The organism is Novosphingobium resinovorum, from assembly GCF_027922145.1.
Lineage (GTDB): Bacteria > Pseudomonadota > Alphaproteobacteria > Sphingomonadales > Sphingomonadaceae > Novosphingobium > Novosphingobium resinovorum.
The window spans coordinates 1-452,329 of sequence record NZ_BSFC01000044.1 but is presented as its reverse complement, the minus strand read 5'-3'; the positions used below and the strand labels follow the sequence as shown (position 1 = coordinate 452,329).

Sequence of the window (452,329 nt, the reverse complement as noted above, 5' to 3'; positions counted from 1 at the left end):
GCGACTAGGCGATAAATCGCCAAGTCTCGCGGCCCTCCCGCAAGCGGGAGGGCGCTACGTTCTGCTTCCCTCCCGCAAGCGGGAGGGGCTGGGGGTGGGCTCTTCCTACTTCCCCGCCACGCCGCCTTCCTTGCCCTCGGGCATCACTTCAAGCCGCCACGAATGGTCACGGCCGAGATACCGCGCCGCCAACGCCTGCATCGCCTGCGGGGTGGTGACCGTGTAGTCGCTCAGCACCGAGCGGACGGTGCCGATGCGGGTGGGATCGGTCGTCGCGCCTTCGAGCTGGCTCATGAAGAACGAGGTGCTCGACGCCGCACGGGTCACCTGCTGGCGCAGCGGCTCAGTGACGAGCGCCAGTTCGTCCGCCGTGGGAGGGTTGGCGATGAGGTCCTGCGCGATCTCGTCGGCGGTCTGGAAGAACACCGGCACGGACTTGGGATCGACCTGCGCCACCGCCGTGATCGAGCCGCCTGCGGCAAGGTCCACCGGCCACTGCGAGTAGACGTAAGGCGCGTAGGACACGCCCAGCTTCTCACGCACCGCGTTCATCAGGCGGTTGGTGAACAGCTGCGTGAGGATTTCCAGCTGGCGCGATTCGCGGATGCCCATGACGCCGCCGCCGGTCGGCCAGGAAACCACCGCCGCCGCCTGATCCGGGTCGCCGTGGTGGATCAACTCGATCGGCTTGTCCGACGGCTGCGGCACGTCGATCTTCGCCTGCACCGCGCTGACCGGCGCGGGCTGGCGCGACTTGAGCGCGCCGAAGGTCTTCTCCAGCGCGGCGATGGCGGCGGCCTTGTCGAAGTCGCCGAAGATCTGGACTTCGACGGGGCCTTCCTTGAGCGCCTTGCTCCAGACGCGCTTGAAGCCGTCCGCCGTCGTCGCCTCGATCTGGTCGGGCGTGGGGGTGGCGAAGCGCTTGTCCTGACCGCGCTGGTAGAACTGCAGGTCGCGGTTCAGCACGCCCTGCGGCGAGGTGTTGAACGTGGCGTACTGGATCGCCGCCGCGGCCTTGGCGCGGGTGAAGGGCGCGACGTCCCACTTGGGCAGGTCCAGCTTGGCCGCGAACAGGTAGAGCTGATCGGCAAGGTCGGACGGGCGCGTCTCTGCGGAGAGCTGGAACGAGGCGTCCTGCACCTCGAAGTCGAAGCCCATCTTGCGGCCGGTGGAGATGCGATCGAGATCGTCCTGCCCCAAAGTGGCAAGGCCCGAGCCGACCAGCGCATAGTTACCCAGCGTGATGTAAGCTGCGTCCTTCGGGTCGATCGAGCGGTAGCCGCCGCCAAAGCGCGCCTTGACCATGACGCGGCCCGGCTCCTCGACCACCGGCCACAGCATCGCCTTCACGCCGTTGGCAAAAGTCAGTTCCTCGATTTCGAGGAGGCCGGTCGGCACGTCGCTGACGGCCTTCTTGGCCGCACCGATCGCGGGCAGCTTTTCGAACGAGATCGGCTTGAGTGCCGCGCGCACGCTGGCGTCGGCCTTGACCGGCTCGGAGAGCGCGAGTTGCAGCGCCTTGTCGGTGGCGGCGCCGTCCTTCTGCACGGTGAACAGGGCGCGGGTGACGTTGCCGGTGAACAGCTTGCGAGTGTGCTCCAGTACTGCCTGCGGGGTGAACAACGGCTTCGACTTGCGGAAGATGTCCAGCACGTCCTGCGGCGCGGCCACCGTCTCGCGGATGTCGAGCGCGTTGACGAGGTCGTCGGCGATCTTGCTGCCGGGCAGGATGCGCTGCTGCTCGACCGGGACCTGGAAAGCGACTTCCATCTCGGCCGCCTCGCGGTCGATCTCCGCCTGCGTCGGCGCACGGGTGAGTGCATCGGCGATCACCGCGCGCACGTCGCGAAGGCTGGCCTGCCAGTCATCACCCAGCGGCGTTACCGACACGAAGGTTGCGTCCGCCGAGCGCGCGACATCGTCCTGATTGACCGAGGCCGACAGGAAGCTGCCCCCTGCCCGCGCCTTGGATTCAAGGCGGCGATTGATGATCGCCTGAGCCAGCGCATCGGTCATCAGGCCCTGGTTGTAGGGAATGTTGTCGATCACCTGCCGCCACGGGCGCAGCACCGCGTACATCAGCGAGGGCGGCAGGTCGGGTTCGACCAGCACGCGAGTCTCGCCCACCGGGTTCTTCGGATCGGCGCCCGCAGGTGCCTCGGGATCGCCGAAGCTGGGGGCCACAGCCTTGGGACCGGGCACCTTCCAGTCGGTGAACCACTTCTTGACGTAGCTTTCCAGCATCGCAGGATCGACGTCACCGGCGACGATCACCGCCACGTTGTCAGGGCGATACCAGCGCGAATAGAACGCCCGCACACTTTGCGGCGTCGCCGAAGTCAGCGATTCGAGCGTGCCGATCGGCTCCCGGTTGGCCAGCGGCTGCCCGGCATAGAGCACCTTCTGCATCGCGTCGGACACACGCTTGGAGGCACCGCCCCGCTCACGCATTTCCGACAGCACGATCGGCAGGTCCTGCTTGAGGTTCGAGGCCGAGAGCGTCGGCGCGGTGACCATGCCGCTCATCAGCTTGAACGTCTCGTCCAGCGAAGTCGGCGTGGCATTGGGCAGGTCGAGCTTGAACACGGTCTGCGTGGTGGAAGTCACCGCATTGGTATCGCTGCCGAAAGTCGCCCCGAGGCGCTGGAACGCCGCGATCGCAGTGCCCTCGGGGATGTACTTGGACTGGCGGAACAGCATGTGTTCGAGCAAATGCGCATAACCGCGCTCGCCATCGGTCTCGTAGAGCGAACCGGCATCGACGCGGATGCGGATCGAGACCTGGCCCGGCGGCACCCCGTTCTTGCGCACCGCATACTTGATGCCATTGGGCAGTTCGCCGAAGTGCCATTCCGGATCATGCGGAATGTCGCTGCCGCGATAGAGCCACGGATCGGCCTGGCCGACCGAGGGGGCCACGATCGGCGCAGTATCGGGCACCGACTGAGGCTGCGCGGTTTGCGCCTGCGCCTCCGCCTCCGGCACCAGCAGGAGCGGAATCGGAGCCTGGGCAAGGAGAAGCAGGCAGGCGAGCGAGCGAGCGGCGCGCGGGGAGGTCGTCATTACGCAAGGTATAGGGAGGCCTCTCCTTAAGGGCCAGTGAATAGCGCCGTCATTTCGGCGCTCGTTTCGCCGCTTTCATGGCCCTTGTACCCTTGACCCTCCCGACACTTCACCTAAATCGCAATCACCATGTTCATAGAAACCGAAACAACGCCCAATCCCTCGACGCTCAAGTTCCTGCCCGGCCGGCAGGTCATGACTTCGGGCACGCGCGAATTCCTTTCGCCCGAGGATGCGGAAACCTCGCCGCTGGCACAGGCGCTGTTCGACCTCGGTGACGTGGTCAGCGTGTTCTTCGGCGGCAGCTTCATCGCGGTTACGGCGGCGCCCGGCGTCGAGTGGCCCTCGCTGCGCCCGCAGGTGGTCGCGATTCTGCTCGACCATTTCGTTTCGGAAGCCCCTCTGTTCACCGGCGGCGACGCCAGCGGTTTCTCGGTGCCGGCCGAGGACGAGGATTATGGCGACGACCCGGCCGACGCCGACATCGTCGCCCAGATCAAGGACCTGATCGAAAGCCGCGTGCGCCCGGCCGTCGCCAACGATGGCGGCGACATCATTTACCGCGGTTTCCGCGAAGGCATCGTCTACCTCTCGATGCAGGGCGCCTGCTCGGGCTGTCCGTCCTCATCGGCGACGCTCAAGCATGGCATCGAAAGTCTGCTCAAGCATTACGTCCCCGAAGTCAGCGAAGTCCGCGCGGCCTGAACGGCGCGATGACAACGCGGCGCGGGATATTCGCGTGACGGCCGCCTCCACCCTAGTGATCGACAGCGCGACCGACGCCTGTTCGGTCGCGCTCTTCTCGGGCGATACCCTCGTCGCGGGTGAGTATCGCCTGCTCGGGCGCGGCCATGCCGAAGCGTTGGTACCGATGATCGCTGCCTTGCCCGGCAAGGGCCGCGCGAACCGCATCGCCGTCGCGCTAGGCCCCGGCAGCTTCACCGGCGTACGCGTCGGCCTCGCCGCCGCTCGCGCACTGGCGTTGGCATGGGGAGCGCACACGGTCGGCTATCCCACACTGGCCCTCATCGCAGCCATGGCCCGCGGCAGCGAAGGGAACCGGCCGCTCGCCGTCGCCACCTCGGGCGGGCACGGCGAATGGTTCGTCGAGAGCTTCGCCGCCGACGGCACCGGCATACACGCCCTCGCCTCGCTGCGCCCCGATGCCGCCGCCGCTTCGGTGACCGAAGAACTCGTCGTCGGCAGCCAGGCGCAGGCACTGATCGCGGCGCGAGGCTCCGGGCGGGCATTGCCCCTACTTCCCGACGCGCGCGCTTTTCTGCTCCTGCCCGAGACGGCGCTGCTGACGGAGACTCATCCGCTCTACGGACGCGGGCCCGATGCCAAGTTGCCTGCGGGGGCGGCATGATCGACGATATCGACCGGATCATGGCGGTCATGACCGCATCGTTCGACCCGGTCTACGGCGAAGCGTGGAATCGCCGCCAAGTCGAGGACGCGCTGAAGTTCGGGAACTGCCATTACGAAGTCTTGTGTGCGCAAGGTCACACACCGGACGAAAGCGAATCGGCTGCGGGTTTTTTCTTGTCGCGCACCGGATTTGAAGAAGAAGAACTTCTGCTCCTTGCCGTTACCCCCGAAAGTCGTGGGCAAGGACTTGGGCGTGCACTTCTCCAAAACCTTCGCATCGGTGCTATCAGTCGCGGCGCGCATCGGCTGCTTCTGGAAATGAGAAGAGGTAATCCCGCCGAAACACTTTACAGAAATTTCGGCTTTTACCCAATTGGCGAAAGACGCGAATACTATCGCACCCCAAGCGGTCAGCGGCTCGACGCTGTTACATTTGCCTGCGACATCGGTTGAAATAGGGCCGAAGCGACCCTTTTCATTCAGAAATCGATTAATGCAAGTCACGTGCAACTTTGAATCGAACTTGCACTCGTCGTGAAAATCGTTCATTGCGTCGCACAGGAGACCTGCAAAGGTTTGCCGTATGAATAACTTGGTCGCACCAAAGGACGTAGAAGAAATGGAAACCATCCAGACCGACCTGAACGAGACGCTGATCACGCTCGCGTCGGACATCGTCGCCGCGCACGTCAGCAACAACAGCGTCTCGGTCGAAGATCTTCCCACTCTTATCACCAACGTCTACGGTGCCCTCGCCGGCCTCGGCGGCGCCCCGGTGGTCGAGGAAGAGAAGCCCGAGCCCGCCGTTTCGATCCGCGCCTCGGTCAAGCCCGACTATATTGTGTGCCTTGAAGACGGCAAGAAGCTCAAGATGCTCAAGCGCCACCTCATGACGCACTACAACATGACCCCGGAAGACTACCGCGCGCGCTGGAACCTGCCCGCCGATTATCCGATGGTCGCCCCCAACTACGCCGAAAAGCGCCGCGAACTGGCGAAGAAGATCGGCCTGGGCCGCAAGTCGAACGTGCGTCGCGGCCGCAAGCCCAAGACCGCCGCAGCCTGACGTTTTCCAGGCGGTCACCCGAGGCCTGACCTCCGACGCACCCGCACTCGCGTTACGGAAATTCGATTTTCCGGGGACAAAGGGTGCGATCGATTGCCAGGGCCCGGTAACCGACCGTCCAACTCGGTTGTGATTGCAGGCGCATCGCCTTATCTAGGCGGTGCGCCTTCTTCTTTACTTACAGGTCCACCGTGAACCAACCCATCGACATCGAAGCCCTCTGCGCCGAGCGTGGCCTGCGCATCACCGAACAGCGTCGCGTGATCGCCAAGGTCCTTTCGGAAAGCACCGACCACCCCGACGTCGAAAAGCTGCACGAACGTGCGACCGCGATCGACCCCGGCATCTCGATCGCCACGGTCTACCGCACCGTGCGCCTGTTCGAAGAGGCAGGCATCCTCGATCGCCACGACTTCGGCGACGGCCGCGCCCGCTATGAAGCCGCGCCCGAGGCCCACCACGATCACATGATCGACGTCGAGAGCGGCCAGGTCATCGAATTCGTCGATCCCGAGTTGGAAGCCCTGCAGCGCCAGATCGCCGAGCGCCTGGGCTACCGCCTCGTCGACCATCGCATGGAACTCTACGGCGTCCGCCTCGACCGCGAGGATGGCGAGACCACTCCGCGCCGCTGATCCCATGACTACCGCCATGCCCCTCGCCGACCGCCGTATCGCGGCCTGGGGCTGGCCGCTGATCGCGCTGCGCCTCGCCGCCATGCTGGCATTGCTGGTGGCGAGCGTGGCGCTTTACTATGCCTTCGCGCCGTTCACTGCGCGCAACCCTGTCCCGCGCCAGTTCCTTCGCGGGGTGGGCGCCATCGCCGGCCTGCGCGTGCAGGTTCGCGGCGCCCGGCCGGCCCGGCGCACCTTCTTCCTCGCCAATCACGTCAGCTGGCTGGACATCCTCGCCATCGCCGGGCGCACCGGCAGCGCCTTCGTCGCCCATGACGGCCTCGCGCAGATCGGCCCGCTGCGCTGGCTGTGCGAAATGAACGACACCGTCTTCGTCGCCCGACACGAACGCCGCAGTGTCTCCGCTCAAATCGAGCAGGTTCGCGCCGCGCTGAGCGATACCGGCGCACTGACGATCTTCCCCGAAGGCACGACTTCGGACGGAACCGGCACGCTGGCATTCAAGTCCTCGCTGCTGTCCGCGATCGAGGGCGATTCGGATATTCCCGTCCAGCCGGTGTGGCTCGACTACGGCGTGGAAACCCGCGCGGTGGCCTGGGTGGGCGAAGAGCCGGGGCTCGATAATGCTCTCGCCATTCTGGCGCGCTGGCGGCCGGTGGACCTGACGCTTCACTTCCTGCCACCGCTCTCATCCGAGGATCGCACCGACCGCAAGCGCATGGCTGCGGCCGCACGGACAGCGATAGAAACGGCGCGGTCGGGGTCGTAAACGATCCATCGCCATAAGTGCATCATTTGCGAGCGAAGCGAAGCAACCCAGGACGGCGTGGCGCTGCCCTGGGTTGCTTCGCTTCGCTCGCAATGACGAAACAGGCGGGGCACACGCCCCAGCCACACCCTCAACGCGTGGCGTTGTAAGCCAGCTGGCCTTCGTCGAGTTGGAAGCCGACCAGCACCTCGAACGAAGCGCGGGCGACCGCAGCCTTGACCTCGGGCTCGGACAGCGGATCGACGGCAGCGTCGGTGTCGCCGGCCTTGCGCTTGCGGGTGATGCGGTCGCGAATCTCGTCGGGCAGCGTCGCGGCGGCGCGATCGATGAAGGCGTTGGTACTCACGTTCGCCTGCGCACGGGCCTGCCCGTCCGCGAAGCTGAGCGTCACGTTGCCCACGCGCTTGGAGATCACGGAAGTGCCGCCCTGCAGCACGCTCACGAAGAACGGCAGCGTCACCTGACGCGCCCCGGCCGTGTCGCTGCGGCGGCCGAGCACCTGGAACGTCACCGTCGAAGTCACCTTCTCGCCCACGGCTTCGTCGCACTGCGCACGCACCTGGGTCATCGAGGCAGTGACGTCGATCGCGTCGGCAGTCTTTGCCGGTCCACGGAAGGTGGTGATGTCGCCGGTGTAGTCGGGAATGCCGACCGCCGGGCACTTCGAGCGCACGGCGGTGATGCCGACGCCCTGATCGACCACGATCTCGCCCTTGGTCTTGCACCCGCTCAGCGCGGTCATCGCGGCGGCGGAGCACAGGACAGTAGCGGTCAGGCGGCGTGCATTCATCGTGAACTTCCTCGAATGGCGTGCGCTTGCCCTAGCGAGGCGCGCGGCAAAGCGCTAGGGGGACGAACATGAACGCGCCCTTTCAGTCCACGACGGCGAGTGCCGCCGATAGCCCGATCCGCCTCCTGATCGCCGCCCCGCGCGGCTTCTGCGCCGGGGTGGACCGCGCCATCGAGATCGTAGAACGTGCGATCGAGCTTTACGGCGCGCCCGTCTACGTGCGCCACGAGATCGTCCATAACAAGTTCGTGGTCGACAGCCTGAAGGCCAAGGGCGCCGTTTTCGTCGAGGAACTGGACGAAGTCCCGGACGGCGTGCCGGTGATCTTCAGCGCTCACGGCGTGCCCAAGTCGGTCCCGGCAGCCGCCAGTGCGCGCGGGCTGGAATGGCTCGACGCCACCTGCCCGCTGGTCAGCAAGGTCCACCGCCAGGCCGAGCGCCAGATCGAGGCCGGGCGCCACATCCTGTTCATCGGCCACGCCGGGCACCCTGAGGTCATCGGCACCTTCGGCCAAGTCCCCGAAGGCAACATGACGCTGGTGGAGACTGTCGAGGACGTCGCCGCGCTGGAATTCGCGCCCGGCACCGAGCTTTCCTACCTCTCGCAGACGACGCTGTCGGTGGATGACACCCACGCCATCATCAAGGCGATCGAGGCCCGCTTCCCGCAGGTCGTCGCGCCCAAGGCCGAGGACATCTGCTACGCCACCTCCAACCGGCAGGCGGCGGTCAAGCAGATCGCGCCGCAGTGCGAACTGGTGATCGTGATCGGCTCGCCCAAGAGCAGCAACTCGCTGCGCCTCGTCGAAGTCGCCGAGCGTTGCGGCACGCCTGCGCACATGATCCAGCGCGCGACCGAGATCGATCCGGCATGGCTGGAAGGCATCGCCACCGTCGGCCTCACCGCCGGCGCCTCCGCGCCCGAGGAACTGGTCAACGAAGTGATCGCCCGCATCAAGGAGCTGCGCACCGTAGCGGCCGAGGAAATCGTGACCGAACGCGAGCACATGACCTTCAAGCTTCCCCGCCAGCTGGCTCGCTGATCCATGGCAGTCTACACAAGGCTCGGCGCCGAAGAGATGGCCGGGATCATCGCGGCATTCGAAGTTGGCACGCTGACGTCCGCCAAGGGCATCGCTGAGGGCGTCTCCAACAGCAACTGGCTGATCGAGACCGAGCAGGCCGGAACCGCGCGCCGCTTCATCCTGACGATGTTCGAGAGCCGCACCGAGATCGCGGACCTGCCGTTCTTCCTCGATCTGCTCGATCACCTCGCCGCGCACGGCGCGCCCGTCGCCCGCACCATGCACGACTGCGAGGGCGCCAGCCACCGCCTGCACCGCACGCCCGAGGGCGACAAGGCGCTCGCGCTGATCGAGTTCCTGCCCGGCGTCCCAGTCTCCGAGCCAACGCCCGAGCAAGCCCGTGCGGTCGGCGGAGCGCTCGCGCAGATCCATCTGGCGGCGGCTGACTTCCCCGCATCGCGCGAGAACTCGCTGGCGCTCCCGGCCTGGCAGCAACTGCTCAAGGATTGCGGGCGCGAGGCGCTCGAATCGATCCACCCTGAACTTGGCCGAATCGTCGAGCGCGAACTGGCGCTGCTGGCCGCCGAATGGCCCGCCGATCTGCCGCGTGGCGTGATCCATGCCGACCTGTTTCCCGACAACGTCCTGATGCTCGGCGACAAGGTTACAGGACTCATCGACTTCTACTTCGCCTGCACCGATTTGTTCGCTTACGACGTTGCCGTGACACACGCGGCATGGTGCTTCAGTTCCGACGGCGCCCGGTTCGACCCGGCGCTCTCCGGCGCTCTCCTCGAGGGCTATGCCGCGGTGCGCCCGCTCAGCGAGGCCGAGTGCGCGGCGCTGCCCTTGCTCGCGCGCGGCGCGGCGATGCGTTTCCTGGCGACGCGAGCCTACGACTGGCTCAATACGCCTGCCGATGCGCTCGTGACGCCCAAGGACCCGATGGCCTTCGCCCGGCGTCTGGATTTCTACGCGAACCCGGAAAATGCGGGAGTATTCGCATGAAGCAGGTCGAGATCTTCACCGACGGCGCCTGCAAGGGCAATCCCGGCCCCGGCGGCTGGGGCGTGCTGCTGCGCATGGGTCCGCACGAGAAGGAGATGTCGGGCGGCGAGCCGGACACCACCAACAACCGCATGGAGATGACGGCCGCGATCAAGGGCTTGAGCGCCCTGATCGAGCCTTGCGACGTCACCCTCTTCACCGACAGCAAGTACGTCATCGACGGAATTACCAAGTGGGTCCACGGCTGGAAGAAGAAGGGCTGGGTCAACGCCAGCAAGCAGCCGGTCCGCAATGCCGACTTGTGGCACGATCTGATCGAGGCCGCCGGTCGCCACAAGGTCGACTGGCAATGGGTGCGCGGCCACAGCGGCCATGCCGAGAACGAGCGCGTGGACAAGCTGGCGAGCGACGCGGCGAAGGCGGCGGCTTAACGCAAAGCGAAGGCCCATCCCCGGCCCCTCCCGCTTGCGGGAGGGGAGACATGAACTTGCCCTCCCGCTTGCGGGAGGGTCGCGAGATTTGGCGATTTATCGCCTAGTCGCAGCGGGGTGGGTTTTCTAAGGTCACCGCGATGCTCTCTCTTCCCCCGATCCTGAAGACCGAAATCCGCGCGCTCGTCACCCCCGGCCCGCGCATGGCGGACGAGTGGGCCTGCGTCGCCTCCGTATTGCTGGCGATCGTCATCGCCCGTGCCATCGGCGCGGAGATGGTGTCATGGGCGGCTTTCAGCGCCTTCGTCCTGCTCAAGAGCGACGTGGCGGAGACGCTCGTGCGCGGGGTGATGCGGATCGTCGGCACGGCGATAGGCTCGGGACTGGCACTGCTGGTGGTGCCTTATGCCGCGCGCTCGCTGCCTTTGGCGATGATCGCAGCCGAACTGGTCGGCGCGATCGGTCTCTACGGGATGTTGACGGCGCGGCGCGCTTACGCCTGGCTGCTGTTCGGCCTGACCTTCGAGATGATCCTGTTCGACAAGATCGAGCGGCCGGACCTCGACACTATCCACTTCGCCCAGACGCGCCTGCTGGAAGTCGTCGCGGGCACCGTCGCCTGCACGCTGGTAAGCCTCGCTGCGGGCGCATTGACGGGCAAGCCCTGGTGGATGGATCGCAAGGCCCCGCCGGAACGGATGCGCTGGCACCCTCACGCGGCGCGCCATGCCTCGCAGGCGGGGCTTGCGATCGCGATGCTGCCCCTGCTCCACGCGCTGTTCGACCTGCCCGAGCTACCGCAGGCAGCAGTGACGATCATGGCAGTGATGATCGTGCCGGTCGCCGGGATCGGCGCCAGCGGCTTCGTCCCCGTATCCCGGCGGCTGTTCCAGCGCGCGCTCGGGTGTATCGCAGGTGGCGGGCTGGCGCTGGTCGTGCTGCTTCTGGCGCAAGGAAGCGCACCGGTGCTCATCGCCGGCACCTGCCTCGGCATCATCATCGGCCGTCATATCGAGAACGGTCTGCCCAAGGTCACTTACCTTGGCCTGCAGTTCACGCTGGCGGTGCTGGTCGTGCTGGTGCCCGACAGCTACGAGCATGCCGCTGCCGGCCCCGCTGCGCAGCGCCTGCTGAGCGTGTTCGTCGGCATGGCGGTACTGGAACCGGTGCTGCTCGCATGGCACTTCGTCGCGCCGGGGCGCAAGGTGCCGCAAGGCTCCCCGGACGCCCCGAACGCGGAGTGACGGTTATTCGGTGGTCGTATCGACCACGTCGGCACCAGGACCGTTCTTCTTGAGCGATTCGATCGCGCTCTTCGCACTGGCCTTGCTGGAATAGCCTTCGGTCCAGAACATGGTCTCGGAATTGTAGCAGAAGTAGGCGACGAACTCTCCGGCCTTGTTCTTCCGGATTTCGAAACGATGGGCCATTTGCGACTCTCCATGCGGGTGTCATTTCCCAGCCGCAGATGAGCAATTTGCGCGCATGGACGCAAGCGCCGCGAAGGTCGAACTCAGCCGAAGCGACCCGGCGCGAACGGAGCCGGATCGACCTCGCCCGGCGCCTCGCCCATCAGCAGCCGCGCGCCCAGATCGGCGGCGGCGGGCGCAGTCTGGATGCCAAACCCGCCCTGCCCGGCGAACCAGAAGAACGCACCGTCACCGGGCGCGAAGCCGTAGACCGGCAGGCGATCCGGCGCGAACGAGCGCAGGCCCGCCCAGCGATGCTCCACCCGCTCGACTGCCCAGTCGACGACATGCTCGAAGCGGTCGACCGCGAGAGCCACGTCGATCTCCTCGGGCGCGGCGTCGCACGGCGCACTCGGCGTCTCATCATGCGGGCTGAGCCAGAGGCGGCCGCTCTCGGGCTTGAAGTAGAACGTCTCCGCCACGTCGAGGACCAGCGGCAGGTCGTCAGGCACATCGGCGGCGACGGCGACTTGCGCGATCGTGCGGCGATAGGGCGCGATGCCGAGCGGGGAGATGCCCGCCAGCCTTGCCACGCCGTCCGCCCAGGCTCCGGCCGCGTTCACCAGCACGCCCGCCTGAACCTGCCGCCCGTCCGCGAGCGTCAGCGCCCAGCCATCGGCATTGCGCTGCGCCGCCGTCAGTCCGGCGCGGCACCATAACTCGACACCTGCGCGGCGTGCCGCAGCAAGGTAGTGCTGATGAAGAGAGGCCACGTCGATGTCGCACGTGCTCGGCTCCAGTGCACCGCAAGTCCATTCGGGGCACAGGCCGGGCACGCGGGCGACGATCTCCGCACAGCTCAGCAGGTGTATTTCCACCCCTGCGGCACGGTAGCGCTCGGCGAAAAGTTCGACTTCCCGTTCCTGCCCGGCCCGGCCGAGCGTCAGCGCGCCGCGCGGGGTCAGGACGCCGAGTTCGCGCAGGGCCGGCCCGGAGGTGGTAGTCAGCGGCTGGACCCCGGGACCGCCGTAACTCTCGGTCCAGAAGGCAGCGGAACGGCCAGTGGCGTGATAGCCCGGCCGCTCCTCGGCTTCCAGCATGAGCACCCTTGCGCGCGTGCCGGTGGCCGCGGCCAGAGATGCCCCGGCCATGCCGGCCCCGACGACGACGATATCGAACGCTGCTTCCATCGCGGTCAGCCCCTAGCGGGGGCACGGCGATCGAGAAAGTCCCTGATGGCATCGAGCGCACGAGTGCGCACCGGATCGACTTCGCGCAGGATTTCGTGGCGGCACTCGGACCCGAAGGCCACGAGTTCACCATGCGGCAAGCGCGCGGCCGCGCGGCGGATCGCGCGCCAGGAGACGAGGCCGTCGATACTGGTGCCCAGCAGCAGCACCGGCACCTCGACCGCCTCCAGCACGCCGGGCCGCTCCAGCGAACGGATCGAGGCGAGCGCACGCTCGATCCAGCCCCAACTGGCCGCGCCCATGCCGATGACGGGGCGCTGGCGGCGCCACCAGTCCTCGTCGTCGTAGCGGCTCTCGTCGTGGGTGAGCAGCAGGCTGCGGGCCTTCGGCTGGGCGCCGGGCTTCTCGCCGCCTTTCCATGCCGGGCGGCGCGGATCGCCGAGCCGCACGATGCCCCGCGCGACCCGGTGCAGCACGCCTGCCGGAATCCACGTCGGATGAATGCCCAGCATCGGTGCGGAGAGCACCAGCGCATCGGGCCGCACGACGCCTTCGGCTACCGCGCGCAGCACAATCTGCCCGCCCATCGAATGCGCAATGGCAATGTGCGGTCCCGGCGTCGAGGCGGCCCAGTCGGCATAGAGCGCGGCGTAATCCTTCACCCAAAGCGCGAAATCGGGCACGTGGCCCGTCGCCGCATCGCGGCCGAGGCGGCCCGAACCCGCCTGCCCGCGCCAGTCGGCCGAAGTGACGTTCCAGCCTTCGCGGTGCCAGCCGTCGAGGGTTTCCAGCCATTTCTCGTAAGCATCGCCGCGCCCGGGCATGAACAGGATCGAGCCGCGCCTGCCGCCCTGCCAGTCGATCCGGCGCAGCAGGTGGCCATCGGGCAAGGCCCAGCGCGATTCGCGGGCTTCGGCGGGAATCGCCCGGCGCGCGGGGGACTTGACGAGACTTTCGACGGCGGAGGTCACTATGATGGGAAGCCCCGGTTCGTGATCGATATGTCGTGGTTACTATTTGGTAGCGGTTGCCGAGGTAGAGCGCTCTCGATCCGATAGGATGAAAAGCATGACGGGCGCTGTATTTTCCTACGCACTGCTGGCCGCATTGGCAACGGCGCTGCTCGTCGCGGCGTTCACCGACTTGCGCGCGCGGCACATCGACAACTGGCTGAACCTGGGCATCGCGGTCGCCGCGCCGCTGTGGTGGCTGGCGATGGGGCTCGGCCCCTTCGACATCGGCGTGCAGATCGGGCTGGCGGCGGCGACGTTCGCGGTGGCCTGCGTGCTTTTCGCCATCGGCCAGATGGGCGGCGGCGACGTCAAGCTGCTGACCGCGCTGGCGCTGTGGTTCTCGCCTGCCGCGTTCCTGCAACTGGTCGTGCTGATGGCGGTGCTGGGCGGCGGCGCCTCGCTGGCAATGGCCGCATTCAACATGCAACCGGGGCGCAAGGAGATGGTGCGCGACGCCCTCGCCGGGCTCGTCGCCTTCGCCTGGGTGTGGTGCGCGGGCGCCATCGTCTTCGCCATCGCGACGCATCGCCCGGTGGTGGAGCCCGCAACCATGGAGGCCGTCGCCGGGGTCTTGCCGGGCCTCTGGGCGATCCCCCTCGCCGCGATCGTGGTGCTGGGCCTGTTCCTCTTCGGGATGCGCCACATCATGCGCCGCCAGAAGTCGCGAATCGAGGTGCCCTACGGCATCGCCATCGCCGCCGCATCGCTGTGGGTGATGGGTTCGCAGACGCTCAGCGCCGCGCATTCCGCCGGAATCGCAGGCTGAAGCTAACGCGGTTTACGCAAGCAACGGGGTGAACCCGTTCTTAACCAATTTACCTCATAAGTCCGAACAGTTCGGGGATTTTGCTAAGGGGCTTTCCAAGCCATGGACAGGAAGAAAGTGGTGCTGCTCGCGGTTGCGCTGCTCGTCGCAGCCTTCACCGCATTTGCTGCGAGGACGATGTTCGCAGGCGGGGGCGCGCCGCAGGCCGGAGCCGTTCCGGCCGCCGACCAGAATGGCCCCAAAGTGCTGGTCGCCCAGCGCGCGCTGCCGGTGGGCACGATCATCACCGCCGATTCGGTCTCTTTCCAGAGCTGGCCGGACAACCTCGTCCAGGACGCCTATTACGTCGACGGCAAGGCCGACATGACCAAGCTGCTCGGCACCGTCGTGCGCTTTCCGATCACCGCCGGCCAGCCGCTGACCCAGGGAGCGCTCGTCGCGCCGGGCGATCGCGGGTTCCTTGCCGCCGCGCTCGGACCGGGCATGCGCGCCGTCACCATCTCGGTCTCGGCCGACACCGGCGTCGGCGGCTTCGTCTTCCCGGGCGACCGCATCGACCTCGTCCTCACGCAGGACGTGAAGGGCGAAGGCGACTCGCTGCGCACCGCCGAGACGATCCTGCGCAACCTGCGGGTCCTCGCGACGGACCAGGCGACCGCCAGCACGGTGGAGGACGGCAAGACGGTCGTGCAGGGCTTCCGCACCGTCACCCTCGAAGTCACCCCGCGCATCGCCGAGAAGGTCGCCGTCGCACAAACCATCGGCACGCTCAGCCTGTCGCTGCGCGCGATCTCCGACAACCAGGGCGAATTCGACCGCATCCTCGCCAGCGGCGACGTGAAGTTGCCCGAGGGTGCGACCCGCGAGCAGGAAGAGAAGTTCATGAGCCAGGCCATGAACCGCCCGATGGACGGCGCCACCACGTACGTTACCGGCGCCGACGTCTCGCGCTTCCAGCGTTCGAGCCGCCCGGCACAGGGCGGCAGCGCCCCTGCCCCGGCCGCTCCCGCCGTCGGTGCCGCGCCGCAGGTGGCCGCAGCGCCGGTCCATGTTGGCCCCGTGGTCCGCGTAACTCGCGGCAAGGAAACCACCGTAGAACCGGTGGGCAAGTAACGATGACCGCCTCCACGCACCGTCCGTCACCCTTTGAGGGCATCTCGATGAAGCAGCGTCTTCTCAAGTCCGCACTGATCGCCGCCACTGCCGTCCCGTCGCTGGCCGCCGTGAGCGTCGCGTCCGCCGAGGCCCAGACCGCCTCGGTCGTTCACCCGGCGCAGGACGTCAGCCTGTCGATCGGCAGCGGCCAGCTCGTCAACGTACCGGGTTCGATGGCCGACGTATTCGTCGCCAACGACGCGGTCGCGGATGTCCAGGTGAAGTCGGCAAAGCAGTTCTACGTGTTCGGCAAGGCCGGCGGCACCACCACGGTCTATGCCAGCAATGCGGCGGGCGCGGTCGTCTGGTCGGGTACGGTACGCGTGGGCTCCAACCTCGACAGCGTCGATTCGATGCTGCGTCTCGCCATACCGGACGCCCGGATCGGCGTCTCGACGATGGGCTCGAACACCTTTCTGCTGACAGGCACGATCAAGAACCCCGAAGACGCCGCAGAGGCCGAACGCCTCGTCACGGCTTACGCGGGCAAGGAAGCCAACGTCATCAGCCGCCTGCGCATCGCGACGCCGCTGCAGGTCAACCTGCAGGTCCGCATCGCCGAAGTCAGCCGCTCGCTGGTGAAATCGATGAGCGTCAACATCACTAGCTCAGACGCCTCTACCGGCGCCAAGTTCGTGATCGGCCAGGGCTCGGGCAAGTTCCCGCAGTATACGCACGGCGGCCCGATCATCGTTGGCGACGAAGCAAGCACCGGCGCCTCGTCCATAACGCCCAACGCCACCGGCACCACGCTGGGCCTCGGCGGCAAGCTGCTCGGCATCGACCTGCTCGGCGCGCTCGACGCGGGCGAGACGATCGGCCTCGTCAGCACGCTGGCCCAGCCCAACCTCACCGCGCTCTCGGGCGAGACGGCAGACTTCCTCGCGGGCGGCGAATTCCCGATTCCCCTTAGCCAGGGCCTGGGATCAACCTCGATCGAGTACAAGAAGTACGGCGTCAGCCTGAGCTACACCCCGACGGTGCTCGCCAACGGCCGGATCTCGATGCGCGTGCGCCCCGAGGTTTCCGAGCTTTCTAGCGAAGGCGCCGTTACGCTCAACGGCTACGAAATCCCGGCCCTCACCGTGCGCCGCACCGAGACGACCGTGGAACTGGGCTCGGGCCAGAGCTTCATGATCGCGGGCCTGCTCAGCAACAGCGCGACCAACACCATCCAGAAGATGCCGGGCGCGGGCGACCTGCCGATCCTCGGCTCGCTGTTCCGCTCGACCAGCTACAAGCGCGGCGAGACCGAACTGGTCATCATCGTGACGCCCTATCTGGTCAATCCGATGAATTCGTCCTCGCAGATCGCGCTGCCGACCGATGGTTTCAACTCGCCCAACGAACTGCAGCGTCTGCTTGGCAACATGGACAGCGACGGCGCCAGCGGTGCGAAGCGTCCCGAGGCGACCAACGCGCCCTCGGGCTCGTCCAGCCAGGGCGGTAGCACCCGCCGCAGCTCCGACAACTCCGCCAAGCCCGGCTTCAGCTTCTAAGCGAGAAAGGTGACCATCATGCGCAAGTCTACTCTCGCCCGTACCGCAATCTGCCTCAGCCTCGGCCTCGCACTGGCGGCCTGCGGCGGCGTACCGACCAATCGTTCGGTCTATTCGGTCCACCAGCCGGTGGTCGAGAAATCGGACTACAGCATCGACGTGACCAGCAGCGGCTCCGGCCTCGCCTATGGTGAACAGGCCCGCCTTGCCGGTTGGTTCGACGCCATGGGCCTCAAGTATGGCGATCGCATCGCAGTCGACGATCCGAATATGAGCGCCGCCACCCGCGGCGCGATCGCGGCGGTCGCGGATCGCTACGGCGTCGTGCTCGATGAAGTCACGGCGGCATCCGGCACCGTGCCGGCAGGCACAGCCCGCATCACCATCAGCCGTTCCAAGGCTTATGTCCCGGGTTGCCCGGACTGGTCGGCCAAGAGCGACTTCAACCCCGGCAACGCCACCTCGACCAACTACGGCTGCGCAGTCAATTCCAACCTCGCCGCCATGGTCGCCAATCCGGAAGACCTGATCCACGGCCAGACCGACACCGGATCGACCGCAGTGATGACGTCGAACAAGGCGATCGGTGCCTATCGCGCCGCCGGGACGACCGGCAAGGGCAACTCGGTCTCGCAGACCGGCAGCAAGGAAAACTGATGGCCATGAACGCTCCCTGGAAGACAGGCGGTCCAAGTGGCCGCGACCAGTTCGCCGCGTTCCTCTGCGACGAGGCTTCGCTCGACGTGCTGCGCCCCATCGCCATCGAGATGGGCTGGCAGCCGGAGAAGTGCTACAAGGGCGGCCTGCGCAATGCCGTCCAGTCGCTGTCGATTGCGGCCAGCCCGAACATCCTGTTCGTCGATCTGTCGGAGAGCGGCGACCCGCTGAGCGACATCAACGCTCTGGCCGAAGTCTGCGAGCCGGGCACGGTCGTCGTCGCCGTTGGCCAGGTCAACGACGTGCGCCTCTACCGCGATCTCATCGCCAGCGGCATCCACGACTACCTGCTCAAGCCGCTGCAGCCCGCCGCCCTGCGCGATGCGCTGGCGCAGGCGCAGTCGGTGTTCTCGACCCCGCGCACGCATGACGTGGCGGCGGGCAAGCATCATGTCTCGACCGCCGTAATCGGCACGCGCGGCGGCGTCGGCGCCTCGACCATCGCCACGTCGCTGGCATGGCTGTTCAGCACTGACCACAAGCTGCCCACCGCTCTGCTCGACCTCGACATCCATTTCGGCACCGGGGCGCTGTGCCTCGACCTAGAGCCGGGCCGCGGCCTGACCGACGCGATCGAGAACCCCAGCCGCATCGACGGCCTGTTCATCGAACGTGCGATGATCCGTGCGAACGACAACCTTGCGATCCTTTCCGCCGAGGCACCGATCAACGCGCCGCTGCTGACCGACGGCTCCGCCTTCCAGCAGCTGGCCGAAGAGTTCCGCGCCGCGTTCGAGATGACCGTGATTGACATGCCGCGCAACATGCTGATCAACTTCCCGCAGCTCATAGCAGACCTCGGCGTCGCGGTGCTGGTGACCGAGATGACGCTGGCTTCGGCGCGCGACACCATCCGCCTGCTGTCTTGGTTCAAGGCCAATGCCCCGCAGACCCGCGTGATCATCGTCGCCAACAAGGTTCAGGCGACGCTTGCCGAGATCAGCAAGGCCGACTTCGAAGCCTCGATCGAGACAAAGATCGACGTGTCGATTCCCTATGACCTCAAGGCCGCGTCGATGGCCGCGAAGCTGGGCCAGACGTTCGCAGATGCCAACCGCGCGGCCAAGTCCGGCGCGGTGCTGCGCGATCTCGCCCGCGACATCGCCGACATCGGCGATGAAGCCGGTGCCACCGCCAAGCCTTCCCTGCTCGGTAAGTTCGACCTCAAGGCGATAATGCCCAAGGCGAAGAAGAAGGCCCCGGCGTCCTCGTAAGGCGATGCTTCTCAAGGTTCGGTAACGGCTATGAACTTCCTTCAGGTCATCATGGTAACGACGGGGCTCACGGGCTTCGCGCTGCTCATCTGGGCGCTGCTTTCCGGGCCGTCGCCCAAGAAGGAATCGACCCGGCGCCTGAAGTCGGTGCGTTTCCGTCACTCGAGCAATGCCAGCGATCGGCTGGAGGCGCAGATGCGCCGCGCCGTCGCCGCCCGCAAGCCGCGAATCCACCAGATCGCCGGCTCTGCCTCGCGCGCGGAAGCGCTGGCGCTGCGCCTGCACCGTTCGGGCCTGCCCTGGACGATGCAGCAGTACCTCTATGGCTCGATCGGCCTCGGTGCGGTGATAACGCTGCTCATCTTCATGAAGTCCGGCGCGATGTTTCTCGCGCTCGCATTCGGCGTGTTCGTCGGCGCGGGGCTGCCGCACATGGTCGTCAGCCACTTCATCAAGCGCCGCTCCAACGCCTTCACCGTGAAGTTCGCCGACGCCATCGATCTGCTCGTGCGCGGTCTGCGTTCGGGTCTGCCGGTGTCGGAGACGCTCACCATCGTCTCGCAGGAAATCCCCGGCCCCGTCGCCGAGGAATTCAAGCTCATCACCGACCGCATGAAAGTCGGCAAGACCATGGAGGACGCCCTCCAGGAAACCGCCGACCGCCTGAACATGCCCGAATTCAACTTCTTCTGCATCACCCTGGCCATCCAGCGCGAGACCGGCGGTAATTTGGCGGAGACGCTGGCGAACCTGTCGGACGTGCTGCGCAAGCGCGCGCAGATGAAGCTCAAGATCCGCGCGATGAGCTCGGAATCCAAGGCCTCGGCCTATATCGTCGGCTCGCTGCCCTTCATCGTCTTCTTCATGATCTGGTGGATCAGCCCCCAGTACATCGGCCAGTTCTTCATCGACGAGCGCCTGATGGTCGCCGGCATCGGCGGCGCTATCTGGATGGGCATCGGTGCCTTCATCATGGCCAAGATGGTCAGCTTCGAGATCTGAGGACCAGCACATGCTCGAACAACCCGCCGGTCCCACCCTCCTCGGTTTCGACGTCACTTACGTCGGCACCCTGCTCACAATCGTCGCGGCCGCCGCGGTGCTCTTCGCGATCTACACCGCGATCACCATCCGCGATCCGATGCAGAAGCGCGTCAAGGCGCTCAACGCCCGGCGCGAGCAGCTCAAGGCGGGCATCATAACCACCGCCCGCAAGCGCCAGAGCCTGATCCGCCGCAACGACACCACCGACAAGATGGGTGCGTTCCTCGGCAAGGCGCGGATGCTGCAGGACAGCCAGATCAAGACCATCCAGCAGAAGCTGGCGCAGGCCGGCATCCGCAACAAGGAATGGGCCGTCGCGGTCGTCCTCGCGCGCCTCGTCGCGCCGATCGTACTGGGCGGTTTCGCCGCACTGGTGATCTACGGGATCGACTACTTCCCCGACTGGTCGAGCTTCAAGAAGTTCATGGGCTTCGCCGCGATGGTGCTAGCCGGATACAAAGGTCCGGACATCTATATCCAGAACCTCGTCTCCAAGCGCACCGACGCGATCCGCAAGGGCTTGCCCGACGCGCTCGACCTGCTCGTCATCTGCGCCGAAGCGGGCCTGACCGTGGACGCCGCCTTCGAGCGCGTCTCACGCGAACTGGGCCGCGCCTACCCGGAACTGGGCGACGAGTTCTCGATGACCTCGATCGAACTCTCGTTCCTCACCGAACGCCGCGCCGCGTTCGAGAACCTCGCCTATCGCGTCAACCTCGACGCGGTGAAGGGCGTGGTGACGACGATGGTGCAGACCGAACGCTACGGCACCCCGCTGGCCTCTGCGCTACGCGTGCTCTCGGCCGAATTCCGCAACGAACGTATGATGCGCGCCGAGGAAAAGGCCGCGCGCCTGCCCGCGATCATGACCGTGCCGCTGATCCTGTTCATCCTGCCGACGCTGTTCGTCGTCATCCTCGGCCCTGCGGCGTGCTCGATCGGCGATGCCTTCTCGGGCACCGGGCCGGGCAAGGCGGGGTGACGCCAAAGCCTAGGCTGGCCGCGACGGCGACAACCCGCGCTGCACGATACCGGCAATCCGATTGAGTTTCGGCACCCACCAATCCTCGAGCGCGACGAAGGGCCACGCTGCCAGGAAGGTCAGTACCAGCGTCACTACCCCCGTGCCCAGCAACACGAGGGCCCCGTCCCATCCCCGGTCATTGAGTTTCACGAACACGAAGCTGGATGCCGACAGGATGACGGTCAGGTGGACCAGATAGACGGGAAAGGAATAGCGCCCCAGAAAGTTGCCGAAACGCCCGGACAGCCCTCGCGCCAGCGATGGGCATGCGAGAACCGCGAGCAGGATTATGACAGCGCCGATGTTCTCGGGGACGAAACCGTCCATGCCGCACAGTGCCAGCCCCGCCAGCATGAGCCCGATACCGCCGATCTTCGACAACGACAGTCCCCCATGTCGATAGAACCTGGCGAGACATGCTCCCAGCAGGAACGGCAGCGCCGCCGCTCCCAGCACCGCGATCAGGGCCAGAACCGTCATTCCGGCCGGCACGACCGGCCACCAGCGGCGCGCTTCCATTGCAAGCAACAGCCAGACGATGGCGAAGCACAGCATGCTGCCGAACAGCTCGAAATACATCGTCCAGAGGTTCGTGTTGACGAGCCCCGGATTGGCAGGGTGGAAGAAGAGCGTGACGCTCTGCCCCATGACGGTTGCAAAGTCCGGCCGGTAAACGGCTGGAAATCCGGCGTTGGCATAGAGCCTCAGCCAGTCGCTGCCAGTCGATCGCGCCGCCTCGACGTTCCATGTCAGATCCAGGCTGATCACCAGCCACGCGAGGATTGCTGAAGCGGTCGCCGGAACCCATAGCCTCGGCATGCGCTTGGCCGCCGCTATTGCCAGTTCACCTCCTGCCCGGCCTCGATCGAAATAGCGGCGCGTCAGCACGAAGCCGGACAGCACGAAAAACAACGTCACCGCCGCTGAACCGTTGATCAGGCAGAACAACGGCGTCCCGGCGATCCCATCCGGAAAACGCAGGCGTATCGCCGGTACGAAACCCAGCGCGAAATGATGAAACACCACGACCAGCGAAGCGATTCCACGCACCGCCTCCAATTGCGTGAGTCGGTAACTGCCGGCACGCAAGTCGCCTGCCTCGCTTCCCGAAGCCGCCATGATTTCCCCGGTACAGGCCCCCAACCGAGCCCCATCGCCCTGTGAAATCAATCCGATGGCATCGGCTGTCAAGCGTCTCGTCAGTCCTCGTGACCTGACTCGCTATCCGTCTCGACAAGCTCGGCGATCTCGAAGGCGAACCCCTTCCAGCCGCGCATTCTGGCTGCCTCGTCCAGCGGCAGGCGCTTCTTCTTCGCCTCCGCCAGCGAACGCGCATGCCCCCAGAACACCTCGGTCTTGCCGTTCTGCAGTTCCGCCACCACGCGCCAGTAATGCGTGAACGTATCCGCCGTCGGCCCGATGGTCTTGACGTAGCCGTCCGCCATCGTCGCGGTGAGGTAACGCTTCTTCTTGCGGGCCATCAGTGCGCGAGAATGCCTGCCATGATGATGTCGATGGTATGCTCGCGGTAACGGTCGCGCAGTTCCTCGGTCAGGCTGTCCTGATCGAAGCAATGCTTGAGCACCAGCCGCGCCGAGAAGAAGCGGTCCACCGCCCCCGTCACCGTGAAGTAGAACAACTGCGGGTCGATCTCGCGGAACACCCCTGCCCGCACCCCGTCGCCGATCAACTGCTCGTAAGCGCGGTAGATCGGCGAGAGGTAGCAGTCGGCGATGCGCCGCGCCTCGGTATCGTCGCTCTCGCGCACCATGCGCATGGTCAGGCGGTTGAGGTAAGGCACTTCGTAGAAAGTATCGACCACCTTCCACAAGTGCCGCCGCAGCTTGGCCTCCGGCTCCCACCCGTCCTTGGCGACGAGCGCATCGACGCTGACGACGATTGCCTCCCAGTCACGGTCGAGCAGCGCCTTGAGCAGCCCCGCCTTGTTGCCGAAGTAGTACTTCACCAGCGCCGAGTTCAGCCCGGAGCGAAGGCTCAGTTCGGAAAGCGAGATGTCGATCACATCGCCGTCGCGCATGATAGCGCTCGCCGTATCGAGCAGCATCGCACGCGCACCGGGAGGCGCTACGTCTAGAGCGGAGACCGGACGGTCCTTCATCGGCGTTTACTTAGGTCCCATGCGGATGGCGCCGTCGAGACGGATCGATTCGCCGTTGAGATAGTCGTGCTCCAACATAAACAGCGCCAGCTTCGCATACTCCTCCGCTTTGCCGAGGCGCTTGGGGAACGGCACCATCGCCGCCAGCGCATCCTGCACGCCTTGCGGCATTCCCGCCATCATCGGCGTCTCGAAGATGCCGGGCAGGATCGTGTTGACGCGAATCCCCTCGCTCATGAGATCACGTGCCACCGGCAGCGTCATCGCCAGCACGCCGCCCTTGGATGCAGCATAGGCGGCCTGCCCGATCTGCCCGTCCTGCGCCGCGACGCTGGCGGTGTTGACGATCGCCCCGCGCGAGCCGGCCGCATCGATCGGCTCCAACGTCGCCATGCCCGCTGCCGACTTGCTGATGCAGCGGAAAGTGCCGACGAGGTTGATCGCGATCGCCTTCTCGAACAGCGCCATGTCGTGCGCCCTCGGCTCGCCCGTCTCGCGATTCTTGCCGACCGTCTTTGCGGCCGGCGCGATGCCCGCACAGTTGACCAGTACCCGTTCCTGCCCATGCGCCGCGCGCGCCTTCGCGAATCCGGCGATTACGCTTTCCTCATCCGTAACGTTCACGGCGCAGAACACCCCGCCGATTTCCGCGGCCAGCGCCTCACCGGCATCGGCATTGAGATCGAAGATCGCGACTTTCACGCCTCTTCCTGCGAGCGCCCGCGCCGTAGCCGCACCAAGCCCAGAAGCCGCTCCCGTGACTACTGCTGCGACAGAACTGCCGAGTTCCATGCCGATTTCCTTTCTCTGTCGCGTTCGCGATCGATCAGACGAAGCGAACAACACGTTTTGTGCGAGCTTATTTAATCAATCGGTTAAATGCGTCGCGGCGGCCGGTCAATCCACTGCGCGGAAGGGATTTACAACAACGCAACAGGATTTCACCACGGCGATGCCCCGCGCAAGAAATCATGTGGACAATGCGCATATGCAACAGGTCTATTGTTCCGCTTAATCGGCTGGAATCCTTGTGCGGTTGCACACTGGCAACGGTTCGTCGCGAATGCCTGTTGCGTCATTGCCACAATCGCCAACCCATTTTCCCCATGGCGGCAAATTCCGTTGAAAGGAGAACCCTACGGCGCAACAACATTTCACATGGCATCACGATGCGTGCGCGCATCCGAAAGCCGGCAACGGGTCATCAGGCGAACTTGGTCACGCATTCGCCTGCTGAACGAAGCAACAAGGGACACAAAAGTGAAAACCACAATTCAGAAGGCCGCACTGCGCGGCGCGACGAGCCTCACGGCTTTCGCACTGCTGTGCGGCACCGCGCACGCGCAGGACGCAGCACCCCAGGCGGCCGACAACGGCGACGATAACGTTATCATCGTCACCGGCTCGATCACCCGCAACCCGGCAGCGGCCACCGCTTCGCCGGTCGTTTCGGTGACCTCGGACGACCTGACCAAGCGCGGCATCACCACCGTTGCCGACGCACTGCAGACCCTGACCGCAAACAACGCCGGCACCATTCCCGCGAGCTGGTCGGCCTTCGGCTTCACCACCGGTGCGACCGCACCGTCGCTGCGCGGCTTCAACAACGCCTACACCCTGACGCTGTTCGACGGCATGCGCACCGCGTATTACCCGCTGGCGGACGACACCCAGCGCAACATCGTCGACGTCAACAGCATCTCGGGCACCGTCGTCGATCGCATCGACACCCTGCTTGACGGCGCTTCGGCCACTTACGGCTCGGACGCCATCGCCGGCGTGGTCAACGTGATCACCAAGCGCCAGATCACCGGCCTGCACCTCGACGGTTCGATGGGCATCTCGCAGCGCGGTGACGGCGGCGAGCAGCGCATCAACGCGACCTACGGCTACGGCGACCTGGAAGACCAGGGCTTCAACATCTACGCCACCGCCGAGTACCAGCACAACGACTCGCTGTACCTGCGCGACCGCAGCGGCCCGTGGAGCACTGCCGACCAGAGCGGCATCTGCGGCACCGCTGAACAGGGCTGCCTCACCAACGGCATCCGCAACGGCATCCAGGCCGACGGCAGCTACAACGGCTTCCAGTCGACCGAAGCCTTCGCGATGTTCAACTATTACAACGTGAAGACGGCCAACTCGACCAGCAATGCGGGCTGGGTCGGCCAGACCGCGGCCGGTGGTGAGCAGGTTACCGTCAGCCAGATCTACCTGCCGACCTACGTTTGCTCGAACGGCACTTCGTCGATCACCGGCGGTGTGCTGACGGCATCGGGCTGCGATGCCTCGAACGGCACGCTCAACCCGAACAACCCCTATGCGGCCAACGGCCAGCTTGCCCGTCTCATCGGCCTGCCCGACAAGCCGCGTGAAACCTTCACCGACGCCAAGACCTACCGTCTGTCAGGCGGCGTCAACGGCACCGTTGGCGACGGCTGGAACTTCTCGCTCGGTGCGACCGCCTCGAAGGTCACGCTGGACGTCAAGAACACCGGCTACATCTATCTCCAGGGCCTGATGGACGCCATCGCCCAGGGCACCTACAACTTCGTCGATCCCTCGGCCAACTCGGCTGAAGCTGATCAGCTCGTCTTCCCCGACCAGAACAAGCGGGCGACCTCGAAGCTGGCCCAAGTCATCGCGACGCTCAACAAGGACGTGTTCGAGCTGCCGGGCGGCTTCGTGAACATCGCCGTTGCCGGCCAGTATCGCTACGAGTCGATCAACAACCCGAGCTCGAACGCGCCGAACAACGACAATCCGACCGAGCGCTACTACGGCATCAACGCCGTGGGCGTGAAGGGCAACCGCGACATCTGGTCGGCATCCTACGAAATCTCGATCCCAGTCCTCGACCAGCTGCGCTTCAAGGCGGACGGGTCGTACGACCACTACTCGACCGGCCAGAAGAACTTCTCGCCTAAGTTCGAGGCCGAGTTCAAGCCGATCGAGGAAATCAAGGTTCGTGGTACCTTCTCGAAGGGCTTCCGCGCACCCAACCTGAACGAATCGTTCCAGCTGCCGGCAACCGGCTACACAAGCGCCCAGATCAACTGCGACAGCCCGATCTACACGGCGTTCTGCGCAGCGCATGCCAGCAACCCGAACTATTACGCGGGCACGTACTCGCCGGGCATCACGTCGTCGGGCAACTCCGAACTGAAGCCTGAAAAGTCGACCTCGTACACCTTCGGCGTCGTGCTGCAGCCCAAGCGCAACATCACGCTGACGCTTGACTACTGGCACACGAAGATCAGGAACGTCATCACGTCGGCAAGCGCCTCGGAAGACCTCTACACGCAGTACTACACCAACAACGGTGTCGTGAACATTCCGGGCGTGACCGTCACCCCGGGCGTGGCCGATCCGGAGAACCCGAACGCGCTGCCGCTGCTTGGCCAGATCATCAGCTCGTTCAAGAACGCCAACTCGATGAAGGGTAGCGGCATCGACTTCTCGGCCGATGCCCAGTTCGGCCTGACCAACACCGTGTCGCTGCACACCAAGGCGACCGCTTCGTACCTGATCCGTCTGGAGCAGGAAAACGAGGACGGCTCGGTGTGGCGCTACGACGGTTCGCTCGGCGGCTGTAACCTGACCTCGTGCTCGGGTGCCCCGCGCTTCCGTCTGACCTGGCAGAACACGCTGGACTTCAACGACAAGGCCAGCTTCACCCTGACCACCAGCTACACCAGCGGCTACTCCAGCACCTCGGCCGATGCCGGCGGCGTGTACAAGGATTGCGCCGCCAGTGCCGAGAACGGCCAGCTGGTCACCTACGACAACGGCGATCCGGTCCAGTGCCACTCGAAGGGTATCCTGAACTTCGACGGTCACGGCGAAGTCAAGGTTGCCGACAAGTTCAAGCTGTACTTCGACGTCCTGAACATCCTGGACACCAAGCCGAAGTACGACCCGAACGCGGCTTATGGTCTGTACCAGTTCAACCCGGCATGGTCGGACCGCCTGTTCATGGGCCGTTACCTCCGCGTCGGCGCGAAGGTCGACTTCTAAGCCAAGTCGTTACAACCAAAGGATGGGGGGCGGTCTCGCAAGAGACCGCCCCTTTTCTTTTGCACCACGCATCGTCACACCAAACAAGATATGTACACTTGCACACACATGATGCGTCCATCGACAACTAAAGGTCGCTAACTGTTGTAATGTTACAACCCATTACGCATTTATTTCACTAACATTTCAGTTCCTTGTTGCAGTCGCGAACGGCCCGGGCAGGATGGGGCCATGACCCGGATTTCCGGCCGGGTCGCGGGCAGGCAGAGCCCGCAGACGCATACAGGGGACACACCATGATCAGGACCAAGGGCGGACTGCTTCGCAGTGCCGCGTTCCTTCCAGCCATTGCACTTCTCACCCCGTTCACGGCCTTCGCACAGGACAGCGACCCCGCGCCCGAGCAGACCGCGCCGGTCTCGCCGGATCTCAGGGCGCCCAACACCCCGCCGCCAGCCGACGAAGGGACCATCATGGTCACCGGTTCGCGCATCAAGGGCGGCGATGTGTTCCGTAGCCCTTCACCGATCTCCATCGTCGATCCCGAACTGTCGAAGAAGATGGGCCTCATCGATACGGCCGCGATGATCCAGGGCTCGCCGATCGCCAGCGGTTCCTCTCAGATCACCTCGGCGATCTCGTCGAACTTCGTGACCAACGGCGGTTCCGGCGCCCAGACGATCTCGCTGCGCGGCCTGGGTGCCGAGCGCACGCTGGTCCTGCTCAACGGTCGCCGTGCCGGTCCCGCCGGTACGCGCGGCGGCGTGTCATCGTTCGACCTCAACGTGCTGCCCTCCTCGATCATGGAGCGCGTCGACATCCTGAAGGACGGCGCCTCGTCGATCTACGGGTCGGACGCCGTCGCGGGCGTGGTCAACCTGATCACCAAGACCGACACCAACGGCATCGAGGCCAACGGCTTCACCTCGGTCCCCACCCGCAGCGGCGGCGAGGAATACAACGGCTCGCTCACCTGGGGCAAATCGTGGGATCGCGGCCACATCCTGCTCGCGGGTGACTACTACAAGCGCAAGGAACTTGCGCGCGGACAGCGCAAGTACCTGCAATGCGAGGAAGACTACGTCTTCACCGACGAGAGCCATAAGACCCGCGCCGACCTCGTCGATCCGCGCACCGGCGAGTATCGCTGCGGCGGCCTGCCCTGGGGCCAGGTCTGGACTTACGACTACAGCTACTACTACTCGCCCAACGGCTCCAACATCCCCGGAAGCCAGGGCGTCGGCGACGTGACGCTGTTCCAGTACAATTACCCGGGCAGCAACCTGGGCCGCTACATCCCCGGCATCGGACCGCGCACCACCGCCGGCCAGATCGCCGTCCCCGAGGGCTGGTATCCCGTCGGCTACGATCCCGCATCGATCGCGGTCCAGAACAGCTACCACCCCTACGTCAACCAGGACACCGTCATCCCGCAGACAGAGCGCTACACGCTCTATGCCGACGGTGCCTTCAAGGTCAGCGACGCGGTCGAAGTCTACGGCGAGTTCCTGTTCAACCGCCGCAAGACCTACCAGAACGGCTCGCGCCAGATCTGGCAGTTCGGTTACGGCGAATACTTCGACTATGTCGATGCCGATGGCAACGAAGGCGGCTTCGCGGGCAACCCGCTGGCGCAAGGCTGGGGCGGCGCCGCACTGTTCAGCCCGACCGGCTACACCAACCTTTCCGACAACTCGCAGCGGGTGGACTACTACCGCGGCCTGTTCGGCGTGCGCGGAGACATCGGCAAGGGCTTCAGCTACGACGTCTACGGCCAGTACTCGAAGTCGAAGGGCATCTACCGTTCGCAGCAGATTCTCGCCGACTCGATGGCCTATCCCTACGGCGACAGCCGCGATGCGACTTGCGCCGACATGGGCAACCCGGTCACCCCGATCGGCGGCAAGCAATGCGTGGACGTGCGCTGGTACGATCCTTACTTCCTCGCCGGCGAATTGACGCCCGAGGAAGTCAACTTCCTGTCCGACTGGGAGGAAGGCAAGACCACCTATACGCAGAAGTACGTCGAGGCGATCGTCACCAACCCCGAACTGCTTACCCTGCCCGCCGGGCCGGTCGGCATCGCGATCGGCGCGACGTACCGCGAGGACCGCATCAACGACACGCCCGGCGCGATCACGCTGGCCGACAATGCCTGGGGCAGCACCGGCGCGGGTATCACCGCCGGCAAGACCCAGACGACCGAAGCCTTCGGCGAAGTTCGCATCCCGATCCTCGCCGACATTCCGTTCTTCAAGAACCTGGAATTCTCGGGCGCGGCGCGCGTCACCAACGTCAAGGCGATCCGGTCTTCGGATGGCTTCTCCGACAGCGACAACGGCAACTGGACCTACAAACTGGGCCTCAACTGGCAGGTCAACGACTGGCTGCGCCTGCGCAGCACCTACGGCACTTCGTTCCGCGCGCCGGCGCTGTTCGAGCAGTTCCTGGCCGACCAGACCTCGTTCCTCAGCCAGCGCCAGATTGACCCCTGCATCCAGTGGGGCACGAAACTGGCTGACGGCGCGATTTCGCAGCAGTTCGCGGACAACTGTGCGGCCGATGGCGTCGCGGCGAACTACACCGGTGCGGGCACGGGCGCGACCATCGTGACCGGCGGCGGCATCGGCCTGCTCAAGCCGGAAACCTCGAAGGCCTTCACCGGCAGCGTCATACTGACCCCGCGCTTCAGCTTCCTGCCCGATACCCGTTTCAGCCTTGCAGTCGATTACTTCGACATCGAGGTCAACGGCGAGATCGCGCAGCTCGGCGCCGGAAACATCCTGTCGCAGTGCTACAACTCGGACTTCTATCCGACCGATCCGCTGTGCTCGTACTTCACCCGTAACGACGACGTTCCGGGTTCGCAGGGCAACGGTTCGAACGTGAACACGGTGCGCGACAGCTTCATCAACGTGAACAGCCAGCGCAACCGGGGCATCGACGCCACGCTGCGCATCACGCACGAGTTCACGCCCGACGTGAAGCTGACGCTGCAGAGCGAGATCACCTGGCAGCTCAAGGATACCACCGCGCTGTTCAGCGGCCTCTACGAAAGCTCGAACGGCGAAGCGGGCGATCCCAAGTGGACCGGCGACTTCAAGGCGATCCTCGACTGGAGCAACGTCAGCTTCTTCTATGGCCTGACGATGATCGGCGGCACCGATAACCGTCCGGACTTTCTGGATGACGGCGGCTCGATCTGCGACACCAGCACCGCCTATCCGGACGGCCGCTGCGTCAGGCTGACGACCCCGGCGTGGTTCCAGCACAACGCATCGGTGACCTGGAACCTCGACGAGGACAAATATGCCTTCACCCTGGGCGTCACCAACTTCACCAACGCCAAGCCGCCGCGCATTTCCGTGGTCGGCGGCAACGGTGCCGACATCCTGGGCAACGGCGTGTTCTACTCGCAGTACGACATGGTCGGCCGCCGCTTCTTCGCGAGCGTGAAGGCCAAGTACTGAGGGTTTCCCCAGTCGGGGCGCGCATGCGCGCCCCGACCAACCTTTCGACGGGGGCGGTGGAGTGACGGCTCCCCGCCCCTGTGCTTTATCTGTCCTTCCGATCCCACAGCACAGGCATCCGATGACCCGCATCCGCCTCAAGCCCGATACCCTCGACGAAGAGAACGCTCGCTTCGAGCAGGTCGCGCTCCCTCGCCCGCTGTTCCTCAATTCCGTGCCGAAGTCCGGCACGCATCTGCTGCGCAATGTCATGCGCATGTTCGTGCCCGTTGCCGACCACTACAAGGCGACGTTCATCCAGTGGGGCAACCTGTTCGACCACCTCGGCGCCTTCGACGCCTCGCGTAATATGTTGAGTTGGGGGCACCTGCTGTTCTCCGACGCCTCGGCGGTGGAAGCCGCGCCCGCGCGCAAGATCATCCTGGTGCGCGATCCCTACACCTGGGTGCTGGCCCGCGCGCGCTTCTTCGTTTCCGAACAGTTCGGCGACAATGCCGTGCTGGTGAAGGACGAGGGGCTGAGCGTCGATGCCCTGATCAACCTGATGATCACCGGCATCCACCAGAAATCGATGGGCCTCAAGGACATGTACATGTTCAACGCACTCGGCTGGATGGGGCGCGATACCACCGTGATCCGTTACGAGGACATGGTCGAGGCGGTGAAGGATCTCGACAGCCGCCGTGCCGAGGCCTTCTTCATGGGCTTGTTCGACGCGGCTGGCCTCGCGAAAGTGCCCGAGGACTGGCGCGAGCGGGTCCGCATCGGCGCCGACCGCAAGCAAAGCGGCACCGCGCGCGAGAACCTCAATGCCGCCGCCGAGATTCCCGACGAATTGAACGCGCAGCAGAAGGCGCTTGTCGACTTCAACGCCCCCGGGCTTCGCGCGCTTCTCGGGTATTACTGATACTGGGAACGCGATGACTTCGGATCGTAATATCCCTCGTCATTGCGAGCGAAGCGAAGCAACCCAGGGCAGTTCAAGACCGCCCTGGGTTGCTTCGCTTCGCTCGCAATGACGATCCAATTTAAGGTCATTGCCCGCTCATAATCCTCCCCGCCGCACCGCGACGGGGAGGATGGGCATCACTCTACGGTGATCGCCAGCGCGCCGTCGCCGTCCTCGATATGGACGTGCGAGCCGTCGGGCACCTCGCCCGCCAGCAGTTTCTCCGCCAGCGGGTCCTGCAGGTAGCGCTGCACCGCGCGCTTCAATGGCCGCGCGCCGTAGACCGGGTCGTAGCCGACACGCCCCAGCCACCGCTTCGCCGCGTCCGACAGGTCGAGCACGATCTTGCGGTCCTTGAGCAGCTTCTGCACGCGGGCCACCTGGATATCGACGATCGGCGCCATGTGCTCCTGGCCCAGCCGGTGGAACAGCACGATCTCGTCGAGACGGTTGAGGAACTCGGGCCGGAAATGCCCGCGCACCACTTCCATCACCTGCGGCTCCACGGTGGAGACGTCCACGCCCTCGTCAAGCCCGGCAAGGTACTGGCTGCCGAGGTTGCTGGTCAGGATGATGAGCGTGTTGGTGAAGTCCACCACACGGCCCTGCCCGTCGGTCAGGCGCCCGTCGTCGAGCACCTGCAGCAGCACGTTGAAGACGTCGGAATGCGCCTTCTCCACCTCGTCGAACAGCACGACCTGATAGGGCCGTCGCCGTACCGCCTCGGTCAGCACGCCGCCTTCCTCGTAGCCGACATAGCCCGGAGGCGCGCCGATCAGGCGGGCGACCGCGTGCTTCTCCATGAACTCCGACATGTCGATGCGCACCATCGCTGTGTCGTCATCGAACAGGAAGCCCGCCAGCGCCTTGGTCAACTCGGTCTTGCCGACGCCCGTGGGGCCGAGGAACAGGAACGAGCCGAGCGGCCGGTTCGGGTCCTGCAGGCCAGCGCGCGCGCGCCGCACCGCCTTGGAGACGGCGGCGACGGCATCGGTCTGGCCGATCACGCGGCCGCCGATGATCTGCTCCATCTTGAGCAGCTTCTCGCGCTCGCCTTCCAGCATGCGGTCGACCGGAACCCCGGTCCAGCGGCTGACGACGCCGGCGATGTCGTCCTCGGTCACTTCCTCGCGCAGCAGGGCGTTCCCGGCGGAGACTTGCGCCTCGACCAGCTTCGCCTCCAGCGCGGGGATCGTCGAGTAGGACAACTCGCCCGCCTTGGCGTAGTCGCCGCCACGCTGGGCCTGCTCCAGTTCGATGCGCGCGGCGTCGAGCTGTTCCTTGAGCTTGCCTTCCGCCGCGATCTTGTCGCGCTCGTTCTGCCAGCGGGTGGTCAGTTCGCTCGACTGCTGTTCGAGGTTGCTGAGTTCCACGCGCAGCGCGGCAAGCCGGTCCTTCGACGCGGAATCGCTCTCCTTGCCGAGCGCCATTTCCTCGATCTTGAGCTGGACGATGCGGCGGTCGAGCTTCTCGATCTCCTCGGGCTTGCTTTCCACTTCCATGCGGATGCGGCTGGCGGCCTCGTCCATGAGGTCGATCGCCTTGTCGGGCAGGAAGCGGTTGGTGATGTAGCGGTTGGACAGCGTCGCCGCCGCCACGATCGCGCCGTCGGTGATCCGCACGCCGTGGTGCAGCTCGTACTTTTCCTTGAGCCCGCGCAGGATCGAGATCGTGTCCTCGACCGTCGGCTCGCCCACGAACACGGGCTGGAAGCGGCGCTGCAGGGCGGCGTCCTTCTCGACGTACTTCTGGTACTCGTCGAGCGTGGTCGCGCCGATGCAGTGCAGTTCGCCCCGCGCCAGCGCGGGCTTGAGCAGATTGCCCGCATCCATCGAGCCTTCGGAAGCGCCCGCGCCGATCAGCGTGTGCATCTCGTCGATGAACAGGATGATCTGGCCGTCAGCGCCCTTCACCTCGTCGAGTACGGCCTTCAGGCGCTCCTCGAACTCGCCGCGGTACTTGGCGCCCGCGATCAGCGAGCCCATGTCGAGCGACATCAGGCTGCGGTCCTTGAGGCTGTCGGGCACGTCGCCATTGGCGATGCGCAGCGCGAGCCCCTCGGCGATGGCGGTCTTGCCGACGCCGGGGTCGCCGATCAGCACGGGGTTGTTCTTGGTGCGCCGCGCGAGGATCTGGATGGTGCGGCGGATCTCCTCGTCGCGGCCGATGACCGGGTCGAGCTTGCCGTCCTTCGCCGCCTGCGTGAGATCGCGGGCGTACTTCTTCATCGCATCGTAGGCGTTCTCCGCGCCCGCGCTGTCGGCGGTGCGGCCGCCGCGCAGTTCGGTGATCGCGGCTTCGAGTGCCTGCGCCGTGACATTGCCCGCCTTGAGCGCCTGGCCCGCCGCCGTGGTCGTCGCCAGCACGAGGCCCAGCAGCAGCCGCTCGACGGTAACGAAGCTGTCGCCCGCCTTGGTCGCAGCCTGCTCGGCGGCGTCCAGCACACGCACGGCGTCGTTGTCCAGACCCGGCGAACCGGCCGCGCCGCTGCCCGAAACGGCGGGGATTTTCGCCAGCGCCTTGTCGAGTTCCTGCGTCGCGAACACCGGGTTGCCACCGGCGCGCTTGATGAGCCCGGCGGCCATGCCTTCGGGATCGTCGAGCAGGGCCTTGAGGATATGCTCGGGCGCGATGCGCTGGTGGTTCAGGCGGATCGCGACGGTCTGCGCGGCCTGCAGGAAACCCTTGGCGCGGTCAGTGAACTTTTCGAGATTCATTGTGGAATGTGCCTCCTGATCCCGCTCATATGGTGTTGCTTATATGCAACACAAGGGCTGGGCGCCCGAATTTTTCCTTAGTCGGTGAAATGCCCGAAGTCGTTGATCGGGCGCAACAGGAGCAGGCCGGAGCCGGCTGCCGAGGCAAAGATGGGTGCCCGTTGCCGTTTTGCCAGAGGGCGTTTCGCCGGGGCGGTAAAGCACCCGCCGGCCTAGCCCCGCCCGAAGCCCTGCCCTAGCCTTCGCGCGATAACCCCACGGGAAGAGGCTCAATGGCGAAATTCACACCCCAGCAGGCGGCAGACGTCCTCGCGATCAAGCAGGTGATCTACGAGTGGGGCGACGAACTCGACATCCACAACGGCCTGAAGATGCGCAAGACCGACTGCCTCGCCGAGGATGTCCGCTACAACGTCGGCGGCCAGTGGCGCGAGGGGCTGGCGGCGGTCGAGGCGTTCTACAAGGGCCGCGCCGAGACCATGAAGGCGGGCGCGGGCCTCATGACCATGCGGCATATCATCACCTCGCTGCGGGTCGGTTTCGAGGGCGAGGACCATGCGAAAGTCGGCTACCTGCTGGTGTTCTTCGCGGCGCTGGGCGACGGGCCTTTCGACAAGTACTGCGACCCGCTCGCGGTGGCCGACGTGAAGATGGAATGCCGCCGCGATGCCGATGGCGAATGGCGAATCTCGCTGTTCGATTCGGGGCAGATCTTCAAGCGGGGGTAAATTTCCCGCCTCGTCATTGCGAGCGAAGCGAAGCAATCCAGGGCGGCGTAGACCTGCCCCGGATTGCTTCGCTTCGCTCGCAATGACGAAATTATGGGCGAACATATCGTTTAACGTTTGCCGCTGGCCACGCCGAAACAAGCTGCTAACCTCCCGCTCATGCGATCCGTATCCACGTCGAGCCTGAGCGCTCTCGCCGCCGCCCTCCTCCTCTCCGCCTGCGCTGCCGCCCCCTCCGGCACGCCTGTCGCCAGCACGCCGACGGCGCCGCCTGCACCGGAGGCCGCACCGCCTAGGCCCGCCGCCGCATCGCCGCAGGAACTGGTCGCGAAGGTCGACATCCCCTACGACAAGTTCGTCCTCGCCAACGGCCTCACCACCATCGTCCACACCGACCGCAAGGCGCCGATCGTGGGCGTCACGCTCTACTACAAGGTCGGCTCCAAGAACGAGCCGCGCGGCAAGACCGGCTTCGCGCACTTGTACGAGCACCTGTTCTTCGGCGGCTCATCCAACGTGCCCAACTTCGACATTCCGCTGGAAGCGGCCGGGTCCACCTCGACCAACGGCTCCACCTGGTACGATCGCACCAACTACATCGAGACGGTGCCGACCGGCGCGCTCGACCTTGCGCTGTTCATGGAGAGCGACCGCATGGGGGCGCTGCTCCCGGCCGTCACGCAGGACAAGCTCAACAAGCAGCGCGGCGTCGTCCAGAACGAGAAGCGGCAGGGCGACAACCAGCCCTACGGCCTCGCCGAATATGCGGTGGCCGAGGGCCTGTTCCCGGTCGGCCACCCCTATCACCACTCGACGATCGGCTCGATGGCCGACCTAGACGCCGCCAGCCTGACCGACGTGCGCAAGTGGTTCACCGACCATTACGGCCCCAACAACGTCGTCCTCGTCCTCTCGGGCGACATCGACGCGGCGACCGCGAAACCCAAGGTCGAGAAGTGGTTCGGCGCGATCCCGAAGGGGCCTGAAGTCGCCCCCGTCGCGGCCGGGCCGGTCACCCTGCCCGCGCCGATCTCGCGCGATCTGACCGACCAGGTGCCGACCCTGCGCCTCAGCCGCGACTGGAGCGGCCCCGGGCTCAACGATGCGGACGCCCCCGCGCTGCGCATCGGCATGCACATCCTCGGCGGCCTTGCCAGTTCGCGGCTGGACAACGAACTGGTGCGCGGGCAGCAGCTTGCCGTCTCCGTCACCGCCTCTGCCCAGACGTTCGAGCAGGCCAGCTTCCTCGACGCCTCGATGGACGTGAAGCCCGGCGTCCAGCGCGCCAAGGCCGAAGCCGCGCTCGACAAGGTCATCGCCGATTTCGTCGCCAAGGGGCCGAGCGAGGACGAAGTGCGCCGCGCCGTCACCTCCATCCTGTCGAGCGAGATCGGCGGACTTGAACAGGTCGGCGGCTTCTCCGGCAAGGGCGCGACCCTGGCCGAAGGGCAGGTCTATTCGAACGATCCGGCCAAGTACAAGGCGGACCTCCAGGCCATCGCCGCGCTGACGCCCGACGCCGTGCGCACCGCGATGGCCAGGTGGCTCGGCCGCCCGGTCTACAAGATCGCCGTGGTGCCGGGCGCGCGCACCGAGGACGGCGCGAAGATGGGCGGCTGGGGTGACGAAGCCGCCAATCCGCCCGCAGCGGCAGGCAAGACCGCCAAGGCCGCGAAGCTCGCCCCCGCGCCCAGGCGCACCGCGCCGCCGGTCGCGCCGGTCAGCGCCCTCGCCTTCCCGGCGATCGAGCGCACCACGCTCTCGAACGGCATCCCCGTCACGCTGGCGCGGCGGACCACGGTGCCCAAGCTGGTCCTGTCGATCGACTTCGACGCCGGGTACGCGGCCGATGCGCTCGACACGCCGGGCACGCAGGGGCTGATGCTCGGCATGCTCGAGGAAGGCACCAAGACCCGCAACGCCACCCAGATCGCCGAGGAACAGGAGCGCCTCGGCGCCTCGATCGGCACCGGTGCCAGCCTCGACACCAGCAGCCTGACGCTGAGCGCACTGAGCGACAATCTCGCGCCCTCGCTGGCTCTGGCCTCCGACGTGCTGCTGCATCCGGCTTTCGCGCAGGCCGACTTCGACCGCGCGCGCGGACAGGCGCAGGCCGAACTGGCGCAGGCCCAATCGACGCCGAGCGCGCTGGCCTCGCGTACGATGAGCGGCGAACTCTTCGGCACCCATCCTTATGCCCAGCCCGGCGACGGCCTCGGCAGCGATACCGCGCTCGCCGCCCTCACGCCCGAGGCGCTGCGCGCCGCCCACGCCAAGTGGCTGCGCCCCGACCTCGCGCGGATCACCGTGGTCGGCGACGTGACCATGGAGCAGCTCAAGCCGCTGCTGGAAAAGGCGTTCGGCGGCTGGAAGGCCCCGGCCGCACCCAAGCCGGTGAAATCGCTCGACACCGCGACGCCCGCACCCGCATCGCGCGTAGTGCTGATCGACCGGCCGAACTCGCCGCAGTCGGTGATCCTCGCCGGGCGGGTGCTGCCGCTGACCGGCCGCACGCCGAACGAGGAATCGCTGATGCTGGCGAACGACGTCGTCGGCAACGGCTTCCTCTCGCGCCTGAACCTCGACATTCGCGAGGAAAAGGGCTGGAGCTACGGCGTACGCTCGGGCATCAGCCAGGCGACGGGGCCGGTGACGATGCAGGTCATGGCACCCGTGCAGGCCGACCGCACGGGCGATTCGATCCGCGCCATCATCGCCGACATGAGCGCCCTGCCGACGAAGCAGCCGATCTCGGCCGAGGAGTACCAGCGCGTCACCGACGGCGCGATCCGCAGCTTGCCCAACGACTTCGAGACGAATGCGCAAGTGCTCGCCGCCATCGTCAAGAACGACCGGCTGGGACGGCCCGAGGATTACTATGTGAAGCTCGCGCAGACCTATCGCGGCATCGACGCGAAGCGGATCGGCGGCGCGGCGGCGCAGTATCTTCAGCCCGCCGACCTGACTTGGGTGATCGTCGGCGACCGCAAGATCGTGGAACCGCAGCTCAAGGCCCTGGGTTTGCCCGTAGAGGTCCGCCCCGCACCCAGCGTCGCGGGCGAGAACGAGAGCGAAGGAGCTTCCGAATGACCGTTGCCGGCACGTACGACTGCGTCACCAATACCCCGCTGGGCCGCCAGAAGGGCGTCCTCACCATCGAGCCCGGAGCAGGCGACAGCTTCTCCGGGAACATCACCGGCGACCTTGGCAGCATGGTCGTGACCAACGGCCGCATTGCCGGGCAGACCCTGACGTGGTCGATGAAGATGACCGTGCCGATGCCGATGGACCTCGACTGTTCCGCGACGGTCGAGGGCGATGCGCTGACCGGCACGGTGAAAGCCGGGATGTTCGGCGCGATGGAACTGACGGGAACGCGGCGCGCGGGCTGAGCTATCAGACCACACTCGTCCCCTACTTTCCCCTCGTCATTGCGAGCACAGCGAAGCAATCCAGGGCAGTTTACGCGGCCTTGGATTGCTTCGCTGTGCTCGCAATGACGAAGATGGGTGCGAATACTTCCGGAAAACTGCAAAGGCCCGACACCGCGCGCTCCACTGTGGCGCAATGCCGGGCCCCCTCACCCCCCCAGGTGAGCTCGTGCAGCGCGCGGAGCCAGATGCCCCGCTTCGCCGAATGCGCGGACGATGCCCCTTAGGCACGCCAGCGCGAAATTGTTGGAAAGACCCCCCCGGTCTTCGCGCAATCGATAGCACCGCGAATTGCGAATACAAGCGGATTATTGCGAACAGTCCCTTCCCGGGACAACAAGAGTTGCACAGCGGACACAAAAAAGCCGCCGGACCGAAGAAACGGCACGGCGGCTTTTTCGTGAGGCTTGTTAAGCGTCAGCCGAGCTTCGCCTTCAAGATCTCGTTGACGACCTGCGGGTTGGCCTTGCCCTGCATCGCCTTCATCGTCTGGCCGACGAAGAAGCCGAACAGCGCGACCTTGCCCTCGCGGTACTGCGCAACCTTGTCGGCATTGGCGGCGAGGATCTCGTCGACCTTGGCCTCGATGGCGCCGGTGTCCGATTCCTGCTTGAGCCCCTCGCGCTCGACGATGACGCCCGCGCCGTCGCCGGTCTCCAGCATGATCTCCAGCACCTGCTTGGCGATCGAGCCGGAGATCGTGCCCTTGCCGACCAGCGCCAGCAGTTCGGCGGCCTGCGCATGGCTGACCGGCGAATCCTCGAGGCTCTTGCCCAGCTTGTTGAGCGCACCGAAGAATTCCGAGATCAGCCAGTTCGCCGCCTGCTTGGCGACTTCGGCGGGCGCCTTGCCCTGCGCCGAAGCGGTCTCGGCCAGCAGCGCCTCGAACCACTGGAACGTGTCGACGTCGGTGGTCAGCACCGCGGCGTTGTAGGCCGAAAGCCCCAGTTCGCCTTCATAGCGCGCGCGCTTGGCGTCCGGCAGTTCGGGCAGCGAGGCGCGGCACGCCTCCAGGAACGCATCGTCCAGTTCCAGCGGCAGCAGGTCGGGATCGGGGAAGTAGCGATAGTCGTGCGCGTCTTCCTTCGAGCGCATCGAGCGGGTGGTGCCGCTGTTCGGATCGAACAGGCGGGTTTCCTGCACGATCTTGCCGCCGCCCTCGATCACATCGACCTGGCGGTTCGCCTCGTGCTCGATCGTCTGCATGACGAAGCGCACCGAGTTGACGTTCTTGGTCTCGGTACGGGTGCCGAACTCGTCACCGGGCTTGCGCACCGAGACGTTGACGTCGCAGCGCATCGAGCCCTGGTCCATGTTGCCGTCGCACGAGCCGACATAGCGCAGGATCGTGCGCAGCTTGGCGACATAGGCCCCGGCCTCCGCAGGCGAGCGCATGTCCGGTCGGCTGACGATCTCCATCAGCGCCACGCCTGACCGGTTGAGGTCGACATAGGACATCGTCGGGTGCTGATCGTGCATCAGCTTGCCCGCATCCTGCTCGACGTGGATGCGCTCGATGCCGATGACCTTGTCCTCGGGGATACCCGCCTTCTCGTCCGCCTCGATCGTCAGCGAGCCTTCGCCGACGAGCGGGTGGTAGAGCTGGCTGATCTGGTAGCCCTGCGGAAGATCGGCGTAGAAGTAGTTCTTGCGATCGAAGCGCGACCACTTGTTGATCTGCGCGTCGATCGCCATGCCGGTGCGCACAGCCTGACGGATGCACTCGCGGTTCGGCACGGGCAGCATGCCCGGCATCGCGGCATCGATCAACGAAACCTGCGTGTTCGGCTCCGCGCCGAACGCCGTCGCCGAGCCGGAGAACAGCTTGGAATTGGACGTGACCTGCGCATGGACTTCAAGGCCGATCACGACCTCCCAGTCCCCGGTGGCGCCCTGGATGCGATAGGTTGATTCAGTCATCGGTCTGTTCCGGCAGAATGAGGTTCAATTCGGGAAAATAAGTGCGAAATCGACGCGGATCGCGCGTCAGAATGCTGGCCTGCTCGACGATGGCATGCGCCCCGATCAGGAGATCGGGCAGAAGCGAGCCACGGCGTCCACCATTGCGGATCCAAGCCAGATGCGCGCGTCCGGCCGCCCACGACACCTGCAGGCTGATGTCCTTCACCGGCAGAGCAAAACCATCGAGCACTTCGACCAGATCGGGGAAAGCGGAAAAGCGAGGTGCGATCTCCCCCACCACGATCGGATTGATGAATGCGCCTTCTTCCACCGCGTCCATCAACTGGCCGGACGACCAATCGTGAAACGGCGAATGCGGCTCGATCGCATCGATCAGAATATTGCTGTCTACGAGGATCACGAATCCGGGTTCAACTTGAAGTTCGGGTCCATTTCGAACGGCTGGATCGGTTCACGGATCATCGCCATGTATTCGTCCACGGAAACACCGGGCATGGTATCGTTCGCCTTGAAGATGGCCTGTGCCTTCTTCAATCGCTCCCTGAAATCTGCCCGGCGCCGCTCGATTTCAGCAGCATCATTCGCTTTAAGGATGCGAGCATTGCCGTCCGCATCCATCTCGAAGCGCACCGGGCGACCCGGCAGCAACCCAAGGGCATCGCGGATGTCCTTGGGCACCGTGACCTGCCCCTTGATGGTGAGGTTGCTCTCATGCTTCATGACGCAAGTATTACCTTTTGACGGTAATACCGTCAATCACCACCACTTCTCCGGCTTCGCCGCAAAGCCTGCGCGGCCTTCGATGGCTAGCCCTGCGTTCAGCACGCCCTGCTCGTCCAGCGGGCGGCCGATGATCTGGAGGCCCAGCGGCAGCCCCTGCGCGTCGAGGCCGGCCGGCACCGACATGGCAGGCAGGCCCGCCAGCGAGGCCGGGACCGTGAACACGTCGTTGAGGTACATCGCGATCGGGTCTTCGTTGCTTTCGCCAAGGGCAAAGGCAGCGCTCGGCGCGGTCGGGGTCAGGAGGACGTCGACCTGCTCGAAGGCCTTGGCAAAATCCTGCGAGATCAGCGCGCGGACCTTCTGCGCCTTCGTATAATAGGCGTCGTAGAAGCCCGCCGACAGCACATACGTACCGATCAGGATGCGGCGCTTGACCTCGGCCCCGAAGCCGTCGGCGCGGGTGGCTGCGTACATGTCCTGCAGGCCCGCGCCGTCGGGCAGGTCGCGCAGGCCGTAGCGCACGCCGTCATAGCGGGCGAGGTTCGACGAGGCTTCGGCAGGCGCGATGATGTAATAGGTCGCCAGCGCGTACTGCGTGTGCGGCAGCGAGACTTCGATCACTTCGGCGCCCGCGTCCTTGAGCCATGCGATGCCCTGCTCCCAGATCGCCTCGATCTCGGCGGGCATGCCCTCGACGCGGTATTCCTTCGGGATGCCGACCTTCTTGCCCTTGAGGTCGCCCGAGAGCGCGGCGGTCCAGTCCGGCACCGGCAGGTTCAGGCTGGTCGCGTCCTTGGGGTCGAACCCGGCCATGCTTTCCAGCATGATCGCGCAGTCGGTGACGTCGCGCGCCATCGCGCCCGCCTGATCGAGCGAGCTGGCATAAGCCACCACGCCCCAGCGCGAGCAGCGCCCGTAAGTCGGCTTGATGCCGGTGGTGCCGGTGTAGGCGGCGGGCTGGCGGATCGAGCCGCCGGTGTCTGTGCCGGTGGCGGCAGGCACGAGCCGCGCCGCGATCGCCGCCGAGGAGCCGCCCGAGGAACCGCCCGCCGTCAGCGGCGCATTGCTGCCGGGGCGACGCCAGGGCGAGACGACCGAGCCGAAGTGGCTGCTCTCGTTCGAGGAGCCCATCGCGAACTGGTCGAGGTTGAGCTTGCCCAACAGGCCCGCGCCCGCATCCCACAACTTCTGCGAGACGGTCGATTCGTACTGCGGCACGAAACCTTCGAGGATGTGGCTGGCGGCGGTGGTCTGCACGCCGTTGGTGGCGAACAGGTCCTTCATGCCGATCGGCACGCCGCCCATGGGGCCGAGTGCCTCGCCTGCGGCGCGCCTGGCGTCGATGGCCTTGGCGGCGGCGACCGCGTGATCGGGGGTGGCGACGATGAAGGCGTTCAGCGCGTCCTGCGCCGCCGCGACGTTGGCGTTAAACGCCTCGGCCACTTCGACGGCGGAGAAAGTTCCGGCGACGACGCCGTCGCGGATGGCGGCTACGCCAAGGTCGGTAATGTCAGTCATGCTGCATTCCAGATTTTGTGTGCTGCCCGTGCTTGCTTCGACAAGCTCAGCATGAGCGGGGATAGATTCAAAGTCTCTCTCCCCCAACTCCGCTCATCTGCGAGCTTGTCGAAGGATCGGGATAATCCAAAGGCTTATTCAATCACCTTGGGCACGCCGAAGAAGCCGTGCTGCGCGGCGGGCGCATTAGCCAGCACCGCGTCGCGCTTGTCGCCGCCGGTCAGCGGGTCGGCGTCGATCACGTCGTCGCGCAGGCGCAGGGTGTTGGGGATCACGGCGGTCATCGGCTCGACACCGTCGGTGTCGACCTGCCCGAGTTGCTCCACCCAGGCGAGAATGCCGTTCAACTCGGGCACCATGGCCTCAAGTTCCTGCTCGCTCACCTTGATGCGCGCGAGGCTGGCGATCTTCGCCACGGTTGCGGTATCGACCGACATGGCTTTCCCTTTACAGTTGAGCCCGCCGCGCATGGAAGCACGGCGGGCGGAAATTCTATAGCGGTGCGCTAGCAGCGGGGCGCTGCGGCTTCAAGTTCCCTGCCCCACCTTCGTCATCGCGAGGCCCGAAGGGCCGTGGCGATCCAGGGCGGTGAGCGCTGCCCTGGATTGCTTCGCTACGCTCGCAATGACGAGCGGTGTGTCACTGCGCAGGCTTGGCTGCCTCGCCCTGCTGCTGGGCCGCCTGAGCCTGCATCTGCGCCATCATCGCCTGGATTTCCTCAGGCGTCTTGAAATCCAGCAGGTCGATCTCGAAGACCAGCGTGGAATTCGCCGGGATCGGGCCGGACGCCTGCGCACCGTAACCGAGTTCAGGCGGAATGGTCAGGCGGTAGCGCCCGCCGCGCTCCATCTGGAGCAACCCTTGCGCAAAGCCGGGGACGACTTCGTCCAGCGCCATCGGCATCTGCTCGTTCTGGTCAAACACGGTGCCGTCCTGCAGCATGCCCTTGTAGTTGATCAGCACATAGCCATGCTCGGGCGGCTTGCCGCCGGTCCCGGCCTTGATCGCCTCGACCTTGACCTGCGGAGCCGCAGGCGTCGCCGCCGGGGCAGCGGGCTTTGGGGCAGCTTGCGCGAACACGGCCGAGGGCGCTGCCACGAGGAGCAGCGCCGCGATCGCTGCCTTCACTGCGCCGGAGCCGGAGCAGCCGGTGCTTCGACGCCCGGAGGCATCGCGCCCGGTGCACCCGGAACGCCGCCCGGAGCACCAGCGCCGCCCTGCATCTGCTGGAGCTGCTGCAGGATCTGCTGCTGCTGGCGGATTTCGGCGAGGCTTTTGTAGTCGATCAGTTCGACTTCGAACTTGAGGTCGGCGTTTGCGGGGATCGGCGAACCGGCGGGCGGGTTGGCGCCGTAAGCCAGCTCGGCGGGAATCGTGACGTCGTACTTGCCGCCGCGCTGCATCTTCATCAGCGCCTTGGAGAAGCCGGGCACGAACTGCGCGACAGGGTTGGGGTAGTTCTTGTTCTCGTCGAACACCTTGCCGTCGGTCAGCATGCCCTTGTAGTTGATGAGCACGACGTCTTCCATCGTCGGCGAGGCGCCGGTGCCGGCGGTCAGCGTCTTGACGGTGGGCGCGGGCGGCAGCGCGGCATAGGCCACACCGGCCGAGGCCAGAGCGATCGCGACGACACCGATCCAGATCTTGGAAACAGCGCCCTTTTCGATCGGCTGCAGCGCAACGCGGGTGATCTCTGTCATCGTCTGTGGCCCTCGTATTCTTTTGAAGCGCCCGGGCTGGCATCCCTTGCAGATGCACCAAGGGCGCGGAATGGTGATTCCGCGCCCTCATGGCTCAACCCGGCGCGGCATTCAAGCCGCTGATCCAGATTTAAAGATGCCCTGCGCAAAAGCGCAGGAAAGCTCTTACTTCGAGCCGTCGCGCTCGGCGCGCTTGCGCTCAAGCTTGCGAGCGCGGCGAACGGCGGCAGCCTTTTCGCGAGCGCGCTTTTCCGACGGCTTCTCGAAGTGACGGCGCAGCTTCATCTCACGATACACGCCTTCACGCTGCAGCTTCTTCTTGAGCGCACGAAGAGCCTGATCGACGTTGTTGTCGCGGACGAGAATCTGCATAAACCGAAACACCTCACAAAACAGACGAAGCCGCCACGCATCCGGTTCGGCGCGGCGTGCTGCGAATCTAGAGCCAATAAAAGGCCGCCGCCGGACTCGGAGGCAGCTGATTGAGCGGCCCGTTAGCAAAGTGACGGCTCGAAGACAAGACCAATCACCCGCAAAGCCTGCAGCTTGCCGCAATGCATCTCCTTAGCTATATATCTGGCTAAGGAGCATCACGATGACTCAGGTTTCCGTCCACGAGGCCAAGACCAACCTATCCCGCCTGATCGTCAGCGTGCTGGCGGGCGAAGAAGTGGTGATCGCACGCGGCAACGTTCCTGCCGTGCGTCTGGTCCCGATAAATCCGATCGGCGAACGCAAGTTCGGCGCGCTCAAGGGCGCGATCAGCGTGGACGATGCCTTCTTCGAGCCACTTCCCGCTGATGAACTCGGCGCCTGGAACCTCGATTGAGGCTGCTGCTCGACACGCACACACTGATCTGGTGGCTGGCGGGCGACGATCATCTGTCGGTTCGCGCCCGCGAGGCGATCGCCGATACCACCAACACTGTAGCCATCAGCGCGGCTTCCGCGATGGAGATCGCCACCAAGCACCGGATCGGCAAGCTGGACGGCGCGGCCGTGCTCGCGCGGGATTTCGAAAGCATCATCGCGGCGCAAGGGTTCGACGAACTGGCGATCAGCATCACGCATGCCCGCCTCGCCGGGCAGATGAACATCGCTCACAAGGACCCGTTCGACCGCCTGCTGATTGCACAGGCGCAGGCCGAAGACATGGTGCTCATTTCCTACGAAGCGCTGTTCGACGGATTTGCAGTGCAGCGGCTCTGGTAGGGCGGATTGGAATTCCGGCGATTCGCGGCTAAGGCGGCGCCATGCCCCAATCTTCCTTTATACTGGCCTCTCTTTATGTGGCCCTCGGCGGCGCGTTCGGCTCGTGGCTGCGCTTCCTCGTCGGGCGCGGCTGGACCGCTGCGCTCGGCCCGGTGCGCGCGGGCGTCTTTCCTTATGGCACGCTGACCGTCAATGTCGTGGGAAGCCTGCTGATGGGACTGGTGACCGGCTGGTTCGCCCGTCATGGCAATACCGGCGAAGGCACCCGCCTGTTCGTCACCGTGGGCGTGCTCGGCGGCTTCACGACGTTCTCGTCGATGAGCCTCGATTTCGCCACCTTGATCCAGCGGGGCGAGATCGCCACCGCTGCCTTTTATACCGCCCTGTCACTGCTCGCCGGATTCGGCGGCCTGTTCCTCGGCCTTTTTGTTATGCGGAGCGTGGCATGAGCAATATCGATATCGTCCGTCAATTCACCGTCGGTCAGGATGACGACGGCGTCCGCCTCGACCGCTGGTTCAAGCGGCACTTGCCCAAGGTGGGCTTCGCGATGGTCTCGCGCTGGGCGCGCACCGGCCAGATTCGCGTCGACGGCAAGCGCGCCGACGTCGACACCCGGCTGGAAGCGGGCCAGACCCTGCGCGTGCCGCCCGGCGGCGAGCAGAAGGCTTCGGCGAGCGGCGAACGCCCGCGCCGCGAACTGACCGAGGCCGAGATCGAACTCGCCGATTCGATGGTGCTGACGCAGGACCGGGCCGCGATCGTGCTCAACAAGCCGCCGGGCCTCGCCACGCAGGGCGGCTCGGGCATGAAGGAGCACGTCGACGGCCTGCTCGACGCCTATGTCGAGAAAGGCCCGCGCCCGCGCCTCGTCCACCGACTCGACAAGGACACCTCGGGCGTGCTGCTGATCGCGCGCACCCCGGGCAGCGCGGCGTTCTTCTCCAAGCGGTTCTCCGGCCGCACCGCCAAGAAGATCTACTGGGCGCTGGTGGTCGGGGTGCCGAGCATCAACGACGGCATGATCGAACTGCCGCTCGCCAAGCAGCCGGGCACCGGCGGCGAGAAGATGCACGTGGACGAGAAGGAAGGCCAGACCGCCCGCACCCGCTACCGCGTGATCGACCGCGCCGGCAACCGCGCCGCCTGGGTCGAGCTTCACCCGCTGACCGGCCGCACCCACCAGCTGCGCGTCCACATGGCGGCGATCGGCCACCCGATCGTCGGCGACGGCAAGTACGGCGGCCAGGAGGCATTCCTGACCGGATCGATCAGCCGCAAGATGCACCTCCACGCACGCCGCCTCTTGATCGAGCACCCGGACGGCGCCCCGCTGGACGTCACCGCCCCTCTCCCTGAGCACTTCGCCAATTCGCTGGAGCAGCTGGGCTTCGTCGAATCGGAAGGCGACACCGAGATCGAGGCTCCGGCCGAGTTCACCAAGGAAGACCAGAAGAAGGCCGCCAAGCAGCACGCCAAGGAATACCGCAAGGAACGCCGGGGCGAGCGCCGCAAGCGCAGCGATGGCCCCGGCTCGGGCCAGACGCGGCTGAGCAAGCCCGGCAGCAAGCCCGGCGGAAAGGCGCCCGGAAAGCCTGCGGGCAAGTCGTTCGGGAAGCCGGGCGGCAAGCCCGCACGTCCCGGTGGCAAGCCTTCCGGTCCGCGCACGGGCGCAGCGCGCTCCGGCCCCAAGCCCGGCGGCGCGCCGCGAGGCAGGTCCCGGTGAAACTGGCGGTCTTCGACTGCGACGGCACCCTCGTCGATGGGCAGGCGCCGATCTGCGAGGCGATGGAGGCGGCCTTCGCCGCCTTCTCGCTGCCTTCACCGACGCGCGGGAGCATCCGGCGTGCGGTCGGGCTTTCGCTGCCTCAGGCGATCCGCCAGTTGCTGCCCGATTCGGACGCCGAGCAGCAACACGCCATGGCCGAGGCCTACAAGCTCTCGTTCCGCACCGCGCGCGAACAGGGCCGTGTCGCCCAGCCGCTGTTCCCGGGGATCGAGGACACCTTGCGCGCCCTTCATGCGAATGGCTGGACGCTGGGCGTCGCCACCGGCATGTCGGATCGCGGCCTCGGCTTCTGCCTTGAGGCGAACGGCATCGCCGACCTCTTCGTGACGCTCCAGACCGCCGACCGTCATCCCTCCAAGCCCCACCCCGCGATGCTGGAAGAGGCTTTGTTCGAAGCGGGCGCGCAGGCGTCGGAAGCCGTGATGATCGGCGACACGGCCTACGACATGCAGATGGCGACGTCCGCGCAAGTCCGCGCGGTCGGCGTGGATTGGGGCTATCACCACCCGCGCGAACTGTCCGAAGCGGGCGCCGAAATGGTCGCCGAGACCCCGGCGCAGTTGCTGGAGCACTTGCTCAGGTGAGCCAGCCGAAACCCGATCGCGATCCCGCAGCGCTGCGCTTCGCGATCATCAATATCGTGCGCATCGCCGGTGTCGCTTTCGTCGTGCTCGGCCTGCTGATGACGCAAGGCCGTATCTTTCCCGGCGCACCGGCATGGGTCGCCTATCTCCTCCTCGCCAACGGGCTGATCGACGCCTTCGTCCTGCCCGCGATTCTCATCAGAAAGTGGCGCACACCCAAATGAAGCGTTTCTACAAGGAAGCGACCGCCGAGCAGACCGAAAACGGCCCGGAAGACTCGGGCTGGCGCGCGGTCCTCGACGGCCGCCCAATCCGCACCGCAGGCGGCCGCCCGCAAGTCGTGCCGACGCAGGCGCTGGCGCGGGCGCTGGCCGCCGAATGGGCCAGACAGGGCGAGGAGATCGACACCGCGACCTTCCACTACCGCGACCTTGCCGACTTCGCGATCGACGCCGTCGCGCCCGCGCGCGGCACCGTCATCGCCGAACTGCTGCCTTACGCCGAAACCGATACCCTGTGCTACCGCGCCGACCCGGACGAGGCGCTCTACAAGCGGCAGATGGAAATGTGGGAGCCCGTGCTCTCATCCGCAGAGGCGCGGCTTGGCGTCACTTTCACACGCATCTCCGGCATCATCCACAAGCCGCAGCCGGAACCGACGCTGGCGTGTCTGCGCAGCGAACTGGACGCCTGCAGCGATTTCGAACTGGCCGCGCTCAAGATGCTGTCGAGCCTCTCCGCCTCGCTGGTCATCGCGCTGGAGGCGATCCGTCCCGGCGCCGATGCCGAAGCCTTGTGGAAGGCCGCCGAACTGGAGGCCGACTGGCAGGTCGAACTCTGGGGCGAGGACTGGGAAGCCACCGAACGCCGCGCCGCCCGGTTCGAGGCGTTCAGGCTGGCGATCGCACTGGCCGCACTCTCCCGCTGAAACGGAAAAAACCCGCCGCGGCGAGAGCCGGGCGGGTCTTTTGGCAAGAGCGGACGCCTACGGCGCCCGCCCCATGTCCTGAGATCAGAACTTGGCGCCCAGCGCGACGAGCGCGTTGTGGCGGCTGAAATCGCTTTCGTAGTTCGAGTAACGGTACTCGGCCTTCACGAAAAGGCGGTCCGACAGGTCGTACTGAGCGCCTGCGCCGAGACGGAAGCCGTCGCCATTGGCGCCTTCGCCGTAGCTGTCGACACCATCGGTGTAAGTCACGCGCAGACGGGCGTTGGTGTAACCCCCGAGCACGTAAATCTTGCTGCGCTCACCGACCTGGGTGCCGAGGCGCACGACAGCGGCGAGATCGCGGCCGGTCTTGATGCAGAGACGCTCGGCACCGGCCGACGCGCATTCCTTGGTGGTGCTGTCGGCGGCAGTGCCCTGGATGCCGACGAACAGGCCGTTCGACAGGGGAATGTCGTAGCCGGCGCTGATGCCGTAGGCGACGCCCTCGTCCGATTCGCCACCGACCGAGATCGAGTCGAGACCGGTTTCCACCTGCACGAAAGCCTGTGCCTGGGCGGCGGCCGGAACGGCGAACAGCGCGGCGGCAACGGCCACCGGGACGAACTTCTTCATGGTATGCTCCTGCAATATTCTTGTCGCACCCGCACCGTTACCGGCAGCAGGGAGGCGCCCCTTAGCGGGAGCGAAATTGCCGTCAAACCAAAGAGTTGTTTCTGGATTGTCATCAAAGCGTCACTGTTGCCGACAAGCAACAGAAACAAATGTCGATAAACGGTATTTTCAACCGTTTCCCGTCAATTCATTCGTTTGCCGTGATTTAAGCGCAATATGCGAATGAAAACTTTTTACCTTCGTCTCTTTTATATCGCGAAGGCGCTTCCCATGGACTTTTTAAATTAATCCTGGCCCTTCGCGAAACTCCGGCCGCGCTCCACGCAGCGAAGCGGTCAGCCCTTGACCCAGTCCGCCACCTGCCGCGCGACGTCGTTCGCCGCCTGGTTGAGTGCTGCACCCACCGGCTTGGCCTTGGCCTCGACGCCGTTCACCACGGCTTCGAAGCGCTTCGTCTGGAGCGGGCCGGTGCCGCGTTCCGAGCGCACCGCATCGAAGCGCACCACTACGGCGCTGCGCTGCGCGTCATAGCCCATCTGCAGCAGCCGACCGCCGATCAGCGTCTTGCCGGTGACCTCGAAGTCGCCGCCCTCGACCACCAGTTGTCCGGTGCGCGCGCGCAGGGTCTCCGCCAGCAGCGAGCGGAACTGGCGCGTGGGCTTCTCCACCCACAACGCGTCCTTGAGATAGGCGACGCTGGAGCTGTCCACCGTCACCGGCACCCGCAGCACGTCAAGGCCGCGATCGGATTCGGGATCGAGCACGACGATCGCATCCGACAACTGGCCGCTCGCAGTCGCCCCGACCGGCGCGCCGTCCTGCGCGGTGAGCTTGAGTAGTTCGTCGGGCGGCTTGGTGCCGAGGCTCACGCAAGCCGACAGGGTGAGCGCGGCAGCGGCCGCCATCAGTCCATGGCCAAAACGGTTCATCGCGATACCCCTCACGGCTTATAGTCGGGCAGCTTCTGCCCCTTGAGCAGCGCTCCGGCGCCCTGCTCGTCGATCTTCTCGGTCAGGCTGCGCAGCGCCTTGCTGGTCGCGCGCAAGTCGCGGATCGCGCTTTCGGCGGCAGGCAGCGTCTGCTCGGACACCTGATCCAGCGCGGGCTGAGCATGGGCCATCGTCTTGTCGAGCTGGTCCATCGACTTCTGCGCCGAGGCCAGAGTCTTGCGCAATTGTTCGGCCAGCGAACTGCCTTCGTCGCCCAGCAGGTCGTCGGCCTTGTGCGCCACGCCCTCGAACGCGGCGAGGGTCTGAGTGCCCTGCTTGAGCGTCGCCTGCAGCTCGCTCATCGTCGCGCGCAGTTGCGGCGTCGCCTGCGACAAGTCCTTCGTCATCTTGTCGGTATTGGCGAGGATGCCGGTGATCGACTTGCGGTTTTCCGCGCTCATCAGCTGGTTGAGGTTCTCGGTCAGCGTGGCGAGGCGTTCCATCAGCAGCGGCGCGTTGGTCAGCAGTTCGCCGAAGCCGCCGCGCTTGGTCGGGATGACCGGCACGCCTTCCGGCCCGGGCTCGGTCAGCAGCGGCGCGCCCTTGACGGCGCCTTCCAGCTGGATGTCGGAAACGCCGGTGAAACTGCCCTGGATGGTCGCGGTGGTGCCCACCGTGATCGGCACCTTCTCATCGACCTTGACGCGCACGCGCACGAAGCTGGGGTCCTGCGGCCATAGCTCGATCTGTGTGACCTGCCCCGAAGGCACGCCCGCATAGCCGACTTCCGACCCCTTGGCCAAGCCGTCGACCGACTGCTTGAAGAAGATGTCGTATTCGTTCTGGGCGCCTTCGTTGAGCCGCGCGATCCAGATGACGAACGCCGCGAGCGCCGCCAGCAGGACGAGCGTGACGACTCCGACCCAGACGTGATTGGCTTTGGTTTCCATCGCCTGCGCCCCTATGCCTCCGACTTCTTGCTGTCCGTGTCGGACGGCGAACTAGCTTGAACCGCCTCGGCGGCCCCATGTTCCGATTTCATGTGTTCCGGCAATGCCTGTTCGGACATTGGCGGATCGTCCTTCGCGGCAAGCGCCGCACGACCACGCGGGCCGTTGAAGTATTCCTGAATCCACGGATGGTCGAGCGCCAGCAGTTCCGGGATCGTCCCCACCGCGATGACCTTCTTGTCGGCCAGCACCGCCACGCGGTCGCAGATCGCATAGAGCGTGTCGAGATCGTGGGTGATGAGGAAGACGGTGAGCCCCAGCGTTTCCTTCAGCTCGCGCGTCAGGCTGTCGAACGCGGCAGCGCCGATCGGGTCGAGGCCCGCGGTCGGCTCGTCGAGGAACAGCAGTTCGGGGTCCAGCGCCAGTGCGCGGGCAAGCCCTGCGCGCTTCTTCATGCCGCCCGAAAGCTCGCTCGGGAACTTGAACGCGGCGTTTTCCGGGAGCCCCGAAAGGCGCACCTTGAAGCGGGCGATCTCGGCCCGCAAGCTGTCGGTGATCTCGGGAAAGAACTGCTTGAGCGGGACCTCCACGTTCTCGCCCACGGTCAGGGTCGAGAACAGCGCGCCGCCCTGGAACAGCACACCCCAGCGCGAGCGCAAGTCGATATCCTCGTCCTCGGTCGCCTCGCCCATCTTGTGGCCGAGCACGGTGATGCTGCCCTCGGCCGGCTGCTGCAGCCCGATGATCGAGCGCATCAGCACCGACTTGCCGGTGCCCGAACCGCCGACGACGCCCAGGATCTCGCCCTTTCTGACCTTGAGGTCGAGGTCGTCGTGGATCACGTGGTCGCCGAAGGCGCTGCGCAGCCCTTCGACGAGGATCGGGTATTCGCCCTGATAATCGTCCGAGAGGTCCGTCATGCCCAACCGATTTTCGTGAAGAAGATGGCGAAGAAGGCGTCGAGCACGATCACCGTGAAGATCGCGGTGACCACCGCCTGCGTCGTGCGCGCGCCGACTTCCTCGGCGTTGGCGGTCACCTGCATGCCTTGATAGCACCCCGCGAGCGCCACGATCAGCGCGAAGACTGGTGCCTTGATCAGGCCGATGTAGACGTCGGTGATCGGCACCACTTCCTGCGTGCGCTGCAGGAAGGTCCAGAACGGAATGTCGAGCGCAAGGCCGCCGATCGTCGCGCCGCCGATGATCGCAAGGACCGAGCTATAAAAGCCCAGCAGCGGCATCATCAGCATCGAGGCGAGCACGCGCGGCACCACCAGCGCCTGCACCGGCGAAACGCCGATGGTGCGCATCGCGTCCACTTCTTCGGTCAGCTTCATCGTGCCGATCTGCGCGGCGAAGGCCGATCCCGAACGACCCGCGACCATGATCGAGGTCATCAGGATGCCCAGTTCGCGCATCGACAGGCGGCCGGTCAGGTTGATCGTATAGAACTCCGCGCCGAACTGCGCGAGCTGCACCGCGCCCTGCTGCGCGATGACGATGCCGATGAGGAAGCTCATCAGCCCGATGATCCACAGCGAGTTGATGCCCACGTACTGCATGTGGAACACCAGCGCCGTGCCGCGCAGCTTCGACGGCCGGCGGATCACCGCGCCGAGGGCGAGGATCAGTTCGCCCAGGAAGTCGAGCACTTTGACGATGCCATGCCCCCAGTTCGCCATCAGGTCGCCGAGTTCGTCCAACTGGCGGGTGATGAAGGGCAGCTTCGGCTCCGGCTCGGCCTCATGCTCGTGCATGTTGCCGATGGCGGCAAAGAGACGGCGCGCCTGCTCGTTTTCTCCGGTGATCTCCAGCCCGCGCTGGTTGGCGTAGTGCGTGACCAGCCAGGCGCCGGTGGTGTCGATGTCGGTGACGCCGGACATGTCCACGCGGGTGAAATTCCCGCTCAGGCCATGCAGCTTGGCGTCAAGATTGCCCAGCGAATGAACGCAAAGCGGTCCCTTCAGCGCCAGGACATGGTCGGCGCCTTGGTCGTTTTCCGACAGGGTGAATTCAGCCCATTCCCGCATGTTCGCTCGCTTTGGGGGAAAAACCATGGACCGGCAAGATGTTCCATGCTGGCGACGAGATGTGTCACTTTGATTGCACCCCGTCACCCAACACACTTCGTCATCCCAGCGAAGGCTGGGACCGCTGGCCTGTTAATGCCACCTATCGTCAGTACGCCCTGCCGAGGGGTGGGCTTTACGCGGCCAGCGGTCCCAGCCTTCGCTGGGATGACGGGGAATCGTCCTTGCGCCGAAACCCGCCCTTTGGCATGGCCCCGGCCATGACCGACGCCATGACCGACCAAATCGCAGAACCCGCTCTCGACAAGACTTTCGACCCCGCCGGGATCGAGGCCAAGTGGTACGCCCACTGGGAACAGAACAACCTGTTCCGCCCCGAGCGCCCCGACGCCGCGCCCTTCACCATCGTCAACCCGCCGCCGAACGTGACGGGCTCGCTGCACATCGGCCACGCGCTCGACAACACGCTGCAGGACGTGGTGATCCGCTACGAGCGCCTGCGCGGTAAGGACGCGCTGTGGGTGGTCGGCACCGATCATGCCGGCATCGCCACCCAGATGGTGGTCGAACGCCAGATGGAGCAGCGCCAGGACAAGCGCACCAACTACACGCGCGAGGCCTTCATCGAGAAGGTCTGGGAATGGAAGGCCGAGAGCGGCGGCACCATCACCGGCCAACTGCGCCGCCTCGGCTGCTCGATGGACTGGAGCCGCGAGCAGTTCACCATGGACCCGCACTTCACCAAGGCCGTGGTCAAGGTCTTCGTGGACCTGCACCGCCAGGGCCTGATCTACCGCGACAAGCGGCTGGTGAACTGGGACCCCAAGCTCAAGACCGCGATCAGCGACCTCGAGGTCGAGACGCGCGAGATCCAGGGACACTTCTGGCACTTCAACTATCCGCTCTCGGACGGTTCGGGCCATATCGAGGTCGCCACCACGCGCCCCGAGACGATGCTGGCCGACATGGCGGTCGCGGTGAACCCCGCCGACGAGCGCTACAAGCCGCTGCTGGAGCGCGGGGCCACCGTCACCCTGCCGATCACGGGCCGCGAGATCCCCATCGTCGCCGACGAGCATGCCGATCCGGAACTGGGCTCGGGCGCGGTGAAGATCACCCCGGGGCATGACTTCAACGACTTCGAGGTCGGCAAGCGCGCCGGGATCGAGGCGCGCGACATGCTCAACATGCTCGATGCCGAAGCGAAGGTCTGCCAGACGGCGGACGGCCTGATCCCGCACCACTTCCTCGGCATGGACCGCTTCGACGCCCGCGCCGCCGTGGTCGAGGCGATGAAGGAACTGGGCCTCCTGATCCCGCACGTGACCAAGGACAAGGAAGGCAACGAAGTCGAGCACGACGCCGAGCCGCGCACCATCGCTACGCCCTACGGCGACCGCGGCGGCGTGGTGATCGAGCCGTGGCTGACCGACCAGTGGTACGTCGATGCCGCCACGCTCGCCATCCCGCCGATGGAAGCCGTGCGCAACGGCTCGATCGAGATCGTGCCCAAGAGCTGGGAGAAGACCTTCTTCAACTGGATGGAGAACATCCAGCCGTGGTGCGTCAGCCGCCAGCTGTGGTGGGGCCACCGCATCCCCGCGTGGTACACCGAAGACGGCGAGATCTTCGTCGCCGAGACCGAGGAAGAGGCGCAGGCCCTTGCCGGCAACAAGGCGCTGACCCGTGACAACGACGTGCTCGATACGTGGTTCTCCTCGGCGCTGTGGCCATTCGCGACGCTGGGCTGGCCCGATCAGGATTCGGCGCTGCTCAAGAAGCACTACCCCAACGACCTGCTCGTTTCCGGCTTCGACATACTGTTCTTCTGGGATGCGCGCATGGCGATGCAGGGCATCCACTTCATGAAGGAAGTGCCGTGGAAGCGGCTCTACCTCCATGGCCTCGTGCGCGCAGCCGACGGGCAGAAGATGTCCAAGTCCAAGGGCAACGTCGTCGATCCGCTGGGCCTCATCGACCAATACGGCGCCGACGCGCTGCGTTTCTTCATGACCGCCATGGAAAGCCAGGGCCGTGACGTGAAGATGGATGAAAAGCGCGTCGAGGGTTACCGCAACTTCGCCACCAAGCTGTGGAACGCCGCGCGCTTCTGCCAGTCCAACGGCATCGTCGGCAGCACTTCGGTCGCCGCGCCCAAGGCGACTTCGGCGGTCAACCGCTGGATCATCGGCGAAGTGGTCGAGACCGTCGCCGCGCTCGACAAGGCGATGGCCGACTTGCGCTTCGACGCGGCCGCAAACGCAATCTACCACTTCGTCTGGAACCAGTTCTGCGACTGGTACATCGAACTCATCAAGGGTTCGTTCGATGACGAGACCAAGGCCGTCGCCGGCTGGGTGCTCGACCAGATCCTCGTCATGCTGCACCCCTTCATGCCCTTCGTCACCGAAGAGCTGTGGAGCAAGACCGGCACCCGCGAGGCCGAACTGATCGTCGCCGCATGGCCCGCGCCCGAGGCCGCGGTGGACGCCGAGGCCAAGGCCGAAGTCGAGTGGCTGATCGCGCTGGTCGGCAACTTGCGCGGTGCCAAGGCGGAACTGGGGATCTCGCCCGGCGCGCGCCTGACCGCCTACCTCGCCGACCCTTCCGCCGAGACGCGCGCCGTGATCGAGCGCAACCCGGCGGTGGTCGACCGCCTCGCCCGTCTCGACGGCATCCGCTTCGAGGCGGCCCCTGCGGGCGCGGCGATGCAGGTCGGCGCGGGCGACGCAATGCTGGCGATCCCGCTCGAAGGCGTGATCGACATCGCCGCCGAGAAGGCCCGTCTGGAAAAGGCGCATGCCGCCTCGATCAAGGAGCGGGATTCGCTGGGCAAGCGCCTCGATAACCCGGCCTTCGCGCAGAAGGCCAAGCCCGAGGCGGTCGAGAAGGCCCGCGCCGACCACGCCGCGCACTCGGCCGAGGCGGAGCGTCTGGCGGCGGCACTGGCGCGGCTGGGCTGAATCCTCCCCCATCGGGGGAGGGGGACCATGCGAAGCATGGTGGAGGGGCACGCGCGGGATCGCGTGCCCTCGAAGGCTAGCGCCTTTGGCAGTGCGCGCAGCGAAGTCCGGCGATGCCGCCTGTGCCCCTCCACCACCCTGCGGGTGGTCCCCCTCCCCGTACCGGGGAGGATGCGCTGTCCTACAACGACGGCCTCTGCCATGATCGCGCCATGCCCAGCTTCGCTCACAAGGTTACACCTTCCCCGCACAAGGTGACAATTTTTCGCCGCAAGGTGACAGGTTTCGCCTGCAAGGTGACACTTTCAGCCACAAGGTGACACCTTTTCCCTCTGGACCGTGTAAACCGTGTAAACCTGCGTCACCTTACGACACTGAAACCATGACCCTCACCTTAGCCACCACCACCCCCGGCCAGCCGGAAATCTTCGCCTCGCTGCAGGGCGAAGGCCCCTCGATGGGCCGACCGAGCACCTTCGTGCGCCTCTCGCGCTGCAACCTCGCGTGCCAGTGGTGCGACACCGCCTACACCTGGCGCTTCACCGGCGACAACCGCTTCCACCGCGACGACCTCGCCTTCGAACGGCGCGAGAACCAGGTGACGATGGAGGAAGCGGACCTCGCGCAAGCGGTCGCCGATCTGGTGCCCGACCGCCTCGTCATCACCGGCGGCGAGCCGCTGCTGCAGGGCGCGGCGCTGGCCCGCATGGTCCAGGCGCTCGACGAAATCCGCCCCGGCATGCACGTCGAGGTCGAGACGAACTCCACCGTCGCGCCGCACCCCGCGCTCGACGCCCGGATCGACCAGTACAACGTCAGCCCCAAGCTGGCGCACAGCGGCAACCCCGCCGAACTCGCGCTCCTGCCCGACCGCCTCGCCGCCTGGGCCGCTGAACCGCGCGCCTTCTTCAAGTTCGTGGTCGCTACCCGCGACGACCTCGACGAAGTCATGGCCCTGCAACAGACTTACGCCATCCCCGGCGCCCGCCTGTTCCTGATGCCCGAAGGCCGCTCCAGCGATGTCATCCGGGAACGGTCGGGCTGGCTGGCGGATTTCTGCTCGCAGCATGGCTTGCGGTTCACGGACCGCTTGCACATCCATCTTTGGGGCGACACGAGAGGCACATGAACGAAGCATCGCCCATCCCGCTGTGCGAGGACAGCTCGACCGCCGACACTCCGCAGGTCGAAGCGCCCGCGCGCCCGGCGATGCGCGGCGATCTCACCAAAGGCCCGATCCTGAAGACGCTGCTGTTCTTCTCGATCCCGATGCTGCTGTCCAACGTGCTGCAGACGCTGAACGGTTCGGTCAACGCGATCTGGGTCGGGCGCCTGCTGGGCGAGAGCGCGCTGGCGGCGACAGCCAACGCCAACATCGTGATGTTCCTCGTCTTCGCCGCCGTCTTCGGCTTCGGCATGGCGACGACGGTGCGCGTGGGCCAGCATTTCGGCGCGCGTGACATCGTCGCGGCGCGGCGCACGTTCGGCACCGGCGTCGGCTTCTGCATCCTGATCTCGATCGCGACCGGCGTGATCGGCTGGTTCGGTGCGGGAGCACTGCTCGACAAGCTCGGCACACCTGCCGCCAGCCGCGCCGATGCGCTCGCTTACCTGCAGGTGATCTTCGTGACGATCCCGCTGGCGAGCGTGAACATGATCGTCTCGATGGGCATGCGCGGCGTCGGCGATTCCAAGACGCCGCTCTACGCCATGATCCTGGCGGTGGTGCTCGACATCGTGTTCAACCCGCTGCTGATCATCGGCGTCGGCCCGCTGCCGACCTTGGGCGTCGCAGGGTCGGCCATCGCCACCGCCATAGCCAACACGGCGGGCATGGTGCTGCAGATCTGGGTGATCTACCGCAAGGATCTGCCGCTGCGCCTGCGCGGCCCCGAACTTGGCTACCTGACCCCGCGCGGGGAGGACCTTCGCTATGTGCTGGCCAAGGGTCTGCCGATGGGCGCGCAGATGCTGATCGTGTCCTCGGCGGGCCTCATCATGGTGAGCCTCGTCAACCGCGAGGGGCTGGACGCGGCGGCCGCCTACGGCGCTTCGCTGCAACTGTGGAACTACCTGCAGATGCCCGCCTTCGCGATCGGCTCGGCCGTCAGCGCGATGGTCGCGCAGTCGCTGGGCGCCGGGGACCATGGCCGCGTCAGCAAGGTGACGCTGACTGGCATGGGCACCAATCTCGTCATGTCGACCGCCGTGGCCGCGCTGATCGTCGGATTCGACAGGCCGCTGCTGGCACTGTTCCTCGGCGGCCAGAGCCCCGCCCTGCCCATCGCCGAGCATATCCAGGTGGTCTGCACCGCCTCGTTCGTGATCGTGTCAATCACCATGATCCTGACCGGCACGATGCGAGCCTATGGTGCGGTGGTAGCGCCGCTGGTGTTGCTGTTCCTCGGTCTCTACCCGGGGCGCCTTGGCTTCTATGCACTCGCCCGCCCCTTCATCGGCAGCGAGGCGGTGTGGTGGGCCTATCCGGTCGGCTCGTCGCTGACGGTGATCCTGACACTGGCCTATTACAGTTCCGGCCGGTGGCGCAGGGCCTTCAAGGGTTAGTTCAACGCCCCTGCGCGCGCCAGCGCTGCACGGTGCGCAGGACCATCTCTTCCTCGCCGCCGCTGCGGTTCCACAGCTGCGTGAACGAGGGGTCCGCCGAAGCCGGCCGTTTGTTCTCCTCGAGGTCGTCGAACGAGACACGCATCGGGATCGCCACGCCCTCGCCGCAGACGATGCACTCGCGGTTGCGCAGCGCCGGGATCGAATCGAGGAACCCGCGCGCCCCCTCGGGCATGGCGGCGCGCACGAAAGCCTGGTCGCGCTCGTTGTTCAGGCGCATCGAGATGATCGTGCCGCACTGCGACAACACGCCCTCGGCCAGATCGGACGGCCGCTGCGTGATGAGGCCCAGCGAGATCCCGTACTTGCGCCCCTCCTTGGCGATGCGTGAGAGGATGCGACCCACCGACGAGCCATCGGCATTCCGCTCGTTCGGAACGTAGCGATGCGCTTCCTCGCAGACGAGCAGGATCGGCCGCGTCTCCTCCTCGCGTGCCCATACGGCGAAGTCGAAGACCATGCGGCTGAGCACCGCGACGACGGTGGAGGTGATCTCCGTCGGCACGCCGGAGACGTCGATGATCGAGATCGGCCGCCCGCGCGACGGCAGGCGGAACAGCTTGGAAATGAAGTCCGCCATCACGTCGCCCACCAGCATGCCGGAGAACATGAACTGATAGCGCGGGTCGGACTTCATCTCGTCCAGCTTGTTGCGGATGCGCAGGTACGGCGCGCTGGTATGGCCCTTGTCGAGCTTGCCCATCGCGTTGTTCAGGATATTGCCGAGGTCCGACAGCAGGTAGGGAATCGGCGAATCCACCGTGATCTTGCCCATCTGCTCGGCCAGCCGATTCTTCGAGCGCGCCTCCAGCAGCGCCTTGCCGAGGATCTCGGCGTCAAGCTGCCGCTCGTCCCCGCGAGAGGTCAGCAGGATTTCGCAGTGCTCCTCGAAGTTCATCAGCCAATACGGCATCTGCAGGTTCGAAACGTCGAGGATCACGCCGGTATCGCGAAACGCCGCCGCGTACTCGCCGTGCGGATCGACCATGATGATGTGGCCTTCGGGCGCATGCTCGCAGATGCGGTGGAGGATCAGCGCGGCGCTGGTCGACTTGCCGGTGCCGGTCGAACCGAGCAGCGCGAAGTGCTTGCCCAGCAGCGCATCGACGTAAAGCCCCGCGCGAATGTCGCGGGTGGGATAGACGTTGCCAACCTGGATCGCCGAGCGTCCGTCGCTGGCATAGATCTGCCGAAGGTCGTCGCTGGTCGCCGGGTAGACCAGCGCGCCCGGGATCGGGAAGCGCGTGACGCCCCGCCGGAACCCGTGGATGCGGCCGGTCTGGCGCTCCTCTAAACCCTCACCGAGAAAATCGACTTCGGACAGCACGCCCGCCACGCGGCCGTCCTGCTTCTGGTTACGGACGCTGGCCAGCAGCCAGCCGGTGCCGACGCGAATCTTGACCTGGCTGCTCACCTGCCCGGACATCGCCACCGAAGGATCATCCGCCGCGGTAATCTCGTTCAGACGCTCAAGATCGAAGGCGATGCGACTACCCGCGCCGCTCACGTCGAGGACGACGCCGATCGGCTCGAGCCCAAGCGCGACGGCCGGCTCCGCATCGGTCCGGGGGTCTTGAAATCTGTCGAGACCGTCGAGATGCATCCGCTTCGTCAACCCATCGCATTTGTATGGCAACCGATTGCGGTGGCTACCAGCGACGAGGTTAATTTCCGCCTAAAGACGGCATCGTATATCAGATCAGCGCGAAAAGGCGGCCGGCCAGCCAGCCCATTGCCACCGAGACGAATACCGCCAGCAGGCCATAGGCGAAGCCGTAATCCTCCGCGAAATTGGCGATGGCGCGCTCGATACCGAGCTTACGCACTTCAACCTGGCTGCTCGCCGACGCGACTACCCTACCCTTGGAAATGGCGAAAGTTTCTGCGGTATAGATGCCCGTCGGCACGCGCGAGGGCAGTTCGATCCGCGCCTGGTAAAGCACCTGCTCCTTGACCGTGACGCCGCCCTCCTCCTCGCGGTAGAGCCCGATCCGGCGGTTGAGATCGACCAGCCCCGAGGAGAAACGCGCCTGTTCGTCCGGATCGATCGCGCCGATCGGCGACAACTGCAGCCACTTGAGCCCAAGCTCATAGATCGCCGCCGTCTTATCATCGACGATGTCGGCGATCGGCCGGCTCGAGGCGATGGCGTAGTAGCTCGGCGCGCTTCGCAGTTCGGTGCTGGCGGCGTTGATCCAGACGCCCGCGACCTTCTGCTTTTCGCGCAGGACGATTGACTGGGTCGGCCCCTTGAGCACGACGACGATGTCGTAGTCCTGCGCCGCGCGGGAGCCTTCCGGTGTCAGCACCGCCCCGAAAAGCAGCAGTTCGGTGCCGGTGAAGCCCTGCTGCAGATCGACTTCATGCTGCGAGACTTCGGGCACGAGGATCGGGTCGCGCGCACCGGTCAGCGCGACGAGCGCCAGCAGTGCGAGCCACACCCTCACAGCGGCGCGACCGTATAGATCTCGTCAGGCCGATAGCCGAGGCCCAGCGCCATGCGCCCGGCGACCAGCAGCACGATGACGGCGAGGATCAGGCGCAGTTTCACCGGGCTGGCCTTCTGCGCGAACTGCGCGCCGACCTGAGCGCCGGACACCGAGCCCAGCAGCAGCAGCGAGGCCAGCACGATATCGACGGCGTGAGTCGTCAGCGCGTGCATCATCGTCGTCGCCATCGTCACGAAGAGGATCTGGAACAGCGAGGTGCCGACGACGACATTGGCGCTCATGCCGAGAATATAGAGCATCGCCGGGACCAGCACGAAGCCGCCGCCGATGCCCATCAGCATCGTCAAGATGCCGGTCCCGATCCCCAGCAGCAGCGGCGCCAGCGGCGAGATGTAGAGGCCCGAGCGGTAGAACCGCCAGCGCATCGGCAGGCTGGCGACCATCGGGTGATGGCGGCGCTTCCTGGCGGCGATGGGAATCCCGGTCCGCTCGGCGCGGATCGACTGGATACTCTCCTTGGCCATCAAGCCGCCGATCGAGCCGAGCAGCACGACGTAGAGGATGTTGATGACCGTATCGATCTGGCCCAACTGCTCGAGCAGGTTGAACAACAGCGAGCCGAGCCCGGTGCCCATGATGCCGCCGGCTACCATGACCGCGCCCATCTGGTAGTCCACGCCGCCCCGCCGGGTATGCGCGAAGACGCCCGAGACGCTGGCGCCGGTCACCTGGCTGGCTGCCGATGCTGCAGCGACCGTAGGCGGGATACCGTAGAAGATCATCAACGGCGTCGTCAGGAACCCGCCGCCCACGCCGAACATGCCCGAAAGCACGCCGGTCAGCGCCCCCAGCGCGACGATGATGAGGCCGTTGACCGAAAGGTTGGCGATGGGGAGGTAGACGTCCATTGCCCCCACTCGCTACCGCAGCATGGCGTCGCGGAAAAGGCGCGTTTCAGAATCCTGCGGATAGCGTGAGGGCGGGGCCGGAGCCGGGCACGGCGTCACCCGCAAGTCGGAAGCGCCAGTCCACCGCGACCCGGCCGTTGATGCCGCGCCCAATCGGCATGGTAATCGCGGTCGTTGGCCCCGCATCGAGTCGTGCCGCACCCTTCTGCGCCCCACCCCAGAGCCCTCCGCCGATCCGCATGTCCGCCGCGCCCAAGGTCAGTAGGCCACGGTCGGCGCGGAATTGTCCGTCCGCGAACGGCGTCGCGTAGCGACCGGCGACATAGCCAGCTTGCCCGTAAGCCTCTGCCCGAAAGCCTGCCGGCAGGGGGAATGGCGGCAGTTCGGTGATGGCCATGGCGGCGCCCTGCACCCTGCGCTGCCCCATCTGGTCGGTCATGCGCCCCTCCAGCGCCGCGATGACCGGAAAGGCCGCGAAAGGCCGGGCCGAAAGCCCCACCGCCGCCATGGTCTCGCGAATCCGCCCGGTCGTCGAAGTGCTGCGCAAGTAGGCCGTCGGACGATGAGGGCTTGCCAATGCGAGGCGGTACCGCAGGATTCCGCCTGCCTGACTTGCGCCGTAAGTTCCCGGCAGTGCCCCGACGGACGCCGGAGCAATGCCGCTGTCACGCCGCATCAGTGTCCACGCATCCATCGACCAACGGCGTGGCCGCTGGGGTGCCATGGGTAAATCCGCCGCTGGGGATGTAGCGACGCCCCCCGACCCCTCGGGTGCATAAAAGCGCGGAAGAGGCTGCAAGGCAGCGAAATCCTTGCGCAAATGCGGAAAATCCGATGCCTCGTCGGCACCGGATGAAGGGGCGAGCCCGACCGCCGCCGGATAGGTCACGGCGTAGCGAACGAGCGGCACGTTCGGTGCAGCATAAGGCGCCGCCTGAGGGGCCTGGGGCTCGAAATCCGCGTAACCGGGCAAAGACTGGAACACGGCGCCCCCCTGCGTCGCTGCCAAGGCCGCGGGTGCTGCGTTCGATACCGCCGGCTCCCAAGTGGCTGCCCGTCCTCCGACCCAACCGCCGAGCAGGGCCAGCAACGCCAGCAACGGATGCCCGCGAGAAATGGTGCCTCCGCTCACAGTGCGACTGCTCGCGCATGAGAATCCAGCAGCGTCGGGTGCCCCACATGTTCGGTCTTGTCCCAGCGCACCGCACCTCCCCTCAAGGTCAGCACGTAACTGATGAGAGCACGCCGTCCGGCCAGAATCGCGATTGCGTTGGCTACGACGATGCGGGGAATTGCGCCAAGCCCCTCGACCAACCCGTACTCACGAGTGGTGAAATAGCAGCGAAAACCGATCCGCCACATGAAGCTTGCCATGCAGATCGCCAGTAACCATTGCAGCAACGGCGGCACCTGCTCGCCTTCGACGAACCCTTGCCATTCGAGCAGGTGCAATGCGGCGTCGATCAACAACAGTATGTAACTGCAGGCAAGCACCAACGCGGTAAGCGGACCCCGCCGGTCCCGTGCGGTCATCCACTGGTCGACAAGTCCCCGCCCCCAGCCCAGCCGATCCCACCCTTGAAACGAAATCCCGTGAATCCAGCGCGATTTCTGCCGGACCGAATCGGAAAGCTGAGCTGGAAAGTAAGCGCGCGTGGCAACGAGTTTGCCGGTTTCGTCCCGGACCCGTAAAAAGCGCGAAGTTCCACCCTCCCGGCGCACCAGAAGCCCAAGCTCGTAGTCTTCAGTGAGACATTCGGCTGCGAAAGGACCGCCATCTCGTCCCCGGCGCCGGGCGATGCGGCCGATCATCTCCCGCGAAAAGCCACATCCTACGCCCGCAGCTGGCATCGCCGCACCCAGCGCATCGCGCACGATCATGACTTTGCCATGCGACTCGGCGAACTCATCCGCATAGTGTGCCGCCACCCATGGGGAGGCTGGCTGCAGTTCGGGTCGAACAGGCAGTTGCACGAAATCCGCATAGCACAACGTCCGGTCGATGACAGCGAGTTCCGCCGGATGTACCATGTCCTCGGCGTCATGCAGGACGACGGACCGATAACGCCATCCGTAGCGATGCTCATCGGCGCAAAGGGCAGCGTAAATCCGGTTAAGGCAGTCTGCTTTGGTCGTCGGACCCGGTCGGTCACCTACCACCACCCGGACGCGAGGATCACCGCAGGCAGCGTCGATTACCGCGGCAATCGTGTCAGGGTCGTTGCAGTAGCAACCTATGTAAAGCGTAAATTCCTGCTGTCGCCAACTGGCCAGCGCATGACGGATCGTGTGGCCGATCACTTCCGCCTCTCGCCATGCGGCGATCATGATGGCGGCACGACCGGAGAGTGGCACAACCATCTCTGCCTTGGCGATGTGCGAATCTCGTAAGCGGCCGGTCAGCCGCAAGCCGATCCAGAGCAGGTCGATCGCAAATTCATCCAGCGCACCGACGACAAGCCAAAACGCCACGAATAGCAGCAGTTCCTGCTCGAACGCCTGCACATAGCCGACGACATCAATGAATGCCTGCGATCCCCGCACACTTTCCCCCGGCTGAAAAGCCAGAAGTCGACCTGTCCCCTGCGGTCGACCTCTGGATGCAGCTTATGAGTAGGGATGCCTTCTTCGCAAATGCGAAGGCGCGACGTTTCACAAAGTTAACAGAACCTTGAAGCCGTTTACCACGCCCCCACGTTAGGCATGCTCGCCCAGGGCTCGGCGGGTTCGAGATGACCATCCTGCAACAGTTCGATCGAAATGCCGTCCGGGGTGCGCACGAAAGCCATGTGCCCGTCGCGCGGCGGGCGGTTGATGGTCACGCCGCCGTCCTGCAACCGCTGGCAGGTCTCGTAGATATCGGACACCTGAAACGCGAGGTGACCGAAATTGCGACCGCCGGGGTAAGCCTCAGCCGATCCATCCTCTGCAGGCCAGTTGTAGGTCAGTTCGACCTCTGCCTCTTCCTGCCCCGGCGCGGCAAGATAGATCAGCGTGAAACGGCCTTGTTCGCTGGAGAACCGGCGCGTTTCCTTGAGCCCGACGAGTTCGAAGAAACGGATGGTCTCTTCCGGATCGGTCACGCGGATCATGGTGTGGAGATAACGGGTCATGGAAGGGCCTTCTTCATTTCATCGACGTTATGGAGCAATTCATCGCACATACAGTCGCCGACCTGCATGACGCGGCGGCGATCAGGGAGAGTGCGATGAGCGAAGATAGTTCCGTCGAAAATCAGCACAAGGGCATTGCCCGCCTCGGAGGTATAACCGGTCGATGGCTGGCGAGCGCGACGATCCTGGCGGTGGGCATCATCATCGGCGGCTTCGCATTGGGTGACGGCATCAAACGGGCGCAGCGCGCGGACCGTGCGGTCACGGTCAAGGGCCTCGCCGAACGTGACGTCACCGCCGATCTCGCCACCTGGACCATCAGCTATTCCGCGACCGCACCCGATCTTGCCACCGCGCAGGCGAGCGTGGACCGCGACACCGTGCAGATCGGCGCATTCTTCCGGGAACTCGGCTTCCCGGCCGACGCGCTCCAGCCCACCGGCGTCAACGTCAACCAGACCAAGGACAATGGCGTCGTCAGTTTCACCGTGCGCCAGCGTGTGAGCTTGCGCACCACCGACATAAAGCGCGCGCAGAATGCCGTGCGCCGCCAGTTCGACCTCGTACGGCGCGGCGTGATGCTCGAGGAAGGTTCGGGCATGGCGTATACCTTCACCCGGCTCAACGGCATCAAGCCGGAGATGGTCGCCGCCGCGACCCGGGATGCGCGCTCGGCCGCCGAACAGTTCGCCAAGGACAGCGGCGCCGAAGTGGGCGCGATCAAGAACGCGGCTCAAGGCTACTTCTCGATCGAGGCGCGGGACGGCGATTCGGGTGGTGGCTGGGGGCAGTCCGACACGCCTTACAAAAAGGTGCGCGTCGTCACGACGATCGACTTCTACCTGAAATGAGAAAGCCCGCCCGAATCGTTCCGGACGGGCCCCCTCCTGCTATGCGTTGACGATCAGAACGCTGCGGTCAGCGTCGCGACGACGGTGTCGTCGGTGTAGCTGTCGATGCTCGGACCGCTGACGCCAACGTAGGACAGGCTCACCGAAAGCGGGCCGTAGACTGTGGCCGAAGCGCCGATCGACCAGTCGATGCCGGTCTTGTCGGCGTTGCAGTAGTAGCACGGAGCCAGCGCGCCGTCGGTGTAACCGACATGGCCCGAAACCGTCAGCGGCGTGTTCGGAATGCCGATATCGACGTTGGAGTAGACGTAGAGGTTGTCATGCTTGGCCGTGCCCGCGAAGTTCGGCAGTGCCGTCTGCTTCCAGGCGTAGTTGGCGCCGACCTTCACCTTGGCCGGGCCGACTTGGCCGGATACCGATGCGTAAGGCTCGAAAAACTCCGCGCTACCGACGTGGCCGTTCGGGTAGGCATAGTAGAGCAGACCCGCATCGAGCGTAAGACCGGGCGTTACTTCGCCGGTCCAGCCGCCGAAGATGTCGAGTTCAGTGCTGCCGTAGGTGGAGCCGAGGTCGATCGAAGAGCCCCAGGTTGCGATGTAGAAGCCGCTGGCGTGCGACACGGTAATGCCGCCCTGGATCGCAATGTCGCCGCCCGACTGCGAGACGCCGCGGAAGCGGTAGTCGCTGGTCAGGGCCGCGCTGCCGGTGATCGTGATTTCCTTGGGCGCCTCGGCGTCCTGCGCAAATGCCGAAGTTGCGGAAAGCGCAGTGCCCGCAAGGAGAGAGGCGGCGACGACGCCGCGGACGGACAAGAGCATGGTGTTTCCCTCACAAATTTATTGTCTTTGATGCTTCGTCCCACCTGCGTCCGCTGCATGGAGCCTCGTTCCGGACTTCGATTGCAGCGGCACAATATTGCTGCACTGCAGCTAGACGAGGTACAAGAAAAATTTCAATTCAGAAACATTCAGGAAATGATGTGTGGATTTTTTGTCACTGCAACCTCTGGTGGTTCCTACGGGTTGTGCAGTTGAAGGGTGCGGTTTATACCGCAGTGCAATAAATGCTGAACACGATACGAAAGCTCATGGGCCGGGCCGACCAACGGCGAGCCCCTTCGATCCCCTCAGGTGAACGGGTCTATGCCGTGGGCGACATCCACGGCCGTGCGGATCTCTTCGAAGATCTCATCCACACCATCGAGCGGGACGATGCAGCACGGGGACGTGCCCACACGACCGTCGTGTTGCTGGGCGATCTCATCGACCGGGGCGACGACAGTGCTGGGGTCGTGGCGCGCGCACGCCAGTGGGGCCAGGAGCGCGAGGTCGAGTTCATCCAAGGCAATCACGAGGAAATGCTGCTGGTTGCCAGCAAGGATGCCGATGCCATGCGCGGTTTCCTCAAGTTCGGCGGGCTGGAGACGATCCTGTCCTACGGTATCGACAAGGACACACTGCTCGCAGCCGATGCCGAAGAGATGCAGCGCCTGATGAACAAGGCGATTCCGCAGGACGACTTCGACTTCCTCGACAGCTTCAAGAAGATGCACCGCGTAGGCGACTACGTGTTCGTCCATGCAGGTGTCCGCCCCGACACACCGCTCGAACACCAGCTCGGCCGCGACTGCCGCTGGATTCGCGAGCCTTTCCTGAGCCATCGCGGCGATTTCGGGGGCTTCGTGGTGCATGGGCATACGATCACGCCGGAACCGGACGAGCGCGGCAATCGCATCGGCATCGACACCGGCGCATTCCTTCACGGCACGCTGACTGCCCTCGGCCTGCAAGGAACCGACCGCTGGTTCCTGACCGCGAGCGACAATGCCGCCGGCTGCAGCGAAGCTGCCTGAATAGCCGGAATTTCAAGGCCCTGAACGCGCCGGGGAGCTTGTAAGCCGGGTTCTGTTCCTGGCGTGGTCTCCCAAAGAGAGGGACCTTACGCCGCGGCGGCAGCCATTCCTCTAGGCGAGACATCGCTGCCTCGCTCAAGCGACCAACCCGGGCTGCCTGGGTTCGAAACGAACCCGCCGATCTCCCCCGCTTTCGCGAGACGCCGGCGCGCAGCCCCTATTCGGTCTTGCTCCGGGTGGGGTTTACCAAGCCGCTTACCGTTACCGGCAGCGCGGTGCGCTCTTACCGCACCCTTTCACCCTTACCTGCTTTCCGAGGAAAACATCGGCGGTTTGCTCTCTGTGGCACTTTCCCTAGGCTTCGGACGGTCTGAAAACCGCCCTCGCCCGGCAGGCGTTACCTGCCACCCTTGTTTCGTGGAGCCCGGACTTTCCTCGCGGTCATCCAAGTTTCCTTGGCGACCCCGCGGCTGCCCGGCTCCCCGGCGCGGGCGGTCACCTAGCACGGCCGGTATCGCGTTCCAACAGCAGTTCGAACAGGATGCCGCCGATTTCTCCATCGATCTCGCCATCCATGAAGATCGGCCGCCAGCGGCGCTGAAATGCGGTGACGGCGGCGCGCCCGTCGGTGATGTCGTAGCCGAACCGCTCCAGCGCCAGATAAAAGGCGCCGGGGTTGTCGTAGAAAAGGTTCATCTTCGCCTGGGGAATCTCCAGCGCAAGGCCGAGTTCGCCAAGGCGGTTCCAGTCGAAGTATTCGCCCGGGTCCTGCTTGCGGGCAGGCGCGATATCGGAGTGCGCGACCACGTTGGCCCGGGGAATGTCGTGCCGGTCCATGATATCCGCCAGCAGCGGTAGCAACGCGTCCATCTGCGGTTCGGGAAACGGACGATAGCCCCATTCATGTCCGGGATTGACCAGTTCGATGCCGATACTGGCCGAATTCACGTCTGTCTCGCCGCGCCAGTAGGAACGGCCCGCGTGCCAGGCCCGCTTGTCCTCAGGAACGAGTGAGGTGATCATCCCCTCCTCGTCGATCATATAGTGGGCAGAGACTTCGGCGGCCGGATCGCACATCCGCTCCAGTGCCTCCTCGGCCGACTTCATACCGGTATAGTGCAGCACGACCATAGTGATCGGCAGCTTGCGCTCGTTCCAGTTGGGGGAGGCGACGGTGCGATTGACGAGCCAACGGTTCATCTTCGTCGCGCCTCCTTCCCGTCAGGCCCTTGGCAGCATCGCGCCAAGCACCAGCGCATCGTCCGCCAGCGCAAACTGAAGCTTGCCCTTCAATTCCACGGCCAACTGGCGCAGCATCGCCGCAGGCGCGGTACGGCTCGAAAGTTCGCCTTCAGGCAGAGCGCCTTCGAGCGCTGCGCCGACCGAACGGTCGAAGGCGATGCGCGGACCAGCAGCACGCACCACCAGTTCGCTGTGATTGTCGCGATACTCGGCCGCAATTTCCAGCGTACCGCCGCGCGGCAGTGCCTCTAGACCAATCAGTGCGAAGTTCAGCAGCGTCTTGATCGCCGCCTTTGGCAGCGAATCGCTCGGCAATGCCCAGGCCAGCGTGACGCGCGGATTGTTCGCCACCAGCGCATCGACGAGAACCTTGGCCTCGCTCACCGCCACCATCTCGCCGAAGCCGCCCGCCGCACCGAAGGCGAGGCGGAAAAACTTGAGCTTGTCGGTGGAAATCCGCGCGCTCTGGTCGAGAAGTTCGAAGCAGCGCTGGCGCATCTCCGGGTCTTTCTCGTCCGCGAGCAGTTCAAGGCCATTGGTCAGCGCACCGACCGGGCTGAGCATATCATGGCAAAGGCGCGAACACAGGAGGCTGGCAAGTTCGATCGAACTCGTGGTCATGGGCTTGGACTGCTCTTTCGTACTTCTGACGCGGCCCACTATTCGACGACGCGGAACGGCAGGGCCTCGAATCCATTGGCGTTATCGCGCCAGAAAGCAACCTCGCTCTCCGAGATGATCGCCCAGATGCGCGAATCCCCGGTGGAATGTTGCCGATCGGTCGCCGAAGGCACGCAAATCCCCGTAGGATGAGAGTGATAGTAGCCGATCACTTCCGGCCCACCCGCCCGCGCGTCCTTGTGCGCCGCCAGCAGCACGACGGGGTCGATCTCGAAGTGAACATGGCGATTTTCCGCCAGATTCGCCGCAGCCCGCGCTTCGTCTATCCGTTGACCGCGCCCAAGCAACAGTCCGCAGCATTCTTCGGGAGCAGCCCTGCGCGCATCTTCATGCAATGTTGCAAGAACACCACTTGTCAGTTCGACGATCATCCCCAAATCCTACGCGCAATGGGGGCGCTTACAAACATCATCGAAGGCGAAGTCGCCAGTGGCGGCCGGATCGACAAGGCCCTGGCCGAAGTCAGCGGCCTGTCGCGCGAACGCATCAAGGCGCTGATGGGTGAAGGCCGCGTCTCGCTCGCCGGAAAGCCCGTAGCGCAGGCATCTCTGAAAGTGGATGCCGGAACACCGTTTGCCATCGACGTGCCCGAGGCCGCGCCCGCCGAAGCGGTGGCGCAGGACATCCCCCTCGCCGTCGTCTACGAGGACGAGCACCTGATCATCGTGGACAAGCCCGCCGGACTCGTCGTCCACCCGGCCGCGGGCAATCTCGACGGAACGCTGGTGAACGCCCTGCTCCACCACTGCCGGGGCCAGTTGTCCGGCATCGGCGGCGTGGCGCGCCCCGGAATCGTCCATCGCATCGACAAAGACACCTCGGGGCTGCTCGTCGTCGCCAAGACCGACAAGGCGCACGAAGGGCTGGCCGCCCAGTTCGCCGACCACTCGATCGAACGCGCCTATCATGCCGTCGTCGGCGGCAGGCCGGTGCCGGTGGCCGGAACCGTGCGCGGCGCGATCGCCCGCTCGTCGCACGATCGCAAGAAGATGGCGCTGGTGGAGGACGGGCGCGGCAAGCACGCGGTCACCCATTTCCGCACGCTGGAGGCGCTGCGCGGCGCCACTCTCGTCGAATGCAGGCTGGAAACGGGACGAACCCATCAGGTCCGTGTTCACATGGCGTCAATCGGTCATGCGCTATTGGGAGACCCTGTCTATGGGCGAACTCCTTCTCCGCTTCGACCGATTCTCTCCCGACTCGGTTTTTCCCGCCAGGCGCTCCACGCTGCGGAACTCGGGTTCGTTCACCCCGTTTCACAAGAAAGGGTCCATTTCGCCAGCTCACTGCCCGACGACATGCGGACACTGATCGACGAACTGCGACACTGAAATCGCAAATCCATGCTAACGTATAGAGGTGGACACAAGCTAAGACGCCTATGAAGGGTCCTAGACCGTGTACCGACCTAGAAAGGACGGATGATCGTGAGCAATAATCGAAACCTGCCGAGTGTCCCGGCTCTGGGCGGTGAGCAAAGCCTCAACCGCTACCTGTCGGAGATCCGCAAGTTCCCGATCCTGGCTCCTGAGCAGGAATACATGCTGGCGAAGCGCTATTCGGAACATCAGGATCCGGAAGCTGCAGCGCAGCTAGTCACTAGCCACCTGCGACTCGTTTCGAAGATCGCCATGGGCTATCGCGGCTACGGCCTCCCTGTGTCCGAGCTGATTTCCGAAGGGAACATCGGCCTGATGCAGGGCGTCAAGAAGTTCGAGCCCGAACGCGGCTTCCGCCTTGCCACTTATGCCATGTGGTGGATCAAGGCTTCGATCCAGGAATATATCCTGCGTTCGTGGAGCCTCGTGAAGATGGGCACCACCGCCGCGCAGAAGAAGCTGTTCTTCAACCTGCGCCGCATGAAGAAGAACCTCGACGCCTACGAGGACACCGACCTGCACCCCGACGACGTCGCCAAGATCGCGACGACGCTGGGCGTCTCGCAGACCGAGGTGGTCAACATGAACCGCCGCATGATGATGGGCGGCGATGCCTCGCTCAACGTCTCGCTGCGTGAGGAAGGCGAAGGCCAGTGGATGGACATCCTGCAGGATGACCGCCCGCTGCAGGACGAGACCGTCGCGGACGCCGAGGAAGCCTCGGTGCGTCACGACATGCTGGTCGAGGCCATGGGTTCGCTCAACGAGCGCGAGCGCGACATCCTGACGGAGCGCCGCCTGACCGACGATCCCAAGACTCTGGAGGAACTGAGCCAGGTCTACTCGGTCAGCCGCGAGCGCGTGCGCCAGATCGAGGTGCGCGCCTTCGAGAAGCTGCAGAAGGCGATGAACCGCATCGCCGGCGAGAAGCGCCTGCTTCCGGCCTGATCCGCAGCATCAAGTCATAACGAGAGGCCGGGCCGTCCGCGAGGATGGCCCGGTTTTTTATGCCGCCTCTCTAGCCATTTGCCGAGGATGCAATCTCAGCATGGGCACCCAGAGCAGCGCCAAGAGCGCGATCCCGGCGAACGCCCAGAACATGCCCGTGTAGCTGCCGGTGAGGTCGTAGATCAGGCCGTACAGCGGCGGCGTCGCCAGCATCGCCAGCAGGATCGCGCCCGACAGCAACCCCATCGCCCTGCCCACGCCGCGCTGGCCGAAGATGCGGGGGGCGAGGTAGCTTTCGGCCGGGACCATCATCCCGCCGAACAGCCCGGTCACCGCCACCCCCAGGGCGATGACCTCGTAGCCGGCGTGCGCCTGGGTCATGCAAGCCATCCCGGCCGCGAAGCCGCCGAGCGCGCAGAGCATCAGCGCCCTTGGACCGACTTTGTCGGCCAGAGCCGCGAAGCCCAGTTTCGCCACGAAGGCGCAGGCCGCGTAGATCGAGATCAGCGGCGCTGCCTGCGCGGCCGTCGCACCCGTGTCGATGGCAAGCGGCGCGAGGTTGGTGACCATTCCCTTCATCCCGGCCGTCACGATCGAGACGGTCAAAGCGATCATCCAAAATGCCGGATCGGTCAGGATCGCGCGGGCCGAGATCGGTGCGCGCGCCAGTTCCTCGCGGGCCTGCGGCGGCGGCTCCTGCGCACCGTCGGGATTGAGCCCACGGTCCGACGGCCGATCGACCACCAGCAGCGCCATCGGGATCATCCAAAGCAGCAGCACCACCGCCAGCGCCCGCAGCGCCACGCGCCATTCGAAAGCGGCCATCAACCCCGAGAGCACCAACGGGAACACGAATCCCCCCGCCGAAATCCCGGCGATTGCAATGCCCACCGCCCTCCCCCGCTTCTGCGCGAACCAACGCGAGAGCAACACCGTGATCGCCACCGGGCCGGTCAGCACGTTGGCGGGCGCGATCAGCACTGCAAAGACCACCAGAACGTGCATGAACGACGTCGCCAGCGAGATCGCCAAATAGCCTGACGCGAGCAGCACTCCGCCTGCCACCATCAGGCGGCGGAGCGGAAACCGGTCCATCACCATACCCAGCAGCGGCGCGAGTACCGCGCTGGTGCCCGACATCACCGTCATAGCCAGCATGAGCACAGTGCGACTCGGCCGGAACTCACGCGCCAGCGGCACTGCGACGATCGAATAGGTCGCGGCCACCATGCCCGTCGCCGCCAGCAGCATGAAACCGACCGCGACCTGCCTCCATCCCAACCCGAAGGATGCCGCCATGCGCCTGTTCTCCCGTTCCTCTTATGCGACGATGTATCCGGGAGAACTGTCAATACTGCAAATGAAACGTCGATATTACGAATACATGCATCGGCGGGGCGTTGCGCGCGCCGATGCTGGCGCAATGCCGGGCATTTCGACTAGAGAGAAGCTTCCCGACCGTTTCAGAGGCTCCCTGCGTCCATGCGTCTCCTTGCCAAGATCATCGTGTGGTTCATTGCGATCAGCGTGGGCTTGACGATGCTCTATCGCTTCGTGCCGCCGCCGGTGACGGTGACGATGCTGGTCGATGGCAACGGGATCACCAAGGACTGGGTGCCGCTCAGCCGGATCGACCGCAACATGGTCGCCGCCGTCGTGGCCGCCGAGGATGGCAAGTTCTGTACGCACAACGGCTTCGACACCGACGCGATCGAAAAGGCCATGGAGCGCAACGCCCGCGGCGGACGCATCCGTGGCGGTTCCACGATCAGCCAGCAGACCGCCAAGAACGTGTTCCTGTGGCAGGGCGAAGGCTGGACCCGCTACTTGCGCAAGGGCTTCGAGGTCTGGTTCACGTTCCTGATCGAGAACCTTTGGGACAAGCGCCGGATCATGGAAGTCTACCTCAACGTCGCCGAGACCGGCATCGGCACATACGGCGTCGAGGCCGGGGCGCAGCGGTACTTCGGCAAGTCGGCCGCGAACCTCTCCCCTGCCGAGGCGGGCCGCATGGCTGCCGCCCTGCCCAGCCCCAAGACGCGCTCGGTCAAGAACCCGGCGGGCTTCACGCGCCGCTACGGCAACACGATCGCCGCCCGCATCGGCACCGTTAAGCGCGGCGGCTACGACTCCTGCGTCTACGAATAGGGCCACCCCTACTGCATCGGCGCGCGCGTGTCCGGCGGCGCCTTGCAAGGTGACAGGTTTACACGGTTTACACAGTCCAGGGAGAAAAGGCGTCACCTTACCCCGGAAAGTGTCACCTTGTGCCGAGAAGGTGTCACCTTGAGGCGCGAATCTGTCACCTTGCGAGGGTGAAGCGTCACCTTGCCCACGGCTCGGCGCTCCGCCAGAGCACTCGAACTTGCTACAGGCGCGTTCCATCGCGCACATGTGGCAGATCGACAGGCGATTTTTCATGCGAGCGTTCTACGCCCGCTCGCCAATGTAGGAAAACGGATCGCGCCTGAACCTCTCTCCAGGCGAGGCAGCACACCATTGCCGGAAAACCCACAAATCCACGACAGGCAAAGGAAAAGGGGGAGGAACCCAACGGTTCCTCCCCCTTCCTGTTTCCTTCGCCGAATCAGGTTTATCAGAAGCCCATGATCAGCGTGGCACTGACCGCACGCGGCGAACCGAAGTTCACGAACGCATTGGTCGAGCTCGACAGGGTGTCGAGACCGCCGCTAAACGAACCGACGTAATACTTGTCGAACAGGTTCGTTACGTTGAGCTGGATCTCGCTCTTGGCCAGGCCCAGGCTCTCCAGCTTGTAGCGCAGGTTGAGATCAACCACCGTATAGCTTTTGAACTTGGCACCCGGATAGATCGTGGTCGTGACCGGCGCGGCGTCGGTCCCGGTGTTCACAGTCTGAATCTCGCCGTTGATGTCGTTCAGGAAGCGCGAGCCGGTGTACTTGGCTTGGGCACCGAACTGGAAGTCACCCAGGTCAAGCTGCGCGCGGCCGCCGAACAGCCATTCGGGAGCGGCACGCTCACGCTTGCCGGCGGTACGCAGGTAGTTCACGCCATCCTGTGTGTAGCAAAGGCCGGCGCGACCGATATCGCTGGTCGGCGAGCAGGCGCTCGTAACAACATCGTCCTGGATTTCCGACTTGATCCACGAACCGAAGGCATAGAGCGACAACGGCTCGACCGGACGGACCGAGACGCTGGCGTCGACGCCGTACTTCTTGACCTTGCCCAGGTTGGTGTCGGTCGCGTTGCCGTCGATGTCATACGCGGTGACGAGGCGGTTGTTGTACGACGAGTACCAGCCGGTCAGCGCGGCCTGGACCACCGGCGTCGAGTAACGCAGGCTCAGGTCGAAGCTGTCTGAGGTTTCCGGGGTGCGGTACGACGAGGGATCGTTCGCCGGAAAGTAGAACGAGTTGTACAGCGTGTCGGTGCTCGGAACCGAAAGGTTCTTCGAGTAGCTGCCCGCGATGCTGACTTCCGGGGTGATGCGGAAGGTGGCGCCGACGTTGGGCAGGATCTTGTCATAGTTCAGCTTGCGCGACTGCGGCAGAGCGGCGCCAGTGGCCTTGCCCGTGGTCGCATTGTAGACGTACGGATTGGCAGCGGCGTAGGCTGCGGCCTGGTCGGCGGGAACGCAGTTCACGAACGCGCCCGAGCTGCCGCCGGTGCTGGTGGTGAAGCAGTTCTGGTTAAGGTCGCGCTTGAAGAACGGGGCAGCAACGCCAAGCTGAACCGTCAGGGCTTCGTCGAAGAAGCGGCCGAGGTATTCCGCGGCGACCTTGTGAAGCGTCGCGTAGGAATTACGATCGCGCTTCTGCAGGACGTTACCCGCATCATCGGTCAGCGGATCGTTGATCGGGAACACGTCGAAAGGCTCGCCGTTGGCCTTCAGGAAGCCGGCTGCGCCGGTCTGGCGGTGATGTGCGCGATCGAACGAGTACGACAGACGAATGCGGTTCGTGTCGTTGATCTCGTAAGCCAGGTTGGTGATCGCGACGTAGCGATTGGTCTTGGTCTGGCTCGGCTGCAGCAGGGTCACGCGATCGAGCAGATCGCCGTCACCGTTGAGATCACGGCCGAAGTAGAAGCTGCCACCGTAGTTACCGGTGCCGGTGAAACCGTTCGCGGTGTATTCACGCTCGTAAGCACCGGTCGTGCCGCCGCCGTTGGCCTTGGTATACTGGTAGGCAGCGTCGACCGACAGGGTCAGCTTTTCGGTCAGGTGGAACAGCGAAGCAAGGCGCACGTTGCCGGTGTTCGACGGGTTGTAGCGACGCTCGAACGAGGTGCCGCAGCTGTTGGTCGCGTCGGCGACGCCGGGCGTTGCTGCAGCGACGGTGCAGGGGTAGCCGCCGGTGATATCATAGAAGCGCGTCGACTTGTCGCCAGAGAAAGCCCCGGCGGTGAACGGCGAACCACCGAAGTTGTTGCGGTTCTCATTGTAGTGGCCGGCAATCGAGATGAAGTCGCCGTTGTCGCCGAGCGGCTGATAGATCTTGGTGTTGAACTGCTTCTTCTGGACCTTGCCGTAATTGGCGAAGGTGGCTCCGTTGCGGGCGAACGAGCCGGTGAAATAGGCGCGCGTGCCGCTCGAATTCAGTTCACCGGTTTCGACCTTGGCGAAGAAGCGCTGGTACGAACGGTCTTCGCCGCCCGAATCCTTCGCCACGATATCGCCGTAGGACGTGCTGGTCATGACGCCGAACTCTTGGTCCGGAACCTTGGTGTTGATGTTGACGGTGCCGCCGACGGCAGCAGCGGTCGGGCTGTCGACGTCAGTGGAGCCGAGGTTGACGTTAACGCGCTCGATGATCTCACCGTCGACCTGCTGGTTCGAATAGACCGCGTAGTTGCCCGAGTCGTTCAGCGGGATACCGTCGAAGGTCTGCGAGATGCGGCTGGAATCGAAGCCGCGAATGGTGAACGAACCGCCCGACGAACCCCAGGGATCGTTGTTGGTGAAGCTGACGCCCGGGACCAGGTTGATGATCTCGTTGACCGACTGGCCCGCGCGCTGCGAACCGATGATTTCCTGGCCGATCTCGACCTTCGCCTTGGGGGAATCGGGCGTACGGACGCCGGCGATACCTTCGCCGATGTGCGTGCCGGTGACGATGATGGTGTTGTCGAAGTCGGCCGAACCGGTCGACTGCGCGAAAGCGGGAACCGCAAGGAAGGCGGCGCCGACGGCGATCGTGCTGGTCGCCGAGGAGAGGAGGGAGGTGAGTTTCATTTTATGCCCCTGAGCTTGTCAGACTGGAGTGGTCACAATGTGCGACGAACGCTTGAGCCACGCCGCATTTGCTGCGGCTGCTAAGAGCAGCGGGATATGACAACTTTCTGACGGTGAGGACTCAATTGCGTGCGCAAACGTGAAATTTTGTGACACTAGCGTAACACAACACGCTTTACGGCAAAAAATTGCATATATTTCAACATATTGCGATACGCGCTCAATATCGCGCTGCGGCATAAATGTCACGGGGAAGCGAAAGTGTTGCTGCACCTGCAACACTGCAAAAACGTAATGCGGGCGTGATGTTACGTCATAGCTTGATGACTGTCGGGCACTCGTGCCACTCGTCGGTCATGAGCGCAGGTCACAATCATCACGGGCATCAGCATGCACATGGACATCACCATGGGCATGGCCATCATCACGCGCATGCGGCACCGGCCAACCCGGGACGCGCCTTCGCCATCGCGGTCTCGCTCAACCTCGTTTTCGTCGTGGCCGAGACGATTGCGGGCTTCCTCAGCGGGTCCATGGCGTTGCTGGCGGATGCCGGACATAACCTGTCGGACGTGCTCTCGCTGGCACTTGCCTGGGCGGCAGCGGTGCTCTCCGCCCGCCCGCCTTCAGAGCGCTTCACTTATGGGCTGAAGAGTTCGTCGATCCTCGCCGCGATCGCCAACGCAGCGCTGCTATGGGTGGCGATCGGCGCGATCCTGGTCGAGACGGTGCGGCGCCTCGCTGATCCCGCGCCGGTTGGCGGCACGACCATGATGATCGTCGCCGGGATCGGCATCGCGGTTAATGGCCTTTCCGCGCTGCTCTTCGCAAAGGGCTCGAAGTCCGACCTCAATTTGCGCGGGGCGTTCGTGCACCTGATGGCGGACGCTCTGGTCTCGGTCGGCGTTGTGGCAGCGGGCCTGCTGATCACGTATACCGGATGGGGGCTGGTCGATCCGGTGACTTCGCTGGTCATCACCGTCGTGATCGCATGGTCGAGCTGGGGCCTGCTGCGCGATTCGCTGCACATGGGCATGCTGGGTGTACCGGAGGGCATCGACGGCCCGCGCGTGCGCGCCTTCCTCGAGGCGCGGCCGGGCGTCGCGCGCGTCCACGACCTGCACATCTGGCCGATGAGCACGACCGAGACCGCTCTCACCGCGCACCTCGTCATGCCCGGCGGACAGCCGGGCGACGGATTCCTGCATGCCCTGGCCCATGACCTCGAGCATGAGTTCGGCATCGGCCACCCAACCATCCAGGTCGAGACCGATGACCACAACCCCTGCGCGCTGGAGAGCGAGGCCGTCGTCTAGGCTATACGAATTCGTGCCGCGCACCGAGGAAGTCCTCGGGGACAATGGCGAAGCCGGATGATATGCAGCCCTCGCCCGTCACGCGCAGCTTCAGCTTGTCCGCGAAATGCGCCCGCGCCCTGCCCGCATCGGCGATCTTCCAGACGAGCGCATAGATGCCGTTCTGCGTACTTTGCAGGAACGCACCGAGCGGGCCACCGGCAGGATCGTTCGGCTGCACGAAGGCGACCCGCGTGTCGCCCACCTGCAGCAGGACCCGGCGCGCGGGTTGGGGTAGTTCGGTCCGGGCGTCCTCCAGCACTTCGCCGTCGACGACCTCGGTGAAGAAGCGCAGCGCCGTCTCGATATCGGCGGTGGCGCAGGCGATGTGGTCGAGGCCGGTAACGGTGCAGTGGTGCCCTGCACCGACTTGCGGGTTCCAGTTGCCGCGTTCCCAAGGGTCATTTGGCATCGGCAGTTCGCAGACTTCCAGCAGGACGCCGCCGGTCGATTCGGGCTTCACGAAGAAGAACACGCCGTAGTCGGCGGCGACGGTGCAGCCCGCTTCCCGGAAGGCGGCGCTGGCTGCCTTGCCGTCCGCCACCTTGATCTCGAACGAGTGGAACGCCTGCCCGATCCGGGCGAACTGGCGGGCGAAGGGCTTGGTGAGGTCGTCCAAGCGGCGCGGCGCCATCGGTTCGACCATGTGGTCGGTGACGTAGAGCAGCGCGGCGTCGCGGTCCTCGGCGGGGAAGTAGTTCTCCGCAAAGACCAGTCCGCCCAGCGCATCCTGATAGAGTGCGCGGGCGGCATGAATGTCGGCGACGGCGTGAATGGTGTGGATCACCCGCGAAACCGGAACGCGCGCGGCCATGGCTCTCTCCCCAATGTGTTTGCCGCAGAGTGGGGCGGCCATCGCGGGTTGCCAAGCAAGCGGGCACCCGTCCGGGCGATATCCGTGCGAGGATCTAGGTCCGATCGGCAGTCGTCGGCAGGTAGCGCGCCATCTTGCGTTCAAGCAGCCGTATCAGGTCGGTATCCATGAAGGCAAAGTCGTCCGGAATGTCGAGACAGATGACGCGCTGCCCGTTTAGGAAGCGCCGGAAACGCTGTTGCAGCTTGGTGCGATGGACCTTCTCCATAACCACGATGACGTCGGCCCAGGTCACCAGCTCTCCGGTCAGCGGTTCCTCGGCGTCGGCGTTGGTGCCTGCTCTGCGGTCGGGCTGCGCAGTCGGTTCTGGCTGCAGATGAAGAGATAGCGCTTCACCTGGCTCCGCCCGCTCGACAAAGACCCCCAACGACACAAGGCCCGGTCAGCGAACCGACCGGGCCTTGTGGTATTTGCGATGCGGGGACCGGAGCCGTCAGGCCGCAGCTTCCGCCTTGTCACCCTTGAGCACGCGGACGGGTTCCTTGCGGCCCTCGACCACGTCCTTGTCGACGACGACTTCGGCGATGTCGCGCTCGGTCGGCAGGTCGAACATGGTGTCGAGCAGCAGCCCTTCCACGATCGAACGCAGGCCGCGCGCGCCGGTCTTGCGCTCGATCGCCTTCTTGGCGATCGCTTCCAGCGCGTCGTCGGTGAAGGTCAGCTCCACGTCTTCCAGCTCGAACAGGCGCGCATACTGCTTGATCAGCGCGTTCTTCGGTTCCTTGAGGATCTTGACCAGCGCCTCGATGTCGAGGTCGTTGAGGGTCGCGATCACCGGCAGGCGGCCGACGAATTCGGGGATCAGGCCGAACTTGAGGAGATCTTCCGGCTCCGCCTTCTGGAGCAGTTCGCCCACGCGGCGCTTGTCCGGATCGGCGACATGCGCGCCGAAGCCGATCGAACGCTTCTGCAGGCGGTCGGCAATGATCTTGTCGAGGCCCGCGAAAGCGCCGCCGCAGATGAACAGGATGTTGGTCGTGTCCACCTGCAGGAATTCCTGCTGCGGATGCTTGCGGCCACCCTGCGGCGGAACCGAGGCGGTGGTGCCTTCCATCAGCTTGAGCAGCGCCTGCTGCACACCCTCGCCGGAAACGTCGCGCGTGATCGACGGGTTCTCGGCCTTGCGGCTGATCTTGTCGATCTCGTCGATGTAGACGATGCCCTGCTGCGCCTTCTCGACGTTGTAGTCGGACGCCTGCAGCAGCTTGAGGATGATGTTCTCCACGTCCTCGCCCACGTAGCCAGCTTCGGTCAGCGTGGTGGCGTCGGCCATCGTGAACGGCACGTCGAAGGTGCGCGCGAGCGTCTGCGCGAGCAGCGTCTTACCCGAACCGGTCGGCCCGACCAGCAGGATGTTCGACTTCGACAGCTCGACGTCGCCCTGCTTGCCGCTGTGCTTGAGGCGCTTGTAGTGGTTGTGGACAGCCACCGACAGGACGCGCTTGGCGCGTTCCTGGCCGATCACGTAGTCGTTCAGCATCTCGCAGATGTCGCGCGGGGAGACGATCTCGCCTTCCTTGCGACCGGCAATGCCCGCCTTGGTTTCTTCGCGGATGATGTCGTTGCAAAGCTCGACACATTCATCACAGATGAACACCGTTGGGCCCGCGATCAGCTTGCGCACTTCATGCTGCGACTTACCGCAGAAGCTGCAGTATAGGGTGCTTTTCGCGTCAGATCCGCTCAATTTCGTCATTTTCCGTCTTTAGCCTCCAACCGAGGCGACTCGCTCACTCTAGCCTGCCCGGGACCGGCTTTGCAATCCTACCGCCAAATGCTTGACGGAGACTGAAGGCGCCGGTCCCGCTTCAGGACGTTACGCTTCCGCCGGCTTGTCGCCGTCGGGGCGGGTCTCGAAGACCTTGTCGACGAGGCCGAATGCCAGCGCTTCGTCAGCTTCGAGGAACGTGTCGCGGTCCATCGCCTTCTCGATCTCGTCGAGCGACTTGCCGGTGTACTTCACGTAGAGATCGTTCAGGCGGCGGCGCATGCGCAGGATTTCGCGCGCCTGGATCTCGATGTCGCTGGCCATGCCCTGCGCGCCGCCCGAGGGCTGATGGACCATGATGCGCGCGTTCGGCAGCGCGATGCGCATGCCCGGTTCCCCTGCGGCGAGCAGGAAGCTGCCCATCGAGGCGGCCTGGCCGATGCACACGGTCGAGACGCGCGGCTTGATGTACTGCATGGTGTCGTGGATCGCCATGCCGGCCGTCACCACGCCGCCCGGCGAGTTGATGTACATCGAGATGTCCTTGGTCGGGTTTTCCGATTCCAGGAACAGCAGCTGCGCGACGATGAGCGAGGCCATGTGGTCTTCCACCTGGCCGGTGATGAACACGATGCGCTCACGCAGCAGGCGCGAGTAGATGTCGAACGAACGTTCGCCGCGGCTGGTCTGCTCGACGACCATCGGCACGAGTGCGCCCGTCACGGGATCGGTGGTGAACTTTCCTTGGGCGTTCGAAGCGCCGAACAGGTCGAGCATGGGAGTCCTCTTTGCGATTTTGCCTCGCCTATGTCGCGTGGCAATGCGCGATGTTCAAGGGGGTTAACCTATCAGGCGTGAATGGACGGGGGAGAAGCCGCCGGGCGCGCTGCCCGAGGTGCACAAGGTGACGCAGGTTTACACGGTTTACACTGTCCAGGGAGAAACGGTGTCACCTTGGGCCGGGAAGGTGTCACCTTATGAGGCGGAAGTGTCACCTTGCGGTGTAACCTTGTGCGGTGTGAGGTGATCAGACTGGGCATCGGCGCAAAGTATCGGAGTAGGCCGCGTGTAGGAAAGCTGGCTTTCGGGAAGCGCCCCCGTTTCGGCATTCGCGGACATGCGGCTCATGCCCAGGAGCCCGCTTGCCACGGTTGAAACTGGTGAGTGGCCTGCTAATCCTCAAATGATGAAGGTATGGCGGCTTACGCGTCCAGAACACGTCGCGCTCAATGGCGCAGGAGCAGCGAAGCTGGGCGGCCGCTACTCTTCTCCGGGCACGCCTCTGGTGAACTTCGCCAGCGACGCCGGGCTGGCGGTGCTTGTGGCCTTGCGGTACGCACAGGCGACCCCTGAGACGTTTGACGCTGACTTTGTTCTGGGGTGGACCACGATAAGCCAGGAAGCAGAGCGTGTCCCCCATGAGCTTACGGATGAGGGTAAGGTTGCCTTCGTTGATGCCTGGGCAGCAGAAAGGCGGTCCCTGATCGTGGCGGTACAATCGGCGGTTCTTCCAGAGGCGGACATCATCTTGATGAACCCACTCCATCCCGACGCGTCGGACGTAGCTCCGCTATGCACTCGACCCTTCAGGTTCGCCGATTGCCTTCACCGGCCCCCGATGCTCGAACGCTATGCTGCCCGTTGACGATCACGTCCGCCATCCATCTATCGTCATTCCCGCGAAGGCGGTGTTTAAGTTCAAGCCGTTTCAACGGCAGCTATCCAACCAAAGCTGCCCCACCCTCCCCGCTCAGTATGAACGGTGGATGGGGCCAAAGCGCACGCGGTCTTCCGCGGAATGACGATCGGCCCTCGCGCAAATCCAACAACACGCTCGCAGTAACGCTCTGGCGCCTCGCTGCAGGTTCCGCCATCGTGCCGGGCTCTATCCTGCCGGAGCCTTGAAGTGTACCGCCCCTCGACTCTCGTTCTCGGCATTCTCGCCGCCGCCTGCCCTCTCTCCTGCCCCGCCGCCGCACAGCAAACGCCGGAGGCGTATCTCCAGCGCATCGAGGCGATCGACGACAGCGGCCCGGCGATCCATGCGGTCGTCGCGGTAGCCCCGCCGGAATCGCTGGCCATCAAGGGCAAAGGCCCGCTCGCCGGGCGCGCGATCCTGGTGAAGGACAACATCGAGACGCGCGACATGCCCACGACCGCAGGCAGCCTCGCGCTGAAGGACAACGCCACCGGCCGCGACGCGCCTCTGGTCTCCAGACTGCGCGGCGCAGGCGGAGTGATCCTGGGCAAGACCAACCTCTCCGAATGGGCGAACTTTCGCGGCGAGCACTCCTCCAGCGGCTGGAGCGCGGTCGGCGGGCAGACGAAGAACCCTTACGCGCTCGACCGCAGTCCCTGCGGCTCGTCCTCGGGGAGCGGCGCGGCGGTGGCGGCGGGCATGGCCTGGGCGGCGATCGGCACCGAGACCGACGGCTCGATCACCTGCCCCGCCTCGGTCATGGGCCTCGTCGGGTTCAAACCTACGGTGGGGCTCGTCAGCCGCACGCATATCGTGCCGATCAGTTCGAGCCAGGACACCGCCGGACCGATGGCATGGACCGTGGCCGACGCCGCGCTGCTGCTCAACGCGATCGCCGGCAGCGACCCCGCCGATCCGGCCACCGCCGATGCCGACCGGCACAAGCCCGATTTCACGGTAGGCCTCGGCAAGGTCAGCCTGAAGGCGGTGCGCATCGGCGTGCTGCGCCGTCAGGTGGGCAACATGCCGGCTCTCACCGCGCTGTTCGAAACCGCGCTCGCCGACATGAAGCGCAACGGCGCGCAAGTCGTCGAGATCGACTTTCAGCCCGAAGCGCGGCTGGGCAAGGCCGAGTTAGCGATCATGCTCCATGAATTCCGTGAGGGCGTGAACGCTTATCTGGCCGGGACACCGGCCACTATCCCGGCGCGCGACCTTGCCGGGCTCATCGCCTTCAACCAGGCCCATGCCGCCGGGGAACTACGCTGGTACGGGCAGGAACTGTTCGAAAAGGCGCTCGCCGCCACTGACGACGCCGCTTACGCCGTCGCCCGCGCGGACGCGCAGCGTCTCGCGGGAGCCGAGGGGATCGACGCTCTGCTCAGGAAGTATGACGTCGACATCCTCGTCGCGCCGACAACCAGCCCGGCCTGGCCGATCGACCCGGTGCTGGGAGACAACTTCGTCGATGTCGGCGCCGGCTCACTGGCGGCCGTGGCAGGCTATCCGCACCTCTCGGTGCCGATGGGCACGGTCGAGGGCTTGCCGGTGGGCATTTCGTTCATGGCCGGGAAATGGGACGATGCCAAAGTGCTGCGTATCGGCGCCGCCTACGAACGGTCGCGCAGCGCGAAACTGACCGCTCCGGCCTTGCGCAACTGGGCGCAGTAGCCCGAAAACGGGACGATCGGGGCGCGCGCCGCGACGATAGTGACTGGCGGGCGCGCTCGTCTTCGGCCATCGTGGCCCTTTCCCGCATCGCAGGAGACCCTGTGTACCGATCGACTTTGCTAGCCGTGAGTGCAATCGTTTCCATGGCGCCGGCGGCCGCCCGGGCCGATACCCCTCGAGAACTGCTGACGACGGCCGCCTTCCAGACCGCCACCAAGGCCCAAGCCCTCAAGCTGGTAGCGCTGGCGATCACGGCTTCGGACAAGATACTCGCCGCGCGTCCCGGCGATCACGAAGCGACGCTGCAGCGGGCCATCGCCATCGGCTATCGCGGCAAGCTGACCCGTAGCCGCTCGGACGTGCGGGCCTCGCTCGACGTGTTCCAGAAGCTGGCGGCGGCCAATCCGCGCGATCCGGAGGCGCAGATCGTGATCGCCGGATGGCACCTCGGCGCGGTGGATGAACTCGGCGGGTTCCTGGCGCGCACGGCGCTCGGCGCGCGGACTGCGGCGGGGGAGACGGCGCTGGCCAAGGCGGTTGCACTCGGCGGTGATCGGGCGTTCTATCCCGGCCTCGCCGCGCTGCTGCAGATCCGCAACGACCCGAGCGACATCGCGCAGGCGAGGCGCTGGGCCGAAGCCGCCGCGACCGGGCAGGCGGCCACCCCGCTCGACGCCCTGATGAAGCGCGCGGCGCTCTCGGTGCTACCCTCGCTGCGCGCCAACGACGGCAAGGGTGCGGCGGCATTGGCGCGCAAGCTGGTGCCGTTCGGGAAGATCGGGGACTAAACCTATCGTCGTCCCGAACTTGATCCGGGACGACGGAAACGAAAAAGCCCCGGTGCAGCGATGCACCGGGGCTTTTTCGTTATCGGTCAAACCGCAAGGGAGGGATCAATCCTCCTTGGCTGCGGCCTTCTTCTTGGCCGGGGCCTTCTTGGCAGGCTTGGCTTCATCAGCCGGAGCCTCTTCAGCGTCGTCCTTCTTGGCGGCAGCCTTCTTGGCCGGAGCCTTCTTCGGCTTTTCCTCGGCGGCAGCTTCATCAGCCGGAGCGGCTTCCGCTTCGTCCTTCTTCGCAGCCTTCTTGGCGGGAGCCTTCTTCGGCTTCGCGGCCGCAGCGGGCTTCTCGCCGTCGGCGTCGGCCTCGATCGCGGCCTGCAGTTCGTCGCGGGTCACTTCGCGCTCGGTGACTTCGGCCTTCTCGATGAGGAAGTCGACGACCTTGTCCTCATAGAGCGGGGCGCGCAGCTGAGCGGCCATCATCGGGTCCTGCTGGACGTATTCGAAGAAGCGCTGGCGGTCTTCCGGGCGGTACTGCTGCGCAGCCTGCTGCATCAGCATGCCCATTTCTTGGCTGGTCACTTCGACGCCGTTGGCCTGGCCGATTTCCGACAGGAGCAGGCCCAGACGCACGCGGCGCTCGGCGATCTTGCGGTAGTCGTCCTTCTCGGCCTCGATCTCTTCGAGCGCGGCGGCCGGGTCTTCCTCGTTCTGCGCTTCCTGGATCAGCTGCTGCCAGATCTGCGAGAATTCGGCTTCCACCATGGTCGGCGGCACGTCGAAGTCATGGCCGGCGGCCAGCTGATCGAGCAGCGAGCGCTTCATGGCGGTGCGGGTCAGGCCGGCAGTTTCCTGCTCCAGCTGGCCGCGCAGCAGGCCGGTGAGCTGCTCCAGGCTCTCAAGACCCAGTTCCTTGGCGAAGTCGTCGTCGAGCTTCGATTCGGCGGGCGCCTTCACTTCGTGCGCGACGATGTCGAAGGTGGTTTCCTTGCCGGCGAGGTTCTCGGCCGGGTAGTCCTCGGGGAAGGTCACGGTGATCGTACGCTCGTCACCGGCCTTGATGCCCTTGAGCTGCTCTTCGAAGCCCGGGATGAAGCGATCAGCGCCGATCACCAGCGGGGCCTTCTCGGCCTTGCCGCCGTCGAACTCGACGCCGTCGAGCTTGCCGGTGAAGTCGATGATGACCTGATCGCCCTCGGCGGCCTCGCCGTCCTTGGTCTCGAAGCGCTGCTGCTGCTTGGCGATGTTCGCGACCGCTTCGGTCACGGCTTCATCCGAGACGGGCACGGTCAGCTTGTCGAGCTTCAGGCCGTCGAGCGAGGGCGCGGCGATGGTGGGGAGGATTTCGAGGCTGACGGTCAGCTCGGCGTCCTTGCCCTCTTCATAGCCGTCGGTCAGCTTGACGTCGGGGTTCATGGCGGGGCGCAGGGCGTTGTCGGCCACCAGCTTGTCCATGGCTTCACGGATCGAGGTGTTCAGCGCTTCCTGGTGGATCGCCGGGCCGTGCAGCTTCTTGACGAGGTTCGCGGGAACCTTGCCGGCGCGGAAGCCGGGCATGCGCACCTGCGGAGCGATCTTCTTGACCTCACCCTCGACCTTGGAGGTGATGGTGGCGGCGGGGATGGTGACCGTGTAGGCGCGCTTCAGGCCCTCGTTGGTCGTCTCGACAATCTGCATTTCGATGCCTTCCTGTGCAATCCAAAGGGCCTCTCGGCCAGCATTACCGTGGCCTACCCTCGCACAGGTGACGGATTGGTGCGGGCGAAGGGACTCGAACCCCCACATCTTTCGATACTGGTACCTAAAACCAGCGCGTCTACCAATTCCGCCACGCCCGCATGAGTGTAGCCTGAAACTCAAGGGACGGGCCATTAATGGCAGCCGGAGAAAAGGGCAAGTGCGACGAGTCGCTATGGTGTCACGGAACGGATCGCCTCCACGCCGGGTTATGTGTGCGAGGGGGCGAGAGGAGCGAGATCACCATGGCCACCCAGCCACCCGTCTACAGCCCCGGCGACACGCCTGCGGAAATCCCGACCCCCGGAAACGACCCCGGCGTTCCCGGCGGTCCGGATGAGACGCCGCCGCAGGGTCCGGACTTCGACCAGCCCGATGAGGCGCCGGTGGAACTGCCGCCGCCGGATTGAGGCTCATTTCGTCACCGGATCGAGCTACACATCGTCATTGCGAGCGCAGCGAAGCAATCCAGGGCAGTTGAACGCCGCCCTGGATTGCTTCGCTGCGCTCGCAATGAATGATGTGTGGGTGCCTCCGCTCGTGCTCGGACATGAGCGGGGAGAGGAAAGCGTAAGCGGGAAAAGGCATTACCCAACCCCGCTCGCCCTGAGCTTGTCGAAGGGCCGCGCGCCGCCCTGTCAGCCTACTTCCATCCCGCCAGCCGCGCGAGCATCGCCACGGTCGAACCCTCGCCCACCGGCTTCACCACAGCGCGATAGTCCGGCCCCGCCGCACAGGCGAGGCAATATGCCTGCACGCCCTGCGCGCCCAGCACACCGTCGAGCCGCGCCACCGCCTGCGCCATCTGCAGCCGCTGGCGCTGCGCCACCAGCCCGGCGAAGTCGTAAGCTGCCGCCTGCTCCTGCGAACCGGACGTCATGCTCTGCACGAAGGCGCTGAACGAATCCTCCGGTTCCTCCAGATAGACCGCCTGCCACTTGCCGTTGCCCACGCCGCCCAGCTTCGCCGCATAGGCCAGCGCATCATCCAGCCCGCCCATCTGGTCGACGAGGCCGAGCCGCTGCCCGTCCGCACCCGGCCACACCCGGCCCTGAGCGATCGCGTCGACCTGCTGCGGCGTCTTGCCGCGCGCCTTGCCGACGATGCCGAGGAACTTGCCGTAGATGCTCTCCACCGAGCCCTGCAGCATCGCCTCCACCTCGGGCGTGAAGCCGCCGAGAATGTCCGGCTGCCCCGCCAGCGGCGTCGAACGCACCCCGTCGCTGGTCACGCCGAAGTCCGCCAGCGTCTTCTCGAAGCTGGGCACGAAGGCGAAGACGCCAATCGAGCCGGTGATCGTCGCGGGCTCCGCGAACACGCGCTGGCCGGGCGTCGAGACCCAGTAGCCGCCGCTCGCCGCCATCGTGCCCATCGACACCACGACCGGGATCTTGGCATCGCGCCAGCGCTGGATCGCGCGGCGGATGCGCTCCGACGCCATGACCGAGCCTCCCGGCGAATCGATCCGCACGACCAGCGCCTTCATGCCCTCTTCGCGGTTCTCGTCGAGCAGCGCGGCGATGCGGTCGCCGCCCGCCGTGCCGGGACCAGCCTCACCATCGACGATCTCTCCGGCGATGGTGACGACGCCGATCTTGGCGCCCTCCCCCTTCACCGGGTTCGCCGCCAGCCAGGTTGCCAGCCCGGTATGCGCGTAGTCCGGCGCATCCTTGTCCGAATGGCCGATCGTGGTTTCGCCCACCAGCTTCTCGACGCGGGCCTCGAACTCGGTCTGGTCGCCGATGCGGTCGATCAGGCCTGCCGCCTTCGCGGCCTCGGCCATGTCGTTGCCGTGGGCCTTGTTCCAGCCGACCGGGTCCGCGACCATGCGATCGAGCTGCGCTTTGGGCCGCGCCTTCGCGATCTCGGCGCGCAGGGCGTTCCACTGCGAATCGAGGATCAGCTTGAAGTCCTCGCGCGCCTCGGGCGAGAGGTCGGTGCGCATGTAGGGCTCGACCGCCGACTTGTAGGTGCCGACGCGGTAGACATGCGCGTTGACCCCGTACTTGTCGAAAAGCCCCTTGTAGAACTGCAGGTTGCCGCCCGGTCCCGCCACGAAGGCGCCGCCCATGGGATCGACCCAGGCCTCGCTGGCGTGGGCCGCCAGCTGCACGCCGTCATCGGCATAGAGGTTGGCGAAAGTCAGCACCGGCTTGCCCGCCTTGCGGACTTCGTCGATGGCCGCGCCGATATCATGCAGGTGGACGTAGCGCCCGCCCATGAAGCGCGAGAGGTCGAGGACGACCGCCTTGATCCGCTTGTCGCTCGCCGCCAGCCGCAGCGCCCGCTCGACGTCGCGGGCCTGGAATTCATGGACCTGCTCGCCCCCGGAGGTGAGCAGCTGAAGCGGATCGACCTTGCTCTTCTCCTCGACCACGGTGCCGTCGAGTTCGAGCAGCAACGCCCCGTTCTCCACCTTGCCGCCGACCGGCCGCGCCGAGAGCGCGGCGTAGATCACCCCGAAGAAAGCCAGCAGGAACAGCAGCGCCAGCGCATCCTTCACGGCGACCAGCAACTTCCAGACCTTGCGCGCGAATCTCATGTATCGACCTGCCTTTCGCATGCAGCCTTACCTGCTGCGGTGCGGAATGGGAAAGGGGCGGGCACCAAAGCGGTTCCATTCCTTTTCGCATCGGGGGAGGAATGGCTGGATCGCCCTTGCTCACCCCCGGCTCCCCGCCTATGGCGTGGTCTTTAATGACACCTCCAGAATACACCTATCCGGCAGGCGCTCTCGCCTTTCCGCATCGCGGCCTCACGGGCATCGCAGGGCTAGCCCCGCACCAGATCTGGTTCCTGCTCGACGAGGCGGAACAGTGGGTCGAAATGAACCGGGGCGCGCAGAAGCGGGTCGAGCTGCTTTCCGGTCTCACCATCATCAACGCCTTCTTCGAGAACTCGACGCGCACGCTGCTGAGCTTCGAAATCGCGGGCAAGCGCCTCGGCGCCGACGTCGTGAACATGGCGGTCGCCACCTCCAGCGTGAAGAAGGGCGAGACGCTGATCGACACGGCGATGACGCTCAACGCCATGCGCGCCGATGCCATCGTCATCCGCCACGCCTCCTCGGGCGCGGTGCAGCTGATCGCGGACAAGGTGGACTGCCCGGTGCTCAACGCCGGGGACGGCCAGCACGAGCACCCGACGCAGGCGCTGCTCGATGCGCTGACGATCCGGCAGGCCAAGCGCGCCTTCAACGGGCTGCGCGTGACGATCTGCGGCGACATCCTGCACAGCCGCGTGGCGCGTTCCAACATCCTGTGCCTCGCCTCGCTGGGCGCCGACGTGCGGGTCTGCGCGCCGCCCGCGCTGATGCCCGCAGATATCGAGCAGATGGGCGTGACGGTGTTCCATGACTTCGACGCGGCGCTGAAGGGCGCGGACGTCGTCATGATGCTGCGCCTGCAGATGGAGCGCATGGAAGGCCAGTTCATCCCCTCCCCGCGCGAATATCGCCACCTCTACGGGCTGACGCTCGACCGGCTGGAACTGGCCGAATCGAACGCGCTGGTCATGCACCCCGGCCCGATGAATCGCGGCGTCGAGATCGACAGCAACGTGGCCGACCATGTGGAGCGCTCGATGATCACCACGCAGGTCGAGATGGGCGTGGCGATCCGCATGGCCTGCCTCGATGTCCTCACCCGAAAAGGTCGCAAGATGGAGGGCTGGGCATGAGCCTTCACGCACCCCTGACCGTCACGGGCGGCCGCCTGCTGCTGGCCGACGGATCGATCCAGAGCGGCGCGGTGCGCTGCGAGGGCGGATTCATCACCGCGATCGGCGCCGAAGTCGCCGCGCAGGACGGCGACACCGTGCATGACGCGCGCGGCCAGATCGTTGCGCCGGGCCTCGTCGACATCGGCGTCTTCGCGATCGACAAGCCCGCGTTCCACTTCGGCGGGATCACCCGCGCGGCGCTGATGCCTGACCAGAACCCGCCGCTCGACGTCTCGGCGCGGGTGCGGTTCGCAGCGCAGTCGGGCAAGCCGGACTTCTGGGTCCATCCGCTCGCCGCCGCGACGCAGGGGCTGGAGGGCAAGGCGCTCGCCGAGATCGCGATGATGCGCGATGCGGGCGCGCGGGCAGTCTGCACCGGGCGGCGCTGGATCGGCGATTCGGGCACTATGCTGCGGCTGCTGCAGTACACCGGGATGCTGGGCATGGTCGTCATCGCCCATGCCGAGGACGCCGGGATCGTCGGCAATGCCGTCGCCACGGCGGGCGAGATGGCGACCCGTCTGGGCCTCCCCAGCGCACCTGCGCAGGCAGAGGCTCTCGCGATCGCCCGCGACATCGCGCTGGCCGAGATGGCGAATGCTGCGATCCACTTCCGCAACGTGACGACTGCCGCCGGTCTGGAACTGGTGCGCGCGGCCAAGGCACGCGGGCTGAAGGTGACGGCGGGGGTGAGCCCGGCCTACTTCATGCTTTCCGACCTTTCGATCGGGGCGTTCCGCACTTTCACCCACCTCTCGCCCGCGCTACGCTGCGAGGCGGACCGCCGCGCCGTGGTCGCCGCCATCGCCGACGGCACCATCGATGTGATCGCCTCGGGCCACGATCCACGAGGACCGGAGGACAAGCGCCTGCCGTTCAGCGATTCGGCCCCCGGCATGGCGGGCGCCGAGACGCTGCTGCCGCTGACGATGAGCCTCGTGCGCGACGGCGTGATCGACATGGCCCGCGCCTTCGAGCTGATCGCCGCCAACCCGGCGAAGCTGCTGGGCGTGAACGCAGGCAGCTTGGCGGTCGGCGCCGAAGCCGACATCGCCGTGCTCGATCCCGAGCGGCCGTGGATCGTCAATTCGGACAAGATGGCAGCGGCGGCGGGCAATACCCCGTTCGACCGCCAGCCCGTTCAGGGCCGCGTCCTCGCGCTGTTCAAGGGCGGCGTCGCGGTGCGAATGAAGAAGATCGGCGGGTAAACCGCCCTTTCCTTTCGTCATTGCGAGCGCAGCGAAGCAATCCAGGGCGGTTTACGCGGCCCTGGATTGCTTCGCTGCGCTCGCAATGACGAAGCATGGGGTCAAAGAAAAAGGCCCTTCCGTCCCGCAGGACGAAAGGGCCGTGCAAAGGTTCACATGGAACTTTTGAAGCTTCAGCGGCTCGCCAGCATCGGCCTGCCACGCGCAGCGACCGCGCCCGGCAGCGAGCGGCCGTCCTCATAGGCGAGGCATTCGCCGCCGCGTCCCTTGACGGTCGAGCACATCGACTGCGCCACGCCGCGCGCGAAACCTTCGGCGGCAACGCGGTAATAGCGACGCCCGTTGACGTCGGCCTCGGTGATCCGCAGCGCATGGCCACGCAGAGAGGGGTCGCGCTTCTGGAAGATCGCCCAGGCCCGCTTGGCGCCGTCCATCGTGCTGAACGAGCCGAGCTGCACCAGATGGCTGCCCGACTGGCCAGTCACGGCCTGTTTAACCGGAGCGACCTTCACCGCCGCCTTCTTCACCTGCGGCTTCTGCATGCGCGCGAGGCTGCCGTCGAAAGCACGTTCGATCAAGCGACGCGGCGCCTCGTCCGCGAACGCCATCGCCGGAGCGACCGGCGCAGGTGCTTCGGCAAAGACCGGAGCAGGCGCTGCCTCTTCGCTTGCAGGAAGTTCCGCGACAGGCTCAACCGGCTCGGCCGCAGCCATCATCACGCGCGGGGTATGATCGATACCGTTCAGTGCCAGCGCCGTCGGCTGGCCCGGATCGAGGCGCAGCGGCGTGCCCAGCAGGCCTGCGACGCGTGCGCGGCCCTGTTCGGGGCTCGCCTTCGCGCCCCAATCCTGCAGGCGCGCTTCGAGTTCATCGCCCGAGACATCCTGCGACGCGATCACCCGCGCCTCGGCCCAGCGGCCGTCGAGGGCATAAGCATAGGCAAGGTTCTGACGCGTCTTGGCGTTGTTTTCGCCGCCGCGCACGGCCTGCGAAAGCACCTCGACGCCCTGCGCAGGCTGGCCCGCCAGCGCCACGGCGAGGCCGTAGTCGCTCGCCGGGAGCTTGTTGGCAAAGCGCTGCAGCACGTCGAGCGCCTCGGCCTTGCGGCCCGAACCGATGTAGGCGAGCGCAAGGCTGAGCCCCGTGCGCGGGCTGCGGTCGCCCAGCGCCAGCGCGTCCTCGAAGGTCGTGGCGGCCGAATTGAAGCGACCCGCGGCAAGATAGCCCTGCGCCAGTGCCGAGCGGGCGCCCATGTCGCGCGGCGACTTGGCGACGCGCGCCTCGACCTTGGAAAGGGCGCCCTCGTCCACTCCGGCGACCTGCCCCTCGGCGACGCGCGTGTCACCCGCGCTGGCGACACCGTGCGGCCCACCCGCGCAGCCCGCGAGCAGCGCCGCGACCATGGCCGAGCACAAGGTGAAGCCTGCGTTACGGGCGCTGTTGTTGTGGCGGTTCTTCATTGCATCTACCCCAAATCAGGCCGGAACACGGCGGCCGAAACCGCCCACCGGACGCAGCACGCCTCCCTGCACCGGCTGTCCGACAGCAGGCGTGGCGAAGATCGTGCGGCGAAAATTCTTTTCGAGACGGTCGGCGACATAGGCCCACAAGGCGGCCATCTCGGCGGCGGAGCGACCGTTCGGGTCGATCTCCATGACGGTGCGGCCATCGATCATCGAGGCCGCGAAATCGGTGCGCTGGTGCACGGTGACCGGCGCCACGGTGCCATGCTGCGAGAGCGCGACGGCGGCCTCGGCGGTGATGCGCGCCTTGGGCGTGGCGCCGTTGACGACGAAGACCAGCGGTTTGCCCGACCGCTCGCACAAGTCGACGGTGGCGCCCACCGCGCGCAAGTCGTGCGGGCTGGGGCGGGTCGGGATGACGATGAGTTCGGCGACGGCGATGACGCTCTGGATCGCGAGGGTAATTGCGGGCGGGGTGTCGATCACCGCCAGCTTGAAACCCTGCTGGCGCAGCACCTGAAGATCTGCGGCAAGGCGCGCCACGGTAGTCTGCGCGAAGGCCGGCATCTCCGCCTCGCGCTCGTTCCACCAGTCGGAAAGCGAGCCTTGCGGGTCGATGTCGATCAGCACGACCGGCCCGGCTCCGGCGCGCTGCGCCTGCACGGCAAGATGGCCGGACAGCGTCGTCTTGCCCGATCCGCCCTTCTGCGATGCCAAAGCCAAAACGCGCAAAACCGATTCCCCTATACGGCGGGCGCCGTGCCCTGCCGATGGGAGTGCCAGATCGTTCCTAATTTACGGTTAATTGCTTAGAGGGGCGAAACCGGGCGTTCACCGGCGCAAGTGTGACGATTCAGAGTGCACCCCACGTTAACGCTTTTAGCTTACCACAATCCGTGGTTCATGGGGATCCTGGACCTTCTACGGGGCAGCACCGGAACACCGACGACGTGAGCAAGATTCTCCCGATACTCACCGCCGCCATGGTGGCGCTCGCCGTGCCCGCATGGAGCGCGGGCCTCGCCGCCGACATGGCCGGAACCAGTGTAAAGGACGGCGTCGATGCGTGGTCCAGCGGCAATTACGACGACGCCGTGCGCATCTGGCAGCCGCTCGCCAACCAGGGCGACCCCGACGCGCAGTTCAACCTGGCGCAGGCCTACAAGCTGGGACGCGGCGAGCCGCTCGACCTGGCCCGCGCCGAGGATCTTTACGGCAAGGCCGCTGCCAAGGGCCATGTGCAGGCCGCCGACGCCTACGGCCTGCTGCTGTTCCAGCGCGGCGAGCGCCAGCGCGCCCTGCCCTATATCCAGAACTCGGCCGCTCGCGGCGATCCGCGCGCGCAATACATTCTCGGCGTCGCGCACTTCAACGGCGACCTCGTGCCCAAGGACTGGGTGCGCGCCTATGCGCTGGCCAGTCTCGCGCAGGCCGCCGGGCTCCCGCAGGCCAAGAGCGCGCTGGAGCAGATGGACCGCAACATCCCGCTGGCGGACCGTCAGAAGAGCGTCGTCCTCGCCCAGAAGATCGCGGCCGAAACGCAGGCGAACCTCCAGCGCCAGAGCGCCTCGGCCGAACTCGGCACCCGCCTCGCCATGGCCGAGCCGGTCCGCGCGCCAGAGGTGACCGAGGCGAAGCGCGCCGTCACCGAAGCCGCCCGCGCCGCCGGAACGAGCGATACCCTGCCCCGCAGCGCCGCTCCTGCGCCGGTCAAGGCCGCGCCGGTCAAGCCACTTGGGCCGCAACCGGCACCTGCACCCAAGCCCCCAGCACCAAAACCCGCAGCCTCCGGCCCGTGGCGCGTCCAGCTCGGCGCCTTCGGCGTTCCCGGCAATGCCGAGGCGCTGTGGGGCAAGATCAAGGGCCGCCCCGAACTCGCCGGTCATCCGCGCGCGCTGGTGCCCGCAGGACGGCTGACGAAGCTGCAGGCCACCGGCTTCGCCTCGAAGGCCGAGGCCGACGCTGCCTGTGCCCGCCTGACCGCCGGTGGCTTCGGGTGTCTGGCGAGCAGGGACTGACCTTCTCCGACCTCGCCGAAGAGGATGCGCCCGCCGCTGCCCCGGCGCGGCTGGAAACGCTTGACCTGATCCGCGGCGTCGCCGTGCTCGGCATCCTGGCGATCAATATCGCCGGGTTCGCCGGACCGATGATCGGCACGACGACGCCGACGCTCCTCCATCCCGTCAGCCCGCTGGACGAGGCCGCATGGGCGTTCAGCTTCCTGTTCTTCGAGGGCAAGATGCGGGCGCTGTTCACCCTGCTGTTCGGCGCCGGGCTGGTGCTGTTCCACGAACGCGCGGAGGCGGCAGGGCGCGACGGCGACCAGATCCAGCTGCGACGGCTCGGCTGGCTGCTGCTGCTGGGGATCGCGCATTACCTGCTGCTGTGGTGGGGCGACATCCTGTTCCTCTACGCCGCCTGCGGCATCGCGGCGCTGCTGATGCGCCCGCTCAGCGACCGCATGCTGCTGTGGATCGCCCTTGCCCTCTACTACGCCTGGCACATCTGGGGGATGTTCGACGCCGCGACCGCCATCGACGCCGAACACGCCGTGCGCGACCACGTCGCCACGACGGAGCAACTGCGCCTGCTCGCGGCCCGACTGCAGCCGATGTACGACTGGGCAGCGCAGGAAATGCACGAGGCCCGGCTTGGCTGGCTCGACCTCCTGCGGGTCAAGCTGGTCGAACGCCCCTTCTGGCAGATTCAGATGATATCGGGCTCGTTCTCCGAAACGCTGCCGCTGATGCTGATCGGCATGGCGCTCTATCGGGCCGGCTTGTTCGATGGAACATTGCGCCGCAAGCGCCTGATCGAAGTCTCGCTCGCCTGCACGTTCGCGGGGATGGCCCTGACCGTTATGTTCCTCGGCTGGGCCTGGCCGCGCCATTTCCCGGCCGTCGCCATGCAGGCCGCGCTCGTATGGGGGCTCGCCATGCCACACGTACTGGGCGGCGTCGGCTATGCCGGGCTGCTGGTGCTCGCCGCGCCCCGAATCGCGCCGACGTGGCTCGGCCGCCGCCTGATCGCCGCCGGACGAATGGCGTTCAGCAACTACATCGCCACCAGCCTCGTCATGACTTTCGTGTTCTACGGCTGGGGCCTCGGGCTCTACGGTCAGGTCCCGCCTGCACGGCAATGGCTGTTCGTGCTGGGCGGCTGGGCGCTGATGCTGGCGTGGAGCCCGGTCTGGCTGCGGCATTTCCGGCGCGGGCCGCTGGAATGGCTCTGGCGCTCGCTCGTGGAGCACCGCTTGCTTGACAATCGCCCGCTGAACAATCGCATAGCCTGATGCATTTTCGCTATTGCGATCTATTCGCACTCGCATATATTGAGCGAAGAACACAAGGATTCGCTCATGTACGTGTGCATCTGCAATGCCATCCGAGAGACCGAACTTCGCTGCGCAGCCCGCCGTGTGCGCGGCAATGCCGAAGCGATCTACGGCTCGATCGGTCGCACCCCGCAGTGCCGCCAGTGCCTGGACGAAGCCGAAGACATCATCGCCGACGAAGTTTCGTCCGCCGGAATGGGAATAGCTGCCGCCGCGTAATTCATGACCTGACTTGCCCGACTCGACATTGCCGGATATAGGCCGCGGCTCCAGAATAGGAGTTTCCGCGCGATGAAGGGCGACCTCAAGGTTATCGAGTTTCTGAACAAGGCGCTGTTCAACGAGCTCACCGCAATCAACCAGTACTGGCTGCATTATCGCATGCTAGACAACTGGGGCATCAAGAAGCTCGCCGAGTACGAGCGCCACGAATCGATCGACGAAATGAAGCACGCCGACGTGCTGGCCGATCGCATCCTCTATCTCGACGGCCTCCCCAACTTCCAGAACCTGGGCAAGCTGCGCGTCGGCGAAACGGTCGAGGAAATCCTCAAGGCCGACCTCGCGCTCGAATACGACGCGATCCCGATGCTCAAGGAAGCCATCGCCCACTGCGAGACCGTGCGCGACTTCGTCAGCCGCGAGATCTTCGCCCGCATCCTCGAGAGCGAGGAAGAGCACGTCGACTTCCTCGAAAAGCAGTTCGACATGATCGCCCGCATGGGCATCCAGAACTACTGCCAGCTCCAGAGCAAGCCGGCCGGCGAATCGGAATCCTGATTTGCTTGTGAGAATGCCCTGCGGGGCATTCTCATGCGGCACCGGCCCACGCCCCCACCCGACCTCCCATCTATGGTACGCTCGTGGGAGGTCGGGTGGGCCGGATGCTCGCATTTGGGGCCGGTGCCGCAAAATACGCCTGCGGCGGATTTACCGACAGACCCCAACGGGAACCGCCGCCGCTGCCGTCGTTTATCGGATGGCAGCGGCGGTTTTGCGTTGTAAGGGGTGGTAATGGGATCTGACGAAAAGCGTGGGTTACAGACCGAGGATGTCGGCTTCGCCGTCCTCGTGGTGCTTATTTCCTTGGCCGGGGCCTATCTGCTCGCCCCGTATTTCGGCGCTGTCCTGTGGGGCGTGGTCGCCGCGATCATGTTCCAGCCGATGACCGCGAAGCTCGCCGAACGGCTGGACGGACGCAAGAACCTTGCCGCCTCGATCGTTCTGTTCGGCCTGATCGCACTGTTCGTGGTGCCGACGATCCTGCTTGGCATCAGCATCGTCAACGAGGCGACGGTCCTCTACCAGAAGATCACCACCGGCCAGATCGACTTCGGCCGCATCGTCCAGCAGGTCCAGGGCGCTCTGCCGCACCGCGTGCGCAGCATGGTCGCCGAATTCGGCCTCAACGATTTCGAGACGATCCGCCGCCAGTTCGGCTCCAGCATCACCAGCGGCTTGCAGACGGTCGCAGGCCGGGTGCTGTCGGTCGGTCAGGGCGCGCTGAGCTTCGTGGCGGCACTGGGCGTGATGCTCTACCTCAGCTACTTCCTGCTGCGTGACGGCGACCGCTACGGCGAAATGGTGCGCACCAGCATGCCGCTCCACGCCGACACGCGCGATTCGCTGATCCAGAACTTCCTGCTCGTGGTGCGCGCGACGATGCGCGGCACCGTGGTCGTCGCGGTGGTGCAAGGGCTGCTCGGCGGGCTGCTGTTCTCGGTGCTGGGCATCGAGGGCGCGGTGATCTGGGGCGTGCTGATGGGGTTCTTTTCGCTGCTGCCTGCCGTCGGGACCGGCATCATCTGGGTGCCTGCCGCGATCTACCTCTTCGCTTCCGGCAACACTGTGCACGGCGGCATCGTGGTGTTCTGCGGCGTGTTCATCATCGGCATGGTCGATAACGTGCTGCGCCCGATCCTCGTCGGCCGCGACACCCGCCTGCCCGACTTTGTGGTGCTGATCGCGACGCTTTCGGGGCTGGAACTGTTCGGCCTCAACGGCTTCATCATCGGCCCGGTCATCGCCGCCCTGTTCATCGCGGTGTGGAACCAGCATCGCGACCGGCGCGAAGCCAAAGCCTCTGTGGCGGAAGGCTCGCCGATCCCGGTGCAGACCGAAGCGGGTGCGGCAAAGGCCATCGAGGAAGCAGTGGCGCATCCTTCATGACGCCCCGTCGTTCCGGACTTGATCCGGGACCGCTGGCACATCTTGAGGCGATAGGCCGCAGGCGCACGCAGCGACGTGGGCCGCTCATGGCCAGCGGTCCCGGATCAAGTCCGGGACAACGGAAACGACAAGGCCGGAGTTTATACCCCGGCCTTGCCCTCAGTCCTTCTTGAACGGGTTCTTTGCGCTGCGCAGGTTCAGGCGGATCGGCACCGATTCGAAGCCCAGTTCACGCCGCATCCCGTTGATGAGATAGCGCTTGTAGCTCTCCGGCAGCAGGTCGAGGCGGGTGCCGAAGACCACGAAGCCCGGCGGGCGGGTCTTCGCCTGGGTGATGTAGCGCAACTTGATGCGCTTGCCGCCCGGCGCCGGCGGCGGGTTGGCGCCCAGCGCATCGTCGAACCAGCGGTTGAGCGCCGAAGTCGGCACGCGCTTGCTCCACGCCTCGCGGATGGAGAAGGCCGCGGCGATCATCTCGTCCAGCCCCTTGCCGGTGCGCGCGGAGACCGCCAGCAGCGGCAGACCGCGAACCTGCGCCAGTCCATCATCCAGCGCGGCGCGAATGCCGTTGAACAGGCCCGAGGCATCCTCGGCCACGTCCCACTTGTTGATCGCGATCATCAGCGCGCGGCCCTCCTCCAGCACCTTCGACGCGATCGTCAGGTCCTGGTGCTCCAGCCCGCGCGTGGCATCGAGGAGCAACACGACGACTTCGGCGAAATCGATCGCATGGCGCGCGTCGGCCACGGCCATGCGCTCCAGCTTCTCGACCACGTTGGCGCGCTTGCGCATGCCGGCCGTGTCGATCAGGTGAACCTCACGCGTGTCCTGCGTCTTGGGGTCCGTCCAGTTCCAGTGGATGGTGATCGAATCGCGGGTGATCCCCGCCTCCGGCCCGGTGAGCAGGCGGTCCTCGCCCAGCAGCTTGTTGATGAGCGTGGACTTGCCCGCGTTCGGACGGCCGACGATCGCCAGCTTGAGCGGCGCGAGCAGGCGCGCTTCCTCGTCCTCTTCCTCGGGAAATTCGTCTTCGGGCGGCTGCAGCGGATCGAGGTGCGGCAACAGCGCCTCGAACAGGTCCGCCATGCCTTCGCCGTGTTCGGCGGAGACACCGATCGGATCGCCGAGGCCCAGCGAATAGGCTTCCAGCAGCCCGCCTTCGCCCGCACGGCCCTCGGCCTTGTTGGCAAGCAGGATCACCGGCACCGGCGAGGCGCGCAGCCAGTTGCCGATCTCCTCGTCGAGCGGGGTGAGCCCCGCGCGCGCATCGACCACGAACAGCGCGACATCCGCGGTCGCCAGCGCGGCCTCGGTCTGCTTGCGCATCCGGCCGGGCAGCGTCTCGGCCTCGTCGTCCTCCCAGCCGGCGGTGTCGACGATCTGGAATTTCAGGCCGATAAGCTCGGCATCGCCGAAACGACGGTCGCGCGTGACGCCGGGCTGGTCGTCGACCAGCGCCAGCTTCTTGCCGACGAGTCGGTTGAACAGCGTGGACTTGCCGACGTTGGGTCGGCCTATGATGATAACTTGGGGAAGCATGATTCCCACCGCTTGGGGATTTCCGGCGAATTTAGCAAGCTTTGCGGTGATTCGCGCTGCCCTGCCAAGAGCAGGACGCGTCGGCGTCAGCCCCGGCCACTTCGCGAAAAGCACGCCGATTACCTGCATTTACAAAGACATCAGGAAAAGGACGAAAATCCGCGTTAACGTCGATGCAATCGATTGATGCTCAATATTCGAGCCGATTTGAGCAACTCGACCGGAACCTTTCGGCCGCTCGTCGTTAACCAACCCCGGAAGACGCATGGCAATGTTCCGAGGGCAAAACGGCGTTCATGAGGGCTTTTCGATACATCACCGTTGCAGCGCTGGCTCTGGCGAGCGTGCTTCCCGCAACCGCCATGGCCGCAACCGCCATGGCCGCGACCGTCATCGACGCGGACGGCGCGCGCGACGGCGGCGCGGGCTCGGCCGTGAGCGTGCCCAATACCCCCGGCCACCTCGAATGCGTGCCTTATGCGCGCACCACTTCGGGCATCCAACTCTATGGCGATGCGTGGACCTGGTGGGGTCAGGCCAAGGGCCGCTACGCCACCGGCGGATCGCCGCGCGTGGGCGCGGTAATGGCGATCAAGCCGTTCAACAATTCGAAGCTCGGCCACGTCGCCACCGTCAGCCGCATCGTCGATGCGCGCACAGTGCTGCTCAGCCACGCCAACTGGTCGGTGCCGGGCGAGATCGAGCGCAACGTCACCGCGCTCGACGTCTCGCCGAACAACGACTGGAGCGAAGTGCGCATCTGGTACGGGCCGTCACGCAATCTGGGCAACACGCACTGGCCGGTCTCGGGCTTCATCTACAACGCCAAGCCCGGCACGAAGTTCAGGGATGCAGAGCCCGATCGCGGCGAAGTTCGCCTTGCCTTTGCCCGCGATGGCAGTCCGGCAAAGAAAAAGGGCCGCCGCAGCGACCCTATCGGCGACATTATCGCCGGGAAATTCTAACCCTCTCATCCCCCGGGAAGAGCGCGCCCTCGCCTATGCGACGGCGCGCTTTTCGTTCCGGGAGTTCAGTCTTTCTTCGCGACCGGCGGGTTCTCTCCGAGGTCTTCGTACCATGCCTCGACCGGCCCCATCAGCTTGACGGTAAGCGGATTGCCCTTGCGGTCGAGCGTCTTGCCCGCCTGAACGCGCACCCAGCCTTCGGAAATGGAATATTCCTCGACATTGGTGCGCACGGTGCCCTTGAAGCGGATGCCGACGCCGCGCTGCAGCTTGTCCTGATCGAAGAACGGGCTGCGCGGATTGATCGCGAGGTGATCGGGCGGCACGTCGGAACCGGCATTGGGCGTACCGGAGGCGACGGGGGCGGATTCGGGCGTGGTGTTATCTTCAGTCATGTCGCAGCGATTTATCTTGCATTCCCCGCTTGTCAATTCGATCCGGCCTGTCTAAAGGCGCGCTTCCGCTAACGGAGCGGGCGCGTAGCTCAGCGGTAGAGCACACCCTTCACACGGGTGGGGTCACAGGTTCAATCCCTGTCGCGCCCACCATCCTTCTCCAAGGATGGTGACTTCGCCTCCGGCGATCTTCCTGAAACTGATCTTGCGTCCTAGTCGGCCGGTGCCTTCTGCACGGCGCCCGGATCGGCACCGGGACGCTGCAGGACACCGATCGAGGTGGCGGCGATTCCCGCCGCGATCACGAACATCACGGCAAGCCCCGCCGCCATCCAGACGATCTTTCGCACGCCCTTGCGCGTGCCGGGCGAGGCGTGGCGTTCGTTCATCGGATCGTTCGGGTCTTCTTCGAGCAATTCACGCACTCCGGGTCCGACAGCCCTGCGGCGGCTGTCACCGGTGCAACGATCCCCTTGCCGCGTTGTTGCCGATTGCAATGTCGGGCCATAAGCACGTTTCAACGGCCGATCGGCGTCATAAACCGGCGCGGCGTCTTGCGGGCGCAACGCCCGCGCGGCATAGGCAGCGGCACTATGCACGACATCCGCCAGATCCGCGAAAATCCCGAAGCCTTCGACGCCGGCCTCGCCCGCCGGGGCGTAGCGCCCGTTGCCGCCAGCCTCGTCGCCCTCGACGAGCAGCGCCGCGCCGTCGCGACGCGCATGCAGGAAGGGCAGAACCGCCGCAACGAAGCCTCCAAGGCGATCGGCAAGGCCATGGGTTCGGGCGACACCGCCACGGCCGAGGCACTCAAGGCCGAAGTCGCGACGCTCAAGGATACCCTCCCCGCGCTCGAAGCCGAGGAGAAGGCACTTTCCGCGCAGCTTCAGGACGCGCTGGCGGGCCTGCCCAACATTCCCGTCGCCGAAGTGCCGGACGGCGAGGACGAATCGCAGAACGTCGAAGTCTCGCGCTGGGGCACGCCGCGCGAATTCGCCTTCACGTCCAGGGAACATGCCGACCTCGGCCCCGCACTCGGCCTCGATTTCGAAACGGGCGCGAAGCTGTCGGGTGCGCGCTTCACCTTCCTCAAGGGCCAGATGGCGCGCCTGCACCGCGCGCTCGCGCAGTTCATGCTCGACACGCAGACGGCGACCAACGGCTACATGGAATGCGCCGTGCCGCTGCTGGTCAAGGACGAGGCCGTCTACGGCACCGGCCAGTTGCCCAAGTTCTCCGAGGATCTGTTCAGGACCACCGACGGCCGCTGGCTGATCCCGACGGCCGAAGTCTCGCTGACCAACGCGGTCTCGGGCGACATCCTGAACCCCGAGACACTGCCCCTGCGCATGACTGCCCTCACCCCCTGCTTCCGCTCGGAAGCGGGGGCAGCCGGGCGTGACACGCGCGGGTTCATCCGCCAGCACCAGTTCGAGAAGGTCGAACTCGTCACCATCGCCAAGCCGGAAGAGAGCGAGGCCGAACACGAGCGCATGGTCAAGGCCGCCGAGGGCATTCTCGAAGCACTCGGCCTGCCCTACCGCAAGGTGCTGCTCTGCGCGGGCGACATGGGCGCGACGGCGCGCAAGACCTTCGACCTCGAAGTCTGGCTGCCGGGTCAGGCCGCTTACCGCGAGATCAGCTCGATCTCGAACTGCGGCGACTATCAGGCCCGCCGCATGAACGCGCGCTACAAGCCGGAAGGCTCGAAGAAGACCGAGTTCGTGCACACGCTCAACGGCTCGGGCCTCGCGGTCGGCCGCACGCTGGTCGCGGTTCTGGAGAACTATCAGCAGGAGGACGGCTCGGTTCTGGTGCCCGAGGTGCTCAAGCCGTGGATGGGCGGGATCGAGAAGCTGGAAGCGCTGGTCTGAGCGAGCACCCTTCCTCGTCCCACCCTTCCTCGTCATTGCGAGCATAGCGAAGCAATCCAGGGCAGCTCGATTCCGCCCTGGATCGCCACGGACCTGCGGCCCTCGCGATGACGAAAGAAAATACGGTGCCGCAACGGGTTCGCGTAGCCTCCCTTGCGCAACTATGGTTAAAGGCATGAATATGCGCATTCTCCTCACCAATGACGACGGCATCAACGCCCCCGGCCTCTATGTGCTGGAGAAGATCGCCGCGCAGCTTTCCGACGACATCTGGATCTGCGCGCCGAGCGAGGAACAGTCCGGCGCGGGGCACTCGCTGACGCTCACCCGCCCGGTGCGGATGCGCCAGCACGCGGAAAAGCGCTTCTCGGTGACCGGCACGCCGACCGATTCGGTGACGATGGGCCTGCGCAAGGCGCTGCCCGGACCGCCCGACCTGATCCTCTCGGGCGTCAATCGCGGCGCCAACCTCGGCGATGACGTGACCTATTCGGGCACCGTCTCGGCCGCGCTGGAGGGCGCGCTGGCGGGTATCCGTTCGATCGCGCTCAGCCAGGTCCCCTCGCGCGAGGACATGGGCGACGGCGTGGACTTCGCCGCCGCCGAGGCATGGGGCGCCAAAGTGCTGCGCCCGCTGCTCGATCAGCCGTTCGCGCCGCGCACGCTGGTCAACGTCAACTTCCCGGCGCTGCCCGCCGATGCGATCAAGGGCATTCGCGTCGTGCGTCAGGGCTTCCACGACTACGCGCGCGGATCGGTCGTCGAGGGCCGCGATCCGCGTGGTTTCCCGTATTACTGGTTCGGCCTCCACGGCATCGAGCACACGCTGGGCCACAACACCGACCTCGAGGCGATCTCGGAGGGCTACATTGCGGTGACGCCGCTGCACCTCGACCTTACCCACGACGCCTCGATGCAGGCGCTGGCGGAGCGTTTCGCCTGATGAAGCGCGCCCTCTTCCTCGCTGCCGCCCTTGCGAGCACGCCCGCTTATGCCGCCGCTCCTAAAGAGGAAGAGACGGTCCACGTCGTCGCGTCCGGCGAAACCCTGAACGGCATCGCCAACCGCGCGGGCGTTTCGACCAGCGCCATCGTCAAGGCCAACGCGCTCAAGGAACCTTACGTGGTCCGCGTCGGCCAGAAGCTGGCAATCCCGCGTGACGGCAAAGCCGCGCAAGTAGCCCGCGCTGCCGACACCGCAGCGCCTGCCGCGAAGAAGGTCGCCACCGCCGCCCGCGTGATCGAGGCTCGCACCCCGGCTGCCGCAGGTGCGCCCGAGTATGAGACCGAACACCTCGTCGCCACCGGCGAAACGCTCGGCGGTATCGCCGCGCGCGCCAAGGTGCCCCGCATCCTCATCGCCGAAGCCAACGGCCTGCAGCCGCCCTATGACGTGCGCGTCGGCCAGAAGCTGCGGATTCCGCGCACCGGCCGCCATCTGGTGAAGACCGGGGAAACCGGCTTCTCGATCTCGATGGACACGGCCGTGCCATGGGATCAGATCGCGCTCGCCAACAGCCTCGATCCGGCCTCGCCGGTGAAGCCGGGCCAGAACCTGCTGATCCCGACCCTGATCGAACCACCCAAGGGTGTCGCGAAGACCATCGTGCCCGCACCCAAGCCGGTGGTTGCGGCCCCGGCACCTCGCTCCGCGCGGTTCGCGTGGCCGCTGACCGGCACCGTGCGGCGCGGGTACATGACGGGTTCCGACTACCACGACGGCATCGACATTCCTGCCGCCAAGGGCACGATGGTCCGTGCGGCTGCTGCCGGAACCGTCAAGTTCGCGGGGGCAGAGAAGAACCAGTTCGGCAACCTCGTCGTGCTCGACCACGGCGACGGCTGGTTCACCGCCTACGGCTTCCTCAGCCGCGTCACGGTGAAGGAAGGCGCGAAAGTCGCCGCCGGGGAACGCGTGGGCCTGGTCGGTGACACCGGGCGCGCCAAGGGCAGCGAACTGCACTTCGAAGTGCGCCAGGACGGCCAGCCCGTCGATCCGCTGGGCCAGTTGCCCAAGGCTCCGTGAAGAAGCCGAAACTGCCTCCCAAGCTGGCGAAGCCGCTCAAGCGCGCGGTCGACCTGCCGGTATGGGCGGACCTTGGCCTCAGGCTGGGCGGCGCCTTCGCGCTGGTGATGCTTGTGGTGCTGCTCCACTGGATCGACCGCGACGGCCTCAAGGACACGCACGACGGGACCGTCAGCTTCCTCGACGTGTTCTATTTCACCATGATCTCGATCACCACGACCGGTTTCGGCGACATTGCGCCGGTCAGCGACAAGTCGCGGCTGATCGAGGCGGTCATCGTCACGCCGATCCGCTTCGCGGTGATCTTCATCTTCGTGGGCACCGCCTACAATTACTTCATCAAGCATAGCTGGGAGAGCTGGCGCATGAAGCGCATTCAGGAACGCCTGTCCGACCATGTCGTCGTGCTGGGCTTCGGCGTCAGCGGCTCGCAGGCGGTACAGGAACTGATCGCGCGCGGCACCGACCCGGCCTGCATCGTCGTCGTCGATCCTTCGGCGGGACGGCTGCGCCATGCCGAGCAGCAGGGCTGCAACGTGCTCGAAGGCGACGCCACCCGCGACGAGACGCTGGCCGCCGTGAGGATCGACGCTGCGCGCACGATCCTCGTCTCGGCGGGGCGCGATGACACCTCGATCCTGATCGTGCTGACCGCGCGCCACCTCGCGCCCGGCGTGCCGATCACGGTGGTGGTGCGCGCCGACGACAACGAACTGCTGGCGCGGCAGGCGGGCGCGGACAACGTCATCAATCCCGTGCGCTTCACCGGCCTGCTGCTGGCAGGCTCGGCGGAGGGGCAGCATATCGCCGAGTACATGTCCGACCTCGCCTCGGTGGATGGGCGGGTGCAGCTGGTCGAACGGCCCGTGCGCCCGGAGGAAGTCGGCAAGTCTCTGGATCAACTGGCCACCGGCAAAGGCGTGCGCATCTATCGCGGCGAGCAGTGCATCGGCTTCTGGGAGCCCGGCGCGAAAGTGCTGGAGGCCGGCGATCTGATCGTGGAGATCGCGGTCACGCCTTGAAGTCTATTCTAAAGTTATCGCAGCAAATCTCGTCATCCCAGCGCAGGCTGGGACCGCTAACCGCAAAAAACCTGCGTAGCGTGAGGGCGCTTTGACGAGGGTTGGGCGCACAGCCGCCAGCGGTCCCAGCCTGCGCTGGGATGACGACAGTGTTTGCAGCAACCTTACCCGAATACCCAGAACACCAACCCCATCGCCAGGTAGGCGACCAGCCAGAACGCGCAGTCGATCACCCGCCGCGCCGGTTCGGTGCGGCTGCGTGAGTGCGTCAGCCACACCGCAGGCATCACGAAGGCGATCGCCAGTCCGCCGCTCTGCATGAAGTAGAGCCAAGGCTTCGCCGCCAGCGTCTCGGCGCCGATCCGGGCAAGCGCATGCCCCAGCATCGCCGCGCTGATGAGGAACACCACGGCCATGGTGATGTAACCGCCCGCACGTTCGGAACTGCCGGGGACGATCTGGCGTCCGTCACGGAACAGCACGGTGTTCCACACGACGCCCGCCGCTACCGCGAGCGCTGCAGCCAGCACGACCGCCAGCCAGTTCACCGGACCCATTTCCAATCCTTCCCTAAGTGCGGCGCCCTGTCTTGCAGGCTCCGTGCACTTGTGCAAGTTTTGCGAATCACCCGCAAAATTCGTTTTTCGTGACTCGGACGCCATTTGCGGGTATCGGGCGCGCCAATCCCATGGCTATCGAACTCCCCTCCCCGCCGAAAGTCGGCATGGTCAGCCTCGGCTGCCCGAAAGCGCTCGTCGATTCAGAGCGCATCCTCACCCGCCTGCGCGCGGACGGCTACGACATGAGCCCGGACTATTCCGGCGCCGATGTCGTGCTCGTCAACACCTGCGGCTTCCTCGACTCTGCCAAGGAAGAAAGCCTTGCCGCCATCGGCGAGGCGATCGCCGAGAACGGCCGCGTGATCGTGACCGGCTGCATGGGCAACGAGGCGGAAGCGATCCGCGCCAAGTTCCCGCAAGTCCTCGCGGTGACCGGCGCGCATCAGTACGAGGCGGTCGTCGAGGCGGTGCACGAGGCGGCCCCGCCCGAACTCTCGCCCTACCTCGACCTGATCCCGCAGGCCTACGACGACGCCGGCGTGAAGCTGACGCCGCGCCACTACGGCTACCTCAAGATCTCCGAGGGCTGCAACCACGCCTGCTCGTTCTGCATCATCCCCAGCTTGCGCGGAAAGCTGGCAAGCCGCCGCATCGACGCGGTGCTGCGCGAAGCGGAAAAGCTGGTGCAGGCCGGAACGCGCGAACTGCTCGTCATCAGCCAGGACACTTCGGCCTACGGCGTCGACGTGCGCCACGAGGAACGCATGTGGAAGGACCACGCGGTCCGCACCCACATGACCGACCTCGCCCGCGAACTCGGCGGCCTGAAGGATGCGCAGGGCCGCAAGCCGTGGGTGCGCCTGCACTACGTCTACCCCTACCCGCACGTCGACAACGTCATCCCGCTGATGGCCGAGGGGCTCATCACGCCCTACCTCGACATCCCGTTCCAGCACGCGGCGCCGTCGGTGCTCAAGGCGATGAAGCGCCCGGCGAACGAGGCCAAGGTGCTCGACCGCATCCACAAGTGGCGCGAGATCTGCCCGGATATCGCGATCCGCTCCAGCTTCGTCGTCGGCTTCCCCGGCGAGACGGAGAGCGACTTCCAGTACCTGCTCGACTGGCTCGACGAAGCGCAGCTCGACCGCGTCGGCGCCTTCCGCTTCGAACCGGTCGAGGGGGCCTCGGCGAACCACCTGCCCGATCCGGTGCCGGAAGAGGTCAAGGAAGAGCGCTACCAGCGAATCATGGAAAAGACCGCCGCGATCAGCGCCGCGAAGCTCGCCGCCAAGGTCGGCCGGGTGCTGCCCGTCATCATCGACGAAGTGGGCGAAGCGGACGAAGACGGTGACGTCGGTGCAACCGGCCGCTCGCAGGCTGATGCGCCGGAGATCGACGGCAACGTCTTCCTGCGCGATGCTGCCGGCTTGCAAGTCGGTGATATCGTTGAGGTTCTTGTGGAGGACGCGGACGAGCACGACCTCTATGGGGCCGTTTTGCAAAGTTGACGCTCAGCGCACAGAGGGCGATCGTTGCAAGACATGCAACTGATGTAATGGTTTTCGCGTTTGCGGGAATCACCCTCCGAAAGCATATGAGGGGTGCCTTTCAGGCATCCTCTCCCAAAACTTCTACAGGGCTGGTCTTCGGACCGGCCCTTTCTTTTTGCCTGCGTTCCGCGCCCGCGAGGCATGGTCCCCCGGCACTTTCGTCATTGCGATCGCAGCGACGAAGATGGTCATTCGCAATTGATCCTGCTTTAAGCGCGCCCGACTTTCGCATCCGAGGGAACTTCGCGCATGAGCTTTTGCCAAACGGTCTGGGAAGACGTCGCACCGCTGCGCCGGGCGATCCTCGATCACCCCTTCCTGAACGAACTGGCCGCCGGAACGCTCGCGCCCGAAAGTTTCCGGCATTACATCGTGCAGGACAGCCTCTACCTCGCCGAGTATTCCCGCGCCCTCGCTCTCGCCGCGGCGCGCGCACCGACCGCGAGCGGCCGCCTCGAATTCTCCGACGGAGCCAAAGTCGCCGTGCAAGTCGAGGAAGCGTTGCACCAGGCGTTCTTCGCCCAGTTTGGCGTCACCGCCGAGATCGCGGCGGCCAGCGAGCCGACGCCCGCATGCCTCGGCTACACCAGCTACCTTTCCGCACTGGCCGCGACGCGCAGCTACGAGGAACTGATCGCGGGCATCCTCCCGTGCTTCTGGGTCTACTGGGAGGTCGGCTGCGACGTGAAGCCGCGCGCCGCCTCGCCCAATCCCTATGCCGCCTGGATCGACACGTACGCCGCGCCCGCGTTCGGCGAAGCGACCGACCGCGTCCGCGCCCTTGTCGATGAAGCCGCGCAAAACGCCACGGCGTCAACGCGCGCGGCCATGGTCACCGCCTTCCGCAATGCAACGCGCTTCGAATGGATGTTCTGGGATTCCGCCTATCATCGCGCAACCTGGCCGATCTGACGCTCAGCCGCAGAAAGCCCTGGTTTCCCACGATACACGCTTCAAGTTGCATTCCTTGCAACTTTGCTCAATCTTTTCGCATTTGCAGCAAAGCGCGATTCCGAACATAAGGAACTCGCCTTTCAGGCATCCTCTCCCAAAACTTCTACAGGGCTGGTCTTCGGACCGGCCCTTTCTTTTTGCGCCCGCGAGCAGATTTGCGAGCCCCCTAGCCCCGCGCGCCCATTTGCCCTAGCGATACCGCCATGGCTTCCCAGCAGCGAATCTTCACCGCCGCCCTCGTCGTCATCGGCGACGAAATCCTCTCGGGCCGCACGCACGACAAGAACATCGCCCAGGTCGCCACCTGGTTGCAGATCCAGGGTATCCGCCTGAAGGAAGTGCGCGTCGTCGCCGACGAGACGCCATCCATCGTCGAGGCGGTGAACACCCTGCGCGCGCGCAACGACTACTGCTTCACCACCGGCGGCATCGGCCCCACGCATGACGACATCACCGTGGACGCCATCGCCGAGGCGCTGGGCGTGCCGGTCATCGTCCATCCCGAAGCCCGCGCGATCCTGGAAGAATACTACACAACGCGCGGCGGCCTGACCGAGGCACGCCTACGGATGGCGCGCACGCCGGACGGTGCCAGCCTGATCCCCAATCGCTACACCGGCGCGCCGGGCATCCGCTGCGGCAACGTGTTCATCATGGCCGGCGTGCCCAGCATCACCGCAGGCATGCTCGACGCACTTTCCGGCCAGCTTGAGGGCGGCGCGCCGTTGCTGTCCGAGACGGTCGGGTGCTGGGTGGGTGAAAGCGAAGTGGCCGAACTGCTGCGCGAAACCGAAAAGACGTTCGAGACCTGCCAGATCGGCTCCTACCCGTTCTGGGGCGAAGGGCGCACCGGCGCGAATTTCGTGATCCGTTCGGTCAGCGCCGAGGATCTCGCCGCCTGCACCCGCGCGCTCGTCGAAGGACTGGCGGCGATGGGCCGCCCGGCGATCCCCGGTGGCATTTGAGCTTGCCGCGTCTGCTGCGATCATGGCCGTGATGGCATCCGCGACTTCGCCGGCAATGCCCGCCGCCACGCTGGAACAGTTCGAGACGGTCCTGCGCCGCCACGACAGCGCAACCCTAGCGCTGGAGGAATGGTGCGGCATGCGCGGCGTCACCGATCCGCGGATCACCGCGCAGACGCTGGCCACCAGCGGCGAGGCTCCTCCCGCAGCGATGCGCGAGCATCTCCGACTTGCGGACGGCGAGACTTTCGCCTTGCGCAATGTGCGCCTGAGCTGCGGCGGCACGGTGCTTTCGGTCGCGTGGAACTGGTACGTCCCGGCACGGCTGACGCCCGCGATGAACGAGGCTCTGCGCGTGACGAATACGCCGTTCGGCAAAGTCGTCGCCCCGCTCGGGTTCAAGCGGCGTCCGCTCGCGACGGTGGCGGGACCGGCGGAGAATTGCCCGGCGAACACGATCTCGACGCATCAGGCGATGCTGGTCCTGCCCGACGGACGCCCGCTGGCTTACCTTGTCGAGTGCTACACGGCGGCCAATCTCACGACTCGTTAAACTCTTCCACGTCATTGCGAGCGAAGCGAAGCAATCCAGGGCTGCACTACGCCGCCCTGGATTGCTTCGCTTCGCTCGCAATGACGAACCGCTTCAAAGCACGGTTACGCCGCGACCGCCTCGGTCCCGGCGATCGAGGTGCGGTGCATCATGCGCCCGGTCGATTTGTCGTAGGGGATCGCCCGGTGCATCGCGCCGGTGTTGTCCCAGATCACGAAGTCGCCCTTGGTCCACTTGTGCCGCAGCGAGAACGCGGGCTGCGCCGCCCATTCCTGCAGGCGGATCAGCATGGCGCGGCCCGCCGGGACTTCCATGCCGACGATGTGGTCCGCCGTGGTGCCGATGACCATCGACTTGCGCCCCGACTCGTGCGTCCACACCAGCGGATGCTCCTTGATCAGGCCGATGCCGAGCACCTTCTCGCGGTGCTTTTCCGGGATGGCATCGGCGATCGGCGAGAGGCTCGCGCGCACCGAATGCACCGCTTTCAGCCCCTCGAGCGCCTGCTTCTCCTCTTCGGGAAGGCCCTCGTAAGCGGCATAAGTGCTGGCGAACTCGGTCTCGCCGCCCTTGTCGGGCGCGATGCGGCAGGACAGCAGCGTCGCGAAGGGCGGCGGCATGTCCACCGTGATGCCGTCCATGTGCCAGAAGAAGGTGCCCAGCACGTATTCGGGCTGCGGGTTGATCTTCTCGTCCAGCGTGACCTGGTAGACGTCCTGGTCGTTGTTCTGCACGTTGTTGCGCGCCGTCAGGCGAATCTTCTCGCCCATCGCCTCGGTGATGGCGAGCTGCTCCTGGTCGGTGAGGTTCGCCTGCGGGAACACCACAACGGTGCGCGCCTCCACCTTGGCGCGAATCGCTGCGGCCGCCTCGGGCGTGAACAAGTCGGCGCGGTCGTCCCAGAGCACGCGCGAACCGATGAATTCCTTGATGTCTTCGAAACGGATAGCCATCTGGCCGTCTCTCCCGGCGTTATGCTGAACATATGTACAGCACGCCAATACACCCGATCGCGGCGAGCGTAAACGGGGCGGAGAACACACCGCCGGGGCGGGCTTCGACAAGCTCAGCCTGAGCGGACGTGGGGAACGGGGGCATGGAGCTAACGCGACATATCACGAACCCCGCTCACCCTGAGCTTGTCGAAGGGTCGCGACCGAGCCCGCCAATGGGACACAAACGAAAAGGGCCGGGAGGTTTCCCTCCCGGCCCTTCAAGTCCGTTTACGTCAGCGCTGAAATCAGGCGCCGGCGATCTCGGTGGTGTCGATCTTGAGGCCCGGGCCCATCGAGGACGAGAGCGAGATCTTGCGGACATACTTGCCCTTGGCGCCCGAGGGCTTCGCCTTGACGATGGCGTCCACGAAGGCCGAGAAGTTGGTCTTCAGGTCGGCATCCGAGAACGACATCTTGCCGATGCCGGCGTGGATGATGCCCTGCTTCTCGACGCGGAACTCGATCTGGCCGCCCTTGGCGTCCTTCACGGCCTGCGTCACGTTCGGGGTGACGGTGCCCAGCTTCGGGTTCGGCATCAGGCCCTTGGGGCCCAGCAGCTTGCCGAGACGGCCGACGACGCCCATCATGTCCGGGGTGGCGATGACGCGGTCGTAGTCGAGGTTGCCGGCCTGCATGTCTTCCATGAGGTCTTCGGCGCCAACCTTGTCGGCACCGGCGGCGAGAGCCTCGGCAGCCTTGTCACCCTTGGCGAACACGGCGACGCGAACGGTCTTGCCGGTGCCTGCGGGCAGCGAAACCATGCCGCGGACCATCTGGTCGGCGTGGCGGGGATCGACGCCCAGGTTCATCGCGACTTCGATGGTCTCGTCGAACTTGGTGGCCTTGACGTCACGCAGGGTCTGCAGCGCTTCGTCAACGCCGTAGAGCTTCATGTTGTCGCCGAGCTTGGCTGCGAGAGCCTTCTGGTTCTTGGTCTGCTTCATGGGCTCAGCCCTCCACCACTTCGAGGCCCATCGCGCGAGCGGAACCTTCGATGATCTTCGTTGCGGCCTCGATGTCGTTGGCATTGAGGTCGGCCATCTTGACCTGGGCGATCTCGGACAGCTTCGAACGCGCGATCTTACCGGCGGAAATCTTGCCCGGCTCCTTCGAGCCCGACTTCAGACCGGCGGCCTTCTTGATGAGGAAGGTGGCAGGCGGCGTCTTCGTGACGAAGGTGAAGCTGCGGTCGGCGTAGACGGTGATGATGGTCGGGATCGGCATGCCGTTCTCGAGTTCCTGCGTGGCGGCATTGAACGCCTTGCAGAATTCCATGATGTTCACGCCGCGCTGACCCAGAGCCGGACCGATCGGCGGCGACGGGTTGGCCTTGCCTGCAGGAACCTGCAGCTTGATGTAACCGGTAATCTTCTTGGCCATGGGGCCGCTCCTTTTCACACTGTCGCCCCGGTTTCCCGAGGCTCATGTCTAGCGGTTTTGGCGGGGCGCCGTGTGATCAGCACCCCTCCCGCAGGGAATCGGGCACGGCAAGGCCATGTCCGAAGGGGGCGCCCCTATAGGAAAAGCGCAGGAAAGGGAAGAGCCCGTTTCAGGCCGTGGCCACCGCGTTCGCCGCCAAATGCCGACGCCCCCACGCAGCGCGGATCATGCGACCGGCGGGCATCTCGAAGAAACGATAGATAGCCGCGCTGGCCGCCAGAACGATCGCCACGTAACCCAGCGTTCCGGCAGACGCCAGCCAGACGTTCTGCTGCTCGTTCAAGTCCGGCCGGAAGCAAAGCAGGATCGGGTAATGGACGAGATAGATCGTATAACTGCGGTCCCCCAGCCAGACCATCGCCCGGCTCCCCAGCGCAGGGATACGGAGCGCGAGAGCCAGGACGCAAGGCCATGCCAGCAGGCACAACGGCGGCAGCGGGCTCCATGCCGCGCCCATGTCGATCGCAAGACCGAGGGCAAGGACGACGACGAGAAACGGTGTCCATATCGACTGCAACTGCTCCCTGCAGCGCCACAACAGCTGCCCCAGGAAAAACCCCAGCAGTCCGCGTGGGAGACAGTCGGCGGCCCAGGGACCACCTTCGCGCCCGCCGAGCACGACGATGTAGCCCAGCGCCAGCACCACTGTCGCCACCGTGATGCGCCTTAGCACCCGATCGCCACGCGCCGCCGCGACGGCGAAGATGGCGTAGCAGAAAACCTCTACCGACAGCGACCAACTCGGACCATCGAACGTATGGCCGACAGGCGCGACGAAGGCCTGCATCATGAACAGGTGCGCCATGAAGGCTATTGCGGTGTTGGCCGGCTCCGACGCGAACAGCGCCGCCGTCACGAGCAGCAAGAGCAAATGCAACGGATATAGGCGCGCGAACCGGGCCATGGCGAAGTCGGGAAGCGCCGACTGCTCCAGCCCTGCACGGCCACCAGTGCGCCCGAGATAGACCTGGGCAAAGACATAGCCCGAGATCAGGAAGAACAGGTCCACCAGGGTCCAGCCCCAGGTGCGCAGCCAAAGAAGGACGGCGGGCGCATGTCCAATCGCATGCGCGTTGAACTCGAGCAGCGGGTGGTAGAAGAACGCGACGCCGCACGCAGCGATGCCGCGCAGCCCGTCCAGCGATCTAAGGCGCCCCCTGTCCATCCGAACCGATTAGCCCAGAACCGGTTAATTCGCGGTTTCCTGAAACGCAAAACGCCCCGCACTGAGGCGGGGCGTTTCTTGTCGTGCGCCTTGTCGCTCGGGGCGACGGCAGATTACTTGCTGAGTTCGACGTGCTCGAATTCCAGCTCCACCGGGGTGGCGCGGCCGAAGATCGAGACGGCCACCTTGACGCGGCTCTTCTCGAAGTCGAGTTCCTCGACGATGCCGTTGAAGCTCGCGAACGGGCCATCGAGCACCTTGACCGAATCGCCGATCTCGTAATCGATCGAGACCGTCTTGCGCGGCGCGGCGGCAGCGGCTTCGGCGGCGCCGAAGTAGCGCGAGGCCTCGCTCTCGCTGATCGCCTGCGGCTTGTTGTTGGCACCCAGGAAGCCGGTGACCTTCGGGGTGTTCTTGATGAGGTGGTAGACGTCGTCGTTCAGCGTCAGCTTGGCGAGGACGTAGCCGGGCATCGTCTTGCGCTCGGTCTGGACCTTCTTGCCGCGCTTCACCTCGGTGACGGTTTCCGAAGGAACCTGCACGTCCTCGACGAGCTGCGACAGACCGATGCGCTCGGCCTCGGTGATGATGGCTTCCTTAACCTTGCTCTCGAAGCCGGAGTAGGCGTGGATGATGTACCAGCGGGCCATGTGTTCTCTCAGTCCTGTATTCTGGCGATCAAAGGGCGTTCAGCAGAGCGCTGACGACCCAGCCGAACAGCGCGTCGATGCCCAGGAAGAACACCGCCAGCAGCACCGTCATCAGGCCGACGAAGATCGCGGTCGTGACCGTCTCCTGGCGCGAGGGCCAGTGGATCTTGCGCGTTTCCGCCTGAACCTGGCGCATGAATTCGCCGGGGGTGATCTTGGCCATCTTAACGTCGCTCTCTTAGCTATGCCGCTTTGGTCACGGAAAATTCTGCGATTCTTCCGCCTAGGGGCCATCGCCACCCCGGCCGAGGCCGGGAGGGGCTGATGAAGTCCGCCTGTCGGGAGGAAACGGGGATTTAGCTTCCACTGTCCGGATTTGCAAGGTCCACCGAGTCCGGCAGGCGTGCAAGGAACGAGTTGGGCGTCGCGAAGACGATCCGCGCCCCGTCCGGGATCGCCACCGGCGCCTTCGTGCCGATGTACCAGAGGTAGTCGGCATGGCGCGCGGGCTTGAACTTGCGCAAGTCGATCCGCTGGCTGTCGCTGTAGAGAATGCGCTGCGTCGGATCGTTGAAACGGTAGCGAGTTTCGCGCATCGACAGCATGTGGACGTCGGGCAACGCGAAGTTGGAATTCTCCATCGAACTGCGGCGAACCACGGCGTAACTGCCGAAGTGCTCGAACGGGCCGAAGAACCACTGGCGGCGCGGAATCGCGATCGCCGTCGCCACGCGCGAGCCTTCGGGAACGTAATCGAGCGCGGTGACGAGCTGGCGCGCGGTCTGCGCATCCTCGTACCAGACCACCGTGGTGACGGCGATGCGCGCGGTGAACAGCAGCCCCGCCAGCGCAAGGCCCCAGCGCGGCACCGGCCAGTCGATCGCGAGGCACGCGACCAGCAGCGCGGCGGTGCTCAGGCGATAGTCGGCATAGTCGCCGCCGAAGATCTGGCGCGGCACCACCAGCGTCAGGATCAGCAGGATCAGCGCCGCCCAGCCGACGCGCCCGTCGAAACGGCGGATCGCCAGCGCCGCCACGATCACCGCCACCACCACGCACAGGCTGGCGATGTCGAAGGTCATGTCGTAGCTGCGCATCGCGCGGTAGAGGATCTGCCACTTGTATTCGAGCACGCCGAAGCGCCCGTAGGACACCTTGGAGTTGGACCCCACGCCCAGCAGCATCGGCAGCAGCGGGAAGATCAGCGGCCAGGGCTTAAGGAACGGCCGCCAGTCCCGCCAGCTTGTACGCTTCGACCATTCATAGCCGAAGATCAGCACGCCCATCACGCCCCAGCCCGAGACGTGGCACAGCCACACCACGAAGCTCGCCGGGATCATCACCGCCCAGCGCCAGCGCCAGTTCTCCAGCCGCACCCAGCCCGCCAGCACGAACAGCGCGAAGGCAATCGACAGCGAATAGTTGAGGAAGCCCATCAGGAACGAGGGCGACCAGATCATCGCGAAGGCCAGGATCGCGCCAACACCGATGCGCTTCCTGAGGCTCCATTCCACCGCCATGATCGCCATGCCGGTAAGGAACGGAATGGCCGCGACGATGAAGCGGCCCGCAGCTTCCAGCCCCATGATCTTCGTGAGCGGCACCATCAGCAGCTCGGCGCCGAGATTGCCGGTCCACTCCCACTTGAACAGGAAATAGCGCGTCAGGAACGGGTCGTGCCCGTGATCGAGCATGACCTTGAACCCGGCCAGGTGCGAAGGATAGTCGGTCATCTGCGGCGCCCAGGCGACGATCGCGGGGAGCATCGCCAGCAGCGACAGGACGATGCCCATCCACAAGGCTTCGTGGCGCGTGCGCTTGTAAGTGTCGGTGCCGGAGTTGGAGGTGGCCGCTTCGGCCTCCACGGCGTCAGGATGCGCGCTGGCGTGCATGTACGACTGTGTCTTCCCGCTAGTAGCCCGAATCGGCGAACGGGCTCTCGTAAAGCAACTTGGCCCGCAATTGAACGTCGTGACCCGACGATGGTGCTTCGACAAGCTCAGCATGAGCGGAATGAGGAAGCCGTCTTCCCGTTTCCGCTCATGCTGAGCTTGTCGAAGCACCCGCGTGCAAGGCACACTTCGGCGCCCCGCATCCGGATCTCCCCGAAGGGAAGATTATCGCGATCTTGGGAAGATGCTGGCAGGAGTGGAGGGACTCGAACCCACGGCCCTCGGTTTTGGAGACCGATGCTCTACCAACTGAGCTACACTCCTGCGGGCTCGGGGGCCTCTAATGAAGGACTTGCGCGATGGCAAGCGGCGATTGTGGACCGGCGGAGCGAATATGTCGATTCGCGCTCGTTATCCCCATCTGCTAGGACGTTTTCGTGCACGCGCCCCGCTCAAATCCGATCATCGAGCCTGAACTCCTGATGCTCGCCTATCGCAGCGGGATATTTCCCATGTCCGACGCGCGCGACGATCCGGAGATCTTCTGGATCGAACCGCGCCTGCGCGCGACGCTGCCGCTCGATGGGCTTCGCGTATCCTCCTCCCTCGCCCGCACGCTCAAGCGCGGGCGGTTCGAGGTGACCTGCAACCGCGCCTTCTCGCAAGTCATGGACGAATGCGCAGCGCCGAGACAGGCGCGCGACGGGGATGCCAATGATGACGGGGGAGACAGCTGGATCAGCCACCGCATTCAGGCCAGCTACGAGAACCTGCACTTCCTCGGCCACGCGCATTCGATCGAGGTCTGGCGCGATGGCGAACTGGTCGGCGGCCTCTACGGCGTCGGCTTCGACCGGGTGTTCTGCGGCGAATCGATGTTCTCGCGCGTCAGCGATTCGTCGAAGGTCGCGCTGTGCTGGCTGGTGGCGGCGCTGCGACGGGGCGGCATCACCCTGCTCGACTGCCAGTTCATGACCTCCCACCTCGCCTCGCTGGGCGCGGTGGAGATGCCGCAGAAAAAATATTTGTCGCTGCTGCAGGCAGCCCAGTCGGGCTATTGCTCGACAGCGGGTTCCTCGACCGGCTCGGGATCGGCCGCCGTCGGAGAAGCGCTCGGCGACGCGGCAGGGGCCGGAGTGCTCTCACTGCCCGAGGCGTTCGAAGCCCTGCTCGGCGACGCGTCGTCCTGCGGACTGGCTTCTTCGCCCGGGAAGCTCATCGCGCAGCTCTTGACCCAGACGTCGTAGACCGGGTGCTCGACCACGTTGGCACCGGGGTTGTTCTTGAACAGCCAGCCGGAGAACACCTTGTTCCAGGCCAGCTTTTCCTCGGTGGTGCGGCGCTGTTCGACGAAGACCTGGACGAAGGCGCCCTCTTCCTGCGGCTTTTCCCAGGGAAGCGTCTTCTCGCAGGTGGCGACCTTCACGACGAGATTGCCGAGGCGGCGCGATTCGCCCGGCTTCATCACCAGGTCCTGCGTCAGGTTGTTGCGCTTGTTGAGGACGCCCAGCGTGACCACGCGGTCCTTGTTGGGCGTGCCGATCTGCTGGCCTTTCGCGGCCTGTGCAGGGCCGGCCTGCATTCCGGCGATGGCATCCGGGACGCTGGTGTCCTGCGCCTCGGGCGCAGGCTCACCACCGCAGGCCGCCAGGACCGACAGCAACGAGAGTGCCGTCAAAGCCCTCCAGCGAATCATGCTTGAGCCCTCAGGCTTCCGGCGACCAGGCTTCGTAGTCGCCGGTGGCGGCAGCACGGCGGCCGCCACGCTCCAGCGCGCCCTGCGGGCGATACGCGGTCGCGGTGCCGGTGGCGTTGGGGGTGTAGTCCACTTCCCAGATGCGCGGCGCGGGCAGATGGCTTTCGGGCACACCATCGTACGAGTGGTGCAGCCAGCCGTGCCATTCGGCGGGGACGTTGCTGGCGTCGTTGGCGCCGGCATAGATCACCCAGCGGCGATCCCAGCCCTCGGTCGTCTTCACTTTCGCGTTCTTGGAACGATAGTACTTGTTCCCCTGCGCGTCGGTGCCGACATGCTCGCCATTGCGCGAGCTCCAGAGCGAGGTGCCGATGGTGGCGCCGTCCCACCAGGTGAAGATCTTGGACAGGATTCCCATGTGCCGCGCACTAGCCCCGAAGCGCCCCCCAACGCAAGCGCGAAGAGGGACCTTCGGGTGCTACAAATGCATCCCGCCGCTCGCCTCGATCACCTGACCTGTCACCCATGCGCCATCGGGCCCGCACAGGAAGCCAATCACCCGCGCGACGTCGCCCGGCTGCCCCACCCGCCCGAGCGCCGCGACCGAGGCGAGATAGTCCACCGTCGCCGGATCGTTGAACAGCGCGGGCGCGAAATCCGTGATCGTCGCGCCCGGCGCCACCGCGTTGACGGTGATACCGCGCGCGCCCAGCTCCTGCGCCAGCGAGCGGGTGAAATGCTCCACCGCCGCCTTGCTCATGGCATAGGCCAGGCACGATGCATAAGCGGCGCGCGCGACCATGGACGAAAGGTTCACAATGCGCCCGCCGCCCCGCAGCCGGGACAGCGCCGCCTGCGTGACGAAGAACGGCCCCTTGGCGTTCACCCGCATCATCGCGTCGTAGAGCGCCTCGTCCGTCTCGGCGATCGTCGCCATCTCGCCGATTCCCGCGTTGTTGACGAGGATGTCGAGGCCGTCCGCCTGCGCATCGAAGGCCGCGAACATCGCCGCGATAGCCCCGGCCGAACCGACGTCGGCCTGCAGGGCGAAGGCGTCGCCCCCGGCATCGCGGATCGCCGAGACGACCTCTTCGGCAGCGGCCGCATTGTTGTTGTAGTTGATGCAGACCCGGGCGCCGTCCGCCGCGAGCCTCAGCGCCACCTCCCGGCCGATCCCGCGCGAACCGCCGGTCACCAGCGCCGTCTTTCCCGTCAGCGAACCCATCCGTCTCTCCCCATGTCGTTCGGGAGGCAAGCTAAGGCAGACGGGACGCGGGAGGCACCTCGCCTATTGGGCAGCATTTCCATCCTCGTCATTGCGAGCGCAGCGAAGCAATCCAGGGCGGCTCAAGACTGTCCTGGATTGCTTCGCTGCGCTCGCAATGACGAAGGGGGGTGGGCTTACCAGCTGACCTTGTCGCCCGCCTTGATGCCGAGCTGCGCCGCGCGGCCGCCGTTCAGTTCCAGCACGCCCGCAGCGATGCCGTCCGAAGGCAGCGGCGTCTCATCATAAGGCACCGCGTTCGCCGCGATGTTGAGGATGCGGTGGTCAGTGCCGATGAAGATGATGTCGAGCGGGATCACCGTGTTGCGCATCCAGAAGGCGGAACGGCGCGGCGGCTTGTTGGGGAAGATCATGCCCTCGTCCGCGCCCATTTCGGAGCGGAACATCAGGCCGTGCTCCTGCTCCTTGAACGTCGAGGCGACCTCCACCCGGAACGCGTGGGTGCCGTTCGCAGACTTCACCTCGAGGTCCTTGACCGGCAGGCCCGAAATCGGATGCACCGCAGCTTGTGCCTGTGACGCCTTGGCCGTGGCCTCCTGCCCCCCTTGCGAGCACGCGGCGAAGGCCAGCAGCAGCGAAACGGCAAGCGTGGAGCGGGTAAGGCGCATTCAATAGTCTCCGAATTCCGACTCGCACCATTCCTCGAGCGCGTCGGCGTCCTCGCTCTCGACGATCCGGCGCGCGATGTCGAGCGGGTGCCCGGCGCGCAGCATCGCGGCGAGTTGCCGATCTTGCACCTTGGGGTCTTCCGCAACCTGAACGGCGAAAGGACCGAACCGGCGCCGCCGCGCCAGCACCAGCGCCGCGCGGCGCTGCTCGGCAATGCCGGGCCGGGCCTCGGCGCGCAGGGTTTCGTCCACCCCTGCCTGCCCCAGCGCCTCGCCGACCCGGCGCGCGCCATAGCCACGCCGCAGCAGGCTGCCCGCCTTCATCCGCGCCCACGAGGCATCGTCGACGTAGCCCTTCTGTGCATAGCGCTCGACCAGCGCCTCAACATCGGGGCCCCGTCCTTCCGACTGGGCCTCTTCCGACCAGCCGCGCTCCCTCAGTTTGCGCTGCAGATAACCGCGCAACTTGGCTTGCGTCGTGGCGAAACGCGCGACATAGGCCAGCGCCAGTTCCTCCAGACGGTTCGGGTCGAGTGGGTGTGGTCCACGCTGTGGATTGCGACGCTTGTCCGACATGCTGCCCTATTCGTGCCACACTCGGCTGGAAATGGGGAGAGTGCGTGAGACCGTACTGGGACGCAACACAGCTACCTCCGGTTCAGATTGGACCGGATAGAAGCGCCGGTCTCGCGAGAGTAACGGTATAACTACAACGGGTTAGATCATATGGCCGACACCATCGAACTGGTGCCGAATACGGGGCAGGCACTTATCCCCACCCCCAACGAGGATGCGCTGCCGCGCATTTTCGCCGATTTCGCCACTTTCGGCGACGCCCTGGACTATGCCGCCACAGGCAAACGCGGGTTCAATTTCCACGATCCGCGCGGCACGCTCACGCGCGTCTATCCCTTCTCGGAACTGCGCGAAGACGCGCTCAAGGTCGCTTATGCGCTGATCGCGCGCGGCGTGAAGAAGGACGATCGCATCGCCCTCATCGCCGAAACCGGGCAGGACTTCGCGGCACTGTTCTGCGGCGCGGTCTACGCGGGTGCCTGGCCGGTGCCGCTGCCGCTGCCCACCAGCTTCGGCGGCAAGGACAACTACATCGACCAGCTGGCCGTGCAGCTCTCCAGCTCCGACCCGATCCTGCTGATCGGTCCGGACGAGATCGCCACGATGACCGCCGCTGCGGCCGAGCGTCAGGGCTGTGCCCATGCCACCTGGGCCGATTTCGCTGCGAAAGATGCGCCCGAAGTCGCGCTGCCCAAGGCCGATCCGGACGATATCTGCTACCTGCAGTATTCCTCGGGCTCCACCCGCTTCCCGCACGGCGTCGCGGTGACTCACCGCTCGCTGTTGTCGAACCTTGCCAGCCACGCGCACGGCATGCAGTTCCAGGACAGCGACCGCTGCATCTCGTGGCTGCCGTGGTATCACGACATGGGCCTCGTCGGCTGCTTCCTGTCGCTGATCGCCAACCAGGTCTCCGCCGATTACCTCAAGACCGAGGATTTCGCGCGTCGCCCGCTGGCATGGCTGGACCTCATCACCCGCAACAAGGGCACTTCGGCGTCCTATTCGCCGACGTTCGGCTACGACATCTGCGCCCGTCGCATCTCCAGCCAGAGCCCGGTCAGCGATCGCTTCGACCTGTCGCGCTGGCGCATCGCCGGTAACGGCGCGGACATGATCCGCCCGGACGTGATGCAGAGCTTCGTCAACGCCTTCGCCGATGCTGGCTTCAAGGCATCCGCGTTCCTGCCCAGCTACGGCCTGGCCGAAGCGACGCTGGCGGTCACCGTCATGCCGCCGGGCGAAGGCATCCGCGTCGAACTGGTCGAGGAGGAGCGCCTCTCGGGCGCGCCGCGCGATCTCAACCGCCCGGCCCGCTACCGCGCCATCGTCAACTGCGGCAAGGCCGTGCGCGACATGGAAGTGGTGATCCGCGGCGAAAACGGCGACACGCTGGGCGACCACAAGATCGGCAAGGTCTGGTGCCGCGGCACGTCGGTGATGCATTCCTACTTCCGCGACCCCGAGGCGACCGCCGCGTGCCTCGTCGACGGATGGCTGGACACCGGCGACATGGGCTACATGACGGACGGCTACCTGTTCATCGTCGGCCGCGCCAAGGACATGATCATCATCAACGGCAAGAACCACTGGCCGCAGGACATCGAGTGGGCCGTGGAGCAGCTTCCCGGCTTCAACCACGGCGACATCGCGGCGTTCTCGGTGGAGACGGACAACGGCGAGGAAGCCCCCGCCGTGCTCGTCCACTGCCGCGTCTCCGATCCGGTCAAGCGCGTCGAACTGCGCGACCTGATCCGTGACAAGGTGCGCTCGATCACCGGCATGAACTGCGTGGTCGAACTGGTGCCGCCCAAGAGCCTGCCGCGCACCAGCTCGGGCAAGCTCAGCCGCGCCAAGGCCAAGAAGCTGTACCTCTCGGGCGAGATCGAGCCGTTCAAGCTGGCGGCCTGATCGTTCCGGTACAATGAAACAGAAAGCGGGGCGTCGGAAGGCGCCCCGCTTTTTTATTGTCTGCGTTCCAGGGAGGACTCAGCCTCTGCCTGATCCCATTTCGGCATCGGCGGCAACGCCAGCAGCAGCCCGCCGCCCAGTACGCAGCCGACCGCACCCGCCCAGAGGAACGGCTCGTACCCGCCCGAGGTATCGTAGACCTTCCCCGCGATCCACGGGCCAAGCCCGGAAGCCAGCGCCACCAGCGCCGACATGACGCCGTAGATCATCCCGAAATTGCGCATCCCCGCATATCCGGCGGTCAGGAACGCGGTGATCTGCGTCTTGGAGCCCGCCGCATAGCCGTTGATGACGAGCGCCGCGATCAGCGCGGGCATCGAATCGAGGAAGCGGATCAGCACCACGAACGTCACCGCCGTCACACCCATCGTCAGGCTGCCGGTCCAGTTCGGCCGGAACCGGTCGAGCAGCGCCCCGGTCACCAGCTTGCCGACGATGCCCGCTATGCCGCCCAGCGACAGCAGCCAAGCCGCCTCGCTGCGCGCTACGCCCGCTTCGGTAAGGATCGGGAAAAGGTGGATGCCCAGCCCGATGGTCATCGCCATCACCACGAAGGACGACACCGCTACCTGAAGCAAGGCCCGGCTTCGCAGTGCCTCACGCTTGTGCAGGCCCGGCAGCACGGCGCGCACGGCTCCGTCCGCTTTCGGCCGCCGATCGTGGGCATCGCGCAGGAACAGCCAGCATACCAGCAGCGTCACCCCGCCCCAGCCGAGCCCGAACCACACATAGGCGGCGCGCCAGCCGAAACTCTCGATCAGGAAGTTGCCGAGCGGCGGCACCAGCGTCTGCGCGATGGCCGGGCCGGTCACGGCAAGGCCGAGCGCAAGGCCCCTGCCCTTGTCGAACGTGCCTGCTACCGCCGTCGTCCAGATCGTCGACTTGATGGACGTCAGGATCAGCCCGAAGGCGATCCACATCACCACCCACTGCAGCTTCGATCCGCTGGCAAAGGCGAACATGCAAGTGCCCGCCATCGTCACGACCACCCCCGGCAGTCCCAGCCGCCGCGAGCCGAAGCGGTCGATCAGCGCACCGTAGAAAGGCGACAGGAGCGCCGTCACAGCGGTCGCGATCGCCGGTCCCATCGACAGCGTCGCCCGGTCCCATCCGAAAGCCCGTTCCAGCGGCTCGATGAACAGCCCGGTCGCCGAGATCAGCACCGAGAAGAACGAGAACCCCGCCATCGCCGCGACGACCACCGGCCAGCCGCGCTTCCATTCCTGTAGTGCCCTGCCGTCGCCCATGATTGTCTCTCCCGCCGGAGAGACTAGGGCAAAGCGCGTGAACTCCAATCGCGGCGGCGATAGCGTTTCAGAGTCTGTTTGGAAAATGCCCAAGAGGGCATTTTCTTAGCGGATTCTCAGATGTGGCGATGAAGTTCCAGATAGTCGCTGGGAATGCGCAGCGCGTCGGCCGCCACTTGCGTCTCGCGCAGGAACAGCACGAGCGCGACGAGCAGCAGCACGATCGCCGCAAGGAAGGTCACCGCCGCCGCCGCATGCCAGTCCATCCCGCCAAGGCCGGACAGGAACAGCACCGCCACCGTCACGCCGATCGCCAGCGCCGAGAGCACCATGAAGCGCACCGCCTGGGTGATCAGCGTCATGCGCCGGTTCACCAGCCGCAGTTCGCTGACGACGATGTCGTGCTCCATGCCCTGCGTGGTGCCGTGCCGCTCCTGCAGGATGCGCGCGCGATCGACCACGCGCCCGAGCCGCGTCGAGAGGATGTTGAGGATATTGCCGATGGCCACGAGCACGAAAACCGGCGTCAGTGCCAACTGGATGGTCTGGACGATCATGTCCCCCTTCATGCACCGTCAGGACGCGATTTTACAGGGCCTCGTCAGCAGGCAAACGCCGTTTTCCGCAAATCGCACGTCGGCGAGGCTCATCGCCAGCGCACAGCTGCCGGGCGCGATGGACTCGCCCGCGACTTCGACCGCGCCCTCGCGCGGGATCACCAGCAGTGCATCGGGATAGCGCATTGCGATCTCCTGCGACGGCACGCCCGCGATCTGGTCCAGCACGAAGAGCGGGCCATCGACCAACACCTGCGAACCGTCCAGCGGCACGTGCTTGAACCATTGCTCACGCGAGTACGGCTCGCCGTGCGATACCGCCATCCCGTCCTCCAGATGCAGCTCGCGCGGGCGGCCGTAATCGTAGAGGCGATAGGTAATGTCGCTGTTCTGCTGCACCTCGATCAAGCTGACGCCCGCGCCGATGGCATGGACGGTATTGGCCGGGATGTAGAAGAAGTCGCCCGGCACGACCTCGTGCCAGGTCATCAGGTGTTCGATCGACCCGTCAAGCGCGGCGGCGCGCATCGCATCCTCGCCGATCTCCCGGTCGAAGCCGATGCCCAGCTTGCCGCCCGGCTCGGCAGCGACGATCAGCCAGCATTCCTCCTTGCCCTGCCGCCCGATGCCCTTGGCCAGCGTCTGCGCGTCGGAAGGGTGGACCTGCACCGACAGCGCCTCGCCGGCGAAGATGTACTTGACCAGAAGCTCGGGCAGAGCGGCGGGCGGCTCGAACCAGATTTCGCCGATGCGCTGGCCCTCGGGCGCCTCGAACGGCGCAGGCAGGACGTCCAGGCCCCAGGGCTTCTCGACCTGTCGGATCGGCAGCGAGGAGGAAGCGCGGGCGTCGGTCATCGGCGAATACTCACTGATTCCTGGCGCCGGAAAGATTGCCCACCTTCTGCACGCCGGCAACCGTAGTGATCATGATGTCATCGCCATCGACGACGACGATCACGTCCTCCAGCCCGATCACAGAGACGCGCGGACCGTCGCTGTCGACCAGCACACCCCGGCAATCGACCATCTCGACCGTGCCCGAACCGCGTACCGAATTGCCGTGCTCATCGCTTTCCAGCGCCTCGTGCAGCGCCTGCCAGTTGCCGATGTCGGACCAGTCCATGTCGGCAGGCACCATCGCCGCGCGGGTGGTGTTCTCCATCACCGCGTAATCGACCGAGACGCTGGGCACTTCGGCAAAGGTCGCCGCATCGGGATGGAAGCGCTGGCCGTCCTCGGCGCCCTTCGCCACCGCATCAGCGACGCTGGTGGCAACGTCCGGGCGGTGCGCGGTCAGTTCGGCGAGGAAGTCCTTCACCCGGAACGCGAAGATGCCGCCGTTCCAGGCGTAGATCCCTTCGGCAAGGAACGCCTTGGCGCGCTCCAGATCCGGCTTCTCGACGAACTGCGCGGTGCGGAAACCGCCGTGCTCGGGAATTGCCTCGCCGCGCTTGAGGTAGCCGAAGCCGGTTTCGGGCGCCGTCGCCTCGATGCCGAAGGACACCAGCCAGCCCTGCTGCGCCAACCCCGCCGCAGCGGCTGCGGCGACCGCGAAAGCCTCGGTATTGCCGATGTGGTGATCGCTCGGGCAGACCAGCATCACCGCGTCCTCGGGCAGGCGACAGGCGGCGAGCGCAATGGCGGCGGCGGTGTTGCGCGCCGAGGGTTCGACGATGACCTGCGCGCCCTCGACCGCGCCGAGCTGCGCTTCGACATGGGCCAGGTGCTTGTGACCGGTCACCACGACCGGGGCCGCAAAACCCTCGGAACCGGGGCACCGCGCCAGCGCCGCTTCGAACAGGGTACTGTCGCCGACCAGCGGCAGGAACGGCTTGGGCATCACGGCCCGGCTGCGCGGCCACAACCGCGTGCCGCTACCGCCGCAGAGAATTACAGGAACAAGGATCGACATAGAGGAAGCTTCGCTCGTCAACTGACGGATACCGGTGTGATGGTCATAGCCACCGATTGCTGCAATGCAACGTTACAGGCTGTGTAATGCGTCAATAAAACCAGCGCTGTCGCCAACGATAGGTCGCTTCTACTGTTTTTCCAGTAGTATCCCTGGCCGGACGGAAGCGGAAACGGCGCGTCGCCAGATCGCAAGTCACGCGGTCGGCTTCCGGGTCCGGGCTCGACTGCACGACCCGGCAAGCGACCACCCGGCCATCGGTGCCGACCCGAAGGTCGATGGTGACCGAAGCTCCCACGCGCAAGTCACGGCCCCTGCGCGCATAGTCCTTTGCCGAATTGATATCACCGGCGATCTTCACCGTGGGAAAGCCGCCACCGCCTCCACCGGCGCCCTCCCCGCCCAAGCCGGCTCCAGTACCCGAACCGATACCCGCAGCCCCCGTACCTTCGCCTGCCACGGCGGCTCCAGCCGCATCCTCAGCACCTTTTCCTGCGACGGGAGGCGCCTGCGTCGGGCGGATCACGACCGACGCGCGGGGGGCTGCGACCGGCCTCGGGTCGGCCTTGCGACCGGCCGGAGCAGCCGCACCCTCTATCTGCTGCGTGCGGCCGGGTGCGGGGGACGGACTGGCCTCGGGCCTCGGTGGCTCCGCCGAGATCGTGAAAGCCCGAGTCACCGACCGCGCGACCGTCGTTGCAAGGTCCGGAGTGAATGCCCGCACCAGCCCGGTGATGACCACGACATGGATCAGCAGGACCACCGCCGCTACCTTCCAGCGCGGCTTGCGCTCCTGCCTGTATCCGGTCCGCATCATGCCCCGCTGATCGCACGGGCGTGCAAGACGGTGCAACCTTTGACAACGCTGAGAGCCCGGATCATTCCATCTGGAGACTTAACGTTCGCAGTTTAGACTACAGAGAGGGCACAAAGGCATGGACGACAGATTTGAGCCGATCGCCTGCGACCATGATGGTGTCGCTCTTGATGGCTTCGTCGCCCGGCCATGCGGTGAAGGGCCTCATCCCGCAGTGCTGATGATCCCCGGCGCCACCGGCTCCGGCCCTGCGTTCGAAATGGCGTTCGCCGCGCTGGCCGATCATGGCTACCTCGCCGTCGCCGCCAGCATGTACGGGCGCGGTGCGGACATCTCCACGCCGCAGTCTGCGGGTCGATATTTTGCCGAACTCATGGCCTGCCCCGAAGTGCTTCGCGACCGCGTGGTCACCTGGTTCGAAACGACTCGCACCCTGCCCGGTGTCGATCCGGAGCGCGTCGCGGCGATAGGCTACTGCTTCGGCGGCAAGTGCGTCCTCGAACTCGCCCGCAGCGGCGCACCCGTACGGGCAGTATCGAGTTTCCACGGACTGCTGCTCACCCATGCCCCGGCCGAACCCGGGATCGTTACCGCACGCATCGCCGTCTGGACAGGAGGACTCGACCCCTATGTCCCGCGCGCCGACTTCGAGGCCCTGCGCGCCGAACTCGATCACGCTGGCGCGAACTACTCCGCAACCGAGTTCGCGCAGGCCCGGCACGCCTTCACGGACCCGGATCACGACGGTATCGCCGAGGGGATAGCCTATGATGCGGCGGCACATCGAATTGCCTGGAGCGGCACTCTTGCTCTCCTGAATGTGACCCTCACGGCATGATTGGCTGAACAGGTGTTACAATCTCGCAACGATGTCGGATAAATTCGCATTTTCGATATCACGTTCCCAATTGTGAACTGAATGCCTCGCAGTTATCCTTGCAAACAGGCGAGGGATTCGTAGTGTTTCCCTCAGGCAAAAAGGTCTGCCGGGCATCGGCACCAGGGAGAGAACACAGGCGCTTGGGGGGCGTCAACCGCAGGTCGGCAATGCCGGGTCTGCGCGCTTCCCCGACTTCGATTAACCGAAAATCTCCCGCGCGGACCGGCAAGAGCCGGCCGTCCCGCAGAACCGTCTGCCGATAACGAGAACAATGTTTCCGGAGGAGAGGAGAGACCATGAGTGCAAGGAATTTCAGGAGCCGGCTCACCAGCAGCGTCGCGATCCCGGCGGTCGCTTTCGCAGGGCTGACGGCGACGCCGGTAATGGCGCAGGGCATCAACCCGGACGAGATCATCGTCACCGCCCGCCGCACCGAAGAACGCCTGCAGGACGTGCCGATCTCGATCACCGTGTTCAGCGGCGACCAGATCCAGAAGCGCAACATCGCGGTCGCCTCCGACCTTGCGGTCTTCACGCCTTCGCTCTCGGTCAACACCCGCTACGGGCCTGAGAAATCGACCTTCTCCATTCGCGGCTTCAACCAGGACGCCTCGACCGCGCCGACCGTCGGCGTGTATTTCGCCGACGTCGTGGGCGTGCGCGCGCAGGGCGGCACGGCGGGCGGCAACACGGTGGGCGCGGGCGCCTTCACCGACTTGCAGAACGTGCAGGTGCTCAAAGGCCCACAAGGCACCCTTCAGGGCCGCAACACCACCGGCGGCGCCGTGCTGCTCGTGCCCTCCAAGCCGACCGACCTGCTCGAGGCTTCGGTCGAGGGGACCTACGGCAACTACGATCAGAAGCGCGTCCAGGCGATGTTCAACGCACCGCTGGCCGACACCTTCAAGGTCCGCGTCGCGATCGACCGCAACGAGCGCGACGGTTACATGAAGAACCAGTCGGGGGTAGGCCCGAAGGACTTCAACGACGTCAACTACTTCTACGGCCGCGTCAGCGTCGTCGCCGACCTGACGCCCAACCTCGAAAACTACACGGTGGCCCATTACAGCCGGTCGGACACCAACGGCTATGCATCGCGGCACGAGTTCTGCAACCGCAATCCCCCGCTGCCGACCGACATAAATCCGGCGACCGGCCGCCCCTACGGCGCCCCATTCTACTACACGTCGCTGGCTTCCTGCGACCAGATCGACCGTCAGGCCGCACGCGGCGACGGACCGCTCGACGTCGAGGTGGGCAATCCCAACCCGCGCATGTTCCTGCGCACCTGGCAGGTCATCAACACGACGACCTGGCAGGCCAGCGATACGATCACGATCAAGAACATCGCCAGCTACGGCGAGTATCGGGAGCAGAGCCAGTTCCAGCTCTACAGCGACAACTTCTTCGTGCCCGACACGGCTTATACGCGCGCCGCAGCGGCAGCGGGTGGGCCCGCAGTCGGTTCGCGCTTCGACAATATCCAACTGGGCACCCAGCCCGGATATGACGCGGCTTCGGAATCCACGACGACCGAGGAACTGCAGGTCCAGGGCCGCTCGACCGACGGCAAGTTCAACTTCGTGGTCGGCGGCTACCTCGAATTCAGTCGCCCGATCGGATGGAACCAGCAGCGCACCGGCATCTACGGCAACTGCGTAGACCCCGGGACGCTGGATTGCGTGGGCGGCATCCCGCTGATCCCCATCGCTCCGGGCGTCACGGTACCAGGCAACATCATCTCGGAATCGCGCACCAAGCTCGCCTTCAACAACCACGGCGTCTTCGGGCAGGCCACCTACCGGTTCACGGACCAGCTCTCCCTGACGCTCGGCGGACGCTGGACCTTCGACAAGATCGACGGCTACTCGGAAAGCAATCGCCGCACGATGGCGACGATCCCCGGCGTCGGTACGCGTGTGGTAAGCTGGGTCTGCAACGACAACCTCAACCACCCGACGGTGAGCCTGCTTGCCAACGGCGGCGACACCTCGGCCTGCGGCACGCGCATCGTCAACAAGTCCAACAAGCCCACCTGGCTCATCGATTTTGACTTCAAACCGACGCCCGACACGCTGATCTATGCCAAGTATGCACGCGGCTATCGTCAGGGCACGGTGAACTTCACCAATCCCGGCCTCGAAACCGCGAAGCCGGAGAAGGTGGACGCCTATGAAGTCGGCGCCAAGATGACCTTCCGCGGCGCCCTGCCCGGCTATTTCAACATCGCCGGTTTCTGGAACGACTTCTCCGACCAGCAAGTGTTCGGCGCGCTCATCGCCAAGCCGGACAGCGGCCTGGCAGGTGGCGCGGCGATCATCAATGCAGGCCGGTCGGTCATCAGGGGCGTGGAAGTCGATGCAGGGGTGACCCCGTTCCAGGGGCTGCGGCTCTCGGCGGGCTACACGTATCTCGACACCAAGCTCAAGGAGCTCATCACGCCTACGCTCTCGGCGGACAGCCCCTTCCTGCAGATCATCCCGCGCGGGCGGATCGGAGGTCCGCTGACCTACTCGCCCAAGCACAAGCTGACGCTCTCGGGCGACTACTCGGTTCCACTGGGCGACAACGTCGGTGAGCTGAACTTCGGGGCGGTCTTCACGTATACCGCCAAGCAGTTCGTCGATGGAAACCTGCAGATCCCCGGCTACAGTCTGCTGAACCTCAATGCTGGCATCACCGACGTGGGCGGCTCGGGCTTCGACGTGGTCGTCTTCGCGCAGAACGTGACGAACAAGCACTATCGCACCACGTCGGGCGGCGGCTACGATTCTTCGGGTATCGGCGACTTCATGTACGGCCCGCCGCGCATGTACGGCGTGCGCCTCAAGTACGCCTTCGGGCGCTGACCTTTCATAACGGGAACCCCGGTTCCTGACGGTCCTTCGCGGCCGGACCTTGGGCCGCGCCGTCACCGGCGTGGCCCTTTTCACGGTTTCCAAAAAACCGCAAAATACACTTACTCCCGATCGTCATTGCGAGCGAAGCGAAGCAATCCAGGACGGCTTGAAACTGCCCTGGATTGCTTCGCTTCGCTCGCAATGACGAAGGTAAGTTCGGTGCACGCTTCGATCTGTGCCCCTACGCGAGCAATCCGAAGCTGTCGTGCCGCATCACCGCCTTGCCGAGCCGATCGACGAACTGGACGATGATCGGCGGATCTACGCGGCGCGTGATCGACCATAGGTAATAGCCGTAGGTCACGCCTTCGCGGTACTGCATCCAGGCGTCCGCTTCGGACGGCATGTCCATCCCGTGCCCGCGCATCATCGCGAGGTACTCGCCCAGCAGGCGGCGCTCCTCGACCTCGGCCACTTCGGTCGGCAGCACCGCGTTCAGGTGATAGGCCACGTCGAGCGCCCAGCCCCCGCGCTGGAGCAGTTGCCAGTCGATCACGCCCATGCCCTCGGGCGTACGGAAGACGTTGCCCGCATGGGCGTCGCCATGGATCATGAACTGCGGCCGGCCGCCGTCGCGCGCGGCGAGTTCCCTGATCGCCGCCGCAAGATTGGCGGCGCTGCGCACGCGGGGCGATAGGTTGTCGCCGCGCGGACCGTCGAGCAGGTCTTGCAAGGCCTCGGGCGTGACGTAGCTCATCTTCGCCAGTTCCGCGGCGCGCGGCCGAATCCAGTCGGCGCCATCGAGGAAATCGCTTCGCGCATGGAGCAACGACAACTGCCGCAAGCTCTCCAGCGCGTCGTCCGCCGTGAAGGGATCGAGCGCCGAGCAGAACCGCGCGCCATCGGCGATGAGGTCGCGCATGATCGTCACGGCCTGCTGCGCCTCCCGGTCGATCACGGTGGCGACGCAATCGGGCACGCGCACGGCGATCACGGGCGCGACCTTGTTGTAGAAGTCCGATTCGAGCACGCAGGTCGGCCCGCCGCGCGCGGTCATCGCGTCCACGTCGAGCAGGCCCTTGAGGCAGAACCCCAGCCGCTCGCCGTCTTCGAAGGTCACCGCGAAGCGCACTTTGGTGGCGACGGTGCGGATCACCTCCACCTCTTCGACCTGCGCGATGGCGCGCCCGGCCGCGATTTCGCACAGCGCGCCCGCCAGCCACTGCGGATCGAGCGCCTGTTCCAGCGTCGCCGGAACCGTGACTTGCGGCTGCGCCGGGCGCGGCCTTTCGAGGACTTGAGACATGCCTTTTCCCTTTCCCGATATCTGTTCCTTCGGCTTGACCTAATTCGCCATTTCGGTCCATCCTTCGCAATATAGAATTTCATCGGTCAAGCGATGGTAACAGAACGGGAGAGGCCGATGGGCAAGCCGCTGGAAGGCATCAAGGTCGTGGAAGTCGCGATGTGGGCCTTCGTGCCGGCTTGCGGCGGGATGCTGGCGGATCTTGGCGCCGACGTGATCAAGATCGAGCCGCCGACCGGCGATCCGCTGCGGGGGCTTTCGATCGGCGGTCTTGGCGGCGGGAAAATCGACTATTCGTGGGAGAGCTACAACCGGGGCAAGCGCTCGGTGACGCTCGATCTCAAGCAGGCGGCCGGGCGCGCGGTGCTGGACCGGTTGCTGAAGGACGCAGACGTGTTCCTCACCAACCTGCTGCCTCCGGCGCGGCGGGCGATGCGGATCGACGAGGAGACGATCCGGGCGGAGTATCCCGGCATCATCTACGCCAGCGGCAGCGCGCTCGGCCCCAATGGCCCGGACCATGAGAAAGGCGGCTACGACGCGATCACCTTCTGGGCGCGCGGCGGTATTTCCTCCTCGCTGACCGAGCCCGAGGCGCCGCATCCGGTCGGTCCGCCGGGACCGGCATTCGGCGATACGATATCGGGCGCGATGCTGTCGGGCGCGATCTGCGCCGCCATCGCCAGGCGGGCGCTGACGGGCGAGGCTTCGACTGTGGACGTCTCGCTGCTGGGCACGGCCCTGTGGTCGATGCAGCGCTACGTCTGCCAGGCGACGGCGGACGGGGTGCAGAAGTTCCCCAAGCCGCCCGCCGACAAGCCCAACAACGTGCTCGTCAGCAACTACCGCACGACCGACGGGCGTTTCCTCGCGCTCTGCATGCTGCAGGCCGACAAGTATTGGGCGCCCTTCTGCGAAGCCGCCGGACGGCCCGACCTCGCCGCCGACCCGCGCTTCGCCGACGCCGCCGCACGCAAGGCGAACATCGATGCCTGCTATGCCGAAGTGAAGGCGCTGTTCGCCGGCAAGACGCTCGCCGAATGGAAGGCGATCCTCTCGCGCCAGTCGGGCCAGTGGGACGTCGTGCAGGACGTCGGCGAAATGAAGGACGATCCGCAGGCGCAGGCCAACGGCTACCTCAAGCGCGTGGACTACGGCGACGGCACGCAGATCCCGATGATCGGCCTGCCGATGGTCTTCGACGGCACGCCGCTGTCCTCCACCCGCTCGCCCGACCTCGGCGCCGACAGCGACGCGGTGCTGGAGAGCCTGGGCTACTCCGAGGACGAGATCATCGACCTCAAGGTGCAGGGCGTGGTGTTCTGATGCGCAAGCTGCCGAAGCTGGAGCCGGAAACCGCCTTCTACTGGACTTGCGGAGCGGACGGGCGCTTGCGCATCCAGCGCTGCGGGCATTGCGGAACCTACCAGCACCCGCCCTTTCCGCGCTGCTCGAATTGCGGCAGCGAGGCCGTCGCCCCCGCGCCGGTTTCCGGCAAGGGCCGCCTCGCCAGCTACACGGTGAACCATGAGGCGTGGGTGCCGGGGCTGGCCGTGCCCTTCGTGTTCGGCGTGGTCGAGCTGGCGGAGCAGGCACAGCTTTACGTCTTCACCAATGTCCTCGAAGGAGAGGTGCGCATCGGCATGCCGCTGACGGTCGAGTTCGAGCACCACGACGATGTCTGGCTGCCGATGTTCCGGGAGGACAGGGAATGACCTTTCACCCCTCACCTCGTCACCCTGAACTTGTTTCAGGGTCCATCGTGCCTGAAACACCGTGCTGTGGGGCCGTAAACCGAGGAAGCCGCTGGTCACGCCACGCTCCGGCACTAACTGCCCGATGGACCCTGAAACAAGTTCAGGGTGACGGAGTGTCTGGACGGATGAGCGCGCCGGCATGACCCTTCTCCCCGAAAAGCAGGTGTGCATCACCGGCGCCGCGCAGTCCGAGGTCGGCCGTCCCTCCCCCCGCACCGCGCTGCAACTGACTGCCGACGCCTGCCTCGCCGCCATTGCCGACGCGGGGCTCTCCCCCTCGGACATCGACGGGATCGCCACATATCCCGGCAAGAGCAGCGAAGGCGGCGGGATCGCGCCCGTCAGCCCCTCCGAAGCGGCCGCCGTGCTCGGCATCGAGCCACGCTGGATTCTCGCCTCCGCCGAGGGGTTCAGCCACATGGCGCCGATCTTCAACGCGGTGACCGCGATCGCCTGCGGCCTCGCCCGTCATGTCGTGGTGTTTCGCAGCGTGGCGCAGGCGCAGGCGCGCATCGCCTCGCGCGCCTCCACCCTGATGGCCGGCGCGCGCGACCGGGTGGACGGCAACAACGCCTGGACCGTGCCTTACAATGCGCTCTCGCCGATCAACACTTTCGCGCTCTACGCGCAGGCCTACTTCGACAAGTACGGCGCCGACGAGGCGCAACTGGGCGCCATCGCCGTCAACAACCGCGCCAACGCCGCGCACAATCCCAATGCGATCTACCGCAAGCCGCTCACCCTCGACGATTATCTTGCGGCGCGGGTGATCTCCTCGCCGCTGAGGCTGTTCGACTGCGACAGCCATATCGACGGCTCGACCGCGATCGTCCTGTCGCACCGGGATGCGGCGAAGGGCTTGCGCAATCCGCCGCTCCATATCGAGGCAATGGGCATGGCCGTAGGCGGCCTGTGGGTCGGCCGCCACGAGGGCGACTTCACCGAACTGCCCGCCGCTCACCGCGCCGGGGCGATGCTGTGGGAGCGCACCGACCTCACGCCCGCCGGGATGGACTGCGCGCAGATCTACGACGGGTTCTCGATCCACGTGTGGATGTGGCTGGAGGCGCTCGGCCTCGTGCCGAAGGGAGAGGCCTGCCGCTTTACCGAGGGCGGGCAGCGGATCGCGCTGGACGGCGAACTGCCGCTCAACACCGGCGGCGGCCAGCTCTCGGCCGGGCGGTTCCACGGCTACGGCCACATCCATGAGGCGACCGTCCAGCTCTGGGGCCGCGGCGGCGGACGGCAGGTGCGGGACGCGCGGACCTGCATCGTCTCCAACGGCGGCTATGGCTACGGCGCGATGATCCTGCGGCGGGATTGACCCACCTTATCGTCATTGCGAGCGCAGCGAAGCAACCCAGGGCAGCATCACCCCGCCCTGGATTGCTTCGCTGCGCTCGCAATGACGAAGCAAGGGAGCATACGCTCGGGCGGTGGCGTCTGCTCTCTGCTTGACCGACTCATTCACTAATGCGATAATCAATTCGCAATTTAGAATAATAGATTGGGACGAGAGGAACCGGACATGAGCGAAGCAGATCCCGCCATCCGCACGAACGCAGCCACCGACTGGCAGTACGGCCCGATCTTCGACGCCGACGCGCACATCGATCCGCCGCACGACATGTGGAAGGACTACCTCCCCGCCCACCTCAAGGACCGCGCGCCCTTCATCGAGCACGCCGAGGACGGGGACTACATCTGCTTCGAGGGCAATCGCCGCCCCTTCATGATGATCAACAACCAGGCCGGTCGCGAGGGCAAGAACTTCAAGATGAAGGGCCGCCTTGCAGACCAGCGCACGGTATGGGAGCCCGCCACCCGCCTCGCCGACATGGACGCCGACGGCATGGATGCCGCGCTGCTGTTCGGCGGCGGGCCGCTGGGCTCCTTCGACAACGAACTCTACGTCGCCAGCTACGAGGCGTACCAGAACTGGGTGATGGACTTCGCCTCGGTGGCGCCCGACCGGCTATATCCCGTCGGCTACGTGCCGATGCGCGACATCGACGAGACTTGCGCGCATGTCACCCGGCTCGCGAAGAAGGGCTTTCGCGCCATCAACCTGCCCGCCTTCCCGCAGAACCCCGACGCCTGGAAGACCTCGTCCGGCATCGCCGCGATGAAGGATGGCCAGGTCTCGGCGCTGACCGGCGACAGCAAGGGCGCGCTGCAATATTCCGACCCGGCGTTCGACAGGCTGTGGAAGACGGTGTGCGACCACGGCCTCGTCATCACCTTCCACCTCGGTGCGCGGGTGCCGCGCTTCGGGCAGAAGGAGTTCTTCCTGCCCGACATGCCGATGAGCAAGATGGCGATGGCCGAACCGATCGGCATCTTCATCTTCAACTGCATCTTCGACCGCTTCCCCGACTTGCGCATCGGCAGCATGGAGAGCGGCGTGGGCTGGTTCGCGTGGTATACCGAATACATCACCCGCACCTGGGAACGGCAGCGCTTCTGGACCGAGAGCCAGCTCAAGCATCCGCCCAGCTACTACATGGACCGCAACGTCTACGGCTCGTTCATCCAGGACCGCACCGGCATCCTCAACCGCGACCTGCCGGGCGCGCGGAACATCATGTGGTCCTCGGACTATCCGCACTCGGAGACGACCTTCCCCAAATCGCGCGAGGTCATCCTGCGCGACTTCGAAGGCGTGCCCGAGGCGGACGTGCGCGCGATCATCCACGACAACGCCTGCAAGCTGCTGGGGATCGCCTGATGCTGGACACCCCCACCGCGCCCGAGAACGACGACGTCCTCACCGCCGACGACCCGCTCTACGAGGAACTCTACGACGTGCGCCGCGAGGCGGAGGCGATCGGCAACCTCGTGGAAGTGGCCGAGATCATGCCGCGCATCCACGCGCTGCGCGATGAAGGCCCGGTGCTGAAAGGACGCCTGCGCGAACTGCTCGGCCTGCCGCTGCACGAGCGCCATGCGCGCGCGGCCGGGCGGCCGCACTGGACGGTGCTGTCGTTCGAGGCGGTGGAAGCCGCGCTGCGCAATGCCGCGGTGTTCTCGAACTCGGTGCAGGGGCACGACAACCCGGCGGGCGAGAAGACCATGGGCATTCTCGAAATGGACCCGCCGGTCCACCGCGCCTATCGCCGCACCATCCAGCCGCGCTTCAACATGCCCGAGGCGATGGGCTGGTGGCGCGAGCACACCATCGACACCATCATCGAACGCCTGATCGCCCGCATGGGCCGGGCAGATCGCGCCGACCTCAACCTCGACTACTGCGCGCGCATCCCAGTCTACACGATCACCACCGCCATCGGCCTCGACGGCGATGAGGCGCTGCGTTTCCGTCACGCCTACCTCAACTCCACCAGTTCGAGCCGGACGGTGACGATGGAGCAGCGGCAGGCCAACGCGAAGATCGTCGAGAGCACCGTGCTAGGCCTGATCGCGCGCCGCCGTCAGGAGCCGAAGGACGATCTCGTCAGCTTCCTCATCACGATGAAGCTGCAGATGCCGGGCGAGGAACCGCGTGCCCTCACCGACCGCGAGATCATGGCGCACGTCAAGCTGGTGATGGTCGCGGGCGGCGGCACCTCATGGCGGCAGATGGGCATCGCGCTCTACGCCCTGCTCACCCATCCCGAGCAACTGGACGCCGTGCGCGCCGACCGCTCGCTGGTGGACGATGCGGTGGAGGAAAGCCTGCGCTGGTATCCGACGGCGCCGTACTTCTACCGCATGGTGATGGAGGACACCGAGCTTTACGGCCACGCGATCCCCAAGGGGGCGGTGCTGGAACTCGGCCTCGGCCCCGCCAACCGCGATCCTGCGCGCTGGGAACGGCCCGACGAATACGACCTGTTCCGGCCGAAGAAGACCAACCTTGCCTTCGGGTTCGGTACGCACCGATGCCTCGGCATGAACGTGGCGCGGGTGGAGATCAATCGCGGCATCAACGCGCTGCTCGATCACTTCCCGAACCTGCGGCTCGATCCCGAAGCGCCCGCGCCGTTCATGACCGGCGGGCTGGAGCAACAGGGCGTGTCGGGGCTGCCGGTGTTGCTGCGGTAACCGCCCCTTACCCCGTCACACACCTACACCTCGTCATTGCGAGCAAAGCGAAGCAATCCAGGGCGGCCTTAAACTGCCCTGGATTGCTTCGGCCTGCGGCCTCGCAATGACGAGGGCTGGGTGGTCGGCTCAACTCTCCGCGAACGTATAAGGCTGCGCGGCGCGGCGGTAATCGTCCGCCAGCACGTCACGCCCGATCGGCGGGACCGAGCGGGCGGTGCATTCGGCGCGCTGACACAAGCGGCAGGTGACGCCGATCGGCGTCGTCGGCGCGCTCGCCGGGTCCACACCCCCGGCATAGACCAGCCGCCCCGCCTGCTCCGCCGCGCAGGCGAGCGCCACCGCGCGCACGACCCGCGCACCGCCGTAGCCTGCCGCCCCACCGGTCACCGTGCGCGCGATAGAGAAAAAGCGCTCCCCGCCCGGCAATTCCAGCCACTGCGGAACGATCTCGCCCGGACGGCGGAACACCTGATGGACGCTCCACAAGGGGCACCCGCCGCCGTGCGCCGCGAAGGGAAAGCCCGCGCCGTCGAGCCGCTTGGAGACATTGCCCGCCTCGTCCACGCGGATGAAGAAGAAGCCGACGCGCTCCTCCCCCGGCCTCTGCAGCGTGGTGAGACGGTGAGCCACCTGCTCGAAACTGGCGCCGAACAGCGCGCACAGGGCATCGATGTCATAGCGCCGCTGGTCCGCCGCGCGGGCGAAGCGGCCATAAGGCATGACGATCGCCGCCGCCGCATAGCCCGCCAGCGCGCGCAGCAGCAGCGTCGCGGTGGTGCGGCTGGAAAAGCTGTCGGCCCGGATCGTCTGCTTGATCTCGGATCGCAGCGCGGTGTGGGCGATGTGCGTGGCGATCTGGAACGCGCGGCTGGCATGGTCGAGCGTGTCGGCGATCAGCAATTGCTGGTTGTGCCGGTCGAACCGGCGCAGCGAATCCATGAGCACGTCAGGCGGCAGGAAACGCACGCGCACGGCCTTGGCGGCGAGCCACTCGGTCGCCCCGCCCGCCTTTTCGATCTCGCCCGCCAGTTCCTCGGCGCGGGTGTCGAGCGCGTGGAAGTAGTTGCGGTTGGCGGCGAGGAAGCGCTGCGCTTCACGCACGGGCTCGTTCTCGTCCGCCATCGGCCCGGCAGCGCGCTGCTCGGCCAGCGCCTGCGCCTCGCGGGTATAGGCCTGATGCAGCCGCAGCAGCGCTTCGGAGACACCGGGAAAGCTGGTGGCAACGTCGGCGACTTCCAGCTTGGGCAGGTCGATGTCGGCAAAGATCGGGTCGCGCAGCACATCGGTCAGGCGGCGCGCGTAGTCCTCCCCGTCGTCGCCGGCGATGTCGGCGATGTCGAGGCGGTACGTCTTCGCGAGGCGCAGGAGCATATCAGCGGTAACCGGCCGCTGGTTGCGCTCCAGCAGGGCGACGTAGCTGGGCGAGATCTCCAGATCATCGGCCATCGCCAGCTGCGTCAGGCCGAGTTCACGGCGCAGACGGCGCAATCTTGGACCAAGGTATAAGGGACGGTTTTCTGCCATTTCCGCGCATTCTGTCACAACCACACAACTTTACAAGGAACATCTGTAAAGTTTGACAACAGCACCTCGCAAGGCATTCCGCCGCGCCGTCACCGCGACTACCTCGGCTCCATCGAAAGCAATCGCATCCGCGAAGAGGAACTGAAGCGTGACCTACCAGAGCAAGATCATCGAAGCCGGTAATACGATCGGCACCGAGACCCACTGGAACGGGATCGAGGCCGAATCGGTCGCCCGCATGCGCCTGCAGAACCGCTTCCAGACCGGCCTCGACATCGCCCGCTACACCGCGCGCATCATGCGCGAGGACATGGCGGCCTACGATCTCGACCCCGCCAACTACACACAGTCGCTGGGCTGCTGGCACGGCTTCATCGGCCAGCAGAAGATGATCTCCATCAAGAAGCACTTCGGCACCACCAAGGGGCGCTACCTGTACCTCTCGGGCTGGATGGTCGCGGCATTGCGCAGCGAGTTCGGCCCGCTGCCCGACCAGTCGATGCACGAGAAGACGTCGGTTCCGGCGCTGATCGAGGAACTGTACACCTTCCTGCGCCAGGCCGACGCACGTGAGCTGGGCGGCCTGTTCCGCGATCTCGACAAGGCCCGCGAGGGCGGTGACGAAGTCGAGGCCAAGCGCATCGAGCACGCCATCGACGCCTACGAGACGCATGTGGTGCCGATCGTCGCCGACATCGACGCGGGCTTCGGCAATGCGGAGGCGACTTACCTCCTTGCCAAGAAGTTCATCGAGGCAGGCGCCTGCTGCATCCAGATCGAGAACCAGGTCTCGGACGAAAAGCAGTGCGGCCACCAGGACGGCAAGGTCACCGTCCCGCACGAGGACTTCATCGCGAAGATCCGCGCGGTCCGCTACGCCTTCATGGAACTGGGCGTCGACGAGGGCCTGATCGTGGCGCGCACCGACTCGCTCGGCGCCGGCCTCACCAAGCAGATCGCCTTCACCCGTGAAGCGGGCGACATCGGCGACCAGTACAACGCCTTCCTCGACTGCGAGGAAGTCGAGACGGTCGGCCACGGCGACGTTCTCATCAGCCGGGACGGCAAGCTGCTTCGTCCCAAGCGCCTGCCCAGCAACCTCTACCAGTTCCGTTCGGGAACCGGCGAGGACCGCTGCGTGCTCGACAGCATCCACGCCCTGCAGAACGGCGCGGACCTGCTGTGGATCGAGACCGAGAAGCCGCACATCGGCCAGATCGGCGGAATGGTCAGCCGCATCCGCGAGGTGATCCCGAACGCCAAGCTGGTCTACAACAACTCGCCCAGCTTCAACTGGACGCTCAACTTCCGCCAGCAGGTCTTCGATGCCTGGCAGGCGGCGGGCAAGGACGTCTCGGCCTTCGACCGGGCGCGCCTGATGAGCATCGACTACGACGCCACCGAGCTGGCGGCAGAAGCCGACGAGCGCATCCGCACCTTCCAGAAGGACGCGGCGCGCGAGGCAGGCATCTTCCACCACCTCATTACCCTGCCGACGTACCACACCGCCGCGCTGTCGACCGACAATCTGGCGAAGGAATACTTCGGTGACGCCGGGATGCTCGGCTACGTAAAGGGCGTGCAGCGCGAGGAGATCCGCCAGGGCATCGCCTGCGTGAAGCACCAGAATATGGCCGGCTCGGACCTCGGCGACGACCACAAGGAATACTTCGCCGGCGAGGCCGCCCTGAAGGCCGGCGGCGCGCACAACACGATGAACCAGTTCGCGGCCTGAGGCGGCGGGGGGAACCAGTTCGCCGCGTAAGGCGCAGCCCCCCACGTTCGTCATTGCGAGCGTAGCGAAGCAATCCAGGGCGGTGTCACAATGCCCTGGATCGCCACGGGCCTTCGGTCCTCGCGATGACGAAGATGGGGTCGAGTTTAGAATTAGGAAGAAGCCAACGGGACAGTCCCTGCGGCACTTGGGGAAGCACCCCCGCATAGCAAGGAAAGGACATAGCATGACCACCATGACCGCAGAACCGACCCGCGCTCGCGCGGTGCTCTCGAACGAGGACTTCAAGCTCCTTCAGGAAGCCGTCGTCTTCTACCTCAAGGCGCACGAGGACGATCCGATCTCGTCCAAGTACTCCAACCTCTATCACCGTCTCGGCAGCGCGATCCGCCGCTGAGGCAGCTCAAGAGTTTTCCTGGGGAGGAAAGCTTGGCCCGTCGCACCCGTGTGCGGCGGGCCATTTGCATTGGAGCGAAGAGGGGGGACACGAACGGCCGTCTTCGCGCAACTGCGAAGGCGCCCGGTCAGCTTGCGTCAATCATATCGGCCTAACCTGCGCCTTGCGACGTCACCGGAATCAAGGATGCGACGAAGTGCGAAGGTTCGCTTCCAGCGTTAGCCGACTGCCCGAATTCCGGGCGATCGGCGCCCCGCGGTTACCAAAAGTTCATGCTCCAGACCCTTGAAATTGCGCGCCCCGCTTCGTCATACCTTTGTCGCCATAGGGCAGAAAATTAACCACCTGCCTCATAGCCTGCTCCAAACCAGATGGGGATCTGCGTTGTATTTGGGGCTTAAACAGGACGTAACCGGCGAGGAACTCGCGCTCGCCATCGCGGAGCGCGGAGACCTGCCTTCGCTCGACACCGCGCTTCAGGCGGCCTCGCTCGCCGAGACGCGGCTGCGCGAGGTGATCGAGGCGATTCCGCAAGGCATCGTCTTCCTTGACGAGGAGGATCGCTACATCCTCTGGAACGAGCAGTACGCCCAGATCTACGAGAAGTCGGCCGACCTGCTGGTGCCCGGCGCCAAGCTCGGCGACGCGCTGCGCATCGGCATCGCGCGGGGCGACTACCCCGAAGCGGCCGGGCGCGAGGAGGAATGGCTCGCCAGCCGCCTCGCACTGCTGCGCCAGCCTTCGCACCGCCACGAGCAGTGGCTGTCGAACGGCCGCTGCATCATGATCGAGGAGCGCCGCCTCGAAAGCGGCGGCTCGATCGGCGTGCGCGTGGACATCACCGACCTCAAGCAGAAGGAAGACGCCTTCCGCCTGCTGTTCGAACGCAACCCGCTGGCGATGTTCGTCTACGACCCCGAAAGCGGCTGCATCCGCACCGCCAACGAGGCCGCCTGCGCCCTGTTCGGTTATACCCCACAAGAAATGGCGGACCTCCCGGCCGGTGATCTGTTCCCCGAGACTTCGCGCGCCCACGCTGCGGAATTGCTCGTCACCGACCGCGCCGATACCGGCGACAGCTGGAAGATGCTGCGGCGCGACGGCACCGCGATCGAGACCGTGATCGCCACGCGCGTCTCCGACCTCGAGGGCTTTTCCGGCACCATCGTCTCGATCTTCGACGTCACCGAACGACGCCGCATCGAGCAGCGCATGGCGCACATGGCACGCCACGACGAACTGACCGGCCTCGCCAACCGCGCCCATTGCCGCGCCCAGCTCAACGACCTGCTGACGAACGCCGGCCCGCAGGAAACGGCAACGCTGGCGATGATCGACCTCGATCATTTCAAGCCGGTCAACGACACCTACGGCCACCACTTCGGCGACATCGTCCTGACCGAAGCGGCGCGGCGCATGCGCGAGCTGATCCCGCCCGAGGCCCTGCTGTGCCGCATCGGCGGCGACGAATTCGCGCTGATCTTCCGCCGCTCCAGCCTGACGCAGGCGGAACTGGTGGCCAAGTCGATCATCACCACCCTGTCCGAGCCCTTCTTCGTGCAGGGCCACATGATCCACATCGGCGCAACAATCGGCTTCGCCTCCGCGCCTTACGATACCCGCGATCCCGAGACGCTGCTGCGCTACGCCGACCTTGCGCTCTACGCCGCCAAGGGCGAGCGGCGCGGCACATGTCGCAGCTTCGAAGCCGGGATGGACGCCGCCGCGCAGGAGAAGAACCGCCTCGAGATCGACTTGCGCGCCGCCGTGCGCGAGGGGGGGCTGGCAGTGCACTACCAGCCGATCGTCGATCTCCAGAGCGGGCAGATCGAGTGCTACGAAGCGCTGCTGCGCTGGAACCATCCCGAGCGCGGCGCGGTGCCACCCGACGTCTTCGTGCCCCTCGCGGAGGAGATCGGCCTGATCGACCAGATCGGCCGCTTCGTGCTCGGCAGCGCCTGCAGCGCGGCGATGCAATGGCCGGACCACGTCAAAGTCGCGGTCAACGTCTCACCGCTGCAGTTCCGCAACGGCAACCTGCTGAGCACGGTGATCAACGCCCTCTCCACCTCCGGCCTCGCCGCCGAGCGTCTGGAACTGGAGATCACCGAGGCGGTGCTGATGGAGAAAGGCCCGCGTCCTTCAGCGATCATCCGCAACTTGCGCGCCTTCGGCATCGGCATCTCGCTCGACGATTTCGGCACCGGCTACTCTTCGCTGAGCTACCTGCTCAACTACCCCTTCACCAAGATCAAGATCGACAAGTCGTTCATCCTGAACCTGCACCATGAAGCCAATTCACGCGCCGTCATCCGCGCCGTGATCGGCCTCGGCCGCAGTCTTGGCCTGATCGTGACGGCCGAGGGTATCGAAAGCGACATGGAGCGGGAATACCTGCGCGATGAAGGCTGCACGCAGGGACAGGGCTATCTGTTCGGCAAGGCGATGCCGGCGATGACCAATTAAGGTAATCCCGCCTCCCTTCGTCTCCCACATTTCGTCATTGCGAGCGCAGCGAAGCAATCCGGGGCAGTTGAACGCCGCCCTGGATTGCTTCGCTACGCTCGCAATGACGAAGGTTGGGTGAACCTCACGCCGCCAAGGCCCGGCGGCAGAACTCCCACAATTCGCCCGCCAGTTCCTCGCGCCCGGTGCGGTCGGGAATACCCTCCTCCTCCGCAAGCAGCACCGTATGCACGGTGGTCGATACGAGGTTGTAGACCAGCCGTGCCTGCAGTTGCGGATCGGCCCGCCGGAAGGCCCCGACGGCGATGCCGTCCGCGACATGCCCGGCGATCAGGTCGAGCAGCGGCTCCAGCGCCGAGTTCAATTCCCCCTGCCGTGTCTGGGCGAGCCGCAAGTGCTCGCGGCTGAGCGCCGCCCCGCGCCGGTTCGCGCCCAACCGGTCCTGTCCGAGCTGGCCGACCACGATTCCCGTCACGATCGCCCGCAGCGCCTCCACCGGCCCCTCGCAGCGCGCAGTAATGTCCCGGAACTGCAGTGCCGCCGTCCGCAGCGAGCTGTCGAACACCGCCAGCACGAGGTCGTCCTTGCCCTGGAACCGTTCATAGAACGCCCGCCGCGCCAACCCTGCCCGCGCCAGCACCGCGCGGATCGTCAGGCCCTCCAGCCCCGATTCGTCGAGCAGGTCGTAGGCGGCACGGATGAGCAGCAACGCGCGGTCGCCTTCGGGTGCTTCGGGCGCGGTGAACAGCGGCGGATAGGCGGTCGTCATCCTTGAAGCGCTACGCCCGCGGGGGGCCCCGGTCCAGCCCTGCGTCGATGCGATTGACTTGGCCGCCCTCAAGCGCGTACAAGAATGAGAACAATGTTCTCACAGGACAACGAGAGAGGAAACCATGCCGCAGATCACTTACGTCGATCACGACGGGCACCAGACGCGCGTTGACATACCGCTTGGCGAGAACGTCATGCGCGGGGCGCTGTACAACGGCATCGAGGGCATCGTCGGCGAATGCGGCGGCGGCCTCTCGTGCGCGACCTGCCATTGCTACGTGGACGAGGACTGGGTCAACACGGTGGGCGGTCCCTCGTCCGACACCGAGGCCGAACTGCTCGAAGCCGTAGCCGGCGAGCTTCGGCCGAGCAGCCGCCTCTCTTGCCAGATCGAAATGACCACCGCGCTCGACGGGCTGGTCATCCACCTGCCCGAAACGCAGTTCTGAGGGAGAGGACGCCATGCCTATCGACGCCGCCAATCCCGTGCCCCCCAGCTTCCCGCGCCATGTCGGGATGGACCAGGTGCCCGCCCACGTTCCGCCCGAACTGATCCGGCAGTCGGGCCTCACCGTCGGGCCGGACTTCCTTGCGAACCCCCACGACTTCATGGCCGCGCTGCATGAAAAGCAGCCGCCGATCTACTACGACGTCAGCCCGATGGGGAACATGTGGCACCTCATCAAGCATGAGGACGCGCTGTTCGGCCTGCGCCACCCGGACATCTTCTCGAACGAGGGGGCCACGCCCTTCCCGCGCGATCCGGACGACTACTTCTACTTCATCCCGATCGAGATCGACCCGCCGCACCACCGCAAGTACCGCAACATCGTCGATCCGGTGTTCAGCCCGCAGGGCGTGCTCAAGCTGGAGGAGCAGATCCGCCAGCGCGCCAACGGGTTGATCGACGAGATCGAGGCGAAAGTCGCCGCCGGAGGGACTTGCGAGTTCACCGAGGACTACGGCCGCCCGCTGCCGGTCACGGTGTTCCTCGACATCATGGGCCTGCCACAGGACATGCGCGACGAGTTCGTGGACTGGGCGATGAAACTCCTCCATTCGAACGACCGCGCGGTGATGGGCGAGACGATGGGCAAGATCACCGCCTATCTGCGCCAGGCGATCGAGGAGAAGAAGGCGAATCCCGACGACGGCGTCGTCAGCCGCATCGCCCACTCCGCGCCCGAGGGCGTGCCGCTGTCGGACAAGGAGATCTTCGGCTTCGTCTGCTTCCTGTTCATCGCCGGGCTCGACACCGTGTTCGCGACGCTGAACAATATCTGGCTCTACCTTGCCGAGAATCCGGACAAGCTCGCTGAAATCCACAGCCGCCCGCAGGACATCGACAAGATCGTCGAAGAACTGCTGCGCCGCTGGTCGGTGACGTTCTCGGGTCGGGTCCTCGACAAGGACTACGAGATGCGCGGCGTGCAGATGAAGAAGGGGGACCGCGTCACCTTTGTCCTGCCCGCCTGCAACTTCGACCCCGAAGTGTTCCCGAACCCCAAGGAGGTGGACTTCGACCGCCCGCGCAAGACGATCCTGGCCTTCACCGTGGGCGTCCACAGTTGCATGGGCGCACACCTCGCCCGGCTGGAAGTGAAGATCGCGCTGCAGGAATGGCTGAAGCGCATCCCGGCATTCTCGGTGAAGCCGGGCACGCGGATCGAGTACCGCCCCGGCGGCGTGATCGGGCCAGAGCACCTGCCGCTGGTCTGGTAGCCCGTCAGCCCACCTTGCGAGGCGGCCTTGCGAGAATATCCAGCAAGGCCGCCTCGAACGCTTGGGGGCGCTCGTACATCGCCCAGTGCCCGGCGTCCTCGACGACGCGGAACTCGGCGTCGGGCTGGACGGTACGCAGCGCCGCCTCCTGCGTGGCCGGGTCGGGATGCGGCAGGTCGAACGCGCCCCAGATCGCGTCTACAGCGACGCGGACCTCCGGAAGCACTTTGACCAGTCTGTCGGGAAGCACCAGCGGCGGTGCATGAAGCCGCGCAGCCTTGGCAGTCGGCAGCAGCATGTGAATCGCAAGGTCGTCGGCGCTCTCGGGGTGATGGAGCATAAGCCCGAGCAGATTGGCCTTGAGAGCGGCGCGGCGCTCCTCCCCAACCAGACCGCTGATCCGGCCGAGGCGCGGGTGCCCCATCGGCGTTCCCAGCCCGCCGCAGCCGACGATCACCAGCCTGCGCGCCGTGCCCGGATGCAGCGCCGCCAGATGCGCCAGCGCGACGCCGCCGAACGAGAAGCCGCACAAATCGGCAGGCATCTTTTCCGCGCCGAGGATCGCAGACAATCCCCGGGCAAGCGCGGCCGAGATGCCTGCATGGTCGTTGCTCGCGGGCATGGCCGAATCCCCGTGGCCCGGCAGGTCGGGCACGATCAGCCGCCGGTGGCGAGACAGTCGCTCTATGTTGCGGACCCAGTGCGTCCAGGACCCTTGCGCGCCATGTGCAAGGACCAGCGGCGCCCCTTCGCCCCAGATTCGCCATGCCATCGTCCCGTCGCCGCACGGAGTTTCGACCCGCCTCGCCTGCGACTCGAGCGAATCAAGATAGATGGCCGGGCCGGTATTCTGCTCGAATTTTCCGGTGTCGGTGCCCATTTGGGTCATGCCTCTCTCCTTCGATCCCCATCGGATCATCGCAGGAGACGATGCGCAACAGGCACCCCGCAATCATCGCCGGGATGACAGCGCAGGACATGCAACACCGCAGAAACGCGCGGGAAATGGGCGAAGGAAAAATTGCATGCTGCGCAGCATGAAATGCATTTCCCGCTTTGCCAAAGCCGGATTCTTGTGCAATGTGGTCGGTGAAAGGTTCATGTAACCTTACCGGTGTTGGGAGAGAGCGCGCCGGGGATGAGAAATCACTCCGGCGCGCCGATTTCTTCGCAGATGCAGCAGAAGCTGCCTGATCCACCAACTTTCAACAATCTCCCTGATTTACGCGGGTTTGGCAAGCCCTCATTGCGTGCGCTTTCCTTGCACCTTCAGCCGGGTATCGCACTGCAACATGGCGTGCCCTTAGGAAAACCGCCGATCCTGCGCCTGGAGTGATTCGCGAAGGTGGGACAATATGTCCTGATCGCAGCGGCGATTCTCCGGTTCGTTTGCCCCTGCGGGTGCGCTTGGCTAGACCCCGGTTCCGTGACCGTCTCCCCGCCCTCTCCCGCCCGCCAGCTCTGGGCCATCGCCCTGCCCGCAATGCTGACCAACGTGGCCACCGCTCTGTTCGGCCTTGCCGACATGTGGGCGATCGGACGGCTCGGCGACGCCCCGGCGCAAGGGGCGGTCGAACTGGGGGCCAAGTTCATGCTCGGTCTGCTCAACGTCTTCAACTTCCTGCGCACCAGCACCGTCGCGCTGACCGCGCAAAGTAGCGGGCGCGGTGACGGCGACGGGGGCGAGACGCTGGCACGCGCGATGGCGGTGGCGCTCGGCATCGGCGCGGTGCTGCTCACGGCCATGCCGCTCGCGATCCCGCTGGGCCTCGACGTGCTGGGCGCCGAGGGGCCGGTGCGCGAGGCGGCCCGCAGCTACGTCGCGGTGCGCTACTGGGCGGGGCCGGTGTGGCTGGCGAACTGCGTGCTGGTGGGCTGGCTGATCGGACGACGCAAGGTTCGCCATGTCCTGGTGGTCGAGATCATCGCGAACCTCGTCCACATCGCCCTCGACCTGCTGCTGGTGCTCGTCGTGCGCTGGGGCGTGGCCGGGGTAGCGACGGCGACGGTGAGTTCCGAAGCCCTCAAATTCCTCCTGCTGGCCGCGATCGTCGTGCGCGAGGGCGCGGCGCGCGATGCGCTGGCGGCCCTCGGCCGCAAGGGGACGTGGGCACGGAGCGAACTCGCGCGGCTCTTCGCGCTCAACCGCGACCTGTTCGTGCGCACCCTGCTGCTGACCGGCTCGATCCTGCTGTTCGCCCGCGTCGGTGCCCGCGCCGGGCCAGTCACGCTGGCTGCCAACGGCGTGCTGTTCCAGATCTTCATGCTGGCGACACTCCTGCTCGACGGGTTCGAGAGCGGCGCGCAAGTGCTCTGCGGCGAGGCGCTTGGCGCGCAGTCGCGAGCGCGTTTCACCGCCGCCGTACGTTCCGCGCTGGTATGGGGCGGCGTGACCGGGCTTGCCGTCGCGGCGCTTTACGCGCTGGCGGGCGCCCGGCTCGCGGCGGCGTTTAGCACCGACCCTGCCGTAGTCGCCGCGACCGCGCAGTATGCGCCGTGGCTGGCAGTGCTGCCGGTGCTGGGCGTGTCGTCCTTCGTGTTCGACGGCGTGTTCGTCGGCGCCGGATGGACGCGGGCGATGCTGGGGACGATGGCGGCGGCGATGGCAGCCTACCTCGCCCTGCTGTGGGCGCTTCAGCCGCTCGGCAACCATGGCTTGTGGGTAGCTTTCGCGGTGTTGTTCGGCGGCCGCGCGGTGGGCCAGGCGCTGGTCCTGCCGCGCCTGATCCGGCGCAGCTTCAGCGCTTCCTGAAGACCAGCATCAGATTGTTGGCGGGCATCTCGACGAGACTGTCGAACGCCAGGCCATTGTCCAGAGCGCAGGCGCGCACGGTTTCCACGCTGCGCAGGCCCCATTCCGGGTTGCGCCGCTTGAGGTCCTCGTCGAAGGCCGCGTTGCTGGGCTCGAGCGTCAGCCCCTCTCGCCGATAGGGGCCGTACAGCACCAGCGGGTAGCCCGATTCCAGCACCCGCGCGGCGCCGGCCATGAGGCCCTCCGTCGCGGTCCAGGGGCTGATGTGGATCATGTTGATGCAGACGACCGCCTGTGCCTCCGTGATCGGCCATTCATGCGAGGCCGCGTCCAGTTCCAGCGGCGCGCGCAAGTTTGCCAGCTCCGCCTGCCCCCCCATGCCGCGATCGAGGCGCGCGCGTTGGCATCGGGATCGGTCGGCTGCCAGACGAGGTCGGGCAAGGCGGCGGCGAAGTGGATGGCATGCTCGCCGGTGCCGCTGGCGATCTCCAGCACATGGCCGGATACCGGCAGCACGTCGCGCAGGACCGACAGGATCGGGTCACGGTTGCGGGCAGTGGCGGGAGCCTCTCGGCGGGCGTCGTTTTCCATTGCCTTGCAATGGGATCGCCGCCCCGGTTCGGCAAGAGCGACCTGCGCCCGAAGGGTGCGTCGGCCGGACGGAAAGCGGGGGGACTGGGGGGCTGTCTGTGCTTTCGGTCCGGCCGACGCGCCGGTGCCGCCTGTTCGGGGGCGGCGACACCGGCTGTCTGGTAACTCAGTGCCCTGCGGCGGGCTTCACGTTCTTGGGCGGGCGCGGAGCCAGCCAGATGGTCATCGCGGCAAGGAACAGGGCGATGGCGCTGATCACGAACAGCTCGCCCGTGGCCACCGCGGTGCCCTGATTCTCGACCATCTGCGCGATCGCCACGCGCGCCTGCTCGGCACTGAAGCCTTGCTGCTGGAGCGCCTGCGAGGTCGCGTCCGCCCCGTTGAGCACGCCCGACAGGTCGGCGCTGCGCGAACGCGACATGTCGCTCCACACGGTGGTGATGATCGCCGTCGCCACCGCGCCTGCCAGGGTTCGCCCGAAGTTGGCGATACCGGCGGCCGAGGCGGTCTCGTGCGGCTGCACCGAACTGAGGCTGATGGTGGTGAGCGGCACGATCATCAGCGAGACGCCGACACCCTGCAGCAGCTGCGGGATGGCAATCGTCCAGAACGTGATGTCGGTAGACCATGTCATGCGCATCAGCGCGCAGACACCGATCCACGAGACGCCGATAAACACCAGCAGGCGCGGGTCGAACCGCTTCATCAGCGCCGGCACGAAGGGCGATGCGACCACCGCCAATACGCCCGAGAAGGCCATCGCCCGCCCCGCCTCCGTGGCGGTATAACCCATCGAGGTCTGAAGCCACTGCGGGATGACCACGATCGAGGCGAAGTACGTACCGAAAGCGATCGTCAGCGAGGCCGTGGACGCAGAGAACCCTCGATAGCGGAACACGCTGAGGTTCACGATCGGGTGTTCCTCGGTCAGCTCCCAGATCAGGAAGGCGATGAAGAACACGCCCGCGATGCACGCCAGCGCGACGATCTTGGTGGAGGAGAACCAGTCCTCGTCCCGCCCGAGGTCGAGCATCATCTGGAACGCGCCGATGAAGATCACCAGCAGCGCCAGCCCGATCTTGTCTATCGGCAGCTTCTGGGTCGGCGTCTCCTGCCCGCGCAGCAGCACCGCCACGCCGAAGAAGATCAGCGCCACGATCGGCACGTTGATGAAGAAGATCCACTCCCACGACCAGTTGTCGGAGATGTAGCCGCCCAGGATCGGACCGGCGATCGGCGCGGTCACGACCGTCATCGCCCACATCGCCATCGCCTTGGGCTGCATCTCCTTGGGGAAGATCTTCAGCATCAGCGTCTGCGTCAGCGGCATCAGCGGCCCGCCGCAGAAGCCCTGCCCGAGACGGAAGATGACCAGTGCCGAGAGCGTCCCCGAAAGCCCGCACAGCGTCGAGAATATCCCGAAGCCGACCAGCGAGAACATGAATACCCGCAAGGCGCCGAAGCGGTTGGCGAGCCAGCCCGTCAACGGCACGCAGATCGCCTCGGCGACCGCGTAGGACGTGATGACCCAGGTGCCGCTCGACACCGAGACGGCAAGGCCGCCCGCAATGTGCGGCACCGAAACGTTGGCGATCGTGGTGTCGAGCACGACGATGAAGTTGGCCATGGCGAGCACGAAGCCCGCCAGGATCAGCTTGGCGCCGGTCAGCGGTGGTCCGCTTTCCTGCGCCGCTGCAGCCGGAGCGCCGCCGGCCATCAGTCGTTGTCCGTCAGGTCGATCTCGGCTTCCATCGACAGGCCGATGCGCAGCGGGTGCTCCTTCAGCTCCTTGGGATCGAGCTGGATGCGCACCGGCAGGCGCTGCACCACCTTGATCCAGTTGCCGGTCGCGTTCTGCGCCGGGATCAGCGAGAACGCCGCGCCGGTGCCACCCGAGAAGCCGACGACCTTGCCGTGGTATTCGACCTTGCCGCCGTAGAAGTCGGAAGTCAGCGTAGCCTTCTGGCCCGAGCGGACCTTGCCGAGCTGATCTTCCTTGAAGTTCGCGTCGACGTAGAGTTCACCCACCGGCACGACGGTCATCGCCGCCTGCCCGCTCTGGATGCGCTGGCCGACCTGGATGCTGCGCCGGGACACGACGCCGTCGATCGGCGCGCGCACGATGGTGCGTTCGAGGTCGAGCTTCGCCTGCTCCAGCTGGGCCTGCGCCTGCAGGATCTCCGGCGCGGTCTGCAGGGTCGTGCCCTTGGTGAGCGCGACGGCGGCCTCTTCCTGGCGGCGGGCGCTGCGGGCGTTTTCCTGCGCCTGCGCGACGGCGGCCTGGGCCTGCTGGTAGGATGCCTTTGCCGAGTCCAGCGCCTGGCGCGCGGTCGTCAGTTCCTCATTGGACACCGCGCCGGTGCCCGAAAGGGCCGCACGGCGCTTGTAGTCTTCCTGGGTCTTGGTCAGCGTCGCCTGCGCGGAGGCGAGCCCGGCGCGCGCAGTGTTGATCTGCGCGTCGCTCGCCCCGGCGGCGGCGCCCAGCGCCGCGTTGTTGGCGATCGACTGGCCGTAGCGGCGCTGCATCATCGCAAGGTTGGCTTCGGCCTGCTGGACCGCGATCTTCTGGTCGGAGTCCTCGATGCGGAACAGCAGCTGGCCCTTGCGCACCGGCTGCGTGTCGGTGACGAGCACCTCGACCACGCGGCCCGAAGTCAGCGGGGTGACCTGCGCGTTCTCACCGGCGACATAGGCATTGTCGGTCGAGACCGTGCGGCTGCCGATGAACTCCGCGTAGAGGAACCACAGGCCGCCGATCACGACGACTGCGCCGCCAAGGCCGAGCAGAAGGTTCTTGCGCTTGCTCTTGTCCACGACGGTGCTCGAACCGGCGTCGTTGGGGGTTTCGTCACTCATCGGGGGTGGCCTTCTTGGCTGAATCGTCTGCATATCCGCCGCCCAGGGCGCGCTTGAGCGCGACTTCGCTGGCGAGCGTGGCGAAGTGAGCGTCGACCGCGCCGAGGCGGGTGTCGAGCGCGGTGGTTTCGGCGCTGAGCACGTCGATATAGGTGCTCAAACCGCCCTTGTAGCGCTGGAGCGCGAGGCCGTAGGCGGCGTTCGCCTCGGTCCGGGCTTCGAGCGCGTGGCGCTCCTGCTCACCGGCCGAAGTGCGGGTGGAAAGCGCGTCGGCGACTTCCTGCAGCGCACCGATCACCGACTTGTTGTAGCTGGCGACCATCGTGTCGTAGCCGCCGCGTGCCAGGCGATAGCGACCCGAAAGCGCCCCGCCCTGGAAGATCGGCAGGCTCACCGCCGCACCCGCGCTGCCATAGTCCGAACCGCCGTCGAACAAGTGCGAGATGCCCAGCGAGCTGAGGCCGATGAGGCCGCTCAGCGAGATGTCGGGAAGGAACGACTTCTTCGCATACTCGACGCCCTTGTCGGCCGCCTGCACCAGCTTGCGCGACATGACGATGTCGGGGCGACGACCGGCGAGCGCGATGCCCGCATCGGCCGGCACCGGCGTAGCGGCGATGGTCGCGATCGACGGGGGGGTGAGCGTCAGGGTGCGATCGGGACCAGCGCCGAGCAGCGCGGCGAGCGCGTGGCGGCGCTTCTCGATCTGCTCGCGGTTGGCGGCGACGTCGATCCGTGCGCGGGCGGCTTCGGCGTTGGACTGGCGCAGCGGGCTCTGGTTGTCGAGGCCCTGCGTCACGCGCTGGCCGACCAGCTTGGCCGAACCTTCGCGCGCGGCCAGCGTCTCGTCGAGCACCTTCTGGCGTTCGAGCAGGCGGCCGAGGTCGAAGTAGGACGACACGACTTCCGAGGCGAGCACCAATTCGGCCTGCCGCTCGTCGGCGACGGCGGCCTCGGCAGCCGAAGTCGCGGCCGCAAGGAGTGCGCGGTTCTTGCCCCAGATGTCGAGGTTGAGGTTGGCGGACAAGGCAAGCATGCCATAGTCCTTCCAGCCCTTGGGCAGCGCGGCGACCGGAGTGCCGTTGTTGTAGCTCTGTTTCTCGACCGAGGCCGAGCCCTGCCCGCCGATGCTGGGCAGCAGCGCGGCGCGCGAGGATTCGAGCGCGCCCTGCGCCTGGCGGATGCGGGCCAGCGCTGTGGCGACATCGGGCGAACCCTTGATCGCCTCGTCCACCAGACCGTCGAGCTGGGGATCGCCGTAAGCGGTCCACCAGCGCTCCTGCGGCCATTCGGCAGCGGTGCCCTGGATCGAGGCGGCGCTGTCGAGGGTCGACGGCGGGCGCAGCTCGGGACGTGGCCCAAGGTCGGGCGCACCGCACCCGGCGAGCGAACTGGAGGCGATCAGCAGCGCGGCCGTCGCGACTCGGGGGGAGAATTTTGTACTCATCGGTACGGTCCAAATCGTTTGCCGGCTTGTTTCTGTCAATAAAAAACTGTACTAGAGAGTACACCATGATGGAAAAGACCGGAATTTCAAAGCGCGAGGCGAACAAGGCCCGCAAACGCGCGGAGATCGTGCAGGTCGCCTCGGGCATGTTCCTCGAACAAGGTTACGCCGAGACGACGATGTCCGCGATCGCCGATACCGTGGGCGGATCGAAGGCGACCTTGTGGGCGCACTTCGCCTCGAAGGAAGAGTTGTTCACCGCCGTCGTCGACCTCCACGTCGAAACGTTCGCGCGCGATGTTGAAGAAGTGCTGACCGGGCAGACCTTCTCGGTCCCGGCGCTGCGCCGGGCGTGCCTGCGCTTCATCGACTGCCTGCTGCGCGACAATTCGGTCATGCTCTACCGCCTTGTGGTGAGCGAGGGTGAGCGGTTTCCCGAGATCAAGGAGACCTTCTACATGCGCGGCCCGGTCAAGCTGCGCTGCGCCATCGCAGACTTCTTCGCCACGCGCTTCGATGTCGATGAAGCGCAGCAGCTGACACAGCTCACGATGTCTGCGGTTACGGGCTATCGCACCGACGTGCTGCTGCGCCCCGACCCCGTCGGGCAGGCCCAGCACGAGGCCTTCGTCGACAACCTGCTCTCGCACAGCGTCTGGCCGCCGGAGAAGGACGCCGACTGAAAGGCTGCCTACATTCGTCATTGCGAGCGTAGCGAAGCAATCCAGGGCGGGTTGCGACTGCCCTGGATTGCCGCGCGGCTTCGCCGCTCGCAATGACGATGCAGGGGTAGCCTCGGCCATGGTGGCGGTCTTCCGGCCCACTCCCCCAACCGCCCCGGCGATCACTGCCCGGCGTCCCCATTCGGGGTTGGACGCGCGCGGTTCTCCTCCCCCATCCTCGGGCCTCGGCTCGGGAGGAGAGGAGAAGCCCATGAGCGACGACACGTCGGCCGCGATCCGCGACACGCGCAAGGACTGGGTGGTCGAACACCGCGACATGTACCTGTCGTCAGGCGGCGCGCAGGGTCACATCATGGACATCACGCCTGTCGGCGGCCGGTCCTTCGCCACGCACTGCCTGGTCAAGTACGTCGGCCGCAAGAGCGGCAAGGTCTTCATCACGCCCCTTTGCTACGCCGACATCGGCGGCGAGGTCGTGATCTGCGCCTCCAAGGGCGGCGCCGACCATCACCCTGCCTGGTATCTCAACATCCGCGAGGCCGAGACGGTCGACTTCCAGGTCGCCACGCAAGCCTTTCGCGCCACATGGCGCGAACCCGAAGGCGCCGAGCGCGACAAGGTCTGGGCCTTCCTGACCGACTGCCATCCCTTCTACGCCGATTACCAGAAGGCGACGGACCGCGTGATCCCGCTGGTCATGCTCAAGGCGATCGAGCCGATCCCCGTATTCAAGGCCGAAGACGCCACCGGCATCAGGCAATTCTGAGAGACACCATGAGCGACGACTTCGACTGTTCCGACATCGACAACCATCTCGGCAAGACGATGGACTTCTCGCCCTTGCGTGAGGCCATCGCACCCAACGACATCCGCCGCTGGGTCCATGCGATGCATTACCCCAACCTCGCCCACTTCGATCCCGGTCATGCCGAGGCGAGCGTATGGGGCCGCCTCGTCGCGCCGCAGAGCTTCGCCATCGCGACGGACGACGGCCACGGCGCCGCGCCCGCCTGCGTCGGCAAGATCGCAAACTCGCACCTCCTGTTCGGCGGCGACGAGTGGTGGTTCTACGGCCCGCGCATCGAGCCGGGCGACGTGATCACCAACACCCGCATACCGTTCGACTACACGGTCAAGCAGACCGGCTTCGGCCCCACCTGCTTCCAGCGCGGCGACAATAACTACTCCAACCAGAAGGGCGAGGAGATCGCCCGCCAGCGCTCCACCTCGATCCGCTACCGCGCGGCGGCGGGCGGCGACAACGTCAAGACCGACGACTTCGAGGAGCCCGAATGGACCGACGAAGCGCTGGAGGAGATGGAGGAGCGCCGCTTCGCCTGGGTCCGCATGCTCCATGACCTCGGCAACAAGGAACGCTGGTGGGACGACGTCGCGGTCGGCGACCAGTTGCCGGAGCGCGTCTTCGGCCCCCACTCCATCGCCAGCTTCGCAACCGAGTGGCGCGCCTATATCGTCAACACCTGGGGCACGCTCGACTTGCGCAAGCAGGACCTCGAAGGCCTCGGCTTCACGCGCGAGATGGCCGGGTACGAGAACGACCCCGACATGCTCAAGGTGAACCCGTTCCTCACCGACGGCGCTTATTACGGCCCCTCGCGCGGGCACCTGTTCGCCAAGTATGCCCGGCGCATCGGCATGCCGCGCGGCTACGGCTACGGCGCGTCGATGGGCTCGTGGGTGACCGACTACCTTTCGGGCTGGGCGGGGCAGCACGGCATGGTGGTGCACTCAGTCGCCAACTACCGCGGCCCTGCGCTGACCGGCGACGTGACGATCCAGTCCGCCGAGGTCACCGAGAAGTCGGTGGACGCAGACGGCCGCCATCTCATCCACGTCAAGCACCTGATGAAGAACCAGAAGGGCACGACAATGTGCACGGGCAGCGCGGAGGTCGCCCTGCCGAAGAAGACGGGCTGAACCTCCCTTTCGGTTACCGACAGCGCCGAGCGGGAAAGCAAGCCACTTGAATCGTCATTGCGAGCGTAGCGAAGCAATCCAGGGCGGCGCAGAACTGCCCTGGATTGCTTCGCTACGCTCGCAATGACGAGCGATCACGCGGAGAACAACGCCCCGCCCGTCGCTACGGTCTCCACGCGCCCGGCGATCCAGACGTCGCCGCTCTCATCCTGGGAGCAATAGACCAGCCCGTCCGCCCCGACCTTGCGGCCCTGCGCGGCGACATAGTTGCCCTCGGCCTGACCGCTCGCGAAAAGGTACTGCGCCACCGCCGCGTTGAGACTGCCGGTCACCGGGTCCTCGACCATCTTGCCTGCCGGATCGGCAAAGAACGCCCGCAACTCGAACTGCGCCGCACCACCCGGAGCGCACGGGCCCAGCAGCGCCACGTCGGTCCCCTTCGGCGCACGCGAGACGGGCTCAGCCGCCAGCACCGCCTCCGCCGAAGCAAGGTGCAGCAGCTTCCAGCCCGGCCCGTTGGCGGCATGGACCGCGGCGACGACTTGCGCCTCGTCTGTCCCGGTGAGGCGAAGCGTTTCCGCGCGGTCCTCGGCATCGAGCGGCCCCGACCGGATCAGCGGCGGCGCGCGGAACGCCAGCCGCTCGCCATCCCGGCGCACCTCGACGAGACCTATGCCACATTCCTGCACCACGCATCCGTCCTCCTTCGCCTTTCCTCCGGCAGCGAGCCACGCATGGGCACTACCCAGCGTCGGGTGCCCGGCGAAGGGCAGTTCGCCCGCCGGGTAGAATATACGCACCCGGTAATCGGCCCCCGGGTCGGTCGGCGGCAGGAGAAAGGTCGTCTCCGAATAGCCCAGCCACTGCGTCAGCCGCAGCATCTGCGCGTCGCTCATCCCCTCACCGCCGCGCACGACCGCCAGAGGATTGCCACTGAGCGGGCCGGAGCCGAAGACGTCGATGAGATCGAGAAACATGGCATGCCTTTCGGAGCTAATTGCACTTTTGAACGTTTCGTCGCAGTCCGGGTCCATCTTGTCCCTTGCGCTCCCGACCTGCCCGGCGGTTCATCGCGCGTTGCGAAGTGCGGGTCCAGACCGATCGGGTTCTCGAACAGGAATTTTCGCAGGAGTTTGAACCATGAAGAAGTCCCTGCTGGCGATGGCTGCGTTCGCCGCCACCATCACTGCCCTGCCCGTCGCGCCGGTGCTTGGCGACCCGCCGCCCTGGGCGCCCGCGCACGGTCGCCGTGACCATGACCGGTACGACCGCAATGACCGTCACGATCGCTACGACCGCCGCGACATGTACGATTCGCGCGGCCGCTACCGCGAACCGCGCCGCCTTACCCGCAACGACCGTGTCTGGCGCGGCAATGACGGACGCTACTATTGCAAGCGCGACAACGGCACGACCGGCCTGATCATCGGCGCCGGCGTGGGCGCGCTGGCGGGGAACCAGATCGCCGGCCGTGGTGACAAGACCATCGGCACGATCCTGGGCGGCGTCCTCGGCGGAGCGCTGGGGCGCGAGATCGACAAGGGCGACATCCAGTGCCGCTGAACTGAGATTTCATGCCCTGAGACGAGAAGCGCGCGGTCCGAAAGGGCCGCGCGCTTTCGCGTTGAGGTGGTATTTTTGTTTCCGAAAGAAACATTTCCCTCGCTTCATCGCTGTACCAGCGCAGTTCGTCACGGATTTCCAGCAGCGGCCGTTCGTTCATCTGACGTTGTGGATCAATGAACGAAAAGCCGCGTTACCAGATCATTCCCACGCTACGATGAGGGCACATATCATGCGTAAGACCATTCTCGCCGCCACTATGATGGCGCTCACCATTCCGGCGACCGTCGCTTTCACCGCTCCGGCAGAAGCACGCGATCACCGTCGTTACCACAACGACCGCGGCGTCAAGTACTGGCGCGGCAACAACGGCCGCTACTACTGCAAGAAGTCGAACGGCACCACCGGCCTGCTGATCGGCGGCGTCGCCGGCGCCCTTGCCGGCCGTGCGATCGACACCCGCGGTGACCGCACCGTCGGCACCCTGCTCGGCGCTGCCGGCGGCGCCGTCCTGGGTCGCGAGATCGACCGTGGCGGCGACCGTCCGCGCTGCCGCTGATCCTTATCCCCGGTCCCTTGCGAAAGGCGCGTCGTCCGAAAGGCGGCGCGCCTTTTGCTTTGTCCGTGCCGTGGCCCTCCGCCGGTGCGATCGGTGCATCCCGGCTTTCCTACAGCGGCTGGCTATGCTCCAATGCCGCCATGTTTCAGCGACTTGCATTCATGACCGGCTCGTCTGTCCTCGCTACGGAAAGCCCCCTTCGGAGAGGCGGGAGTTTCTCTTCAGGACAGTGTAAACCGTGTAAACCTGATGTGTCACCTTGTGAGGCCGCGCAGTGAGCCGCCCCGCCATGCTGGTGACCGGCGGCGCCAAGCGGATCGGCGCGACCATCGCCCGCGCCTTCGGAGCGGCAGGCTGGCATGTCGTGATCCACTACGGCCGGTCGCGGGCGCAGGCCGAAGCGCTCGCGGCGAGCCTGCCCAGCGCCGAGATCGTCTCGTGCGACCTCAACGACTGGGATGAAGGCCCTGCCATGGTCGAGGCGCTGGCTGCCCGTCTGAACGACTGGCGGGTGCTGGTGAACTGCGCGGGCGTCTTCGACCTCGACACCGCCGAAACGCTGGAACCGGATATCTTCACCGCCGCGATGCGGGTGAACGCTGCCACTCCCGCCCGGCTGGGACAGACGTTCCTTGCCCATGCCCGCACCTCCGCCGGCAGACGCCTGATCCACGTTACCGACCAGAAGCTGCTCAATCCGAATCCGGATTTCTTCTCCTACACCATGAGCAAGCACGCGCTTTCCGCGACGATCCCGATGCTTTCCATGGCCCGGCGGGCAGAGGAAGACCGCGTCTACGGCATCGCGCCGGGCGCCATCCTCGCCAGCCACGACCAGAACGAGGCGGAAGCCGAAATCTCCCACCGCATGAACCTGCTGGGCCGCCGTGCGACGCCCGAAGACGTAGCGGGGGCAGCCCTGTTCCTTGCCGGAGGCTGGCTCGACAGCGGCCAGACACTCTACGTCGATTCCGGACAGCACCTGCTGGCCCAGGAACGTGACGTGCTGTTTCTGGCGCGGGAGTAAGGATTGTGCATTTATCAACACAAGCCCCCTTGCATGCAGGTAATTACCCCCGCACAAACCCCTGATGGCACTCGGCATACTTGACCGCTTCCTCGAGCGCGGCGTCCGACAGGGCGTGCTCGAACTGGCCCGCCCCGACGGCTCCCTCCGTCGCTTTGGAACCCCCGCAGAAGGCTTTCCCCACGTCCGCATCCGCCTGACCGACAAGGGCGCCGAACGCCGCATCCTGCGCGATCCGCGCCTGGGTGCCGCCGAAGCCTTCATGGACGGTCAGCTCGAAGTCGAGCAGGGCGACATCATGAACCTCGTCTACCTGCTGCGCGCCAACGCGCGGTGGGACAAGGGCGGCGAACTGAAGGAACAGACCGCGCTCAAGAAGGTGCTTGGCAAGGCCGTCACCCTCGTCGACGGCATCAACCGCGCCGCCAGCGCCAAGAAGAACATCGCCCACCACTACGACGTGGGCAACGACCTCTACAACCTCTTCCTCGACATCGAGCACATGCAGTATTCCTGCGCCTACTGGCCCAGTGACGACATCACGCTGGAGCAGGCGCAGACCGCCAAGCTCGCCCACATCGCCGCCAAGCTGGCGATCGAGCCGGGCCAGAAAGTGCTCGACATCGGCTGCGGCTGGGGCGGCATGGCGATCTATCTCGCCAAGCACTTCGACGTTTCGGTCAAGGGCATCACGCTCTCCGAGGAACAGCTGGTGCTGGCCCGCCAGCGCGCCGTGGAAGCGGGCGTCTCGGGCCGCATCGACTTCGAGTTGATCGACTACCGTGACCTCGCCGCGCGCGGCGACAAGTTCGAGCGCATCGTCTCGGTCGGCATGTTCGAGCACGTCGGCCAGGCCCAGTTCGACCGCTTCTTCCGCGACTGCGCGACGATGCTGGACGACGAGGGCGTGATGCTGATGCACACCATCGGCCGCATGGGCGGGCCCGGCTCAACCGACGCCTTCACCCGCAAGTACATCTTCCCCGGCGGCTACATCCCGGCGCTGAGCGAGACGGTGGAGGCCAGCGAAAAGGTCCGCCTCATCGCCACCGACGTCGAGAACCTGCGCCTCCATTACGCCAAGACCCTGCGCGAATGGTACAAGCGCTGCGTCGCCAACAAGGAGGCCATCGTCAAGCTGCACGACGAGCGCTTCTACCGCATGTGGATCTTCTACCTCTCCGGCGCCACCGCGGCCTTCGAGAGCGGTGGCATGTGCAACTACCAGATCCAGTACACCCGCTCCCGCCACGCCCTGCCCCTCACCCGCGACTACATTGCGGAAGGAGAGAAAGTGCTGCTGGGCGCGTAAACGTTGCGAAGTTTGGGCGCACCTGCTAGCCGCGCGCCCAAACTTCCACCGCTCATGCCGCGAAAGCCCGTGCCCATGTCCGACAGCATCAAGAAGGTCGTCCTCGCCTACTCCGGCGGCCTCGACACCAGCGTCATCCTCAAGTGGCTCCAGGTCACCTACAACTGCGAGGTGGTGACCTTCACCGCCGACCTCGGCCAGGGTGAGGAACTCGAACCCGCCCGTGCCAAGGCCAAGCTGATGGGCCTGCCGGACGAGAACATCTACATCGACGACCTGCGCGAGGAATTCGTGCGCGACTTCGTGTTCCCGATGATGCGCGCCAATGCCCGCTACGAAGGCGACTATCTCCTCGGCACCTCGATCGCCCGCCCGCTGATCTCCAAGCGCCTGATCGAGATCGCCCACGAGACCGGCGCCGACGCTGTCGCCCACGGCGCCACCGGCAAGGGCAACGATCAGGTCCGCTTCGAACTCTCGGCCTATGCGCTCGACCCGAACATCAAGGTCATCGCCCCCTGGCGCGAGTGGGATCTCACCAGCCGCACCGCCCTCATCGCCTGGGCCGAGCAGCACCAGATCCCCGTCCCAAAAGACAAGCGCGGCGAAAGCCCCTTCTCCACCGACGCCAACCTCCTGCACACCTCGTCCGAGGGCAAGGTGCTGGAAGATCCGTGGGAAGAGACCCCCGACTACGTCTACTCGCGCACCGTCAACCCGGAAGACGCGCCGGATGCGCCCGAATACATCACCATCGACTTCGAGAAGGGTGACGGCGTCGCCCTGAACGGCGTGGCGATGAGCCCGGCCACCCTGCTCACCCAGCTCAACGAGCTGGGCCGCAAGCACGGCATCGGCCGCCTCGACCTCGTCGAGAACCGCTTCGTCGGCATGAAGTCGCGCGGCATGTACGAGACGCCGGGCGGCGAGATCTACGCCCGCGCCCATCGCGGCATCGAGCAGATCACGCTCGACCGCGGCGCCGCGCACCTCAAGGACGAGCTGATGCCGAAGTACGCGGAGCTCATCTACAACGGCTTCTGGTTCGCCCCCGAGCGCGAGATGCTGCAGGCCGCGATCGACCACAGCCAGGCCCGCGTCAACGGCACCGTGCGCCTCAAGCTCTACAAGGGCAACGCCTCGGTCGTCGGCCGCAAGAGCGCCGACTCGCTCTACTCCGAACGCCACGTCACTTTCGAGGACGATGCCGGCGCCTACGACCAGAAGGATGCGGCGGGCTTCATCAAGCTCAACGCCCTTCGCCTGCGCCTGCTGGCCCAGCGTGACGCCAAGTAAACATTGCCCCTAGGTTAACAGAGTCCGGCGGCCCGTTGCCAAAGCGCGACGGGCCGCTTTTGCCTATATGGCCTTCGGGGAACCGCACAGGTAGGACTCCCGCCATCGTCAACGACGAAGCGGGGTAAGTTTTGCAAGTTCGAGCCGTAAGCCTGATGGCGCTGTGCGCTGCCGTCGTCCTGCCCTTCGCAGGCCCTGCTCAGGCTGAAGCCCCGGTAGCTTCGCAAGCTCTCGTTCTTGCTCCTGTCGCTGGCGTCAACGCCGTCGCCGCCGCAGAAGTTCCCGCCGTCCTCACCGCGCCCGAAGACGACGACATCCAGGTCACCCCCATCGCAGGCGGCATCGCCAGCTTCTACGGCCGCCACCTCAAGGGCGCCCGCACCGCCAGCGGCGAGCGTTACGCGCCCGACGGACTGACCGCCGCGCACCGCACCCTGCCCTTTGGCACACAGGTGCAGGTCACCAACCCGGCCAACGGCGAAATGGTCGTCGTCACCATCAACGATCGCGGCCCCTTCCACGGCAACCGCGTGATCGACCTGTCCGACGCCGCCGCCGACGAACTCGGCATCACCCGCATGGGCAGCGGCAAGGTCGAACTGGCCGTCCTCGGCAACTGAGGCTGGGTATTCCGCCGGGGGCTTCGACAAGCTTAGCCTGAGCGGAATTGAGAGCATCCATCACCAACACCGCTCACCCTGAGCTTGTCGAAGGGTGGATAGCACCGCCGCCTGATCTGAAGGAAAAAGGTCGGCCGACGCAGCTGGGAGGGGGTGGGGGAAGCGCCGCGCCGGCCTTCACACTCGATAACAGCGAAGCCGGACAAGCGTTCCCGGCCTCCGAACACTTTTGCCCAGCCGTGCTTCCCCATCGACGAGGCGCGAGCAGGTTTACACGGTTTACACGGTCCAGAGCCGCAACTCCGCCACTGACCTCCATCTTGCCTCCCAACGACTTGTACTCCATCGGCGCCGCGCCCTCCCCGCCCGAGAGCGCCCCGTCCACCCGGGCGAAAGCGCGCGACTGCCAGCGATCCCACTGCGCGCCGCTCTCGCGCAGGAAAGGCCCGCGCACCGGCGCCTCCGGATAGTCCGGCGCCGCCCCCGCGTCCTCCCCCGCGATCTCCCCCTCGTCCAGCGGCTGCACGTACCCGGCCGCGGCATCGATCGCATCCACCGCGTCGAGCCACGCCTCCCGCGCATCGCCGAACCGCGCCTCCCCCGCCGCCGCGACATAGTCCGCCCGCTCCGGAGGCAGCGCCGTACCGTCCTCCATCCCCGGCACATCCGCGCAAGGCTCCTCCCCGGCGACGAGCGCCAGCACCTCGTCGAACCGCTCGGCCAGAGCCTCATGCCCCTCCCCCGCGACATCGAGCCGCGCCAGATGCGCCAGCAACAACCGCGAGTCATACCGCCGCCGCACCCCGACCAGCTCCCCCCGGAACCACACCGCCTCCTCCACCCCATCGAGCGCCCGCGTCGCCAGCACCTCCTCGACATGCCGCCGCGCCAGCACCAGAGCCGCCGTCCACGCATCCGCAAACACCGCATCGCGCCGCCGCAGCAGATAAGCCGAAGTCCGGCTCATCCCCACGAAAGCACACGCGGCTCGCACGTCGCCCTTCTGCGAGAGTTGGTCGAGAAACCGCACCTTGCGGTCGGCGTCCCACGCCGTGTGCGAGACATAGGGAGAAGGAGAAGAGACAATGCGAGGGCCATCGCCCTCGCGCTCCCGGACCCTTTCCGTCGCGCCCGAGGCCGACGAAGCGCCCGCCTGCTCGCCCGGAATACCAATGTCGCGCGAGGCGGGAACCCACCCCCGTCCGAACCGAGGCGCTCCCCGATCCTCCCCCTGCGGGGGAGGGGGAGCCTGACAAGACGGATGCGCAAGCGCATCCTTGGCCGAAGGATGGTGGAGGGGCACAGGGTGGAGGGGCAAAGGCCGATCCCCCGCCCCACCGTCGACACCGAAGCTGCTGGAAAAGTCCGTCATCGTCCACCTCGCGCAAGAGGAAAGCCACGAAAGACCACGACACAGCCCGGACAGGCGCGTCGTGGGGGACGGATTAGTTATCGTATGTGGGGGAGTGTAGGAAAGTTATAATCAAGTATATGCAAATATGCTCACTCATAAGCTCGTGCAGTATAATATCTAATTGCTTCCTTAAATGCCGCCATATGCCCTCGCATTTGCCACCTAATATTGGGGGAATTGAGAACCTTTGCAGCCCTGTACGCATATTGCGGAAAATTTCGTTGACGGCCGAAATGTGTATATCGTTTGAATAGCTCACGCATATAAATGCTATCTTTTGCTATTCCCTGTATCTTTGCAGCCCTTATCTTGGCCTTAACACCTGCCCTCATCTTTTTATGATAACGACTGATCGAAGATGGCCGTATCAGAATTTTTCCACCGTCAAATGTGAAACCAAGATACTGAAAGCGCCTATCAGTAGATACATTCTGCTCATTTCGGCGAAACTGCGATACTTCGGTTTTCCCTTCGCTAAGTGAGAGGCCGATATCAGAAAGCTTACTCCTCACAAGCGCGATCAAATCATTATAGTCATGCTCACATGGCATTATGATTGCAATATCATCTGAATATCGGCGATAACTACCGCCAATATTATTCAGTATCGAAACCATCTGGCGATCAAATTCAATCATACTGATGTTTGCATATAAACCAGATAACGGAGTACCTTGGGGTATCCCACATGACTTTTTATTTTTATTTACAAGATTACCGCTCTTACAACGGACAATATTTCGAAATTGTTCGGAAGTACAAATGCGGCCGCGTTGCCCATATAGGTTTCCTAACCTTATTCGAAGGGCGTCGGAATCCACCCATTCAAATTGGGTCATTCGCTTAAAAATACGAAAATCAGGATCAGGGATGGTGCCGACAGCAAGAACATCCACTAGATTACGCCGTAAGCACAAATGGTCTATATGATCAAAAAAGCCCGTTATATCGAGCGCGATTGCACGGCAATCACCCTTATTTCGTATTTCGGAAAAAAATGCTACCCGCTTGACTTATATTGTCGCCAACACCCGAGCGATACGCCAGTACCGCTTCGGATAAGTCATATCTTTTCAGAAGCCGCTCATAGCGAACAGACAGATTTTTCGCATACCATTCGTATACGGCAGCGTCTTTGTGAGAGCCGAATTTTATTTCTCGTTCTTTTTGGGAAATCTCAAGCTGACCACCAACTTTTTTGACCCGACGCTCTTTGGCAGTAAAACCTAACAGCGGCCAAAACGAGTGCTTCAAAAGATTATCGGCCGAGAAAGAGAAATTCTCTCGATCACTTTTTGAAATCGGTCTATCAAAATGAATATATTTCCGTTCCTTGACTGTGAAATCGTCAATTAACGGATCAAAATCATCATCAGGTGGTACGCACCCGGGGGCTTTGGATACCGTTCGTCTCATATCCCCCGGGTTACTAACCTGACTCCCAACTCGAAAGTTGGTTCGCTATTTACCTCGTGTGGTATGATCTCGCTGTCGCGAATATCGTAGCCACGCTCTATCTCGGAGTCCGTGTAACCATGACCATCTCGGTCCAGCTTCCCGGAGTCGCGGCGCGCATCAGCGCACTTGCGGTCCTTAACAGTGCCCCCTCACACCAAATCGCATGAGGCAGTACATTCTTACGGCAAAATGCGGATATGACACAAGGCATCCATTCACTTCTGCACATCTGAAGAAACAAATGCTCCATATTGGGGCATATTGAATCACCGTCTTGCCGCCAATCACCACCAAAGGTTCCGGGAGCGCGAGGGCGATGGCCCTCGCATTTCTACTTTCTACTTTCTTCTTCCCCCTTCACCTGAACCGCCTGCGCCCCCTCCCCGAGACAAGCTCGGGGAGGAATGTGCGGTTTACTTCGCCCAGCTTCCCAGCAAGGGTTTGAGGTAGCTTCCGGTGAAGCTGCCTTTGACCTTCACCACCTCTTCGGGCGTGCCTTCCGCCACGATCTGGCCGCCGCGGACGCCGCCTTCGGGGCCCATATCGATGATCCAGTCGGCGGTCTTGATGACGTCGAGGTTGTGTTCGATCACGACCACCGAGTTGCCCTGGTCGACCAGTCGGTGCAGCACTTCGAGGAGTTTGCGCACGTCTTCGAAGTGGAGGCCGGTGGTGGGTTCGTCGAGGATGTAGAGCGTCTGGCCGGTGGAGCGGCGGGCGAGTTCCTTGGCCAGTTTCACGCGCTGCGCCTCGCCGCCGGACAGGGTCGTCGCCTGTTGGCCGACCTTGACGTAGCCGAGGCCCACTTCGTTCAGCATGTGCATCTTGTCGCGGATGGGGGGGACGGCCTTGAAGAATTCCTCGGCGTCCTCGATCGTCATGTCGAGCACGTCGGCGATGGACATGCCCTTGAACTTCACTTCCAGCGTTTCGCGGTTGTAGCGTTTGCCGTGGCATTCCTCGCACGTCACGTAGACGTCGGGCAGGAAGTGCATCTCGATCTTGATCAGGCCGTCGCCCTGGCAGGCTTCGCAGCGCCCGCCCTTGACGTTGAAGCTGAAGCGGCCGGGCTTGTAGCCGCGCGCTTCGGATTCGGGGAGGCCGGCGAACCAGTCGCGGATCTGGGTGAAGGCGCCGGTGTAGGTCGCGGGGTTGGAGCGCGGGGTGCGGCCGATCGGGGACTGGTCGATCTCGATCACCTTGTCGCACTTTTCGAGACCGGTGATCTTGTCGTGCGCGCCCGCGATCACCCGCGCGCCGTTGAGCTGGCGGGAGGCGCCGGCCTGCAGCGTGTCGATGGTGAGCGAGGACTTGCCCGAGCCGGACACGCCGGTCACGCAAGTGAAGGTGCCGAGCGGGAACTTCGCGGTCACGCCGGTCAGGTTGTTGGCGCGGGCGTTCTCGACGGTGACGAAGTGGCCGTTGCCCTTGCGGCGTTCCTTCGGCACCTCGATCCGGCGGGTGCCGTTGAGGTACTGCGCGGTGAGGCTGTCCTTGCTCTTGAGCACCTGCTTGAGCGTGCCTTCGGCAACCACCTGCCCGCCGTGGACGCCCGCGCCGGGGCCGAGGTCTACCAGATAGTCGGCGGTGCGGATGGCGTCCTCGTCATGCTCCACCACGATCACGGTATTGCCGAGATCGCGCAGGCGCTTGAGGGTTTCGAGCAGCATGTCGTTGTCGCGCTGGTGCAAGCCGATGCTGGGCTCGTCGAGCACGTAGAGCACGCCCGAGAGGCCCGAGCCGATCTGGCTGGCGAGGCGGATGCGCTGGCTCTCGCCGCCCGACAGCGTGCCCGAGGTGCGGTCGAGGTTGAGGTAGTCGAGCCCGACGTTGTTGAGGAAGCCGAGGCGCTCGTTGATCTCCTTGAGGATGGCCTTGGCGATCTGCTGCTGCTGGTTGGTGAGCTTGCCTTCCAGCTGCCCGAACCACGCGAAGCCGTCCGCCACCGAGAGGCGCGCGGCGTCGGCGATGTCGCTGCCGGCGATCTTGACCGAGAGGGCCTCGGGCTTGAGGCGCTTGCCGTCGCAGGTCTCGCAGGGCTGCGCGGTCTGGTACTTGCTCAGTTCCTCGCGCATGAAGGCGCTGTCGGTCTGCAGCATGCGGCGATTGAGGTTGCCGATGACGCCTTCGAACGCCTTGTTGACGGTGTATTCCTTGCGCCCGTCCTTGAAGGTGAGCGGCACGGCCTTGCCGCCGGTGCCGTAGAGGATCACCAGCTTGATCTCGCCGGGCAGTTCGTCCCACGGCGTCGTCAGGTTGAAGCCGAAGTGCGCGGCCAGGCTGGAGAGCACCTGCATGTAGTAGGGGCTGGGCGGGTTGGACTTGGCCCAGGGCACGATGGCGCCCTGCTTGAGCGTCAGGTGCTCGTTCGGCACGACCAGCTGCGGGTCGAACAGCAGCTTTTCGCCAAGGCCGTCGCAGGCCGGGCACGCGCCTTGCGGGGCGTTGAAGGAGAACAGGCGCGGCTCGATCTCCTCGATGGTGAAGCCGCTGACGGGGCAGGCGAACTTCTCGGAGAAGACGATGCGGTTGGCGGGCAGGCCGGCGTTCTTCATGCCCTTGGTAGCGGCAGCCTGGGCGGCGGGGGCTTCGACAGGCTCAGCCTGAGCGGATTTGGGAGATTTGGATTTATCTCCAACCTCCGCTCGTGCTGAGCTTGTCGAAGCACCTGCACCAAGCTCCGCCACCGTAGTATCCGCAAGGTCCACATAAGCCAGCCCCTCGGCCAGCTTGAGCGCCTGCTCGAAGCTGTCGGCAAGGCGGGTCTGGATGCCCTCCTTCACCGCGATGCGGTCGACCACGACCTCGATGTCGTGCTTGTACTTCTTGTCGAGCGCGGGGGCGTCCTCGATCGCGTAGAACTCGCCGTCGATGCGCACGCGGGTGTAGCCCGCCTTCTGCCACTCGGCGAGTTCCTTGCGGTATTCGCCCTTGCGGCCGCGCACCACCGGGGCGAGCAGATAGAGGCGCGTGCCTTCCGGCAGCGCCATCACCCTGTCCACCATGTTGGAGACCGTCTGCGCCTCGATCGGAAGACCCGTGGCGGGGGAATAGGGAATGCCCACGCGCGCCCACAACAGGCGCATGTAGTCCCAGATCTCGGTCACCGTCGCCACCGTCGAGCGCGGGTTGCGGCTGGTGGTCTTCTGCTCGATCGAGATGGCGGGGCTGAGGCCGTCGATATGCTCGACGTTCGGCTTCTGCATCATCTCGAGGAACTGGCGCGCATAGGCCGAGAGGCTTTCGACATAGCGGCGCTGCCCCTCGGCATAGATCGTGTCGAAGGCGAGGCTCGACTTGCCCGAGCCCGACAGCCCGGTGATGACGATCAGCTTCTCACGCGGGAGCGCAATGTCGAAGCCCTTGAGGTTGTGCTCGCGCGCGCCGCGCACGGTGATGTGGGTGAGACTCATGGGAGGCACGTGTTCCAGATTTGTTCGCGCGCTTCAAGGGGGCGCATCGCGGGTTTTGCCGTAGATGGGGTGCGGGGCGCACAAGGCAAGTCTTGTGGACATCTCCGCGCCCACTTGCGCGCCGCTTCACGAGGTGTCTAGTTCCCGCTGCGACTACGGGGGAATACCATTGCGATTTCTGAATCTTGCCCTCGCGGCGAGCGCGCTGGCGCTTACAGCGTGCGGAGGTGGCGACTCCGGTTCGGGCGGCGGCTCGACACCCACGCCTGCGCCGACACCGGCGCCAACGCCTGCCCCCACCCCGGCTCCGACGCCGACGCCGACCACCAGCTACGTCCTGACCGACTTCACGAGCGACTTCTGGTTCGATTCGGCTCTTGGCTACAATCTCAACTACACACTCGAACAGTCCGGCCCGTACCTTTACAACTACGTCAACGCCGGACAACTTCTGGGCGAAGGCGAAACTGCCACACTGCGTTACCGTCACGATCCCGAAGCGGTCGATTTCACGTACCGGAACACCTCGACGTCATTCACGGCGGCGGACCGGCAGCGATCGCTCTCTTACATGCTGTTCGAGAAGCCCGGCGATTATGTCGCACTCGATTGGGACACCCCCTCGCGTTACGCCACCACGGCGCTGCGTCGGGTCGAAACGACGAACACTACGGCGACCGCGATCTCGACCCCGGCCTACAACTTCCAACTGGCAATTTTCGGCAGCCCGTCCTCGCCCAGCGATCCCTTGCCCGATGGCCTTAGCTACGGCGGCCTGGCTATCGTGCGCGGCGGCACGCCCGGCTCGCGCGAGTTCGACATGTCGCAGGTCGGCGGTGGCCAGTCGAAGGTCTACTGGTCCTATACGCCGCCTGCCTACACCCCGTCCCCCTATGTGATCAGCGGCTCGATCCGGCTCGTGGTCGTCAGCAACCAGTCCGAACGCCAGGACGGGCTGCTCATCGCCGAGGGCTCGTTCGACCGCGCGACCAATACCGTGAGCGGCACCCTCACCGACAAGACCAACGGGTATTCTGGAACGTTCAAGGGGCGCATGTACGGACCTGACCGTGCTGAGCTTGGTGTGGTCTTCCAGTTCTCCCGCGACAGCGACGGTTCGAGATATTTCGGCCACTTCATCGGCACACGCTGAAGACGACGGGGCGGGGCATCCGGGCGACAAGCCGGAAACCCTGCCCTTTCGCGCACGTTTCTTCCGACGAACCGAAGCCGCATTCCGCGCGGCTTACCAGATCAGGAGAAAGCCATGCGCCATATCCCGAAACTCGCCGCTGCGGCGGCGATCGCGCTCACCGTGCCGCACTTCGCTTCCGCGCAGGACACGACTGAGCGGCCCGCTGCCAGCGCACCCGAAGCGGGCGATCCGGAAGCAAAGCGCCGGATGCTCAATGCCGAGCAGGCCGCCGCCGCACAGGAACAGCTGGCGCGCAACGAAGCCAGCCGCTCCCAACATGACGCCGCCGTCGCCCTCAACGACATGAAGACCGCCCGCGATGCCGCCGCCTACGACGCCACGCTCGATCGCCACGATGCCGCCGAGCAGGACTATCGCACCGACCGCAAGCAGTGGGAGGTCAGGAACCCGGCTTGCTGGAACGGCAATGCCGTGAAATGCCCCGCCGACCCGCAGGCGCCCGGCTCCGGCGGCAGCTGATCGCCCTCGCCACGCGACGAACCGCTTGTCGCAAGTCCTTTGCATGCCCCCAAGCCTGCTGGCAGATAGCGCCCGTCGGGTGCGCCGATCAGGCTCAGGGGATTTGAATGATGGGGGCTGCAAAGCTGTTCGGGCGCGTGGTGGCGCTGTCGCTGGTTGTGGGCATGGCTGCGCCGGTGCTTGCCGACGATCCGCGCGATCCGACCATGACGCCCGAAGCGATCGCCCGTTATGCCGCGACGATCCGCCGCATGAACCGCGATCAGCTGGACTATGTGCGCCAGCGCGATGCCGGGTATGCGCAAGGCTGGCGCGATTACGATTCGGCGCGCGGTCGGCGGGATGTCGAGGACGAAGGCTACGCCGCCGATCGCCGCGACTACGATACCGCCCGCGCCGACTATGCCGAAGAACGCCGCCGCTACGAACGTGAGATGCGTGAATGGCGCGAGGACGTCTCCGCCTGTCGAGCGGGCTATTACGAACACTGCGCGAGGTAAACCTCCTCCCTGTTCCGAAGGGATGGGAGGTGGCGCCGACGAAGTCGGTGACGGAGGGGTTTTCCTGCCCTCCCCCTCCACCACCGCCTGCGGCGGCGGTCCCCCTCCCCATCGCTGCGCGACAGGGAGGATTCGGAAGCTACATCAGCGCGGTGATCACCAGCGCCAGCGCATGAAGTGCAATCGCGCCGCCGACGATCACGCCCGCCCGGCTTATCGCCCGAGCCGTGCCGTCATCCTTGGCCGGGGCGTCGCGCTGCTCCAGCCGCGCCGTCGCCGCCCGCATCAGGCGCGGCGCATCGGCGGACAGGCGCGATGCCTCCAGCAGCAGCGCTTCCAGACGGTCCGGCCCGGCCAGCCGCGTCAGGCGCGAGGCGACGAGCCTCCCGCGCAGCGCCGTCAGCGCTTCGGACAGATCGAAGTCCGGGGCGATGCCCGCCAGCACGCCGTCCATCGTCACCATCGCCTTGAAGATCAGCACCAGATCGGGCGGCAGCACCAGGCCCTCCTTGCGCAGCAGCGGAAAGAAGTCCGCCACCATCGCGTTTAGCACCAGCGCCCCGGTGCCATGCCGCGCGACCAGCCGCTCCGAGGCGGTCAGCAGGCGTTCGCGCGGCACTTCCCCAGCCTGCGACCATAGCCCCAGCATGTCCGCCACGCCGCCGGGATCGTTGCTGCGCAGGGAAAGGATGAAGGTCAGGAACTCGTGCTGGCGGCGCGGGCTGACGAATCCGACCGAACCGAGGTCGAGCAGCGCCAGCCGATCGCTTTGACCCGGCGCGGCGGGCGGCAGGCACAGCAGGTTGCCCGGGTGCGGGTCGGCATGGAAGCGGCCGTTGACGAGCACCATCTCCAGCACCAGCCGCGCGCCGAGCCGGGCGATGGCGGACGGGTCGATACCCTTTGCGCGCAGCTTTGCCGGATCGCGAGGTGCGGTGCCGTCGATGTAGTCCATCACCAGCACGCCCTCGCTGGTGTGCTGCCAGTGGATGCGCGGGACGATGGCATCGGGGATCGCGGCGAGATCAGCGCGCAGCAGGTCGGCGTTGCGGCCCTCGTTGGTGAAGTCGAGTTCGTCGAGGATTTCGCGTCCCAGCTGGTCGATCATGGCGCCGGGCGTCATGCGCCGGGCCATCGCGCTTCTGGCCTCGACCAGCGCGGCAAGGTGGCGCAGCAGGCGCAGGTCCGCCTCCATCGCCTTGCGGATGCCGGGGCGGCGGATTTTCACCACCACCTGCGTCCCGTCATGCAGCGTCGCGCGGTGCACCTGCGCGATCGAGGCGGCGGCGAGCGGTTCGGTGTCGAAGGCGGCGAAGGCGGTCTCGGGAGGCTCTCCCAGCGCGGCCTCGACGGCGGGGCGCAAGGCTTCGAACGGAAGGCGCGGGGCATCACTCTGCAACTGCTCGAAGGCGGCGATCCATTCGTCGGTCAGCATGTCGCGCCGGGTCGCAAGGATCTGGCCGAGCTTCACGTACGTCGGTCCCAGCGCCTCCAGCGCGCGGCGGGTGCGGGCGGGCAGGTCCGCCTCCTCGCGCGCTTCACCGTCCCGGTTACCGGCCAGCCCCAGCCGCGCGAGCAGCGAGTCCAGCCCGAAGCGGGCGATCACCGCGCTCACTTCGGCCATGCGCGCCCGGTCGCGGGCGGCGACGGTCACGGTTTCGAGGATGGTCGGCATCGTGGCTCCTTGGTTGCAGGGCGCAAAACCTGCGGCGGCGACGGACGGTTCCGGCTTCGCTTGTGGAAAGCCGCACCGCCTGCGTTGGAGTGCAGGGCTTCGGGAGGTAGTCTCGCCGAATGCCCGGCCCCATCCGCAGCACCCCCTTACGGAACATTGCCGTCCTGTCCCTCGTCGCCATGCTCGCGGCATGCGGCGGCGGGGTGAAGTACCGCCCCGTCAGCGACGTGCCCGTCCGCATCGGCCCTCCCTACAAGGTGCGCGGCGTAACCTATACTCCCGCCGCGCAGCCCGGCTACGACATGCTCGGCTATGCGACGTGGTATGGTTCGGAAAGCGGCAACCAGGTCGCCAACGGAGAACGCTTCCGCCCCGGCTGGATCACCGCCGCGCACAAGACGCTGCCCCTGCCCGCTTATGTGGAAGTCACCTCGCTCGACACCGGCAGGCGCATCATCGTGCGTATCAACGACCGCGGCCCGTATGGCGAGAGTGCGCGCATCATCGACCTTTCGCGCGGCGCAGCGGAGGAGCTGGGCATCCGCACGCAGGGCAAGGCGGCGGTGCGGGTCCGCGCCATCGAGCCCGACGAGAAGGACCGCGCCGCGCTGCGCAAGGGCAAGACCGCCAGGTCGCTCGCCCCGGTCCCGGCCCGCACGCTGTCCAATCTGCAGGAACAGTTCGCGCGCGGCGTCGGCACGCGCTGAGGGAACCGGACGCAAGCGCTGCGCGTTATCTCTCCAAAGGAGAGAGATGATGACTTCAGGCGCCGAAATTCCGTTCCGTCGCAGCCGTTTCGCCCGTGGCACGGGATCGCTGCTGTTCGACCGCCAGCGCGAGATGCACCAGCGCGAGGCGGAAAAGCGCGAAGAGCCCATGCGCATCTGGTCGAAGGGCCACTTCGTCGAAAGCTGACGCTCACCCCAGCGAAAGCGCACGCGCTCCCGGCTCGCCCAACCAGCGGGCCGGACAGCCCCAAACGTTCCGGATGACGTCTTCGGACAGCGCGTGGCCGGGCTCTCCGTCAGCGGCGATCCGTCCCTCGTGCAGCACCATGACGCGATCGGCGTAGTTCATCGCGGTCGCCAGGTCGTGAAGGACCAGCACCACGCCGCGGCCCTGGCGGCCTTGCTCGCGCAGGCGCCCCATCAATGCGAGCGCATGGCCGAGATCGAGATTGGCCAGCGGCTCGTCCGCCAGCAGCCAGGCCGGGCCAGTCGCCAGCACCCGCGCCATCAGCGCCCTCGCCCGCTCACCTCCCGACAGCTGCGAGACGGGTCGTTTCCGGAATGCCTCGAGGTCCATCGTCGCGATCGCGGCATCGATCGCGGTCCGCCCACCGCCCGTCCCTGTATCCTGCCAGGGCAGGCGGCCGAGCCCGACCAGCACTTCGACCGTGACGTCCCACGCCACTTCGGGGCTTTGCGGAAGATAGCCGATGCACTGCGCGCGTTCCCGCGGCGGCACCGCATGCATCACTCGTCCGCCCAGCGCGGCAACGCCGGTATCGGGCTCCACCAGTCCCGCCAGGCAGGACAGCAGCGTCGACTTGCCCGCGCCGTTCGGTCCGCAGATCGCAGTGACTTCCCCCGCATGGATGGTCATCGTCAGGTCGCGCAGCCGTCCCGCGATGCCGAGCCCCACCGTGTTCAGCGTCCCGGTCATGCCAGCCCCCGCCGCATGCGCAGCAGCAGCGCAAGGAAGAACGGCGCGCCGATCAGCGCGAGCGCAATCCCCAGCCGCAGCTCTCCGCCCGCAAGCGGGAGGACGCGGCAGCCGGCATCGGCAACGAGCAGCAGGAGTGCCCCCGCCAGCGCGCTCGGCACCAGCAGCGAGGACGGCCGCCGGTCGGTCAGCGGCCGAACGAGATGCGGGACCATCAGTCCGACGAAGCCGATCACACCCGCCACCGCAACCGCCGCGCCGACCGTCAGGCCCACGCCCGCGATCATCAGCGCCTGTTGTCGCCTCGGCTCGAAGCCCAGCGAACGCGCCGCCGCCTCGCCCAGTGTGAGCGCGTCGAGCCCCCGCCCGGCCACCAGCAGCACGCCGAGTCCCAGCAGCGTCAGCGGCCCGGCAATGACGACCTCGCGCCACGAACGGTCGGCCAGCGCGCCCATCAGCCAGGTCACGATCTCGCTCATCGCGAACGGCGTGGGCGAAAGGCTGATCGCAAGGCTCGTCAGCGCCCCCGCCAGGCTGGAGATCATCAGCCCCGCCATCGTGAACAGTGCGACGCCCGCCTCACGCCCCGCGATCAACGCCAGCAGCGCCATCGCCCCGCCCGCGCCGACGAGAGCGAAGACCGGCAGCAGCCAGACCGACGCGGCATAGCCGGTCCAGAAGCTCAGCACCGCACCCAGCGCCGCGCCCGGCGCGATGCCGAACAGGCCCGGATCGGCGAGCGGATTGCGCAAGTAGCCCTGCATCGCCGCCCCCGCGCCGCCAAGTCCGGCGCCGACGATCAGCGCCAGCAACGCGCGCGGCAGGCGCAAGTACAGCAGGATAACCGAAGCATTGTGTGTGTCGGACGCAAAGGGATCGATCCACACTCGCCCCGCCAGCAGCGACAGCGGCACGGCGAGCGCGAGCAGGACGACGAGGATCGGAATCAGGCGGCGGTTCATGGATGAAGGTCTGCCGTTGTGCCGGGTGCTTCGACAAGCTCAGCATGAGCGGAGCTTGTGCGATTCCCCCCATCCCCGCTCACCCTGAGCTTGTCGAAGGGCCTGGGGTTATCGAGAGATCGCCGCACTTGCGCGAACCGGGCCAGTGCCTTGGGTACGGTCGGCCCGCCGCACCAGATCAACGAACGGTCGAGCGGCGCGCGGATCATGCCCCGGACTTTGGCGAGAGCGGGATGGCGCAGCATCCGGTCCTCCTCGCCGGCGGGCGACCCCACGGTGAAGACCACGCGCGGCGGATCGGCCACCACGCGTTCCAGCGGCAGGTAATCGGCCTGAGCAAGCCCGCGCGCGGCAGCGGCATTGGCAAACCCGGCGCGGCGCATGAGATCGGCGATCAGCGTGTGGTCGCCTGCGACGATGCCCCCGGATTCCCACAGCAGCGCCTGCACCGGCCGCACGCCGGTCGGCGGCTTGGCACGGGCGACGGCAGCCTCCATCCGCCCGGCCAGTTCCTCCCCTTCCGAACGATTGCCCGCCAGCTTCGCCAGCCGCCGCACTTGCGCGAGCGCTTCGGGAAGGTCGGCGGGAAGCGGCTCGAGCACGACCTCCAGCCCCATGTCGCGCAGGGCCTGCGCGGTGGCCGGCGGCGTGTAGCTGCTCGCCACCACGACATCGGGTTCGAGCGCGACGACATCCTCCACCGCGTCCGACACTTCGGCGAACTGCGCGGCGCGGGCGAGATCCATCGAACTGGCCGAGGGATCGTGGCTGTAGTGGGAGATCGCCAACAGTTGCCCCGGCGACGTCACCTCCGCCAGCACCGCGTCGGTGCAGGGGTTGAGCGAAACGATGCGCGGCCGCACCGATCCCTCGACCGGCGGGTCCGACCAGGGTTGGCAGGCGGCGAGCGTCAGGAGCAGCGGGGTAACGGCAAGCCACCCGAAGCCCGCTTGCGCTCGTGCTCCCTCGTCATTGCGAGCGCAGCGAAGCAATCCAGGGCCGCGCAAACTGCCCTGGATTGCTTCGCTGCGCTCGCAATGACGAGGGGTCAGGGAACCATTGCAAGGAGGGCGGTCCACGGCCAGCGGTCCCGAAACAAGTCCGGGACGACGCCTGCCGGGAACCGCCCTTTCGCTCACATCTTCACGCGGATGCCGGCATAGGCCGAGCGCCCCGGCGTGCCGTACGTGCGCACCACTTCGTAATGCTCGTCGAACAGGTTCTCGACGCGGCCATAGACCTCGACGTTGTGCGTCACCGCGAAGGCGCCGCGCAGGCCCACGACTACGTTGCCACCAACGTACTGCGTGTTCGCGGTATCGTCGTAGCGCCCGCCGCCGACGCGCAGGTCCGCGCCGAGCTTCAGACCGACCGCCCAGGCCTTGTCGATGCTGGCGTAGAGATTGCTCTTCGGACGACGCGCCAGCTGCGCGCCGGTGTCCTCGTTGACGGCGTCTAGGTAGGTATAGGCGAGGTTCACATCGAAGCCCTGCCAGTCGGTCACCTGCATCCCCAGTTCCACACCCTGCGCCCGCGAGCGGCCGACGTTGTAGTAGTTCCAGTTCGCGAGATCATAGTCGATCAGGTTCTTCGTCTTGCGATCGAAGTAGGTCAGCGTGAAGCGGCCGGTCCCTTCGGCGAAGGGCTGCTCCAGGCCCACATCCCAGCTTTTCGACGTCTCGGGATCGAGCGCGCGGAAGCCCGCGTTGGTGTAGAGCTGGTAGAGCGAGGGCGCCTTGAAACCCTCGCCGTAGCTGGCCCGCAGGACCGGGGCGCTGTCGCCGCCGCCGATCACCCAGGCGCCGTTGGCGGCGAAGGTCGTGCGGTCGCCGAAGTCCGAGTTGTCGTCGTAGCGCAGGCCGCCGTTCAGCGTCAGGCCGGCGAACGGACGCAGCGTCAGGTTGCCGAACAGGCTGTCGATGGTGGTCGAATCCTTCGAGCCATAGTTGTCGTCGAACTTCTGCTTCTCGGTCTCGCCGCCGACCAGCACGCTGGCCTGCTCGATGGGCGCGAAGCTGACCTGGCCCTCGAAGCGCTCGGTGCGGCCGTTGGTGGTGTAGGGGCCGAACACCGCGTCATCGGAGATGCGGCGCGTGTCGTTGATGCCATAGCCGACACGTGCGTTCAGCCTTCCGTCGAGGCCCGCATAGCGCAAGTTCGCATAGCCCAGCGTATCGCGCTTCATCCCGACGTTGAGGGCATCGGCGCCGGTGTTGTCGTAATCGTAGTTCGCCTTGGTGTAGAACCCGCCCGCATCGGCCGAGAGGCCCGGCGCGAACTCGATCGAGGCGCGGGCATTGGCGCTCTTGCTCTCGAAGCCGTCCTTCTCTGTGCCGCCGCGGCGCTCGTTGAAGGCAGAGAAACCGTCGCCCTTGAGCCAGTTGCCGCCCAGCGTCAGCCCGACCGGGCCGACGAGACCCGCCGCCGAGACACTCGCCTGCTTGCGGTCGCGCCAGCCATACTCGGCCTGGCCGCGCGCGGTCCACTGTTCGGTCGGGCGGGCGGTGATGAAGTTGATGACGCCGCCCACCGCGCGGCTGCCCCACAGCACTCCCGAGGAACCGCGCACGACCTCGACACGGTCGAACTGGCCGATCGGCAGCGCGCCGAAGTCGAAGCCGCCGCCGACGTCGCCGGGATCGTTGATGCGCACGCCGTCGATCAGCACCAGCGACTGCGCGTTCTCGGCACCGCGCACGAAAACGCTCGCGGGCTGGCCGAAACCGCCCGACTGCACGGTCGAGATGCCGGGGATGCGGGCAAGCACGTCAGTGGCGGTGGTCGCCTGCGTGCGCTCGATCTGGTCGCGGGTGACGACGCTGACGGACTGGCCGACCTGGCTAAGGGGCGTCGGGGTGCGCGTGGCCGTGACCGTGATGTCCGTGCGCGGATGCGTGTCGAGCAGCAGCGGCTCGTCATCCTGTGCCAGCGCAGGCGTACTCACCGCAAGCGCGGTGCCGAGCAGAAACAGATACTTCATATGTCCTCCGAACCTTTGAACGTGCTTGTGCCGTTCACGGCGGAGGCATGCGCGCCTTCCTCATGGCGCGTCACACTCGCTGCATCCGGAAGAACCCCGTCCGGCTGCGGAACGACCGTCTCGGGCAGGTCTCCTGGCTCCCGGATCGTCAGTCGCGCCATCCGCCTTCCCGGCCCTCATACGGGCCAGTGGCATGGTGGAGGCGGCCTCCCCGGTCACAGTTGCGGGGGCAGCGCCGGTATTCGCACCCGGCTTCCCTCTTAGGCCCTTGCGGGCAACCCATGACGTAACCGCGCGGATAGTGCGGCATACAGGGGTTGGCAAGCATTCGTCGTCCCGGACTCGATCCGGGACCGGTGGCTGTCTTTAGACGCGAGCCATGGGCAAGGCGCCACGCCGCAAGGACGGCCGTTCACGGCCAACGGTCCCGGATCAAGTCCGGGACGACGGGGTGCAGCCAAATCTTAAGCCCTTAAGCGTACAGAGCGTGGCTGTACCGCAACGGGACGGCCCGGAATGCCCGGATGCGCGCGCACCGGGCACAGGCTAGGCCGGTGCTGCCGAATTGCGGCCGAAAGGAACCGAGTGAGCCCTGCCCCTTCCATTCCCGGACCAGACGCCGCCCCGGCGCCGGTGATGGATTCGCAAGGCGCTCCGTTCGAACGCCCGCGCGATTTCGTCGGCCGCTACCCGCGCCGTGCCCGCTCTATCGGGCACCGCCCGGTCGTCCTGCGCCGCCGCTGGACTTTCGCCGTGACCGCACTCGCCGCCGTCGCCCTTCCCGCCTTCGCCGCGCCGGAAGGCTGGGACAGCTTCGCCATCGCCGACGCCGCCCCGCAAGGCGCCGAAGCACTGCCCATGCCGTTCGAGCAGGCGGGCGCTAGTTTCCCCGGCTCGGCCTTCTATTACCTCGAAGCCGAGAAGGCCCCGCTGCAGGTCGGCGAAGGCATCCGCTCCGACGCCGACGACAGTGTCTCCGGCCCGCTGGCTACCGCGCGGCCGATCTACATCGACAACTCCGGCGTCGACCGCACCCGCGCGCTGCAGTGCATGACCGCCGCGATCTACTACGAAGCCGCGAGCGAGCCCGACGCGGGCCAGCGCGCGGTGGCGCAAGTCGTGCTCAACCGCATGGCCCACCCGGCTTATCCCAAGACCGTCTGCGGCGTCGTCTACGAGGGGTCGGAACGTTCGACCGGCTGCCAGTTCTCGTTCACCTGCGACGGCTCGCTCGCCCGCCGCCCGCAGCGCATGTTCTGGGACCGCGCCGAAAACGTCGCGCGCCAGGCGCTGGCAGGCTACGTCTACACGCCGATCGGCCTCGCCACGCATTATCATACCGTCCAGGTGAACCCCTACTGGGCGCCGAGCCTGCAGTACCTTTCCACCATCGGCGCGCACCGCTTCTACGCGCTGCGCGGCGAGGCGGGCAGCGCGGCGACGTTCCGCTTCGCCTACCTCGGCGGCGAGCCGATGGCCGCTCCGCATCGCCATGACGACAGCGCCGATGCCGCCGCTGCAGCAGCGGCGCTCGACCCGCTCGCCGTCCAGCGCGCATTCGGCACGGCCCAGCCCGTGAAGGCAGAGCCGGTCGCGCAGGCAACCAGCCCGACCATGCCCATCCAGCCCAGCCCCGCCTATTCCAGCGAAGTGCAGCAGCGCGGCGGGGATTCGCTCTATACCGCCCGGAATATGCCGGGTTCGCAGGGCATCAAGGCCGAGTACGCAAACTCCGGCCGCTGGATCACCCAGCCCGCAAATTGAAGATAATCGATTGCAACGGAGGCACCCGGGGAATGTCCCTAGGTGGTATCGTCAAGACTTGAGAAACCACGTCCCTGCATGATGGGTTCATCGCTGCCGGGGTAGAGGGTTGATCCGTCGACACCCACCAAGAAGAGAGACTATCCGCCCATGACCATCCGCTTCGCCGCCGCCATGAACGGGACGATGCCGGCCATTGCCGGAGTGCTCTGCACCGGCGCGCCGCTGGGCGCGGTCAACGACAACGGCCCCCTTCTCCCGCGCCCTAGCCTGCGCTCCATCGAGAGCAAGCCTGCCGCCGAGATCGACGCCGGCATTGCCGAAGCCCTCATGCATTTCGCACGCCACGGCCTCTCCGCCGCCGAACAGGCCCGCGTCGAGGCCGAGGCCGCCCATGAACGCGGCGACACCGCCGCACGCGCCCGCTGGCTGAGCATATGCCGCCACCTCGACCGCCGCATGGCCGCCGCTCTGGCCAAGCGCCTCGCGAGTTGAACGCCTAATCCTCCCTGTCGCGAAGCGATGGGGAGGTGGCAGTCGCGAAGCGACTGACGGAGGGGTGGGTTGCAATCCCCCTCCACCACCGACTACGTCGGCGGTCCCCCTCCCCATCGCTTCGCGACAGGGAGGATGAGAGTTTCGACGAGTCGCACCCAAAGCGACTTGCGCTCGCCATATCCCCGTTCGATACCATCCCCAGCGCCGCTAAACCCTTTCGCAACATTGCCGACAGGTGAACAAACAGGCGATTTTCCGCCATTTCACCCCCTTTATTGCAATTGCGAACTATTATCAGATAAAAGCTGATGCAAAGACCCCTTTGCCGGTTGCAATGGTCTTCCAAGGGGCGTAGGGCCGCCCTCGCAAACACCGGCACCTGCCATTTGCGGGATTAGCGCAGGCCGCCTTGAAGTCCGAGAAATCCCGCCCTCGGGAAGGACACGAACGGATCATGGCTCGTAAGAAGATTGCCCTTATCGGCGCCGGCAACATCGGCGGTACGCTGGCGCACCTCGCGGCGCAGAAGGAACTGGGCGACATCGTCCTGTTCGACGTCGCTGAAGGTCTCCCGCAGGGCAAGGCTCTCGATCTCTCGCAGTGTGGTCCGGTCGAAGGCTTCGACGCCAAGATCACTGGCACCAACGACTATGCCGACATTGCCGGCGCCGACGTCATCATCGTCACCGCCGGTGTCGCCCGCAAGCCCGGCATGAGCCGCGACGACCTGCTCGGCATCAACCTCAAGGTGATGAAGTCGGTCGGCGAAGGCATCGCCGCCAACGCACCCGACGCTTTCGTGATCTGCATCACCAACCCGCTCGATGCGATGGTCTGGGCGCTGCGCGAATTCTCGGGCCTGCCGCACAACAAGGTCGTCGGCATGGCCGGCGTTCTGGACTCGGCGCGCTTCTCGACCTTCCTCGCATGGGAATTCGGCGTCTCGATCCGCGACGTGAACACCTTCGTGCTCGGTGGCCACGGCGACACCATGGTCCCGGTCGTGCAGTACTCGACCGTCAACGGCATCCCGGTTCCGGACCTCATCAAGATGGGCCGCACCACCCAGGAGAAGATCGACGCGATCGTGCAGCGCACCCGTTCGGGCGGCGGCGAGATCGTCGGCCTGCTGAAGACCGGCTCGGCGTTCTACGCACCGGCCGCCTCGGGCATCGCCATGGCCGAAGCCTACCTAGGCGACCAGAAGCGCATCCTGCCCGTCGCCGCCTATGTCGATGGCCAGTACGGCGTTGACGGCCTCTACGTCGGCGTGCCCGCAGTCATCGGCGCGAACGGCGTCGAGGAAGTCGTCGAGATCGAACTGGACGAGGAAGCCAAGGGCAACCTCCAGGTCTCGGTCGACGCGGTCAAGGAACTGCTGGTCGCCTGCAAGGGCATCGACGGCACCCTCGCCTGAGTTTTTGAATACCGCCCCCGCGACTGCCCCTCATTGTTGATACTCTCACAATGATGGGTAGCGCGGGGGCAAAATAGTTTCTTGGAACCTCCCCGGCCCAATCCGGCTGCTTCCACGATCAGGAACAGGAAAACCGATGTCGATCCTCGTTAACAAGAACACCAAGGTCATCACCCAGGGCATGACCGGCGCGACCGGCAGCTTCCACACCCAGGCTGCGCTCGACTACGGCACGCAGATGGTCGCGGGCGTGACCCCCGGCAAGGGCGGCCAGACCCACATCGGTCTGCCCCAGTACAACTCGGTCCACGAAGCCAAGGCCGCCACCGGCGCCAACGCCTCGTGCGTCTACGTGCCGCCGTTCGGCGCCGCCGACGCGATCCTCGAGGCGATCGACGCCGAGATCGAACTGATCATCTGCATCACCGAGGGCATCCCCGTTCTCGACATGGTGCCCGTGAAGCGCGCCCTCACCGGCTCGAAGTCGCGCCTGATCGGCCCGAACTGCCCCGGCGTCCTGACCCCCAACGAGTGCAAGATCGGCATCATGCCCGGCAGCATCTTCTCGCAGGGTTCGGTCGGCGTCGTCTCGCGCTCGGGTACGCTGACCTATGAAGCCGTGTTCCAGACCACCGCGGCGGGCCTCGGCCAGACCACGGCTGTCGGCATCGGCGGCGACCCGGTCAACGGCACCAACTTCATCGACATGCTCGAACTCTTCCTCGCTGACGAAGCCACCAAGTCGATCATCATGATCGGCGAAATCGGCGGCTCGGCCGAAGAAGAAGCCGCGCAGTTCCTCAAGGACGAAGCCAAGCGCGGCCGTCGCAAGCCGATGGCGGGCTTCATCGCCGGTCGTACGGCCCCTCCGGGCCGCCGCATGGGCCACGCCGGTGCGATCGTCTCGGGCGGCCAGGGCGGCGCCGAGGAAAAGATCGCGGCGATGGAAGAAGCCGGCATCAAGGTTTCGGCCAGCCCCTCGCTGCTCGGCGAGACGCTGGTGGAAGCCATCAAGGCTTTCGCCTGACGAATTGAGGACGGATCATCGTGACCACTCCCGTCATTGCGAGCGTAGCGAAGCAACCCAGGGCGGTTTACGCCGCGCTGGATTGCCGCGCTCCTTCGGGGCTCGCAATGACGAAGGGGGTTTGGTGATCCGGCCTTGAGGTGCTCATCGCGGCGTGGTTTCACGGAACTGCATCGCGATGTGGCGCTTACCATGACGCGCAAGGGGCATCCGGTCCCGGCGTGAGTACCTAGCGGACTAGCGGCCCTCCCTCCCCGGAAAAATCCGTCAGCCCGCCAAACTGAAAACGTCGGACAACCCTGTCCGGGCGTGGCGATAGGTGATTCCTATGGGCGACGAGAGTTTCGATTTCACCCCGGACGCGGCACTGGACGAAGTTCAGGCCGGTCCCAGCTGGCAGCGCGGCAACTGGCCCCTCGTCGGCGGCGATGCCGAGGACGACTGGACGCAGGGACTTGATCCCACCGTCCTGAAGGCCGAGATCAAGAAGGCGGCCGCGAAAGGCGGCGCCCCGATCGACCAGTCCCGCATAGACGAAGCGGCGGCCGATGCAATCCGCGCGATGATGCTGATCCGCACCTATCGCGTGCGCGGTCACCTCGCGGCGGACCTCGACCCGCTCGGCCTCAACCAGCGCAAGCTGCCTGCCGACCTGACGCCGGAATACCACGGCTTCGCGGGCGCCGCGCAAGACCGCAAGGTCTACGTCGGCGGCGCGCTCGGCCTTGAATGGACGACCGTGCGCGAGATCGTGCAGATCCTGCGCGCCAACTACTGCGGCAAGGTCGGCCTCGAGTACATGCACATCTCGGACACGGAGGAGCGCCGCTTCCTCCAGGACCGGATGGAAGGCGCGAACAAGGAAATCGAGTTCACGCCGGAAGGCAAGAAGGCGATCCTCGCGGCCGTCGTGCGCGGCGAGCAGTACGAGAAGTTCCTCGGCAAGAAGTACGTCGGCACCAAGCGCTTCGGCCTGGATGGCGGCGAGTCGATGATCCCTGCCCTCGAGGCGGTGATCAAGTACGGCGGCCAGCTCGGCGTGAAGGAAATCGTCTACGGCATGGCTCACCGCGGCCGCCTGAACGTTCTCGCGAACGTGATGGCCAAGCCCTACAAGGTGATCTTCCACGAATTCTCAGGGGGGACCGCCAACCCCGAGGACGTGGGCGGCTCGGGCGACGTGAAGTACCACCTCGGCACGTCGACGGACCGTGAGTTCGACGGCACCAAGGTTCACATGAGCCTGATGCCGAACCCCTCGCACCTCGAAACCGTCGATCCGGTCGTGCTCGGCAAGGTCCGCGCCTACCAGCAGATCGCGGACGACATCGGCGACGACGTCGGCCCGAACGCCAAGCACAAGCAGGTGCTGCCGGTCCTCATCCACGGTGACGCGGCCTTCGCGGGCCAGGGCATCATCTGGGAGTGCTTCGGCCTCTCGGGCGTGAAGGGCTACAACACCGGCGGCTGCGTCCACTTCATCATCAACAACCAGATCGGCTTCACGACGAGCCCGCAGTTCGCGCGCAACTCGCCGTATCCCTCGGACGTCGCCAAGGGCGTCCAGGCGCCGATCCTGCACGTCAACGGCGACGATCCGGCAGCCGTGACGTTCGCCTGCAAGCTGGCGATCGACTACCGCCAGACCTTCGGCCGCGACATCGTGATCGACATGTGGTGCTACCGCCGCTTCGGCCACAACGAGGGCGACGAGCCGGGCTTCACCCAGCCGCTGATGTATCAGAAGATCCGCCAGCACCCGCCGGTGTCGAAGATCTATTCCGACAAGCTGAAGTCGGAAGGCGTCATCGACGATGCGTTCCTGACGCAGACCGAGGCCGCGTTCACCGAGCATCTCGAAGAGCAGTTCGAGGCGGCCAAGACCTACAAGGCCAACCAGGCCGACTGGTTCTCCGGTCAGTGGAGCGGCTTCCACAAGCCGGCCGACCCCGAGACCGCGCGCCGCAACGTCGATACCAAGGTCGAGCCCAAGCTGTTCGAAAGCCTGGGCCGTACCCTGACGACCGTTCCTGCGGACCTCACCGTCCACAAGACGCTCGCCCGCGTGCTCGCCGCCAAGGAAGAGATGTTCAAGTCGGGCGAAGGCTTCGACTGGGCGACGGCGGAGGCACTCGCCTTCGGCAGCCTCGTCTCGGAAGGCTACGGCGTTCGCCTGTCGGGCCAGGACTGCGGCCGCGGTACGTTCTCGCAGCGCCACGCGGTGTGGACCGACCAGACCGACGAGCGCAAGTACGTGCCCCTCACCACGCTGCCGCACGGCCGCTTCGAGGTGCTGGATTCGACGCTGTCGGAATACGGCGTGCTCGGCTTCGAGTACGGCTTCGCCAGCGCCGATCCGAAGACGCTGGTGCTGTGGGAAGCGCAGTTCGGTGACTTCGCCAACGGCGCGCAGATCATCATCGACCAGTACGTCGCATCGGCGGAGTCCAAGTGGCTGCGCGCGAACGGCCTGGTGATGCTGCTGCCGCACGGTTACGAAGGCCAGGGACCCGAGCACTCCTCGGCCCGTCTGGAGCGTTACCTGCAGCTCTGCGCGCAGGACAACATCCAGGTCTGCAACATCACCAGCCCGGCGAACTACTTCCACGTTCTTCGCCGCCAGATGCGCCGTCCGTTCCGCAAGCCGCTCGTCATCATGACCCCCAAGTCGCTGCTCCGCCACCCGCTGGCGAAGTCCTCGGCTAAGGAGTTCCTCGAAGGCGACTTCAAGCGCATCCTCTCCGACCCCAAGGGTTCGGCCGACGAGGCGACCAAGAAGGTCGTGCTGTGTTCGGGCAAGGTCTTCTACGACCTGCTCGAAGCGCGCGACGCCGCCGAGATCGACGACACCCAGATCATCCGCATCGAGCAGCTCTACCCCTTCCCGGGCGAACCGCTGGCCAAGCGTCTGTCGAAGATGCCGAACCTCGAAGAGATCGTCTGGTGCCAGGAAGAGCCGAAGAACAACGGCTCCTGGTTCTTCGTCGAGCCGCTGGTCGAAGCCGCCGCCGTCGAGGCGGGCGTCAAGGCTCCGCGTCCGCGCTATGCGGGTCGCTCGGCCTCGGCCTCCCCGGCCACCGGCCTCGCCAAGCGCCACACCGCCGAACAGGCGGCGCTGGTCGCCGACGCGCTGCATCTTTCCGTCCGTTCCGAACTCCGTCGCAAGCAGAAGGCTTGAGATAAATCATGACCACCGAAGTCAAGGTCCCCGTCCTTGGGGAATCCGTCGCCGAAGCCACCATCGGCCAGTGGCTGAAGCAGCCCGGCGAAGCCGTTGCCGCTGACGAGCCCATCGCCAGCCTCGAGACCGACAAGGTCGCGATCGACGTCATGGCGCCCCACGCGGGCATCATGGGCCAGCAGCTGGTTGCCGAAGGCGACACCGTCGTCGTCGGCGCGCTGATCGCCACGATCGAAGAGGGCGCAGGCGCTCCCGCAGCCGCCAAGCCCGCCGCTGCGGCTCCCGCTGCCTCGGCACCTGCCACGACCCCGGCTCCCGCAGCCGCTCCTGCGGCTGACGAAGCCTCGGCCGGTGCATCGGTCCTCTCGCCGGCCGTGCGCCGCGCGATCCTGGAGCACGGCATCGACCCCGCGTCGATCAAGGGCACCGGCAAGGACGGCCGCATCACCAAGGACGACGTCCTCGAAGCCGCCAAGAACAAGCCCGCCGCCTCGGCGCCTGCCGCATCGGTCCCGGCTGCTGCTGCCGCTCCCGCCGCGCGCGGCGAAGAGCGCGTGAAGATGACGCGCCTGCGCCAGACGATCGCCAAGCGCCTCAAGTCCGCGCAGGACAACGCCGCCCTCCTCACCACCTTCAACGACGTCGACATGTCGGCCGTCATCGAGGCGCGTGAGAAGTACAAGGACGTGTTCCAGAAGAAGCACGGCATCAAGCTGGGCTTCATGTCGTTCTTCGCCAAGGCTTCGGTCCTGGCGCTGAAGGACATTCCGGCCGTCAACGCGCAGATCGACGGCGACCAGATCGTCTACCACGACTACGTCGACATCTCGATCGCGGTCTCGGCCCCGAACGGCCTCGTCGTCCCGGTCGTCAAGGACTGCGACAAGCTGGGCTTCGCCGGCATCGAGAAGGCGATCGCGAACTTCGGCAAGAAGGCCAAGGAAGGCACGCTGACCATGGCCGACATGGCCGGCGGCACCTTCACCATCTCGAACGGCGGCGTGTTCGGTGGCCTCATGTCCACCCCGATCATCAACCCGCCGCAGTCGGCGGTGCTGGGCCTCCACCGCATCGAGGACCGCGCTGTGGTCCGCAACGGTGAGATCGTGATCCGCCCGATGATGTACATCGCGCTGTCCTACGACCACCGCCTGATCGACGGCCGCGAGGCGGTCACCGCGCTCAAGACCATCAAGGAAGCGATCGAAGACCCCACCCGTCTGCTGATCGACCTCTGAGACTGACAAGCCCCGCCCGCCCCGAACTCTGGTCGGGCGGGGTTTTCACTTGCGCTGAAACGATTATTACCGCTCGTGACTGATTGTGCGAAGCACGAGCGTGAGGAGGCCTACAATGGCTGATTACGACTACGACGTCCTTGTCATCGGTGCCGGCCCCGGCGGTTATGTCGCGGCGATCCGCGCGGCGCAGCTGGGCCTCAAGACCGCCTGCGCCGAAGGGCGCGAGACGCTGGGCGGCACCTGCCTCAACGTGGGCTGCATCCCCTCGAAGGCCCTGCTCCACGCTTCGGAATACTTCGAAGCGGCCAAGGGCGGCGCGATGGCCGCGATGGGCATCAAGGTCACCCCCGAACTCGACCTGCCCACCATGCAGGGCCAGCGCCTCGACGCGATCAAGGGCCTGACCGGCGGCATCGAGTTCCTCTTCAAGAAGAACAAGGTCGACTGGCTGAAGGGCTACGCCCAGTTCAAGGACGCGCATAGCGTCGAGGTCGCGGGCAAGACCGTGACCGCCAAGAACATCGTCATCGCCACCGGCTCGTCGGTCACCCCGCTCCCGGGCGTCGAGATCGACAACGAAGGCGGCGTGGTGGTTGACTCCACCGGCGCGCTGGAACTGGCTTCGGTGCCGAAGAAGATGGTCGTCATCGGCGGCGGCGTGATCGGCCTGGAACTGGGCTCGGTGTGGCGTCGTCTGGGTGCGGAAGTCACCGTGGTCGAATTCCTCGACCAGCTGCTCCCCGGCATGGACGGCGACGTCCGCAAAGAAGCCGCCAAGATCTTCAAGAAGCAGGGCATGGCCCTGAAGCTCGGCACCAAGGTCACCGGCGTGACCGTGGCCGAAGTGAATGGGGGCAAGAGCGCCAAGGTCACCGTCGAGCCTGCCAAGGGCGGTGACGCCGAAGTGATCGAGGCTGACGTCGTCCTCGTCTCGATCGGCCGCCGTCCCAACACCGAAGGCCTCGGCCTCGGCAATATCGGCCTTGAGCTGAACGCCCGCGCGCAGATCGAGACCGACCACGACTTCGCCACCAAGGTGGACGGCGTCTGGGCGATCGGCGACGTGATCCCCGGCCCGATGCTCGCGCACAAGGCCGAGGACGAAGGCATCGCCGTCGCCGAGAACATCGCGGGCCTGACCGGCATCGTGAACCACGACGTCATCCCGGGCGTGGTCTACACCCAGCCCGAGATCGCGGGCGTGGGCCTGACCGAGGAAGCCGCCAAGGAGCGCGGTGCGATCAAGGTCGGCAAGTTCCCGATGCTGGCGAACTCGCGCGCCAAGACCAACCACGAGCCCGACGGCTTCGTGAAGGTCATCGCCGATGCCGAGACCGACCGCGTGCTCGGCGTGTGGTGCATCGCCTCGGTGGCGGGCACGATGATCGCACAAGCCGCGCAGGCCATGGAATTCGGCGCGACCTCGGAAGACATCGCCTACACCTGCCACGCGCACCCGACCCACTCGGAAGCGATCAAGGAAGCGGCGATGGCCGTGACGGGCAAGCCGATCCACATGTGATCGCGCCGTCAGGCTGAGCGAAGGGGCCGGTGCGAAAGCGCCGGCCTTTTTCGTTTGCGCTTGGGCCCCCTCCACCACCCGCTGCGCGGGCGGTCCCCCTCCCCATCCCTGCGGGACAGGGAGGATTAAGGCATTCTAACTTCTAATCCTCCCTGTTGCGAAGCAATGGGGAGGGGGACCGCCGACGCAGTCGGTGGTGGAGGGGACAGCATGCCGCCAATCCAGACGATCCGCCATGCGCGCAACCTCCGCCGCACCATGACCCCGCCGGAAGTCATCCTCTGGCAACACTTGCGCCGCTCCCCAATGGGTCTGAAGTTCCGCCGCCAGCATCCGATCGGCCCTTACGTGCTCGATTTCTACTGCCCCTCCGCAAAGACCGGAATCGAGATCCACGGCGCGGTTCACGACATGGGCGAGAACCCCGAGCACGACCTCCATCGCGACGCCTGGCTGTGCGAACACGGCATCGCCATCATCCGCATCCCCGCCTGCGAGGTGCTGCGCGCGCCCGAAACCGCCGTCGCCGCACTCGTAAGCACCTGCCGACGATAACCTGAATTGGAACCCGCCCGCCGCTCGCGAATTTCACCGCGACTATGGTTCCACGGGGCGTTTCACGCATGGCCTTGCGCATTATCCTGCCGGTTCTGGCGGGCACCCTCGCACTCACCGCCTGCAAGCGCGAACGCTTCCAGCCCCCGCCGCGCGCCCATGACGAAATCCGGATCGAACCGCAGGCGTCGCTCATCACCGTCCCGGTCACGGCGGACCTCACCGAACTCGCCGCCGCGCTCGACCGGGAGATACCCCGCACCCTCTGGACCATCGACAAGCCCGGCCAGACTTGCGTGAAGTCGAAGCAGGTCGATCTTGGCATCACCACCCTCAAGACCCCGGCGCTCAAGTGCCGGATCGTCGGGGACGTGACCCGCGGCCCGATGACTTTCGCCGGGCGCGGCAAGGAAATCCGCCTGACGATGCCGCTCCACGCCGTCCTGCGCGCCGAGGACATCGGCGGCATGCTCAAGCGCGAGACCGCAACCGCCGACGCCGTGGCGGAAGCCACCGTGCGCATCACCCTCGCCGACGACTGGACGCCGCGCGGGACCGTGGACATCCGCTATGACTGGACCAACTCCCCGCATGCGGAATTTCTCGGCCAGCGCATCGACTTCACCGAAAAGGCCGACCGCAAGCTGGCCCCGGTGATAGCCAAGCTGGAGCGTGAACTGCCCGGCCAGCTCGGCCGCCTGCAACTGCGCCGCCAGGTCGAGCAGGCGTGGAACTCGGCCTTCACCACCCTGTCGCTCAACCGCGAGAACCCGCCGGTGTGGATGCGCGTGAAACCCACCGAACTGCAGTACGGCGGCTACGAACTCGACGGCAAACGTATGCTGCTGCGCCTCGGCGTGAAGGCGGTGACCGAAACCTTCGTCGGTCGGCGGCCCGATGACCCCGCGCCGACCCCGCTGCCGCGGGTCAAGCCGTTGCAAGCACAGGCCGGTCGCCTCGCCTTCTTCATCCCGGTCGTCGCCGATTACCATGAACTGGAACCGGTGCTGATGAAGGCGCTGCGCAAGCGCTCCACACGCCCCTTCGCAGTGCCCGGCGTCGGCCCGGTGCGTACCGATTTCCACAAGGCCACGATCTACGGCACCACCGGCGGGCGCATCGCCGTCGGCCTCGATTTCACCGCGCGCGACGAAGCGGGCAAGCTCGGTGCAACCAAAGGCACCGTCTGGATGACCGGCGTGCCCGTCAATGCCGAGGATTCGCGCCGGATCGGCTTCGAGGATTTCGAGGTCAGCGGCACCACCGACATGCGCGGCGGCGACCTGATCCTGCGCCTCGCCAACACGCCGGGCATGAGCGCGACGATCGCGGGCGCGCTGGCGCAGAATTTCGAGAAGGATTATGGCAAACTCCTCGGCAAGATCGGCCGCGCGATCGAGGACAAGCGCGAAGGCGACCTCGTCGTCCGCGCCGAGGTGACACGCACCCGCACCGGACGTATCCAGGCGGCAGGCCGCGGCCTCTATCTGCCGGTCTGGGCGGACGGCACCGCCTCGATTACCGTAAAGCGCTGAACAGAGATCATCACCGTTCGGCAACAAGCGGGCAGCAATTGCCTCCTACCTCCGATTGCACAAGGATTGTGCATTATTGCCTAATATTTAGGCATTTTTGGGAGGAACCATGAGCCTGATCGCCCTTGCCGCTTTCGCTGCCGCCACCGCCGCCGCGCCCGTCCATAGCGTGAGCCTCGACCACCGCGGCAGCACTTACAGCATCGACTACCGCGCCCGTGTCGAGACCAGCATGCGCACCATCGGCATTGCCCCGCCCGCACGCCAGAGCACGCAGCGCTGCGTGATGACCGCAAGTGTCTCGGTCGAACGCGTCATCGCCGATGGCGCCCATGCCCTGACCGCAGCGCTGCCCGGCAAGGAGACTTTCACCCGCCAGCTACCCGGCGACTGCCGCAGCCGCGACGCCCAGCTCGCGCGGCTCGTCGATGACAAGACGCCCGCCATCGCCGCGCATCTGGCCGAAGCCGCAAGCACCGACCGCGAGCATGCCCTCGCCGCCATCGACGCCGCGCATCACTTCGCCGCGAATTGACGGACAGACACGGGAAAGACTGCTAGATCAATCGCATGCGATATATCTTCTGCCTGGCCGTCGCGATCTGCGGCGGCCTCGTTTTTTCTGACGCCCATGCGCAGTCAGCCGGTTCCACCCTGTCCTTCGAGGCCGAAACCGATCACCGCGACCGGGGCCTGAGCAGCAGCGGCGGCAAGGCCGCGCTCGGCGCCTCGGCCTCGGTGCCGCTGACATACGACCTTGGGATCGACTTCGACGCGGTGACCCTGCGCGATGCCGCACGCCATGGCGGCGCCGATCTCGGCCTGACGGTCGCGCCGCGCTATACCTTGCGCAGCGGGGGCTGGGATTTCTCCGCCGGTCTGCGCGGCAATGTCTTCGTCGGCCATTCGGGGACGAGTTATGGCGAACTGACCGGCGAAGTCGCGCGCACGCTCGGCCCGGCGCAGCTGGTGCTAGGCGCCGCCTTCGCGCCCTCGCAGGATGCCATCGGCGGCAGCAACCTCTACCTCGACGCCCAGCTTTCGGCGAGCATTCCGGGCACGCCGGTGACGCTTTACGGCGGGGTCGGCCACACCAGCGGCTCCTCCAACGGCGATCCGCGCGCGTTACGCCTGCGTCCGGGCGGGGACTACCTCGATCACCACGTCGGGGCCGAGTACACTGACTCCAACTACGCATTGGGGCTGCGCTATTCCGGCACCTCGATCGGGAAGGACGAGGTCGATCCGCTCACTCGCTGGACCGACCGCCACTACGGCGCGCGCGTGATGGCCTATTTCCGCTTCACGCCGTGATGCGCCTCGCTTGCTTCCGGCAGCGGTTCCGACCCTCTCCGATTGACCAGATGCGCCCCATGCGTCGCAACTGGCAGGAGAAGCCGACAAGACACGGGAGAGCACGATGAAGGCAGTCTGGTACAAAGAGAACGGCGGCCCCGAGGTCATGCACTTCGGCGAACAGCCCGATCCGGCGGTAGGTCCGCGGACCGTGCTCATCCGGGTCGAAGTGATCTCGATCGAAGGCGGCGACCTGCTCAACCGCATCCACACGCCGCCCGCCCGCACACCCTTCGTGCCCGGCTATCAGGCGGCGGGGACGGTCGCGGCGGTGGGCGCCGAAGTGACGCGCTTCGCGCCCGGCGACCGCGTCGTCGGCTTCAACTGGAACGGCAGCCACGCCGAACTGTTCGCGGTGCCCGAGACTTACGCCTATCCGGTTCCGGACGGCATGGACCTTACCCTTGCCGCGGTGGTGCCGATCGCCTTCGGGACGGCCTACGACGCGCTGTTCACTTACGGTGGACTGGTCGCGGGAGAAACCGTGCTGATCCAGGGCGCGGCGGGCGGCGTCGGGCTTGCCGCCGTGCAGCTTGCATCGCAGGCGAGCGCCATCGTGATCGGCACCGCATCCAGCCCCGAACGCCTCGCGCGGATTGACCCTTTCGGCCTGACGCACGGTATCGACTACCGGCGCGAGGACATTGCCGCGCGCTGCAGGGAAATCACCGCGGGCAAGGGCGTGGACCTCGCTCTCGACCTCGCAGGCGGGGCGGGCAAGGACGCGCTCGTCGAGGCTCTGCGCGGGCACGGACGTTATGCAGTGGTCGGCGCGGCGGAAGGTACGCTGCCCAGCTTCGGATTCTTCGAACTGATCCGCAAGGCCATGCAGGTGACCGGCATCTCGTTCGGCCGCGACATGCACACGCCGCGCGTCCACGCACTGCTTGCAGACCTATTTTCGAAAGCCCACGCCGGCGAACTGGCCATGCCGATCGACCGAGAGTTCGGTCTGGCCGACGCCGTGGAGGCGCACCGCTTCGTCGCGGAAGGGCATCCGTTCGGGCGGGTCGTAATGCGGGTTTAGCATCTCCTCCCCGTTCCAAAAACGACGGGGAGGGGCGGCTCACAGCGGATCGAACTCCAGGTGCAGGGCCTTTAGCGCGCGCAACACGTAAGTCGGCTCATATTCGAATCTGCGTGCGCCTTCGGGGCCATGTTGCTCCCCGGAAAGCCGGATGTTGTCCATGCGTGCCAGCAGGCGTTCGATGCTGACGGCGACCTCGCGCCGGGCAAGCGGAGCGCCGATGCAAGTGTGCGGACCGCGCCCGAAGGCGAGGTGCTCCTTGATCCGCGGCCGGTCCATGTCGAAGCGGCTCGGGTCGGGAAACCGCGCCGGGTCGCGATTGGCGGCCATATGGCTCATGAGAATGGGCGTGCCGGCCTTGATCTCGACGCCGCCGAGCGTGGTACTCTTGCGGCAGAGCCGTCCTGCACTCTTTACCGAGCCGTCGTAGCGCAGAAGTTCCTCGATGAAGTCGGGAATACGCGCGGGATCGCGGCGCAGTTCGGCCTGGATGTCGGGCCGCGTCGCGATGACCTTGAAGCCGTTCGCGAGCAAGCGATTGGTAGTATCCTGCCCGGCCCCGAACAGGAATGCCGCGAGCCCGGTCACATCGACGAGCGACGGTCTGGAACCATCGGGAAAGGTCGCCTTTGCCAGTTCGCTGAGGATATCCTCCTGCGCCAGCAGTACGCGAAACGGGCGTAGCAGGGGGCGCACCAGGCGGTGATTGGCCAGCCGTCGCCGCGCGATGAGCCCGAACAGCTCCTTGCCCACGGGTACAAGCGGATTCTTCATCATCTCCTCGTGCGTGGCGTCCATCGGCACGGGGATCGCGCCTTCCAGCAGCTTGCGGAACCGGCCACGCGTGGCCTGCGAGAGCCCCAGCAGGTCGGAGATCACCAGCGCTCCGTAAGGCCCTCCGTACTGGCGCACCATGTCGACGCGCCCGTCCCGGTGGAACTCGTCGATCAGCCCCTCCGCCGTCGCCGCAAGCTGGGGCTGCAATTGCTTCAACCGGCTCGGCGTGAACAAGCGGGAGAGGATCGAGCGCAAATCGGCATGGCGGGCGCCCTGCTCGCAGACGATCTGGTCGGCGAAGGCGATCTGGCTGCGATGGGCCTCCAACTGGTCGCCGATGTCGTCGCCCTCGGGCACGAAAGGCAGGTCGACCATGCCGCCGGTCACGCCATTGATCTCGGAGAAGTGCTCGGTGTCGAGCGCGACCTTTACGGTCTCCTCGTAGCCGACCACCGCCACTGCTCCCCGATAGGGCAACGGCACCACCGGGCCCTGCGCGCGAAGATAGTCGAAATAGGCGTGCGGATCGTCCACCAGCGAAATGTCGGTGTACCAGTCGGCCTTCTCGTAGGACACGTGCCCTTCCCCCGTTTTTATGATCCTTTGTGTATCGTAAAAACGCCATGGGTCAAGGACCGCGCAGCGTGCTAGGAGGCGAGCCATGATCCCGGCTTCCCCTGCCCTGCCGCCCGCCCTCGACCTTCTGGGTATCGCCGTGTTCGCACTGACGGGCGCGTTGGCCGCAGCGCAACTGCGCCAGACTTTCGTGACGGTGGCCTTCTTCGCGCTGATCACCGGCGTCGGCGGCGGCTCCTTGCGCGACCTGCTGATCGGCGCGCCGGTGTTCTGGGTGCACGATCCGCTGGTCGCGCCGGTGTGCCTTGGCGTTGCGCTGCTCGCGTGGTTCACGCCGGTGCGCTGGTGGCGCGGCCGCATCCTCGAATGGGCCGATGCGCTGGGCCTCGCCGTCTATGCGGTGTTCGGCACGATCAAGGCGCTGCACTGGGGCGTGCCGCCGGTTCCCGCCGTGCTGATGGGGGTAATCACCGGCTGCATCGGCGGTATCGTGCGCGACGTGTTGGCAGGCAAGCCGTCGATCCTGATGCGACCCGAGCTTTACGTCACGGCAGCCGCCCTTGCCGCCGGGGTCGCGGCGGGGGGCATCGCCGCCGGGCTCCCGGCACCGACGACCTGGGCAATCGCGGTGCTCGCCGGGTTCGGCCTGCGTGGTGCGGCGATCCACTGGTCGCTCGGCCTGCCCCTCCACCCCGGCGAGGACGATTAGGCGACCTTCAACCGCCGCCGCATCGCCGCCTCGTCCATCATCGCCGTGCCGCGCAGCTGCCCAAGGCGCACACCGGTGCAGGTCATCTTGAAGTGCGTGAAATCCTCGTACCATTCGAGGCCCGCAGCCGACTTGCCGCTGATCTTCTCCCACAGCGCGATCGTCTCCTCGCGCGTGCCCATACCTTCGAGCCAGGCACCGTAAGTCGAGTTGCGGCCATGCATCGTCTCGGACAAAGTGCAGAACCACGCAAGGTCGTGAAGCGCCCCGCCCAGTGAAGGCTGTTCCCAGTCCATCACCGCGACGACCTGGAAGTCGTCGTCGAACATCATGTTGCCGATGCGCGCGTCGCCCCAGACGATCCCTTCCGGATCGTGGACCGGCCAAGCGCCCTCCAGCCTTGCCATAGCATCGCGCAGCACCGGCTGCGGCGCGACTTCCTCAAGCCAGGCGGTGAAGCGCTGATACTTGTCCCATTCCTGAGCCAGCCCGTGCCCGGCGGCACCCTTGCCGCCGAGAAACCCCGCCTTGGCCACCGGCACTCGCTGAATCGCAGCCAGCTGCTCCACCGCACTGCGCCACAAACGGCGGCGTTGCTCCGGCGCGGCATCATGCAGCCAGCCTTCGCGGCCGTAAGGCGGGATCGAGACGGGAACGCGGCCCTGCTTCTTCTCCATGACGAAGAACGGATTGCCGAGGATCGACGGGTCCTCCTCGAACCACAGCGGCCTTGCCACGCACACCAGCCCCTCGTCCGACAGCAGCTTCATGATCGCATACTGCTCGTCGAACAGGGTGTCGGGGAAGACGGTGAAGGCCTGCGGCTTGATGCGCACGACACAGCCCTGCGTGTGCCGATGCCCACCCTCGGTCCAGTGGGCGTCGAACAGGATCGTCTCGTGGCTCTGGCCCGCCCCGCGCGGGTAGGCGAGGCCCGTGACCGAAATCGCGCTCGCCGCCGGGAGCCGTCCACCGAGCCAGCGTTCGAGCCGTCCGGCAAGTTCGGCAAGATCCCGCGTTTCCGGGGCAACGATCACGTCAGACACAGCCTCTCTCCCGCCTGGCGATGCCTGATTATCGATAAGTTCGACATCGCGAATTTATTTTCGCGATAATTGATATGCGGACAGCAAGACGCGGTCAAGCGAAGTGAACCTCGCCCAAGCGGTGTTTGATTATCAGGATTTTGCCAAAGCGCGCGAACGAACCCGCCGTGCAGGATTCAGTCGTCCTCGCCGCCGCCGGCGAGGAAGCCGGAAATCCGGGCGCTGGCCTCGGCGAGTCGCGAACCGGCCTGCGCCAGCGCCGTGCCATTCATCGCGCCGTGGAAGCCCGCCATGACGAGCGCCATCATCACCCGGTTTCGGCTGTCGTAGATCGGCGCCATCAGCGCCACGAGCGGATAGACCCGCTGCACATCGACCTCAAGCAACGGGACGACCGGCGGGTCTTCGGTGCCCGACCGAACGCCCAGTTCCTCCTCGCTGCCCGGACGCCGCAGCAGCGCGACGTAGCCATGCGTGCGGACGAACTCCAGCCCGGCACGGAACTGCCCGAGTTGCTCCTCCCCCAGCGGCGGATCCGCGCGCGACACCCATGCATCAGCGTCGCGGGCGGAGCGGGCGAAAAAGGTCATGGCCTGGATCCAGCGCAGCGGCATGCGCGTGCCCAGCGGGACCGGATAACCGATATGGCTGAGCGAGGCCGCACGCTCGCGTAAGTGGATCACGTCGCCTTCGAGGAAGTAGGCGCCGCAGACCACGTCGAATTCGTCAGCGAGGCTGCGCATCTCGGGCTGCGCGACCTGAAGCGGCGAGAAGTGCGCCGCCGCCGTGCGCCCGATCGCCGCGAGCGCCGGGCCGAGCACGTAAGTCTTGTCGGTCGTGCGGTAGAGATAGCCGACGTCGACGAGCCCGGTCAGCAGCGCATGGCAGGTTGCCCGGCTCAACTTGAGTGCCCGCACCAGATCCGTCAGCGCGAACGCCTGCCCGGGATGGTCGGCGATGAAGTTGAGGATGGCCGCCACGCGGGCAACACCGGGAGAGGAACGCGACATGGCTGCTTTCGATATTTCGAACTGCCTTGGCCTATGGGCAACGCCCCCAGTTCGTCAATAGACACACCTGTTCAATAAGGTGAACGTACTGCCCTTTCTCATGGGGTCCGGCCAAGCCGGTCTTCCATCATTCGCGCCAGCTCGCGCCGGGCCACCTTGTTGGAATGCAGCAGCGGCACCTCGTCGCGTCCCATCGGCACATAGGCACGCGGGACCTTGTAGCTGGAGAGCCGCTGACGCAACTCGGCCTCGATGACGGCGAAGTCCGGCTCGGCACCTTCGCGCGCGATCACCGCAGCAACCAGCAGCGCGCCACGCTCCCGATCGGGCAGACCGACCACGTAGGCGGTATGCACTCCGTCGAGCGACTGCAATTCCATCTCCACTTCGGCGGGCGACACGTTGGAGCCCGACACCTTGATCATGTCCCCGCCGCGCCCGACGAAGTGGACCCGGCTGCCCACCGCACGCTCCTCCACCATGCACATGTCGCCGGTGCGATAGTAGCCGTCGGGTGTGTAATGCTCGGCCCGCTCGATCTTGTGGAGGCCGCTCGCGACGGGATAGCCGCGCACCTGCATCTCTCCCACCTCACCCGTCGCCACGGGGCGGTTATCGGCATCGGCGATGCGGATCTCGTAACCCGGGGCGAAATGGTCCATTGGCGCGCAGACCGGCCGACCGGCCGCGCGGAAATCGTCGCCCCAGGAATAGGGTCCCAGGGTCTCGCTCATGCCGAGGCCCCACCAGGGTTTCGGCCCGCGCATCGCCGCAAGGTCTTCCTCGGCGAGCACCGAGCCCATCGCGAAGCGGCTGTTGGAGAGCGTGCGCTCCGTACACACGACAGTCGCCCCTGCTTCCAGCCCGGGCACGAGGTACATCATCATGCCGCCGACCCAGAACATCGGCAGGATGCAAGCCACGCGCTTCCCGGGCACATGGCCCATCATCTCGCGCATGGTATGGCTGCGGAAGCAGACCGGGCCATGGGCATGGCGCACGCCCTTGGGCAGCGCCATCGAGCCGGAGGTGTAGATCTCGACCATCTGGTCGGTAGGATGGACTTCGGATTCGACCTCGCGCAGCAGGTCTTCGCCAACCGTCCGCGCGGCCTCGGTCAGCCAGTCGAGCGGTGCGATGCCGGGAGGCAATCCCTCTCCGTCCGAGGCGATCCAGCGCAAGTACGGCGCCCTGCCAAGCCGCAGCGCGCCGCTCTCCTGCCCGTCCAGTTCGGGGAGCGCCTCCAGCACGCGCTCGACGTAGTCCTTGCCGAGCATGGTGCGCTGGAGGATGAGCCCGTGCACATCCGACTGGCGCAGCACGCGGACCAGTTCGTTGGCGCGGATCATCGTGCTGATCGGCACTGCGACGGCGCCGATCCTGCTCACCGCCGCCAGCATCACCGCGAATTCCGGTCCGTTGCCGTGAATGAAGCCGACCCGCGCCCCCTTGCCGATCCCGCGCGCCAGCAACCCGCGCGCCAGCATGGCCGAACGCGCCTCAAGCTCGCGATAAGTGACGCAGGCCACCGTCTCCTCGCCTTCCTCCAGCGTCACCGCGACGGCATCGCCATAGGCGGCAGCGACAGCCCGAATGAGGCTGGGGAACGTCTGTGCATCCCCCGGAAGGTCTGCAACGGTGTCGGCGGCGGCCTCGGTGTTCACGTTCCCGGCTCTCCTCTCGGCCGTGCCGACACGAAAGGCGCCGGGCACGACCACTGGCAACCGCTCAAGCAGTTCGCCATTTCAAATCAGGAGTCGATATTCCGGAAAACTGTCTGAAGCGCAACGCCCGCGCGCGTCGATACCGCGCGGGCGTTTCGGCTCAGATCATGCCATGCCCATCGACGGCCACCGAGCGAATGTGCCCCGAGCCATCGACGCTGCAGGCAAACGGGCGGCCGTCCTGCAGGCGCCCCTCGACGCTGTAGCGCTCGCCCATGCGGCGTACCGAGTCCACCGATTCGACGCGCTTGTCACCGCGCTCGAGTTCCGCAGAACAGGCGTCGACCGCGCCGCCCAGCGATCCGGCCCCGGCAGGCTCGTCCGAATAGTCGCGGCCGCTCACCGGGCCGCCCGGATATGGTGCGGTATCGCCATTGTCGGCCGGCGGCGCGCCATAGTCCGCATCGTCCCCCGCTTCCGGGCCGCCCGGATAGCGATAGGGCGCGGGCTCGCCGCCACGCTTGTCGGCGCTGTTCTTGCTGACGGCAGAAGCGATCGCGGCAACCCCGCCGACGACCAGCAGCCCGGCCAGAAGGTCCCCGCCATCGATGCCGCCGCCGCGATAGTGGCGATGGCCCCTCCACTCGTCCCGGCCGTGTGCGAGAACCGGCGTGGCGGTGACGCAAAGCACCGCGAGCGCGGCAAGGGATACGGCGGCACGCGAACGCAACATCTTCATCGGGAGAAACCCTATCCGGCGCGCACGGTCCGCGCCGCCCAAGTCACGGAACGTACGCCGCTCATGCTGTCCTATGCATGAACCGCTTCACGGCGTCGCGGCGGTCGGCTCTCCGGCCTGAGCGACACTGGCTTCGGCCGAAAGGCGCAGCCCCGTCCACTGCGCGACGAAGGCAAGGATGTCCGCACCCTCCTCGATCGCCTTGTCCGTGGGCTTTCCTGAGCCGTGTCCGGCGCGGGTCTCGATGCGGATGAGACGCGGCCTGGCCCCGAGGTTCGCGTGCTGCAGCGCCGCCGTGTACTTGAACGAGTGCCCGGGCACCACGCGGTCGTCGGTGTCCGCCGTAGTAACCAGGATCGCCGGATACTGCGCACCCTCGCGAATGTTGTGGTAGGGCGAATAGGCGCGCAGGACCTTGAAGTCGTCTTCCCGGTCCGGCCTCCCATAGTCGTCGGTCCAGTAACGCCCGGCCGTGAAGCGGTCGAAGCGCAGCATGTCCATGACGCCCACTTGCGCGACCGCCGCCGCGAACAGGTCCGGCCGCTGGTTGACCACCGCGCCCACCAGCAGGCCACCGTTCGAGCCGCCCTGAATGGCGAGCCCATCCTTCTTCGCGATGCCCTCGCTCACCAGGAACTCGCCCGCCGCGATGAAGTCGTCGAAGACGTTCTGCTTGTTCTGCCGCCGCCCCGCATCGTGCCACTCGCGCCCGTACTCGCCGCCGCCGCGCAGGTTCGCCAGCGCGAAGGCCCCGCCCGCCTCCAGCCACGCCATGCGCGTCGCCGAGAAGCCGGGGGTCAGCGAAACGTCGAAGCCACCATATCCATAGAGCAGCGTCGGCACCGGCTGCTTCGCCTTGGCCACCACGCGGCTGCGCACGATGAACATCGGTACGCGGGTGCCGTCCTTCGACGTGAAGAAGCGCTGCTCGACCACGTAGGCACCCGGATCGTAGCACATCTTCGGCGTCGCGAAGGGCGTCGTCACCCCGGTCGCCAGATCCATCCGGTAGATAGATGCCGGGCAGTTGAAGCTGGTGAAGGCGTAGAACGTCTCCGGATCGCCCGGCCTCCCGCGAAAGCCCGAAGCGGTGCCGATGCCGTTCAGCGACAGCGTCTTGCCTACACTGCCGTCGAGCGCCAGGATTTCCGCATGGCTCGCCGCATCGCGCATGTAGTTGAGGACGAGCCGGTCCCCGACGATCCCGGCGCGCTCCAGAATATCCTCGCGCTCGGCGACGATCTCGGTCCACTCGGCCTTGGGCGTATCGAGATCGATGCCGACGAGGCGATAGCGCGGCGCGTTCCGGTTGGTCACGTACCACAGCTTCCGCCCGGCACCTTCGACCAGCTTCCAGTCATCGGTGAAACCGGAGACGAGCGGCACTGCCTTCCATCCGTCGCGCTTGCGCTTGTCGAGATCGATCACCCGCACTTCGTAGCGCGCATCGGTGCCGACGTGGCTGGTGATGAGCGCCAGGCGCCCGTCCTGCGTCACGTCCGCCACATGCCCCAGATCGGGCGCGTCGGGCGTCGCGTAGACCAGTTCGTCCGCGTCCTGAGCCGTGCCGATGCGGTGGAAATACACGGCCTGGTTGTAGTTCAGCGACTGGAACGCCACGCCTTCCTTCGGCTCGGGGAAGCGCGAATAGAGGAAACCTTCCTCGCCCACCCATGAGAGGCCCGTGAACTTGGCCCAGCGCACCTCGTCCTGTAGCGGCTCGCCGGTCTTGACGTCGATCACGCGCAGGATGCGCCAGTCGCTGCCGCCGTCCTGAACGCTATACAGCAGGTAGCGGCCTTTCTGCGAGGGCTCCCAGGAATCGAGTGCCGTCGCCCCGTCCTTCGCCCAGGCGTTGGGATCGAGCAGCAAGCGCGGCTTGCCGTCCAGCCCCTTGCGTACGAACAACTGCGCCTGGTTCTGCAGGCCGGTGTTACGGGTGTAGAAGTAGCTGCCGCCCGCCTTCACCGGGATGCCGAAGCGCTCGTAATCCATGAAGGCGCGGATGCGGCGCTGGAACTGCGCGCGCTGGGGGAGTGCGGTCAGATAGTCTTCGGTGACGGCGTTCTCACGGCTCACCCAGTCGGCGACTTCGGAGGAATGTCTTACGTCATCCTCGAGCCAGCGATAGGGATCGGCGATGGCCTCGCCGAACTGGGTCTCTACGACAGTGTCGCGGCGGGTCTGTGGATAGCTGATGTCGGACATAGGCCCTGCCCAGATGGGCGTCGCCGCCCCCGACAGCAAGAGCGCCGCCAGCACCTGCAGACCGCTAGTCTTCACACATCCTCCCGACCCTGCTTTTGAGCATGCTGTCTAGCACATCGGCGTTCCGGGGAAAGCTCGCATGAAAAAGCGGCCGCGAACCGAAGTCCGCGACCGCTTCTCTATCCCGTCAGGGACGCCGAGTGGCTTACGCCTCGGCGAATTCCTCGGCGTCGGTGTGCACCGGGCCGGAGTCCTGGCCCTTGGCATCGACGTCGCGGTCGACCAGTTCGATGATCGCGATCGGAGCGGCGTCCGAAGCGCGGTAGCCGGCCTTGATGATGCGGGTGTAGCCACCCTCGCGACCGGCGAAGCGCTCGGCGAGGACTTCGAACAGCTTCTTTTCCTGCGCTTCGTCGAGAATGCGCGCGTGCGCGAGACGACGGTTCGAAAGGCCGCCCTTCTTCGCGAGCGTGATCAGCTTCTCGATGTAGGGACGCAGTTCCTTCGCCTTCGGCGTGGTGGTCTGGATCTGCTCGTGCTTGATCAGCGCTGCGGCCAGGTTGCGCAGCAGGGCTGCGCGGTGGCCGGACTTGCGCTGCAGCTTGCGGCCGCCCATCTTATGACGCATATTCTTTACTCCGTTCGTCAGGCAGCCGTTCAAGGTACTGCCTGCCGGGCGATGTGGTTAGACCATCGCCCAAAGCCTGTTCACGTATTTGTGAAGCGCGCCCTCAATACGAAAACGGGGCGGGAGTCAAGGGCGGATGCCGTCGAGCATCGCCCAAACCGGCGGGCCAAGCGTCAGAAGTCCGATACCTGCGGCCACGATCGATGCCATCAGCACCGCTCCGGCACAGATGTCCTTGATCCGGCCGATGACCGGATCAAAGTTCGGTTCGACCCGGTCGCACATCTGCTCGAAGGCGGTGTTGAAGGCTTCGGCCAGCCAGACCAGCCCTATCGCCAGCAACAGCCAGCGCCAGTCGTTTGCGGAGATATTCAGGAACAGCCCTGCCCCGATCGCGACAATCGACGCCGCCAGGTGCACCCGCGCATTGTGCTCGTTGTAAACCAGCCAGCGCAGGCCGCGCCATGCGAAGATGAAGCTCCTGAGCCGCGCCGCGATGGTGAAGCGGCCTGCAGATTTCAATGCGTTGGGCGATTCGATCATTCCGTCAAACGTAGAGCATTATCGCGGGGATGACGCACAAAGGTTCGATGCGGGAGATCGTACCCCAAAGAAAAAGGCCCCGCAGTCACCCGCGAGGCCCTCTTCATTTCGAAACCCGAAGGTCCAATCAGCCGAGCAGTTCCTGCTCGAGTTTCTTGGCCATCTCTTCGATGTTCTCGGGCGGCCAGCCCGGGATGTCCATGCCGAGGCGCAGACCCATCGAGGAAAGCACTTCCTTGATCTCGTTGAGCGACTTGCGGCCGAAGTTCGGCGTGCGCAGCATCTCGGCTTCGGTCTTCTGGACCAGATCGCCGATGTAGATGATGTTGTCGTTCTTGAGGCAGTTGGCCGAACGGACCGACAGTTCCAGCTCGTCGACCTTCTTGAGAAGGTAACGGTTGAGCTGGTTGGTGTCGCTCTCTTCCGAAGCCGCCGCGCCGCCAACAGCCACGCCGATCATCGGCGAGGCGCCAACCGGGGCGATGTCCTCGAAGTGGACGAACAGCGCCAGCTGGTCCTGCAGAATGCGCGCGGCATAAGCCACGGCATCTTCAGGGGTCACGGTGCCGTCGGTCTCGACCGTCAGGTTGAGCTTGTCGAAGTCCAGCTCCTGGCCGATGCGGGCATTCTCGACCTTGTAGCTCACCTGGCGAACCGGCGAGTAGAGCGAGTCGACCGGGATCAGGCCGATCGGCGCGTCGACCGGACGGTTCGACACGGCGGGGACGTAACCCTTGCCCGAGTCGGCGGTCAGCTCCATGTTGAGCGTCGCACCATCGTCGAGGTGGCAGATCACGAGATCCTTGTTCATGACCTCGATGTCACCGGTGACGGCGATGTCGCCGGCGGTGACGGCGGCCGGACCGGTTGCCGAAAGCTGGAGGCGCTTCGGACCGTCGCCCTGCATCTTGAGCGCGATCTGCTTGACGTTCAGGACGATGTCCGTGACGTCTTCACGCACGCCTGCGAGCGACGAGAATTCGTGGAGCACGTTCTCGATCTTGATCGAGGTGATCGCCGCGCCCTGGAGGGAAGAGAGCAGCACGCGACGCAGCGCGTTGCCGAGCGTCAGGCCGAAGCCGCGCTCGAGAGGTTCGGCGACGAAGGTCGCCTTCAGCTTGGGGTCTGGTCCCGGCTTGATCTCAAGGCTGTTCGGCTTCTTGAGTTCCTGCCAGTTCTTGATGTTGACAGTCATGGACTTCCCCTGGGAGTGATGGCGGTTGCGTCCCGAAGGCCTGGTGGAGAGGCCCGGGACGTTCCGAAGACGGGCGGTGACCGGTCACCGCCCGCATTAGCTCGATCAGACGCGGCGGCGCTTCGAGGGACGCACGCCGTTATGCGGAATCGGCGTGACGTCGCGGATCGAGGTAATCGTGAAGCCCACGGCAGCGAGGGCGCGCAGGGCGCTCTCGCGGCCCGAACCCGGGCCCTTGACTTCGACTTCGAGGGTGCGGACGCCGTGCTCGGCGGCCTTCTTGCCGGCGTCGTCCGCGGCCACCTGAGCGGCGTACGGGGTCGACTTGCGGCTGCCCTTGAAGCCCATCATGCCGGCCGAGGACCACGAAATCGCGTTGCCCTGGGCGTCGGTGATGGTCACCATGGTGTTGTTGAAGCTAGCATTCACGTGGGCGATGCCGCTCGTGATGTTCTTGCGCTCGCGGCGCTTAATGCGCTGAGGTTCGCGTGCCATATCGTATATCCTGTCGAATTATCGCTGCGGGAAACCGAAAGCCTTAACGGCTCCCTCGGCTTACTTCTTCTTGCCGGCGATCGGCTTGGCCTTGCCCTTGCGGGTGCGCGCATTGGTGTGCGTGCGCTGGCCACGAACCGGCAGACCCTTGCGGTGACGCAGGCCGCGGTAGCAGGCGAGGTCCATCAGGCGCTTGATGTTCATCGCGGTCTCGCGACGAAGGTCACCCTCGACCGTGTGGTCGGCGTCGATGGTCTCACGGATCTGGAGCACTTCGGCGTCCGAGAGATCCTGGATACGGCGGGTGTGATCGATACCGAGCTTGTCGGCGATCTCGAGAGCCTTGGTACGGCCGATGCCGTGGATATACGTCAGCGCGATGATAACGCGCTTGTTGGTGGGGAGATTTACCCCTGCAATACGAGCCACTTAATTCTCCTGCTCCACAGAGGTGCGAGCGCGCACCTCCATCTCATCGCGAAAACACTCGGGGAAGTGAAATGGCAAAAGGCCCGGTTGGCGGTTACACGCGGGTGCTTTGGACACGCGGTATGGGCCTTCCGGACTGCCGTTTACTGACGAGTGAAGGGGGCGCTTAAAACGATTCGCGCGCAGAGTCAACGTTCCGCGTCAACGCCTGCGGCATCGACCGGGCGCCGCCCTCCGCCTGATCGACGGGGCGGATGTCGCGCCTGTCATGCCTGTTTAACGCAAATCACGAGGCCAGTCAAAGTGCGTAGCACCCGGCCCTGTCCCATGGCGGCACCGCACGCATCGGACCTAGCGTCCGACGAGCGGCCCGTCACTGGTCGTCGGCTTGCTCGAAAGCGGCACGATGTCGAGCCCGGCCGCAGGATCCGACGCTGCATGCTCCTCGGCAGGCGGGTCGGCAACGTCCGTCTCGATCTTCGGGAAGGCCGCCGCGAAGGCGCCGCCCAGCTTTCCGGTCAGGCGCTGGAGCTGTCCGCCGAGCATGCCATCGACCGCCGGCGCCAGTTTCTCGAACGGGGTGCGGGTGAAGCCGCCCACGACGTATTCAAGCAGGACCTGCGTACCGCCCTTCCCGTCCGGCTTGAGCTGCACGGTCAGCGTGCCGATCGCCGCGTCCGACTGCAGCGGGCCGAGCGCCCCGCTCATGCGCAGGGCGCGGCCGCGCTCCACGTAGATCACGCGCATGTGCTCGACGCTGCCGCGCGGCGTTGCCTTGGGCGAGCTTTCGTTGGGCAGCACTTCGCAGAAGCAGCCGCCCGCCCGTGCATCGAGCGTGAGGTTCGCGGCATCGCCGGACCAGGTGTGATCGGAGTCCCACCAGACCGATGGCTTCACCAGCACGGCCCAGGTTTCCTCGGGCGTCGCCGAAACTTGCGCGACATGGCGCACGACGAAGCCATTGGCCTCGACTTGCGCGACGCTCGCGCTTGCCGCCGAAGGAACGAGCGCCATGCCGGCCGTCGCCAGCGCAAATGCGAAAGACTTCATAAAGCTGCCCCTGCCCGGCCGCGAAGGCCCCGTCAATGTCGCGACACCGTCCATGCCAGATCGCATGGCTGACGTCATCCCTACCCCTGCGCCGCGCCGACAAAACGAAAAACCCGGAAAATGCCCTGAGCCACTTTCCGGGTTTCGTTACTCGTTTCACTCTGGAACAGAATCAGCCCGCGAGGATCGCCTCGATCGCCGCCGTCACCTCGTCCATGTCCGCCATGCCGTCGACTTTGGCGACAATGCCGCGCGCTTCGTAGACGGGCAGGATCGGCGCGGTCTTGGCGCGGTACTCGGCCATGCGGGTGCGCACGGTCTCGGCATTGTCGTCAGGACGCCGCTTGAACTCGTGCCCGCCGCACTTGTCGCAAGTGCCTTCGACCTTCGGCTTCTCGAAGGTGTCGTGGTAGCCCTTGCCGCAAGTGGCGCAGGTGAAGCGGCCGGTGATGCGCTCGACCAGCGCGTCCTCGTTCACTTCCAGTTCGATCACGTGATCGAGCTTGCGGCCGCGCGCTTCGAGAATGCCGTCGAGCGATTCCGCCTGCGCTTCGGTCCGCGGGTAGCCGTCGAAGATGGCGCCGGTATCCACGCCCATCGCGTCGAGTTCGTCCCCGATCAGCGCCGACACGATCGCGTCCGAGACCAGCTCGCCACGCTCCATGACCGCCTTGGCTTCGAGTCCGGTCGGCGTCCCCGCCTTGACCGCGGCGCGCAGCATGTCGCCGGTCGACAACTGGCGCATGCCATGCTTGTCGACGAGACGCTGCGCCTGGGTTCCCTTGCCCGCCCCCGGCGGTCCCAGCAGGATAATGTTCACGCCCTGAATCCCCCTCGGTTTTACGTTATCGGCACGCGCCTCAGCGCATGCGGCCCTTCAGCTTGGCCTTCTTGATGAGGTCGCCGTACTGGTGCGCCAGCAGGTGCGACTGAATCTGCGTGATCGTATCCACGGTCACGTTGACGACGATCAGCAGACTCGTGCCACCCATGAACAGCAGCGGCAAGCCCGTCATCGACAGGAAGTACTCAGGCACCGTGCAGACGATGACCAAGTAGGCCGCACCGATCACGGTGATACGCGTCAGAACGTAGTCGAGATAGACTGCGGTGTTCTTGCCCGGACGGATGCCCGGGATGAAGCCGCCGTTCTTCTTCAGGTTGTCCGAGGTCTCTTCCGGATTGAAGACGACTGCGGTGTAGAAGAAGCAGAAGAAGATGATGCCCGCTGCGTAGAGCAGCATGTAGAGCGGCTTGCCGTGGCCCAGGTACTGGTTGAGCGAGACCACGATCTTGCCCATCGTCGAATCCGGCGTCAGCGACTTGCCGGCGAACTGGCTGATCGTCAGCGGCAGCAGCAGCAGCGAACTGGCGAAGATCGGCGGGATCACGCCGGCGGTGTTGAGCTTGAGCGGCAGGTGGCTGCGGTCGGCCTGCATCATGCCGCGCTGCGTGGCGCGCTTGGGATACTGGATCAGCAGGCGGCGCGTGGCGCGTTCCATGAAGCAGATCATCAGGATCATCGCCACTACCAGCGCGATCAGCGCGATGATAAGGATCGAACCGGTGTCGCCCGCCGAGTAGGCCGAGCCCAGGTTGCTGGCGAACGTCGGCATCTGCGCGACGATACCTGCCATGATGATGAGCGAGACGCCGTTGCCGATCCCGCGCGAGGTGATCTGCTCACCCAGCCACAGCAGGAACATGGTGCCGCCGATCAGCGAGATCACCGCGCCGACGCGGAACGGGATGCCGGGATCGACCACGGCGCCAAGACCGCGCGAGGTCGACAGCGCCTCGAGGCCGGTGGCGATCGCGTAGCCCTGCACGATGCACAGCAGCACGGTGCCGTAGCGCGTGTACTGGTTGAGCTTCTTGCGTCCGGCTTCGCCTTCCTTCTTCAGCGCGACGAGCGCCGGATGGAGCGAGGCGGCCAGCTGCACCACGATCGAGGCGGTGATGTACGGCATCACGCCGAGCGCGATCAGGCTCATGCGCGAAAGCGAACCGCCCGAGAACGTGTTGAACAGGTCAAGGATGCCGCCCTGCGTCTGCAGATAGAGATCGCGCAGCGCGACCGGGTTCACACCCGGCAGCGGAACGAAGCTCAAAAAGCGGAACACGATGAGCGCGCCGATGGTGAACCAGATGCGGTTCTTCAGCTCGGTGGCCTTGGAGAAATTGGCCAGGCTGAGCGTGCTGGCGATGTTGTCGGCGCGTGAAGCCATGACGTTCTAAAAAGCCTCGAAGAATCTAATCGGACTCGCCCTTAGCGGCTCATGCCTGCCTTGTCGAACCCGGGAAGGAAACTGGCCATATAGACATTGGAACGAGGTCGGGAAGACCCGTCCCGCACGAATCGGCTCCAGTGTGCCGCTCGCGCATCACATTTGTCGACACCTTACAGCAAGAGAGGGCGAAGCGCCCGGCGCCCGCCCTCTCCTTATGCCTTAGCGTGTCGCGCCGGAAATCAGGCCGCAGCCTCTTCCTTGGCGGGCACGATCACCGAACCGCCGGCCTTTTCGACCGCGGCAACGGCACCGGCCGAAGCACCGGCAACGTTGAAGGTGACCTTCGAGGTCAGTTCACCCTTGGCGAGGAGGCGCACGCCGTCCTTGCCGCCACGGGCCAGGCCGACGGCCTTGAGCGCCGCGTGATCGACCACGCCAGCGATGTCCAGCTTGCCAGCGTCGATGAACTTCTGGACGAGGCCCAGGTTCACTTCCGCGAAGTCCTTGGCGAACTTCTTGTTCGAGAAGCCGCGCTTCGGCAGGCGCATGTGGAGCGGCATCTGGCCACCCTCGAAGCCGTTGATCGAAACGCCCGAGCGTGCCTTGGCACCCTTCTGGCCGCGACCCGAGGTCTTGCCCTTGCCCGAGCCGATACCACGGCCGACGCGCATGCGGCGGTGACGGGCGCCGGCGTTGTCACGGATGTCATTCAGTTTCATGTTCTGCACTCGCTTTCGCTTTGAGTCGCGCTGATAGGAAGCGGCGCCCCTAGCGGATGAGGGCAGGCTTGTCACCCCGGATTCGGGAAAAGCAGATCAACCGCCTTCCGGGTTTACACAGAAGAGCCTGCGAAACCCCGAGATTGCTCCTTTACAGAGAATGACTTGCGACCATTCCCTGTGACCTTTCGCGTGCACCCTTGCCCGCTTCGGAGCGCCATCCACATCTGTATCATCTACCAGTCATTCCCGCGAAGGCGGGAACCCATCTCCTGACATTGCCTCTTGCGAAAACATCAGCTGGGTCCCCGCCTTCGCGGGGATGACGAAAAAGCGAGCGAGAGCGATGCTGCCCTCACCCATCCGCTATCGCATGGATCACGGGATGTAGGACAGCCTCAGCTGCCGCCGCCGAAGCCCACCAGCAGCTTCGCGCTCTCCGGAACCCGCGTACCGAAGGCGTCGCGCGCAGGCGCCCAGCGCACGATCTCCACCGCCAGCCCGCACAGTTCCTTGTCGAACGCGGGCGAGACGGATGCCGGATCCATCTTGCACTCTGTCGTGTTGCCCTGCTCGTCCACCTGGAAGTTCAGGTCGTAGCGGCCGAACGGCTTGGCTTTCAGCTGCGTATCGTAACGCTCCTTGAGTTCGGTGAGCGCATGGTTGAACTCGACGAGGCTGGCGTCATCCCAGCGCGGCTTCTGGCGCAGACTGGCGAACTGCTCTTCGGTCACCAGCGGCCGCATCGCGCGGATGACACCGTACCAGCGCATCACGCGCGCGATCTGCAGCGGCGACTGGCGGTCGATGGTGGTCTGGCACGTCCCGCCGATCGGGTCTGCCTTGGCCCGCAGCAGCGCCTGCGCGGCAGGCCAGCGATGGTAGGCGACCGCCCAGGCGAGCGGCGTCAAGCCGAACAGATCGGGCTTGTCGATGCCCTTGGGGTCGCGCTCCAGCAGGATGCCGATATCCCGGATCGAGCCGCGCCGCGCCGCCGCGCCGAGCCCGTGCTCCATGCGCGCGACGCCCAGTTCGGCGAAACCATAAGGCTGCTCGACGCCCGCATCGGAATTGTCGGGAAGCGCAGGCTGCGGCCCCGCCTTGTCCACTGCCCGGCACACGTCGGCATAAGGATAGCGCGGATCGGCCAGCATCGCGGCGTTGTAGCGGCGACCGAAGCCGGTGACGGTATCGTCGGGCTTCTGTTGCCCGCCCTCGACCTTGCCCTCGGGCACGAAGGCCACCGCGCGCACGGTCCATGGCGAAAGGCCGCCAAGCATGCGGCACTGTACGCCGTAAGCCTCGGTGGAGATGCCGGTCGGCGTCGTCGCGGCAATCAGGCGAAAGTCGCCCATGTCGAGCGCCTTGTGTGCCTCCGCCACGGCGTTGGCGCTGCCGTCCTTCAGCTTGCGGCGCAGCGAGCGGTCACCCTTGCGCAGCTTGTCCAGGAACGCGGTATCCGCACGCAGGTCGCCGCATTGGGTTACCGAGGCGCCCTCGACGCCGAGATTGCCCTTGGGCGCGTCGTCCGAGCACGCGGCCGTCGTCAGCGCGCCCATGCACAGGATGGTGGCCGTCAGAAGCCGCTTGCCGATCAAGACCTGTCCCCGATTGGAATCCGTGGCGCCCGAGGCGCCGATGAAGCTGGCGCGAATAGCATAGCCGCGCGCGGTTGGAAGAGCATTACTTGCGGGAAGGCCCGCCATGCCCCTGGGGCTTCGACAAGCTCAGCCTGAGCGGGATTGGGAGGTTTGCACTTAGCCCCGCTCTCCCTGAGCCTGTCGAAGGGTCACCCTGAGCTTGTCGAAGGGCCGGCCACCCACGCAAAAAGGCCCCGGTGTTTCCACCGAGGCCCTTCTGTCTCGTTCAGCGTGAACCTGTGAAGGTTCAGTCGACGATCTTCACCATGTGCGGCAGCTTGGCGATGGCACCGCGCACTTCGGCGGTGTCTTCGCGCTCCACGATACGGTGCATCTTGCCGAGGCCGAGACCGATGAGGATCTTCTTCTGGCTCTCGGGGCGACGGATCGGCGAACCGATCTGCTGGATCTTGATCTTCGCCATGATGCTTACTCCACGATGGCTTCGGCAGCGGCCTCGGCCTCTACCTCGGTAGCACCACCGCGACCAAGCAGGTCGGCGATCTTCTTGCCACGACGCTGGGCCACCGACTTCGGCGAAGTCTGCGTGGTCAGCGCGTCGAAGGTGGCGCGGATCATGTTGTACGGGTTCGAGGTGCCCACCGACTTGGTGACGACGTCAGCGACGCCCAGGCTCTCGAACACGGCGCGCATCGGACCACCGGCGATGATGCCCGTACCGGCCGGAGCCGTACGCACGTTCACCTTGCCGGCGCCGAAGTGGCCCTTGCCGTCGTGATGGAGGGTACGACCCTCCTTCAGCGCGACGCGGATCATCTTCTTCTTGGCCGAGGCAGTCGCCTTGGTGATCGCCTCGGGAACTTCGCGGGCCTTCGAGTGACCGAAGCCCACGCGGCCCTTGCCGTCACCGACGACGACGAGCGCGGCGAAGCCGAAGCGCTTACCGCCCTTGACGGTCTTGGAGACGCGGTTGATGTGAACGAGCTTTTCGATCAGCTCTTCACCCTGCTCCTCGTCGGCGTTGCGGTTGCCGCGACGGTCGTCACGACGGCCGCCACGGCCACCGCGCTCACCACCGCGATCGTTGCCGCCACGGCCACGGCCGCCACGACCACGGCCGCCTTCGCGGTTACCCTCGAACGGCGCGCCGCCCTGGGGTGCTTCAGCCGAAACCGGCTGCGTGTTGTTGTTTTCGTCAGCCATGATCAGAACTCCAGCCCGCCTTCACGGGCGGCTTCGGCAAGCGCCTTGACGCGGCCGTGATACAGGAAGCCACCGCGGTCGAACACGACCGAGGTAACACCCGCCTTCTTGGCGGCCTCGGCGAGTTCCTTGCCCACGCGGGTCGCGGCGTCGAGGTCGGTGCCCTTGGCGCCCAGCGTGTTGGCTGCAGCGACGGTGTGGCCCTGCGCATCGTCGATGATCTGCGCATAGATGTGACGGCCGGTGCGGTGCACCGACAGACGGGGACGACCACCCGAACGGGCCTTGAGCGCGGTGCGAACGCGGCGCGCGCGGCGATCGAAGAGAGACAGCTTTGCCATTACTTCTTCTTCCCTTCCTTGCGGAAGATGTACTCACCGCGGTAGGCGATACCCTTGCCCTTGTAGGGCTCAGGCTTGCGCCAGCGGCGAATTTCGGCCGCAAGCTGGCCGACCTTCTGCTTGTCGATGCCCGAGATTTCGACCGTGGTGTTATCCGGGGTCTTGACCTCGATGCCTTCCGGCACGGCGATGTCGACGTCGTGCGAGTAGCCGAGCTGCAGCTTCAGGGTCTTGCCCTGCGAAGCGGCACGGTAGCCGACGCCCTTGATGTCGAGGATCTTGGTGAAGCCGTTGGTGACGCCTTCGATCAGGTTCGACACGAGGGTGCGCTGAAGGCCCCAGTGGCTGCGCGACTGCTTCGACTGGCCGATGGGCTGCACGGCGATCGCACCGTCGTCCACCGAGTAGGTGACGAGGTCCGACAGACCCAGGGTCAGGGTGCCCTTGGGGCCCTTTACCGAGAGAACACCGTTGTCGATGTTGGCGGTGACGCCGTTGGGAACGGCCACCGGCTTCTTACCGATGCGGCTCATTAGAACACCTCCGCCAGCACTTCGCCGCCGACGTTCTGTGCACGTGCTTCGGCATCCGAGAGCACGCCACGCGGCGTCGAGACGATGGTGATGCCGAGACCGTTGCGCACAACCGGGAGTTCCTTGGAACCCGAGTAGACGCGGCGGCCGGGCTTGGAGACACGAGCGATGTGCTTGATGGCGGCTTCGCCTTCAAAGTACTTCAGCTCGATGCGCAGCTGCGGGTGGGCGCCGGTGGCGTCGTCGGAGAAGCCACGGATGTAGCCTTCACGCTGGAGAACTTCCAGGACGCGCGCACGCAGCTTCGAGGCCGGCGACAGGACGGAGTCCTTCTTCGCCTGCTGGCCGTTGCGGATGCGGGTGAGCATATCACCCAGGGGATCGGTCAATGCCATTGCTTCTAACCCTTACCAGCTCGACTTGGTCACGCCGGGGATCATGCCCTTGTTGGCAAGATCACGCAGCTCGACGCGGCACAGGCCGAACTTGCGGTAATAACCGCGCGGACGGCCGGTCGTGGCGCAACGGTTGCGAACCCGGGTGGGGTTTGCGTTGCGCGGGATCTCGGCCAGCTTCAGGCGAGCAATGAGACGCTCGGTTTCATCGAGCGACTGATCGTCAGCGACCGCCTTGAGGCGTTCGTACTTGCCTGCATACTTCTTGACGAGCTTCTTGCGACGCTCATTCTTGTTCACGGAACTCAGTTTCGCCATGGACTTAAGCTCTCTTCCTCAGCGGCTCACGCCGCCTCCTGCTGTTCCGACTCTTCAGCCGGGAACGGGAAACCGAACAGACGCAGCAGCTCGCGCGCTTCGTCGTCGGTCTTCGCGGTGGTGGTCACGATGATGTCCATGCCACGAACCTTGTCGATCTTGTCGTAGCTGATCTCCGGGAAGATGATCTGCTCCTTCAGGCCCATGGCGTAGTTGCCACGGCCGTCGAACGACTTGGGGTTCAGGCCACGGAAGTCGCGGATGCGGGGCATCGCGATCGTGACGAGACGATCCAGGAACTCGTACATGCGCTCGCGGCGGAGCGTCACCTTGCAGCCGATCGGCATGCCTTCGCGCAGCTTGAACTGTGCGATCGACTTGCGGGCCTTGGTGATGACGGGCTTCTGACCGGCGATGAGTTCCATCTCGGCAGCGGCAGTCTGGACCTTCTTCTTGTCCTGGCTGGCTTCACCGACGCCCATGTTGAGCGTGATCTTCTCGATCTTCGGGATTTCCATCACGTTCTTGTAACCGAACTTCTCGGTCATCGCCTTCGCGATTTCAGCGTCGAACTTCGTGCGCAGACGCGGAGTGTACTGCTCAGCCATCGATCGTCTCCCCGGACTTCACGGCCACGCGGACCTTGACGCCGTCCTTGATTTCGAAGCGAACGCGGGTCGGCTTGCCGTCCTTGTCCGCAACGGCGATCTTGCTGATCGCCATCGGAGCGGGAACGCGGTCGATGCCACCCTGCGGGTTCTGCTGGGTCGGCTTGCGGTGCTTGGTAGCGACGTTCACGCCTTCAACCACGACCTTGCCGTCCTTCGGGATAACCTGAAGCACGGTGCCGGTGCGGCCCTTGTCCTTGCCGGACAGGACGACGACGGAGTCACCCTTCTTGATCTTAGCGGCGGCCATTACAGCACCTCCGGCGCGAGCGAGATGATCTTCATGAAGCCACGGCCGCGCAGTTCGCGCACCACGGGGCCGAAGATACGGGTGCCGATCGGCTCCTCGTTCTTGTTGATCAGCACGGCAGCATTGCTGTCGAAGCGGATCACGCTGCCGTCCGTGCGGCGCACGTCCTTGCGGGTGCGCACGATCACAGCACGGTGAACGTCGCCCTTCTTGACGCGAGCGCGGGGCTGCGCCTCCTTGATCGACACCACGATGATGTCGCCGACGCCGGCGAAACGACGCTTGGAGCCACCCAGTACCTTGATGCACTGGACGCGCTTCGCGCCGCTGTTGTCCGCCACGTCGAGATTGGATTGCATCTGGATCATCGATCCGAGTCCTTCTCATCTGGCTTGCCGGAACCAGTCCGGCAGTTCCTAAAAAGACAGGCCCCCGAAGAGGCCCGAGTCGCCCTGCGCGGGCGAAGGCGGCCCTTTGCCGCATTCACCCGCGAAGGTCAACACTTGTGTCAGGTAAGGCCAAAGCCGGGACTTTGCAGCCCCGGCTTCGATCTCAGCGGAGGATCAAACCTCGGCTTCGAGTGCCGTACCCTTGCTCGCCTGAAGACGGTCAAGAACCTTCCAGGTCTTGGTCTTCGAGTAAGGCGCCGTCTCCTCGATCCGGACTTTCTCGCCGGTCTTGAAGGCGTTGTCCTCGTCGTGGGCGTGGTACTTCTTCGAGCGGCGGATGATCTTCCCGTAGAGGGGGTGCTTCACCTTGCGCTCGACGAGCACGGTCACGGTCTTGTCCGTCTTGTCGGAGACGATAGTCCCGCTAAGAATACGCTTGGGCATCGTGTTTCTCCTTACGCCTTCGCCGCGGCGGAACGCTCAGCCTGGAGCGTCTTGATGCGGGCGATGTCGCGACGGACTTCCTTGATGCGTGCCGGGGCTTCGAGCTGGCTCGTAGCAGCCTGGAAACGCAGGTTGAACTGCTCGCGCTTGAGATCGACGAGGTCAGCGGTCAGCTGGTCGTCGGTCTTGGCGCGAAGATCTTCGGTCTTGGCCATTATTCGCCTCCCAGGTGCGAGGTGTCACCGAGGCGGGCGACGACCTTGGTCTTGATCGGCAGCTTCATCGCGGCGCGGCTGAAAGCCTCGGCGGCGAGCTGGCCGGCAACACCGTCCACTTCGAACAGGATACGGCCGGGCTTGACGCGGGCCGCCCAGTATTCGACCGAACCCTTGCCCTTACCCTGACGGACTTCGGCAGGCTTCTTCGAAACCGGCACGTCCGGGAAGACGCGGATCCAGAGACGACCCTGGCGCTTGAGGTGACGCGTGATCGCGCGGCGGGCCGCTTCGATCTGGCGGGCGGTGATCCGCTCGGGCTCCATGGCCTTGAGGCCGTAGGAACCGAAGTTCAGGTCGGTGCCACCCTTGGCGTCGCCCTTGATCCGGCCCTTGAAGGCCTTGCGGAACTTGGTCTTTTTCGGTTGCAGCATGGTGCTAACTCTATCCTAGACTCAGCGGGCCGGACGGACGCCGGAGGTCTGAGCCTCCATCATCAGTCGATCCTGCGCCATCGGGTCGTGACCAAGGATCTCGCCCTTGAAGACCCACACCTTGATGCCGATGATACCGTAGGCGGTCAGCGCCTCGGCAGCGGCATAGTCGATGTTCGCACGCAGCGTGTGAAGCGGAACGCGACCTTCGCGGTACTGCTCCAGACGGGCGATTTCAGCGCCGCCGAGACGGCCACCGCACATGATCTTGATGCCTTCGGCACCCAGACGCATGGCGGACTGCATCGCGCGCTTCATCGCACGGCGGAACGCCACGCGGCGGATCAGCTGGTCGGCGATACCCTGGGCGATCAGCTTGGCATCGACTTCCGGCTTGCGGATTTCGACGATGTTCAGCTTCACTTCGCTCGAGGTCATCGCGGCCAGCTGCTTGCGCAGCTTCTCGATGTCCGCGCCCTTCTTGCCGATGATGACACCGGGACGGGCAGCGAAGATCGAGATGCGGCACAGCTTGGCCGGACGCTCGATCACCACCTTCGAGATCGCAGCCTGCGGCAGGGTCTCGATGATGAACTTGCGGATCTTGAGGTCTTCCTCAAGCAGCTTGCCGTAGTCCCGGCCTTCGGCGAACCAACGGCTGTCCCAGGTACGGTTGATCTGCAGGCGCAGACCGATCGGATTGCTCTTATGACCCATGGATCAGGCCTCCTCGACTTCGCGAACGACGATCCGCAGGCGCGAAAACGGCTTCAGGATGCGCGTGGACTTGCCGCGGCCACGAGCGTGGAAACGCTTCATGGTCACCGACTTGCCGACCGACGCCTCGGCGACGACGAGAGCGTCGACGTCGAGGTTGTGGTTGTTTTCCGCGTTGGCGATCGCCGAGGCGAGAACCTTGCGGGCGTCGACCGCCATGGCCTTCTTGGAGAAGGCCAGGACGTTCATCGCGTCTTCCGCGCGCATGCCGCGGATCAGGGCGGCGACAAGGTTGAGCTTCTGGGCCGAACCACGAATGTTCGTGTTGACCGCAAGAGCTTCCTTGTCACCTACGCGGCGGGGTGCTGCTTGCTTGCTCACTTGCGCTTGCCCTTCTTGTCGGCGGCGTGGCCGGGGAACGAGCGGGTGGGAGCGAACTCACCCAGCTTGTGACCGACCATGTCCTCGTTGACCGCAACGGGAATGAACTTGTGCCCGTTGTACACCTGGAAGGTGAGACCAACGAACTGCGGGAGAATGGTGGAGCGACGCGACCAGGTCTTGATCGGACCAGCGCGGCTGCCGGCATCCTGCGCGACTTCGGCCTTCTTGAGAAGGTAGAGGTCGACGAAGGGGCCTTTCCAGACGGAACGTGCCATCGTGACTTACCTCTTCTTCTTGGCGTGACGCGAACGGATGATGAGCTTGTCCGTCTGCTTGTTGTTGCGGGTGCGGGCACCCTTGGTCGGCTTGCCCCAGGGCGTAACCGGGTGACGACCACCCGAGGTACGGCCTTCACCACCACCGTGCGGGTGGTCGACCGGGTTCTTGGCGACGCCGCGGGTAAGCGGACGACGGCCCAGCCAGCGACCGCGACCGGCCTTGGCGAGGGTCTGGTTCGAGTTGTCGGGGTTCGAGACCGCGCCAACCGTGCCCATGCAATCGCCGCGCAGGTAGCGCTGCTCGCCCGAGTTCAGGCGGACGATGACCATGCCGCGGTCACGACCGACGACCTGGACATAGGTCCCTGCCGAACGTGCGATCTGGCCGCCCTTTTCGGGCTTCATCTCGACGTTGTGGCAGATCGTGCCGACCGGCATCTGCGACAGAAGCATGGCGTTGCCCGGCTTCACGTCGGTCTTCTCGCCGGCGACGATGACGTCACCGACTGCCAGACGCTGCGGCGCGATGATGTAGGTCAGTTCGCCGTCCGTGTACTTCACCAGCGCGATGAACGCGGTGCGGTTGGGATCGTACTCGATCCGCTCCACGGTGGCTTCCATGTCCCACTTGCGACGCTTGAAGTCGATGAAGCGGTACTTCTGCTTGTGGCCGCCAGCGATGCCGCGCGAGGTCACGTGACCCTTGTTGTTGCGGCCGCCGGTCTTGCTCTTGCCTTCGGTCAGCGCCTTGAGGGGCTTGCCCTTCCAGAGCGACGACTTGTCGACGAGGACCAGGCCGCGGCGTGCGGGGCTGGTCGGGTTGTAATGCTTGAGTGCCATCGGAAATTAACCCCGCGCGCCTTCGGTGATGTCAATCGACTGGCCTTCGGCCAGCGTGACGATCGCCTTCTTCACGTCGCTGCGACGGTAAGCCTTACCGCGCCAGCGCTTGGTCTTGCCCTTGACGACGAGCGTGTTCACGCCGGTCACCTTGACATCGAAGATTGCCTCGACGGCAGCCTTGATCTCGGGCTTGGTCGCCTTGTCGGCCACCTTGAAGACGACTGCGTTCTGCTCGGAAAGCAGGGTCGACTTCTCGGTGATGTGCGGGGCGACGATCACGTCATAGTGACGAATGTCGACGGACTTAGCCATTGAAACGCGCCTCCAGCTTCTCGACAGCGGCGCGCGTCAGCACCAGCGTATCATGCTTCAGGATGTCGTAGACGTTCGCGCCGACAGCCGGGAGAACGTTCACGCCGACGATGTTGCGGGCCGCCAGGGCGAAGCCCTCGTTGACCTGATCGCCGTCCATGACGAGAACCTTCTTGCCGAAGTTCGCCTTGGCGAGCTGACCGGCCAGAGCCTTGGTCTTGGCGTCGGCGACGTCGAGCGAGTCGACGATCACGAGGCCGTTCTGAGCCTTGGCCGAGAGGGCCATCTTCAGACCGAGCGCACGGATCTTCTTGTTGAGCGAGATGTTGAACTCGCGGCGACGGGCACCGTGAGCCTTACCACCGCCGATGAACACCGGAGCAGCGCGGTCGCCGTGACGAGCGGTACCACCGCCCTTCTGGTTGCCGAACTTCTTGCCGGTGCGCGCGACTTCCGAACGCTCGCGGGTCGCACGGGCGATGCCGCGACGGTTCTCGAGCTGCCAGGTGACGACGCGGTGCAGGATGTCCGCGCGCGGCTCGAGGCCGAACACGTCGTCCGAAAGCTCGATGTCGCCGTTGGCGGTCGAACCGTCGATGTTGAGGACCTGAACCTTCATGATTAGCCCTCCTGGCCTTCGGTCGCTTCGGGCGCCGCGGTTTCAGCAGGCGTGTCGGCAGCGGCCGTGTCGTTGGTGTTGCCAACCGACTTGATGCCGGCGGGGTACGGAGCCTCGCCGTGACGGTCGACCTTGACGGCGTCCGCAACGGTCAGCCACGAGTTCTTCGCGCCCGGGACCGAGCCCTTGACGAAGATCAGGCCGCGCTCATCGTCCACGCGGACGACTTCGAGGTTCTGCTGGGTGCGCTGACGGTCGCCCATGTGGCCGGCCATCTTCTTGTTCTTGAACACCTTGCCCGGATCCTGACGGTTACCCGTCGAACCGTGCGCACGGTGCGAGATCGACACACCGTGGGTGGCGCGCATACCGCCGAAGCCCCAGCGCTTCATAGCGCCCTGGAAGCCCTTACCCTGGGTGTGGCCGCCCACGTCGACGAGCTGGCCCGGGACGAAGTGCGAAGCCGCAATCGTCGCGCCAACCTCGAGGAGGGCATCGTCGGCGACGCGGAATTCCGCGACGCGCATCTTGAGGGGAACCTGAGCCTTGGCGAAGTGTTCGCGCTGCGGCTTGGCAACGTTCTTCTGCTTCGCTTCGCCGGCACCGAGCTGAACGGCGACGTAGCCGTCACGTTCTTCGGTACGGACTGAGACGACCTGGCAATCCTCCAGCGCCAGGACGGTGACGGGCACGTGGCGACCGTCCTCCTGGAACAGGCGGGTCATCCCGACTTTCTTTGCGATCACGCCGGTACGCATGACCTTACTCCTTACAGAGGCGTACGCAGGACCATCCCCCGCACGCATGTCCAACCCTGTGTGTGATACGAACCCCGTCCGGGTCAGGTGCTCCCTGCAAGCCCCGAAGGACTGACGGAAGCGAGACGGGGGACGCATTCCCGAACGAAACCCGAAGGCGTCGCCGGAGGTATCCCTTGTGTCCCTTCGGGCTTTTCCCTCAGGGCGCTGTCTCTGCGGGTTTCTCCCCGCAAAGCCGGCTAGCGAAGCCGACAAGATAGTCCTCGATCTAGTTAGGGTCCGATCGGAAAGGACCATCGGGGCGACCTCTTCAGATCACCCCGTTAAACCGGCTTCAGGCCAGCTTGATCTCGACGTTCACGCCGGCCGCGAGGTCCAGCTTCATCAGCGCGTCAACGGTAGCGGCGTTCGGCTGCACGATATCAAGCAGACGCTTGTAGGTGCGGACTTCGAACTGCTCACGCGACTTCTTGTCGATGTGCGGACCACGGTTGACCGTGAACTTCTCGATCTTGGTCGGCAGCGGAATGGGGCCACGAATCAGAGCGCCGGTGCGGCGGGCCGTGTCAGCGATTTCGCCAGTAGCCTGGTCGAGCACGCGATGGTCAAACGCCTTCAGGCGGATACGGATGTTCTGAGCTTCCATTACCTACTACCGATGAGAAAGAGCCATAGGACACGAGGTCCCGTCAAATTCGAACCGCGCCCCTACACGTGAAGGGCGAGTCGGGCAAGCCCTGATTTTACGCGGATCGGCAGGTTTTCGGCGGCACGAAGCGCGGTTCGTCGCATCGGCCCTTCCCTGCGCCCGATGCACTCCCTAGGTTGGCATCGCGACGCCTAACAGAAGCCGCTGCCAATGCCCTCCACTACCACGACAATTTCCAGCGTGCTTGCCGCGCTGACCCTCGCTTGCCTTGCTTCCGCGCCCGCTGCCGCCGCAGGCTCTGCCTACGGCCCCACCGGAAGCGAAATTCCCATCGATCTCGACGACACCGACGTTCTCACGGCCCACGTCGACATACCCGACCCAAGGGGCGGCCCGATAGACGATGCCTGCCGCGACGCAGCCCGCGCCAGCAATGGAGGCAACGACGGCACGATCGTCGTCTGCTCCCACGGCGGCGACGGCTCCAGCGAGCGGGTTCCCGCATCGAAATCCGTCGACGAGAGCACGCGCACAGGGGCGCTGCATCCGCCGGACCTGTGGAACCTCCCGGGCTGCCTCGGCCCGTGCATCACCATACCATTCGGCAAAGTGCCGGAGCCCGTCTATTACATCGACCTGAAGTCCATTCCCGAGGCGCCCAAGGGGTCGGATGCGTGGAAGATCGCACGGGGCGAACTGCGGCAGCCCTGAGCCGCACCGTCTGAACGCCCTCCCCTTCCGTCATTGCGAGCGTAGCGAAGCAATCCAGGGCAGTGCTGCACCGCCCTGGATTGCTTCGCTACGCTCGCAATGACGAGACGAAGCATCCCATAAACGCGAAAAGCCCGGCGTCTCTTTCGAGACGCCGGGCCAATCACTTCAGCCGTTGTTGGCCGATCGACGAATTACTTCGTGATCGAGGCAACGACGCCCGAGCCGACGGTGCGGCCGCCTTCGCGGATTGCGAAGCGCAGACCTTCGTCCATGGCGATCGGAGCGATCAGCTTGACCGACAGCGAGACGTTGTCGCCCGGCATGACCATCTCGGTGCCCTCGGGGAGGATCACTTCGCCGGTCACGTCGGTGGTGCGGAAGTAGAACTGCGGACGGTAGTTCGCGAAGAACGGGGTGTGACGACCGCCTTCGTCCTTCGACAGAACGTAGACTTCTGCCGAGAACTCGGTGTGCGGGGTCACGGTGCCCGGCTTGGCCAGAACCTGGCCGCGCTCGACGTCTTCACGCTTCAGACCGCGAACCAGTGCACCGATGTTGTCGCCGGCTTCACCCTGGTCGAGCAGCTTGCGGAACATTTCGACGCCGGTGACGGTGGTCTTCTGGGTGTTGCGGATGCCGACGACTTCGACTTCCTCACCAACCTTGACGATGCCGGTCTCGACGCGGCCGGTCACAACCGTACCACGGCCCGAGATCGAGAACACGTCTTCGACGGGCATCAGGAAGGGCTTGTCGGTCGGGCGGGGCGGCTGCGGGATGAAGTCGTCGACGGCCTTCATCAGCTCAAGGATCGATTCCTTGCCGATGTTGTCGTCGCGGCCTTCGAGAGCGGCCAGAGCCGAACCCTTGACGACGGGGATGTTGTCGCCGTCGAAGTCGTACGACGAGAGCAGTTCGCGAACTTCGAGTTCGACCAGCTCAAGCAGTTCTTCGTCGTCGACCTGGTCGACCTTGTTCATGTACACGACCAGCTGCGGCACGCCGACCTGGCGAGCGAGCAGGATGTGCTCGCGGGTCTGCGGCATCGGGCCGTCAGCAGCGTTCACGACGAGGATCGCGCCGTCCATCTGGGCGGCACCGGTGATCATGTTCTTGACGTAGTCAGCGTGACCCGGGCAGTCGACGTGCGCGTAGTGGCGGGCGTCGGTCTCGTACTCGACGTGGGCGGTCGAGATGGTGATGCCGCGCTCGCGCTCTTCCGGAGCCTTGTCGATGTTGGCGAAGTCGACGGCGGTGCCGCCGAACGCTTCAGCCATCACCTTGGTGATCGCAGCGGTCAGCGTGGTCTTGCCGTGGTCGACGTGACCGATGGTGCCGATGTTGCAGTGCGGCTTGTTCCGCTCAAATTTAGCCTTGGCCATCTTTCAAACCTTCTTTCGTCTTGATTTCGAATCTGCGGGGTATCGGAGCGGAGCCCGCGGATGCAGGCGCCGCCCCTATAACCAATCCTGCCGTCAGGCAAGAGTATGCTTGATCCCGCCCGCCCTTAGGCGAGCTTCTCCTTGACTTCGGCCGCGACGTTCGCCGGGACTTCGTCATAGTGGGAGAAGATCATCGAGTAGTTCGCGCGGCCCTGGGTGAAGGAGCGCAGCGAGTTCACGTAGCCGAACATGTTCGCGAGCGGCGTGTTCGCCTCCACGACCTGTGCGTTACCACGGCTGTCGGTGCCCTGGATCTGGCCACGACGCGAGTTGAGGTCGCCGATGACGTCGCCCATGAACTCTTCCGGGGTCACGACCTCGACCTTCATGATCGGCTCAAGCAGCTTGATGCCGGCCTTCTGGGCGACTTCACGCATGGCACCGCGACCGGCGATTTCGAACGCCAGGGCGCTCGAGTCGACGTCGTGGTACGAACCGTCGTAAAGGACGATTTCGAAGTCGATGATCGGGAAGCCGACCAGCGAGCCCGAGGCAGCGGTTTCGCGCATGCCCTTTTCGATCGCGGGGATATATTCCTTCGGAATGTTACCGCCCTTGATCTCGTCCTTGAAGGTGATGCCCGCACCGCGCTCGCCCGGCGTGACCTTGACCTTCACGCGGCCGAACTGACCCGTACCGCCCGACTGCTTCTTGTGGGTGTAATCCACGTCCACAGCCTTGCCGAGGTATTCGCGGTAAGCCACCTGCGGCGCACCGACGTTCGCCTCAACCTTGAACTCGCGACGCATACGGTCGACGATGATGTCCAGGTGAAGTTCGCCCATGCCCTTGATGATGGTCTGGCCCGACTCGTGGTCGGTCGAGACGCGGAACGAGGGATCCTCGGCCGAGAGACGGTTGAGCGCGATGCCCATCTTCTCCTGGTCGGCCTTGGTCTTGGGCTCCACCGACAGCTCGATGACCGGCTCGGGGAATTCCATGCGTTCGAGAACGATCGGCGCGCGTTCGGCGCAGAGCGTGTCGCCCGTGGTGGTTTCCTTCATGCCGGCAAGAGCAACGATGTCGCCCGCGAAGGCCTCGTCGATGTCCTTACGCTCGTTGGCGTGCATCTCGAGGATACGGCCGACCTTTTCCTTCTTCTGCTTCACCGAGTTCAGGTACGTGCCCTTCGAGAGCGTACCCGAATAGATGCGAGCGAAGGTGAGCGAGCCCACGAACGGGTCGTTCATGACCTTGAACGCGAGAGCCGAGAACGGCGCGTCGTCGGCCGGCGGGCGGCTGTCAGGCTCGTCGCTGTCGACCTTGACGCCTTGGACGTCTTCGATGTCGAGCGGCGAAGGCAGGTAATCGACGACGGCGTCGAGCAGGGGCTGAACGCCCTTGTTCTTGAACGCCGAACCGCAGACGACCGGCACGAACGCATGGCCCAGCGTACCCTTGCGGATCAGCTTCTTGAGCGTCGCGACGTCGGGCTCGTTGCCTTCGAGGTACGCTTCCATCGCCTCGTCGTCCTGCTCGACGGCGAGTTCGATGAGCTTCATGCGGTACTCGGCGGCTTCGTCAGCCAGCTCGGCCGGAATCTCTTCGTAGAAGAATTCGGCACCAAGCGACTCGTCCTTCCAGACGATCGCGCGGTTGTGCACCAAGTCAACGAGACCCTTGAGGTCGGCTTCCAGACCAATAGGAATGTAAAGCACGGCCGGAGTAGCACCAAGACGATCGATGATCGACTGGACGCAATACTTGAAGTTCGCGCCGGTACGGTCCAACTTATTGATGAAGCACATGCGGGGGACGCCGTACTTGTCGGCCTGGCGCCATACGGTTTCCGACTGCGGCTCCACGCCGGCAACGCCGTCGAAGCATGCCACCGCACCGTCGAGCACGCGCAGCGAGCGTTCGACTTCGATGGTGAAGTCGACGTGGCCCGGGGTGTCGATGATGTTGATGCGGTATTCCTGGCCCTCTGCGGTCCAGAAGCAGGTGGTGGCAGCCGAGGTGATCGTGATGCCGCGTTCCTGCTCCTGCTCCATCCAGTCCATGGTCGCAGCGCCGTCGTGGACTTCGCCGATCTTGTAGGACTTGCCGGTGTAGTAGAGGATGCGCTCGGTCGTCGTGGTCTTGCCAGCGTCGATGTGCGCCATGATACCGATGTTACGGTACATATTCAGCGGATGGCTGCGTGCCATGGGAGAATCCTTAGCGAGGGTTTCGGGAGCGAGAGCGGCCTTCAGATAGACCCTCGCCCCCTGAAATAAAAGTGTGACGCCCGAATGACCAACTCATCCGGGCGCACACTCAGCACATTACCAGCGGTAGTGCGAGAAGGCGCGGTTCGCGTCCGCCATGCGGTGCGTGTCTTCGCGCTTCTTGACCGCGTTGCCGCGGTTGTTCGAGGCGTCCAGCAGCTCGCCCGAGAGGCGTGCCGACATGGTGGTCTCGGGACGGTTGCGCGCGGCGGTGATCAGCCAGCGGATGGCGAGAGCCTGCGCACGCTCGGGACGAACCTCGACGGGGACCTGGTAGGTCGCACCGCCGACGCGGCGCGAACGCACTTCGATCTGCGGCGCGACGTTGTTGAGGGCGTCGTGGAACAGCTGGATCGGGTCCGACTTGGCGCGGGTTTCCATGGTTTCCATGGCACCGTAGACGATCGCTTCGGCGACCGACTTCTTGCCGTCGTACATGAGGTTGTTCATGAACTTGGACAGGATGAGATCCCCGAACTTGGGATCAGGCAGGATTTCCCGCTTCTCGGGACGACGACGACGTGACATTTTTTAAACTCCAAATGGTCCGGAGCGTAGCGGAGGTCTTCAGACGTCATCCCGGACTTGATCCGGGACCGCTGGCCTCACTGGGCGCTCGGTAAGTGTTAGTACTTCAAGGCCGCTTCTAGGCTGCCAGCGGTCCCAGCCTGCGCTGGGATGACGGGTGCCCCGCCGCGAGCCTTGTGAGTGGCTTACTTCGGACGCTTGGCGCCGTACTTCGAGCGGCTCTGCTTGCGATCCTTGACGCCCTGGGTGTCGAGCACGCCGCGCAGGATGTGGTAGCGAACGCCGGGAAGATCGCGGACGCGGCCGCCGCGGATGAGCACGACCGAGTGCTCCTGCAGGTTGTGGCCTTCACCCGGGATGTACGAAATGACTTCGCGGCTGTTGGTCAGGCGCACCTTGGCGACCTTGCGAAGTGCCGAGTTCGGCTTCTTCGGGGTGGTCGTGTAGACGCGGGTGCAGACGCCGCGCTTCTGCGGGTTCTGCTCCATCGCAGGAACCTTGGACTTGGCCTTCTGCGGTTCGCGGCCCTTGCGGACCAGCTGGTTGATAGTGGGCATCTATACTCTTCTTTCAAATGGGAGTGCGATGGATCGACACCGAAACCATCGGTATCGACCCGTCGCACCCCGGTGGTCACCGGGCCGGGAGGGCCACAACTGCGATGACGGGAGAAGAGTAGACGATCACGCGATGCAGGAAGGAAACCGCGAGGCCGTCATCCCAGCGCCAAGAAAACTTGGGGGACTGGGACCGCCATCGGTTTGCCCTGCCCCCTCGTTCAAACGAGGAAGGCCGCACCCGTGAGCCGAAAAACACTCCACCCGGCCGCCGATGAGCGCTGCCGGATTACTTTGCCGCCCGCCCGAGGGATGCACCCTCACCCGATTCGGGTGAAGAGAGCGATCCGTGTCTCCCCGCTTGGCCGAGGCCCGAAAGCCACGGAAAAACTGCGAGAAACGCGCCGGAACGGCAATGTTCAGCTCTGTATATCCACCGCGAGCAAGCCCGCGAGGGATGCGCGCCTTTAGGGGATTGGGGGGATGGGGTCAAGAACAGCTATTTGTGCCGCAATAAGGTCTGGGAATTCGCGGACGGTTCGAGCGCATGAGCCGCTGGCGCACGATCGCGCTTATCAACATCCTTAATGATCCGCTGCTTTTGAAATCCAAGGCTAATTCCACCAGCATGTTCAATCATCAAAAATGACGACGCAGCCATCAAGGCAGCGACCAAGGACCATTTGGTGAAGGTGAATATAAACTCACCCCTTTTAACTCGCTTCCACTCCGCCTTTAGCAGCAACTTAGCCTCCGTAAGAACAACCGCCTCTAGAGGGCGCACCCGATCACCCCCAAAACGCTCTCCGCTCGAAAGAAGCGAAACGAGATCATGCATTGCGGAAAGCACTTTCTGCGATTGAGATTCAGATGCGTTCAATCGTAGTGAAATTAAAAATGATGATTCGTTCAATTTTGAATACAACGGAGAAATTATTTTCTGTAATTCATCGATATTTTTTTCATTACCTTGAAAGGCGTCAACTATTTGGTTAGACGATACGAGGAAATTGACCACTTCTGAACGGAGACTATTGACCCATTCCTGACGAAAGTCGGAAATTTTGGATTCCTTGCTGATAATTAGTCCCATTAAAGACACCAAGCCGGCGATAACCGCCGCGCCAATTGCACCAACCGACAAGTCACCCATCGTTTCACCCATCGCCTAAGCAGGAACCTGCGCGTACCAATCCTTGACAAACCCCGCTAATTTTCCTCTTTCGCTCCATAAGGGGGCATAAGATGGCTTTAGTTCAAGTACCATTTCAGCTTCATATGACTGGCGATCTCGCAGAAAAGCATCAATTTGAAGCTTATGACGGCTACACCGGCTTAGCAGGCTTTGCCAGAACCCTTTCCTTAGTCGCCAACTATGTTGAAACAGGAAAAATCCGACAACGCGGCGACTTTGAAGGGCGCCATTCAATAGTCGCAAACCCAATGCGCGAAGGAAGCTTAATAGCCGACTTTGCCGCTATTATTGAGAGCACGCCATTTGCTTCAATTGGGGCGGCCGCAGCTGGAATTTCAGCTGCCGAACTCCTGCGCCGATTAACAGATAGGGTGTTTAAGCAAAATCTCGGACAAGACGTCGACGAAACAGATCTTGAACATTTCGGGCGCGCACGGAGAGGCGACGTAGAAACCCTAGTCGCTATTACGGAAGCCCCAATCCGGCAAACACACCACCTGGTCAACGCCAGAGTACAAAATATAAACGTGATTTCAGGCGTAAATTTGATTAACAAATTAAACGAAGGCACAAAACAATACGTAATGAGCGACTATAAGGACGATAGCGTCACTTGCAAAGATGTGACTATATCGTCGTTCAACGCCAACTCTGGATATGGAAGCCTGTTTGACTTCGACCTAGGCCGCACCGTAGCATTCACCATGAGCCGAGAAAATTTGGCGAAATACAAGCACGTATTCTCATGGGGATTAGATCAATATTCAAATGAAACCCGTCGAAGGGTAAACGTTTGCTTCAGCAGAACACTTTGGATGGATGAACGCGCCAAACGCTACCAGATAGTGAAAGCATCGAAACCTGCTGATTGATGCTATTACCGATTAGCATCACAAACCATTTTCCTACACACCCCGGCCCGCGATACATAGGTCCGCCATGAGGGGCATCCACTCCAACACCCCATGGAGTTCCACGCCTTATGACGGACCGATCCTCCACGCCCCCGGCACATGCTCGACGCCGGCGCGGCGGTAAATCCTTTGCGGCTTCGCGGCTTCGCGTGAAATCTTCTGACGATACCGCGCCCGGCGGTGAGGCCGGGCGATCTCGTGCGCGGTCTTCCCCCTCCACCACCGACTGCGTCGGCGGTCCCCCTCCCCGAGACAAGCTCGGGGAGGAACGTGTGGGGTGCCGGTCGGTGCGGCCTTCGCGGCGCACTTCGGCCATGGCCTTCTTCGAGGACTTGCCCGAGGCGGACGATCCGCTGCTCGGCTTCGCGCCCTATCTGCACAGCCGTCCGCGCCGCAACTCGATCACGCCCGACCGGCAGCGCATGTTCATCGCCGCGCTCGCCGCCAGCGGGATCGTCACGCAGGCGGCCCGCGCGATCGGGGCGAGCCTCGAGGCGCTCTACAAGCTGCGGCTGATGAAGGGCGCCGAAGGGTTCTCGGCCGCTTGGGACAAGGCGGTCGACCGGGGCATGCTGCGGCTGCAGGACTGCGCGCTCGAACGCGCGATCCTGGGCGAGGAACGCCCGGTGGCGAGCCAGGGCAAGGTGGTCGCCACATATACCCGCCACGACACCGCGCTCATGCTGTTCCTGCTGCGCCAGCGCATGCCGGAGCGCTACGCCGCGCCGCCTACGCAGGACGCGCGGCCGGGCTCGGCGCTCTACGAGCGGGTCCGGCGCGACATCGAGGCGCAGATGCCCACCGTGGAAGAGACGCGCGCGGTGATCGACGCCAAGCTGGAGCAGCTGCGCCGTACCATCGAGGCACGGCGCACGCGGGAAGAGGACGACTGAGCCGCCTCAGCGGCGGCCGCGGCCCGGTCGGCGGCCGTCGCCGCGTCCGCCGCCATCATGATCGCCGCCGCCGCGCCACATCGGCATCTTCATGCCCTGCTGCGGGCGCATCTCGCCCCGGAACGGCTGGTAGTTGTGCTGGCCCTGAGGGGGTGCGCGCATGATGTGGTTGCGGTCGCCCCGGCGGTAGCGGTGGTCGCGGTCGTTGTTGCGGTAGTAGAAGTAGTCGTCGCTGCCCCAGTAGCCGTCGTGGATCGGGCCGTAGTACCCGTCGTAATAGCCGTCATAGGCATAAGGCGTGCCCCAGCCGACCGAGCTGTAGCCATAGCCGCCGCCATAGCCGTCCGTGGCGCAGGCGCTGAGCGCCACGGTGGAACCGGCAAGGGCCAGGGCGAGAATCTTCGTGTTCATGGACGAGCCTTTCGAGGAGGCGCGTCAAAAATGGACGGCGCGCCCGTTAACCCTCGTAAAACTCCCGAGTATGCAGCTCAGTTCCGGGGCCAGACGTCCAGCTTGGTCGGCGCCCCTCGCCCGCCCATGAAGTTCGCCAGGTTGCGGTGGAGGTTGATGACCTTCTGCTCCTGGTGCGGGTTGGGCAAGGGTCCGCGAAAGCCGCTGGACTTCATGCCCTTCTGCACGAACTGCATGTTGGAGAAGTCCTGCGCCAACACCGATCCCCAGTTCTCGCCGATGGGGTCGGCATAGGTCCACTCGGTCTGCGGCGCCTCCCCTTCCGGGAAGCGTTCGAGGGCGTAGCTTTCGAACACGCACTTGTCCGGGTCATCCTTGTAGGGGCGCACGCGGTAGCACAGCGCGAAGGTCTCGCCGTGGAGGATGTTCTGGTTGGGGAACAGGCCCCAGGCGAGGCCGCCTTCCTTCTTGATCTCGGGCGGAACCTCGGGCCAGATCACCCCGCGCGCGGCGTCGTCGGCCTTGGCGGATTTCAGCCAGTGGGCGATGCATTCCTGCGGGGTGGCGTCCTCCGGAAGCTCGATCTGGAGGCGAGCGGCGGCGTTCACCAGCGTCTCGGTGGAGGCGGAGTAGTTCACCGTCTCGTAGTTCTCGCGGATCAGCTCGTAGGTGGAAACGCGCGGGTCGTCGCCCTTGCCGGCGCGGGTGGTGCCGGCGCTCTCGCTCATCTCGAACTTGGCATCGCGCGTGTCGTAGCTGGAGACCGAGTGCAGCCCGTACTGGCGGCTCAGCGCATAGTAATCGCCATAGGCCAGCAGCTGGGTATGCGTGCCCGCGACGTGGTAGGGTTCGAGGAACGCCTCGATCGCAGTCTTCCAGTTGCAGTCGTAGATCGCCCACTGGCGCCACTTGTAGTGCATCTTCTCCAGCTGGAAGTGACCGAGGATTTCCCCCGCACGGCCCATCCACTCGGCCAGCGGCACGGCGTCGGGGTCCATCGTGATGTAGATGTAGCCGCCCCAGGTATCGACCTGGACTTCGGACAGGCAGGTCATCTCTGCCGTCAGCTTGTTCTGCCAGTCCTGCGGATCGAGGATGTAGGTGTTCTGCCCCTCGAGGTCGAAGGTCCAGCCGTGGAAGCCGCAGATGAAGTTGCGCCGGTTCGAGCCCCGGACATCATGGACCTTTCCCGGCAGCATGTCCGGCACCGACACGAGCTGGCGCCCCCGGTGCGGGCAGACGTTGTGGAAGGCCTTCAGCGAACCGTCGTCCTTGCGCAGCACGATCACGGATTCGTCGGCGACGTCGTAAGTCAGCCAGTCGCCGGGGTTCGGCAGGTCGCTCTCGCGCTCGACCATCTGCCAGACCTTGGGCCACAGCAGCGTCTTCTCCGCCGCAAGGTAGTCCTTCGAGAGAAACGCCTCGGTCGGATAAGTGGCGAGCACTTCGGCGTCCATGTCCGCTGCGGTCAGACGGCTGGGCTCGTAAGCCTCCGGTTCGGTCACGCGGTCTCTCCCATGCGCGCTATTCAACAGGATTGTCTATTAGGCCAGCTCGCCTCGCGTTTCCAGAGCCGCCCGCGCGCAACGCCCCGGCGATGGAGCGGCAACAAATCGCGCAGCTCGCTTAACCTTTCGATTTTGATCGCCCTGCCCGATCACTCTCATCGACGAAGCGCACTAACGGTCCCGTCCCTCGGGGCGTACCCTCTGGCCGCCCTTGCAAGGGCCAAAGCAACAGGAGGAGAGAGGCCATGAACACCCCTGGAAACCGCATGCTCGCGCTGATGCTCGGCGCCGCGTGCTGCGCGCTCGCAGCGCCCGCGTCGGCCGCCGAACAGGCCAAGCCGAACAAGGCCGCGACCGAGGCGGAGACGGTCACCGAACAGCCCGCCCCTCCCGCCGGCACCAAGCCCGGCGGCATGTCCAACAAGGACTGGTGGCCCAGCACCCTCGACCTCACCGCGCTGCGCCAGCACGAGGCGCAGTCCAACCCCTACGGTGCCGATTACGACTATGCGAAGGAGTTCGCCACGCTCGACCTCGACGCGGTCAAGGCGGACATCCGCAAGGTGCTGACCACCTCGCAATCGTGGTGGCCCGCCGACTACGGACACTACGGCCCGTTCTTCATCCGCATGGCCTGGCACAGCGCGGGCACCTACCGCGTCGGCGACGGGCGCGGCGGTTCGGACGGCGGCGAACAACGCTTCGAGCCGCTGAATTCGTGGCCCGACAACGTCAGTCTCGACAAGGCCCGCCGCCTCGTCTGGCCGATCAAGCAGAAGTACGGCCGCAAGCTGTCATGGGGCGACCTCATGGTGCTGACCGGCAACGTCGCGCTGGAGGACATGGGCTTCAAGACCATCGGCTTCGCGGGCGGCCGCATCGACGCATGGCAGCCGGACCTTGTGTTCTGGGGGCCGGAAACCAAGATGATGACCGACAAGCGCCGCGACGCGAAGGGCAACCTCAAAGGCCCGCTCGCCGCGACGCAGATGGGCCTCATCTACGTCAACCCGGAAGGCCCGAACGGCAACCACGATCCGATCTCCGCCGCCGCCGACATCCGCCGCGCCTTCGGCAACATGGCGATGAACGACGAGGAGACGCTGGCGCTGATCGCGGGCGGCCACACCTTCGGCAAGGCCCACGGCGCGCATGATCCGAACAAGTGCATGGGCGCCGATCCCTCCTCCGCCGGGACCGAGAAGCAGGGCCTGGGCTGGGAGAACACGTGCGGCAAGGGCAATGCCGAGGATGCCATCACCAGCGGCCTCGAAGGGGCGTGGTCGGCGAATCCGATCAAGTTCACCTCGCAGTACCTCGACAACCTGCTCGGAATGGAGTGGGTTAAGACCAAGAGCCCGGCGGGCGCGACGCAGTGGATTCCCACCGACCCGGCGGCCGCCAACATGGTCCCCGACGCGCACATCAAGGGCAAGACCCACGCGCCGATCATGTTCACCACCGACATCGCGATCAAGCAGGACCCCGAATTCCTCAAGATCGCGCAGCGCTGGCACGAGAATCCCGAGGAATTCGCGCAGGCCTTCGCCCGCGCGTGGTTCAAGCTGACGCACCGCGACCTCGGCCCGCAGGCGCGCTATCTGGGCAAGGACGTTCCGAACCAGACGTTCTCGTGGCAGGATCCGCTGCCGCAGGCGAGCTTCGCACCCCTGGGCGAAGCGGACCAGAGCGCGCTGAAAGCCAAGGTGCTCGCCTCCGGCCTGACGACGCCCGAACTGGTGCGCACGGCCTGGGCCTCGGCTTCGACCTTCCGGGGCACCGACATGCGCGGCGGCGCCAATGGCGCGCGCCTGCGGCTGGACCCGCAGCGCGGCTGGGCGGTCAACGATCCGGCCGAACTGGCCAAGGTGCTGGCGAAGCTGACGGCGGTGCAGGCCGACTTCGCGAAGTCCGGAAAAGCGGTGTCGATGGCCGACCTCATCGTACTGGCAGGCAATGCCGGTGTCGAACAGGCGGCGAGCAAGGCGGGGTATCCGGTAACGGTGCCCTTCACGCCGGGCCGCGTCGATGCGGCGCAGGACCAGACCGACGTGGCCTCCTTCGCGTACCTCGAACCCAAGGCCGACGGTTTCCGCAACTTCTACACGGCGGACTACCGGCTCGACCCGGCCGCCGCGCTGGTCGACAAGGCCGACGCCCTGAACCTGACGGTGCCGGAGATGACGGTGCTGGTGGGCGGCATGCGCGCGCTGGGCGCCAATGCGGGCAAGTCGAGCGCGGGGGTCTTCACCACGACGCCCGGCAGTCTCGACAATGCCTTCTTCGTCAACCTGCTGTCGATGGACACGGTCTGGTCGAAGAGTGCGGCGCCGGGGCTCTATGATGGCAAGGACCGCAAGACCGGCAAGCTGCGCTGGACGGCGAGCCCGGTGGACCTGGCGTTCGGGTCGAATTCGGAACTGCGGGCGGTGTCTGAGGTCTACGCCTCGGACGACGCGAAGCAGAAGTTCGTGGATGACTTCGTCGCGGCCTGGGCGAAAGTGATGAACGCCGACCGGTTCTGACCCTAAATCCTCCCTGTCGCGAAGCGATGGGGAGGTGGCAGTCGCGCCGCGACTGACGGAGGGGGAACCCGCGCGCCTTCGCCCCCTCCACCACCGCTTCGCGGCGGTCCCCCTCCCCATTGCTGCGCAACGGGGAGGATTCCGCACAAACGCCAAGGGAGGAGGCGCCCGCCGGCGCCCCCTCCCCTGCATTCTCCCTCAGGGCATTCTCCCCAAGGGGAGCTTCGATCAGAGACCGATCACGCCGCCATCGTTCTTGGTGATCGCGATCAGCGCCGAACGCGGACGCACGCTGGCGGCCGGCGTGCTGCCGTCTTGCGAGTACGGCCAGTGGCTGGTCGGCGCCGAGTAGGAACCGCCCTCACCCGGATGCTGGATGCCCACGAACAGGGTGCGGCCGTCCGGCGTCTGGTCGATGCCAGTGATCTCGCATTCGACCGGGCCGACGAGGAAGCGGCGCAGGTTGGCCGCAGTCGCCTTGGCACCGACGAACGTGTTCTGCGTGTTGCCCGCGTTGTTCACCGTATAGGCGCCGCCGTCACCGACGTGGCCGGGGATCGCGGCGAGCAGCATGCAGTTGGTGCGGTCGGTCAGCGCGCCGTCGTCGGTCTCGATCCACATCAGCGGATTGATCTGGCCCGAGGGGTTGGTCGAACGCGAGAAGTACGCGCCGTCCGGGCTCGAGAAATCGTTCGCGGTGGTGAGGCCCGAGATGTTGACGTTGGTGGGATCGGCGTCGGTGGAGTCGGCACCGAAGAGGTAGATGTCCCACTTGAACGTCGTGGCGCTGGTGGTGTCGCCATCTTCGCGCAGGCGCACGATGTGGCCGTTCGGGTTGCCGGTCTGTGCCGAGTTCGACGGACCCTTGGGGTCGTTGTACGAGCGCGGGTTGGCGGCGTTGGTGCCGGTGACTGGGCGGAACGAATTGTTCGAGTTGGTCAGCGTCAGGTAGATTTCACCGGTGACCGGGTTGCCCACGGTCCATTCCGGGCGGTCCATCGGCGTCGCGCCCACCGCGTCGGCGGCGAAGCGGGTGTTGACGCAGATGTCGGCCTGGCTGGTGAAGGTATACTCGGGGTAGGTGCCGCTTGCCGGACGCTTCGGGAAGGTCGGGCTGTAGACCAGCGGCAGCCAGGTGCCGGTGCCGTCCGCGTTGAAGCGGGCGACGTAGAGCGTACCGGCGTCGAGGTACTTGTCACCCACCGCGAGGCGGTCGGTGGCGTCGGCATCGGCAGCGGCCCAGGTCTCGTTCGAGACGAACTTGTAGAGGTATTCGCCGCGCGAATCGTCGCCCATGTAGGCGCCCAGCTTCTGGCCGGCGGCGATACGCACGAAGGCGCCTTCATGGCCGAAGCGGCCCAGCGCGGTGCGCTTGCGCGGGGTCGAGGTTGGGTTGTACGGGTCGATCTCGACCACCCAGCCGTACTGGTTCGGCTCGTAGCGGAAGTCGTCGGTAGCGGCGGCGCCGGTGATCGTCGCGTTCCAGCGGGTGAAGCGCGTGTCGGTGCTCGACGCGGTCGACCAGCTGTAGTTGCCCGAGCGGCTGGTGATGCCGTTGCGCCGCAGCGAGGCCAGTTCGGCCGGGGTGCGCTTGGCGTCGTCAGCCGCATCGCGGCGGAAGTAGCCCGCGTAGTTCTCTTCGCAGGTAAGGTTGGTGTTCCAGCCGGTCACGCCGTTGGCGCAGTTGTTGATGGTGCCGCGACCGGCGGTGCCATCCTTCGAGTACGCGGTGACGAGGTAGGCCGAACCCGCCGCCGGGCCGTGGAACGACATCGGCGTGTTGGGGGTGATGCGGCGGTTGAAGGTGCTGTCCTGCTTGTAGGTCCACTTGCGGTTGCCGCCGTCGACATACTCGACGACCGAGACGCCGTGGCACTCGATCTCCTTGAGCGCTTCGGCCAGCGGGCGCGGCGCGGCGCTGGGACCGGCCGGGTGCAGGTAGGTTTCGGTGATGTTCTCGTGGTTCTGGACCATCAGGCCGCGCGTCGAGCTGTTGCGGTCAGGCGTGCCCGAAGCCGAGAGGCCGAAGTAGTGCAGCGCGTCGTGGTGGTCGCCGATGCGCTTGTCGAAGTCGGCGTCGCTGCCGTCGTTGGCATAAGCCGAGACACCGGCGGCGATCGGGTCGCCGAGGCGGGTCATGATCGTGACCGAGTAGCCTTCCGGAACCATCGCGACGTCGCTCAGCGAGTGGGCGACGGCGGTGAAGCCGAGCACCGCGGGCGAGACGCGCACGGTGGTGGTGGCGGTCACGGGCTCGCCGATCAGCGGCTTGGCGCTGAACTGGAAGACGAGATCGGTGGCGGCCGCAACGGCAGGCGCGATGAAGGTCACGGTCGCGCCGCTGCCCATCAGCGCGACTTCGGGTCCGGTGCGCTGGTTCCAGCCCGCATCCTGGCCGTTGCCGGAGACGGTGCCGGTCAGCGTGACGACGCGGCCCGCGCTGGTGGCGACGCTGCTGCCCGCCGAGACGGAGACGGCGCCGCCGATGCTGCCGCCTTCGCCGTCGTCACCGCATGCGGCAAGAAGGCTAGTGCCCATGAAGGCCATCGTGGTCGCCCCGGCGCCGCGGAACATCGCCGAGCGGCGCGAATAGCGCTCCGCCGCCATGCTCTCCAGCGAGCGCTGCGTGGTGTCATTGGTATCGACGTCACCGTCCGTATAGGCGGTGACCGGATTCATCTCGGTCATGGATATTGCCCCCTTATTGGTCGCGAGGGCGAGTGCTAGGGGCCATTCATGACGTGAAAGTGCCAGTTCGATGGCATATCGATGGCGTTATCCTGACCGTATTGCGACGATGACCCGAAACGGCCCGTCGCGACGGGGTTCAACCCTCCTTGGGATAGACGTCCCCGAGCACGCGGCGGAAATGCCCCTCGACCTGGTCGTTGCAGGCACAGGCGCGGTTCTTCAGCCCTTCGCGGTCGAGCACCTCGATGCCGCCGCGACGGGTGCGCACCATGCCGTCGCGCTTGAAGCGCTGCAGGACGCGGCTGGCGTAGCTGCGGCCGATGCCCATCATCGAGGCGAGCTGCTCCTGTGTCATCGTCACGTCGTTGCGCCCGATGCGATCCACGGCCGCCGAGAGCCACTTCGCCGCGCGCTGCTCGATCGTGTGGACGGCATTGCAGGCGATCGACTGGAACACCTGCGCCATCACGCAATCGGCATAGCGCGCGAAAAGATGCGCGATCGCGGGCGAGCGCTCCTTGGCCGCCTCGATATCGCGCGAGGCGATGCGCAGGAACACCCCGTCGTGCAGCACGTTGGCCCGCGCATAGGCCGGGAGCGAACCGTGGCTGACGATCCCGCCCAGCGCCCCTTCGCGGCCCACGAGGATGGTTTCGACCGCCGTGCCGTCCTCCATCTCGACGAAGTAGGAACACATCGCGCCCCCGGTGGGAAAATAGCAGTAATCGACGCTGTCGCCGGGCTGGTAGATGATTTCGCCCGACTTCAACCGGCACTCGCCCAGCTTCGATTCGATCAGCGAGAGGTCGTCCTGCCGCAGCGCCGTGAGCAGGTCGCTGCCGGCGATCGCGGCGGCGGAAACCGGGCTTGTCTGCGGGATCGTGCTCATTTTTGCTCCTTGGGCGGCTCGGCGTGACGCATCGGCGTGACGACCGGAAGGGCCGACGCAAAGTGTCGCGATCCTGCGCCGTCCGGAAACGACAACCCGGCCAAGGCACTACGGTTCCAAGATGCGGTCATAAGTGAACAGACCGGAGGTTTCCGACATGGTATGTGTTACTCAGGAACATTCACCGGGATCATGTGTTCCCGGTCCCAGGCGCGCTTTGTCGGCTCGCTTGCAAACGCCCCCCGGGGCCCTATTCGGATAATCATGCAAGACGCCCTCGGATCGCCCGTAATGCCCGACATGCTGACCGTGCTGCGCGAAGCGACCGGCCCCTCTCACGAGCGGCTGGACGCATCCTTCGGCGCGCTGGACCTGATGACCCGCGACGGGCTCGGGCGCTTCCTTGCCGCGCACGCCGCCGGGCTGGAGCCGATGTTCCCCGCGTTCCGGGGCTTTCTGGAGAGCGAACTCGGCCTCGAATGCCCGGACTATCCGGCCATGCTGCGCGCCGATCTCGATGCTCTCGGCGTCGATGCCGTGCCCTCTATCGAGACGCCTGCCGGGCTCGATGCGGCAGGCGGCGAGGCAGGCATCGCCTATGTCGTCTCCGGCTCGCGCCTTGGCCTCGTGGTCATCCGCCAGCGCGGCTACTGGGGCGAGTCGAAGGGCTTCCGCTCCGCCTACATGAGCGACGGGCGCGGCCACGACGCGTGGAAGGCGCTCGTCCCGGTCCTGCGGACCCGCACATATGCGCCCGATCAGGCGGAGGCGCTGCGCACCGCCGCCCTCGCCGCGTTCGAGACGTTCTCGCGCGCGTTCGCCGCCAGTGCCGGCCTCGCGGCGCGTGTCGATGGCTGACGCGATGCACCAGGTAGACCTGTCCACCTGCGACCTCGAGCCGATCCACATCATCGGCCGCATCCAGAGCTTCGGCTGGCTGCTGTCGTTCTCCAGCGACTGGATCATCAACCACGTCTCGGTGAACTGCACCGACCTGTTCGGCCGCGACGCACGCGATCTCGTCGGCCTTTCCGCCACCGAGTTCCTGTCGCAGGAAGCCCTGCACGACATCCGCACGCGCCTGCAGATCCTCGGCAGCGCGGGCACCGTCGAGCGCATGTTCGAGGTGGACCTGATCGGCGACGGCCGCGTCTTCGACGTCGCCGTGCACAATTCCGGCCGCTCTTTCATATTGGAAATCGAGCCCCACGAAGGCGGCAAGCGCCGCGACTTCGTTTCCTACGTGCGCCCGATGATCGAGCGGCTCCGCCAGTCGCCCTCCATCGAGCAGTTGTGTTCCAGCGCCGCGCGCCATCTGCGCGGCCTCACCGGCTTTGACCGGGTGATGGTCTACCGCTTCGAGGGCGACGGCGCGGGCGAAGTCATCGCCGAAAGCCTGAACGGCATGGTCGACAGCTTCAAGGGCCAGCACTTCCCCTCGTCCGACATTCCGGCGCAGGCGCGCAAGCTCTACACCCGCAACCTGCTGCGCATCATCAGCGACGTCGACGACCCGACGGTGCCGATCATCCCCGCGACCAATCCCAACGGCGATCCGCTCGACCTGTCGATGTCGGGCCTGCGCGCGGTGTCGCCGATCCACATCGAATACTTGCGCAACATGGGCGTGAAGGCGTCGATGTCGGTCTCGATCATGCGGCGCGGCAAGCTGTGGGGGCTGATGGCCTGCCACCACTATTCGCCGCTGACGCTGTCCTATTCGGTACGCACCGCGAGCGAGCTGTTCGGCGAATTCTTCTCTTACCTGCTGGAGCAGAAGGAGACCGATTTCTCGACCGAGAAGCGCGCGGAATCGATGCGCCTCCACGACGAGATCATGGCCCGCGTCGCCGGCGGCGGATCGCTGCTGGAAGCCTTCGACGACTTCACCGATTCGATCCGGCAGGTGATCCCCTTCGACGGCGTCGTCGGCTGGGTGGACGGCCGCTTCATCGGCCACGGCGCGGTGCCCGACCAGACGCAGTTCGCCACCCTCGCGCGGTTCCTCAACACCGCCGGGGCCAGCACGGTCTGGGCCTCGGACAACATTTCCGCGGTCTACCCGCCTGCGGCGGAATGGACGGACAAGGCATCGGGCCTCCTCGCCCTGCCGGTCAGCCGATCCCCCCGCGACTACATCGTGCTGTTCCGGGGCGAGGCGGTGCGTGAGGTGAAGTGGGCCGGCAACCCCGAAAAGGCCATCGAACTCGGCCCTAACGGCGCGCGCCTGACCCCGCGCAAGAGCTTCGAGATCTGGCGCGAGGAGCGGCGCGGCTATTCGCGTCCCTGGACCGACGAGGAAGTCTCTTCCGCCGAAGCGCTGCGCATCACCCTGCTCGAAGTCGTGCTGCGCCTATCGGATGCCGCCAACGTCGAGCGCGAGCAGGCCAGCCAGCAGCAGGACATGCTGATCGCGGAACTGAACCACCGCGTGCGCAACATCCTCAACCTGATCCGCGGCCTCGTCGCCCAGAGCAAGGAAGGCGCGCGCACGATCGACGAATTCGCCGAGATCGTCGGCAGCCGCATCCACGCCCTCGCCCGCGCGCACGATCAGGTAACGCGCAAGGACTGGTCGCCCTCCTCGCTCTACGACCTGATCCGCACCGAGACCGACGCCTATGCCAGCCACTCGCTGGACCGGGTGGTGATCGATGGGCCGGACGCGCTGATCGCCCCCGCCGCCTTCACCACGCTGGCGCTGGTGATCCACGAACTGATGACCAATTCGTGCAAGTACGGCGCGCTGTCGGATTCGCACGGGCAGGTCACCGTGACGCTGAACCGCAGCGACGACGGCGCGCTGGAGATCGACTGGCGCGAGGAAGGCGGTCCGCCGGTCCGGGAACCCACCCGGCGCGGCTTCGGCTCGACCATCATCGAGCGCACGATTCCGCACGAACTGGGCGGCTCGGCCTCGGTGATCTACCCCGTGGACGGGTTGCACGCGCTGTTCCTGATCCCCTCCGACCATATCTCCGGCTTCGAGACCCCCGGCGCGGTCCTGCGCGAGCCGGTGAGCGAGCCTCCGCAACCCGCCGAGTTCACCAAGGAACTGGGCTCCGGCGCGGCGCTGATCGTCGAGGACAACGTGATCATCGCCATGGAGGCGGAGGACGTGCTGCGCGGCTTCGGCTTCACCGACTGCCGCATCGCCGGCTCCGTCAACGCCGCGCTGGGCATTCTCGAAGGCTCCGACGTGAGCTTCGCGATGCTCGACGTGAACCTCGGCAAGGATACCAGCGAGGCGGTCGCCCACGAACTGGAAGCGCGGGCGATCCCCTTCATCTTCGCCAGCGGCTACGGCGAACGCTCGCTGCAGTCCGGCGCGTTCAAGAGCGTGCCGGTGGTGACCAAACCCTACGGCGAACGCGATGTGCGCTCGGCGATCGGGCGGGTGATCAAGGGGCGCTGACCGTCTCCGGTCATTGCGAGCGTAGCGAAGCAATCCAGCGCCGGTTCACGCCGCCCTGGATTGCTTCGCTACGCTCGCAATGACGAGAGCTGGTCATCCTTCTTTGTTCGTCATCCCCGCGAAGGTGGGGACCCAGCTGATGCTTGTGGAACATGAAGCGTCAGGAGATGGGTTCCCGCCTTCGCGGGAATGACGGTGGTGGGGATGGAGATGATGGAGGTGAGAAAGGATCTCACGCCCGCAGCCGCTGGTCCCCGTGCGTAGCATTCCAGCCGTCGACCCAGCCGCGCACGTCCTCGTAAGGCATCGGGCGGCAGATGCCGTAGCCCTGGCCGCAGGTGCAGCCCATCGCCACCAGCATCGCCTGCGTCTCCGGGTTCTCCACCCCCTCGGCCACCAGCGGGATGCCGAGGCAGTCGCACAGCACCACCAGCGAAGTCACCAGCGACTGGTCGAACCGGCTTTCGGTAAAGCGCGCGATGTAGGAGCGGTCGATCTTGATCTCGCGCACCGCGAACTCGCGCAAGTAGCCGAACGAGGTGAACCCCGCACCGAAATCGTCGATCGAGAGCGAAACGCCGTGGTCCTGCAACTGCTCGATCACCCGCTTGGCCTGCGAGGGGTGAGCGATCAGCGCGGTCTCGGTCAGTTCGAGCACGACATGCGCGGGATCGACCCCGTGCGTGCGGATGGCCTCGACGACGTGACCGACGAAGCCCGGCCGCTCCAGCATCCGCGCCGAGACGTTGATCGAGATACCGGCGCCGTCCAGCCCCGGCTCCAGCCGCGCGTACTGGCCCAGCACCGTGTCCAGCGTCAGGTAGGTGAAGTCTTCCAGCAAGTGCGACTGCTCGACCGTCTCGATCAGCGCGTCGGCCGCGACCGGGCCGTTGTCCGGGTGAGTCCAGCGCACCAGCGCCTCGAAGCCGAGAACCTGTCCCGAACGCATGTCCACCTTGGGCTGCCAATGCCAGTTGAACGCCCGCGCGCCCATGGCGTCCTCGATATCGTGGAGCATTGTGCGCTCATCGGCGCGCACCGTGCGGCGCTGTTCGCCGCGCGCGATCACTGCCTTTTCCGCCCCACGCTTGGCCTCGTACATCGCCTCGTCGGCGGCCTCCACCAGCCCCTCGGGCGAATAGCCCAGTTGCGGGCAGAGCGAGATGCCCATCGAGGCGCCGACGTAGAGCAGCCGCCCGTCGTGGACGATCGGCTGCTCGATCAGCTCGGTCAGCTTGGTGGCGACGGCCAGCGCGGACTCGTCGCCATCGACGTTCTGCAGCAGGACCGCGAACTCGTCCCCGCCGAGGCGGGCGATCGTGTCCACCTCGCGCAAGTGCTCGCGCATCCGGCGGCCCAGCGTGATCAGCACCGCATCGCCCGCCGCATGGCCGAGGCTGTCGTTGATCTCCTTGAAGCGGTCGAGGTCGATCATCATCACCGCGAACGGATCGCCGCTGCGCCGCGCCCGCGCGCAGGCCTGCGAGAGCCGGTCGGCGAACAGCGTGCGGTTGGGCAGGTCGGTCAGCGGATCGTGGAGCGAGCGGTGCGTCAGTTCCTCTTCCGCGCGGCGCATGTCCTGCCGGTATTTGCGCCAGGCGATCCCCTCCTCGACCGAGGCCGCGACCCGCTCGGGAGAAAGCGAGCGCTTGGACAGGAACTCGGTCATGCCCGACTTGATCGAGTCCGCCGCGATCTGCTCGTCGGTATGGCCGGTGACGGCGATGATCGGCACGTCGGGGTCGATCTCGGCGCGGATCTCGGGCAGCAGGTCGCGCCCGTCGCCGTCCTTCAGGCCGAAGTCGAGGAAGACGATGTCGAAATGCGCCTGCGGATCGCGGATCATGTCCAGCGCCTCGGCCTGCGAGGCGGCCTGCGCCACGGTGATGTTGCGGGGAACGCGGCGCAGCAGGCGCAGCAATTTCTCCCGGTCGACGTCGTCGTCATCGACGATCAGCGCGTGAATGTCCTGAGTACCTTTGTGCAGGTGGTCCATGGGAGGAAGGGATCCTTGCGTGAGAGGAGCCGCCGTCAGGGCAGCTCCTGCGTGCGGGCATACTTGCCGATGAAATCGGCGAGGCGAGCGAACTGCGGACCGACGGCGGACTTGACCATGTAGCCCGCGACGTGCCCATCGTAGGCACGGCTGCGGTCCTGATCGCGGGCCGAAGTGGAGAGTACGAAGACCACCGTGCGGCGCAGGTCCGGGTCGGCGCGCAGGGCGTCGAGGAACTGGAAACCGTCCATGCCCGGCATGTTGAGGTCCAGCAGGACGATCACCGGCGTTTCTATCTGCTTGTCCGGATGGCGGCCGGTGAGGATCGCCAGCGCTTCCCCGCCGTCACCCGCCGTGACGGTGCGGCAAGGCACCTCGTATTTGCGGAATGAGCGCAGCACGCCTTCGCGCGCGACGTCGTCGTCATCCACCAGCAGCACGGTCACGTCGTTGTAGTTGGCAGTTTTCTTTGGTGCGGATCGGGGTGCGACCAGATCAATCATCATCTTCGTTCTCTCGCAGAAGTATGCGGGGCCAGTGGACTTCGAACCTGGCGCCGCCGAGAGGACCCCGGCCCTGGACGGTCACCATGCCCCCGTGGGCGTTGATCATGCGGCGCGTGAAGGCGAGCCCCACCCCGTCGCCGTCGGTCCCCGGCGAGGCGCGGTGGAACAGCTTGAAGATGCGGTCCTCGTTGCCCGGCGGAATGCCCTGCCCGTCGTCCTCCACCGTGAAGACGGTGAAGCGCCCCTCCTCGCGCACGGCGATGCGGATGTGGCCTTCCTTGCCGCCGTGGTGCTTGACCGCGTTGGACAGCAGGTTGCGCAGCGAAGTGGAAAGCGGCGCACGCGGGGCGACGATGTCGCCGCCCTGCACGTCCACGTCGACCTCGAACCCCTCGGGGATCGCCGTCAGCTCCAGCGCCTCCTCGACCAGTTCGTGCGGGTCGATGCGGTGCATCCGGGAATCGCGCACCCCGGCGCGGGCGTAAGCCAGCAGGTCGTCGATCATCTGCTCCGAACGCTCGATGCGCTGGGCGATGCGGTCGAAGTTGTGCACCACGTCCTCGGGCAGTTCGGTGCCTTCGAGGTCTTCGCGGATCCAGCTTACCAGGTCGGCGATACCCCGCAGCGGCGAGCGCAAGTCGTGGCTGGCGACATAGGTGAACTCCTCAAGCTGCGCATTGGTCTGCTGCAGCGCGCGTTCGGAGCGCTTGCGGTGCGAAATGTCGCTGACGATCGCCATGTAGAGCGGCTGGGCGCTGCTCTCGAATTTGGTGAGCGCGATCTCGACGGGAAACTCGCGCCCGTGGCGGTGCAGCGCGGTGACGTCGCGGTCGCCGCCCATGAGGCGCGACTTGGGGGCGGCCGCGTATCCGGCGATCTGCTCGCCGTGCCTTGCGCGGTATCGCTCGGGCAGCAGCATCTCGATCGGCTGGCCGATCATCTGCTCCACCTTCCATCCGAACTGGACCGCAAGCATGGCGTTGGCCTGCGCGATCCGGCCCTTGCCGTCCACCACCACCACGCCCAGCGGCATGCTTTCGAACATCTGGGTGAAGCGGCGCTCGGCGGTGATCTCGCGCGTCATGTTGCGCAAGTAGACGACCGCGCGGTCGCCCTCCTCGCCCGCGACGGGCGCAAGGGTCGTCGTCACCGTCGGGCGCGAACCGTCGGCGCCGTGCAGCACCATCTGGCGCGACCAGGTGCCGCGCGTCTCCATCGAAACCTTGAAGAAGACCTCGAACATCTGCCGCAGCGTCTCGGCATCGTCTTCGGCGAACCACATGAAGAACAGGCTGTTGCGCAGCGCCTCGGCATCGGGCTCGGCCAGCAGCGAGGCGGCAGCGGCATTGCCGAAGGCGACCACGCCCGCCGCATCGACGATCAGCGCGGCGATCGGGGCATGGACCAGCGGCGCGTGGATGTCGGTTGTCGTCATCGGCGTCGCCAGCATCGCGTGTCCTGTCCTGCGGGAGACGTGATGCCGAACGAGCTTGAACTTCGTTGCAGCCACGGCCTCCGGGTGGAGCGCCGGAAACCGCGCTGCGGCCCCCGTACCCGACGAGGGGTACACCGGGACGGTTATCGACCTGCGAAGCCAGACCTAGGGAGCTGTCCCTAGACCCGGCCTGTCGCAACGATTGCAGTGGTTAAATTTGTGTGAGAGCGGCCGCTGTCCATGCGCTCGGGGCCGCGCGCAGCACTTTCGTCATCCCCGCGAAAGCGGGGACCCATCTGATGCCAGTGCAACACGAAACGTCAGGAGATGGGTTCCCGCCTTCGCGGGAATGACGACGTTAAACACGCAAGAACTGCCCTCAGCGCGCGACGAACTTGCCCGCCTCGCGGTCCTTGCGGACCTTCAGCGCGTCGAACACGGTGCCGCTCATGGTGATCCAGATGCCCGGCCCGGCCGATTGGCAGCAGCCGAACGCCATCCCCAGGTTGAATGCCGCGTCGCTCTCGGCGAAACGGGCGGGCTGCATGGCGCCGCACATCACGACGGTCTTGCCCTCGATATGGGCGAGCGCGGCGGCAGTGTCGGTCATGGTGTCGGTGCCATGGGTGATGACGACATGGCTTTCCGGCGCCCCGGCGACCGTCGCGGCGATCAGCGCGCGGTCCTCGTCGGTGAGTTCGAGGCTGTCCTTGCGCAGCAGTTCGACGACGCGGAACGGATGCGCCACGCGGGCGGTGGCCAGCAGCTTGCCGATCACGCTCTCGACGATCTGGTACTCGCTCAGCGCGTCGAAGTACTGCTTGTCGATGGTGCCGCCGGTGGTGATGACGAGAATGGGTGCCTGGTTCATGCGCGTTCCTTACTGCGGGACGGGCGGGTTTCCAATTCCTTCGTAGGTAAGGGGGCGCTTTGCCGATGGGGCTTCGAGAGGCTGTGCCTAACCCTTCGACAAGCTCAGGGTGAGCGGGAGTAGCGTAATGCCCTATCAACTCCGCTCAGGCTGAGCCTGTCAAAGCCCCCGCCGCACACGCCGCGCGGATGTTCGCCCTGCGATCTCCCGCCATCTCGCATCTGCACAACCGCGCCGATCCATGGCACCACTGCGACCATGAGCACCCTTGCGTCACCCTCGCTTACCGCCCGCAGCGAACTGGCCGCCGGATGGCCGACCGTCCTTGCCGCCGCGCTGGCGATCGGGGTGGGGATGATGGGCGTGGGGTTCTACTCGCTGGGCCTGTTCGTGACGCCGCTGCAGGCCGAGTTCGGCTGGACCCGCGCCGAAGTCTCGGGCGCGGCGACGTTCCAGCAACTGGGCATCTTCCTCTCCGCCCCTGTCGTGGGACGCCTCGCCGATCGCTTCGGCAACCGCACCATCGCCATCGCCAGCTATCTGGCCACGCCGCTCGCCCTGGTGGCGCTGGCCGAGACCGGGCCGTCGCTGACCGCGTGGTACGGCCTGTGGCTGCTCGTCTCTCTGGCGGGCTGCGGAACGACCCCGGCGATCTGGGCCCGCGTCGTCTCGCTGCGCTTCGATGCCGGGCGCGGCTTCGCATTGGGGCTGATGCTGACGGGCTCCGGTATGGCCGCGATCCTCGCGCCCGCATTGCTCGGCCCGGTGATCGCGGCGCAGGGCTGGCGCACCGGCCTTCATGCCATAGCGATCGTGATCGCCGTGATCGGCATTCCCGTCAGCCTCCTGACGGGGCGCGGAGAGCGCGTCGCCAACGACAGGCGCGAGCGCGGCAGCATCGAGATCACCCGCAAGACGCTGCAAATCGCCCTGATCGGCTTCCTGCTGGGCGTCATCGTCGCGGCTCTGATCGTCCATCTCGTGCCGATGCTGGTGGACCGGGGGGTGCCGCCCGCGCAGGCCGCCGGAGTGGCCGCCTTCATCGGCATCGCGGTGGTCTTCGCCCGCGCTTTCGTCGGCTGGCTGTTCGACCGCTTCCACGCCCCGCGCGTGGCGGTACTGTTCCTGACTTCGCCGGTGATCGCATGCGTGATCCTGTGGCTCGACGGCCCCGCGATCCCGGCCGCGCTGCTGCTCGGCCTTGCGGCCGGGGCGGAAGTGGACATGCTCGCCTATTTCACCAGCCGCTACGCCGCACTGGAGAACTACGGCGCGACTTACGGCGCGATCCTGGGCCTATTCAGCCTCGGCGCCGCGTTCGGTCCGCCGCTGTTCGGGTGGATGGTGGACGCGACCGGGAATTCCGATCTTGCGCTTGCTTGCTCGGGCGTGGCGCTCGTCGGCGTGCTGGTGTTGATCGCGACGCTTGGGGCTTACAGGACGTCGTCCCGGATTTGATCCGGGACCGCTGGCTGTGACCAGCCCACCTCACCGCGCGCGCATTTGACGCGCGCCTAAAGACAGCCACCGGTCCCGGATCAGGTCCGGGACGACGAAGTGAGAAACGCCAGCAACCCGCGCTCCTCGCGGCTCATCCAGCGGGTCTTGCGCGGCAGGCTTTCGGGCGTGTCCAGTTCCCCCTTGGCCGCCACGATCACGTCCGGGTGGACGTAAGACTTGCGCGCGATCGCGGGCGTATTGCCGAGGCACTGCGCAACCTCGTCCAGCATCGCCCGCAATGACAGGCCGGGGTTCCCGACCAGCATCGCGAAGGCCATCGTACTCGCCGCCCATGTCCGGAAGTGCTTGGCGGTGAAGCCCTCGCCCATCGTCTCGGCAAGGTATTCGTTGACGTCGTGGCTGTGGACGGGAATCGCCTCGCCCTCCTCGTCGACGTACTGGAACAAGTGCTGGCCGGGCAGGTCCTGCATCTTGCGCACACAGCGCACGAGGCCGGGATCGTCGCAGGTGATCTGCTGCAGCTTGCCCGACTTGCCCTTGAAGCGCAGCATCAGCGCGCCGCGCTCTATCTTCGCGTGCCGGTTGCGCAGGGTGGTCGCGCCGAAGCTCTTGTTGGCCTTGGCGTAGCACTCATTCCCCACCCGGATCGCGCCGGTATCGAGCAGCGCCACGACCGAGGCGATCGCCCGCTCGCGCGTCAGCTTGCGTGAAGCGATGTCCGCGTCCACCCGCGCCCGCAGCACCGGCAGCGCCTCGCCGAACAGGGCGCAGCGGTCGAACTTCATCGTCTCGCGCGACTGGCGCCAGTCGGGATGATAGCGATACTGCTTGCGCCCGCGCGCGTCGTAGCCCGTCGCCAGCAGGTGGACATCGGGGTCGGCCGAGAACCAGCACCGCTCGTAGGCGGGCGGCAGGGCGATGGCGTTGAGCCGGTCGATCTCGGCGCGATCCTTTATCCGCGCTCCGGCCGCGTCGAAGTAGGCCCACTTGCTGCCGCGCACCGGCCTGCGGGTGATACCGGGGGCGCCGTCATCGGCGAATTTCAGGCGCATATCTGTCTGGCGCGTCATCAGCATGGGGTCTGTCCGTTGCCTCTCCCTTTCGAGAACGCACGGGGGGGCAAACGGGTTGTCGGAAACCGGAACGCGATCCCGCCGTTCCTTCCTGCAAAGACAAACCACAGGAGACACCCATGGCAGACGCACGCATCTTCCGCGATCTCAAGGCCGACCACGACAAGCACCGCAAGCTCCTCGAGCAGCTCGGCGAGACTCAGGGCGCCAGCGACGAGCGCAAGGACCTGTTCGAAGCCTTGCGCAAGGAACTCCAGGCCCACGCCGCCGCCGAGGAGGAATCGCTCTACGCGACGATGCTGGGCAACCCGGACCTGCGCGACGAAGCGCGCCACTCGGTGTCCGAGCACAAGGAAATCGACGACTTCCTCGGCGAACTGTTCGAGATCGACATGAGTTCGTCCGCGTGGCTGACCAAGTTCAAGGAAATGCGCCACCGCTACCTCCACCACATCGACGAGGAAGAGGAGGAGATGTTCCCCGAAGCCGCAGAAAAGCTCTCGGCCGAAACCGAGAAGGAACTCGCCGAAGTGTTCGAGAAGCGCAAGCCGAAGGAACTGGCGACGGCCGAAAAGGAACTGCCCGGCGATGCGCGCGAATAAAACCGGCAATACGCCGGCTCGGGCCTCCCCTGCGGCGAACGCGGGGGAACGCCCGACCCCGGCGGCGCGTTGCCTTCTCGATCAACCATAACGGAGAAGGACCATGGACAAGGACATCCGCGAGCATTTCTGGAAAGCGTTCCAGACCAGCCCGTTCATCATGATGAGCCTTCAGGGCGGACATGCCCACGCCGAGCCGATGACGGCACAGCTCGACAAGGACGCCCATCACGCGATCTGGTTCTTCACCAAGCGTGACAACCGCATCGGCGGCGGCGGCAAGGCGATGGGTCAGGTGATGACGCGGGGGCACGAGGTCTTCGCCTGCATCGACGGTACGCTGGTCGAGGAAACCGATCCGGCCGTGCGCGACAAGCACTGGAATAACGCCGTCGAGGCATGGTTTCCCGGCGGCAAGGCCGACGCTTCGGTCGTAATGCTGCGTTTCGAGATCGAGGATGCCGAAGTCTGGACTTCGGAAATGGGCCTCAAGGGCGCCTTCAAGCTCCTAACCGGCAAGCCCATCAAGCAGGGCGAGGCCGGAGAGCACGCGCTCGGCGCGGTCTGAGACCCTCTAGGACCGATGCCTGAGCAGCGGGGGCGTGGCGGTTCAGGCTGCCACGCCCTTCGCGCTTGTCCTCCCTGTCGCGCAGCGATGTGGAGGGGGACCGCCCGCGCAGCGGGTGGTGGAGGGGCTGGGAATACAAAACCCCCTCCGTCACCGACTTCGTAGGCGCCACCTCCCCATCGCTGCGCGACAGGGATGATAAGGGTCAGCCGGGCCTTTTTCGCCGCAGCAGATACCTCCACACGCCCACGCAGTTGATCGCGAACAGCGCCACGTTCTGCAGCCCGATCCCCTCGGCCTTGTCGTCGAGGAATCCCCAGGCCACCAGGGCGATCGAACTGGTGACGAAAATGACGAAGCCCCAGCCGGTCCATTTGCGGCCGAGGTCGAGCGATACGATAAGCGCCGCCACGGTTCCCGTGGCGGCGCCATAGTATTGCAGGCATTGCAGGACGACTTGGCTCATCCTCTCGCCTTCTTCTCAGGCCCTGTTGTGTTTGTCATCAGGCCCGGGCTCTTGCGGCCCCTCTCCTACTCGTGAAACGTCAGGTGCGCAGTTGCAGCGGCTCCAGTTCCTGTGGCCGGGCGCTGTCGGGGCATCCGGCAAGGGCATAGGAGATCGCCGCGAGGATCGCCTGTCGTGTAAAGGGTTTCTGGACGACCCCGATCGCGGTAGGCGCCGGGGTGTCGATCTGGCCGGGATTGGCGGTGACGTAGATCACCCGCACGCCGTAACGGCCGGAGAGATCGCGTGCGATGGCCGGGCCGGTGAGCCCGTCGCGCAAGTTGAGATCGACGAGCGCCACATCAGGAACATCACCCAGCATGCCCAGCGAAGCCATGTCCGGAACCGTGCCGACGACGGCATGGCCGCCATCGGCAAGGATATCTTCCAGTTGCAGCGCTACCAGGAACTCGTCCTCGACGATGAGGATTTTCCCGGAGTTGGCCACCATCGCATCCAAGGTACGTTGTCCCGGTTCAGGCAGCCACGCGCTGGGCGAGGCGAGCGGTGTCGGCATTGACGTTGGCGATCTTCACCAGTTCGCCGAAGAAGGCGTCGATCGCCTCGCCGCCAAGCACGAAGTTGTGGCGGAAGTCCGGCAGCTGGCCGGATTCGATGATCTTGGAGAGCATCGCGCGGGCGCGGCAGATGCGGCTCTTAACGGTGCCGAGCGCGATACCGCAGATATCGGCGATTTCCTCGTAGGAGAGGTTGCCGGCCGCTACGAGCACGAGGGCCTCGCGATAGGTTTCGGGAATGGCGGTCAGCGCGCGCAGGACGTCCGCCAGTTCGACGGCGCTTTCCTGGCTGGCTTCGGCGCGCAGGATGCGTTCCGCGGCCAGTTCGTCGTACTCGCCATGGAAGCGGGCGCGGCGGGCCTCGGAATAGAAGTGGTTGCGCAGGATGGTGAAGGTCCACGCCTTGAAGTTGGTGCCGGCGGCATAGCGCTCACGCGCCGCCCATGCCCGCAGCATGGCTTCCTGCGCCAGATCGTCGGCGCGGTCACGGCAGCCGCACAGACCGCGCGCGAATGCACGCAGGTGCGGCGCTACCTCTGCCAGCGCGCGGCGGAAATCACGGTCACTGAGCGCGACCTTTTCGGGCTGGACCCCTTCGACGCCTGCTTCGACAACAGTCGACATTGCGTTACCCTCCTCTGAGAAAACCAGTCGGATAGCTAACGGCGGTGCGGCGAAAATAGTTCCCGGAAATGTCCTGAAATCGCCCATTTCGTTGCGGAAGCGAAAGAAATCAGCGCCAGACCGAAAAACTTCCCGAAAAACTTTGCCGTATTTCCGCAGGATCGGCGGAACAATCATGGCCCATAAAAATTGAGGCCCCCGTCCACTTGAGTGGGCGAGGGCCTCCGGGATCGGATCACCACCGGTTTGCGGGGGGGGGGGGGTGGGGGAGCCAGTGGTGATATTGTGGGAACGTAGCGCCCCTTCGTTGGTTCCCGAAAAAGCGTCTCACCGCAAAAAATTTTCCGGTTGCCCTATACGCCCGGCGGAGTCAGACAAACGACACCGGCCTTCAGGCGCAAAGGGCGCCCATCGACGTGCAATCGGGAAGCCAACTTCCCCCATAGGCCTTGAGGAACTTGAATGTCCGTCTCTGATCAGATTGCGATCCAGCTGCCTTACCTGCGCCGCTACGCGCGCGCCCTCACCGGCTCGCAGCACTCGGGCGACGCCTATGTCCGCGCGACGCTGGAAGCGGCCCTCGCCGACCGCTCGCTGCGCGATGCCATCGCCCGCAGCCGCGCCGCGCTGTATGAGGCCTTCACCCGCATCTGGTCGACCGGCCATGTCGAGGAACCCGCGGGCGACATCGGCGGCGGGCACGAGCAGGCCGCGCAGGAGCGCCTCGCCGCCGTCGCGCCGACGCACCGCCAGGCCCTGCTGCTGACCTCGGTGGAGGAATTCACGCGCGAGGAAACCGCGACGATCCTCGGTCTCGAGGTCGAGGAAGTCGATGCGCTGGTTTCCCAGGCGATTGCAGAGATCGAAGGGGAAAGCGCAACCCGCGTCCTCATCATCGAGGACGAGCCGCTGATCTCGATGCAGCTGGAAGGTCTCGTAACGGACCTTGGCCATACCGTCGTCGGCACCGCCGCCACGCACAAGCAGGCAATCGAAATCTTCGAGAAGCACCCCGCCGGCCTCGTCCTTGCCGATATTCAGCTGGCCGATGGCAGCTCGGGCATCGATGCGGTGGAAGACCTGCTCAAGTTCGGCGAAGTGCCGGTGATATTCATCACCGCCTACCCGGAACGCCTGCTCACCGGCGAGCGGCCGGAGCCGACCTACCTCGTGACCAAGCCGTTCCAGGAAACCACCGTGCGCGCGACGATCAGCCAGGCGCTGTTCTTCAACTCGACCCGCCCGCAGGCCTGAAGCGCCATCCGTCTGCATAGAAAACTGTCTGTCATCCCCGCGAAGGCGGGGACCCAACTGATGACCGATCCACACGAGAGACCGTCAGATGGGTTCCCGCATTAGCGCTTCGCGCTGCCCTTCGGGTCGCGGGAATGACGACCTGGGTGTTTGCCGGATCAGAGCGGCGGCTGGGGGACGTGGCCGCTGGGCTCCCGCCTTGGCTGGAAGAGAAAATCCTCGATCGGCGGCGTAAAGCCCAGCCGCCGTACGACGGCCTCGGGGATCAGCGTGTCGAATCGCATGCCGATGCAGCGGCCGACCTGCCACACCACCTGCCCTTGCACGGTGCCCTGCCCCTGCAGTTCCAGCGTTGCCGACCGCTCGCGCATGTCGCGCTCGCACGCCATCTCGAACATGCAGCCGCCGACCGAGAGGTCGTAGAGAAAGACCTGCTCCCGCGCTCCGTCGACCAGGCAGGTAACGTCCTGCTCGACGATATGACGGCTCCAGTTACGCGCTTCCATCGCAATTGCCCCCGATGATGTCGCAAGGGCATTACTGCGACACGGTTTAAATAATCGATAATAGCCCCTGCTTCGTCTTGTGGAGCGCCTTACCTCTGCTGGTTGCGCAACACGAATTCGCGCGAAGCGCGCACCGGCACCTTGAGGCGGCATTCGACGCCGCCCGGCTCGAACCGCAAGTCCACTTCCGACTTGAGTTCGTGCGCGACGATCTTCTCGATCAGATCGCGCCCGAAGCCCCGCTTGGTCGGCTCGGTCACCGGCGGCCCACCCTCCTCGCGCCAATGGATTTCCGCGAGGTCGGGCGCGGCCAGCGTCCATTGCACGTGGATGCGCCCCTCGATCGTGCTGAGCGCCCCGTACTTGGCGGCATTGGTCGCCAGTTCGTGGATGGCGAGGCCCAGCGACATGGCATCGTTGGGCGCCAGCTTGATCCCCGGCCCGGCCATGACAACGTGGCTCTCGTTACCCTCCATGTAGGGCGCCAGTTCCGAGCGCACGATGTCGCCCAGCGCCGCGTGCCCCCAGTCCGACTGCGAGAGCAGGTCATGGGTCGCCGAAAGCGCCCGGATGCGCGCGGTCAGGCTTTCGGTGAAATCGTCGATGCCCTTCGAGCGCCGCCGCGTCAGCGCCGCGATCGAGAGCACGTTGGCCAGCGTGTTCTTGACGCGGTGGTTCAGCTCGCGAGTCAGTGAGTTGCGGATCGACGCCTGGTTGGTCAGCCACTCCAGCACCACGCGGTCTTCCGCCGCGCGCTTGGTGATCAGCCGTCCGATCGCCATGACCATCAGCGAGGCCAGTGCCCCGAAGAACAGCGTCAGGCGCGAAAGCGGCGAGAGCGCATTGGCCTGCCGGTCACTGACCTCGACGATCCAGGCCTGCCCGGCAACGTCGATGCGCCGCTCGATGGTGGGGCCGGTCAGCCCGTCGGCGCCGCGCTGTTCCGCCAGCAATGTCTCCGGCGCGACGTGGTCGTCGTAGATGGCGATGTCGATGCTGTCGTTGCGGTACAGTTCGCTGGCCGAGCCGAGAAAGGTCTGCGCCTTGAACGGGCTATAGACGAACCCTTTGACCCAGCGCCGCCCGCCCCGGTCGATCGTGACCGGCATATAGATGAGAAACGCCGCGTCGGCCTGCTGATCTCGCGCCGGATAGCGGAAGCCGTCCTGCGCAAGATGGACCACGCCCGTCGCCGCCGGTCCGCGCCGGGCCATGGCCCGCTCCATCGCCTGTCGCCGCACGGGCTCGGAATACATGTCGAACGCGATCGCTCGCTTGTTTCCCGGCGATTGCGGCTCGAGATAATAGACCGGGACCACATACTTCTGCCCTGGCTCCGGGCGCGGATCGACACTGAAGTCGAGCCGCCCACCGCTCTGCACCGCTACTTCGAAGTCTGCCAGCTTGCTTACCGGGATGAGCGGCGCCCAGCCCATGCCGAGCGAACCATAGAGCGTGCCGTCGCCCTGCAGGTCGCGTGCGAATTCCGCAAACTGCTGGGGCGACACGACGTCCTGCGTCGCGAACAGTGCACTGCCCGCCCGCAGGAGCGCGATATTCTCGGTCACGCGGCGCTGGAGGGCAGAAGAAATCTCGGTGAGCTGACGGTCGAGTTCGATCGCGCGCGTCTGCTTGTCCGCGCGCTCGATCGCCATGACGGAGACCGCCGTGGTCATGCTGGCGATGAGGAACAGCAGGAACGGCCAGCCGCGCGGATACCTGTGGAACCACGCCTGCTTCTGAACCCTGTCGAGCAGAGCCTGGTCAATCACCCGGCAACGTCCTGCACCATAAACTCCGTCGCGTTGCGTTCACTTATGACCGCAAGCATCATGCTATGCCAACACTTTACGCCGAGGGGAACCATGCTCGGCATCGATTGTTCCATCTGCAAACGACGTCCGCTCGGCTTGCAGACCGGACGATGCCCGAGACAGCGCCCCGCCTTCCGCCAGCCTTGCGCGCGAAGACATTGGGCCGCGCGCCGGGCTTGACCGCTCCCCGGTCTCGCCGCAAGTGTGCTTTCGGTGAAAGGGAGTTCGTGTTGAATCAGCCCAATGGACGTGGTGACTCCGGCCCTGTGCCCGGCTTGCCGCCCGAAGTCCGTCGAGACGGAGAACCCGGCTGGGCCGGGGGGTTGAGGAAGCTCTACAACTCCGTGGTGGAAGAGCCGCTGCCGGACAGCTTCAAGGATCTCCTTAAGAAGCTGGACGACGACGGCGATGCCTGACCGGATAGCGCCCAGCGCCGCGGACGAAGGCTTCCGCAAGGAACTGCTCTCCGTCCTCCCCCATCTCCGCGCATTTGCCCGAGGCCTGTCGGGACGGCCGGACTTTGCCGACGATCTCGTACAGGAAGCCGCGATCAAGGCGTGGACCGCGCGCGAGCGCTATCAGGCCGGCACCAACATGCGCGCCTGGACTTTCGCGATCCTGCGCAACCACTATCTGTCCGAGCTGCGCCGCTCCCGCCGCCAGACCGACCTCGACGAAGGCGTGGTCGAGAAGATGCTGGTGATGGAAGCGGATCAGGAAGGCCCGCTTCACCTCGACGACATGGAGGCCGCGCTGCAGAAGCTGGCCCCCGAAAGGCGCGAGGCGGTGCTGCTCGTCGGTGCCTCGGGCTTCAGCTACGAGGAAGCGGCCGAGATCGCCGGTTGCCCGATCGGCACGATGAAGAGCCGTGTCGCCCGTGCCCGCGCCGATCTTGCCCGGATGCTCGACGGCGATCAGCCGCAGCAGGTCGAGGTCAAGGCGCGCAAGACGGGCTGACCGGCTGCCGCAACGGCGGCAGTACGACCAGGCATGCCAAAGCCGCCAGATGAAACGCGAGCGCCGCTGCCGTCAGCGGCACGGTGCCGCGCTCGATCCACGGCGAGACGATACTCGTGCCCAGCGCTGCGGCGGTCAGGATGCACAGGATCACCAGAGCGCTGGCGCGGGCATCGTCGCCGCGACTCGCCAGGATCGCGCGGAAGAACCCCGCCGGACCGCGCAGGCCGAGGCCGGTGTTGACGGGGATGAACAGCGCCGTGATCACCAGCGCCGAAGTCCCGCCCGAGAGCGCATAGGCGAACTGCCCTGCCGCTCCGAGTGCGGAGAGGCCGGTGCCGAAGGCGATGACGCGCTCCGCGCCTAGCCTGTCGCCCCAGTGCGCGGCGGTGTTGGCGGCGATGATGAAGGTGACGACGCCGCTCATCTGCATCGTGATGAAGTCCGCCAGCGTCCCGCCGTGCACGCGCACGAAGACGGTGGGCATCCCGAACACGAAGACCAGCAATCCGCCCAGCACGCTCGCCTGGCTGAGCGCATAGCGCAGGAACGTCGGGTCGCGCAGCAACACCACGAAGCTGCCCTGCCCGCGCCGTCCCACTTGCGGCAAGCCGCCGGTGAGCATGACCAGCACCGCCGCCGCGAAGGCTCCGGCGGCCATGACCTCGAAATTCAGCGACCAGCCGCCGAGCGCGAGCAGCCCCGCCCCCGCCACGGGGGCAAGGGCCGGCCCCAGCGCCTCGATGCTGCCCAGCAGGCCGATCGCCCGGACCGCGCGGGTCTCGTCGAACATGGCCTTGACGATGCCCGGCGCAAAGACGGCGGGACCGGCCGCGACCATGCCCTGCAGCGCGCGAAGCCCGATGAGCGCCTCGATATTCGGGGCCATCGCACAGGCCAGAGAGACGGCGGCGGTCGCCAGCAGCGAGCCCACGATCAGCCGCGAGGTCGCGACCCGGTCTCCCAGCGCGCCGTAGCCGAGCAGGCCGATGCAGGTTCCGCCGACATAAGCGGCCAGCACCAGTTGTGCCTGCGAGGGATCGCCGCCCAGCGCCTCGGGCAGCAGCGGCACAGCGGGCAGGACCAGATCGACGCCCATCATGCCGATGATGGTGCCGCACAGGACCAGTGCCAGCGTCAACCACGCGCGATTCATCGAAGCCGTCCCCCTTGTCGGAAGACGGGTTTGTTGCAGCGGGTCACGATCAACGCAATCGTCATTGCGAGCGTAGCGAAGCAATCCAGAGCAGTCCTACGCCGCCCTGGATTGCTTCGCTACGCTCGCAATGACGAGATGGTGCGAGGAAGACCGCATGAAACGGCTCCACAAAAAACAAAACCCCCGCATCCCTTGCCGGATGCGGGGGCCTTGAAAAGCCTGTCTGGCCTTCGGCTTACGCCGGGTAGGTCCAGGCGGTGCCGCGGTCGAAGTTGTCCGAAGCGAACTTCCAGTTGAGGATGTTCTCGAGGACCGCCTTCACGTAGGCCGGACGCTTGTTCATCTGGTCGATGTAGTAGGCGTGCTCCCAGACGTCGACGGTCAGGAGCGGCACGACGTCCTTGACGAGCGCGCTGTCGGCGTCGTGGGTCGAGATCACCTTGAGCTTGCCGCCTTCGACGACGAGCCAGGCCCAGCCGTTCGAGAAGTGGTTCACCGCCTCGTTCGAGAGCGCTTCGAGCAGCGCGTCGATCGAACCGAAGTCGGCGGTGATGGCAGCGGCCAGGCTCTCGCTCGGCGCGGTCTTCTCACCCGACAGCGAGTGCCAGTAGAAGCCGTGGTTCCAGGTCTGGGCCGAGTTGTTGAACAGCGGACCGGAAGCCGACTTGGCGATCTCTTCGACCGACTTGCCTTCGTTCTCGGTGCCGGCGATCGCGGCGTTCAGCTTGTCCACGTAAGTCTTGTGGTGGGCGCCGTGGTGGATTTCCAGCGTCTTGCTCGAGATGTGCGGTTCGAGCGCGTCCTGCGCATAGGGCAGCGGCATGAGGGCGATGGTCATGGTCATGTCCTTTTTCAGGTTATTGAAGCTGGCCTGCACTTCGGCGGGAAACCGAAAAAGCGCAGAAAAGATCGCGGCCTATGTCTGACGTGCAGCGCAACAATTCAAGCGCGCAATCGCGGCATTTTGAATTTCTCATGCGAAAAAGGATGGCGGGGTTGCCGCCATCCTCTCCCGTGGTCGCCGTCGTCCTGCAAGGGGAGCAAACGCCGGCGAGCCAACCCATACCGGCCGTGTGATCCGGCCGTCAGGTTTGTCAGTTCTGCTTGTCGGCAGCGTCCTTCATCGCATCGGACTTGGCGTCGCCTGCCTTCTTGACCGCGTCGGCCTTGTTTTCCAGCGCATCTTCGGCGGCTCCGGTGGTCGCATCGGCCTGCGCGTCGATCGCGTCGGCGGCGGCGTCGGACTGGGCCTCAACGGCGTCGGCCGCCTTCTCGGTCGCTTCCTGCTGCGGGCTGTTGCAGGCGGCAAGGCCCAGCGAAGCGGCAGCGACGGCAATCATGGCAAGACGCGAAGTGGCAGTGGCTTTCATGGCGAGGAATCCTTTTCCCTGTTTATGGTATCGGGCGCGTTGAAGATGCCGAGGGGAGGACGCGCCACCTCCCGCCGCAAGGCCCGCCGAAGCGGGCCTCACTTCGAGGTCGTCGGAGCCGTGCGGTTCTTAGCGAACCGAGCCGCGACGGAAGAGGTTGACGATCGCCAGCAGGACGACCGCGCCCAGGAACGAGGCGAACAGCGACATGATGTCGAAGGCACCGCTGGTGATCGGCGCACCGCCGATGAGCGGCGTGATGATGAAGCCGGCGATCACCGCGCCGACGACGCCGACGACGATGTTCAGGAAAATGCCCTGCTGCGCATCGGTGCGCATCAGGATGGAAGCGAGCCAGCCGATGATGCCACCGACGAGGAGGATAAGAAGGAGGGTCATGGTTTCCGTCTCCGAATTGAGTTTGCTGACCCTAATAACGGGCAGTAGCCCGCAAGGTTCCGCAACAATACGAACGCCTCGTCGCAACGTGAACTTTGCCGCAACCAACCGCGCGCCCGCCGGGTTCTGGCCAGCAAGGAGGCGCGAGACGTGTATACTTCGGCCCGGAACCGCGCGGCGTCCGCCCTCGCCTCGCTGCTGATCGTGGCGGGCGGGCTGGCGGCGATGATGGCGGGACTTGCTGCGCGCATGACACCGCAGGAACGCCGCGAGACGCTCGCCGCGATCATTCCCCTGCGCGAGGAGCCGGAGAAACCCCGGCCGAAGGAAATCCCGGCCAAGGCGGATTCCACCGCCGCGAAGGGCCGTCCCTCACCTCCCAACTTGCGCAACAAGGCGACGCAGGTGGTCGCCCCGCCGCCGAAGCTGCCCCCGCTGATCGTGCCGCCGCCGATTGTCACCGCGCCGAAGGCCGGTATCGGTTCGGCCGCGCAAAGCGGCGCCTCGGACCGCCTTGGCCCCGGACAGGGCGCGGGCGGGATCGGCGATGGTGACGGCGGCGGCGGCAACGGCGACGGCGCGGGCGAAGGCGACGATACCCTCACCCGCCCGCGCCAGATCCGCGGACGCCTGCATTTCTCCGACCTGCCGCCGGACCTGCGCGAAGCCAAAAGCGGCGGTGAACTCAAGCTGCAGTACCGCATCGGCGTGGACGGGCGGGTCAGCGACTGCCGCATCCTCACCTCAAGCGGTCGCCCCGACCTCGATGCGACGACCTGCCGGCTGATCACTGAACGGTTCCGTTTCAAGCCCTCGCGCAACCGGGCGGGAGAGCCGGTGGCTGCAATCATGGTCGAGACCCACGGGTGGTATTTTCCGCCGGAGGACACGCCTTGAGAGTGGTGGGGCGCCCACCCCGTCGGCTAGTTCGCTGCGCTCGCAAGCCTCCCGGCCCTCCCGCTTGCGGGAGGGGGCAGGGGTGGGCAAGATCGGGACACCAACCCCTCCCCCGCGCGTTACCCCCGTAATCCGACACGGCACGGGTTGACGCACCCACGCCAATGGAGCCAAGACACCCCGTCGAAGTCCTCGCGAGAATTGCACCGATGCTTTCGCAAAAAACACGCTATGCGATCCGGGCCATGCAGCACCTCGCGGACAAGTACGGCCAGGGTCCGATCCCGCTGACCGACATCGCCGAGACCCAGAACATCCCGGCGAAGTTTCTCACCGTCATCCTGTCGGAACTGTCGCGCTACGGCATCGTCGCCTCGCAGCGCGGCAAGGACGGCGGCTACTGGCTGGGCGTGCCCCCGATCGACATCACCTATGGCGATCTCATCCGCGTGATGCGCGGCTCGCTGGCGCTGGTGCCCTGCGCCAGCCGCTTCGCGCACGAGACCTGCAAGAACTGCGTCGAGGAAAAGGACTGCCGCACCCGCGCGCTGATGCTGCAGGTCCGCGACGCCACTGCGGGCCTCCTCGACGGGATGCGGCTGTCGGACAAGATCGACCCCGTGCCCGCCGCCGAAGGACTGGAAGCGGTCGAGGACGTCTGAGCTTTAGCGGCTGAAAGCAAACCTTCTCCCGCGACCCCATTGTCAACTTTTACGATAGAGAATACCAAGCCCGCATCCGCCCCGCTGCGAGAGGAGATGCGCATGCGAATTGCCAAGCCCGCCGATGCGACCGCAACCGAACACCCGCTGCTCAACGAAGGCGTCCAGCACGTGATCGAGGCGCTGCAGCGCCTGCGCTTCGGCGTGATCCAGCTGACCGTCCACGACGGCAAGCTGATGCAGGTCGACGTCACCGAGCGCCGCCGCTTCAACCACTGATCGACCCGACCTGGCGAAGCCGAGCACACCGGACGACCGGGCGGCTTCTGCCTGGAGATTAATCCGCGTGGTTCCCATCCGCGCGGCATTCGCCTAGCCAGTAGATGGGGCCAACAGGCCGCGACCAGATCCAACCTGCACCCCAGGAGGAGTAAGAATGCTCGATTCGCTGCCGACACTGGCCGAAATCGCTCCCTTCATCGCCATCGGTTTCGCCGCGCAGATCGTCGACGGCGCGCTTGGCATGGCCTTCGGAGTGATCACCCAGACGCTGCTGGTCAGCGTGGTCGGTGTTCCTCCGGCAGCGGCCTCGGCCAGCGTCCACCTGGTCGAGCTGTTCACCACCGGCACCTCGGGCATCAGCCATATCCTGCACCGCAACGTGAACTGGGGCCTGTTCCTGCGGCTGGTGCCGACCGGCATCATCGGCGGCGTCGCCGGTGCCTACCTGCTGTCGAGCATCGACGCCTCGGTGGCCAAGCCCTACGTCATGATCTACCTCACCGGCATCGGCATCTACCTGATGTTCCGCGCCATCCGCATGCGCAAGCCGAGCTTCGCGGACCCCAAGTACACCGCCCCTCTGGCGCTGGCGGGCGGCTTCCTCGACGCGGCGGGCGGCGGCGGCTGGGGTCCGGTGGTCACCTCCAACCTGCTGGTGCAGGGCGGCGAACCGGCCAAGACCATCGGCACCGTCAACACCGCGGAATTCCTGCTGACCACCTCGATCTCGATCGCGTTCATCTCCACCATCGGGCTTTCGGCCTTCACGGTGGCGACGGTCGGCCTGATCATCGGCGGCGTCGTGGCGGCGCCCTTCGGCGCCCTCTTCGCCAAGCGCATCAAGCCGCGCACGCTGCTCGCGGCCGTCTCGGTGGTGCTGATCGCCACCAGCGTGTTCAGCATCTGGAAGTCGTGGCCGATCTTCTGAGGACGCCTTGCACCCTACACATTCGTCATTGCGAGCGCAGCGAAGCAATCCAGGGCAGTCTTAGGCCGCCCTGGATTGCTTCGCTGCGCTCGCAATGACGACCAAGGCTTTGCGTCAAAACGTGAACGTCACCACGACCGGGTCCGAATAGCCCCCCGTCTTCGCGTACTGCCCCGCCGGAATCCGCCCATAGGCCGTCTTGGTCGCGTTGAAATTCAGCAGGTTGTTGATCAGCATCGACTGCGAGAAGCCGCCATTGCTGTTGTTCCCCCAGACCGTGGCGTAGCCCGCATCCTGATAGATGTTGTAGTTCAGCCGCGCGGCCCCGTTCGCCATCTGCCGCGCCGCCGCGTTGCCCGACGTGCCCGCACTCAGCGCAAGATCGACCGTCGCGTTCATCGGCACGCTGACCGAGATGCAGTTGGCGGTGACCGTCGCCGTCGCCGTGGTCGGCGAGGTATTGGCCGGGTTGTACGTCCCGAAGCTGAGATTGGTGGTCGAGACCGAGCAGATGCACACGAGGCACCCCGCCGCGTCCGCCGCCGCAGTGGGCGCGAGCCCGCACGCCAGTCCCCCCAGCGCCGCGAGGAACCGAGTGGCAAGCCGCATCGTCACGTCCTTTCGTTCCCGCGCACGCAAGTGACCGGCGTTGCCGCAAGCCGCGCGTCCTCGCCCAGCGCCGGGATCGGCGCCAGGCACGTCCCGCCCGCACCCGAGACGCTGAGCGTGCCCGCACCGCCGCGATAGCCTTCGAGCCAGACTTCGCCGTCGTAACCAACGACGCCGACCCCGCCTGCCCAAGCGATGCTCGATCCGGTCTGGAGCGGAATTCCCTGCGTATCGAGCACCCGCAGCCGCACGCCCCGCCCGCCCACGGTGCCGAAGCGCACCCGCACCGCCTGCCGCCAGCCCGGCGCGACGACCTGCTGCGCGGTGTCGAGGTCGTCCGCGATCGGCACTTCGGCGGCGTCGATGCCGATGTGGTTCTCGGCATAAGGCTGGAGGCCGGTGACGATCACGCCGCGCCCGCGTCCTGCCTTGGTCGGCCTCGGGCGGTTCTCGACGGTGACGGTCACCGGGGCGTCGCTGGCCACGTCGACCAGCGCGAAGCCGTCGTCGATGTGCTGGCTGGCGACGAGCGTTCCGTCCACCCTGAGCAGGCCGCCGCGCACGTTGAGTTGCACGCCCTGCTGCCCACGCCGCTGCGCTGCGTCGAGGCGGATGTCGCCTGCGCCGCTGCGATAGCCGAGCCAGCCCTCCAGCCATGCCGCTCCACCATCGCGCCCGGCCAGCGCCCGCGCGCCGAAGCCGCTGCGGTCGGGCAGGTTCTGCGTGAAAGTCGCGGCCGCACGGCCCGGCTCGGCGATCACCGAAGCATTGCGGCGCGGCCCCAGCGGAATGGTCAGCGAGCCGAACAGCCCCGCGTCGCGCCGCCCCGCGCGATAGGCGGTGTACTGCACGCCCGCCGAGAGATAGCCGCCGCGCAGCTTCGCCGTGTAGTAGGCCGAGGCGAGATCGTAGCGGGTTTGTCCTTCCCCGCCGATACCCTGCGTCAGCCGCGCATAGCTGGCATTGAGGCTGCCGATCCGTCCGAGCGAAAGCCCTCCTGCGACCGCCAGTTCGCTGCGCCCGCCGCCGTTGAGGCGGCCTTCGCCCACCTGCCGGAACTGCGCGTCGGCGCGCTCGTAGCTGGCGGTGAAGGTATAGACCGGCGTGACGCGCTGCATTTGCGCGCGCACCAGCGTCCCGGTCCCCGCTGACCCTTGCGACACCGCCCCCGCAAGCGAGACCTCGCCCACCGCGCCCAGCACCATCGCCGCGCCAAGGCCCGCCATGCGCGTGCGACCGCTGACCTCCACGCGCCCTTCAAGGGTCAGCGCATTGGTGATCCCGCGCCGCAGTCCGGCCGCCGCGAACAGAGGGCCATAGGCGAAGCTGTCGAAGCCGAAGCGCCGCCGCAGCGCGCCCGCCTCGATCGCGAATTCGGACAGGCCGGGGCGCAGCAGGCTCGGGCTCGCATAGAAGCTGCGCGTCACCTGCCGGGTATTGCCCGCAAGGTCGCGCACGCTCATCGTCACCTGCCCGGCCCCGGTAAGGCGCGGCTGGAGGGTCAGGTCGAAGGCGCCCGGCCCGACGTCCATCGACTGGCGCGACGATTGCGCCATAAGTTCAACGGTCGAAGCCGTCAGCGCGCTCCCGGAGATCACCGGCAGCGGGAAGTTGATGCTCTGCGGGTCGAGCGAGAAATCGGTGCCGAGGAACACCCCGCCATACCGCACCGGACGGCTCCACGGCGCGCCGATGCCGACGGTGTCGCCCAGCACCAGCCGCATCCGCTGCTGAGGAAAGTCCCGGCGCAGCGCGGTATCCAGCCGCACGACGCCTCCCCGCTCGCTATCGACGAGAAAGCTGGAGTCGGCGACGCCCCAAGGTCCGGAAACGCCTGCATCGACGAACCCGCCAAGCCGCGCGTGACCGTTCCAGTCGGACAGCGTCAGGTCGTAATCGAGGAACTGCGCCGGGATCGTCTGCGCCAGCGGCACGACATGGCGGCCGGGATCGAACGTGTAGCGCGGAAACAGGCTGACGTCGGCATCGACCAGCAGTGTCGCCCCGTCCGCGTCGAGCCGCGCGACAAGACCCTTCACGCGGTCCAGCGCGACGTAGCTTTCGCCGCCCAGCGTCTCGGACGCGGTCATGGAATGGGCGGCGAGGCCCCAGCTCTCGATGTCGCTGCGCCGCGCAAGGAGGTGGCCGTCATGCACGATGAGCAGGCCGGGCTCGGCGATCGCCTGCCCGTTGAGGACGACGCCGACCGGCATGGGCGCCGCCTCGGCCGCAGACTGCGCGCAGGCGGTTCCGGCGCCGATCGCAGGCGACAGGACAAGCGCAGCCGAAAGGGCTGCCGCAAGGCGGCGGGAGAGGCGCATCACCGGAGGCGACCATCAGCTCACGGCGCAGGGAGGGCGACGGTATACTCGCCCTCCTCGGCACGCACGTGGATGGAGGACAGACCCCGCGGCAGGCGCTCGGCCGGGATCAGCTGCGCCCCTCCGGCGAGGAGGTAGAAGGGCTTGCCCAGCGTTACCGTCTCGCTCGCCCCTTGCAGAGTAAGCGCCACGATCCGGGCGTGCCCGCTGCCCGTATTGGCAAGGCGCAGCCCCAGCGGCGAGGTGGAGGCGGTGAACTGCGGTGCCACGCCCTCGGCGCCCCGGAACACCGGGACCGAGAGGCGCAGCAGCGTCTGCACGACGCCCGGCTGGGCCTGCGTGGGATCGGGAAGTTCGTCGACGATCAGGCGCCACTGCCTTTCCGTCTGCGCCCCTGCATCGGCGGGCAGGCTGCAGCGCACCAGCCGCGTGCCGTGCGGCGCAATCGTCGCGATCGGCGGATTGACGACGAAGTCGGTATCGGGATCGAGAATGTCGGCACCGCCCTCGTCGCGGCTCCATGCGAAGCCGCGCACCTGCACGGTCACCGCGCGGTCGGAATCGTTGCCCAGCGTCAGCGAGCAGAAGCGGCGGCCCGAAGGTACATCGACGCGCACCGGCATCACGCTGAGCGATCCCGCCCGCGCCGGGGCGGCAAAGCCGCCCCACATGGCAACGAACAGGGCCGCCAGCAGTACCGGAGCGCGCCGAAAGGTCATCAGTAGGTCACCGTGACGGTCACCGAGTCGGTGTAGGCGCCCGCCGTGGTGTTCTGGCTGCCGGGGATGCGGCCGTAGACGGTGTAGGCGGTGGCGGAAGTCCCGGCGGTGCCCGCGACGGTGTCGGTATTGACGGTGTTGCCCCAGTTCGTGGTGCGGCCGGAATCGGAATAGAGCGCGTAGTTGAGGGTATGGCCGGAGGAATTGAGCTTGCGCAGGGTGGTCGTGCCGCCGGTCGTCGTGCCCGCATTGAGGCCGACGTTGTAGGGGGTGCCCTGCGTGCAGGTGACGTTGACAGTCGCGGTCGCATCGACGTTCGAGGACGACGTCGGGTTGTAGTTGCCGAAAGCCAGCGGGCTGGCGGCGACGACGCAGGCCGACTGCACGTTGGCCGTCACCGTGATGGTGTCGGTCACCGTCGCGGCGGACGCGGCCTGGGGCACAAGGACGATACCTGCGGCAAGGGCGACCCCTGCGGCAAGCGGGCGGAGGCGGCGAGCGCCGCGGGCATGGTGAACGTTACTCATGGCAATCGTTTACCAAGACAGGGTTGCCCAGCCTTCCAACGCCCTCCCCGGTGGTTCACCTAGGAGGGCGGCAAAACGGCCTTCAGCCTCGGCCGATTCCGGCCACCACACCGCTCTGCGCCCAGCCCTCGATCTGCGCATCGGACAGGCCCAGTTCGGCAAGGATTTGCGCGGTATCCTGCCCCATCGTCGGCGCACGGCGCGGCGCGGGCGGCAGCGGGCTACCCCCGAACGACACCGGCCCCGAGACCACGGTGACCGGAGTGCCGTCCTCCACCACCACATCGAAAAGCGAATCGTTCGCCGCCCCCTGCGGATCGGTGACGAGTTCGCGCAAGTTCTGCACGACCTCCCACGGCGCATCCCAGCCCGCGAACACGCCGCGCCATTCGTCGAGAGTCCGCGCGGCGAAGGCCTCGTCCAATGCCTCGAGCAGCGCCTCGCCATGCTCCACCCGGCTGTCGGCCGAAGCGAAGCGGGCGTCCTGCAGCAGCGCTTCGCGGTCGAGGCGGCGGCACAGTTCGGGCCAGTAGCGCTCGGGATCGAGGAACATGAGTTGCAGGTAGCGCCCATCGGCCGTCTGGTAGGCGCTGGTCAGGGCATGGCGGCCGGGGTTCGCCAGCTTCGCCAGTTGCTCGTCCGAGAGGGCCGCCCCCATCGTCACGTCGGCCGAGAGGATCCACATCGCCGAGGACAGCAGCGAGACTTCCACGCTCGTCGCGTCCCCGGTGCGCTCGCGATGGAACAGGGCGCTGGCGATCCCGAAGGCGACGTTCATCGCACCCGCATGATCGCCCAGCGCCGGGCGCGGGCGCGTCGGCCGCTGTCCCGGCACCGAAAGCATGTGCCCGAAACCACCCCGCGCCCAGAAGCACGAGGCATCGTAGCCCGCACGGTCCGCCTGCTCGCCCCGGAAGCCGAGCCCGTTGCCGTGGGCGTAGATGATACGCGGATTGCGCGCGCGCAGCACGTCAAGCGTCAGCCCCAGCCGCCGCAGCGCCGCCGGGCGGATGGAGGTCAGGAACACGTCGGCGGTCTCGACCAGCCGCAGCAGCAATTCGCGGCCCTCCTCTGTCTTGAGGTCGATCGCCACCGAGCGCTTGTTCCGGTTGTTCAGCTCCATCGCAAGGTTGGCCGAGGCGGTCTGGCGCCCGTCGGTGATCTTTAGGCGGCGGTACGGGTCGCCCTCGGTCATCTCGACCTTGATCACGTCCGCGCCAAGGTCCGCCATCACCGCGCCTGCGGCCGGTACGAAGACGAACTGCGCCAGCTCCAGCACCCGCACACCCTTGAATACCTGCGTCGCGAACATCCTCTTCTCCCTTTCATCTGCGAGGCTGAAGATAGCTGCGAGATATATTCGAAGCAATCGCTTGGTCAATTCCCTCAGGCTCGTCATTGCGAGCGCAGCGAAGCAATCCAGAGCTGCGTAAACCGCGCTGGATTGCTTCGCTGCGCTCGCAATGACGACTGCACCGACAACCAACGCTCGGGCGATTTCCGATTGCCCCGGCGTGAAATAGCCCGTGCGGGGCGGTCCTGCGCTTTTGCCCCGGCCGGTCCGGTGGCAAGCTGGCGGGCATAACGAAAATCGCCCCGGAGAGACCTGACCTTGCGCTATCTATCGGAAATCGGTGCCGCATGGCGCCCGCTGCTGGCGGCGACGCTGGGCATGGGTACGGGCATGTCAATCATCGGCACCGTCACCAGCGCGATCGCGCCCTCGCTCGTCGCCGATGCCGGGTGGTCCAAGGCGCAGTTCGCGATGACCGGCATGCTGGGGATGCTGACGGCGCTGTCGATGCCCTTCATCGGCCGCCTCGCCGACCTCTTCGGCGTCAAGCTGACCGCGCTGATCGGGATCGTCGCCATGCCGCTGACGATGCTGGGCTTCAGCCTCATCGGCGGCTCGTTCGAGGCCTATCTGGCGATCTTCATCTTCCAGAGCATCATTTGCGTGACGACGACCGCGACGGTCTACACCCGCCTCGTGGTGCAGCATGTCGAGCACGCGCGCGGCCTCGGCCTTGCGATCGTCGCCTGCGGCCCGGCCCTGTTCGCCGCGATCGGCGGGCCGGTCATCAACGAGTTCGTCGAGGCGCACGGCTGGTCGGCGACGTACCGGATGCTGGCGCTGTTCACGGTGCTCACCGGCATCGTCGTGTTCCTGCTCATCCCCAGCGGGCGAGCGCATGCGGCCCTCGTCACCGCGCCCAAGCGCCGCGCGCGCGACGACTACCCCGAGATCTTCGGCGAGCGGGCGTTCTGGATTCTGTTCGGCGCGATGTACTTGTGCAACCTGCCACTGACGCTGATTCTCGTGCAGCTCAAGATGCTGGTGCTCGACCAGGGAATCAGCGGCGAAGGCGCCTCGATCATGTTCACCGCACTGGCGGTGGGGATGCTGCTTGGCCGCTTCGTGACCGGGGTGGCGCTCGACCGCTTCGCGCCGCAGGTGGTCTCGTTCGTGATGCTGGCTCTGCCTGGGCTCGGGCTGTTCGTGCTGGCGAGCAGCTGGGACGCGCCGGCGGTGGTGACCGCGGCGATCTTCAGCCTCGGCTTCGCGGTGGGGGCGGAAGGGGATATCCTCGCCTTCCTCGTCGCGCGGCACTTCCGGACGCGAATCTATTCCAGCGTGCTCGGGCTGCTGACGGGGGTGTGCTCGCTGGCGGCTGCTTCGGGAGCAGCACTGCTGAGCTGGACGCTGGCGCGGACCGGCAGTTTCGACACGTTCCTGGTGACGGTGGGCACTGCGGTCGTGATGGGCGCGTTCCTGCTGCTGACGCTGCGGAAGGAACCACAGGAAGAAGAAGACGCGTCGGGAGAGCCGGTGCCGGCCTGACGTCGTCGCGGGTGTTCCTTAAAAGCACGATGAAACCACCCTTCGTCATTGCGAGCGCAGCGAAGCAATCCAGAGCGGCTCAAGACTGCCCTGGATTGCTTCGCTGCGCTCGCAATGACGATTCAGGGTGACGCGATCACTGGCAGCGCACGTGGACCTTGGTTTCCGCATTCGGGCCGCGCAGGGTCTCGAACATCGCAGGCAACTGCTCCAAGGCGATGGTGTCGGTGACGATCGCCTTGGGATCGGCATGGACATGGCCGCGTCCCAGAAGGTCGGCGATGAAAAGAAACTCCCGCATGGAATAGCCGACGGCGAAGTGCATCGACACGCACTTGTAGCTCGCGATCGCCGGGATCACCGGGTCGGGCGCGGTGCAGAACCCCAGGCTGACGATCCGCCCGAACGGCGCAGCGTGCTGGACCGCGCGGCCAAGCATCCCCGGCGCGCCCACGCCTTCCAGCACCACCTGCGGTGCACCGCCCAGCGCCTCGACGACTTCGCCCGCCTCGTTGTCCCCGAAGGCGACGAAGGCGTCCGCCCCCATCTGCAGGCACAAGTCCCGCCGCCGCGACGAGCGCGACATCGCGGTCACCCGCCCCGCTCCCAGCCGCCGCGCCCACCAGATCGCGTAGAGCGCCACCGTCCCGCCGCCGAGCACCAGCACCCGCTCGCCCGGCCGGATTCGCGCCATCTGCGTGCCGTAAAGGCTGATCGCCAAGGGTTCGATCAGCGCCCCGTCGGCCATGGAGAGCGTCTTCGGCAGCGGAGTGGCGACGCTAGCCGGTATCCGCGCGTATTGCGCGAAGCCGACCGAGGCCCGCGCGGGACTCTCCCGGCACAGCACGTTGTTGCCGTGCGCACGGCAGGTCTCGCACTGCCCGCAGGCGACCGAGGGCAGCACCGCCAGCGGATCGCCGACCTTCCAGCCCTCGACCCCGCGGCCGACCTCGACCACGGTTCCGGCGAACTCGTGCCCGAACTGGACACCGGCGCCGAAGTCCCACGCGCCGCCCCTCGTCATCGCAAGGTCGGTGCCGCAGATGCCGCAGCGGTCCACGCGGATCAGCAGGTCGCCGGGGCCGGGCTCGGGGTCGGCGATCGTCTCGATCACGATCGGCCGGCCGCTGCCGGGATAGATCGCCGCCTTCATGCCCGCGTCTCCAGCAGGTCGTAGCGCTCTATGTAAGCGCGAAACGGCTCGCGCGCCTCATCGGCGGTCATACCGTAGTCGGTGATGGAATAGCGGTGGACGCCGTGGCTGAGTTCGGGCTTCTCCTCGATCCGGTGCTGCAAGGCGGCGCGAGTTTCCTCGGGAATGTCCATGCCGATGAAGCGATAGATCGCCTCCACCGTCTCCATCGGGCGGGCGTGGAAATCGGTGTGGACCACATCGAGCACCTGACCCGGATGCCGCGCGCGCACCGCCTCGCACTTCTCCACCGCATTGGCCCACTTGGCGACTTCGCGGCGCAGCAGGTTTTCCGCGCGCTGCTGCTTGCGGTCGGGCTCCATCAGCCCGTTCATGTTCATCAGCAGCGAGACGAGGCTCGGCACCGCCTTGCCCGGATCGCGGTGAGTCTGGATCACGCGGGCGTCGGGGAACACCGCCAGCAGCAGGTCGAGATGCGCGATATGGCCGGGGTTCTTGAGCAGCCAGCGCTTGCCCGCATCATTCATGCCGATCAGCCGGACGCACCGCGCGAAGTGGGAATAGGCCGCCGCCTCGCTCTGGCACTGCCACCACGCATCGTAAGTCGCCGCCGACCAGCCGCACGACCACAAGTTCGAGACGAAAGACTGCCGCAGCAGCATGCAGCATTCGTGGACTTCCTCGGCAGCGCGGAAATGCGCGGCCCTGGCATCGGGGAGCGCCGTATACTGCGCATCCAGCCCGGCGAGGGTCTTGCGATACTGCGGATACTCCGCCCAGCGCGCCATCGGCGGGCGCGGCATCGGGCTGTCGAGCAGCCACGTCTGCAGCCCCTGAAAGCGCGGATCGACCGCGAGCAGCCGGTGCAGCGCCGTCGTCCCTGTGCGCGGCACCCCGGTGATGACCACCGGCGACAGCACCGGGGCCGCATCGAAGCCGGGGTTCGCCTTCATCGCCGCCACGGCCTGCGCCCGCCCGCGCAGCACGCCGACGACCATGCCCCATGCCGCGCGCCTGCCCTGTTCGGAAAAGCGCGGGTCGTAGTCCATCGACTGCAACAGCACGGTGAGGCCCGGCAGGTAGTCGGCCGGACCGAAATCGTCACTACCGGTCTCGGCGATGACGGTATCGTGCAACTGGCCGAGCGCATGGCGGAAGGTTTCGGGCGGATCGTAGCCGAGGTCCATCGCTCAGCCTCTCACCAGCGCCGCCGCCGCTGGCACGCGGCGACGCGGCGGCGGATCTCCTCGGAGCGCTCGGCCGGGGTGACCACGGGAGTGTCCTCGGGCAGATGGGAGCGCAGCTCCGCCAGCCTGACGCGGGTGATCGTGGGCACCGGCTCGCTGTCGCAATCGTACCAGCGGCCGTAGATGCCGCCTTCGTTGTAGCCTGCGGGGTCGAGCCAGTTGGGCACCCCCGGATCGGTCAGCGCGATGACGGCGCGGAACTTCCCGTCGCTCGACAGCCGCGCCATCGCGCCGTTGGTGCTGCTGAGGCGGTAAACATATTCCAGCGCGTTGAAGTACGGGTCGTTGAGCTGCACGTTCCAGTAGGGCGCGCGGGCGGGAATCTCGGTCTCGATGATCAGCGCCTCGTCGTCTTCCAGCTGGAAGCAGGCGGGCCAGTAGGTCTGCTTCACCAGCGCACCGGGATAGCGCACCGGCTCGAACACGTTGAAGCCGACACGGTCCTTCACCCCGTTCTGCATGGGGTAGTATAGGTCGGTCTTGCGGCGCGGCAGCTTCGCCATCTCGCCGATGCGGCGCAGGATTTCCTCGGGCGCGAGGCGCGGCTTGGGCGGCACCGGGTCGAGGCATTCGATCGACAGCACCGGGTCCACCTCGCGCTCCCAGTGGTACATGCGAAAGCGGGTGAACATGCCGCGCGCGGAGCGGTCGATCGGCGCCCAGTGGCCCTCGTATCCGGCGGGCCGCTCGGCGCTGAACACGATGGAGAAGTCCTCGCCCAGAGCGATGCCGAGGTCGTTGGTGTCGCACTCGTTGTGGCCATTGGGGCGCGGCATGGCGTCCACCGTGCCCGACAGCGCGGCCTGCGTGGTGAACGACAGGATGCGGCATGTCCCCCGGTTGCCGGAAACGCGGTAGGTCAGGTCGCCCCGGATCGGCGACTGCGTGTAGATGTCGTCCGGGTTGGGCTGGAGCGTGTAGACCGGGTTCCACAGCGGCGCCCAGTCCGGATGTTCGGCATCGGCGTGGAAGTACATGAAGTAGGAATAGGACAGGCTCGCCATGGTCTGGCGGTAGACGTCGGCACAGTAGGCCGGATCGTCAGGCCGCCAGGTCTCCGCAAGGTTCGCGACCGCGCCTTCGAGGTCGGCGAGATAGGGCAGGATGGCAGGTTCGATGTGCATGGCAGGCTCTCCCTGCCGATTTGATAGTACGCACTATCTAGATTGACGAGATGCGGCCCATCGCCCGGGCGAATTCAGCCCCCCTTTCTTCGTCATTGCGAGCGTAGCGAAGCAATCCAGGGCGGTTTACGCGGCCCTAGATTGCTTCGCTACGCTCGCAATGACGAGAGGTGACGGGACGAAAAGCGGCGGCCGGTCAGCCTGCCGCCTTTTCCTCCGCCGCCGCGAACCGGCGTGCGAGCACGGCGCAGACCATCAGCTGGATCTGGTGGAAGAACATCAGCGGCAGGATGATCGCCCCCACCTGCGCCGCCGGGAACAGCACGCCCGCTAGCGGCACCCCAGTCGCGAGGCTCTTCTTCGAGCCGCAGAACAGCAGCACGATCCTGTCCTCGCGCGAGAAGCCCATGGCCTTCCCAACGAAGCTCGACACCACCATCACCACCGCCAGCACGCCCAGCGAAATCGCCGCGATCAGCGCCAGTTCACCCACCGTCACCTTGTGCCACAGCCCTTCGAGCACCGCCGCGCCGAACGCGGTGTAGACCACCAGCAGGATCGAGCTGCGGTCGACGTAGCCCAGCACCTTCTTGTTGCGGGTCACGAAACCGCCGATCCACGGGCGCAGGAAATGCCCCGCCAGGAACGGCAGCAGCAACTGCACCGAGATGTCGATGATCGGGTCCGTCGAGAACCCATGGCTCCGGCCGGTAATGAACAGCGCCGTCAGCAGCGGGGTAATGAAGATGCCCGCAAGGTTCGAGAACGAGGCGCTGACCACCGCCGCCGCGACATTGCCCCCGGCGATCGCGGTGAAGGCAATCGAGGACTGCACGGTGGAGGGCAACAGTGTCAGGAACAGCACGCCCGTCGCCAGCGAAGGCTCGATACCAGGGATCGCCCGCACGCCAAGGCCGATGATCGGGAACAGCAAGAAGGTCGTCGCGCCCACCGTCAGGTGCAGCTTCCACGCCTTGGCGCCATCGAGGATCGCCTCGCGCGAGAGCTTGGCGCCATGGAGGAAAAACAGCAGCGCAATGCCCGCATCCGCCACCCCGCCCGCGATCGTCGCCCACACGCCCTGCGCCGGCAGCACCGTCGCCAGCGCCACCGTGCCCAGCAGCATCAGCAGGAATGGGTCGATGTTCAGGCGGGCGAGCAGGCGGTTCATGCGGGGCGTTACCTCTTCAGAGCCACTTGTGCTCACGATACCATTGCGCCGTGGCCTTCAGCCCTTCGCGCGTCTCGATGCGGGGACGCCAGAGCTTGCCCGGCGGCACGGCCTCGGGCGAGACCACCCAGTCCGGATGGCTGATGTAGGCGGCGCGGTCGAGCGTCATTTTTGCACGGGGGCCGCGCAAAAAATTGTCGATGCGCGCAGCCCGGTGGAGCATCACCGGAGACAGCCCGATCACGCGCGGCCGCTTGCCCAGCGCCCAGCCGATCGCGAGGCCGAGTTCGAAATGCTCCCACCCCTGCGGTTTGCCGTCATCCGGCTCGAAGACCTTGCCGGTCACCGACAGCCCGCCCGGCTCCAGCGCGACGAGCAGCCGCGCCAGATCGTCGACATGGATCATCGAGGCGCGGCCCTGCTTCGGCATCGGGATGAAGCCCCAGCGCGCCACGCGGAACAGCTCGAACATCTCCTTGTCCCGCGGGCCGTAGATCGCGGGCGGGCGCACGATGGTCCAGTCAAGCGGGCTGGCCATGACGATCTTCTCGGCCCGCGCCTTGGAAGCGCCGTAGGCCGACAGTTCCGGCTCGCGCGCGGAGAGCGAGGAGACATGGACGAAGCGCCGCACGCCCTCGCCCACGGTCGCTTCGATGAGGTTGAGGGTGCCGGTGACGTTGCCAGCCTCGAACCCGGCCGCATCGGGCGCGTTGACGACGCCCGCGACGTGGATCACCGCCTCGGCCCCGCGCACCAGTTCGACCAGCGAGGCGGGATTGCCCAGCTCGCCGCCGATCCAGTCGACATGCTCGCGCTCGGGCTGGCTGCGGCGGGTGAGTGCGCGCACGGCGAAGCCAGCCTCGATGGCCGCTTCCAGAACGGCCTGTCCGACGAAGCCGGTGGCGCCGGTCAGCGCGATGACCGGGCGGTCGATGAGAGTGCGGCGGCGGTTCATTTCAGCACCATCTGGTCGCGGTGGACCACAGCGGAGCGCGGCGAATAGCCGAGCACCTGTTCCTGCTCGCTCGAATGCAGGCCGACGATGGCGGCGCATTCGGCGGCGTCGTATTCGGAAAGGCCATGGGCGAGCACTTTGCCCGCGCCGTCGACGATGGCGACGGGATCGCCGCGCGAGAACACGCCCTCGACCGCCGTGATGCCCTTGGCGAGCAGGCTGGACCCGCGCCCGAGTGCCGCAGCGGCACCGTCGTCCACCACGATCTCACCCTTGAGACGCAGGCGGCCGCCCAGCCACGCCTTGCGCGCGGCGGCCTTGCGTCGGGGCACGAACAGGGTGCCGATGCCCTCCCGATCCTTGGCGCCCACGATGCGCGCCACCGGGCGTTCGTGCTGGCCGTTGCCGATGACAAGGCAGATGCCCGCCAGTTCCGCGATCTCGGCCGCCTGCAGCTTGGAGACCATGCCGCCCGAGCCCATGCCGGAATTCGATTCGGTGCTGGCCATCGCCCGCACCTCGGCGGTGACACCCTCGACCACCGGGATCATCTTCGCACCGGGCTGCTTGGGGTGGCGATCGTAGAGGCCGTCGATGTCGGAAAGCAGCACCACCGCACTCGCCTGCGCGGCCTGCGCCACGCGCGCGGCGAGGCGGTCGTTGTCGCCGAAGCGGATTTCCTGGGTCGCCACCGAATCGTTCTCGTTGATGACCGGCACCGCGCCCGCATCGAGCAGGCGGCTCAGCGTGGCCGTGACGTTGAGGTAACGGCGGCGGTCCTCCAGATCCTCCAGTGTCAGCAGCATCTGCGCGGCGGTGATGCCGTGCGCGCCCAGAAGCTCGGCCCAGAGGCCCGAAAGCGCGATCTGGCCGACGGCGGCGCTGGCCTGCGCGTCGGCGAGGCTGCCGCGCCCCCCCTTCTCCAGCCCCAGCGTCGCCGCGCCCAGCGCGATCGCGCCCGAGGAGACGACGATCACGTCCTGCCCCCGCCCGCGCGCCTCGGCGATCTCGGCCACCAGCTGCGTGATCCATGCGCGTCGGACGCCCTCCGGCCCGACGAGCAGCGCCGAACCCACCTTGATGACAAGGCGCGGCGCAAGGGAGGAATCGGCGAGGTCTGAGAGTCGGGCAATAGGCATGGGCGTGCCAGCCTCTAGGGGAAAGGTGCAGTTGAGGAAAGCGCAAGGTTGGGCGGCGATGCCCACCCCGCTGCGACTAACCTCGCCTGAGGCTCGGCAAGTCTCGCGGCCCTCCCGCAAGCGAGAGGGCGAAACCCCTCTTCTCCCCTCCCGCTTGCGGGAGGGGCCGGGGGTGGGCCTTCAACCCGTCAGATCGGCGACCAGGGCGTGTCGTCAGCCTCTTCGCGCTCGCCGGTGGGACGTTCGGTCACGGTGGCGGCCGGAAGGTAGTCGATCACCGCGTCGAGCAGGCGCGGCATGCCCTTGCCCGTCGCGCCGGAAATCGGGAACACTTCGTCCGCGCCGGCCTTGAGCAGTTCCTTGGCGTATTCCTCCGCCAGTGCGTCATCGACCAGATCGACCTTGTTCAGCGCGACGAGGCGGGGCTTGTCGGCCAGCAACTCGCTGTAGGCTTCCAGTTCCTCCTCGACGACCTGCATCGCCTCCACCGGATCGGTGTTGGAGATGTCGATGAGGTGGACCAGCACGCGGCAGCGTTCGATGTGGCCGAGGAAGCGATCGCCGATCCCCGCGCCGTCCGCCGCGCCTGCGATCAGGCCGGGAATGTCGGCCAGCACGAACTCGCGGTGCTTGTGCATGACGACGCCGAGCTGCGGACGCAGGGTTGTGAAGGCGTAGTCGCCGACCTTCGCCTTGGCGTTCGACAGCGCGTTGATGAAGGTGGACTTGCCCGCGTTGGGCATGCCGACGAGGCCGACGTCGGCCAGCAGCTTGAGGCGCAGCCACACCCACTGCTCGATCGGCGGCATGCCGGGCTGGTGCTGGCGCGGAGCGCGGTTGGTGCTGGTCTTGTAGCTGGCGTTCCCGCGCCCGCCCATGCCGCCTTCGATGAAGGTGACGCGCTGGCCCGGCTCGGTGAGGTCGAGCAGCACGGTGTCGCGCCCTTCGTCGTCGGCGATGACCTGAGTGCCGATCGGCACCTTGATGACCAGGTCCTTGCCCGCCGCACCGTTGCGGTTCTGGCCCATGCCGTGGCCGCCGCGCGGGGCCTTGAAGTGCTGGGTATAGCGGAAGTCGATCAGCGTGTTGAGGCCGGGCACGGCTTCGAAGATGATGTCGCCGCCCTTGCCGCCGTTGCCGCCGTTGGGGCCGCCGTACTCGACGTACTTCTCACGCCGGAAGCTGACCGCACCGGGGCCACCGCCGCCTGCACGCACGTAGATCTTGGCCTGGTCGAGAAAATGCATCGGTCCTATCGCTTCCAGCGCTGATGAAGCGCCCTTTCGCGACCGGTCCCGGTCGCCGGAGGTTTTCCCTCCGCTGAACGCCGCTGGCCGCAGATAAACAAAAAACCCGGCCGTGTCTCGGGCCGGGTGATGCCCGGTTCGTCCGGACACGCCTGAATTGCGCGATACTGGTGGAGCCGAGGGGGATCGAACCCCTGACCTCGTCATTGCGAACGACGCGCTCTCCCAGCTGAGCTACGGCCCCGTTCCAGTATCAAGTCCGATTGCGTCACCGCGCTCGGGAGCGTCCCCTTAGCGAAGACGCCTCCCGCGCGGAAGAGAAAAAATGGGCGGGCGCGAAGATTCTCGCGCCCACTGCCGACGTCACTGTGCCTGCGGCACGCTCGCCTGAGGCTGGACGACGGGCTGGGCCATGACCTGCTCCGCATTCGGGCGCACGGTGATGAGGCCGTTCGATCCGTAGCGCGATTGCCATGCGGCCAGATCGGCGCGGTACTGGTCATAAGCATCGAAGAACGCCTTGAACGGCGCCTCGAGCTTGGCGAGGCCGGTGTAGGACCAGTTGTCGAACTGGCTCGGCTCCACCGTGTTCAATTCGGCGCTCACTTCCATCGCTGCCTGGCAGAAGCTGGAGTCCACCGGCGGCAGCGAGAAGAAGTTGTAGACCTGCGTCTGGTAGGTCTCGCGCGCGACGATCGCGGCGCGACCGGAATGCTGCGTGCGGAAGCTCGCGTCGATTTCCTTGCTCGCACGGTCGAGCGACTTGTCGTAGACCTTCAGGAAACGCTTGTAGCCCTCAAGGATCGGGGTGAACTGAACCTCGACGCAGTTGAGCGCAGCCACGTTATAGGCCGAGCGGAAGTTCCAGATCGTCTGCGACGTGGAAATCCCATAATTCACGGTCTGGCGCGTGCCATCCTCTGCCTTGGCCGGAACCCTCATTTCGAGCGGCGCGCCCATCGGCGGCGTCGGCATCGGCGGGATCACCACGACCGGCGGCGGGGGTGGCGGGGGCGGAGGCGGCTTCGCACAGCCTGCCAGCGCGGCAAGCGTGACGGCCACCGCCGAGCCCGCCAGCAAGGAAAGGCGACGACGCCCCTGCCCGTTGTCGATCATCTCAAGCCCTCGGTACACGCATCGTTCTCCATCGCGGCAAACGGTCTAACCCCGCTGAGTCATAAAGCAAATGCCCGGTGCGATAAAACGCACCGGGCATCATGCTTAGGTGAAACTGCACTGTGGATTAATCGCTTCGGAGGAAAATTATCTCCATTCCGGTTGCGATTAACCGCCGCCCTTAGTCCCGCTGGCCGAGGAAGCTCAGCAGGAACTGGAACATGTTGATGAAGTCCAGGTACAAGCTCAGCGCGCCGAGGATCACGGCCTTGCCGACGAAATCCGTGCCGCGCAGGTGGTAGTACTGGTTCTTGAGCATCTGCGTGTCATAGGCGGTCAACCCAGCGAAGATCAGCACACCGAGGATCGAGATCGCCAGCTGCAGCACGCTCGAACCCACGAAGATGTTCACCAGCGAGGCGATCAGGATGCCGACCACTCCCATGATCAGGAAGGTGCCGAAGCCCGACAGGTCCTTCTTCGTGGTGTAACCGTAGAGGCTGAGGCCCGCGAAAGCCGCCGCCGTCGCGAAGAACGTGGTCGCGATCGAGGTCGCCGTGTAAATCACGAAGATCGTCGAGAGCGATACGCCCATCACGGCCGCGAAAGCCCAGTAGAGCACCTTCAGCGTGCCTTCGCTGAAGCGCTGCGCGCCGCCGCTGATCGCGAAGACGAAGCCGAGCGGGGCCAGCATGACCAGCCACTTGATCGGCGACTGCATCATAGCGATCGCGTAAGGCGCGAAGAGCATCGCGACGATGCCCGAAAGCAGCACGCCCGAGGCCATGTAGTTGTAGATCGACAGCATGTGCCGACGCAGACCCGCATCGTAAGCGGTCCGGCCGGCGGTGCGACCGAGATCGCTGCCGTCACGGCTCGGAGACGCACCGAAGCCCTGACGGGGCTGGGGGTCGTTCCAATTCGCCATTTCAAACTCCCTTTAGCGGAGAAGCCAGCCAAATGCGGTCCCGCTCAGGAGGGAATATCGCGCTCGAACGCGAAAGTTTCAAGAAGAACCGGCCCGCGCCATTTGTGACAAAGTGTAAAACGGACCTATTTCTTCTTGGCTCCGGCTTCAAACCACGACGATCAGCCGCGCCGGGCCTCGGCTGCCATCTCGGCATTGCGATCGCGCGAGGCGGTCATCGCTTCGAGCAGAACGCCGGCCAGCGCGCCGCCCTCGTCCAGCACGTTCATACCCGCGCGGGTCGAACCGCCCGGGCTGGCGACCTTGTCCGCCAGTTCGCCCGGCGAGAACTCGGAAGCGCCGGCGAGCTGCGCCGCCCCTTCGACCATCGCGAGCGCCAGCCGCTGCGACTGGCCCGCATCCAGACCGAGCGCCACCGCGCCTGCGGCAAGAGAATCGATAAAGCGATAGACGAACGCCGGGCCGCAGCCGGCCAGCGCGGTGACCGCGTCGAACAGATGCTCGCCCGCCAGCCACTCGGGCGTGCCGAGCGGCTGCATCAGCGCCGTCACCGCCGCGCGGCCGGTCTCGTCGAGACCGCGCGCGTCGAGTGCGATCGGCGACTTGCCGATGGCGGCCGCGAGGTTCGGCATGATCCGCACCAGCGCGCCGGCCTGCGGGAAGCGCGCCGCAAGACTGTCGAATTCGACACCCGCGAGGATCGAGAACAGCACGGTCTCACGGCCGACGAGCGCCCCCACCGACGTTGCGACAGCGTCGAGGCCCTGCGGCTTGACCCCCAGCATCACCGCATCGAAGCGGCCTTCCGCAGGCAGTTCGGACAGCAGCGCGACACCTTCAGGCACGCTCTCGCGGTGCGGATCGACGACGGTGAAGCGCGAGGCCGGAATGCCGCCCGCCAGCCAGCCCGTCAGCATGGCCCCTGCCATGTTGCCGCAGCCCACGAGCAGGATGTTCTGAAACCGGTCCATGCGCATATTCCCTCGAAACTGGATCGGGTCGCGACTTAGGCGAGCCGATCACAGGCCACAAGGGCCATGCGTGCCATGCGCAGCGGGACCAACAGGCGGCATAGCCAACCATGCTGCGAAACGCAGTGACGAGGGGTCAGGCTTCCCCGGCCGCGTCCACCAGGGCCGCCGCGAGTGCTTCGGACGGGGTCTTGTCGCCCCACAGGATGAACTGGAACACCGGGTAGAAGCGGTCGCATTCCTCGATCGCGGCCTCGACCACCATCTGTGCCTGCCCCGGTCCGAGCAGCCCGTCCGGCCCGAGCATCAGCCCATGGCGATAGAGCACGACGCCGCCGTTCGACCACATGTCAAAGTGCCCCAGCCAGACCTGCTCGTTGATGAGCGCCAGCGCCTCGAACACGGCGGAACGCTTGGCATCGGCCACGCGGATGTCGGGAAGGCACAGGAGTTGCAGCACCCGGTCCTCCGGGCGCCAGATCGCCTGCAACTGGTACGTCGCCCAGGCGCCCTTGATCTCGGCCGAGATCTCGTCCTCACCGGCATATTCGAAGGGCCAGTCGCGCGCTTCGAAAAGCGAGGCGAGCATTTCCACGGGGGCAGCCTCGTCGTCCCGGTCGATATCGTCCTGAACGGTCCTCATAATCTGCGACATCAGCCCTCCGAGAATACGGGTGCATGGATGCTGCCTGCAGGTAGGGAAGCACAATCCACGCGCCGATATCGCCTGCGCATAACTGCACAAGCCTGTTCACAGCGTGTGGATAAATATGAATGCACGTTAACACAAGGCTCCGACAAAGCCCCATAACCCGCAGAATTACTTGGCCGAAAGCGGATCCACGACCTGTCCCGCCGGGCTGGTCCAGGGCAATGCATCTGAGAAGCCCTGCTTCTTCGCGTCGGCAAGGAACGCACTTGCCGCCTTCTGTGTCGCGAAAGGACCGATCAGGACGCGATTGGTCCGGCCCATCTCGCTGACGTAAGGGCTACGCCCCTTGAGCAACGCCGCATTTTCACGCGTATAGCGCCGCCAGTCGAAAGCGATGGCGCTCTTGTCCCGCCCGACCCCGATCTGAACCCAGATGCGGCTGGGATGCGTTGGCTTCTTCGCCTTTTCCGCCGCCTCGGCCTTCGCCTTGGCCTCGGCATCCGCCTTGGCCTTGGCTTTCGCCTCGGCGGCCCTGGCAGCGGCAGTCTTCGCCTTCGAGGCCTTGGCGTCCTTGACCTCCGTAGCCGGAGCATCCGTTTCGACGGGCTTGGCCTCTTCGACCTTGGGCAACTGGACGCGGGGTGGCGGCGGAGCAGCCGGAGTAATCAGCCGGATGTCGACCGCACCCGACGCCGGCAGGACGTCAACGGTCGGCTTGCCGATATCGGCGAAAATCTCGGAAAGCGAGAGCTGCCCTGGTCCCGGCACCGGGGGCGGGCTTGCGGGAGTGGAGACCAGCGGCGCTGCCGGAGGAGTCCTGGCTGCGAGCGTGCTGGTCGGCGGCGGAGCGGCAGGTGCCTGAGACGCAGGCAGCCGACCGAGATCGAAGCCCGGCGTCGCCGGCCTCTCGGCCGACGCCGAGGAAGTCGACGCCTGCCCGGTGCGGATCGTCGGTGCGACAGCCGGCGTTCGCGCAGGCTGCGGTGCCAGTGCCAGTGCCGGTGCCGGCGTTGCCACCGCGAGCTTCGGAGGCTCGGAACTGCGTCCGACCGGCGGCAATTCGCCGTTATCACGCTCGATCGCGGGTTTGGGCTCGGGCGGAGCGACGCGATCGGGATCGACCGATGCGAGGCTCGTCGATTTCGCGGACGCTGCCACCTGCCGCCCTGCCTGCGTCGTATCCGTCCGCGTCGTGCGGGTGCGCGAGGGCTGGGCGGCCTTCGCCAGCCTGATGCCGCCCGCTCCTCCGAGCGGCTCGCCCTTGGGAATCAGCCCTGCCCCGGCGGCCGAACCGCGCGGCGGAGCGTAAGCGGCGATACGCGCATCGTCGCGCCCGATCTCGGAGGCGCGCGGAAAGCGACCGAGATTCGCGGCGGCCGCCTGCTGCGCCTTGGTCAGACGTGGCATGTAGCGCAAGTATGGCGCTATGCTCTGCGCCAGCTGGCCGGGGAGAATCGTGTTGGTGATCTCCACCGCCTTGTCCGGCTCGCCGGCAATCGCGAGGGTAAACGCACGGGTGCGCCAACCCGGCTTGTCCTGTTTGTTGAGGAGCGGCAGCAACGTCGCATAAGCGGCATCGACGTCGCCGCCGATCGCCTGGCTGACCGCGAGGCGGCTGCGCAGTTCATCCGCCTTGTCGCCCGATGCGCTTGTCATTGCCGCGGCATAGTATCGCTGCGCTAAGGCATTATCTCCAACAAGGTCGTAGGCAAGCCCTCGGTCGGCCGCAATCAGCGCGGGCGTGGCGCCCGCCTTCTCAGCGGCATCGAAACATGGGATCGCGCTCACCGGGTCGCCATTGTGAACGAAGGCGCTGCCAAGCCCCGCCTGTACGCGCGGATTGCCAGCGCTGACCTCGTCGGCTCGGCGATAGAAACCGATGGCGGCGGCATTGTCCTGCAGCGCCCGCGCCGCATCACCGGCGTCGATCAACGCCGCGACATCGCGAGAATCGCGGCCGAGACGTGCCAGCGCGGTGCCGAGCTTCTTGTTGTTCTCGCCGGGAACGGCCTGAACCACCGGATGCGAAGCGGCAGGAGCGCCTTGCGCCAATGCCGGCGCGCTCGCGAGAGCGCCGACCAGCGCCACACCGCCGAGCAACCGCGAAACCAAGTGATCCACCCGCAAGTCCTCTGTACCCCGAACCCTCAGGCAGCCCTCCCCACGACGACTGCCGACGCTTTACGAACCGGAAAGTCGAACGGCGGCCGGGATGCCGAACGACTCCATGCGCGCAGGGATGCGCGCCCTTGGCGCCATGGCCCGGCGCAGATGAACCTAAAGCGAACATGCCCGCCCTGCGACGGACTTCCTTCGACGACGCGGCCCGAAGGAGCAAGAGGCGGAGCAATGCCCCGCCTCTCACGACTTACTGGTTGTTCTGGCGGCCCAGGAAGCGTGGGATGCTGATCGACCCCGCATCACCATCGTCCTCACCGGCAGTCGGCTCGGCGCCGGGACGCGGGCGCGACAGGCTGGTCATGCGCTCGAACAAAGTGCTGCCGCCGCCGACCGGCTTGGCACGCGGCGCGGCGGGTGCGGGAGCGGCCTGGCCGCCATCGAGCAGCAATTCGTCCTGCGTGCGGCGGGGCACCGGAGCAGGCTCGACCGGAGCTTCGAAGCTGAGATCAAGCGGCTCCTTCTGGATGCCACGCAGACCAGCGAAGCCAGAGGTCGCGGCAGGTGCGGCCTGCGCTTCATCCTCGGCACCGAGTTCAAGCTCCGCCGAAGGCTCGAAAGCCTGCGTCGGCGCCACGAAGGGCGCGGGCTCCGGAGCCGGCTGCTGCGCGACCGGAGCAGGCGCCGGCGCCGGAGCGGCGGGTGCCTGATAGCTTGGAGCCGGCGGCGGCGAGTGCAGCGCCGGACGGGCGATCCCGCGCGAGGCACCGAGATTAAGCGGACGCGAGGCGATCTCGGCCATTTCCGTGGTCTGCTCGATGCCGGTGGCGACCACCGAGACGCGGATCTTGCCCTGCAGGTCCGGGTTGAACGCCGAACCCCAGATGATGTTCGCATCGGGATCGACCAGTTCGCGGATGTGGTTCGCGGCCTCGTCGACTTCGAGCAGCTTCATGTCGTCGCCGCCGATGATCGAGATGATGACGCCCTTCGCGCCCTGCATCGACACGCCGTCGAGCAGCGGGTTGGCGATGGCGCGTTCGGCGGCTTCGAGCGCGCGGTTGGGGCCTTCGCCCTCACCGGTGCCCATCATCGCCTTGCCCATCTCTCCCATGACCGAGCGGACGTCCGCGAAGTCGAGGTTGATGAGGCCGGGCATGATCATCAGGTCGGTGATCGAGCGCACGCCCTGCTGCAGCACTTCGTCGGCGAGCGTGAAGGCTTCCTTGAAGGTCGTTTCCGCCTTCGCCACCAGGAACAGGTTCTGGTTGGGAATGACGATCAGCGTGTCGACGTGCTTCTGCAGTTCCTCGATGCCCGAGTCGGCGGCGCGCATGCGGCGCGTGCCTTCGAACATGAACGGCTTGGAGACGACGCCCACGGTGAGGACGCCCTTCTCGCGCGCGGCCTGCGCGATGATCGGGGCCGCACCCGTGCCGGTGCCGCCGCCCATGCCGGCCGCGATGAAGACCATGTGGACGCCGTCGAGCAGGCGCTCCAGCTCCTCACGGGTTTCCTCAGCCGCCGCACGGCCCACTTCGGGGCGGGCACCGGCGCCGAGGCCCTGGGTGATCTCGGGGCCGAGCTGGATGCGCGTTTCCGCGATCGAGTTGTTCAACGCTTGTGCGTCGGTGTTGGCGACGACGAAGTCCACGCCCTCGATCTGGGCGCCGATCATGTTGGCGATCGCGTTTCCGCCCGCACCGCCGACGCCGATGACGAGAATGCGAGGACGAAGCTCCTCGATAGCCGGCGGTCCGATGTTAATGCTCATTTCGCTCTCCTGCAGGCACGTCGCGCGAAGAAAATTCCTTGACCACTCTGATTGCACGCTTCGATTCGTCTAGGCAAAGGATCATAAACCTTTGTCCACAGCCAAAGCCGCCAATTCCGCCATTTCCTCCGCGTTTGTCGTCCGGTTTGCACGGCTGGTCTTCAAGGCCTTCGAAACGGTCAAAAGTATTCGCGCAAAGCCTGATAGACACGGCCCACCATGCCCAGCTTGCCGAGGCGAACAGTGCTCTGGTGGCTGCGCCCCAGCGAGCGGATGTCCTGCGGGTCGGCAGCGGCGTAGAGCACCAACCCTGCCAGCGTCGAGAAGCCCGGCTTCACATGCGCCTCGGCCAGTCCCGAAAGGTGCGCCACGCGGCCGATGCGCACGGGCTTGCCGATAGCGGCCTGCGCATAGTCGGCCAGGCCCACCAGTTCCGCGCCGCCGCCGGTGAAGACCACCTGCTTGCCGCGCTGGCCGGTGAAGCGCATCGTCTTGAGCGCCTTGTTCACCTCCTCCATCAGCATGCCGAGTTGGCCGGTGATGACGCCGATCAGTTCGGCGCGCGGGATGCGGTTCTTGTCGTCGGCATGGCGCGCGATCGGGCCGGTGCCTTCCTCGCCCGGGGCGTTGACGGGGATCATCTCGCGGTGGTCGTGCGGGCTGGCGATGGCCGAGCCGTTGACGCACTTAAGCCGCTCCGCCTGGAAACGGCGGATGCCGAAGGCCGAGGCGATGGCGTCGGTGATATCCGCCGAGCCCATCGGGATCGACATCATGTCCTTGAGCATGCCCTGCTCGTAGATCGCAACATTGGTGACTTCGCCGCCGAACTCGACGAGGGCGACGCCAAGATCGCGCTCCTCGGGCGAAAGGCACGCCTGCCCCGCCGCGATGGGCGAGCCGACAACGGCCTCCACCTCAAGGTGCGCGGACTGCACCGCCTCGGTCAGGTTGCGGATCGGCGCGCCGTCCGCCAGCATGATGTGGATATCGACGCCGAGGCGCTCGGCATGGAGGCCCTTGGGATCGATCACCCCGTGCGCGCCGTCGAGGCGGTACTGCGCGGGCTGCGCGTGCAGCACCATGCGCCCGTCCGGCTGGATCACGTCCTTGGCGGAGATGAGCAACTGGTCGATGTCCTCCTGCTCGATGCGGCGGCCGCCGATTTCGGCGTCGAACTGGTCGATACGGCTGGCGAGCCCTGCCCCCGAGCAGCCGATCCAGACCTTCTGGACGGCGGTGTCGGCCATCTTCTCGGCCCGGTCGATGGCGTCGCGCACGGCATAGGTCGCGGCCGCCATGTCGGTGACGAAGCCGCGCTTGATGCCCTGGCTGGCGCGGTGCCCCGAGCCGAGCACGACCATGTCGCCGACCTCGTTGATGCCCGCAACGATCGCGGAGATGCGGAAGGAGCCGATGTTGACCGCGCCGAACACGCGGGTGATGCGCTGGTTGGCCATTACTGTTCTTCCCCCGCCGTCGTTTCGGTGGCGCCGGTATGCGGAACCGAGCCCGCCTTCAAGGCCAGTTCCTGCCCGTCCTGCTCCGGCACGCGCATGTAGATTCGGTCCTTCGCGCGCATGTCGAAGGCCGTCACCTTGCCGCCGAGCAGGCGGTTGGTGCCGTCGAGCCGCGCGAACGTGACCAGCGCCCCGGCGGACTCGCGATCTCCCTCGGGCAGCGCAAGCACTTGCCCCGACTGGAACGTCAGGTTCCAGCGGCGATTGCCGATCCATTCCGCCTCGGCGACGCGCGGCTTCATCGCAGGCGCGGCCTCCAGCAAGTGCCCGAGCGCGATCACCTGCTGCCCCGCGCCGGGGCCGGAGACGATCAGCTTGCCGCCCGCATCCTTGCGACTGATGGCTTCGAGTTCATGGCCCGTCTCGTCGATCAGCACGAAGCGATCGGCCTTGCGGAGCACCGCATGCGGCTCGCGCTCGACGATATCGATCACGAGCGTATCGGGCAGCTGGCGCGAGACGCGCGCGTCCTTGACCCACGACAGTGTCAGCAGATCCTGCCGCAGCGCTTCGATATCGACCAGGGGCATGGCGCGATCACGCTCCGCCAGCGCCTTCTCATAGACCTTGAGTTCGTTGATGTTCTTGACGCCGCGCACTTCGACGCGCTTCACCTCGAAGCCGGTCTGGCCCGCGACCAGCGCCATCTGGTGCCCGGCCAGCCCCGGCAGTCCGGCGAAGCTCGCCACCACGCAGACGAGCGCCGCCGCGCCGCCGAGGATGGCAACGAGGAAGATTTTGTGCAGTTGCCCTTCGGAGAACGGCAGCCAGGCCATGACCTGATCGAGTGCCGACCCGGTCCGCGCCTTGGCCACGCGCACCTTGCGCTGCGCGCCCGCCTGCGCGGCGGCCTTGCGGGCGGTGGTGCCCTTGCGCCGGATGGTCTGGCTCATTTGGCCTTTGCTTTGTCGCTTAGCGCCTCGGCAATGATCGCCTCGACGAGTTCGGGATAGTCCATACCGCAGGCGCGCGCCTGCTCGGGCACAAGGCTCAAGGGGGTCATGCCCGGCTGGGTGTTCACCTCCAGCAGGAACAGCCCCTCGATCCCCTGCGTGTCGTCCCAGCGGAAGTCCGAACGGCTGGTGCCCTTGCAACCCAGCAACTGGTGCGAGCGCAGCGCAATGTCCTTGCAGGCCTGCGTGATCTCGTCAGGAATGTCCGCCGGGCAGACGTGCTCGGTCATGCCGTCAGTGTACTTGGAATCGAAATCATAGAAACCCGACTTGGGCTTGAGTTCAGTCACCAGCAGAGCGCGGTCGCCGATCACGGCGGTCGTCAGTTCGCGTCCACGGATGTAGGGCTCGGCCAGAAGTTCGTCGAACTCCTGCCACGGCCCCGTCACGTCCTTCGCGATGGGGTTGCCGTAGTTGCCCTCGGCTGTGACGATGGCGACGCCGACCGACGAACCCTCGTTCACCGGCTTCAGCACATAAGGACGCGGCAGCGGATCGGCCACGTGAATGTCGGCGGACTTGACCACGCGGCCACCCGGCATCGGCACGCCGTGCGGGACCAGCGCCTGCTTGGTCAGTTCCTTGTCGATCGCGATCACCGAAGTCGCGAGGCCGGAATGGGTGTAAGTCAGGCCCATCAGGTCCATCATGCCCTGCACTGTGCCGTCCTCGCCCGGCGCGCCGTGGAGGGCGTTGAACACGACGTCGGGCTTCGCCTCGGCCAGACGCAGCGCGACATCGCGGTCCATGTCGATGCGGGTGACGGTGTGGCCCTTCGATTCCAGAGCCTTGGCCACGCCCTCGCCGCTCATCAGCGAGACCGGGCGTTCGCTCGACCAACCGCCCATCAGGACCGCGACATGCAAGGGATTCAGGCTCATGAATTCAGACTCGTTCGGTAAAGCGGGGTTTGCAGGTCGCGGACGGCTTCGGAGCAGCCCTTGTCCCAGGGGAAGAGGCCGTCGTCCACGCCCGGCCAGACGATCTGCATCGCGCGGGACATTTCCTCGCCCTCATGCTCGGCGTACCACATCGCCGAGTTGAAGTAGTGCGGGATCAGGCATTCCGGCTCGACTTCGCGCAGCACGCAGCGGTGGCCCTTGAGGAGACCATCGACGACCTTCCAGTCCTCCATCTCGAAGCCCTCGCGGCACATGTCGAGCAAGCCGTTGATGACGGCGGCGGAGAGTTCGGTCGAGAAACCGAAGACGATCACCTCGGGCTGGCTGACACTGGTGCGAAAGCCGACCGAATAGGCGAAGCGTTCCTCGCCCTCATCCTCGTCGTCCTCGTCCGGTTCGTCGGGCGGGGTGACGACGGTGATGTGGCAGCCGAATTCCTCGATGTTGTCGAGAATCTGCTGTTCGTGGCGGGACAGGCGATCATCTCTCATGGGCGGGTTCCTACCCGCTGAATTTCCCATTCGAGATCGACGCCGGACTTGTCCTTCACCCGGCGGCGCACTTCGTCGCCGAGGTTCTCGATGTCCTCGCTGGTGGCCTCGCCAGTGTTGAGCAGGAAGTTGGTGTGCTTCTCGCTCACTTGCGCGCCGCCCATGGTCAGACCGCGGCAGCCAGCCTCGTCCACCAGCTTCCACGCGGCGTGGCCCTCGGGGTTCTTGAAGGTGGAGCCGCCAGTCTTGGAACGCAGCGGCTGGCTGGCCTCGCGCGCGGCGGAGATGCGGTCCATCTCGGCCTGGATCGCGGCAGGCTCGCCGGGGCGGCCCTTGAAGCGCGCGGAGACGACCACCGCGCCTTCGGGCAGCTGCGAATGGCGGTAGGTATAGCCGAGATCGGCATTGCCCAGCGTCACCAGTTCGCCCGAGCGCAGCACCACGTCGCAGTCGATCAGGATGTCCTTGACCTCGCCGCCATAAGCGCCGCCGTTCATCCGCACGAAACCGCCCACGGTGCCGGGGATCGAGCGCAGGAATTCCACGCCCGCGATTCCCGCATCGCGCGCGGTGGAGGAAACGAGGATGCCGCTCGCCCCGCCGCCGCAGTCGAGCGTGACGTCATCCACCTTGGTGACCTTGGCGAAGGCCTTGCCCAGCCGGATCACCACGCCGGGGACGCCGCCATCGCGCACGATCATGTTGGAGCCGAGCCCCAGCGCCATCAGCGGCACCGCCGGGTCCAGCGCGCGCAGGAAATCCTGCAGGTCGGCCAGATCCTTTGGCTCGAACAGCCACTGCGCATGGCCGCCCGCCTTGAACCAGACGAGCGGGGCCAGCGGCGCATTGGCCGTCAGCTTGCCCCGAACCGCCGTCTGATCGAACGTGAGTGTCACCCCGCCCTCCGCACGCGAATGCTGTCGGCAAGGCCGGCGGCCCACTTGGTGATGTCGCCCGCGCCGAGGCACACGATCATGTCGCCCGGCTGGATCGAGCCCGCCAGCACCTCCGCCAGCGCGTCCGCGCCCGCGATGATCTGCGCCGAACGATGCCCGCGCGCCTTCATGCCCGAGACCATCTCCGCGCTGTCCACGCCCTCGATCGGCTGCTCGCCCGCCGCGTAGACGGGCGCGGCATAGACCACGTCGGCGTCGTTGAAGGCGCCCTGGAAGTCTTCCATGTGGTCGCGCAGGCGGGTGAAACGGTGCGGCTGCACCACGGCGATGACGCGGTTTTGGACGCCCTCGCGCGCGGCGGCGAGCACGGCGCGGATCTCGACCGGGTGGTGGCCGTAGTCGTCGATCACGGTGACCGAGCCGCCATCCAGTTCCACTTCGCCGACCTTGGTGAAGCGCCGCTTCACGCCGCCGAACTTGGAGAAGCCGGTCTGGATGCAGGCATCCGAGCAGCCCATCTCCACCGCCACGCCCACGGCGGCGAGCGCGTTCTGGACGTTGTGGCGGCCCGGCATTGGCAGTTCGATGCCTTCGATCCGGCGGAAGCTGCCGTCGCGCTGGCGCAGCGCCACGTCGAAGCGGTTGCCGCCGGGGATCGGGGTCACGTTCTCGCCGCGAATGTCGGCCTGGGCGGAGAAGCCATAGGTCACCACGCGGCGGTCGCGCACCTTGGGGATGATCGCCTGCACTTCGGGGTGATCGATGCACAGCATCGCCGCGCCGTAGAACGGCACGTTCTCGATGAATTCGACGAAGGATTCCTTGATTCTCTCGAACGAGCCGTAGTGATCGAGGTGCTCGGGATCGATGTTGGTGACGATGGCGATCGTGCCGTCGAGGCGCAGGAACGAACCGTCGCTCTCGTCGGCCTCGACCACCATCCAGTCCGAGGCGCCGAGGCGGGCGTTCGATCCGTAGGAGTTGATGATACCGCCGTTGATGACCGTCGGGTCCACGCCGCCCGCATCGAGCAGCGCCGCGACCATCGAGGTCGTGGTGGTCTTGCCATGCGTACCCGCCACCGCGACGGTGTTCTTGAGGCGCATCAGCTCGGCCAGCATTTCCGCGCGGCGCACCACCGGGATGCGGTGTTCGAGGGCGTAGACGACCTCGGGGTTCTCACGCTTCACCGCCGTGGAGGTGACGACCACCGCCGCGCCTTCGACGTTCTCGGCGGCGTGGCCGATCGAGACCTTGATGCCGCGCGCGCGCAGGCCCTCGACGACATAGCCCTCGGCAATGTCGCTGCCCTGCACCGAGTAGCCGAGGTTGTGCATGACCTCGGCGATGCCCGACATGCCGATGCCGCCGATCCCGACGAAATGGATGGTCCCGATTTCGGTGCCGACGCCCTTCATGCGGGGGCGCCTTGCCGATGGTGCTTCGACAAGCTCAGCATGAGCGGGGTGGAGAGAACGTGGATGATAGTCATATCCGCCAAATACACAAAGTTCCGCTCATCCTGAGCTTGTCGAAGGATCACAGCGCAGACTCCCGCGCCAAAGCCTCGCCACCTTGCGGCGCAGAAGCCTTTTCCATTCGAATGACGTCCATGATCGGCGCCGCGCCGAAGCTCTCGACGAGGTCGGCCAGATCACGCGCGGCGTTCGGATAGCCGCAGTTCCACGAGGCATGCGCGGCGTTCGCCAGCGTCTCAGGATGCTGGGCGATCGCCTGGATCTGCAGGCACAAGTCCTTGGCCATCTTCTGATGGACCTCGGCCTGTTCGCTGAGCAGCGCATTGCGCTTGTCGCCCTTGTAGGCGTCGGGATTCTCGGTGGTGACGGCGGGCTGGCGGATCACCCGCGCGCCCCCGCCCGCGACCATCTCGCGCGCGTTGACGCTCTGGTGGTCGTCCATCGCGTAAGGCAGCGGGATCAGGATCGCAGGACGGCCCACGGCGGTCAGCTCCGCGATCGTCGAGGCGCCCGAGCGGCCGATGAACAAGTGCGCACCGGCAAGGCGCTCGGCCATGTTCTCGAAATAGGTCGCCAGTTCCGCCGGAATGCCGTGCGCGGCGTAGCGTTCGCGCACGCGCTCGATGTCCTCGGCGCGGGCCTGCTGGATCACCTGAAGGCGCGAGCGGAGCGCCGGGGGCAGCATCGCCAGCCCCTCGGGCACGACGTCCGACAGCACCCGCGCGCCCTGGCTGCCGCCGGTGACGAGGATGCGGAACAGGCTGTCCTCGGTGAACTCGGGGTACGGCTGCTCGCGCAGGCGCAGCACGTCCTCGCGCACCGGGTTACCGACGACGGTGACCTTGCCGGCCAGCGCCGGATCCAGCTTCTCGGTCTTCTCGGCCGAGGTGGCGATAGCGTCCACCTTCTTGGCGAACCAGCGGTTCACGCGGCCCAGCACCGAGTTCTGCTCATGCAGCACGATCGGCAGCTTCGCGGCGCGCGCGGCCAGCATCGTCGGCATCGCCGGATAGCCGCCGAAGCCGACCACGGCGGTCGGCTCGAAGCTCTCGAACAGGCGCAGCGCCATGCGGCGACCGGCCAGCACGCCCTTCGCGCCCTTGAGCCAGCCAAGCGGGTTCTTCCCCGCGATGCGGCCCTGCGGCAGGACGTGGGTGGTCAGGTAGTCAGGCTTGCCGGGGATCGCGGCGCCGCGCTCGTCGGTCACCAGCGCCACGTGGTGGCCGCGTGCGTGCAGTTCGGCGGCGAGCGCGAAGGCGGGAATCAGGTGTCCGCCAGTGCCGCCGGCCGCAAGCACGTAGTGGCGCGAAACCGAACTCATGACATATCTCCGATGGCGCGCAGGCTGAACTTCTCGCGCTGGATGAACGGGTTGCGCCGCGTCACCGCCAGCAGCAGGCCCATGCTCAGGCACATCGCCACGGTGGACGAACCACCATAGCTGATAAGCGGCAGGGTCATGCCCTTGGACGGGAACAGCTGCAGATTGACGAGGATGTTGATGAACGCCTGCCCGCCGAACTGCGCGGCGAAGCCCGATGCGGCGAGCACCGTGAACAGGTCTTCCTCGTCCACCAATCGCAGGATCACCCGCGTCAGGATCGCGAGGTAGAGCACCACGATGACCATGCAGGCGAGCAACCCGAACTCCTCGCCGATGACGGAGAAGATGTAGTCGGTATGCGCCTCGGGCAGCGCCATCTTGCGCGTGCCCATCCAGAAGCCGAGCCCGGTCCACCCGCCGTTGAGCAGCGTGCGCTGGGCGAGGTCCACCTGGTCGAATGCCGAGCCGCCGAACAGGAAGTTGTCGATGCGGTTGCGGCCGTTGTCATAAGTGAAATACATCAGGACAAGGCCCGCGATGCCTGCGCCCGCGAACATGCCGATGCGCTTCACGTCGATGCCCGACAGCAGGATCATCACCAGAAACGCGCCGGAAAACAGCATCGTCGAGCCGAAGTCCGGCTGGAGCATCAGCAGCGCACCAAGCAGACCCATAACCGCGAAGCAGATGCCGACGACCGGAATCTGCGGATCACGCGCGCGCCACGAGACGATCCATGCCAGCAGGATCGGCCAGCCGCACTTGAGGAATTCCGACGGCTGGAGCGAGATGCCGAACCGCAGCCAGCGCTTGGCGCCGTTCACCTCGGACCCGACGATCGGCACCAGCACCAGCGCGAACAGCATCGCCGCGCCGAGCAGGATGCCGAAGCGCCGGGCGCTCTCCTTGGTCAGGCTGGAGGCCCAGAACATCGCCGCAAGCCCCAGCAACTGCCAGCGCATGTGCAGGTAGAAGAAGTGCAGCGAACGCAGCTGCTCCGCCGAGGTCGACAGGCGCTTAGCGCTGGCGGGCGATCCTGCCGCCACCGCCACCGCGCCGATCGCCATCAGGATCAGCACGAGGACCAGCGTGGGCCGGTCGATCTCCTGCCACCAGATCGCGATCTGGCTGCGACGGTTACGATTGTAGCGCTGCGCGTTCGGGCCTTGCGCAAGGGTGGCCATCAGTCCTGCTCCCCTTTGGCGTTTTCGGCCAAAAGCGCTTCGACGATCTGGCGAAACACGTCACCCCGCGCCTCATAGTCGCGGAACTGGTCGAAGCTGGCGCAGGCCGGTGACAGCATGACGACGTCGCCGGGCTTCGCCGCGACCATCGCCTGACGGATCGCCTCGGCCATCATCTCGCTGCGATGGACCTGCGTGTAGGGCGAGAGGATTTCCGCAAAGAGCGGCCCCGCGTCACCGATGGTGTAGGCGGCAGCGATATTGCCGAAGAACGGTGCACATTCGTCGAGGTTGTCGCCCTTGGGCAGGCCCCCGACGATCCAGTGGATGCGCGGCTCCGGATCGGGCGGAAACGCCGCGATCGCGGGCGCGGTGGAGGCCGGATTGGTCGCCTTGGAATCGTTGATGTAAGTGACGCCGTTCGCGACGGCCACGCGCTCCATGCGGTGCGGCAATCCGCTGAAAGTGCGCAGGCCCTTGCGCCACTGCGCCTTCTTCACCCCCAGCGCCTCGACGATGGCGACGGCCACGGCGGCGTTCTGGAGATTGTGCGGCCCCTGCAGCGAGGGCCATTCCTTCTGGATCTCGACGAGGTCGGCCCCGTCCGCGAAGCGAACCAGACCGGGCGCGCGGCGCGCGGCCTCGATATGGGCGATCGACCGCGTCTCCTTGTCGCCGACACCGAACACGGCCTGCCGCTCGCGCCCCTGCATGGAGAAGAGGCGCCCCTTGGAGGCGGCGTAAGCCTCGAACCCCTCGTAGCGGTCGAGGTGGTCGGGGGTGATGTTGAGCAGCGCCGCCACGTCGCAGTCGAGGCTGCGGGTGATGTCGATCTGGTAGCTCGACAGTTCGAGCACGTAGACGCCGCCCTCGGGCAAGGGCTCAGGGCCGAGCACCGGCACGCCGATATTGCCGCCCGCGCGCGCCGGAACGCCCGCGACTTCGAGAAGGTGGCAGACCAGCGAGGTCGTGGTGGACTTGCCGTTGGTGCCGGTAATGCCGACCACGCGGTGCGCGGGCAGGCTGGCGCGGGCCAGCGCGAAAAGTTCGATGTCGCCGATCACTGGGACGCCCGCCCGCTCTGCGGCTTCGGCGATGGGGTGGCGGTTCAGCGGAATGCCGGGCGAGACGACGACGCCGTCATAGCCGGTAATGTCGGCGCTGACCGGGTCGGCCAGTTCCACCTTGCCGCAGTCGGTCCACTCGCACAGCTGCTGGCGCGCTTCGTCGCGGCTGTCCCAGGCCATGACGTTCGCCCCGCTCTCCACCAGCGTGGCGACGGCGGTAAGGCCCGAACGCGCAAGGCCGAGGACCGCGTAGCGCTTGCCGGCGAAGATGGGGGAGACGATCACGCGCCTGCCCTCCTCAACGCAGTTTCAGAGTGGCGAGGCCCAGCACCGCAAGGACGATCGAGATGATCCAGAAGCGGATCACGACGGTCGATTCCTTCCAGCCTTTCTGCTCGAAGTGGTGGTGGATCGGCGCCATGCGGAACACGCGGCGGCCGGTGCGCTTGAACCAGAAGACCTGGATGATGACCGAGGCCGCTTCCAGCACGAACAGCCCGCCGACCACCGCCAGCACGATCTCGTGATGCGCGGCGACCGCGATGCACCCCAAAGCGCCGCCGAGGGCGAGGCTGCCGGTGTCGCCCATGAACACGGCCGCAGGCGGCGCGTTGAACCACAGGAAGGCGAGGCCCGCCCCCATGATCCCGGCGCAGAAGATCGCCAGTTCACCCGCGCGCGGAACGTGCGGAATGCCGAGGTAGGTGGCGTAATCGACGCGGCCCGCGAGGTAGCAGATGATCGCGAAAGTGCCCGCCGCGATGATGACCGGCATCGTCGCGAGGCCGTCGAGGCCGTCGGTCAGGTTCACCGCGTTGCCCGCACCCACGATCACCACGGCGGCGAAGACGTAGTAGAACGGGCCGAGCGGAATGTAGCGGCCCGACAGGAACGGCACGTAAAGGTTCGTATTCAGCTGGCTGACGATGATGTAGGACGCGATGCCCGCCACCACGAATTCCAACAGCAGCCTGATCTTGCTCGACAATCCGGCGTGGTGGCGCTTGGTCACCTTGTCGTAGTCGTCAAGGAAGCCGATCGCGCCGAAGCCCACCGTCACCGCCACGCAGGCCCAGACGAACGGGTTGGTCACGTCCATGAACAGGATCATCGAGCCGATCAGCGCGGTCAGGATCATCAACCCGCCCATCGTGGGCGTGCCGCGCTTGGCGAGGTGGCTCTGCGGGCCGTCCTCGCGGATCGGCTGGCCCTTGCCCTGGCGGACTCGCAGCATGTTGATGAACTTGGGGCCGATGATCAGGCCGATCACCAGCGCCGTCATGAAGGCGGCGCCCGAACGGAACGTCTGGTAGCGGAAGAGGTTGGACAGTCCCTCGTAGTGGAACCATTCTGCGATGAGATACAGCATCTTGCGGGCTTTCGCCCCTACCCTTCCGTCTTTCCTAGCGCCGTCACGAGTGCTGCCAGACCCACCGAATTCGAGCCCTTCACAAGGATGGCGTCATCCCGTTCGAGGCCGAAAGCGCGCAAGGTTTCGACAGCTTCCCGCACACTTGCGCAATGGGCGAATGCCACCGGTTTGCCAAGGCCGGAAGCCCTGGATTTCCCCAGTTCCACCGCTAATGCGGTCATCTCGTCGCCGACCAGAATCGCGTAGTCGACACCCGCCTCGCGGATCGGTTCGGCAAGGCCGGCATGGTAGTCGGGACCGTGGCTGCCCAGTTCCTTCATCGCGCCGAGAACGGCGATCCGGCGATGGGCGGGCGTGCGCCCCAGCTGCGCCAGCGTGGCGCGCATCGAGGCGGGGTTCGCGTTGTAGCTTTCGTCGATCAGCAGGGCCTTACCGCCCTCTACATCGATCTCCATCCGCGCGCCGCGACCGGCCAGCCCGCCCATCTCGGCAAGCGCGACCCCAGCGGCACCCAGATCGCCCTTAACGGCACGTACCGCAGCCATGACGGCCAGCGAGTTGATCGCCTGATGCTCTCCGGGCGCGGCGACGGTGTAGCACACGCGCCGGTCGCCCATGTCGATGGTGACGAGCGAGCCGCCGCCGATCGCGGGCACCGCATCGAGCAGCCGTACGTCCGCATCCGCCGCCTTGCCGAACGACACGACCTTCGCACCCAAGGCCAGCGCCGCATCGCGCAGGCGCAGGAAGTGCGGGCTGTCGGCGGGGATGACGGCGGTGCCGCCCTCTTCCAGTCCCTCGAAGATTTCCGCCTTGGCGTCGGCGATGGCCTCTTCGGAACCGAGCATCTCGATGTGCGCGGGCGCGATCGTGGTGATGAGCGCGACGTTCGGGCGAACCTGCCGGGTCAGCGCGGCGATCTCACCCGCGTGGTTCATGCCCATCTCGAAAATGCCGTAGCGCGCGCGACTGGGCATGCGAGCAAGACTGAGCGGGACGCCGACGTGGTTGTTGTAGCTCTTGACCGAACGGTGCGCGTCCCCCCGGCTGGAGCGGTCGAGCGCGGCGAAGATCATCTCCTTCACACCCGTCTTGCCGACCGAGCCGGTGACGCCGATGATCGGGCCACGCGCGCGTAGGCGAGCCGCCGCGCCGAGGCGTTCGAGCGCCTCCATCGTGTCTTCGACGAGGATATGCGGGCCATCGACCGGGCGGTCCACCACCACGGCGGCCGCGCCCTTGGCGAAGGCGGCCTCGACGAAGCGGTGGCCGTCCATCGCCTCGCCCTTGAGCGCGAAGAACAGGTCGCCGGGCTGGACGTCGCGGCTGTCGATCTCGACGCCGGAAACGGTGAAGTCCGTGCTCGCCTCCCCCTTCACCGCGCGCGCGATGGCGTCTGCGTCCCACAGGACCAGCGGATTGTCCTCCAGCGGCGCGGCGGGCCAGTCGAGTATCCGGGTGATGGCGTTCATGTCCTACCTTCCCAGTGAACCGGCCATTTCCCTGGCCACGGTGACGTCGTCGAATGGCAGGACGCGGACAGTGTCCCCGCTGCCGATGATCTGCCCCTGTTCGTGCCCCTTGCCGGCGATGAGGACGACGTCCCCCGCACCGGCCTCGGCGACAGCGAGACGAATCGCCTCGCGCCGGTCGCCCACTTCCCGCGCACCCGCTTCCATCCCGGCAAGGATCATCGCCCGGATGGTCGCCGGGTCTTCCCCGCGCGGATTGTCGTCGGTGACGATGGCGAGGTCCGCCCCCGCGCTCGCCACTTTGCCCATTTCCGGGCGCTTGCCCTGATCCCGATCGCCGCCCGCGCCGAACACGGCGATGAGCCTGCCCGTCACATGCGGACGTAGCGCCGCGATGGCGGCTTCCAAAGCATCGGGCGTATGCGCGTAATCGACGTAGATCGGCGCGCCGTTCGTGTTGAGACCCGCCCGCTCGATCCGGCCGCGTACCGTTACGAGGCGCTTCATCGCGTCGAACGTCGCGTCGGCATCGCCGCCGCTGGCGATCACCAGCCCCGCTGCCACCAGCGAGTTGGCGGCCTGATAAGCGCCGATCAGCGGCAAGTCGATCTTGCGCGCCTTGCCCTCAAATTCGATCTCCAGCGTCTGGCCGAGGCTCGTGGGCGTGCGCTTGACGAGGCGGATCGCTTCACCCTTCTCGCCCACGGTGAATAGCGTGAGGCCGCGCGCCTTCGCATGCTCGATCGCCTTGTCTGACCACACATCGTCGGCCCAGACGACCGCCGTGCCGCCGTCAACCACGACTTCGTCGAACAGACGCATCTTCGCGGCGAAGTACTCGTCCATCGTCGCATGATAGTCGAGGTGATCACGGCTGAGATTGGTGAAGGCGCCCGCCATCACTCGCGGCCCCTCGATGCGGAACTGCGACAACCCGTGGCTCGACGCTTCGTAGGCGACATGCGTGACACCCTCGCGCGCCAGCCCCGAGAGGTTGGCGAGGAAGGTCGCGATGTCAGGCGTGGTCAGGCCGGTGGAGACGGTTTCGTCCCCTGTCGTCACGCCCAGCGTGCCGATCGAGGCGGCGCGTTCGCCCGCCATGCGCCAGAGCTGGCGCGTGAGTTCCACGGTGGAGGTCTTGCCGTTGGTGCCGGTCACCGCCACCAGCGTATCGGGCACCGGCGCGAAGAACGGCGCTGCCAACTGCGCGAACAGACGGCGCGGCTCCTCGTCCGCGAAGTGGATCGCGCCTTCGACCACCGCATCAGGATGCGCGACGATCGCCACCGCGCCTGCCTTGACGGCGGCGGCGATGAAATCCTCGCCATTGAACTTCGTGCCGCGAAATGCGCCGAACACGGTGCCCGGTGCGACCTTGCGATTGTCGATCGCGAAACCGGTGACGTTGGCGTCGCCGTCAATCGCAGGCAGTCCGGCTGCAGCACAAAGGGCCGAAAGCTTCATTCTCCGTCGCTCCCCTGCGGCACCAGCGGCCGCAGATCGGTAGTGTCGATGTCGCGGGTCTCGTCGGGCATGACGCCCAGCAAAGGCCCGATGCGCGGGACCACGCGCTGGATCACCGGAGCGGCGTTCCAGGCGGCGGTGCGCTGGTACGAGGTGGCGGCAGTGCCCTGCGGCTCGTCCATCATGGCGATCACGACGTAGCGCGGCTTGTCCATCGGGAAGGCCGAGGCGAACGTCGCGATCAGCGAGTGATGGCGATAGCCGCCCACGCCCGGCTTCTCGGCCGAACCCGTCTTGCCGCCGACGCGGAAACCCGGGGCGTCCGCCTTGCGGCCGGTGCCGTACTGCACGATCATGCGCAGCAGCTGACGTACGCGGGCGCTGGTAGCGGCGGTGAACACGCGGCGACCCGCGGGCACGTCGGCAGGGGCGAGCTTCTTGAGCGTGGCCGGACGCCAGATGCCGCCGTTGACCAGCGCCGCATAAGCCGAGGCCAGATGCAGCGGCGTCACCGCGATGCCGTGGCCATAAGCGACGGTCATCGTGCGCAAACGCGGCCACTCACCGCGCGGCCAGATCGGGAAGCCCTTCGCGGGCAGTTCCACGTAAGGCCGCTGGTTCATGCCCAGCGCTTCCATCGTCTTCTTGAGCCGCACGCCGCCCAGTTCGTCGGCGATGCGCGCGGTCACCGTGTTGGACGAATGGATCAGCGTCTCCGGCACGTTCAGCGAGGCGCCGTAGTTGTGCAGGTCGTGGATGGTGAAGCGGCCGACATGCAGCGGCGTCGCGGGCCACTGCTTGCCAAGATCGGTCACCACGCCCGCGTCGAGCGCGGCGGCGACGGTGATCGGCTTGAAGGTGGAGCCCAGTTCGTAGACCTGGTTGGTCACGCGGTTGAAACCGTGCGGCACGTCGCCGTTGCGCGCTTCCTCGGCGGAGATCACCATGTCGGTCGGCTTCACGTGGTTCGGATCGAACGAGGGCAGCGAGGCCAGCGCGAGAATCTCGCCGCTGTCCACGTCGAGCACCACGCCCGCCGCGCCCTTGGCGGCGCTGAGCTGCATCGCGCGGGCCAGTTCGTCCTCCAGCGCGCTCTGCACGCGGAAGTCGATCGACAGCGTCGCGTGGCCGGTGCGGCCTTCGGGGCTGATGAGCTGGTCGTTGAAGGCCTCCTCCATGCCGACCTTGCCCTTGCCGTAGCTGTCGACATAGCCGAGCACGTGCGCCGCCATCGACCCCTGCGGGTAGAAGCGGGTCGCCTCCAGCGGGAATTCCAGCGCCGGTTCGCCCAGCGCGTGAACCTTGTTCGCGTCCTCGGGCAACAGCGACTTGCGGAGGTACGCAGGCTTTCCGGCCCGCAGCTTGGCGAGGATTTCGTCGCGGTCGAGATCGGGGAAGATGCGCAGCAGGCCCGCGGTCACCTCTTCCGGCGAGTGGATCAGCGCCGAGCCCTCGGTCATCGCCTTGGGGTTGTACCAGAGCGAATAGACGCGGAAGTCGCGCGCCAGCGGCACGCCGTTGCGGTCGACGATGTCGCCGCGCGCGGGGATCAGCATGTCGGCCAGATCGCCCTGACGCGGGCCGACGCCGGTGAAGCCGAGATAGACGATGCGGAAAAGCGCCAGCACCGTCACCAGCATGAAGACGGCCAGGATCCACAGCATGCGCGCCTTCGCCGTGAGCAGCGAGCGCTGGCGCACGTTCACCAGGCGGCGGCGGCCGACCGAGACAGTGGTGGGGATCGTCCCGAGGGGAAACGCCGGGGCGTTCACTGCTGGGCAGCCTCCGCCACTTCGATGCGGGCCAGGCGCTTGCCGAGCGCCGCGGCGTCACGCGCGATCGCCTCGCGCTCCGGGTCGCGGGTTTCCGACTTCGGCTTGTCGGTAATGGCAGCCGCCGTCGCCCCCGCGACCGGCGAAACCATTGCGAGCAGCGAGCCGCCCTCACCCTTCGAACCATCGCCCGAAGCGCCACCCGGCACTTCGGCATTGGCATAGCGGATCGGCGCCGGCGCACCCGGCCCAGCGGGCACGCCGAGCGCGGCCAGCTGGCGCTCGCCTTCGATGTACTGGCCGGCGGTGGGCGCCTTGTAGCCGAATTCCAGATCGTTGAGGTCGCGCAGCGCCTGCTGGTTGGAGCGGGTCTGGAACTCGGTCTGGAGGAAGTCGATGTCGCGCTTGACCCAGACGATCTTCTTGTCGGTATCGTGGACCTGGCTCTTCACCGCGTTCACGCGCAGCGTCAGGCCCACGGTGCCCGCAAAGCAGACAACGAGGACCGAGACCCAGCCGATCGATCGGATCCGATCACTGGTAAGGTTCATGCGACTTTCCTTCGGCCGGGGGTGCCATAAGGCTCGGGTGAGCTTGGATTCCTGGGGGGGGTACTTGTACGGACCGCGCTACGCAGCGTGGCGGAGCGCGAGCGCGGGTTCACTTCCAGCTCCGCCTCGCCGGGACGCACGCCCTTCGACACCTTCTCGAAAGGTGCGGGCGCGGTGGCCGTCTGCGGCAGATGGCGCGAGGTGGACTGACCGGCGCTGCTGGCATCGCGCAGGAAGCGCTTCACCTTGCGGTCCTCGAGGCTGTGGAACGTCACCACCGCCAGCCGCCCTCCGCCCTGCAGCAGCGTCTCGGAAGCCTCCAGCGCCGCGTCCAGTTCGTCCAGTTCGCCGTTTACATGGATGCGGATCGCCTGGAAGGTGCGGATCGCCGGGTCCTTGGGCGCATTGCTGCCCTTGTAGGCGGGATTGTACCCCAGCGCCTTGCGGACCACGCGGGCAAGGTCACCGGTCGTCTCCAGCGGCCGCGCGGCCACGATGGCGCGGGCGAGACGGCGCGACTGGCGTTCCTCGCCATAGAGGTAGAGCACGTCGGCGATCTGCGCCTCGTCCGCTTCGTTGACGAAGTCGGCGGCGGACATGCCGTCCTGGCTCATGCGCATGTCGAGCGGGCCGTCAGAACCGAACGCGAACCCGCGCCCCGCCTGATCGAGCTGCATCGAGGACACGCCGATGTCCATCACCACGCCGTCAACCTTGTCGACCCCCACATCTCCAAGGCCTTCGACCATTTCGGAGAAGCGGCGGGCGTGCAACACGAGGCGCGGCGGATTGCTGGCGAGTTCGGGCCATTTCCCCGGATTGTTTTGCACAGCGGCGATCGCATCGGGATCGCGATCGAAGGCATGCACCGTCGCGCCCTCGTCGAGCAGGCGGCGGGTATAGCCACCGGCACCCAGCGTCGCATCGACGATGAGGTCGCCGCCCCGGGGGTTCAGGGCGGCGACCACCTCCTCAAGGAGCACGGGAATATGGGGAATTCCGGGGGCACTCACGACTTCTTGGCCTTTGCGATTTCGGCTTCCTGCAACGAGCGGCAGGTGGCGATGGCGGCCTCGAACGCAGGGTCTTCGGCGTGCTTGTAGAGTTCGTCGGGGTTCCAGATCAGGATGCCGGTGCGGCCGATGCCCTGGAAGAACAGCTGCTCCCCCACGGCGGCGAGACCGGCGAGCGCCTCGGGCATGGTGAAGCGGCCGCTGCCGTCGAAGGGCACCTGCTGGAAGTTGTAGAGCTGCATCGCGCGGCTATCGCGATTGAAGGGCTTGCCGGCGGTGTCTGCACGCACCTGCTCGGCATCGAGCTGGGTTTCGAAATCCTCGACACGGGAGAGGCCGAAACCGACGAGGCACTTCCAGTCGGCGTGCTTGGCAAGGCACAGAACGTCCTTGCCGCTCGAATCCCGTACGGGAGAGCGAAGCTCCTTGGGCAGCACGAAGCGGTTCTTGTCGCGCAGAAGCGAGAAGCCCGGTCCGCTGTAGATGTATGGCTGCCCCGCCATGACTGTCCGAAATCGCCCCTAAGTTGCCGTCCCGGAACATGAAGACCCCCTCGCCCGGCGACGCATGCGCGCCGGTTTCCGTGACCCAAGGCGGGCACGGCAGGAATCAGCCTTTCCGATTGACAGTGGTTCTATATCGGGAATGTCGGGGATTAAAGGGAAATATGGGGATGAACGGGCACTTTTGCGCCGAAATGTGGGACTTGCGGCGAACCGTGGCGGAACGTTTCATGAATCCGGGGCGCCGACTATCGCACAATATCGTTGAGAATCAGAAAGATTCCGTCTTTCCCGCGCTGATCCCGCACCATCCCCGGTTTCAGGGAGTTCGTCCCCAATATTCCCGGCGGGTTGCTACTTGGCGAGACGATGCAGAAAATCGGCCAGAAGCGCCTGCCTGGCGGCCAAATCTGCCGATTCATCAGGATTTTCGAGCACGGCCGCATCTGCCAGCGCAAGAATGCGCCCCTTCCCCGAGACGCAGTCGGCGCGCAATCCCCGCGCCTCGATTCGGCACTCGGCAACCGCATCCCCGGCTTGCCCCGAGCCGCCCCCGGATTTCCCCAAAGGTTTGAACCGGCCTGCAAGATTGACGGGAATGCCGCCTTCCAGCCGCTCTCCGGCCTCCTGCGTGTCGTCGAACTGCAGTTGTAGTCCCCAGCGCGCAAGGATCGGAGAGAGCATGGCGATGTCCTGCGGCCGCCGGGGATCACCGGGGCCGAACCGGGAATGCACGGTGAGCATCGGGTCCACGAACAGCAGCACTCGCCCGCCCCCACGCACCCAGGCATCGAGCGCGACGTTCTCCTGCGCCGTCAGTGGACGCGGCTGGGCAAGCACCAGCACGCCATTCTCGGGCAGCGGCAGCCCGCCTTGCGCATTGGCCAGCGTATCGAGCGGAATCGCGCGACCTTGCGCACGCAGGATCTCCAGCGCCCAGTGCGGCGCGCTGTCGTCGGCAAGAAGCCCCTTGATGTCCTTACTCTCGTTCCACGCAATCGGCAGGCTGGAGTAGAGGCCGATGACCTCTTCGCCTTGCGGCCGGGGCACAGCACCCTGCCCGCATGCGGCAAGCAGAAGCCCCGCAATCAAAGGGCTCGCACGCCAGCCCTTCATCCCAACACCCCTTCGTCATTGCGAGCGCAGCGAAGCAATCCAGCGCGGCTTGCGATACCCTGGATTGCTTCGCTGCGCTCGCAATGACTGAAGATGGTCAGGGCGACGTCTGCGCCGAGGGTGAGCCGGTCATGTCCATACCCGGCGTCGGGGACGTCGAGGCGCCCGGATTCTGGGTGGGCGTCGGCGTAGGGCTGGGATCGGCCGCCGGGACCACGCCGATGTCCGCGAGCGGATCGCTGGCAGTCTTCGTCGGCTTGGCATCGACCGCGACCACATCCTGGATCGGGTCCACCGTATCGGTGAGCCGAATCCTGTCGCGAATCACGTTGGCAAGGCCGACGATCAGCAGCATCGCGCACAAACCGAACAGCCCGATCTGCAACCGATAGACGGCCTGCGACCTCAGTTCACGGGTAGTGGGCGGCGTGAAGTGCTGCGCCGTCTGCAAGGGCTCAAGAATTGAATGCGACTCGATCATATAGGCGGACGTTTTCCTGCCGTGTGTGACAGGTTTACATCACCTCGCCAGCCAAGGGAAGACCGGCAAGCTTTTGGATTCCAGCCACTCGGCATTGTAGAGCGACGAGAGGTAGCGGAAACCCGTATCGCACAGGATCGTCGCGACGCGCGGGTCCTCGCGGCCTTCTTCCACCAGCTTGCGGCCGAGCGCCACCGCGCCCGCCACGTTGATGCCGGACGACAACCCGAGGCACAACCCTTCCTCGCTCAGCAGGCGGCGGACCCATTCGAGGCCCTCCTCGTCCGAGATGCGGAACTGGGTGTCGATCGGCGCGCCTTCGAGGTTGGCGGTGATGCGCCCCTGCCCGATACCCTCGGCTACGGAGTTGCCCTCGGCCTTGAGTTCGCCGTTGGCGTAGTAGTTGTAGAGCGCCGCGCCGTGCGGGTCGGTCAGGGCGACGATGATGTTCTCGTCGAAGGCCTTCAGGCCCATGCCGGTGCCGGCGATGGTGCCGCCGGTGCCCGCCGCGCAGGTAAAGCCGTCGATCCGGCCGCCCATCTGTTCCCAGATTTCCGGTGCGGTCGATTCGATGTGGGCCTTGCGGTTGGCGATGTTGTCGAACTGGTTGGCCCAGATCGCGCCTTCGGTCTCCTCGGCCAGACGGCGCGAGGTGTGGACGAAGTGACCGGGGTTCGAGAACGGCGCGGCGGGAACCAGCACCAGTTCGGCGCCGAGCGCACGCAGGGTATCCATCTTCTCGCGCGACTGCGTCTCGGGCATGACGATGACGGTCTTGTAGCCCAGCGCGTTGGCGACCAGCGCAAGGCCGATGCCAGTGTTGCCCGCCGTCCCCTCGACGATCGTGCCGCCCGGCTCGAGCAGGCCCTTCTCCTCGGCGTCGCGCACGATCCACAGCGCCGCGCGGTCCTTCACCGAGGCGCCGGGGTTGGCGAATTCGCACTTGCCCCAGATCTCACAGCCGGCGGCCTCGCTCGGCCCCTCCAGGAGCACCAGCGGAGTATTGCCGATCAGGTCGAGCGTGGAAGCACGGGGTTGCGGGGCAGTGGCCAAAGTCGCGGTCATGGCGCGACAGTTAGGAAGCCAAGGCGCGAGGTGCAAATGATTTGCACCTCGCTGGCCCACAAAATCAGTCTTCGGGAGCGATCGTGACGCGCAGACCTTCAAGGTCTGCGGTAACCGGCACCTGGCACGACAGGCGCGAGGTCTCGTTGCGGTGGTCAGAGCTGTCGAGCAGGTCGTTCTCGTCTTCGCTCATCGCGGGCAGCTTGTCGGCGAAGGCGGGGTCGATGAAGACATGGCAGGTCGCGCACGAGCAGCAGCCGCCGCACAGCGCCAGCAGTTCGTCGAAGCCGTCGTCGCGGATCACTTCCATCAGGGTGCGACCCTCGGCAGCGTCTACGGACTTCTCTTCACCAGCATGATTGACGACGATGATCTGCGGCATGGCTCTCGATTCCCCTTGTGATACACCCTGTATCGTAATTGTCTTTGTATGCGGACTTGCCGCAGGCTGCTAAAGGCTGCAACCCCGTTTTGCAAGGTGGCGAAAATCATGGGTTTGACGGCAGACGAACTACGCTTTGGCCTCGACGCCATCGCCGGGAAGGAACCCGCGATCGCGCGCGCGATCGCAATGGCGGGCTACCCCGAACCGCGCATCCGCGCGACCGGCTATGCGACGCTGCTGCGCACGATCGTCGGCCAGCAGGTAAGCGTCGCCGCGGCCGCCTCGGTATGGAACCGGCTGGAGGCCCTGCTGGGCGAGACGATGGCACCCGAAGCGCTGCTGGCGGCCGAGTTCGACGCCCTGCGCGGCTGCGGCCTGTCGCGCCAGAAGCAGGGCTATGCGCGCTCGCTGTGCGAACTGGTGGTGGCGGGTAGCCTCGACTTCGACAGTCTTCCCGCCGACGACGAGGAAGCGATCGCGCATCTCGTGCAGATCAAGGGGATCGGCCGGTGGTCGGCGGAAATCTACCTGCTCTTCGCGGAAGGCCGCCCCGACATCTGGCCGGCGGGCGATCTGGCGGTGCAGGTGGGCTTGGGGAAACTGCTGGACCTGCCGGAGCGGCCGAGCGAAAAACAGACGCGGGAACTCGCCGAAGCCTGGCGCCCGCATCGCGGGGCGGCGGCGATCTTCACCTGGCACTGCTACAACAATCCGGCGCTTTGACGCCGTAACCTTGAACGAAACGGGGCGGGCATCGCACTGCCCGCCCCGCACACCTCGTCAGATGCCGTCGACGGCCTTGCTGACCATGATGTTCACCGCCACGCGGCGGTTCTGCGCCTTGCCTTCCTCGGTCGAATTGTCGGCGACCGGATCGGCCATCGACATGCCGGTTGGCGTCAGCATGCGATAGGGCTTCCAGTGGCAGGCCTGCTGCAGATAATTGACCACTGCGCTGGCGCGCTTCTCGCTGAGCACCTGGTTCACTTCCTCAGGACCGGTCGAATCGGTGTAGCCGACGACGAGCAGGAGGGCATTGTCCATGCCTTCCGCCTGGGTCGCAGCCTGACACAGGTTCGCCTTCGCTTCCGGCGACAGCTTGGACACGCCGGTGTCGAAGTTCACGTTGGTCGTGCCCTTGATGTTGTACTTGTCGATGTCACCCATGCGGGCCTTCAGACCTTCGGTGGCCGCCTCGTTCGAGGCGAAGCGCTGGTCGGTGCCGTTGTGGATCATCTTGGCGGTCTTGAAGTCCTTGCCCTTCAGATCGATCTTGCTGGCAAGCAGACCGCCGCCGCCCTGCAGCGTCTCGACCTCGACCGGAATGCCGTTGAGCAGCGAAGTCGCGGCGATGCGGCTGCCGCCCAGACCCAGGAAGCCGCTGCTGGCCTTGATCTTGGTGGCATCATTGATGGTCACGACCGTCTTGGTGCCGTCGTCCGAGGTGACCTGCATGCGGTCACCGCTACGTGCGGAAATGATGCCCTTTACTTCCGGCCCCTTGACCATTTCGGGGCTGGTATCGGTAACCTGTACCGCGAGATCGGAGTCTTGCGCCGAAACGCTGACCGACGCGGCGCCGCCCAGCAGGGCAGCCATCAGGAGGAACCGGGGGCTCTTTGAAATGACACTCATTGCGTTACTCCTTCAAACACGACCAATCGGGCCTGCGGGGTCGCAGCTTTTCTCGTCCGGCCACCTAGCGCTTGAAAGCGCCCCGGGTTGCCGGAACCCGTCCATTCAGCTTCGTAAGATGTGCGGCGGAGCGACACCTGACCATGGATGTTCTGCGTGTTCAGGTTCACCTTGCGGGCAGATGAACGCGCGCCGCAACAGCAGCGCGAGGCCGGTAATGGGAGAGCAACGTGCGACGAACCGTTGCAGACTGTGTCCCGACAAGCATCGGATCATGCCCCGGGACTATCGATCACTATATCTGGCCAGCATTGCTTCGCTGGTTCGCAGGTCGATTCAACGAGTAGCGAGTCCGATGAGCATTATATTTTTTTATTCATGATGCAACCTTTTGGATTTTCACGAATAGTGCGGCATCGCGAGACACGCCCCATTAAATCGACAGCACTGCTGACCACCCGCCCGATACGAGAGGCGGACGGCACCCGCGACTTCAGGCAATACTGTCGATGAAACGCGCCATCGCCACGTCCCTTTCGCTGAGGCCATCGGCATCATGCGTGGTCAGCGTCACGCGCACGGTGGAATAGACGTTGAACCACTCCGGGTGGTGGTCGGCCTTGTCGGCATAAATCGCCACGCGGGTCATGAAGCCGAACGCCTCGTTGAAATCGCCGAATTTAAGCTCGGCTTCGATGGCGAGGCCGTCGGCCCGCAAGTTCCAGCGCGGCAATTCGGCGAGCGCGGCATCGCGCTGGGCGTCGGTGAGGCGAACAATAGCCATTTCGGTCTCCTTGGCAGCCCGCAGCGTTTCCCCTAAGGCTCCCGCCCATGCAAGGGGCAGTGGTCAGCGCAACCGATCTCGCGTGCCGTCGGGGCGACAGGTTGCTGTTTGCCGGGCTTTCGCTCGCGCTTGGCAAAGGCGAGGCCATGCAGATCGCCGGCCACAACGGTATCGGCAAGTCGAGCCTGCTGCGCATTCTCGCCGGGCTTGCGCCTGCGTTCGAGGGAACGATCGCGGTGGACGGCGCCGTCGGCCTGCTCGACGAGCGCCCTGCCCTCGATCCGGCACTGCCGCTGGGCCGCGCGCTGGCATTCTGGCAGCGGCTCGACGGAGCGGGCGGGGAGGACCATCTCCGGCGGCTCGGCCTCACCACGCTGCTCGACGTGCCGGTGCGCTACCTCTCCACCGGTCAGAAGAAGCGCGCCGCCTTTGCACGTCTGCTTGGCCAGGGGGCGAAAGTCTGGCTGCTGGACGAGCCACTCAACGGCCTCGACGGGCACGCCGTCGAACTCGCCGAGGCCATCACCGCCGAGCACTGCGCGAGCGGCGGCGTGGCGGTGATTGCCTCGCACCAGCCGTTCCGCCTGCCGGGCCTGCGCACGCTCCACGTCTCGGAGTTCGCCGCGTGAGTCGGGGCATGGCGCTGCTGCGCCGCGACCTTGCGCGGCTGCTGCTAGGCGGGCGCGGTGGCGGGGCGCTGCTGCCGGTGCTGTTCTTCCTCTCGGTGTCGATGCTCTACCCCTTCGCGGTCGGGCCGGATGCACCGCTGCTGGCGAAGACCGGCGGCGGGGTGATCTGGGTCGCCGCGCTGCTCGCCGCGATCCTGCCGCTCGACCGACTGGTCGAACCCGACATCGAACAGGGCCTGTTCGACCAGTGGCCCTTGCGCGGCATCTCCGAGGAACTGGTGATCGCGGTGCGCGTGCTCGCCCACTGGCTGAGCTTCGGGCCGCCGCTGATGCTTGCCGCCCTTCCCGCCGCCGCCCTGCTGGGGCTGGACGGCCATAGCCTGCGCATCGTCGAGATCGGCCTGCTGGCGGGAACTCCCGGCCTTGCGGCGCTCGGCGTGACGGTGGCGGCACTGACGTCCGGCCTGCGCGGAGGCGCGGCGCTTTCGGGCCTTCTGGTCATCCCGATGGCCATCCCGGTGCTGATCTTTGGCGCGGGAAGTCTCGGCACCGGCGGCGAGAGCGGCCTTGCCCTCACTGCCGCAGCCAGCCTCGTACTGATCGCCATCGCGCCGTTCGCGGGCGGGGCTGCGGTCAGAGCCTCGCGCGGCTGACGTCGTCCCGGACTTGATCCGGGACGACGAGGCGAAATCGCCGCAGCGTTTGGCGCTCTCTCCGACCCCGCGCATAGTGCCTCCCCGAGCCGAGTACATCGGCCCACCGAGGGGAGAGCGCCATGGAAATCGCCACAGAGTTGATGGCCGCCGCGCAAGGCCAGACCGGGCTCGCCGATTTCGGTGATGACGGTTTTCGCGAGGGCCTCGAACGGCTGGTCCTGGCGCTGAACACCGAGGCGCGGCTTACCTCGGCCGGAGAACATGCGCTGCGCGACCGCATCCTGCTGCACTTGCGCCAGCGCCTGATGGTGGAGGATTGGTACGCCCGCCACCCCGAGATCGACGACGAGGACATTCGCAGCCCCCTGTTCGGGGTCAGCCTGCCGCGCACGGGTTCCTCGGCGCTGTCCTACCTGCTCTCCAGCGATCCGGGGGTGCGTTACCTGCGCGTCTGGGAGAGTTCGCAGCCCTGCCCGCCGCCTTCGACGGTCGATGGACCGGACCCGCGCCGGGGCGCCTCGGCCAGCGCCGCAGACGAGACGCTGAAGGGCGGCAGCCGCACGCCTTCCGGAATCGACGGGGCCATGGAGTGCCAGGACCTCATGGCGCTCGATTTCCGCAGCCAGATCTTCCAGGCCTTCGCCCAGGTGCCCAGTTACTCGCAGTGGCTGCTGGAGACGGCACACAGCGGCACCTACGCGTACCATAAGCGTACCCTAAGGCTCCTGCAGTGGGGTGAGCCCGCGCGGCCATGGCGCCTCAAGGCGCCGACGCACATGCTCTATCTGAATGCGCTCGACGCTGCCTATCCCGACGCGCGTTTCGTGATGACGCATCGTGATCCGACCGACGTGATGCTCTCGGTCGCAACCGTCTATGCCGAAATCATCGGCAAGTTCACCGACCATGTCGACCATGCCTACATCGGCGAACTCAACGTCCAGTGCTGGTCGGAGGCGATGACCCGCGCCATCGCCTTTCGCGAGGCCGGCAACGACCATCGCTTCTTCGACATCCACTTCCGCGCCATGCAGGCCGACCCGCTCGGCGAAGTGCGCCGCCTTTACGACTGGCTGGGCGAGACGATCTCGCCCGCCTTCGCGCAGGCCATGGCCGCATGGTGGGAGAGCAACACCGCCGCCGAGCGCATGGCCAAGCCCGATCCCGCCCGCTTCGGCCTCGACCCGCAGGCCGTGCGCGCGCGCTTCGCCGATTACCTGAACCACATGGACCAGTGGGCCGCTTGACAAGAGGAACCCGAATGCCCGAACCGATCACCGGCAAGTACGACTTCGACGCCGACGCGCGCATGGCGCAGACCGTCGCCAATGGCCCACGCTACGCGCCGCTGCGGCTGGAGGAGGTCACCCCCGAGGGCATGGAGCAGGTGCAGGTCATCCGCGCCGCGTTCTCCATCCCCGACAGCCGCCCCTTCCCCGACGTCAGCCTCATCACCTTGCGCCATCCGGGCATGTTCAAGGGCCAGATGGTACTCGGCATCGAGCTGGCGAAGGGCGCGATTCCCGGGCGCGATCGTGAACTGGCAGTCCTGCGCCTTGCCTGGCTCGCCCGCGCGCCCTTCGAATGGAGCGAGCACGTCGATATCGGCAAGGCCTTCGGGGTCACGGCCGAGGAAATCGAGCGCGTGCTGGAAGGCTCCGCCGCGCCCGGCTGGACCGAGCACGAATCGGCGGTCCTGCGCGGCGTGGAGGAACTGGTCGCCGACCACTGCCTGAGCGATTCGACATGGGCGACGCTGGCGAAAAGCTGGGACGAGAAGCAGATGCTGGAGTTCCCGCTGCTCGTCGGCTCGTACCTGATGACGGCGCTGCAGCAGAATTCGCTCAAGATTCAGCCAAAGGGCGGTTTCGACTACCGCTGATTCGGCGGTGGGCGACGCTGTGGCCGATTCTGTTGAAACCCCTGTGGATAAGCAGCGGACAATCGGAGCATAATCGAACCGTCATCCCAGCGAAAGCTGGGACCGCTGGCCGCGAACAGCCCACTTGGCGTGGTAATCCTTCTCACGACGGTTCGCGCCTAAAGACCGATAGCGGTCCCAGCCTTCGCTGGGATGACGGCAATTGGGCGATAATCCGGCCGACATTTGGCCGATGTTGGCGAAATTGGCGGCCTTTCGCCGTCTCCGTGACCCTGAAGAAAAGACGGCCGGGGCGGGCAAGGCAAGGAGCCGCCCCGGCCAAGGTCACAGGATGGGAGAAACGCCCCATGACAAGCGTTTCTCCGGGCTTGGTGCAGGCTTGACGAGAGGAGCAAGCCGCGCAACACTAGCTAATGATAATCATTCGCATGTGCAAGCCCTAAAAGGAGACCCGCCATGTACAAGTACGTCGACCGCCCGCTCAGCAGCCTCGACGAAGGCTGCCGGTTCCTCGTCTGGTCCATGCGGGCGTGGGTCACCGCGATCGGCCACAAGCGGTGCCCGGCGCAGCTTCTCGCCCCGGCTTTTGCGCGCTGGCGCATGATCGGGGGCTTGCAGCCCTTCCACCGCGCCATGGTGCTGCTCAACCGCGACGCGCTCGATACGCTGGCGTTCTGCCCGATGGGCTGCAGCCATGTGTCGGAACACGAGGCGGTGATTCTCGAACTGATCACCTCGCTGCGCGATCGCGGCCCCACCGCGACTCGCGAGACGCTGGACCTGGTGGTGACCGAGGAGAGCGTGGGCGACATGCTCGAAACGCTGTCGAAGATCGGCGCGGCGCTCGCCATTGCGGGGATCTTTCCAGGCGAGCCCGTCGCCAATCCCGGCCGCAGTCACTGAAATCAGCCATTGACCCTTTCGCGCAAGAGTGGAGTCGGGCCGTGCTAGATAGGCGCTGACGCGGTCCGGCTTCACTCTTGCGCGAAGCCTCCTCCCTCCCGCCGTCATTGCGAGCGTAGCGAAGCAATCCAGAGCCGAGCAAACCGCCCTGGATTGCTTCGCTACGCTCGCAATGACGAAACGGGGTGGCTCAATCCAGCGGCGCGACATCCACCGAGGCATACATCGCCTGCGTCCCCGCGCCCCGGAACCGGCCGTCGAGCGGCGCCACGTCCGAATAGTCGCGTCCCATGCCGAGGAAGATGTGGTCGGTGTCCGCCAGCTTGTCGTTGGTGGGATCGAAACCGACCCAGCCCAGTTCCTCGCCGCACCACAAGTTGACCCAGGCGTGCATGGCGTCGGCGCCGACCAGCCGCTCCTGCCCCGGCGGCGGCAGCGTGCGCAAGTAGCCGCTGACGTAGGCTGCCGGGATGCCGTGCGCGCGCGCGGCGATGATCATGATGTGGCTGAAGTCCTGGCAGACGCCGTGCCGCCGGTTGAACGCCTCGATCGGCGGCGTGTCGGTCTCGGTCGCGTCCGCATCGAAGGTGAATTCCCCGTGGATCGCCGACATCAGCGCCCGCCCGGCCTCCATCACCGGCATCGCCTCATTGAGCAGCGACCCCGCCCACCGCGCGATTTCGTGCTGCGGCTGCGCGATCGGCGAGGCGAAGATGTACGACGCGGGCGCGAGATCGGAGAGGTCGGGCTTCTTCATCGCCCGCTCGCGCAGTTCGGCAAGACCCGGCCCGGCAGCATCCTCGACGAAGAACGGCAACGGCTCGACTTCCACCGTGAAGCGGCTCTCGATCTGGACCTGCGAAGTCACCTCGCGCAGCGCGAAGCGCGCCTCGTTGACGTGGTAGCCGCCCTGCCCCTCCACCACTTGCGCAGGTGAGGGATCGAGCGTCAGCTTGTAGTCGCTCACCACTTGCCCGTTCCAGGGGGCGGGCTTCAGGCGCACGTTGAACTGCGCCATGCTGACCGCCTGCGCGTACTTGAGCGTGGTGATATGGCTTACGGAATAGCGCATCAGAGCAGCGGGGTCCTGCGTTCGGCGTCCTCGTTGTCCAGCTGCAGGAAGTAGCGCAGCGAGATCGCATCCGACAGCGCCAGCAACTGCGCTTCCATCGCCGCCAGCCGCTCGGGCGTCATGTCGGTCGCCAGCAGCGCCTGCAGTTCGCCCAGCAGCGCGCGGGCGGCGCGCAAGGGGGGCTCGGGGATATTGTCGTCGCGGGAGGACGGCAGCGCGGAAAGGTGGGCGACGACTTGCGCCACCTGGAACACCAGCGCGCGCGGGTTGTCGGGGTCGAGCAGCACGAGATCGCGCACCGGGTTGAGCGATGGCCCGGTGAGGTAGCGGCTGCGATAGATGATCTGGCTGTCGCACAAGTCGAGCAGGAGGCCGAGCGAGGTGACGTCGCCCGCCTTCGTCAATTGCCGCGCGGTGCGGCAGATCGCCTGCGCGCGCTCCAGCCGCTGTCCGATCTCGAGGAAGCGCCACGCGGCCGAGCGCACCATGTTCTCCGAGATCAGCCCCGCGAGGGCGCTGAAATGCTCGGTCAGCCAGCGCGCGCTCGACAGCATCGACTGCGGGCGCTCGACGTTGATCGAGGGCATCGGGCGGCTGACGATGCGCCAGAAATCGCGGGCGAACCGCTCGCGCAGGGCCATGCCGACCTGCTGGCGGCGGCGCATGAGCGTGGCGACGCCGCCGGCCAGCCGCGTCTCGGTAAGCGCGCGGGCGCAGATCTTCGCGATCGGGAGCTTCGCCGTCGCCGCCTCGATCGCCCCGCCTTCGACCAGGAGCGCGGCGAGGCGCGGCAGCGCGGCGCCTTCGGCATCGACGTTGCCGTCGCTGTCCGCCGGGTTGGCGAGGATCGCGCGCACCACCCGCACCATCGCCTCGGCGCGCTCGTTGTAGCGGCCGAACCAGAACAGGTTGTCCGCCGCCTGGCTGGCGAGGATGCCGCCCCCGCGCGAGATCGGCGGCTCTCCGGCCACGCGGCTGCCGAGGTGGGCGGCGGCGGGCTTGTCGTCCACCACCCACAAGTCCGCCGACAAGTCGCCGTCGCCCATTAGCGAGGTCGGCAGCGCGGTGCTGGAAGACAGGCGCGCGAAGCCGCCGGGCATGACCGTCCAGCCGCCGTCGGCCGTGCGCGCCACGAAGGCGCGGACGGTGAAGGGGCGCGGCACGATCTGCCCGTCGATGATCGCGGGCGTGGTGGAGAGGTGGACGATCTCCTGCCCGCAATAGTCCATGGGGCGGCGCCACAGCGCGTCGATCAGCGCGACGCGGGACTTGCCGTCGAGCCCGGCCCCGGCGATCGGATTGCGGTTCGCCAGCGCCTCCACCGGCTGCCCGAATGCGGGAACCAGCGCCAGTTCCTCAAGCCGCGCGGCAACGGTGGAGCTTTCCACCGCCTGTCCGCACCACCATGTCGCGACGTTGGGCAGGATCGGCGCCTCGCCCAGCAGGGTGCGGCACAGGCGCGGCATGAAGGCCGCGAAGGCCGCGGATTCGAGCACCTCCACGCCCGGCCAGTTGACCATCTCGACGCCGCCGCCCGCCCACGCCCCGAACAGGTTGGGCACGCCCAGCTGCGATTTCGCGTCGAACGACAGCGGATCGAGCGCGGTGGTATCGATCCAGCGCCACACCGCGTCCACGCGCTTGGGCCCGGCAATGGTCCCGACGTAGAGCTTTTCGTCGAGCACGGTGAGGTCGCGCCCCTCGACCAGCGGCAGGCCGAGGTAGCGGGCGAGGTGCGCCTGCTCGGCATAAGTCTGGTTGAAACGACCGGGCGTCATCAGCGCGATGCGCGGATTCTCCCGGCGACAGGCGGCGGCCATGCCCTCCACCATGCCCGAGAAGAACTCCGACAGGCGCCGCGCATGCGCATCGGCCAGCAGGTTGCCGATCGCGCGCGACATCGCGAGGCGGTTCTCCAGCGCATAGCCGATCCCGCCGGCCACGCGCACCCGGTCCTGCAGCACCCGCCACTGCCCGCGCGGCCCGCGTGCAAGGTCGGCGGCGTAGACGTGGATGAAGCGGCCCTCATGAGGCGTGCGCCCGATCATGCGCCGCGCGAAGAACGGGCTGCCGGCGACGACGGCGGCGGGAAGATGGCCGTCCGCCACCAGCTTCTGCTCGCCGTAGATGTCGGTGGCGATCGCTTCCATCAGCTCGGCGCGCTGGATCAGCCCGCGTTCGACCTGGCTCCACTCCTGCGCACCGACGATCAGCGGCATCGCGTTGAGCGGCCAGGAACGCTCGTCCTCGTCCCCGGTCAGGCGGAAGGCGAGGCCGAGATCGGCGGCATGGCGCGCGGTGGCATCCTGCAGCGCCGAAGGGTCGCCATCGGTCGCCGCGGCGAGCCCGGCCGCCACCTTGCGCCACACGTCGGCGACCGGACGGCTGGCATCGCCGAACAGGTCCCCGCGCGAGGCTTCCGCGGCATAGCCGTCAAGCCAGCTCGCGGTCGGGGCGAGATCGGGGCCGGAAGCAGGACGGGTCACCATGGCAAACCTCGTCGTCCCGGACTTGATCCGGGACCGCTGGCCGTGACCAGCCCGCTTGGCATCGGGGCGCCTTGCCGATGGCACCTGCCTGAAGACAGCCAGCGGTCCCGGATCAAGTCCGGGACGACGAATGATCTATGCGCGCTGCACCCCTCGAACATGCCCCTACATTAGCCGCGAGGGCCGCCTGAGGTCGAGAGTGTAGGGAAATTCACTCGGCAGTTCCTCCGCAGGCACCGGCAGCGGCCCCGGAGAGTGGCCGTGATCCTGGAACCGCGCCTTGCGCCGGGCCTCGGCCTCGTAGTCGTTGACCGGCACCGTGTCGTAGCTGCGCCCGCCCGGATGCGCGACCTGATAGACGCAGCCGCCCAGCGAGCGGCCGTTCCACAAGTCGTAGATGTCGAAGGTCAGCGGCGCATGCGGCGGCAGCATCGGATGCATGCTCTCCGACGGCCACCACGCCTTGTAGCGCACGCCGCCCACGCCTTCGCCGTGCGCCACCTTGGTCAGCGGCACGCGGCGGCCGTTGCAGGTGATGACGTGACGGCCTTCGACAAGCCCCGTCGCCTTGACCTGCAGGCGCTCGGTGGAGCTGTCCACGTAGCGCACGGTGCCACCGATCGCCCCGGTTTCGCCCAGCACGTTCCACGGTTCGAGCGCGTGGCTGATCTGGAGGTTGACGCCGCCGCCCTCGACCTCGCCGTGGACCGGGAAGCGGAACATGCGCTGCGCCTCGAACCACGACGGGTCGAAGTCGTACCCGGCGCGGCGCAGGTCATCCAGCACGTCGAGGAAATCGGCCCAGACGTAATGGCCGAGCATGAAGCGGTCATGCAGCTGCGTGCCCCAGCGCACCAGCGGGCCTTCCACCGGCTCGCGCCAGAACCACGCCGTCAGCGCGCGCAGAAGCAGCTGCTGGGCGCAGGACATGCGGCCCTCGGGCGGCATCTCGAAGCCCCGGAACTCGACGAGGCCGAGGCGGCCGGTCGGGCCATCGGGCGAGAACAGCTTGTCGATGCAGATCTCGGTGCGGTGGGTGTTGCCGGTCACGTCCACCAGAAGGTTGCGGAACAGGCGGTCCACCACCCACGGCGCGGGCTGCTGCATGTGCGGACCGGGCACCTGCGAGAGCGCGATTTCCAGTTCGTAGAGCGCGTCGTGCCGAGCCTCGTCGATGCGCGGCGCCTGGCTGGTCGGGCCGATGAACAGGCCGGAGAACAGGTAGCTGAGCGAGGGATGCCGCTGCCAGTAGGTGACGAAGCTCTTGAGCAGGTCCGGGCGGCGGATGAACGGGCTGTCGAGCAAGGTCGGCCCGCCCAGCACGATGTGATTGCCGCCGCCGGTGCCGATCGAGCGGCCGTCGACCATGAACTTGTCGGCGGTCAACCCGATCTCGCGCGCGCAGTCGTAGAGCGTCTCGGTGATCTCCACCGTCTCGCGCCAGCTGGCGGAAGGATGGATGTTGACTTCGATGACGCCGGGATCGGGCGTGACCTTGAGCACCATTAGGCGCGGGTCCGGCGGCGGCGCATAGCCCTCGATCCGGATCGGCAGCTTCTGCACCTCGGCCACCGCCTCGATCGCGGCGACGAGTTCGAGGTAGTCCTCCAGCGCCTCAACCGGGGGAATGAACACGGCCAGGTAATCGCCGCGAGGCTCGACCGTGACGGCCGTGCGCACGGCGCCCTCGATGATGTCCTGATCGACCGCCGGACCGGTAAAGCTGTGCGGCTCCGGCACCGCCTGGGAACGCTGCGCCGTGCCGACCTCGCGCCCCTGATTGCCGCGCTCGATCGCCTGGAGACGGAAATCGGCGAGGGGTTGGCGCGGCTCTGCCGTGTCGCGCGGGTGGATGTAGGGAAAGTCGGCCGGCGCCACATAGGGCAGCGAGCCCAGCGGCAGGCGATAACCCAGCGCGGAATCGCCCGGAACCGCCGTCAGCACGCCCTTGCGCACGCGCCAGTATTCGCTCTTCCAGCGCGGCGCGGACTTGTCCTTCGCGTTCCAGCGCTGCACCGGCAGGACGACGCCGACCGGCTGCTCCACCCCGCGCCGATACGTGCGGCGGAAGCGGCGGGCCAGTTCCTCGTCCTCGATCGCAGGGTCGAGCGGCGTGGTGTTCACCGGCAGTTCGTCCTCGCGCAGCATCCAGACGCCGCGATCCTCGAACACCGGCTGGACGTAGCCGCGCTCCAGCCCCAGCCCCTGCGCCGCGCCGGCCAGCAGGTTGGCGGCGGCGAGCACGTCGATGGTGGGCACCGGATCGGGATCGCCGTCCTTCTCCAGCGGCTTCTCCCCCGCGATCAGGCTGTCGTCATGCCAGATCGGCACGCCGTCCTTGCGCCAGTAGATCGAGTAGCCCCAGCGCGGCAGCGTCTCTCCGGGATACCACTTGCCCTGCCCGTGGTGGAGCAGCGATCCCGGCGCGAACTTCGCGCGCAGCAGGCGGATCAGCTTGTCTGCATAGGCAGCCTTGGTCGGGCCGACCGCGGCGCTGTTCCACTCGGGCGCCTCGAAGTCGGTGGCGGCGATGAAGGTCGGCTCGCCGCCCATCGTCAGGTTGACGCCCCAGGCGGTGAGGTCCGCGTCCACCTTGTCGCCCAGCGCCAGCAGGCCGTCCCAGCGCTCGTCGGTGAAAGGCTTGGTGATGCGCACCGCTTCGGCGATGCGGCTGACGTTCATCTTGAAGTCGAAATCGACTTCGGCGGGCTCGGCCATGCCCTCGATCGGGGTGGCGGAGCGGTAATGCGGCGCGGCGCACAAGGGAATATGCCCCTCGCCCGCGAACATGCCGGACGTCGCGTCGAGCGCGATCCAGCCCGCGCCGGGGACATAGGCCTCGGCCCAGGCGTGGAGGTCGGTGACGTCCTCCAGCACGCCGACCGGCCCTTCCTTGGGCAGCACGTCGGCGACCAGCTGGATCGAATAGCCGGACACGAACCGCGCCGCGAAGCCGAGGCGGCGCAGCAGCTGCACCAGCAGCCACGCCGAATCGCGGCACGATCCGATGCCGACCTTCAGCGTCTCCTCGGGCGTCATCACGCCCTGCTCCATGCGGATCACGTAGTCGATGCGCTGCTGCAGGCGGCTGTTGATGTCGACGAGGAAATCGACCGTGCGGCCTTCGTAGTCGGCATGCTGGGCCACCAGCGCCTCGAACAGCGGGCCTTGCTCCTCGACCTCGAAATAGGCGGAAAGGTCCGCTTTCATGCCTTCCGAATAAGCGAAGGGATATTCCTCCGCCTCCGGCTCCACGAAGAAGTCGAACGGGTTGATGACGGCCAGTTCCGCCAGCAAATCGACCTCGATCGAGAAATGATCGACCGGATCGGGAAACACCACGCGCGCCAGCCAGTTGCCGTGCGGGTCCTGCTGCCAGTTCAGGAAATGCTCGGGCGGGCTGATCTTCAGCGAGTAGTTGGGCACCTCCGTCCGACTGTGCGGCGCCGGGCGAAGCCGGATGACCTGGGGGCCGAGACGGATGCGCCGCGAATAGCGGTAGCGGGTGAGATGGTGCAGGGCTGCCTTGATCATCGAAACGGAGTGTGCGCGATTCAATGCTGCGCTGCAACGATTGTTCAACAGTGGGCGTAAAACCTTCCCCACACCGTCGCACTTGTGTCATTCTTGCGTGCGAAAGGGCTTCTCGTGAATACCATGGACATGCTGACCGCCAACGAACCCGCGCAGGACGTGGAGGAAACCGAAGACCTCGCCACCCTGCCTTCGCGCTACTTCAACCGCGAACTGAGCTGGCTCGCCTTCAACGAGCGCGTGCTGGCCGAGGCCTGCAACCCGAACTATCCGTTGCTGGAGCGACTGCGCTTCCTGTCGATCTCGGGCAACAACATCGACGAGTTCCTGATGGTGCGCGTTGCCGGCTTCCACGCTCAGGTGCGTCGCCAGATCGAGGAAATCTCGATGGACGGCCTCACCCCGTCGCAGGCGATCGCGGTCACGCACGAAAAGGTGATGGAGCTGGAGCGAATCCAGCAGGAAACCTGGTCCACCCTCAAGACCCAGCTTGGCGAAGCAGGCATCACCGTCGTCGGCGAGGATGACAAGCTCGACCGCGAGCGCGAGAAGTGGCTGCGCGAATACTTCATCGAACAGGTCATGCCGGTGATCACCCCGCAGGCGATCGACCCGGCGCACCCCTTCCCCTTCGTCGCCAACCAGGGCATCGGCGTACTGTTCTCGCTGACGCGCGAGGCCGACGAGGCATCGGTGATGGAGATGGTGCTGATCCCCTCGCCGCTGCCGCGCTTCGTGCGCATTCCGGGCGCCGAGGCATCCTGGATCTCGATCGAGGACCTGATCTGCCGCAACACCGAGGAACTGTTCCCCGGCTTCCGCTTCAACGGCCACGGCGTGTTCCGCATCCTGCGCGACAGCGACCTCGAGGTCGAGGAAGACGCCGAGGACCTCGTGCGCTACTTCCGCACCGCGATCCAGCGCCGCCGCCGCGGTCTCGTCATCGTGCTGCAGTTGCAGGGCAAGTTCGACCCGGCCGCCGAGGAAATCCTGCGCACGCAGCTGGGCCTCGACAAGGCCCTCATCATGAAGACCGACGGCATCATCGGCTTCTCGGGCCTGTCGGCGATCTGCGACGAGGACCGGCCCGAGCTGAAGTTCGAGCCCTACACCCCGCGCTACCCCGAGCGCATCCTGGAACATGACGGCGACATCTTCGCGGCGATCCGCGAGAAGGACATCGTCGTCCAGCATCCTTACGAGAGCTTCGAGGTCGTCATCGACTTCCTGCGCCAGGCCGCGCTCGACCCGGACGTGGTGGCGATCAAGCAGACGCTCTACCGCGCGGGCAAGCAGTCGGCGATCATCTCGGCGCTGATCCAGGCGGCCGAGCAGGGCAAGTCGGTGACCGCCGTGGTCGAACTGAAAGCCCGCTTCGACGAGGAACAGAACCTTCTCTGGGCCAGCCAGCTCGAACGCGCGGGCGTCCAGGTGATCTACGGCTTCGTCGACTGGAAGACCCACGCCAAGGTCTCGGCGGTGGTGCGGCGCGAGAACGGTTCGTACCGGACCTACTGCCACTTCGGCACCGGCAACTACCACCCGATCACCGCGCGCGTGTATACCGACTTGTCGTACTTCACCGCCGAACCGGCGGCGGGACGCGACGTGGTGCGCCTGTTCAACTTCATCACCGGCTACGTCGAGCCCAAGAGCCTCGAAATGCTCTCGATCTCGCCGATCTCGCTGCGCTCGACCCTCAACGACTGCATCGACGCCGAGATCGCCAATGCCGAAGCCGGCAAGCCCGCGGCGATCTGGGCCAAGCTGAACTCGCTGACCGACCCCGACCTGATCGACCGCCTCTATGCCGCCAGCCGGGCGGGCGTGGACATCGACCTCGTCGTGCGCGGCATCTGCTGCCTGCGTCCGGGCGTGCCGGGCCTGTCGGAGAACATCGCGGTCAAGTCGATCATCGGCCGCTTCCTCGAACACGCGCGTATCTGGGCTTTCGCCAACGGCGCCTACCTGCCGAACCGTCGCGCCAAGCTGTTCATCACCTCGGCCGACGGCATGAGCCGCAACCTCGACCGCCGCGTCGAAGTGCTGCTGCCGATCCGCAACAAGACGGTGCACGACCAGGTGCTCGACCAGGTCATGCTGGCGAACCTGCTGGACTCCGAACAGTCGTGGGATCTGGCACCCGACGGGTCCTACGACCGCGTCGGCGAAGTGGAGAACCCCTTCAATCTCCACCGCTATTTCATGACCAACCCGTCACTCTCCGGACGCGGCGCGGCACTCGACAGTGGACGAAAGGTGCCGAAGCTGTCGCTGAGGCGTGGCAACATCTGACACGATGCCCAGCCCCTTCGTCATTGCGAGCGCAGCGAAGCCGCGCTCGCAATGACGAACGACAGGTTCACATTCCCGCGCAAAGATGACGAGAGAGGGGACAAATGTGGCCCCTCACACTTCACCTTGCGTCAGCGCCGCTCTAAAGAGCGCCTCGCAACCTTGGGCCCTTGTGGTAAGTATTGACCAGAATGATCGGCATCAGCCAGTCCAGCGCCCGGCGCGCCATCATCGACATCGGATCGAACACGGTACGCCTCGTCGTCTACAACGGGCCGCCGCGTTCGCCGGTCGTCGTGCTCAACGAGAAGGTCAACGCCCGACTCGGCAAGGACCTCGGCCGCACCGGCGCGATCGGCGAGAAGTCGATGCGCACGGCCCTCGCCGCGCTGGCGCGATTCGCCACGCTGCTGCGGCTGCAGGGGGTGGACGACGTCGAATGCGTCGCCACCGCCGCCGCGCGCGATGCCTCCAATGGACCAGCATTCCTTGAGGCCGTGCGCGGCTTCGGTCTCTCCCCCCGCCTGCTTTCCGGCGAGGAGGAAGCCCGCGCCAGCGCCACCGGCGTCATCGCCGCCTTCCCCGGCGCGCGCGGCATCGCGGCCGACCTCGGCGGCGGCAGCCTCGAACTGGTGGAGATCGACGCGGCGGTGCCCGGGGGCATCGCTCCGGGCGGGATCACCCTTCCCTTCGGCACCCTGCGCCTGCCGGACCTGCGCGCGCTGGGCCAGCAGAAGTTCGCCGCTGCCGTGCGCGACGGCCTTTCCGCGCGGGGCTGGGGCGTCAATGGTCACCACGGCGGCCGCGGGATACCGCTCTACATCGTCGGCGGTTCGTGGCGCGCGCTGGCGCTGCAGGCGATGCGCGTGCTCGACTGGCCGGTGGACGATCCGCACGGCTTCGAACTCGCCCCGTCCGAGGCGATGCATCTCGCCCGGCAGTTCGCCAAGGGCAAGCTCGAGAACCCCGATCCGCGCATCTCCGCCTCGCGCCTTACCACCCTGCCCGACGCCGCCGCGCTGATGGCGCAGATGGTCGGGCAACTGCATCCCTCGCGCCTGATCTTCTCGTCGTGGGGCCTGCGCGAAGGGCTGCTGCACATGCAGCTTCCCGAGAGCATCCGTCAGGAAAGCCCGATGCTGGCGAGCGTCGCCGACTTCGCGCAGACCGCCCGCGTCAGCGCCGACGACGCCGTGCGCATCGCCGAATGGACTGCCCCCGCCTGCACGCAGGCCCGGGCCGACGCCGACTTGCGCAAGGCCGCCAGCCTGCTCGCCCTTGCAGCGATGCGCACCGAACCGAACATGCGCACCGAGGAAGCGCTTACCTGGGCCCTGCGCAAGCGCTGGATCGGCCTCGACATGCGCGGGCGCGGCATGATGGCGATGACCGTCTTTGCGAACTCCGGCGAGACCGAGGTGCCGCCGCAGTTCACCAAGCTGGCCAGCGACGAGGACTTGCGCCGCGCGATCGGCTGGGGCCTCGCGGTGCGACTGTGCCGACGCCTGACCGGCGGCGTTGCGGGCGGTCTTGCCGCGACCTCGCTGGCCGTGGAGCAGGGCACGCTGGTGCTGACCGTGCAGGACGCCGTGCGGCCGCTCTACGGCGCGGGCAACGGCAAGGACCTGAAAGCGCTGGCCGACTGGCTGGGGCTGGGATGCCGGGTGCAGGATGCGCAAGGGGCTGTGATCGAGGGATAACCCCACCCGAGCGCCTTCTCCCCCCACTTTCGTCATTGCGAGCATAGCGAAGCAATCCAGGGCGGCGTTCAACTGCACTGGATTGCTTCGCTACGCTCGCAATGACGAGCGCTTGCCGCTTACACCAGCGTCTTGCTCTCCGCGATCGCCGAGATGCCGCGCTTGCCGCCGCTGCGGTCGAGCTGCACCACGATGTCGATCACCGAGGACGCATATTCCAGCGTCTCCGCGCGGGTCAGGCCGATACCGGTCTGCATCGACATCAGCGCGATCTGCTCCAGCGCGCCGCGCGGAGTGTTCGCGTGGACGGTCGAGAACGAACCCGGGTGGCCCGTGTTGATGGCGCGCAGGAAGCTGACCGTCTCGGTGCCGCGCAGTTCGCCCAGCACGATGCGGTCGGGACGCAGGCGCAGCGCCGCTTGCAGGAGGTCGTTGGCCGAGACCTTGGCCTCGCCCAGTTCGCCCTTCACCGCGATGAGGCCGACGCCGTTCGCGCCCGGCAGGCGCAGTTCGGCGGTATCCTCCACCAGCACCACGCGCTCATGCTGCGGGATTTCGGACAGCATCGCATTGAGAAACGTCGTCTTGCCGGTCGAAGTGCCGCCCGAGATCAGGATCGTCCGACGCCGCCGGATCGCGTCGCGCAGGAAGGCGATCGGCTCCAGCATGGCGTCGGGCGCGGGTTCCTCGATATGCGGCGGGATCGGGCCGCGATCGTAGGCGTCGAGCGGCAGTTCCAGCAATCGATGCCGACGGATCGCCAGCGCCCAGTTCGCGCGCGTGGCGGGCGGCCCGACCAGCTGGATACGCGCGCCGGAGTGCCCGCCATAAGCCGGAAGCGTCGCCGAGAGCAGCGGATGCTCGCGATTGATGCCCTGGTGGCTGATCCGCGCGACCTGCTCCGCGAGACGCTGCAGCAGGCGGTTGTCCATCTGCGGCAGCGCGATGCACTGCATGCCGGACAGCGCCGCGTCTTCCACCCAGATCTCGCCGGGGCGGTTGACGAGGATTTCGGTCACCGTCTCCTTGTCGAGCCACGGGCGCAGCGGCGCGAGGTAGGCGTCGAGATAGACGCTGCGCGGCTCCGCATGGATGGGCGTGTCAGCCATGGGCGCCACAGTCACGGACGCATGCGCAGCAGCAGGCTGCAAGGTGAGGACTTCGGCCATGATCGCTCACTGAACCGCGCTGAAGTCCAAGTCCTTGGCGGTGAACACGCGGATCGGCTCGCCCTGGCGCACGCGGATGGTCGGGCCGATGCTCGACCCGCTCTGCACCGCCGCCGAGGCCGCCGAAGTGCCGCCGCCGATGACGACGTTGGAACCGCTCGACGCCAGCGTCGTCAGCCCGCCGACTACCGAGAGCAGCATCGCCGAGCCGAAGCGTTCGAAGAAGTGCGTGTTGACCTTGCCCGGCAGGCCGGTCTCGCCGCCGAACGCGATGGCGGGCGAGCCGAGGTTCACCGAGACGCCGTCCGGACGGATCAGGCGGCTCCAGATCACGTAGGCGCGCTTCTGGCCCGCCGTCAGCCCGCTCTTGTACTGGCCGATCAGGCGCGAGGAGCGCGGGACGAGCACGCGCTTGCCGTCGAAGCTGCGCACGTCGGTCGAGACGATGGCGCGCACGTAGCCGGGGACGTCGGTGTCGATCGCGGTTTCCAGCACGGCGGGGATCAGCGTGCCCTGCGTCACCGTGGTGGCCGGATCGAACGAACGTGCGGCCGATGCGGTCGAGCCGGGGCCGCCGATGCGCGCAGCGAAGTCGTCGTTGGCGGTCCCGCCGCCTGCCTTGGCGACTTCTCCGGCGACACCCGCGACGGGCACGGCAGCGCCGGTGCCCGCGTCGAACACGACGGTCGGGCTGGCGAAGCGGTTGGCCTGAGGTGCGATCTCGGTCCCCGGCGCGGCGGCCAGCACCGGGGCGGGCGCAGGGGCCGGAAGCGGCGCGGGCATCGGGGCCGGAACGGCAGGCGCCACGGCCGCGGGGACGGCGACGGGCGCTGCGGGCTGCGGCGCGGGTGCGGCGGGCTTGAGGTCGGCAGTGCCGTTGCGGGCCGAATCCATCGACCACAGCGTCAGGCCGCCGAGCGCCGCCACGATCAGCACACCGGCGGCAAGGCCGAGGCCGTCGGCCTTCTTGCGCTGGGTGACTTGCGGCAGGACGTTGCGCGTCGCCAGATCGATGACCTGCGCACCTTCGCCCTCACGCGGGTCGGTAGCCGCATCGCCGGAAAAGCGCTCACGAAAGGCCGAGTTGGACGAGGAATTCGGCGCCATGGATCAGTTTCCCTGTGACGTGGGTGCAGTGGGAGCGACAGTCGGCGCAGCTTGCGGTGCAGGCGAATTCGCCGCGACAGTCGGCGCTGTTGCTGGAGCGACCGACGCAGGTTGGGGCTTGGCCGGGCGCGAGGAGAGCGGCAGCGTGTTCACCAGTTCCGCCTTGGTCTTGCCGGAACGCAGGATCAGCGTGTTCGGCACGTCGTCGATCACGATCGTCGCGCCCCGCACCGCATAGTTCACCGGGCCTTCGTCACCCTTCTCGTTGGTCACGAGGATCGCGGGAACCGAAGTCTGCTCCGGCCACAGCAGGTAGGTCGACTGGCCGTCGTCATAGATGCGCGAAGGCAGCAGCTTTTCCGGACCGACGCGCTTCCATGCGAAGTTCAGCGCAGCCGGATCGGCGGGCACGGCGGAAGGGTCGCCCAGCGCCAGCCCGGCCTCGGATGCATCCAGCCCTGCCGCGGCAGGCGCGGCCTGCGGCTTGGGCTCATCCTTGTAGGTGAAGCGCAGCATGTAGAGCGGCCTCGCCTTAGTCGAGGCGACGAGGTCGAAGAAATAGGTGTGGCGGTTGGTCACCACCGTCATGTTGGTGCGCGCGGTGGCTTCGAGCGGCTTCACGAAGAGCAGGTCGGCGCGCTTGTTCGGCGTGATCTGCCAGGCCTGCGAATCGCCGACCGCGACGTTCTCGATCGCCTCGCCCTCGCCGAAGGCGATGGTCGCCTGCACGCCGGCCTTGCCGTCGATGCGCACGACTTCGCTCTCGCTGTAGGCGTGGGCGAGCAAGCGGTCGTCCGCCCGGGCGGGAGCCGCCAGCGCGAGCGCCATCAGGCTGCCCGCAAGGACGGTCTTGCGCAGCGTTGCGCGGGTCATCGTGTCTTCTCCTTCGGCAACTTGCCGGTGTCGTTCGAGGCACTGCGGAACCGGCTGCCGATCCCCTTGGCGCGCGTGGCCGAATCGCCCTGACGCAGAGGTTCGATTCCCCCGCCCACGACTTGGGTTACCACGGTTCGCCGGTCGCTTGAACGTGCTGCACTCTCGCCACCCGTCACCGAAGCACCCGCCGCCGCGGCAGCGGCAGATACGGTCGAGGTGCGGCTCTGGTAGGCGGATACAGAGGATGCGGGCGCGGCGGCCGGGGCCGGAGCAGCGGCGTGGCCCTGCGGCGCGTCGCGATCACGCTCGGAAGCGCCAAGGCCGAAGACCTGCCAGCCGGTCACCATCGTCGCGGCGACCTTCACCACCATGACCATCAGCGCGACGTGGACCGAGGCGACGAGGAAGAACGCCATCGCACCGCGCCCGTCGATCTCGCCCGCATTGGCGCTTTCGACCAGGCCCGAGATGATCGGCACCAGCAGTTCCAGCGTGATACCGCCGCCGAGCACCACGAAGAGCGGCGTGATCGCGGTCAGCACGACGCCGCGGAGCCAGCCCGCGGTGAGGCCGCGCGTGCCGCCGAACAGCGCCATGACCACGAAGATCGGCCCGAGCGCGAGCAGCACCGCCAGCGCGATGCGCGCCGTGAGCAGCACGCCCACGGTGCCGAGCAGCAGCAACAGCGCGCCCATCCACATGACGCTTTCGGGCGTGAACAGCCCGCCCGCGCCCTTGGCGGCGATGGCCGCGCCTGCGGCTCCGCCAGCAGCTTCGCCGCCCTCCTTGGCCGCCTGCGCGCCTTGCGAGGTCGCTTCGGAAATCTGGTTGATCGCGGAGAAGACGATGTCGATGCGGTCGCCGAACAGCTGCGTCGCCGAGCCCTTGGCGCCCATCAGCATGCCGGCGACCCAGTCCGGCCCGCCGATCGCGAGGTTCCAGACGACGCCCTGATAGGCAACCCAGCTCGTCGCGAAGGTCAGCACCACGCCGAGCCGCAGCATGCGTGGGCTCAGTGCCGAGATGCCGAGGCTGGAACGCCCCGTCAGCAGCGAGAACGCGAAGAACGCGATGTAGAGCGTCAGCACGATCGTGAGCACCGGGGCCATCGCGCCCCCTGCCCCGAACAGCCGCCCGAAGGCGCCCGCCGCCATCTCGTTCGCCACGCAATCGACCGCGCGCAGCGCCGGGGCGACCCCGGCGGAAGCGTATTCGGTGAGCTGTTCGCAGGCGTTCGCCATGAGGCTTACTCCGCCGCCGCCGTCCAGGGCGCGTCTTCGTCCAGTTCCCCCGGCCACTGCATGCCGGTGAGCACCGGATACCAGCTTTCCGGCGCATCGCCGTAGCGTTCGCGCAGGGTGTCGAGCTTGCGCACGGTGCTCTCGCGGCCCGACAGGACGGTGAGCACCTCGGGCATGCCCGAAAGGTCGAGGCGGACCACCACCGAGGAGTCCGACTGGCGGATCAGGAAGCAGCGCGAATGCGCGGGCAGCGTGCGGATGACGTCGAGTTCGTGCTGCGACAGGCCGAAGCCCTCGCAATAATCTTCGGCCCGCGCACGCGAATTGGGCATGAACACCATCGTCGCGGTCTGCTCGACAAGGGCGGTGGCGATCTTCGAATCCAGCGCGTCGCGCGCCGACTGGGTCGCGAAGCCGACCAGCGCGTTGCGCTTGCGCAGCGTCTTGAGCCAGTCGCGGATACGCGCGGCGAAGACCTCATCGTCGAGCGCCTTCCAACCCTCGTCGATCAGGATCATCGTCGGCTCGCCGTCGAGGCGCTCGTCGATGCGGTGGAACAGGTACATCATGACCGGCGTGCGCAGGCGCGGGCTTTCCAGCAGCGCGGTCATGTCGAAGCCGAGCACGCGCTGGCTCAGGTCCAGACGGTCGTGCTGGTTGTCGAACAGCCAGCCATGCTCGCCGCCCTGCAGCCAGGCGTCGAGGCGTGAGGCGAGGTCGCCCGGTTCCGGACGGCGCGCGCCCGCCAGCAGCTCGCGGAAGTGCGAGAGGCGGCGCAGCGACGGATCGTTGTGATAGGCCGCGTCGACCGCACTGGCGATCGTCGAGAGTTCTTCCGGTCCCTTGGCTGCGAGCAGGACACCGAGCCAGTCGCGCAGGAAGGCGCGGTTGTGGGCGGTATCGGGCAGCGCGAGCGGGTTGAACCCCGTCGGATGGCCCGCCGCGACGCGGCTGTAGGTGCCGCCGATACCGCGCAGGAACACTTCGGCGCCGCGGTCCTTGTCGAACAGGATGGTGCGAGGGCCGAACTTCTGCGCCTGCGCGGCGAGGAAGTTCATGACGACCGTTTTACCCGAACCCGACGGACCGATGACGGTGAAGTTACCGAGGTCGCCCTGGTGGAAGTTGAAGAAGAACGGCGTCGAGCTGGTGGTGGACAGCAGCGTGACCGCGTCGCCCCAGTGATTGCCGCTCGCCTGCCCCATCGCGAAACCGTGCAAGGAGCCGAAACAGGCCATGTTGGCGCTGGAGATCAGCGCGCGGCGCACGATGAAGCTCTCGTTGCCGGGAAGCTGGCCCCAGAACGCGGGTTCGAGGTTCACTTCCTCGCGCACCGCGACGGCGCCCGCATCGGCCAGCGAGGCGGCGCACATCGCGGTAACCTCGTCCAGCGCATCGAGCGAATCGGCGCGGACCAGAACCGAGAGGTGATGATCGCCGAAACCGACCGAGCCGGTGCCCAGCGCATCGCGCGCGGCGGACATTTCGCGGCGCTCGGCCACTGCTTCCTCATCGGCGCTGCGCAGGCGGCGGATCGAGAGGTCGATGCGTTCGCGCGCGATCTGGCGGTCGGCCGGAGCGTATGTTTCGGTCAGCACCATTTCGCAAGGCAGGCGCAGCAGTGCGTCGGTGAGGCCCGGCGCAGTCGAATCGGGATAGTCCTTCAGGGAAACGATCGAGCCGAAGGTACCGCCGGTCGCCCCGCGCAGTTCCAGCGCGTCCATGCCGAAGCTGACGCGGCGGTAAGGCAGCATGTGGCCGATGTCGGTCTCGTCCGAGGGACGACGCACCGGGCGCATCTCGCCGTTGTAGAGCGCCGAGAGCAGTTCGAGCACTTCCGAGCAGCGGCCCGCAGGCGCATCGTAGTCGCCCAGCAGGCGCGCTCCATAGGCGCCAAGCGAGGCGACCATCGCCGCAGCTGCGGCCTTGAGCGCTCGAACGTCGCCAGGATCGACCTCGGCGTTTTCCGCACCCTTGTTCTTCATGAAGCGGCTGAGCTTGTCCGCCCAGCCCGCCTTGCCGCGCGCCGGACGGCGCACCAGGGTAATGAACTGGTCGTTGACGAACAGCGCGCCCGAACCCGTGCGCGCCCGCCAGCGCGCGTCGATATGCGCGGCGAGCGGATCGTCGAACTGCGCCGCCATCTCGATCTCGACGCGGCGGCGGATGACGTGGTGATAGAGCACGAAGCGCGCATCGAGCGATGAGCGCAGCAGCACCTCGCGCGTGGCGACATGAGCGTTGAGTTCGTCGCTGTCGGCGGTCTCGAACGCGAGGCCGGGCACCATGAGCGAGAGCATGACCGAGCCGTCGCGCAGGCGCACGACGTTATCGTCCACGAGCCCGGCGTAAGGCAGGCGGTCGCCGGCGAGCACTTCCTTGGCTCCCCAGCCCTTCAACGGCGATTTGAAGCTCTTGGCCATAAAAACTGTCGTCCCCCGCGCACGCAGTCGCTTACGGCGCGTAGCTGTTGCAGCCCCAGCGCTGCCAGTTGGCGACGCGCGGGCACTTGCTGACCTTGGCGATCCACAGATCGAACACCCGCGGCTCGCGCAGGCACGCGAGATAGCCGATGCCGTGGATCACCAGCATGACCGGCAGCGTCCAGAAGCTCTTGGTGATGAGGAATATCTCGGTCACCACGGCGAAATTGATAATGAAAAAGCTGTAAGTCACGCCCGCGAACATCTGCGGGCGGGTCAGCGCGCGGTGAACCGGATAGCGGGCCAAAGTCATAGGATCGGGCTCATGCGCTCAGCCCACTGCCGCCGACTGGATGCCGGTCACGATCGCACCCGCGCCGAACAGGATGAACACGCCGATGATCACGGTCGCGCCGAAGCGCCAGTTCATCCGGCCGGTCAGCATCATGAAACCGACGGCCGCCACCGCCATGACGGCAACCGCGGTCGCCACGTTGCCGAGCAGCGTACCCTGCAGCCAGCCGAGTGCCGCGACGATGGGGCCGGAACCGGCAGGATCGGCCGCAACGGCCTGAGCATGGGCCAGCGAAGGCGAAAGCTGGGCCGCGACCACGGCTGAAACTGCGTAGAAGCAGCGCGCGAAACGGCTGCGAAGATGTGCGTATCGAATCACCATACCCTCCGTATGAGCGCGCAGTGCGCTAGCAGGATGACAGGTGTGTGACGACAGTGCTGCCAAGCCGTCGCAAATCTCGTCGCAGATGATGAACGGATGACGGTTTTATTTCAGGGCAGCCACGCGGCGACTGGCTTTATACATATGGGGACGCCGTCGTGGCTGCTGCGACCTCGAAGGACCCGGCTTGTGCACCGGGGATCGTCGAGCCAATGATCGGGAGAGGGCGAGGAAAAGGGGCGCCCCTTTCGGAACGCCCCCTCATCCCCGCCGGAAACCGGATGTCAGCGTGAGGCCATGCGGTTCGCCGCCAGCAGGCCGCTGAGCGCACGCCGCGCCGCGAAGCGCGAATCGACCCAGGTTCCGTCAGCCAGTTCGAGATCGTAGCGCACCGGCGTCGATACCGCCGCGCGGAAGGCGGACAGCGCCTTGCCGCTCATTCCGGTGCGGGCATAGGCGGCCCCGAGGTTGATGAGCGTGGCCGGATCGTCCGACCTGGCGCCGCCGTCGGCCTCGAGCTTGGTGATCGCCTGCTGCGTGCGGCCCGAGGCGAGTTCCGCATAGGCGACGTCATGGGCCTGCGATGCCGGCCGCTCGACGACGAGCGAAAACGCAGACTGACCCATCAGAACGGCGGCGGCGAGTGCGGTAAGGGACATTGCGATTTCTCCCGTGGACTATGTCGACCCCGTCATCGTCTGCCGGAAATCGCCACCCATCAACAAAATGACGCTAGTGTCATAAAACTGCAATCAACCTGTGATCGCAAAAATCACCACCGACTCGATGGGCAGCTAACCTGCGGCTAATTCGCAACGTCACATCACCGTCGTGTAAGTGCACATTAATGTCATTGTAATGCCAACAAAGCGTCACTCGCGCGGCCTAGAGGCCTCGATCAGCGAGGGGCGGAATCGTGATCGCCCCCGTTCGATCTGTTCGACCTGAACACGCCTGAACACACGGGGGATTCATCGTGAAGAAAATTTCCGGTCTGCTGCTCATGGGCTGCAGCGCTCTCGCTCTCGCCGGCTGCGGCGCCGACGACATCTCCTCGCCGGGCGCCGGCTCGATCGATGTCGACATCACCAATCCGACGCCGACCCCCACTCCGACCCCCGGCACCGGCCTGGTCGAGGCGGCGACGGACTGCCCGGCGATCGGCGCCACCGGCGGCCTGACCAACAGCGGCACCGTCAGCGGTCCGGAAGGCACCTGGCGCGTCTGCACCCTGCCCTCGCTGATCGACGCCAGCACCACGCTGCCCAAGGTTGACGGCGTCCTCTACCGCATGAACGGCCGCGTCGATGTCGGCTGCGACGGCGGCCTGACCGCCCCGACCACGGGTGCCCCGTTCTCCACCACGACGCTGAGCTGCGGTGGCCGCTCGCTGACCGCAGACACCAACGTCACGCTCACCATCGAGCCGGGCGTGATCGTCTACGGCCAGAACGGCGCCGACCCGGCATGGCTCGCGGTCAACCGCGGCAACAAGATCAACGCCGAGGGTACCCTCGCGCAGCCGATCATCTTCACCACGTACGAGAACGTGCGCGGCACTGCGACCGAAGCCACCGACGGCCGCTGGGGCGGCATCGTGCTGATGGGCCGCGGCATCATCACCGACTGCACCGCGGGCGGTTCCACCACTGCCGGAACCTGCGAGCGCGACACCGAAGGTTCGGCCAACCCGGCTGTCTTTGGCGGCAAGGACAACACCTACAACGCGGGCATCATGAAGTATGTCCAGATCCGCTTCTCGGGCTACGTCCTGGGTTCGAACACCGAACTGCAGGCGCTGACGACCGAAGGCACCGGCACCGGCACTACGCTGGAATACATCCAGAGCGTGAACAGCTCGGACGACGGCGCTGAATTCTTCGGCGGCGCGGTCAACATGAAGCACTACATCGCCGTCAACGCCGACGACGACAGCCTCGACATCGACACCGGCCTGCAGGGCAACTTCCAGTACGTCATCATCGCGCAGCGCGCGGCCGACGGCGACTCGCTGATGGAAGTCGACAGCAACAACAACGAAGACCAGACGCCGCGCCAGCGCACCGTCGTGGCCAACTTCACCGCCATCCAGACCGGCGTGAACAACAACTCGAACAACGCGGCGATCTTCGCACGCGGCAACGCCGACCTCACCCTGGTCAACGGTGTGGTCTACGCGCCGCAGGACGAGTGCATCCGCGTCAACGGCACCGGCACCACCGCCACCCGTGCGACGCTGACCGCGCAGTCGGTCGTCATGACCTGCGCCAGCTCGGGCGCGTTCCTCGGCACCGGCAGCTACGCCAACGCCGACGTCCAGGCCGCCTTCAACGCCGGTTCGAACAACAACGCCGCCTTCACCTCGACGCTGGCGAGCACGTTCGTGAACGGCGCCAACGAAGCCGGTGTGGTGGCCTATGCCAACATCAAGTCGCTCTCGAGCTATTTCGACGCCGTAACCTACATCGGCGCCGTCAAGGACGCTGCCGACATCTGGTATCGCGGCTGGACCTGCGACACCGCGACCGCGAACTTCGGTTCGAACAGCGCCTGCACGGCCCTGCCGGTCACCTGAGGCAACCGCCCTTAGTCGAACGAAAGGGGGGGCGGTCCGCGAAGGCCGTCCCCTCATTTGCATCCAATTTCTCTGTTCTAGGGGGACACCAAATGACCAAGCCGCGGCTCGTAGCGGCGCTGCTGCTTTCCAGCGCGATGACCATGCCAACGATGGCATGGGCGCAGGACAGCACCACGACCGACAACACCTCGACCGGCAGCACAGCGCCCGCCGACCAGGATCCGGAAGAGGGCGACGCCCCCGACGTCTCGATCCCGGGCGGCGAGATTCTCGTCACCGGCCAGCGCTCGCGCAATGTGCAGCGCTATGCCCCGCAGGTCGTCTCGGTCCTCTCGAACGAGGAAATCGCGCGCACCGGCGAAGGCGACATCGCCGGCGCCCTCGGCCGCGTGACCGGCCTTTCGGTGGTCGGCAACGGCTACGTCTATGTGCGCGGCCTCGGCGATCGCTATTCGCTGGCCCTGCTCAACGGCTCGCCGCTGCCCAGCCCCGAGCCGCTCAAGCGCGTCGTCCCGCTGGACCTGTTCCCCACCAGCATCATCGCCTCCTCGCTCGTCCAGAAGAGCTACTCGGCGAACTTCCCCGGCGAATTCGGCGGCGGCGTCATCAACCTGACCACCCGCGCCGTGCCCGACAAGCCGTTCCTGACGATCGGCGGCGGCGCCTCGTGGGATACCGAGACGACCAACAAGCTCGGCTACACCTACTACGGCAGCAAGACCGACTGGACGGGCTACGACAACGGCAACCGCAACAAGTCCGTCGAGATGAAGGACTATCTCGGCAGCGGAACCCTGCTCGACGGCACGAGCGACCAGGCGCGCGCCATCGGCAGCACGCTGTTCAACGGCCGCAACGCCGTGGTCCAGAGGGACGATCACCTCCCGGTCAACTTCTCGGGCAGCCTTTCGGCGGGTACTTACGCCGATATCGGGGAGGTCCGCCTCGGCGTGATCGGAGCGGCCAGCTACTCGAACAAGCTGCAGACCAAGGACATCACCACCCAGCGCATCGCCGGTCTCGACTACGACACGCGCGAGCAGGACTTCCAGCAAGTCGTCACCGAGAACCGCATCGTCGCCAACGCCATGCTCGGCGTCGGCCTCGAGTGGGGCGACAACAAGATCCGCTGGACCAACGTGTACATCCACGACACGGTCAAGCGCGCCTCGCTTTCGCTGGGCTACCAGAACGCCACGCCGACGATCGACTACCTGTACCAGGATACCGGCTGGTACGAGCGTCAGCTGATGGACACCCAGCTGGTGGGCGAGTTCAAGCTGGGCAGCGACACCGAGCTGGACGTGCGCGGCGGCTACGCCAACTCCAAGCGCAAGGCGCCTTACGAGATCTCGCTGCAATACGTCCGCCTCAACAGCGGCACCAACGGCGACCAGTTCATCAACCGCCTCGACGGCGGCAACCAGGGTGACGCGACGGTCGACTTCTCGAACCTCGACGAAGACGTCTGGTCGGCGGGTGCCGACTTGTCGCACACCTTCGGTGCGGGCTGGCAAGGCACGGTGGGCTATGCCTACCAGCTCAACGATCGCCGTACCTCGCGCCGCTCGTTCCAGATCCGTGCGCAGGGCGATACGCGCCTGATCAGCACCTTCGGCCTGCTGCGGCCGGACGTGCTGTTCCAGCCCGGCATGTTCTTCATCGACCAGGCGACCGACGGGGCGGTGGACTACCACCTGCTGACCAACGAGATCGATTATGCCGGTGCGGTATTCGACGCCAAGCTGAACAACCATGCATGGTATGCCAAGCTGAACGGCCAGGTCACCGACGCCCTCAGCTTCGATCTCGGCGTACGCTGGGAATACGCCACCCAGTTCGCGGGTGTAGTGCCCATCGCTGCCACCGGCACGGCCATCCCCGATACCAACCTCGAACGCGAATACTGGCTACCCGCACTGACGCTCACGTACGAGCTGCAGCCGGGCATGCAGCTGCGCGTCAACGGTTCGAAGACGATCGCGCGCCCGCAATTCCGCGAGCTGCTCTATCAAACCTTCTTCGACCCCGACAGCAACCGCAGCTATCGCGGTAACCCGCTGCTGAAGGACAGCCAGCTCTACAACGCCGAGGCGCGTTTCGAGTATTACATGAGCACGAAGGACAAGGTCTCGGTCGGCGCCTTCTTCAAGCGTCTGGAAAACCCGATCGAAACGTTCCTGGTCCGTCCGGGCAGCGACTTCGTGACGACGTATGCCAACGCGCCCTCGGCCAACCTATACGGTGCCGAAGTCGAACTGCAGAAATACTTCGACCTCTTCGCCGATCGCCGCCTGCTGCTGGCGGCGAACTACACCTACACCAAGTCCAAGCTCAGCGTGAAGCAGGGTGACACGACGGCGGTGTACGGCGCCTCGACCAACAATGCGCTCGACTACTTCCGCGACGGCGCGCCGCTCACCGGCCAGTCGGAGCATATCGCCAACGTGCAGCTCGGCCTCGAGCAGCAGGACGGGCTCTCGCAGCAGACCTTCCTGTTCAACTACGCCAGCAAGCGCGTGACGAGCCGCGGCCTCAATCAGTCGGGCCAGAACGACATTTTCGAGAACCCCGGCTTCACGATCGACTTCGTGGCGCGCCAGGGCATCGAACTGGCGGGTACAGAGGTCGAACTGAAGTTCGAGGCGCGCAACCTCACGGGGCGTAAACACTCGGAATACCAAGACTTCGAAGGCGGCCGCATCCAGGTCAATACGTACGACGTGGGCCGCGTGTTCTCGCTTTCGGCTTCGGTCACTTTCTAAGCCGTCTTTTCCGGGGAGGCACCTGCCCTCCCGACGGCAACCTCATGGCCCGGTCGCCCAGCGACCGGGCCCTTCTTTTTGCCCTTTGCAAAGTCGGCAAACACCGGTAAGCGCGGGTCAGTCATCTGGGGAGTAGCCGCCCGCGCATTTCGCGGGACCTGCCGTCAACACACTTGGTCGAGAGGCCATGGCGCGCAGGAGGACGGGAATACCGTTCGGGCGAGACCAATGACGCATGCGGTTTCGCTCGGCCGGGCGGATTACCGAATGCGTCGTTGCGTTTCGTTTCCGCCCGGCCCGAAAGAACCATGACCTTGGAAGCCCTGCTTACATCGACCGCCGTGGTCGCCCTCGCCGAGATCGGCGACAAGACCCAGCTTCTCGCCATCGTCCTCGCCACGCGCTTCAAGCGGCCCTGGCCGATCGTGGCGGGCATCTTCGTGGCGACGATCGCCAACCATTTCCTTGCCGCACTGGTGGGCGAGCAGGCGGCCGCCTTCCTCGACGGGCAGTGGTTCCGCTACCTCGTCGCCGCCAGCTTCATTCTGATGGCCGGCTGGACGCTGATCCCCGACAAGTTCGATGAAGACGAAGAGGCCAAGCCGAGCCGCTTCGGCCCCTTCCTGGCGACCGCCATCGCCTTCTTCCTGGTCGAGATGGGCGACAAGACCCAGATCGCCACGATCGCGCTGGGCGCCCGCTTCCAGAGCGTGGTGCCGGTGATGATGGGCACCACCATCGGCATGATGATCGCCAACGTGCCGGCGGTGTTCCTCGGCAATGCCCTCATCAAGAAGGTGCCGCTGAACGTCGTGCGTACGGTGGCGGCGCTGCTGTTCCTGGTGATCGGCCTGTGGCTGCTCGCACAGACGGCGGGCCTGCTGGGCTGAAACGACGAAGGGGCCGCGGCAAGGCGGCCCCTTCGTTTCATCATACCCCAGCCACGATTGCCACCCTATCGTCATTGCGAGCGCAGCGAAGCAATGACGAAAGTATTCAGGCGATCCTAGTGCCTCGCCGCCACCCGTCCCGGGACAGGTCCGGGACGTCGAGCGATCAGGCCACGTCCATCGCATACCCCGCCGCACGCACGGTGCGGATCGGATCGGTCTCGCCGTCGCGGTTGATCGCCTTGCGCAGGCGGCGGATGTGAACGTCCACCGTGCGCTCGTCGATGTCGGAGTCCATACCCCAGACGCCGTCGAGGATCTGCTGGCGCGAGACCACGCGGTTCGGACGCTCCATGAAGTAGCGCAGCAGGCGGAACTCGGTCGGGCCCAGATGCAGCGCCTCGCCGCCGCGACGCACGCGGTGGCTGGTGGCGTCGAGTTCGATATCCCCCCACGACAGCACACTTCCCGCCAGCGACGGGCGCGCGCGGCGCAGCAGCGCCTCGATGCGGGCCATCAGCTCGCGCGGCGAGAACGGCTTGGTGACATAGTCGTCAGCGCCGGTCTTGAGACCGCGGATCATGTCCTCTTCCTCGCCGCGTGCGGTGAGCATGATGATCGGGACCGAGGCGGTTTCCTTGTCCTTGCGCAGCTGGCGGCAAACCTCGATGCCGGGCACCTGCTCGATCATCCAGTCGAGCACGATGGCGTCGGGCGTCTGCTCGCGCACCATGACGAGGGCTTCCTCACCGTCGGGCGTGGAACGCACGTCGTAGCCTTCGGCCGAGAGGTTCCAGGTCAGCAGTTCGCTGAGGGCGACGTCGTCTTCGACGACGAGGATCGAGGCCGCGCTCACGACAGCATTCCCGAGCTGGTATCATCCGTCAAAGAGTCGCGCTCCGTGCAGTATTCGCCGGTCGCGGCGTAGTAGACCATTTCGGCCACGTTGGTGGCATGGTCGCCGATGCGCTCAAGATTGCGGGCGATGAAGAGAAGTTGCGCGGCGCTGGTGATCGTCGCCGGGTTCTCCATCATGTGCGTCAGCAGCGAACGGAACAGCGTGTTGTAGAACTGGTCCAGCTTCTGGTCGCGCTTGATGACCTCCACCGCCAGCTGCGCATCGCGCGAGCCGTAGGCGTTCAATACATCGCGCACCATGGACTCGGCGATCTCGGCCATGGCCGGGACCAGCGTGACCGGATCGATCTTGGTGCGGCCTTCCAGCGCATTGACGCGTTTGGCGATGTTCTTGGCGTAATCACCGATGCGCTCGATCACGCCCGAGATCTTGAGCGCGGCGATGACGTCGCGCAGATCGTCGGCCATCGGCGCGCGCAGGGCGATCGTGCGAACCGCAAGACGGTCCACTTCGGCCTCCAGCGCATCAAGCCGGGCGTCGGCGGCGACGACTTGCGCGGCCAGTTCCTCGTCATGATGGACGAGCGCGGTGATGGCGTCGCGGATCGCGACTTCGGCGAGCCCGCCCATTTCGGCGACGAGGCCGCGAAGCTGCCCGATCTCGGAGTCGAAGGCCTTGACGGTATGGTCTACCATGGCGTGTCCCTGCTTATGCCAACACTCAGCCGTAGCGGCCGGTGATGTAGTCCTTGGTGCGCGTTTCGCGCGGATTGGTGAAGATCTGGTCGGTCTCGCCGTACTCCACCATGCTGCCGAGGTGGAAGAAGGCGGTGCGCTGCGACACGCGCGCGGCCTGCTGCATCGAGTGGGTGACGATGACGATGGCGAAGCTCTCCTTCAGCTCGTCGATCAGTTCCTCGATGCGCGCGGTGGCGATCGGGTCGAGCGCGGAGCACGGCTCGTCCATGAGGATGACTTCGGGGCTCACGGCGATGGCGCGCGCGATGCACAGGCGCTGCTGCTGGCCGCCCGAAAGCGCGGTGCCGGCGTCGGTCAGGCGATCCTTGACCTCTTCCCAGAGGCCCGCCTTGGTCAGCGCGTTCTCGACGATGCGGTCCATGTCGGACTTCGCGCTGGCGAGGCCGTGGATGCGCGGGCCGTAGGCGATGTTCTCGTAGATCGACTTGGGGAACGGGTTCGGCTTCTGGAACACCATGCCGACGCGGGCGCGCAGCGCGACCGAGTCCATGGTGGACGCATAGATATCCTCGCCGTCGAGCAGGATCTGGCCGTCGACGCGGGCACCGGCGATCGTGTCGTTCATGCGGTTGAGGGTGCGCAGGAACGTCGACTTGCCGCAGCCCGAGGGGCCGATGAAGGCAGTGACGATCCCGTTGTCGATGTCGATCGAGACGTCGTTGATCGCCTTCTTCTGTCCGTAGAAGACGTCGACGTTGCGAGCCGTGATTTTTGCTTCGGTCATGGTTCTACCAGCGGACTTCGAATTTGTTTCGAAGGTAAATGGCGATGCCGTTCATGGCGAGCAGGAAGACCAGCAGCACGATGATGGCGGCGGAAGTGTTCTGGACGAAGGCCTTGTCGATCTCGTCGGACCACAGGAAGATCTGCATCGGCAGCACGCTCGACGGGGCGGTCAGGCTGTCGGGCGGGGTGACGACGAAGGCACGCATGCCGATCATCAGCAGCGGCGCGGTTTCACCCAGCGCGCGGGCCATGCCGATGATGGTGCCGGTCAGGATGCCCGGCAGCGCGAGCGGCAGGACGTGGTGGAAGGTCGTCTGCACCTTGCTGGCGCCGATGCCGTACGCAGCCTCGCGGATCGAGGGCGGGACGGCCTTGATCGCGTTGCGCCCCGAGATGACGATGACCGGCATCGTCATCAGCGCCAGCGTCAGACCGCCGACCAGCGGTGAGGAACGCGGCATCTGGAAGGTGTTGATGAACACCGCCAGACCCAGCAGGCCGAAGATGATCGAGGGCACGGCGGCGAGGTTGTTGATCGACACCTCGACCCACTCGATCCACTTCTTCTTCGGCGCGAACTCTTCCAGATAGATCGCGGCGAGCACGCCCATCGGGAAGCTGAGCAGCAGCGTCACCAGCATGGTGAGCAGCGAGCCCTTGGCCGCGCCCCACACGCCTGCGGTGGTGGCATCGGTCGAGTCAGACCCGGACAGGAAGTCCCAGTCGAGCCCGGCGACGCCGTTCTTCAGCATGATGACGAGCAGCAGCGCCAGGAACCCGAGGCTCAGGACGATCGCGCCGAGCCCAACGAGCTTGAAGCGCTTCTCGGCGGCGTGGCGCTTCGCGAGGCGGCGAACCGCCTCGGGCGAATTCCAGTCGGACTTACTCATAGGCTTCGCGGAACCGCTTCACGACGCGCAGGGCGACGATGTTGAGGATGAGGGTGACGATGAACAGCACCAGGCCGAGCGCGAAGGCCGACAGCGTCTTGGGGCTGTTGAACTCCTGGTCGCCGGTCAGCATCTGGACGATCTGGTACGTCACCGTGGTCATCGAGGCGAACGGGTTCGCCGAAAGGTTGGCGGCGGCACCGGCGGCCATGACGACGATCATCGTCTCGCCGATGGCGCGGCTGATCGCCAGCATCACGCCTGCGACGATGCCGGGCAGAGCGGCGGGCAGCAGCACCTTCTTGATCGTCTCCGAACGGGTGGCGCCGAGCGCCAGCGAACCGTCGCTCATCGCGCGGGGCACGGCGGCGAGCGCATCGTCGGCCATCGAGGAGACGAACGGGATGATCATCACGCCCATCACCAGACCAGCGGCCAGCGCGCTCTCGGTCGAGGGGTTGGCCATGCCCAGCGAGGCGGCGAAGTCGCGGATCAGCGGCGCCACGGTCAGCGCGGCGAAGTAGCCGTAGACCACCGTGGGAATGCCCGCGAGGATCTCCAGCAGCGGCTTCACCCACTTGCGCACGTCGCGCGTGGCGTACTGGGTCAGGTAGATCGCGCTCATCAGGCCGAGCGGGATCGCGACGACCATGGCGATGATCGCGCCGATATAGATCGTGCCCCAGAACAGCGGCACCGCGCCGAAGTTGTTGTTGATGTTGTCGCCCATGGTGCTCGCGGGCGACCAGTGGGTGCCGGTGAGGAAGGCGATCGGCGACACGTCCTTGAAGAACATGCCCGCCTCGAACACCAGCGAGGCGACGATGCCGAAGGTGGTCAGGATCGCCAGCAGCGAGGCTGCCAGCAGCACGCCCAGCACCAAGCGCTCGACATGGGTGCGGGCCTTGAAGTTCGGGCGGATGCGCGTGAAGCCGAAGGCGCCGCCCGCAAAGGCGACGATCAGCACGATCACCGCGCCGATCAGGCCGAACTTCACTTGCGCCGCGCGGAACGGCTCGACCAGCGCCTGCGCCTCCGGGTTGAAGGCGACGGCGCCCGGATCGGAGGCGATGGTCTGCGCCTCGGCGACGATGGCGCCCAACTGGAACGGATCGGTAGGCAGGCCATGCGCGGCGGGGGTGGCGAAGACCGCGCCTTGGACGAGGCCCGGCATCACAGCCTGCCATACCAGCCAGGCGACCAGCGCCGGGACGACGATCCACAGCGCCAGATGCCAGCCGTGATAGGCGGGCATCGAGTGCATCGACCCCCGGCCGGTATAGAGCAGCCGCGCCCGGCCGCGCGCGGCGAACCAGCCGACAAGGCCGAGGCCGAGGACGGCCAGGAGAACTCCGGTAAGTATCATGACTGGCCCATCGGCCCCTTGTTCATACCGGGCGCTCCATCCACGCCGTCATTGCGAGGCCGCAGGCCGAAGCAACCCAGGGCGGTTTGCACCTGCCTTGGGTTGCCGCGCGGCTGCGCCGCTCGCAATGACGATGCAAGGGATCGAAGCACCGTAGTGGGTTCTTACTTCAGCTCGGACGGATCGAGCGGGGTCATGTTCGCGACGATTTCGGCGCTCTTCTTGCGCACGTCCTCGGGCGCGATGACCATGCCCTTCTTCTGCAGGAGGCCGTCGGCGCCCCACGACTTCACCCACTCGGCAACGTAGCCCTGCAGGCTCTTGATCGGACCCAGGTGCTGCTTCTTGACGTAGATGTAGAGCGGACGCGCGCCGGGGTAGGAATAGTCCGAGATCGTCGCGTAAGTCGGGGTCACGCCCGACATCGGGATGCCCTTCAGGCTGTCCGGGTTCTCTTCGAGGAACGAGTAGCCGAAGATGCCGATGGCCTTGGCGTTCTGCGAGATCTTCTGGACGATCAGGTTGTCGTTCTCGCCGGCGTCCACGTAAGGGCCGTCCTCGCGGATGTCGTGGCAGATCGCCTCGTACTTGTTCTTGTCGCTGTCCTTGAGCGCCTTGGTGGCGGCATCGGTCTTGCAACCGGCCTCGAGGATCAGTTCCTTGAGCGCGTCACGCGTGCCCGAGGTCGAGGGCGGGCCGTAGACGAGGATCGGCTCGGCGGGGAGCGACGGATTGACGTCCTTCCAGGTCTTCGCGGTGTTGGGCTTGCCGAAGGGGTTGGCCGCCAGCGCCTTGTAGATGTCGGTTGGGGTCAGCTGGAAGCCGGGGCCGCTCTTCGATTCGGCGAAGGCGATGCCGTCGATGCCGACCTGGACCTCGACGATCTCCTTGACGCCGTTCTTCTGGCATTCCTCGAACTCGGACTTCTTGATCCGGCGCGAGGCGTCCTCGATATCGGGGTGCTGGGCGCCGACACCGGCGCAGAACAGCTTCATGCCCGCGCCGGTGCCGGTCGATTCGATGACCGGCGACTTCACGCCCGCCGCCTTCGCGTAACCCTCGGCCACGGCGGTGGCGAAGGGGTAGACGGTCGAGGAACCGACGGCGCGCACGAAATCGCGCGATCCGGCCGAGGAACCGCCCGAACCTCCACAAGCGCTGAGCGCGGCAAGCGAGACGGCGGCGAAAATGAAGGTCTTGGTCGAACGCATTGGTAAACCCCCTTGGGCTTTGATCTTGAACTGCCCCCTATTGGTCTTTGATGACACTTTTGCGTCAATAACGTGACTAAATGGGGAGTGTCTCGAAAATCCTGCGCGCAGGCCTCAATAATTCCACTGGATCTGGGCGCGCAGGACGTCGCCTTCGGCCTGTCCGGCGCGGCGTTCGTCGGCCTCGGCGCGCTTCATGCGGGCATAGGCGAGCGTGAACTCGATCGGCTTCACCGGCGTCCATTCCACGCCGAGTTCAATGTCGTTGGTATCGAGGCGCGGCGCATTGACCGCCCCCTTCCAGCCGCCCTTGTAGCGTTCCCACCGCGCATAGGGGATCACCCGGCCCGCGCCGAAGTCCGGCACGCGGTACATCAGCATCACGTAGCCGCCGCTGGCATTGTGCGATTCGATCGTCTGCGTTCCGGTATCGAACTGCGGCCCGCGCCCGAAAGTCCATTCGGCCTGGATGCCGAAGGGCTGCGGATAGAGGATCGCGTGCGCCACCGCGCGGCGTTCGGTGAAGTTCTGCGCCGTGACCCCGCCCGCGCGCACTTCCGGCTTCACCTTGTTGTGCATCAGCGAGCCGCCCACTTCGAGCACCTGCCCGTCCAGCCCGATACCATCGAGCCGCATCGGCCATGTCGCCATCGCCACCGACATCAGGCTCTCGTTGCGTTCCTGCCGGTTGACGCCCTGCCCGTTGAACACGCCGAAGCCGAAGGCGCCGTAATTGCCGAAAAGCTTCTGCCCGCCCGCTTCCAGTTCGTCCCAGATCGCCTGCACGCGGTCGGGCGTGTAGTAGGCGACGATGCCGAGATCGCGCTCGCTAGGCACTCCGGCGTTGATCGCGTCGGTGCGGTCGAGCGGCACACGGTTGGAGGAGGACTGCAGGTTCTCCCACCCGAACGGCACCTTGGACTGGCCGAAACGCACCTTGAGGCGCTGCGCCTTGTCGAGCGCAACGTCCACGTAGGCATCGCGCAGCTGCAGGAAGTTGTCGCGCCGCTCGCCCGAAGTCTGGTTGTTGACTGCGCTGGCGAAATCGGGCTGCAGGTAGAACGAGACGCCGTGGCCGAGGTCGCCCTGCATCACGAGACGGATGCGGCGGAAGAAGAAGTTGCTGTCCGGGCCGATGCTGCCGTCCTGCACCGACCGCAGCCGCGAGCGGCCTGAAGGCGCGTCCTTGTCGCCCGAGATGATCTCGTTGAAGCGCATCTGGGTGTAGCCGCGCAGCTTGATGCCGCTCGCGGTCTTGGCGAGCTTCGCCGGGATCGAGCTGGCTGCCGGGGCGGGCGGAGGAGCCTCAGCGGGCGTGGCCGGCCCTGCCGCGAGAGCCGGAACCGGCGTCGCGGCCGCATTCGGAAGCGGCGTCGCGATCTGCGACGCCGAGCCCTTCGCCGCCGCAAGCTGCCCTTCGAGCGAGGTGATGCGCTGCGCCATCGCCTCCATCTGCGCGCGCATGGCGGCGAGGTCGGCCTGGGTGACCGAATCGGCGGACTGCGCTAGGACCGGGGAAACCCAGCCCAGGGCGACGACGAGCGCTATGGCGGAAACGGGCAATCTTCGCATGGCTGCGGATTGCATCACGATTGGGTTCAGGATTCGCGTCATTTCGATGACGCGAATATGTCCATCGAATGACACTTTGATGACGTCAAGCTTCCCACTCCAACCCCTCCGGCAAGCGGGAGGGGCGGAAAGCTTGCAAGCGAAGCGAGTTAGCCGGATGGGGGGCAACACCGGCCCCCGCGCGATCAGCCCTCCGCGCGCAGCGGCAGCATCAGCGAGGCGGTCGTCCCTACGCCCTGCCGGCTCTCGATGTCGAAGCGGCCGCGGTGGCGCTCGACGATATGCTTGACGATCGACAGGCCCAGCCCGGTTCCGCCCACCGCGCGGCTGCGACTGGTATCGGCGCGGTAGAAGCGCTCGGTCACGCGCGGCAGGTGTTCGGGGCCGATGCCCTCGCCCTCGTCGCGCACGGTGACGAGCACCCAGCCGGTGCTGGCGGCCTCCACAGAAACTTCCACGGGGCCTTCGGGCTTCGCATACTTGCGCGCATTGTCGATGAGGTTGCGCAGGACCTGCGAAAGCTGGCCGCGATCGCCCGCGATGACCGCTTCGGACTGGTTGGCCCGGACATGGACTTCCATCGTGCCCTTGAACTCTCCTGCCACTTCATGCGCCAGTGCGACGACATCGACGGTGTCCGAAGGCGCCTCGTGCTTCACCGCCTCAATGCGCGAAAGCGACATGAGGTCCGAAATCAGCGCCTGCATCCGCTGCGCCTCATGGCGGATGGTGCCCAGGAAGCGGTTGCGCAAGGCCTCGTCGCCGCCCGCCTTGGGGTTCATCAGCGTCTCGCAATAGCCGATGACGCTGGCGAGCGGGGTGCGCAGTTCGTGGCTGGCATTGGCGACGAAGTCGGCGTGGGACTTGGCCACGCTGACTCGCTCGGACAAGTCGTAGAGGCTGACCAGCCGCTCGTAGAGGCCGACGACCTTGCAGTCGACTTCCCATACCGACCCGCCGGTGGACAGCCCCTTCACCCGCGCCGAGCCGCCCTCGTCGCTGAGGATCGCGGCGACCGCGCGCGGCTCGCGAATGGCGATGCGCACGTCCTGCCCGACGATATGGGCGCCCAGCAGTGCCTTCGCCGCGCTGTTGGCGAAGCGCACCTGCCCCCGCACGATCATCATCGCGGGGGTCTGGAGATGTTCGAGGAGGTGGACGCCCTCGATGCTCATGCCTGTAATGCTCCTGAGGTCGCGGTGGGTGTGCACCGAAGATTCAAATCCGCGCGTGACATGGTTCCAAGACACTATTGTTGCAACATTCGTATTCACCAACGCCGGAAATGACATTTCCGTGTCCATTCGCCCCTCGGCGAGTTTGGAAAACGTGCTTGCATGCCTTCAGCGCCCTAGCGCTCGGCGGCGGCCTTTGTTATGGCGCAACCGCATGGCGGTCCGCCCACAAGTGGACATGACGCCGTGCAGCCTTGAGAACAATCATCAACGGCTGCGAGGAGGAGCGCGGTCGTCCGGTGGAAAGGGTACCGTGACGCAATTCACTTCCGATCGCCTGCTCCTCTTCGGCGCCACGGGCGATCTTTCACGCAGGATGCTCCTCCCTTCGCTTTGCGCGCTCGACGCGGAAGGCCTGCTGGGTCCTGATATCGAAATTATCGGCACGGCCCGGTCGGACATGGACGACCAGGGCTTCCGCAACTTCGCGCGCGAATCGCTGGAGCAGTTCCTGCCCGCCGGTCGCCGAGGCAGCCTGGCGCAGTTCCTCAACCGGCTGAGCTACCAGCCGCTCGACGCCAATGACATCGACAGCTTTCACGCTCTGGCCGAGAAAGTGGGCACCCCGAAGCAGGGCCTGTCGATCTTCCTGTCCACCGCGCCCAGCCTGTTCGAACCGACCATCCACGGTCTGGAGAAGAGCGGCCTTGCCAGCGGCAACGTGCGCATCGGGCTCGAAAAGCCGCTCGGGGTGGACCTCGCATCGAGCAAGGTCATCAATGATGCGGTGGCCAGCGCCTTCCCCGAGGACCGGATCTTCCGGATCGACCACTATCTCGGCAAGGAGACGGTGCAGAACATCCTGGCGCTGCGTTTCGCCAACCTGATGTTCGAGCCGCTGTGGAACGCCGCGCATATCGACCACGTGCAGATCACCGTGGCCGAGACCGTGGGCCTCGAATCGCGCGTCGCCTACTACGACGACAGCGGCGCCTTGCGCGACATGGTGCAGAACCATATGCTCCAGTTGCTCGCGCTCGTGGCGATGGAGCCGCCGGTTTCGTACAATGCCACTTCGATCCGCAACGAGAAGGTCAAGGTCCTCCACTCGCTGCGCAAGGTGAAGCCCGAGGAAACCGTCACCGGCCAGTACCGCGCAGGCGCGATCACCGGCAAGGCCGTGCCCGGCTATGATGAAGAACTCGGCAAGGATTCGAACACCGAAACCTTCGTCGCGATCAAGGGTTTCATCGACAACTGGCGCTGGCAGGGCGTGCCCTTCTACATGCGCACCGGCAAGCGCCTGCCGAAGCGTACGACCGAGATCGTCGTGCAGTTCCGCGACGTGCCGCACTCGATCTTCCACGGCCGCGGCGCGAAGACGGTGCCCAACCGCCTCGTCATCGGCATCCAGCCGGAAGAGAACATCACCCTCTCGCTCATGGCCAAGGTGCCCGGGCTGGACCGTGACGGCTACGGCCTGCGCTCGGTGCCGCTGGCGATCACCCGCCCCGACGCCTTCGCCGACCACCAGCGCCGCATCGCCTACGAACGTCTGCTGCTCGACCTCATCGAAGGCGACCAGACCCTGTTCGTGCGCCGCGACGAAGTGGAAGCCCAATGGGAATGGATCGACGCGATCCGCTCCGGCTGGGAGGAACAGGCGCAGGAGCCCAAGACTTACACTGCAGGAAGCTGGGGGCCGTCCGCCGCGATCGCCCTCGCCGAACGCGACGGAGTAACTTGGCACGAATGAGTGGGCACGAGTGACCTCGTGCCAGCACCGAAGTTTGCTTGAGCAGGCCCATGCGGGCCGGAATATAGCGATTGACACCGGTTACCGTCCCGCGCACATGCGGGGCGGGAAGAAGCCGGATGTCGCGAAAGACCAGGAGTAGACCATGACCAACCTCCACCCGGTGGTCGCGCGCGTCACCGACCGTATCATCGAACGGTCGAAGGACAGCCGCGCGCGCTATCTCGACATGATCGCCCGCGAGACGGACCGCCATTCCGACCGTAGCTTCCTCTCGTGCTCCAACCTCGCGCACGGCTTCGCCGCCTCGGGCGAGGACAAGGCGACGATCGCCGGGAACAAGGCGGTCAACCTCGGCATCGTCACCGCCTACAACGACATGCTCTCGGCGCATCAGCCCTACGGCCGCTACCCCGAGCAGATGAAGCTGTTCGCGCGTGAAGTGGGCGCCACGGCCCAGGTCGCGGGCGGCGTGCCCGCCATGTGCGACGGCGTGACGCAGGGCTTCGACGGCATGGAGCTGTCGCTGTTCAGCCGCGACGTCATCGCGCTGTCCACCGGCGTCGCCCTGTCCCACGCGATGTTCGACGGCATGGCGCTGCTGGGCATCTGCGACAAGATCGTCCCCGGCCTCGTCATCGGCGCGCTGCGCTTCGGCCACCTGCCCGCGATCTTCGTGCCGTCCGGCCCGATGCCCACCGGCATCTCCAACAAGGAGAAGCAGAAGGTCCGCCAGCTCTACGCCGAAGGCAAGGTCGGCCGCGAGGAACTGCTCGCCAGCGAAAGCGCCAGCTATCACTCGCCGGGCACCTGCACCTTCTACGGCACCGCCAACTCCAACCAGATGATGATGGAGATGATGGGCCTGCACATGCCGAACGCAGCGTTCGTGCCGCCGAACACCCCGCTGCGCACCGCGCTGACCCGCTCGGCCACGCACCGTCTGGCGGCGATGACCCGCAAGGGCGAGGACTATCGCCCGATGGCCAAGGTCGTGGACGAGAAGGCGATCGTCAACGCCATCGCCGGTCTGCTCGCCACCGGCGGCTCGACCAATCACGCGATCCACCTGCCCGCCATGGCGCGCGCGGGCGGCATCCTGATCGACTGGCAGGACGTGGACGAGCTTTCGTCGGTAGTCCCGCTCATCACCCGCGCCTATCCCAACGGTTCGGGCGACGTGAACCACTTCCACGCGGCGGGCGGCATGGCCTGGGTGATCCGCGAGCTGCTCGACAGCGGCCTCGCCCACCGGGACATCCTGACCGTGGCCGAAGGCGGCATGAGCGCCTACGCGGACGAACCGGTGATGGTGGACGGCGAACTCGGCTGGACCCCCGCCCCGGCGGTCAGCGGCGACGACACGATGCTGCGCCCGGTCTCCAACCCGTTCCTGCCCGATGGCGGCATGCGTCTGGTGGACGGCAACCTGGGCCGCGGCACCTTCAAGACCAGCGCGGTCGATGCCGAACGCTGGACGATCGAGGCCCCGTGCCGCGTGTTCGACGATCAGGAAGGCGTGGCGAAGGCATTCAAGGCCGGTGAGCTGGACAAGGACGTGATCGTCGTCGTCCGCTTCCAGGGCCCGCGCGCCAACGGCATGCCCGAACTGCACAAGCTGACCCCGCCGCTGGGCGTCCTGCAGGATCGCGGCCACAAGGTCGCGCTCGTGACGGACGGGCGCATGTCGGGCGCTTCGGGCAAGGTGCCCGCCGCCATTCACGTCACCCCTGAAGCCTTCGCAGGCGGCCCGCTGGCGTACCTGCGCGATGGCGATATCGTGCGTCTCTCGGCAGAGGACGGCACGATCTCCACCACCGCCGACCTTTCGGGCCGCGAACCCGCGCCGACCCCGCCGCCCGCGATGGGCACCGGCCGCGAACTCTTCGCGATGTTCCGCATCAACGCGTCTAGCGCCGAACACGGCGGCTCGTCGATGCTGGAGGTTGCCGGGCTGTGACGACGGAAATCGTAGCCGTCGACATCGGCGGCACCCATGCCCGCTTCGCCATCGCCACCATCGGCGATGACGGCCGGATCACGCTTGGCGAACCCGCCACGCTGCACACCAAGGACCACGGCAGCTTCCAGCTGGCGTGGGAGGCGTTCCGCGCCATGAACGGCGGCACCCTGCCCGATGCCGTCGCCATGTCGGTGGCAGGCCCGGTCGGCAACGAGGTCATCAAGTTCACCAACAACCCCTGGATCCTGCGCCCCGCGAAGATCCAGGAGATGCTTGGCCCCACGCGCCAGACCATCATCAACGACTTCGCGGCCGTCGCCCACGCCGTCGCTTGCGCGGACGAGAGCGACTTCCTCTATCTGACCGGCCCGGACGAGGCACTGCCCGCATCGGGCACGCTCAGCATCCTCGGCCCCGGCACCGGCCTTGGCGTGGCGCACCTCTACCGCGATGGAAAGGGCAACTACCACGTCCAGGCGACCGAGGGCGGCCACACCGACTACGCCCCGCTCGACCTGATCGAGGACGCGATCCTCGCCCGCCTGCGCAAGCGCCACACCCGCGTCTCGGTGGAACGCATTGTCTCCGGCCCCGGTATCGTCGATATCTATGCGACGCTTGCCGCGATGGAGCACAAGGCCATCCACGAACTGACCGACGTGCAGATCTGGACCGCCGCCGCAGAGAGCACGGACAGCCTTGCCGTCGCCGCCGTGGACCGCTTCTGCCTCGCGCTGGGCGCGGCGGCGGGCGACTGCGCGCTGGCGCAGGGCGCGAGCGGCGTCGTCATCGCCGGTGGCCTTGGCTACCGCATCCGCGAGACCATCAAGACCTCGGGCTTTGCCGAAAGGTTCCGCGCCAAGGGCCGCTTCGCCGGCCTGATGGCCACCCTGCCCGTCAAGCTCATCACTCATCCGCAGCCCGGCCTGTTCGGCGCGGCGGCAGCATTCGCAATGGAGCACCTCCAGTAATGACTACCGTATCCGAAGCCGTCGAAAAGGTCATGCGCCTCGCCCCGGTGATCCCGGTGCTGGTCATCGAGGACATCGAGCACGCCCTGCCGATCGCCGAAGCGCTCGTCGCCGGTGGCCTGCCCGCGCTGGAGGTGACGCTGCGCACCGAATGCGCGATCGAGGCGATCAGGATCATGAAGCAGGTTCCCGGCGCCGTCGTCGGCGCCGGCACCGTGCTGACGCCGGACGACCTCAAGCGCTCGATCGACGCGGGCGCCGAATTCATCGTCTCGCCCGGCCTGACGCCGAACCTGGCCGAAGCCGCCTACAAGTCGAAGATCCCCTTCCTTCCCGGCACCGCCAACGCCAGCGACGTGATGTTCGCGCTGGAATGCGGGTTCGATCGCCTGAAGTTCTTCCCGGCGATGGCAGCCGGCGGCCCGCCCGCGCTCAAGGCGATCTCGGCCCCGCTGATGGCCGCAAAGTTCTGCCCGACCGGCGGCGTGACTCCGCAGAACGCGCCCGAATGGCTGGCGCTGGACGCGGTGATCTGCGTCGGCGGCAGCTGGATGGTCCCCAAGGGCAAGCCGGACGTCGCCAGGATCGAGGCCGAAGCACGCCTCGCAGCGGGCCTCGCCCGCTGATGGCGGCCGGGTCGGGCCAGTTGGCGCTGGGCACCGTCGATGCTCTCGACGCCCGCCTCAAGGAGTTGCACAAGCTCACGGCGGTGACGCCGCTGTTCAACCCGGTGTTCCAGCTTGGGCTGGAACTGTCGCGGGCACTGGAAAATGGCGAGATGTCTCTCGACGACATCGAGGCGCTCGTTTCCGAAATGGACTGCGAGGGGCTGCGCGCCCGCGCTTCCCGGCTCGACCGCATTCTGGGCACCATGCCCATCGCGGAGAACGACAAGGCGCTTGACGCCCTTGCCGAAAAGACCGCCGATGACGACGACTTCACCGCCTTCGCCGTGCGCTGGCAGCGCCCGGCGGCGCATGTCGTCTTCACCGCGCACCCGACCTTCCTGCTGACCGCCGCGCAGACCGAAGCCGTCACCACCTCCGCCTCCAACGGCGATTTCAGCGTAGCCTCGGTCTGCGTCGCCTCGCCCGCTCGCGACACGATCACGCTCGATTCCGAGCATGACGCGGCGATGGCGGCGATGGCACGCGGCCAGAAGGCGCGTGATCGCATCAACGCCCGCCTGTTCGACCTTGCCGCCGCCCGCTGGCCCAAGCGCTGGAAGGGCCTGAACCCGATGCCGGTGCGCTTCGCCCACTGGGTCGGCTACGACATGGACGGCCGCACCGACATCTCGTGGTCCACCTCGATCCGCTACCGGCTTGAGGAAAAGGCCCAACGTCTGGCCGGTTACGCCGAAGCGCTGGAGCAGGCCGCACCGGAAATCGCGGCGCAGCTCTCCCGCGCCCACGCCCACACGGCAGAGGCCGTCGCTGCCTTCAAGCAGGATCTCACCGATCCCGAGGCGCTGTCCGCCGCCGCCAACGGCCTCACCGCCGAGCACGCCGACAAGATCATCAGCCTCGAAGGCGTGATCACCCGGCTTGAGGACGAGGCCCGCCACGCCGATCAGGAGCAGGCGCGCGCCCTCCTCGTCACCGCCGCCGCGATGCGCGCCGACGGCCTCGGCATGGGCGGCATCCACTTCCGCGTGAATGCCTCGCAGCTGCAGAATGCGATCCGCCGCCGCATCGATCCGGATGGCAAGCTCAGCCTTGCCAGCCAGGCCGCGCTGGTGCGGATGCGCGAGCTGCTGGCCGAAGTGAAGCCGCTCAAGTCCAACTTCGCGGCGCTGGCGATCGAGAACAGCACCGCCGTGCGCCAGTTCCTCGCGATGGCGCAGATCCTCGGCCACATCGACGCCGACGCGCCGATCCGCATGCTGGTGGCCGAGTGCGAGGAGCCGACCACCGTGCTCGCCGCGCTCTACTTCGCGCGGATGTTCGGGATCGACGACAAGGTCGATGTCTCGCCTCTGTTCGAGACCGAGACCGCGCTGGAACACGGCGGCCGCTTCCTCGACGCCGTTCTCGCCGAGCCTGCCTACCGCGACTACGCAAGGCGGCGCGGCCGAGTTTCGATCCAGACCGGCTTCTCCGACGCGGGCCGCTTCGTCGGTCAGGTGCCTGCCGCGCTCGCCATCGAACGCCTGCAGGGCCGACTGTCGGAAGCCATGGCCGCCAACGGCTTGTCCGACGTCTGCGCGCTGATCTTCAACACCGGCGGCGAATCGATGGGTCGCGGCTGCCACCCCTCCAGCATCGACGACCGGTTCGACTGGCAGCTCTCACCCTGGGCCCGCCGCCGCTTCCTGCGTGCAGGGATCAGGCTGGAGCCCGAAGTCAGCTTCCAGGGCGGCGACGGCTACCTCTGGTTCGGCTCGGACGAACTGGCGCTGGCCACGCTCACCCGGATGGCCGAGCGCCCGCTGTGGGATGCCGACGTCAACGTGCCGACGGACCTGTTCTATCGCCGCACCGACCTCAGCCTCGACTTCTATCGCGCGATCCGTTCGGTTCAGCATGAGCATCTGGAAAGCTCGACCTACAGCCGCGCGATCACCGCGTTCGGGCTGGGGCTGCTGAACGATACCGGCAGCCGCAAGTCGCGCCGCCAGTCGGACCTTGCCTCCGACCGCTCGATGAACCTGCGCCAGATCCGCGCGATCCCGCACAACGCGATTCTGCAGCAGCTGGGCTACCCGGTGAACGTGATCGCCGGCATCGGCACCGCGGCGGACGGCAACCGCGAGGAAATCGCAGGGCTCCTGCGCGAATCCGCGCGTGGTCGCCAGATCGTGCGTCTCGCCCGCGCCGCCAACGCGCTCGCCTCGATCAAGACCGTCTCGGCTTATGGCGAGCTGTTCAACTCGGCCTACTGGGCCAGCCGCCCCTATCGCGGCGGTGAGGAGAACATCGCCGACGCCTGCCTCAAGCTGGCCGAGTATCTGACCAAGGACGACCGCGCCGGCGTCTACCGTCGCCTCGCCTCGCGCCTGCGGGTCGATGCGCTGAAGCTGCACCGCCTGCTCGATCTCGTCCCGGACGAGGCTCCGCAGGCCGACCGCGAGCATACGCGCCGTTCGCTCGGCGTGCTCCATGCGCTGCGCATCGCGTTGTTCCAGCACATGTTCCTGCGCTCGGTGATGACGCCGCAGTTCAGCCGCGCCAACGACATCAGCCGCGACGACGTGCTGGAGATGTTCTTCACCCTGCGCGTCGAGGACGGCCTGGCCCAGTTGCGCCGCGCCTTCCCGGTGCATTTCCCCTCGATCAGCGACTTCGCGGTGGACGCCCCCAGCGACTACCCGGATTCCAGCGCGACGGGCTATGCGCAGATCCACAAGGACTTCATCGACCCGATCGCGCGTTCCTATGCGCTGAGCCTGCGGATCACCACCGCGCTGGCGAACGAGTTCGGCGCGCACGGGTGACGGGGATTTGAGGGTGTGGCTCACGAGCCGGAACCACGCCCTCCCACACCTGTAACGCCCCCGTCACCCTGAATTCGTTTCAGGGTCCATCGAGCAATTGGTGCCGGAGCGTCGCTGCTTACGCCGCGCTGTCGGTTTGCTGATCCAGCTACCGCGCTATCGGCGAAATGGACCCTGAAACGAGTTCAGGGTGACGGGAAATGGGTGAAAGATCGCGGATCCGGGCTAGCCCCGCGTCCTCACGGCTTGCAGTTCCGTCATCAGAACTTCGACCAGGCCTGCAGCGGGCATCGTCCGCACCAACGGTGCGCCCTGCCCGGCCCACTGCGCTCCGAACCCGTACTCGCCCTTCGCCTTGGCCGCAGCATTCAGTGCCTTCCCGGCGTGATAGGTGATCGGATAGTCCGGCACCTGCCGCCCGCCCACCTGCGCCGCGAGCGCCGTGAAGCGGTTCGCCAGCGCCCGCGCTGGGCGCCCCGACACCAGCGGCGTCAGTGTCGTGTGCCAGGCACCCGGCCCCTTGAGCGCCGCACGATAGCCCTCGTCCGCCGCCGATTCCGGGCAATCGATGAAGGCGGTCCCGAGTTGCGCCGCCACCGCGCCGAGATCGAGCGCGGCGGCGATCCCGGCGCCGTCCATGATGCCGCCCGCGGCAATCACCGGCAGTCCGGTTTCGCGCACCAGCAGCCGCGTCAGCGCCATGGTGCCGAGCCCGGGATCGGGCGCTCCGGGATCGAACATACCGCGATGACCGCCCGCCTCGATTCCTTGCGCGACCACGGCGTCAATCCCGGCTGCCGCGATGGCGCGCGCCTCATCGATATTCGTCGCCGTCGCCAGCATCACGATGCCGCGCTCGCGCAACGCGAAGATGGCATCGGCGGCGGGCAGGCCGAAATGAAAGCTCACCACCGGCGGCCGGGTCTCCAGCAACATCGCCAGCATCGCAGGATCATCCGCGAAACTCGTATAAGGCGATTGCAGAGTTTGTGGCCGCTCGGCCCCGAACTCGGCGAAGAGCGGGCGCAGCCAGTCCAGCCACGCCGCCTCGCATGCGGCGTCGGCAACTGGCGTGCGATGGACGAACAGGTTCACGTTGAAGGGGCGATCCGTACGCTCGCGCAGTTCCCCGATCATGGCCCGCGCGCCGCCAGCATCCGTCGCGCCGACGCCGATCGAGCCAAGCGCCCCGGCGTTCGAGACTTCCGCCGCCAGCAGCGGAGTGCTGGTCCCGGCCATCGGTGCCTGAATGAGGGGCAGGCTCACGCCGAGCCTTTCGAGAAACACCATAACCCGCTCCATCCATTGACCTGATGGCCTTCTAAGCGCCTACCTTGAAAACACAAAGATGCTGCCTCGCAGGCTTCTTCCGCAGAGGCATGGACTTCCGCAAATGGCTTTCCTATGTTTCCTGTACACGCAATAAATGAACAACGGGGGATCGATGATTCCTGCATCTTCGGACTTTGGAACGCTCGCTCGCCTGCTGGCGCCGATTGTCGGCGAGGCCAAGGCGCAAGAGGCTCTGGAGACGCTTCAGATCGCACCGGAACTGGCCGGATCGGCTGAGCGCGCCAGCCGCGCGCAAGTGGCCATGGCGCTCAACGCCGCGCTTTTCCTCGACCTTTTGGAGCGAGTACCGACCGCCGCCCGCTATATCGAGTGGATGCGCGCCACCGGTGAGCCGATCGTCTTCGACCACGGCGCCCTGCGCACGATAGACGGCGCGACCGGCGCTCTGCCCTCGGGACACGAGGCATTCGGCCGTTTTCTCGCTCCGCTGGGTTATGAAGTGCGCGGGCTCTACCCCCTGCCCGCACTGACCATGACCGGGCGCGCCTATGTGCAGATCGACCTGCCCGCCTCCGTGCCGCAGTTCTTCGTCTCCGAACTGCACATCGACCAGCTTCCCGACACCGCACAGGCCGCCGCAGCCGCCATATTCGGGGCGTCCGTCGATCCTTTGGGGGAAGCCGAGTGGGCCGCGCTCTATACGCTCGCGCGCGATGGGGACTGTTCGATCGAGCACGGGGTGACCATTCTGCGCGGGGCCTTGCGTGCCTTCGACCGGCAGCACGCTGCCCCGACGCTGGCGGATTACGAAGCGCTGCTGGAGCATAGCAAGGAAGGTGCCTGGATCGCCACCGAGGGCAATGCTTTCAACCATGCGACCACCCGCGTCCCCGACGTCGAGGCTCATTCCGAGTCTTTGAAATCAGAGGGTTATCCGCTGAAACCGGCTGTCGAGATCTCCCGCAACGGCCGCGTGCGACAGACCGCGATCCTGGCAGACAAGGTCTCGCGGCCCTTCCGCTTGCAAGACGGCAGCGAGGTCATCCGCGAAGTTCCGGGGTCGTTCTACGAGTTCATTTCGCGCGACATCGATCCGGAAACCGGCCTCCTCGACCTCACCTTCGACAGTGGCAATGCGACCGGAATCTTCGCGGTGACGAGACAGCAGGCATGACCAACCTCAAATCCTTCGATCCGGTTGACGGCACGCTTGTCTGGGAAGGTGAAGTCGCTGATTCCGAAGCGGTTTCCGCTGCCCTGCTGCGTGCCCGCAAGGCGTTTGGTACGTGGTCGCAGCTTGGCACTCAACGGCACCTGGAGGGGGTCAAACGCTACCAAGCGGCGCTTGAAGCCCGCAAGGACGCCCTGGCCGAGACCATCGCGCGCGAAACCGGCAAACCGCTCTGGGAAACCCGCACCGAAGTCGCCTCGATGATCGGCAAGGTCGGCATCTCGATCGCGGCGCAGGCCGAACGCGCGGGCGAGAAGCGCACCGACATGCCGTTCGGGCAGGCCGTGCTGCGTCACCGTCCCCACGGCGTGATGGCGGTGCTCGGTCCGTTCAACTTTCCCGGCCACCTGCCCAATGGCCATATCATCCCCGCACTGCTCGCGGGCAACACGGTGGTCTTCAAGCCCTCCGAGATGACGCCCGCCACCGGCGCGCTGATGGCCGGGTGCTGGGCCGAGGCCCTTGCAGATCACCCCCACGTCTTCCAGTGCATCCAGGGCGGGCGCGAAACCGGCGAGGCGCTGGTCGCGGGCGCGATCGACGGGCTGCTCTTCACCGGCTCGGCGGGCGCGGGCGCGCATTTCCGCCGCGTCTTCGCCGACCGGCCCGACGTGATCCTCGCCCTCGAACTGGGCGGCAACAATCCGCTGGTGGCCTGGGACGGTGACGTCGACGAGGCCGCGTCGGTCGTCGTGCAATCGGCCTTCATCACCACCGGCCAGCGCTGCTCCTGCGCGCGGCGGCTGATCGTTCCCGACAACGAGTTCGGCTCCGCGCTGGTGGAGGCCATCGCGGCCCTCGCCGACCGCATCGTCATCGGCGCCTGGAACGAGACGCCCGAGCCGTGGATTGGCCCGCTGATCTCCGATGCTGCTGCCGCCGCCGCGAAGGCCCGCTTCGACGGCCTCGTGACACGCGGCGCCAAGGTGATCCGCCCCTTCAACGGCGTCGAGGGCCGCTCCGCCGCCTTCGTCACACCCGCCATGCTCGACGTGACCGGCGTGTTCGTGCCGGACGAGGAAATCTTCGCCCCCGTCCTGCAGGTCAGCCGCGTGCCGGACTTCAACGCCGCGATGGAAGCCGCGAACAACACCCGCTTCGGTCTCTCCGCCGGGCTCGTAAGCGCCGACGACGCACTGTGGGAGCGCTTCCTCGTCGAATGCCGCGCGGGCGTGGTCAACCGCAACCGCCCGACGACCGGCGCGGCGGGCTCGATGCCCTTCGGCGGACTTGGCGAGAGCGGCAACCACCGGCCGAGCGCCTACTATGCCGCTGATTACTGCGCCTACCCGGTCGCCAGCTTCGAGGCGGCGGACGCCTCGGGCAACGCAGGCGCCCTGAACGGCAAGCTCAGGCCATGAGCGCGCTTTCGGGCGAGGAACTGGACCTGCTCGAAACGATCGAGCGTGCGCCGATCCTCGACCGGACGCTGGACTGGGCCGCGATAAACAGCGGCACGGGCAATCTGGACGGCCTTGAGGCGATGGCCGACCGGCTGGCCCACGCCTTCGCCGCGCTGCCGGGCGAGGTCCGCCTCGTCGATCCCGCGCCGGTCGAGAAAGTCGACAGCAAGGGCCACTTGCGCGAAGTCGGACACGGTCGCCACCTCGTCCTGTCGGTCCGGCCCGAGGCCGACCACCGGGTGATCCTGACCGGCCACATGGACACCGTCTACGCCCGCGAGCACCCGTTCCAGAGCTGCACCTGGCTCGACGCGGACACCCTGAACGGCCCCGGCACCGCCGACATGAAGGGCGGCCTGTCACTGATGCTCGCGGGGCTCCTCGCCTTCGAGCACGGTACGCCGATGATGGGCTACGACGTGCTCATCAACAGCGACGAGGAGACCGGCTCGCTGTCCTCCGCCGCGCTGATCGCGCAGTTGGCGCAAGGCAAGCTGGCGGCGCTGACGTACGAGCCCGGCCTGCCCGACGGCTCGATGGCCCGCGCGCGGCCGGGTTCGGGCAATTACGCCGCCGTCGTCACCGGGCTTTCCGCCCATGCCGGGCGCAATCCGCAGGACGGGCGCAATGCCGTGCTTGCCGCCAGCGACCTCGCGCTGCGGCTTGCGGCGGGCATTCGTGACGGCCTCACCATCAACCCTGCCCGGATCGAGGGCGGCGCGCCCAACAACACCGTGCCCGACCTTGCGATCCTGCATTTCAACTTGCGCCCCCGCTCGCCGGAACTGGCGGAAATCGCCCGCGCGCTGGTGGAGGCCGCCGTCGCCGAGGTCAGCGCGGTGCACGACGTCCATATCCACCTCCACGGCCACGTCTCGCGCCCGCCCAAGCCGATCACGCCGAAGACCGAGGCGCTGTTCGGCCTCGTCAGCAAGGCCGCCGCCGATTTGGGCCAGCCGATGCGCTGGCAAGACACCGGCGGCGTGTGCGACGGCAACAACATCGCCGCCTGCGGCGTTCCCGTGCTCGACACGATGGGCGCGCTGGGGGGCTCGATCCATTCACCGCAGGAGTTCATGATCGCCAGTTCGCTAGACGCCCGCGCCCGCCTTACGGCCCTCGTCCTGCACCGTCTCGACCGGGGAGCACTACACGCATGACCTTCCTGCTGCGCACCGCACGAGAGGGCGATCTCGAAGCGCTCTACCGTATGGCCAAGGGCACAGGCGGCGGCTTCACCAACCTGCCGCCCGACAAGCCGACACTGAAAGCCAAGCTGGAACGCGCCGCGAAATGCTTCGCCCGCGATGACGGCGAAATCGCCAACGACCTCTTCGCCTTCATCCTCGAAGACACCGAAACCGGGAAGGTGCGCGGCACCTGCCAGGCGTTCTCGCAAGTCGGCACCGAGCTGCCGTTCTATTCCTACCGCATCGGCCGCATCACCCAGCATTCCAAGGAACTCGACCGCACCTTCCGCGCCGAGATGCTGACCCTGTCCACTGACCTCGACGGGGCGAGCGAAGTCGGCGGGCTCTATCTCGACGCCACCGAGCGTTCGGCAGGTGTCGGCAAGCTGCTGGCCCGCAGCCGCTACCTGTTCATCGCCATGCACCGCGAGCGTTTCGGCGAGACGACCTTGGCCGAGCTGCGCGGCGCCATCGACGAGGCGGGCAACTCGCCGTTCTGGGACGGCCTCGCGGGCCGCTTCTTCGACATGAGCTTCCGCGACGCCGACGAGTTCAACGCCAAGCACGGCAACCAGTTCATCGCCGACCTGATGCCCAAGCACCCGATCTACACCGCGCTGCTCTCCGAAGGCGCGCGGCAGGTGATGGGCCAGCCACACTATTCCGGCCGCCCGGCGATGCGGATGCTGGAAAGCGAGGGCTTCGCCTTCCAGAACTACATCGATATCTTCGACGGCGGCCCGACGATGATCGCGAAGACCGATGGCATCCGCACGGTGAAACAGGCGAAGACGGTGACGGTATCGGCGGTGGTCCCGGTGCAGGAAAGCGAGCCGACGCACCTGATCGCAACCGGGCGGCTGGCGGATTTCCGCGCCTGCCTCGGCTGCGTGAGCGATGACGGCGTGCTGGACGAGGCAGCAGCAGGGTTGCTGGGTATCGGCGTGGGCGATGCGGTGACGGTCGCTCCGGCGTGATCCTCCACTTTCGTCATTGCGAGCGCAGCGAAGCAATCCAGGGCAGTCTTAGGCCGCCCTGGATTGCTTCGCTGCGCTCGCAATGACGAGTAAGGGTGGCACCCGAGTGCTGAGCCTGTCGGAGCATTGAAGCACCTCTGACAGGGTCTCCGCCCGAAACCATTTTCCTACACCGCCCCCGACAGCTAGGCTCTCCGAATGCGCACAGAGATCAACTTCGACGGCATCGTCGGCCCCAGCCACAACTATGCAGGGCTGAGCCTCGGCAACCTCGCCTCGACGAGGAACTTCGGCAAGGTTTCCGCCCCGCGCGCCGCTGCGCTGCAGGGGCTGGCTAAGATGCGCGCCAATCTGGAGCGCGGGCTGGCGCAGGGCTTCTTCCTCCCCCAGCGGCGCCCCGACGAAGTGTGGCTGCACCAGCTCGGCACCACGGTCGAGGCCGCAGACGCGGTCCTGCGCGCCAACTCCCTGTCGGCCTCCTCGATGTGGGCGGCGAACGCGGCGACTGTCTCGCCCGCGGCAGACACGGCGGACGGACGCTGCCACCTCACCGTCGCCAACCTCGTGACGATGCCCCACCGCAGCCACGAATGGCGCGAAACGCTGGTGCAACTTCAGATCGCCTTCGCAAACGAGGCGCACTTCGCCGTCCACGCGCCGGTCCCTGCGCCCTTCGGCGACGAGGGCGCGGCCAACCACATGCGGCTGTGCGCGGGCCACGACACGCCGGGCATCGAAGTCTTCGTCTATGGCGTGACCCCAAGTACCGGGGCCGCCCCCTACCCCGCCCGCCAGCATCGCGAGGCAAGCGAAGCCGTCGCGCGCATTCACGGCCTCTCGCCGACGCGCACTGTCTTCGCCCGCCAGTCGGACGAGGCGATCGCGGCGGGCGCGTTCCACAACGATGTCGTCGCCGTGGCCAACGAGCGGGTGCTGTTCACTCACGAACTGGCCTTCGCCGACCGCGATGCGCTCTATGCGGAGCTGCGTGCGAAGCTGCCGGAAATCGAAATCGTCGAAGTCCCCGCCAGCGAAGTCAGCCTGGCGGACGCGATCACCTCCTACCTGTTCAACGCCCAGTTAGTGACGCTGCCCTCGGGAGAAGCCGCGCTGGTGCTCCCCGGCGAAGCGCGCGAGACGCCCTCGGTCTGGCGCTGGCTGGAGGCACATGTCGCGGGGAACGGCCCGATCCGCCACCTCTTCGTGCACGACCTGCGCGAAAGCATGGCGAACGGCGGCGGCCCCGCCTGCCTGCGCCTGCGCGTCGTCGCCGATCCCGCGACGATCGATCCGCGCTTCATCGCGAGCCCGGAAAAACTGGACCGGATCGAGGCGCTGGTCGCCCGCCTCTGGCCCGAGCATATCGCAGTGGAAGACCTCGCCAGCCCTGCGCTATGGGCCGCCTGCGTGGAGGCGCGCTCGGCTCTGTGCAGGGAACTGGGGCTGGAGGAACTGGCGGGATAATTCCTCACTTGCGCGAGGTCCTTTGCTAGTTCCGCTTTTTGCAATGGCCTCCTCGCACGGTGTCTACATATTGAGACCATGCCCGAGCTTCCCAATCCCATCCGCGCAGCCATTTTCGACATGGACGGCACCCTGATCGCCACCGAAGCGGCGCATCATCGCAGCTATGCAAAGACCTCGCACGCGATCGGCTGGCCGCTGTCGGAGGAAATCCTCGATTCGATGGTTGGCGTCAGCCGCGATCTCAACGAGAAGATGCTCGCCCAGCGCCTCGGGCCTGAGTTTCCGCTGGCGCGTTTCTACGACGAAGCGGACGCGCTGTTCCTGGCCATGCTGGACCGAGGCGTCGAACTGCGCCCCGGCGCGGTGCTGATCCTCGAGCATTTCCGCAGCGCGGGCATCCCGATGGCCCTGTGTACCTCGACCGACGGCGGGCTGGCCGAGCGGCGGCTGGAGAAGGCCGGGCTGTTCGACTACTTCGATGTCATCGTCACCCGCAGCGACGTGTCCCGGCCCAAGCCGAGCCCGGAGCCCTACCTCCTCGCCGCCAGCCGCCTCGGCATCGATCCGGCGCAGTGCCTGGCGGTGGAGGACAGCTATGCGGGCGTGTTCTCCGCCACCTCGGCGGAGATCGCCACGATCATGGTTCCCGACCTGCTCCCCGCGACCGAGGAGATGACCGCGGCCGGAGCGACCGTTCTGCCCAGCCTCGACGCGCTGCGCGAATTGCTCATGGCGCCGGTCGAGGGCTGATTGTCGTCCCGCTCGCTTCGGGCTGATGGTCCGGGTGCGCCGCCAGAAATTCCGGCAGGTCCAGACACGCCGCCTCGATCCGCGTGAGGTGCGGATAGCCCGACAGGTCGAACGCGAAACGCCGCGCGTTGTAGAGTTGCGGCAAGGCGACGCACTCGAAGTACCCCGGCGCGTCGAACAGGAAATCGCCCGAGCCGCGCTGCGCCAGCCGCGCTTCCACGCCGGTCAGGGTCTTCTCCAGCCAGTGCCAGTACCACAAGTCCACGTCCGCCTGAGCATGGCCGAGGTCGTGCTTTAGGTACTGCAGCACCGGCAGGTTGAGCGGTGCGTGCAGTTCGGTGGCTATAGCCGAGGCCAGTTCGCGCGCCGCGAAACGCTCCTCGATGCCCTCCGGCAAGAGCGGGCGTTCGGGATAGCGCTCGTCCAGCCATTCGAGGATCGCCATCGACTGCGCCCGCACCGCACCGTCCGCTTCCAGCATCGGCACGCCCGCGAAAGGGTTCAGCGCCCGATAACCCTCACCCCGCTGCTCTCCCGCCAGCAGGTTCACCGGCACGTTCTCATGATCGAGCCGCTTGAGGTTCAGCGCAATGCGGACCCGGTAGCTCGTCGAACTGCGCCAGTAGCTGTGGAGCCGCAGCATGGCACTCAGCTTTCCGCCGCGATCTTCTCGTGCAGCCACGCCGCATGGCGCGGTGCCTTGCGAGTGCGCGCCCATTCGTCGAGCATGTCGTCGGCGACGGCGCGCAGGGACGCCATCTGGTCCACGGTGCCGAACTGCCAGGCGAGTTCGAGGCGGTGGCCGTTGGGATCGAAGAAGTAGATCGACTTGAACACGCCGTGGTGGGTCGGTCCGATCACCTCCAGCCCGGCGGCCTCGGCGCGGGCCTTGGCGGAGAGGAGGTCGCCCTCGCTCTCCACCTTGAAGGCGATGTGCTGGACCCATGCAGGGGTGGCCTCGTCGCGGCCCATATCAGGCGCGTTGGGCAGTTCGAAAAAGGCCAGCACGTTGCCGCCGCCGCAGTCGAGAAAGACATGCATGTAGGGATCAGGCGCACCGGTGGACGGCACCGTGTCCTCGGCGATCGCCAGCATGAAATCCATGCCGAGCACGTCGCGGTAGAAGTCCACGGTCTGCTTGGCGTCCTTGCAGCGGTAGGCCACGTGATGGATGCCGCCGAGGGTGGGTGCGGTATTGGTCATTGGTTCTCTCCCGATCTTTACCCTCATCCCGTCATTGCGAGCGCAGCGAAGCAATCCAGAGCGGCTCAAGACTGCCCTGGATTGCTTCGCTGCGCTCGCAATGACGAGAGGGGGCGGTCATGTCACTCCGCCGGTTCGCTCACCTTCAGCACGCCGCGCCGGATCTGGTCGCGCTCCATGCTCTCGAACAGCGCCTTGAAGTTGCCGTTGCCGAAGCCGTCGTCGCCGCGCCGCTCGATGAACTCGAAGAACACCGGCCCGACGCGCGCCTCGGCGAAGATCTGCAGCAGCAGGCGCGGGCTTCCGCCCTCCGTCGTCCCGTCCAGCAGGATGCCGCGCATCTTCAGCGCCTCGACCGACTGGCCGTGGCCGGGCAGGCGCTCCTCCAGCATCTCGTAGTACGTCTCGGGCGGCGCGGTCATGAACGGCACGCCGAACGCCTTCAGCTTGTCCCACGCGGCGAGGAGATCGTCGCAGATCAGCGCGATATGCTGAATGCCCTCGCCGTTGAAAGCGCGCAGGAATTCGTCGATCTGGCCCTTCCCGCCTTCCGCTTCCTCGTTGAGCGGAATGCGGATCTTGCCGTCGGGCGCCGTCAGCGCGCGGCTGGTGAGGCCGGTGTATTCGCCCTTGATGTCGAAGTAGCGGATCTCGCGGAAATTGAAGAGCTTCTCGTAATAGTCCGCCCAGTAGGCCATGCGCCCGCCGTAGACGTTGTGCGTGAGGTGATCGATCTCGGCAAAGCCCGCGCCCGCCGGGTGGCGATCGACGCCGGGCAGGTAATCGAAGTCGATGTCGTAGATCGACAGCGCGCCGTCCCCGCCGCGCTCGTAGCGGTCGATCAGGTAGATGATCGAATTGCCGATGCCGCGAATGCCCGGCAGGTGCAGTTCCATCGGCCCGGTCGCCACCTGCACCGGCTCGGCCGAGCGCGCCAGCAGTTCGGCATAAGCCGCCCGGGCATCGCGCACGCGAAAGCCCATGCCGCAGACCGACGGGCCATGCTCGCGGCTGAAGAACCACGCGGGGCTGCCGGGTTCGTAATTGGTGATGAAGTTGATCGAGCCCTGCCGCCACAGTTCCACATCCTTGGAGCGGTGGCGCGCGATCCGGGAGAAGCCCATGGCCTCGAACACCGGCTCCAGAATGCCCTTGTCCGGCGCGGAGAATTCCACGAACTCGAACCCGTCGAGACCGATGGGATTGTCGAAAAGATCGGTCATGCGAGTGCTCCTATCGGGGTTTCTTCCGGCAGCGCTTCGCCTGCCGGAAGCGGCGGTTCGTGCCGCCAGGTTTCGTAGACGGGGCCGAAATCGAGGCTGACGAGCGCGTCGATCAGCTGCGGCAGGCTTTCGAGGACGAAGTAGGTCTTCTGGAAGCTGTCGATCATGTAGCCCGTGCGCATCACCCGCACCGGGTCGAACGGCAGGCGCAGCACCTTGCGGTCCTCGATCGAAAAGCGCGTCTCGCCCGCCGACGAGATGATCCCCGCGCCGAAGACCTTCAGCGCGCCGTCCTCCCGCACCAGTCCGAACTCGATGGTGTACCAGTAGATGCGCGCCAGCATGTCCAGCGCGCCCATCGCCATCGCCCGCGCCCCGGCCTTGCCGTAAAGGTCCAGGAAATCGGCGATGGTCGGATCGAGCAGCATCGGCACATGGCCGAAGAAATCGTGGAAGACGTCCGGCTCGGCGAGGTAGTCCAGCTCGTGCTCCTCGCGCAGCCAGCGGGTCACCGGGAAGCGGCGGTGCGCGAGGTGGTCGAAGAACACCGCATCGGGAATGAAGCCGGGCACCGCCACCAGCCGCCAGCCGGTCGCCGCCTGAAGCACGCGGTTGGCGTCGGCGAAGCGCGGGATGCCCTCGGCGCAGTCCAGCCGTGCCAGCCCCTCGCGGAACGATGCGCAGGCATGGGTGCGGACCAGCGCGGACTGGCGCGCGTAGAGGCGGCGCCAGCGGGCGTGCATCTCCGGAGTATAGGCATGCCAATCCTGCGCGACGGTATAGTCGTCGGCGGCGCGGTCATACTCTCCCCGAAGGCCGCTGTTTGACGTGATCGTCGACGGCTTCTTCATGACACTACAATACCAGAGGCCCCGCTTCAGTTCCGTGCGATTGCGAGGGCATAGAGACGTGCTATTGGTGGAATCACCCAATAAAACCAGCCTAGAGAGGTGATCCGTGCAACTGGATGAATTCGATCGCGGGATCATCGCGGCGTTGCAGGAAGATGCGCGCATGCCGGTGGCGCAAGTGGCGGAGCGGGTGGCGCTTTCCGCCACGCCGGTCAGCCGCCGCATCAAGCGCCTTGAGGATGAAGGCGTGATCCGGGGCTATGCACCTGTGCTCGACCCGAGGCGGCTGGGCTTCGAGCTGGAGGCCTACGTACTCATCAACCTCGTCGCCCATGTGGACGAGAACATCGCCCGCTTCGAGCAGGCGATCGCCGACAATCCCTACGTGATCGCCTGCCATGCGGTGACCGGGGACATGGACTATCTGGTCCGGGTGATCGCGCGCAACGTGGAGCATCTCTCGCAGATCACGCTGCGCACCTTGCTGCGGATCCCGGGGGTGCGCGACGTGAAGTCGATCATCGTGCTGGAGACGATCAAGGAAGACCGCGCGGTTCCGGTGGGGTAGTTCAGCCTCGCTTCCTCCCCCCTCGTCATTGCGAGCGAAGCGAAGCAATCCAGAGCGGCGCAAGACTGCCCTGGATTGCTTCGCTTCGCTCGCAATGACGAAAAAGAAAGAGGCACTCCGACCATCGCCGAAGTGCCTCCGGCGAAATCACCGCCCCAGCAGGTTCCGCGCCTGGCTGGCGATCTGCGCCAGCATCGCGGGCGTGATCGCCACCGCATTCTCCGCGCGGTGGACGATGCCCCGGAAGGCATCGATGGCGCTCTTGTGCTGGCGGCCCCATTCCTCGGTGGCGGCGAGCGGATCGCTCTTGCCCGCCTTGGTCCGGGCGAGGCCGCGCAGGAAGTCCAGCCGCATCTGCTGGAAATCGCGCGCGAGGCCCGCGACCAGCAAGCGCTCCCACGGGTCCGACGGGCTCATGAGCGCCGCCGAAGCCTGCGCCCAGTCGAGGCCCAGGCCCGCACCGACCCGCGTGAAGGCGGTGACGAGACGGCGCGGCGCAATCCCCGTCTCGGCCGAGAGCGAGGCGATGCCCACCGCGCCGTCGAGGTCGAACAGATGCGCCACCTCGGTCGCCACATCCTCGGGCGCGCCGAGTTCGACCAGCCCGTCACGCAGCTTGCGCGAATGCGCGGCGATGCGCTCGCCGAGAAGTTCCGCCGTGTCGGTGGAGAGCGCCGCAATGCCCTTCTGCAGCCTTGCGGAAAGTTCGGAAGGGGCGATCTGGCCCGCGCCCGCGCGCAGCAGGTCGGCCATGTGCCCCCGCACCGCGACGGCGACGGTATCGAACAGCGCAACGCGCGCCGTCTCGGCCATGGGCGCGGTTTCCAGCGTCTCCCACAGCGCGGTCAGCCCGAACAGGCCATCCGCCAGCGCGAAGGCGGCAGCGACCTGCGAGAGGTGCGCGCCCTCCTCTTCCGCCAGTTCGAACGGCGTGACGATGCCGAGGCGGTTGACGATGCGGTTGGCCAGCTTGGTCGCGATGATCTCCTTCGCGAGGCGGTGGCCCTTGATGAACTTGCCGTACTTGTCCTGCATCGGCTGCGGGAACGCGGCAAGCAGCAGCCCGGTCAGCGCCGGATCGGCGGCCAGCGCGCTGTCCTCGATCGCGGCCTGAAGCTGCAGCTTGCCGCTGGAGAGCAGCACCGCCAGTTCCGGCCGGGTCAGCCCGCGTCCGTCCTGCGCGCGGCGGGTGAGCGCGTCGTTGTCGGCCAGCCCCTCGGTCTTGCGATCGAGGTGGCCGCTTTCCTCCATCGTCTCGATCAGCCGGATATGCGAGGGGATCGCCTGCGCCCCGCCCCGCTCGGCGATGGAGAGTGCGAGGGCCTGGAGGCGGTTGTCCTCAAGCACCAGCACCGCGACCTCGTCGGTCATCGCGCGCAGCAGTTCGACGCGCTTCTTCTCGGGTAGCTTGCCCGCGCGCTTGGCGGCGGCGAGCGCGATCTTGATGTTGACCTCGTTGTCCGAGCAGTCGACGCCCGCCGAGTTGTCGATGAAGTCGGCGTTGATGCGCCCGCCCTTCGATGCGAACTCGATGCGGCCCGCCTGCGTGACGCCGAGGTTCGCGCCCTCGCCGATCACCTTCACGCGCAGTTCGTTGCCGCTGACGCGCAGGGCGTCGTTGGTGGGATCGCCGACCTGCACATTGTTTTCGGCCGAGGACTTCACGTAAGTACCGATGCCGCCGAACCACAGCAGGTCCACTGGCGCCGAGAGGATCGCGGTGATGAGCGAATCCGGGTCGATCTCGGTGGCCGAGATGTCCAGCGCCGCACGCACTTCCTCGCTCAGCGGGATGGACTTGAGGCTGCGCGGGAAGACGCCGCCGCCCTTCGAGATCAGCGCCTTGTCGTAGTCGTTCCAGCTCGACACCGGCAGGTCGAACAGGCGCTGGCGCTCTGCCCAGGCCTTCGCCGGATCGGGTTCGGGGTCGAGGAAGATGTGGCGGTGGTCGAAGGCCGCCACCAGCTTGAGCGCCTTCGACAGCAGCATGCCGTTGCCGAACACGTCGCCGGACATGTCGCCGCAGCCGATCACGCGGACCGGATCGACCTGCACGTCCACGCCCATTTCCAGGAAGTGGCGCTGGACCGAAAGCCACGCGCCCTTGGCGGTGATGCCCATGGCCTTGTGGTCGTAGCCGTTCGAGCCGCCGCTGGCGAAAGCATCGTCGAGCCAAAAGTCGCGCCGGTCGGCGATGCCGTTGGCGACGTCGGAGAACTTGGCCGTGCCCTTGTCGGCGGCGACGACGAAATACGGGTCCTCGCCGTCACGGATCACGATCCCCTCGGGGTGGACCACCTTGTCGCCGACGATGTTGTCCGTGATCGACAGCAGCGTATCGACGAAGATCTCGTAGCTCGCCTGCCCCTCGGCCGCCCAGGCCGCGCGGTCGCGCGAAGGATCGGGAAGCTGCTTGGGATAGAAGCCGCCCTTGGCCCCGGTCGGCACGATGACGGCGTTCTTGACCCGCTGCGCCTTCATCAGGCCGAGGATTTCGACGCGGAAGTCGTCGCGGCGGTCGGACCAGCGCAGGCCGCCGCGCGCCACCGGTCCCGCGCGCAAGTGGATGCCCTCGACCCGGCGCGAATAGACGAAGATCTCACGCCATGGCACCGGCTTGGGCAGGCCCGGGACAAGGGCGGAATCGAACTTGAAGGCCAGCGCCGTCTCGCCCGCTGCGGCAAAGGCATTTGTGCGCAGCATGGCCAGCACGATGTCGCGATAGGCGCGCAGCAAACGGTCGTCGTTGATCGCGTTGACGTTCGCCAGCCCGACCCGGATAGCCTCTTCGGAGTGCGCGCGCGCCTCGGCCCGGTCACCCTCGAACGCGGGGTCGTGGAGGGCGCGGAACAGCGCGATGATGGCGGTCGTGACGGCGGGCGCACCCTGCAGCGCATCGACCACGGTGGGGATACCGAAATGCGTTCCCGCCTGCCGCAAGTAGCGATACCAGGCACGCAGCCAGTTCGCCTCGCCGCTATCGAGCCCGAGGCCGGGGACGAGGCGATTGAACGCATCGTTCTCGCCCGAACCGTTGAGCACGGCGCGCAGCGCGTCCTCGATCGAGGCGGCCTGATCCAGCACTTCAGCCGGGGCACGGCCGTCGAGCGTTTCGAGCACGAAATCGTGGATCACGCCCAGCTTGCCCTTCTCCAGAGCGGTCGGCACTTCGGCGATGACGCGGAAGCCGAAGTTCTCCAGCGCGGGCACCGCATCGGACAGCGGCAAGCCGCCTTCGGACTGGTAGATCTTGAGGTGGACCCAGGTTTCAGGATCGCCCTCGCGCTTGTGGAAGCGCACGTCGCGGTGCGCGGCGGCCTCACCCTCGGTGCCTTCGCCGACCGCGATGCGGCGCAGCACGGCGATGTCGGTCGCGGCTTCGTGCGGGCCGAAATCGGTGCGGTAGCCGATCGGGAACGCCTCGGCATAGCGGCCCGCGACGGCGGCCGCGCGGCCCGGCTCCAGCATCGTCGCCAGCGCCGCTTCGACCGCCTCGGTCCAGCCGCGCAGCAGGGTCTGGAGGTTATGGTCCAGCTCCTCTTCGGAAGGCTCGTGCACGCCGTCGCGAATGTCGAGGGTATAGCGCAGCATCGCGAGGTTGCCCGCCTCGACCTGCATGCTCCAGTCGAGCGTCGGGGCCTGCGCGGCCTCCTCGATCATGGTCTGGATGCGGCGCTGCATCTGGGTGGAAAGCAGGTCGCGCGGCAGCCACACGAAGGCGAACAAGTGGCGCATCAGCGGCGAGCGCGTCAGCAGCAGCCGTGGGCGCGGACGGTCGACGAGGCCCGTCATGGTCATCGCCAGACGCTCGACGTCGGCCTCGCCCAGCCCCAGCACGAGGTCGTGCGGCAGGCTGGTCAGCGCATGGGCGAGCGCCTTGCCGGTGTGGCCCTTGGGGTCGAACTCCAGCCGCTCGGCGAAGGCGGCGAGGTGGCGGCGCAGGCGGGGCACGCGGTCGGGCGGGGTGGCGAGCGCGGCGCTGGTCCAGATGCCCGCGTGGACGGACAGCGCGGCGACCTTGCCGTCCTCGATCACGGGGACGAGGAACAGGTCCATCGGCACGCGGCGGTGGACGGTGGCGATGCGGTTGGCCTTGACCACCAGCGGCGCGCTGACCTTGCCTGCGGCAAGCGCCTCGTCGAAGGCCGCAAAGGCGCGGTCGTAGCTGGCGTCGGAGAGCACGTCCTCCTGACGGCGGCGGCAGATGCCGAGGCGCGCCTTGCGGCTGCCGTCCCGGCCCCGCGTGACGTGGCCGAGCTGGGTCAGCATGGTCCCGGCGAACCAGCGCAGAAGTTCGGCGCCCTCGGTATCCTCGATCCGGTCAGCATCGGCGCGCATCGCCTCGACCATCTGCGGCCAGTCGGTGACGGCGGCGCGTACGTCGGCCATGGCGCTTTCGAGCGCACGCAGCAGTTCGCGGCGCTGGCGGGCATCGCCGCGCGGCGTCTCGATGTAGATCATCGACTCGCGGCCGGTCGCCTCGGCCGGGTCGGCGGCAATGTCGATCAGGCGGCCCTTGTCGTCGCGGCGCACGGGCACGACCGGATGCGCGAGGCGATCGATCACCAGCCCGGCCTCGGCCAGCACGGCGGCGGCCGAGTCGACGAGGAACGGCATGTCGTCGTTGATCAGCGCGATGCGCAGGATGCGGCGCTCCTCGCTGGCGGAAGTCAGGTCGATGACCGGCTCGCCCGCCTCGCGCACTTCGGCGGTGGCGAGCAGGAAGCGCACGGCCTCGTCGATCCACGATCCTTCCGGATCATCGCCGGGAAGCAGCGCGTCGCAGACCTCTCCGGCAAGCGCCTTGTGCAAGGCGGCGGGCGAGAGAGCCCCCCGCTTCTTCGAAGCCTTTTTGGGGACGGTCAGTTCGCCTGCGCTCATTGCTTTCTCCGCGATCTTCCAACGTGTGCCGTGCCTGCTTCTTGCGCGTCAGGACTGCGGCTTTGTGACCATATAGGCCGATGCAACATATCCTGCATCCGGGTGATGGCAGGATTTTTCAACGGCAGGCGGGTGTAACACGATTTCTCGACCGCGCAATATTCGTTCGCGCGTGTTCTGGGTACACCGCCGCGTCAGGCCGTGACGACGTGCCCTTCGAACGCTTTCGCCGCCAGCAGCAGCGCGCCCATCGGCCCGGCGTCGTCGCCCAGCAGCGGCGGCACGACCATGCCCGCAAGCCGCTCGCGCGTGCAATCGCGCAAGTAGCCGCCCAGCAGCGTAGGCATGCGCGCCACCGCCATCGGCAGCAGGTGCGGCTGGCGACCGGCGACCCCACCGCCGATGACGATGCGCTGGGGCGAAACGGTCAGGACCAGCATCGTCAGCAGTTCGGCAAGATCGTGCGCGACCGGTTCCCACAGCGGGTTCTCGGGATCGACGCGCGAGGGGTGCGTACCGAGCCGCGCGGCGAGCGCCGGGCCGCTCAACAGGCCCTCGATGCAGTCGCCGTGAAAGGCGCAGGCACCCTCGAAACGGTCGGCGGCGGCGCGGCGCAGGCGCACGTGGCCGATCTCGGGGTGCAGCATGCCATGAGCCGGCACCCCGCCGACCAGTACGCCGCCGCCAAGGCCGGTGCCGATGGTGAGGTAGACCATGGTTTCGCAGCCCTGCCCGGCACCGAAGCGGTGCTCGGCCATGGCGGCGCCGTTGACGTCGGTGTCCAGCGCGACCGGACAGGCCAGCGCCTCGGCCACCTTGGCGCGCACTTCGGCCCCCGCCCAGCCCAGCTTGGGGGTGTCGAGCATGGTGCCGTAGTCCGCCGCCTCGCGCGAGACGCGGATCGGGCCGAAGCTGGCGATGCCGACGGCGTCCACCGGCTTGTCGTCGCGCCAGCCCTCGATCGCCTCGACCGCACGGCCGAGCGTCTCCGCCGGGTCGGTAGTCGGAAATTCCAGCCGCTCGTCGATGCGGCCCGGCGCGCCGAGGACCACTACGGTCTTGGTGCCGCCCAGTTCGATCCCCGCGAGCTTGTGCATGATCGCTCTCCGTCCTTCACCTCAGCGTGGCGACGTCGCCCTCCAGACGCAAGTGCAGGAAGGGGGCGAAGGTTCCGCCGAAGTGCGCGCGCCCTTCGGGTTTGCGCTTCGCTGCGGCATCGTCGATCCCCCAGTAATCCACGAAGCTGGTCACGGAAAGGTCGGGCAGCACCCACCAGCTATAGGCCTGGAACGGCTCGCCTTGCGGGTTGGCGAAGACGAGGCCGTGCCCGTTGAGCAGTTGCCATGGCCCCCCGAACCCGTCCGCCACCACGCCATAGAGCCCGGTCGGCGCGTCGATACCGGGCGCGAAGACCTTCGCCTGCGTCGACCAGAACAGATAGAGCCGCCCATCGTACGCGACGATATGCGGGCGCTCCAGCTCGTTGTTGACGCCCGAGGCATCGACCAGAGGCGGCCGCTTCTCGAACACGCCGCCTTCCGGATCGGCATCGCCGCGCCGCGCGCAGCCGATGAGGCCATTGTGAAGCCCGAGATGCCGCGCCGATGACGCGGTGAACAGGAGGTGATCCACGCCGTCTTCGGCCCGCCACGGCGCGGGATCGCGGAACGCCTTGATCTCGCCGAGTTCGCCCGTGCCGTCGTGCCGATTCATGTAGACGATATTGGCGGGTATCACCTGCTCGACCGGACCGGACCAGCCGGTGAAGACCCCGTCGCCGGCCTCGGCCAGCCCGGTCGTGCAGGCGAAGATGCGCTGACGGAAGGTCGGCTCCGTCTCGCCCCGCTCTCCGGCGGCGGTGAAGTAGAGGGTCACCACGCCGTCCTCGAATAGCGCCGAACCGGACCATTCGCGGCTGCCGGGCGTGAACCCTTCCTCGAAAGTCGCGCCAATATGGCGGAACTGCCCGTCGATCCGGTGGAAGTGATGAATCCGCGCGGCGCCGTGCCGCTCCTCCGGATCATCGAAGGCCGGAGCGGCGAGTGCGAACCACAGTTCACCGCCGCGCCAGCGCACCGGAATTCCGTGCATGGAGGCAAGCGGCCATGCGTCCCAGACGTCGAGATTCTCGGCAATCCGGCGCACGTCGGAAGGCGTGAAGACGGGCGCGCGCGGAATTGAAATGTCCCGTAGCCGGGCGAGATCCCGAGCCGTCCATTGCAAGGTGGGATATGACTCGAGCGTCGCGGGGTGAGGGTTCATGGGCGGCTGATGTACAATCGTTTGCAATATCTGCAAATGTTAATTGCTCCATTATTGCGCTCGCAGAGCGGGAAAGTGGTGCAATCTCTTCTTGGCCTTTACGAATATCATCCGGTATTCAACGGGTTCTTGCCGGGGTGCCTGGCATGGAACGGTCGCACTCGGAGAAGCGGATGCCCTTTGGCCTCAAGCCGCATCTGTCGCTGCCCCGCATCGTCGAGATGAACCTGGGTTTCTTCGGCCTGCAGTTCAGCTTCGGCCTGCAGCAGGCGAACATGGGGCCGATCTACGGCTACCTCGGCGCGAGCGAGGGGCGCATGCCGCTGCTCTGGCTGGCGGGACCGGTGACGGGCCTGATCATCCAGCCGCTGATCGGCGCGATGAGCGACCGTACCCGCTCCCGCCTCGGACGGCGCGCACCTTACTTTCTAATCGGGGCGATCCTGTGTTCGCTCAGCCTGCTGGCGATGCCCAATTCTTCCACGCTGTGGATGGCTGCGGGGCTGCTCTGGGTGCTCGATGCGGGCAACAATGTGACGATGGAGCCTTACCGCGCCTATGTCGCCGACCGACTGGCACCGCACCAGCGACCGACCGGGTTCATGGTGCAGAGCGCCTTCACCGGACTGGCGCATACCCTGTCCTACCTTGCGCCCTCGATCATGGCCACGTTCGTGGACCGCGACCTGCTGGGACCGAACGGCATCCCCGTGATCGTCCGCATGGCCTTCGTGATCGGCGCGGTGCTGTCGATCTCGACAGTGCTCTGGTCGATCACCCGCGTGCCCGAGCTTCCGCTCACTCCCGAGGAGCAGGAGCGCATCGCCGCCTCTCCCCTTACCCTGCCCGCCACCTTGCGCGAAGTGCGCGACGCGGTGGTCGAGATGCCGCGGCCGATGCGGCAGCTGGCGCTCGCCATGCTGTGCCAGTGGTACGCGATGATGGTCTACTGGCAGTACATCGCCTTCGCCATCTCGCGCTCGCTGTTCGGCACCGGAGACGTCCATTCGGCCCGCTTCCGCGAGGCTGTGCTGACCGAGCAGCAACTGGGCGCGCTCTACAATTCGGTCGCCTTCGTTGCCGCAATCGGGCTGATCCCGGTGGTGAGCCGCTTTGGCGCACGATCGGTGCACGTCGGTTGTCTCGCCGCATCGGGGCTGTCGATGCTGGTGATCCCCTCGACCAGCGAACTGCCGCTGCTCGGCCTGCTGATGATCGGCATCGGCTTCGGATGGGCGGGCATGATGGGCAATACTTACGTGATCCTCGCCGATTCGATCCCTCCCCAGCGCAACGGCATCTACATGGGAGTTTTCAACTTGTTCATCGTCATCCCCATGCTGATCGAGGCCCTGACGATGCCGCTCATCTACGCCCCCATTCTCGGCAACGACCCGCGCAATGCGCTGATACTTGCCGGATTGCTGATGGTGGCGGGTGCAATTGCCACCATCTTCGTCGAGGCTGGAGGCCGACCGGAGCCGAAACTGGCAACTAACTGAACAAGTTACTTCCGGCTCGTTAATCCGGGTGCTAAGGCTCTGTGCAACATGGCGGCAGGGATGGAAGAGAACAACGTGGGGAACGACGGCGCAAGTGCGTCTGGCGCGGATGTATCCGGCCCGGATGTCGAAGTGCGCACGCTCGCCGATCTCGCCCGCGTGGCCGGGGTTTCCGCAGGTACGGTTTCACGCGCGCTGGCGGGTAAGTCCCTCGTCAACGCCGAGACACGCGAGCGGATCCAGGCCCTCGCCCGGCAATATGGCTTTCGTCCCAACCAGATGGCCAGCAAGCTGCGCTCGCGGCGCACGGGCGTCATCGGCGTGGTCATCCCGCTGGGGCATGAGAAGCGCCAGCAGATTTCCGACCCGTTCTTCCTGACCCTGCTCGGCCACCTTGCCGACCAGCTGACGGAGGCGGGCTACGACCTCATGCTCAGCCGCGCGATCCCGGACGGGACGACCGACTGGCTGGAGCGCATCACCGGCTCGGGCATGGTGGACGGCGTTCTGCTGATCGGCCAGTCCGACCAGTCGGACGTGATCGACCAGGTCGTCTCGCACTACCGCCCGCTCGTCGCCTGGGGCAATCACCGCGAAGGGCAGAAGCACGTCGTCGTCGGCACCGACAACGAACTGGGCGGCCGCCTCGCCGCCGAGCATCTTATCGCCTGCGGCGCCCGGCGCCTCGCCTTCTTCGGCGATACGGCAGGCATCGAGATCGCCATGCGCCTGCGCGGCGCGCGCGCGGCGGCGGAGGCTGCGGGCCTGCATATCAAGCACGTACCCATCAAGCTCGCCGACGCCGAGATGGGACCCCAGCTCGAAGCAGCCCTCGCCGACGCCGAAGCGGACTTCGACGGCATCGTCACCGCATCCGACCTCATCGCCATGTCGGCGCTGCACGTCCTGCACGAAAGCGGCCGCAGGATACCCGGAGACGTCCAGATCGTCGGCTTCGACGACCTTCCGCTCGCTCGCCTGACCTCCCCCCCGCTGACCACCGTGCGGCAGGAGATCGGCCAGGGCGCCAAGGTCATGGTCGAGAAGATCCGCGCCCTGATCGAAGGCGAGACGCGCCATAGCAAGGTCATGCCCCCGACACTCATCGCGCGCGACACGACGCGGTCGTGACGGGAGGCATCGTGACGAGACAGGCTTGATCCCCTTGCCACGATCCCGCTACCACTCCCGGTACGTGTTGAATCTTCGGGGAATAGCGTGTTTCTGAACGGATTGGCCGGCTCGCGATGCTGATCGGGATCGACCTCGGCACCACCAACAGCGCGGTGGCCATCTGGCGTGACGGAGAGGCTCAGCTGGTGCCCAACGCGCTCGGCGAACCGCTCACCCCTTCCGCCGTCAGCATCGCGAAAGACGGGCAGGTGTGGATCGGCACCCCGGCGCTCGACCGCATGGCGACGCACCCGGCCGATACCGTTGCCAGCTTCAAGCGCATGATGGGCACACAGCGCACCGCGAAGCTGGGCGGGAAGGACTACACGCCCGAAGACCTCTCCGCGCTCGTCCTCGCTGCCATCGCCCGTGATGTCGAGGCGCTGACCGGCGAGAAGCCGACCGAAGCCGTCATCACCGTCCCCGCCTATTTCAACGACCGCCAGCGCAAGGCGACGCGCCGAGCGGGCGAGCTGGCGGGCCTGACCGTGCGCCGCCTGATCAACGAGCCCACTGCCGCCGCGCTTGCCTTCGGCCTGCAGGACAAGGGCGACCGCGAGCCGTTCCTCGTCTTCGACCTCGGCGGGGGTACTTTCGACGTCTCGATCGTCGAGATGTTCGACGGCATCGTCGAGGTTCGTGCCTCGGCTGGCGACAACCGCCTCGGCGGCGACGATTTCGACGATGCGCTCTCCGGCTTCGTGCGTGGCCGTCTTGACCCTGACTGCCTGCTCGACGCCCTGCCGCAAGAGCGCCGCGACGCCCTCCTCAAGCGCGCCGCCGAGGCCTGCCGCCGCGCGCTCAGCACCGCTGGCGAGGCCGAGTTCGCGCTGACCGTGGACGAAACACGCCTCTCCACGAAAGTCACCGACGCCGAGTTCGAGACCGCCTGCGAACCGCTCGTGCGCCGCCTGCGCGACCCCGTCGTGCGTGCCCTGCGCGATTCCTCGATCGAGGCTGCGGAGCTTTCCGACGTGGTCCTCGTCGGCGGCGCCACGCGCATGCCTGTGGTGCGCAAAGCGATCACCCGGCTGTTCGGCCGCTTCCCCAATTCCTCAGTCCACCCCGACCACGCAGTGGCGCTGGGCGCCTCGATCCAGGCCGGCCTGGTCGGGCGCGACGCGGCGCTCGAGGAAATCCGCATCACCGACGTGTGCCCCTTCACGCTGGGCGTCGAAGTGGCCGAGCACGACCGCTACGGCGGCCTGCAGCGCGGGCTGTTCTCGCCCATCATCGAGCGCAACACGCCCGTCCCCGTCAGCCGCGTCAGCACGTATCACACGATGGGCGACGGCCAGAAGCAGATCGAATTCGGCATCTACCAGGGCGAGGCGCGCGAGGTTTCCGGCAACGTCCGTCTGGGCCAGCTGCAAGTCCCCGTCCCGCCGCGCCCCGCCGGAGAAGTGAGCGCGGAAGTGCGTTTCTCCTACGACAGCTCGGGCCTGCTGGAGATCGACGTCCACGTGCCCCTCAACGGCACCACCCGCAATCTCGTCATCATTGACGAAGAGGATCGTCCCGACCCCAGGGACATCGAGAAACGCCGCGCCGCCCTCGCCAAACTCAAGTTCCACCCGCGCGAGGACGCGGCCAACGTCGCCCTGATCGCGCGGGCCGAACGTTGCTACGAGGACCACATCGGCGACCTGCGGCAGGCAATCGGCCACTGGATCACCGAATTCGTCGGCGCGCTGGAAACGCAGGACCCCCGCCGCATCGCCGATGCGCGCGGCTTCCTGCTGGAACGCCTGGACGAACTCGACCGCGTCAGCCCGCTTTGAGGCCGGGCAAGTGATGACGGCATTCCCGTGGTCCCTGCTCGGGATCGAGCCGACCGGCGATGCCCGCGCGATCCGCAGCGCCTATGCCGCGCGGATAAAGACAATGGACCTCGACGCCGAGGTCGAAGGCTACGCGCAGCTACGCAGCGCCCGCGACGCCGCCTTGCGCCTGGCGAAATCCATGCCGTCACCGCAAGCCGAAGCGTCCGTCGAGGAACCCGAAGCACCCGCGCCCGCGCCCACCGGCTGGCTCCACGCTGCCCCATCGCTCATCGGCGAATGGCCGGAAGACACCCTCGACGTCCCGGTCCCGCCGCACGGCGATGCGCCTCTGATCGATCGCCTCGCGCCCGATTTCATCCCCGATGGCACAGTCGCCACCGGAGAGCCTCTGGCGCCCGGCCGCCCCGATCCTTTCGCCGCGCCGCTGGTCGAAGGCCACGGCGATGCTCCCGGCGTCGGCACGGACGAACTACAATCTCCCTTCGCCCGCCTCGCCGCCATGCTCGACCCCGATGGCTCTGCCGGGACCGCGCCGCTCGACGAGGCGGAAGAGGTACAGGCCCTCACGCTCCTGAAGCCCGTGCTCGATGGCATCCACTGGGCGCCGATCGGACAGCAGGCCGAAATGGAAGACTGGCTCGCCGGTCTTCTTGCCCGCGCCTGGCCGCGCAGCGCGCCGCTTCTGGAGGCGGCGACCACGGCGCTCGGCTGGGAGCACGAATGGGGCCGTCTCGATGCCCGCCCGACGATGGACTACCTCGGCGCACGGCTGCGCGGCTACCGCTTCCAGTGCAAGGTGCAGGTGCCCGGCCACCGTTACCACAAGGCATGGGCCGAACTGCACCGCCCCGGCCCCGCCGGTCTCATGCGCTTCCTGCGCGTCAGCGGCGGCGACGTGCGCGGGCTGCTGGCGGGCGTGCGCAAGAACTTCCCGGAACTGGAAGACCACTTCGATCCGCAGCGCGTCGCTTCGTGGGAAAGAGTCAGGACATGGCCAACCGGTCTTCTCGTGCTCGGCGGGCTGATCGTGCTGGGCTTCCTCACTAATCTCGGCCCGCCTAGCAAGTCGGAAGCGCAGGAAGAAGCCTTCAAGGTAACCGTTACCCAAGTATTCGGCGAAGGCCATGACCCTGTATGGCTGAGCAGCCACCAGCCCGATTTGGCGACGTTGCTGGCGGGCCGCACTCGATACACCGAAAATGGCGGCGTCGATCAACAGGCTACTGCCGAAAGTGGACTGGAACTGGTGCGCGCCCGCACCTACCTCGACGGTCGCCTGCTTGATGGCAAGGACTTCGAAACCACCATGCGCCTGCGCCTCGCCCTCCTGGAGGCTGCGAAAGCGGACAGCGCCGAAGCCTGCCGCCAGATGATGGCCCGGGGCGCACCGCCAGGCACCACCCTCGTCCCGAACGAAATCCGCGAAGAGGAGCGCCGCTTCGCCGCCTCGCTGGTCCAGCGCGGGATGCTCAAGGCACCGGAAAAGGCTGCCGCCCGCTCCGCCAGCGTGCCGCCCGAACTAGTGCGGCGGGTGCTGAAGGACACCGGGCTCGGCAAGGATCAGGTCTCCACGGCGATGCGCAAGGAGGACGATCCCAACCGCTGCGCCGCCACCATCGCGCTGCTGAAGGCGACGCTCGACTGGCAGGGCGAAGGCCGCCGCGACATCCTGATGACGCTTTAGATCGCCAGCCCCGCTGCGCGGGCGCTCGCCCAGGCCCACTGGAAGTTGTAACCGCCCAGCCAGCCGGTGACATCCACCGCCTCGCCGATCGCGTAGAGACCCGGCGCGCGCTTCGCCTCCATGGTCTTGGACGAGAGTTCGGCGGTGTCGATGCCGCCTGCGGTGACTTCGGCCTTGGCGAAACCTTCCGAACCGTCGGGCAGGAACGGCCAGCGCGCCAGCCGCGCTTCCGCCGCGCCGAGCGCCTTGTCGGTCAGTGCGCCGAGTTCGCCTTCGAGACCGAGCCGCCCACACAGCGCCTCGGCCAGCCGCTCGGGCAGGCCGTCGCCCAGCGCCTTGCGGAATGAAAGGCGCGGGCGTTCGCGCTTGAGGGCGCGCAGCCAGCCATCGGGCCGATCGGGCAGGAACTGTGCGGTCACGGTGTCTCCGCGCTTCCAGTAGCTGGAAATCTGCAGGATGGCGGGACCGGACAGCCCGCGATGGGTGAACAGCGCCGCCTCGCGGAACGCCGTCTTCCCACATCGCGCGACGATCTCGGTGGAGACGCCGGAGAGCTCTCGGAACAGCGCTTCGTCCCCCGGCAGGGTCAGCGGCACCAGTGCCGGACGCGGCTGCACCACCTTGAGCCCGAACTTGCGCGCTAGGTCATAGGCGAACCCGCTCGCGCCCATCTTGGGGATCGACGGTCCGCCGGTGGCGATCACCATTGCGGGGGCAGTCGATGACTGCTCGCCGTGGCGCACGCGGTAGAGGCCGTCGGCATGCTCGACCTCGCCCACGGTCTCGCCGCAGCGGACTTCGACCATGCCCTTGGCGCATTCCTCCAGCAGCATGGCGACGATCTGCTTCGCCGACCCGTCGCAGAACAGCTGGCCCAGCGTCTTCTCGTGCCAGGCGATGTCATAGCTTTCGACCAGCGCGAGGAAATCGGCGGCGGTGTAGCGGCTGAGCGCGGACTTGGCGAAGTGCGGGTTGCTCGACAGGTAGCGGTCGGGTGCGGTGTGGATGTTGGTGAAATTGCACCGCCCGCCGCCGGAAATGACGATCTTGCGACCCGGCTCGGGTGCGTGGTCGATCAGCAGCACCCGGCGGCCGCGCTGTCCGGCAGTGGCGGCGCACAGCAGCCCGGCGGCCCCCGCGCCGAGAACGATGGCGTCGTAATGCGCGATCATTCGGGCGTACCGACCAGTTCCAGAGCCAGCGCCTCGGCCACGCGGATGCCGTCGACGGCGGCGGAAAGGATGCCGCCCGCATAGCCGGCGCCTTCACCCGCCGGGTAGAGGCCGCGCGTGTTGAGGCTCTGGCAGTCCTTGTCGCGACCGATCCGGACAGGCGAGGATGAGCGCGTCTCCACCCCGGTCATGACGACGTCGGGATGATCGTAACCGGGCACCTGGCGGCCGAACACCGGCAGCGCCTCGCGGATCGCCTCGACGACGTAGTCGGGCAGGCATTGTGCGAGGTCGGTCAGGCGGATGCCGGGCTGGTAGCTGGGGTTGACCTCGCCCAGTTCGCTCGAGGGGCGTCCGGCCATGAAATCCGCCACCTTCTGGCCCGGCGCGCGGTAGTCCGATCCGCCCGCCACGTAGGCCAGCTTCTCGAACTTGCGCTGAAGCGCGATCCCGGCGAGCGGATGGCCGGGGAAGTCGCGTTCGGGGCTGATGTCCACGACAAGGCCGGAATTGGCGTTGAACTCTGCGCGCGAATACTGGCTCATGCCGTTGGTGACGACGCCGCCCTCCTCGCTCGCCGCCGCGACGACGCGGCCGCCCGGGCACATGCAGAACGAATAGACGGTGCGCCCGTTCTTCGCCTTGTGCGAGATGGCATAGGCCGCCGCGCCGAGGATCGGGTTGCCCGCGCAGGCCCCGTAACGCGCCTTGTCCACCCAGCTTTGCGGATGTTCGATGCGCACGCCGATGGAGAACGGCTTGGCCTCGATGTGCACGCCGCGGTTGTGCAGCACCTCGAAGGTGTCGCGTGCGGAGTGGCCCACGGCCATGATAACGTGCTCGGCGGCAAGGTATTCGCCGGTCGAGAGGTGCAGGCCCTTGAGGCGGCGTTCGTCGCCCTGTCCTTCGATCTCGAAATCCTCGACGCGGGTGCTGAAGCGGTATTCGCCGCCCAATTGCTCGATCGTCTCGCGCATGGACATGACCATGGTGACGAGGCGAAAAGTGCCGATGTGCGGATGCGCTTCGGTGAGGATGTCCTCGGGCGCGCCGGCCTTGACGAACTCGGTCAGAACCTTGCGGCCGAGGTGGCGCGGGTCCTTGATGCGGCTGTAGAGCTTGCCGTCGGAGAACGTGCCCGCCCCGCCCTCGCCGAACTGCACGTTGCTTTCCGGGTTCAGTTCCGAGCGGCGCCACAGGCCCCAGGTGTCCTTGGTCCGTTCGCGCACCGCCTTGCCGCGCTCGATGATGATGGGTTTGAGGCCCATCTGCGCGAGGATCAGCGCAGCGAGGAGGCCGCAAGGGCCTGCGCCGATGACGACCGGGCGCGGGCCTTCCCAGCCCTCGGGCGCGCGGACGGGGAACTTGTAGGCGATATCCGGCGTGGGGCGCACGTGCTGGTCGTCGGCGAAGCGGGCGAGCACTTCGGCTTCGTCCTTCACCGTGACGTCGAGCGCGTAGACCAGCTTGATCGCGTTCTTGCGCCGCGCGTCGTTGCCCCGGCGAAACACGGTGACGCGCTCGAGGTCCGCAGGCGCGATGGCGAGGCGCTGGACGACCGCCGCGTCGAGATCGGCGGGCGTATGGTCGAGCGGCAGGGCAATGTCGGTGAGGCGAAGCATCCGCGCGCCTTTATACGCTGGCGCGCCCGAACGCCATGGCTGCGTATGCGGCGCTCAGATCGGCGCCGGGGCCGTGAGGGCGATCTCCGTGAAATAGCGGGCCATGGCCTGCAGCGCCTTTTCGCTGAGGTCGATGAAGGCGCGGCGCTTGTCGGCGCCGTCGCTGAGGCGCACGAAAAGGCCCGCATCGACCATCTGGCCGATCCAGCGCAGCGCCGTGGTCGGCGGCACTCCGGAAGCGATGCAGAGCGAGGTCACCGAGACCCGCTTGCCTTCGAGGCGCGAGGCGGTGAGGTCCAGCAGCATATCCCAGGCGGGATCGGCGAAGAGATCGTTGTCGAGGAAGCGCGCACGCAACTGGCGCTGGCGGATGATCCGGCGGACCAGCCGCGCGTCGGGAAGCTGGCCCGGCGAGAAACCGGCGGCGGGGACGGCGGGGAGCGGCGCGGGGATACCGCCCGCATCAAGGCGATCGATACGGCCCGCGATCTGGCCCACCTGCTCGGTCAGGCGCAGCAGCATCAGGCGGTCGTCGTCGGAAAGTTCGCGAACACGTCCGGAGGGCATCGTCGCCAGCACGCGGCCCAGCGCCAGTACCCGCTCCGCGCGGTCGGGATCGACAAGCAGGACGGGCGAGGACTGGTCCATGCAGGCGAAGACATCGTCCAGCGCCTCCACCCCGGTCGAGACGATCAGCCGCGTCGCGCCGCCTGCCGCGCGCAAGTCCAGCCGGGCGAGCGCCGCCAGCACCCCCGCATCGACCTGCGGGCAATCGACCAGCACCACGTCGGCAAGGCGGGCCTGCGCCAGCCCCTCCCCCATGGTGACGAGATCGGCAAGGGGTGCGGCAGCGACGATGCGCATGCCGGCCGCGTCTGCGTCCTCGCGCAAGGTGGCGCGCAAGTGGGCGCGGTTGGCATAGATCGACAGCGCCACGCCCGGGCCGCCGGACGCCGATTTCTCCGGCCCACCATAAGCAAAGTCGGGCTGGAGATAGTCCGCCTCGCGCATGATCCAAAATCCTTCCCTCTGAACGGGAACAGAGTTGGAACAAACGTGCCGCTACCGACAGTTAAATTGCTGCAACCCAGCCCGACAACTCGCGCCGCGCGAGGGCTTCGAGCATCGCCATGCCCGGTTCGCGGGCGTTGAGGCAGGGGAGGACGGCGAGGCGCTCGCCGCCCGCTTCCTCGAAAACCTCGCGGCCGCGGATCGCCAGTTCCTCCAGCGTTTCCACGCAATCGGCCGAGAAGCCGGGGGCCAGGATGGCGAGGCGCCGGGTGCCGGCCTTTGCCTCGGCCACAAGCACGGTCTCGGTGGCGGGTTCGAGCCATTTGGCGCGGCCGAAGCGGGACTGGAAGCTGGTCTCGACGCGCAGGTCCGGCAGGCGCAGGGCCAGCCGCTCGGTCAGCAGGCGCGAGGTCTTGCGGCAGTGGCAATGGTAGGGATCGCCGAGGTGCAGTGTGCGCTCGGGCATGCCGTGGTAGGAGAGCAGCAGCACTTCCGGCGTGAAATCGAGCGCGGACACATGCGCGACGACGTCTTCCTCCAGCGCGGCGATATAGGCCGAATCGTCGTGGTAGGGCGGCAGCGTGCGCAGCGCGGGCTGCCAGCGCATGGCGCGCAGGGCGTCGCCCAGCTTGTCCATCACCGAGGCGGTCGTCGCCCCCGAATACTGCGGGTAGAGCGGGGCGACGAGGATACGATCGATCCCTGCATCCTTCATCGCCTGCAGGCGCAAGGGGAGTGAGGGATTGCCGTAGCGCATCGCCCAATCCACGGTGACCGTATTGCCCAGCCGCTCCTGAAGCGCGCGGGCCTGCGCGGCGGTAATGGCGGCGAGCGGCGAACCCTCGGGCGTCCAGACCTGGCTGTAGGCATGGGCGGACTTCGCCGGACGGGTGCGCAGGATGATGCCGTGGAGGATCGGCTTCCACGCGATCGCCGGGATCTCCACCACGCGTGGGTCGGAGAGGAATTCGGCAAGGTAGCGGCGCACCGCATCGGGCGTGGGCGCATCGGGCGTGCCGAGGTTGACGAGAAGGACGCCGACGCCTCCGGTCGCGACGGACGGGTGTTCTGGCGGGAGCTCAGGCGGTTTCATACGTCCTCGGCAAAGAAGGGGAGGCGGCGCAGGCGCAGGCCCGTCGCCGAGAAAAGTGCGTTGGCGACGGCCGGGGCGACGGCGGCGACGCCCAGCTCGCCCGGATCGGCGGGGTCTTCCTTGCTCTCGATGAAGTCCACCTCGATCGCGGGGCAGTCGGCCAGCGTCGGCAGGCCCATCGCGGCGAGGCTCTCGCTGTCCGGCCGCCCGCCTGCATAACGCACCGCGCAGCCGAGCGCGAGGCCGAGGCCGAAGACCAGCCCGCCCTCGATCTGCTGGCGGGCGATGTCGAGATTGACGATGCGGCCCACGTCGGCGACGGCGCTCAGGCGGTCGACCCGCACGCCTTCGGCCTCGCGCCGGGCGCTGGCGATGACGGCGATGCGGCCGTTTCCTATCACGTGGCAGGCAAGCCCCTGCCCGCTGGCATCCGAGCCGCCGCCCCATTGCGCCAGCGCCGCGACGCGCTGGAGGCAGGCGGCGAGGCGCGGGTCGTGGCCCAGCATCGCCATGCGGTAGGACAAGGGCTCGCGCCCCGCCTTGTGGGCAAGTTCGTCGACGAAGCTCTCGTTGAAGAAGGCGGTCCAGCCGTGGGCATTGCCGCGCATCCGGGCAGTGGGCAGGCCGACGCGCACGGGGACATGGTCGATCGCGAGGTTGGGAATGGCGTAAGGCGGCACCGCGCCTTCGAGCGCCATCGGATCGGCATCGAGCGCGACTGCTTCGAGGGCTTCGTAAGGCGCCTCGCCGCCCAGCAGGCGGCGGCCGAACTCGCGCGCGGTCGCGGGTACGGTGATGCGCGCGCGCCAGCCGGCGATCTGGCCGTCGGTATCGGGACGCGCGGCCATCACCGCCGAGACCGGCGCACGGGGCAGGCCGGCGCGGAATTCCTCACGCCGGGACCATGTGAGCTGGACGGGCTTGCCCACCTCCCTGGCGATCAGCGCGGCCTCCACGGCATGGCCGAATTCAAGGCGGCGGTCGAAGCTGCCGCCGATCGCGACGGGGTAGAGCACGACGTCGCGCACCGCCATGCCGAGTGCCGCCGCGACAGCCTCGCGCGTGGCTTGCGGGGCCTGCGTGCCGACCCAGAGTTCCAGCTTGCCGTCGTGGAGCCACGCAGTCGCGGCGGCGGTTTCGATGGTGACGTGGATTGCGGGAGAGACTTCGTAGCCGAGTTGGATCGGCAGGCGGTCCTTCACGAGCGCCATGTCGCCCGCCGAATAGATGCGGTGCGCGTCGGCATTGTGAAGCGCCTCGTCCATCGCGGTGTCGACGGCGTCGGATTCGGCCCCGGCAGCGACGCGGAAACCCGGTTCCATGCGGGTCAGCGCCTGCTCGGCGGCCCAGCCGTCGGTGGCGACGGCGGCGACCCATGCGGCGTCTCCTTCCGGGCTGCGGACGGTGCGCAGGAAGCCGAGCATGTCCTTCGCCGCGCTCTCGTCGAGGTCGGAGAGGAAGATCTTCCTGCCGATCGGGCCATGGCGGATCGCGGCGAAGACCATGTCGGGCAGGCGCACGTCGCCTGCGAAAGTCCACGAGCCATCGACCTTGGAAGGCAGGTCGAGACGCGGATAGCTGAGGCGCGCGCCGGGCGGGAATTCGCCCGGACGCTCGGCCATGGCTTCAGGGCGCAGCGGCGGGGTCGAGGGCGGGGAAAAGCGGGCAGCCTCGGAGGCCAGCGGGCCGAAAGGCAGCTTCTTGTTTTCGTGCGTGACGAAGCCGTTCGCGACCTCGCACTCCTCCCAGGCGACGCTCCAGCGGGCGGCGGCGGCCTGCGCCAGCATCGCGCGGGCAGAGGCGGCGGCGGCGCGGGCTCCGGCCTCGTAGGCGGCGATCTCGGTGCCGTCGGCGGTGACGTCGAAGACGTGGCTCTCGGCCCAGCGGCGGGTCAGGAGGTCGTCCGGTTCATCCGCCAGCGAGGGTAGCAGCGGCATCCAGAGCGGAGCCCACTTCGCCGCCAGCGCGAGGTTGGCGTAAAGGGCACTCACGGGGGCTGGCTCGGCGGCGACCTGCCGCCAGTCCGCGCCGAGTTCATGCGCGACGATCTGCGGAATGAGCGTGGTGACGCCCTGCCCCATCTCCACTTGCGGGACCGAAACGGTGACGACACCGTCCGTACCGATCCTGATCCACGCATCGAAGGCGAACTCCCCCTCGCGCGGCTGCAGCGGCAGCGGATAGCTGCGCGGGCGCAGCATGTAGCCGAGCGCGAGCCCGCCGCCTGCCAGCGCTCCGATGAGCACGTTACGGCGGCTCACCGCCATCAGGGGTTGGCGTCCAGCCAGGCCGCGACTTGCGCGGCGAGCCCGGTGAAGGCTTCGGCTTGCGGGCCGGTCCCGGCCGCGGTGGGCGTGCCCGCATCAGCCTCGCGCCGGATTGCGATGTCGAGGGGGATGCGGCCGAGGAAGGGCACGTCCATCTCCTTCGCGGAGGCTTCCGCGCCGCCGCAGCCGAAGGGATCGCTGACTTCGCCGCAGTGGGGGCAGGCATAGCCCGCCATGTTCTCGACCACGCCGACGACGGGGACGCCGCCTTTGGTGAACAGCTCGACCGCGCGGGTCGCGTCGATCAGCGCCAGGTCCTGCGGGGTGGAGACGATCACCGCGCCTGCGGGCTTGCAGCGCTGGAGCATGGTGAGCTGCACGTCGCCGGTGCCGGGCGGCAGGTCGACGATGAGCACTTCGGCGCCTTCCCAGTGCCCCTCGACCAGCTGGAGCAGCGCGCCGGAGATCTTCGGCCCGCGCCAGGCGATCGCCTGCCCGGCATTGGAGAGGTGCGCCATCGACAGCGCCGGGACGCCCCACCGGCTCTCGACGGGAACCAGCCTGCCTTCGTGCGCCGTGGCGCGCTGGCCCTCAGTGCCGAGCAGACGCGCCTGCGAGGGACCGTAGATGTCCGCATCGACGAGGCCAACACGCCGTCCCATCCGGGCCAGCGCCACCGCGAGATTGGCCGAAAGCGTGGATTTGCCGACGCCGCCCTTGCCCGATCCGACCGCGATGATGCGTGGTCCCTTGGGTGGTGCGGGCTCGGTTTTATCCGCCATCATCGCCACGCGCACTTCGGCGACTTTGCCGCCAAGCGCATCGCGCACATGCGCTTCCAGTCCTGCCCGCGCCGCCGCATCGAGGCCGGTCGCATCGAGAACCAGCGTCGCGCGGCCGTCCGCCGCGCGCAGCGACTGGACACGCGCTGCGGCCTCGGGCCGAAGCAGCGCCTTGAGATCGTCGCTTTCGGTTCCTGCCCCAAGACCTTCGGCGCTGCTCACTCGTCGTCTCCAGTAGATTGCCGGTTCGTTTCCGGCGTGTCCGTCATGGCCGAGGGATACCCCGGCGCTCGCCGCTCAGGTGGCGTACGCGGGGAAAAAGGGCAAGAGAGGCACTGTTATTTGCCCGAGGGGTTCTTATAGATAGCCTCATGACAGCTATCGGTGGTGCAGACACGCCTGGCGGCGTGCCGGGGGACGGAACGGGAATTTCCCAGATGACGGGACGCAACAGCCCGTGGGGCGGCGGCGGCAATGACGGCGGCGGTAGCGGAGACGGCGACGGGTCCGACGGCGCAGACGCATCCGGCAGCCAGCCCGACGAGCCGCAGTCCGAAACCCCCGAGCGCAAAGGCCCCCGCAATCCCTGGCTCCCCAGCGGAGAGGGCACCCCGCCCCGCCGCTCGGCCAGCATCGAGGACATCTTTCGGCGCGGCGACCAGCGGCGCCCCGGTGGCGGAGGCGGCGGCCCGCGCGGCCCCGGCGGCTTCCCCAACCTGCCGCGCCGTCCGGACGGCAAGTCGTGGCTGCCGCTCGGCATCGGCGCCGCCGTGCTGGTGGTGCTCGGTTTCTCCAGCGTCCACATGCTCGGCCCCAAGGAACAGGGCGTGGTCACCACGCTCGGCCAGTATTCGCGCACCGTCGATTCGGGCGTGAGCCTGACCCTCCCTTGGCCGATCGAGCAGGTGAAGGTCGTCGATGTCAGCTCGTTCCAGGTCGTGGCCGTGCCCGACAACGAGAACGAGAAGCTGATGCTCACCAGCGACAAGAGCCTGGTCGATCTCAGCTACCTCGTGCGCTGGAACATCAAGGGCCTGAAGGACTACACCTTCCGCCTCGCCGACCCGGACGGCACCGTACAGGAAGTGGCCGAGGCCGCGATGCGCGCCTCGATCGCGCAAGTCTCGCTGGGCCAGGCTCTGTCCGGTGCAGGCCGTGCGCAAGTCGAGCAGGACGTGGGCGAGCGCATGCAGCGCATCCTCGACTTCTACCGCTCGGGCATCGCCATCCAGGGCGTCGAGATCAAGAAGGCCGACCCGCCCGCCAAGACCAAGGGCGCGTTCGACAACGTCAACGTCGCCCAGCAGGAAGCCGAGCGCGACCGTTCCGAGGCGCGCGCCTGGGCGCAGCAGGTAATCGCCCGCGCCCAGGGCGATGCCAGCTCGTTCGACAAGGTCTACGAGGAATACAGGCTCGCCCCCGAAGTGACCAAGCGCCGCATGTACTACGAAACGATGGAACGCGTCCTGCGCGACAATGACACGGTGGTCGGCGAAAAGGGCGTGAACACCGTCCTGCCGCTGCCCGAGATGCAGCGCCGTGCCGCACCCGCTCCCGACACCTCGGTCAGCGTACCGACCAGCACGGGAGGTCAGTGATGAACCTGTGGCATGACTACAAGGCCGCGTGGATCGCGGCGGGCGCCGTCGTCGTCGGATTGATGATGAGCACCATCGTCGTTCCCGAGGACGAGCAGGCGGTCGTCGTCCAGACCGGCCGCCCGGTGCGGGTCTACAACCCCTATATCGCCAACGCGGCCTACGGGCAGACCGGCGCGGGCGTGCACTGGCGCATCCCGCTGGTCGAGCAGGTGATCCGCATCGACAAGCGCCTGCTTTCGGTCGACATGCAGCAACAGCAGGTGCTCTCCACCGACCAGCAGCGGCTGAACGTGGACGCCTATGCCCGCTACCGCATCGTCGATCCGATCAAGATGGTCCGCTCCGCCGGCACCAGCGAGCGGGTGACGCAGCAGCTCGAACCGATCCTCTCCTCGGTCGTGCGCCAGGAACTGGGCAAGCGCACCTTCCAGTCGCTGCTCACCGCCGAACGCGGCGCGGCGATGGAGAACATCCGCAAGCTGCTCGACCGCGAGGCCGCCGAATACGGCGCACAGGTCGTCGACGTGCGGATCAAGCGCGCCGACCTGCCCGAGGGCGCGCTCGCCGCTGCCTTCGTGCGCATGGAAGCGGGCCGCCAGGAAGAGGCGAAGACGATCGCCGCGCAGGGCCAGCGCGACGCGCAGATCATCCGCGCCGAGGCCGAGGCCCAGGCCGCGAAGATCTACGCCGACAGCTTCGGCAAGGACGCGCAGTTCTACGACTTCTACCGCGCGATGCAGAGCTACGCGGTGTCGTTCGGCAAGGGCGCGCCCGGCAGCCCGAACGGCGCCAAGACCATTCTGCTCTCGCCGGACAATGCCTATCTGAATCATTTCAGGGAGCCGTGAGCGGTTTCGGCCGTTGCCCATCGGGAGTTGGCGGCCGGAACTTCGTAAAAGTGGCGGATTTCCGCATCATTCAAATCCGGTTAAGCTCGCGGGGCGTGAAACCGCTTCGGGGTTACCAGTCGGATCTTGGCGCAAGCCGCCGAAACGGAGGAATCAAAGGACGTGAAGCCAGTGCGATATGCCTATGGACTGACCACAGCGCTCCTCATCGGAGGCGCTACCGCATCGCTCGTCACCGGCTACCCCGCAGGTGCCCAGGTGGCCCAGAACGAGGCCAGCGAAATTTCGAAGGTGGTGCCGCGTGCCGGTGCCCCCGCCAGCTTCGCGGATCTCACCGCGCAGTTGCAGCCCGCCGTCGTCAATATCTCGACCCGCCAGAAGGTGCAGGTCGCGGGCGGCGGCGCCAACCCCTTCGCGGGCACTCCGTTCGAAGGGCTGTTCGGCGGACAGGGTGGCGGTAACGGCGCGCCCCAGACGCGTGAGGCCCAGTCGCTCGGCTCGGGCTTCATCATCTCGGCGGACGGCTATGTCGTGACCAACAATCACGTCATCACCGCCGAGGGCAAGGGACAGGTCGAATCGATCACCGTCACCATGCCCGACGGCGCCGAGTATCCCGCTAAGCTGATCGGCAAGGACGCCGCATCCGACCTTGCGGTGCTCAAGATCGACGCGGGCAAGAGCCTGCCGTTCGTCAAGTTCGGTGACAGCCGCAAGGCGCGCGTGGGCGACTGGATCATCGCCATCGGCAACCCGTTCGGCCTCGGCGGCACGGTGACCTCGGGCATCGTCTCGGCCGTCTACCGCTCCACCCAGAGCGGCGGCGCCTATGACCGCTACCTGCAGACCGACGCGGCGATCAACCGGGGCAACTCGGGCGGTCCGATGTTCGACATGAACGGGCAGGTGATCGGCATCAACAACGCGATCTTCTCGCCCACGGGCGGCAGCGTCGGCATCGGCTTCGCCATTCCCGCGGAGATCGCGGCCCCGCTCGTCCAGAAGCTCATCAAGGGCGAGGCGATCGAGCGCGGCTATCTTGGCGTGCGCATCCAGCCGGTGACCGAGGACATCGCCGATTCGCTGGGCATCGCCCACAACAAGGGCGAGTTCATCCAGATGGTCGAGCCTGACGGCCCGGCGGCCAAGTCCGGCATGCAGGCGGGCGACGTCGTCGTCACGGTCGACGGCAAGGAAGTCACCAAGGATCAGACGCTGTCCTACATCGTCGCCAACACCAAGCCGGGCGCACGCATCCCGGTCGAAGTGATCCGCGGCGGCAAGCGCCAGACCCTGACCGCCACGGTCGCCAAGCGCCCGAGCGAGGACGAGCTTTCGCAGTCCTTCACGCCCGATGGCGACGAAGACGGCGATGCGTTCAACAATCCGCCCCAGAAGCAGGAAAAGGGCGTGATCGAGAACTCGCTGGGCCTGACCGTGACCCCGCTGACGGCCACCATCGCCCGCCAGCTCGGCGCGGCCGACGGCACCAAGGGCGTGGTCATCGTGGCGGTCGATCCGAACTCGGACGCGGGCCAGAAGGGCTTCCAGCGCGGCTTCATCATCCTGCAGGCCAACGGCCGTCCGGTGACGACCGCAGCGGACCTGACCGCCGCGATCAACGCCGCCAAGGCGGAAGGCCGCTCGGCCCTCCTCCTGCGCGTCCAGCCGCGCGGCCAGCAGGCGACTTTCGTGCCGGTGCGCCTGCGCTGACACGACGCGCCGAGGCGTAAAAGGAAAAGGCCCGCCGGAGCGATCCGGCGGGCCTTTTCGTGTGTGGGAGATGGGCCAACGTCATCCCAGCGAAGGCTGGGACCGCCGGCCGCGTAAAACCCAATCACCGGCAGGGCGCCCTAACGATAGTTGGCAGTAATGGGCGAGCGGTCCCAGCCTTCGCTGGGATGACGCGGTTTGGTTTGAAACGACGCGGCGATCAGGGCTGCGTTGTACCGGGTATCCGCGTCGGCGTCGGACGCGGCGTCGGCATCACGCGCGGGACCGGCGTGGGACGCGCGCCCGGATAGGCCCCGGTGCCCTGCCCCGGACGCAGGCCCGGATCTTCCCGCTCGCGCCCGGTGGCGCGGTCGAGGAAGTCGTTGCCCGCAGCGGGCGGTGCAACCGGCGCACCCTGCGGCCCGTAGTCCGGCGGAACCACGCCGCCGTTCGGCGCCTGCCCGTTCGGAACCCCGCCATAAGGCGGCTGGTCTGGCGTGGCGCCGTCAGGGTGGACGAGGTTGCCGTTCTCGTCGGTGTAGTAATAGTCGTCAGGATTGCCCTGCATCTGCTCGTCATCGGGCTCCAGCTGCCATTCGGGCAGCTTGAGTTCGGTGTCGAACTGCTCGACCGGGCGCTTGGCGACGGCGACCTTCATGTAGTCCGAGAATGCCCGCGCCGGAGCATGACCGCCGGAGAGCCCCGCGACCCGCTTGGCGTCGTCGCGACCCATCCATACGCCGGTCGTAATGCCGCTGGAGAAGCCGAGGAACCAGCCGTCCTTGTTCGAGCTGGTGGTGCCGGTCTTGCCCGCTACCGGACGCCCGATCTGCGCGGCGCGGCCCGTGCCGATCGCCACGGCGGTCTGCAGCAGGTCGGTAATGCCAGCCGCCACGTAATGCGGCACCAGCACCTGGCCCTGCACCGACTTGTGCTCGTAGAGCAGCTCGCCCGAGGTCGTGGTGACCTTGGTGATGCCGTAGGGCTCCACCGAAGTACCGCCCGCCGACACCGCCGCGAAAGCGCGTGTCATGTCGATCACGCGCACTTCGGAAGTCCCCAGTACCATCGCCGGCTTGGTGTTGATATTGGTGGTGATGCCGAAGCGCTTGGCCATGCTGGCGACGGTGCCGAAGCCGACCTCGTTGCCCAGCTGCGCGGCGACGGTGTTCTTGGAATAGGCGAAGGCGGTGCGCACATCGATCTGGCCGGCGAAGTTGCGGCCGTCGTTCTGCGGGCTCCAGCCCTGGATCGTCACCGGCTCGTCCACGACGCGATCGTCGGGGGTGTAGCCCGCCTCAAGCGCGGCAAGGTAGACGAACAGCTTCCACGACGAACCCGGCTGGCGCAGCGCCGAAGTGGCGCGGTTGTAGTTCGAGTTCACGTAATCCGTGCCCCCGACCATCGCCAGCACCGCGCCATCCTTGTCGAGACTGACGAGCGCGCCCTGCGCCCCCTTGGGCACGTTGGCGTCGATCGACTTGGTCGCCGCGTCCTGCATCGCCGGGTCGAGCGTGGTCCACACCTCGATCGGCTCGTTGTTCTCAGGCAGCAACATGTCGAGCTGCGGCAGCGCCCAGTCGGTGAAATAGCGGACCGAGTTCTGGCCCTTCTCCTTCGCGACCTGCACGTCCGAGAAATCGACGCTGTCCGCCTCCGCCTGCGAGATCACGCCTTCGCGCGCCATCAGGCCGAGCACGACCTTGCCGCGCCCCTTGGCGGCCTCGACGTCCGCGGTGGGCGAGTAGTTCGACGGGGCCTTCACCAGCCCGGCGATGATCGCCGATTCGGCGGTCGAGAGTTCGGTGGCCGGGTGGCCGAAGAACTTGCGGCTCGCCGCGTCGATGCCATAGGCGCCGCCGCCGAAGTAGACCTTGTTGAGGTACAGTTCGAGGATCTGGTCCTTGGTGAACTTCCTCTCGAGCGCCAGCGCCAGCACCATCTCTCGCGCCTTGCGATTCCACGATCGGGTGTTGGTGAGGAAGATGTTGCGCGCCAGCTGCTGCGTCAGCGTCGAGGTCGCCTTGGCGCGGCTGTCGGTGGTGATCGACATGTAGACTGCGCGGGCCAGACCGATCGCATCGACGCCGGGATGCTCGCGGAAGCGGCGATCCTCGACCGAGACGATGGCATCACGCATGATCGCGGGGATCTCGTCATAGGGCATCCACTTGCCGTAGCTCGGCCCGAGCGAGACGAGTTCGCGCCCGTCGCGCGCGCGCACGACGATCATCTGGCCGTTTTGGCTGCTCTTCAGCGCCGAATAGTCGGGCAGTTCGCGCATCGTGAAGAACACGGCGGTGCCCAGGAAGATCGCGCCGAGCAGCGCCAGCGCGCCGCCCCATATGAACACGCCGCGCAGGATGCGGCGCCAGAGCGGCTTCTTGTCGGAAGAAGAGGAAGCTGCGCGCGAGGCACGGCTGCCCCCGGAGCTTTTGGGGCCGGAATTCTTGGCCATGGGTAGGATGCAAACCCCAATAAGGACGGATGTGTCGGGTCGCTCCTACACTTTGCATGGCGATTTGTAACCCGAGGTGAACACGGGTGCGGGGGAAAGGCAGCGGATGGCCGGCCCACCCCGTCCGGCTAAGCCCTGCGGGCCAAGCCTCCCGGCCCTCCCGCAAGCGGGAGGGCGATCCGTGTTTTCTCCCCTCCCACTTGCGGGAGGGGCCGGGGGTGGGCCTTCCTTCTTACTTCGGCTCGAAGTCCAGCGAGGCGCTGTTGATGCAGTACCGCAGCCCCGTCGGCGCCGGGCCATCGGGGAACACGTGGCCGAGGTGTCCATCACACTTCGCACAAGTCACTTCCGTACGGACCATCCCGTGCGAGGTATCGCGGTGCTCGTCGATCGCGGCTTCGTCCACCGGCGCGGTATAGCTCGGCCAGCCGCACCCCGAATTGAACTTGTCATCGGATTCGAACAGCGGCGCGCCGCAGCCCGCGCAGGTATAGAGCCCTTCCTGCTTGTTGCCGTCGTATTTGCCGGTGAAGGCTCGCTCGGTGCCTGCCTGACGCAGCACATAGTACTGCTCTGGGCTGAGGCGCTCGCGCCATTCTTCATCGGTGAGGTGCATCTTGTCGGTCATCGGGGAGGCTCTCCTTTGGCGCGGATATGGGGCGGAACGAGGCCAAATTCCAGTGAGTCCGTCGTCCCGGACCTGATCCGGGACGACGACCAATCAGTACGGGGCGCCGTCCTTGTGGAAGTAGCCCTCGCCGTCGAACTTCATGTCGATGTCCGAATAGGCGCCGCCGCCGTTCGGATCGCCTGCGCTGATGGCGATGAAGGTGCAGTCGGCCTCGCTCTCGTTCACGAGGTGGTGCCCGTCGCGCACGCCTTTCGCCCAGGCGCAGACGTCGCCCGCGCGCAGCAGCGTGCGCCCGCCGTCTTCCACCAAGACCGCCTCGCCCGAGAGCATGACCAGCAGTTCGTCCTCGTCGTCGTGCCAGTGGCGCTGGCTGGACCAGGCGCCCGGCTTCAGCACCACATGGCTCGCGCCCATCTGCGTCAGTCCGCCGGCAGGAGCGAGGCGCCGCCACCAGCGGCCCTCCACCGCCGCGTCGAAAGGCGCCGGATAGCCGGTGCGGTTGGCCTGCGGGATGGCCTCGATGTCGAGCCGGGGCATGGACGGTCTCCTATGGTCATGGTGCGCCTATTATGCGATGGCGCTGCCCCTATGTCCCAGACCGCCCCTCTCGCCGCAACTGTCGCCGATCTCGCCGAGGCGCTGATCGCCTGCCCCAGCGTCACCCCGGCCACCGGCATGGTGTTCGACTGCCTGGAGAACCAGCTGGCACCGCTCGGCTTCGAGATCACCCGCTTCATCGCGGGAGAAGCGCCGGACGGCCCGGTCGAGAACCTCTTCGCGATTCGCCGCGGCCCCGAGGCTTCGCGCCACTTCGCCTTCGCCGGCCACCTCGACGTGGTGCCGCCGGGCGAAGGCTGGACCAGCGCGCCGTTCCTGCCCGAGAGGCGCGGTCTCGAGGGGCAGGAACTGCTTTACGGACGCGGCGCGGTGGACATGAAGGGCTCGATCGCGGCCATGGTCGCGGCCGTCACGCATATCCCGCCTGAAACCGGCACTGTCAGCTTCATCATCACCGGCGACGAGGAAGGCCCGGCGCGCTTCGGCACCCTCGCCCTCATCGACCTGATGCGCGAAAAGGGCGAGATTCCCGACCTTTGCCTCGTCGGCGAGCCGACCTCGGTGAACCGCCTCGGCGACATGATGAAGGTCGGCCGTCGCGGTTCCGTCAACATCTGGCTGGAAGTCGAGGGCGTGCAGGGCCACGTCGCCTACCCGCACCTCGCCGACAATCCGATCACCAAGCTGGTGGCGATGCTCGCCGAACTCGACGCCATCGTGCTCGACGAGGGCACCGACTGGTTCCAGGCGAGCAACCTCGAAGTCACCGACGTTTCCTGCGGCAACCCGGCCACCAACGTGATCCCGGCGAAGGCTTCGGCGCGCATCTCGATCCGTTTCAACGACCTGCACACCGGCGAGGGCCTTGCCGCGCGCGTCGCCGAGATCGCGCAGCGGCACGGCGGCACCGCCCGCCCCGTGATCTCGGGCGAGGCGTTCCTGACGCAGCCCGGCGCGTTCTCTGCCATGCTGGCCGAAGCGATCCGCGCCGAGACCGGGGTAGAGCCCGAACTCTCGACCAGCGGCGGCACTTCGGACGCGCGGTTCCTCAAGGATCTCTCGCCGGTGATCGAGTTCGGCCTGTGCAACGCGACGATGCACAAGCGCGACGAAGCCGTGGCCGTGGCGGACCTCGACGCTCTCGCCCGCATCTACGAGCGGGTGACGCTGGCAGCTCTGAGGGGCTGACCCGGAATTAGTTTCGAGGGCAAGCGGGCCGAAACGCAAGGCCCTGCGTCTTGCAACCGGGTGAAACCTCGCCCCCGTCATTGACCGCACCGGCCACACTGATAGGCTCCGGCGCTTTCACGACGCCACCATTAACAAGGGGTTCGCAATGGGCAGGCGCCTGACGCTCTACATTCTCATCGGCATGGTCCTCGGCATCGCCGCGGGCTACATGCTCCACGCGAGCCTTCCGGCGGACGATCCGCACCTCAAGCAGTGGGCCGATTATTTCCGGCTGCTGCCCGACGTGTTCCTCAAGCTGATCAAGATGATCCTCGCGCCGCTGGTCTTCGCGACGATCGTGACCGGCATCGCGGGCATGGGCGACAGCGCCGCGCTCGGCCGCATCGGCGGCAAGGCGCTGGGCTGGTTCATCACCGCCAGCCTCGTCTCGCTGAGCCTCGGCCTGATCCTCGTCAACCTGTTCCAGCCCGGCGTCGGCGTCGGCCTCGAAAGCAGCGCCGACGTGGGCGACCTCGAGATGGGCGAGCTGACGCTGCGCCACTTCATCCTCGAGATCTTCCCGGCCAGCCCATTGGCGGCGATGGCCGAGAACAACATCCTGCAGATCCTGGTCTTCTCGGTCTTCGTCGGCGTCGGCCTCACCGCCATCGGCGAGCGCGGCGCGCCGATCGTGCGCGCCACCGAAGCGCTGTCCGAACTGATGCTGCAGATCACCGGCTACGTCATGCGCTTTGCGCCCTTCGCGGTGTTCGGCGCGATCGCCGCCGTCATCGGCACGCAGGGCCTCGGCATCATCGTGACCTACGGTGTGCTGGTCAGCGAGTTCTACCTTGCGATGGCTCTCCTGTGGGTGCTGCTGTTCTGCGCGGGCGGCCTGTTCCTGGGCAAGCGCGTGGTCACGCTGTTCCGCTACATTCGCGAGCCGCTGCTGCTCTCGTTCTCGACCGCATCGTCGGAGGCGAGCCTGCCCAAGCTGTTCGAGCAGCTCGACCGCTTCGGCGTGCCGCGCCGCATTTCGGGCTTCATCCTGCCGCTGGGCTACAGCTTCAACCTCGACGGCTCGATGATCTACATGACCTTCGCGTCGATGTTCATCGCGCAGGCTTACGGTATCCATGTGCCGGTGATGACGCAGATCCTGATGCTGCTGACGCTGATGGTCAGTTCCAAGGGCATCGCCGGGGTGCCGCGCGCCAGCCTCGTGGTGATCGCCGCGACGTTGACGCAGTTCGGCCTGCCGGTCGAAGGCATCGCGCTGCTGCTGGGCGTGGACACTTTCCTCGACATGGGCCGCTCGGCCACCAACGTGGTGGGCAATGCCGTGGCGACGGCGGTGATCACCCGCTCGGAAGGCATGCTGCAGCCGCTGATGGACCCCGATGCGGAAGTGCTGCACTCACCTTCGCACACCGCCGCCGACGGGCGGCGCGGGCTCAACATCGACCCCGAGCAGTACGAGGGGTAATAAGCACCCTTCGTCATTGCGAGCGTAGCGAAGCAATCCAAGGCGGTTTCATGCTGCCCTGGATTGCTTCGCTACGCTCGCAATGACGAATCAGCGGGCCAGCTTCACCGGCACGAACGGTCCCATGCCGCAGCCACCCATGCGCTGCCACTGGTTGCCGATCTGCTGCAGCGGATAGATGATGTCCTGTCGGCACAGCTGCGAGAGCGACGTTTCATACGTAAACGTGCCCGCCGATTTTAGCCCGCTGCACCGGTTGGGCAGCGTCACCCGCCAGACTTGCCCGCCCGCACCGCCGATGAAGTCGATCGTGTGATCGTCGCGAATGCGGGTGGTATTGAAACGCGTCACCGACAGGCAATCGACGGCGGCCCCGGTCGTCTCGGCGGCAGGCTCGGGCGGCGGCGTCTCACCCGGACCTTCCTGCGAACAGGCGGCGAGGGCAACGGTGGCAAGCAGCAGGGCAACGGGAGTTCTCATCGGCTCATCCTCTCGCTGGGCGAACGTCCGGCAAGCCCCATTGGCTCCCCGAAACCCGCCTTCGTCAAGAGGACGTAGGCCTCAGGCCGCAGCCTTCCTCGCACCCCGGTCGAGCACCTTGTCCTTGAAGGCGCACAAGTCCACCTCAGGGCATCGCCAGCACTCGGGCGTGCGCGCCTTGCAGATGTAGCGGCCGTGAAGGATCAGCCAGTGATGCGCGCCAACCCGGAACGGCTGCGGCACCTTCTTCTCGAGCTGCTTCTCCACCGCCAGCGGCGTCTTGCCCTTGGCGAGCCCCGTGCGGTTGCCGACGCGGAAGATGTGGGTGTCGACCGCGAAGGTCTCGGCCCCGAAGGCGCAGTTCATCACCACGTTGGCGGTCTTGCGGCCGACGCCGGGCAGCTCGACCATGGCATCGCGGTCCGCCGGAACCTCGCCGCCATGCCGGTCCACCAGGATCTGCGAGAGGGCGATGACGTTCTTGGCCTTGGTGTTGAACAGGCCGATCGTCTTGATGTGCTGCTTCAGCCCCTCTTCGCCGAGGTCCACCATCTGCTGCGGCGTCTTCACGTACTCGAACAGCGCGCGCGTCGCCTTGTTGACGCCCACGTCGGTCGCCTGCGCCGAGAGCGTGACGGCGACGAGCAACTGGTAGGTATTGCCGAATTCCAGCTCGGTCTCGGGCGAGGGATTGGCCTCCGCCAGACGGCGGAAGAACTCGAAGACGTCCGCCTTCTTCAAAGGCCCAGCACCTGCGGCATCGTGTAGCGGCCCGGCCCCTGCGCCAGCAGCCACTGCGCCGCCTTCACCGCGCCCTTGGCGAAGATGCCCCGGTTCTCGGCGAGGTGCGAGAGCGAAAGACGCTCGTTGTCGGCGAGGAAATGAACGGTGTGGTCGCCCGCGACGGTGCCGCCGCGCAGGGCCGCGAAACCGATGGTGCCCGCCTCGCGCTTGCCGGTGATGCCGTCGCGGCCACGTACCGCGCTGTTCGCCAGCCCGACGCCGCGTCCGTCGGCGGCTGCCTCACCCAGAAGCAGCGCGGTGCCGGAGGGAGCGTCCACCTTCATGCGGTGATGCGTCTCGACGATCTCTATGTCCCAGTCCTCTCCCAGCCGCGACGCCGCCTCGCGCACCAGATGCGCGAGCAGCGTGACGCCGAGCGAGGTGTTGCCGGTCTGCAGGACGGGAATGTGCTCGGCCGCCGAATCGATCAGCCAGTGGTGGCGCTCCTCCAGCCCGGTGGTGCCGATGACGATCGGCAGCTTGGCGGCGATGGCGGCATCGAGGTTGCCTTCGAGCGCCGAAGGGCTGGAGAAATCGATCAGAATGTCGGCATTGGCTGCGACGGCCGAGGTGTCACCGCCCTTGTCGACGCCGCCCGCCAGATCCTCGCCCGCATCGGCAATGGCGGCCGCGATCGCCTGGCCCATGCGCCCCTGGCTGCCGATGATTCCGATTCGTGCCACGCTGCTGTCTCCGTCCGGGCGTAAAGTCCTGTCACGGCCGCATGGCGCAAACGCGCCGGTTCGACAAGCGCCGCGCGCACGCTAAGGTGAGCCATGAGCAGCATCCGCAACATCGTCATTCTCACCGGCGCGGGCGTTTCGGCCGAGAGCGGCATCGACACCTTCCGCGACGGCGGCGGTCTCTGGGAGCAGCACCGCGTCGAGGACGTCGCCACGCCCGAGGCCTTCGCGCGCGACCCCGACCTCGTCCTGCGCTTCTACGACATGCGCCGCGAAGCGATCCAGACCAAGCAGCCCAACGCTGCCCACCGCGCGCTGGCAAAGCTAGACGCGGAATGGGAAGGCGACCTGCTGATCGTCACTCAGAACGTGGATGACCTGCACGAACGCGCCGGAGCGAAACGCGTGCTCCATATGCACGGCGAGCACCTGAACGCCTGGTGCATGGCCTGCGACGAACGCCCGCGCTGGATCGGCCCGCTGATCGACCGTCCCGCCTGCCCCGAATGCGGAGAAGCGGCGCTGCGGCCGGACATCGTATGGTTCGGGGAAATGCCCTATCGCATGGACGAGATCTTCGCGGCGCTGGAGCAGGCGGACCTGTTCGTCTCGATCGGGACGTCCGGCGCGGTCTATCCGGCGGCGGGCTTCGTGCGCAATGCACGGGAACTCGGCGTGGAGACGCTGGAACTCAACCTCGAACCCTCGCAGGGGACCGCATGGTTCGACGAGGCGCGGCATGGACCGGCAAGCGAACTGGTGCCTGCGTGGGTGGAGGAGGTTCTGGCGTCGTCCCGGACCTGATCCGGGACCGCTGGCCGTGAACCGCCCGGCTAACGGCGAGGCATTTTGTCGATGGCTCTCGCCTAAAGACGCCCAGCGGTCCCGGATCAAGTCCGGGACGACGAATACCTCAGTGGTTACACCCCCGGCACGCGGGGTCCTTGGCGATCCTGAGCGGCCGCATCGACGGCGCCAGTCCGTCGATCAGATGCAAGGTCCCGAACTGCGGCTCGCCCAGCGCCGTGTGTCCCGCCAGCAGCACCCGCATCGCGTGCATCGACGCGAACGTGCCGACCATGCCGACCATCGCCCCGAGCACGCCGTCGGCGGCGCAGGTATCGCAGTCCACCGCGTCGAAGGCATCGCCCACGAAACAACGGTAGCAGGCGTGCCCCGGCAAGTGACCGGCGAAGTTCGCGACCTGCCCCTGGAACCGCCCGATCGCCGCCGTCGTCAGCGGAATGCCCAGTTTTACGCACGTATCTGACACGAGGAGCCGAGTCGCGAAGTTGTCACAGCCGTCCAGTACGAGGTCCGCGCCGGAAAGGACGTCACGCGTGTTGTCATCCCCCAGCCGCGCAACGACGGGATCGACCTTCAGGCCAAGATCAAAACGCCGCACCCATTCGGCCGCCGCTTCCGCCTTGGGCCTGCCGATATCCGATGGCGTATAAATCGTCTGGCGCTGCAAGTTGCTGACGTCGACCACGTCATCATCGACCAGCGTGAGACGGCCTATGCCGGCTGCGGCGAGATACTGCAGGACAGGACTGCCAATCCCGCCGCAGCCGACCAGCACCACATGCGCCTCGCTCAGCGCGACCTGTCCGGCCCCGCCGACTTCGGGCAGGACGATATGCCGCGCGAAGCGGCCGAGACGATCGGCGGTGAGCGTCATTTCGCCTGTTCGTCTCCGGGCGCTTCAGGCACGGCCGCTTCCACAAGCCGCTCCTTCACGAACCCGTGCATGCCGAACCACCACTGCACCGCGATGACGCCGCCCTTGGCGGGCTGGAGCATGCCGATCATCATCGCAATGGCCAGCGGCACTAGGATCGCGAACATCGCCATCGGCCCCAGGTCGTAGTCCACCGAAAGCGCTATGATCAGCGGCGCCATCAGGTGGCCGGTGACGATCATGGAGATGTATGCCGGAAAGTCGTCCGCACGCTGCGGCGTCAGGTCCATGGTGCAGACCGGGCAACGCTCGCGCGGCTTGAGCCACTTGTAAAACAGACTGCCCTCGCCGCAACGCGGGCAACGGCTGCGAAGGCCGCGAAGCAGGGCCTGCGAGAACGTGGCGGGAATCATGTCCAAGCGCCTACATCATACGGGCAGGCCGGTGAAGCAGATTGCGCTGGCGGCAAAAGGGTCAGGGCCTGAGCACCTGGACGCGGTTGCGCCCGCCATGCTTCGCCGCATAGAGCGCCGCGTCCGCATGCTTCGTGGCATCTTCCAGCAGCGCGAAGTCCCGCACCGACGCCAGCCCGCAGGAGAACGTCACGGCGCGGTCCTCGACGCCCAGATTGGTATCGAGCGCGACCGTCGCCCGCAGCCTCTCCATGACGAGGCGCGCCTCGTCGAGCGTGGTGTCGGGCAGGAGCACGGCGAATTCCTCGCCGCCCCAGCGCGCGGCGACATCGCTGCGGCGCACGTGGTCCTCGATGCGGCGGGCCAGCGCCTTGAGCACGAGGTCGCCGACATCGTGGCCGCACTCGTCGTTGATGCGCTTGAAATGATCGATGTCGATCAGCGCCAGCACTGCATTGGAGCGCCCGCGCAGTATCTGCTTGGCCGAATCGAGGAACCCGCGGCGGTTGCGGATTCCGGTCAGCGGATCACGCTCGGCCGCATCGACAAGGCGCTCGATGCGCGCCGCGTTTTCATGCGCAGCAGTCGTCACGCCGCGCAGCAGGCGGCCGACGAGGTCGTCGGCGCCTTGCGGGATCGCCGCGATCCGCTCGCCCATCTGGATCGACTGGAGCATCGTCGTCGCCTGCGCGATCGGGGCGAGCAGCGCATGAATTGCCGCAAGCCCCAGGCCCGTGCCCACCAGCGTGGCGACGAGGAGCGTGAGCAGGGTATCGAGTTGCCAATGCCCGGTCGTCGCCTGCAGCACGATGCAGGCGATGAGAGGCACGTGAACGGCGCCGAAGCATACGAAAAGAATCCGCCGCTCATAACTGCGGGGGAACAGGAAAGTCGTGGCCTGGTAGAAGCGCATGGGGGGAATGCCTCTTCTGCTGAAGCTAAGAATGAAACGCGATTGCGCCGCCTCCCGCTTACGGAGCCGAATCTTATGCAAACGTTAAATTACGTGATGAAACGGGCGGTTAACCTTTGACGGCGCCCAAACGAAAAGGCCGAGGAACACGTCCTCGGCCCCTGTGGACAAATGCGCGGACAAGTCCGTGCAAAAGGCGTTCATATCCCGGCATGGCGCCGGGACAAGCCTCAGCTTTCGAGCTGGCGCAGCAGCGAGCGTACGTCGCCGTCCATGTCGGCATCGCGCGTGCGCAATTCCTCGATCAGGCGCACCGCATGGATCACCGTCGAGTGATCGCGGCCACCGAACTTGCGGCCGATCTCCGGATAGGAACGCGGCGTCAGCACCTTGGCGAGGTACATCGCCACCTGACGTGGGCGCACGACGGCGCGCGCGCGGCGCTTGCTGCTCATCTCGGTGCGGTCGATGCGGTAAAACTGGCAGACCGTGCGCTGGATCTCGTCGATGGTGATCCGGCGACGGTTGGCCGAGAGGATGTCGGTCAGCTGCTCTTCGGCGAGCTGGAGCGAAACCGCCTGCCCGGTCAGCTGCGCATAAGCGATCAGCTTGTTGAGGCCGCCGACCAGTTCACGCACGTTGCGGTTGATGGTGCGCGCCAGGAACTCGATGACGTCGGCAGGCACTTCGACCGAGGCGAAACGGCCGAGACGATTCTCGAGGATCGAGCGGCGCAGTTCGATGTCGGCGGGCTGGATGTCGGCGACGAGGCCCATCGACAGGCGCGAGAGCAGGCGCGGCTCGACGCCGTCGAGCGCCTGGGGCGCACGGTCGGCGGCGAAGACCAGACGCTTGCCTTCCTGCAGCAGCGCATCGATCGTGTAGAGCAGTTCTTCCTGCGCCGATGCCTTGCCGATGATGAACTGGATGTCGTCGACCAGCAGCAGGTCGAAGCCGCGCAGGCGCGACTTGAATTCGATCATCTGGTTCTGGCGCAGCGCCTGCACGAACTCGACCATGAAACGCTCGGCCGAGCAGTAGAAGATTCGCGCGTGGGGGTGCGCTGCAAGATAGGCGTGACCGATCGCGTGCAGAAGGTGCGTCTTGCCCTGACCCGTAGCGGCCTTGAGGTAGAGCGGCGAGAACTGCGGCTGCTCGGTAGCGGCCATGCGCTGCGCGGCGTTGCAGGCCAGCACGTTGGAGGTGCCGGTGACGAAGCTGGTGAAGGTCTGCGAGGCATCGATGCCTGCAGGACCCTGGCCGAGCGAGGCGAACGATTCGCCTGCAAGCGCAACCGACAGCGGGTCCGCGACGCCGGCAGCCGAATCGTTGGCCGGGGCGCTGGCGGGACGGCCACCACCGCCACCCAGACGCAGTTCGGGCAGCTGGCGACGGCCGGGATGCACGAGGATGCGCACGTGACGCACGTCGGGCCGCGCGATCTTCCATGCCAGCGACAGGCGATCGGCAAAGCGGTCGTTGACCCAGTTCGCCGAGAACTCCGTCGGCAGATACAGATCGAGCGTACCGGTTTCCTTGCACCAGTTGCCCGGCTGGATCGGCTTGATCCACTGGCTGTGTGCCTGATGCCCAAGATCCTTGCGCAGGCCCTGGCTGATGTCCGCCCAGTCCGCCGCCAGGTTTACGGCTTCCTGATCCTCTTCCATCGCCACTCGCACCGCCTTCGACTTCCTATTCAAGTTCGTACCTTCGACCATCGCGGTCACTGGGGGATTCACCGAGGGGTGTCCTGCTGATGTATTCGACATCGTTTCGAACCCCCTTGTTCGCGTGTGTTGGCGTGATCCCGCCGGTGACGCGAAACAGAGCGACCAGCGCATCCAAAGTAAAAACTTCCCCTCACCGCGAACGCTTGTCCGCGGCGGTTGTTCCACTGTGAATCGCTGTATCCCCGGCCCGTTCCGCAACGGCCGGGGACCCTTTTAGGAACCGGTTTGCAGCGCAGGCAAGACGGCGATCCCCAAATAAAAAAAATTATGAAGGTTGACTCACGTGGGAGTGCCCAAAATCCGTAGCCAAACTGTAATACGCTTAAAAATCAGCGCGTTGCGCATTGCAGCACTCCGAATCGCAGTGTTTCCGGGGCTTTGCTTTGCCCCATGCTGCGATGCCGCAAAAACGAGAACGGAGCCGAGGTCAGGCGACCCCGGCTCCGTTCTTGTTTCGTCCTGAGACAGGTAGCTAGCAACCTATCCTAGTCGGCGAATCACCCTCTCGAATCGGAGAGGGTGGCTCGAATCAGAGAGCGGCGACGCGCTTCGTCAGACGCGACATCTTGCGCGCTGCGGTGTTCTTGTGGAGCACGCCGCGTGCAACGCCGCGAGCCAGCTCGGGCTGCGCTTCCTTGAGGGCGGCAACAGCCGCGTCCTTGTCGCCACCGGCCAGGGCGCCTTCGACCTTCTTCAGGAAGGTGCGGATGCGGCTCACGCGGTTGGTGTTGATCTCTGCACGGCGATCGTTGCGACGGATGCGCTTGCGAGCTTGCGGCGTATTGGCCATCGATATTCCTCTGTCTGGGCGGCCAACACGGTGAGCGGCCCCAATTGCCTAACGAATCTATTCGGCGAACGGACTCGCCGGAAAGCGCGCCCCTTACAGTTCGGGCGGGGTTCCGTCAAGCCGAGGCGGCGGCGCGAAACCGCCTATTTCTGGCGTTCGTGGCCGCAAGCGGCCACGCTCAGACGCCGCGCGGCCATAGTACATTCCGGTGCGGCGCTACCGCTGGCAGCGCCGGCACCAGAAGGTGCTCCGCCCGCCCTGCACGAAGCGCAGGACCGGTGCGCCGCAACCGCAAGGATCGCCCTCACGCCCATAGACCTGCCACGATGCCGCGAAGTAGCCGAGTTCGCCGTTCGGCTGCGCGTAGTCCTTGATGGTCGAGCCCCCCGCCGCGATCGATTCGCCCAGCACCTGCTTGATCGCGGGCACCAGCCGGGCCAGCGCGGGCAGGCTGACGCGCCCCGCCTCCTTGTCCGGCCGTATCCCGGCGCGGAACAGCGCCTCGCACACGTAGATGTTGCCGAGCCCCGCCACGATGGTCTGGTCGAGCAGCATCTGCTTGATCGGCGCGATCCGCCCCGCAAAAGCCGCGCGCAGATGTGCCGGCGTCAGGCCGTCGCCCAGCGGCTCCGGCCCGAGCGAAGCGAACGCCCCCCAGACGTCGAGCGTCGCGGTCGGGGCGAGATCGACCGAACCGAACCGCCGCGCGTCGTTGAGCGCCAATACGTGACCGGAGCCCGTCTCCAGCACGAGATGATCGTGCTTGTCGGGCGTCTCCGGCTCGATCCGCCAGCGACCGGACATGCCGAGGTGGAACACCATGGTCTGTTCGCGGTCGGTATGGATCAGCCCGTACTTTGCCCGGCGTCCCATGCCAGTGACCCGCGCGCCAGTGAGCACCTGCACCAGATCGGGCGGGAACGGGCGGCGCAAGTCCGCACGGTTCAGCGTGACGCGGGCGATCCGCTCACCGTCGAGGAAGCGCTCGAGCCCGCGCACGGTGGTTTCGACTTCAGGAAGTTCAGGCATCGGAGGGTAGATAGGGTGTGGCGTTCAACTCGCCAATCCCACCCCCCTCGTCATTGCGAGCGCAGCGAAGCAATCCAGGGCAGTATAATGCCACCCTGGATTGCTTCGCTGCGCTCGCAATGACGAACGTCGGAGCAGGCGCTCAGAGAATATGCCCGGTCCGGTCGCGCTTGGTTTCGAGATAGCGCGCGTTGTGCGGGTTGGGCGGCAACTGGTGCGGCACCCGCTCCACTACCTCGACGCCGACGCCTTTCAGCGCCGCGACCTTGGCCGGGTTGTTGGTCATCAGCCGGATCGCCCGTACCCCCAGCAGGTCCAGCATCCGCGCCGCCACCGGGAAATCGCGCGCCTCGGTCGGCAGGCCGAGGCGGTTGTTGGCGTCCACCGTGTCGTAGCCCGCATCCTGCAGCGCATAGGCACGCAGCTTGTTGACGAGGCCGATGCCGCGCCCCTCCTGCCGCAAGTACAGCAGCACGCCCCAGCCCCCCTCTCCGGCCTCCGCCGACATTGCCCGCAGCGCTGCGTTCAGCTGCGGCCCGCAGTCGCACTTGAGGCTGCCGAGAATGTCGCCGGTCAGGCATTCGGAATGGAGGCGCACCAGCGGCGGCCGGTCGCCGTCCTGCGTACCGATGACGAGCGCGACGTGCTCACGCAAGTCGTCGAGCGCGCGGAACGCGACGATCTCGGCATTCTCCGCCGCCTCGACGGGCAGCTTCGCGCGCGAGGCTATCGCGAGGTGCGCGGTGTCTTTCCACGCGGCGAGGTCGGCACTGGAAACGTCCTGCGCCTCGCCATCCTGATTCGGCGCGACGAGGAAGGCGGGCAGGATACCGGCAAGCCGCGCCAGTTCCATCGCGGTGCGCGCCGCATCGCCATCCTCGATATGCTCGGCCGCGAAGGGACCTTTCATCGGATAGGCGAGGTCGAGCGCGGGATCGGCCACCGCGCGCGCGGTGTCGAGGTCGAAGGGCTCGGCGGCGCGAATCAGCACCGGCGCTTCGGGCACGGCGGCCTCGCGCTGGTTGGCGAGCTTCAGCGTCGCCGCGCGGGCGGCCGAAATCAGCATGCGCGGGGCGGTGACGCCGGGCGCGAAGGCCGTCTCGGCGGGAAGCAGCACCACGCCGGCCACCCGCACCGGCCAGCCATGGCGCAGCGCGTCGAGCGCCAGCGCCACGCGGCGCGTCGAGGCGGCCTCCTCGCTCAGAGTTCGAACTCGGTGACGAGCGGGATGTGGTCGCTCGGCTGGTCCCAGCGGCGCGTTTCCTCGACGAAGTGGTGCCCGCGCGCCTGCGGGGCGAGGTCCGGCGAGGCCCACATGTGATCGAGGCGGCGGCCCTGGTCCTTCTGGCGCCAGTAGCTGCGGTAGGACCACCAGGAATAGTTGCGTTCCGGCGCCGGGATGAAGCGGCGGCCGAGATCGTCGAAGCCCGCCGCGTCCTGCAGGCGCTTGAGGGTTTCCACTTCAAGCGGGGTATGGCTGACGACCTTGAGCAGCGCCTTGTGATCGTAGACGTCCGATTCGAGCGGGGCGATGTTGAAGTCGCCGACGATCAGGGTCGGGCGGTCGATCTTGTCGGCCCAGCGGGTCATGCGTTCGAGGAAGTCGAGCTTCTGGCCGAACTTGGGGTTCACCTCGCGGTCGGCGACGTCGCCTCCTGCCGGGATGTAGACGTTCTCCAGCACCATGCCCTGCCCGGGGCCGAGCAGTTCGACGCCGATGTGCCGGGCCTCGCCGTTGTCCTGCCAGTCGTGCTTCGAGAAGTCGCGGAACGGCACTTTCGAGACAGTCGCGACGCCATGATAGCCCTTCTGGCCGTGGATGGCGCGGTGGGTGTAGCCGAGGCGCTCGAACATCTCGTGGGGGAACAGGGGCTCCGCCACCTTGATCTCCTGCAGGCACAGCACGTCGGGGGCCTGCTCGGTGAGGAAACGTTCGACCTGGTCGATGCGCAGGCGGACGGAGTTGATGTTCCAGGTGGCGATCTTCATGCGCGTGGCTTTAGGCATCGCCTGCGGGAATTGCCAGTCCCCGACCTCGCGTAAACCGAGGGTGCCCCTCCACCATCCTGCGGATGGCCCCCTCCCCGTTCCGGGGAGGATGCGTGTGCTTTTCTTGGGTCAGGATTGGCTCAGGCCGGAGCGAGAACGGTGCCGTTCGCAGCCCGGCATGGGCCAATCCTGACCCAAGAAAACAGAAAACCCTCGAGCCGGGGGCAGAGGCTCGAGGGTTCCTGTAAGCGTTCGTCACGCTAGTATCAGAGCGGTCACTCAGGAGGCGCGGGCAACAGGGGGGAAACCCGCCTCACAACCGTTCTGACAAGACCTATATGGGGCGTGGCTCCTGACTGCCAAGTGAACGAAGTTAAGAAAACTGTCGCCGTTTGTCGCTAGAGCCGCACATTCGGCGATAAAACGCCTTCCGTCATCGACGATCAGGGGTTGGTCACTTAACGACGATTGCGCGGGCGCGGGTCGTTCCAGCGGAAGTCGTTGTCGGTCACCGGGACGCCATAGCGCTGGTTGGACAGGCTGATGGTGGTGCGCTTGTTCTGCGAATCGAGCGAGACCCAGTAGGTCAGTTCCAGCCCGCCCGGGGCCGACGCCTTGCGCGTGAAGATCAGGGTGATCACCCCGTACTCGGGGTGCGAGCGATCGCGCACCTCGATGCTGACGACGCCCGGATTGCCGGTCTGGATCAGCTTGCCGAACTTCGCGACGTCGCGGCTGGGATCGAGCAGCGCGCCGAGCGGGCTGTTCTTGATCGGCCAGCGCTGCACCTGGCGCACTTCATAGTCGATGAAGTTCAGCGCCCTGCCGTCGCCGACGATCAGCATCTTGGCGCTCGGCTGATACTGGAAGCGGATCTTGCCGGGGCTCTTCATCGTCAGCACGCCGCTGACGGTCTGCCCCGAGCGGTCGGTCTGGACGAAGTCCGCCTTCAACGTGCCGATGCCGCGCAAGGCCGCGACGGCCTGCTCGACTTGTTTCGCGTCATCGGGCGCGGCTGCGACAGCCTGCGCGGGGACGAGAGCGGCGGACACGGAAAGCGCGGCCAAAGCGGCCGCGCTCACACAGGATCGAAAGGTTTTTGTCACGTGGTTCATGGCTTTCCCGTTGGGTCCACAGCCTTGAACCGACCGTGAACCTTACTTGATCTTGGCTTCCTTGAACTCGACGTGCTTGCGCACGACGGGATCGTACTTCTTGAAGCTGAACTTCTCGGTCGTGTTCCGCGGATTCTTCTTGGTCACGTAGAAAAAGCCGGTGTCGGCGGTCGAGACAAGACGGATCTTGACGGTTGCGGGCTTCGCCATGGCGGTATCCTGTACTTTCTAAGTTGCAGCCGCCCTGGCAGGCCGGCGTTACGAAAAACTATAAAGGGGCGACACCGAGGCGCCGCCCTTCAAGGTTGCGCCCCTTGCTGGATTGGCCTCGCAAAGTCAAGGGCGCGGCACCGATTCGCGTGATGCTCAGGAGAGCGGAAACGGCTTTATCGGCTCCAGGACGCCGAATTTCTCGCGCTTCGGTTCGGCATCGAGTGGCGGCAGGTCGAGTTCGGGCGCTTCCACTTTCGTATCGGGCAGCCGCGCCAGCAGATCGCGAATCAGGGTCAGACGGCCGAGCCGCTGGTCGTTGAAGTCCACCAGCGTCCACGGCGCATGATCGGTATGCGTGGCCTTGAGCATCGCCTCGCGCGCCTTGGTATATTCGCCGTACTTGTCGCGCGCGGCGATATCGACCGGCGACAGCTTCCAGCGCTTGAGCGGGTCGTCCAGCCGTTCGTGGAGGCGCTCCTCCTGCTTGTCCTGATCGCAGGAGAGCCAGTATTTGAACAGCAGGATACCGTCGTCGATCAGCATCTTCTCGAAGGTGGGCGCGTGGCGCAGGAACGCATCGACCTCGTCCCCGGTGGCATAGCCCATCACCTTCTCGACCCCGGCGCGGTTGTACCACGAGCGGTCGAACAGGACGATCTCGCCCTTCGCCGGCAGATGGTCGACGTAGCGCTGGAAGTACCACTGGCCCTGCTCGCGCTCGCTCGGCGCGGCCAGCGCCACGGTGCGACACTGGCGGGGGTTGAGTTGGCCGGAGACGGCCTTGATCGCGCCGCCCTTGCCCGCCGTATCGCGCCCTTCGAACAGGATGACGATGCGCGCGCCCTTCTTCTGCGCCCAGCGCGCCATGCCGACGAGTTCCTCCTCCATCGGCTCGAGGAGCTTCTCGTAATCCTTGCGGCCGAGTTTCTCCTCTTTGCTCATGTCTTCAGATCCTCGACAGCAGGAACAGCGCCAGTGCGCCAGCGACGATACGATACCACGCGAAGGGTGCGAAGCCGGATTTGCTGACGAAGGCCATGAACGCCTTGATCACCACCAGCGCGACGATGAACGAGACGACGAAGCCGACCGCGATCTCGTTCCAGCCCACTGGCCCCGCGCCCGCCATCAGTTCCTTGTGGTGCTTGAGAAGTTCCAGAGTCGTGGCACCGACCATGGTGGGCACGGCGAGGAAGAAGCTGAACTCGGCCGCCGTCCGGCGCTCGATCCCCATCGACAGCGCGCCCATGATCGTCGCGCCCGAGCGGCTGACGCCCGGCACCATGGCGAGGCACTGCGCGAAACCGACGCCGATACACTTGACTGCGGGCAGTTCCGAAACGCCGGTAAGCGGGCCGGGCTTGGCGACCTTCTCGATGCCGAGGATCGCGATGCCACCGATGATGAGCGCCCAGGCGACCACCGCGGGCTCACCCAACAGGCCCTCGATATAATTGTTGAACAGCAGGCCCAGCACCGCCGAAGGGATGAAGGCCAGCAGCACGTTGCGCACGAAGCGGATCGAGGTGGGGTTGAGCTTGAGCAGCCCCATGCCCACGGCCCAGAACGTGCGCCAGAACTGCACGATCACGGCCAGGATCGCGCCCAGCTGGATGACGATGTTGAAGGTCGCCCACTGGCTCGAATCATAGCCGAACAGGCGGGTGGCAAGGATGAGATGGCCAGTCGAGGAGACGGGCAGGAACTCGGTGAGGCCCTCGACAATGCCGAGGAGGATCGCGGTTAGGGTCAGGTCCATAAGCTGGAGGTCATGCCGCACCGGGCGGGCAAGTCAACCGGGGACGTGCTGCATTGCAGAAATGTGAGGTGGAAGACCCTGTTCGTCATTGCGAGCGAAGCGAAGCAATCCAGGGGCGGCGTGGTGCTGCCCTGGATTGCTTCGCTTCGCTCGCAATGACGAAGGGTGGGTGAAAGCCCCAATTCTGCTGCCCTTTCAGGCGGCAGAATTGGGGCCTTGCTTAGCTCACCAGATCCGCACGCGGTCCTTGGGCGCGAGGTACAGCTTGTCGCCCGGCTTCACGCCGAACGCCTTGTACCATTCGTCGAAGTTGCGCACGATGCCGTTGACCCGGTACTGCGGCGGCGAGTGCGGGTCGGTGACGAGGAACTGGCGCGCCTGCGCCTCGCGCACCTTCGAACGCCAGACCTGCGCCCAGCCCATGAAGAAGCGCTGGTCGCCGGTGACGCCGTCGATCACCGGCGCTTCCTTGCCGTTCAGCGAGAGCTTGTAGGCGCGGTAGGCGAGACTGAGGCCGCCGAGATCGCCGATGTTCTCGCCCATCGTCAGCTTGCCGTTGACGCAGGCCTTGCCATCCTTGCCGTCGTCGAACGGGCAGAAGGCATCGTACTGCGCCGCCAGCGCCGCCTGCAGCTTCTGGAACGCAGCGAGATCCTGCGGCGTCCACCAGTCGCGCAAGTTGCCGGTGCCGTCGTACTTGGCGCCCTGGTCGTCGAAGCCGTGGCTCATCTCGTGGCCGATGACCGCGCCGATGCCGCCGTAATTGACCGCCGGATCGGCCGAGAGGTTGAAGAACGGCGGCTGCAGGATCGCCGCCGGGAATACGATCTCGTTCATCGCCGGGTTGTAGTAGGCGTTCACCGTCTCGGGCAGCATGCCCCATTCAGTGCGATCGACCGGACCGCCGATGCGGTTCATGTCGAAGGCGGTCTGCCACTTGCCCGCCGCCATGGTGTTGCCCAGCGGGTCGGTGGGCGAGAAGGTCAGGCCCTCATAGGTCTTGAACACGTCCGGCTGGCCGATCTTGGGGGTGAAGGCGTCGAGCTTCTCCTCCGCCTTTACCCGCGTGACCGGGCTCATCCACTTGAGATCCTTGAGGTTGGCGGCCATCGCCTTGCGCAAGTTGGCGACGAGGTCGGCCATCGCCGCCTTCTGCGCGGGCGGGAAGTACTTCGCCGCGTAGAGCTTGCCGACGAGTTCGCCCGCCATGCCCTCGACCGCCGCGATACCGCGCTTCCAGCGGGGACGCTGCTCGGGCTGGCCGCTCAGGGTCTTGCCGTAGAAATCGAAGGTGGCGGCATCGATGTCGCTGGGCAGGACCGAGGCGTTGTCGCGCAGGAAGTGCGCGGCGAGGTAGGCCTGCCAGGTGGCGATGGGGGTGGTCTCGATCAGCTTGACGACGGCCGGCATGCCGGGGCCGAACTGGTCGCCCGCCTTGGCCGGGTCGATCCCGGCGGCCTTGAACTCCTCGGCCGTCGGCGGCATCTCGCCGATCAGCACGTAGCTGGCCTTGTCCGCGCCCACGGCCGACAGGAACGCCTTGACGACGCCGGGCGAGCCCATTGCTTCGAATTCGGCGAGCGGCACCTTGTTGTACGTGAGGTCCGGGTTGCGGGCGGCGGCACGGTCCCAGTCGGCCTTGGCGAGCTGCGTTTCCAGCGCCAGCACCGAAGCGGCGGCGGCCGGGGCATCGGCGTAGCCCGCCTTGCCGAGCACGAACGTCAGGTAGGCCTTGTACTTGTCGCGCAGTTCGATCGAGCGTGCGTCGGTCTTCAGGTAGTAGTCGCGGTCGGGCAGGCCCATGCCGGAGATATTGGCATTGAGCGCGTAGATGTCGCTCTGCTTGTCGTCGGCGCCGACATAGAGGCCGATCGGCGAGGCATAGCCGGGCTTGCCGAACAGCGTGGCGATGTCGGTGGGGGTCTTCGCCGCCTTGATCGCGGCGAGGTAGGGCTGCGCCGGGGCGAGGCCCGCCTTGTTGATTGCATCGACGTCCATGAACGCCTTCCAGGCGGCGGCGATGCGCGCGGCGTCCGAGCCGGGCGCCGGGTTGGCGGCAAGCAGATCGTCGAGGATGCCATGGACGCGGTTTTCCGAAAGGTCGCTCAGTTCGATGAACGAGCCCCAGCGGGTGCGGTCGGCGGGAAGCACCGCCGTCTTGTTCCACACGCCGTTGACGTAGGCGTCGAAGTCGTCGCCCGGCTTGGCCCCAGTGTCGATCCACTGGGTCTGGACGCCGAACTTGCCCCAGTCGGCCGAGGGCGCGAGCGCGGGCTTGGCTGCGGGCGCAGCGTCCTGCGCGAAGACGGGAGCGGAGAAGGCGAGAACGGAAAGCGCGGCGCTCGCAAGGAGCGCCTTGCCGGCATAACGAAGCATGTCGTGACCTTTCGGACGGGGGCGACAGGATATTTCGGCCGGATCAGGACGACCGGCGATGGCGCGTAACTTAGTTACACGCGCGCGCAACGCCAGTGAAAAAGGAGCAGTGATGGAGGTAAATTGAAGGCCGTGCCGCTGGTTGCGAAGGCGAGGCCAATCTCGCTTCGTCATTGCGAGCGCAGCGAAGCAATCCAAGGCGGTGTAACGCTGCCCTGGATTGCTTCGCTGCGCTCGCAATGACGAAAGGGGCGCCTCAGCCCAGCGGCGCGATCGGCTGCCCCGAGACGACAGTGTCGAACTGCAGCGACGCCAGCCGCGCATAGAGGCCGCCCTGCCCGCTCAGGCTTTCATGCGTGCCCTGCTCGACGATACGGCCGCCATCCATCACGACGATGCGGTCCGCCTTGCGCACGGTGGCGAGGCGGTGAGCGATGACCAGCGTGGTGCGCTGCGCCATCAGCGTCTCGACCGCGTCCTGCACCAGCCGTTCGCTCTCGGCATCGAGCGCGCTGGTGGCTTCGTCGAGCAGCAGGATCGGCGCGTCGCGCAGCAGCGCGCGGGCGATGGCGATGCGCTGGCGCTGGCCGCCCGAAAGGCGCGCACCGTCTTCGCCGAGGAACGTGTCGAGGCCCTGCGGCAGCGCGCGCAGGAAACCTTCGGCGTTGGCCGCGCGGGCCGCCTGCCAGATCGCCTCGTCGTCGGCATTCCAGTTGCCGTAGCGCAGATTGTCGCGCGCGGAGGCGGCGAACAGCACGCCTTCCTGCGGAACCAGGGCGATGCGCTGGCGGATCTCGGCTGGATCGGCGGAGGCGAGCGGGACACCGTCGATCTTGATGGCGCCGCCCTGCGGGTCGTAGAACCGCTCGGCCAGCTGGAACAGCGTCGACTTGCCCGCGCCCGAGGGGCCGACGATAGCGACGGTCTCGCCCGGCTCGATGGTCAGATTGAAGTCGTGCAGCGCCGGAAGTTCGGGCCGCGAAGGATAGCGGAAGGTCACGCGCTCGAACGCCAGTTTGCCGCGCGCCGGGCTCGGCAGCACCAGAGCGCGCGCCGGAGGGGCGATGGTGGGATGCTCGCTCAGCAGCTCGGCGAGGCGGCTGGCCGCGCCCGCGCCGCGCACGAGATCGCCGTAGACCTCGGTGAGCGAGCCGAACGCGCCTGCGACGATGCCCGCCGTTACCACGAAGGCGGCGATGGTGCCGCCGGTGATGGAGCCCTCGGCCACGCCGATCGCGCCGCGCCACATGATCATGGTGATCGAGCCGAAGATCAGGAACATGATCACCGCGGTCATGATCGCGCGGATCATGATGCGGTGACGGCCGGTATCGAACGTGCGCTCCACAGCGGCGGCGAAGCGGCCCTGCTCGCGGCCTTCCTGGTTGAACGCCTGCACGACCTTCAATGCGCCCAGCACTTCGGCAGTCAGCGCGCCGATGTCTGCCACGCGGTCCTGGCTGGATCGCGAGACGGCGCGCAGCTTGCGACCGAAAGCGGCGATCGGCAGGATCACCACCGGAATGGCGATGACCAGCCACGCCGTCAGCCCCGGCTCCAGCGCGAAGAGATAGATCACCCCGCCCAGCGCCATGATCGCGTTACGCAGCGCGACCGAGACGGTGGTGCCCACGATCTGCTCGATGATCGCGGTGTCGGCGGTCATGCGCGAGGAGATTTCCTTGGGGCTGTTCTCCTCGAAGAAGCTCGGCGCCAAAGTCAGCAGGTGGCGCTGCACGCGCAGGCGAATGTCGCCGACGACGCGCTCGCCCAGCCACGAGACCGAGTAGAACCGGATCGCCGTTGCAATGGCGAGCACCACGACCACGCCCATCAGCATCAGGAACCACGAGCGGATCGCATTCGGGTCGGCGCCTTGCGCGAAGCCCTTGTCGATGATCTGCCGGAAGCCATAAGGGATCGCCAGCGTCGAGGTCGCCGTCGTAATCAGCGCCGCGCCTGCCGTGGCCATGCGCCCCGGATACTTGAGCATCTCGCGCCAGACCATGCGCAGCGGGCCGAGACTGCGGCGTGGCCGCTTCGGCTCTTCAGTCATGGTCTCTTGCCCCGGGGCATTGCCTTGCGTCCCATCCATGGCGCCGCGCCTTACAGCGTCGCGAAGCGGAGGAAAAGGCTTCCTTCTAGCCATGGACATACTGTCCGATTCGCGGCGAAACGTGCCTCTCTTGCGAAGATCACCTGCCTGAAATCGGAATTGCCGCGTTGCAACGGTAACCTCTAGTTCCCTAGTTGGGGAGTAAGAACCCCTCACAACGGCTGTTTCGGCCCCGAAACGGCCAGGAGAATCGACTTGCTCTACAATGCCTACGAGTTGCAGCGCGCCATGATGAGCAGCGCTGCCGCATGGGCGTCGGTTGGCGCCGAACTGCTGACCAACCCCTCGCTTCCATTCGGTTATTCGGGTCTCGGCCCGGTCATGGCCTCGGCACTGGACGTCTTCGCGCACGCCGCTTCCCCCCGCGGAAAGCCCTCGTTTGACATCGAGACCGTGACCGTCGACGGCAAGATCCAGCCGGTCACCGAATCGATCGTGCTGCACAAGCCGTTCGGCAACCTGCTGCGATTCGAGCATCCTGGATTCGGCAAGGACGCGCCCAAGCTCCTTATCGTCGCACCGATGAGCGGCCACTATGCCACCCTGCTGCGCGGCACCGTCGCGCGCATGGTGGAAAGCGCCGAAGTCTACATCACCGACTGGGCCGACGCGAAGCTGGTGCCGATGAGCGCCGGGCGCTTCGATCTCGACGACTACATCGATTACGTCATTTCTTTCCTCGAACACATCGGCCCCGGCACCCACGTCCTCGCGGTGTGCCAGCCCTCGGTTCCGGCCTACGCCGCCGCCGCGATCATGGGCGCCAAGGAGCACCCCTGCCGTCCCGCCACTCTCACCATGATGGGCGGCCCGATCGACACGCGCGAGGCGCCCACCAGCGTCAATGACGTGGCGATGCAGCAGCCGCTTTCGTGGTTCCAGCAGAACGTCATCGCCACCGTTCCGGCGACCTATCCGGGCGGCGGCCGCCGCGTCTATCCGGGCTTCCTGCAGCTTGCCGGGTTCATGGCGATGAACCTCGGCAGCCACATGATGAGCCACTACGGCATGTTCAAGCACATGGTCGCGGGCGACGGTGACAGCGCCGATGCCACCAAGGCCTTCTACGACGAATATCGCGCGGTCTGCGACATGACCTCGGAATTCTACCTGCAGACGATCGAACACGTGTTCCAGAACCACTCTCTGCCCAAGGGCGAGTTCGTCCATCGCGGCGAGCGGATCGACCTGTCCGGCATCCGCGACACGGCGCTGCTGGCGATCGAGGGCGAGAGGGACGATATCTCCGGCATCGGCCAGACCCGCGCCGCGCTGCACCTTGCCAGCCACCTGCCCGAGAAGCGCAAGAAGTACTACCTCGCCGCCGAGGTGGGCCACTACGGCATCTTCAACGGCAGCAAGTGGCGGACGCGAATCGCCCCGGTGCTGGAGGACTGGATCGCCCAGCACCAGCGCAAGCCGCTCAAGGTGGTAGCCTGATGTTTGTGGCGGGGTCGCGCCTAAGTCGCGGCCCCGCCAAACGTTTTTTGCGGCGGAACGCTCCCGCCCAGCGCCGATCGCGCGACGAGATGGTGGATCACCGGGACCGATTGTGGTATTACCGCCACTATGGATCGCGCACATAGTCGAAGGAAAATACTGAAGGGCGGGCTTGTCGCCGGCATCGGTCTGGCTTTGCCCGCGCGGGCTTTCGCCTCCGAAGGTGTCCTTCCCGATTCGACCGCGCCCGGTGAGGCTCTTGCGCCGCTCGCCGGTGCCTTTCCAAGCAGCCTGACATCGGTTCCCGCATCGCCCACTGGACTATCGCTTTACGAGCGCCGTGTACTCGACGTCGCGTCGAAGCAGGCCGGGCGCGTGCGCAATCATCTGTGGCGCGCCGACGTGGTCGGAATCGTCGATTTTGCGCAGCCTTCGTGGAAACCGCGCCTCCACTTCGCCAATCTGGAAAACGGGACGATGCGCTCGTTCCTCGTCGCGCACGGGCGCGGTTCCGACCCGGCGCACAGCGGCTGGCTGCAGAGCTTTTCCAACGTTCCCGGCTCGGAAGCGACCTCGCGCGGGGCTTACCTCACCGCCGAGTGGTACAAGGGCAAGTACGGCACCTCGATCCGCCTGATGGGTCTGGACAACGACAATTCGATGGCGCTGCCGCGCGCGATCGTCATGCATCCGGCCTGGTACGTCGGCTCCTCGATGATCGACAAGTGGGGCAAGCTCGGTCGCAGCGAGGGCTGCTTCGCCATGAGCGACAACGATTTCAACGAAGCGCTCTGGCACCTTTCCGGCGGTCGCCTGCTGTTCGCGGATCGCATCGGCGAAGGGTGATATTCAACGCCGCGTTGCGGCCGGTTCACGGCTGCTGCGGTTAGACACGCCTCCGTCGCAATGATACGCATCGTATCATGGACACCAGCCTGAACGGCCTCAAGCGCGAGGCTCCCACCGATGCACGACAGGTCCGCTCGCGGCAGGCGCTGACCTCGGCGCTGCTGGCGCTGCTTGAAATCAAGCCGTTCGACCAACTGACGATCCGCGAGATCAGCGCGCGCGCCGGAACCGGGTACGCCACTTTCTTCCGGCACTACCCGACCAAGGAAGCGCTGCTGGCCGACGTCGCCGCGCATGAGATCGAGGATCTGCTCGGCCGCACGATCCCCATCCTCTACGCCGCCAACAGCTACGAATCGACGCTGGAAGTCTGCCGCCATGTCCACGAGCACGCGATGCTGTGGTCGGCGCTGCTGACCGGCGGCGCAGCGGGCATCGTGCGCGAGGAGTTCATCCGCCAGGCGCTCGGCCTCGCGGAAAGCGCGCAGTCGCGCCATTCGTGGTTGCCTTCGGATCTCGGCACCATCCACGGCACCGGCGCGACCATCGACATCCTTGCATGGTGGTTGGCGCAGGGCGGGGACAAGCCCGCCTCCACCCGCAGCCCCGAGGAAGTGGCGACGATCCTGCACCGTCTGGTCATCGCCCCACTGGTCGGCGACACGATGGAGCGCCAAGCGGCGCGCGCGTGATGACGCTGACCGACGCCCCCGTTCTTGGCGGCATGATCGAGGACGCGGACTGGCCCGAGTTCGGCTGGATCGACGACGTGCGCCCCGCCTTGCGCGCGGCCCTCACGGCAGGCCGTCCGGCGGCGCTGGCGACACTCTACAAGGTCGCGGGCAGCGCGCCGCGCGGTCCCGGCGCGCAAATGCTGTTCGCCGCAGGGTCCGACGGCCAGATCGCCGCGAGCGGCTATTTCTCGGGCGACTGCATCGAGGGCGACGTCGCCAACCACGCCGCGCAAGTGCTCGCCGACGGCAAGCCGAAGCGGTTGCATTACGGCATGGGCAGCCCCTGGATCGACCTTCGCCTGCGCTGCGGCGGCGCGCTGCATGTGCTGCTGGAGCGGATCGCGCCGGATTCGCCCGCCGCCGCCGCGCTGCTGCACCACGCCGCCGAGCGCCGCACCTGCCTCTGGGCGAGCGACGGCGAAACGCAAGAGGCGCGCGAGGAGGACGGCCCGTTGCTGGACTTTCGCGAGGACCCGTTCCGCATCGCCCGCCGGTACGATCCGCCGCGCCGCCTGATCGTCTCGGGCGGTGATCCCGGCGCGCTCGCCGCCGCGAAGCTCGGGGCGATGGCGCAGTTCGAGACGATCCTGCTGCGCCCCGGCGGCCCGCATGCGCCGCCGCCCTTCCCCGTCTCGCGCTACTTGCGCGAGGAGCCTGCGGACGCCCTCGCCCACCTGAAAGTCGATCGCTGGACCGCCTACCTTGGCGCCACGCATGAGGATCACCACGACCTCGGCGGCTGCCTTGCCGCCTTGCGGGGCGGGGCGGGCTATGTCGGCATGATCGGCGCCAGATCGCGCGCCGCCCAACGCCTCGGCGCGCTGGAAGCGGCGGGCGCGAGCGCGGAGGAACTGGCGCGGCTGCAGCTTTCGCCGGGCGTCCCCGGGCTGGGCAAGTCGCCCTGGGAAGTCGCCACCGGCATCATCGCCGAAATCATGCAGGCGCTGAACCCGGCGCGGGAACGGGCTTGAGCGCGGTCGCACTGGTGCTCGCAGCCGGGCACTCGACCCGATTCGGCAGCGACAAGCTCTCCGCCCGGCTCGATGGCGAGCCTCTGCTCCATCACGCGATCCGCACCGCCCGCGCCGCGCCGGTAGAGCGGGTGATCGTCGTCGCGCGGCCCGGCCTCGATACGGGCGAATGGCCCGGCACGCCTGCGGTGGAGACACTGCGGCTGGAGAGCTATGCCTTGTCCGAGACACTGAAGGCCGGCATCGCGGCGGCCGGAGAGGCAAAGGCCGCCTTCGTTTTCCTCGGCGACATGCCGCGCATTCCTGCCGAGGTCGCACCGACACTCGCCGCCGCGATCGGCGATGCCTATGCCGCTATGCCCTGTCACGGGGGCAAGCCCGGCCATCCGGTCCTGCTGTCCGCCGCGGCCTTGCCCGCGATCGCCGCGCTCACCGGCGACGAGGGCGCGGGACGCCTGCTGCGCAGCCGCGATGACGTGGTGAGAGTCGAGGTCTCCTCGCCCGCGATCCACTTCGACGTGGACCGCCCGGGCGACCTCGAAAATCTCCCATGACATCGTCATTGCGAGCGTAGCGAAGCAATCCAGGGCGGCCCAAGACTGCCCTGGATTGCTTCGCTACGCTCGCAATGACGAAGGGAGGGTGAACTTAAGCCCGCCCCGTCTCGTTCGAAAGCAGCGCGGGATCGATCCCTTCCGCCCGCCATGTCGCCGACCAGCGCCCCTCCGGCGGCGTTTCGAACAGGACTTCGCGGTGGCCTTCGGCGGCGTACCATCCGTGGTGGCGCATCTCGCCCTCCAGTTGACCCGCGCCCCATCCGGCGTAGCCCAGCGCCATGATCCACTGCGACGGCCCCTGCCCCGCCGCGATCGCGCGCAGCACGTCCATCGAGGCGGACAGCCCGCAAAGCGGCGCGACCTCGATAGTGTCGCTGCCGCCCCAGTCGGTCGAGTGCAGAATGAAGCCGCGCCCCGGTTCGACCGGGCCGCCGTGCATGATCTCGCGGTTGGGCGAGACGCCCGGGTCGAGGCCCAGTTCCTCCAGCACATCGTGGAAACGCACGCCTTCGCGCACGTGGCCGATGCCGACGCCGAGCGCGCCGTCCTCGTCATGCACGCATAACACGTTGACCGAGCGCTCGAAGCGCGGGTCGAACATCCCCGGCATTGCCAATAGGATGCGGCCTGCAAGATACTGCTGCGTCGTCACCCGTCCACTCTATGCCCCCTTGCGCCGACTACAACCCCCGTATCCGAGAGAGCGCTTTCCCGATGCGACGGAGCGGCCTATGCCCCGGCACAAAGGAGAACCCAGCCCCGTGACCCTGCTTTTCGACCTTCCCGTCGCCCCCGCCGTGCCCGTCGTCGGCGAAGCGGCCGCCTATCCGGTGCGCCGCATCTTCTGCGTCGGGCGCAATTACGCCGCGCACGCGCTGGAACTGGGCAACGCGGTCGACCGCGAGGCGCCGATCTGGTTCAACAAGGCGCCCGCAGCGCTGTGCCTCGACGGCGGGGCGATCCCCTATCCGCCGGGCACCGAAAACTGCCACTACGAAATGGAACTGGTCGTCGCCATCGGCGCCCCCGCGTTCCGGATCGCCCCCGAGGCGGCAATGGAGGTGGTCTACGGCTATGCCTGCGGCCTCGACATGACCCGGCGCGACCTGCAGAACGCGTCCAAGGCCAAGGGTTATCCCTGGGACACCGGCAAGGACTTCGAGAACGGCGCAGTCATCGCGCCGATCACGCCCGCCGCCGTCTTCGCGCCTGAGGCCCAGCGCATCGCGCTAACGCAGAACGACGCGGTGAAGCAGGACGGCGTGCTCTCGGACATGATCTGGTCGATCCCCGAGCTGATCGCCGACCTCTCGGGCCTCTACCACCTCGCACCCGGCGACCTGATTTATACCGGCACCCCGGCGGGCGTCGGCCCGGTCGCGGTGGGCGACGTGCTGGAAGGCACGATCGAGGGCCTCACCCCGCTGCGACTGGAAATCGGCGCAGCGGAATGACATTCCTCCCCGAGCTTGTCTCGGGGAGGTGGCAGCCCGTCAGGGCTGACGGAGGGGGAATTGCCCGTCCCCCCTCCACCACCCGCTTCGCGGGCGGTCCCCCTCCCCGAGCAAGCTCGGGGAGGAACTGGCGTATCATCCCTTGGGTCGCCTCGCCTTTGTCCGCCTTGTCAGCCACAATGCTTTGCAGGACACACAGCGGCGGAGAACGATGCCTCAAAGCTGGAAAACAATGACCACCATTCGACGCCGTACCACCTGTGCCCTGCTCGCCCTGCCCCTCGTCGCGCTCGCGCATCCCGCGCTGGCCGAGGACGATGACGCCGCCCCGCGCGAGCCCATCGTCGTCACCGGGCGCGGGCTTTCGGAAGGTCCGGCGACGCCCGCCTACGACGTCCAGACGATCGCCCGCGACAAGCTGGTTTCCAGCGCCTCGGGCCGGATCGAGGATGTGCTGGCCTCTGTCGCCGGATTCCAGCAGTTCCGCCGCTCCGACAGCCGATCGTCCAACCCCTCGAACCAGGGCGTGACCCTGCGTGCACTGGGCGGCAATGCATCGAGCCGCGCGCAAGTGCTGCTGGACGGCGTGCCGGTGGCGAACCCGTTCTTCGGCTATATTCCGCTGAGCGCGCTCACCCCCGACCGCCTCGGCTCCGTGCGGGTGACGCGCGGCGGCGGTATGGGCGCGTTCGGCACGGGCGCGGTCTCCGGCACGATCGAGATGGAAAGCGCGAGCCCTGACGAACTCGGCCCGGTAAGCGCGGAGGCGCTGGTCAACAACCGGGGCGAGACGCAAGGCTCGCTCACGGTGGCGCCGCGCCTTGGCGAAGGCTTCGTCGTGGCGGGCGTGCAGTGGGATCGCGGCCAGGGCTTCTGGACCACGCCGAAGGACCAGCGCGTCGCCGCCACCGCGCGCGCGAAGTATGAAAGCCTGTCGGGCTCGCTGCGCGCCGTCGCGCCGCTGACCGACACCATCGAGGTTCAGGCATCGGGCCTCGTCTATGACGATGCGCGCACGCTGCGCTTCAAGGGCGCGGATTCGACGTCTTCGGGCCAGCAGGGCTCGCTGCGTTTCGTGGGCCGGGGCGACTGGCAGTTCGACGTGCTGGGCTTCGTGCAGGCGCAGGATTTCTCGAACATCGTCATCAGCTCGACGAGCTACAAGAAGACGCTCGATCAGGCCAAGACCCCGACGCTGGCGGTCGGCGGCAAGGCCGAACTGCGCCCGCCGGTGGGCGAAAGCCACGTGCTGCGCATCGGCACCGACGTGAAGCTTTCGCGCGGGAACCTCGTGGAAGCGCCCTATAGCGCCGTCACCGGCCTCGCCACCGCGTTCCGCAAGGCGGGCGGGCGGCAGTCCGACCTCGGCTTCTATATCGAGGACGACTGGACCATCGGCCAGTTCGTGCTGACCGCTGGCGGCCGCCTCGACCGCTGGACCATCACCGACGGCTACTACCATCAGGTGAACCCCGCGGGCGTGGTGACGCAGGACACCCGCTACGCCGACCGCGACGGCTGGAACGCCAACGGACGCGGCGGCATTGTGTGGAACGCCACCACCGCCGTGTCGCTGCGCGCCGCCGCCTATACCGGACTGCGCCTGCCGACGCTGAACGAGCTGTACCGGCCCTTCGTGGTGTTCCCGATCACCACTAATGCCAATCCCGGCCTCAAGCCCGAGCGCCTGCGCGGCTACGAGGCGGGCGTGGACTTCCACCCCTCCGAGACGCTGAACCTGTCGCTCACGGCCTTCGACAACTACCTCAAGGACGCCATCGCCAACGTCACTTTGTCCTCCACCGTGCGCGAGCGGCAGAACGTCGATTCGATCCACGCGCGCGGGATCGAGGCAAGCGCCGACCTCAAGCTGGGCAAGGTCGATCTGTCCGGCTCGCTGTCGTGGACCGATGCCAAGGTGAAGGCGACCGCCGCGCAGATCGCGCTCGACGGCATGCGCCCGGCGCAGGTGCCCAAGCTCGCGGCCAGCGGGACGGTGGCATGGGCACCCGCCGACGGCTGGCGCCTGGCCGCCACCCTGCGCCGCACCGGTGCGCAGTACGAGGACGACCTTCAGGTCGACACCCTGCCCGCCGCGACGACGCTGGACCTCTATGCGCAAGTGCCGATCACCCGCTTCGCCTCACTGGTCCTGCGCGCCGAGAACCTGACCGACGAGACGATCGTGACGCGCAATGCGGCCGGCTCGATGGATCTGGGCCAGCCGCGCACCTTGTGGGCGGGGTTCAAGCTGGGCCTGAACTGACTGGGCCTGAACTGACTGGGGTTGCGCTGATCGGCAAGGCGGGGCATCGCGAGGGCATGGCCATCGCGGTGATCTCCGACATTCACGGCAACCTCGGCGCGCTCGACGCGGTGCTGGCGGATGCCGCCGCGCGCGGGGTGCGCCGGGTCGTCAACCTCGGCGACATCCTCAGCGGCCCGCTCGACAGCGTGGGCACGGCGGATCGGCTGATGGCACTCGGGCTTGAGACGATCCGGGGCAACCACGAGCGCCAGCTGCTCGAACAATCGCGCGCCGAGATGAGCCTTTCCGACGCCGCCACCGATGCCGTGCTGCAGCCGCGCCACCGCGAATGGCTGGCCTCGCTGCCGGTGGACATGTGGCTGGAGAGCGACCTCTACGCCTGCCACGGCTCCCCGCGCGGCGATCTGGAATTTCTGCTGGAAACGGTCGAGCCCACCGGCTGCCGCGCCGCCACTCCAAACGAGATCGCCGAGCGGCTGGGCGGGATCGACGCCCCGCTGGTGCTCTGCGGCCACTCGCACAGGCAGCGGGCGGTGCGCCTCGATGACGGGCGGCTGGTGGTGAACCCCGGTTCGGTCGGCCTGCCCGCCTTCGCCGACGACCAACCGCATCCCCACGTCATCGAATCGGGTTCGCCCGAAGCGCGCTACGCCGTGGTCGAGCGCGGGCCGGATGGCTGGGAAGCGGAGCTGCTCGCCGTCGCTTACGACTGGACCGCCGCCGCCCTCCGCGCTGCCGAGGGCGGGCGCGAGGACTGGGCGCGCGCGCTGGCCACGGGATACGCCTGAGATGACCCGCTTCACCGTCAACGACCGCCCCGTCCAGTTCGAGATGGACCCGCGCACGCCGCTGCTGTGGGCGCTGCGCGATGCGGCCAACCTTACCGGCACCAAGTACGGCTGCGGCGTGGGCGATTGCCATGCCTGCACCGTCATGGTCGATGGCGCCGCGCTGCGATCGTGCCTCATCACGCTTGCCGAGTGCGAGGGCCGCTTCGTCGTCACCGTCGAGGGCCTGTCGCGCGACCGCTCGCATCCGGTGCAGCAGGCGATGGTGGCCGAGCAGGCGGTTCAGTGCGGGTTCTGCACGCCCGGTATCGTGATGAGCGCCGCCGCCCTCCTCGCGCGCAACGCCAATCCGAGCGAGGCCGAGGTCAAGGCGGCTATCCCGAACTTGTGCCGCTGCGGCGTCCAGCCCCGGCTCGTGCGCGCCATCCAGCGCGCCGCCGCCGTCGCCCGCCGCGAAGAGAAGATCGACGCCGCGCCGGTCCCCGGCGGCTCCGGCAGAATTCCGGCGATGGTCCCGGACACGAAAGGACAGACCCCATGAGAGCCACCATCTGGCACAACCCCAAGTGCGGCACCTCGCGCAAGACGCTGGCGATCCTCGAGGAAACGCCGGGCGTCGAGGTTACGGTGATCGAATACCTCAAGACCCCGCCGAGCGCCGAAAAGCTCGCCCAGCTCTACCGCGACGCCGGGATCAGCCCGCAGCAGGGCCTGCGCATCCGCGGCACCGATGCCGAGGAGCGCGGGCTGCCGCAAGCCGACGACGCCGCCGTCCTCGCCGCGATGGCCGCCGACCCGATCCTGATCGAGCGCCCGCTGGTCGAGACCGACAAGGGCGTGCGGCTTTGTCGCCCACAGGAAACGGTTCACCAGATTCTCTGACCCGGTTTCCCCATCCGGCGCGTTCCGGCAACGCGCCATCGCCTTGCATTGGCAGGGACAATCTGCCACCGCATGGCAAATCCGTGACATGACAATATTGCGAGAGCCTTCCTCAGCATGACCAGCACCGAGCTTGCCCGACAGCCTTTGGCCCACCGGATCAGGCAGAAGATCAAGCAGGGCATGGGGCCTTGGGGCGTGTTCCTCGAAGGTTTCATCCGCAACCCGGTGATGGTCGGCTCGATCGTCCCGTCCTCGCGCTTCACCATCAACCGCATGCTGTCGAAGGTGGACTGGGCGAACACGAAGCTATTCGTCGAGTACGGCCCCGGCGTCGGCACTTTCTGCCAGCCGGTGCTCGACCGCCTGCCGCGCGACGGCATGCTGATCGTCATCGACACCAACCCGATGTTCATCGACTACCTGCGCCGCACGATCAGCGACAGCCGCTTCGTCGCGGTCAACGGCTCGGCGGCGGACGTCGAGGAGATCGTGCGCGCGCACGGGCACGAAAAGGCGGATTACGTCCTCTCGGGCCTGCCGTTCTCCACCCTGCCCAAGGGCGTGGCGCCCGCCATCGCCTCTGCCACCTACCGCGTGATCCGCAAGGGCGGCGCGTTCCTGGTCTACCAGTTCCGCCCCAAGGCGCGCAGCTACATGGCCCCGCACTTCAAGCGCATCGACGACGCGATCGAACCGATCAACGTCCCGCCCTGCTTCATGTGGTGGGGCTGGAAGGACGAGGACTGACCTGAAAATCCTCCCTGTCGCGCAGCGATGGGGAGGGGGACCGCCGACGCAGTCGGTGGTGGAGGGGAGAAGCCCCATCCGTCAGCCCTGACGGGCTGCCACCTCCCCATCGCTGCGCGACAGGGAGGATAAGGCGCTTACACGAAGAGGTCCGCCTGCGCTTCCGCCGAAGGCCCTGCCAGCTGGCGATGGACCTGCGCGATCACCGCCACGAAATACACCGCCATTACCGTCGCCAGCACCGCCTCCACCGCCGCCGCGACGAAGCGTGCGACTTCGGCCGGAGCGAGCAGCGTGATCGGTATCGTCAGAACGTTGCCGAAGATCAGCAGCACGATCATGGCCGCCGCGAGCAGCGCGTAGAAGCCCAGCAGCCGCGCGGTATTGCCCTTGGTCAGCTTCCACGAGCGCACCAGTGCCGCGACCGGGTTGAACACGTTCTCCACCGCGATCACCGGCGCCGCCACCGACAGGCGCACGCCCACGACGATGGCGAAGAGCAGCACGATGGCCAGCCCGATCACCCCGCCGACGACGCCTCCGACGACGCCCAGCAGCCCCGCAACCACGAGCGCGATCAGCGCCAGCGCCATGCCGGTGAGGATCTGCGCGAGCAGATAAGGCACCACGCCCTTCAGCCCGTCGCGGATCGCCCCGCCCACGGTCGGTCGCCGGTCGCTGTCGAGCAGGCACAGCAACGAAAGCGAGCCCAACGCCTGGAACAGCGCCATCGGAATCAATACCGGCGCCGCCGAGAGATAGTAGGTCCGCAGCATGGTCATCATCTGCGTCTCGTTCATCCCCGCGCCCGTCTCCGGCGGCGGGAAAAAGATCGAGAACATCAGCTGCGGCAGGAGAAAGAACACCCCGGCCAGCGCCAGCACGACCTCGCGGTTGGCGGAAACGGCCTGGGATGCCTGGCTCCAGGCCCGGCTGCTGTCGAACTTCATCAAGGGTTCCATGATCTCGCCATAGACGCCGGTTGGCGCGTTTGCACTTGATAACCGCATGGAATGACGCCACGCAACGCGGCATGACTTCGCTACCCGGTGATATTGAACTGCGCATCTCCGCCGATCCGGTGCCCTACCGCGAGGCACTGGAAGAGATGACCGCCCGCAACGCAGCCATCGCCGCCGGAGAGGCGCGCGAACTGGTCTGGCTGCTGGAGCATCCGCCGGTCTACACCGCCGGCACCAGCGCCGCCGTCGCCGAACTGCTTGACCCTCGCTTCGAGGTGGTCGAGGCCGGACGCGGCGGGCGCTATACCTACCACGGCCCCGGCCAGCGCATCGGCTATGTGCTGCTCGACCTCAAGAAGCGCGCCCGCGACGCGCGCGGCTTCGTTCACGGCCTCGAAGGCTGGGTGATCGAGACCTTGCGCGACTTCGGCGTCGAGACCTTCCGCTCCGAAGGTCGCATCGGCATCTGGACCACCGACGTCGATGGGCGCGAGGCGAAGATCGGCGCGATCGGCGTTCGCATCCGCAAGTGGGTGACGATGCACGGCTTCTCGGTGAACGTCGCGCCCGACCTTTCGCATTTCACCGGCATCGTGCCTTGCGGCATCGAGGAATTCGGCGTCACCAGCCTCAAGCGGCTCGGCAAGGACGTGGACCTCGCCGCCTTCGACGCCGCGCTGATCGCACGCGCCCCGGCTTTCCTCGCCTCACTGGAAAGCCCCTGCCCGCCTTCCGCACCGGAGACCGCGTAAATGAAGTCCGCGCACCTGATCCTGCCCGTTGCCCTGACGGCGCTGGCGCTCGGCGGCTGCAGCAAGAAGGCGGACGACCAGCCCAAGGCGGCGGCGGGCGGCGAACTGCTGCCGCGCTCGGTCAGCGACGACATGCTGCCTTACGATACGGTGAAGTCGCAGGCCTCGCTTACCGACCCGAACGCCGGGCTCGGCCTCCCGCGCGCGGGCGGCCCTGCGGTTCCGCCATCGGAAGTGGCGGATGATGTGGTCGAGGGCGACGAGCCCGCGACGGTGATCGAAGCCCCGCCGCCTCCGGCACCTTCCGCGACGCCGACACAGCCTTAGGCAAAATCCTCCCTGTTGCAAAGCAATGGGGAGGTGGCAGCCCGCAGGGCTGACGGAGGGGTTTCGCCCCCCCCCACCACTCGCTCCGCGAGCGGTCCCCCTCCCCATCGCTTCGCGACGGGGAGGATGCCCCCCTTGCGCCCCAATCCCCATCAGGCGCATCATCGCTCCCAAACCGGAGCCACCCGCGATGCTGCCCACCCTCACCGTCTTCGAAACCTCGCCCGACCGCGGCCGCGGCCTTGCGCGGGACATGCCGGTTCGCTGGGCGCTGGAGGAAGTGGCACAGCCTTACACCGTACGCCTCGTCTCGTTCACGGCGATGAAGGAGGCCGCACACCGCGCCCGCAACCCTTTCGGCCAGATCCCGACGTATGAGGAAGACGACCTCGTGCTGTTCGAATCGGGCGCCATCGTGCTGCACCTCGCGCAGAGCCATACCGGGCTGCTGCCGGAAAACCCGGAAGCTCGCACCCGCGCGGTCACATGGATGTTCGCCGCGCTCTCCACGCTGGAGCCGCCGATCGTCGAACGCTCGATGGCCGCCCTGTTCGAGAGCGACAAGCCCTGGCACGAGGAGCGCCTGACCATGCTCGACGCCCGTGTGCACACGCGCCTCGGAGACCTCGCCGCGCGGCTGGGCGATACGGAATGGCTGGACGGCGCCTTCAGCGCGGGCGACCTGATGACGATCTCGGTACTGCGCCGCCTCGCTAGCTCGGGGCTGCTGGAGGACTTCCCAACGATCCGCGCCTACGTCGCACGCGGCGAGGCCCGCCCCGCCTTCCAGCGCGCCTTCGCCGCGCAGTTGGCGGTGTTCGAACAGGCAGGGCGGTAAGCGATCGAATCCGCAACTCTGAGCAGTAAAGACAATGGATCGCCCCTCCCTTCGTCATTGCGAGCGCAGCGAAGCAGTCCAGGGCCGCGCAAACCGCCCTGGATTGCTTCGCTACGCTCGCAATGACGATTCAAGGTGAAGCTCGAAACCGTTTTCCTACAGCGTCAGCACGGCGGTATTCTCGCCCGATGCGCCCCCTGCCCCGCCTTCTCCGTGCACGATGTCCAGCCGGTTCATCGCGCAAGGTTACACTTTTCACGCACAAGGTGACACTTTCCGCGCGCAAAGTGACACATGGCGCCCCAAGGTGACACTCTCCCATGGAAAGGTGTCACCTTGTGACAGGCGCCTCGGCCAGAAAACCCCGGAAATCCGCCATTCACGCCCGCAAGCGACGGCCCGGCAGTTCCCCCTGGACCGTGTAAACCGTGTAAACCTCCGGCGCTCAGAGCGCCTTGTCGTAGATCGCGTACTCGCGGTTCACGGTGCTCTCGATGGCATCGGCGATGGCGACCATCCCCTGATTGTCCTCGAGAACCCAGCCGATCTCACCGCGCTTGGCCCCGAATTTGGCGACGGCGGCGCGGCGGATGTACTCGATCATCATGAAGGCCAGCTGGCTGGCGAGCCGCGAGGACTGCAGCTTCTTGCGCACACCCATCAGCGGAACGCGCATGTCGGCGGGCTTGGGTTTCCTCAGCCACAGCAGCAGCTTGAGCAGGCCGAGGATGGACGGCTTGCCGGTACGCTTGTTGACCTTCATCTGGATGCCATTGAGGTCCGGCAGCGTCATCATGAACGCCACCGGCTCGCCCTCGTACTCGGCGATCATGATCAGTTCGGGATGCACCAGCGGCTTGAACGCCTTGCCCGCGTACTCGATTTCCTTGTCGGTGAAGGGGACGAAGCCCCAGTTGTCCGACCAGGCATCGTTCAGGATTTCGCAGATGATCGCGGCTTCGCGGTCAAAATGCTTGAGGCTGGCCTTGCGCACGACGATCTTGGCGTTCTTCTCGCCCGACGAGACGATGCGCTGGATCAGTGGCGGAAACTGCTTCGTGACGTCGAGTTCGTAGGTCTTGACGGTCTTGACGACTGCGTAGCCCTGGCTCTCGATCCAGCCCTGATAAGCCGCATTGTGATGCGCCATCATCACCATCGGCGGATGATCGTGCCCGACCGTCTGGATGCCCGGCTCTTCCCAGACCGACAGGTTCATCGGCGCCAGCACGCGAGTCATGCCCTGCTCGCGCAGCCACTGCTCGGCGCGGGCGATGAGGGCGTGAGCGACCTCGGCGTCCTCCGCCTCGATCGCGCCCCAGTTACCGGTGCCCGGCCCCATCCCTTGCTTGACCGGCTGTTTCAGCGCCAGTTCATCGATGTGCGCCGATATGCGCCCAACGATCCTGCCGTCGCGCTTCGCCAGGAACAACTGGCAGCGGGCATGCTCGAAGAACGGGTTCTTGCCGGGGGTGAACTTGGAGATTTCCTCCGAGCGCAGATTCGGCACCCAGTTTTGATCTGACGCATTGAGTCGATAAGCGAGATCGACAAAAGCGGCGATGTCGGCCTTGCTGGAGATCGGAGTGATGACTAGTTCGGCCACGATGCTGCCTTTGTTCTGGCGTAACGGAATATGAGCGCGACGTGCTGCCGATGGCGGCAGGTTGTCAAGTCGGACCGCACGGCGAATTGCGGTGGAGCGCGGACCGGGCGGCCTTATGCCCGGAAACACTTTGGAAATCTTGCACGATGAATGCCCAGAATGCGATCGACCTGCCCCCCGCCGATGCGCGTAATTCCGCGCAGGGATCGACGTGGCACTCGCAGATGCCCGACGACAAGGCGATGCTGCGCGCCGCCGTCGAACTGACGCGCGACATCGCGGCGGCCCGCCCCGGCATCTACTGGCCCGACATGCTGGGGAGCGCCGCGCTCGGCTATGCCGCGCTTGCAGGCGCGATTCTGGCAGGCAATCCGGTGGTCGCAGTGCTGCTGGGCGTGGTCGCGTCGCTGGCGCTCTACCGCGCGCTGCTGTTCATCCATGAACTGACGCACATCCACAAGGACGCCCTGCCCGGCTTCCGCTTCGGCTGGAACCTGCTGGTCGGCGTGCCGATGCTGATCCCCTCTTTCATGTACGAGGGCGTGCACACCCAGCACCACGCCCGCACCCGCTACGGCACGGTCGAGGACCCGGAATACCTGCCGCTGGCGCTGATGAAGCCGTGGAGCCTGCCGGTCTTCGCGCTCACCGCGATACTGCTGCCGCCCGCGCTGCTGATCCGCTCGGCGGTGCTCGTGCCGCTGGGCGCAATCGTGCCGCCGCTACGTACGCTGGTGTGGGAACGTGTCTCGGCGCTCGCCATCAACCCGCAGTACAAGCGCCGCAAGCCGGAGGGCGACTTCGCCCGCATGGTGTTCTGGCAGGAACTCGCCTGTTCGGTCTGGGCGATCGGCCTCGTCGCCGCGAGCTTCGTCTGGGGCTGGAGGCCGCTTCTGATCGCGCTGTGCATCGTCTCGTTCACCGCGCTGCTCAACCAGGTCCGCACCCTCGTCGCACACCTGTGGGAGAACGACGGCGAAGCGATGACCGTCACCGCGCAGTATCTCGATTCGGTGAACGTGCCACCGCCCGGCTTCGTCGCGGCGATGTGGGCACCGGTGGGCCTGCGCTATCATGCGCTGCACCACCTGCTGCCTTCGATGCCCTACCACTCGCTGGCAGAGGCGCACCGCCGCCTGACCACTCATCTGGAAGACGGTTCGACTTACGGCAAGGCCAGCTATTCCGGCCTTGCCCCGCTGCTCGGAAGGCTCGCGCGCAGCACGATGAAGGTCAGGTAAAGAAGGCTTCTCGCCCTTATTCCTCGGTGCGGATCAGCACGGTCTCGCCGATGAGCGCGAAGAGCAGGAAAGGCGCCCAAGCCGCAATCAGCGGCGGGTAGCCACCGAAATTGCCCATCGCCAGCGCTGCATTGTCGAACACGAAGTAGGCGAAGCCCAGCGCCATACCAGTAACCGCGCGGATCAGCAGTGCGCCAGAGCGGGCAAGTCCGAACGCCGCCACGGCGCCCAGCAGCGGCATCAGCGCCGAGGACAAAGGCCCCGACAGCTTGTGCCACCATGCGGCGTCGAGCTCGCTGGTACGCCGCCCCGCCTCGCGCACTGCCTGGATCGAATCGGTAAGCGTGAAGATATCCTCCGCATCCGCATCGACCTTTGACACGAAAATCTTGGCCGGGGTGATCCCCGGCGCGACGGTGGCGGTAACCAGCTTCGTTGTGGTGGTGTTAGCGACATGGAATCGGGTCGGCTTGTCGAGCTTCCAGCCTGGATTTGCGTAAGTCGCGGTCCCGGCACGCATCATCTCGACGATCATGTCGTTGGTATCGCGGCGATAGTACGTGACCCCATGCAAGGTCATCGCATTACCCTCGCCCGAGAGCGACTGCGCCAACAGCAGGTCGCTGCCATCAGCGAGATAAAGGTTGGCTTTGGGGCTCGCATCCTTCGGGACAGGCCCGTAATCGACCGCCTGCCATGCATCCAGCGTACGAGCCGCGCGGGTGACGACGCGCTCGTTGAAGGCAAAACTGAACCCGGAAATCACCAGCGCAGTCAGAATCAGCGGTGCAAGCACCTGATGCGCCGACAGGCCCGCCGCCTTCATAGAGATGACCTCGCTGTTCTGGTTCAGCGTGGCGAGCGTGATGATCGTGGCAAGGAGCACCGAATAAGGCAGAAACCGTGCGACCAACTGAGGGACACGCAGTGAAACGTAGTAGAGCAGTTGCACCTGCCCGTTGCCTTTATAGGCAAGAATGTCACCGCTCTCACCCAGCAGGTCGAGCACCTGCAGCACCAGCACCAGCATGATCAGCACGGCAACGATGCGCGTCAGGAACAGCCGCGAGAGATAGAGCGTCAGAGTACGCGACGGGAAAAATTCGAGGTTCATGGGTCAGCTCTGATCCGCTGGCATCGGCAGGATAGGCCCGCGCCGGTTACGGCGCAGCAGCGACTTGAGGCGCTTGACCACCTTGTCGGACGCTGTCTCGAGCCAGCCGATCGCCTGCCCGCCAGGCACGTAAGCCACGCGCCAGTACATCCACAGGATGATTGCGGCGAAGACGAAGAACGGCCCCCATAGCCCGAGGATCGGGCTGATCTTGCCAAGCGAGGCCACGTCATTCGCATACTGGTTGACCTTGTGATAGGCCACCACCATCACGATCGAAACGAACAGGCCGAGGGCCGAAGTCGAGCGCTTGGGCGGGATCGCCAGCGCCACGCCGAGAAGCGGCAGCAGCAGCATCATCACGACTTCGACCATGCGATAGTTGAAGTTCGCCTGGCTGGAGACGCGCTCCTCGCTCGGCGCATCCTTGTCCCAACCCAGCTTAAGCAGTTCGGGTAGCAAGTATTCGCGCTCCTGCCCGCCGCGCTGACGGAACTTCTCGATCGCGGGGAGTTCGATCGGCAGGTCATGGCGGGTAAAGGTCAGCACTCGCGAAGGCTGGCCTGGTTCATCCTGGATGATCTGGCCCTGTTCGAGCCGGAAGATGATCGTGTCGGGATTATCCTTGAGCGCGAGGAAACGCCCCTCGCGCGCAGAAATGGAAAGCACCTGCCCCTTGTCGTTCGACAGTCGCGCGAAGATGCCGATCAGCTTGCGCCCGTCGTCCCGGCTCTCGTCGATGCGCAGGGCGATACGATCCTTGAGCGCCGTGAACTCACCTACCTTGATCGAGGCGCCCAGCGCACCCGACTTGAGTTCGTAATTGAGCTCTTCGTAATAATAGCGCGACAAGGGCTGGAGGTAGCCGACGATCGCGAAGTTGGCGATGACCAGCACGATCGTGATCATGTAAGGCACGCGAAGCATGCGGGTGTAGCTAAGGCCCACGGCACGCATGACGTCGAGTTCGCTGCTCGTCGCCAGCTTGCGGAATGCCAGCAGGATGCCGAGCATCAGGCCAAGCGGAATGGCGAGGCTTGCATATTCCGGCATCATGTTCGCCAGCATCTTGAAGACGACGCCAATCGGCCCGCCTTCCGTCGCGACGAAATCAAAAAGCCGGAGCATCTTGTCGAGCACGAGCAACGAGGCAGCGAGCAGAAATATGCCCAGCATCGGCATCAGCACGAGGCGAAAGATGTAGCGGTCCAGGGCGCTGATGAACTTCACTTAGGCGTCGTCACTCAACCGTTCTCCCCCGCCCTTAACCGCTCGCGCCGGAAGGGCAAAGCGATTTGTAGCAGGCCGGAAACCTTCTCGCTCCGGCAACGTCATCAACGCGCCGGCCCAGCCGATCAACGTCACCGAAGCCTTAAGGTTTCCCGTCCGGAAGAGAATGTGATCAGGCCTTTTCCAGCGTGCACTGGAGAGGGTGCTGGTTCTGCCTGGCGAAGTCCATCACCTGGTTCACCTTGGTCTCGGCGATCTCGTAAGGGAAGATGCCACAGACGCCCACGCCCTTCTGGTGAACATGAAGCATCACACGCGTGGCCTGTTCGAGGTCCATGTGGAAGAAGCGCTTGAGGACCAGCACCACGAATTCCATCGGGGTGTAGTCGTCATTGAGCATCAGCACCTTGAACTGGCTAGGCTTCTTCGGCTTGGCACGGGTCTTGGTGGCGATGCCGACCTGATGATCATCGCCAGTACCATGATCGGAATTGTCACCGTCCGCCATCGTGCCCCGAAAAGGCACGAGCGGAAAAAGCGACAGGTCAGAATCAGCGATCAGGGGAATCATGGTGCCCAGAATATCGTACCGAGGCGTCCGATAACAAGATGCCCCGGCCCATATTCTCGGTCAGGAGGCTCAATCGGCCGGATAACAGCGTCACCCGGCCGGTCGAACCTGCCTGAAATCAGAACGGAGCGGCCGAGCGCGCCTTTTCGACGGCGATGCTCACGCGGCCGGAAATTGGCGCGAAAGTGTCGCTGAACAGCTTGAGCATGGCTTCGCTGTTCTTCGAGCTGTAGGCCACGGCTGTGTCGAAGTTCTTGCGGACAAGGTCGCTCTGCAGCTTGAAGAAGTCGGTCGGCGACTTGGCAGCGGCGAGTTCCTTGATGTCACCCGACATCTTCTCGAACGCAGCGCGGCTCTCCGACACGAATTCCGAACCAAGGGTCTGCACGCCCTCGGCGTAGATCTTGCCAGATTCGACGGCAGCTTCGACGTTGCCCTTTGCGAAGTCGCTGACTTCGCCGAGCACGCTGGTGCTCTTTTCGAAAGCGGCCTTGGCCTTGGCCTGCGCCTCGGTGATGGCATCCTGGAAGCCGGTGAAGTTAGCGCTCATGTCCATAGTTGTTTCCTCGAGCATGAAATTGGAGAACAGTCCTGCGAAGACGGGCTTGCCCGAAATGGGCTTCGGTGCGGTCTTTGGCGCCGCCGTTTTTGTGGCCGCCTTCGGAACCGGAACGGCAGCGACCGTTTCCTTCACGTCCTTGGCAACCGTAGTGGCCGGCTTGGTCTCGACGACCTTGGCCGGAACAACTGGTACGACCGGCTTCAGCTTCGCGGTAGCGGCCGGCGCAGTTTTGATCTTCGGCTTGGGCCTTGCAGCCTTGACCTCCGCCTTCTCGGCAAGAGGTGCCTTTGCTACAGGCGCCTTGATTGGCGCCGCCTTTACGACCGGCTTCTTGACGGAAGCATCAACCTTCGCCGAGGTTTCCGGCTTAGCAGAGACTGGTGCGGTAGACCGCACTGGCTCAGGCACCTTCGGCGCAGCCGAAACGAGCTTGGGCTCTCCCACCTTAGGCGTTTCCGGTACGCTTGAAACGGATTTGACCGGCGCAGCCACTTCGGCCTCTACGGGCTTGGGAGGCGCTACCGGAGCGACATTGGTCTTCGGGTCTTCACTATCGGCCATTTGAGCATCCAGCCTTTTTTGAAAACTTCGATTAAGAGCCGGGCGTCACCCCGGTGAAATCCGTGTGATCAACGAGTCGCACAAACCGTTGCTGCGTTGCAAAATAGGTTTTTGCAGGCGCGAAGTCAACACATCTATGTTGCGATGCACAATTTATGCTGCATCGCACAAATTTACCTTGCTTTTCAGGTCTGCGCAAAGTGTCCGGCGTAGATTACAGGCGTGTGTCAGCACGCCTGCAGGCTCGGGTCACGCGATTAAGATGCCGAAATGGACCTTGTTCAGCGCGCGGAGACGTAGCGTCCTGGCGCGTCTTCGATGACCTTGTCACCGCGTACACCTGGCTTGCGTTTTCCTCGCGAGGGAATTTCGGCAGGGTCGAGATCGCGTAGCCATTCGGCCCAATGCGGCCACCAGGACCCGGGATGCTCGGCCGCCCCCTCGACAAATTCTGCCAGAGTCTCGGGTGAGCCGCCGTTCGTCCAGTACTGATACTTGCCGGTGGACGGCGGATTGACGACCCCCGCGATGTGGCCGGAGCCGGCGAGCAGGAACGTCCAGTCCCCCGCAAGATAGCGGGTCAGCTTCCAGACGCTGGTGGCGGGAGCAATGTGATCTTCGCGCCCAGCCTGGATATAACAGGGCGTCGCGATGCGGTGCAGGTCTATCGGCGCTCCGCAGGCGGACAGCGAATCGGCTACGGCCAGCCGGTTGTCGCGATAGAGGTCGCGCAAGTAATTGCGGTGCCAGCGCGCCGGGAGGTTGGTGACGTCACCGTTCCAGTGCAACAAGTCGAACGCAGGGTAATCCTCGCCCTTGAGATAATTGCGTTCGACGTAGTTCCAGATAAGATCATTGCCACGCAGAATGTTGAAGGTCGCGGCAAGATAGCGTCCATCGAGATAACCCTCGGGCGACAAGCGGCCTACCGTCTCGATCTGCTGGTCGTCGATGAAGTTCTTGAGATCGCCCGCATCCTCGAAATCCACCTGCGCGGTGAAGAAGGTGGCGCTGGCGACTTTGTCCGCTTCACCTTTCCGCGCGAGCACAGCCAGCGTGGCGGCCAGCGTCGTGCCGGCCACGCAATAGCCGATCGTGTGCACCGAAGGCACGCCGAGACGATTGCGGGCGAAGTCCACCGCCTCGATCTGCGCGGCGATGTAGTCGTCCCAAAGAAGGTCCGCCATCGAGGCGTCGGCCGACTTCCACGAAACCATGAACACCGTCACGCCTTGCTCGACCGCCCAACGCACGAAGCTCTTCCGAGCGTTGAGGTCGAGGATGTAGAAACGGTTGATCCATGGCGGGAAGATCACCAAGGGAGTTTTCAGGACCCTGTCGGTCGTCGGGGTATACTGGATGAGCTGGTAAAGCGGCGTCTCGAAGACGACTTTTCCTGGCGTCACGGCGATGTTCTCGCCTAGCACGAAGGCGCCAGGTCGCGTATGCGTGAGCTGGCCCTTGCGCATGTCATCAAGCAAATTCTCGAAACCGCGCACGAGGCTCTCACCACGGGTTTCGGTAGCTTTCGCCAAGGCGACAGGGTTGGTCAGCGGGAAATTCGCCGGGCTCAGGGCATCCACTATGGTGCGCGTCGCGAAAAGCAGCTGCGCCTTTCGCGCAGGCTCCATGCCTTCGACTGCCTCCGCAAGACCGGTGACCTGCTCGCTCATCAGCAGATAGAGCTGATGCAGCACCGCGAAGAACGGTTGGCGGCGCCATTCCGGATCGGAGAAACGATGGTCACGACGCGGCAACTCGGCCTCCGGTTGAGCCTGCTCGCCGCGTGGGCCGAGGCCGTACTGCCCGAATACCGCGTTCACCAGCGCCAATCCCTCGTTCCAGAACTTCTGCTGGACTTCGGGGTTGGCGAACGGAAGTTGCCGGAACACGCCCTCAGCCGTGGCAATCCACTTCATGGGATCGGCATAGTGAGGCGGCTTTTCGGCCGATGCCTTGTTCAGTTGCTCGACCTGGAATTCGGTCCAGATCGAATGCAGCCGCCCTGCCACCTCGGCCCATTGCACCGTGGCCTCAGCCTCGGGCGTCCCCTCGGCAGGGATTATCTGGCCGAACAGTGTCGTAAGGCTCTGGACCTGGGACTTCATGACGTCGCTGATGAGGTCGGCGTCGGTAGCCATCGGCAATCGCTCTCCTTGGGATTCGCATGCAGGTTGGCCGCGTCGCGGACTCCTGTCGAGCCCCCTTCTCACGCTTCGGCGTGACATTTCCTGCAATTATCTTTCACGAGTCCCCATTTGCGCAGGCTTGCGAATCCCCTACAGGGGCCGAGCGGCGATCCTGCCGCCAACGCTACTGGATACCAGAGGTCATGGAAGACGAGTTCTACCGCATCAAGCGACTGCCGCCCTATGTCATCGCCGAAGTGAACGCGATGAGGCACGCAGCCCGCCAGGCCGGTAAGGACATCATCGACCTCGGCATGGGTAACCCCGACCTGCCTCCGCCGCAGCACGTACTCGATAAGCTGTGCGAAGTGGCGCAAAAGCCCGACGCCCACGGTTATTCGCAATCGAAGGGTATCCCCGGCCTGCGCCGCGCTCAGGCGAACTATTACGCCAACCGCTTCGACGTGGAACTGGACCCCGAGCGCGAGGTCGTCGTCACGATGGGCTCGAAGGAGGGCCTCGCCAGCCTCGCCACCGCAATCACGACGCCCGGCGACGTGGTGCTGGCCCCCAACCCCAGCTACCCGATCCACACCTTCGGCTTTATCATCGCCGGCGCGACGATCCGCTCGGTGCCGACGACGCCTGACGAGAACTACTGGCGCTCGCTCGACCGCGCGATGGCCTTCACGGTGCCGCGCCCGTCGATCCTGATCGTCAACTACCCGTCGAACCCGACCGCCGAAACGGTGGACCTTGCATTCTACGAGCGCCTCGTCGCCTGGGCAAAAGAGAACAAGGTCTGGATTCTGTCCGACCTCGCCTATTCCGAGCTCTATTACGACGGCAATCCAACCCGCTCGATCCTCGAGGTACCGGGAGCCAAGGACGTCGCGGTCGAGTTCACCTCAATGAGCAAGACCTACTCGATGGCTGGCTGGCGCATCGGCTTCGCGGTGGGCAACCAAAAGCTGATCTCCGCGCTTACTCGCGTGAAGTCCTACCTTGACTACGGCGCCTTCACGCCGATTCAGGCTGCTGCCTGCGCCGCGCTCAACGGCCCGCAGGACATCGTCCAGCGCAACCGCGATCTTTACCAGAAGCGCCGAGACGTGATGGTCGAAGCATTCGGCCGAGCCGGGTGGGAAATCCCTGCCCCCAAGGCCTCCATGTTCGCTTGGGCACCCCTACCGCCGGCCCTCAAAGAGATGGGAAGCCTGGAGTTCTCCAAACAGCTTCTGACTCATGCCGAAGTCGCAGTCGCCCCCGGCGTTGGTTACGGCGAGGATGGCGAAGGCTTCGTCAGAATCGCCATGGTCGAAAACGAACAACGCCTTCGCCAAGCCGCTCGCAACGTAAAGCGCTACCTGACTTCGATGGGCGTTAATACTCCTTCATCGTGACACAAAAACCCCGCAGAATCCTAGGAATTCTGCGGGGTTTTAAAGTTAATGATTGCTCCATACTGTAATAAAATACGTGTTGTCCCGTATGGCAAAAATGCGCCATCTCGCCACCCATCTGATTGGAACAGTAGGCTATTTGGGGGGCAGATGGCGGTTTTTCTTTCACGGCGGGAGTCGCCGTATCATTTTCGATGGCTGAGCTCCGACAGGATTCCTATTGGGTTCGATCTCAGAGTTTGCGGCTGGGCGCTGGATTTCGGTGGAGAGCCTTCGTGCGACTGCATAGGGGTAGTGCATGCAGGGAACCTGAACAGCGCAGATTGGGATAGATTGTTGGCGGTCCGCAACGAGGTTCGCCGCTTCGTCCTGGTGATCGGTGCCGCCAGCGCCGCAGAACGTGCTGAACTTCTGCAGGTCGGTTTCGGCGAAGCCGTGTCCGACACGATCGAACCTGGGGAATTCGAAGCTAGGGCATCCCGGCTGGCAGAACTTACCTACTGGCTTCCACGGCATCGCCGTCTCGGTGACCTTGAGTTGGATCTCTTGGCCCGAGAAGCGTTTGGTCAAGGAAAATCGCTCAACCTCAATCCGCGCGAATTCGCACTGATCTGGCGCCTTGCGGACACGCCTGGCGAGCCCGTGAGCAAGCAGGATCTTATCCAGGACGTTTGGCGCATGGGTTTCGTACCAGAAACCAACAGCATCGCCGTCCACATGTCCCGGCTGCGTCGTAAGCTGGGGTTTGTCGGCATGTCCGGCATCATCGCCACAGCTTCCGCCGGTGGGTACTGCCTCATGCCACAAAGCGAGGAGCAACTAAAACCAGCTTTTCTGCCGACAAGCACGACGCACGCCAATCCGAACCAAGCCGTCGCGTGCCAGGTTTAGACTTGTTTTAGGGCGACGATTGACCGGCAGCTTCAGCGAGGTCAGCTGGCGTGTTGATGTTGGGTATCGGCACGGCGATCTTGACCGGTCTCGCGCCGAGAAGTTCCGCAAAGCGGCGCATCGAATGGCGCTCGTCGCTCTCCAGCAGGGCGTCGAGTTGCGCAGCGGCGGCGGCCGGCCACAAACCAATGACCGGCTGAGAAGCAAGATAGGACGGCGCCGGCTCCAACGCCTGATGTAAGTCCTCGGGCAACAGCCCGGCATCGACACCGCAACTCAGTACGACCTCGTAGCCCTCGTCCTGGGCATAATGCAAGGCGGCCGCCAGACCGCCGAGCGGCCCCATGCCTGCCCTCGGCCAATCGGGGAGCGTGGGTGCCGGAGCGACTTTCCTTCCCGTGACAACGACATGCTCGCACCAGCCCGACAATGCGTCGACCGTCAGCGAAATCAGCGTGCGGCCTCCGATCTGCGCCAGCGCCTTGTCGCTGCCGAAGCGGCTGGAGAGACCTCCCGCCAGGACCGCTCCTAGAATCATACCGAGCCCTTTCCTGTGACGAAAGGCTACTAAAGCGCGCCATCAATCCATACAGCAAGCAGAGAAACTCCCTGCCTCGACTCCTTCTCGCCGGCAAACGCAAAGAAAATGCGGAAACTTGCGCGAATCCCGTTGCACTACCTCCAATCGATTGGTAGGCGCGCACTCCTCCACACGGATGGCCCGATGGCGGAGTGGTGACGCAGAGGACTGCAAATCCTTGCACGCCGGTTCGATTCCGGCTCGGGCCTCCATTACCATATGGATAATCGTGTGTTTTTCGTCGTTTAGGCGATTTTGGCGTCCAGCCTCAAATCAAGATTAGACATTTCCCCTGTGTAACCTTGTGGATCGCGCCCTTTGCGAGACGCGCACTGTTAGTCGCGGCGACATACCGCGCGCGCGTTGTCAGTGCCGGTCCATGGCGGCTGCCTGCCAGGCTTCTTAATCCGCTGGAGCGCCTTGAGCACCATGGGAGCTCCCTTGCCTGTAAGCTTACTGCTCCGCGTATCCGTTCTCCCCATACCCGTGACAGCTCACATGGTATCTCATGCCAGCCCCAGCTGGAAAGGAACAAAAATGGGACTTTATCAGGCAACCTGTAGCGGACAGAGCGCACGAAATCAGCCCCTTGAGGACATTTCCGGACTGATCTGGATAGGCTTGGCGGAGCGGGAGGGATTCGAACCCTCGATACGCTTTTGGCGTATACTCACTTTCCAGGCGAGCGCCTTCGACCACTCGGCCACCGCTCCGCATGCACTGGTAAGGAGGCGGCCACTAGCGAGTCGCGCGGGGTTTCGCAAGCGGTGTGGTGATGGCATGAAGCCTTCATGCGCACTTTCTTTTCCGTCATCGCACTTGCCGCCCTCGCCACGCCTTCGCTGGCGGCCGGGGACAAGCCGATCACGCCCAATGACGTCGTCGATGCCGCTCCCGCTTCCGACTGGCAGCGCATCGCCCCCGGCGACCTGCTGGTCATGGACCTGACGCCCGGCGCCAAGGGCAAGCCGCGCCGCGTGGTGATTCAACTGATGCCCGCGCCGTTCTCGCAAGGGTGGGTCGGGAACATCCGCAAGCTGGTGGCCGCGCACTGGTTCGACGGGATCGCAGTCGTGCGAGTGCAGGACAACTATGTCGTGCAGTGGGGCGATCCCGATGGCGAGACGCCGGGCAACGCAAAGGCTTTGCCTGCGGGATTGGCGAAGCCAACCGAGAAGGGCTACGTAACGCCGCTCGACGAAAGGTTGCGATCGAGCTTCATGCAGCGCAGCGCGCAAGAGGCCGGACAAACTGCGACGATCCCAACCAATCCGGATTCCTATCTGCGCAACGGCCTGACGCTGTTCGATCATGGCTGGCCCATCGCGGCAGATGGCCGCACAGGCTGGCCCGTCCACTGCTACGGCATGGTCGGCGTTGGCCGCAATCTCTCACCCGATACCGGCACCGGCGCCGAACTCTACACCGTGATCGGACAAGCGCCGCGCCAGCTGGACCGCAACATCGCGCTCGTCGGGCGGATTATCGCGGGGATGGAGCACCTGTCGTCGCTACCGCGCGGGACGGGTGCGCTGGGCTTCTATGAAACGCCTGAAGAGCGCACGCCGATCGTCTCCGTGCGGATGGGCAGCGACGTGGCGGACCTGCCTGCCTACGAATACCTCTCCACCGAAAGCGCCAGCTTCGCCGCCTACATCGACAAGCGCGCGAACCGGAAGGACAGCTTCTACATCCAGCCCGCAGGCGGAGTGGACATCTGCAATGCACCCGTGCCGATCCGGCCCGTGAAGCAGGACGCGGCGAAGCCATGAGCGCACACGGCGAGCACCTTCAGCACACCGGCCGTCTGTGGCGCTGGACCGGAGGGGCGAACAACGGCACCTGGCACTTCCTCACCATCGACGGCGCGGCGGGCGAGGCGCTGTCCGGCACCGCGATCATGCGCAAGCTGGAAGGCACCGCGCGCGGGTTCGGCTCGCTCAAGGTCAAGGCGCGGATCGGAGCGACGGAGTTCGCAACCTCGGTGTTCCCGAGCAAGTCCGACGGCGGCTGGCTGCTGCCGGTCAAGGCCGCCGTGCGCAAGGCCGAAGGGATCGGAGAAGGCGATGACGTCGAGGTTTCGCTGACGTTCTGAGGGAGTAGCCCCCTCCACCACCCGCTACGCGGGCGGTCCCCCTCCCCGAGCAAGCTCGGGGAGGAACTAGATGCGTTCAGCGTCGGCCACCGCCTCGCTGGCACGCAGGGCGCCGACGATGCGGGTGAGGTGCGCGAGGTCGGAAACCTCCAGGTCCACCTCATAGGTACCGAAGGGCTCGTCGCGCTGGGTCATCTGCAGGTTGGTAACATTGGCGCGGTTGCTCGCAAGGATCTGCGTCACTTCGGCGAGCGTACCCGGGCGGTTGTAGAGGATCAGCTGCAGGCGCCCGACGGCGCCGGTGGTCCGCTCGCCCCATGACAGGTCGAGCCAGTCGGCATCGACGCCGCTCGCCAGCGTCATGCAGTCGATCGCGTGGACTTCGACCTTGTGGTCCGGGCGACGCAGGCCGACGATGCGGTCGCCGGGGACCGGGTGGCAGCATTCCGCCAGCTCGAAGCCGACCCCCGCCGTGAGACCACGGATCGAGATCGCGCGTTCGGTGCGGGTCCATTCGGGGTCCTCGGGCAGTTCCGCCGTGCTGCCGGGGACCAATGCCTCCATGACCTGACGGTCCGATAGGCGGCCCGAGCCGATCGCGAACATCAGGTCTTCCTCGTCGCGGAGGTCCAGGCGCTCGACCGCGTGGGCAAGCGCCTTCTTGCCGAGCCGCTGCGGCAGGCGGCCGGCGATCTCGTCGTAGAGCTTGCCGCCGATCTCGGCTACTTCGGCGCGTTCCTTGGCGCGGACGGCGCGGCGGATGGCGGCGCGGGCCTTGCCGGTGACGACGAAGCCCAGCCACGAAAGCTGCGGCTCCGAGGTGGTGCTCTTGATGATCTCCACCACGTCGCCGTTCGCCAGCTGCGTGCGCATCGGCACGTGCCGGTTGTTGATCTTCACGCCGACAGCCGCATTGCCGAGATTGGTGTGCACCGCATACGCGAAATCCACCGCCGTCGAACCCTTGGGCAGCTGGAACAGCGCGCCCTTGGGGGTGAAGGCAAAGATGCGATCCTGATAGATCGCCATCTTGGTATTCTCGAGCAGTTCCTCGGCGTCGTGGCTGGCGTCGACGATCTCGATCAGATCGCGCAGCCACCCGACCTGCCCATCGGGCCGCGCGCCGCCCTGCTTGTAGGCCCAGTGCGCGGCGAGGCCGAATTCGTTGAGGCGGTGCATCTCGCGCGTGCGGATCTGCACCTCGATGCGCATGGAACGCTGGAATATCAGCGCCGTGTGCAGCGACTGGTAGCCGTTCGACTTGGGCGTCGAGATGTAGTCCTTGAAACGGCCCGGGATCATCTGCCAGGCCTGATGCAGCACGCCGAGCGCGCGGTAACAGTCGTCCACGCTGTCCGTCAGGACGCGGAAGGCCATGATGTCGGTGATCTGCTCGAAGTTGACATGGCGCTCCGCCATCTTGCGCCAGATCGAATAGGGGTGCTTCTCGCGGCCGGAAACCTCGACGTTGAGGCCCGCCTCGGCCAGCACCTGCTTGATCGACAGCGCCAGTTCGTCGACCTGCCCGCCCTCTTCGCTGCGGATCTGCGCAAGGCGGCCGGTGATCGTCGCGTAACCTTCGGGTTCCAGCTGTTCGAAGGCGAGCAATTGCATCTCGCGCATGTATTCGTACATGCCCACGCGCTCGGCGAGCGGGGCGTAGATATCCATGGTTTCGCGGGCGATGCGGCGGCGCTTGTCCTCCTTCTTGATGTAGTGGAGGGTGCGCATGTTGTGCAGGCGATCGGCCAGCTTGACAAGGAGCACGCGCAAGTCCTCGCTCATCGCCAGCAGGAACTTGCGCAGGTTTTCCGCCGCGCGTTCGCTCTCGGTCATCACCTCGATCTTGGAGAGCTTGGTGACGCCGTCTACCAGCCGCGCCACATCCGGGCCGAACAGCTTGTCGATCTCCTCGATCGTCGCCAGCGTGTCTTCCACCGTGTCGTGGAGCAGCGCGGTGATGATGGTCTGCTGATCGAGCTTCAGCTCGGTCATCAGACCCGCCACTTCGACCGGATGGCTGAAATAGGGGTCGCCACTGGCGCGTTTCTGGGTGCCGTGCTTCTGCACGGTATAGACGTAGGCACGGTTCAGGAGGGCCTCATCGGCCTCCGGGGCGTATTCCTTGACGCGTTCGACGAGTTCGTACTGGCGGAGCATGCTGGCCTGTCATGTCAGGTTTTATTGCACCGCGACAAGAGGGCGGCGACCAAAATGCAGATTTTGCAACGGGAGAACCCGGAACAGACCGGCACCTAAAGATACCATAACGGCACCCAAAGCGTCCACAAAAGGCAATTCAATCGTTTTCACAGGGCAAGTTACGTAAGGGATTTGTTAACCATCCGGGAACTGTGCGGCCGCACAATAAACGCGAACCGGCTGGCGCATCGTTCTCACCCCCCACCGCAGCGCCGCCGGTTCGACCGCGCCTGATCTTGCAACGGGCCGGACCATGCACCGGGGACACGAATGCGAAGAGGTAGCCGATCCCATGGCGGACATCGATGATTTCGCGAGCAGCGAGCGACCCGAGTGGCTGAAAGCGCTGGCGCGGCGTGCTTCCGTCTCGTCGGAAGCTGCCGCCGGCCAAGGCGCGCAACAGCAGCGCGCGCCGCGTGTGCGGACGCTGATCAAGGCCGTCATCGGCGGCGAGGGGCGCGCAGGCGAGGACGTCATCGTGCGCAACGTTTCGCCCGGCGGCATGTGCATCGCCTCGCGCACCTTGCAGCCGAGCACCGGCGAGATGCTGCGCGTCTCGCTGCCCGGACAGGCGGACCTGCAGGCGCAAGTGCGCTGGGTCGGCAAGGGCGAGTTCGGCGTGCTGCTGACTGGCGGCAGCGGGCTCGACCTCGATCGCATCCAGTCCTCCAACCGCCAGCGCAACGCCGGTTTCGCAGCGGCGCTGGAGCGCTTGCTGGGCGTCAGGCCGCAGGAGCCGCGTCCCTCGGCTGTGTGAGGGCCGCCTGAACATTGCCCGCTCACCCCAGTCATCCCCGCGCAGGCGGGGACCCATCTGATGCCCGTGCAGCCGGAACCGTCATCAGATGGGTTCCCGCCTTCGCGGGAATGACGAAATTGTTTCGATCGAACAGGGCGAGCGATCCGAAATCACGATCCCAAACAGCCACCTTGACCACCCCGGACCTGTGCTCGATAGTATCGGGGTGAGCGAGATCATCGTCGACCCGTCCCCCGGTTCCCACTCCTCCGCAGTGCTTCCTGCGCGGCCCGAGGCCATCCGGCTCGATCCGGCGACAACCGCCGTCATCGTCGTCGACATGCAGAACGCCTATGCCTCCAAAGGCGGCTACGTGGACGAGGCGGGCTTCGACGTCGGGCCTGCCGCCGTTACCATCGGCCACATCGCCGATGTGCTGGGCACCGCCCGCGCGGCCGGGATGACGGTGGTGTTCCTGCAGAACGGCTGGGACGCCGACTATGTCGAGGCAGGCACGCCGCTCTCGCCCAACTTCCACAAGTCCAACGCGCTCAAGACCATGCGCAGGCGCCCCGAACTCTCGGGCAAGTTCCTAGCGCGCGGCGGCTGGGACTACGAACTGGTCGATGCGCTGACACCGAAGGAAGGTGACCTTCGCGTCCACAAGCCGCGCTATTCGGCCTTCTTCAACTCGCAGCTCGATTCCGTCCTGCGCGCGCGCGGCATCCGCACGCTGGTGTTCACCGGCATCGCCACGAACGTCTGCGTCGAATCGACCCTGCGCGACGGCTTCCACCTCGAATACTTCGGCGTGCTGCTGGAGGATGCGACGCATCACCTCGGCCCCGACTTCATCAAGGAGGCCACCGTCTACAACGTCGAGAAGTTCTTCGGCTGGGTCAGCACGGTCGCCGATTTCCGCACTGCCGTGAGCCAGCTGCCACCAAAGGAATGACGATGCCCTTCGAAGCCGTGAACCCGTCCGAATTCCCCACCCCGATCGCGCCCTACTCGGCCGGGGCGAAAGCGGGCAACGTGCTCTACGTCTCGGGCATGCTGGCGCTGGGCGAAGGCGGCACCGTGCTGCATGTCGGCGACGCGGCGGCGCAGACCCGCCACGTGCTGGAGGCGATCCGGATCACCGTGGAAGCCGCGGGCGGCACCATGGCCGACGTCGCCATGAACCACATCTTCCTCAAGGACATGGCCGATTACGCCGCGTTCAACGCCGTCTATGCCGAGTACTTTCCCGGCGACAAACCCGCGCGCTATTGCATCAAGACCGAGCTCGTGAAGCCCGACTGCCTGGTCGAGATCGCGTCGGTGGCGCATCTGGCATGACCCTTCGACAAGCTCAGGGTGAGCGGGAACAGCGCAGGCTACCACAGCCTGACGACTGTACCTTGAATCGTCATTGCGAGCGTAGCGAAGCAATCCAGAGCGGCGCAAGACTGCCCTGGATTGCTTCGCTGCGCTCGCAATGACGAGGGAGCGGTTCGGGTCAATGGCATCGCCCCCAACCCCGCCCAGGCTGAGTGCTGAGCCTGTCGAAGCATCGAAGCTCCATCGCGAATGAGCACTGCTGCCGGCCTCCACTACGAGTTCCACGGTCCCAAAGACGCGCCCACGCTGATCCTGTCGAGCGGGCTCGGCGGCAGCGGCGCCTACTGGCAGCCGAACCTTGCCGCACTTTCCGCGAACCACCGCGTCCTGACCTACGACCAGCGCGGCACCGGCCGCAGCGATCGCGCGCTGCCGGAAACGACCTCGATCGAGGACATGGCCGCAGAAGTCATCGCGCTGATGGATACGCTTTGCATCGCGCGGGCGCACTTCATCGGCCACGCGCTGGGCGGGATGATCGGGATCGAGACCGCCCTCGCCTCCGGCCGGATCGACAAGCTGGTGGTGATCAACGGCTGGCGCACCCTCTCCCCGCACACCCGCCGCTGCTTCGAGGCCCGCCTCGCCCTGCTGCGTCATGCGGGGAACGAACCGTTCCTGCGCGCGCAGCCGCTGTTCCTCTACCCGCCCGACTGGATCGCCGCCAACGACGCGCTGCTCGAGGCCGAACTGGCGCACCACATCGCAGGCTTCCCCGGTGCGGAGACGATGGAAAAGCGCATCGCCGCCGTCGCCGCCTATGCCCCTGCGGCCGAGCGGCTGGCCAGGCTGGGCGAAACCCTCGTCATCGCCACGCGCGACGATTTCCTTGTTCCTTGCGCGGCCTCACTGGACCTTGCCGGACCGATCCCCGGGGCCGACGTCGCCACGTTCGGATGGGGCGGCCATGCCTGCAACGTCACCGATCCTGCGGGTTTCAACCGCCTCGTCGTCAAGTTTCTGGAGAGCTAGTCCATGCAAGTCGGCGTCTTCGTGCCCATCAACAACAACGGCTGGCTGATCAGCACGACTTCGCCGCAGTACATGCCCAGCTTCGATCTCAACAAGGAGATCGCGATCCGGGCCGAGAAGCACGGGCTCGACTTCCTGCTCTCGATGATCAAGCTGCGCGGCTTCGGCGGCAAGTCGGAGTTCTGGGAATACGGGCTGGAGAGCTTCACCCTCATGTCCGGCCTCGCCGCCGTGACCGAGAAGATCAAGATCTTCGCCACCTGCCCGACGCTGATCATCCCGCCCGCCTTCGCGGCGCGGATGTGCAACACTATCGATTCGATCAGCCACGGCCGCTTCGGCCTCAACCTGATCACCGGCTGGCAGCCGCCCGAGTACACGCAGATGGGCCTGTGGCCGGGAGAGGAGCACTTCCGCAACCGCTATCAGGTGCTGGACGAATATGCCCACATCCTGCGCGAGTTATGGGAGACCGGCCGCTCCGACTTCAAGGGCAAGCACTACACGATGGACGACTGCCTCGTGCGGCCGACCCCGCAGGGTGACATGAAGATCATCTGCGCGGGCTCCTCGGACGCGGGGCTGGCCTTCTCGGCCAAGTGGGCGGACTATGCCTTCTGTCTTGGCAAGGGCGTCAACACGCCGACCGCCTTCGCCTTCAACAACGAGCGCCTTGCGAAGTTCACCGCCGAAACCGGGCGCGACGTGCAGGTCTTCGTCCTCGTCATGGTCATCGCCGCCGAGACCGACGAGGAAGCGCAGGCGAAGTGGAAGCTCTACAACGAAGGCGTCGACATCGACGCGATTTCGTGGCTGGCAGACCAGGGCGCCAAGGACACTGTCAACACCGACACCAACGTACGCCAGCTGGCGGCGCCGGAAGGGGCCGTGAACATCAACATGGGCACCCTCGTCGGCAGCTACGAGACCGTGGCGCGGATGCTCGACGAGATGGCGGAGGTGCCCGGAACCGGCGGCGTCCTGCTGACGTTCGACGACTTCGTGGAAGGGGTCGAAAACTTCGGCACCCGCATCCAGCCGCTGATGAAGAGCCGCGCCGTTAAAGCACCATGACTTCCCCCTCCCGTCATTGCGAGCGCAGCGAAGCAATCCAGGGCGGCGTTCAACTGCCCTGGATTGCTTCGCTGCACTCGCAATGACGACGGATGGTTCGATCCGACGGCCACCTGACACGCAATGTCGCAAGGTGGGTTTCCGGGTTCCCGCGAATCACGTCAAAGTGCCGCCACCCCCACAAAGAAAGCCCGGGGCCTGCAAGCAGGCCCCGGGTAGTTTGGTAAAGGATCGCATTGGAATTACCGATCCTTCGGGTCGCATCTACGCAGATGCCCGAAATGGTGATTCGGCGCATACCATGATCGTGGTATGCCCCCTCGATCCGCCCCGTTTTACATAGGCTTGCGTAAAGTTGACGCCGGGTTCACATTGCCCTCCGGTCGCAGTCGGGGGGCAGGACCATACGAATCGAGGAACTGGGGGCGCTCTTCGCGCGCGCCCCGTTTGAAGAATCTGGCTGGGAAGGCGCGCTGAAGGCTCTGGCCAGTGCGACCGGATCGATGCGCGCGCAACTGGTCGCGATCGGCGAACACCACACGTTCTTCAACCGCGTCACCGATACCTGGGAAGGTTACACCGCAGAATTCGAGGCCATCGAGGGCCATAGGCCGGAGGTGAACTACCGCATCGCGGCCTCGCGCGCGCCTTATGAAATCGTCTGGGAAAAGCATTACGACGAGGTGCGGGCCGTCTCCACCAACGAAGCCTACATGGAGCACGTGCGGCGTCTCGATGCCGAACACGGCGCCCAGATCGTGCTCGACAGCGGACCGTCCGCGTTCTTCGGCCTTGCCGCCCTTCACGGTGCCAGTGACGGACGTACAACCGAGGCGCAACGCGCGGCGCTGAGCGGCGCCGCACCGCACGTGATGGCCGCAATCCGCCTGCAAAGCGCCATCGAGCATCAGGGCGCCGAACTGCTGCTGGGTTCGCTCGACGCGCTGCGTACGGCCGCAATCCTGCTCGACGTTGTCGGCCGGGTGCGCTCGGTGACGGGAGCGGCGGAGAGGCTGCTCGCGCCCGACACGCTGCAGGTGCGCGGCGGGGCATTGCGGGCGGTGCGGCCGGACCTCGACCGCGTGCTGCAGATGCGGATCGGCGTGGCCCTCGCCAACCGGCAGGCGATGCCTTCGGAGCTGTGGATGCAGTCGGTGCGCGGGCCGCTGCTGGTCGAGGTCTGCCCCCTGCCCCGGCAGGACTGGAACTTCGGCTTCGCGCCCAGCGTGATCGTCACGCTCAAGGCCCCGCTGGGCCTCGCCAGCGATCAGGGCGCCCGCCTCTCCGCCGCGCTCGACCTGACGCGGGCAGAAGGCGAGATCGTCGCCCTGCTGGCGCAGGGCCATTCGCGGCAGGAGATCGCCCGGATGCGCAGCGTCAGCGTACAGACGGTGTCGAGCCAGTTGCGCACGATCTTCCAGAAGGCCGGCGTCAACCGTGAGGCCGAACTCGTCTCGATCGCCCGCGCCGTGATCGAGATGGGGAGCCGTTAGAGACTCTGTCTGGAAAATGCCCTGACGGGCATTTTCGATGCGGCACCGGCCCACGCCCCCACCCGACCTCCCATCT

The 452,329-nt window shown here is 66.1% G+C and carries 420 protein-coding genes, 6 tRNA genes, 1 other RNA gene, 2 pseudogenes and 2 riboswitches; of the genes and pseudogenes, 180 read left to right on the top strand and 249 right to left on the bottom strand.

The features are described 5' to 3' along the window. Positions 1 to 105 precede the first annotated feature (105 nt). On the bottom strand, positions 106 to 3,063 hold the full coding sequence (locus PKE80_RS24830) for a M16 family metallopeptidase (RefSeq protein WP_271184762.1): 2,958 nt from the start codon (positions 3,061 to 3,063) through the stop codon (positions 106 to 108). Positions 3,064 to 3,192: 129 nt separating this feature from the next. Between PKE80_RS24830 and PKE80_RS24825 the strand changes: the two genes are divergently transcribed. From PKE80_RS24825 to PKE80_RS24800, 6 genes are all read left to right on the top strand, one after another. After that, complete coding sequence (locus PKE80_RS24825) at positions 3,193 to 3,768, top strand: NifU family protein (protein ID WP_271184761.1); 576 nt, start codon at positions 3,193 to 3,195, stop codon at positions 3,766 to 3,768. 34 nt (positions 3,769 to 3,802) lie between these two features. Then, positions 3,803 to 4,432: a tRNA (adenosine(37)-N6)-threonylcarbamoyltransferase complex dimerization subunit type 1 TsaB gene (gene tsaB, locus PKE80_RS24820; RefSeq protein WP_271184760.1), complete on the top strand. Its 630-nt coding sequence runs from the start codon at positions 3,803 to 3,805 to the stop codon at positions 4,430 to 4,432. Further along, positions 4,429 to 4,887 (top strand): GNAT family N-acetyltransferase, encoded by a 459-nt coding sequence (locus PKE80_RS24815; RefSeq protein WP_271184759.1) that lies wholly within the window; start codon positions 4,429 to 4,431, stop codon positions 4,885 to 4,887. Before tsaB ends, PKE80_RS24815 begins: the two co-directional genes overlap by 4 nt. A gap of 166 nt (positions 4,888 to 5,053) precedes the next feature. After that, entirely contained in the window at positions 5,054 to 5,500 is a 447-nt protein-coding gene (locus tag PKE80_RS24810) for a Ros/MucR family transcriptional regulator (RefSeq protein ID WP_271184758.1), read from the top strand. Between the two features lie 191 nt (positions 5,501 to 5,691). Continuing rightward, the gene (locus PKE80_RS24805; protein WP_008830356.1) at positions 5,692 to 6,135 is read left to right on the top strand and encodes a Fur family transcriptional regulator; all 444 of its coding nucleotides are present in this window, start codon (positions 5,692 to 5,694) and stop codon (positions 6,133 to 6,135) included. Positions 6,136 to 6,139: 4 nt separating this feature from the next. Beyond that, positions 6,140 to 6,904: a lysophospholipid acyltransferase family protein gene (locus tag PKE80_RS24800; protein ID WP_271184757.1), complete on the top strand. Its 765-nt coding sequence runs from the start codon at positions 6,140 to 6,142 to the stop codon at positions 6,902 to 6,904. A gap of 130 nt (positions 6,905 to 7,034) precedes the next feature. Here PKE80_RS24800 and PKE80_RS24795 read toward each other — a convergent pair whose 3' ends face one another. Beyond that, on the bottom strand, positions 7,035 to 7,694 hold the full coding sequence (locus PKE80_RS24795; protein ID WP_008830354.1) for a hypothetical protein: 660 nt from the start codon (positions 7,692 to 7,694) through the stop codon (positions 7,035 to 7,037). Positions 7,695 to 7,762: 68 nt separating this feature from the next. Here PKE80_RS24795 and ispH point away from each other — a divergent pair, with 68 nt between their 5' ends. The 4 genes from ispH (at position 7,763) to PKE80_RS24775 (ending at position 11,402) form a co-directional block, all read left to right on the top strand. After that, the gene (gene ispH, locus PKE80_RS24790; protein ID WP_008830353.1) at positions 7,763 to 8,737 is read left to right on the top strand and encodes a 4-hydroxy-3-methylbut-2-enyl diphosphate reductase; all 975 of its coding nucleotides are present in this window, start codon (positions 7,763 to 7,765) and stop codon (positions 8,735 to 8,737) included. A 3-nt stretch (positions 8,738 to 8,740) separates the two neighbouring features. Further along, a complete protein-coding gene (thrB, locus tag PKE80_RS24785; RefSeq protein ID WP_271184756.1) occupies positions 8,741 to 9,727 on the top strand; it encodes a homoserine kinase in 987 nt (328 codons plus the stop codon). Next, positions 9,724 to 10,158, top strand: a complete 435-nt coding sequence (gene rnhA / locus PKE80_RS24780) for a ribonuclease HI (protein WP_271184755.1) — start codon at positions 9,724 to 9,726, stop codon at positions 10,156 to 10,158. The genes thrB and rnhA overlap by 4 nt, the downstream gene beginning before the upstream one ends. A 140-nt stretch (positions 10,159 to 10,298) precedes the next feature. Continuing rightward, positions 10,299 to 11,402: an FUSC family protein gene (locus PKE80_RS24775; RefSeq protein WP_271184754.1), complete on the top strand. Its 1,104-nt coding sequence runs from the start codon at positions 10,299 to 10,301 to the stop codon at positions 11,400 to 11,402. 3 nt (positions 11,403 to 11,405) lie between these two features. Here the strand turns inward: PKE80_RS24775 and PKE80_RS24770 are convergent, their stop codons facing one another. The 3 genes from PKE80_RS24770 to PKE80_RS24760 all read right to left on the bottom strand — a co-directional run bounded on the left by PKE80_RS24770 (position 11,406) and on the right by PKE80_RS24760 (position 13,728). Continuing rightward, positions 11,406 to 11,588 (bottom strand): YegP family protein, encoded by a 183-nt coding sequence (locus tag PKE80_RS24770; protein WP_271184753.1) that lies wholly within the window; start codon positions 11,586 to 11,588, stop codon positions 11,406 to 11,408. Between the two features lie 83 nt (positions 11,589 to 11,671). Continuing rightward, the gene (locus PKE80_RS24765) at positions 11,672 to 12,757 is read right to left on the bottom strand and encodes an NAD(P)/FAD-dependent oxidoreductase (RefSeq protein WP_271184752.1); all 1,086 of its coding nucleotides are present in this window, start codon (positions 12,755 to 12,757) and stop codon (positions 11,672 to 11,674) included. Between the two features lie 5 nt (positions 12,758 to 12,762). Further along, positions 12,763 to 13,728 (bottom strand): alpha/beta hydrolase, encoded by a 966-nt coding sequence (locus PKE80_RS24760; protein WP_271184751.1) that lies wholly within the window; start codon positions 13,726 to 13,728, stop codon positions 12,763 to 12,765. Positions 13,729 to 13,825: 97 nt separating this feature from the next. Between PKE80_RS24760 and PKE80_RS24755 the strand changes: the two genes are divergently transcribed. From PKE80_RS24755 to PKE80_RS24725, 7 genes are all read left to right on the top strand, one after another. Continuing rightward, positions 13,826 to 14,536, top strand: a complete 711-nt coding sequence (locus tag PKE80_RS24755; protein WP_271184750.1) for an A24 family peptidase — start codon at positions 13,826 to 13,828, stop codon at positions 14,534 to 14,536. 102 nt (positions 14,537 to 14,638) lie between these two features. Then, entirely contained in the window at positions 14,639 to 15,649 is a 1,011-nt protein-coding gene (cpaB, locus tag PKE80_RS24750; RefSeq protein WP_271184749.1) for a Flp pilus assembly protein CpaB, read from the top strand. A gap of 47 nt (positions 15,650 to 15,696) precedes the next feature. Further along, positions 15,697 to 17,190: a type II and III secretion system protein family protein gene (locus PKE80_RS24745; RefSeq protein WP_271184748.1), complete on the top strand. Its 1,494-nt coding sequence runs from the start codon at positions 15,697 to 15,699 to the stop codon at positions 17,188 to 17,190. 18 nt (positions 17,191 to 17,208) lie between these two features. Continuing rightward, positions 17,209 to 17,847: a CpaD family pilus assembly protein gene (locus tag PKE80_RS24740; protein WP_271184747.1), complete on the top strand. Its 639-nt coding sequence runs from the start codon at positions 17,209 to 17,211 to the stop codon at positions 17,845 to 17,847. 5 nt (positions 17,848 to 17,852) lie between these two features. Beyond that, positions 17,853 to 19,121 carry a pilus assembly protein CpaE gene (locus PKE80_RS24735; RefSeq protein WP_271184789.1) on the top strand — a complete coding sequence of 423 codons (1,269 nt, stop codon included), beginning with the start codon at positions 17,853 to 17,855 and terminating at the stop codon, positions 19,119 to 19,121. 30 nt (positions 19,122 to 19,151) lie between these two features. After that, a complete protein-coding gene (locus tag PKE80_RS24730; RefSeq protein ID WP_271184746.1) occupies positions 19,152 to 20,123 on the top strand; it encodes a type II secretion system F family protein in 972 nt (323 codons plus the stop codon). 10 nt (positions 20,124 to 20,133) lie between these two features. Then, the gene (locus tag PKE80_RS24725; protein ID WP_271184745.1) at positions 20,134 to 21,147 is read left to right on the top strand and encodes a type II secretion system F family protein; all 1,014 of its coding nucleotides are present in this window, start codon (positions 20,134 to 20,136) and stop codon (positions 21,145 to 21,147) included. 9 nt (positions 21,148 to 21,156) lie between these two features. Here PKE80_RS24725 and PKE80_RS24720 read toward each other — a convergent pair whose 3' ends face one another. Genes PKE80_RS24720 through PKE80_RS24705 form a run of 4 tightly spaced genes read right to left on the bottom strand, consistent with a single transcriptional unit; the run spans position 21,157 to position 24,100 of the window. Continuing rightward, positions 21,157 to 22,380 carry an acyltransferase family protein gene (locus tag PKE80_RS24720; protein WP_271184744.1) on the bottom strand — a complete coding sequence of 408 codons (1,224 nt, stop codon included), beginning with the start codon at positions 22,378 to 22,380 and terminating at the stop codon, positions 21,157 to 21,159. Between the two features lie 8 nt (positions 22,381 to 22,388). Next, positions 22,389 to 22,670: a hypothetical protein gene (locus tag PKE80_RS24715; protein ID WP_271184743.1), complete on the bottom strand. Its 282-nt coding sequence runs from the start codon at positions 22,668 to 22,670 to the stop codon at positions 22,389 to 22,391. Beyond that, entirely contained in the window at positions 22,670 to 23,308 is a 639-nt protein-coding gene (locus tag PKE80_RS24710) for a TetR family transcriptional regulator (protein WP_271184742.1), read from the bottom strand. The genes PKE80_RS24715 and PKE80_RS24710 overlap by 1 nt, the downstream gene beginning before the upstream one ends. Before the next feature lie 6 nt (positions 23,309 to 23,314). After that, a complete protein-coding gene (locus PKE80_RS24705; protein ID WP_271184741.1) occupies positions 23,315 to 24,100 on the bottom strand; it encodes an SDR family oxidoreductase in 786 nt (261 codons plus the stop codon). Between the two features lie 468 nt (positions 24,101 to 24,568). Between PKE80_RS24705 and PKE80_RS24700 the strand changes: the two genes are divergently transcribed. From PKE80_RS24700 to PKE80_RS24690, 3 genes are all read left to right on the top strand, one after another. Beyond that, entirely contained in the window at positions 24,569 to 27,325 is a 2,757-nt protein-coding gene (locus PKE80_RS24700) for a TonB-dependent receptor plug domain-containing protein (protein WP_271184740.1), read from the top strand. A 296-nt stretch (positions 27,326 to 27,621) separates the two neighbouring features. Further along, entirely contained in the window at positions 27,622 to 30,795 is a 3,174-nt protein-coding gene (locus tag PKE80_RS24695; protein WP_271184739.1) for a TonB-dependent receptor domain-containing protein, read from the top strand. A gap of 121 nt (positions 30,796 to 30,916) precedes the next feature. Further along, positions 30,917 to 31,702, top strand: coding sequence for a hypothetical protein (locus PKE80_RS24690; RefSeq protein ID WP_271184738.1), 786 nt, complete (start codon positions 30,917 to 30,919; stop codon positions 31,700 to 31,702). Positions 31,703 to 31,881: 179 nt separating this feature from the next. Here the strand turns inward: PKE80_RS24690 and clpB are convergent, their stop codons facing one another. After that, the gene (gene clpB, locus PKE80_RS24685) at positions 31,882 to 34,461 is read right to left on the bottom strand and encodes an ATP-dependent chaperone ClpB (RefSeq protein ID WP_271184737.1); all 2,580 of its coding nucleotides are present in this window, start codon (positions 34,459 to 34,461) and stop codon (positions 31,882 to 31,884) included. A 272-nt stretch (positions 34,462 to 34,733) separates the two neighbouring features. Here clpB and PKE80_RS24680 point away from each other — a divergent pair, with 272 nt between their 5' ends. The 3 genes from PKE80_RS24680 to PKE80_RS24670 all read left to right on the top strand — a co-directional run bounded on the left by PKE80_RS24680 (position 34,734) and on the right by PKE80_RS24670 (position 38,581). Then, the gene (locus PKE80_RS24680; RefSeq protein WP_271184736.1) at positions 34,734 to 35,189 is read left to right on the top strand and encodes a nuclear transport factor 2 family protein; all 456 of its coding nucleotides are present in this window, start codon (positions 34,734 to 34,736) and stop codon (positions 35,187 to 35,189) included. 159 nt (positions 35,190 to 35,348) lie between these two features. Next, entirely contained in the window at positions 35,349 to 38,279 is a 2,931-nt protein-coding gene (locus PKE80_RS24675) for a M16 family metallopeptidase (protein ID WP_271184735.1), read from the top strand. Continuing rightward, positions 38,276 to 38,581: a hypothetical protein gene (locus tag PKE80_RS24670; protein WP_271184734.1), complete on the top strand. Its 306-nt coding sequence runs from the start codon at positions 38,276 to 38,278 to the stop codon at positions 38,579 to 38,581. Before PKE80_RS24675 ends, PKE80_RS24670 begins: the two co-directional genes overlap by 4 nt. Before the next feature lie 456 nt (positions 38,582 to 39,037). Here PKE80_RS24670 and gatB read toward each other — a convergent pair whose 3' ends face one another. The 8 genes from gatB to rpsU all read right to left on the bottom strand — a co-directional run bounded on the left by gatB (position 39,038) and on the right by rpsU (position 44,856). Further along, entirely contained in the window at positions 39,038 to 40,540 is a 1,503-nt protein-coding gene (gatB, locus tag PKE80_RS24665; RefSeq protein WP_271184733.1) for an Asp-tRNA(Asn)/Glu-tRNA(Gln) amidotransferase subunit GatB, read from the bottom strand. Continuing rightward, a complete protein-coding gene (locus PKE80_RS24660; RefSeq protein WP_271184732.1) occupies positions 40,533 to 40,943 on the bottom strand; it encodes a type II toxin-antitoxin system VapC family toxin in 411 nt (136 codons plus the stop codon). The genes gatB and PKE80_RS24660 overlap by 8 nt, the downstream gene beginning before the upstream one ends. After that, on the bottom strand, positions 40,940 to 41,263 hold the full coding sequence (locus PKE80_RS24655) for an AbrB/MazE/SpoVT family DNA-binding domain-containing protein (protein ID WP_271184731.1): 324 nt from the start codon (positions 41,261 to 41,263) through the stop codon (positions 40,940 to 40,942). The genes PKE80_RS24660 and PKE80_RS24655 overlap by 4 nt, the downstream gene beginning before the upstream one ends. A 36-nt stretch (positions 41,264 to 41,299) precedes the next feature. Next, positions 41,300 to 42,784, bottom strand: coding sequence for an Asp-tRNA(Asn)/Glu-tRNA(Gln) amidotransferase subunit GatA (gatA, locus tag PKE80_RS24650; RefSeq protein WP_271184730.1), 1,485 nt, complete (start codon positions 42,782 to 42,784; stop codon positions 41,300 to 41,302). A 134-nt stretch (positions 42,785 to 42,918) separates the two neighbouring features. After that, a complete protein-coding gene (gatC, locus tag PKE80_RS24645) occupies positions 42,919 to 43,221 on the bottom strand; it encodes an Asp-tRNA(Asn)/Glu-tRNA(Gln) amidotransferase subunit GatC (protein WP_008832562.1) in 303 nt (100 codons plus the stop codon). 202 nt (positions 43,222 to 43,423) lie between these two features. After that, positions 43,424 to 43,912: an FKBP-type peptidyl-prolyl cis-trans isomerase gene (locus PKE80_RS24640; protein ID WP_008832563.1), complete on the bottom strand. Its 489-nt coding sequence runs from the start codon at positions 43,910 to 43,912 to the stop codon at positions 43,424 to 43,426. Next, positions 43,909 to 44,484: an FKBP-type peptidyl-prolyl cis-trans isomerase gene (locus PKE80_RS24635; protein ID WP_271184729.1), complete on the bottom strand. Its 576-nt coding sequence runs from the start codon at positions 44,482 to 44,484 to the stop codon at positions 43,909 to 43,911. The genes PKE80_RS24640 and PKE80_RS24635 overlap by 4 nt, the downstream gene beginning before the upstream one ends. A gap of 165 nt (positions 44,485 to 44,649) precedes the next feature. Further along, entirely contained in the window at positions 44,650 to 44,856 is a 207-nt protein-coding gene (gene rpsU, locus PKE80_RS24630; RefSeq protein WP_008832565.1) for a 30S ribosomal protein S21, read from the bottom strand. A gap of 223 nt (positions 44,857 to 45,079) precedes the next feature. Between rpsU and PKE80_RS24625 the strand changes: the two genes are divergently transcribed. Genes PKE80_RS24625 through PKE80_RS24595 form a run of 7 tightly spaced genes read left to right on the top strand, consistent with a single transcriptional unit; the run spans position 45,080 to position 48,997 of the window. Continuing rightward, positions 45,080 to 45,313 (top strand): type II toxin-antitoxin system Phd/YefM family antitoxin, encoded by a 234-nt coding sequence (locus PKE80_RS24625; RefSeq protein WP_008832566.1) that lies wholly within the window; start codon positions 45,080 to 45,082, stop codon positions 45,311 to 45,313. Then, entirely contained in the window at positions 45,310 to 45,696 is a 387-nt protein-coding gene (locus PKE80_RS24620) for a type II toxin-antitoxin system VapC family toxin (RefSeq protein ID WP_069708081.1), read from the top strand. The genes PKE80_RS24625 and PKE80_RS24620 overlap by 4 nt, the downstream gene beginning before the upstream one ends. 41 nt (positions 45,697 to 45,737) lie before the next feature. Then, entirely contained in the window at positions 45,738 to 46,145 is a 408-nt protein-coding gene (crcB, locus tag PKE80_RS24615; RefSeq protein ID WP_069708082.1) for a fluoride efflux transporter CrcB, read from the top strand. After that, entirely contained in the window at positions 46,142 to 47,422 is a 1,281-nt protein-coding gene (locus PKE80_RS24610) for an RluA family pseudouridine synthase (protein ID WP_069708083.1), read from the top strand. The genes crcB and PKE80_RS24610 overlap by 4 nt, the downstream gene beginning before the upstream one ends. Next, complete coding sequence (locus tag PKE80_RS24605; protein ID WP_008832570.1) at positions 47,419 to 48,069, top strand: HAD-IA family hydrolase; 651 nt, start codon at positions 47,419 to 47,421, stop codon at positions 48,067 to 48,069. The genes PKE80_RS24610 and PKE80_RS24605 overlap by 4 nt, the downstream gene beginning before the upstream one ends. Further along, positions 48,066 to 48,293, top strand: a complete 228-nt coding sequence (locus tag PKE80_RS24600) for a hypothetical protein (protein ID WP_008832571.1) — start codon at positions 48,066 to 48,068, stop codon at positions 48,291 to 48,293. Before PKE80_RS24605 ends, PKE80_RS24600 begins: the two co-directional genes overlap by 4 nt. After that, entirely contained in the window at positions 48,290 to 48,997 is a 708-nt protein-coding gene (locus tag PKE80_RS24595; RefSeq protein ID WP_271184728.1) for an ATP12 family chaperone protein, read from the top strand. Before PKE80_RS24600 ends, PKE80_RS24595 begins: the two co-directional genes overlap by 4 nt. An 84-nt stretch (positions 48,998 to 49,081) precedes the next feature. Here the strand turns inward: PKE80_RS24595 and PKE80_RS24590 are convergent, their stop codons facing one another. From PKE80_RS24590 to PKE80_RS24570, 5 genes are all read right to left on the bottom strand, one after another. Continuing rightward, on the bottom strand, positions 49,082 to 49,630 hold the full coding sequence (locus tag PKE80_RS24590) for an outer membrane protein (RefSeq protein ID WP_036523667.1): 549 nt from the start codon (positions 49,628 to 49,630) through the stop codon (positions 49,082 to 49,084). Between the two features lie 335 nt (positions 49,631 to 49,965). After that, positions 49,966 to 50,559 (bottom strand): ABC-type transport auxiliary lipoprotein family protein, encoded by a 594-nt coding sequence (locus PKE80_RS24585; RefSeq protein WP_271184727.1) that lies wholly within the window; start codon positions 50,557 to 50,559, stop codon positions 49,966 to 49,968. 11 nt (positions 50,560 to 50,570) lie between these two features. Then, the gene (locus PKE80_RS24580) at positions 50,571 to 51,509 is read right to left on the bottom strand and encodes an MlaD family protein (protein ID WP_271184726.1); all 939 of its coding nucleotides are present in this window, start codon (positions 51,507 to 51,509) and stop codon (positions 50,571 to 50,573) included. Positions 51,510 to 51,520: 11 nt separating this feature from the next. Continuing rightward, positions 51,521 to 52,429 carry an ABC transporter ATP-binding protein gene (locus PKE80_RS24575; RefSeq protein ID WP_271184725.1) on the bottom strand — a complete coding sequence of 303 codons (909 nt, stop codon included), beginning with the start codon at positions 52,427 to 52,429 and terminating at the stop codon, positions 51,521 to 51,523. Then, complete coding sequence (locus PKE80_RS24570) at positions 52,426 to 53,541, bottom strand: ABC transporter permease (RefSeq protein ID WP_271184724.1); 1,116 nt, start codon at positions 53,539 to 53,541, stop codon at positions 52,426 to 52,428. Before PKE80_RS24570 ends, PKE80_RS24575 begins: the two co-directional genes overlap by 4 nt. A 272-nt stretch (positions 53,542 to 53,813) precedes the next feature. Here PKE80_RS24570 and PKE80_RS24565 point away from each other — a divergent pair, with 272 nt between their 5' ends. The 3 genes from PKE80_RS24565 to PKE80_RS24555 all read left to right on the top strand — a co-directional run bounded on the left by PKE80_RS24565 (position 53,814) and on the right by PKE80_RS24555 (position 59,069). Continuing rightward, the gene (locus PKE80_RS24565) at positions 53,814 to 56,504 is read left to right on the top strand and encodes a valine--tRNA ligase (protein WP_271184788.1); all 2,691 of its coding nucleotides are present in this window, start codon (positions 53,814 to 53,816) and stop codon (positions 56,502 to 56,504) included. Between the two features lie 382 nt (positions 56,505 to 56,886). Beyond that, the gene (locus PKE80_RS24560) at positions 56,887 to 57,633 is read left to right on the top strand and encodes a 7-carboxy-7-deazaguanine synthase QueE (protein ID WP_271184723.1); all 747 of its coding nucleotides are present in this window, start codon (positions 56,887 to 56,889) and stop codon (positions 57,631 to 57,633) included. After that, a complete protein-coding gene (locus PKE80_RS24555; RefSeq protein WP_271184722.1) occupies positions 57,630 to 59,069 on the top strand; it encodes an MATE family efflux transporter in 1,440 nt (479 codons plus the stop codon). The genes PKE80_RS24560 and PKE80_RS24555 overlap by 4 nt, the downstream gene beginning before the upstream one ends. A gap of 1 nt (position 59,070) precedes the next feature. On the opposite strand, the gene PKE80_RS24550 is transcribed toward PKE80_RS24555, so the two are convergent. From PKE80_RS24550 to PKE80_RS24525, 6 genes are all read right to left on the bottom strand, one after another. Further along, complete coding sequence (locus PKE80_RS24550) at positions 59,071 to 60,732, bottom strand: ATP-binding protein (RefSeq protein ID WP_271184721.1); 1,662 nt, start codon at positions 60,730 to 60,732, stop codon at positions 59,071 to 59,073. Between the two features lie 91 nt (positions 60,733 to 60,823). Beyond that, positions 60,824 to 61,576 (bottom strand): TIGR02186 family protein, encoded by a 753-nt coding sequence (locus PKE80_RS24545; RefSeq protein WP_008828323.1) that lies wholly within the window; start codon positions 61,574 to 61,576, stop codon positions 60,824 to 60,826. Continuing rightward, entirely contained in the window at positions 61,573 to 62,487 is a 915-nt protein-coding gene (locus tag PKE80_RS24540) for a sulfite exporter TauE/SafE family protein (RefSeq protein ID WP_036523649.1), read from the bottom strand. The genes PKE80_RS24545 and PKE80_RS24540 overlap by 4 nt, the downstream gene beginning before the upstream one ends. A gap of 46 nt (positions 62,488 to 62,533) precedes the next feature. Then, a complete protein-coding gene (locus PKE80_RS24535) occupies positions 62,534 to 63,034 on the bottom strand; it encodes a hypothetical protein (protein ID WP_271184720.1) in 501 nt (166 codons plus the stop codon). Positions 63,035 to 63,615: 581 nt separating this feature from the next. Next, positions 63,616 to 65,031 (bottom strand): glycosyl transferase family protein, encoded by a 1,416-nt coding sequence (locus tag PKE80_RS24530; protein ID WP_271184719.1) that lies wholly within the window; start codon positions 65,029 to 65,031, stop codon positions 63,616 to 63,618. 137 nt (positions 65,032 to 65,168) lie between these two features. Next, on the bottom strand, positions 65,169 to 65,600 hold the full coding sequence (locus PKE80_RS24525; protein WP_271184718.1) for a VOC family protein: 432 nt from the start codon (positions 65,598 to 65,600) through the stop codon (positions 65,169 to 65,171). Positions 65,601 to 65,695: 95 nt separating this feature from the next. On the opposite strand from PKE80_RS24525, the gene PKE80_RS24520 reads away from it, so the two are divergent. Then, a complete protein-coding gene (locus tag PKE80_RS24520; RefSeq protein WP_271184717.1) occupies positions 65,696 to 66,451 on the top strand; it encodes an SIMPL domain-containing protein in 756 nt (251 codons plus the stop codon). Between the two features lie 53 nt (positions 66,452 to 66,504). Here PKE80_RS24520 and PKE80_RS24515 read toward each other — a convergent pair whose 3' ends face one another. Beyond that, positions 66,505 to 67,269, bottom strand: coding sequence for a TorF family putative porin (locus tag PKE80_RS24515; protein WP_271184716.1), 765 nt, complete (start codon positions 67,267 to 67,269; stop codon positions 66,505 to 66,507). Positions 67,270 to 67,514: 245 nt separating this feature from the next. On the opposite strand from PKE80_RS24515, the gene PKE80_RS24510 reads away from it, so the two are divergent. After that, entirely contained in the window at positions 67,515 to 68,303 is a 789-nt protein-coding gene (locus tag PKE80_RS24510; RefSeq protein WP_370424477.1) for a metallophosphoesterase, read from the top strand. A gap of 25 nt (positions 68,304 to 68,328) precedes the next feature. On the opposite strand, the gene rnpB is transcribed toward PKE80_RS24510, so the two are convergent. From rnpB to PKE80_RS24490, 4 genes are all read right to left on the bottom strand, one after another. Then, positions 68,329 to 68,789: RNase P RNA component class A (gene rnpB, locus PKE80_RS24505), an RNA gene on the bottom strand. Between the two features lie 9 nt (positions 68,790 to 68,798). Beyond that, on the bottom strand, positions 68,799 to 69,503 hold the full coding sequence (locus PKE80_RS24500; protein ID WP_008828331.1) for an N-acetylmuramoyl-L-alanine amidase: 705 nt from the start codon (positions 69,501 to 69,503) through the stop codon (positions 68,799 to 68,801). Between the two features lie 21 nt (positions 69,504 to 69,524). Then, the gene (locus PKE80_RS24495; protein ID WP_008828332.1) at positions 69,525 to 70,166 is read right to left on the bottom strand and encodes a histidine phosphotransferase family protein; all 642 of its coding nucleotides are present in this window, start codon (positions 70,164 to 70,166) and stop codon (positions 69,525 to 69,527) included. A gap of 38 nt (positions 70,167 to 70,204) precedes the next feature. Then, positions 70,205 to 70,597 (bottom strand): M67 family metallopeptidase, encoded by a 393-nt coding sequence (locus tag PKE80_RS24490; protein ID WP_271184714.1) that lies wholly within the window; start codon positions 70,595 to 70,597, stop codon positions 70,205 to 70,207. 18 nt (positions 70,598 to 70,615) lie between these two features. Here PKE80_RS24490 and PKE80_RS24485 point away from each other — a divergent pair, with 18 nt between their 5' ends. Both PKE80_RS24485 and rpoH read left to right on the top strand, forming a co-directional pair. After that, positions 70,616 to 71,557, top strand: coding sequence for an RluA family pseudouridine synthase (locus tag PKE80_RS24485; protein ID WP_271184713.1), 942 nt, complete (start codon positions 70,616 to 70,618; stop codon positions 71,555 to 71,557). 90 nt (positions 71,558 to 71,647) lie between these two features. Beyond that, complete coding sequence (gene rpoH / locus PKE80_RS24480; protein ID WP_271184712.1) at positions 71,648 to 72,553, top strand: RNA polymerase sigma factor RpoH; 906 nt, start codon at positions 71,648 to 71,650, stop codon at positions 72,551 to 72,553. Between the two features lie 57 nt (positions 72,554 to 72,610). Here rpoH and PKE80_RS24475 read toward each other — a convergent pair whose 3' ends face one another. Continuing rightward, on the bottom strand, positions 72,611 to 73,852 hold the full coding sequence (locus PKE80_RS24475; protein ID WP_271184711.1) for an MFS transporter: 1,242 nt from the start codon (positions 73,850 to 73,852) through the stop codon (positions 72,611 to 72,613). A gap of 183 nt (positions 73,853 to 74,035) precedes the next feature. On the opposite strand from PKE80_RS24475, the gene mtgA reads away from it, so the two are divergent. After that, positions 74,036 to 74,701, top strand: coding sequence for a monofunctional biosynthetic peptidoglycan transglycosylase (gene mtgA / locus PKE80_RS24470; protein ID WP_271184710.1), 666 nt, complete (start codon positions 74,036 to 74,038; stop codon positions 74,699 to 74,701). 448 nt (positions 74,702 to 75,149) lie between these two features. Here the strand turns inward: mtgA and PKE80_RS24465 are convergent, their stop codons facing one another. Next, the gene (locus PKE80_RS24465) at positions 75,150 to 77,768 is read right to left on the bottom strand and encodes a TonB-dependent receptor (protein WP_271184709.1); all 2,619 of its coding nucleotides are present in this window, start codon (positions 77,766 to 77,768) and stop codon (positions 75,150 to 75,152) included. Positions 77,769 to 78,124: 356 nt separating this feature from the next. Between PKE80_RS24465 and PKE80_RS24460 the strand changes: the two genes are divergently transcribed. After that, entirely contained in the window at positions 78,125 to 79,084 is a 960-nt protein-coding gene (locus tag PKE80_RS24460) for a cation diffusion facilitator family transporter (protein WP_271184708.1), read from the top strand. Position 79,085: 1 nt separating this feature from the next. Here the strand turns inward: PKE80_RS24460 and PKE80_RS24455 are convergent, their stop codons facing one another. The 4 genes from PKE80_RS24455 to clpP all read right to left on the bottom strand — a co-directional run bounded on the left by PKE80_RS24455 (position 79,086) and on the right by clpP (position 82,482). Continuing rightward, positions 79,086 to 79,937 (bottom strand): VOC family protein, encoded by an 852-nt coding sequence (locus tag PKE80_RS24455; RefSeq protein ID WP_271184707.1) that lies wholly within the window; start codon positions 79,935 to 79,937, stop codon positions 79,086 to 79,088. 94 nt (positions 79,938 to 80,031) lie between these two features. Next, entirely contained in the window at positions 80,032 to 80,364 is a 333-nt protein-coding gene (locus tag PKE80_RS24450) for a phosphotyrosine protein phosphatase (RefSeq protein WP_309299005.1), read from the bottom strand. Positions 80,365 to 80,430: 66 nt separating this feature from the next. Next, the gene (gene clpX, locus PKE80_RS24445) at positions 80,431 to 81,693 is read right to left on the bottom strand and encodes an ATP-dependent Clp protease ATP-binding subunit ClpX (RefSeq protein ID WP_008828342.1); all 1,263 of its coding nucleotides are present in this window, start codon (positions 81,691 to 81,693) and stop codon (positions 80,431 to 80,433) included. A 120-nt stretch (positions 81,694 to 81,813) separates the two neighbouring features. Then, entirely contained in the window at positions 81,814 to 82,482 is a 669-nt protein-coding gene (gene clpP, locus PKE80_RS24440) for an ATP-dependent Clp endopeptidase proteolytic subunit ClpP (RefSeq protein WP_008828343.1), read from the bottom strand. Between the two features lie 340 nt (positions 82,483 to 82,822). On the opposite strand from clpP, the gene PKE80_RS25375 reads away from it, so the two are divergent. The 3 genes from PKE80_RS25375 (at position 82,823) to PKE80_RS24430 (ending at position 85,863) form a co-directional block, all read left to right on the top strand. Continuing rightward, complete coding sequence (locus PKE80_RS25375; RefSeq protein ID WP_370424476.1) at positions 82,823 to 83,350, top strand: RES family NAD+ phosphorylase; 528 nt, start codon at positions 82,823 to 82,825, stop codon at positions 83,348 to 83,350. A 261-nt stretch (positions 83,351 to 83,611) separates the two neighbouring features. Beyond that, positions 83,612 to 85,075, top strand: coding sequence for an amidase (locus PKE80_RS24435; RefSeq protein WP_271184706.1), 1,464 nt, complete (start codon positions 83,612 to 83,614; stop codon positions 85,073 to 85,075). 143 nt (positions 85,076 to 85,218) lie between these two features. Further along, the gene (locus PKE80_RS24430; protein WP_271184705.1) at positions 85,219 to 85,863 is read left to right on the top strand and encodes a hypothetical protein; all 645 of its coding nucleotides are present in this window, start codon (positions 85,219 to 85,221) and stop codon (positions 85,861 to 85,863) included. Positions 85,864 to 85,968: 105 nt separating this feature from the next. On the opposite strand, the gene tig is transcribed toward PKE80_RS24430, so the two are convergent. Together tig and PKE80_RS24420 are read right to left on the bottom strand one after the other, a co-directional pair. After that, positions 85,969 to 87,531, bottom strand: coding sequence for a trigger factor (gene tig / locus PKE80_RS24425; RefSeq protein WP_271184704.1), 1,563 nt, complete (start codon positions 87,529 to 87,531; stop codon positions 85,969 to 85,971). A 76-nt stretch (positions 87,532 to 87,607) separates the two neighbouring features. Beyond that, a tRNA-Leu gene (locus tag PKE80_RS24420) sits at positions 87,608 to 87,692 on the bottom strand. A gap of 144 nt (positions 87,693 to 87,836) precedes the next feature. On the opposite strand from PKE80_RS24420, the gene PKE80_RS24415 reads away from it, so the two are divergent. Beyond that, a complete protein-coding gene (locus PKE80_RS24415; protein ID WP_172705199.1) occupies positions 87,837 to 88,001 on the top strand; it encodes a hypothetical protein in 165 nt (54 codons plus the stop codon). 233 nt (positions 88,002 to 88,234) lie between these two features. On the opposite strand, the gene sppA is transcribed toward PKE80_RS24415, so the two are convergent. Beyond that, a complete protein-coding gene (sppA, locus tag PKE80_RS24410; protein ID WP_271184703.1) occupies positions 88,235 to 90,133 on the bottom strand; it encodes a signal peptide peptidase SppA in 1,899 nt (632 codons plus the stop codon). 155 nt (positions 90,134 to 90,288) lie between these two features. Here sppA and PKE80_RS24405 point away from each other — a divergent pair, with 155 nt between their 5' ends. Both PKE80_RS24405 and PKE80_RS24400 read left to right on the top strand, forming a co-directional pair. Continuing rightward, positions 90,289 to 91,269: an aspartate carbamoyltransferase catalytic subunit gene (locus PKE80_RS24405; RefSeq protein ID WP_271184702.1), complete on the top strand. Its 981-nt coding sequence runs from the start codon at positions 90,289 to 90,291 to the stop codon at positions 91,267 to 91,269. Then, a complete protein-coding gene (locus PKE80_RS24400; protein WP_271184701.1) occupies positions 91,266 to 92,519 on the top strand; it encodes a dihydroorotase in 1,254 nt (417 codons plus the stop codon). The genes PKE80_RS24405 and PKE80_RS24400 overlap by 4 nt, the downstream gene beginning before the upstream one ends. A gap of 173 nt (positions 92,520 to 92,692) precedes the next feature. On the opposite strand, the gene PKE80_RS24395 is transcribed toward PKE80_RS24400, so the two are convergent. Then, positions 92,693 to 93,979, bottom strand: a complete 1,287-nt coding sequence (locus PKE80_RS24395) for an SPOR domain-containing protein (protein WP_271184700.1) — start codon at positions 93,977 to 93,979, stop codon at positions 92,693 to 92,695. A gap of 15 nt (positions 93,980 to 93,994) precedes the next feature. Further along, a complete protein-coding gene (locus tag PKE80_RS24390; protein ID WP_271184699.1) occupies positions 93,995 to 94,714 on the bottom strand; it encodes an AAA family ATPase in 720 nt (239 codons plus the stop codon). A gap of 218 nt (positions 94,715 to 94,932) precedes the next feature. Here PKE80_RS24390 and PKE80_RS24385 point away from each other — a divergent pair, with 218 nt between their 5' ends. The 5 genes from PKE80_RS24385 (at position 94,933) to PKE80_RS24365 (ending at position 99,485) form a co-directional block, all read left to right on the top strand. Next, on the top strand, positions 94,933 to 96,000 hold the full coding sequence (locus tag PKE80_RS24385) for an SPOR domain-containing protein (RefSeq protein WP_271184698.1): 1,068 nt from the start codon (positions 94,933 to 94,935) through the stop codon (positions 95,998 to 96,000). Next, complete coding sequence (locus PKE80_RS24380) at positions 95,979 to 97,274, top strand: DUF418 domain-containing protein (RefSeq protein ID WP_271184697.1); 1,296 nt, start codon at positions 95,979 to 95,981, stop codon at positions 97,272 to 97,274. Before PKE80_RS24385 ends, PKE80_RS24380 begins: the two co-directional genes overlap by 22 nt. Before the next feature lie 66 nt (positions 97,275 to 97,340). Further along, the gene (locus tag PKE80_RS24375) at positions 97,341 to 97,535 is read left to right on the top strand and encodes a (2Fe-2S)-binding protein (RefSeq protein ID WP_271184787.1); all 195 of its coding nucleotides are present in this window, start codon (positions 97,341 to 97,343) and stop codon (positions 97,533 to 97,535) included. Positions 97,536 to 97,607: 72 nt separating this feature from the next. After that, complete coding sequence (bfr, locus tag PKE80_RS24370; RefSeq protein WP_008829349.1) at positions 97,608 to 98,096, top strand: bacterioferritin; 489 nt, start codon at positions 97,608 to 97,610, stop codon at positions 98,094 to 98,096. 234 nt (positions 98,097 to 98,330) lie between these two features. Beyond that, positions 98,331 to 99,485 (top strand): AI-2E family transporter, encoded by a 1,155-nt coding sequence (locus PKE80_RS24365; RefSeq protein WP_271184696.1) that lies wholly within the window; start codon positions 98,331 to 98,333, stop codon positions 99,483 to 99,485. 159 nt (positions 99,486 to 99,644) lie between these two features. Here PKE80_RS24365 and der read toward each other — a convergent pair whose 3' ends face one another. Continuing rightward, positions 99,645 to 101,024, bottom strand: a complete 1,380-nt coding sequence (der, locus tag PKE80_RS24360) for a ribosome biogenesis GTPase Der (RefSeq protein ID WP_008833521.1) — start codon at positions 101,022 to 101,024, stop codon at positions 99,645 to 99,647. Between der and PKE80_RS24355 the strand changes: the two genes are divergently transcribed. Next, the gene (locus PKE80_RS24355; RefSeq protein WP_271184695.1) at positions 101,023 to 101,211 is read left to right on the top strand and encodes a hypothetical protein; all 189 of its coding nucleotides are present in this window, start codon (positions 101,023 to 101,025) and stop codon (positions 101,209 to 101,211) included. The two genes, der and PKE80_RS24355, sit on opposite strands and share 2 nt — an antisense overlap. A gap of 109 nt (positions 101,212 to 101,320) precedes the next feature. Further along, complete coding sequence (locus PKE80_RS24350; RefSeq protein WP_271184694.1) at positions 101,321 to 101,989, top strand: CHAP domain-containing protein; 669 nt, start codon at positions 101,321 to 101,323, stop codon at positions 101,987 to 101,989. A gap of 65 nt (positions 101,990 to 102,054) precedes the next feature. Here PKE80_RS24350 and PKE80_RS24345 read toward each other — a convergent pair whose 3' ends face one another. Beyond that, positions 102,055 to 102,384: a DUF3297 family protein gene (locus PKE80_RS24345; RefSeq protein ID WP_271184693.1), complete on the bottom strand. Its 330-nt coding sequence runs from the start codon at positions 102,382 to 102,384 to the stop codon at positions 102,055 to 102,057. Positions 102,385 to 102,462: 78 nt separating this feature from the next. Here PKE80_RS24345 and PKE80_RS24340 point away from each other — a divergent pair. Further along, a tRNA-Val gene (locus tag PKE80_RS24340) sits at positions 102,463 to 102,537 on the top strand. Positions 102,538 to 102,596: 59 nt separating this feature from the next. Here the strand turns inward: PKE80_RS24340 and PKE80_RS24335 are convergent. After that, positions 102,597 to 102,800, bottom strand: coding sequence for a hypothetical protein (locus tag PKE80_RS24335; RefSeq protein WP_155986174.1), 204 nt, complete (start codon positions 102,798 to 102,800; stop codon positions 102,597 to 102,599). Between the two features lie 177 nt (positions 102,801 to 102,977). Here PKE80_RS24335 and serS point away from each other — a divergent pair, with 177 nt between their 5' ends. From serS to PKE80_RS24315, 4 genes are all read left to right on the top strand, one after another. Then, complete coding sequence (gene serS, locus PKE80_RS24330; protein ID WP_271184692.1) at positions 102,978 to 104,258, top strand: serine--tRNA ligase; 1,281 nt, start codon at positions 102,978 to 102,980, stop codon at positions 104,256 to 104,258. 181 nt (positions 104,259 to 104,439) lie between these two features. Next, positions 104,440 to 105,201, top strand: a complete 762-nt coding sequence (surE, locus tag PKE80_RS24325; RefSeq protein ID WP_008833525.1) for a 5'/3'-nucleotidase SurE — start codon at positions 104,440 to 104,442, stop codon at positions 105,199 to 105,201. Further along, positions 105,201 to 106,283, top strand: coding sequence for a LysM peptidoglycan-binding domain-containing M23 family metallopeptidase (locus PKE80_RS24320; protein WP_271184691.1), 1,083 nt, complete (start codon positions 105,201 to 105,203; stop codon positions 106,281 to 106,283). Before surE ends, PKE80_RS24320 begins: the two co-directional genes overlap by 1 nt. Next, complete coding sequence (locus tag PKE80_RS24315; protein WP_008833527.1) at positions 106,280 to 107,305, top strand: potassium channel family protein; 1,026 nt, start codon at positions 106,280 to 106,282, stop codon at positions 107,303 to 107,305. Before PKE80_RS24320 ends, PKE80_RS24315 begins: the two co-directional genes overlap by 4 nt. A 164-nt stretch (positions 107,306 to 107,469) precedes the next feature. On the opposite strand, the gene PKE80_RS24310 is transcribed toward PKE80_RS24315, so the two are convergent. After that, on the bottom strand, positions 107,470 to 107,862 hold the full coding sequence (locus tag PKE80_RS24310; RefSeq protein ID WP_008833528.1) for a DUF1761 domain-containing protein: 393 nt from the start codon (positions 107,860 to 107,862) through the stop codon (positions 107,470 to 107,472). A 131-nt stretch (positions 107,863 to 107,993) separates the two neighbouring features. On the opposite strand from PKE80_RS24310, the gene rimO reads away from it, so the two are divergent. The 4 genes from rimO to PKE80_RS24290 all read left to right on the top strand — a co-directional run bounded on the left by rimO (position 107,994) and on the right by PKE80_RS24290 (position 111,887). Next, positions 107,994 to 109,373 (top strand): 30S ribosomal protein S12 methylthiotransferase RimO, encoded by a 1,380-nt coding sequence (gene rimO / locus PKE80_RS24305; protein WP_271184690.1) that lies wholly within the window; start codon positions 107,994 to 107,996, stop codon positions 109,371 to 109,373. 291 nt (positions 109,374 to 109,664) lie between these two features. Next, complete coding sequence (tenA, locus tag PKE80_RS24300; RefSeq protein ID WP_271184689.1) at positions 109,665 to 110,327, top strand: thiaminase II; 663 nt, start codon at positions 109,665 to 109,667, stop codon at positions 110,325 to 110,327. Positions 110,328 to 110,572: 245 nt separating this feature from the next. Next, entirely contained in the window at positions 110,573 to 111,334 is a 762-nt protein-coding gene (locus PKE80_RS24295) for a competence/damage-inducible protein A (protein ID WP_271184688.1), read from the top strand. A gap of 22 nt (positions 111,335 to 111,356) precedes the next feature. Beyond that, positions 111,357 to 111,887 carry a hypothetical protein gene (locus tag PKE80_RS24290; RefSeq protein ID WP_271184687.1) on the top strand — a complete coding sequence of 177 codons (531 nt, stop codon included), beginning with the start codon at positions 111,357 to 111,359 and terminating at the stop codon, positions 111,885 to 111,887. 104 nt (positions 111,888 to 111,991) lie between these two features. Here the strand turns inward: PKE80_RS24290 and PKE80_RS24285 are convergent, their stop codons facing one another. From PKE80_RS24285 to PKE80_RS24250, 8 genes are all read right to left on the bottom strand, one after another. Then, positions 111,992 to 112,840, bottom strand: coding sequence for a TauD/TfdA dioxygenase family protein (locus tag PKE80_RS24285; protein ID WP_271184686.1), 849 nt, complete (start codon positions 112,838 to 112,840; stop codon positions 111,992 to 111,994). Between the two features lie 287 nt (positions 112,841 to 113,127). Next, a complete protein-coding gene (gene rplA / locus PKE80_RS24280) occupies positions 113,128 to 113,826 on the bottom strand; it encodes a 50S ribosomal protein L1 (protein ID WP_008830815.1) in 699 nt (232 codons plus the stop codon). A 4-nt stretch (positions 113,827 to 113,830) separates the two neighbouring features. Further along, positions 113,831 to 114,262, bottom strand: a complete 432-nt coding sequence (gene rplK / locus PKE80_RS24275) for a 50S ribosomal protein L11 (protein WP_008830816.1) — start codon at positions 114,260 to 114,262, stop codon at positions 113,831 to 113,833. A gap of 169 nt (positions 114,263 to 114,431) precedes the next feature. Further along, on the bottom strand, positions 114,432 to 115,487 hold the full coding sequence (locus PKE80_RS24270; protein ID WP_271184685.1) for an acyltransferase family protein: 1,056 nt from the start codon (positions 115,485 to 115,487) through the stop codon (positions 114,432 to 114,434). Positions 115,488 to 115,600: 113 nt separating this feature from the next. Next, on the bottom strand, positions 115,601 to 116,137 hold the full coding sequence (gene nusG, locus PKE80_RS24265; RefSeq protein WP_008830819.1) for a transcription termination/antitermination protein NusG: 537 nt from the start codon (positions 116,135 to 116,137) through the stop codon (positions 115,601 to 115,603). A 28-nt stretch (positions 116,138 to 116,165) separates the two neighbouring features. After that, positions 116,166 to 116,360: a preprotein translocase subunit SecE gene (gene secE, locus PKE80_RS24260; RefSeq protein WP_008830820.1), complete on the bottom strand. Its 195-nt coding sequence runs from the start codon at positions 116,358 to 116,360 to the stop codon at positions 116,166 to 116,168. A 133-nt stretch (positions 116,361 to 116,493) separates the two neighbouring features. Beyond that, positions 116,494 to 118,029, bottom strand: coding sequence for a hypothetical protein (locus PKE80_RS24255; RefSeq protein WP_271184684.1), 1,536 nt, complete (start codon positions 118,027 to 118,029; stop codon positions 116,494 to 116,496). Between the two features lie 248 nt (positions 118,030 to 118,277). Further along, positions 118,278 to 118,353, bottom strand: a tRNA-Trp gene (locus tag PKE80_RS24250). Positions 118,354 to 118,466: 113 nt separating this feature from the next. Here PKE80_RS24250 and aat point away from each other — a divergent pair. Then, a complete protein-coding gene (gene aat, locus PKE80_RS24245; RefSeq protein ID WP_271184683.1) occupies positions 118,467 to 119,276 on the top strand; it encodes a leucyl/phenylalanyl-tRNA--protein transferase in 810 nt (269 codons plus the stop codon). Between the two features lie 35 nt (positions 119,277 to 119,311). Here the strand turns inward: aat and PKE80_RS24240 are convergent. The 5 genes and pseudogenes from PKE80_RS24240 to PKE80_RS24220 form a co-directional block, all read right to left on the bottom strand. Next, positions 119,312 to 119,494, bottom strand: a pseudogene (locus tag PKE80_RS24240) (DUF2155 domain-containing protein); the annotation flags it as partial. 241 nt (positions 119,495 to 119,735) lie between these two features. After that, positions 119,736 to 120,143: an NADH:ubiquinone oxidoreductase subunit NDUFA12 gene (locus tag PKE80_RS24235; protein ID WP_008830824.1), complete on the bottom strand. Its 408-nt coding sequence runs from the start codon at positions 120,141 to 120,143 to the stop codon at positions 119,736 to 119,738. Positions 120,144 to 120,203: 60 nt separating this feature from the next. Next, on the bottom strand, positions 120,204 to 120,950 hold the full coding sequence (locus PKE80_RS24230; protein WP_271184682.1) for an SDR family oxidoreductase: 747 nt from the start codon (positions 120,948 to 120,950) through the stop codon (positions 120,204 to 120,206). 176 nt (positions 120,951 to 121,126) lie between these two features. Then, positions 121,127 to 121,618, bottom strand: a complete 492-nt coding sequence (locus PKE80_RS24225; protein ID WP_271184681.1) for a DUF192 domain-containing protein — start codon at positions 121,616 to 121,618, stop codon at positions 121,127 to 121,129. Beyond that, positions 121,619 to 122,194 (bottom strand): regulatory protein RecX, encoded by a 576-nt coding sequence (locus tag PKE80_RS24220; protein ID WP_271184680.1) that lies wholly within the window; start codon positions 122,192 to 122,194, stop codon positions 121,619 to 121,621. A gap of 150 nt (positions 122,195 to 122,344) precedes the next feature. Between PKE80_RS24220 and PKE80_RS24215 the strand changes: the two genes are divergently transcribed. Beyond that, positions 122,345 to 124,105 carry a fatty acyl-AMP ligase gene (locus PKE80_RS24215; RefSeq protein ID WP_271184679.1) on the top strand — a complete coding sequence of 587 codons (1,761 nt, stop codon included), beginning with the start codon at positions 122,345 to 122,347 and terminating at the stop codon, positions 124,103 to 124,105. 53 nt (positions 124,106 to 124,158) lie between these two features. On the opposite strand, the gene PKE80_RS24210 is transcribed toward PKE80_RS24215, so the two are convergent. The 5 genes from PKE80_RS24210 to PKE80_RS24190 form a co-directional block, all read right to left on the bottom strand. Next, on the bottom strand, positions 124,159 to 125,412 hold the full coding sequence (locus tag PKE80_RS24210; RefSeq protein WP_271184678.1) for an MFS transporter: 1,254 nt from the start codon (positions 125,410 to 125,412) through the stop codon (positions 124,159 to 124,161). A 116-nt stretch (positions 125,413 to 125,528) separates the two neighbouring features. Then, a complete protein-coding gene (locus PKE80_RS24205) occupies positions 125,529 to 125,981 on the bottom strand; it encodes a DUF2721 domain-containing protein (protein ID WP_271184677.1) in 453 nt (150 codons plus the stop codon). 6 nt (positions 125,982 to 125,987) lie between these two features. After that, positions 125,988 to 126,824 (bottom strand): class I mannose-6-phosphate isomerase, encoded by an 837-nt coding sequence (locus PKE80_RS24200; protein WP_271184676.1) that lies wholly within the window; start codon positions 126,822 to 126,824, stop codon positions 125,988 to 125,990. Positions 126,825 to 126,834: 10 nt separating this feature from the next. Then, the gene (locus PKE80_RS24195) at positions 126,835 to 127,881 is read right to left on the bottom strand and encodes a mannose-1-phosphate guanylyltransferase (protein ID WP_271184675.1); all 1,047 of its coding nucleotides are present in this window, start codon (positions 127,879 to 127,881) and stop codon (positions 126,835 to 126,837) included. Positions 127,882 to 127,972: 91 nt separating this feature from the next. Further along, positions 127,973 to 128,698: a TonB family protein gene (locus tag PKE80_RS24190; RefSeq protein WP_271184674.1), complete on the bottom strand. Its 726-nt coding sequence runs from the start codon at positions 128,696 to 128,698 to the stop codon at positions 127,973 to 127,975. A 118-nt stretch (positions 128,699 to 128,816) separates the two neighbouring features. Between PKE80_RS24190 and PKE80_RS24185 the strand changes: the two genes are divergently transcribed. After that, a complete protein-coding gene (locus PKE80_RS24185) occupies positions 128,817 to 129,536 on the top strand; it encodes a dienelactone hydrolase family protein (protein ID WP_271184673.1) in 720 nt (239 codons plus the stop codon). A 338-nt stretch (positions 129,537 to 129,874) separates the two neighbouring features. After that, positions 129,875 to 132,427, top strand: coding sequence for a TonB-dependent receptor (locus tag PKE80_RS24180; RefSeq protein WP_271184672.1), 2,553 nt, complete (start codon positions 129,875 to 129,877; stop codon positions 132,425 to 132,427). A gap of 232 nt (positions 132,428 to 132,659) precedes the next feature. Here PKE80_RS24180 and PKE80_RS24175 read toward each other — a convergent pair whose 3' ends face one another. Further along, a complete protein-coding gene (locus PKE80_RS24175; protein WP_271184671.1) occupies positions 132,660 to 133,724 on the bottom strand; it encodes a phosphotransferase in 1,065 nt (354 codons plus the stop codon). A gap of 117 nt (positions 133,725 to 133,841) precedes the next feature. Here PKE80_RS24175 and PKE80_RS24170 point away from each other — a divergent pair, with 117 nt between their 5' ends. The 5 genes from PKE80_RS24170 to PKE80_RS24150 all read left to right on the top strand — a co-directional run bounded on the left by PKE80_RS24170 (position 133,842) and on the right by PKE80_RS24150 (position 139,525). After that, positions 133,842 to 135,050: a CaiB/BaiF CoA transferase family protein gene (locus tag PKE80_RS24170; RefSeq protein ID WP_271184670.1), complete on the top strand. Its 1,209-nt coding sequence runs from the start codon at positions 133,842 to 133,844 to the stop codon at positions 135,048 to 135,050. Continuing rightward, positions 135,050 to 135,439, top strand: a complete 390-nt coding sequence (locus PKE80_RS24165) for a Zn-ribbon domain-containing OB-fold protein (RefSeq protein WP_271184669.1) — start codon at positions 135,050 to 135,052, stop codon at positions 135,437 to 135,439. The genes PKE80_RS24170 and PKE80_RS24165 overlap by 1 nt, the downstream gene beginning before the upstream one ends. 181 nt (positions 135,440 to 135,620) lie before the next feature. Continuing rightward, on the top strand, positions 135,621 to 136,805 hold the full coding sequence (locus PKE80_RS24160) for a thiolase family protein (protein WP_271184668.1): 1,185 nt from the start codon (positions 135,621 to 135,623) through the stop codon (positions 136,803 to 136,805). Between the two features lie 204 nt (positions 136,806 to 137,009). After that, the gene (locus PKE80_RS24155; protein ID WP_271184667.1) at positions 137,010 to 138,209 is read left to right on the top strand and encodes an amidohydrolase family protein; all 1,200 of its coding nucleotides are present in this window, start codon (positions 137,010 to 137,012) and stop codon (positions 138,207 to 138,209) included. Next, complete coding sequence (locus tag PKE80_RS24150; RefSeq protein WP_271184666.1) at positions 138,209 to 139,525, top strand: cytochrome P450; 1,317 nt, start codon at positions 138,209 to 138,211, stop codon at positions 139,523 to 139,525. The genes PKE80_RS24155 and PKE80_RS24150 overlap by 1 nt, the downstream gene beginning before the upstream one ends. Before the next feature lie 129 nt (positions 139,526 to 139,654). Here PKE80_RS24150 and PKE80_RS24145 read toward each other — a convergent pair whose 3' ends face one another. Beyond that, a complete protein-coding gene (locus PKE80_RS24145; RefSeq protein WP_271184665.1) occupies positions 139,655 to 141,052 on the bottom strand; it encodes a helix-turn-helix domain-containing protein in 1,398 nt (465 codons plus the stop codon). A 148-nt stretch (positions 141,053 to 141,200) separates the two neighbouring features. On the opposite strand from PKE80_RS24145, the gene PKE80_RS24140 reads away from it, so the two are divergent. The 3 genes from PKE80_RS24140 to PKE80_RS24130 all read left to right on the top strand — a co-directional run bounded on the left by PKE80_RS24140 (position 141,201) and on the right by PKE80_RS24130 (position 145,650). Then, a complete protein-coding gene (locus PKE80_RS24140; protein WP_069708130.1) occupies positions 141,201 to 142,787 on the top strand; it encodes an isocitrate lyase in 1,587 nt (528 codons plus the stop codon). 226 nt (positions 142,788 to 143,013) lie between these two features. Further along, positions 143,014 to 143,184, top strand: coding sequence for a hypothetical protein (locus PKE80_RS24135; protein WP_008833082.1), 171 nt, complete (start codon positions 143,014 to 143,016; stop codon positions 143,182 to 143,184). A 390-nt stretch (positions 143,185 to 143,574) separates the two neighbouring features. Then, positions 143,575 to 145,650, top strand: a complete 2,076-nt coding sequence (locus PKE80_RS24130; protein ID WP_271184664.1) for a putative bifunctional diguanylate cyclase/phosphodiesterase — start codon at positions 143,575 to 143,577, stop codon at positions 145,648 to 145,650. A gap of 124 nt (positions 145,651 to 145,774) precedes the next feature. On the opposite strand, the gene PKE80_RS24125 is transcribed toward PKE80_RS24130, so the two are convergent. Beyond that, entirely contained in the window at positions 145,775 to 146,419 is a 645-nt protein-coding gene (locus PKE80_RS24125; RefSeq protein WP_202902821.1) for a TetR/AcrR family transcriptional regulator, read from the bottom strand. A 124-nt stretch (positions 146,420 to 146,543) separates the two neighbouring features. On the opposite strand from PKE80_RS24125, the gene PKE80_RS24120 reads away from it, so the two are divergent. Next, the gene (locus PKE80_RS24120) at positions 146,544 to 146,870 is read left to right on the top strand and encodes a 2Fe-2S iron-sulfur cluster-binding protein (RefSeq protein WP_271184663.1); all 327 of its coding nucleotides are present in this window, start codon (positions 146,544 to 146,546) and stop codon (positions 146,868 to 146,870) included. 13 nt (positions 146,871 to 146,883) lie between these two features. Further along, positions 146,884 to 148,143 carry a cytochrome P450 gene (locus PKE80_RS24115; protein ID WP_271184662.1) on the top strand — a complete coding sequence of 420 codons (1,260 nt, stop codon included), beginning with the start codon at positions 146,884 to 146,886 and terminating at the stop codon, positions 148,141 to 148,143. A gap of 4 nt (positions 148,144 to 148,147) precedes the next feature. On the opposite strand, the gene PKE80_RS24110 is transcribed toward PKE80_RS24115, so the two are convergent. Next, positions 148,148 to 149,032 carry an alpha/beta fold hydrolase gene (locus PKE80_RS24110; protein ID WP_271184661.1) on the bottom strand — a complete coding sequence of 295 codons (885 nt, stop codon included), beginning with the start codon at positions 149,030 to 149,032 and terminating at the stop codon, positions 148,148 to 148,150. Between the two features lie 285 nt (positions 149,033 to 149,317). On the opposite strand from PKE80_RS24110, the gene PKE80_RS24105 reads away from it, so the two are divergent. Continuing rightward, complete coding sequence (locus PKE80_RS24105; protein ID WP_211150359.1) at positions 149,318 to 149,479, top strand: hypothetical protein; 162 nt, start codon at positions 149,318 to 149,320, stop codon at positions 149,477 to 149,479. Positions 149,480 to 149,569: 90 nt separating this feature from the next. Beyond that, a complete protein-coding gene (locus tag PKE80_RS24100) occupies positions 149,570 to 150,895 on the top strand; it encodes an MATE family efflux transporter (protein ID WP_271184660.1) in 1,326 nt (441 codons plus the stop codon). Here PKE80_RS24100 and PKE80_RS24095 read toward each other — a convergent pair. The 4 genes and pseudogenes from PKE80_RS24095 to PKE80_RS24080 form a co-directional block, all read right to left on the bottom strand. After that, positions 150,882 to 151,486, bottom strand: a pseudogene (locus tag PKE80_RS24095) (DUF938 domain-containing protein). The gene PKE80_RS24100 and the pseudogene PKE80_RS24095 sit on opposite strands and share 14 nt — an antisense overlap. A 166-nt stretch (positions 151,487 to 151,652) precedes the next feature. Beyond that, positions 151,653 to 153,203 (bottom strand): DHA2 family efflux MFS transporter permease subunit, encoded by a 1,551-nt coding sequence (locus PKE80_RS24090; protein ID WP_271184659.1) that lies wholly within the window; start codon positions 153,201 to 153,203, stop codon positions 151,653 to 151,655. Beyond that, on the bottom strand, positions 153,203 to 154,342 hold the full coding sequence (locus tag PKE80_RS24085) for an HlyD family secretion protein (RefSeq protein WP_069708137.1): 1,140 nt from the start codon (positions 154,340 to 154,342) through the stop codon (positions 153,203 to 153,205). The genes PKE80_RS24090 and PKE80_RS24085 overlap by 1 nt, the downstream gene beginning before the upstream one ends. Beyond that, positions 154,335 to 155,789, bottom strand: coding sequence for an efflux transporter outer membrane subunit (locus PKE80_RS24080; RefSeq protein ID WP_211150362.1), 1,455 nt, complete (start codon positions 155,787 to 155,789; stop codon positions 154,335 to 154,337). Before PKE80_RS24080 ends, PKE80_RS24085 begins: the two co-directional genes overlap by 8 nt. A gap of 68 nt (positions 155,790 to 155,857) precedes the next feature. Between PKE80_RS24080 and PKE80_RS24075 the strand changes: the two genes are divergently transcribed. The 3 genes from PKE80_RS24075 (at position 155,858) to PKE80_RS24065 (ending at position 158,410) form a co-directional block, all read left to right on the top strand. Next, complete coding sequence (locus PKE80_RS24075) at positions 155,858 to 156,472, top strand: TetR/AcrR family transcriptional regulator (RefSeq protein WP_271184658.1); 615 nt, start codon at positions 155,858 to 155,860, stop codon at positions 156,470 to 156,472. Between the two features lie 250 nt (positions 156,473 to 156,722). Next, positions 156,723 to 157,238 (top strand): nitroreductase/quinone reductase family protein, encoded by a 516-nt coding sequence (locus PKE80_RS24070; RefSeq protein ID WP_271184657.1) that lies wholly within the window; start codon positions 156,723 to 156,725, stop codon positions 157,236 to 157,238. An 8-nt stretch (positions 157,239 to 157,246) separates the two neighbouring features. Then, on the top strand, positions 157,247 to 158,410 hold the full coding sequence (locus PKE80_RS24065; RefSeq protein WP_271184656.1) for an FAS1-like dehydratase domain-containing protein: 1,164 nt from the start codon (positions 157,247 to 157,249) through the stop codon (positions 158,408 to 158,410). Positions 158,411 to 158,544: 134 nt separating this feature from the next. On the opposite strand, the gene PKE80_RS24060 is transcribed toward PKE80_RS24065, so the two are convergent. Next, positions 158,545 to 159,387 carry a PhzF family phenazine biosynthesis protein gene (locus tag PKE80_RS24060; protein ID WP_271184655.1) on the bottom strand — a complete coding sequence of 281 codons (843 nt, stop codon included), beginning with the start codon at positions 159,385 to 159,387 and terminating at the stop codon, positions 158,545 to 158,547. A gap of 163 nt (positions 159,388 to 159,550) precedes the next feature. On the opposite strand from PKE80_RS24060, the gene PKE80_RS24055 reads away from it, so the two are divergent. From PKE80_RS24055 to PKE80_RS24030, 6 genes are all read left to right on the top strand, one after another. After that, positions 159,551 to 159,973, top strand: coding sequence for a glycine zipper 2TM domain-containing protein (locus tag PKE80_RS24055; protein WP_008833098.1), 423 nt, complete (start codon positions 159,551 to 159,553; stop codon positions 159,971 to 159,973). Positions 159,974 to 160,205: 232 nt separating this feature from the next. After that, positions 160,206 to 160,532: a glycine zipper 2TM domain-containing protein gene (locus tag PKE80_RS24050; RefSeq protein ID WP_008833099.1), complete on the top strand. Its 327-nt coding sequence runs from the start codon at positions 160,206 to 160,208 to the stop codon at positions 160,530 to 160,532. Between the two features lie 289 nt (positions 160,533 to 160,821). Beyond that, positions 160,822 to 161,559, top strand: a complete 738-nt coding sequence (locus PKE80_RS24045) for an SDR family oxidoreductase (protein ID WP_271184786.1) — start codon at positions 160,822 to 160,824, stop codon at positions 161,557 to 161,559. Positions 161,560 to 161,623: 64 nt separating this feature from the next. Then, entirely contained in the window at positions 161,624 to 162,871 is a 1,248-nt protein-coding gene (locus PKE80_RS24040; RefSeq protein ID WP_271184654.1) for a class I SAM-dependent methyltransferase, read from the top strand. A 75-nt stretch (positions 162,872 to 162,946) separates the two neighbouring features. Then, positions 162,947 to 164,167: an argininosuccinate synthase gene (locus PKE80_RS24035; protein WP_271184653.1), complete on the top strand. Its 1,221-nt coding sequence runs from the start codon at positions 162,947 to 162,949 to the stop codon at positions 164,165 to 164,167. Between the two features lie 155 nt (positions 164,168 to 164,322). Beyond that, positions 164,323 to 164,787, top strand: coding sequence for a septal ring lytic transglycosylase RlpA family protein (locus PKE80_RS24030; RefSeq protein WP_271184652.1), 465 nt, complete (start codon positions 164,323 to 164,325; stop codon positions 164,785 to 164,787). Between the two features lie 73 nt (positions 164,788 to 164,860). On the opposite strand, the gene PKE80_RS24025 is transcribed toward PKE80_RS24030, so the two are convergent. From PKE80_RS24025 to uvrA, 4 genes are all read right to left on the bottom strand, one after another. Continuing rightward, positions 164,861 to 165,754: a hypothetical protein gene (locus PKE80_RS24025; protein ID WP_271184651.1), complete on the bottom strand. Its 894-nt coding sequence runs from the start codon at positions 165,752 to 165,754 to the stop codon at positions 164,861 to 164,863. Between the two features lie 536 nt (positions 165,755 to 166,290). Then, positions 166,291 to 167,127, bottom strand: a complete 837-nt coding sequence (locus PKE80_RS24020; protein ID WP_373877746.1) for a reverse transcriptase domain-containing protein — start codon at positions 167,125 to 167,127, stop codon at positions 166,291 to 166,293. Between the two features lie 49 nt (positions 167,128 to 167,176). Then, entirely contained in the window at positions 167,177 to 167,617 is a 441-nt protein-coding gene (locus PKE80_RS24015) for a hypothetical protein (RefSeq protein ID WP_271184649.1), read from the bottom strand. Between the two features lie 455 nt (positions 167,618 to 168,072). Beyond that, complete coding sequence (gene uvrA, locus PKE80_RS24010; protein WP_271184648.1) at positions 168,073 to 171,072, bottom strand: excinuclease ABC subunit UvrA; 3,000 nt, start codon at positions 171,070 to 171,072, stop codon at positions 168,073 to 168,075. A 169-nt stretch (positions 171,073 to 171,241) separates the two neighbouring features. Between uvrA and PKE80_RS24005 the strand changes: the two genes are divergently transcribed. From PKE80_RS24005 to PKE80_RS23995, 3 genes are all read left to right on the top strand, one after another. Beyond that, on the top strand, positions 171,242 to 172,225 hold the full coding sequence (locus PKE80_RS24005; protein WP_271184647.1) for a hypothetical protein: 984 nt from the start codon (positions 171,242 to 171,244) through the stop codon (positions 172,223 to 172,225). 114 nt (positions 172,226 to 172,339) lie between these two features. Continuing rightward, positions 172,340 to 172,747, top strand: coding sequence for a hypothetical protein (locus tag PKE80_RS24000; RefSeq protein ID WP_271184646.1), 408 nt, complete (start codon positions 172,340 to 172,342; stop codon positions 172,745 to 172,747). A 107-nt stretch (positions 172,748 to 172,854) separates the two neighbouring features. After that, complete coding sequence (locus PKE80_RS23995; RefSeq protein ID WP_309299004.1) at positions 172,855 to 173,247, top strand: hypothetical protein; 393 nt, start codon at positions 172,855 to 172,857, stop codon at positions 173,245 to 173,247. A 139-nt stretch (positions 173,248 to 173,386) separates the two neighbouring features. On the opposite strand, the gene PKE80_RS23990 is transcribed toward PKE80_RS23995, so the two are convergent. Further along, positions 173,387 to 174,922 carry an ABC1 kinase family protein gene (locus PKE80_RS23990; RefSeq protein ID WP_271184645.1) on the bottom strand — a complete coding sequence of 512 codons (1,536 nt, stop codon included), beginning with the start codon at positions 174,920 to 174,922 and terminating at the stop codon, positions 173,387 to 173,389. Positions 174,923 to 175,041: 119 nt separating this feature from the next. Between PKE80_RS23990 and PKE80_RS23985 the strand changes: the two genes are divergently transcribed. Both PKE80_RS23985 and PKE80_RS23980 read left to right on the top strand, forming a co-directional pair. Then, positions 175,042 to 175,629 (top strand): septal ring lytic transglycosylase RlpA family protein, encoded by a 588-nt coding sequence (locus PKE80_RS23985; RefSeq protein WP_271184644.1) that lies wholly within the window; start codon positions 175,042 to 175,044, stop codon positions 175,627 to 175,629. Between the two features lie 49 nt (positions 175,630 to 175,678). Then, the gene (locus PKE80_RS23980) at positions 175,679 to 175,837 is read left to right on the top strand and encodes a hypothetical protein (protein WP_172705215.1); all 159 of its coding nucleotides are present in this window, start codon (positions 175,679 to 175,681) and stop codon (positions 175,835 to 175,837) included. A gap of 3 nt (positions 175,838 to 175,840) precedes the next feature. Here PKE80_RS23980 and PKE80_RS23975 read toward each other — a convergent pair whose 3' ends face one another. The 4 genes from PKE80_RS23975 to PKE80_RS23960 all read right to left on the bottom strand — a co-directional run bounded on the left by PKE80_RS23975 (position 175,841) and on the right by PKE80_RS23960 (position 180,529). Then, complete coding sequence (locus PKE80_RS23975; RefSeq protein ID WP_008833418.1) at positions 175,841 to 176,587, bottom strand: ABC transporter ATP-binding protein; 747 nt, start codon at positions 176,585 to 176,587, stop codon at positions 175,841 to 175,843. Then, positions 176,584 to 177,549, bottom strand: a complete 966-nt coding sequence (locus PKE80_RS23970) for a FecCD family ABC transporter permease (protein ID WP_271184643.1) — start codon at positions 177,547 to 177,549, stop codon at positions 176,584 to 176,586. The genes PKE80_RS23975 and PKE80_RS23970 overlap by 4 nt, the downstream gene beginning before the upstream one ends. Further along, positions 177,546 to 178,541, bottom strand: coding sequence for an ABC transporter substrate-binding protein (locus PKE80_RS23965; protein WP_271184642.1), 996 nt, complete (start codon positions 178,539 to 178,541; stop codon positions 177,546 to 177,548). Before PKE80_RS23965 ends, PKE80_RS23970 begins: the two co-directional genes overlap by 4 nt. Positions 178,542 to 178,684: 143 nt before the next feature. Beyond that, complete coding sequence (locus PKE80_RS23960; RefSeq protein ID WP_271184641.1) at positions 178,685 to 180,529, bottom strand: TonB-dependent receptor domain-containing protein; 1,845 nt, start codon at positions 180,527 to 180,529, stop codon at positions 178,685 to 178,687. 106 nt (positions 180,530 to 180,635) lie between these two features. Further along, a riboswitch (cobalamin riboswitch) is annotated at positions 180,636 to 180,827 on the bottom strand. 287 nt (positions 180,828 to 181,114) lie between these two features. Here PKE80_RS23960 and PKE80_RS23955 point away from each other — a divergent pair. The 12 genes from PKE80_RS23955 (at position 181,115) to PKE80_RS23900 (ending at position 195,652) form a co-directional block, all read left to right on the top strand. After that, positions 181,115 to 182,293: a cell wall hydrolase gene (locus PKE80_RS23955; protein WP_271184640.1), complete on the top strand. Its 1,179-nt coding sequence runs from the start codon at positions 181,115 to 181,117 to the stop codon at positions 182,291 to 182,293. Positions 182,294 to 182,443: 150 nt separating this feature from the next. Next, the gene (locus PKE80_RS23950) at positions 182,444 to 182,788 is read left to right on the top strand and encodes a hypothetical protein (RefSeq protein ID WP_008832361.1); all 345 of its coding nucleotides are present in this window, start codon (positions 182,444 to 182,446) and stop codon (positions 182,786 to 182,788) included. Between the two features lie 457 nt (positions 182,789 to 183,245). Continuing rightward, positions 183,246 to 184,208: a malate dehydrogenase gene (mdh, locus tag PKE80_RS23945; RefSeq protein WP_008832363.1), complete on the top strand. Its 963-nt coding sequence runs from the start codon at positions 183,246 to 183,248 to the stop codon at positions 184,206 to 184,208. Between the two features lie 136 nt (positions 184,209 to 184,344). Then, positions 184,345 to 185,235: a succinate--CoA ligase subunit alpha gene (sucD, locus tag PKE80_RS23940; protein WP_008832364.1), complete on the top strand. Its 891-nt coding sequence runs from the start codon at positions 184,345 to 184,347 to the stop codon at positions 185,233 to 185,235. A 328-nt stretch (positions 185,236 to 185,563) separates the two neighbouring features. Then, positions 185,564 to 188,413: a 2-oxoglutarate dehydrogenase E1 component gene (locus PKE80_RS23935; RefSeq protein ID WP_008832365.1), complete on the top strand. Its 2,850-nt coding sequence runs from the start codon at positions 185,564 to 185,566 to the stop codon at positions 188,411 to 188,413. A gap of 8 nt (positions 188,414 to 188,421) precedes the next feature. Further along, on the top strand, positions 188,422 to 189,654 hold the full coding sequence (odhB, locus tag PKE80_RS23930; RefSeq protein WP_271184639.1) for a 2-oxoglutarate dehydrogenase complex dihydrolipoyllysine-residue succinyltransferase: 1,233 nt from the start codon (positions 188,422 to 188,424) through the stop codon (positions 189,652 to 189,654). A gap of 115 nt (positions 189,655 to 189,769) precedes the next feature. After that, on the top strand, positions 189,770 to 191,179 hold the full coding sequence (lpdA, locus tag PKE80_RS23925; RefSeq protein WP_036527261.1) for a dihydrolipoyl dehydrogenase: 1,410 nt from the start codon (positions 189,770 to 189,772) through the stop codon (positions 191,177 to 191,179). 210 nt (positions 191,180 to 191,389) lie between these two features. Next, entirely contained in the window at positions 191,390 to 191,734 is a 345-nt protein-coding gene (locus PKE80_RS23920; protein ID WP_271184638.1) for an endonuclease domain-containing protein, read from the top strand. A gap of 68 nt (positions 191,735 to 191,802) precedes the next feature. Continuing rightward, a complete protein-coding gene (locus tag PKE80_RS23915) occupies positions 191,803 to 193,269 on the top strand; it encodes a DUF4403 family protein (RefSeq protein WP_271184637.1) in 1,467 nt (488 codons plus the stop codon). A 109-nt stretch (positions 193,270 to 193,378) separates the two neighbouring features. Beyond that, the gene (locus tag PKE80_RS23910; protein ID WP_271184636.1) at positions 193,379 to 193,804 is read left to right on the top strand and encodes a hypothetical protein; all 426 of its coding nucleotides are present in this window, start codon (positions 193,379 to 193,381) and stop codon (positions 193,802 to 193,804) included. A gap of 35 nt (positions 193,805 to 193,839) precedes the next feature. Then, positions 193,840 to 194,583 (top strand): TorF family putative porin, encoded by a 744-nt coding sequence (locus tag PKE80_RS23905; RefSeq protein ID WP_271184635.1) that lies wholly within the window; start codon positions 193,840 to 193,842, stop codon positions 194,581 to 194,583. 106 nt (positions 194,584 to 194,689) lie between these two features. Further along, positions 194,690 to 195,652 carry a quinone oxidoreductase family protein gene (locus PKE80_RS23900; protein ID WP_271184634.1) on the top strand — a complete coding sequence of 321 codons (963 nt, stop codon included), beginning with the start codon at positions 194,690 to 194,692 and terminating at the stop codon, positions 195,650 to 195,652. A gap of 39 nt (positions 195,653 to 195,691) precedes the next feature. Here the strand turns inward: PKE80_RS23900 and PKE80_RS23895 are convergent, their stop codons facing one another. Further along, complete coding sequence (locus PKE80_RS23895; protein ID WP_271184633.1) at positions 195,692 to 197,005, bottom strand: cytochrome P450; 1,314 nt, start codon at positions 197,003 to 197,005, stop codon at positions 195,692 to 195,694. An 85-nt stretch (positions 197,006 to 197,090) separates the two neighbouring features. Here PKE80_RS23895 and PKE80_RS23890 point away from each other — a divergent pair, with 85 nt between their 5' ends. Next, complete coding sequence (locus PKE80_RS23890; RefSeq protein ID WP_271184632.1) at positions 197,091 to 197,714, top strand: trimeric intracellular cation channel family protein; 624 nt, start codon at positions 197,091 to 197,093, stop codon at positions 197,712 to 197,714. On the opposite strand, the gene PKE80_RS23885 is transcribed toward PKE80_RS23890, so the two are convergent. The 35 genes from PKE80_RS23885 to rpsJ all read right to left on the bottom strand — a co-directional run bounded on the left by PKE80_RS23885 (position 197,711) and on the right by rpsJ (position 223,019). Beyond that, positions 197,711 to 198,760 (bottom strand): phosphotransferase family protein, encoded by a 1,050-nt coding sequence (locus PKE80_RS23885; RefSeq protein WP_271184631.1) that lies wholly within the window; start codon positions 198,758 to 198,760, stop codon positions 197,711 to 197,713. The genes PKE80_RS23890 and PKE80_RS23885 overlap by 4 nt on opposite strands. 176 nt (positions 198,761 to 198,936) lie before the next feature. Then, positions 198,937 to 199,770 (bottom strand): IclR family transcriptional regulator, encoded by an 834-nt coding sequence (locus PKE80_RS23880; RefSeq protein ID WP_271184630.1) that lies wholly within the window; start codon positions 199,768 to 199,770, stop codon positions 198,937 to 198,939. A 98-nt stretch (positions 199,771 to 199,868) separates the two neighbouring features. Further along, positions 199,869 to 201,434 carry a class I adenylate-forming enzyme family protein gene (locus PKE80_RS23875; protein ID WP_271184629.1) on the bottom strand — a complete coding sequence of 522 codons (1,566 nt, stop codon included), beginning with the start codon at positions 201,432 to 201,434 and terminating at the stop codon, positions 199,869 to 199,871. A 160-nt stretch (positions 201,435 to 201,594) separates the two neighbouring features. Continuing rightward, positions 201,595 to 202,173 carry a hypothetical protein gene (locus PKE80_RS23870; RefSeq protein WP_271184628.1) on the bottom strand — a complete coding sequence of 193 codons (579 nt, stop codon included), beginning with the start codon at positions 202,171 to 202,173 and terminating at the stop codon, positions 201,595 to 201,597. An 87-nt stretch (positions 202,174 to 202,260) separates the two neighbouring features. Further along, positions 202,261 to 204,381, bottom strand: coding sequence for a prolyl oligopeptidase family serine peptidase (locus tag PKE80_RS23865; protein ID WP_271184784.1), 2,121 nt, complete (start codon positions 204,379 to 204,381; stop codon positions 202,261 to 202,263). 205 nt (positions 204,382 to 204,586) lie between these two features. Further along, entirely contained in the window at positions 204,587 to 205,009 is a 423-nt protein-coding gene (rplQ, locus tag PKE80_RS23860) for a 50S ribosomal protein L17 (RefSeq protein ID WP_036527248.1), read from the bottom strand. A gap of 126 nt (positions 205,010 to 205,135) precedes the next feature. Next, positions 205,136 to 205,531 (bottom strand): diacylglycerol kinase family protein, encoded by a 396-nt coding sequence (locus tag PKE80_RS23855; protein WP_036527314.1) that lies wholly within the window; start codon positions 205,529 to 205,531, stop codon positions 205,136 to 205,138. A 148-nt stretch (positions 205,532 to 205,679) separates the two neighbouring features. Further along, a complete protein-coding gene (locus PKE80_RS23850; protein ID WP_036527247.1) occupies positions 205,680 to 206,747 on the bottom strand; it encodes a DNA-directed RNA polymerase subunit alpha in 1,068 nt (355 codons plus the stop codon). A gap of 105 nt (positions 206,748 to 206,852) precedes the next feature. After that, positions 206,853 to 207,242 carry a 30S ribosomal protein S11 gene (gene rpsK / locus PKE80_RS23845; RefSeq protein ID WP_008831163.1) on the bottom strand — a complete coding sequence of 130 codons (390 nt, stop codon included), beginning with the start codon at positions 207,240 to 207,242 and terminating at the stop codon, positions 206,853 to 206,855. Positions 207,243 to 207,302: 60 nt separating this feature from the next. Further along, on the bottom strand, positions 207,303 to 207,671 hold the full coding sequence (rpsM, locus tag PKE80_RS23840) for a 30S ribosomal protein S13 (protein WP_008831162.1): 369 nt from the start codon (positions 207,669 to 207,671) through the stop codon (positions 207,303 to 207,305). A 351-nt stretch (positions 207,672 to 208,022) separates the two neighbouring features. Continuing rightward, the gene (locus PKE80_RS23835; RefSeq protein ID WP_271184627.1) at positions 208,023 to 208,721 is read right to left on the bottom strand and encodes an SRPBCC family protein; all 699 of its coding nucleotides are present in this window, start codon (positions 208,719 to 208,721) and stop codon (positions 208,023 to 208,025) included. A gap of 172 nt (positions 208,722 to 208,893) precedes the next feature. Continuing rightward, positions 208,894 to 209,541, bottom strand: coding sequence for an adenylate kinase (locus PKE80_RS23830; RefSeq protein WP_008831160.1), 648 nt, complete (start codon positions 209,539 to 209,541; stop codon positions 208,894 to 208,896). A 40-nt stretch (positions 209,542 to 209,581) separates the two neighbouring features. Beyond that, positions 209,582 to 210,949, bottom strand: coding sequence for a preprotein translocase subunit SecY (gene secY, locus PKE80_RS23825; RefSeq protein WP_008831159.1), 1,368 nt, complete (start codon positions 210,947 to 210,949; stop codon positions 209,582 to 209,584). Positions 210,950 to 211,191: 242 nt separating this feature from the next. Then, positions 211,192 to 211,671 (bottom strand): 50S ribosomal protein L15, encoded by a 480-nt coding sequence (rplO, locus tag PKE80_RS23820; RefSeq protein ID WP_271184626.1) that lies wholly within the window; start codon positions 211,669 to 211,671, stop codon positions 211,192 to 211,194. Between the two features lie 398 nt (positions 211,672 to 212,069). After that, complete coding sequence (locus tag PKE80_RS23815; RefSeq protein WP_271184625.1) at positions 212,070 to 213,377, bottom strand: ankyrin repeat domain-containing protein; 1,308 nt, start codon at positions 213,375 to 213,377, stop codon at positions 212,070 to 212,072. Positions 213,378 to 213,558: 181 nt separating this feature from the next. Continuing rightward, the gene (gene rpmD, locus PKE80_RS23810) at positions 213,559 to 213,735 is read right to left on the bottom strand and encodes a 50S ribosomal protein L30 (RefSeq protein WP_008828220.1); all 177 of its coding nucleotides are present in this window, start codon (positions 213,733 to 213,735) and stop codon (positions 213,559 to 213,561) included. A gap of 5 nt (positions 213,736 to 213,740) precedes the next feature. After that, positions 213,741 to 214,475 (bottom strand): 30S ribosomal protein S5, encoded by a 735-nt coding sequence (gene rpsE, locus PKE80_RS23805; protein WP_008828221.1) that lies wholly within the window; start codon positions 214,473 to 214,475, stop codon positions 213,741 to 213,743. Positions 214,476 to 214,477: 2 nt separating this feature from the next. Next, positions 214,478 to 214,816 (bottom strand): 50S ribosomal protein L18, encoded by a 339-nt coding sequence (gene rplR, locus PKE80_RS23800; RefSeq protein ID WP_008828222.1) that lies wholly within the window; start codon positions 214,814 to 214,816, stop codon positions 214,478 to 214,480. Further along, positions 214,816 to 215,349 carry a 50S ribosomal protein L6 gene (gene rplF / locus PKE80_RS23795; protein WP_008828223.1) on the bottom strand — a complete coding sequence of 178 codons (534 nt, stop codon included), beginning with the start codon at positions 215,347 to 215,349 and terminating at the stop codon, positions 214,816 to 214,818. The genes rplR and rplF overlap by 1 nt, the downstream gene beginning before the upstream one ends. Further along, positions 215,349 to 215,744, bottom strand: a complete 396-nt coding sequence (gene rpsH, locus PKE80_RS23790; RefSeq protein WP_008828224.1) for a 30S ribosomal protein S8 — start codon at positions 215,742 to 215,744, stop codon at positions 215,349 to 215,351. The genes rplF and rpsH overlap by 1 nt, the downstream gene beginning before the upstream one ends. 12 nt (positions 215,745 to 215,756) lie before the next feature. Then, the gene (gene rpsN / locus PKE80_RS23785; RefSeq protein WP_008828225.1) at positions 215,757 to 216,062 is read right to left on the bottom strand and encodes a 30S ribosomal protein S14; all 306 of its coding nucleotides are present in this window, start codon (positions 216,060 to 216,062) and stop codon (positions 215,757 to 215,759) included. Between the two features lie 26 nt (positions 216,063 to 216,088). Next, a complete protein-coding gene (gene rplE, locus PKE80_RS23780) occupies positions 216,089 to 216,670 on the bottom strand; it encodes a 50S ribosomal protein L5 (RefSeq protein ID WP_008828226.1) in 582 nt (193 codons plus the stop codon). After that, the gene (gene rplX, locus PKE80_RS23775) at positions 216,663 to 216,980 is read right to left on the bottom strand and encodes a 50S ribosomal protein L24 (protein WP_271184624.1); all 318 of its coding nucleotides are present in this window, start codon (positions 216,978 to 216,980) and stop codon (positions 216,663 to 216,665) included. Before rplX ends, rplE begins: the two co-directional genes overlap by 8 nt. Further along, complete coding sequence (gene rplN / locus PKE80_RS23770) at positions 216,980 to 217,348, bottom strand: 50S ribosomal protein L14 (protein WP_008828228.1); 369 nt, start codon at positions 217,346 to 217,348, stop codon at positions 216,980 to 216,982. Before rplN ends, rplX begins: the two co-directional genes overlap by 1 nt. Before the next feature lie 195 nt (positions 217,349 to 217,543). Continuing rightward, positions 217,544 to 217,813, bottom strand: coding sequence for a 30S ribosomal protein S17 (gene rpsQ / locus PKE80_RS23765; protein WP_008828229.1), 270 nt, complete (start codon positions 217,811 to 217,813; stop codon positions 217,544 to 217,546). An 11-nt stretch (positions 217,814 to 217,824) separates the two neighbouring features. After that, positions 217,825 to 218,028, bottom strand: coding sequence for a 50S ribosomal protein L29 (rpmC, locus tag PKE80_RS23760; protein ID WP_008828230.1), 204 nt, complete (start codon positions 218,026 to 218,028; stop codon positions 217,825 to 217,827). Further along, positions 218,028 to 218,462, bottom strand: a complete 435-nt coding sequence (rplP, locus tag PKE80_RS23755) for a 50S ribosomal protein L16 (RefSeq protein ID WP_008828231.1) — start codon at positions 218,460 to 218,462, stop codon at positions 218,028 to 218,030. The genes rpmC and rplP overlap by 1 nt, the downstream gene beginning before the upstream one ends. A 21-nt stretch (positions 218,463 to 218,483) precedes the next feature. After that, the gene (gene rpsC / locus PKE80_RS23750; protein ID WP_008828232.1) at positions 218,484 to 219,179 is read right to left on the bottom strand and encodes a 30S ribosomal protein S3; all 696 of its coding nucleotides are present in this window, start codon (positions 219,177 to 219,179) and stop codon (positions 218,484 to 218,486) included. A gap of 3 nt (positions 219,180 to 219,182) precedes the next feature. After that, positions 219,183 to 219,560: a 50S ribosomal protein L22 gene (rplV, locus tag PKE80_RS23745; protein ID WP_008828233.1), complete on the bottom strand. Its 378-nt coding sequence runs from the start codon at positions 219,558 to 219,560 to the stop codon at positions 219,183 to 219,185. Next, a complete protein-coding gene (gene rpsS, locus PKE80_RS23740; protein ID WP_008828234.1) occupies positions 219,557 to 219,838 on the bottom strand; it encodes a 30S ribosomal protein S19 in 282 nt (93 codons plus the stop codon). Before rpsS ends, rplV begins: the two co-directional genes overlap by 4 nt. A 6-nt stretch (positions 219,839 to 219,844) precedes the next feature. Beyond that, on the bottom strand, positions 219,845 to 220,681 hold the full coding sequence (gene rplB, locus PKE80_RS23735; protein ID WP_008828235.1) for a 50S ribosomal protein L2: 837 nt from the start codon (positions 220,679 to 220,681) through the stop codon (positions 219,845 to 219,847). A gap of 6 nt (positions 220,682 to 220,687) precedes the next feature. Further along, positions 220,688 to 220,996, bottom strand: a complete 309-nt coding sequence (locus PKE80_RS23730) for a 50S ribosomal protein L23 (protein ID WP_008828236.1) — start codon at positions 220,994 to 220,996, stop codon at positions 220,688 to 220,690. After that, the gene (gene rplD, locus PKE80_RS23725; protein WP_008828237.1) at positions 220,989 to 221,615 is read right to left on the bottom strand and encodes a 50S ribosomal protein L4; all 627 of its coding nucleotides are present in this window, start codon (positions 221,613 to 221,615) and stop codon (positions 220,989 to 220,991) included. The genes PKE80_RS23730 and rplD overlap by 8 nt, the downstream gene beginning before the upstream one ends. A 2-nt stretch (positions 221,616 to 221,617) precedes the next feature. Next, the gene (gene rplC, locus PKE80_RS23720) at positions 221,618 to 222,373 is read right to left on the bottom strand and encodes a 50S ribosomal protein L3 (RefSeq protein ID WP_008828238.1); all 756 of its coding nucleotides are present in this window, start codon (positions 222,371 to 222,373) and stop codon (positions 221,618 to 221,620) included. Between the two features lie 334 nt (positions 222,374 to 222,707). Further along, on the bottom strand, positions 222,708 to 223,019 hold the full coding sequence (rpsJ, locus tag PKE80_RS23715; RefSeq protein WP_007011873.1) for a 30S ribosomal protein S10: 312 nt from the start codon (positions 223,017 to 223,019) through the stop codon (positions 222,708 to 222,710). Positions 223,020 to 223,232: 213 nt separating this feature from the next. Between rpsJ and PKE80_RS23710 the strand changes: the two genes are divergently transcribed. After that, positions 223,233 to 223,733, top strand: a complete 501-nt coding sequence (locus PKE80_RS23710; RefSeq protein ID WP_271184623.1) for a hypothetical protein — start codon at positions 223,233 to 223,235, stop codon at positions 223,731 to 223,733. A 194-nt stretch (positions 223,734 to 223,927) separates the two neighbouring features. Here the strand turns inward: PKE80_RS23710 and tuf are convergent, their stop codons facing one another. The 5 genes from tuf to PKE80_RS23685 form a co-directional block, all read right to left on the bottom strand. Then, entirely contained in the window at positions 223,928 to 225,118 is a 1,191-nt protein-coding gene (tuf, locus tag PKE80_RS23705) for an elongation factor Tu (RefSeq protein ID WP_008828240.1), read from the bottom strand. Between the two features lie 125 nt (positions 225,119 to 225,243). Further along, positions 225,244 to 227,328 carry an elongation factor G gene (gene fusA, locus PKE80_RS23700; protein ID WP_008828241.1) on the bottom strand — a complete coding sequence of 695 codons (2,085 nt, stop codon included), beginning with the start codon at positions 227,326 to 227,328 and terminating at the stop codon, positions 225,244 to 225,246. Positions 227,329 to 227,445: 117 nt separating this feature from the next. After that, positions 227,446 to 227,916, bottom strand: coding sequence for a 30S ribosomal protein S7 (rpsG, locus tag PKE80_RS23695; RefSeq protein WP_008828242.1), 471 nt, complete (start codon positions 227,914 to 227,916; stop codon positions 227,446 to 227,448). Positions 227,917 to 228,101: 185 nt separating this feature from the next. Further along, positions 228,102 to 228,473, bottom strand: coding sequence for a 30S ribosomal protein S12 (rpsL, locus tag PKE80_RS23690; RefSeq protein WP_007011879.1), 372 nt, complete (start codon positions 228,471 to 228,473; stop codon positions 228,102 to 228,104). A 499-nt stretch (positions 228,474 to 228,972) separates the two neighbouring features. Then, positions 228,973 to 229,638, bottom strand: coding sequence for a hypothetical protein (locus PKE80_RS23685; protein ID WP_271184622.1), 666 nt, complete (start codon positions 229,636 to 229,638; stop codon positions 228,973 to 228,975). A gap of 113 nt (positions 229,639 to 229,751) precedes the next feature. On the opposite strand from PKE80_RS23685, the gene PKE80_RS23680 reads away from it, so the two are divergent. Together PKE80_RS23680 and PKE80_RS23675 are read left to right on the top strand one after the other, a co-directional pair. After that, on the top strand, positions 229,752 to 230,540 hold the full coding sequence (locus tag PKE80_RS23680; protein ID WP_271184621.1) for a DUF7946 domain-containing protein: 789 nt from the start codon (positions 229,752 to 229,754) through the stop codon (positions 230,538 to 230,540). Positions 230,541 to 230,869: 329 nt separating this feature from the next. Then, positions 230,870 to 231,475: a hypothetical protein gene (locus tag PKE80_RS23675; protein ID WP_271184620.1), complete on the top strand. Its 606-nt coding sequence runs from the start codon at positions 230,870 to 230,872 to the stop codon at positions 231,473 to 231,475. A gap of 6 nt (positions 231,476 to 231,481) precedes the next feature. Here PKE80_RS23675 and PKE80_RS23670 read toward each other — a convergent pair whose 3' ends face one another. Together PKE80_RS23670 and PKE80_RS23665 are read right to left on the bottom strand one after the other, a co-directional pair. Continuing rightward, positions 231,482 to 231,886, bottom strand: a complete 405-nt coding sequence (locus PKE80_RS23670; protein WP_211150382.1) for a hypothetical protein — start codon at positions 231,884 to 231,886, stop codon at positions 231,482 to 231,484. Between the two features lie 77 nt (positions 231,887 to 231,963). Continuing rightward, a complete protein-coding gene (locus PKE80_RS23665) occupies positions 231,964 to 233,343 on the bottom strand; it encodes an aromatic ring-hydroxylating oxygenase subunit alpha (protein ID WP_370424445.1) in 1,380 nt (459 codons plus the stop codon). 296 nt (positions 233,344 to 233,639) lie between these two features. Here PKE80_RS23665 and katG point away from each other — a divergent pair, with 296 nt between their 5' ends. Further along, on the top strand, positions 233,640 to 235,919 hold the full coding sequence (gene katG / locus PKE80_RS23660; RefSeq protein ID WP_271184618.1) for a catalase/peroxidase HPI: 2,280 nt from the start codon (positions 233,640 to 233,642) through the stop codon (positions 235,917 to 235,919). A 228-nt stretch (positions 235,920 to 236,147) separates the two neighbouring features. Here katG and PKE80_RS23655 read toward each other — a convergent pair whose 3' ends face one another. Together PKE80_RS23655 and PKE80_RS23650 are read right to left on the bottom strand one after the other, a co-directional pair. After that, a complete protein-coding gene (locus tag PKE80_RS23655) occupies positions 236,148 to 238,607 on the bottom strand; it encodes a PhoX family protein (protein WP_271184617.1) in 2,460 nt (819 codons plus the stop codon). A gap of 139 nt (positions 238,608 to 238,746) precedes the next feature. After that, positions 238,747 to 239,499 (bottom strand): Crp/Fnr family transcriptional regulator, encoded by a 753-nt coding sequence (locus PKE80_RS23650; RefSeq protein ID WP_271184616.1) that lies wholly within the window; start codon positions 239,497 to 239,499, stop codon positions 238,747 to 238,749. Positions 239,500 to 239,763: 264 nt separating this feature from the next. Between PKE80_RS23650 and PKE80_RS23645 the strand changes: the two genes are divergently transcribed. Both PKE80_RS23645 and PKE80_RS23640 read left to right on the top strand, forming a co-directional pair. Continuing rightward, a complete protein-coding gene (locus PKE80_RS23645; RefSeq protein WP_271184615.1) occupies positions 239,764 to 240,357 on the top strand; it encodes a biliverdin-producing heme oxygenase in 594 nt (197 codons plus the stop codon). Then, a complete protein-coding gene (locus PKE80_RS23640; RefSeq protein WP_271184614.1) occupies positions 240,350 to 242,914 on the top strand; it encodes an HWE histidine kinase domain-containing protein in 2,565 nt (854 codons plus the stop codon). Before PKE80_RS23645 ends, PKE80_RS23640 begins: the two co-directional genes overlap by 8 nt. 232 nt (positions 242,915 to 243,146) lie before the next feature. Here the strand turns inward: PKE80_RS23640 and PKE80_RS23635 are convergent, their stop codons facing one another. The 4 genes from PKE80_RS23635 to PKE80_RS23620 form a co-directional block, all read right to left on the bottom strand. Next, positions 243,147 to 244,910 (bottom strand): putative bifunctional diguanylate cyclase/phosphodiesterase, encoded by a 1,764-nt coding sequence (locus PKE80_RS23635; protein WP_271184613.1) that lies wholly within the window; start codon positions 244,908 to 244,910, stop codon positions 243,147 to 243,149. A gap of 35 nt (positions 244,911 to 244,945) precedes the next feature. Then, a complete protein-coding gene (locus PKE80_RS23630; RefSeq protein ID WP_008831436.1) occupies positions 244,946 to 245,416 on the bottom strand; it encodes a response regulator in 471 nt (156 codons plus the stop codon). Continuing rightward, positions 245,406 to 246,851 (bottom strand): sensor histidine kinase, encoded by a 1,446-nt coding sequence (locus PKE80_RS23625; protein WP_271184612.1) that lies wholly within the window; start codon positions 246,849 to 246,851, stop codon positions 245,406 to 245,408. Before PKE80_RS23625 ends, PKE80_RS23630 begins: the two co-directional genes overlap by 11 nt. 379 nt (positions 246,852 to 247,230) lie before the next feature. Then, positions 247,231 to 247,722: an asparaginase domain-containing protein gene (locus tag PKE80_RS23620; protein WP_008833648.1), complete on the bottom strand. Its 492-nt coding sequence runs from the start codon at positions 247,720 to 247,722 to the stop codon at positions 247,231 to 247,233. 258 nt (positions 247,723 to 247,980) lie between these two features. Here PKE80_RS23620 and PKE80_RS23615 point away from each other — a divergent pair, with 258 nt between their 5' ends. Further along, positions 247,981 to 249,180 (top strand): MFS transporter, encoded by a 1,200-nt coding sequence (locus tag PKE80_RS23615; RefSeq protein WP_271184611.1) that lies wholly within the window; start codon positions 247,981 to 247,983, stop codon positions 249,178 to 249,180. A gap of 80 nt (positions 249,181 to 249,260) precedes the next feature. Here PKE80_RS23615 and PKE80_RS23610 read toward each other — a convergent pair whose 3' ends face one another. Beyond that, positions 249,261 to 250,259, bottom strand: coding sequence for a DNA topoisomerase IB (locus PKE80_RS23610; RefSeq protein ID WP_271184610.1), 999 nt, complete (start codon positions 250,257 to 250,259; stop codon positions 249,261 to 249,263). A gap of 116 nt (positions 250,260 to 250,375) precedes the next feature. On the opposite strand from PKE80_RS23610, the gene PKE80_RS23605 reads away from it, so the two are divergent. After that, on the top strand, positions 250,376 to 250,858 hold the full coding sequence (locus PKE80_RS23605) for a hemerythrin domain-containing protein (RefSeq protein ID WP_008833645.1): 483 nt from the start codon (positions 250,376 to 250,378) through the stop codon (positions 250,856 to 250,858). Between the two features lie 103 nt (positions 250,859 to 250,961). Next, a complete protein-coding gene (locus PKE80_RS23600) occupies positions 250,962 to 251,426 on the top strand; it encodes a pyridoxamine 5'-phosphate oxidase family protein (RefSeq protein ID WP_271184609.1) in 465 nt (154 codons plus the stop codon). A 205-nt stretch (positions 251,427 to 251,631) separates the two neighbouring features. Here the strand turns inward: PKE80_RS23600 and PKE80_RS23595 are convergent, their stop codons facing one another. The 3 genes from PKE80_RS23595 to PKE80_RS23585 form a co-directional block, all read right to left on the bottom strand. Beyond that, positions 251,632 to 251,892: a hypothetical protein gene (locus PKE80_RS23595; RefSeq protein WP_271184608.1), complete on the bottom strand. Its 261-nt coding sequence runs from the start codon at positions 251,890 to 251,892 to the stop codon at positions 251,632 to 251,634. Positions 251,893 to 251,971: 79 nt separating this feature from the next. Further along, a complete protein-coding gene (locus PKE80_RS23590; RefSeq protein WP_036527291.1) occupies positions 251,972 to 252,382 on the bottom strand; it encodes a response regulator in 411 nt (136 codons plus the stop codon). 25 nt (positions 252,383 to 252,407) lie between these two features. Further along, positions 252,408 to 253,073 (bottom strand): sigma-70 family RNA polymerase sigma factor, encoded by a 666-nt coding sequence (locus PKE80_RS23585; RefSeq protein ID WP_008832963.1) that lies wholly within the window; start codon positions 253,071 to 253,073, stop codon positions 252,408 to 252,410. 462 nt (positions 253,074 to 253,535) lie between these two features. Between PKE80_RS23585 and PKE80_RS23580 the strand changes: the two genes are divergently transcribed. Further along, a complete protein-coding gene (locus tag PKE80_RS23580; protein WP_008832962.1) occupies positions 253,536 to 254,327 on the top strand; it encodes a response regulator in 792 nt (263 codons plus the stop codon). A gap of 158 nt (positions 254,328 to 254,485) precedes the next feature. On the opposite strand, the gene PKE80_RS23575 is transcribed toward PKE80_RS23580, so the two are convergent. Both PKE80_RS23575 and PKE80_RS23570 read right to left on the bottom strand, forming a co-directional pair. Further along, positions 254,486 to 254,833 carry a PilZ domain-containing protein gene (locus PKE80_RS23575; protein WP_271184607.1) on the bottom strand — a complete coding sequence of 116 codons (348 nt, stop codon included), beginning with the start codon at positions 254,831 to 254,833 and terminating at the stop codon, positions 254,486 to 254,488. A gap of 89 nt (positions 254,834 to 254,922) precedes the next feature. Next, positions 254,923 to 256,605, bottom strand: a complete 1,683-nt coding sequence (locus PKE80_RS23570; protein WP_271184606.1) for a CHASE domain-containing protein — start codon at positions 256,603 to 256,605, stop codon at positions 254,923 to 254,925. A gap of 272 nt (positions 256,606 to 256,877) precedes the next feature. On the opposite strand from PKE80_RS23570, the gene PKE80_RS23565 reads away from it, so the two are divergent. Together PKE80_RS23565 and PKE80_RS23560 are read left to right on the top strand one after the other, a co-directional pair. After that, on the top strand, positions 256,878 to 257,063 hold the full coding sequence (locus tag PKE80_RS23565; protein WP_155986315.1) for a NepR family anti-sigma factor: 186 nt from the start codon (positions 256,878 to 256,880) through the stop codon (positions 257,061 to 257,063). After that, complete coding sequence (locus PKE80_RS23560) at positions 257,056 to 257,604, top strand: sigma-70 family RNA polymerase sigma factor (protein ID WP_008830169.1); 549 nt, start codon at positions 257,056 to 257,058, stop codon at positions 257,602 to 257,604. The genes PKE80_RS23565 and PKE80_RS23560 overlap by 8 nt, the downstream gene beginning before the upstream one ends. On the opposite strand, the gene PKE80_RS23555 is transcribed toward PKE80_RS23560, so the two are convergent. From PKE80_RS23555 to PKE80_RS23540, 4 genes are all read right to left on the bottom strand, one after another. Then, entirely contained in the window at positions 257,582 to 258,760 is a 1,179-nt protein-coding gene (locus tag PKE80_RS23555) for an MFS transporter (RefSeq protein ID WP_036527212.1), read from the bottom strand. The two genes, PKE80_RS23560 and PKE80_RS23555, sit on opposite strands and share 23 nt — an antisense overlap. A gap of 238 nt (positions 258,761 to 258,998) precedes the next feature. Further along, entirely contained in the window at positions 258,999 to 259,601 is a 603-nt protein-coding gene (locus tag PKE80_RS23550) for a superoxide dismutase (RefSeq protein WP_008830171.1), read from the bottom strand. 256 nt (positions 259,602 to 259,857) lie between these two features. Then, the gene (locus tag PKE80_RS23545; RefSeq protein WP_008830172.1) at positions 259,858 to 260,133 is read right to left on the bottom strand and encodes a hypothetical protein; all 276 of its coding nucleotides are present in this window, start codon (positions 260,131 to 260,133) and stop codon (positions 259,858 to 259,860) included. Positions 260,134 to 260,262: 129 nt separating this feature from the next. Beyond that, positions 260,263 to 260,532, bottom strand: coding sequence for a GlsB/YeaQ/YmgE family stress response membrane protein (locus PKE80_RS23540; RefSeq protein ID WP_008830173.1), 270 nt, complete (start codon positions 260,530 to 260,532; stop codon positions 260,263 to 260,265). Between the two features lie 150 nt (positions 260,533 to 260,682). Between PKE80_RS23540 and PKE80_RS23535 the strand changes: the two genes are divergently transcribed. The 4 genes from PKE80_RS23535 (at position 260,683) to PKE80_RS23520 (ending at position 263,301) form a co-directional block, all read left to right on the top strand. Next, a complete protein-coding gene (locus PKE80_RS23535) occupies positions 260,683 to 261,429 on the top strand; it encodes an energy transducer TonB (RefSeq protein WP_271184605.1) in 747 nt (248 codons plus the stop codon). A gap of 209 nt (positions 261,430 to 261,638) precedes the next feature. Then, on the top strand, positions 261,639 to 262,091 hold the full coding sequence (locus PKE80_RS23530; RefSeq protein WP_008830175.1) for an RrF2 family transcriptional regulator: 453 nt from the start codon (positions 261,639 to 261,641) through the stop codon (positions 262,089 to 262,091). 102 nt (positions 262,092 to 262,193) lie between these two features. Then, positions 262,194 to 262,370, top strand: coding sequence for a YezD family protein (locus tag PKE80_RS23525; RefSeq protein ID WP_008830176.1), 177 nt, complete (start codon positions 262,194 to 262,196; stop codon positions 262,368 to 262,370). A 157-nt stretch (positions 262,371 to 262,527) separates the two neighbouring features. After that, on the top strand, positions 262,528 to 263,301 hold the full coding sequence (locus PKE80_RS23520) for a sulfite exporter TauE/SafE family protein (RefSeq protein ID WP_008830177.1): 774 nt from the start codon (positions 262,528 to 262,530) through the stop codon (positions 263,299 to 263,301). Between the two features lie 114 nt (positions 263,302 to 263,415). Here the strand turns inward: PKE80_RS23520 and PKE80_RS23515 are convergent, their stop codons facing one another. The 5 genes from PKE80_RS23515 to PKE80_RS23495 all read right to left on the bottom strand — a co-directional run bounded on the left by PKE80_RS23515 (position 263,416) and on the right by PKE80_RS23495 (position 268,789). Next, the gene (locus tag PKE80_RS23515) at positions 263,416 to 263,910 is read right to left on the bottom strand and encodes a Csu type fimbrial protein (RefSeq protein WP_271184604.1); all 495 of its coding nucleotides are present in this window, start codon (positions 263,908 to 263,910) and stop codon (positions 263,416 to 263,418) included. 2 nt (positions 263,911 to 263,912) lie between these two features. Further along, a complete protein-coding gene (locus PKE80_RS23510) occupies positions 263,913 to 266,231 on the bottom strand; it encodes a fimbria/pilus outer membrane usher protein (RefSeq protein ID WP_271184783.1) in 2,319 nt (772 codons plus the stop codon). Positions 266,232 to 266,251: 20 nt separating this feature from the next. Further along, a complete protein-coding gene (locus PKE80_RS23505; RefSeq protein ID WP_271184603.1) occupies positions 266,252 to 266,950 on the bottom strand; it encodes a fimbrial biogenesis chaperone in 699 nt (232 codons plus the stop codon). Further along, on the bottom strand, positions 266,950 to 267,477 hold the full coding sequence (locus PKE80_RS23500) for a Csu type fimbrial protein (protein ID WP_271184602.1): 528 nt from the start codon (positions 267,475 to 267,477) through the stop codon (positions 266,950 to 266,952). The genes PKE80_RS23505 and PKE80_RS23500 overlap by 1 nt, the downstream gene beginning before the upstream one ends. Before the next feature lie 82 nt (positions 267,478 to 267,559). After that, positions 267,560 to 268,789 (bottom strand): CaiB/BaiF CoA transferase family protein, encoded by a 1,230-nt coding sequence (locus PKE80_RS23495; RefSeq protein WP_271184601.1) that lies wholly within the window; start codon positions 268,787 to 268,789, stop codon positions 267,560 to 267,562. 300 nt (positions 268,790 to 269,089) lie between these two features. Here PKE80_RS23495 and PKE80_RS23490 point away from each other — a divergent pair, with 300 nt between their 5' ends. Beyond that, complete coding sequence (locus tag PKE80_RS23490) at positions 269,090 to 270,319, top strand: MFS transporter (RefSeq protein WP_271184600.1); 1,230 nt, start codon at positions 269,090 to 269,092, stop codon at positions 270,317 to 270,319. Between the two features lie 136 nt (positions 270,320 to 270,455). Here the strand turns inward: PKE80_RS23490 and PKE80_RS23485 are convergent, their stop codons facing one another. The 34 genes from PKE80_RS23485 to PKE80_RS23320 all read right to left on the bottom strand — a co-directional run bounded on the left by PKE80_RS23485 (position 270,456) and on the right by PKE80_RS23320 (position 306,920). Then, positions 270,456 to 271,472 (bottom strand): alcohol dehydrogenase catalytic domain-containing protein, encoded by a 1,017-nt coding sequence (locus tag PKE80_RS23485; protein ID WP_271184599.1) that lies wholly within the window; start codon positions 271,470 to 271,472, stop codon positions 270,456 to 270,458. After that, the gene (locus tag PKE80_RS23480; protein ID WP_271184598.1) at positions 271,469 to 272,659 is read right to left on the bottom strand and encodes a sulfotransferase family protein; all 1,191 of its coding nucleotides are present in this window, start codon (positions 272,657 to 272,659) and stop codon (positions 271,469 to 271,471) included. Before PKE80_RS23480 ends, PKE80_RS23485 begins: the two co-directional genes overlap by 4 nt. Before the next feature lie 11 nt (positions 272,660 to 272,670). Continuing rightward, on the bottom strand, positions 272,671 to 273,843 hold the full coding sequence (locus PKE80_RS23475; RefSeq protein WP_271184597.1) for a hypothetical protein: 1,173 nt from the start codon (positions 273,841 to 273,843) through the stop codon (positions 272,671 to 272,673). A 196-nt stretch (positions 273,844 to 274,039) separates the two neighbouring features. Continuing rightward, positions 274,040 to 275,014, bottom strand: coding sequence for a bile acid:sodium symporter family protein (locus tag PKE80_RS23470; protein WP_271184596.1), 975 nt, complete (start codon positions 275,012 to 275,014; stop codon positions 274,040 to 274,042). Positions 275,015 to 275,030: 16 nt separating this feature from the next. Then, positions 275,031 to 275,969, bottom strand: coding sequence for an NAD-dependent epimerase/dehydratase family protein (locus PKE80_RS23465; protein WP_271184595.1), 939 nt, complete (start codon positions 275,967 to 275,969; stop codon positions 275,031 to 275,033). Continuing rightward, positions 275,966 to 277,108, bottom strand: coding sequence for a glutamate 5-kinase (gene proB / locus PKE80_RS23460; RefSeq protein WP_271184594.1), 1,143 nt, complete (start codon positions 277,106 to 277,108; stop codon positions 275,966 to 275,968). The genes PKE80_RS23465 and proB overlap by 4 nt, the downstream gene beginning before the upstream one ends. A 188-nt stretch (positions 277,109 to 277,296) precedes the next feature. Beyond that, positions 277,297 to 278,355, bottom strand: a complete 1,059-nt coding sequence (obgE, locus tag PKE80_RS23455; RefSeq protein WP_008830189.1) for a GTPase ObgE — start codon at positions 278,353 to 278,355, stop codon at positions 277,297 to 277,299. A gap of 168 nt (positions 278,356 to 278,523) precedes the next feature. Continuing rightward, positions 278,524 to 278,599, bottom strand: a tRNA-Ala gene (locus PKE80_RS23450). 119 nt (positions 278,600 to 278,718) lie between these two features. Continuing rightward, a complete protein-coding gene (locus PKE80_RS23445; RefSeq protein WP_156799823.1) occupies positions 278,719 to 279,489 on the bottom strand; it encodes a hypothetical protein in 771 nt (256 codons plus the stop codon). A 163-nt stretch (positions 279,490 to 279,652) separates the two neighbouring features. Beyond that, entirely contained in the window at positions 279,653 to 280,399 is a 747-nt protein-coding gene (locus PKE80_RS23440) for a Bax inhibitor-1/YccA family protein (RefSeq protein WP_008830191.1), read from the bottom strand. Between the two features lie 161 nt (positions 280,400 to 280,560). After that, complete coding sequence (gene proC / locus PKE80_RS23435; protein ID WP_271184593.1) at positions 280,561 to 281,370, bottom strand: pyrroline-5-carboxylate reductase; 810 nt, start codon at positions 281,368 to 281,370, stop codon at positions 280,561 to 280,563. 136 nt (positions 281,371 to 281,506) lie between these two features. Then, positions 281,507 to 282,013, bottom strand: coding sequence for a type III secretion system chaperone family protein (locus PKE80_RS23430; protein ID WP_271184592.1), 507 nt, complete (start codon positions 282,011 to 282,013; stop codon positions 281,507 to 281,509). A gap of 177 nt (positions 282,014 to 282,190) precedes the next feature. Beyond that, positions 282,191 to 284,143, bottom strand: a complete 1,953-nt coding sequence (locus tag PKE80_RS23425) for an SPOR domain-containing protein (RefSeq protein WP_271184591.1) — start codon at positions 284,141 to 284,143, stop codon at positions 282,191 to 282,193. Positions 284,144 to 284,390: 247 nt separating this feature from the next. Continuing rightward, complete coding sequence (ftsZ, locus tag PKE80_RS23420; protein ID WP_271184590.1) at positions 284,391 to 285,914, bottom strand: cell division protein FtsZ; 1,524 nt, start codon at positions 285,912 to 285,914, stop codon at positions 284,391 to 284,393. A gap of 179 nt (positions 285,915 to 286,093) precedes the next feature. Then, positions 286,094 to 287,374 carry a cell division protein FtsA gene (gene ftsA / locus PKE80_RS23415; RefSeq protein WP_008830196.1) on the bottom strand — a complete coding sequence of 427 codons (1,281 nt, stop codon included), beginning with the start codon at positions 287,372 to 287,374 and terminating at the stop codon, positions 286,094 to 286,096. Beyond that, on the bottom strand, positions 287,374 to 288,327 hold the full coding sequence (locus tag PKE80_RS23410; protein ID WP_271184589.1) for a cell division protein FtsQ/DivIB: 954 nt from the start codon (positions 288,325 to 288,327) through the stop codon (positions 287,374 to 287,376). Before PKE80_RS23410 ends, ftsA begins: the two co-directional genes overlap by 1 nt. Next, the gene (locus PKE80_RS23405; protein WP_271184588.1) at positions 288,324 to 289,268 is read right to left on the bottom strand and encodes a D-alanine--D-alanine ligase; all 945 of its coding nucleotides are present in this window, start codon (positions 289,266 to 289,268) and stop codon (positions 288,324 to 288,326) included. The genes PKE80_RS23410 and PKE80_RS23405 overlap by 4 nt, the downstream gene beginning before the upstream one ends. Further along, a complete protein-coding gene (locus PKE80_RS23400) occupies positions 289,265 to 289,780 on the bottom strand; it encodes a DUF4262 domain-containing protein (RefSeq protein ID WP_008830199.1) in 516 nt (171 codons plus the stop codon). The genes PKE80_RS23405 and PKE80_RS23400 overlap by 4 nt, the downstream gene beginning before the upstream one ends. Then, on the bottom strand, positions 289,777 to 290,676 hold the full coding sequence (gene murB / locus PKE80_RS23395; protein ID WP_271184587.1) for a UDP-N-acetylmuramate dehydrogenase: 900 nt from the start codon (positions 290,674 to 290,676) through the stop codon (positions 289,777 to 289,779). Before murB ends, PKE80_RS23400 begins: the two co-directional genes overlap by 4 nt. Beyond that, positions 290,673 to 292,094, bottom strand: coding sequence for a UDP-N-acetylmuramate--L-alanine ligase (murC, locus tag PKE80_RS23390; RefSeq protein ID WP_271184586.1), 1,422 nt, complete (start codon positions 292,092 to 292,094; stop codon positions 290,673 to 290,675). The genes murB and murC overlap by 4 nt, the downstream gene beginning before the upstream one ends. A 121-nt stretch (positions 292,095 to 292,215) precedes the next feature. Continuing rightward, on the bottom strand, positions 292,216 to 293,475 hold the full coding sequence (gene murG / locus PKE80_RS23385) for an undecaprenyldiphospho-muramoylpentapeptide beta-N-acetylglucosaminyltransferase (RefSeq protein WP_271184585.1): 1,260 nt from the start codon (positions 293,473 to 293,475) through the stop codon (positions 292,216 to 292,218). Next, complete coding sequence (locus tag PKE80_RS23380; RefSeq protein ID WP_271184584.1) at positions 293,472 to 294,662, bottom strand: FtsW/RodA/SpoVE family cell cycle protein; 1,191 nt, start codon at positions 294,660 to 294,662, stop codon at positions 293,472 to 293,474. Before PKE80_RS23380 ends, murG begins: the two co-directional genes overlap by 4 nt. Then, entirely contained in the window at positions 294,662 to 296,014 is a 1,353-nt protein-coding gene (murD, locus tag PKE80_RS23375; RefSeq protein WP_271184583.1) for a UDP-N-acetylmuramoyl-L-alanine--D-glutamate ligase, read from the bottom strand. The genes PKE80_RS23380 and murD overlap by 1 nt, the downstream gene beginning before the upstream one ends. Positions 296,015 to 296,027: 13 nt before the next feature. After that, on the bottom strand, positions 296,028 to 297,098 hold the full coding sequence (gene mraY / locus PKE80_RS23370) for a phospho-N-acetylmuramoyl-pentapeptide-transferase (RefSeq protein WP_036526256.1): 1,071 nt from the start codon (positions 297,096 to 297,098) through the stop codon (positions 296,028 to 296,030). Between the two features lie 17 nt (positions 297,099 to 297,115). Continuing rightward, entirely contained in the window at positions 297,116 to 298,573 is a 1,458-nt protein-coding gene (locus PKE80_RS23365; protein ID WP_271184582.1) for a UDP-N-acetylmuramoyl-tripeptide--D-alanyl-D-alanine ligase, read from the bottom strand. 3 nt (positions 298,574 to 298,576) lie between these two features. Continuing rightward, complete coding sequence (locus PKE80_RS23360) at positions 298,577 to 300,037, bottom strand: UDP-N-acetylmuramoyl-L-alanyl-D-glutamate--2,6-diaminopimelate ligase (RefSeq protein ID WP_271184581.1); 1,461 nt, start codon at positions 300,035 to 300,037, stop codon at positions 298,577 to 298,579. Then, on the bottom strand, positions 300,034 to 301,809 hold the full coding sequence (locus tag PKE80_RS23355) for a peptidoglycan D,D-transpeptidase FtsI family protein (protein WP_271184580.1): 1,776 nt from the start codon (positions 301,807 to 301,809) through the stop codon (positions 300,034 to 300,036). The genes PKE80_RS23360 and PKE80_RS23355 overlap by 4 nt, the downstream gene beginning before the upstream one ends. Further along, a complete protein-coding gene (locus tag PKE80_RS23350) occupies positions 301,806 to 302,360 on the bottom strand; it encodes a hypothetical protein (RefSeq protein WP_008831100.1) in 555 nt (184 codons plus the stop codon). Before PKE80_RS23350 ends, PKE80_RS23355 begins: the two co-directional genes overlap by 4 nt. Continuing rightward, positions 302,357 to 303,373, bottom strand: a complete 1,017-nt coding sequence (gene rsmH, locus PKE80_RS23345; protein ID WP_037520089.1) for a 16S rRNA (cytosine(1402)-N(4))-methyltransferase RsmH — start codon at positions 303,371 to 303,373, stop codon at positions 302,357 to 302,359. The genes PKE80_RS23350 and rsmH overlap by 4 nt, the downstream gene beginning before the upstream one ends. Next, positions 303,370 to 303,876, bottom strand: coding sequence for a division/cell wall cluster transcriptional repressor MraZ (locus PKE80_RS23340; protein ID WP_008831098.1), 507 nt, complete (start codon positions 303,874 to 303,876; stop codon positions 303,370 to 303,372). Before PKE80_RS23340 ends, rsmH begins: the two co-directional genes overlap by 4 nt. 354 nt (positions 303,877 to 304,230) lie before the next feature. Beyond that, on the bottom strand, positions 304,231 to 304,926 hold the full coding sequence (locus PKE80_RS23335) for a Gldg family protein (RefSeq protein WP_271184579.1): 696 nt from the start codon (positions 304,924 to 304,926) through the stop codon (positions 304,231 to 304,233). Positions 304,927 to 305,089: 163 nt separating this feature from the next. Continuing rightward, positions 305,090 to 305,473 (bottom strand): hypothetical protein, encoded by a 384-nt coding sequence (locus PKE80_RS23330; protein WP_271184578.1) that lies wholly within the window; start codon positions 305,471 to 305,473, stop codon positions 305,090 to 305,092. 39 nt (positions 305,474 to 305,512) lie between these two features. After that, positions 305,513 to 306,538, bottom strand: coding sequence for a cysteine synthase A (locus PKE80_RS23325; protein WP_271184577.1), 1,026 nt, complete (start codon positions 306,536 to 306,538; stop codon positions 305,513 to 305,515). Positions 306,539 to 306,602: 64 nt separating this feature from the next. Further along, positions 306,603 to 306,920 (bottom strand): 2Fe-2S iron-sulfur cluster-binding protein, encoded by a 318-nt coding sequence (locus tag PKE80_RS23320; protein ID WP_008831094.1) that lies wholly within the window; start codon positions 306,918 to 306,920, stop codon positions 306,603 to 306,605. Between the two features lie 108 nt (positions 306,921 to 307,028). On the opposite strand from PKE80_RS23320, the gene PKE80_RS23315 reads away from it, so the two are divergent. After that, positions 307,029 to 307,646 (top strand): DNA-3-methyladenine glycosylase family protein, encoded by a 618-nt coding sequence (locus PKE80_RS23315; RefSeq protein WP_271184576.1) that lies wholly within the window; start codon positions 307,029 to 307,031, stop codon positions 307,644 to 307,646. Between the two features lie 57 nt (positions 307,647 to 307,703). Here PKE80_RS23315 and PKE80_RS23310 read toward each other — a convergent pair whose 3' ends face one another. Both PKE80_RS23310 and PKE80_RS23305 read right to left on the bottom strand, forming a co-directional pair. Next, entirely contained in the window at positions 307,704 to 308,558 is an 855-nt protein-coding gene (locus PKE80_RS23310) for an OmpA family protein (protein WP_008831092.1), read from the bottom strand. A gap of 493 nt (positions 308,559 to 309,051) precedes the next feature. Beyond that, positions 309,052 to 309,342, bottom strand: a complete 291-nt coding sequence (locus tag PKE80_RS23305; protein ID WP_008831091.1) for a 4a-hydroxytetrahydrobiopterin dehydratase — start codon at positions 309,340 to 309,342, stop codon at positions 309,052 to 309,054. A gap of 47 nt (positions 309,343 to 309,389) precedes the next feature. Between PKE80_RS23305 and ccmA the strand changes: the two genes are divergently transcribed. The 5 genes from ccmA to PKE80_RS23280 all read left to right on the top strand — a co-directional run bounded on the left by ccmA (position 309,390) and on the right by PKE80_RS23280 (position 313,412). After that, entirely contained in the window at positions 309,390 to 309,971 is a 582-nt protein-coding gene (ccmA, locus tag PKE80_RS23300; protein ID WP_271184575.1) for a heme ABC exporter ATP-binding protein CcmA, read from the top strand. Positions 309,972 to 309,979: 8 nt separating this feature from the next. Then, positions 309,980 to 310,624 carry a heme exporter protein CcmB gene (locus PKE80_RS23295; protein ID WP_271184782.1) on the top strand — a complete coding sequence of 215 codons (645 nt, stop codon included), beginning with the start codon at positions 309,980 to 309,982 and terminating at the stop codon, positions 310,622 to 310,624. A 122-nt stretch (positions 310,625 to 310,746) separates the two neighbouring features. After that, positions 310,747 to 311,874, top strand: coding sequence for a sulfotransferase family protein (locus tag PKE80_RS23290; RefSeq protein ID WP_271184574.1), 1,128 nt, complete (start codon positions 310,747 to 310,749; stop codon positions 311,872 to 311,874). 14 nt (positions 311,875 to 311,888) lie between these two features. Beyond that, the gene (locus PKE80_RS23285; RefSeq protein WP_271184573.1) at positions 311,889 to 312,509 is read left to right on the top strand and encodes a carboxymuconolactone decarboxylase family protein; all 621 of its coding nucleotides are present in this window, start codon (positions 311,889 to 311,891) and stop codon (positions 312,507 to 312,509) included. Positions 312,510 to 312,965: 456 nt separating this feature from the next. Next, positions 312,966 to 313,412 (top strand): hypothetical protein, encoded by a 447-nt coding sequence (locus PKE80_RS23280; RefSeq protein WP_008831086.1) that lies wholly within the window; start codon positions 312,966 to 312,968, stop codon positions 313,410 to 313,412. Positions 313,413 to 313,602: 190 nt separating this feature from the next. On the opposite strand, the gene PKE80_RS23275 is transcribed toward PKE80_RS23280, so the two are convergent. The 3 genes from PKE80_RS23275 to PKE80_RS23265 all read right to left on the bottom strand — a co-directional run bounded on the left by PKE80_RS23275 (position 313,603) and on the right by PKE80_RS23265 (position 320,507). Next, positions 313,603 to 314,484, bottom strand: a complete 882-nt coding sequence (locus PKE80_RS23275; protein WP_271184572.1) for a transglutaminase family protein — start codon at positions 314,482 to 314,484, stop codon at positions 313,603 to 313,605. Further along, positions 314,484 to 316,973 (bottom strand): circularly permuted type 2 ATP-grasp protein, encoded by a 2,490-nt coding sequence (locus PKE80_RS23270; RefSeq protein WP_036526283.1) that lies wholly within the window; start codon positions 316,971 to 316,973, stop codon positions 314,484 to 314,486. Before PKE80_RS23270 ends, PKE80_RS23275 begins: the two co-directional genes overlap by 1 nt. 165 nt (positions 316,974 to 317,138) lie before the next feature. Beyond that, a complete protein-coding gene (locus PKE80_RS23265) occupies positions 317,139 to 320,507 on the bottom strand; it encodes a transglutaminase family protein (protein WP_271184571.1) in 3,369 nt (1,122 codons plus the stop codon). Positions 320,508 to 320,630: 123 nt separating this feature from the next. On the opposite strand from PKE80_RS23265, the gene PKE80_RS23260 reads away from it, so the two are divergent. Further along, positions 320,631 to 322,802 carry an RNA degradosome polyphosphate kinase gene (locus PKE80_RS23260; protein WP_008831082.1) on the top strand — a complete coding sequence of 724 codons (2,172 nt, stop codon included), beginning with the start codon at positions 320,631 to 320,633 and terminating at the stop codon, positions 322,800 to 322,802. Between the two features lie 191 nt (positions 322,803 to 322,993). After that, positions 322,994 to 324,502, top strand: a complete 1,509-nt coding sequence (locus tag PKE80_RS23255; RefSeq protein WP_271184570.1) for a Ppx/GppA phosphatase family protein — start codon at positions 322,994 to 322,996, stop codon at positions 324,500 to 324,502. 119 nt (positions 324,503 to 324,621) lie between these two features. Here PKE80_RS23255 and virB11 read toward each other — a convergent pair whose 3' ends face one another. The 8 genes from virB11 to PKE80_RS23215 form a co-directional block, all read right to left on the bottom strand. Beyond that, a complete protein-coding gene (gene virB11, locus PKE80_RS23250; RefSeq protein ID WP_271184569.1) occupies positions 324,622 to 325,671 on the bottom strand; it encodes a P-type DNA transfer ATPase VirB11 in 1,050 nt (349 codons plus the stop codon). A 6-nt stretch (positions 325,672 to 325,677) separates the two neighbouring features. After that, on the bottom strand, positions 325,678 to 326,778 hold the full coding sequence (locus PKE80_RS23245) for a TrbI/VirB10 family protein (RefSeq protein WP_008831079.1): 1,101 nt from the start codon (positions 326,776 to 326,778) through the stop codon (positions 325,678 to 325,680). Positions 326,779 to 326,781: 3 nt separating this feature from the next. After that, complete coding sequence (locus tag PKE80_RS23240) at positions 326,782 to 327,651, bottom strand: TrbG/VirB9 family P-type conjugative transfer protein (protein WP_271184568.1); 870 nt, start codon at positions 327,649 to 327,651, stop codon at positions 326,782 to 326,784. Beyond that, entirely contained in the window at positions 327,648 to 328,895 is a 1,248-nt protein-coding gene (locus PKE80_RS23235) for a TrbL/VirB6 family protein (RefSeq protein ID WP_271184567.1), read from the bottom strand. The genes PKE80_RS23240 and PKE80_RS23235 overlap by 4 nt, the downstream gene beginning before the upstream one ends. A 5-nt stretch (positions 328,896 to 328,900) precedes the next feature. Next, complete coding sequence (locus PKE80_RS23230) at positions 328,901 to 331,318, bottom strand: VirB4 family type IV secretion/conjugal transfer ATPase (RefSeq protein WP_271184566.1); 2,418 nt, start codon at positions 331,316 to 331,318, stop codon at positions 328,901 to 328,903. 31 nt (positions 331,319 to 331,349) lie between these two features. Beyond that, positions 331,350 to 331,631 carry a VirB3 family type IV secretion system protein gene (locus PKE80_RS23225; RefSeq protein ID WP_008831075.1) on the bottom strand — a complete coding sequence of 94 codons (282 nt, stop codon included), beginning with the start codon at positions 331,629 to 331,631 and terminating at the stop codon, positions 331,350 to 331,352. Between the two features lie 18 nt (positions 331,632 to 331,649). Continuing rightward, on the bottom strand, positions 331,650 to 331,994 hold the full coding sequence (locus tag PKE80_RS23220; RefSeq protein ID WP_008831074.1) for a TrbC/VirB2 family type IV secretion system protein: 345 nt from the start codon (positions 331,992 to 331,994) through the stop codon (positions 331,650 to 331,652). Between the two features lie 284 nt (positions 331,995 to 332,278). Next, positions 332,279 to 332,653 (bottom strand): hypothetical protein, encoded by a 375-nt coding sequence (locus PKE80_RS23215; protein ID WP_036526292.1) that lies wholly within the window; start codon positions 332,651 to 332,653, stop codon positions 332,279 to 332,281. Between the two features lie 317 nt (positions 332,654 to 332,970). Here PKE80_RS23215 and PKE80_RS23210 point away from each other — a divergent pair, with 317 nt between their 5' ends. The 3 genes from PKE80_RS23210 to PKE80_RS23200 all read left to right on the top strand — a co-directional run bounded on the left by PKE80_RS23210 (position 332,971) and on the right by PKE80_RS23200 (position 338,227). Continuing rightward, positions 332,971 to 334,569: a beta-helix domain-containing protein gene (locus PKE80_RS23210; RefSeq protein ID WP_271184565.1), complete on the top strand. Its 1,599-nt coding sequence runs from the start codon at positions 332,971 to 332,973 to the stop codon at positions 334,567 to 334,569. 92 nt (positions 334,570 to 334,661) lie between these two features. After that, positions 334,662 to 337,337: a TonB-dependent receptor domain-containing protein gene (locus PKE80_RS23205; RefSeq protein WP_271184564.1), complete on the top strand. Its 2,676-nt coding sequence runs from the start codon at positions 334,662 to 334,664 to the stop codon at positions 337,335 to 337,337. Between the two features lie 100 nt (positions 337,338 to 337,437). Beyond that, positions 337,438 to 337,636: riboswitch (yybP-ykoY riboswitch) on the top strand. Between the two features lie 15 nt (positions 337,637 to 337,651). After that, on the top strand, positions 337,652 to 338,227 hold the full coding sequence (locus PKE80_RS23200) for a TMEM165/GDT1 family protein (protein WP_036526437.1): 576 nt from the start codon (positions 337,652 to 337,654) through the stop codon (positions 338,225 to 338,227). A gap of 166 nt (positions 338,228 to 338,393) precedes the next feature. On the opposite strand, the gene phoB is transcribed toward PKE80_RS23200, so the two are convergent. The 8 genes from phoB to PKE80_RS23160 all read right to left on the bottom strand — a co-directional run bounded on the left by phoB (position 338,394) and on the right by PKE80_RS23160 (position 346,784). After that, positions 338,394 to 339,083 carry a phosphate regulon transcriptional regulator PhoB gene (gene phoB / locus PKE80_RS23195; protein WP_008828293.1) on the bottom strand — a complete coding sequence of 230 codons (690 nt, stop codon included), beginning with the start codon at positions 339,081 to 339,083 and terminating at the stop codon, positions 338,394 to 338,396. Next, positions 339,080 to 339,781 carry a phosphate signaling complex protein PhoU gene (gene phoU / locus PKE80_RS23190; RefSeq protein ID WP_271184563.1) on the bottom strand — a complete coding sequence of 234 codons (702 nt, stop codon included), beginning with the start codon at positions 339,779 to 339,781 and terminating at the stop codon, positions 339,080 to 339,082. Before phoU ends, phoB begins: the two co-directional genes overlap by 4 nt. A gap of 25 nt (positions 339,782 to 339,806) precedes the next feature. Continuing rightward, positions 339,807 to 340,568: a phosphate ABC transporter ATP-binding protein PstB gene (pstB, locus tag PKE80_RS23185; protein WP_008828291.1), complete on the bottom strand. Its 762-nt coding sequence runs from the start codon at positions 340,566 to 340,568 to the stop codon at positions 339,807 to 339,809. A gap of 4 nt (positions 340,569 to 340,572) precedes the next feature. After that, positions 340,573 to 341,460 carry a phosphate ABC transporter permease PstA gene (gene pstA, locus PKE80_RS23180; RefSeq protein ID WP_271184562.1) on the bottom strand — a complete coding sequence of 296 codons (888 nt, stop codon included), beginning with the start codon at positions 341,458 to 341,460 and terminating at the stop codon, positions 340,573 to 340,575. Next, a complete protein-coding gene (gene pstC / locus PKE80_RS23175; protein ID WP_271184561.1) occupies positions 341,453 to 342,826 on the bottom strand; it encodes a phosphate ABC transporter permease subunit PstC in 1,374 nt (457 codons plus the stop codon). The genes pstA and pstC overlap by 8 nt, the downstream gene beginning before the upstream one ends. A gap of 164 nt (positions 342,827 to 342,990) precedes the next feature. Next, the gene (locus PKE80_RS23170) at positions 342,991 to 344,037 is read right to left on the bottom strand and encodes a substrate-binding domain-containing protein (protein ID WP_271184560.1); all 1,047 of its coding nucleotides are present in this window, start codon (positions 344,035 to 344,037) and stop codon (positions 342,991 to 342,993) included. 114 nt (positions 344,038 to 344,151) lie between these two features. Further along, positions 344,152 to 345,609, bottom strand: a complete 1,458-nt coding sequence (locus PKE80_RS23165) for a porin (RefSeq protein WP_271184559.1) — start codon at positions 345,607 to 345,609, stop codon at positions 344,152 to 344,154. Between the two features lie 185 nt (positions 345,610 to 345,794). After that, a complete protein-coding gene (locus tag PKE80_RS23160; protein ID WP_271184558.1) occupies positions 345,795 to 346,784 on the bottom strand; it encodes a sensor histidine kinase in 990 nt (329 codons plus the stop codon). Between the two features lie 313 nt (positions 346,785 to 347,097). On the opposite strand from PKE80_RS23160, the gene zwf reads away from it, so the two are divergent. The 5 genes from zwf to PKE80_RS23135 all read left to right on the top strand — a co-directional run bounded on the left by zwf (position 347,098) and on the right by PKE80_RS23135 (position 354,910). Further along, on the top strand, positions 347,098 to 348,540 hold the full coding sequence (gene zwf, locus PKE80_RS23155) for a glucose-6-phosphate dehydrogenase (protein ID WP_008828285.1): 1,443 nt from the start codon (positions 347,098 to 347,100) through the stop codon (positions 348,538 to 348,540). 145 nt (positions 348,541 to 348,685) lie between these two features. Then, positions 348,686 to 350,500: a phosphogluconate dehydratase gene (gene edd, locus PKE80_RS23150; RefSeq protein WP_271184557.1), complete on the top strand. Its 1,815-nt coding sequence runs from the start codon at positions 348,686 to 348,688 to the stop codon at positions 350,498 to 350,500. Continuing rightward, positions 350,497 to 351,474 carry a glucokinase gene (locus PKE80_RS23145; RefSeq protein ID WP_271184556.1) on the top strand — a complete coding sequence of 326 codons (978 nt, stop codon included), beginning with the start codon at positions 350,497 to 350,499 and terminating at the stop codon, positions 351,472 to 351,474. Before edd ends, PKE80_RS23145 begins: the two co-directional genes overlap by 4 nt. Then, complete coding sequence (gene eda / locus PKE80_RS23140) at positions 351,474 to 352,100, top strand: bifunctional 4-hydroxy-2-oxoglutarate aldolase/2-dehydro-3-deoxy-phosphogluconate aldolase (protein ID WP_271184555.1); 627 nt, start codon at positions 351,474 to 351,476, stop codon at positions 352,098 to 352,100. Before PKE80_RS23145 ends, eda begins: the two co-directional genes overlap by 1 nt. Further along, positions 352,100 to 354,910, top strand: a complete 2,811-nt coding sequence (locus PKE80_RS23135) for a phosphoenolpyruvate carboxylase (RefSeq protein ID WP_271184554.1) — start codon at positions 352,100 to 352,102, stop codon at positions 354,908 to 354,910. The genes eda and PKE80_RS23135 overlap by 1 nt, the downstream gene beginning before the upstream one ends. 225 nt (positions 354,911 to 355,135) lie before the next feature. On the opposite strand, the gene PKE80_RS23130 is transcribed toward PKE80_RS23135, so the two are convergent. Continuing rightward, positions 355,136 to 356,200, bottom strand: a complete 1,065-nt coding sequence (locus PKE80_RS23130) for an NAD(P)H-dependent flavin oxidoreductase (protein ID WP_271184553.1) — start codon at positions 356,198 to 356,200, stop codon at positions 355,136 to 355,138. A gap of 154 nt (positions 356,201 to 356,354) precedes the next feature. Between PKE80_RS23130 and PKE80_RS23125 the strand changes: the two genes are divergently transcribed. The 6 genes from PKE80_RS23125 (at position 356,355) to PKE80_RS23100 (ending at position 363,221) form a co-directional block, all read left to right on the top strand. Further along, complete coding sequence (locus PKE80_RS23125) at positions 356,355 to 357,377, top strand: 2-oxoadipate dioxygenase/decarboxylase family protein (RefSeq protein ID WP_271184552.1); 1,023 nt, start codon at positions 356,355 to 356,357, stop codon at positions 357,375 to 357,377. Next, positions 357,374 to 358,795, top strand: a complete 1,422-nt coding sequence (gene astD / locus PKE80_RS23120; RefSeq protein ID WP_271184551.1) for a succinylglutamate-semialdehyde dehydrogenase — start codon at positions 357,374 to 357,376, stop codon at positions 358,793 to 358,795. Before PKE80_RS23125 ends, astD begins: the two co-directional genes overlap by 4 nt. Next, positions 358,792 to 359,997 (top strand): hydrolase, encoded by a 1,206-nt coding sequence (locus tag PKE80_RS23115; protein WP_271184550.1) that lies wholly within the window; start codon positions 358,792 to 358,794, stop codon positions 359,995 to 359,997. The genes astD and PKE80_RS23115 overlap by 4 nt, the downstream gene beginning before the upstream one ends. Beyond that, positions 359,994 to 361,004, top strand: coding sequence for an arginine N-succinyltransferase (gene astA / locus PKE80_RS23110; RefSeq protein ID WP_271184549.1), 1,011 nt, complete (start codon positions 359,994 to 359,996; stop codon positions 361,002 to 361,004). The genes PKE80_RS23115 and astA overlap by 4 nt, the downstream gene beginning before the upstream one ends. 198 nt (positions 361,005 to 361,202) lie before the next feature. Beyond that, positions 361,203 to 362,468 (top strand): N-succinylarginine dihydrolase, encoded by a 1,266-nt coding sequence (locus PKE80_RS23105; RefSeq protein WP_271184548.1) that lies wholly within the window; start codon positions 361,203 to 361,205, stop codon positions 362,466 to 362,468. 78 nt (positions 362,469 to 362,546) lie between these two features. Further along, a complete protein-coding gene (locus PKE80_RS23100; RefSeq protein WP_271184547.1) occupies positions 362,547 to 363,221 on the top strand; it encodes an HAD family hydrolase in 675 nt (224 codons plus the stop codon). On the opposite strand, the gene maiA is transcribed toward PKE80_RS23100, so the two are convergent. The 4 genes from maiA to phhA form a co-directional block, all read right to left on the bottom strand. Beyond that, entirely contained in the window at positions 363,199 to 363,864 is a 666-nt protein-coding gene (gene maiA, locus PKE80_RS23095) for a maleylacetoacetate isomerase (protein ID WP_271184781.1), read from the bottom strand. The two genes, PKE80_RS23100 and maiA, sit on opposite strands and share 23 nt — an antisense overlap. 5 nt (positions 363,865 to 363,869) lie before the next feature. Further along, the gene (locus PKE80_RS23090; RefSeq protein WP_271184546.1) at positions 363,870 to 364,424 is read right to left on the bottom strand and encodes a VOC family protein; all 555 of its coding nucleotides are present in this window, start codon (positions 364,422 to 364,424) and stop codon (positions 363,870 to 363,872) included. A gap of 122 nt (positions 364,425 to 364,546) precedes the next feature. Then, entirely contained in the window at positions 364,547 to 365,647 is a 1,101-nt protein-coding gene (hppD, locus tag PKE80_RS23085; protein ID WP_271184545.1) for a 4-hydroxyphenylpyruvate dioxygenase, read from the bottom strand. Continuing rightward, a complete protein-coding gene (gene phhA, locus PKE80_RS23080) occupies positions 365,644 to 366,498 on the bottom strand; it encodes a phenylalanine 4-monooxygenase (RefSeq protein ID WP_271184544.1) in 855 nt (284 codons plus the stop codon). Before phhA ends, hppD begins: the two co-directional genes overlap by 4 nt. Before the next feature lie 106 nt (positions 366,499 to 366,604). Between phhA and PKE80_RS23075 the strand changes: the two genes are divergently transcribed. Next, entirely contained in the window at positions 366,605 to 367,066 is a 462-nt protein-coding gene (locus PKE80_RS23075; RefSeq protein ID WP_271184543.1) for an Lrp/AsnC family transcriptional regulator, read from the top strand. A 147-nt stretch (positions 367,067 to 367,213) separates the two neighbouring features. On the opposite strand, the gene PKE80_RS23070 is transcribed toward PKE80_RS23075, so the two are convergent. The 3 genes from PKE80_RS23070 to PKE80_RS23060 form a co-directional block, all read right to left on the bottom strand. Further along, the gene (locus PKE80_RS23070) at positions 367,214 to 371,947 is read right to left on the bottom strand and encodes an NAD-glutamate dehydrogenase (protein ID WP_271184542.1); all 4,734 of its coding nucleotides are present in this window, start codon (positions 371,945 to 371,947) and stop codon (positions 367,214 to 367,216) included. Between the two features lie 194 nt (positions 371,948 to 372,141). Further along, entirely contained in the window at positions 372,142 to 373,044 is a 903-nt protein-coding gene (locus PKE80_RS23065) for an ROK family protein (protein WP_271184541.1), read from the bottom strand. Positions 373,045 to 373,060: 16 nt separating this feature from the next. After that, positions 373,061 to 374,209, bottom strand: a complete 1,149-nt coding sequence (locus PKE80_RS23060; protein WP_271184540.1) for a glycoside hydrolase family 68 protein — start codon at positions 374,207 to 374,209, stop codon at positions 373,061 to 373,063. A gap of 173 nt (positions 374,210 to 374,382) precedes the next feature. On the opposite strand from PKE80_RS23060, the gene PKE80_RS23055 reads away from it, so the two are divergent. The 4 genes from PKE80_RS23055 to PKE80_RS23040 all read left to right on the top strand — a co-directional run bounded on the left by PKE80_RS23055 (position 374,383) and on the right by PKE80_RS23040 (position 380,352). Continuing rightward, positions 374,383 to 375,711, top strand: a complete 1,329-nt coding sequence (locus PKE80_RS23055; protein WP_271184780.1) for an MFS transporter — start codon at positions 374,383 to 374,385, stop codon at positions 375,709 to 375,711. 60 nt (positions 375,712 to 375,771) lie between these two features. After that, on the top strand, positions 375,772 to 376,842 hold the full coding sequence (locus PKE80_RS23050) for a LacI family DNA-binding transcriptional regulator (RefSeq protein ID WP_370424426.1): 1,071 nt from the start codon (positions 375,772 to 375,774) through the stop codon (positions 376,840 to 376,842). A gap of 116 nt (positions 376,843 to 376,958) precedes the next feature. Beyond that, positions 376,959 to 378,665 carry an Hsp70 family protein gene (locus PKE80_RS23045; RefSeq protein WP_271184538.1) on the top strand — a complete coding sequence of 569 codons (1,707 nt, stop codon included), beginning with the start codon at positions 376,959 to 376,961 and terminating at the stop codon, positions 378,663 to 378,665. 13 nt (positions 378,666 to 378,678) lie between these two features. Beyond that, entirely contained in the window at positions 378,679 to 380,352 is a 1,674-nt protein-coding gene (locus PKE80_RS23040) for a hypothetical protein (RefSeq protein WP_271184537.1), read from the top strand. On the opposite strand, the gene PKE80_RS23035 is transcribed toward PKE80_RS23040, so the two are convergent. The 6 genes from PKE80_RS23035 to PKE80_RS23010 form a co-directional block, all read right to left on the bottom strand. Beyond that, a complete protein-coding gene (locus PKE80_RS23035; protein ID WP_271184536.1) occupies positions 380,349 to 381,524 on the bottom strand; it encodes a BaiN/RdsA family NAD(P)/FAD-dependent oxidoreductase in 1,176 nt (391 codons plus the stop codon). The two genes, PKE80_RS23040 and PKE80_RS23035, sit on opposite strands and share 4 nt — an antisense overlap. Then, on the bottom strand, positions 381,521 to 383,146 hold the full coding sequence (locus PKE80_RS23030; RefSeq protein WP_271184535.1) for an NAD(P)/FAD-dependent oxidoreductase: 1,626 nt from the start codon (positions 383,144 to 383,146) through the stop codon (positions 381,521 to 381,523). Before PKE80_RS23030 ends, PKE80_RS23035 begins: the two co-directional genes overlap by 4 nt. Before the next feature lie 54 nt (positions 383,147 to 383,200). Continuing rightward, positions 383,201 to 384,157: a helix-turn-helix domain-containing protein gene (locus PKE80_RS23025; RefSeq protein WP_271184534.1), complete on the bottom strand. Its 957-nt coding sequence runs from the start codon at positions 384,155 to 384,157 to the stop codon at positions 383,201 to 383,203. Positions 384,158 to 384,218: 61 nt separating this feature from the next. Further along, positions 384,219 to 385,250: a ferrochelatase gene (hemH, locus tag PKE80_RS23020; RefSeq protein WP_271184533.1), complete on the bottom strand. Its 1,032-nt coding sequence runs from the start codon at positions 385,248 to 385,250 to the stop codon at positions 384,219 to 384,221. Then, positions 385,247 to 387,517, bottom strand: a complete 2,271-nt coding sequence (locus PKE80_RS23015) for a xanthine dehydrogenase family protein molybdopterin-binding subunit (RefSeq protein ID WP_271184532.1) — start codon at positions 387,515 to 387,517, stop codon at positions 385,247 to 385,249. Before PKE80_RS23015 ends, hemH begins: the two co-directional genes overlap by 4 nt. Next, complete coding sequence (locus tag PKE80_RS23010) at positions 387,517 to 388,521, bottom strand: Mrp/NBP35 family ATP-binding protein (RefSeq protein ID WP_271184531.1); 1,005 nt, start codon at positions 388,519 to 388,521, stop codon at positions 387,517 to 387,519. Before PKE80_RS23010 ends, PKE80_RS23015 begins: the two co-directional genes overlap by 1 nt. Before the next feature lie 215 nt (positions 388,522 to 388,736). On the opposite strand from PKE80_RS23010, the gene hflK reads away from it, so the two are divergent. From hflK to PKE80_RS22995, 3 genes are all read left to right on the top strand, one after another. After that, positions 388,737 to 389,897, top strand: coding sequence for a protease modulator HflK (hflK, locus tag PKE80_RS23005; protein ID WP_036526337.1), 1,161 nt, complete (start codon positions 388,737 to 388,739; stop codon positions 389,895 to 389,897). Further along, positions 389,894 to 390,748 (top strand): protease modulator HflC, encoded by an 855-nt coding sequence (gene hflC / locus PKE80_RS23000; RefSeq protein WP_271184530.1) that lies wholly within the window; start codon positions 389,894 to 389,896, stop codon positions 390,746 to 390,748. Before hflK ends, hflC begins: the two co-directional genes overlap by 4 nt. Before the next feature lie 171 nt (positions 390,749 to 390,919). Next, positions 390,920 to 392,461, top strand: coding sequence for a Do family serine endopeptidase (locus PKE80_RS22995; protein WP_008829137.1), 1,542 nt, complete (start codon positions 390,920 to 390,922; stop codon positions 392,459 to 392,461). 220 nt (positions 392,462 to 392,681) lie between these two features. Here PKE80_RS22995 and PKE80_RS22990 read toward each other — a convergent pair whose 3' ends face one another. The 3 genes from PKE80_RS22990 to PKE80_RS22980 form a co-directional block, all read right to left on the bottom strand. Next, positions 392,682 to 394,919 carry a transglycosylase domain-containing protein gene (locus PKE80_RS22990; protein ID WP_271184529.1) on the bottom strand — a complete coding sequence of 746 codons (2,238 nt, stop codon included), beginning with the start codon at positions 394,917 to 394,919 and terminating at the stop codon, positions 392,682 to 392,684. A 232-nt stretch (positions 394,920 to 395,151) separates the two neighbouring features. Continuing rightward, positions 395,152 to 395,547, bottom strand: a complete 396-nt coding sequence (gene msrB, locus PKE80_RS22985; RefSeq protein WP_271184528.1) for a peptide-methionine (R)-S-oxide reductase MsrB — start codon at positions 395,545 to 395,547, stop codon at positions 395,152 to 395,154. Between the two features lie 93 nt (positions 395,548 to 395,640). Further along, entirely contained in the window at positions 395,641 to 396,087 is a 447-nt protein-coding gene (locus PKE80_RS22980; protein WP_271184527.1) for a cupin domain-containing protein, read from the bottom strand. A gap of 51 nt (positions 396,088 to 396,138) precedes the next feature. On the opposite strand from PKE80_RS22980, the gene dapE reads away from it, so the two are divergent. Further along, complete coding sequence (dapE, locus tag PKE80_RS22975) at positions 396,139 to 397,296, top strand: succinyl-diaminopimelate desuccinylase (protein WP_271184526.1); 1,158 nt, start codon at positions 396,139 to 396,141, stop codon at positions 397,294 to 397,296. Positions 397,297 to 397,444: 148 nt separating this feature from the next. Then, positions 397,445 to 398,764: a dicarboxylate/amino acid:cation symporter gene (locus tag PKE80_RS22970; RefSeq protein WP_271184525.1), complete on the top strand. Its 1,320-nt coding sequence runs from the start codon at positions 397,445 to 397,447 to the stop codon at positions 398,762 to 398,764. A 90-nt stretch (positions 398,765 to 398,854) separates the two neighbouring features. Here PKE80_RS22970 and PKE80_RS22965 read toward each other — a convergent pair whose 3' ends face one another. The 3 genes from PKE80_RS22965 to dapB all read right to left on the bottom strand — a co-directional run bounded on the left by PKE80_RS22965 (position 398,855) and on the right by dapB (position 400,710). Continuing rightward, positions 398,855 to 399,244: a hypothetical protein gene (locus PKE80_RS22965; RefSeq protein WP_271184524.1), complete on the bottom strand. Its 390-nt coding sequence runs from the start codon at positions 399,242 to 399,244 to the stop codon at positions 398,855 to 398,857. A gap of 81 nt (positions 399,245 to 399,325) precedes the next feature. After that, complete coding sequence (gene nth / locus PKE80_RS22960) at positions 399,326 to 399,985, bottom strand: endonuclease III (RefSeq protein ID WP_271184523.1); 660 nt, start codon at positions 399,983 to 399,985, stop codon at positions 399,326 to 399,328. Further along, positions 399,982 to 400,710 carry a 4-hydroxy-tetrahydrodipicolinate reductase gene (dapB, locus tag PKE80_RS22955; protein WP_271184522.1) on the bottom strand — a complete coding sequence of 243 codons (729 nt, stop codon included), beginning with the start codon at positions 400,708 to 400,710 and terminating at the stop codon, positions 399,982 to 399,984. Before dapB ends, nth begins: the two co-directional genes overlap by 4 nt. Positions 400,711 to 400,803: 93 nt before the next feature. Between dapB and PKE80_RS22950 the strand changes: the two genes are divergently transcribed. Further along, complete coding sequence (locus PKE80_RS22950; protein WP_271184521.1) at positions 400,804 to 401,514, top strand: NAD-dependent deacylase; 711 nt, start codon at positions 400,804 to 400,806, stop codon at positions 401,512 to 401,514. A gap of 109 nt (positions 401,515 to 401,623) precedes the next feature. On the opposite strand, the gene PKE80_RS22945 is transcribed toward PKE80_RS22950, so the two are convergent. The 14 genes from PKE80_RS22945 to PKE80_RS22880 all read right to left on the bottom strand — a co-directional run bounded on the left by PKE80_RS22945 (position 401,624) and on the right by PKE80_RS22880 (position 416,774). Continuing rightward, positions 401,624 to 402,391 carry a HesA/MoeB/ThiF family protein gene (locus PKE80_RS22945; protein WP_271184520.1) on the bottom strand — a complete coding sequence of 256 codons (768 nt, stop codon included), beginning with the start codon at positions 402,389 to 402,391 and terminating at the stop codon, positions 401,624 to 401,626. Continuing rightward, a complete protein-coding gene (locus PKE80_RS22940) occupies positions 402,388 to 402,804 on the bottom strand; it encodes a DUF983 domain-containing protein (RefSeq protein WP_008829126.1) in 417 nt (138 codons plus the stop codon). Before PKE80_RS22940 ends, PKE80_RS22945 begins: the two co-directional genes overlap by 4 nt. 61 nt (positions 402,805 to 402,865) lie before the next feature. After that, a complete protein-coding gene (locus PKE80_RS22935) occupies positions 402,866 to 403,717 on the bottom strand; it encodes a GGDEF domain-containing protein (protein WP_271184519.1) in 852 nt (283 codons plus the stop codon). A gap of 230 nt (positions 403,718 to 403,947) precedes the next feature. After that, positions 403,948 to 405,384: a chromosomal replication initiator protein DnaA gene (gene dnaA / locus PKE80_RS22930; protein ID WP_008829124.1), complete on the bottom strand. Its 1,437-nt coding sequence runs from the start codon at positions 405,382 to 405,384 to the stop codon at positions 403,948 to 403,950. Between the two features lie 592 nt (positions 405,385 to 405,976). Next, a complete protein-coding gene (gene rpsT / locus PKE80_RS22925) occupies positions 405,977 to 406,237 on the bottom strand; it encodes a 30S ribosomal protein S20 (RefSeq protein WP_008829123.1) in 261 nt (86 codons plus the stop codon). Positions 406,238 to 406,453: 216 nt separating this feature from the next. Continuing rightward, positions 406,454 to 407,266: a bifunctional DNA-formamidopyrimidine glycosylase/DNA-(apurinic or apyrimidinic site) lyase gene (gene mutM, locus PKE80_RS22920; protein WP_271184518.1), complete on the bottom strand. Its 813-nt coding sequence runs from the start codon at positions 407,264 to 407,266 to the stop codon at positions 406,454 to 406,456. Positions 407,267 to 407,408: 142 nt separating this feature from the next. After that, positions 407,409 to 408,440, bottom strand: a complete 1,032-nt coding sequence (gene ribA, locus PKE80_RS22915) for a GTP cyclohydrolase II (RefSeq protein WP_271184517.1) — start codon at positions 408,438 to 408,440, stop codon at positions 407,409 to 407,411. Positions 408,441 to 408,466: 26 nt separating this feature from the next. Then, positions 408,467 to 409,255: an exodeoxyribonuclease III gene (gene xth, locus PKE80_RS22910; RefSeq protein ID WP_271184516.1), complete on the bottom strand. Its 789-nt coding sequence runs from the start codon at positions 409,253 to 409,255 to the stop codon at positions 408,467 to 408,469. 458 nt (positions 409,256 to 409,713) lie between these two features. After that, a complete protein-coding gene (locus PKE80_RS22905; RefSeq protein ID WP_051586866.1) occupies positions 409,714 to 410,370 on the bottom strand; it encodes a LolA family protein in 657 nt (218 codons plus the stop codon). A gap of 42 nt (positions 410,371 to 410,412) precedes the next feature. Continuing rightward, positions 410,413 to 410,580 carry a 50S ribosomal protein L33 gene (rpmG, locus tag PKE80_RS22900; protein WP_008831595.1) on the bottom strand — a complete coding sequence of 56 codons (168 nt, stop codon included), beginning with the start codon at positions 410,578 to 410,580 and terminating at the stop codon, positions 410,413 to 410,415. Between the two features lie 156 nt (positions 410,581 to 410,736). After that, the gene (gene ppk2, locus PKE80_RS22895; RefSeq protein WP_036526362.1) at positions 410,737 to 411,525 is read right to left on the bottom strand and encodes a polyphosphate kinase 2; all 789 of its coding nucleotides are present in this window, start codon (positions 411,523 to 411,525) and stop codon (positions 410,737 to 410,739) included. A 4-nt stretch (positions 411,526 to 411,529) separates the two neighbouring features. Next, positions 411,530 to 412,342: an undecaprenyl-diphosphate phosphatase gene (locus PKE80_RS22890; RefSeq protein WP_008831597.1), complete on the bottom strand. Its 813-nt coding sequence runs from the start codon at positions 412,340 to 412,342 to the stop codon at positions 411,530 to 411,532. Positions 412,343 to 412,567: 225 nt separating this feature from the next. Further along, complete coding sequence (locus PKE80_RS22885) at positions 412,568 to 414,718, bottom strand: M13 family metallopeptidase (protein WP_271184515.1); 2,151 nt, start codon at positions 414,716 to 414,718, stop codon at positions 412,568 to 412,570. A gap of 256 nt (positions 414,719 to 414,974) precedes the next feature. Beyond that, positions 414,975 to 416,774: an ABC transporter transmembrane domain-containing protein gene (locus PKE80_RS22880; protein WP_271184514.1), complete on the bottom strand. Its 1,800-nt coding sequence runs from the start codon at positions 416,772 to 416,774 to the stop codon at positions 414,975 to 414,977. Between the two features lie 255 nt (positions 416,775 to 417,029). Here PKE80_RS22880 and PKE80_RS22875 point away from each other — a divergent pair, with 255 nt between their 5' ends. The 5 genes from PKE80_RS22875 (at position 417,030) to PKE80_RS22855 (ending at position 421,382) form a co-directional block, all read left to right on the top strand. Next, positions 417,030 to 418,274, top strand: a complete 1,245-nt coding sequence (locus tag PKE80_RS22875; RefSeq protein ID WP_271184513.1) for a polyhydroxyalkanoate depolymerase — start codon at positions 417,030 to 417,032, stop codon at positions 418,272 to 418,274. Between the two features lie 129 nt (positions 418,275 to 418,403). Further along, complete coding sequence (locus PKE80_RS22870; RefSeq protein WP_036526369.1) at positions 418,404 to 419,120, top strand: murein L,D-transpeptidase catalytic domain-containing protein; 717 nt, start codon at positions 418,404 to 418,406, stop codon at positions 419,118 to 419,120. A gap of 77 nt (positions 419,121 to 419,197) precedes the next feature. Continuing rightward, positions 419,198 to 419,815 (top strand): TetR/AcrR family transcriptional regulator, encoded by a 618-nt coding sequence (locus tag PKE80_RS22865; RefSeq protein WP_271184512.1) that lies wholly within the window; start codon positions 419,198 to 419,200, stop codon positions 419,813 to 419,815. After that, a complete protein-coding gene (locus PKE80_RS22860; RefSeq protein ID WP_271184511.1) occupies positions 419,815 to 420,828 on the top strand; it encodes an XdhC family protein in 1,014 nt (337 codons plus the stop codon). The genes PKE80_RS22865 and PKE80_RS22860 overlap by 1 nt, the downstream gene beginning before the upstream one ends. Beyond that, a complete protein-coding gene (locus PKE80_RS22855; RefSeq protein WP_271184510.1) occupies positions 420,825 to 421,382 on the top strand; it encodes a nucleotidyltransferase family protein in 558 nt (185 codons plus the stop codon). Before PKE80_RS22860 ends, PKE80_RS22855 begins: the two co-directional genes overlap by 4 nt. Before the next feature lie 94 nt (positions 421,383 to 421,476). Here the strand turns inward: PKE80_RS22855 and PKE80_RS22850 are convergent, their stop codons facing one another. Continuing rightward, positions 421,477 to 421,995, bottom strand: coding sequence for a YqgE/AlgH family protein (locus PKE80_RS22850; protein WP_197524460.1), 519 nt, complete (start codon positions 421,993 to 421,995; stop codon positions 421,477 to 421,479). Between the two features lie 151 nt (positions 421,996 to 422,146). Here PKE80_RS22850 and PKE80_RS22845 point away from each other — a divergent pair, with 151 nt between their 5' ends. From PKE80_RS22845 to PKE80_RS22820, 6 genes are all read left to right on the top strand, one after another. Further along, positions 422,147 to 422,839: a fumarylacetoacetate hydrolase family protein gene (locus tag PKE80_RS22845; protein WP_271184509.1), complete on the top strand. Its 693-nt coding sequence runs from the start codon at positions 422,147 to 422,149 to the stop codon at positions 422,837 to 422,839. Between the two features lie 232 nt (positions 422,840 to 423,071). Further along, positions 423,072 to 425,105 (top strand): TonB-dependent receptor, encoded by a 2,034-nt coding sequence (locus tag PKE80_RS22840; protein WP_271184508.1) that lies wholly within the window; start codon positions 423,072 to 423,074, stop codon positions 425,103 to 425,105. Between the two features lie 56 nt (positions 425,106 to 425,161). Next, complete coding sequence (locus PKE80_RS22835; RefSeq protein ID WP_271184507.1) at positions 425,162 to 425,896, top strand: metallophosphoesterase family protein; 735 nt, start codon at positions 425,162 to 425,164, stop codon at positions 425,894 to 425,896. Position 425,897: 1 nt separating this feature from the next. Beyond that, positions 425,898 to 426,437, top strand: coding sequence for a (2Fe-2S)-binding protein (locus PKE80_RS22830; RefSeq protein WP_008832592.1), 540 nt, complete (start codon positions 425,898 to 425,900; stop codon positions 426,435 to 426,437). Further along, positions 426,434 to 426,778: an arsenate reductase (glutaredoxin) gene (gene arsC / locus PKE80_RS22825; protein ID WP_008832591.1), complete on the top strand. Its 345-nt coding sequence runs from the start codon at positions 426,434 to 426,436 to the stop codon at positions 426,776 to 426,778. The genes PKE80_RS22830 and arsC overlap by 4 nt, the downstream gene beginning before the upstream one ends. A gap of 117 nt (positions 426,779 to 426,895) precedes the next feature. After that, entirely contained in the window at positions 426,896 to 427,528 is a 633-nt protein-coding gene (locus PKE80_RS22820; protein WP_008832590.1) for a class I SAM-dependent methyltransferase, read from the top strand. 137 nt (positions 427,529 to 427,665) lie between these two features. Here the strand turns inward: PKE80_RS22820 and PKE80_RS22815 are convergent, their stop codons facing one another. Then, positions 427,666 to 428,478, bottom strand: a complete 813-nt coding sequence (locus PKE80_RS22815; protein WP_271184506.1) for a DUF7847 domain-containing protein — start codon at positions 428,476 to 428,478, stop codon at positions 427,666 to 427,668. An 83-nt stretch (positions 428,479 to 428,561) separates the two neighbouring features. Here PKE80_RS22815 and lipB point away from each other — a divergent pair, with 83 nt between their 5' ends. The 3 genes from lipB to PKE80_RS22800 all read left to right on the top strand — a co-directional run bounded on the left by lipB (position 428,562) and on the right by PKE80_RS22800 (position 430,407). Next, positions 428,562 to 429,242 (top strand): lipoyl(octanoyl) transferase LipB, encoded by a 681-nt coding sequence (gene lipB / locus PKE80_RS22810; protein ID WP_271184505.1) that lies wholly within the window; start codon positions 428,562 to 428,564, stop codon positions 429,240 to 429,242. Next, complete coding sequence (locus PKE80_RS22805) at positions 429,243 to 429,569, top strand: hypothetical protein (protein ID WP_271184504.1); 327 nt, start codon at positions 429,243 to 429,245, stop codon at positions 429,567 to 429,569. It begins immediately after the preceding gene. Between the two features lie 190 nt (positions 429,570 to 429,759). Further along, a complete protein-coding gene (locus tag PKE80_RS22800; protein WP_271184503.1) occupies positions 429,760 to 430,407 on the top strand; it encodes a glutathione S-transferase family protein in 648 nt (215 codons plus the stop codon). Between the two features lie 445 nt (positions 430,408 to 430,852). Here the strand turns inward: PKE80_RS22800 and PKE80_RS22795 are convergent, their stop codons facing one another. Further along, positions 430,853 to 432,013 (bottom strand): GNAT family protein, encoded by a 1,161-nt coding sequence (locus tag PKE80_RS22795; protein ID WP_271184502.1) that lies wholly within the window; start codon positions 432,011 to 432,013, stop codon positions 430,853 to 430,855. A 146-nt stretch (positions 432,014 to 432,159) separates the two neighbouring features. Between PKE80_RS22795 and PKE80_RS22790 the strand changes: the two genes are divergently transcribed. Beyond that, positions 432,160 to 433,254, top strand: coding sequence for a fatty acid desaturase family protein (locus tag PKE80_RS22790; protein ID WP_271184501.1), 1,095 nt, complete (start codon positions 432,160 to 432,162; stop codon positions 433,252 to 433,254). Between the two features lie 16 nt (positions 433,255 to 433,270). On the opposite strand, the gene lptG is transcribed toward PKE80_RS22790, so the two are convergent. From lptG to PKE80_RS22765, 5 genes are all read right to left on the bottom strand, one after another. Further along, complete coding sequence (gene lptG / locus PKE80_RS22785; protein ID WP_271184500.1) at positions 433,271 to 434,368, bottom strand: LPS export ABC transporter permease LptG; 1,098 nt, start codon at positions 434,366 to 434,368, stop codon at positions 433,271 to 433,273. A gap of 3 nt (positions 434,369 to 434,371) precedes the next feature. After that, complete coding sequence (lptF, locus tag PKE80_RS22780) at positions 434,372 to 435,598, bottom strand: LPS export ABC transporter permease LptF (protein WP_271184499.1); 1,227 nt, start codon at positions 435,596 to 435,598, stop codon at positions 434,372 to 434,374. A gap of 172 nt (positions 435,599 to 435,770) precedes the next feature. Then, positions 435,771 to 436,106 carry an ATP-dependent Clp protease adapter ClpS gene (clpS, locus tag PKE80_RS22775; RefSeq protein WP_271184498.1) on the bottom strand — a complete coding sequence of 112 codons (336 nt, stop codon included), beginning with the start codon at positions 436,104 to 436,106 and terminating at the stop codon, positions 435,771 to 435,773. Between the two features lie 181 nt (positions 436,107 to 436,287). Beyond that, positions 436,288 to 437,292 (bottom strand): phasin family protein, encoded by a 1,005-nt coding sequence (locus PKE80_RS22770; RefSeq protein WP_271184497.1) that lies wholly within the window; start codon positions 437,290 to 437,292, stop codon positions 436,288 to 436,290. 281 nt (positions 437,293 to 437,573) lie between these two features. Continuing rightward, complete coding sequence (locus tag PKE80_RS22765) at positions 437,574 to 439,433, bottom strand: PHA/PHB synthase family protein (RefSeq protein ID WP_271184496.1); 1,860 nt, start codon at positions 439,431 to 439,433, stop codon at positions 437,574 to 437,576. A 191-nt stretch (positions 439,434 to 439,624) separates the two neighbouring features. On the opposite strand from PKE80_RS22765, the gene PKE80_RS22760 reads away from it, so the two are divergent. Both PKE80_RS22760 and PKE80_RS22755 read left to right on the top strand, forming a co-directional pair. Further along, positions 439,625 to 440,824, top strand: a complete 1,200-nt coding sequence (locus PKE80_RS22760) for an LL-diaminopimelate aminotransferase (protein ID WP_271184495.1) — start codon at positions 439,625 to 439,627, stop codon at positions 440,822 to 440,824. A 336-nt stretch (positions 440,825 to 441,160) separates the two neighbouring features. Continuing rightward, positions 441,161 to 441,715: a winged helix-turn-helix domain-containing protein gene (locus PKE80_RS22755; RefSeq protein ID WP_271184494.1), complete on the top strand. Its 555-nt coding sequence runs from the start codon at positions 441,161 to 441,163 to the stop codon at positions 441,713 to 441,715. 7 nt (positions 441,716 to 441,722) lie between these two features. Here PKE80_RS22755 and mobA read toward each other — a convergent pair whose 3' ends face one another. Further along, positions 441,723 to 442,253 carry a molybdenum cofactor guanylyltransferase gene (mobA, locus tag PKE80_RS22750; protein WP_271184493.1) on the bottom strand — a complete coding sequence of 177 codons (531 nt, stop codon included), beginning with the start codon at positions 442,251 to 442,253 and terminating at the stop codon, positions 441,723 to 441,725. 180 nt (positions 442,254 to 442,433) lie between these two features. Between mobA and PKE80_RS22745 the strand changes: the two genes are divergently transcribed. Further along, positions 442,434 to 442,507: transfer RNA gene (locus PKE80_RS22745), tRNA-Cys, on the top strand. A 410-nt stretch (positions 442,508 to 442,917) separates the two neighbouring features. Here PKE80_RS22745 and PKE80_RS22740 read toward each other — a convergent pair. Further along, positions 442,918 to 443,008: transfer RNA gene (locus PKE80_RS22740), tRNA-Ser, on the bottom strand. A gap of 78 nt (positions 443,009 to 443,086) precedes the next feature. On the opposite strand from PKE80_RS22740, the gene PKE80_RS22735 reads away from it, so the two are divergent. Both PKE80_RS22735 and PKE80_RS22730 read left to right on the top strand, forming a co-directional pair. Beyond that, positions 443,087 to 444,067 carry a peptidylprolyl isomerase gene (locus PKE80_RS22735; RefSeq protein WP_271184492.1) on the top strand — a complete coding sequence of 327 codons (981 nt, stop codon included), beginning with the start codon at positions 443,087 to 443,089 and terminating at the stop codon, positions 444,065 to 444,067. Continuing rightward, positions 444,064 to 444,390: a DUF1905 domain-containing protein gene (locus tag PKE80_RS22730; protein WP_271184491.1), complete on the top strand. Its 327-nt coding sequence runs from the start codon at positions 444,064 to 444,066 to the stop codon at positions 444,388 to 444,390. The genes PKE80_RS22735 and PKE80_RS22730 overlap by 4 nt, the downstream gene beginning before the upstream one ends. 66 nt (positions 444,391 to 444,456) lie before the next feature. Here PKE80_RS22730 and PKE80_RS22725 read toward each other — a convergent pair whose 3' ends face one another. Beyond that, positions 444,457 to 446,550 carry a RelA/SpoT family protein gene (locus PKE80_RS22725; RefSeq protein WP_036526026.1) on the bottom strand — a complete coding sequence of 698 codons (2,094 nt, stop codon included), beginning with the start codon at positions 446,548 to 446,550 and terminating at the stop codon, positions 444,457 to 444,459. A 334-nt stretch (positions 446,551 to 446,884) separates the two neighbouring features. Here PKE80_RS22725 and PKE80_RS22720 point away from each other — a divergent pair, with 334 nt between their 5' ends. The 6 genes from PKE80_RS22720 (at position 446,885) to PKE80_RS22695 (ending at position 452,253) form a co-directional block, all read left to right on the top strand. Beyond that, positions 446,885 to 447,349: a PilZ domain-containing protein gene (locus PKE80_RS22720; RefSeq protein ID WP_211149663.1), complete on the top strand. Its 465-nt coding sequence runs from the start codon at positions 446,885 to 446,887 to the stop codon at positions 447,347 to 447,349. Positions 447,350 to 447,557: 208 nt separating this feature from the next. Beyond that, the gene (gene rutB / locus PKE80_RS22715; protein WP_271184490.1) at positions 447,558 to 448,286 is read left to right on the top strand and encodes a pyrimidine utilization protein B; all 729 of its coding nucleotides are present in this window, start codon (positions 447,558 to 447,560) and stop codon (positions 448,284 to 448,286) included. Positions 448,287 to 448,288: 2 nt separating this feature from the next. Continuing rightward, positions 448,289 to 448,672 (top strand): pyrimidine utilization protein C, encoded by a 384-nt coding sequence (gene rutC, locus PKE80_RS22710; RefSeq protein WP_271184489.1) that lies wholly within the window; start codon positions 448,289 to 448,291, stop codon positions 448,670 to 448,672. 231 nt (positions 448,673 to 448,903) lie between these two features. Further along, positions 448,904 to 449,686: a pyrimidine utilization protein D gene (gene rutD, locus PKE80_RS22705; protein WP_271184488.1), complete on the top strand. Its 783-nt coding sequence runs from the start codon at positions 448,904 to 448,906 to the stop codon at positions 449,684 to 449,686. Positions 449,687 to 449,689: 3 nt separating this feature from the next. Then, positions 449,690 to 450,760, top strand: coding sequence for a pyrimidine utilization protein A (rutA, locus tag PKE80_RS22700; protein ID WP_271184487.1), 1,071 nt, complete (start codon positions 449,690 to 449,692; stop codon positions 450,758 to 450,760). Between the two features lie 503 nt (positions 450,761 to 451,263). Further along, complete coding sequence (locus PKE80_RS22695) at positions 451,264 to 452,253, top strand: helix-turn-helix transcriptional regulator (RefSeq protein ID WP_271184486.1); 990 nt, start codon at positions 451,264 to 451,266, stop codon at positions 452,251 to 452,253. Positions 452,254 to 452,329 lie beyond the last annotated feature (76 nt).

Bases quoted from the DNA above. Each gene is read 5' to 3' on its own strand.
- PKE80_RS24430 (WP_271184705.1), top strand. From the start codon at position 85,219: ATGGCGCCGGCGGCCGCCCGGGCCGATACCCCTCGAGAACTGCTGACG.
- PKE80_RS24075 (WP_271184658.1), top strand. From the start codon at position 155,858: ATGGAAAAGACCGGAATTTCAAAGCGCGAGGCGAACAAGGCCCGCAAA.
- PKE80_RS24515 (WP_271184716.1), bottom strand. From the start codon at position 67,269: ATGCTCTTGTCCGTCCGCGGCGTCGTCGCCGCCTCTCTCCTTGCGGGC.
- katG (WP_271184618.1), top strand. From the start codon at position 233,640: ATGAACACCCCTGGAAACCGCATGCTCGCGCTGATGCTCGGCGCCGCG.
- PKE80_RS22940 (WP_008829126.1), bottom strand. From the start codon at position 402,804: ATGATTCCCGCCACGTTCTCGCAGGCCCTGCTTCGCGGCCTTCGCAGC.
- PKE80_RS23215 (WP_036526292.1), bottom strand. From the start codon at position 332,653: ATGTCCCTTACCGCACTCGCCGCCGCCGTTCTGATGGGTCAGTCTGCG.
- clpP (WP_008828343.1), bottom strand. From the start codon at position 82,482: ATGCTCGACCTGTTCGGCGCTTCGAACGCCCAAGGAAAGTTCACCACC.
- PKE80_RS24540 (WP_036523649.1), bottom strand. From the start codon at position 62,487: ATGGACGTCTACCTCCCCATCGCCAACCTTTCGGTCAACGGCCTCATC.
- PKE80_RS24460 (WP_271184708.1), top strand. From the start codon at position 78,125: ATGAGCGCAGGTCACAATCATCACGGGCATCAGCATGCACATGGACAT.
- phoU (WP_271184563.1), bottom strand. From the start codon at position 339,781: ATGGTAGACCATACCGTCAAGGCCTTCGACTCCGAGATCGGGCAGCTT.
- PKE80_RS24830 (WP_271184762.1), bottom strand. From the start codon at position 3,063: ATGACGACCTCCCCGCGCGCCGCTCGCTCGCTCGCCTGCCTGCTTCTC.
- PKE80_RS24255 (WP_271184684.1), bottom strand. From the start codon at position 118,029: ATGCACGCCAGCGCGCATCCTGACGCCGTGGAGGCCGAAGCGGCCACC.
- PKE80_RS23980 (WP_172705215.1), top strand. From the start codon at position 175,679: ATGACTTCAGGCGCCGAAATTCCGTTCCGTCGCAGCCGTTTCGCCCGT.
- PKE80_RS23315 (WP_271184576.1), top strand. From the start codon at position 307,029: ATGGGTTTGACGGCAGACGAACTACGCTTTGGCCTCGACGCCATCGCC.
- PKE80_RS23360 (WP_271184581.1), bottom strand. From the start codon at position 300,037: ATGAAGCTTTCGGCCCTTTGTGCTGCAGCCGGACTGCCTGCGATTGAC.
- PKE80_RS24455 (WP_271184707.1), bottom strand. From the start codon at position 79,937: ATGGCCGCGCGCGTTCCGGTTTCGCGGGTGATCCACACCATTCACGCC.
- rplB (WP_008828235.1), bottom strand. From the start codon at position 220,681: ATGGCACTCAAGCATTACAACCCGACCAGCCCCGCACGCCGCGGCCTG.
- odhB (WP_271184639.1), top strand. From the start codon at position 188,422: ATGACCACCGAAGTCAAGGTCCCCGTCCTTGGGGAATCCGTCGCCGAA.
- PKE80_RS24405 (WP_271184702.1), top strand. From the start codon at position 90,289: ATGACACCTCCAGAATACACCTATCCGGCAGGCGCTCTCGCCTTTCCG.
- xth (WP_271184516.1), bottom strand. From the start codon at position 409,255: ATGAAGATCGCCACCTGGAACATCAACTCCGTCCGCCTGCGCATCGAC.
- PKE80_RS24220 (WP_271184680.1), bottom strand. From the start codon at position 122,194: ATGTCGGACAAGCGTCGCAATCCACAGCGTGGACCACACCCACTCGAC.
- PKE80_RS23950 (WP_008832361.1), top strand. From the start codon at position 182,444: ATGACCATCCGCTTCGCCGCCGCCATGAACGGGACGATGCCGGCCATT.
- pstC (WP_271184561.1), bottom strand. From the start codon at position 342,826: ATGATACTTACCGGAGTTCTCCTGGCCGTCCTCGGCCTCGGCCTTGTC.
- PKE80_RS24770 (WP_271184753.1), bottom strand. From the start codon at position 11,588: ATGGCCCATCGTTTCGAAATCCGGAAGAACAAGGCCGGAGAGTTCGTC.
- PKE80_RS24670 (WP_271184734.1), top strand. From the start codon at position 38,276: ATGACCGTTGCCGGCACGTACGACTGCGTCACCAATACCCCGCTGGGC.
- rpsN (WP_008828225.1), bottom strand. From the start codon at position 216,062: ATGGCGAAACTGAGTTCCGTGAACAAGAATGAGCGTCGCAAGAAGCTC.
- serS (WP_271184692.1), top strand. From the start codon at position 102,978: ATGCACGACATCCGCCAGATCCGCGAAAATCCCGAAGCCTTCGACGCC.
- PKE80_RS24635 (WP_271184729.1), bottom strand. From the start codon at position 44,484: ATGACAGAGATCACCCGCGTTGCGCTGCAGCCGATCGAAAAGGGCGCT.
- crcB (WP_069708082.1), top strand. From the start codon at position 45,738: ATGCCCCAATCTTCCTTTATACTGGCCTCTCTTTATGTGGCCCTCGGC.
- PKE80_RS24710 (WP_271184742.1), bottom strand. From the start codon at position 23,308: ATGAAGGACCGTCCGGTCTCCGCTCTAGACGTAGCGCCTCCCGGTGCG.
- PKE80_RS23220 (WP_008831074.1), bottom strand. From the start codon at position 331,994: ATGGTGATTCGATACGCACATCTTCGCAGCCGTTTCGCGCGCTGCTTC.
- rplX (WP_271184624.1), bottom strand. From the start codon at position 216,980: ATGGCCGCCGCTAAGATCAAGAAGGGTGACTCCGTCGTCGTCCTGTCC.
- PKE80_RS24815 (WP_271184759.1), top strand. From the start codon at position 4,429: ATGATCGACGATATCGACCGGATCATGGCGGTCATGACCGCATCGTTC.
- PKE80_RS22945 (WP_271184520.1), bottom strand. From the start codon at position 402,391: ATGACGCTCACCGCCGATCGTCTCGGCCGCTTCGCGCGGCATATCGTC.
- PKE80_RS23295 (WP_271184782.1), top strand. From the start codon at position 309,980: ATGGCGCTGCTGCGCCGCGACCTTGCGCGGCTGCTGCTAGGCGGGCGC.
- PKE80_RS23470 (WP_271184596.1), bottom strand. From the start codon at position 275,014: ATGAACCGCCTGCTCGCCCGCCTGAACATCGACCCATTCCTGCTGATG.
- PKE80_RS23495 (WP_271184601.1), bottom strand. From the start codon at position 268,789: ATGTTCGCGACGCAGGTATTCAAGGGTGTGCGGGTGCTGGAGCTGGCG.
- PKE80_RS23880 (WP_271184630.1), bottom strand. From the start codon at position 199,770: ATGTCGCGTTCCTCTCCCGGTGTTGCCCGCGTGGCGGCCATCCTCAAC.
- PKE80_RS24695 (WP_271184739.1), top strand. From the start codon at position 27,622: ATGATCAGGACCAAGGGCGGACTGCTTCGCAGTGCCGCGTTCCTTCCA.
- PKE80_RS23620 (WP_008833648.1), bottom strand. From the start codon at position 247,722: ATGAACCAGGCACCCATTCTCGTCATCACCACCGGCGGCACCATCGAC.
- PKE80_RS23685 (WP_271184622.1), bottom strand. From the start codon at position 229,638: ATGGGTGAAACGATGGGTGACTTGTCGGTTGGTGCAATTGGCGCGGCG.
- PKE80_RS23630 (WP_008831436.1), bottom strand. From the start codon at position 245,416: ATGATGATTGATCTGGTCGCACCCCGATCCGCACCAAAGAAAACTGCC.
- hemH (WP_271184533.1), bottom strand. From the start codon at position 385,250: ATGAAACCGCCTGAGCTCCCGCCAGAACACCCGTCCGTCGCGACCGGA.
- rpmD (WP_008828220.1), bottom strand. From the start codon at position 213,735: ATGGCGAAGATCAAGATCCAGCAGATCGGTTCGCCGATCCGTCGCCCC.
- PKE80_RS23065 (WP_271184541.1), bottom strand. From the start codon at position 373,044: ATGCACAAGCTCGCGGGGATCGAACTGGGCGGCACCAAGACCGTAGTG.
- rpmG (WP_008831595.1), bottom strand. From the start codon at position 410,580: ATGGCGAAGCCCGCAACCGTCAAGATCCGTCTTGTCTCGACCGCCGAC.
- PKE80_RS24205 (WP_271184677.1), bottom strand. From the start codon at position 125,981: ATGAAGGGGGACATGATCGTCCAGACCATCCAGTTGGCACTGACGCCG.
- PKE80_RS23410 (WP_271184589.1), bottom strand. From the start codon at position 288,327: ATGAGCCAGACCATCCGGCGCAAGGGCACCACCGCCCGCAAGGCCGCC.
- PKE80_RS23520 (WP_008830177.1), top strand. From the start codon at position 262,528: ATGCTCGATTCGCTGCCGACACTGGCCGAAATCGCTCCCTTCATCGCC.
- PKE80_RS23225 (WP_008831075.1), bottom strand. From the start codon at position 331,631: ATGACTTTGGCCCGCTATCCGGTTCACCGCGCGCTGACCCGCCCGCAG.
- PKE80_RS22860 (WP_271184511.1), top strand. From the start codon at position 419,815: ATGACGCTGACCGACGCCCCCGTTCTTGGCGGCATGATCGAGGACGCG.
- PKE80_RS24765 (WP_271184752.1), bottom strand. From the start codon at position 12,757: ATGGAAGCAGCGTTCGATATCGTCGTCGTCGGGGCCGGCATGGCCGGG.
- PKE80_RS22820 (WP_008832590.1), top strand. From the start codon at position 426,896: ATGACCAGCACCGAGCTTGCCCGACAGCCTTTGGCCCACCGGATCAGG.
- PKE80_RS24120 (WP_271184663.1), top strand. From the start codon at position 146,544: ATGCCGCAGATCACTTACGTCGATCACGACGGGCACCAGACGCGCGTT.
- gatB (WP_271184733.1), bottom strand. From the start codon at position 40,540: ATGACTGAATCAACCTATCGCATCCAGGGCGCCACCGGGGACTGGGAG.
- rplP (WP_008828231.1), bottom strand. From the start codon at position 218,462: ATGCTGCAACCGAAAAAGACCAAGTTCCGCAAGGCCTTCAAGGGCCGG.
- PKE80_RS24735 (WP_271184789.1), top strand. From the start codon at position 17,853: ATGAACGCTCCCTGGAAGACAGGCGGTCCAAGTGGCCGCGACCAGTTC.
- PKE80_RS24150 (WP_271184666.1), top strand. From the start codon at position 138,209: ATGCTGGACACCCCCACCGCGCCCGAGAACGACGACGTCCTCACCGCC.
- PKE80_RS23540 (WP_008830173.1), bottom strand. From the start codon at position 260,532: ATGACCCTCCTTCTTATCCTCCTCGTCGGTGGCATCATCGGCTGGCTC.
- PKE80_RS24065 (WP_271184656.1), top strand. From the start codon at position 157,247: ATGAGCGACGACTTCGACTGTTCCGACATCGACAACCATCTCGGCAAG.
- proC (WP_271184593.1), bottom strand. From the start codon at position 281,370: ATGGACCGGTTTCAGAACATCCTGCTCGTGGGCTGCGGCAACATGGCA.
- PKE80_RS22735 (WP_271184492.1), top strand. From the start codon at position 443,087: ATGCGCACTTTCTTTTCCGTCATCGCACTTGCCGCCCTCGCCACGCCT.
- PKE80_RS23060 (WP_271184540.1), bottom strand. From the start codon at position 374,209: ATGAACCCTCACCCCGCGACGCTCGAGTCATATCCCACCTTGCAATGG.
- PKE80_RS24490 (WP_271184714.1), bottom strand. From the start codon at position 70,597: ATGATCGTCGAACTGACAAGTGGTGTTCTTGCAACATTGCATGAAGAT.
- PKE80_RS24170 (WP_271184670.1), top strand. From the start codon at position 133,842: ATGGGCAAGCCGCTGGAAGGCATCAAGGTCGTGGAAGTCGCGATGTGG.
- pstB (WP_008828291.1), bottom strand. From the start codon at position 340,568: ATGACCGAAGCAAAAATCACGGCTCGCAACGTCGACGTCTTCTACGGA.
- PKE80_RS24810 (WP_271184758.1), top strand. From the start codon at position 5,054: ATGGAAACCATCCAGACCGACCTGAACGAGACGCTGATCACGCTCGCG.
- PKE80_RS22870 (WP_036526369.1), top strand. From the start codon at position 418,404: ATGGATCGCGCACATAGTCGAAGGAAAATACTGAAGGGCGGGCTTGTC.
- PKE80_RS24080 (WP_211150362.1), bottom strand. From the start codon at position 155,789: ATGAGTACAAAATTCTCCCCCCGAGTCGCGACGGCCGCGCTGCTGATC.
- murG (WP_271184585.1), bottom strand. From the start codon at position 293,475: ATGAGTTCGGTTTCGCGCCACTACGTGCTTGCGGCCGGCGGCACTGGC.
- clpX (WP_008828342.1), bottom strand. From the start codon at position 81,693: ATGACGAAATTGAGCGGATCTGACGCGAAAAGCACCCTATACTGCAGC.
- PKE80_RS22695 (WP_271184486.1), top strand. From the start codon at position 451,264: ATGCGCGCGCAACTGGTCGCGATCGGCGAACACCACACGTTCTTCAAC.
- PKE80_RS23870 (WP_271184628.1), bottom strand. From the start codon at position 202,173: ATGAAGATGTTGCGTTCGCGTGCCGCCGTATCCCTTGCCGCGCTCGCG.
- PKE80_RS24135 (WP_008833082.1), top strand. From the start codon at position 143,014: ATGACCACCATGACCGCAGAACCGACCCGCGCTCGCGCGGTGCTCTCG.
- PKE80_RS24400 (WP_271184701.1), top strand. From the start codon at position 91,266: ATGAGCCTTCACGCACCCCTGACCGTCACGGGCGGCCGCCTGCTGCTG.
- secE (WP_008830820.1), bottom strand. From the start codon at position 116,360: ATGGCCAAGATCACCCCCGGCGAATTCATGCGCCAGGTTCAGGCGGAA.
- PKE80_RS23995 (WP_309299004.1), top strand. From the start codon at position 172,855: ATGATGGGGGCTGCAAAGCTGTTCGGGCGCGTGGTGGCGCTGTCGCTG.
- PKE80_RS24590 (WP_036523667.1), bottom strand. From the start codon at position 49,630: ATGAAGAAGTTCGTCCCGGTGGCCGTTGCCGCCGCGCTGTTCGCCGTT.
- bfr (WP_008829349.1), top strand. From the start codon at position 97,608: ATGAAGGGCGACCTCAAGGTTATCGAGTTTCTGAACAAGGCGCTGTTC.
- PKE80_RS22885 (WP_271184515.1), bottom strand. From the start codon at position 414,718: ATGCTTCGTTATGCCGGCAAGGCGCTCCTTGCGAGCGCCGCGCTTTCC.
- PKE80_RS24215 (WP_271184679.1), top strand. From the start codon at position 122,345: ATGGCCGACACCATCGAACTGGTGCCGAATACGGGGCAGGCACTTATC.
- mdh (WP_008832363.1), top strand. From the start codon at position 183,246: ATGGCTCGTAAGAAGATTGCCCTTATCGGCGCCGGCAACATCGGCGGT.
- PKE80_RS22815 (WP_271184506.1), bottom strand. From the start codon at position 428,478: ATGAAGTTCGACAGCAGCCGGGCCTGGAGCCAGGCATCCCAGGCCGTT.
- PKE80_RS23625 (WP_271184612.1), bottom strand. From the start codon at position 246,851: ATGACGACAACCGACATCCACGCGCCGCTGGTCCATGCCCCGATCGCC.
- PKE80_RS23525 (WP_008830176.1), top strand. From the start codon at position 262,194: ATGCGAATTGCCAAGCCCGCCGATGCGACCGCAACCGAACACCCGCTG.
- PKE80_RS24575 (WP_271184725.1), bottom strand. From the start codon at position 52,429: ATGACGGACCTCTCGGACGATTATCAGGGCGAATACCCGATCCTCGTC.
- PKE80_RS22800 (WP_271184503.1), top strand. From the start codon at position 429,760: ATGCTGCCCACCCTCACCGTCTTCGAAACCTCGCCCGACCGCGGCCGC.
- murC (WP_271184586.1), bottom strand. From the start codon at position 292,094: ATGAAGGGCGTCGGCACCGAAATCGGGACCATCCATTTCGTCGGGATC.
- PKE80_RS23655 (WP_271184617.1), bottom strand. From the start codon at position 238,607: ATGACCGAGATGAATCCGGTCACCGCCTATACGGACGGTGACGTCGAT.
- PKE80_RS23350 (WP_008831100.1), bottom strand. From the start codon at position 302,360: ATGAACCTTACCAGTGATCGGATCCGATCGATCGGCTGGGTCTCGGTC.
- PKE80_RS23555 (WP_036527212.1), bottom strand. From the start codon at position 258,760: ATGAATCGCGCGTGGTTGACGCTGGCACTGGTCCTGTGCGGCACCATC.
- ppk2 (WP_036526362.1), bottom strand. From the start codon at position 411,525: ATGAGCAAAGAGGAGAAACTCGGCCGCAAGGATTACGAGAAGCTCCTC.
- PKE80_RS23670 (WP_211150382.1), bottom strand. From the start codon at position 231,886: ATGAACACGAAGATTCTCGCCCTGGCCCTTGCCGGTTCCACCGTGGCG.
- PKE80_RS24125 (WP_202902821.1), bottom strand. From the start codon at position 146,419: ATGACGACCGCCTATCCGCCGCTGTTCACCGCGCCCGAAGCACCCGAA.
- PKE80_RS24180 (WP_271184672.1), top strand. From the start codon at position 129,875: ATGAGTGCAAGGAATTTCAGGAGCCGGCTCACCAGCAGCGTCGCGATC.
- PKE80_RS23915 (WP_271184637.1), top strand. From the start codon at position 191,803: ATGGCCTTGCGCATTATCCTGCCGGTTCTGGCGGGCACCCTCGCACTC.
- PKE80_RS23550 (WP_008830171.1), bottom strand. From the start codon at position 259,601: ATGACCATCGCCCTCATGCCGCTGCCCTATGCGCAGGACGCGCTCGAA.
- PKE80_RS23260 (WP_008831082.1), top strand. From the start codon at position 320,631: ATGGACATGCTGACCGCCAACGAACCCGCGCAGGACGTGGAGGAAACC.
- PKE80_RS24200 (WP_271184676.1), bottom strand. From the start codon at position 126,824: ATGACCGACGCCCGCGCTTCCTCCTCGCTGCCGATCCGACAGGTCGAG.
- PKE80_RS23680 (WP_271184621.1), top strand. From the start codon at position 229,752: ATGACTGGCGATCTCGCAGAAAAGCATCAATTTGAAGCTTATGACGGC.
- rplF (WP_008828223.1), bottom strand. From the start codon at position 215,349: ATGAGCCGCATCGGTAAGAAGCCGGTGGCCGTTCCCAACGGCGTCACC.
- PKE80_RS24465 (WP_271184709.1), bottom strand. From the start codon at position 77,768: ATGAAACTCACCTCCCTCCTCTCCTCGGCGACCAGCACGATCGCCGTC.
- PKE80_RS23035 (WP_271184536.1), bottom strand. From the start codon at position 381,524: ATGATCGCGCATTACGACGCCATCGTTCTCGGCGCGGGGGCCGCCGGG.
- rpsE (WP_008828221.1), bottom strand. From the start codon at position 214,475: ATGGCTGACGAAAACAACAACACGCAGCCGGTTTCGGCTGAAGCACCC.
- PKE80_RS23380 (WP_271184584.1), bottom strand. From the start codon at position 294,662: ATGGCCACCCTTGCGCAAGGCCCGAACGCGCAGCGCTACAATCGTAAC.
- PKE80_RS24070 (WP_271184657.1), top strand. From the start codon at position 156,723: ATGAGCGACGACACGTCGGCCGCGATCCGCGACACGCGCAAGGACTGG.
- PKE80_RS24565 (WP_271184788.1), top strand. From the start codon at position 53,814: ATGACCGACCAAATCGCAGAACCCGCTCTCGACAAGACTTTCGACCCC.
- lipB (WP_271184505.1), top strand. From the start codon at position 428,562: ATGACTTCGCTACCCGGTGATATTGAACTGCGCATCTCCGCCGATCCG.
- lpdA (WP_036527261.1), top strand. From the start codon at position 189,770: ATGGCTGATTACGACTACGACGTCCTTGTCATCGGTGCCGGCCCCGGC.
- PKE80_RS24745 (WP_271184748.1), top strand. From the start codon at position 15,697: ATGAAGCAGCGTCTTCTCAAGTCCGCACTGATCGCCGCCACTGCCGTC.
- nusG (WP_008830819.1), bottom strand. From the start codon at position 116,137: ATGGCCCGCTGGTACATCATCCACGCCTACTCCGGCTTCGAGAGCAAG.
- PKE80_RS24715 (WP_271184743.1), bottom strand. From the start codon at position 22,670: ATGGCCCGCAAGAAGAAGCGTTACCTCACCGCGACGATGGCGGACGGC.
- PKE80_RS24395 (WP_271184700.1), bottom strand. From the start codon at position 93,979: ATGAAGAACCGCCACAACAACAGCGCCCGTAACGCAGGCTTCACCTTG.
- gatA (WP_271184730.1), bottom strand. From the start codon at position 42,784: ATGACTGACATTACCGACCTTGGCGTAGCCGCCATCCGCGACGGCGTC.
- mraY (WP_036526256.1), bottom strand. From the start codon at position 297,098: ATGCTGTATCTCATCGCAGAATGGTTCCACTACGAGGGACTGTCCAAC.
- PKE80_RS24310 (WP_008833528.1), bottom strand. From the start codon at position 107,862: ATGGGTCCGGTGAACTGGCTGGCGGTCGTGCTGGCTGCAGCGCTCGCG.
- uvrA (WP_271184648.1), bottom strand. From the start codon at position 171,072: ATGAGTCTCACCCACATCACCGTGCGCGGCGCGCGCGAGCACAACCTC.
- PKE80_RS24285 (WP_271184686.1), bottom strand. From the start codon at position 112,840: ATGGCTATCCGTTTCGAAGACATCAAGGAATTCATCGGTTCGCGCGTG.
- PKE80_RS24290 (WP_271184687.1), top strand. From the start codon at position 111,357: ATGGCCGTGATGGCATCCGCGACTTCGCCGGCAATGCCCGCCGCCACG.
- PKE80_RS23960 (WP_271184641.1), bottom strand. From the start codon at position 180,529: ATGAAGTATCTGTTTCTGCTCGGCACCGCGCTTGCGGTGAGTACGCCT.
- PKE80_RS22905 (WP_051586866.1), bottom strand. From the start codon at position 410,370: ATGAACCACGTGACAAAAACCTTTCGATCCTGTGTGAGCGCGGCCGCT.
- surE (WP_008833525.1), top strand. From the start codon at position 104,440: ATGCGCATTCTCCTCACCAATGACGACGGCATCAACGCCCCCGGCCTC.
- PKE80_RS23635 (WP_271184613.1), bottom strand. From the start codon at position 244,910: ATGGACCACCTGCACAAAGGTACTCAGGACATTCACGCGCTGATCGTC.
- PKE80_RS24365 (WP_271184696.1), top strand. From the start codon at position 98,331: ATGGGATCTGACGAAAAGCGTGGGTTACAGACCGAGGATGTCGGCTTC.
- PKE80_RS23365 (WP_271184582.1), bottom strand. From the start codon at position 298,573: ATGAACGCCATCACCCGGATACTCGACTGGCCCGCCGCGCCGCTGGAG.
- PKE80_RS22880 (WP_271184514.1), bottom strand. From the start codon at position 416,774: ATGACTGAAGAGCCGAAGCGGCCACGCCGCAGTCTCGGCCCGCTGCGC.
- PKE80_RS23975 (WP_008833418.1), bottom strand. From the start codon at position 176,587: ATGACCGGGACGCTGAACACGGTGGGGCTCGGCATCGCGGGACGGCTG.
- PKE80_RS23030 (WP_271184535.1), bottom strand. From the start codon at position 383,146: ATGCTTCGCCTCACCGACATTGCCCTGCCGCTCGACCATACGCCCGCC.
- PKE80_RS24085 (WP_069708137.1), bottom strand. From the start codon at position 154,342: ATGAGTGACGAAACCCCCAACGACGCCGGTTCGAGCACCGTCGTGGAC.
- PKE80_RS24375 (WP_271184787.1), top strand. From the start codon at position 97,341: ATGTACGTGTGCATCTGCAATGCCATCCGAGAGACCGAACTTCGCTGC.
- PKE80_RS24570 (WP_271184724.1), bottom strand. From the start codon at position 53,541: ATGCGGGAATGGGCTGAATTCACCCTGTCGGAAAACGACCAAGGCGCC.
- PKE80_RS24035 (WP_271184653.1), top strand. From the start codon at position 162,947: ATGTCCGACAGCATCAAGAAGGTCGTCCTCGCCTACTCCGGCGGCCTC.
- PKE80_RS23515 (WP_271184604.1), bottom strand. From the start codon at position 263,910: ATGCGGCTTGCCACTCGGTTCCTCGCGGCGCTGGGGGGACTGGCGTGC.
- rutD (WP_271184488.1), top strand. From the start codon at position 448,904: ATGAGCACTGCTGCCGGCCTCCACTACGAGTTCCACGGTCCCAAAGAC.
- rplD (WP_008828237.1), bottom strand. From the start codon at position 221,615: ATGAAGGTTCAGGTCCTCAACATCGACGGTTCGACCGCCAACGGCGAC.
- PKE80_RS23935 (WP_008832365.1), top strand. From the start codon at position 185,564: ATGGGCGACGAGAGTTTCGATTTCACCCCGGACGCGGCACTGGACGAA.
- PKE80_RS23330 (WP_271184578.1), bottom strand. From the start codon at position 305,473: ATGATCGAGTCGCATTCAATTCTTGAGCCCTTGCAGACGGCGCAGCAC.
- PKE80_RS24060 (WP_271184655.1), bottom strand. From the start codon at position 159,387: ATGTTTCTCGATCTCATCGACGTCTTCGGCTCCGGCCCGCTCAGTGGC.
- PKE80_RS24115 (WP_271184662.1), top strand. From the start codon at position 146,884: ATGCCTATCGACGCCGCCAATCCCGTGCCCCCCAGCTTCCCGCGCCAT.
- rplN (WP_008828228.1), bottom strand. From the start codon at position 217,348: ATGATCCAGATGCAATCCAATCTCGACGTGGCGGACAACAGCGGCGCG.
- PKE80_RS23485 (WP_271184599.1), bottom strand. From the start codon at position 271,472: ATGAAGGCGGCGATCTATCCCGGCAGCGGCCGGCCGATCGTGATCGAG.
- PKE80_RS24475 (WP_271184711.1), bottom strand. From the start codon at position 73,852: ATGGCGGCATCCTTCGGGTTGGGATGGAGGCAGGTCGCGGTCGGTTTC.
- PKE80_RS24550 (WP_271184721.1), bottom strand. From the start codon at position 60,732: ATGCATCTCGACGGTCTCGACAGATTTCAAGACCCCCGGACCGATGCG.
- PKE80_RS23900 (WP_271184634.1), top strand. From the start codon at position 194,690: ATGAAGGCAGTCTGGTACAAAGAGAACGGCGGCCCCGAGGTCATGCAC.
- PKE80_RS23130 (WP_271184553.1), bottom strand. From the start codon at position 356,200: ATGGTGTTTCTCGAAAGGCTCGGCGTGAGCCTGCCCCTCATTCAGGCA.
- rpsS (WP_008828234.1), bottom strand. From the start codon at position 219,838: ATGGCACGTTCCGTCTGGAAAGGCCCCTTCGTCGACCTCTACCTTCTC.
- PKE80_RS23430 (WP_271184592.1), bottom strand. From the start codon at position 282,013: ATGAGGACCGTTCAGGACGATATCGACCGGGACGACGAGGCTGCCCCC.
- PKE80_RS24105 (WP_211150359.1), top strand. From the start codon at position 149,318: ATGCAGCAGAAGCTGCCTGATCCACCAACTTTCAACAATCTCCCTGAT.
- msrB (WP_271184528.1), bottom strand. From the start codon at position 395,547: ATGACCGACAAGATGCACCTCACCGATGAAGAATGGCGCGAGCGCCTC.
- PKE80_RS23475 (WP_271184597.1), bottom strand. From the start codon at position 273,843: ATGCACATCGAACCTGCCATCCTGCCCTATCTCGCCGACCTCGAAGGC.
- PKE80_RS24655 (WP_271184731.1), bottom strand. From the start codon at position 41,263: ATGAAGCATGAGAGCAACCTCACCATCAAGGGGCAGGTCACGGTGCCC.
- PKE80_RS23545 (WP_008830172.1), bottom strand. From the start codon at position 260,133: ATGAAAGCCACTGCCACTTCGCGTCTTGCCATGATTGCCGTCGCTGCC.
- clpS (WP_271184498.1), bottom strand. From the start codon at position 436,106: ATGGCGGACGGTGACAATTCCGATCATGGTACTGGCGATGATCATCAG.
- PKE80_RS23135 (WP_271184554.1), top strand. From the start codon at position 352,100: ATGGCGGCCGGGTCGGGCCAGTTGGCGCTGGGCACCGTCGATGCTCTC.
- PKE80_RS24555 (WP_271184722.1), top strand. From the start codon at position 57,630: ATGAACGAAGCATCGCCCATCCCGCTGTGCGAGGACAGCTCGACCGCC.
- proB (WP_271184594.1), bottom strand. From the start codon at position 277,108: ATGCCTATTGCCCGACTCTCAGACCTCGCCGATTCCTCCCTTGCGCCG.
- edd (WP_271184557.1), top strand. From the start codon at position 348,686: ATGACCAACCTCCACCCGGTGGTCGCGCGCGTCACCGACCGTATCATC.
- arsC (WP_008832591.1), top strand. From the start codon at position 426,434: ATGAGAGCCACCATCTGGCACAACCCCAAGTGCGGCACCTCGCGCAAG.
- rpsT (WP_008829123.1), bottom strand. From the start codon at position 406,237: ATGGCCAATACGCCGCAAGCTCGCAAGCGCATCCGTCGCAACGATCGC.
- PKE80_RS23055 (WP_271184780.1), top strand. From the start codon at position 374,383: ATGCCCTTTGGCCTCAAGCCGCATCTGTCGCTGCCCCGCATCGTCGAG.
- PKE80_RS23025 (WP_271184534.1), bottom strand. From the start codon at position 384,157: ATGCGCGAGGCGGACTATCTCCAGCCCGACTTTGCTTATGGTGGGCCG.
- PKE80_RS24165 (WP_271184669.1), top strand. From the start codon at position 135,050: ATGCGCAAGCTGCCGAAGCTGGAGCCGGAAACCGCCTTCTACTGGACT.
- PKE80_RS22730 (WP_271184491.1), top strand. From the start codon at position 444,064: ATGAGCGCACACGGCGAGCACCTTCAGCACACCGGCCGTCTGTGGCGC.
- PKE80_RS24160 (WP_271184668.1), top strand. From the start codon at position 135,621: ATGACCCTTCTCCCCGAAAAGCAGGTGTGCATCACCGGCGCCGCGCAG.
- PKE80_RS22950 (WP_271184521.1), top strand. From the start codon at position 400,804: ATGAGCAGCATCCGCAACATCGTCATTCTCACCGGCGCGGGCGTTTCG.
- rplA (WP_008830815.1), bottom strand. From the start codon at position 113,826: ATGAAGCAGACCAAGAACCAGAAGGCTCTCGCAGCCAAGCTCGGCGAC.
- PKE80_RS22805 (WP_271184504.1), top strand. From the start codon at position 429,243: ATGAAGTCCGCGCACCTGATCCTGCCCGTTGCCCTGACGGCGCTGGCG.
- virB11 (WP_271184569.1), bottom strand. From the start codon at position 325,671: ATGGCCGAAGTCCTCACCTTGCAGCCTGCTGCTGCGCATGCGTCCGTG.
- PKE80_RS23920 (WP_271184638.1), top strand. From the start codon at position 191,390: ATGCCGCCAATCCAGACGATCCGCCATGCGCGCAACCTCCGCCGCACC.
- PKE80_RS23815 (WP_271184625.1), bottom strand. From the start codon at position 213,377: ATGGCGGGCCTTCCCGCAAGTAATGCTCTTCCAACCGCGCGCGGCTAT.
- PKE80_RS23015 (WP_271184532.1), bottom strand. From the start codon at position 387,517: ATGGCGGTGAGCCGCCGTAACGTGCTCATCGGAGCGCTGGCAGGCGGC.
- PKE80_RS23285 (WP_271184573.1), top strand. From the start codon at position 311,889: ATGCCCGAACCGATCACCGGCAAGTACGACTTCGACGCCGACGCGCGC.
- astA (WP_271184549.1), top strand. From the start codon at position 359,994: ATGACCTTCCTGCTGCGCACCGCACGAGAGGGCGATCTCGAAGCGCTC.
- PKE80_RS24350 (WP_271184694.1), top strand. From the start codon at position 101,321: ATGAGGGCTTTTCGATACATCACCGTTGCAGCGCTGGCTCTGGCGAGC.
- PKE80_RS23850 (WP_036527247.1), bottom strand. From the start codon at position 206,747: ATGACTGTCAACATCAAGAACTGGCAGGAACTCAAGAAGCCGAACAGC.
- astD (WP_271184551.1), top strand. From the start codon at position 357,374: ATGACCAACCTCAAATCCTTCGATCCGGTTGACGGCACGCTTGTCTGG.
- rnhA (WP_271184755.1), top strand. From the start codon at position 9,724: ATGAAGCAGGTCGAGATCTTCACCGACGGCGCCTGCAAGGGCAATCCC.
- PKE80_RS23280 (WP_008831086.1), top strand. From the start codon at position 312,966: ATGTACAAGTACGTCGACCGCCCGCTCAGCAGCCTCGACGAAGGCTGC.
- PKE80_RS23985 (WP_271184644.1), top strand. From the start codon at position 175,042: ATGCCCGGCCCCATCCGCAGCACCCCCTTACGGAACATTGCCGTCCTG.
- PKE80_RS23610 (WP_271184610.1), bottom strand. From the start codon at position 250,259: ATGCTGATGACGCGCCAGACAGATATGCGCCTGAAATTCGCCGATGAC.
- PKE80_RS23890 (WP_271184632.1), top strand. From the start codon at position 197,091: ATGATCCCGGCTTCCCCTGCCCTGCCGCCCGCCCTCGACCTTCTGGGT.
- tenA (WP_271184689.1), top strand. From the start codon at position 109,665: ATGAGCTTTTGCCAAACGGTCTGGGAAGACGTCGCACCGCTGCGCCGG.
- rplQ (WP_036527248.1), bottom strand. From the start codon at position 205,009: ATGCGTCATAAGATGGGCGGCCGCAAGCTGCAGCGCAAGTCCGGCCAC.
- PKE80_RS22970 (WP_271184525.1), top strand. From the start codon at position 397,445: ATGGGCAGGCGCCTGACGCTCTACATTCTCATCGGCATGGTCCTCGGC.
- PKE80_RS23320 (WP_008831094.1), bottom strand. From the start codon at position 306,920: ATGCCGCAGATCATCGTCGTCAATCATGCTGGTGAAGAGAAGTCCGTA.
- rplE (WP_008828226.1), bottom strand. From the start codon at position 216,670: ATGGCTGAGCAGTACACTCCGCGTCTGCGCACGAAGTTCGACGCTGAA.
- PKE80_RS23340 (WP_008831098.1), bottom strand. From the start codon at position 303,876: ATGGCGGGGCAGCCATACATCTACAGCGGACCGGGCTTCTCGCTTCTG.
- PKE80_RS24610 (WP_069708083.1), top strand. From the start codon at position 46,142: ATGAGCAATATCGATATCGTCCGTCAATTCACCGTCGGTCAGGATGAC.
- PKE80_RS23910 (WP_271184636.1), top strand. From the start codon at position 193,379: ATGAGCCTGATCGCCCTTGCCGCTTTCGCTGCCGCCACCGCCGCCGCG.
- PKE80_RS23230 (WP_271184566.1), bottom strand. From the start codon at position 331,318: ATGGCCAAGAGCTTCAAATCGCCGTTGAAGGGCTGGGGAGCCAAGGAA.
- PKE80_RS24110 (WP_271184661.1), bottom strand. From the start codon at position 149,032: ATGACCCAAATGGGCACCGACACCGGAAAATTCGAGCAGAATACCGGC.
- clpB (WP_271184737.1), bottom strand. From the start codon at position 34,461: ATGAATCTCGAAAAGTTCACTGACCGCGCCAAGGGTTTCCTGCAGGCC.
- PKE80_RS23325 (WP_271184577.1), bottom strand. From the start codon at position 306,538: ATGACCGCGACTTTGGCCACTGCCCCGCAACCCCGTGCTTCCACGCTC.
- PKE80_RS22830 (WP_008832592.1), top strand. From the start codon at position 425,898: ATGACCCGCTTCACCGTCAACGACCGCCCCGTCCAGTTCGAGATGGAC.
- PKE80_RS24000 (WP_271184646.1), top strand. From the start codon at position 172,340: ATGCGCCATATCCCGAAACTCGCCGCTGCGGCGGCGATCGCGCTCACC.
- PKE80_RS22850 (WP_197524460.1), bottom strand. From the start codon at position 421,995: ATGCCGGGGATGTTCGACCCGCGCTTCGAGCGCTCGGTCAACGTGTTA.
- PKE80_RS23505 (WP_271184603.1), bottom strand. From the start codon at position 266,950: ATGACCTTTCGGCGCGCTCCGGTACTGCTGGCGGCCCTGTTCGTTGCC.
- PKE80_RS22840 (WP_271184508.1), top strand. From the start codon at position 423,072: ATGACCACCATTCGACGCCGTACCACCTGTGCCCTGCTCGCCCTGCCC.
- PKE80_RS23400 (WP_008830199.1), bottom strand. From the start codon at position 289,780: ATGAGAGATGATCGCCTGTCCCGCCACGAACAGCAGATTCTCGACAAC.
- rpsJ (WP_007011873.1), bottom strand. From the start codon at position 223,019: ATGGAAGCTCAGAACATCCGTATCCGCCTGAAGGCGTTTGACCATCGC.
- PKE80_RS23605 (WP_008833645.1), top strand. From the start codon at position 250,376: ATGGCAGACGCACGCATCTTCCGCGATCTCAAGGCCGACCACGACAAG.
- PKE80_RS24225 (WP_271184681.1), bottom strand. From the start codon at position 121,618: ATGCGCCTTACCCGCTCCACGCTTGCCGTTTCGCTGCTGCTGGCCTTC.
- PKE80_RS24145 (WP_271184665.1), bottom strand. From the start codon at position 141,052: ATGGCAGAAAACCGTCCCTTATACCTTGGTCCAAGATTGCGCCGTCTG.
- PKE80_RS23100 (WP_271184547.1), top strand. From the start codon at position 362,547: ATGCCCGAGCTTCCCAATCCCATCCGCGCAGCCATTTTCGACATGGAC.
- PKE80_RS23265 (WP_271184571.1), bottom strand. From the start codon at position 320,507: ATGATCAAGGCAGCCCTGCACCATCTCACCCGCTACCGCTATTCGCGG.
- PKE80_RS23595 (WP_271184608.1), bottom strand. From the start codon at position 251,892: ATGAGCCAAGTCGTCCTGCAATGCCTGCAATACTATGGCGCCGCCACG.
- PKE80_RS24045 (WP_271184786.1), top strand. From the start codon at position 160,822: ATGCTGGTGACCGGCGGCGCCAAGCGGATCGGCGCGACCATCGCCCGC.
- PKE80_RS23970 (WP_271184643.1), bottom strand. From the start codon at position 177,549: ATGAACCGCCGCCTGATTCCGATCCTCGTCGTCCTGCTCGCGCTCGCC.
- tig (WP_271184704.1), bottom strand. From the start codon at position 87,531: ATGCAGATTGTCGAGACGACCAACGAGGGCCTGAAGCGCGCCTACACG.
- PKE80_RS23835 (WP_271184627.1), bottom strand. From the start codon at position 208,721: ATGAAGTCTTTCGCATTTGCGCTGGCGACGGCCGGCATGGCGCTCGTT.
- PKE80_RS24680 (WP_271184736.1), top strand. From the start codon at position 34,734: ATGGCGAAATTCACACCCCAGCAGGCGGCAGACGTCCTCGCGATCAAG.
- fusA (WP_008828241.1), bottom strand. From the start codon at position 227,328: ATGGCACGCAGCCATCCGCTGAATATGTACCGTAACATCGGTATCATG.
- PKE80_RS23440 (WP_008830191.1), bottom strand. From the start codon at position 280,399: ATGGCGAATTGGAACGACCCCCAGCCCCGTCAGGGCTTCGGTGCGTCT.
- PKE80_RS23730 (WP_008828236.1), bottom strand. From the start codon at position 220,996: ATGGCTAAGTCCGTCGACATTCGTCACTATGACGTGATCGTCGCCCCG.
- PKE80_RS23500 (WP_271184602.1), bottom strand. From the start codon at position 267,477: ATGAGTAACGTTCACCATGCCCGCGGCGCTCGCCGCCTCCGCCCGCTT.
- tuf (WP_008828240.1), bottom strand. From the start codon at position 225,118: ATGGCCAAGGCTAAATTTGAGCGGAACAAGCCGCACTGCAACATCGGC.
- PKE80_RS22790 (WP_271184501.1), top strand. From the start codon at position 432,160: ATGAATGCCCAGAATGCGATCGACCTGCCCCCCGCCGATGCGCGTAAT.
- PKE80_RS24520 (WP_271184717.1), top strand. From the start codon at position 65,696: ATGAGCGAAGATAGTTCCGTCGAAAATCAGCACAAGGGCATTGCCCGC.
- PKE80_RS24525 (WP_271184718.1), bottom strand. From the start codon at position 65,600: ATGACCCGTTATCTCCACACCATGATCCGCGTGACCGATCCGGAAGAG.
- PKE80_RS23665 (WP_370424445.1), bottom strand. From the start codon at position 233,343: ATGGACGCCGAAGTGCTCGCCACTTATCCGACCGAGGCGTTTCTCTCG.
- PKE80_RS23615 (WP_271184611.1), top strand. From the start codon at position 247,981: ATGAGCACCCTTGCGTCACCCTCGCTTACCGCCCGCAGCGAACTGGCC.
- rpsH (WP_008828224.1), bottom strand. From the start codon at position 215,744: ATGGCATTGACCGATCCCCTGGGTGATATGCTCACCCGCATCCGCAAC.
- PKE80_RS23050 (WP_370424426.1), top strand. From the start codon at position 375,772: ATGGAAGAGAACAACGTGGGGAACGACGGCGCAAGTGCGTCTGGCGCG.
- PKE80_RS22990 (WP_271184529.1), bottom strand. From the start codon at position 394,919: ATGGCCAAGAATTCCGGCCCCAAAAGCTCCGGGGGCAGCCGTGCCTCG.
- PKE80_RS24195 (WP_271184675.1), bottom strand. From the start codon at position 127,881: ATGTCGATCCTTGTTCCTGTAATTCTCTGCGGCGGTAGCGGCACGCGG.
- rpsG (WP_008828242.1), bottom strand. From the start codon at position 227,916: ATGTCACGTCGTCGTCGTCCCGAGAAGCGGGAAATCCTGCCTGATCCC.
- PKE80_RS23070 (WP_271184542.1), bottom strand. From the start codon at position 371,947: ATGAGCGCAGGCGAACTGACCGTCCCCAAAAAGGCTTCGAAGAAGCGG.
- rplK (WP_008830816.1), bottom strand. From the start codon at position 114,262: ATGGCCAAGAAGATTACCGGTTACATCAAGCTGCAGGTTCCTGCAGGC.
- sppA (WP_271184703.1), bottom strand. From the start codon at position 90,133: ATGAGATTCGCGCGCAAGGTCTGGAAGTTGCTGGTCGCCGTGAAGGAT.
- PKE80_RS23710 (WP_271184623.1), top strand. From the start codon at position 223,233: ATGCCCTCCACTACCACGACAATTTCCAGCGTGCTTGCCGCGCTGACC.
- PKE80_RS24625 (WP_008832566.1), top strand. From the start codon at position 45,080: ATGACTCAGGTTTCCGTCCACGAGGCCAAGACCAACCTATCCCGCCTG.
- PKE80_RS23305 (WP_008831091.1), bottom strand. From the start codon at position 309,342: ATGGCTATTGTTCGCCTCACCGACGCCCAGCGCGATGCCGCGCTCGCC.
- PKE80_RS23645 (WP_271184615.1), top strand. From the start codon at position 239,764: ATGCAAGACGCCCTCGGATCGCCCGTAATGCCCGACATGCTGACCGTG.
- PKE80_RS22865 (WP_271184512.1), top strand. From the start codon at position 419,198: ATGGACACCAGCCTGAACGGCCTCAAGCGCGAGGCTCCCACCGATGCA.
- PKE80_RS24825 (WP_271184761.1), top strand. From the start codon at position 3,193: ATGTTCATAGAAACCGAAACAACGCCCAATCCCTCGACGCTCAAGTTC.
- PKE80_RS24320 (WP_271184691.1), top strand. From the start codon at position 105,201: ATGAAGCGCGCCCTCTTCCTCGCTGCCGCCCTTGCGAGCACGCCCGCT.
- PKE80_RS24230 (WP_271184682.1), bottom strand. From the start codon at position 120,950: ATGGGTTCGCTGACGGGAAAGACGGCGCTGGTGACCGGCGGTTCGCGC.
- mtgA (WP_271184710.1), top strand. From the start codon at position 74,036: ATGCGTCTCCTTGCCAAGATCATCGTGTGGTTCATTGCGATCAGCGTG.
- PKE80_RS23905 (WP_271184635.1), top strand. From the start codon at position 193,840: ATGCGATATATCTTCTGCCTGGCCGTCGCGATCTGCGGCGGCCTCGTT.
- gatC (WP_008832562.1), bottom strand. From the start codon at position 43,221: ATGTCGGTCGATACCGCAACCGTGGCGAAGATCGCCAGCCTCGCGCGC.
- PKE80_RS24270 (WP_271184685.1), bottom strand. From the start codon at position 115,487: ATGGACAGGGGGCGCCTTAGATCGCTGGACGGGCTGCGCGGCATCGCT.
- PKE80_RS24795 (WP_008830354.1), bottom strand. From the start codon at position 7,694: ATGAATGCACGCCGCCTGACCGCTACTGTCCTGTGCTCCGCCGCCGCG.
- lptG (WP_271184500.1), bottom strand. From the start codon at position 434,368: ATGAACCTCGAATTTTTCCCGTCGCGTACTCTGACGCTCTATCTCTCG.
- PKE80_RS24040 (WP_271184654.1), top strand. From the start codon at position 161,624: ATGGCACTCGGCATACTTGACCGCTTCCTCGAGCGCGGCGTCCGACAG.
- PKE80_RS24500 (WP_008828331.1), bottom strand. From the start codon at position 69,503: ATGAACCGTTGGCTCGTCAATCGCACCGTCGCCTCCCCCAACTGGAAC.
- PKE80_RS23990 (WP_271184645.1), bottom strand. From the start codon at position 174,922: ATGCCGACCATCCTCGAAACCGTGACCGTCGCCGCCCGCGACCGGGCG.
- mutM (WP_271184518.1), bottom strand. From the start codon at position 407,266: ATGCCTGAACTTCCTGAAGTCGAAACCACCGTGCGCGGGCTCGAGCGC.
- rpsL (WP_007011879.1), bottom strand. From the start codon at position 228,473: ATGCCCACTATCAACCAGCTGGTCCGCAAGGGCCGCGAACCGCAGAAG.
- PKE80_RS24690 (WP_271184738.1), top strand. From the start codon at position 30,917: ATGACCCGCATCCGCCTCAAGCCCGATACCCTCGACGAAGAGAACGCT.
- pstA (WP_271184562.1), bottom strand. From the start codon at position 341,460: ATGAGTAAGTCCGACTGGAATTCGCCCGAGGCGGTTCGCCGCCTCGCG.
- PKE80_RS24030 (WP_271184652.1), top strand. From the start codon at position 164,323: ATGGCGCTGTGCGCTGCCGTCGTCCTGCCCTTCGCAGGCCCTGCTCAG.
- PKE80_RS23125 (WP_271184552.1), top strand. From the start codon at position 356,355: ATGATTCCTGCATCTTCGGACTTTGGAACGCTCGCTCGCCTGCTGGCG.
- PKE80_RS23865 (WP_271184784.1), bottom strand. From the start codon at position 204,381: ATGTCCGACATCAGCTATCCACAGACCCGCCGCGACACTGTCGTAGAG.
- PKE80_RS24510 (WP_370424477.1), top strand. From the start codon at position 67,515: ATGCTGAACACGATACGAAAGCTCATGGGCCGGGCCGACCAACGGCGA.
- cpaB (WP_271184749.1), top strand. From the start codon at position 14,639: ATGGACAGGAAGAAAGTGGTGCTGCTCGCGGTTGCGCTGCTCGTCGCA.
- PKE80_RS23090 (WP_271184546.1), bottom strand. From the start codon at position 364,424: ATGACCAATACCGCACCCACCCTCGGCGGCATCCATCACGTGGCCTAC.
- PKE80_RS24740 (WP_271184747.1), top strand. From the start codon at position 17,209: ATGCGCAAGTCTACTCTCGCCCGTACCGCAATCTGCCTCAGCCTCGGC.
- PKE80_RS22770 (WP_271184497.1), bottom strand. From the start codon at position 437,292: ATGGCCGATAGTGAAGACCCGAAGACCAATGTCGCTCCGGTAGCGCCT.
- PKE80_RS22760 (WP_271184495.1), top strand. From the start codon at position 439,625: ATGGAAGACGAGTTCTACCGCATCAAGCGACTGCCGCCCTATGTCATC.
- hppD (WP_271184545.1), bottom strand. From the start codon at position 365,647: ATGACCGATCTTTTCGACAATCCCATCGGTCTCGACGGGTTCGAGTTC.
- PKE80_RS24560 (WP_271184723.1), top strand. From the start codon at position 56,887: ATGACCCTCACCTTAGCCACCACCACCCCCGGCCAGCCGGAAATCTTC.
- rpmC (WP_008828230.1), bottom strand. From the start codon at position 218,028: ATGGCCAAGACCGAAGATCTTCGCGCCAAGACCGACGACCAGCTGACC.
- PKE80_RS24155 (WP_271184667.1), top strand. From the start codon at position 137,010: ATGAGCGAAGCAGATCCCGCCATCCGCACGAACGCAGCCACCGACTGG.
- PKE80_RS23585 (WP_008832963.1), bottom strand. From the start codon at position 253,073: ATGTCGACTGTTGTCGAAGCAGGCGTCGAAGGGGTCCAGCCCGAAAAG.
- PKE80_RS23650 (WP_271184616.1), bottom strand. From the start codon at position 239,499: ATGAGCACGATCCCGCAGACAAGCCCGGTTTCCGCCGCCGCGATCGCC.
- PKE80_RS24725 (WP_271184745.1), top strand. From the start codon at position 20,134: ATGCTCGAACAACCCGCCGGTCCCACCCTCCTCGGTTTCGACGTCACT.
- obgE (WP_008830189.1), bottom strand. From the start codon at position 278,355: ATGCATTTTCTCGACCAGGCCAAGATCTACGTGCGTGCAGGCGGCGGT.
- PKE80_RS24015 (WP_271184649.1), bottom strand. From the start codon at position 167,617: ATGAGACGAACGGTATCCAAAGCCCCCGGGTGCGTACCACCTGATGAT.
- PKE80_RS24050 (WP_008833099.1), top strand. From the start codon at position 160,206: ATGCGTAAGACCATTCTCGCCGCCACTATGATGGCGCTCACCATTCCG.
- ftsA (WP_008830196.1), bottom strand. From the start codon at position 287,374: ATGGCCAACCAGCGCATCACCCGCGTGTTCGGCGCGGTCAACATCGGC.
- rpsC (WP_008828232.1), bottom strand. From the start codon at position 219,179: ATGGGTCATAAGAGCAATCCGATCGGTCTGCGCCTGCAGATCAACCGT.
- PKE80_RS23640 (WP_271184614.1), top strand. From the start codon at position 240,350: ATGGCTGACGCGATGCACCAGGTAGACCTGTCCACCTGCGACCTCGAG.
- rimO (WP_271184690.1), top strand. From the start codon at position 107,994: ATGGCTATCGAACTCCCCTCCCCGCCGAAAGTCGGCATGGTCAGCCTC.
- PKE80_RS24675 (WP_271184735.1), top strand. From the start codon at position 35,349: ATGCGATCCGTATCCACGTCGAGCCTGAGCGCTCTCGCCGCCGCCCTC.
- der (WP_008833521.1), bottom strand. From the start codon at position 101,024: ATGCTTCCCCAAGTTATCATCATAGGCCGACCCAACGTCGGCAAGTCC.
- PKE80_RS22725 (WP_036526026.1), bottom strand. From the start codon at position 446,550: ATGCTCCGCCAGTACGAACTCGTCGAACGCGTCAAGGAATACGCCCCG.
- PKE80_RS24185 (WP_271184673.1), top strand. From the start codon at position 128,817: ATGGACGACAGATTTGAGCCGATCGCCTGCGACCATGATGGTGTCGCT.
- PKE80_RS23205 (WP_271184564.1), top strand. From the start codon at position 334,662: ATGACCAAGCCGCGGCTCGTAGCGGCGCTGCTGCTTTCCAGCGCGATG.
- PKE80_RS23575 (WP_271184607.1), bottom strand. From the start codon at position 254,833: ATGGAAGCGCGTAACTGGAGCCGTCATATCGTCGAGCAGGACGTTACC.
- secY (WP_008831159.1), bottom strand. From the start codon at position 210,949: ATGGCTTCACGCGCCGACAACATCGCCAGCACGCTCAGCCTGGCCAAT.
- mobA (WP_271184493.1), bottom strand. From the start codon at position 442,253: ATGATTCTAGGAGCGGTCCTGGCGGGAGGTCTCTCCAGCCGCTTCGGC.
- PKE80_RS24580 (WP_271184726.1), bottom strand. From the start codon at position 51,509: ATGGAAACCAAAGCCAATCACGTCTGGGTCGGAGTCGTCACGCTCGTC.
- PKE80_RS22765 (WP_271184496.1), bottom strand. From the start codon at position 439,433: ATGGCTACCGACGCCGACCTCATCAGCGACGTCATGAAGTCCCAGGTC.
- phhA (WP_271184544.1), bottom strand. From the start codon at position 366,498: ATGAAGAAGCCGTCGACGATCACGTCAAACAGCGGCCTTCGGGGAGAG.
- PKE80_RS24800 (WP_271184757.1), top strand. From the start codon at position 6,140: ATGACTACCGCCATGCCCCTCGCCGACCGCCGTATCGCGGCCTGGGGC.
- PKE80_RS22720 (WP_211149663.1), top strand. From the start codon at position 446,885: ATGGCGGACATCGATGATTTCGCGAGCAGCGAGCGACCCGAGTGGCTG.
- PKE80_RS23560 (WP_008830169.1), top strand. From the start codon at position 257,056: ATGCCTGACCGGATAGCGCCCAGCGCCGCGGACGAAGGCTTCCGCAAG.
- PKE80_RS23255 (WP_271184570.1), top strand. From the start codon at position 322,994: ATGATCGGCATCAGCCAGTCCAGCGCCCGGCGCGCCATCATCGACATC.
- PKE80_RS23580 (WP_008832962.1), top strand. From the start codon at position 253,536: ATGTCCGTCTCTGATCAGATTGCGATCCAGCTGCCTTACCTGCGCCGC.
- PKE80_RS24090 (WP_271184659.1), bottom strand. From the start codon at position 153,203: ATGGCCGGCGGCGCTCCGGCTGCAGCGGCGCAGGAAAGCGGACCACCG.
- PKE80_RS23290 (WP_271184574.1), top strand. From the start codon at position 310,747: ATGGAAATCGCCACAGAGTTGATGGCCGCCGCGCAAGGCCAGACCGGG.
- PKE80_RS24055 (WP_008833098.1), top strand. From the start codon at position 159,551: ATGAAGAAGTCCCTGCTGGCGATGGCTGCGTTCGCCGCCACCATCACT.
- dnaA (WP_008829124.1), bottom strand. From the start codon at position 405,384: ATGGAAGAGGATCAGGAAGCCGTAAACCTGGCGGCGGACTGGGCGGAC.
- PKE80_RS24485 (WP_271184713.1), top strand. From the start codon at position 70,616: ATGGGGGCGCTTACAAACATCATCGAAGGCGAAGTCGCCAGTGGCGGC.
- dapE (WP_271184526.1), top strand. From the start codon at position 396,139: ATGTCCCAGACCGCCCCTCTCGCCGCAACTGTCGCCGATCTCGCCGAG.
- ftsZ (WP_271184590.1), bottom strand. From the start codon at position 285,914: ATGAGCATTAACATCGGACCGCCGGCTATCGAGGAGCTTCGTCCTCGC.
- maiA (WP_271184781.1), bottom strand. From the start codon at position 363,864: ATGCTGCGGCTCCACAGCTACTGGCGCAGTTCGACGAGCTACCGGGTC.
- PKE80_RS24585 (WP_271184727.1), bottom strand. From the start codon at position 50,559: ATGAACCGTTTTGGCCATGGACTGATGGCGGCCGCTGCCGCGCTCACC.
- PKE80_RS22965 (WP_271184524.1), bottom strand. From the start codon at position 399,244: ATGAGAACTCCCGTTGCCCTGCTGCTTGCCACCGTTGCCCTCGCCGCC.
- PKE80_RS23105 (WP_271184548.1), top strand. From the start codon at position 361,203: ATGCGCACAGAGATCAACTTCGACGGCATCGTCGGCCCCAGCCACAAC.
- PKE80_RS23040 (WP_271184537.1), top strand. From the start codon at position 378,679: ATGACGGCATTCCCGTGGTCCCTGCTCGGGATCGAGCCGACCGGCGAT.
- rplO (WP_271184626.1), bottom strand. From the start codon at position 211,671: ATGAAACTGAATGACATCCGTGACAACGCCGGCGCCCGTCACCGCCGC.
- PKE80_RS24295 (WP_271184688.1), top strand. From the start codon at position 110,573: ATGGCTTCCCAGCAGCGAATCTTCACCGCCGCCCTCGTCGTCATCGGC.
- PKE80_RS25375 (WP_370424476.1), top strand. From the start codon at position 82,823: ATGCGGCTCATGCCCAGGAGCCCGCTTGCCACGGTTGAAACTGGTGAG.
- PKE80_RS24210 (WP_271184678.1), bottom strand. From the start codon at position 125,412: ATGGGCGACGGCAGGGCACTACAGGAATGGAAGCGCGGCTGGCCGGTG.
- PKE80_RS23235 (WP_271184567.1), bottom strand. From the start codon at position 328,895: ATGGCGAACGCCTGCGAACAGCTCACCGAATACGCTTCCGCCGGGGTC.
- PKE80_RS23240 (WP_271184568.1), bottom strand. From the start codon at position 327,651: ATGACCCGCGCAACGCTGCGCAAGACCGTCCTTGCGGGCAGCCTGATG.
- ispH (WP_008830353.1), top strand. From the start codon at position 7,763: ATGAACGCGCCCTTTCAGTCCACGACGGCGAGTGCCGCCGATAGCCCG.
- rpoH (WP_271184712.1), top strand. From the start codon at position 71,648: ATGATCGTGAGCAATAATCGAAACCTGCCGAGTGTCCCGGCTCTGGGC.
- rutC (WP_271184489.1), top strand. From the start codon at position 448,289: ATGCCCTTCGAAGCCGTGAACCCGTCCGAATTCCCCACCCCGATCGCG.
- PKE80_RS24175 (WP_271184671.1), bottom strand. From the start codon at position 133,724: ATGTCTCAAGTCCTCGAAAGGCCGCGCCCGGCGCAGCCGCAAGTCACG.
- PKE80_RS24595 (WP_271184728.1), top strand. From the start codon at position 48,290: ATGAAGCGTTTCTACAAGGAAGCGACCGCCGAGCAGACCGAAAACGGC.
- ccmA (WP_271184575.1), top strand. From the start codon at position 309,390: ATGCAAGGGGCAGTGGTCAGCGCAACCGATCTCGCGTGCCGTCGGGGC.
- rpsU (WP_008832565.1), bottom strand. From the start codon at position 44,856: ATGCAGATTCTCGTCCGCGACAACAACGTCGATCAGGCTCTTCGTGCG.
- PKE80_RS23245 (WP_008831079.1), bottom strand. From the start codon at position 326,778: ATGGCGCCGAATTCCTCGTCCAACTCGGCCTTTCGTGAGCGCTTTTCC.
- PKE80_RS23405 (WP_271184588.1), bottom strand. From the start codon at position 289,268: ATGAGCCTGAATCCCTTGCATGTCGCGGTCCTGATGGGCGGTTGGTCG.
- PKE80_RS24235 (WP_008830824.1), bottom strand. From the start codon at position 120,143: ATGGGAATCCTGTCCAAGATCTTCACCTGGTGGGACGGCGCCACCATC.
- rplC (WP_008828238.1), bottom strand. From the start codon at position 222,373: ATGCGTACCGGCGTGATCGCAAAGAAAGTCGGGATGACCCGCCTGTTC.
- eda (WP_271184555.1), top strand. From the start codon at position 351,474: ATGACTACCGTATCCGAAGCCGTCGAAAAGGTCATGCGCCTCGCCCCG.
- PKE80_RS24775 (WP_271184754.1), top strand. From the start codon at position 10,299: ATGCTCTCTCTTCCCCCGATCCTGAAGACCGAAATCCGCGCGCTCGTC.
- PKE80_RS23275 (WP_271184572.1), bottom strand. From the start codon at position 314,484: ATGCGCTATTCCGTAAGCCATATCACCACGCTCAAGTACGCGCAGGCG.
- PKE80_RS24415 (WP_172705199.1), top strand. From the start codon at position 87,837: ATGGCCACCCAGCCACCCGTCTACAGCCCCGGCGACACGCCTGCGGAA.
- PKE80_RS22835 (WP_271184507.1), top strand. From the start codon at position 425,162: ATGGCCATCGCGGTGATCTCCGACATTCACGGCAACCTCGGCGCGCTC.
- rpsQ (WP_008828229.1), bottom strand. From the start codon at position 217,813: ATGCCCAAGCGTATTCTTAGCGGGACTATCGTCTCCGACAAGACGGAC.
- PKE80_RS22935 (WP_271184519.1), bottom strand. From the start codon at position 403,717: ATGCGCTTCTACCAGGCCACGACTTTCCTGTTCCCCCGCAGTTATGAG.
- PKE80_RS23165 (WP_271184559.1), bottom strand. From the start codon at position 345,609: ATGCGAAGATTGCCCGTTTCCGCCATAGCGCTCGTCGTCGCCCTGGGC.
- PKE80_RS24730 (WP_271184746.1), top strand. From the start codon at position 19,152: ATGAACTTCCTTCAGGTCATCATGGTAACGACGGGGCTCACGGGCTTC.
- PKE80_RS23115 (WP_271184550.1), top strand. From the start codon at position 358,792: ATGAGCGCGCTTTCGGGCGAGGAACTGGACCTGCTCGAAACGATCGAG.
- PKE80_RS24495 (WP_008828332.1), bottom strand. From the start codon at position 70,166: ATGACCACGAGTTCGATCGAACTTGCCAGCCTCCTGTGTTCGCGCCTT.
- PKE80_RS24705 (WP_271184741.1), bottom strand. From the start codon at position 24,100: ATGGAACTCGGCAGTTCTGTCGCAGCAGTAGTCACGGGAGCGGCTTCT.
- PKE80_RS23045 (WP_271184538.1), top strand. From the start codon at position 376,959: ATGCTGATCGGGATCGACCTCGGCACCACCAACAGCGCGGTGGCCATC.
- PKE80_RS23270 (WP_036526283.1), bottom strand. From the start codon at position 316,973: ATGGTGACCCGTCCTGCTTCCGGCCCCGATCTCGCCCCGACCGCGAGC.
- thrB (WP_271184756.1), top strand. From the start codon at position 8,741: ATGGCAGTCTACACAAGGCTCGGCGCCGAAGAGATGGCCGGGATCATC.
- PKE80_RS23530 (WP_008830175.1), top strand. From the start codon at position 261,639: ATGCTTTCGCAAAAAACACGCTATGCGATCCGGGCCATGCAGCACCTC.
- PKE80_RS23170 (WP_271184560.1), bottom strand. From the start codon at position 344,037: ATGCGTTCGACCAAGACCTTCATTTTCGCCGCCGTCTCGCTTGCCGCG.
- PKE80_RS24190 (WP_271184674.1), bottom strand. From the start codon at position 128,698: ATGATGCGGACCGGATACAGGCAGGAGCGCAAGCCGCGCTGGAAGGTA.
- PKE80_RS24755 (WP_271184750.1), top strand. From the start codon at position 13,826: ATGACGGGCGCTGTATTTTCCTACGCACTGCTGGCCGCATTGGCAACG.
- PKE80_RS23600 (WP_271184609.1), top strand. From the start codon at position 250,962: ATGGACAAGGACATCCGCGAGCATTTCTGGAAAGCGTTCCAGACCAGC.
- PKE80_RS22980 (WP_271184527.1), bottom strand. From the start codon at position 396,087: ATGCCCCGGCTCGACATCGAGGCCATCCCGCAGGCCAACCGCACCGGC.
- rplR (WP_008828222.1), bottom strand. From the start codon at position 214,816: ATGGCAAAGCTGTCTCTCTTCGATCGCCGCGCGCGCCGCGTTCGCACC.
- PKE80_RS23480 (WP_271184598.1), bottom strand. From the start codon at position 272,659: ATGGACCTCGGCTACGATCCGCCCGAAACCTTCCGCCATGCGCTCGGC.
- PKE80_RS23310 (WP_008831092.1), bottom strand. From the start codon at position 308,558: ATGAGTGTCATTTCAAAGAGCCCCCGGTTCCTCCTGATGGCTGCCCTG.
- PKE80_RS24355 (WP_271184695.1), top strand. From the start codon at position 101,023: ATGATTCCCACCGCTTGGGGATTTCCGGCGAATTTAGCAAGCTTTGCG.
- PKE80_RS23465 (WP_271184595.1), bottom strand. From the start codon at position 275,969: ATGAACCGCCGCCGCACTCTCATCGACCGCCCGGTCATCGCGCTGACC.
- sucD (WP_008832364.1), top strand. From the start codon at position 184,345: ATGTCGATCCTCGTTAACAAGAACACCAAGGTCATCACCCAGGGCATG.
- rpsK (WP_008831163.1), bottom strand. From the start codon at position 207,242: ATGGCACGCGAACCTCAGCGCATTAAGCGCCGCGAGCGCAAGAACATC.
- PKE80_RS24025 (WP_271184651.1), bottom strand. From the start codon at position 165,754: ATGAGCCGGACTTCGGCTTATCTGCTGCGGCGGCGCGATGCGGTGTTT.
- PKE80_RS23160 (WP_271184558.1), bottom strand. From the start codon at position 346,784: ATGAGCATCGAGGGCGTCCACCTCCTCGAACATCTCCAGACCCCCGCG.
- PKE80_RS24345 (WP_271184693.1), bottom strand. From the start codon at position 102,384: ATGACTGAAGATAACACCACGCCCGAATCCGCCCCCGTCGCCTCCGGT.
- hflK (WP_036526337.1), top strand. From the start codon at position 388,737: ATGACGGGACGCAACAGCCCGTGGGGCGGCGGCGGCAATGACGGCGGC.
- rutA (WP_271184487.1), top strand. From the start codon at position 449,690: ATGCAAGTCGGCGTCTTCGTGCCCATCAACAACAACGGCTGGCTGATC.
- PKE80_RS23510 (WP_271184783.1), bottom strand. From the start codon at position 266,231: ATGCGCCTCTCCCGCCGCCTTGCGGCAGCCCTTTCGGCTGCGCTTGTC.
- PKE80_RS23590 (WP_036527291.1), bottom strand. From the start codon at position 252,382: ATGGTGGCCAACTCCGGGAAAATCCTCATCGTCGAGGACGAGTTCCTG.
- PKE80_RS22890 (WP_008831597.1), bottom strand. From the start codon at position 412,342: ATGGACCTGACCCTAACCGCGATCCTCCTCGGCATTGTCGAGGGCCTC.